This is a genomic window from Novosphingobium sp. SG919 (genome assembly GCF_012932495.1).
Lineage (GTDB): Bacteria > Pseudomonadota > Alphaproteobacteria > Sphingomonadales > Sphingomonadaceae > Novosphingobium > Novosphingobium rhizosphaerae.
The window spans coordinates 403,701-728,729 of the sequence record NZ_JABCNG010000002.1 but is presented as its reverse complement, the minus strand read 5'-3'; the positions used below and the strand labels follow the sequence as shown (position 1 = coordinate 728,729).

Sequence of the window (325,029 nt, the reverse complement as noted above, 5' to 3'; positions counted from 1 at the left end):
GGCCCCGTCGCGAGGAGAAAGCGCGCAGGAATATCTTACATATTTCAAGTGCTTTCGACGCTGCGAGGGGGCCTTTGGGTCAAATCCCGAAGGGATGCCAAAATGGCTTCCATCTAGCTGCGCTGAACTGCGTTTCAGCCCAAAGTGCCCTTGCAAAGGCTACCAGCCTTCGCAAGGGCACTTTGGCCCGATATGTTCGCCATTTTGGCGCCTCGGGGGCGCCATTTATGCGTTCACGACCTAGCCGGAGCCCGCCCGGAACGCCCCGTAAAGGCACGATTGTGTTGTGGCAGGCCAGGTTCTATGGCCATCGTAACGACCGCCGATCACGAGGAATGCCGAAGGCCCGTTCTACGGTTCGGCAAGGTCGATGCGGTAGACATCGGGAAGGGTTTGCGCGCAATGAATCTCGCCCTGTTGCAGACCCTGGCGCCGGCGGCACGGGGATCGAAACGCATGAGGGACTTGTCGTGAAGCCTATTCGCACGGTGCTGGGGGACGAACCTGGGCGCATTGCCGCGCTGCATCGCCTCGACATTCTCGATACCGAGGCGGAGAGCGCGTTCGAGGATGTGGTCGCACTGGTGCGCGCGGCATTGCATGTGCCGATCGCAGCGGTCTCGCTGATCGATGCCGATCGCCAGTGGTTCAAGGCCAGGGTCGGGCTCGACGTCAGCGAAACCCCGCGCAGCGTCTCGTTCTGCTCCCACGCGATCGAGGACACCGAGCCGTTCCTGATCGCGGACGCGTTGGAAGACGTGCGCTTTGCCAACAATGCACTGGTCAATGGGCCGCCGAATGTGCGCAGTTACGCCGGCATCCCGATCCGGACGGCCGAAGGCTATAACGTTGGCGCGCTGTGTGCGATCGACCATCGCCCGCGCCAGTTCACGCCCACCGAAGTGGCGATGCTGTGCAACCTGGCCCGCATCGTCGAAAAGGAACTGGAACTGCGCCGGATTGCCGATCGCGATGCGCTGACCGGTTGCCTGACCCGCCGCGCCTTTGCCGAGCGCGCCGTCGTGGAGATCGACCGCTTCCACCGCTACGGCCGTCCTTGCAGCCTGGTCATGGCCGATATCGACCATTTCAAGGCCGTGAACGACACGCACGGTCATATTGCCGGCGATTGCGTGCTGCGCGAAGTGGCGCAACTGGTCATGCAGCTCAAGCGCGACGGCGATGTGCTGGGCCGGCTGGGCGGCGAGGAATTTGCCGTGTTGCTGCCCGAAACCAGCGCCGGCGCGGCGCGGGCGGCGGTGGATCGGTTCCGCCGCACGCTGGAACAGCACACCATGACTCTGCCCGGTGGCGAGCGGCTTCGCGTCACCGCCAGTTTCGGCATTGCCGAACTGAGCGGCGGCATCACCATGCTGGACGAATGGCTCGCCGCTGCGGACCAGGCGATGTATGCGGCCAAGCGCGGTGGCCGCAACCGCTGCGAAATCTGCGCCTGATTTCCCCAAGGGAGCGCCGCAGCCGGATCGGATTATCCTTGCTGGGCACGCACATGCGGTTGCAATCGTTTGCGCGAATGTTATACCGCATTGCTATCTGGATCGTAACGATCGGATGGGAGAGGCGTGGCCTTATGGAGGATTTGCGTGGCCTGTAAGACGAAAAGCATGCGCCGCATGGCGCTGGCCGGCATCGCAACGGGCGCGCTGCTGGCGCCTGGCATGGTACTGGCCAAGACCGGCGCCGCCGTGCCTTCTGCCCAGGCTTGCGCGGCTTTGGCGCAGCCAGGCCGGGTGGCCTGGCCCGATACCACCACGCGGATTGTGGCGGCCACCTGGCGCGCGGCGGGATACGCGGTTCCCTTGCTTGGCCAGCCCGATGCACCCCCGGTCCAGGCGGCGCTGCCCGCCCATTGCGAGATCGAGGGCCTGATGCACGAGCGGCGCGGGGTAGACGGGCAAAGCTATGCCATCCGCTTCCGCCTGCGTCTGCCGGCGCAGTGGAACGGCCGCTTCCTCATGCAGGGCGGCGGTGGCACCAACGGCACCGTGGGCGACGCCATCGGCCAGGTGGGCGTGGGCCAGCCCTTTGCCCTGGGCCGGGGCTATGCCGTGCTCGCGCAGGATTCGGGCCACGACAATGCCACCAACACCGATCCGGCCCGCGGCGGCATGGTGGCCTTTGCCCACGATCCGCAGGCGCGGGCCGACTATGGCGGCGCCTCGCTGCGGCCGGTCACGCTGGCGGCCAAGGCGCTCGTTGCTGCCTATTATGGGCGTGCGCCGCGTTTCAGCTATTTCTATGGCTGTTCCAAGGGCGGGCAGGAAGGCATGGTTCTGGCCCAGCAGGAGCCCGACCTTTACAACGGCATCGTGGCCGCTGCGCCCGGTTTTGCCCTGCCGCGCGCCGCCCTGGCCGAGGCGTGGAACACCAAGGCGCTGGGCGGTGTGCTGACAGCGCAGGGCCAGGCACCCACGGTGGCTGCGCTGGCCGGCAGCTTTTCGGTGGAAGCCGGGGCCAAGGTGCGCCAGGCGATCCTGGCGGCGTGCGACGGATTGGATGGGGCCAGCGACGGGATCGTGGCCGATGGCGCGCGTTGCACCTCTGCGCTGGTCGTGCCGCAGCTGCGCCAGGCCGGTCTTTCGGCCGCGCAGGTGAATGCGCTGGTGGCCATCCACGATGGCGTTCGGGACAGTGCGGGGCACCAGATCTATCCTGGCTTTGGCTGGGATGGCGGCTGGTTCGATCCGGGTTGGCGTATCTGGATGATGGGCAGCGCCGATGGGCGTGTGCCGCCGCTCAACGTCGTGCTGGGGGCGCCGTCGCGACTGGTGCTGTTTGCCACGCCGCCGGGCACCGTGCCGCCCGCGCCAGACGCGATGCTGGCCGCACAACTGGCATTCTCGCCCGACAAGGACGCTGCCGCGATTACCGCCACCGCGCCGGGCTGGCCGCGATCGGCCTGGGCCGATGTGGGCGCCCATCTGCCCAATCTTGACCAGTTCCGTGCCCGAGGCGGCCGCCTGATCGTGCCGCATGGCGCCTCTGACCCGGTGTTTTCGCTGAACGATACGCTGGCGTGGTGGCGCGCGCTCGATCGCCACAGCGGCGGTCAGGCGGCCGGATTTGCGCGGGTCTTCCCGGTGCCGGGCATGGCGCACTGCGCGGGCGGCCCGGCCACCGACCGCTTTGACGCGTTCCGCGCGCTGGTGCGCTGGGTGGAGCAGGGCCAGGCGCCCCAGGCGTTGCAGGCCAGCGCCGGGCCCGCCACACCCTGGCCAGGCCGCACCCGGCCGCTGTGCCGCTATCCCCTGGTGGCCAAGGGGAAGGGCGGCGCGCCGGCTTGCGTGATGCCCAAGGGGTGAGGGGCTAGCGCACCTTGTAGAACGCGATGTCGACCGCAGGGTGGGCCGGATCGGTGCCACCCTCGATCGTCGCGACATAGGCACCGCCGTTGAGCCAGGTGAGGGGGCCAAGCGGCGCTTCGAACGTGGGCATGCTGTAGATCGGCGTGCGGGTGCCATCGGGGGCGGGGCACATCTTGCCGTGGTTGACCACGTTGAACACGGTGCCATCTGCGGCCTTGAGCATGTAATCGGCATGGAGTTCGGCGCAGCCCCCCGCGCCGTGCAATTGCCAGTCCCACCCGCCAGGCACGACCGTGCCGCGCAGCATCGGCCCTTCGAACGTGCCGCCGGTGATGCGCACCAGGCTGCGACTACCACGCGGCGTCTGCCCCACGTCGCGTTGCTCGCCCAGCAGGACATGGGCGCGAAACATCAGATCGAGCGTGGGTGCCGGCGTGGCGGCGCGAACCGTGGCCGGCGCTGCGAGCGTGCACAGGGCGGCCAGCAGTGCCGGCACGGCATGGATACGTGACATGGTGAACCTCTCCGACGGATTGTGAATGCGTAACCGATTGCGCAATTGCTTTTGGCATGCCACGAGGGCAGTGCAAGATGATTGTGCGCCAAGGCGCAATCGGGTGAGGGAAAATCAAGCGATGATCGATCGACGCAAATTCCTGTGCCACGGCGCAGCCAGTGTGGGTGCGGGGCTGGGCGTGGCCTTGGCCGGGCCTGCTGCCTGGGCGGCCGATCCGCTGGCTGGGGTGGACCCGGCGCTGCGCGCGGGTGCGGATATCGTGCTCAAGATGGGAGCCCAGCTTTCGCCTTTGACGGCTGCCCGCCTGCCGATCCTGCGCCAGGGCAGCGCCACGATGGCAGCGCCGCTGCGTCCCGACGTGCCGGTGGAAGAGCGCAAGGTTCCGGTGGGGGCCGGCATTCCCGATGTGACCGTCTTCGTCATCAACGCCGGTGCCCGGCCAGGGGGCGCGCCAAGGCCGGCGATCCTGCATACCCATGGCGGCGGCTTCGTGGCCGGCGCGGCGCGCGCGGAACGCGGCTATCTGCAGGACTTTGCCAGGACGCTCGATTGCGTGATCGTGACGGTGGAATACACCCTGGCGCCCGAGGCGCGCTTTGCCCGGTCCACCGCCGAAACCTATGCCGCGCTGCGCTGGCTGCACGCCCAGGCCGAAACGCTGGGCGTGGACCGGCGGCGCCTGGCGGTGATGGGCGAAAGCGCGGGCGGCGGCCATGCCGCGCTGCTGGCGATCATTGCGCGCGATCACGGCGAAGTGCCGCTGGTGCTGCAGGTGCTGACTTATCCCATGCTCGATGATCGCACCGGCAGCACCGTTACCCCGCCGCCGGGCGTGGGCAAGCTGGGCTGGGACGCGCAGGCCAACCGCTTTGGCTGGGCCAGTTTTCTTGGGGTAACGCCGGGATCGCGCGCGGTTCCGGCCGCCGGCGTCCCGGCGCGCCTGGCCGATCCGCGTGGACTGGCGCCGGCGTTCGTGGCGGTGGGTGGTATCGATCTGTTCGTGGACGAGGATATCACTTATGCTCGGCGCTTGACCGATGCCGGTGTCCCGACCGAATTGCTGGTGATCCCCGGAGCCTATCACGGGTTTGACCGCGTCGTGCCCGATGCCGGCCCTTCGCGGCGGCTGATCCAGGCGCGGTTCGACGCTTTGCGCCGGGCCTTTGCCTGACCCCGGCTGCTGCGCCACGATCATGAAGCGGAACGCATGAATCTCAAGGAATTTGCGGAACTGGCAGGGGTTTCCACGGCAACGGCATCGCGGGCACTGAGCCGGTCCGGCCGGGTAAGCGAGGAAACGCGGCAACGCATTGCCGTGCTGGCGGAAAAGCTGGGTTACCAACCCAATGCCATTGCCCGCAACTTGCGCACGCAGCGCACCATGACCGTGGGCGTCCTGGTGCCGATGGGCCACGATGCGTTGCAGCACCTGTCCGACCCGTTCTTCAACACCATGATCGGCTTCCTCGCCGATGCCCTGGTCGATCGCGGTTATGACCTGCTGCTCTCGCGCGTGCTGCCCAGTGACGAGCGCTGGCTCGATCGCTACATCGGCAGTGGCCGCGTGGATGGTATCATCGTGATTGGCCAATCCGATCAATATCATGTGATCGAAAGCGTCGCGCGCCGATATCACCCCATGGTGGTGTGGGGCGGGCAGTTGCCCGGCCAGAAGCATTGCGCGGTGGGATCGGACAATTTCCGGGGCGGGCAACTCGCGGCCGAGCATCTCGTGGCGCAAGGGTGCCGCAAGCTGGCCTATGCCGGGCCGGACCGGGGCGCCGAATTCGGCGAACGCCTGGCCGGGGTGCGCGCGGCATTGGCCGCGGCGGGCCTGCCCGAGCCGGTGGAACTGCCATCGCATTTCGAACCCGATGCGGCCTATCGCGATCTTGCCGCGCACCTTCTTTCCCTTGGCCACATGCCCGATGGCATCGTCGCCGGCGCCGACGTGACCGCCGCCGGCATGATCAAGGCCCTGACCGAACTGGGCCACGACGTGCCCGGTGCCGTGCGCGTGATCGGCTACGACGGCCTGCCGCTGGGCGAGCAGCTCACCCCCACGCTCACCACGATCGACCAGCAGTTGCGCGAGGGCGCCAGAATCATGGTGGACCTGGTGTTGCGCCGGATCGCGGGCGAAGACACGCCATCGGTGCGGATCGCGCCCCGCCTGCTGCAGCGCGCGTCCACCTGATCGGGGCCCCGGCCGGCCTTTCATTTCCCTGCTGCACGAGCTTGATTCGCGCGGGCGTGCCGCGGGGAAGGCCGGTGCACGCCATTTCCTGCCGCCCGGAATCTAATCGATTGCAATAAATTCGCGCCGCGCCATTGACGCTGCGTGGAAATGTGTGCAATCGATTACGCAACACACGAGGAACGGCGCGGGGTCTGCCCCATTCGCATCGGCGGGCACCGGCATCCTTGGCATCAGGGAGAGTGACATGATGAATCGCACCCAATGGCTGATTTCCGCCGGCGCATGCGCGGTTGCCGCGCTTGCCACCGCCGCGCATGGGCAGGCCGTGGAACAGGCTGCCCAGCCGTCGGACTCGCAGGCAGCGCCCGCCGACCAGGCCGTGGGCGAAATCGTGGTGACCGCGCAGAAGAGCAGCGAAAAGCTCAGCAAGGCACCGATCGCGGTCAGCGTGGTGGCGCAGGGATTGCTGGATCGCCAGGGGCTGACCACGGGCGAGCAGTTGGCGACCACCGTGCCCTCGCTCAAGCTGTCGCAGAACGGTTTTGCCATTCGCGGCATTGGCAGCAACAACAGCTTCAGCGGCTATTCCACGGTCGCCACTCAGTTCGACGGTATCTACAATCCCTCGTCGGCCGCGCTGTCGATGGCGGTGTTCGATATCGCCTCGGTGGAAGTGGCGCGCGGGCCGCAGGGCACGGTCTATGGCCGCAACGCCACGGCGGGCGTGGTCAACATCAACACTGCCGATCCGGGCAAGCTCTATGGTGGCAGTGCCAGCGTGCAATATGGCCGCTTCAACGATATCCGCGCCCAGGCCGCGGTGGACCTGCCGGTATCGGATACGCTCGGCCTGCGCGTGGCGGCGTTTCGCCAGGTCAACGATGGCTATGGCCCGCAATTCAAGGCCGATCGGTTCGATCGCGCCGATCTGGCCGCGGTGCGCGTGACCACCAAGTGGCAGCCGACGTCCTCGTTCAGCTGGCGCCTGTCGGGCAGCTATGGCGAGAACCATAGCACGGTGCCGGCTGTCTACCTGCGCAACTACACCTATTATCCGCAGGCCAACCTGACCACCGGCACGTTCGGGCCCGGCACGATCGTCCAGTCCGACGCCATCAATCCAGGCCTCGATCTGGTGACCGCCAATCGCCAGTCGATCAAGAGCTATGATTTGCGCTCCAAGGTCGTCTGGCAGATTTCCGCGCCGCTGACGGTGACCTGGCTGGCCGGCTATTCGCTGCTCAAGAACGATGGGGTGGTGGCCGCGTCGGGCGTGTTCTCGCAGGAATACCTGGGCCAGCGCACCCGCACCTGGTCCAACGAAGTGGACGTGAACTACGAAAGCGGGCCGCTCAAGCTGGTGGCGGGCGCTTATCTCTATGAAGACAAGCAGCCTTCGGGCCAGCGCCTGCTGCACGCGGGCAATACCGCGCCCGCGCCGTTCAACACCGTGTTCAACGCCTTTGGCCCGATCGTGGCGGGCACCGGCAACCAGATTTCGACGATTGCCGGGGTGGACGTGGTCAACACCTATTCGGGCACGGGCAGCCGTTCGCACGCGCTGTTCGGCCAGGCGACGCTCAAGCCACTGCCCGGCCTGCGCCTGACCGCCGGGGTGCGCTCCACCTGGGATTCGGTGTTTTCGCGCGAACAGCAGCTGGTCTGCGCGGGCAATACGGTGACGCGCGCCACAGTCAGCGCCGATACCTGCCCGGTGGGCGGCACGCTTGCCTATACCGATGACCGTAACCGCGCGGCGGTGGACTTCAGCAAGGTGAACTGGAAGCTTGGCGTCGATGCTGACCTGACCCACGATGTGGTCGGCTATGTCACGGTTTCGACCGGGTACCGCGGCGGCGGCTTGCAGGCCAGCACCAACCCTGCTGGCTTCCGCCAATATGCGCCGGAAACCGTCACCAACTATGAAGCGGGTCTGCGCGGCAATTTCTGGGGCAATCGCCTGTTCGTGGGCCTCACCGCCTATCAGATGGACTATCGCGACTTGCAGGTTTCGACGATCATCGTCGATCCGGTGCAGGGGCCGATCGCGGTGACGACCAATGCCGCCAAGGCGCGTATCCGCGGGCTTGAGCTGGAAACCACGTTCCGTCCCACTTCGGCCGATCGCCTGTCGGGCTATGTTTCGTTGATGGATGCGCGCTTCCGCAGCTTTGCCGACACGCCTGACGGCCTGCTTTATGCCGATACGATGTACAACATCTTTGCCCCGCTGCTGGGCTATGCATCGATCACGGCGGCCACCACCGACAATTCGGGCAAGCGTCTCGCCTTTGCGCCCAAGTTCAGTGCGCGGGCCAGCTATTCGCACGCGTTCACCCTGGCATCAGGCGCCCGGATCACGCCGGCTGTGGATTTCTTCGCCCAGTCGATGAGCTATGCCACCGCGCAGAACATCGCACAGGGGCGCATTGCCGGCTATACCAAGACCGATCTCAACCTGCAGTTCGACGACGCCTCAGGCCACGCCTATGTGAACCTGTTCATCAACAATGTGGAAGATCGCCGCATTCCCACCACCGTGGTACCGGTGTGGAGCTCGACCACGGCAAGCTATGCCCCGCCGCGCACCTATGGCGTCCGCGTCGGTTTCAAGTACTGATCGAGGCCGGACTCGGGAATGGGAAACGACAGGAAATGGACCAGGGCATCGATCGGCGCGGCGTGCTGGGCATGGTGGGTGGAGCGATGATCGCTGGTCCATTTCCGGCCGCGGCCACGGCCGCGCCGGCCACGGCGCGCGCCAGCGTGCCGCCGCCATTGCAAACCCCGATCGGGGCGAGCGACCTGCCGGCGGCCTGGCGAGAAGCAGAAGTGGTGCCGCTGTGGGACGGGCCGCCGCCGGGCGGGACTTTTGCTCCGCCGCAGCGCCCGGCCGGCCTGGCCGCCACGTTCATTAATGGCGTGAGCGCGCCGGCGCTGCACGTGTTTCGGCCCCGGCAGAGCAATGGCCGGTCGCTGCTGGTCATTCCCGGCGGCGCCTACAGCTTTGTCTCGGTTCGCAACGAAGGGCTGGACGTGGCGCAGGCTTTCACCGCCCTGGGTTATACTGTCCATGTCCTGGTCTATCGCCTGCCGGGCGAGGGCTGGACGGCGCGAGCCGATGTGCCGCTGGCCGATGCGCAGCGCGCCATGCGCCGCATCCGGGCACTGGCTCTGCGCCTTGGGCTTGATCCGGTCCAGGTGGCCGTCATGGGCTTTTCGGCGGGCGGGCATCTGGCCGCGTCGCTGCTGACCGGGTATCGTGAGCCGTTGTTTGCGCCGGGCGATCATCTCGATACGCTTGATGCGCGGCCCGCATGCGGCGTCCTGGTCTATCCGGTGATCGCGATGCGCGCGCCTTATGGCCATGCCCTTTCGCGCGAACTCCTGCTCGGGCCCGATCCCGATGCAGCCCTGGTCGCCCGGCGTTCTCCGGCCGAGCATGTCGACGCACAGACGCCGCCGACGATGCTGGCCCACGCTTTCGACGATCCGGCCGTTCCATGGCAAAACAGCACGGCGTTCATCGAGGCGATGCAAGCGGCACGGCGACCGGTGGAAGCGCACTTCTTCGAAGAGGGTGGCCACGGCTTTGGCACCGGGCCGGCCAATGCGCCTGCCGGGCAATGGCCGCGCCTTGCAGCAGCCTGGCTCGACCGTCACTTGCTCGCTTGATCAAAAGCCGCGGTGGTTTGCGATCTTGCTGGTCGGCTGCGGCGAGGCGGAAATTGCCAGGCTTGGCGTGCATTGGCGGTGACTTTGCCAAGAGGACGAGCCGACGTGATGTGAGCCGTAAAGTGCATAATAAAGGTTATGTTAAATGAAATTGCGAGCATAGTTGCAAACTGCGCAACTGTCCTTGCTCCCTTCGCACTTGCACCAAGTCACGATTTCACCCATTTGGAGCAGGCCTTTCAGGCATCCTCTCCCAAACTCAAAACGGCCAGCCTTCGGGCTGGCCATTTTTTTGCCTGTTGTTTGCGCTGACGACCGGTTCGGTTCAGATTGCCTTGCCCAGTGCGCGCTTAACGGCAGGTATAATAGTATAAACCGCTTCGCGCTGGGCGCCGCGGTTTTCATGATCCACGCAATAGCCTTGGTAATGCCGGCGGATCAGCCCGGCGCGCACCAGGTCGGACACCGCACGGCTGACGTTGGTGCGCCCGGAATGGCGCAGACGCTCGCGCAGTTCGGTGGCGATCGCCTGCTCGGCCAGGGCCGCATCATCGGGCAAGGCGCCGCGTGCCACCAGCTCGGCGCGCACTTGCTCCACCACGGCACGGCGCCGCGCATCGCGCTGGGCCATCGGCATCAGCGCGTCGCTCAACCAGTCACGCACCGGGATCGCCTGGCCGCCTTCACGCACATAAGGTCCTGCGCTGTCTGACGCGCCCGCGGCCCTGGCGATGAGGTTGAGCACCATGAACGTATAACGCGGCCTGGCAGAGACTTGGGCCAGTTTTTCGAGCACGGCCGGCAAGTCCATGTCGTGATCGGCGGGCGGCGTTGGCATTGGCTTCATGCCCGGCTTGGCTATGCCCCCTGCTCCGGCGCGCAGGCGGCGTGGTCTGCGCGGGGCGACGGGCAGATCCGTTGCGAAGAGGTCAGGCTGAAACATGCGAACATTTCAAGCACAAACCGACTCTCTTGTGAATCCCCTCCAGGCCATGGGCACGCTTGTCGCGTCGATTAGTCATGCGTGACACTTTACCCGAGCGCTGCGGTAAAGTGTCAGCCGTGACTTTCGCAAACCACCCGAATGGGATATTAGCAATCCGCTCAGTCACTGGCGGTATGGTTTAACGACAGGCAGATACCCAGGCCGGCGGCGCTTTGTGCCGCCGTGGCGAAGGATGGCGGGGCGCTATGCGATGATGGTGATTTCGCAACTCCTCGATATCGGCACGTTGCTGATCATCAATGCGCTGATTGCCACCATGTCGCTGGTGGCCTTAGCGGTTGCCACGCGTCATATCGGCAATCGCGATGACCAGCGTGGGGCGGCGTACGTTGCCGCTGGCTATGGCTTGATCGCCGCGGGTTTTGCCATCCTGTTTGCGCCGGGCTTCATTCCCGTGCTGGAGAGCGGGGCGTTGTGGGGCAACGCCCTGCTCGACCTGGGCACGATTGCGCATTTCCTGGCGCTCAATGCCATTTGCCAGCGCCATGGCGCCGAATTCTGGGTGCTGCCCGTGGCCCTGGCGCTGGGCCTGTGCGAATTGGCGCTGGTGGCGCGCATCGGGCCCGATATGCGGATGATGGTGGCGCTGGGCGCCGGGCTGCGCGCCTGTGTGGCCATGGCCACGGTGTTTGCCCTGTGGCGGTGCCACGATCCGGCACGACGGCCGATCGCCCTGATCCTGGCGGGGTTTCACATTGCCTGGATCGTCATGCTCGTCCTGCGCATCACCTGGTGGCTGGGCAGCGACGCCAGCGGGCGCGGGTCCGATCCGACGTCCAGCTTCGGCTTGACGGCGCGCCTGCTGCTCACCTGGGCGATCGCGCCGTGCTATCTGTGGATGATCAAGCGCGAAGTGGATGCCGAACTGATCCGCCATGCGCGCCAGGACCCGCTGACCGGCGTCGCCAACCGCCGCGTGATCTGGCAACTGGCCGAAGCGCGCTGTGGCCGCCCGCGTGGCAAAGTGGGCGTGATCGCGATCGATATCGACCATTTCAAGCAGATCAACGATCGCTATGGCCATGGCACCGGCGATGCCATGCTGATGCTGGTCGCCGAGGTGCTGAACCGCAATTTGCGCAGCGGCGACGTGCTGGGGCGCATCGGGGGCGAGGAATTCCTGATCCTGCTGGCCGACGACAAGATCGACGCGCGTGCCGGCCTGGCCGAACGGCTGCGCCAGGCCGTGGCCGATGCGGCGCTCACCCTGCCCGATGGCACGCCGCTGTCCTGCACGATCAGCTTGGGCCATGCCGCGATGGCCCTGCCCGGCAAGGGGTGGGAGGCCGCGGTCCAGGCGGCGGACCGGGCGCTCTACGCTGCCAAGCACGGCGGCCGGAACCGCGCGATGGGCGCCGAGGAGCTGGCCGCCTGATCGCCGCTTGACGGCGCGCGGTGCAACGGCCACTGCCACGGCGCATTGCCGGCAAGAGAGGGCGTCGACCACATGGATTTCAAAGTCTTCGCGCAGGGGATCGTGCTGGCATTGGGTGCTGCCGTGCTCGCCCCCCTGCCCGCATCGGCGCAGCCGCTGTTGGTGGGTGGGTACACCGGCCAAGGCGGCCAGGGCATCGCCGTCTATGATTTCGATCCGCGCACCGGCACCATCGCCGCGCGGCCGCTGCAGGTGGAAGCGGCCGGCAATCCTTCGTGGCTCACGCTTTCGGCCGATTGCCGCCATCTCTACGCCGTCAACGAAAACGGTGACGGGCAAGCTGACCCGGTCGGGCGGGTTTCGGCCTATCGTCTCGATCCGCGCAATGGGCGCCTGGCGTTCCTCAACCGCGTCGCGTCCCTTGGCGCGGAGCCAACGCATGCCAGCCTCAGCCGCGACGGGCGCTTTTTGTTCATTGCCAACTATTCGGTATCGGCCGATCCGGGCGGCACGCTCGCGGTAGCACCGGTTCTGGCCGATGGCCGCCTGGCGCCGGTCATCCAGGTCAAGACGCACCACGCCAGCCTGGTCGATGCCGATCGCCAGGCGTCTGCCCATGTCCATTCGGCGGTGTCCTCGCCCGATGGCCGCTTCGTCTTTGCGCAGGATCTGGGGGCGGATCGCATCTATGCCTATCGCTATGATCCCGCCCAGCGCGAAAATCCGCTGTCGGCCGTGCCCGGACAGCCCTTCCTGGCATTGCCCCCCGGTTCGGGTCCGCGCCATCTGGTCTTTGCGCCGGGCGGCCACCAGGCCTATGTGACGCTGGAAATGGCGGGCGCGGTGGCCGTGCTCGATTACGCCGAAGGGCACCTGACGGTGCGCCAGGTGGTGCCGCTGGCCCCCGCCGGCTTTGCCGGCAAAGTGGGGGCGGCGGCACTGCATGTTTCGCCCGATGGGCGTTTCCTGGCAGTGACCGACCGCGGCACGGATAATCACCTGGTCAGCTTTGCCATCGATCCGGCCAAAGGCACGTTGACGCCGGTGGACCGGCGCGCGGTGGATGGCATCCAGCCGCGCGAATTCGCCTTCGCCCCCGATGGCCGCTTCGTGCTGGTGGCCAACCAGGGCAGCAACGCCATTGCCGTGTTCCGCCGCGATCCGCAGACCGGCGTGGTTGGCGAAAAGGTCCAGACGCTGACATTCAGCCAGCCATCGGCGCTGCTGTTCCCGAGCTGACGGCCAGGCACCGCGATCAGGGGGCAAAGTCCACCCAGCCCGCGCCAGCGCGGCTGGCGGCCACGCTCGCAGCGATGAAGGCCATGCCGCGCAGGCCTTGGCCGGCATCGGGTACGAGGCTGCCTGGCTCGCCCGCCAGGCTGCCGGCAAAATCGCGATAGAGATTGCCCAGCGCTTCGATCAGGCCTTCGGGATGGCCGCCCGGCAGGCGCGTCGCGCGGCGTGCCGCAGCGCCGAGCGACGGGTCGCCCGCGCGTACCCGTTCCAGCCCGCCATCTTCGCGCAACCAGTCGAAATGGTTGGGCTCTTCCTGGCTCCAGCGCAATCCACCGGTGCTGCCATAGAGCCGGATGGCCAGGCCGTTGCCCTCCCCGGTCATCACTTGCGAGGCCATCAGCAGGCCGCGCGCCCCATTGGCAAAGCGCAGGAAGACCTGGCAATCATCATCCAGCGCACGCCCGTGCACCACGCTGCCCAGGTCTGCGGCCAGGCGCACGACGGGCGTGCCGCCAATGAATTCGGCCAGGTGAAACGCATGCACGCCGATGTCGGCAATGCAGCCGCCCTCGCCCGATCGCGCCGGATCGAGCCGCCATTGCGCCTGGCCGCTTTCGGCCGCACCGGCCAGCCAGCCCTGGCTATATTCCACCACCACCTTGCGCAGCGTGCCGATGGCGCCGGCGGCCACGCGCGCGCGCATTTCGCGCACCAGGGGATAGCCGGTATACGTGTAGGTCAGCCCGAATGGCACCGGGTTGTGCGCCAACCGCGCCACGATCTGCTGCGCTTCGGCCAGCGTTGCGGTCATCGGCTTGTCGCTCAGCACCGCCACGCCCGCATCGATCGCTGCTGTCGCTGCGGCGGCATGGTGCGCGTTGGGCGTGGCGATGGTGACGAAATCGATGCCGTCCGGCCGCTGCGCTTCCTGCGCCAGAAGCGCCTCGACATTTGCATAGGCGCGTGCCGGATCGACGCCATAGCCTGCCGCCGCCAGCGCATTGCGCGCCGCGTCGCGGCTGAACACGCCCGCGACAAGATCGATCTGCCCATCGAGCCGCGCCGCCATGGCATGGACCGGGCCGATGAAGGAACCCGGCCCGCCACCGATCAGTCCCATGCGAATGCGTCGTGCCATGCCAGTCCTTCCGCCACCTAAATGAAAACGTTACCATCATCATCTAGCTTCGAAGCACCGGGCCCTGCAAGCGGTTCTGCGCAGTGCTTGACAAGCGGCGCGGATTCGGGCTTTTGCAAAACGTAATGGATTACATTTGGTGTGCGAGCCCTCGGCTCGATGCGCCGATTCTGCAAGGTGCCTGCGTTCATGCTCTCGTTCGGTGTCGACCTGATCACGTTCTTCCATCCCGGTTTCTGGGACCTTCCGACCGAGGAAGCGGTGGTGGCGCATGGCAAGGCCGATCCACGCGCGTTCTGGGACCGCATGCTCGACACCCTGGCACAAAGCGGCGTGCGCGGCATCGAATTGACCTTTTCCCCGTTCGGGGCCGACGATCTCATTGCCGCTTATGGCAGCCATGCCGATGCGGCGGCGCAACTGGCCGCGCGCGGCCTGGCGATTGCCGGCGGCTTCTTTGCCGATATCGCGATCGAGCCTGGGCTGGGTGATCCGCACGTGGAGGCGCGCTGGCTGGAACGGGGCGAAGCGCTGGCGGCGCATCTCGCCGGCTGGGGCGCGCAGTCGATGGTCATCGGCTTGCCCATGCGCACGAGCTGGGACGCCCAGCCTCCGGTCTTTGCCGACCTTGCGCTGATGCAACAGGCCGCAAGCCTTGCCAACCGGCTCGGCGCGCGCACCCTGCACCACGGCGTGCGCCTGGCGCTGCACACCGAGGCCCATTCGATTTTCAGCCAGCCGCGCGATATCGACCTGCTGCTGCTGTTGACCGATCCGGTCTACGTCGGGTTCTGCCCCGACAGCGCGCATATCCTGCTTTCGGGCGGAGATCCGGTGGCGATTGCGGCGCGCCATGCCGAACGCATCGCCGCCGCCCATTGGAAGGACGCGCGCGGCACGATGCCGTTGCGCACCACCATCGACCACGACATCCACCGCGCCCATCGCCCGTTCTTCACCGCGCTGGGCACCGGCAAGGTCGATCTGCCGGGCTGGGCTGCTGTTCTGGCAACGCGGACCGATCTCGAATGGGCGATCCTGGAAATCGATGCCGTGGCCGATCCGCTGCGCGCCATTCGCGCTTCTTTGGCTTATGCCGGAACGCTGGCGTCGCCGCTTGCCACCGGGGCAAGCGTCTGAACCGGCGGGGACACGACAGGGATTGGCAGCGCGGGAAAGGCTGATGGACATGGGCGGGACACGGGCATGAACGAAGCAGCACTTCGGGGGCGGGAAACCCTGCGCTGGCGTGAAAAGCTGGGCTATGGCTTCGGCAATTTCGGCATCAACCTGTCCTTTGGCATGACCAGTGCCTATTTGCTCTATTTCTACACCGACGTTTGCGCGATCCCGGCCGCGACGGTGGCCACCGTCTTCCTGGTGGCGCGCTGCCTCGATGCCGTGTTCGATCCGCTGATGGGCTTGCTGATCGATCGCACGCACACCCGTTGGGGCAAGCATCGCCCCTGGCTGATCTGGGTGGCGCTGCCCTTTGCGCTGTGCGGGGCGCTGGTGTTCTGGGTACCGCCCTGGGCGGGGACCGCACGGATTGCCTATGTCTTTGCCAGCTACACCTTGCTTGGCATGCTCTATTCGGCAGCCAGCCTGCCGTTCAATTCGATGCTGCCCACGCTCACCCGCGATCCGCGCCAGCGCAACACGGTCAACGCCTTGCGCGAGTTCCTCGGGTCTTCGGCAACGGTCGGGATCAGCTATGCCGCGCTGCCGCTGGTGCGGCTGATCGCGCCGGGGAACGAGGCGCGCGGGTTTTTCGTGCTGGCGGTTGGCCTGGCGCTGGTCACGCTGCTGGCGATGCTCAATGCCTTTGCCACCACGCGCGAACGCGTCGCCGTGGCCCAGGACGTGGCCCGGCTGACCACCGCGCAATCGCTGGAGGCGGCGCGCGGCAACGGGCCGTGGATCGCCACGATGCTGGTCAATTTCTTTTTCTGGATCGGCTTTGCCGGGCATCTCCAGTCGTTCGTGTTCTATGCGGAGCGGGTACTGGCAGCGCCCGCGCTCACTTCGTGGCTGATGCTCACGATGCTGGCGGTGCTGGCCGGCACCGCCATCGCGGGGGTGCTGGCCAATGCGATCGGCAAGCGGCGCACCGGCGCGATCGGTGCGGGGCTGGCTGCGCTGTTCACGGCGCTGATCCCGCTTTCGGCCGATCCTTCCTGGGTGCTCGTTGCCAACATCCTGGCCTATTTCGGGCAGGGGCTGATCGGCGGGCTGCTGTTTTCGCTGATGGCCGATGCGGTGGATTATGGCGCGTGGCGTTCCGGCTATCGCGCGCAGGGCTTCCTGTTTGCCGCGTCCAGCTTTGGCGTGAAGCTGGGCATGAGCCTGGGCGGTGCCGCCGGTGCATGGCTGTTGGGCCGCGCCGGCTATGTGCCGGGCGCAGCCACCACTGCGCCGGTCGCGGCTGCTGTCGTCGCCGGCCATGTCGCCATCCCGGCCGCAAGCTTTGCCGCCATGGGCCTGAGCCTGCTGCTGTTCCGCTTTGCCCCCGATTACCGCCCCGGATCGGCCCCTGCCGGCGCGTGAGGAGTTTGCCATGAACCCGCCATACGACACGATCATCGTCGGCGCCGGATCGGCCGGCTGCGTGCTGGCCGACCGGCTGAGCCGCGACGGCACGCGCCGGGTGCTGCTGCTGGAAGCGGGCGGCCGCAACGACGAACTGTTCGTGCGCATGCCGCGCGGCATGGTCAGGATGTGGACCAAGCCGCGCTGGTACTGGCCCTTTCCGGCCGAGCCACAGCCCGGCCGCCCGGCGGGCGAAACCTGGTACTATGGCAAAGGCCTGGGCGGGTCGAGCGCCGTCAACGGCACCTGGTATTTCCGCGGCCAGCCGCGCGATTTCGACAGTTGGGAGGCGCAGGGCAATCCCGGCTGGAACTGGGCGGCGATCGAGCGGGCCTATGTCGCGCTGGAAAACTATGTCGGGCCGGGCAGCGGGCCTGGCCGCGGGCGCGGTGGCCCGATGGAAGTGACCTGCGTGCCGCCGCATCCCCCGCTCAGCGCCGCGATCCTGGATGCCGCACGCCAGGCGGGCATTCCCGTGCTCGACGATGTCAACACCCCCGCCACCCCGGTCGCCGCCGCCACGCAGCAGACGGTGGACCGGCGTGGCCGGCGCGTCACTGCCTTTACCGCGTTCCTGCGCAATGCGGCACGGCGGCCCAACCTTGCGATCCGTACCGGCGCGCTGGTGCGCAAAGTGGTGTTCGAAGGGCGCCGCGCCACCGGCGTGGTCGTGACCATCCACGGACAGGAGCAGACGTTTTCTGCCGATCGCGTGATCCTGGCCGCCGGCGTGTTGCAAAGCCCCAAGCTCTTGCAGCTTTCCGGCGTCGGCCCGGCCGAGGTGCTGGCCCGCCACGGCATCGCCCCGGTGCACGTCAACCCTGCCGTGGGCCGCAACATGAACGAGCACATGATGTTCGCGATGAGCTGGCGCTTGCGCGGCGCGCGGGGCCTCAACCACCAATTTCGCGGGTGGCGCCCCTATTGGCACGGGCTTCGCTATATCTTGACCGGCAAGGGCCTGATGGCCTCGCTTTTGCCCGAAGTGTCGATCATGACCGCGATCGATCCCCAAGATCCCGCCACTGTCGATTGGCCCGATCTGCAGATCGGCATTTCGCCTTATTCGATGGGTGGCAGCGGCGATGACAAGCCCGAGGCCGGGCGCGGCCAGACCGATCCCGTCCCGGGGATCACCGCCACGGCGTTTTGCCTGCGCCCGGCCAGCCACGGCCACGTCGAGCTGGCGTCCACCGATCCGGCGGCGCCGCCGCGCCTGGTGCCGTGCTGGTTTGCCGATCCGGCCGATCGCGCCACCGTGGTCAAGGCGCTACGCCGCGTGCGCGCCATCATGCAGGCCCCGGCGCTGGCCCCCTGGCTGGGCGAGGAAGCCGTGCCCGGCCCTGCGGTGGAGAGCGACGAGGCCATCATGGCCGCTGCACACTGGATGGTTTCGACCGGCCTGCACGGCACCGGCACCTGCCGCATGGGGCCAAGCCAGGACGCGGGCGGCGGCGCGGTGGTCGGACCCGATCTCAAGGTTCATGGGCTGGAGGGGCTGTACGTGGCCGATTGCGCCGCCATGCCCACGCCGATTTCGGGCAACACCAATGGCCCGGCGATGGCCTTTGCCTGGCATGCGGCCGAAGTGATCGAGCCGGCCCTGGCCCGCGCGCCGGCGTGATGAGACGAACGGCGGCTGCCGGGGTGGCGCTTGCCGCCGCCCCTGCCGCTCTGTATCGATCGACCATGGCAAACATCAAGGACATCGCCCGCCACGCCGGCGTTTCGGTCGCCACCGTTTCGCGCGCGCTCAGCACGCCGTCGCTGGTGCGCCCGCGCACGATCGAGCGGATCGAGGCGGCGATCGTCGATCTCAACTACGAACCCAACCATCTGGCCGCCGGCCTGCGCCGCCAGCGCAGCGACAACGTGATCGTTGCCGTGCCCAGCATCTACAACCCGTTCACCTCGGCGTTCGTCCAGGGGATCGAGAACGTGGCGCGGGCCAATCGCATGCGCGTGCTGCTGGGCATTACCGAAGGCGATGTCGAAACGCTCAACAAATACACCGCCATGATCGCCGGCAAGCAGGCCGATGGCATGATCCTGCTGGAAAACAGCCTGCCCGACGTGGTGCGCCGCCCGCCTGCCGGGGGCAAGGTGCCGCCGCTGGTGGCGGCCTGCGAATATCCGCCAGACCTGCAATTGCCGCGGGTGCGGATCGACAATCATGAGGCGGCGGCCCTTGTCGTCAGCCACCTGGCCGAACTGGGCCATCGGCGCATCGCCACGATCACCGGGCCACTGGCGCAGTTCATGTCCAAGGATCGCCTTGCCGGCTATCGCCTCGGCCTGGCGCGCAACCGCCTGGAATTCGATGCCGCCCTCGTTGCCGAAGGCGATTTCTCGCTGCAATCGGGGCACGATGCGATGGTGTCGCTGCTGGAAAATGGCGACGAATTCACCGCCGTTGCCTGCGCCAACGATGAAATGGCGCTTGGCGCACTCAGCGCGTTGCAACAGCGCGGCATTGCCGTGCCCGATGAAATGTCGGTGGTCGGGTTCGACGACTTGCGCTTCGGCGCCTTTGCCAGCCCGCCGCTCACGACCATTCACATCCCCACGATCGAACTGGGCGAAGCGGCGATGCGGCTGATGCTCGATTCCCTGCTGCCGGCCGAAGAGCAGCCGCCAGCGCGCGAGGTGGTGCTGCCCCATCGCCTGATCGTGCGCCAATCCACCGCCGCGCCCCGGCGCAGGCGGCGCAAAAGCTAGGCCGGCAGCGGCCCGGCATCGGTGGGCAGCACGCCCACGGCCGCCAACCTGTCTTCCAAAGCCTGGGCCACGGCGATCAACCGCCGGTCGGCATAGCGTGGCGCCACGAGCGAAACGCCGATCGGCATGCCCTGCCCGCCGCGCGCCAGCGGCAGGTTCAGCACGGGCACCTGCATCAGCGTCCAGGGCTGGTTGAACAGCGGATCGCCCGGCCCACGGCCGAACGGGGCGATGCCCGGTGCGCTTGGTGCCAGCACGGCATCGAGCCCGATCGTTGCCCGCTCGAACGCGCGCGTTGCGGCGCTCGCCCGGTCGCGCGCCAGGCGTAGGCGTTCGTCGTCGAACTGGTCGAGTGCGGCCACGCGCAGATGAAAATCGGGATGAAGCAATGCGCCGCGGGTGTGGGCCAGATCGCGGAAACTGGCCGCGCCTTCGCGAAACAGGATGGCGCGGTGATCATCGTTGAGATGGGCAAAATCGGGCAGATCGTCGATCCGCTCCAGCGCCACCCCCGCGCGCGCCAGGCCCGCCACGACGACATCCTCGAAGGCGGCCTGGGCATCGCTGGCCAGACTGTCCCACCACGGCGTGCGGAAAACGCCGATGCGCAAGGGCGCGTCCGCCGGCACTGCCAATGCCGGGGCCAGTCCATATGCCGCGCAAAGTCGGTCGATCAGGCCCAGATTGCGCGCGTGCCAGCCCACCGTATCCAGGCTGTTGGCATAGGTTTTCACCCCTTCGCGGCTGACCAGGCCCCAGCTGGGCTTGAACCCGTGGATGCCGCAATAGCTGGCCGGGCGAATGGTGGAGCCGCCGGTCTGGGTGGCCAGCGCCACATCGACATGGCCATCGGCCACCGCTGCGGCTGATCCGGCAGAGCTGCCGCCGGGCGTGCGGGCAGGATCGTGGGGATTGCTGCTGGCCGCGTTGCGACCGGCGGCGGCAAATTCCGTGGTATCGGTCTTGCCCAGGATCACGGCGCCCGCGGCGCGCAGGATCGCCACGCAGGGGGCGTCATGCGCAGCGACCTGCCCGGTAAAGAGCGGCGAATTGTGCGTCAGCGGCATGCCTGCCACCGCGATCACGTCCTTTACCCCGATGATCAGGCCGTGCAGCGGTCCGCGCGCGTCGGCCGCCAGGGCATCGAGCGTGCGCGCCGTTGCCAGCGCGCCGGTGTCATCCACGTGCAGCCAGGCCCGCACCGTGGCGTCGCGGGTGGCGATGCGGGCCAGCGCGGCTTCCACCCGCGCGGTCACCAGGGGCGCAGAATGTGCGTAATTCATCACCAACTCCGTCGGATAGCGGCACTGGTGTGACTTGCCGCTTGGCAAATGTAAAGCATTACATTATGGCGCCGGCATGATCGACCCGCATCCGCCGGCTGCCAGCTTGCCGCCACCCAAGCCCATGCTGTCCCCCGCTTCCGCCCCCGGCCGCAGCGCGCCGGCCAAGGGCCTGGCCAGCGCACTGGCGACGACCACGACGATCCAGATCCTCTCTACGGCCACCGCCCTGGTGCTGACCGGGATCGCGCCCCTGGTGGCGCGCGATTTCGGCCTGGCGCCGCACTGGGTCGGGTACCAGATCAGCGTGATCTATGCCTCGGGCATGATCGCATCGGCCATGGCCGGGGCCATGATCGTGCGGTTTGGCCCGGTTCGGATCGAGCAACTCGCGCTGTTGTGCTATGCCCTGGCGCTGTTGCTGCTGACCACCGGCAACGCCTGGATTGCCGGCCTGGCTTCGCTGGTGATCGGCGTGGGCTATGGTGTGCAGAATCCCGCATCGGCCCAGATCCTGGGCAAAGTGACGCCGCCGGCACGCCGCGCGCTGATCTTTTCGATCAAGCAGGCCGGCGTGCCGCTGGGCGGGGTGATTGCCAGCCTGGCCTATCCGGCCCTGGCGCCGGTCATCGGCTGGCGGCTGGCGCTGGCGCTGACTGCGGTGCCCTGCCTGGCGATGATCGCCGTGTTGGCCAGCGATGGTGACGGCCCGCGCGGGCCGGCCAGCCGCGCTGGCGGCAGCATGGTTGGGCGCTTGGCCGGCAGTTTCCTCTACGAACAGCGCCTTGTCTGGGGGCATGCTTCGCTACGCGTGCTGGCGCTGCTCGGCATGCTCTATTCCTCTCTGCAGTTGTCGTTGTCGGCGTTCACCGTCTCGATGCTCGTCGATCATGGCTGGCCACTGGTGGCGGCCGGCGTGGTGGCCGGCGTAGTCCAGGCGTGCGGCGCGGTCGGTCGCATCTCGTGGGGGCTGGTTGGCGACCGCATCGGCGGCTTTCGCGTGCTCTGCGCCATCGGCCTGATCGCCATGGCCTGCATGGTGGCGTTGTGGCGGCTCGATGCCATGCCTGCTGCGGTGCAGATCGCTGTGCTGGGCCTGTTCGGCTTTTGCATGAGCGGGTGGAACGGCGTGCTGATGGCCGAATGCACCCGCCACTGCCAACCCCATGATGCGGGCCGGGTGATCGGCGGGGCGCTGGTCTATACGTTCCTGGGCGTGATGATCGGCCCTGCCGTGGCTGCCCTGGTCTATGAGGCCTGCGGCGATTACGGCACCACGTTCCTGTTGATGAGCTGGGTGGCGGGGCTTGGCGCGGTCATGGCCGGTTGGATGGCCTGGTCTGACCGCGCCGCCGCTATCAAGACGTAGATTATCGTGCAGGGCACGTGGCTTGAAAGGCGATCTTCAAGCCACGTGCCAGGTATCGTTTTACGCGTCGACCAACCGGTCGGCGCGGCATGCCATCTGCGGCTGGATCTTCTGGCCAAAGGCTTCGATCCCGCTTTCGAAATCATCGAACGTCAGCATGATGCCCTTGGTGCCGGGGATGGCGGCAGCTTCGTCCAGCATCCGCGCGACATTGGCGTAAGAGCCGATGAACGTGCCGATGTTGAAGTTCACCGCCCCCTCGGGCAGGTTGATGTGGCGTGCCGTGCTGTCGCTGCCGGCGGTGGTGTCGGCCTGGCCCTGGTCATACATCCAGGCCAGCGCATCGACATCGGCCCCGGCGCGGTAATGCTCCCAGCGGGCAAAGGCCGCTTCGTCGGTTTCGTCGGCAATGACCATGCACAGGATATAGGCGCCCACATCGCGCCCGGTCTTCTGCGCGGCCTGCATCAGGCGTTCCACCTGCCCGGCGTGCTGCGTCGGCTGGTTGATGCCGCCGGCGGTAACGAAGTTGTAGTCCCCGTAGTTGGACACGAATTCCATGCCCCGATCGGATTGCCCGGCACCCACGATCGGGATCGCGGTCGAAGGCTTTGGCCCCAGGCGGCAATCGTCCATCTGGAAGTGCTTGCCCTTGAAACCCGATTGGCCCTGGCCCCACAGGTCTTTCATCACCTGCACGTATTCGCTGGCATAGTCATAGCGATAGCCGAAATAGGCGTCACCCGGCCACAGGCCCATCTGGTCATATTCACCCTTGGCCCAGCCGGTGACGATGTTGACGCCAAAGCGGCCTGGCGCCACCGAATCCGCCGTCACCGCCATGCGCGCCACCAGCGCGGGCGGCAGTGTGAGAATGGCGGTGGAGGCAAACAGCTTGATCTTGCTGGTCACCGCCGCCAGCGCGCTCATCAAGGTAAAGCTTTCCAGGTTGTGGTCCCAGAACTGCGTCTTTCCGCCAAAGCCACGCAGCTTGATCATCGAAAGGGCAAAGTCGAAGCCATAGCCTTCGGCCGCGAGCACCAGTTTCTTGTTCAATTCAAAGCTCGGCATGTATTGCGGGCTATTGGCGGAAATCAGCCAGCCGTTGTTGCCGATGGGAATAAAGAGACCGATATCCATGGACGTGCTCCTGAAAGATGGACGGTTTAGGCAAAGGGAGAGAGATCGGGGCGTCGCGCCAGGAAGCCGGTTGCGCGCTCGTGCGCATCGCCCGCGCGCAGCAAGGTGGCTTCGGCCAGGGGCGCACCGATCAGTTGCAGCGCCAGGGGCAGGCCACGCGCATCGAACCCCATCGGCGTGGCCAGCGCGGGAAAGCCGAGCATGGAAATCGGCCGGGTCAGGGCGGATATTTCGGCAATCATCGCCTGCATGGCGGGCCCGGCGGCTGCCTCGACCGTCGCGGCCAGCGGCACCGGCTTGCGCATCAGCGGCGTGAGCAGGAGATCGGCCTCGGCCAACGGTCCGCCCAGCATGGCCGCCCGCGCCGCATCGCGTGCCAGCAGCGCGGCAGCATAAGTGTCGGCATCGACGCGGGCTCCATCCAGCAACCGGTTGCGCACTTGCTCGCCATAATCGTCGGGCCGCGCGGCCAGCGTACGCTGGTGGACGCGCGCGGCCTCCGGTGCCCAGATTTCGGCGGCGATGCGCGCATGATCGGCCTGGTCGGGCATGGTGACGGTGCGTACACGCGCCCCCGCGCTTGCCAGCACCCCGGCGGCAGCATCGAGCGCCGCGGCCACTTGCGGGGCAAGGTCTTGCAGGAAATGGCGATCGGGCAGCCCGATGGTGAGGCCACTGAGATCGTTCGTGCCGCAGCCCAGCGCGGCTTCGTAATCTGTGCCGTTGGCGGCCAGCACGGTGAGCAATCGTGCCAGCGCGCGGCTGGACGTGGCGATCGGCCCGGCGGTGTCGAGCGTGTGCGACAGCGGCATCATGCCGGCGGCGGGCAACAGGCCGTTGGTCGGCTTGAGCCCCGCCACCCCGCAAATGCCGGCAGGCAGGCGGATCGATCCACCGGTGTCCGATCCCAGGGCGCCCGTCACGATGCGTGCGCCCACCGCCGCGCCCGAACCCGACGACGATCCGCCCGAAATCGCCGGACCATGCCACGGGTTGCCACACCGCCCGAGGTGCGCGTTGTGCCCGGTGGGCCCCAACGCGAATTCGGCCATGTGCAGCCGGCCGATGGTGATGGCGCCGGCCTTTTCCAGTCGCGCCACCAGCGGGCTGGTGTGGTCGGGCCGGTGGCCGCGCCAGATGCGCGATCCCGCCTCGGTCAGGGCGCCGGCACGATAAAACATGTCCTTGTGGGCCAGGGGCAGGCCATGCAGCGGCCCGCGCACATGGCCTTGGGCGTGTTCGCGGTCGCAGGCATGGGCTTGCGCCAGCGCGCCGGCTTCATCGAGCTCGACCACGGCATTGAGGCCCGGCACGGCCCGTGCCCGGGCGAGTGCGGCTTCCACGGCATCGACGGCGCGCACCCGGCCGGCCACCAATGCCTCGCTCAACGCGACGAGATCGTCGGCGATCGCGCGGTCCCCGCAAAGCACTTCACCAGTCATGCCACACTCCGCCAGCAATGCGCCCGGCGCGCACGGTGTCGCGCCCCGTGCGCGCGATGGCGTCGCCAGGTGCAACCGGGTGTGTGCGGGCAGGCAAGGCGCGCGGGCCAGGCCAAAGGCGGCCTGCCCCGCGCGCAAGGGATCAGAACTTGTAGGCGATCCGCGCGCCGTAAGTGCGCGGCGCGGCGAACTGGACCAGATAGCCCCCGGCATAGCTGGCTTCGCCAACCGATGTCAGGATCGTGTTGTTCTCGATGTTCCGCACATAAGCGGTGATCGTGTAGGGGCCGTTGTCCGGCGTCCAGGTCAGTTGCGCGTCGGTCTTGAAATAGGGGTCCTGGCGCTCGGCCGCGGTGTTGTAGACCGTGAAATAGGTGCGCGTGACATAGCGCGTCTGCACACGCGGGGTCAGCGTGCCGCCCGGCAGGTGGATGTCCTGCTGGATGCCGCCGGCCAGTGTCCACTTCGGCGCCTGGGGCAGCGTATTGCCGGCCAGATCGTTGGCCGCCGGACAGGGATCGGTGGTGATCGTGCAGAAATCGACATAGCGGGCATGCAGATAGGCCGCGTTCAGATCGATCTTGGTGCCGGGCGTGGCCAGCCAGACCACTTCCGCTTCCCCGCCATAGACATGCGCCTTGCCGGCGTTGAGCGTATAGACCAAGGCCGTATCGGGGTCTTCCACCTGGGCCTGAAGCCCCGAATAATCATAGTAGAAGCCGGTCAGGTTGACCTGCAGGGCATTGCCCAGGAAGCGGTTCTTGCTGCCCACTTCATAAGCGATGATCTTTTCCGGGCCAAAGGAATTGGTGGTGGTATAGCCGCCGGCCTTATAACCCTTGTCGACCTTGGCATAGAGCAGGTGGCCGGGGCTGATCTTGTAATTCAGGCCGAAATGCCAGGTCACCTGGTTGCCCGAATAGACGTTGTCGAGATCGGAATAGGTCCCGGCGATGATGTTGTAGCCGCGCTGGTACTTGTCATCCTGGGTATAGCGGATGCCGGCCTCGGCCTTGAGACTATCCGTCAGGTCATAGCCGACCTGGGCAAAGGCAGCCTTGGACCGCGAACCGACGTTGTAATCGAACGTGTAGAAGTTGAACGGATCGGGGCTCAACCCGTGGACCTGGAAATAGGTGTTGAGCGCGTCGGTTTCCTTGAACGCATAGGCACCCAGTTGCCAGGTCAGGCCGTGGGCGTTGTTGGAACTCAGGCGCAGTTCGTAGTTCTGGTCCTTGACGTTCTCGTTCTGCTGGAAGCCATAGTTGTAGCTGGTGCCGCCATCCTGGTCGTTGTCGCGATGCAGGACCGACTGCTGATAGCCGCCAAAGAAGCTGAGCGTGGCAAAATCGAGGTCATAGGAAATCGCCGTGCGCACGGCCTTGGCGGTGATATCGGTATAGCCCTGGTGGTTGACGTTCCAGGTCTTGGCCGATCCGATCGTCAACGTGCCGTCGCTGTTGAGGCCGGAATAGGGCACGCCCTTGATCACGGCGCCTACGCCGCCGACGTCCACATACTCGCCGGTGACCAGGATCGACAGGCGCGGCGTGGGCTTCCACAGCACGTGCAGGCGCGCGCCGCTGGTATCGTTGTCGTCGCCGCCGCGATAGCCGGGATTGGTGCGATAGCCGTCACGGGTCTGCCGGGTGCCGGCCACGCGCACGCTCAGCGTGTCGGTCAGCGGCACGGTCATGCCCGCTTCCAGGTTGAGCGTGCCGTAATTGCCGATTTCGCCTGCCGCGTTGAGGCTGAATTTGTCGCCGGGCTTGACCGACTGGATGTTGACCGCGCCGGCCGTGGCGTTGCGACCGTAGAGCGTGCCCTGCGGGCCGCGCAGCACTTCCACGCGCTCCACGTCGAACAACGCGGCGTTGAGCGCAAAGGCGCGCTGGAGGTAGAAGTTGTCGATGCTGACGGCAACGGCCGGATCGCCCGTTTCCGAATAGTCGCGGCTCGAAACCCCGCGAATGGTGATCATGGTGTTGGCGTTGTTCTGGGCGATATTGACGGTGGGCGCCACGTTGGCGAGGCCGTTGACATCGCTGACCCCGTTCCTGGCAAGATCCGCGCCGGTAGCCACCGTCATGGCGATCGGCGTGTTCTGCGCCACGGAGGGGCGCTTTTCGGCAGTGACGACGATTTCGCCCAGTCCGGCCGCGCCGGGCGCCGGGGCTTGCGCATCGGCCGCAGCGACGGCAGGCGGCGCGGTGTCCTGTGCGAAAGCGGTTTGCGCCGCCAGGCCAAGTGCCAGCGTGCTGACGGTGAAGAGCGCGCGAGTATGCAACATCTAACCCCCCTTATGGTCGGGCCCTGACCCGAAATGCGTTTCGTTTTCACTAGAATGTCTGATTCGCGCGCGATTGCAAGCGGTGTTCAAGTGCAGTGACTGGAGGTAATATATAAAGCATTGAATCATATATGTAATAATGCTGACAAAAAATGAGCATCGTTTTCATTGGCGTGACATGGCCCACGCGCGCGAGCGCCGGCTGTGCAGCAAAAGCACGCCAATTCAACGATTTGTGCAGGTGAAGTAAGAATGGCCCGGCGAGCGCCGCGCCGGATGCCGATTCTCGCCCATACCATAGACGCGGAGGGTGTTTCGTGGCCCGCATACCAGGCCGCGCCGCTGGCAAGCCTGCGACGAGAGGTGCCAGATTATCGACAATTTATGTAATCGTTACCATCGCGGTGGTAGCGAGATTGGCGGCCGCCAGTACGCTATGCTGCTGTCTTGCGCCCGGCAAAGCGCCAACGCCAGATCAGTGCCGGCAGCAACAGCAGGGTCAAGAGCAGGGACGAGGCCAGCCCGCCCAGGATGACAACCGCCATCGGCCCCTGGATTTCGCGCCCTGACTGCCCGGTTTCGATCGCTACCGGCAAAAGCGCGAAGGCGGTGACCAGCGCGGTCAGCAGGATCGGCGTCACGCGTTCCCGCGTGGCTTCGAGCAGGGTTTCCAGCGTCCAGGGCCGCCCTTCCTCCAGCACCCGTTGATCGACATGGGCGACCAGCAGGATCGCGTTGCGCGCGGAAATGCCGAACAGCGCGATGAACCCGACGAGCGCGCCCAGCGAAACCACGCCGCCGGTCAATGCCACGGCCAGGACCCCGCCTGCCATGGCCGGCGGCATGCCCGCCAGGATCAGCAAGGCAGGGCGCACCCCGCCAAAGGCCAGGACCAACAGCGCCACCATGGCAACGCCCGCGAGCACGACATGGGCGAGCAACTGGCGTTGCGCGGCGGCTGCGCCTTCGGCCGTGCCTGCCCATGACAGGAAAACGCCCGGCGGCAGGTGCACGTCCTGGCCGATGCGCGCTTGGGCATCGTGCACCACATCGGCCACGGCGTGGCCGGGCACCACATTGGCAGTCACGATCTGCCGGCGCAGCCCGCCTTCATGCGCGATCAGCGCGCGCGCTTCGCCTGGAGAGATCGTGGCGATATCGGCCAAGCGCACCGCCCCGCCCGCTGCGCCACCGGCCGAGGCGCGCACCAGGGTATCGCCCAGCGCCTCGGGATCGCGGCGCAGTTCGGGCGGCAAAGTCACCGCCACGTCGATCGCACGATCGGCCAGGACCACCTGCCCCACCGTCTGCCCGGCAAAGGTGGCGCGGATGGCATCCCCGGCATCGGCCGCGGTCACGCCGTGCAGCGCCATGCGCGCGGGATCGAGCGTAACGCCCAGCATCGGCGTGCCCGGCGCGGCTTTCATCGTCACGTCGGTGGCGCCCGGCGTTGCCCGCAGCGCCGCCGCAATGGCCAGGCCGGTGCGATCGAGCGTGTCGAGATCGGCGCCTTGCACGCTCACCGCAATCGCGGCGGTTTCGCCCGACAGGCTCTCGCTGATGCGGTCGCCCAGGAATGTGGTCACTTCCCCCTGCAAGGCCGGTGTTGCCGCCAATGCGCTGCGGATTTCCGCCAGCGCCGCATCCTCGCCGCGGCCGCCCACCGATTTGAGGCGCAAGTGAAACTCGCCCTGGCTCGGCGGCCAGGTGTCTTCGCCTGCCTCCGCCCGGCCCATCTGCTCTTCCACGCTCAAGACTTCGGGAATGGCCATGAGCCGGCGCGACAGTTGCATGCCCGACGCGCGCATCCATTCGAGCGAGGCACCCGGCGGCCCGGATACTTGCAGCACGTAATGCCGCTCGCGAAAGGTGGGCAGCAGTTCGCTGCCGAACGACAGGGTGCCGGCCAGCGCCAGCGCGCCGAGCACGCCGATGGCCCCGGCCGCCAGGCCCGGCCGCGCGCACAGCCGCCGCATCAATCCGGCATGCCAATCCTTGAAGCGTTCCAGCAGGGCCGGCTCTTCCACCGGCGTGCGCCCCCGCAACAGCATCAGCGCCAGGGCCGGTGTCACCGACAACGCTACTACCAGCGAGGCGAGCGTTGCCAGCAGGAACGAAAGGCCGAGCGGGGCAAAGAACGCGCCCTGCAGCCCGGTGAGCAGGATCACCGGCAGCATCGTCAGCGCCAGCACGAACGTGGCGTGGACCACCGGGGCGCGCACTTCGATCGAGGCGGCGGCGATGATCGCGCGGCGATCGGCTTCGTTCGTCACCCCGCGCAGGCGGCGCACGATGTTCTCGATATCGACGATCGCATCGTCGATCACCACGCCCAACGCCACGGCAAGGCCACCCAGTGTCATCGTGTTGATCGTCTGCCCGGTGCGATCCAGCACGATCAGTGCCGCCAACAGCGACAACGGGATCGACACGAAGGCAATGCCCACCACGCGCAGATCGCGCAGGAACACCAGCAGCACCACCAGCACCATGACCGCGCCGATCGCCAGGTCGCGGCCGATGCCGGTCAACGCCACTTCCACGAAATTGGCCGGGCGGTGCAGCGCGGGGTAGAGCGTCACCCCTTGGGCGCGCAGCGCCGGGGCGAGGTCATCGAGCGTGCGTTCCAGTGCGCGCGTGGTGTCGAGCGTGTTGGCGCCGTACTGGCTCGACAGCGTCATCAGCACGCCGGGCTTGCCCATGATCAGCGCATCGCCCACCGGCGGCGCGGCGCCATCGGCCACTTGCGCCACGTCGCCAATGCGCACCGTGCCGCCCGGCCCGGTGGCCAGCACGGCAGCCGCGATCTGTGCGGCACTGGTGGCGCTGGGGCCAGGATCGACCAGGATGCGCTGGTTGGGCGTATCGGCAAAGCCGCCGCCATTGACATTGACCGCTGCGCTCACCGCCTGGCCCAGATCGGCAAACGTCAATCCGCGCGCCAGCAGGCGGGCAGGATCGGCGCGCACTTCGATCCGGCGCTGCTCTCCGCCAAACACATTGGCGCGCGCCACGCCCGGCACCGACAGGAGCCGCGGGCGGATCGTCCATTCGGCCAGATCGCGCAACTGCATCGGGGAAAGCCGCGTGGACATCAGCCCGATCTTGAGCAGGTCCATGGTCGAAGATACCAACGGCGTCAGGCGTGGGGTATCGACGCCAGGGGGCAGGCGCGGAATGGCATCGGCCAGCGCTTCGGACACCTGCTGGCGCGCGCGATAGGCATCGTTGCCCTCGCGGAACGTGATGTCGATCACCGACAGGCCCTGGATCGATTGCGAGCGCACCGTTTCCACGCCATTGGCACCGTTGATCACCGCCTCCAGCGGGCGGGTGACGAGCATTTCCACCTGTTGCGGGGAAAGGCCCGGTGCCTCGGTCTGCACGCTGGCCTGTGGCGGCACGAATTCGGGAAACACGTCATAGGCCGTGGTGCGCAGGGTCTGCACGCCCAGGGCCAGCAGCACCACCGCGCCCAGCAGCACGAGCCAGGGGTGGCGCAACGACTGCCGGACCAGCGCGGACAGCATTACTCGTCCCCGGTGGCTGGCGCGGGGGCGGCATGGTCAAGGCCCAGCAGCGTGCCCGCGCCGGAAACCACCACGCGATCGCCCGGCTCCAGCTTGCCCGATGGCACGAACCAGCCCTGCGGCCCGGCTTTGCCATCCTCCAACGGCACGCGTTCAAAACGGTTTTGCGCGCCTGCCCGCCACACGAAAAGCCCGGCATCGGCGCGCACGATGGCGCTGCGCGGCACCATGACGCCGGCGCGCACCGGCCCGGCCTGCGCGGTGCTGGCGGCCAGGATGCGCCCGACACCCACCCGCGCGGCCTGCGGCCCGGTCAGCAGCGCCAGCGCGCCGCCACTTTGCAACTGCGTGTCGCCCGCCGCCGCCGGCCCCAGTACGCGCACTTGCGCGCTACCGGGCGCGAGGTCCACTTGCACGGCAGCGCCGGCCTGTGGCGCGCCGCCCGGAAAGTCGAGCCGCAGGATCGCCACTTGTCCCGCCGCCGCGCGCCGGGCCAGGCTTTCTACCGCGGCGCAGCCCAGTTGCGCCAATCCCGCGCCAAATTCGAAGGTCACGCGCTGGCAGGCCAGATCGCGCCGGGCGGCATCGGCGCGTGCCTGGGCCCGCGCGCTTTCCACTTCGCGTTGCGCGGCGCCTGCATCTGCCCCGGCCAGCGCGGCCAGGCGCGCGGCTTCGCTGGCCGAAGCATCGGCCGCAGCGCGCGCACTTTCGATTTCCGCGCCGATCGCCGCCAGCGGCCCGGCATCGAGCGCGCGGGCATAGCCGGTTTCCCCTTGCGCTTGGGCAGCGGCCACAAGTTGCGCCGTGGCGATCCCGGCGCGCGTTTGGGTGGCGGGATCGACCAGCAAGCCAGTCGCGTCGCTGGTCGCGGGCGTGGCTTGCGCCGCGGCTTCATCGGCATCGGGCGTGGCATGGCCGGCCAGGCCAGCGTGAACCAACGCGCCCACGGCGCCCCCCGCCAGCAACAGCGCAGCACACGCGGTCCAGCGGCCTAGAGCCATGGTTGCACCAATGCAGGGTCGATCACGGTTTCGGGTCCATCCAACGGGCGCCGCAGCGCATCTTCCAGGGCGAGATCGGCGCTGCGCACGCGCACCAGGGCGTCCACTTGCGCCAGTTGCGCTTCGGCAGCGGCGATCTGGGCGGCCGCCCAATCGGCCATGCCGATCGCGCCTTGCTTCAACTGTAAATCGGCCTTGGTCGCTGCACGCGTGGTGGCGGGCAGTTCCTCGGCCCTCACCCGGGCCAGCGCGGCCAGGGCCGCAGCGCGCTCGGTCTGGGCGGCCTCGATCGCGGCTTGCGCGTTGGCCAGTGCCGATTCCAGCGTGGCGCCCGCTTGCGCGCGGTGCGTTTCTGCCGCGGCGATCCCGGCGCGGTTGCCATCCCAGGCCGGCAACGAAAGGTTGAGCGCAAAGGGTAGCTTCACCAAGCCGCGCTCCCAGGTATAACCCGGCCCCAGGCTCAAGGCCGGCATGCGCTGTGCCACCTGGGCGCGCAGATCGGCTTCGGCCTGGTCATAGGCGGCCAGCGCGCGCAACACATCGGCGCGCGCGGCAATCGATCGCGCCCGCTCGCCCGCCAGCAGATCGGGCACAGCGGCCATGGGGCTGGCGAAATCGGGCCAGATCAGCGCCTGGCCGGCCAGCGCCTGCACCGGCACGCCCAAGATGCCCGCCACCGCCGCGCGTCCACCTTGCGCGCGCGCCTGGGCATCGGCAAGGGCGCGGGCGGCAGCGGCGCGCGCGGCCCGATAGGGATAGAGATCGAGCGAGGCGATTTCCCCTTGCCGCGCCCGGTTTTCCAGAACGGCGAATTGCCGGTCGCGCAGGGCCACGATGATGGTGCCCAGGCGCGCCTGTTCGGCCCCGGCCATGGCATCGATCAGTCCGCGATGCAGCGCCACGCGTTCGGCCCACACGGTTTCGGCCAGGTCCTGCCGCGCCATCAATATCGCGAGGTCCGCCTTGGCCAGTCGCGCCCCTTTCCGACCGCCGAAATCGAGTGGCAGATTGGCACCTGCGCCCAGCAACCAGGGCGAAGAGGTGGACGGATCGTTGGCATATTCACTCGACAGCGTGAATGTGGGCGCTGCCACCTTGCGCGCGGCACGCGCGTCTGCCTTGGCAGAGGCCACGGCCGCCCGCGCCTGCGCCACGCGCGGGTCTTGTGCCAGGATCGCTGCGAACAGCGACAGACGATCGAGCCCGTCGGACGCCGTCGGTGCGCCGGGCGCAACCGCCACGGCAATGCGCCGCACGGCGGCCAGGTCAAGCGGGGCTGCCACCCGGGCCTGGCTGCGCGCGGGCAGATCGGCCGGTACGGGCGGCACCGGCGCGCAGGCTGTCAGCACACAGGCAGCCTGCGCGCAAAGCCCGCCGGCCATTGCCATCCTGCGCCAGAAAAAGCGGCTCACTGCATTCCCCCCTGCCTTGCGGGGTAACCCGCGCCGGGGCGCAAGGAAAGTGAGCATTGTGCAATGTTGTGTGCAGGGGGCCACCCCGCGATGCGTCCCTTCATCCCTCGAAACGGCCCCCTGCCATGCGCATCGCATCAGAACGTGATGCGTGCGTCAACCATGAAAGAGCGCGGTGCCAGGAATTGGAACTGGTCATCCACGCCATAGGTCTTGCCGTTGGAGATCGACGTGATCGCGCGGCTGTTGAACACGTTGGAGACGGTCGCCCCGATGCGGAAGCGTTCGGCGATCATCTGGCTGATCGCGAATTCGCCCACGCTGTAGGGTGCCATGCGGTAGCTGCGCGGGCCGGTGGCGCCGACCGTGGCATCGGTGGCGTATTGCGGGCCGGTAAACTTCTGGTTGAACGAAACCCGCGTGCCATTGCGGTTGTAGAACGCGCCCACCGCAGCGGTGGAGAACGGTGCGTTGGCAATCTGCGCGCCGGTCGTCACCGAATGGGCATAGTTGTAGGATGCGTTGGCAAACAGCGTCAGCCCCGCAACGGGCATCAGGCTCACTTGCCCTTCCACGCCCTTGTAGCGGACCTGGCCAATGTTGACCAAGGCATTGGCCGGCGCCCCGGTCGACGTGTCGCTGGCGATCTTGTTGTTCACGTCGATGATATAGCCATCGACGTCCACCGACACATGGCTGCCGTGCCACACCGTGCCCACCTGATAGTTGGTGGAGGTCTGCGGTTGCAGCTTTGAGAGGTTCTGCTGCTGCACCGCCTGGTCGTTGGCCGTGCCGCTGCTGGTGTAGAAGCTGGACAGGTCGGGGACGTACATGCCCTGGGCATATTGGCCGTAGAACGCCCAGTTGCTCGTCGCCTGCCAGTTGATCGTGGCAAACGGCAGCGTCTTGCTCCAGGTCGCCTCGGTGTCGATCGGGGTGCGGCTCTTCTGGTTGACCGGGCCACTGATCGCGCGGTTGAAATGCACGTATTTCACGCCCGGCGTAATCGCCAGCGCTTCGATCGGGTGGAACTCGAACTCGGCAAAGAGCTGGTACTGGTTCCACTTCGAATATTGCAGGTAGTTGACGTTGGCGAGCGCCACGCTGGGCAGAGTGGCCGTTGCGGTCACCGGCGCAAACTTTTCGTTGTAGGAAGGCAGCCCGGTGGTGCGGTCCAGATCGAGCCGGGCGCGATCGGTATCGGCATATTCATACCAGCCGCCCACGCGGATCTTGCCGAGCGAGAAATCGTAGTTGAGCTGGCCGATATAGCCCAGCACGCGATACTTGTTGAGCTTGTAGTAGCCCAGCACATCGGCCGGCGCGCTTACCGCCTTGTAGGGCGAAGCCGTCGTGCCCGCGCCGGTAAAGCCGGTCACCACCGTGCCGGTCGTGCCCGAAAGCGTGTTGTTGGTATAGCCGTACATATAGGCGCGGTTGTCCATCGACAGGCCGGGCGCCAGCTTGCTCTGCAGGCGGATATACGAAAAGTCCGTGGTCTTGTCGGTGCGGTTGTACTTCCAGTAGTCCTGCTTGGTCGGATCGCTGCCCAGGCCATAGTTCAGGCCATAGGTACCGATCTGCGAGGCGGCCGTGCAGTTGTCGGCCGTCAGCTGCGTGCCGGCAGCCAGCGCCGTACCGCCGGTGCCGCAAGTGGCGCCCTTCTGCGAATCCGACTGGTAATAGAAGTTGCGGTTCCACGTGCTCAGCAGCGTCAGCGTATGCGCGCTGCCGATGGGGATCACCGCCTTGGCAAACAGGTTCTTGGAATTGACCGGCGAATTGGTCAGCGCCCCGTCGGAGCGCAGGAACTGCCCGGCCAGCACGAACTTGGCGCCGCCCAGCTTGTCGATCTTGCCGCTCTGGAATTCGGCGCGGCCGATGAAGGTGTTCCAGTTGCCCAGAAGCCCCTGGACCTGGCCGCCCATCTCGTCCCTGGCGGCGCGGGAATACATGTTGATGTTGCCGCCATAGGTTGCCTGGCCCAGCTGGCTGGCGTTGCCCGGCCCACGATCGACCACCACCGTCTCGATCGTGGTGGTGGGGAAGAACGCGGTGGAATGGTGCGTGGGGTTGTTGGTGTCGGCAAAGGGGATCGAGTCATAGGTGACGTTGTAATCGCCATCCTGGAAGCCGCGGATCGTGGCCTTGCTTTCGGTAAAGCCGGTGCCGTTGTTGTTGCCCGAAATCGAAACGCTGGGCGTGATCGCGATCAACTGGTTGAAATCGGACGCGGCGTTGGCGTTGTCGATGAATTCGCGGCTCACCGCGGCCTGGGGCTGCGTGGTGGTGAGCGAGGCGGCGATCGGCGCCACTTCGGCGGCGCGGCTGCCAATCACGAGGATGTCGGACGAGGTCAGCGACTGCGCGTCATTGGCCTGGCCGGCCTGGTAGGCGGTGGTCGATTGCGGATCGGCAGAGGCGCTGGCAGCCGCAGCATCGGCGGCATGGGCGGTCGTCGCCAGCAGGCTGGACGCGGCGAGCAACGCGGCGCGGAAGGGTTGCTTGGTCATGATGTTTCCTCTTGGGACGCGGGGAAAGGGTTTACGGCCGGGGCCATTCGGCGCGCGCGGCAGCGACCATGGCGGCCAGGCGCGGATCGGTAAGCAGGGCTTGGGCAGCGGCGGTGGCCATGCCGTGGCTGGCTTCCACGTCGCTGGCATAGTGGACGCCGCAAATTTCGCGGCTCAGGCCATAATCCTGCGCGCGGGCCATCACCGCGGCAGCATGGTCCGGGGTCAATTGCGCCAGGGTCCAGGCCGTGGCCCAGGCGAACGCCGCGTGCCCGCTGGGATAGGCTTTCAGCGCGTTTTCACCCTTGCCGCAGTGGGGCAAGGCAGGATCGACCATGAACGGCCGCGCGCGACGGAAATGGTGCTTGGCCTGCGCGACCACGCGTTCCACCTCATCCTGCACCAGCGTCAACAGCGCCATGGTGTGGGGCAGCTTGGCCAGGTCCTGGCCCAGCGCCTGGTCGAAGATCGCCGGTTCCTCGTGCTTGCCGTCCCAATCGGCCTGTTCGCGCCGCGCCGGCGGTGTGGCGGCAATCAGCGCGCGCAGGCGATCGAGATCGAGCCGCTCCTCCACCGAACCAGGTGCGGGCGGCGGGGCAAAGGCGTGGGTGGGCGCAAAGACCTGTGCCGAAAGCCAGCGCGGCGCCGGATCGGGCGCATCGGCTGCATCGGCAGCGGGCACGGCCAGGCAGGCAGCCGCCAGCGCGGCCGCGGACCGGAACATTCGCATCGTGTGAAACCCCATGGGCGCCGGGGCCATCCCCTTGCGCCTGCCGTCCCGCTAGGCAGCGGGCATGACAGTTGTGCGACAAGCCCGGGGGCCCAGCCGCGATTCCCCGCAACATTGCAAATTGAGAATGTTGGAACCCGTTGCGGCCTTTCAACCGGGGAAGGTCATCCGCACTTCCAGCCCCGGCGCATTGTCGGCCAGCGCCAGAGTGCCGCCGTGAAAGCGCAGGATTGCCTGGGCGATCGACAGGCCAAGGCCGCTGCCGCGCCGCCCGGCGCTTTCCGCCCCGCGTTCGAACGGGCGCACCACGCGGCTGCGATCGGCCGCCCCCAGGCCCGGGCCATCGTCGGCCAGGATCACCACGGCGCCGGTGTCCGCGCGCTCCACCCGCAGGGTGGCGGTGGTGCCCGGTGGCGTGTGCGTGGCCACGTTTTCCAGCAGGTTGACCAGCAACTGGTTGACCAGGCCGGCATCGGCCCGCACCACGGCATCGTCCAGGCGGGTAAGCCGCAAGGTGCCGCCATGATCGGCCAGCACGGGCTCCATCGTTTCGGCCACATCGGCCACCAGATGCCCCAAGTCCAGCGGCGCAACCGCCGTGGGATGGCGGCCGGACTCAAGTTCTGCCAGGCGCAGCAAGGCATCGAAAATCGCGATGACCGAGGCGCATTCGCGCTCGGCCCGCTCGATCAGGCCATCGCTTTGCGCCTCGTCACCGGGCCGGGCAGCGGCGAGCAACCCGCGCAGCCGGGCCAGCGGCGTGCGCAAGTCGTGCGCCAGCGCGCTGGAAAACTGGCGCTGCGCATTGACCAGCTCCGCCATGCGATCGAGCATGCGGTTGAGGCTGGCCGCCTGCTCGGCAAACATGCCGTCCAGCCGGTCGGTGGCAATGCGCCGGGAAAGATCGCCCCTGGCAATCGCGTCGGCGGCGGCCTGCGTCTCGGCCAGGCGCAAGGCGGTCTGCCGGGCGAACAGCGTGGTCACCGCCAGCCCCGCCAAAAGCGCGCAGGCAAAGATCGCAAGCACCATCCAGGGCAGCATGGCTTGCAGGCTTTCGGCCGCTTCGCTGTGCTGCACCACGGCGAACAGCGCGCCGTCGGGCAGGCGCGTTGCGAGCGCCCGTCCCTTGTGCACCACATGCGCGCGGCTGACATAGCGGACTTGCGAAAAGCCTTGCGGCGGTGGCGGAATGCGCAGGCGCCCGGCCATCAACCGGCCATCGGGGGCGAACAGGATATAAGTGCGCTCGCTCAAGGCCTTTTGTCGTTGCCACGCCTCGATCCGCCCGGCCACTACGGCACTGCTGGCCACCTGGCCGTGCTCGGCCGCCAGATACTTGGCGCTGTGATATTCCAGCGCGTCGTCGATGCGGCGGGAAATACGCTGTTGCGCCACCAGGAAGACCACCAGGCCCATTGCCAGCATGGCCAAGGCAAACAGCGTGCCGAACTGGATCGCCAGGCGCCCGATGCCCGGGCGCGCAATGCCCAGTCGCGCCATGGCAGAGGGGAAAAGGCGGCCCTTCACGTGCGCGGCTTCAGGCACACAGGCCGCTGCGCAGCACATAGCCATGGCCGCGCTGCGTTTCGATCGGGTCGATGTCCAGTTCCAGCAATCGCGTGCGCAGCCGGCTCATGTTGCTTTCCACGATGTTGGTCGTGGGGGCAAAGGCATAGCCCCAGACATGCTCTAGCAGCATGTCGCGCGTCACCACTTTGTCGGCGTGGCGCATCATGTGCGCCAGAAGCGAATAGAGCTTGCGATTGAGCAGCGCCTGCCGCCCATCGAACCCCGCGCAGTGGCGCGAGGGATCAAGCACCAGGCGCCCTACCGCCAGGCCCGCGCCTTCGGGTTGGACCGGGCGGCGGCGGGTGATGGCGTTGAGCCGGGCAAGCAGTTCTTCCATGGCAAAGGGCTTGGCCAGGTAATCGTCGCCGCCCGCTTCCAGCCCCTCGATCCGGTCGGCCAGCGAACCCAGCGCGCTCAACACCAGCACCGGGGGCCGCGCTTCGCCCGCCGCGCCCAGTGTGTTCAGCGCGCGCAACACCTCGAGCCCGCCCAGATCGGGCAGCATGCGATCGAGCACCACCGCATCATAGCGGCCCCGCGCCATGCAATCGAGCGCCGCCTGCCCGGTGGCCGCATGGTCGGCCGATCGCCCGGCACCACGCAACCCGTTGAGGACATGGGCCGCAATCACCGGATCGTCTTCCACCACCAGGCAATGCATCGCCACACCCTCACGCAAAGCGCAGGGATTACGGCAGCAATGTTGCAACAGGGTGACGAACCACGCGGCCTGCCGGCTTTGGCGCTGGCGCGTCTGCGCGCTTGCCAAGCGGCGCACCTCGCGTCTAAAGTAGAGTATAAGTTCTAATTAGGAGAGGCTTTGATGGAATCCCGCCGTGCCGCGATCAAGATCGCGCTTGCCAGTGCCGCCGCGGCCTGTTGCACCCAGGGCACGCGGGCCATGGCGGCCCCTGGCGGCCGCAGCCAGGCTGCCGACGCCGCGATCCCTGGCGCGACCGGCGCCCCTGTCTGGCCGCGCGGAATCGAAGGCCAGCGCAAGGCTGATCTGGGCAACGGCTTCTATCTCAACCCGATTCTCTCGGGTGACTATCCCGATCCGTCGGTCCTCAAGGACGGCGACGATTACTACATGACGCATTCCTCGTTCGATGGGGCGCCCGGCCTGCTGGTCTGGCATTCGCGCGACCTGGTGAACTGGCGCCCGCTGGGGCCGGCGCTGGCCAAGCCACTGGGCACGGTCTTTGCGGTCGACATCGCCAAGCACGGCGATCGCTATTTCATCTATATCCCTTTCATGAAGGCGCCGTGGTCGCCGCCGTTGCGTGGCTTTGCCAATATCTACGTGATCCATGCGCCATCGATGGAGGGTCCGTGGAGCGAACCGATCGACCTGGGCGTGCAGGACCTGATCGATCCCGGCCACGTGGTGGGCGAAGATGGGCAACGCTATCTATTCTTCAACGAAGGCAAGCGCGTGCGCCTGTCCGCCGATGGCCTGGCCACGGCCGGCCCGGTGGAAAAGGCCTACGAAGCCTGGCACTATCCCGATGACTGGATCACCGAGGCGTGGTCTCCCGAGGGACCCAAGCTGTTCCGCCGCGGGCCCTGGTTCTATCTGGTCAATGCGGTGGGCGGCACCAGCGGCCCGGCCACCGGCCATATGGTGGCTGTGGCGCGCGCGCGCTCGGTCAACGGTCCGTGGGAAAATTGCCCGCACAATCCGATCGTGCGCGCCCGTTCCGACGCAGACCTGTGGTGGTCGCGCGGCCATGCCACCTGCGTGGAAGGGCCGGGCGGGCAATGGTACATGGTCTATCACGCCTATGAAAACGGCTATCAGACGCTGGGCCGGCAGACCCTGCTCGAACCCATCGCGTGGACCGACGATGGCTGGTTTCGCGCCACCGGTGGTGATCTGTCGCGGCCCCTGCCCAAGCCTGCCGGCATGGCAGTGCCCCACGGCATGGCGCATTCCGACGATTTCCAGCACGAGGCGCTCGGCCGGCTGTGGACACTCTATGCCAGTGCGCCATCCGACAGCGCGCGGGTGCGGATTGCCGACAAGAGCCTGGCACTCCAGGCCAAGGGCAGCGGCCCGCACGATGGCACGGTGCTGACGCAGCAAGTGGGCGATCGCGCGTTCGAAATCACCGTGGATGTGGAGCTGGTGGGCGAGGTGCAAGGCGGGTTGCTGCTGTTCTTCGATGACCGCCTCTTCCTGGGCATGGGCCTGGATGGCCAGCGCATGATCACCTATCGCGGCGGCAAGGCGGCCTATTGGCAGGAACCCGCCCCGCCTGCACGGCGCATGCAGTTGCGCATCACCAGCGCGGACCAGGTGGTGACGTTCCACTACAGCCTCGATGGCCGCACCTGGACGCGCCACGCGGTGCGCACATATGTGGCCGGCTATAATGCCAACACGATGGACAATCTGTTGAGCCTGCGCCCCGCGCTGTTCGCCGCCGGCAAGGGCCAGGCCGTGTTCCGCGCGTTCCGTTACCGCGCGCTCGATCCTGCTGCGCCGCCGGCCTGAGCCGCACGCTCAGGTAATGGTGATGCCCTCGCCGGCAAAATAGGCGGCCACCGGGGCCAGCGCCGCTTCGTGCCGTTTCCATCGCGCGAGCGCATCGCGGTAGAGCGGCCGGCGGACCTGGGCCGCGCTGGGCGTGGACACCGGCGCGGCATTGCGATGGAAATCGAGGCAGGCGGCATCCCATTCCAGGCCACAGTGTTCCAGCATGCGGCGCGTGACGCCTTCCTGGTCGGCCACCAGGTCTTCATATTGCACGTCGAGAATCCGGCCCGGCAGCGCCTGGTGCCAGAACGCCATCAGGCGGTCGAAGCGCACGTAATACCGCGCGATGTCCATCAGGTCATAGCTGTAGTCGTAATAGCGCGAGGTGATCGCGAAGAGGTTGCGAAAGTTGCTCAGCACCGTGTCCATGGGATGGCGCCGAAGGCATATGATGCGCGCGTTGGGAAAACAGCGGGCCACTATCCCGGCATAATGAAAATTTCCGGGAAATTTATCGACAAAGCGCAGATTGGGATTGCGGCGGTGGTGGTGCGCGCGCGCGAGGTAATCGTGGCCCACGGTGCCCAGATCGGCCTGTGCCAGGGCTGCGATGGTTTCGGGATCGAGCACGGTGCGCGTGCGCGTGCCCGCCGCGTGCTTTACGGCCAGGGGCATGGCCTGCAGTTCGCCCGCGCTTTCCACTTGCGCGTGTGAAGACGCGATGCGGTCGACCAGCGTGGTGCCGGTTCGCGGCATGCCGATCACAAAGATCGGCGCCTCTGCGGGCGGCGCGGAAACGCGCGCACGCGCCAGCGCCGGCCACGTGGCCACGATCGCATCGAAATTGGCCGCGTCCGTCTCGAAACGATAGGGCAGCCGGGCGCGATGCTCGGCATTGGCTGCTGCCAGCGCGGCAAACGCGGCTTGGTCTTCGCCCAGATCGTCCAGTTCCTTGGCCAGGGCATAGCCCAGCAGCAAGCGATCTTGCGGGTCTTGTGCGGCCGTCAAGCGCGCGCGCAGGCGTGGCACATGGTTGGCGCCCGCGCTGTGCCGCTTGAGGCTGGCAAGCAGATGGTGCGCGCGGGCGTGGCCCGGCGCGAGCGCCAGCAACGCTTCGAGCGCGGCCTCTGCCGCATCGACCGCGCCCACGAAATTGAGCGCGGCGGCGTAGTTGTAACGGTATTCGAGATTGTCCGGCTCACCCGCCACGGCATGCGCAAAGTGGGGCAGCGAAGCAGCGTGATCACCCAGGCGTGCATAGACGCAGCCCATGGTATCGCGGCTCAGCGCATCATCGGGCAGCGCGCCTTCGGCATCGGCCAGCACTTGCGCTGCCGCGCTGTCCTCGCGCGTCATGATCAGCAACCGCGCCAGTTGCGCGCGGTACTCGCCTTGCGGATCGCGCGCTACGGCCGACACGATCTGCGCGATGCCATCGCGCACCTGGCCCACGCCGGCCAGCGCCAGGCCCAGCAGGAATTGCGCCTCGGCGTGATCGGGCGCCACGGCCAGAACGGCCTGCGCGGTGCGGGCCGTGGCGGGCAGATCGCCACGCGCAAGAGCTTGGCGTGCCGCAGCGATCCCAGGGTCGGTCAAAGTCATTCCGCGCTGTGCCATGTTCGGCACGGCCGTGGCAAGCAAAGCGCCCCGGTTCAGCCCCGCACCTCTTCGCGGCGCTCGCGGCGCGCCTTGATCGCGTCGATCACAGGCACGAAGGGAAACAGGAACTGCTCCTTGATCGACAGCCGGCGGCGCTCGTCCTGGCCCACCAGCACGCCCTCGCCCTCGCGATAGGTGCCCAGCACGCGATCAATCAGGATCATCGAGTTGGCATAGTTGCAGCGGGTTTCTTCATAGCCGACAGAGTGGTGCAGGCTGTGATGGCGGATCGTGGTAAAGAAGAACGAATAGAACGGCGGCGGATCGGCACGCACGTTGGCATGGGCAAAGCCGGCGACCACGTTGCCCACGCTCGCCGCACAGAGGATCGCCACCGGGCTGAAATCGAGCAGCGCGATCACGCCCAGGCTGATCAGGAACAGCTCCAGCGGATTGCCGACATAGCCCTTGAGCGCGTTGAGCTGGGTGATGTGGTGATGCGGCGCATGGGTGAGCCACAGCGGATGCCAGTTGTGCATCGCGCGGTGCATCCAGTACTGGCCGAATTCGAACAGGAAGAAGATCAGCGCCACTTGCGCCAGGAACGGCATTTCCCCCAGCCACGGCGTGGCCAGGCCGACGCTGGCCTTGGCCGCCTTGAGCGGGGAATCGGCAAAGTATTCGGTGGCCCAGGAAATCACCGTGGAACTGAGCACGACATAGAACGAATCCGTCCAGAACTCGCGCCAGTTCATGCGCCAGCCCTCGTGACGCTCGAACAGCCATTCGAGCAGCAGCAGCCAGGCAGAAATGGCCGTGGCCATGATCGTGAGGGTCCAGGGATAATCGACCACGCTTTTGGGCGCAAAGGCCCAGAACAGCACCACCGCCACAAGCGTGGCGGGCGGGATCAACCCGGTCAGCCGCTGTTTCATGTCTGTCCCATCCATTCCAGTTGCTTGCTCAATCTGGGATCGCGGAGAAAATCGCAGGTGCACATCGCGTGGTGGCCCAGCCCCTTGCGCACCGTCGCGCATCGGAGCCGGGCCCGATCACGGCATCACTTGTAGTGGAACGTCATTTCAAGCCCGACGCGGCGCGGCGTCAAGACACCATAGGCGTAATAGCGCTCCACCACACCGGTCCGCGTGCGATTGTAGGAACTGCGGTCGTTCTCGACCGCCGTGACGGCATACTTGTCGAAGATATTGTCGGCGTAGACGCCAATGTCGAACATATCGCTGTGATAGGTAACCGAGGCGCGGTGCGTGGTATAGGCCGGGATAACCTCGCCATTGCCGCGCAGGCCGACGCGGGAATAGATGTTGCCGGTATAGGTCGTGGCCCAGCTTGCCTCGATATCCTTCCCGTCGCCCAGCGGATAAGTATAGGTCGCCCCCAGACTGCCGGCATGCTTGGTGGAGCCGGGCAGGCGATCGCCGGCATAGGCATCGTAATTGACGCCGCTGCTGACCACGATCCCCGGCGCGTCGGCTGTCAGGTGCGCATCGTTGTAGGAATAGGTGCCATCAATCGTCAGGCGCGGCGTGATCTTGAGGTGGCTGGAAAAGTCGATGCCCTTGGAAACGGCAGTGCTGCCGTTCACGGTAATGCCCACCGCGCCGTTCACCGTCTGGCTGGGCACCTGCACGCCCGACCAGGTGACGATGAAGCCGCTGAGCGTGAATTGCAGCTTCTTGTCGAACAGCGCGCCGCGCAGGCCCAGTTCGCGGTTGCGCGTCTTGTCCGGACCGAACGACAGCTCGTTGGGCAGCGCGCAGACATTCTGCACATCCGGGTCAAGCGGCAGCACGCAAGGCGCCACGCGGTTCACGTTGCCGGTGCGATAGCCGGTGCTGTAGGTGAAATAGGCCATGAGATCGGGGCTGAACTTGTACGAGGTGTTGGCTTTCCACACGAAGCCATCGTCACCCGTCGCGCCCGACTTGATGCGCTGCGGGGCAAAGACCACCAGCGGATAAGGCGTGTAGCTGCTGAACAGCGGCGTATCGGTGCCGCCTTCGGCAAAGGCGTCATACTTGAAATAACGCAACCCGCCGGTGACCTGCCAATCCTTGGTGATGTGGAACGTGCCTTCGCCATAGACCGCCTTTTCCTTGGTGCGGGTGTTGACGAACGACATGTATTCCAGATTGTCAGGGCGATAGATGCCGGCAAACTCGGGATAGCCGGGCACATATTCGCGATACTGCGACCCATAGCGCTGGTTGTTGTAGAACCCGCCGATCACCCAGCTGAACGGGCCGCCGTGGGTCGAAACCAGGCGCACTTCCTCGTTGAACTGGCGATACTTGGCCGTGGAGCGGTTGTACGACGAGAAGTTGGGGAAGGCTTCATAGCCATAGTCGAGGTCCAGCAGCAGGTCGGTATTGTCGCGCTGGGTAATGATCGTCTGGTTGGTGAACGCGGTCGTCGCCACCAGCTGGGCCACGTCGAACAGGTTCACGTTGAATTCGGCCGAATAGAGATCCGACTTGCGGCTGGTCGGTTCGAGATAGCGCCACGGCGCTTCGTAATTGCCGGTGCCCAGCACGCCCGCGCCATTGGCCTGGCGGCCGCCGGTCTTGGTGATCTGGTGAGCATACGTCAGGTAGAGCTTGAAGTCCGGGCTCGCCTGCAGCAGCAACTGGTTGCGCGTGGTGAAGGTGTGTTCGTAGTTCACATCCTTCTTGGAATAGAAGTTGGCTGCCCGCTGCGAGGCGCTGCCGAATGACGCATCCGATGCATCGGTGCCGCGCACCGGCTGCGGGTTGGAAACGCCCGGTTCGCGCAGCAGGTAGTTATAATCGATGAAACCGGGATTGTCGTAATAGCCCACCGTGCTGCGCAGCGCGATGTGGTCCTTCACGATCGGGATGTTGACGGTGCCATCGGCATTCACGCCAGCCTGGCTGCTGTGGCTTTCGCCAAACCAGCGGCCATGCAGGTCTACCGTGTAGTGGTCCGTATCCGGGCGCTTGGGCATGTAGCGCACTGCGCCGGCCAGCGTGCCCAGGCCATAAAGCGTGCCCTGTGGCCCCTGCAGCACTTCGACGTGATCGATGTCGAGCAGCTTGAGATCGAGGTAGAGCGGCACTTCGCCCAGGTAGACGCCCACCGCGCTGTTGGCATTGGCGCCTTCGACGCTGGAATCGCCCGAATTGATGCCGCGCAGCACGATCTTGCCGGAAGAGCCAGGGCCGGTGTCCGACACCGTCATGCCGGGGGTGAAGGCCGAAAGCGACTTGATGTCGTCGATGCGCTGGCGGGCGAGTTCCTGGGGGCTGACCGCGCTGATGTTGATCGGCGCATCCTGCAGCGTGGTGGCGCGCCGCGTGGCCGTCACCACGATGTAGTTGGCGTCAGGCCCGCTGTTGGCATCCGCGCCAGCATCGGCCCCGGCATCACCAGCCGGCGCCGCCTGGGCGTGGGCCATGGCTGGCATCGCAGCACAACCGAGCAGCATCGTGGCGCCCAGCAGGTTCGTTCGGAAAGATCGCTTGGTCACTTCAGCCCCTCGTTTTGTTATCAGAAAGCCTGCGCTCCGTGACATCCCCTCCCAAGGGATCAGCCCGTTTGCCGGGCACGCACCGGCCGATTGCCGGCCTGGCACCTTGCATCGCGTCGTTGACAAGAGGGGTCGGGACTGCGGACCTTGCCAGATGCGGCGTGCCCCTGCGCCAAAGGCGCAAGGCCGCCTCGCCGCGAGGCGTGTGGAAATCCGCAGACTGTCCCATTGCCAAGCCGCGACTGGCTTGGCCAAAGGTGACCCACTCGTTGTGTTTTTATTGTGTCGCCCTGAACTATCGACATCCAACACGGTACCGATATTACATATTCGGTCAAGCGTAATAATTTTCGTGTCGTTCAGTATGATTCACCCACAGGAAACATACCGGAAAGTGCCGATTTTCTCGCACTTGCGGCACGCGCCTGCCGGGCCAGACCGGCTTCTGACCAAGTGGTCATCGCATTGCCGCTGCATATTCGCGCTTGATTCGCGAATCGCGCATGCGCAAAGTGTGATCTCGGCGGGGGCGCAGATCGGCGCCAGTCTCGCGAAATGCCTTTGATAACGGCGCTTGCCGCCAGAGCCCGGCTCCTCCCTGCGCGATGCCAGTGCCCGCAGGCGGCGATGTCACGCCGATCGGCCGTTATTACAAAAATGCAGATGTGTAATATTTGCCATGGACAAGGGTGCGCTTTGCAGCGATGGTGCAGTGCGAAAGGGGCGCGAATCATGATGAAGATGATTGGCACGGCGGGTAAGATCGCACTTCTGGCAAGCACGCTGATGATGGCGTCATGCTCTTCGGCACCCGATGCCGGGGCGGCGAAGAAAACCGAATTCAACATCGGCTGGTCTATCTATGCCGGCTGGATGCCCTGGCCCTATGCCCAACAGGCGGGCATTGTAAAGAAATGGGCCGACAAGTACGGCATCAAGATCAATATCGTCCAAGTAAACGACTATGTCGAGTCGGTGAACCAATACACCGCCGGCAAGTTCGATGGCGTGACGGTCACCAACATGGATGCGCTGACCATTCCTGCCGCCGGGGGCAAGGATACCAGCGCGATCATCGTGGGTGACTATTCCAACGGCAACGACGGTGTCCTGCTCAAGGGTGCCAATTCGGTTGCCGCGCTCAAGGGCAAGCAAATCTATCTGGTCGAGCTCTCGGTGTCGCACTACCTGCTCGCTCGTGCCCTCGGTTCCGCCGGCCTTTCACTCACCGATGTCAAGACAGTCAATACGTCGGACGCGGATATCGTGAGTGCCTTCTCGAGCCCCGACGCCCAGGCAGCGGTGGCCTGGAACCCGCAGCTTTCGGTCATGCGTGGCCAGGCCGGTGCCAATCAGGTCTTCTCCTCGGCGCAGATTCCGGGCGAAATCCTCGATCTCCTGGCGGTCGATACCAACACGCTCAAGGCCAATCCCGCGCTGGGCAAGGCACTGGCGGGCATCTGGTATGAAACCATGGCGCTGATGAAGCGCCAGGACGAACAGGGCCGCCAGGCGCGCGCCGCGATGGCCAAGCTTTCGGGCGCCAGCCCCGAAACCTTTGACAAGCAGCTGACCACCACGTTCCTCTATGATCAGCCCGCCGCCGCCGTGGCTGCGGCGGACAGTCCCGCGCTGATCACCACGATGACGCGGGTGCGCGATTTCAGCTTTTCCAAGGGCTTGTTCAAGGGCGCCAGTTCGGCCGATGCGGTCGGGATGGCGTTCCCCGGTGGCAAGACGCTGGGCGATCCGGCGCACGTGACGCTGCGTTTCGATGAAAGCTTCATGAAATTGGCCGCCGCCGGCAAGCTTTGACATCGGGCGGCGCCTGCGTGCGCCGCCTCATCCTCTGGCCGCGTCGATCGGCCGTTGCAACAGGGATGCACACCATGCGGTGGGTCAACCGAAACATGCGCCGCAACGACAGGATGATCGCCGGCGCCCTGCCGATCCTGGCCTTGCTGGTGGTCTATCTCGTCCTGGCGGCGCAGCGTCACGCGCTCAACCCGTCGGACAAGATCCTGCCCCTGCCCGATGCCATGGCGCGCGGTCTTTCGGCCCTGCTGTTCCAGGCCGATCCGCTGTCGGGCCACTTCCTTTTCTGGACCGACACGCTGGCCAGCCTGGAACGCCTCGGCCTTGGCCTGGGCCTTGCCACGCTGGGCGCGCTGGTGGCCGGCCTGGTGCTGGGCGTGCTGCCGCCGGTGCGTGCCACGCTCGGGCCGCTGGTCACCGCCATCGCCGTCATCCCGCCGATCGCGCTGCTGCCCATCCTGTTCATCGCGCTGGGCCTGGGTGAAACGGCCAAGGTGGCGCTGATCGTGGTGGGGATCGCCCCGGCGATGATCCGCGACATCACCGACCACATCGCCAGCCTGCCGCGCGAACAGATCATCAAGGCGCAGACGCTGGGGGCCAGCAGCTGGCAGATCATGATCCGCGTTGCCCTGCCCCAGGCGATGCCGCGCCTGATCCAGGCGGTGCGCCTGGCGCTTGGGCCTGCATGGGTCTTCCTGATCTCGGCAGAAGCGATCGCGTCGGACACCGGGCTTGGCTATCGCATCTTCCTGGTGCGGCGCTATCTCTCGATGGATGTGATCATTCCCTATGTGGCGTGGATTGCGCTGTTGGCCATCGCCATGGACTTTGCCCTGTCCCAGGCAAGCCGCCGCGCCTTCCCCTGGGCCTATGGAGCAAGCCATTGACCACGCTCCTTTCGCTTCGCAACGTCTGGGTTGAATTCGGGGACAAGATCGTCCTGGAAAAGATCAACCTCGATGTTGCCGCCGGCAGCTTCGTTTCGATCGTCGGTCCCTCGGGCGCGGGCAAGAGCAGCCTGCTCCGCCTCGTGCTGGGCCAGGAAGTGCCCACGCGCGGCACGATCAGCCTGGACGGCACGGTCCTGCCGCCCGAATGCGGCCCCGATCGCGGCGTGGTGTTCCAACGCTATTCGGTGTTCCCGCACCTCACCGCGTTGCAAAACACCATGTTCGGCCTGGAATGTGCGCAATCGCCGCTGCTGGCCCGCCTGTTCGGCGCCGCCCGCCGCGCCGCGCAGGAAGAAGCCACCGCAATGCTCGAAGCCGTGGGGCTGGGCGATGCGCTGCATCTCTATCCCGCGCAGCTTTCGGGCGGCATGCAGCAGCGCCTGGCAATCGCCCAGGCCCTGCTCAAGCGGCCGCGCATCCTCTTGCTGGATGAACCGTTCGGCGCGCTCGATCCGGGCATCCGGGCCGACATGCACTTGCTGATCCGCCGCTTGTGGCGCGAACATGCGCTGACCGTGATCATGGTCACGCACGACATCCGCGAGGCGTTTTCGCTGGGCACGCGGGTGCTCGCGCTCGACAAGCGCCGCCACGATCCCCACGCGCCGCACCGCTATGGCGCCACCGTGGTCTATGACCTGCCGTTGCGCCCGCGCGAAGACGACGAGGCCGCACCTGCCCAGGCCGAAGCAGAACAGGCACCGCCGCAAAGGTTTGCCGTATGACGAGAGAGAACCGCCCATGAGCAGCGAGACCGCCACGCTCGCCCGGTTGAGCATGAGCTTGCCGGCAGACTTGTTCCGCAAGCTCGACATGATGGTGGAAGAACGCCAGTTGCCCTCGCGCTCGCAACTGATTGCCGAACTGATCCGCCATGCCCTGGCCGAGCACGAAGCCCTGACCCGCCCCGACGAGATGCTCGCCGGCACGGTCACCCTGGTCTATCGCGGCGACCGCGGCCGCGTGCGCCACCAACTGGCGCAGACCCAGGCCGATTACCTCAAGGAAGTTATTTCGGCCCAGCACGTCTTCCTGGAAGACGACCAGAGCCTGGAAGTCCTGCTGGTGCAGGGCCCGGCCGTGCGGCTCAAGGAACTGTCCGACGCGCTGCGCCGGGTGCGCGGCGTCCAGCAACTCGAACTTGTCACCACCACTGCCCTGCTGCCGCCGATCTATGTCCAGGACGACGGCAAGGACGCATCCGATGGAGCGGCCGCATGACCGATACGCTCGTTACATCCCCCCTCGCCAACCCCCATGCTGCGCGCGATCACGCCCGCAGCATGGGCGGCACCGTGGTGGAAACCATGCCCGTGCTGCCGCCCAAGGCGGATGACCTGCCCCAGGGCGTGGCCCCGGCGGACCTGTTGTGGGAAGAAACCATTGCCGCGGGCGGCTATGCCACGCGGGTTCTGGCGCGCGGTACGCGGCTGCGCCTGATCGACACGCGCGGCGATGCCTGCGCCGGGCTGCAAGTGTTCAACGCCGCCATGCCCACCGAGCGGCTCAACGTGGCCGATACGGTGAAAGTGCAGTGGAACGCCTATCTCGGCGCGGGCAAGCTCCTGCTGTCCGACATGGGCCGCGTGCTGCTGTCGATCGTGGAAGATGGCGCGGGCACGCACGATTGCTTTGCCGGCACGTCCAACGCGGCCACCAATGCCGCCAAATATGGCGAAGGGCGCAACAGCGGTGCCCATCCCAACGGGCGCGACCGCTTTCTACTCGGCGCGGCCAAGCACGGCCTGACGCGGCGCGACGTGCACCCGTGCATCAACCTGTTCAAGGGCACGCGGATCGAGGAAGACGGCACGATCACCCCGCTGGTCGGCCCCTTTGCACCGGGGCGCGAGATCTTGCTGCGCGCGGAAATGGACGTGATCGTGGTGATCGCCAACGTGCCCCACGTGCTCGATCCGCGCGGCGAATATACTGTCACCCCGCTGCGCGCCACGGCCTGGCGCGGCCCGGTGACGCTGGGCAACGATCCCATCCGCAATGCGACGCCCGAAGGCCTGCGCGCCTTCCTCAATGTCGAAGACTATTTCCGCCGCTGAGCAAAGGACGGATACCCATGTCGAGCGATCTTCATCTCGCCGGGCTGCCGGCCACCATCGTGCACGACGAGATCGTGCCCGCCCGCGCGCCCTGGCTCTACCATGTTGCCAAGGGCCAGACGCTGCGCATCGTCGATCTGGAGGGCAACCAGGCGGTCGATTTCCTGCTCTATAGCGCGGCCGACGATGCCGAACGCTATTCCGCGCAGGATACCGTGGCGGCACAAGGCAACCTGTTCCTGCGCACCGGCACCGTGCTGCGTTCCAACGAAGGGCGCGCGATGATGACGATCACGGCCAGCGCGGTGGAATATCACGACACGATCGGCGGGGCCTGTTCGTGCGAATCCAACACCTTGCGTTATGGTCATCACACCAAGTCGCAACATGCCTGCGTCGAAAACTTCCTTGAGGCAAACCTTTGGGAAGGGCGCGGCAAGCGCGACATCGTTTCCAACATCAACTTCTTCATGAACGTGCCGGTGGAAGCCGATGGGTCGCTGGGCATTGTCGATGGCATTTCCGCGCCGGGCCTGACGGTGGACTTGCGCGCAGAGATGGACGTGATCGTGGTCGTGTCCAATTGCCCGCAGATCAACAACCCCTGCAACGCTTTCAATCCCACCCCCGTGCGCATGATCGTGGCCGCTGCATGATGTTCGATACCGTTCTCATCGCCAACCGCGGCGCCATCGCCACCCGCATCATCCGCACGCTGCGCCAGATGGGCCTGCGTTCGGTGGCGGTCTATTCCCAGGCGGACGAAGGCTCTGCCCACGTGGCCCTGGCCGACGAGGCGGTGTGCATCGGCCCGGCGCGCGCCAGCGAAAGCTATCTCAACATTCCCGCGATCATCGCGGCGGCGAAGGCAACCGGCGCCGGGGCGATCCACCCGGGCTATGGCTTCCTGGCGGAAAACGTCGACTTTGCCGATGCCTGCGCGGCCGAAGGGATCGTGTTCATCGGGCCGACGCCCGATAACATCCGCACTTTCGGGCTCAAACACAGCGCGCGCGACCTGGCCAAGGCCCACGGCGTGCCGCTGGCGCCGGGCACGGACCTTTTGACCAGCGAGGAAGAGGCAGTCGCTGCGGCCGCCACGATCGGCTATCCGATCATGCTCAAGGCCACGGCTGGCGGCGGTGGCATCGGCATGCGCGTGTGCGAGGGCGAGGCCGACGTGCGCGAGGGCTTTGCCACCGTGGCCCGCCTGGGGCAGAGCAATTTCGGCGATGCCGGCGTGTTCCTCGAACGCTACGTGCGCCGCGCCCGCCATGTCGAAGTGCAGATCTTCGGCGACGGCGAGGGTCGCATCGTCGCCCTGGGCGAGCGCGACTGCTCCCTGCAACGCCGCAACCAGAAAGTTGTGGAAGAAGCCCCTGCCCCGCTGCTGCCGCAATCCGTGCGCGAGGCGCTTTATGACGCGGCCATCCGCTTGGGCCAGGCGGCGCGCTACCGCTCCGCCGGCACGGTGGAATTCCTTTATGACGCCGATGCCCAGGAATTCTTCTTCCTGGAAATGAACACCCGCCTTCAGGTCGAACACGGCGTCACCGAAGAGGTCATGGGTATCGACCTGGTCGAATGGATGGTGCGCGGCGGCGCGGGAGACTTTGCGTTCCTCGATACGCCGCCCACCGTGCCGAGTGGCCATTCGGTGCAAGTGCGGCTCTATGCCGAAGATCCCGCGCTCGATTACCGGCCCACTTCGGGCACGCTGACGGCGGTGGAATTTCCCGCTGACATCCGTACCGAAACCTGGGTCAGCGCCGGCACCGAAGTGAGCGCCTGGTACGATCCCATGCTCGCCAAGCTGATCGTGCATGGCCCCACGCGCGAGGCGGCGGTGGCGGCGATGCAGGAGGCGCTGGCACGCGCACGGGTCGACGGGATCGAGACCAACTTGCGCTGGCTGCGCCGCGTGGTGGCAAGCGAGGCCTTCGTCACGGGCGCCGTATCCACCCGCGTGCTCGACGCGATCACATTCGTGCCCGACAGTTTCCGCGTGATCAGCGGCGGCACCGCCACCACCGTGCAGGATTGGCCGGGGCGCCAGCACTTGTGGGCCGTGGGCGTGCCGCCATCGGGCCCGATGGACGACCAGTCGTTCCGCCTGGGCAACCGCCTGCTCGGCAATCCCGAAGGCATGGCGGGCCTGGAAATGACTCACACCGGGCCGACCCTGGCGTTCACCGCGCCGGCCCGCATCTGCCTGACCGGGGCCGATTTCGGTGCCACGCTCGATGGCCAGGCCGTGCCGCTGGGTGAGGCGGTGGACATTGCCGCCGGGCAGACTCTGGCCATGGGCCGCACGCGTGGCGGCGGCATGCGCGGCTATCTGCTGATTGCCGGCGGGCTCGATATCGCGCCCTATCTGGGCAGCCGCGCCACGTTCGAGCTGGGCCAGTTCGGCGGCCATGCGGCCCGGCGCCTGGTGGCGGGCGATGTGGTTCATCTGGGCCAGCAGGATACCGCCGCGCCGCTGCCCGCCGTGGCCCTGCCCGCGATGGGCAACGAATGGACCCTGCGCGTGCTTTATGGCCCGCACGGCGCGCCCGATTTCTTCACCGATGAAGATATCGCCATGGTCGTGGGCGCCGATTGGCAAGTGCACTACAATTCCAACCGCACCGGCGTGCGCCTGATCGGCCCCAAGCCGCAATGGGCCCGCGCCGATGGCGGCGAGGCGGGGCTGCACCCCTCGAACATCCACGACAACCCTTATGCCATCGGCGCGGTGGATTTCACCGGCGACATGCCGATCATCCTGGGCCCCGATGGGCCGTCGCTGGGCGGGTTCGTCTGCCCCTTCGTGGTGATCGCGGCAGACCGCTGGAAGATCGGCCAACTCGTGCCCGGCGACCGGTTGCGTTTCGTGCCGGTGTCCATCGCCGATGCCCAGGCGGCCGACGCGGCGCAACGCGCGCTGGTGGAAGACGGCACCGTGCCCGCTCCCCGCCCCGCGCGCGAGATCGAGACACTTTCGCCGATCCTTGCCGAAATCGCCGCGCAAGGCGCGCGCCCGCGCACCGTCTATCGCCAGCAGGGCGATCGCAACATCCTGGTCGAATACGGGCCGATCACGCTCGATATCGAGCTGCGCATCCGCGTGCACGCCTTGATGACCGAGCTGGAGCGCATGGCCCTGCCCGGCGTGATCGACGTGGTGCCCGGCATCCGCTCGCTCCAGGTCCATTTCGATGGCCTCGGGCTCAACCAGCAGGCGATGCTCGCCGCGCTGATCGCGGCGGAAGAGCACTTGGGCGACTTGGAGGATTTCACCATCCCCTCGCGCATCGTGCACTTGCCCTTGAGCTGGCGCGATCCCGCAACGATCGAGACGATCGAGAAGTACATGGGCGCGGTGCGCGACGACGCGCCGTGGTGCCCGGACAACATCGAATTCATCCGCCGCGTCAACGGCCTGGCTGATGCAGCGGCGGTCGAGAACCTGATTTTCGAGGCCAACTACCTCGTCATGGGGCTGGGCGATGTTTACCTGGGCGCGCCGGTCGCCACCCCGGTCGATCCGCGCCATCGCCTGGTCACCACCAAGTACAATCCGGCCCGCACCTGGACCCCGCCCAACGTGGTCGGCATCGGCGGCGCCTATATGTGCATCTATGGCATGGAAGGGCCCGGCGGCTATCAGCTGTTCGGCCGCACCATCCAGGTGTGGAACACCCACCGCCAGACAGACGCCTTTATCGAGGGCAAGCCCTGGCTGCTGCGCTTCTTCGACCAGATCCGCTTCTATCCGGTCAGCGCCGAAGAGCTGGTGGAATGGCGCCGCGATTTCCCCACCGGGCGCCGTTCGATCCGGATCGAGCCATCGGAATTCCGCCTGGCCGATTATCGCCAGTTCCTCGCCGACAATGCCGCCGAAATCGCCGCGTTCGAAGCGCAGCGCGTGGCCGCTTTCGATGAAGAACGCGCTGACTGGCAGCGGCGTGGCGAATTCGACCGCGTGACCGACCTGGCCGATGCCGATGCCCCGGTCGCCGGTAGCGTTGACGTGCCCGATGGCGCGGACTTGGTCGAGGCGCCGTTCGGCGGCAGCGTGTGGAAGCTGCTGGTTGCCGAAGGCGATGAAGTGAAAGCCGGCGATACCATCGCCGTGCTGGAGGCGATGAAGATGGAATGCGCGGTGGAAAGCCCCGGCAGCGGCGTGGTCGCCGCGCTCTACATGCAGGAGAAACAGGCCCTGCAACCCGGTGCCCCGATGCTCGCGCTGCGGAGGCACGCATGAGCGCGCCGCGTCTCTCCGCCAGCAACCTGGCCGCCGCCGTCCACGATGGCGAAACCACCGCCCACGCGGTGATGGAACAGACCCTGGCGCGCATTGCCGCCTATGAGGCGGTCCAGCCCCAGATCTGGATCAGCCGCGCCGCGCCCGAAACGCTGCTTGCCAAAGCTGCGGCAGTGGACGCGCGCGTCGCGGCGGGCGAGCACTTGCCACTGGCCGGCGTGCCCTTTGCCGCAAAAGACAATATCGACGTGGCCGGCCTGGCCACCACGGCGGCCTGCCCGGCCTTCGCCTTCGATCCGGCGGCATCGGCCACGGTGGTGGCGCGGCTGGAAGCGGCGGGCGCGATCTGCGTTGGCAAGACCAACCTGGATCAGTTCGCCACGGGCCTCGTCGGCACGCGCAGCCCTTATGGCATTCCGCGCAATGCCAGCAACCTGGCTTATGTTTCGGGCGGCTCCAGCTCCGGCTCGTCCATTGCTGTGGCGGCGGGCCTGGTGCCCTTTGCGCTGGGCACCGACACCGCCGGATCGGGCCGCGTGCCCGCCGCGTTCAACCACCTCGTGGGCATGAAACCCACCAAGGGCCGCTGGTCCACCTCGGGCCTGGTGCCGGCCTGCCGCTCGCTCGATTGCATATCGGTGTTCACGGCCGATACGGCCGATGCGCGTTTGGTCGATCATGTCGTGGCCGGCTATGACGCGGCTGATCCGTGGTCCAAGTCGCTGGCCGACAAGCCCATCGCTGGCCGGGTCATCGGCGTGCCCAAGCGCCAGCAGCGGCAATGGTTCGGCGACGCGGAATCCGAATATTGCTATGATCGCGCGCTGGAAAACCTCAGCCAGATCGGCACGCTGGTGGAAATCGACTACGCCCCGCTGCAGGAAGCGGCGCAGTTGCTCTATGGCGGGCCATGGGTGGCAGAGCGCACCGCCGCGCTGGCCACGTTGCTGGCGGAAAATCCCGGCGCGATCGATCCCACCGTGCGCGCCGTGGTGGAACCGGGCTTGGACAAGAGCGCGGTGGAGCTGTTCAACGGTATCTATCGCCTGGCCGAATTGAAGCGCCATGCCGACCAGCTGTGGGACGAGATCGACGCGCTCGCGTTCCCCACCACCGGCACCGCCTATCGCGTGGCGGAACTGGCGGCAGCGCCCATCGCGCTCAACAGCAACCTTGGGTTCTACACCAATTTCGTCAACCTGCTCGACATGGCCGCGCTCGCCGTGCCGGCCGGCGTGAGGGCCAACGCCACCGGCTTTGGCATTACGCTGATCGGCCCGGCCGACAGCGACCGCGCGCTGCTCGATCTGGCCGACGCCTATCTCTCGGTGGCCAATCTGCCACCCCCACCCCCGCTCGATCTGGAGGGCAAGATGCAGACCGTGAAACTCGCCGTTGTCGGCGCGCACCTGAAAGACATGCCGCTGCACTGGCAATTGACCAGCCGCAACGCGACGTTCGTGGAAGCGACGACCACCGCACCCAGCTACAAGCTCTATGCCATGGCCGACAGCGTGCCGCCCAAGCCGGCGCTGATCCACAGCGATGATGGCGCGGCCATCGCCGTGGAGGTCTATGAATTGGGCGTGGCCGAATTCGGCAGCTTCACCGTGGAAGTGCCCGCACCGCTGGCCATCGGCACGGTAACGCTGGCCGACGGCAGCAGCGTCAAGGGCTTTGTCGCCGAACCGCGCGCGATTGCCGGGGCGCAAGACATCACCGCGCTGGGCGGCTGGCGCGCCTTCATCGCCCAGAAGGTCTGATAGCAAACACCGCGTCACCCCGGACCTGATCCGGGGTCCCGCTTCTTTCGGGCGGCGGGAAAGCAAGCAAGCTGGACCCCCGGATCAAGTCCGGGGTGACGAAGAGGAAGACAGCCGATGAAGCGCCTTGTTGCCGCCACACTCATGGCCCTCGCCCCACTCGCTGCCCACGCCGCGCCCAAGCCCGTGGTGCTGCAAGTGCCCGGCTTTGCCGATTTCCTCGCGGTGGATGGCAACACCGTCTGGGCCACCAATCGCGGCCGGGTGGAACAATGGTCGCTCAAGGGCATGAAGGCGAGCGTGCCGCTCGCGCATCCCTGCGGCGGCATGGCGATTGCCGATGGCGCGCTGTGGGTGGCCAACTGCGCTGATCGCACGGTCAACCGCATCGATACCAAGACCGGCAAGCTCGTCGCCACCATCGCCAGCGGAATCGCCAACGACAAGGAAGGCGAACTCAATGTCGTGGCCGGCGCCGGATCCATCTGGGTGGCGAGCGATGCCAAGGGCGTGGTTGCGCGCATCGATCCGGCCACCAACAGCGTGGTCGCCACGGTGCCCGTCGATCCGGGCACATGGTACATGGCCTTTGGCGAAGGCGCGGTGTGGGTGGCGAGCGCCCAGCAGCAAAGCCTGCAACGCATCGACCCGGCCACCAACGCGGTGACGGCGCGTACCCCGCTGGGCAAGGCGCCCGGCTTCCTCGCGGCGGGCGAAGGCAGCGTGTGGGTGCAGGAACAGGGCGATGGCACTCTGGCGCGGATCGATCCGCAGACCGGCGCCCTGCTCGGCCGCGTCAAGGTGGGCGACAACCTCAAGTGGGGGGACATCGACACCGGCGCCGGCAAAGTCTGGCTGCGCACCACCGACGACCAGGTCTTCGCCGTGATCGACGCCAAGACCATGGCGATCGACGCGCGCGTGGGCAAGCCGGCCGGCAGCGGCGGCCTGCGCTTTGCCCCGCACGGCATCTGGACCTCGGCCCACGATGCCCACACGCTCACCTGGTGGCCAAAGCCCTCCGCTTACGGCAAGTAAAGCGTCAGCGCAGACCCGCGATCAGCGCCAGGGCCTGCGCTTCGCTCACCACTTCGGCATATTTGGCCTGGAGATCGAACAGGTTGGCTTCGTGGGGAGCCAGGTGCCGGTCGCCACAGGCATCGGCCACCACGAAGGGCAGGAAGCCGTTCTGGCAGGCATCGAGCGCAGTGGCGCGGATGCAGCCTGAGGTGGAGGTGCCGCAGACCAGCACGGTATCCACGCCCAGCGCCGTCAACGTGGCGGCCAGGTGCGTGGCGAAAAAGGCCGAGGCGTAGCGCTTGGTGATCACCACATCGCCGTCCTGCGGGGCGAGTGCGGGAGGAAAAGCACCAAGCGGCGAGCCCTTCTCGAACACCTTGAGCGCGGGAACCTTGCGGTAGAACACGCCGCCATCGGCGCCACCGGGCTGGTATTCCACGTTGGTGAAAATCACCGGCAGCCCAGCCGCGCGCGCCGCCGCCGTCACCCGCACCGCACTGTCGAGCGCAGCCTCGATCCCGGCATAGAGCGGCGAGGTGGGCTGGAAATAGGCTTCCACCAGGTCGATCAGCAAGAGCGCGGGGCGTGTCCCGAACGGCAACCGCCCATCGAAGGCGCCGGCATAGTTGTCGGCCAGGTCGGCTTCGTCCTTCGCCACGTCAAATCACCCCGCGCGCGGCCATATCGGCCAGCGCCGCATCGTCCAGGCCCAGCAGTTGCCCATAGATTTCGGCGTTGTGCTGCCCCACCTGCACCGGCGCGGGCCGTCGCACCCCGCCGGGCGTGGCGGAAAACTTGGGGAACGTGGACTGCATCTTGAGCGGGCCGAAGCGTTCGGTCTCGACTTCGATGATCGCTTCGCGCGCCTGGAAGTGCGGATCGTCCAGCATGTCGGGCGCGCGATAGACGCGGCCTGCGGGGATCGAATGCGCGATCATCAGCGCATCCACTTCGTCCATGGTCAGCGTCAGCGTCCAATCGTTGATCAGGTTGTCCAGCTCGGTCTGGTTCTCGCCCCGCGCCAGGTGCGTGGCATAGCGCGGATCGTCGCCCAGTTCGGGCCGCCCCATGGCCGTGGCAAGCCGCTTCCACAGCGAATCCTTGTTGGCCCCGATCATGAATTCCCCGTCCTTGCAGGAATAGACGTTGGACGGGGCAATGCCCTTGAGGATCGAGCCGGATCGCTCGCGGATCAGGCCCATGCGATCATATTCCGGCACCAGGCCTTCCATCACCTGCAGCACGCTTTCATAGAGCGCGGTGTCGATCACCTGGCCTTGCCCGGTCCTGTCCTTCACATGCAGCGCGGCCAGCACGCCCATGCAGCCATAAGTGGCGGTCAGCGTGTCCCCGATGGAAACGCCCATGCGGCTGGGCGGACGATCGGGTTCGCCCACGATATAGCGCCAGCCGCCCATCGCCTCGCCGATCCCGCCAAACCCGGCGCGGTCGGAATAGGGGCCGGTCTGGCCATAGCCAGACATGCGCGCGATGATCAGGTGGGGGAATTCGGCCAAGAGCACATCGGGCCCCATGCCCCACTTTTCCAGCGTGCCCGGCTTGAAATTCTCGATCACCACGTCGGCATGGGCGATCAGCCGCTTCACCAGCGCCTGGCCTTCGGGCACGCGCAAGTTGGCGCTGACCGAGCGCTTGTTGCGCGCGATCACTTCCCACTGCACCTTTTCGCTGCCCTGGCCCCATTCGCGCATCGGGTCGCCCGTTACCGGCGGCTCCACCTTGATGACGTCGGCGCCCATGTCGCCCAGCAATTGTCCGCAGAACGGGCCAGCCAGCAGCTGGCCCAGTTCCACCACGCGAATGTCCTGCAATGCACCGTTGTTCATGATCACTCCGCCGCCTCTGCCTGCGGCCACACCGGCTGGATCGGCGCCGGCAGCCCGGTTTCCGCCTGGCAGGCGGCGCGCAGGGCATCAAGCCCCGGCCCGGTGTTGAACACCGGCAGGTCTCCGCCCCGGCCCTCGCGCATCTGCGCGCGCAGGGCAGCCGTGGCGGCTTCGTTCACCACGCCCACATCATCGGCCACCACGCCATAGGCGCGCGCGCCGACCGGCGTAACCAGCCCCTGCACGATTTCCTTGCCCACCAGCGCGGGATCGCGGTCCAGCGGATCGCCCCAACCGCCGCCACCCCAGGTGATGAAGTGCAACTGGTCGCCTTCCTCCACCGCCACGTCTTCCACCTTGTTGCCCACGATCACCTGGGTGCCGTCGGCCTTTTCCAGGATCTTGCGCGCGCGCTTGCCCGGATCGCCGCCATTCACGCCCCAGGGCGGCACGAACCAGCGATCGTCGTGGATCGAGATCGTCCCGGCGCTCAAAAACCGATAGGTCATGTGGATGCCGTTGCCGCCGCGATGCAGCCCCGCCCCGCCCGAATCCGGCTCGGTCGAATAGCGTTCGATGATCATCGGGAAATAGCGTTCCAGGAACTCGTTGGGCACGTTGGTGAACCCCGGCCACAGCGAATGGCCATCCGGCCCATCGCCCAGCGGGCGGCCGGGAATGCCGCCAAAGCCAATCTGGAACAGCTGGAACCAGGCATTGCCCTGGCCGGGCCGCGTATCGTTGCCCGAATAGAACAAGTGCGGGCTGGACGAAAAACCGGCGGCATTGAGGAACTGCGGCGTCTTTTGCCCCAGCAGCCCGCCGAGAATATCGAAAATGCGGCCCAGCGCATGGGTGCGGCCCGACAGCGCGGCGGGAAATCGTGGTTTCAGCAAGCTACCTTCGGGAATGCGCACGTCGATCAGGTCATAGAACCCGTCGTTGAACAGGATCTGCGGATCGAAGACCATGATCATGTAGATGCCGAAGAACATCTTGAACATGTTTTCATTGAGATAGAAATTGATCGAGGCCACGCTCTGCGGATCGGTGCCATCGAAATCGAGCACGACCTTCTCGCCCTCGCGCCACATCGTGCACTTGATGCGATAGGGGCCAAAGCCCATGCCATCGTCGCAGATATAGTCTTCGAAGCTGACCGGTTCCTCGCTCACCGCCTGGGCCAGCAAGGTCTTCATCGCGCGGTGGTTGCGCGCCAGCAATTCCTGCGTGGCCGAGACATAGACATCGTCGCCAAACCGCTCGGCCATCTCCACCACGCGGCGCGCGGCCACGCGGCACGAGGCAATCAGCGCATTGAGATCGGCCGCGCACCAATCGGGCTTGCGCGTCTGGTGCATCACCAGCTTCATCAGATCGGCGTTGTATTCGCCTTTCTTCCAGATCTTTACCGGCGGAATGCGCACGCCTTCCTCATAGATCGAGCGCGCGTTGATCGGCATCGAGCCGACGACCTTGCCGCCGATATCGCTCTGGTGCCCGAACATCGAGGTATAGGCGATCAGCCGCCCCTGCTTGAACACCGGCAGCAGCACCAGCCAATCGTTGGAATGGCTGATCGCGCCATCCACCGAATAGGGATCGGACAGGAAGATCATGTCGCCGTCTTCCAGCGTGCCTTCGTAATTGGCCAGGAAGCCGCCGATGAAGCTGCCGAACTGGCCCACGATCATCTTGCCGGTATGGTCGGCAATCAGGGGAAAGGCATCGCCCTGTTCGCGGATGCCGGGCGACATGGCAGTGCGCACCAGCGTGGCATCCATTTCCACGCGCGCGTTGCGCAGCGCGTTCTCGATGATGTCGAGCGTGACGGGGTCGATCGCCACTTTGGCAAAGGGCGTCGGGTTGGTCTGAACGATTGTTGCAGGCATCGCTTTTCCCTTTCGTCAGGCCAGGTTGATCAGGATGTTGCCGACCTTGTCGACCGTGCCCACGCACCCGGTCTCGATCAGCGTGGTCGAATCCATTTCGCAGACGATGGCCGGGCCAGGGATCACGTCCCCCGCCTTCAGCCGCGCGCGGTCATAGATGACGGCGGCGTGTTCGGCCCCGTCCATCCACAGCACATGGTCGCGCACTTTGGCCGCCGATGGATCGCCGTTGCCCTGCTCCAGTTCGGCGGCGGGCAGATCGAGCGCGCGGCCCAGCGCCACCGCGCGCAAGTTCACGATCTCGTGCGGGGTATCCATGTTGAACGTGAACAGCCGCTTGTGCTCTTCGTCGAAGCGGGCGAGCACCCCAGCAATGCCATCCTCGGCCAGGATCTGCGCGGTGATCGAAAGCGGCACTTCGAAGGCCTGCCCGGCATAGCGCACGTCGACTTCGAAACTCGTGGCAATCTCGCTTTCGGGCACGCCATCGGCCAGCAGTTCGGCCCGCACGTGCGCCGCCATTTCGTCCAGCACCGCCACCAGGTCTTGCGCCGCCGTATCGCGCGCCAGGCGCGACCACGAACGCGCGGTTTCGGTGCGCATGCGCGTGGTGGCATCGCCCAGCGCGCAGAGCACGCCGGGGCTGACCGGAGAGACCGCCGGCCAGCTGCCCATCAGCCGCGCCACGGCATTGACATGCAGCGGCCCCGCTCCGCCAAAGCCCATCAGCGCGAAATCGCGCGGGTCATAGCCCTGCTGCACCGAAATCATCCGCAGCGCGCCGAACATGTTCTCGTTGACGATGTCGATGATCCCGCGCGCGGCCTCCATCAATCCGATACCCAGCGCATCGGCAATGGTCTGCACCGCCGCCTTGGCGCCTTCGCGGTCCAGCTGGAACGTACCGCCCAAAAGGTTTTCGGGCAGATAGCCCAAGACCACGTTGGCATCGGTAACGGTGGGGGCCGTGCCGCCCTTGCCATAGGCGACCGGCCCCGGCACCGCTCCTGCGCTCTGCGGCCCGACCCGAAGGGCTCTGGTCAGCGCGGGAACATAGGCGATGGAGCCGCCGCCGGCGCCCACCGTCTTCACATCGAGCGCAGAGGCGCGCACCGAAAGATGGCCCACTTCGGTGGTGCGCTGGCGGCGCGGCTCAAGATTTTCGATCAGCGCCACGTCGGTGCTGGTGCCGCCCACGTCGAGCGTCAGGATATTGCGGATGCCGGCATTGCGGCCCACCCAGATCGCCCCCGTCACCCCGCCGGCCGGGCCGGACATCAGGATGCTGACCGGGTGCTCCTCGGCCTTCTGCGCGCTCATCAGCCCGCCGTCGGACCGCAGCAGCGAGAGCTTGCCGGTCATCCCTTCGGCGGCCAGGCGGTTGCGCAAGTTGGAAACATACTTGCCCACCACCGGGCGCACGCTGGCATTGGCCACCGTCGTCAGCGTGCGTTCGTATTCCTGCATTTCCGGCAGCACTTCGTGGCTCAATGAAATCGGCAGGCCGGGCAGCACGTCGGCCGCGATCTGCCCGATCCGCGCCTCGTGCGCGCCATTGGCATAGGCGTTGATCAGGCTGACCGTCACAGCTTCCACGCCCTGCGCCTTGAGCTTGGCCAGTTGCGCGCGCACGTCGGCTTCGTCCAGCGGGCGCACTTCCTGCCCTTGCGCATCCATGCGGCCTTTTACCGTCACGGTGTCTTCCAGCGCGGCCAGCGGCTGCGGCTTGGGCCAGATGATCCAGCCGGCCAGGCCGCCGGGCACATAGCTGCGCGCGATCTGCATGATGTCGCGATAGCCTTCGGTCGTCACCAGGCCCACGCGCGCGCCCTTGCCTTCCAGAACGGCATTGGTGGCGACGGTAGTGCCATGCAGGAAATAGTCGATCGCGCCCGCGGCAATGCCCGCCTTGGCGCAGATCGCGGTCACGCCATTCAAGATGCCTTCGGAACTGTCGTGCGGCGTCGATGGCGTCTTGTGCCGCCAGAACGCGCCGCTGTGCGTGTCGAACAGCAGAAGGTCGGTAAACGTGCCGCCGACATCCACGCCAAGCCGATAACCCATCGTCCAACAATCCCTTCAAGAAAGCGTTTGTGCGTGCCGATGCTAAGGTATGTTCAAGCCTGCGCTGGCTTGGGGAACGGTGGCGCCTTGGCCACCATGCCCGGCAAAGTGCGGTCCATCACGCTGCCCAGCCAGTGGTTGGCCGCCACCAGCGCGGGCAGGTGCAGCCCGGTGCCGATCCGCGCGCGCTCCAGCATATAGACCACGTCCTCGGTCGAAACGTTGCCCGCCGCGCCCGGCGCAAACGGGCAGCCGCCCAGCCCGCCGATCGCCGCGTCCACGCTGACGGCCCCCGCGCCGATCGCGGCCCAGACATTGGCCAGGCCGGTGCCGCGCGTGTTGTGGAAATGCACCCGCACGGGAATGTGCGGCACGGCGGCGCGGATCTTGCCCACCAAAGAGATGACATGCGCGGGATTGCCCACGCCGATCGTGTCAGCCAGGCCGATTTCCACCGGGCCTGCTTCTGCCAGTGCGCGCGCCATGGCCACAACGCGGTCTTCGGCCACTTCACCTTCGAACGGGCAGCCGAACGCGGCGGCAATGGTCACTTGCCCGGTCTTGCCCGCCTGGCGCGCCATGGCGATGATTTCCTGCGCGGCGGCCACCGAGCCGTCGCTGGTCTGGCCCTGGTTGGCCCTGGCAAAGGTGTCCGTCGCCACCGAAACCGCGCCAAGCTGGTCGATCCGCCCGGTTTCGATCGCCCGTGCCGCGCCGCGTGCGTTCATCACCAGGCCGATATAGGTCACGTCGTCGCGCCACGGCAGGCCGGCGCAGACCGCCTCGGCATCGGCCATCTGCGGCACGGCCTTGGGATTGACGAAGCTCGTCACTTCGATCCGCCGCGCGCCCGCCGCAATCGCCCGCTCCACCAGCGCGATCTTGTCGGTGGTGGAAATCAGGGTCTTTTCGTTCTGCAGCCCGTCGCGCGGGGAGACTTCGACCATCTCGACAGATTCTGTATACATTACTCGGCAGCCTCTCGCTGGTCTCGTTCCGCCAGCCCGCGATGTGCATCGGCATAGGCGTGATAGGCGCGCAGGATGTGCCCGGTCATGATCGCTTCGGCCCAGGGGCCATCGCGCCGGGCAAAGGCGGCGATCAATTCCTCGTGCTCGCCATAGGATCGGTTGAGCGCCTCGCGGCCATAATGATGCGCCGTGCGCCACACCACCGGCTGCTCGATCAGCGTGGCCAGCAGCGCTGCCAGGCGGCGCGACCCGGCCACGTCCAGAATTGCTGCGTGGAAATCCCGATTCGCGTCGAGAAACACCGTAACATCGGGCACCGGCCGGCGAATGGCATCGCCCAAGCGGCGATTCGCATCGCGAATCCGCGCAAGCGCCGCGTCCGTCATGCGTTCGGCCGCCCGCCGCGCCGCCTTGCCTTCCAACAGGGCGCGCAGTTCGAACGCGTCTGCCACATCGTCGATCGACCAGTCGGCCACAAAGCTGCGCTGGGTGTCGGTCCGCGTCACCAGAAGGTCGGATTCCAGCCGTCGCAGCGCCTCGCGAACCGGGGTGCGCGAAACGCCGCAGCGCTCGGCCAGGGCTTCTTCCGCAAGCTGCGCGCCGGCGGGCAATTCGCCCGACAGGATCATGCTGCGGATGGCCTCATAGGCACGGTCGGAAGCGCGGGACACAGCTTTCTCCAAATCCCCTGGTCTGGGCGGTTTATATCTTGACCTGCGGTATTTGTATACAATACTCTTTGTTTCCATCAAGCCGCGTCAGCCATGGGGGCACGAAAAAGACCGGCGGGTGACATCGGCACCGCGATGGATTCGCGGGCGCCACCGAACAGGGAGAATGCAATGCGACTTTCCCACTCCGCTTTCCTCGCCACGGCCTCGGCGCCTGCCGCCATGCTTGCCGCCGCGCTCGCCACGCCCGCCCTTGCCCAGGAAGCGCCGCAATCGGGCGCTGTGCCGGCGGATGACAGTGGCATCATCGTCACCGCCCGCCGCCAGAACGAACGCCTGCAGGATGTGCCCGCCTCGGTTGCGGTGCTCACCGCCGATGCGCTGCAACGCACCGGCGCGGTCAAGGCGGAGGATTTCGTCAAGCTGACGCCGGGCGTCACCATCGTCACCGGCACGGCCGAAGCGGGCGATACCCAGATCAACATTCGCGGCATGAACGGCGCGCGCGACGCGGAAAGCTCGGTCGCCCTGGTCGTCGACGGCATCCTGAAGACCAACACAGCGCAGCTCAACCAGCCGCAGGGCACGCTGCAACAGGTGGAACTGCTCAAGGGCCCGCAAGGCGCGCTCTATGGCCGCAATGCCGCCGCCGGCGCCCTGGTGCTCCAGTCGATCAAGCCGACCGACAGCTTCACCGGCGCGGCCAAGCTGTCCTATGCCGATTACAACACCTGGGAAGCCAGCGCCCACGTCGCCGGGCCGCTCGCGCAAAACGTGGGCTTCGTCCTGGCGGGCTATTACTACAAGACCGACGGCTTCTACAAAAACGTCTTCACCAATTCCAAGACGGTGGACGACAAGGAAAACTGGGCGATCGACGGCCGTGTGATGGTGGGCCAGGGCAGCCCCACGCAGCTGGATATCAAGGCGCGCTATAGCGAATTCCACGGCGCCTCGCTGCCGTTCAACGCTGCGTTCCACCTGCCCAATTTCGGCGGCGCGTTCTATGAAAACGTCAACAGCCACCCGTTCAATTTCTACAGCAACATCCGCCCCACCAACGACCAGACCAGCTTCGACATGTCGATCAAGCTGGACCACCAGTTGACCGACACGATCAAGCTGGTCGGCTGGGCGCTCTATTCCAACGTCAACCAGGATCTGGTGGCCGATGGCACCTCGGCCGATTTCGGCCGCTTCCTCAGCGCTGCCAACCCGCAGGCGCAAAGCGCGGTCAACTCCTGCTTTGCCAGCACTGCCGCGCTCACCGGCTACAAGGTCAACCCGCCCGGCTTCATCGGGCAAACTCCGGTGCCGTTCATCTTCGCGCCCACCACCGGCTCCACCTTCGGGCCCTACAGCCCCACCACCTGCGACGGCACGCAATACCAGCTGCGCAAGCAGCAGGACATCAGCACCGAATGGCGCCTGATCGGCGATCTGGGCCAGATCAACTGGCAACTCGGCGCCTATTACCTGCACATCAAGCGCACCGTGGGCGTCAGCCTAGGCGCCGACACCGGCAATGGCGTGATCAAGCAGCTCTACAACGCGCCGAACACCACCAACCCCACCACGCTGCTCTTGGCCGATCGCTTCAAGACCAACGTCTATGCCGGCTTCGGCTCGGTGGAATGGAAGCCCAACGAGAAATTCGATGCCGGCCTGGCGCTGCGTTACGATATCGAGGATCGCAAGTCGTCCTCGCTCGTGCCCACGGCCACCGATCCCTTCACCGGTGGCCCGATCAACCCCGGCCAGGCGTTCGGCCCGCTGACCGACAAGCACGCCCGCTTCGAACAGTTCGAGCCCAAAGTCACGCTCAGCTACAAGCCCAGCCGCGAGTTCAACCTCTATGCCAACTGGGGCATCGGCTTCAAATCGGGCGGGTTCAACAACCAGGGTTCGGCCCAGATCATCAAGGACAATTTCGTCAACGCCTTTGGCGCCAACGTCACGGTGAACGACCAATACCGCAAGGAATGGTCGAGCGCATGGGAAGCGGGCCTCAAGGGCAACCTGCTCAATGGCGCGCTGACGTTCGACCTGGCCGGCTATTACACCCAGGTCCACGACATGCAGTTCTTCGAATTCTTCGTCGGCAGCTTCGGCCTGCTGCGCGTGGTGTCCAACATCGACCGCGTGGACCTCAAGGGCATCGAGGCGAGCGTCACGGTCAAGCCGATCAAGGGCGTCAAGCTGTTCGGCTCGTTCAACTACACCGACAGCGAGATCAAGCGCAATTCCTCGCGCCCCTACACCGTGGGCAACAAGTCGCCCTACACCGCCGACTACACGCTCAACCTGGGCGGCGAATTCGAGCAATCGCTCAGTGGCGACTTGCGCTTCTTCACTCGCGCCGATTATCGCCTCACCGGCCCCACCTGGTTCCACACCGTGCAGAACCAGTCGGTGCCCACGGTGTTCTCCGGCCTCCTCCCGATCTCGGCCCTGCAACTCCCGGCTTTCGTGGGCGACGGCAAATACGACGTGGCCCGCCGCAACGCCTTCGGCATCGTCAACCTGCGCGCCGGCCTCCAGACCGACCGCTACACCCTCGCCGTCTTCGCCAACAACCTGCTCGACAAGCAGTACCTGAACGAAGTGATCACCGCCGTCGAATTCGGCGGCTCGTTCATCACGCCCGGCACGCGGCGCCTGGTGGGCGTGGAAGCCAGCATGAAGTTCTGAGGTTTCCCCAACCCTTCACGCTGACTTTGCCGGAACCCGGCCGCGCTACTATGGCGTGGCCGGGTTTTGGGACAAAGCCGCCAGTCAACGCCGCGACCGGCGTCGTCCGGTTGCGCCCCAATTGCGGACTTTAACCGATCAGTTCGGCTTCGATTTGTTCTGCTATGTCACTATTCAGCCCAGCGATCTGCTCAATGATACCGTCCAATCGCGAATCCGTCAGAGGTTCAGCAGGATCAGATAGACCGGCCATATGCCCAGCGAGATAATGAATGCAGTTGTTGATGGCCAACCTCTCTTTCATGCCAATGTCGTCGCGAGCCATAATTGTGAACCCATGGATTGCCCGCGCCATGTAGCGAAGTAAGCTTGGTCGCCCCGTTTGCTGTAGCTTTTCACGTAAGAGCCTCATCAATAACGGCCTTTCTACACCCGCCAGAATGATCATGGTAGCCATTCCCTGCAAAGTTCGCTCCCCACCAAATTTCGACGACAAGCTCCTTTCCGGTTACGGTGCTGTTGCGGACCCGCCTTTTTCTCGACATGCTCATCTTACCAATGCAGACGAGGCGCCAATGACCCTTCGGTGTAACACCTGCTGACGATTGCTCGGTTGCCCTGATGACGCTTTGTCAGCAAATTGTGGTGGAGATTGCTGGGGATGCGTCGGCAGTTGCGAAGCCGAATGGGAACCGTCCGCAAGCAAGGTCAGGAACGAGATTGCCTCGGGGCTGCGTAACAAGGACGGTTCGCCAAAGCCATCTAAAGAAACGTAGTGTCTGCTCCCCCCTGACTTTGGCGCCGCAGTGACCGGTACGCGGGAGGGCCGATTGCCTTCCTTGGTTCAGGGGCGAAGCGGCTGGAATGGCCGGTGTCGGCGTAGACCGACATTCCCGGCACTTCATCGGAACGGCGCGAGTTGGTCGCTACTTGCCATTTCACCCCCCCTTGACCCCCACCCCCAAAACCCCGATTGGACCCCACAGCACCCCTTTTGTGGAGTCCATGACAGGTCCATGCGCCGAGGCTGGTCCCTTACCTTGCAACAGCGCATTCGTGGCGATCAGGCCACGCCGCTCTATATGCAGTTGGCCCATGCGCTGATCCACGAGATCGAGCGCGGGCGGCTGCAGCCTGGCTCGGCGTTGCCGAGCAGCCGGGAGCTGGCGGCCGAACTGGGCTTCAACCGCAAGACCGTGGTGACCGCTTATGAGGAACTGGTGGCGCAGGGTTGGCTGGAGGCGGCCGGGCGCAAGGGCACGGCGGTGGCCACGCGATTGCCACGCAGCCGGCCCGAGGCGGTCGAGGCCAGCCCGCCCATCGGCCGGCGCCCGATCTATCGCTTCGTGCCGCCGCCCGATCGGCCGATTGCCGTGCCGCCGGGCCGGGTGATCAAGCTGGACGAAGGCAGCCCCGATGGCAGCCTGTTCCCGCCCGAGGCGCTGGCCCGCGCGTTTCGCACTGCCGCGCTCTATGCCGCGCGGCGCCAGCAGCTGGGCTATCGCGATCCTTGCGGCAGCGACAAGTTGCGCGCCAGCCTGGCCACGATGCTGCGCGAGGAACGCGGCCTGGTGGTGGACGCGGAAAACATCTGCGTCACACGCGGGAGCCAGATGGGCATTGCGCTCGCCGCGCGGCTGCTCGCCCGCCCCGGCGCCGTTGCCCTGGCCGAGGCGCTGACTTATGAACCCGCCGTCGCCGCGTTCCAGGCAGCCGGGGTGCCGGTGCTGCCCGTGCCCCTGGATGACGAGGGCATCGATGTGGACGCGGTGGAGCGCGCCTGCCGCAGCCGCAAGGTCTGCGCCGTGTTCCTCACCCCGCACCACCAGTTCCCCTCCACCGTCTCGCTGGCGCCCGAGCGGCGGCTGCGCCTGGTGGAGCTGGCCCGCCAGTTCGGCTTTGCCATTATCGAGGACGATTACGACCACGAATTCCGCTTCGGCTCGCAACCCTTGCTGCCCATGGCCGCCTATGCGCCCGATGTGGTGATCTATGTCGGCTCCCTCTCCAAGCTGCTGCTGCCGGCGCTGCGCGTGGGCTATATCGTGGCCCCCACCCCGGTGATCGCGGCGGCCGCGCACCAGGTCTCGATCGGTGATGGCATGGGCAACAGCCTGACCGAGGATGCCGTGGCCATGTTGTTCGAGGAAGGCGAAGTGCGCCGCCATGCGCGCAAAGCCACGCGCATTTATGGACAGCGCCGCGATGCGCTGGCCCAGGCCGTGCAGGCCGAACTGGGCGCCATGGTCAGCGCCCGCCTGCCCGCCGGCGGCCTGGCAATGTGGCTGGAATTTCAGGATCTTGCCGCGCTTGCCCGGATCGAGGCGGGCGCGGGCGCGGCGGGCATCACCTTTGCCCAATCAGCATCCTATCGCCTGGCCGAAAATGCCCCCCATGGCCTGCGCCTGGGCTTTGCCAGCCATGCTGCGGATCGCACCGTGCAGGCCGTGCGCGTGCTGGGCGCGCTCGGCCGGGGGTGACACGGGCGCACTGGTCCCCTGTGGATTGCAGATCTGGCACTTTTACCGGGCCAACCATGCGGCAAGATGGCGTGCATGGACTTTCCCTCTGGCACTCCCGCCGATCTGGCCCGGCTCATCGCGGAATATCCGCTGGCATGGCTCGTCAACCATGGCGCTGCCGGCTTCTTCGCCACGCCCCTGCCGCTGGTGGCAGAGCTGGACGAAGCCGGCCAGGTCACGGCGCTGATCGGCCATTGCTCGCGCCGCAATGGCCAAGTGGCCGCCTTGCAGGCCGATCCGCGTGCGCAAGTGCTGTTCATGGGGCCGCAGGGCTATGTCTCGCCCGCGCTGGTGTCGCGCCCGCACTGGGCACCCACCTGGAACTTTGCCGTGGTCGCGTTCGACGTGACCGTGGCGTTTGACGAAGCAGGCACCCTGCCCGCCGTGCGCCGCCTGACCACCCATGTCGAGGCGAGCCAGGCGCAACCCTGGCAGGTGGAAGACGCCGGCGCGCGGCTGCCGCAACTGATGGCGCGGATCATCGGCTTTCGCGCCACGGTCACCGCCATCGATGCGCGGTTCAAGCTGGGGCAGGAGGAAGACCTGCCCGAACTGCGCGAAATCATTGCCGCCCATCCCGATCCGGTGCTCGCCGGGTGGATGTGGCGGCTCAATAACGACCGCCTGCAGGCCCATGCGGCGGCACACGGGGAAGAAACCACAGGATAGCCGAACCGGGCAATCCATGACATGCACAGGGGAAAGACCATGAGGACCACACTGAATCTTGCCTGCCTGGCCGGCGTTTCCGCGCTGGCGCTGGCGGCCCAGCCCGCGCTGGCCGCCGATGAACCGGCCGCCGAAAGCGCCGGCAGCATCGTCGTCACCGCCACCAAGCGCGCGGTCGCGCTGGACCAGACGCCGATCGCCGCCAGCGCCGTTTCGGGCAAGGACCTGGCCGCCGCCAACGCGCAAAGCCTGGGCGACTATATCGCGCGCCTGCCCGGCGTGGTGTTCAACGATTACCAGCCCGGCGTTTCCGAAGTGGTGATCCGCGGCATTGCCGCCACCACTTATCACGAACAGGGCCAGACCACGGTCGGCTATTACCTCAACGAAGTGCCGCTGGTCGAACCGGGCTTCCCCATCGCCATTCCCGATGTCGACACGTTCGATCTCAACCGGGTGGAAGTGCTGCGCGGGCCACAGGGCACGCTGTTCGGCTCCTCCACGCTGGGTGGCCTCGTCAACTATGTGGTGAACCTGGCCGATCCCACCAAGATCGATGCGGCGGCCTCGGGCCTGGTCGGCACCACCAAGAATTCCCATGGCGAGGCGAACTATGCCGCCAAGGCCATGGTCAACGTGCCGCTGATTGCCGACAAGCTGGCCGTGCGCCTGGTCGCGCTGCAACGCTTTGATGCCGGCTATCTCGACAATCCCGGCACCGGCGTGAACGGCAGCAACGATTTCCGCACGCGCGGCCTGCGCGGCTCGGTGGTGCTGACGCCCACCACCGCCACCAAGCTCAGCTATCTGTATTCCTGGCAGGATACCTACCTGGAAGACCAGACCTACCTCGATCTCGATCACCCCTACACGCGCAACACCGCGCGGGCCGAACCGCAGCGCACGCGCTTCTGGATGAACTCGCTGCGCCTGGACCAGGACCTGGGTGGGGCCGAACTGACCGCGATCGGCTCGATCGTAGAGAAGCACAATTTCACCCAGTTCTCCTATCCCTATTACTATGTCACCGGCGTCACCACCGGATCGGGCGCGGCTTATTCGGCGGGCAATGCCGATGCCAATATCAAGACCGCCGAAGTGCGCCTGGCGTCAAAGGGCAATAGCCCGCTGCGCTACCTCATCGGTGCCAGCTATATGGAAGCGCGCAAGCACAGCTATGACCAGATCTTCCAGAACGGGGCGGAAGACTATATCAATGCCAATCCCACCCTGTTCGGCGGTTATTCCGGCAGCGTGCTGACCCCCGGCGACCGGCTCTATGGCTACATCTCCGATACCTACAACCAGGACGTGGGCGTCTTTGGCGAACTGACCTATGCCCCGCGCCACGATATCGAATTGACCGTGGGCGGCCGCTATTTCTGGAACCGCTACAACGCCACGGTGGTCAACCAGGCTGGCGCGCTCGGTGGCTATGAAGGCGGCTATCACGCCACCGATGCCACCGGCTATGTCTCCAACAAGGAAGACGGCTTCACCCCCAAGGTGACGCTGACCGCACGCCCCAACAAGGATTTTCTGGCTTACGCCACCTATTCCGAAGGCTATCGCGTGGGCGGGATCAATCCCAACGCCGGCCTCTTGCCCACCATCCCGGTCAAGTACAACAGCGACCGGGTCAAGAACTATGAAATGGGCGTGAAATTCCACGCGCTCGACAACCGCCTCTATGTCGAAGCCACGGTGTTCAACATCGATTGGAAAGGCATCCAGGCGCGCCTGTTCGGCCCGGCGCCGTCCTACTATTCCTATGTCTCCAACGCTGGCAGCGCCAATATCAGCGGGGTCGAACTGGCTGCCACGGCGCAACTGACGCGCTTTGCCAGCTTCAGCACCAGCGCCACGTTGCAGGATGCGCGCCTTACCGCGTTCCTGCCCGATACCTTTGCCGTGGGCGGCGGCTATGCCTCCGGCTCGGTGCTGCCCGGCTCGTCGCGCTGGTCGGTGGCCAACAACCTCAAGTTCGAATTTGCCGATGCCGCCCTCAAGCCTTCGTTCGAAGTGGCGCACCGCTATCTCTCTTCGGCCCCGGTTGCCTTTGGCAACTCAGCCACGCGCGGCAATTTCAACATCTTCGATCTGCGCGCCGGGGTGACGGTGGGCGAAAAGCTGCGCGTGCTGGTCTTTGCCAACAACGTGTTCGACAAGTTCGGCATTCTCAACGCGCCGTTCACGTCGCAGGCCACGCCGGCCGGCTCGATCGTCCGCCCGCGCACGCTGGGCCTGCGGGTGGATTGGTCGCTCTGATGCGCCAGGCCGCGCCCGTACTTGGCCTGATACTGGCGCTTGTCCATGGGGCTGCTCAGGCTGAGCAGCCCCGGCAACTGGCCTATCAGGCCCATGAAGCCACCTGGGCGCAGCCAGCGCTTTCGCCCGACGGCGCCTGGCTGTGGTTCGACTTGCTGGGTGACATCTACCGGATGCCGGCGGCCGGCGGCGCGGCGCAAGCCGTGCTGACCGGCACCGCGTTCGAACGCAATCCGGTGCCCTCGCCCGATGGGCAATGGGTGGCGTTCCTGTCTGATCGTTCGGGCGTGACCAACCTGTGGATCGCGCGCGCAGACGGCAGTGGCGCGCGCCAATTGACGCACGAGGGATCGCTCGTGCTGATGACCTCGCCCGCCTGGGCGCCCGATGGCCGCAGCGTTTATATCAGTCGCGCGGTGCATTCCATTCTGGCGTTCGAGCTGTGGCGCGTGCCCCTCGATGGCGGCGCGGCGCAAGTGCTGGTAAAAGCGCAGCCCACCGGCAACGAAGGCTGGGACGATCGCGTCAACGCCCTGGGCGCGGCGCCCTCGCCCGATGGCAAGGCCGTGTGGTATGCCACCAAGCGCGGCCACACCTGGACCGAGAAAGACCCGCCCACCTGGTCCATCGTGCGGCAGGACCTGGCGACCAGCACGGTGGAAACCGTGGTGCCGGGCGGCATGCGCCCGGTGCTTTCGCCCGACGGCAAATTGCTGGCCTATGCCGCGCGGCGCGATGGCACCACCTCCGCCAGCAGCGAAACCGGCCTGCGCCTGCGCAACCTTGCCACGGGAGAGGACCGCTGGATTGCCTGGCCGATCGATCACGATGGCCAGGAAGGCGGCTATTACTACGATCTCACCCCTGGCTATCGCTTTACCCCCGATGGCCGCGCGCTGATCCTGGCCAAGGACGGCGGCTTCGTGCGGATCGACCTGGCCAGCGGGGCGCAGACGCCGATCCCGTTCACCGCGCCGGTCAAGCTGACGTTGGCCCCGCAAAGCCGCGTGCGCCAGCGCGTGGAAGACGGCCCCACGGTACGCAGCCACCTGGCCGAAGGCGCGGCGCTGTCTCCCGATGGCAAGACCATTGCGTTCACCGCGCTGGGCACGCTCTATCTGGCCGACCGCGCCGGGGGTGCGCCGCGCGCGCTGTTTGCCGGCAATGCGTTCCAGCCGGCCTGGTCCCCCGATGGGCAGACCCTGGCTTTCGTGCGGTGGAGCGCGGAAACCGGCGGCGGCGTGTGGACCATTGCGGCCAAGGGCGGCGCGCCGCGCCCGCTCGGGCCGCAGGGCGCCTATTGGTCTGAGCCGCGCTGGAGCCGCGACGGCAGCGGCGTGGTGGCCCTGCGCGCCGCGCAGTTCGACCGGCTGCACGCGGAAAACGAACTCGATCCCGCCTGGCCGGTGGATGTGGTGGCGCTGGGCCAAGATGGCAGCGCGCCGCGTGTTATGGCGCATGGCGCCGGCCTCAAGCATTTGCAGCAGACCGATGATGGCGCCTGGTATGTGAACAGCGGCGGCGCCCTCGCCCGGATCGAAGCGGATGGCACTGTGCGCCCGCGCGCCCGCATCGTGGCGCGTGCGGCCGGGCAATATGTCAAGGAACCGCGCCCGGTCGATGAGCTGCGCCTCTCGCCCGATGGCCGCTGGCTGGCTGCGCGCACCGCGTTCGAATTGCACGTGCTGCCCCTGCCCGCCACGGACCAGCCGGTGAACCTGGCTGATGCCGCCACCGCGCAGCGCCAGATCACCCGCATCGGCGCCGACACCATGCGCTGGGATGGCGATGGCCTGTCATGGACCACCGGCCCGTTCTGGCGCCACGCCAATGCCGCCGCCCTTGCCGCAGCCGACCCTGAAAGCGCCGCCGCCCCGCGCGATCTTTCGGTGCAGGTGCCGCGCGCGCTGCCATCCGCGCCGCAAGTGCTGCGCGGGGCCACGGTGCTGACCATGGACCATGGCGCGGTGATCGCCGATGCCGATGTGGTGGTGGTCGGGAACCGCATCGCCGCAATCGGCCCGCGCGGCACTGTGCCGCTGCCCGCCGGCGCGCAGATGCGCGATCTGGCTGGCAAGTTCATCATCCCGGGCCTGATCGATGCCCACGCGCATTTCTTTCCCATTCCGCGCACCATCCACGATGGCACGCATTGGGAATTTCCCGCGCTGCTGGCCTATGGCGTCACCTCCGTTCTGGAAGTGCAGCCGTTCACGCCCGATATCTTTGCCTATGCCGATCGCATGGATGCCGGGCTTTCGGCCGGGCCGCGCCTGTTCAGCACCGGGCCGGGCGTCTTCGTCAACAGCGCGATTACGTCGCAAGCCGTGGCGCAGGACGTGCTCACCCGCTATCGCGATGCCTATCGCACGCGCAACATCAAGAGCTACATGGTGGGAGACCGCGCCGCGCGGCAAGACATGGCCAATGCCGCGCGCAAGTTGGGCATGATGCCCACCACCGAAGGCGCGGCCGACTATGTGCTGGAACTGACCCACGCGATCGATGGCTTTTCCGGCAACGAACACAACCTGCCGATCACGCCGATCCACGATGACGTGATCCGCCTGTTCGTGGCCAGCCAGATTGCCTATACGCCCACGATCACCGTGCTTTATGGCGGCGCGCCCCTGCTGTTCGACGAAATCGAGAACCACGCGCCGCAAGACGATGGGCGGCTCACCCGCTTCACCCCGCCGTTCGTGCTGGCGGCCAAGCTGCGCGACCGGCACTGGACGGCCGCGCCCTGGCAGACCTGGTCCCGCTTTGCCCGCGATGCCATGCGCCTGCGCCGCGCCGGCGGCCTGGTGGGCGTGGGCAGCCATGGGGAAATGCAGGGCCTGGGCGTGCACTGGGAAATGGGCGCCTTCGTGGCCGGCGGCGCCACCCCGCAAGAGGCACTGGAAATGGCCACGATCGACAACGCCCGCATCATCGGCCGCCCGGATGACCTGGGCAGCATCACGCCGGGTAAACTCGCCGACCTCGTCGTGCTGGATGCCGATCCCCGCGCCGATATCGCCAATGCCCGCGCCATCGCCCTGGTCATGCGCGGCGGCGTGGCATTCGATGGGCAGACCCTGGCCCGTGATGGCCAGGCACCCGTGGCGCCCTGGTGGCAGGACGCCGCGCCATGAAGCCCGCCACCCTGCGCGCGTGGAGCAAGGTTCACACTTGGTCGAGCCTGACCTGCACCCTGTTCCTGCTGATCCTGGCGCTCACCGGCCTGCCGCTGGTGTTCCATGACGAGATCGACGGCCTGGCCAAGCCCAGCCAGCCGCAACGCTGGCGCGCGCAAGAACTGCTGCCGGTGGACCATGCCATGGCCACGGCGCTCGCGCGCAATCCCGGCAGCGTGCCGATCTACCTCAGCTTCGATGAAGACCGCCCGGTGATCAACCTCACCACCGGCCCCACCGGCGATGCGCCCGAGGCGGCGATGCGGTTCAATCCCGTGGACTTGCGCACCGCCGCGCCGCCCCAGGGCGATGCGCCCGGCCATGGCGTGATGGATACCGTGCTCGATCTGCACAAGGATCTGCTGCTGGGCAAAGTGGGCGAGTATTTCCTGGGCGCGATGGGCCTGTGCTTTGCCGTGGCGCTGGTTTCGGGCGTGGTCCTCTATGCCCCCTTCGCGCGCAAGCCCGGCTTTGCCACGGTGCGCCGGGGCAAGTCCAACCGCCTGCGCTGGCTCGATTGGCACAACGTGATCGGCGGCGTCACGCTCGCCTGGGCCATGGTCGTGGGCTTGACCGGCACGATCAACACCCTGGCCGATCCGATCACCGCATGGTGGCGGGGCGATGCCCTGGCCCGCCTGGCGCATGACAGCAGCGGGCCGATCGTGCCCTATCGCCCCGGCATTGCCGCGCTGGCGCTGCGCAACGCACAGGCCGCCGTGCCGGGCATGAGCGTTCAGTTCGTAGCCTTTCCCGGCGCCGCGTTCAGCAGCCACGATCACATCGCGGTCTATCTCAAGGGCGCCACCCCGCTCACCGCCAAGCTGCTCACCCCGGTGATGGTCGATGCGCGCACCGGCCAGGTCGATGGCGTGGCACCGATGCCGTGGTACATGAAAGGCCTGCTGCTGGCGCAACCGCTGCACTTTGGCGATTACGGGGGGCTGGCGATGAAATTCCTCTGGGCGCTGCTCGATCTGGTCAGCATCGTGGTGCTGGGCAGCGGGCTTTACCTGTGGCTGGGCAAGCCGCGCCCGGCCCGCAAGGCCCGCGCCGCATGAAGCAGACGCATCCCTTGTGGCCGGTGGCGATCATCGCCGTGGTTTCGCTGGCGGGCATGATCGCCGGGTTGGCGGGCGATGGTTGGGAAGACCTTGCCGCCGCGCTCGGTCTCACCGCCAGCGTGGCGCCCATCGCCTGGGCGCTGCGCCGTGGCGGGCCGATCAGGCGGTAAAGCGCTCCACCCCGCCCACCACGGTGCGGATCACCTTGGCCTGCTCGATCGTTTCGGGATCGATGCGGAACAGGTCGCGGTCGAACACCGCGAAATCGGCCTGCATGCCGGGCATGATCGCGCCGCGCAGGTGCTCTACCTTGCCGGCATAGGCGGCCTCGCGGGTATAGCCGCGCAGCGCCTGGGCCATGGTGATCCGCTGCTCGGGATACCAGCCCTTGGGGTTCTTGCCGTCGATCGTCTCGCGCATCACCGCGGCATAGATGCCGGTCAGCGGATCGAGCGGCGCCACCGGCCAGTCCGACCCGAAGCAGACATGCGCGCCGCTGCGCACCATCGATCCCACGGCAAAGCTGGTGCGCAGCCGCTCCGGCCCGATCCGCCGAACCGCCCAGCGGCCATCGTCGATGGCGTGATAGGGCTGCATCGAGGCGATCACCCCCTGGCGGGCAAAGCGCGGAATCGCTTCCTCGCGTAAATGCTGGGCATGCTCGATGCGAAAGCGCCGGTCGCGCGCGCCATTGGCCTTGGTCACCGCCGCCATGGTATCGAGCACGATGTCGTTGGCTTCGTCGCCTATGGCATGGGCGGTCACCTGCAGGCCGGCCTTGTCGGCCCCGGCAATCCAGGCCTTGAGATCCTTGGGATCGGTCACCACGATGCCGTGCGCGCCGGATTCATCCTGATAAGGCAGATACATCAGCGCGGTGCGCGACCCCAGCGAGCCATCGAACACCACCTTGCACGCGCCCCAGCGCACCCAGTCGTCGCCGTGCCCTTCCTCGGCCACGATCCGGGCCATGCGCTCCCAGTCCTTGAGCGGGGTGAACTGGTAGAACCGCATCCCCGTCTCGCCCTGCTGGCGCAAACGGTGGGTGATTTCATACGTCGACCAATCCAGATCGGGCACGTGCACTTCGGTCACGCCCTTGCTGAGGCCCAGGGCGATCCCGGCGCGCACCGCCGCATCCAGCCGCGCCGGGCTGGGCTGGGCGATGGCGCGCAGCACCAGATCCTTGGCCGCGTCCTTGACGATCCCGGTCGGCTCCCCTTGCGCATCGCGCACGATCACCCCGCCCGGCACATCGGGCGTGTTGCGATCGATCCCCGCCAGCTTGAGCGCCAGCGAATTGCACAAGATCATGTGCAGGTCATAGCGGATCACCGCCACCGGCGTATCGGGGGTCACGGCGTCGATCCATTGCCGCGTGGGCAGCGTGCCGCCCCAGCGATCCTGGTCCCAGTTGCCGCCTTCCAGCCATTCGCCTTTGGGCAGCGCACGCGCCGCCTTGGCGATCTGCGCCACGAATTCATCAGGGTTGGCCGCATCGCGCAGCGATGGCTGGGTCAGCGCCAGCGAACCGATGGTGAAATGTGTGTGGCAATCGACCAGCCCGGGCGTGACGAAGGCGCCTTGCAGATCGACCACGCGGGTGCGCGGGCCGGATCGCGCGCGCACCGCCTCGCGCCCGATCGCCACCACATGGCCGCCGGCCACGCCGATGGCATCGCTGCGCACCTCCGGCCCCGCCCCGGTCCAGACGGCGGCGTTGACATAGGCCACCTCCACCCGGCCTTGCCCCGCCGCCATGGCGCGCACCGGCAGCGCCGATGCGGCCACGGCATTGAGCGAACCCGACACGAAAGCGCGACGCGTGACCATGGCCTTGTTACCCCGTTTGATCCTTCAAGACTCGCACTTTGCGCGGCCCAGGCCAAGGGGCAGCGTCCAGCTTGGAGATCAGGCGGGGTCCAGAGCGGGGGCCAGGCCAGCGCCCTCCCGCACGCGCGGGGCATGGCGGTCAACCAGGCTGGCGCTGGCCTGGTTCAGGCCCACCACGGTCACCGCCGTGTCATGGCGGCGCAGCCGGGCCACCACGTCTTCCAGCGCGGCCACTGCCGTCACGTCCCACAAATGCGCGCGCGTCAGGTCGATGCGCACGTGCGGCGCAGTTTCCCGCAGATCGAAACGCTGGGCAAAGACATCCGCGCTGGCAAAGAACACCTGGCCCGAAACGGTGTAGATACGCGTGTCGCTGCCGGGATCGTGGCCCACGCTCACATCCATCAATCGCGTGACCTTGAAGGCAAAGAACACGCCGCTCAGCAGCACGCCCACCACCACGCCGGCGGCCAGATCGTGCGTGGCCACCGTGACGGCCACGGTTGCCAGCATGACCACGCTGGAAACCTTGGGATGGCGCACCAGATCGGCCAGCGATCCCCACGAGAAGGTGGAGACCGACACCATGATCATGATCGCCACCAGTGCGGCCACCGGCACTTGCGCCACCCAGGGCCGCAACGGCACCAACACCACCAGCAGGAACACACCTGCCGTCAGCGTGGAAAGGCGCCCCCGCCCGCCATAGCGCACATTGCCCACCGTCTGGCCGATCATGCCGCAACCGGCGATCCCGCCAAACAGGCCGGCCGCCATGTTAGCGACGCCCAGCCCGGTGCATTCACGGGCCTTGGAACTCGCCGTTTCGGTCAGATCGTCCACCACGGTGGCGGTCATCATCGATTCCAGCAGGCCCACGGCGGCCATGGCCAGGGCATAAGGAAACACGATCCGCAGCGTTGCCAGGCTGAACGGCACATCCGGCAGCGCCAGATGGGGCAGGCCGTCAGGCAGCCGGCCCAGATCGGCAATGGTATGGACCGGCATCGGCACGGCCATGGTGATGGCGGTCAGCACCACGATGCACACCAGTGGCGATGGCACGGCGCGGGTCAACCGGGGCAGCAGATAGATGATCGCCAGGCCCGCCGCGATCAGTGCCCAGGTGTGCCAATCCACGCCCACCATCTGCGGCACCTGTGCCGAAAAGATCAGGATCGCCAGGGCATTGACGAACCCCGTGCGCACCGAGCGCGAGACATAGCGCAACAGCACGTCCAGCTTGAGCAGGCCGAACACGATCTGGAATGCCCCGGCCAGCACCGTGGCCGCCAGCAGATAGGCCAGCCCGTGCGCCTGGACCAGCGCGCCCACCACCAGCGCCACCGAACCGGCCGCGCCCGAAATCATCGCCGGCCGGCCGCCGGCAAAGGCAATGACGATGCCGATCACGAAAGAGGCATAGAGCCCCACCTGTGGATCGACCCCGGCGACAAAGGAAAAAGCAATGACTTCGGGGATCAGCGCAAACGTGCCGACCATGCCGGCCAGCACATCGCACCGTGCCGCGCCCACGCCGCGAAACCACGACGCGCGATATTCTTGGGAAAACAATGACAACATAGAAAAATCCGCGAAAATCGCAGAGCAGCCTGCCCATCCGGGCGGCGATCTCGAGGTCTGCGAAGTGCGTTGTCCGGCGGATCGGCGGCCGGAATAGCCACCCGGAATTGCACCGGGTCCATGCGAATGCCCGCGCCTTTAACAGCCCCTGTTGCGGTGCGTCAATCGGAATGCCCGCTGATCTCCGCGCCCGCATTGGTGGCAAACCGGCGGTTCCAGATCGTGGCACCCAGCGAGATGGCAGTCACCACCCAGAACGCAGCCGAAAAATCATCGAGCAGCGGCCGCGTGTGGCCCCGCAGCAGCATCGCCAGGTGCAGCGCCACCGCCGCGATGCAGATGCCAAGCGACAGCATCAATTGCTGGAACGTGGCATAGAAGGCCGTCGCGCTGCTCATCTGCGGCGGCGATATGCCGTCATAGGCAATGGTGTTGTAGGCGGTGAACTGCAACGACATGAAAAAGCCCGACAGCACCAGCACGGCAAACATCGCCCAAACCGGCCAGCCCGGCGCGAACAGGCCGCACACGGCATAACCGGCGGTGCCGATCACCCCGTTCCACACCAGCGTGCGGCGAAAGCCGAAAGCGCGCAGCACGCGCGGCGCGGCGCCTTTCATCGCCAAAGAGCCAATCGCGGTGGCTACCGTGATCATGCCGCTGTGCACCGCCGAAAAGCCGAACCCAACCTGCATCATCAAAGGCAGCAGGAACGGCTGCGCCCCTTGCGTGATCCGCGTGACCGAGCCGGCGATGACGGAGAGGCGGAACGTGCGATCCTTCATCAACGAGAGATCCAGGATCGCCCCTTCGCGCCCGCGGGCGTGGCGCACATAGAGCACGCCGGCCACTGCGCCCACCACCAGCAGCCCTGCCGCAAGCGGCCCCTTGCCGGCGCGGCTCGCCATTTCGAAGCCGAACAGCAGACAGCCCAGCGAAACCCCGCTCAGGGCAAAGCCCGCCCAGTCGATCGTGCCGGGGGTGTCCTCGCGGAAATTGGCAATGAAGCGCCCCACCAGCCACAGGCCGAGCAGGCCGACCGGCAGGTTGATGTAGAAAATCCAGCGCCAGTCGAGATAGGTGACGATGAACCCACCCAGCGGCGGTCCCACCACCGGCCCGATCAGCGCGGGCACCAGAAGCCACGACATGGCACTGACCATGTCGTGCTTGGCCACGCTGCGCAGCAGCACGAGGCGGCCGACCGGGATCATCATCGCCCCGCCCATTCCCTGGACAAAGCGCGCCAGGACCATGAATTCCAGGCTGGGCGCCTGCCCGCAGGCAAAGCTGCCCACCATGAACAGCCCGATCGCCGCGCGGAACACGGTGCGTGAACCAAACCGATCGGCCAGCAGGCCAGAAGCAGGAATGAACACCGCCAGCGCCAGAAGGTAGGACGTGAGCGCGATGCTCATTTCCGGCGGCCGCACGCCGAAATCGCGCGCCATCGTCGGCAGGGCGGTTGCCAGCACCGTGGCGTCGACGAATTCCATGAACAGCGCGCAGGCAACGATCAGCGCGACCAGGCGATAGCTTGCCGTCGATTGGGGTGGTCCGCCCGGACGATGCGCCGGGGCATAGATGCTGACCGCAGGAACGATTCCATCGCGGCTTTCGGCGTTGGCCACGGCAATGCCCCGCCGGCGGGGCACTAGCATGGGCGCTCCCATGGGCAGGGCCGGGCGAGGGAGGAATGGGTCATCGACAACGATCGCTTCCGGTTGGGCGGTGCCATGCATGGCACGCACAAAGAACGCACGGAAAATGCGCGAATAAAGGGCGGTGCCGCAGCACCGTGAATTGATCCGCGATATAGAGACGGGGGCAGGATTTGAAACCCTGCCCCCGCGTGCAATTCTGCGCCGGGCGATTGAATTTCAAGCAACCGCGCGCGGCGGTTCAGCGTTGCCCCGGCGGGTCGGCCACGAAAGCCGGCGGCGTTGCCCCATCGGCAAAGCGCCAGGCCGAAAGGTAGGACAGTTGCAGGATGCGCGTCATCTTGGCGTAGTTGATCTTGTCGGCCGTGTCGGTGGTGTGGTGATAATCGGGGTGAAACCCGGTGAAGAACCAGAATGCCGGGATATTGTTGAGAACGAAAGGAAACTGGTCGCTGCGGAAAAACACGTTGAGCGCGTTTTCGTGGTCGAAGCGATCGTCCAGCACCAGCCCGACGCTGCGATTGGCCTCTGCGACGGTGCGCGCGTAATCGGGGCTATAGGCCGCGCCGATCAGGTTCAGTCGGTTGGTCGTGTCGGCCGGGATCTCGATCAGGCCGGTGGTCTGGTCGCTGGGCGCCTCGTTGCGGCCGATCATGTCGAAATTGATCATCGCGCGCGTGGTGGCCAGCGGGCGCAGCGGATGGGCTGCCATGTAATAGGCCCCGAGCAACCCGCGCTCTTCGGCGGCAAACACCGTGAACAGGATGGAGCGACGGGGTCTCGCACCATTGGCCACGAAGGCGCGGGCCAGTTCCACCACGCCCACCGTGCCCGAACCATTGTCATCCGCGCCGTGCCAGATTTCCGGCCCGCTGGACCCGTCGTGATCGTGATGTGCGCTGATGATCACGGTTTCGTGCGCCAGCGTCGGGTCCGATCCCTTGAGCAAGCCGGCCACGTTCCATGTCACCCCGCGCGAACGCACGGTGTTTTCCAGGTGCAGGGTTACTTGCGCACCCGCTAGAAGGCGCGATTGGGGCGCCAGCGCCTTGTCGATCGCGGCTTGCAGCGCGCTCGGGCTCTGCCCGCTGGCCGCCAGCAGTGCCGTGCCGGTTTCGTCGTCCACGGTGATCACCGGGATGCGTAACGCATCGTCCACCAGCGCCTGCGCCGGGAGGGGCGGCGTGCGCTTGGCGCTGCCACCGATGCGCATCACCCGATCGAAATTCGACGGATGCTTGCGGTTGGGTTCGGCCATCACCACCACGGCCAGCGCGCCATGGGCCTGGGCATTCAGCGCCTTGACCCGGTTGGTGGCATAGCGGGTGTTGCCCGTGCCGCCAAAGCGCGAGGCCGGATCGTTTTCCTGCGGCTCGTGCTCGAACACCACCACGATCTTGCCCTTGGCGTCGAGCCCGCGATAATCGTCATAGCCCACGCCTGGCGCGGTGATGCCATAGCCGGCAAAGGCGAGCGGCGCAGTGATCTCCACATCGTCGCGATAGCCGCCCATGATGTGCGGTGCCTGCCAGCGCCGCGTGGTCCCCCCGCTGCTCAGCGCCAGGAAATTGGCCGCCGCATTGGGGCGATATTCCACCAGCGGCACGGCCTGCAGAAAGCTGGGCGCGCCGCTGGCGTCGGTCGCTGCCGGTTCCAGCCCGGCCTTGGCAAATTCGGCCGCCACCCATTGCACCGTGGCATCATCACCCGGCTGCAACGACATACGCCCCTGCAACGCGTCCGACGCCACCAGGCCCAGGTCCGCGCGCAAGTCGCTTTCGTGGATGCGGTCAAAGCCGGCTTTCTGCGCGGCGGGGATCGGGGCCGATTGCGCCACGGCAGCGGTCGGCGCTGAGATCGGCAGGGCAACCGTCAACAGCAGGGTGATTGCGGCCTTGTTCATGGCGGGCGGGCTCCATCGCGGCAGGGGAAAGACGCTGGCTATAGCCAGCCCGCGTGCCGGTCAAAAGCGATAGCTGATCCACCCCGCGATAAAATCCGAACTGCGATAGCCCGCGTCGGTCAAGGCCGCGCGCGCCGCCAGGTGTTCATAGCGCCCGGTCAGCGTCAGGCGCGGCGTGGCATTCCACACCAGTTGCGCCCGCATCACGTCGGCAATCTTGCGGCCGTGATAATTCTGCGTGCCGGCAAAGGGTTGGCCATTGGCGCGATAGACTGCGTCATACACATTGTCACGCCACACCAGTTCGTATTCGGCGCTCAACCGCGCGTTGCGGAACGGGGTGAAACTGGCGTTGGGCGTCACCGCCACGAGGTTGGATGGCGTGAGGTAGAGCTGATAGCTGAAATAGATGTTGTTGCCGAATGGGGCATAGGCATTGCGCAGCTTGCCATCGCCATAGCCGCCCCCGCCGCTGGCATAATCGACATGCACGCCCACGCGCGGCGCGGTCTTGGCCGGGCCCTTGCCGATCCGCCAGGTCTGCGCCAGGAATGCCTGCCAGGCGTCGATACCCTGGTTCATGAACGTGCCCCACTGGTGGTTGACCGACCAATCCAGGCCCAGCCGCCCCACATCGCCGCGCAGCTGCGCCCCGGCGTAAAACCGCGTCGCCGGGCCGATCCGCCCGCCCCAGGTGCCCACCAGGTTGCGCCGGCGCCAGGCAAACAGATCGAGCGTCAGCTGCGATCCCCCCAGCGTGCTCTTGGGCAGCACGAACCCGGCAGTGACACCGGAAAAGCGCCGGGCCGGATCGACCACGTCGTCATCGGTGCCCAGGTCGCCATAGGCCGTCGGCTTGAGATCGAACAGCGTCAGGCGCGCATTGCTGGTGCGTACCCAGCCGCGAAACCCGTTGAGCGTATAGCGGATGGTGTTGTTGTCGCGCTGCGACACCAGGATATTGGGCCCATCGGTGAATTCCTGGCGGCCATAGCGCGCGCCCACCTCGGCCGCGCCGATCGTGCCGTCCACTTCCACGAAGTGCTGGAGGAACACCAGGTCGTTGCGCAGCGTCGCTGCCGGGGCGCCCAGGTTGCGCCCGCCGATCCCGCCATGCGAGATTTCACCATAGAGCCGCAAATGCGGGCCGATGTGCAGGTCTGCGCCCAGGGTTTCGCGGTTGATGTCCTGCCGCTGCGCCTGCGCGTCGCGCAAGTTGGGATTGGTCGTCATGTTCATGCGCAGGCGCAGTTCGCCCGACAGCGTCAGGTAGCTGTCGCCGTCGGCGTCGAGCGGAATGAACTTCAACCGGTCAAGCGGATCGTCGCGCTTGGCCGGGTTGCGCATCCCGCGCCAATCCTCGGCCCAGCGCGACAGGGCATAGCTGCCCGGCGCGGCGGCGGCATCGCCGTTGTACGCCAGCGGATAGCTCTTGCGCTCGCTGCCGGCGGTGGCATCGGGCACGGTCTCGGCAAGGGCCGGTGTGGCGGTAAGCAGGCAAAGCGGGGCCGTGGCGGCCCGCAGCCGCGAAAAATTCAGGTCCATGATGAACTCTCCCTTGGTGCGCCGCTGCTTAGGCAGCGTGCGCCTGTTGTGCCGGCGGGGGCAGCGCCTTGCCGTGCAGCGCTGCATCAAGTGCCTCGTGGTCCAGCGCATTTTCCCAGCGCGACACCACGATGGTGGCCACCGCGTTGCCGACGAAGTTGGTCAGGCTGCGGCATTCCGACATGAAGCGGTCGATCCCCAGGATCAGCGCCATGCCCGCCACCGGCACCGAAGGCACGATCGACAGCGTCGCGGCCAGGGTGATGAAGCCCGCGCCGGTAACCCCGGCTGCGCCCTTGGACGACAGCATCGCCACGCCCAGCAACAGGATTTGCTGGCCCAGCGTCAATTCCACGTTGCAGGCCTGGGCAATGAACAGCGCGGCCAGCGTCATGTAGATGTTGGTGCCATCCAGGTTGAAGCTGTAGCCGGTGGGCACGACAAGGCCCACCACCGTCTTGGAACAGCCGGCGCGCTCCATCTTCTCGATCAGCGCGGGCAGCGCGCTTTCCGAGGAAGACGTACCCAGCACCAGCAGCAGTTCCTCGCGCAAGTAGGCGATCAGCCGCAGGATCGAAAAGCCCGCCAGCCGCGCCACCACGCCCAGGACCACCAGCACGAACAGCAGCGCGGTGATGTAGAACGCGGCCACCAGCTGCGCTAGGTTGGCCAGGCTGCCCACGCCATACTTGCCGATGGTGAAGGCCATCGCGCCAAACGCGCCGATCGGGGCGGCCTTCATCACGATCGACACCAGCTTGAACACCACGATCGAAACGTCGTCGAGCAGGCTGAGCACGCGTTGGCCACGCTCGCCCACCGACGCCAGGGCAATGCCGAACAGCACCGCCACCACCAGCACTTGCAGGATATTGCCCTGCGTCAGTGCCGAAAGGAACGTGTCGGGGATCATCGCGGAGAGGAAGCCCACGATCGTGCTTTCATGCGCCTTGGCGGCGTAATCGGCCACCTTGCCGGCATCGAGCGTGGCAGGATTGATATTGAGGCCGGCACCGGGGCGCATCACGTTGCCCACGATCAGCCCCACCACCAGCGCGAGGGTGGAGAAAAACAGGAAATAGGCAAAGGCCTTGGCCGCCACGCGGCCCACCGCCGCCAGATCGCGCATCCCGGCAATCCCGGTCACGATGGTCAGGAAAATGACCGGGGCGATGACCATCTTGACCAGCTTGATGAACATGTCACCCACCGGCTTGAGCGCTTCGCCCGCCGCCGGGTGGAAATGGCCGAGCAGGACGCCCGCCGCAATCGCGGCCACCACCTGGACATAGAGATGGCCATACCAGCGCCGGGCCGGCTTGGCTGCGGGCGCAGATGGATCAGTCGCGGCAACGATCATCGGAAAATGCCTTTCGTCCTCTCGGCAGGTCGCGTTGCTTGGCCCTGCTTGATCCCTACCATAGGCGGCTGCAGCGCGCGTCAAAAGGGTTTGGGATCACTTATTTTACCAATATTATTCAGTACTATAACTGCATCCTTGCCATTCTGATGTGCAGATTTCGACACATCTTTCTACAGGCATGTGCAATTTTCGGCTCAGCCTGATAGCATCCCGCCCATGTCATCGCTTCGCCGATTCTGGGCCCTTGCGGCCGTGCTGCTGCTGGCGCTTGGCGCTGCCGCGCTCGCCGGGGCGATTGCCCGGCAGGTGATGCTGGCACGCGTGGAAACCCAGGGGCGGCAGGACCTGCGCTTGCGTCAGGCGCTGCTCGCCAGCGAGATTGCCCGTTTCCGCCTGCTGCCCCGCGCGCTGGCCGATGACCGCGATCTCGTTGCCGCGGCGCAGACCCCGGCGCCTGCCGCCCGTGCCGCGCTCAATCGCAAGCTGGAAGCGCTGGCGCGGGAATTCGGCGCTGCAGCCATCTATGTGATCGATCGCGGCGGGTTTGCCTTTGGCGCGAGCAACTGGCGCCAGGCGCAAAGCTTCATCGGCCGCGATTACAATTTCCGCCCCTATTTCCGGCAGGCGCTGCAAAGCGGCCAGGCGCAGCAGTTCGCCTTGGGCACCGCCAGCCACAAGGCGGGCCTGTACCTGGCCACGCGTGCGGCGGGCGGAGCGGCCGTGGTCGTGGTCAAGCTGGAATTCGATGGCATCGAAAGCGCGTGGCGCGCCGCGCCCGGCATCACGTTCGTTACCGACCGGCAGGGCGTGGTGCTCGTCGCCAGCCGGCCCGGCTGGCGCTTTGCCGCCACTGCGCCGCTCACGCCGCCCGTTCGCCAAGCCGAACAGCAATCGCTCGGCGTGCCCGCCCTGCCGCCGCCGCCCTTCGCCCGCCCCTCTGCCGGACTGCTGGTGCCGGTGGGCATGGCGACGCCGCATCTGCTGGTCCAATCCGGGCCCGATGCGGCGGGCTGGCGGCTCAACCTGGCGCTGCCTCTGGCGGGCACGGTCGATCCGGCGGTGCGCGTCGCCCAAGGCACCACCGCGCTGATCGTCCTGCTGCTTTGTGCCGTGGCCGCTGCCCTGGTGGAGCGCGCGCGCCAGCGCCGGCGCCGCACCGCCCAGCTGGAAAGCGCGGTGGCCCAGGCCACGGCCGAACTGCGCAGCGAAATCCAGGAACGCACGGCGGCAGAGGCCCGCGCCGCCACGTTGCGTGAAGGCCTGCGCCAGGCCAATCGCCTGGCCACGCTGGGCCAGGTCACGGCCAGCGTGGCGCATGAAACCGCCCAACCGGTGGCCGCCATCCGCAACTATGCCGCCAGCGCCGCGCTCCTCCTCGATCGTGGCGAAAGCGCAGAGGCGCGGGCCAACCTCGCCGCGATCACGCGCCTGGCCGACCGCATCGGCGCGATCACCCAGCACTTGCGTGGCTTTGCGCGAAAGGGCAGCCGCGGCGAAAGCGCGATCGTGCTGGCAGAGGCGCTCGACGGCGCGCGCCTGATCCTCAAGGAGCAACTGTCACGCGTGTCGCTAGCCCTGCCCCCGCTCGATCCCTCGCTGCGGGTCCGGGCGGAAAAGACCCGGCTGGAACAAGTCCTGGTAATCATCCTGCAAAATGCGATCGAGGCGCTGGCCGGCGTGCCCGATGCGGCAATCACCATCGCGGTGGCGGAAACGCCAACGACGCTCGACCTGACCATTGCCGACAACGGCCCCGGCCTGGACCCCGAAATCGCCGCAAGGTTGTTCACCCCGTTTGCCACCAGCAGGCCGATGGGCCTGGGCCTGGGCCTGGTGATCGCCAAGGATATCGTGGAGGAATTTTCCGGCAGCCTGGTGCTGGTGCCCAGCGCGCAGGGCGCCGCCTTTCGCATCAGCCTGGTGCGGGAGGGCTGAAGGGATGACCGAAGCCACCCGCCACATCGCCCTGGTCGAAGACGATGCCGATCTGCGCGCCTCCACCGCGCAACTGCTCCGCCTTGCCGATTTCCAGGTGCGCGAATTTGCCGATGCGCCCGCCGCGCTGGCGGCACTCGACGCCACCTGGCCCGGCGTCGTGATCAGCGACGTGCGCATGCCCGGCCTTTCGGGGATCGACTTGTTCCGCGCCCTGCGCGCGCGGGACGAGGAACTGCCCGTGATCCTGATCACCGGTCATGGCGACGTGGACATGGCAGTCGATGCCCTCAAGGCCGGGGTCTGGGATTTCCTCACCAAGCCCTTTGCCGCCGAAGCGCTCATCGCCGCGGCCGAGCGCGCCGCCCATGCCCGCGCCCTGGCTTTGGAAAATCGCCGGCTCCAGGCCCAGGCGCAGGATGGCGCCGCTGCTGCCGCGCTGATCGGCACCTCGCCCGCGATCCGCCGGCTGCGCGACATGATCCCGACGCTGGCTGACGCCGATCTCGACCTCCTGATCGAAGGGGAAACCGGCACCGGCAAGGAACTGCTCGCCCGGTTGATCCACCAGGGGGGCAAGCGCCGCCGCCATCGCTTTGCCACGGTCAACTGTGCGGGGCTGGGCCCGGCGCTGGAGGATGAAATCCTTTCGTTGTCGGGTGGAGCAAGCCTGGTCCATGCCAGCCGGGGCACGCTGCTGCTCGACGATATCGATGGCGCCAGCCCGCGCTTTCACAGCCTGCTGGTGCCCGTGTTGGAAGACCGCGCGCTGGCCGTGCCCGGCAAGGACGCAGTGCCGCTGGACTTGCGCGTGATCGCCACCGCGGGAAGCGCTGATGCATTGCCGCCGGCCCTGCTGCATCGCCTGGCCGGCATGCGCATTGCCATTCCCCCCTTGCGCGCGCGGCGCGAGGATATTCCCGCGCTTTTCGCCCATTTTGCCGGGGAGGCGGCGGTGCGGGCCAAACTGCCGGTGCCGCGCCTGATGCCCGCCGTGCAGGACCGGCTGGAGCGGCACGACTGGCCCGGCAATGCCCACGAACTCGCCCGCTTTGCCCAGCAATGGGTGCTGGGCCTGGTCACACCCGAGCTGCCCGCCGCGCCGGGCGAAACGCCGCTATCGCTGGCCGAACGCGTCGATGCCTTCGAACGCGCGGAAATCATCGCCGCCGTGCGCGCCGCACAAGGGCGCATTGCCACCGCAATTGCCACGCTGGGCCTGCCGCGCAAAACGTTCTATTACAAAGTCAACAAGTTGCAGATCGATCTTCAGGCCCTTCGGCAGGTTTAAGCGGCGCGGACAAATTCGAATGGCCGGTTGCGCCCACTTGTGGACGTTTGCGGCATTGGTAAACTTGTCTGATGAGCATCTATCAGCGCGACGAGATACTGCCTGAATGGGAACCAGCGCCGTGGCCCAAGGACACGCACGCGGCGGACAAGCAAGAGGAAGGCTTCCACCGTCGGTCGCAAATGCCGATCAACTGGCAGTCAATTCCGTGGAAAGCATTTCCTACAGAAGGCATCTTTGGCCATTCGAAGGAGTGGTTGTCTGATGTTGATGCGGCGTTCTTCGCCACGTTCGAGGGTGAGGACTTCCTACTGATAGACAACACGTGGTTCGGTTGGCCTGATCCTCCTCGCTGGGGCTTAGCGTCTCGACCGCATGGGCACGCCAACATGCAGTGGGAGCGATGGGGGCACTTTCCCGACTTGCCATCAGCTTGGCAATTTGCCGATACCGCCAACGATGGCAACTAACCACCATTTACGGAAGTCACTCGCCACGTTACGCTGTTGTTAGCAATGGGACACGAATGGTGCTCTTCTTGTCGCGTGTAGGAGTGTTGCTTACCGTTAAAATCGGCATAGCGCTGGGCGTCGTTCTGCTGCTCCGAGTGGGTGAGGCTCTTTTTCACCTAAACCTGCCACAAGGATCGATGTGGATCGGTGGCTTCCTTGCCGGGATGCTATGCGAACTTTTACCCTTCGATCGTTGGCTCCGCATCGGCCGATACCAGAGCCGCAGCTAACCACCACTTCCGGTCTTTCCCAAACCGCTGATTTGTCAACGCCGCTCCCCACCAATTTCTGCCGCCCCAAAATCGCTGAATCGCGGGCTCTAATTGCGCAGCGCGGCCTCGCCCCAGACAACCGGATCGGGTGCGGCGCTCGCTTGGGTAGGCCGGGCAACCAGTTCGATCAGGCGAACGCCGCGCACGTCCGCGCTGATCGGCACCAGGGCCGCACCCGCGCGCAGCGGCGCCGAGCGGGCCAGCAGGCGCCCGTCGCCATAGACCAGGAACGTCACCGCCCCGCTGTTGCCCCAGGCGGCATCGTCCACCCCCACCCGCGCCGTAAAGCGGGCATGACCGGCATTGCGCACTTCCAGGCGCGATCCGGCAAGAATGCCGATCCCGGTGTCGAGCTTTTCGTGGCCGGCCTGCAGTTCCTGGCCATAGGGGCCAGTGTCCACCGCCGCGCCGCCCCAACCGCCATAGCGCGGATGCTCGCCCGTGCCGCGCGTGTCGTTCCACGGCGACAGCCCGAGATGGACCTGCGGATCGGGCTGGGGCTGCACCACGCCGTCCACCGCCGGGTTGACGCTGCCCGGCATTTCCGAAAGATAGATTCCGTCGGGCAGGCGCCGCGCGCCCGCAACCTTGAGCAGCACGGTCTCGTGCGGGGCGAGCGGAACCGTGGTTTCGTTGGCAAAGCGGCTGGCCTTGCCGGTCCACAGGTCGGTGGTGGCAATTTCCCCGGTCATTTTCAGATGCGCGGCGGTCAGCGTGGCATGGGTTGGCGCGGCACTGCGGTTGAACAGCGCCACGGCCTTGGTGCCATCGGCCAGGGTCTTGACGTAGATCTGCACTTCGGCGCTGTCATGGGCAAGCACCGCCTGGTTGCCCGCCGGGTCCTGGTTGATGGCGATCGCGGCCTGCCAGCCCAGCAGGGCGATCTGGTCGGCATTGGCCTCGCGCAAATCCATGCCAATGAGCAGCGGCGCGTTCTCGATCGCCCACAGTGCCAAATGCGAGCGCGCCTCGGTCATGTGCGCGGCGTCGAACTCGCCCTTGCCGATGAACAGCATGTCGGGATCGTTCCAACTGCCGGGATGGGCATAGAGCGCGCGCCGCGCCGTGGTGTCGAGATTGTGCAGCATGCGCGGCCAGGTGGGCGAGATATCCTCGCTGGTGCGGCTCATGTTGCCCAGGTCCTTGCCCCAGGCGCGCACATTGGCCGATCCCCACAGACACAGCGAGAATACATAGTCCCCCGCCGGGCGGGTGCGCGCCAGGGCATCGGCCACTGCGCCATAGAGGCGGCGCACTTCGGCAATGTCGGTGCGGGGCAGTTCGTCGAAATCGATCACCGGGCCAAGCGGGCGATAAAGGCCGGCCTTCACGCGCGGGTTGTCAGGCCCCAGCCCGCGGATGCCACAGCCATCCACTTTGATGAGGTCGAACTTCCACTCCTGGAAATAGAGCGCGATGTCCTGTTCGATATGGCCGTAAAGGCCAACCTCGCGTTCGGCCTGCGTGCCTTCGGGCAGATTTGGCGCGTCGGCCCCCGCCGAACACCTGGCTACAGCTGTTGCGACCGATGTCGGAATAGATGCCGGCCTTGAGGCCCATGGCGTGCAAGCGGTCGGTCAACGGGCGCAGCGACGTGGTGCCATCGGGCGTTGCGGCCGAAGGAAACATGGCCGTGCGCACCAGCATGCGGCCATCGGGCATCCGCCGCTTGAGCCACCAGCCATCGTCGATATCGACATAGCGATAGCCCTTGGCCGCCAGCCCGGTATCCACCAGCGCCTGGGCCGACGCCATCAGCTTGGTCTCGTCGATCGCGGGGCCAAAGGCATTCCAGCTGTTCCAGCCCATCGGCGGCGTGGGCGCCTGTCCGCGCGCATTTGCGCTCCACCGCCCGGTGGGGGCCAGGGCATCGGTCGGTGTGCCGGCTGCTTGCGCCAACGGGGCAAGAGCCAGGCTGGCGGCAATAGCCAAGAGGGCGGCGGCAGGCGCGGGCAAAAAGCGCATGGTCTGGTCCTTTCGGGGCAGTCCGGGCGGGGGCAGCGGACGTGCGGCGGCAAACCGATGGTTGCGCAACCATCCTGCGGTGCGCCGAGCTGCAAAGCAACCGTGTGGCCAGCGCGCCCTGTGCAAAAATCCGCTGGGAGACACCGCATCGCCCGCCTGCTCTCCCATGCCGCGCGCCGGGCCCTATGTCGGAAATTGGTATCGTCTCCGCGCGTAAGCGGGGTGGAACCAAGCCCTCCGGAAATCCGCAGAATCTGGGCCCTTCCGCCGTCGCCAGGCGCCTCGTTGCGGCGCGCTGCCCTCGTAAAGATAGGACAAAAACAAAACGTGCTATGCCGGCCGCTGCGACCGGCGGGGCGGCACGGCCAGGTCGCGTTGGCTGGCATCATTCCCCGCGCGCGGAAAAGCGCCGATGCCCGCTTGCGTTGCCGCCGCTATCTTTCACCAAACCTTGATGATAATTGATAAATTATAAATTCTCATAGGTATGCGGCTTGGTCGCGCCCGTGCTGACGCTCTCCAGCGGATCGGGGCTGCTCCTGCTCGCATCGCGCCCGGTGTCGCGCGCCACAGCATAGGGCAGCGCCGCTTTGCTCCGACTAAAAAAATACCTATTTACTACCATTGCATCAACTCTCCCGAGATGTATAACCAACCTGTCTTGCTGCGCGGCGGCATGACACGGTGCCCATCTCGTCGTTCAGACCCACCGGAAAGGTTAATGCGTGGAGGCCAAGTTGATCACGCCCTCAAGTTCCCCCGAACCGGGTGCCAGCCCTGCCACTCCCGCAACGGCAACCACCTGGATGCATCGCGAAGCGGCAGAGGCTGGCGAGGCGGTGTCCCGTTTCCTTGCGCGCAATGCGCAAGCGCTGGCCGATCTCGGCGCGCGCCTGCGCCAGGCCCCGCCGCCCCTGGTCCTGACTTGCGCACGCGGTTCTTCCGATCACGCCGCCACGTATGCCAAGTACATGATCGAGACGGTGCTGGGCATTCCCACTGCATCGGCGGCGTTTTCCACCGTCTCGCTCTATGATGCGCCGATGCGTGCGGCCACTGGCGCCGCGCCGCTATGCATCGCCATTTCGCAATCGGGCCACAGCCCCGACATGCTCGCCACGGTGGAGCGCTACAAGGCTGCCGGCGCGCTGGTCGTCGCGCTGGTCAACAATGACGATTCCCCGCTCGCCCATCTTGCCGACGTGGCCCTGCCGCTTTGCGCCGGGCCGGAAATCTCGGTGGCGGCAACCAAGTCGTTCATCACCTCGCTCGCCGGCATCGCCGCGCTGGTGGCGGCCTGGAGCCAGGACGAAGCCCTCGTTGCGGCCCTGCCTGGCCTGCCCACCGCGCTCGACCAGAGTTTCGCGCTCGATTGGTCGGCCGCCCAGGCCGGCCTGCAGGATGCGACCAACCTGTTCCTGATCAGCCGTGGCTATGGCCTGTCGATTGCGCAGGAAGCCGCACTCAAGCTCAAGGAAACCAGCGGCTTGCATGGCGAGGCGTTCAGTTCGGCCGAAGTGCGCCACGGCCCCATGGCTATCGTGCGCGATGGCTTTCCGGTGCTGGGCTTCGACATCGGCGGCCAGACCGGGGAAGACGTGCGCCAGGTCTGCCGCGATTTTGCACAGCGCGGCGCGCAAGTGTTCCTGGCCACCGCCCAGCCAGAAGCGATCCCGGCCGACAGCGGCGTAACCGTGCTGCCCGCGCTTGCCGCAGACGAAGCGATTGCGCCGCTGCTGCGCATTGCCAGTTTCTATCGCATGGTCAATGCCCTGTCCCTGGCGCGCGGGTTCAATCCTGACGAGCCGCCGTTCCTGGCGAAAGTGACCCGCACGCGATGACAGTCCTGGCCTTTACCAACGGGCACATCCTGCTGGGCGATACGGTGGCAGGATCGGCCGCGTTCACCCTGGCCGATGGCCGCATCGTGGCCGTGGCCCCCGATGTGGCGCCTGGCGCGCCAGCGATCGATCTGGGCGGCGGCTGGCTGTTGCCCGGCTTTGTCGATACCCAGGTCAACGGTGGCGGCGGCGCGCTGCTCAACAACGATATCACCGTTGCGGGCTTGGCGACGATCGCCCGCGCCCATGCCCGCTTCGGCACAACGGCCCTGCTGCCCACGCTGATCACCGACACGCCCGATGCCATGGCCCGCGCACTCGATGTGGTGGACGAGGCCATCGCGCAAAGTCAGCCCGGCATCGTCGGCCTGCATATCGAAGGGCCGTTCATCAATGCCGTGCGCAAGGGCATTCACGATCCCGCGCTGATCCGCCCGCTGGACGATGCCCTGCTCGACCAGTTGTGCCGCCCCCGGCGTGGCAAAGTCATGCTCACCATCGCGCCCGAGCAGGTGAGCATCGAGGCCTTGTCCCGCCTGGTGGCTGCCGGCGTCATCGTCAGTGCTGGCCACACGAACGCCACTTATGACCAGGCGCGCGCCGGCTTTACGGCCGGCATCACCGGGGTCACCCACCTTTACAACGCCATGTCGCCGCTCTTGCATCGCGCGCCCGGCATGGTCGGCGCCGCGCTGCTGGACCAGGGCGTGTGGTGCGGCGTGATTGCCGATGGCGTGCACGTTGCCGCCCCGGCACTGGAAATCGCGCTGCGCATGAAGGGGCCGGACCGGCTGATGCTCGTCACCGACGCCATGCCCAGCGTGGGCATGAGCGACGGCACCTTCGAGTTGAACGGACGGACGATCACCGTAACCGATGGCGTGTGCCAGGATGGCAATGGCACCCTGGCTGGCTCCAGCCTGGACATGGCCGGCGCGCTGCGCAACATGGTGGCGATGACCAGCGCCGACGTGCCCGCGGCAAGCCGCATGGCCAGCGCCACGCCGGCCCGGTTCCTGGGCCTGGCCGACGAGATCGGCACGCTTGCCCCCGGCCATCGCGCCGATCTGGCATGGCTCGATGCCGCGCTCGCGCCGGTGCAATGCTGGATTGGTGGCGCCGCGATGATCTGACCGCGCGCGGTCGTTTCGTTTCCCTGTTCTGGACGCATTACGAAAGTCGATGAAGCCGATGTCCAGCCTGATCCTTGGCGCACCGTTCGACGGTTGGCTCTCCCCGCTTGACGATGTTCCCGATGCGGTCTTTGCCCAGCGCCTGCTGGGCGACGGGCTGGCGATCGATCCGCTGGACGCGACGCTGCATGCCCCGGCCGATGCCACGGTGGTTTCCGTGCACGCTGCCGGCCATGCCGTGACCCTGCGCTTTGCCGGCGGGGTGGAGGCCTTGATGCACATCGGCCTGGAAACCGTGCGGTTGGGTGGCGAAGGTTTTACCGCGCACGTTCGTGCCGGAGACCGCGTGGCTGCCGGCGACCGGCTGATCTCGGTGGACCTTGCCCATGTTGCCCCGCGGGTCAAAAGCCTGATAACGCCGCTGGTGCTGACCGAAACCGCCGGCCATGCCATCGTCCAGCGCGCCGCCACTGGCCGCGTCACCCTTGGCGCCCCGCTGCTGGTGCTGGCGCCCGAGCAGGCCGCCGCACCCGCTGGACCGGGCGAATTCGCCGCCACCGCGCGCACCACACTGCGCATTCCGCTGGCCCATGGCCTCCACGCCCGCCCCGCCGCCCGCCTGGCCGAACTGGCGCGCACGTTTGATGCCGAAGTGCGGATCGTGCCCGAAGCCACGCCGCAGGCAACGCCCGTGCGCCTGCGCAGCCCCAGCGCGGTGATGGCGCTCGGCCTGCGCCATGGCGATGCCATGGCCCTGCTGGCCAGCGGCCCGGCGGCGCAGGCGGCGATCGATGCCCTCGCCGAACTGATCGGCACGGGCATGGGCGAAGGCCGCCCGTTGCCCGATGCAGCGCCCGCGCCCGTTGTCGTCACGCCAAACGAGCCTGCCGTTGCCGCCCCCGCCGCGCTGCAACCGGGCGAACGGCTGCACGCGGTAACCGCGGCGGCCGGTTATGCCATTGGCGCGGCCGCCTGGCTGGAGCGGCCAGAACCGCCGCGCGCAGCGCATGGCCAGGGCGCTGACGCGGAAAGCGCCCGCTTTGCACGGGCCATCCAGACGCTTGGCGCCGATCTCGATCGCCGCGCCCAGGCCGATGCCAGCGGCGAACAGGCCGCCATTCTCGCCGCGCACCGCCTCTTGCTCGACGACGAAGACATCCTGGCCGATGTACATGCCGGAATCGCCCGTGGGCAAAGCGCCAGCCTGGCGTGGCAGCACGCGATGGAAACCCGCGCCGCCGCGCTGCGCGCCGCGCCCGATCCGCACATTGCCCAGCGCGCCGCCGATTTCATCGATCTGGAATGGCAGTTGCAGTGGCATCTGGCCGGCCAGGAACCGCCGGCCGCCACGCTGCCGGCCAACGCCATCATCATCGCGCCCGATCTGGTGCCTTCGCAAGTGGCGGCGCTGCCGGTGGGCCAGGTGGCGGGGATCGTCACGGCCCAGGGCGGTCCCACCTCGCACGTGGCGATCATTGCTGCCAGCAAGGGCATACCCGCGCTGGTCGCCGCCGGGCCGCGCGTGCTGGATATCGCGCCGGGCACGCCGCTGCTGCTCGACGCCACGGGCGCCATGCTGACCGTTTCGCCCGATGCGCCAACCTGGGCCGCTGCCCAGGCCGAAGCCGCCCGGCGCCAGGCGCGCAAGGCCGCCGCGCAAGCCGCGTCGGGCCTGGAGGGGCGCACCCGCGATGGCCAGCGGATCGAGGTTTGCGCCAACTTGGGCAAGCGTGCCGAAGCCGCGCCGGCCGTGGCCGCCGGGGCCGAAGGCTGCGGCCTGCTGCGCACCGAATTCCTGTTCCTCGATCGCGCCAGTGCGCCCGATGAAGACGAACAGGCCGACGATTACAGCGCCATTGCCCAGGCGCTGGATGGACGGCCGCTGATCATCCGCCTGCTCGATATCGGCGGCGACAAGCCCGCGCCCTATCTGCCCATGGCGGCAGAGGAAAACCCGGCGCTGGGCCTGCGCGGCATTCGCGTGGGGCTGGCGCGGCGCGATGTGCTGGTGCCGCAATTGCGCGCCGTGCTGCGCGCCGGTGCTTTTGGTGACGTGCGCGTGATGGCGCCGATGATCGCCCGCGTGGAAGAACTGCGCGCGGTGCGCGCCGCGCTGGACGGAGAGGCCGCGAGCCTGGGCCTGCCCACGGTGCCGCTCGGGGTGATGGTGGAAACGCCGGCCGCCGCGGTGATGGCCGATGCCCTGGCTGCGGAATGCGATTTCCTGTCGATCGGCACTAACGATCTCACGCAATATGCGCTGGCGATGGATCGCGGCAATCCGGCTGTGGCCGGCAGCATCGACGGGCTCGATCCCGCCGTGCTGCGCCTGGTCGGCCTGTGCTGCCAGGGCGCGGCGGCCCATGGCAAATGGGTCGGCGTGTGCGGCGGCCTCGCGTCCGATCCGCTCGCGGTGCCGATCCTCATCGGCTTGGGCGTGACCGAACTGTCTGCCGCGCCCGCGATGGTGCCGGAAATCAAGGCGCTGGTGCGGGCGCTGTCGGCGCAGGATTGCCGGGCCCTGGCCGAACAGGTGCTTGGCGTTGCCACCGCCGCGCAAGTGCGCGTGCTGGCGGCCCAGATGATCGAGGGAGTTGCCCTGTGACAAACGCCGTGACAAACGCCGTGACGAACGCGCTGCAACACCTGCAAAGCCTGGGCCGCGCCCTGATGCTGCCCATTGCCGTGCTGCCGGTGGCGGCGCTGCTGCTGCGGCTGGGCCAGCCCGATCTGCTCGGCCTCGATTTCGTCAGCGCGGCGGGCAATGCCATGTTTGCCAACCTGGGCCTGCTGTTTGCCATCGGCGTTGCCACCGGCTTTGCCAAGGATGGCAATGGCGCCGCCCCTCTTGCCGGCGTGGTCTGCTTCCTGGTGGCGAGCGAAGGCGCCAAGGCGCTGTTGCAGGTGCCGGCTGACGTGGCGCCGGGCCTGGCCGATGCCGCCCGCACCGCCGTGGTTGCGGCCTGGCGCAGCGCGCAAGTCGATCACGTCGCGGTGCCGCTCGGCATTGTTTCGGGCATTGTCGGCGGGCTGGGGTACAATCGCTTTTCCACGGTCAAGCCGCCCGAATACCTGGCGTTCTTCGGCGGGCGCCGCTTCGTGCCGATCGTCTCGGGCCTGGCAGGCCTGGCGCTGGCGGGCATTCTCGGCTCCAGCCTGACGGCAATCAACGCCGGCGCCAACGCCGCAAGCCAGGCCGCGCTGGCCAGCGGGGGGCTGGGCCTGTTCGTGTTCGGCGCGCTCAACCGCCTGCTGCTGGTGACCGGGCTGCACCACATCCTCAACAACATCGCCTGGTTCGTGCTGGGCGATTATCACGGCACCACAGGCGATCTGCGCCGCTTCTTCGCGGGCGACCCCACGGCCGGGGCCTTCATGAGCGGGTTCTTCCCGGTGATGATGTTCGGCCTGCCGGCCGCGTGCCTGGCCATGTATCATGCTGCCCGGCCCGAACGGCGCAAGGCCACCGGCGGCATGCTGCTCAGCCTTGCCGCCACCTCGTTCCTCACCGGGGTGACCGAGCCGATCGAATTCAGCTTCATGTTCCTGGCGCCGATCCTCTATCTGTTCCACGCCTTGCTGACGGGCGCCGCCATGGCGCTGATGGCGGCGCTGGGTGTGCACCTGGGCTTTGGCTTCTCGGCCGGGCTGTTCGACTACGCGCTCAATTTTTCCAAAGCGCAGAAGCCCTTGCTGTTGATCCCGGTTGGCCTGGCCTATGCCGCGATCTATTACGGCGTGTTCCGCTGGGCGATCGTGCGGTTCGATCTCAAGACGCCAGGCCGCGACGATGCACCACCTGCGTCCAGCGACGGCCCGGTTCCGGCCCGCGAACGCGGCCAGGCCTTCGTGCTGGCGCTGGGCGGCGCGGCCAACCTGGTGGAAGTGGGCGCCTGCACCACGCGGCTGCGGCTGGTCGTGGCAGATCAGGCCGGCGTGGACGAAGCGACGCTGCGCAGCCTGGGCGCCAAGGGCTTGATCCGCCCCTCCCCCCGCGCGCTGCAGGTGGTGCTGGGGCCGCAGGCAGACCAGGTGGCCGTGGAAATCCGCGCTGCCATGACCGCTCCGGGTTCAGCCACGGTGCCGGTGGCGCCGGTGGTCGAAACATTTGCCCACCGCATCGATCCGGCCGCGCTTCCTGCGAATCTGGCGGCCGCGCTGGGCGGTGCGGCAGTGCTGGCGCAGGCGCGTGCCGTGCATGGCCGCCTGCTGCTGCCCGCCGGAACTTTGCTCAACGAAACCGTGCTGGTGGGCCTGGGCGCGCGCGGCCTGGTGGCCACGCCGGCCGGCCCGCAAGTGCTGTTTGCCGAAGCAGACCTGGCCGGCTGGCGCGTCGCTCTTTAGGGCGTGTGGAGATTTAGCCACGCACCCTAGGCCGTGGCGCGGGCGTAGCGATCGCGCTTGGCCTGGATGGCGCGGCGCGCCTCCTGCAGGGCGCGTTCCTCGGTGGCGAACAGCAGGCCTTCGAGCACGGCAGACAGATGCGCGCGCATGGCGGCCCGGGCCGCGGCGGGATCGCGCGCGCGCAGCGCATCGAGAATGGCGGTGTGTTCTTCAACCACCGGCTTCACATTGGCGTGGCGCGCCTTTTCATGCATCAGCGCCGCTTCGGGCGATGACGCGCGCAGCGCCCACAGGTTCTCCACCGCCTTGAGGACCGCGGTGTTGCGGGTGGCGCGGGCAATGGCCAGGTGAAACGCGCGGTCCGCCTGCTCGGTGCCGTTGGGATCGAGGTTCTCGGCGGCGATTTCGTGCACCAGGCGCTCGATCGTGGCGATGTCCTCATCCGTGACTTGCGTGGCCGCCAGGGCCGCCGCCTCGCCTTCGAACAGCAGGCGCGCCTCGGTCACTTCGAACGCGGTGGCGTTGAAGCCGGGCTTGTCCTCGTCTCCGGGCAGGCGCAGCACATAGGCGCCCGATCCGATGCGCACTTCCACCAGCCCCTGCACTTCAAGCGCAATGATCGCTTCGCGCACGGTGGGGCGACTGACGCTGAAACGCGCAGCCAGGTCGCGCTCGGCCGGCAGGCGCGTGCCGGGGGGATAGCGGCCGCTGGCGAGTTCCTCGATCAGCAGGCGGGCCAGATCCTGATAGAGCCGATCGTTGCCCTTGGCGGCCTGCGTGTCTTCACCTTGTGCCATTACGCTGTTGTTCGCCTTTCGCATCCCGGCAAACCGGCATGACCACTATATTGACAATCGACAGGCCGAATTGGTCGATCAATCCGATCCTACCACATCCGCTTGGCGATGCGCTAGGGCCGTTCACCGCGGCTCGCGCAGCAAGCGCCACAGCACTGCGGCGGCGGCCAGGTCCAATCCGGCCAGCGCCACGAACAGCGGGTCATAGCCCAGCACGTCCGCGCTCTGGCCAATCAGCAGGGTGAACAGCATGCCGCCGATCCAGGCGGCAGAGCCGGCCATGCCGCTTGCCGTGCCCACCGCGCGCGGCGGAAACACGTCGGCGCACAAAGTGATCAGCGCACCGCTGAGCAACTGGTGGGCAAAGCCGCCCACGCAGAACAGGGCGATCGCCATGCCCGGCGATCCCGCCAGGCCGATGCAGGCCGGCCCCACCATGCACAGCGCGCCCAGCGTCATGGTGATCTTGCGCGATGGCACCAGGCCCGCGCCCCGGCGCATCAGCCAGGCCGGCAATACACCCGCGGCCAGGCTGCCCATGTCCGCCGCCAGGAACGGCAACCAGCTCCACACGGCAATGGCTTTGAGATCAAGCTTCCACACCGCGACCAGGTAAAGCGGGATGAAGAAGTTGAAGGTCTGCCACGCCGGTTCGGACAGGAAGCGCGGCACCGCAATGCCCCAGAACGCGCGGGTGCGCAGCACTTGCCCGCGCGAGGCGTCGCTGCCCGCCACCACCGGCGGTTGCCCGGCCACGATCAGCGCGCGCTCTGCATCCGAAAGGCGCGGATGATCGGCCGGGCTGCGATAGCCCCACCACCACAGCGCCGCCCAGGCCAGGCTGAGCACGCCCGTTGCCAGGAACGCCGCCTGCCAGTTCCACGCCAGGATGCAGAACGCCACCAGCGGCGGGGCAATCATGTTCCCCAGGCTCGTGCCCATCTGGAACACGCCGGTGGCCAGCGGCCGCTCTCGCGCGGGAAACCATTCCGACACCGCCTTGGTCCCGGCGGGAATGGCCGCTGCCTCGGTCGCGCCCAGGGCGCCGCGAAACAGCGCCAGGCTCTGCCATCCCGTGGCCAGGCCATGCGCCATGTTGGCCAGGCCCCAGCCCACGGCAAAGACCATGAAGCCCACCCGCGTGCCCAGCGCATCGAGCACCGCGCCCGCCACGCTCTGCATCACGGTATAGCTGCCCTGGAACGCCAGCACGACCCAGCTGTACTGCTCGGTGGTCATGCCGAATTCGGCCTTGAGCGTGGGCGCGGCCACCGACAGCGTCGAGCGTGCCAGGTAATTGAGAATGGTGCCCAGCGTGACCAGGCCGATGATGCGCCAACGCAGCGCCGGCTTTGTGAACAGCGAACGCAGCATCGGTCAGCGCGTCCGCGCCAGATCGATCAGCGAAACCCGCGCTGGCCCCGTGCCGGCGGCAAAGTCCAGCGTCACGTCGCCACGCGCCTTGATCGTGAAGCTGTGTGCTTCGGCCCGTCCGTCACTGGTTGGGCCGTCGCTTGCCGGGATCGCCGGCTGGAAATCCTGCAACACCGGCTTGCCATCCACCTTGACGGTGAACGTGCCGGGCCGGGTCGTGGCCGCGCTGGCGAACCACAAGGTCAGCTTGTAGGTGCCGGGCCGGGCCGGCAGGCGATAGGTGAACGTGCCTTCGCGATAGCTCGCCATCGCATCGCGTTCGGCGCTGCCGGCAATCGGCGTGGCGCGCGCCGGGCGGCCATAATCGGCCGGAACGTCGAGCGAGGCCGCCGTGCCGCCTTCCACCCACTTGTCGGACCCCAGCAAGCGCGGCGCGCCCGATGCGTCCTGCCCGGCGCCGGCCACCAGTGCCCCGGCGTCGATCAGCAGCCGATCGGCATTCTGGGCCGGCAGAGCAAGGCTCGCGGTGTCCTGCGTGGCGGCCATGGTGCCGGTGCCCCGCGCCACCAGGGCATTGGCCCCCGAGTCCAGCGCCACGGCCCGCCACACGCAGACCTTTTGCGGGCAATCGCGCCGCACGCCCAGCGAACGTCCGTTGAGCAGCAATTCGGTTTCAGGCAGGTTGCTGTAGACCTTGATGTCGTTCAGCCGATAGGCGCGCGTGGCATACCGCTTGCCGGCGATGTACACCATCGGCGCCGGGTTCCAGTTGGCCTTGTAGAAATACCAGGCATCCTTGCGGGTATGGTGGTCATAGGCGACCAGGCCCTTGGTATTGATATCCTGCGCGTCGCCTTCGTTGCGGATCGTGGTGGCAAAGTCGAACGCGTTCCACAGCCAGGTGGCATAGAGCCAGGGCCGCGCTTCCAACTGCGCCAGCGCGGTTTCGTGGATATAGCTTTCGTATTCCTCGGGCTGGGCACGGCCACGCGAATCCGGGCGCCCTGCGGTCACATCGTCGGTGTGAATGCTCAGCGCGCCGCCCGCGCCATATTCGGTCACGGCCAGCGGCTGGCTGGGCCGCGCCGCGTGGATGCGGTCGAGCGCGCCGCCCAGGTCGCCGGGCTTGCCGAAGTACCACCCGAAATAGCGGTTCGCCCCGCCCAGGTCGGCGGCCGTGGCGGTGATCGGGATGCTCACGCCCGGCGCGAACAAGTTGCCTTCGCAGCAGGTGGCAAGCGCGGTGGGGCGCGAAGGGTCCTGCTGCTTGGCCAGGGCGTTCAACTGGTGCAGCAGCGGCATGGGATCGGGCACCGCGCCATCCTTGCCCCCGGTCAGGAAGATCGGCAGCGAGTTGCCGAAATCGACTTCGTTGGCAATGCCCCACATGCCGACCGAGGCATGGTTGAAGTTCTGGTGGATCAATTCGATCAACTGCTGCCGGGCATTGGCGACCAGCGCCGGATCGGGCTCCATCTTGCCGCCCAGGGTCCACGACGAGACCAGCGGGATTTCGTCCCACACCACCAGGCCCACCCGGTCGGCGATCTCGTGAATGGCCTGGCCGTGCTGGTAATGCGTGAGGCGGATGGAATTTGCCCCCATCTCGCGCAAGGTGGCCACGTCTTCCTCGATGTCGGCCCGGCTCAGCGCCCAGCCCTTGCCATCGCGATCCTGGTGATAGCCCACCCCGTGCAGGCGATAGGGCTGCCCATTGAGCAGAAAGCCGCGGTCGGGATCGACCACCATGGTGCGCAAGCCATAGGCCTGATCGATCCGGTCGAGCGGCCGGCCGGCTGCATCGCGCAGTTCGGCCACCAGGCGATAAAGGTAGGGATCGCTGGTCCCCTGCCACAAGTGCGGCGCTGCCACGCGCAAGCTGGCGGAAGCTTCGCCGGTGGTGCCCGCCATCAGCGTGGCAGGCACATCGGCGCTGGCCGCGATCGCGCCGGCGCGATCGACCAGGGCAAGGTGGAGCGTGGCCGCGGCCTTGGCCCGCGTGGCGTTGGCCAGGCGGGCGCGCACGGCAACCGTTGCCGCGCCGTCGGCGCCGATTGCGGTTGTGGCATAGACGCCCGGCCCACCCGAATCGGCCAGATCGAAATGCACCGGCGCGGTCGAAACCAGGCGAACCGGGCGATAGAGCCCGCCATGGACGAAGAAGTCACCCACCAGCGGCAGCACATCGGCGGTAGAGTTGCCGGCGGCGGGCTGCGTGTTATCGACCCGCACCACCAGCACATTGTCCTGCCCCGGGCGCAAGGCCGCGCTGGCGTCAAGCCGGAAGCGCGAGAAGCCGCCGCGGTGCTCACCCAGCAGGCGCCCGTTCAGCCACACTTGCGCAGTGCGGCTGGCCGCGTCGAATTCCAGCCAGTTGCTGCGCCCGGCAAGGTTGGCAGGCGCGGTAAAATGCAGGCGGTACCACCCGATGCCCTGGCGCTTGGCCACGCTCTCGGCGCGATTGGTGCCGCCTGCGCCGGTGCGATAATATCCCACGCGGTTCCACGTGTGCGGCACGCTCACCGTCGCCCAGGATGCATCGGGGAAAGCCACGGCCGCAGCGTCGGGCGCGTCCCCGTCAAAGAACCGCCACCCCTGCTCAAGCGCGATCTCGGCGCGTGGCTCGGCCACGCCCGGCGCCTGCGGCGCGGCCCGGGCAGGCACGGTGCAAAGGGCCGCAAGCGACACCGCCAGCAGGGCCGATGCGCGCCAACGCGGCATCAGACCGCAACCGTCGATCTGCGCCCGATGGCGCGTGAGGCGTTCGTTCATGCTATCTCCCAGAGCGGCGCCGCCTTGGCACGGTCACCGTCATAATTGGTCTGGCCGATATTAGGCAGGGCGAGCGCGTGAAGACAAGCTAAATCCTTGCTGGCCCATCTTTCGCGGTGCGCGCACGGCTCTGGCGCAAGAATCTCTGACCAATTCGGAAGAATTGGCTTGACAGCGCAAGCCAATTTGTGGATTCGGCCTGACCAATGCCCAAAAAAGCACAACGGGAGGATACCATGTCTGTTTCCAGGCTTCTTACGTCCGCAGGCGCCCTTGCCATCACCGCATGCCTCGCACCGGCTGCCGCCCTTGCCCAGAACGCCGCAGAACCGGCCGCTGCCGCCGCGCCGCAATCTGCCAATGCCGCCCCGACCGAAGGCCTCGCTGAAATCGTCGTGACCGCGCAAAAGCGCGCGCAGAACCTGCAGGACGTGCCCGTGGCGGTCACCGCGTTGAGCGCCGACACCCTGGTCAGCCACAACGTTTCAACCGTCGCCGATCTTCCCCGGCTGGCACCCAGCCTGACGCTGACGCAGGGCAACGTGCCCACCAACAACTCGATCAACCTGCGCGGTATCGGCACGGTGGCTTTCAGCACCGCGATCGAGCCTTCGGTGGCAGTGATCGTCGATGACGTGGCCCTGCTCCAGCAGGCCCAGGCCTTTTCAGGCTTGAGCGATGTCGAGCGGATCGAAGTGCTGCGCGGCCCGCAAGGCACCTTGTTCGGCAAGAATGCATCGGCCGGCGCCATCAACATCGTCTCCAAGGCCGCCACCGACACGCTGACCGGATCGATTACCGGCACCGCCACGACCGACGAGGAATACCGCCTCGACGCCTCGCTGTCCGGCCCCCTGGCCCAGGGCGTGGGCTTTCGCATCAACGGTTTCGTTGGCGATCGCAAGGGCTATATCCGCAACCTGCAAGACGGATCGAAGCTTAACAACGACAAGAGCTTCGGCCTGCGCGGGCGCCTCGATCTCGATCCTGCCGCCGGCGTCAAGGTCAACCTCATCGCCAGCCATTCGGAAAGCGAAAGCAACGGCTTTGCCCGCACCTTCCGCGCCGTGCCGGCCGGTGCCGCCATTTTCGGCACCCCGGTTGCGCCCAGCGTTGTGGGCATCACGCCGGGCACCGACAACTATTCCGTGCGCCTGGACAAGCCGCTGTTCAACAAGAGCATGCAGACCACGGTTTCGGGCCGCGCCAGCTTCGACCTGGGCTTTGCCAACCTGGTTTCGGTCACCAGCTACCAGGACTGGAAGTTCCGCTTCAACGAGGACTTCGACTATACGATTTCCAACGTGCTGGGCATTCCCGGCGGGATCGTGGCGGGCAGCACCTATCACGCCACGCAGTTCGCGCAGGAACTCCGCCTGGTTTCGCCCGGCCAGCGCCGGCTGACTTATGTGCTGGGCCTGTTCTATGCCGACGGCAAGACCGATCGCACTTTCGCGCGTGGCCCGTCCGGCCCGGTCGTCGCCGGCTGGACTTCGCGCAGCGGCACCCGCAGCTATGCCGCGTTCGGGCAGGCGACCTATGACATTGCCCAGGGCACCCACTTCGACTTGGGCCTGCGCCTCAACCACGAAAAGATCTCGGCCGACTTCCTCAACACGGTGACGCCGGCCACCATCCCCGCCAACAACGCGACCTGCCTGTCGACCTGCTCGGGCAAGTCCGACGACACCGCGCTGACCTGGAAAGGCGCGCTGCGCCAGGACCTGACGCGATCGGTCATGGCCTATGCCTCCTATGCCCGCGGCTACAAGGGCCAGGGGTTCGATATCAGCACCGGCTTCACCCCACGTCGCGCCGCCAATCCGGTGCGCCCGGAAAAGTCCGATGCCTATGAATTGGGGCTCAAGTCCCGCTTCCTGGACAACCGGGTCCAGCTCAATGTCGCCGCGTTCTGGAGCAATTTCCGCGACTTCCAGGCCCAGTCCGGCGTTCTGCTGCCCGACAACACGATCCAGTTGACGCTCAACAACGTGGGCCGCGTGCGCACCCGCGGCGTGGAAGTGGAACTGAACACGCGGCCAATGCCGCAACTCACCATCGACGGTGCGTTCAGCTATACCGACACCCGCATTCTCGAATATTCCGGTGCGCAATGCTACACCGGGCAGACCGTGGGCTGCTACGATTTGGATGGCAGCGGCCCATCGACCACCACCGGCCAGAACCTTGCCGGCAAGGGCCTGCCCAATGCGCCCAAGGTCAAGTTCAACATCGGCGGAAACTACAAGATCCTGCTGCCCAGCCTGCCCTTCGATGCCTTCGTGCAGGCGGACTATTCCTATCAAAGCAAAGTCAACTTCGACCTGCTCGGCAACCCGGCCACGGTGCAGGCGGGCTATGGCATCGTCAACGCCAGCCTGGGCATCGACCAGAACGACCGCGGCGGGCTGCGCGTGACGCTGTTCGTCAACAATCTGTTCGACAAGCATTACGCCTCGAACGTTTCGATTGCCTCGGGCGGCAGCGCGGGCCTGCTGGCCCAGTCGCTCGATCGCAACTCGCGGCGCTATTTCGGCCTGCGCGCGCGCTATCAGTTCTGAAACGAACGCAGCCGGCAGGCCCAGGCCTGCCGGCTGCGCGTTGCCAGGACGGGAACGGCAAGCGGTCAGCCCAGGTGGTCTACCTCGTGCACGCCCGCTTCGGGCAGATGCGCAAGGATCGCGTCAGCCTCTGGCCGGTCGAGCCAGTCGGGGCTCACCGCCAGGAACCGCACGCTGTGATCGGGCGCGATGATCACCACGGCAGGTTCGGTCATTTCATAGCTGTTCGTGCCCAGCGTCGCGCCGATCCAGGATTCGCCCGGCGCCACTTCGGGCTGCTCTTCGGGATAGAACGTGATGCCCAGTTGCCGCGCCAGGGCATAGCCCGGATCGGCAAAGGTGGGAAACCGCAGGCCGTGGCGCTGCGTCGGGCCGGGATCGACCGGGTTCTGTGCGCTGACCGCCAGCAAGGAAATGCCCGCCGCATGCAGCGCCGGCCACAAGGTTTCGTCATAATAGGGCAGCGCGATGTTGCATGCCGGGCACCCGCCAAAGCGGAAGAACACCAGCACTGCCGGCCCGTGGGCCAGGAGTTCGCTGCTGGCATGGGCCCTGCCGTCCGCGTCCACCAGCGTGAAAGGCGCCAGCCGCGTGCCGGGCGCGGGGTGGGCCGCCGGATCGTGCCGCTCCACCAGCACGCGGCGCTGATAGGCGTTGCGGGCCAGCTGCTCGGGCGCCCAGGTGCGCGCGCGCTCGGCCGCCAAATCGGCAAAGCGTCCAGCAAGACTCTTGTGGGCAAGGCTGGTGGTCTGGGTCATGGCGGGCGCTCCTTGGGCAGTTTCACCTTGGGCGTAACCTGCCCCCGGCGCGCCGACCATCGAGATCGGCGCGCCCGCGCATGAGAGTTTGCAATATCAGAGGCTCACCCGAAGGTCGGGCGACCTGCAGGACTTTCGGGTCAGGCTCTCAGAGCGCGGCGACGGTCTGCCGTGCCAGCTCGGCAAGCCGGGCCGTCGCGCCATCGAGCACGCTGGCGGTCTGGAGGATGCACGATACGCGCGGCAGCGCCGGCAAGGTGCCCGCTTCGAGCAGGGCATCGGGCAGGAACAGCGGCGTGCGCACCGTCAGGCCCAGGCCCGCCTGCACAGCGGCGCGCAACGTGGTGAGGTTGGGTGTTTCGACGGTAATGCGAAAGACCCGGCCGGCATCTTCGAGCGCGCGGATCGCGGCCTCGCGAAAGCGGCATGGCTGTTCGAGCACGGCCAGCGGAATGACCGGCCGCCCCGCCAGGCCCGCTTCGCCGAACCAGGCCATATCGGCCGTGGACACGGCGCTTTCGTCATTGGGCAGGCCATAGCCCAGCACGATGTCGAGCTGGCGCCGCTCCAACTGGCCCAGCAGTTCGGCCGTGCCGGCGATCCGCGAATAGATCTGCGCTTCGGGATGCAATTCGGCAAACTGGGCAAGCAGGCCCGACAGCAGCATTTCGGCAAAATCCTGGACCATGCCGATGCGCGCGGGGCCATTGAAATGGCCGGCACTGACCGCGGCAACGGCCTCGTCGTGCAAGGTGAGCACCTTGCGCGCATAATCGAGCATCAGCTCGCCGGCCGGGGTCAGCGTCAGCCGGCGCCCGTCGCGGTGGAACAGCGTCTGTTGCAGCAGTTCTTCCAGGCGCTTGATCTGCAGGCTGAGCGCCGATTGCGTGACGAACACCTTTTCCGAAGCGTTGAGCATCGAACCGGTGTCCACGATGGCGACAAAGCTGCGAAGCAGGTTGGTAGGCAGATTGACCGGCATGAAGGCACCATCAACAACGGGTTACAAAGGATTGGCCCGGCGAAACCGCGCCGGGCCACAAAGAGGCAGGCTGGCGCGTTCGGGTGCGGATGTCCGCCGGCCGTTGGAATGCGCTTCGTGTCGGTCTGCTACCGCTCCCGAATTTATCTATCAAAATAGTAGACATTTAAAATGCTAAAGCAAGTGTTTGTTTGCGCGCCCTGCCTCAGGAATCGGGGACTTGGTAGCCATCTATGAGCCGTGCTTATGGGTGGCGAACAAAACTCAATTGATTGCATAGACAATGCACGGTCTGCTGCTGCCACGTCTTGCCCCGTGTCACGTCATGCAGGTTTGCCTTTCATGTCCACCCGTATCCTTGCCCGCCTTGCCCGCTCGCGCTGGTCCTCGCCGCTGGTGCTGCTTGTCGTGTGGGAACTCGCCTCGCGCAGTGGCTTGATCCCCGAACGCACGCTGGCCGCGCCTTCGGCGGTGGTCGCTACCTTGTGGACGATGCTGGTGTCGGGCGAACTGCCACAGAACCTGCTGGTGTCCTTCTGGCGCGTGGGCCTGGGGCTGTCGATCGGCGTGGCCGCCGGCGTGGTGCTGGCGCTGGTGGCCGGGCTGTCACGCCAGGGCGAAGCCGCAGTCGATCCGATCATGCAGATCAAGCGCACCATTCCCACGCTGGCGCTGACCCCGCTGTTCATCGTGTGGTTCGGCATCGGCGAAACCCCCAAGGTGGCGCTGATCGCCTTCGCGTCGATGTTCCCGGTCTACCTCAACCTCTATAGCGGCATTCGCGGGGTGGATGTGCGCCTGCTGGAAGGCGCACGCAGCTTCGGCCTGTCGCAGGCAGAGCTGATCTGGCACGTCATCCTGCCCGGCGCCCTGCCCGCGCTGCTGACCGGGCTGCGCTATTCGCTCTCGATTGCCATCCTCGTGCTCGTCGTGGCCGAACAGATCAACGCGTCGGCCGGGCTTGGCTATCTCATCAACAACGCGCGCGATTTCATGCGCACCGATATCATCGTGGTGTGCCTGATGGTCTATGCCGTGCTTGGCCTGGGTGCCGACGCGCTGGTCCGCACGATCGAGCGCCGCGCCCTTGTCTGGCGCCCTTCCCTCATCAAGGCCTGAGCGCCGCATTGCCTCAAGGAGTGAGCCCCATGGACGCCCGCCTCCAGTTCCTTGCCGATACGCCTGCCGCGCCGGCCAGCCCCGCTGCCGATCCGATCGTGCGCCTCAACCGCTTTACCCGCCGCTTTGGCGATGTGACGGTGATCGATGGGTTGGACCTGGCCATCCAGCCGGGTGAATTCGTCGCCCTGCTCGGCCGCTCGGGTTCAGGCAAGACCACGCTGCTGCGCACGCTGGCCGGGCTCGACAGCGCCGATGGCCAGGACGTGACCGTACCCACCGCGCGCGCCGTGGTATTCCAGGATGCCCGCCTGCTGCCGTGGAAGAAAGTCTGGCGCAACGTGGCGCTGGGGCTCAAGGGCGCCGACATTCGCGCCCGTGCGCAGCACGCGCTCAAGGAAGTGGGCCTGGGCCATCGCCTCGATGCCTGGCCGCTCACGCTTTCGGGTGGCGAAGCGCAGCGCGTGGCGCTGGCCCGCGCCCTGGTGCGCGAACCGCAACTGCTGCTGCTCGACGAACCCTTTGCCGCGCTCGATGCGCTGACCCGGCTGCGCATGCACGAACTGGTGCTGGCCCTGTGGCGCGCCCACGGTTGCGCGGTGCTGATGGTCACGCACGACGTGGACGAAGCGGTGGCCTTGGCCGATCGCATCCTCGTCCTCGACGGTGGGCGCATTGCCGCGCAAGAGCGGATCACCATCGCGCGCGGGGCCCGCGCCGAACTGACCCTGCCACTCAAGGAAAAGCTGCTGGGTATCCTGGGCGGCACGCCGGCGCATTCCGGCCTGCCCGATCATGTGATACCCTTCCCCCACGCCGCTGCCGGAGCCTGATTACATGGCCACGCTTGCCGTTCCTCCCGCGCTTGTTCCTGCCGAAACACGCGCCGGCATTGCCCGCCTGCGCGGCTTCGTCACCAATCTGGCCGAACTGGTCAGCGCCACGCGGGACGAGACCGAGATCTTGCAGACCGGGTCCAAGCTGCTCGCGCGCCTGATCGCGCAGGACGACTGGCTGCCCCCAGCCTTCGCCATTCCCCATCCCGAACGCTATCAGCAATACCTGCTCCACTGCGACAGCCGCGAGCGCTTCAGCGTCGTGTCGTTCGTCTGGGCGCCGGGCCAGGGCACCCCGATCCACGATCATCGCGTGTGGGGCCTGGTGGGTGTGCTGCGCGGGGCGGAAACATCCGAACGCTTCGCTCGCCAGAGCGATGGGAGCCTCAAGGCCGATGGCCCGGCACAGTTGCTGCGCGCAGGCGAAGTGGAAGCGGTGAGCCCTCGCGTGGGTGACATCCACCGCGTGCGCAACGCGCGCGCCGACGGCCCATCGGTTTCCATCCATGTCTATGGCGCCAACATCGGCGCGGTCGAGCGCGCGACTTATGCGCTCGACGGCACGGCCAAGCGCTTCGTCTCGGGCTATGCCAGCTCGATGGTGCCCAACTTGTGGGATCGTTCGCAAAATCCATGACTACTTTGACCAAAGTTCGCACCACCAGCCCGCTTGGCCTGCGCCAGGCGCTGCTCGCGCGCCAGGAAGTGGCCCTGATCGATTTGCGCGAGGAGGCCGATTTCGCGCGCGGCCACCCGCTGTTCGCCGCGCAGATTCCCTTGCGCCGGCTGGCGCTGGAAGCGCGCTGGCGCCTGCCCCGCGCCGCTGTGCCGGTGGTGGTCTATGACAATGGCGAAGGGCTGGTCGAGCCTGCCATCGAAATCCTGGAAAGCCTGGGCTTCAGCGATGTTTCCGCGCTCGAGGGCGGCCTTTCGGGTTGGCGCGATCAGGGATACGAACTGTTCGAGGATGTGAATTCCTACTCCAAGGCCTTTGGCGAACTGGTCGAGCATTACCGCCACACGCCGTCGTTGCCGGCGCCCGACGTAGCGGCGCTGATCGAGGAAAAGGCCGACATCGCCATTCTCGATGCACGGCGGTTTGAAGAATATGCCACGATGAGCATTCCGGGCGGGGTCAGCACGCCGGGCGCGGAGCTGGTCTTGCGCGCCCGCGCCGTGGCGCCCGATCCCGATACCACGATCATTGTCAACTGCGCCGGGCGCACCCGCTCGATCATCGGCACCCAGTCACTGATCAATGCCGGCCTGCCCAACAAGATCTATGCCCTGCGCAACGGCACGATCGGCTGGACCCTGGCGGGCCAGGGGCTGGATACCGGGCAACAGCGCCGCGCGCCGCTGCCCGAGACCGGCCATGACTGGACCGACGAAGCGCGCGCCCGCGCACGCGACGTGTCCTATCGCGCCGGTGTGCGCCACATCACCTGGGACGAACTGGCCCATCTGCGCGGCGACGCCGCGCGCACGCTTTACCAATATGACGTGCGCCTGCCCGAAGACTTTGCCACCGGGCATCTGCCCGGTTTCCGCAACGCTCAGGGTGGCCAGCTGGTTCAGGAAACCGACCATTTTGCCCCGGTGCGCGGCGCGCGCATCGTGCTGGCCGACGATCTCGGCCCGCGCGCCGACATGACTGCATCGTGGCTGGCGCAATTGGGCTGGGACGTGGCCGTGCTCGACTGGCCGCAAGGCGTGGGACTGGAAACCGGCAGCGATGGCGCACCGCCGCCGCGCGGGCCCGAAGGTCGTTACAAGCGGCCCTATGAAGGCACCGACAATGCCGCAGCGGCCATGCAGGCCTATCTCGATTGGGAATTCGGCCTGGTGGAACAGCTGCGCCGCGATGGCACGCATGGTTTCTACGTGATCTGAGAGGCGCGGCGCCCGCACGCCACGCCTCAAAGATTGGCTATTGACCCCACAGGAAAAACTTGTCAGCCTAAATTCAACTTGAAAGGTTGAGTTATGGCGAATTCCTTTGCACTCCATGACTTGGCGCCCGAAACCTTGCCCGTCGCCGTGATCGGCGGGGGCTTTAGCGGCACCTTGCTGGCGATTCACCTGGCGCGGCGCGGGGCCCGCGTGGTCATCGTGGAGCGCGACCCTCAGGCCCTGGCCCATGGCCTTGCTTATGGCGCCTGCGGCCCACAGCACCTGCTCAATGTGCGCGCCGGGAACATGAGCGCCTTTCCCGACGATCCGGGCCATTTCCTGCGCTGGCTGGGCCTGGCCGAAGCGGACGCTGCCAATCACTTTGCCACGCGCGCCAGCTATGGTGCCTATCTCGCCAGCCTGCTGGCCACCGCGCGCGCCATGATGCCCGATCGCATCGCCATTGCCATCGCCGCCGCGCAAGGCCTGGTGCCTCAGGCCGATGGCACGCTGCGACTGGCGCTGGACAATGGCACGTCGCTGCATGCGCGCGCCGTCGTGCTCGCCCAGGGCAACCTGCCGCCGCAGCGCCACCGCGCGCTGGCCGGGTTCGAACCGCCGCTGGTCCTGCCCGATCCCTGGGCGCCCGGCGCGCTCGACGCGATTGCGCCCGATGCGCGCGTGCTGCTGGTGGGCACCGGCCTGACCGCGATCGACGTGATCCAGTCCCTTCAGGCGCGCGGGCACAAGGGGCCGATCCTGGCGCTGTCGCGGCGCGGCCTGGTGCCGCGCGCCCATGCCGCCAGCGGCCCCACGGTGACGCCGCAGCCGATGCCGGCCGCCCGCGGCAGCGCGCTGCTGCACCAGATTCGCGCGCGCGCCCGCGACGTGGGCTGGCGCCATGCGATCGACGAACTGCGCCCGCACACCCATGCGCTGTGGCAGGCGCACGATGCCACGGCCCAGGCCCGCTTCCTGCGCCACGCCCGCCCCTGGTGGGACGTGCACCGCCACCGCATGGCCCCGGCGATCGCGCAGCGCATTGCCGCCTTGCGCACCGAAGGCCGTTTGACCGTCGTCGCCGGCAACCTGCAAGCGGTGGAACGCCGCAGCGACGGCAGCCTGGTGGCGCAATGGCGCACCCGCCGCGACGCGCAAACCGTGACGCGCGCGCTCGATCATGTGGTGGTGTGCACCGGGCCGGGGGGTGATCCCACGCAAAGCCGCGATCCGCTGCTGCGCACCTTGCTCGCCGCCGGCCTTGCCCGGCCCTGCCCATTGCGGCTGGGGCTGGATGTGGACGGACACTGGCGGCTGCGCGATGGCGCTGGCCGTTCGGCCCTGCCGATCCATGCGATGGGCGCGCTGTCCAAGGGGCTCAATTGGGAAATGGTGGCCGTGCCCGATATCCGCCTGCAAGCGCAGCGCCTGGCAGAATATCTCACCCCGGTGCGGGAAGCGGTGGCGGCCTGAACATTGCGCCAGGGCCTTCAACAGGCTCAGGGCGAACGGATTGAAAGAACAGTTTTCTCAATTCCGTTCGGGCTGAACCTGTCGAAGCCCCATGGCTGCAACGCGCTATTTAGACATCATACCCCGGCAAGTCGCGGTTCACGCGGCGCAGCACCGCTTCCCATGCCAGCTGGTGGTGCGGCTTGCGCCCTTGCGCGGCGCGGGCGGCGGCGGGTTGTTCGGCAATCTGGCGCAGCGCCTCTTCCTGCGCTTCGGCCGGGGCAAGCAGCACATGGTCGCGGCCGCCGGCGAGCGCCGCCACTTGCGCCGAGCACGCCTCTTCAAGCTGGTAGATCGCGGCCCAGGCTTCGCCCGGCGTGCGGCCCAGCGCCAGCGTGCCGTGGTTGCGCAGCAGCAGGAACTGCTTGTCGCCCAGATCGGCCACCAGCCGCTCCCGCTCATCCAGGTTGAGCGCGACGCCTTCGTAATCGTGGTAGCCCAGGCGCGGGATGATATAGAGCGCGCGCTGCGACAAGGGCAGCAGGCCTTCCTTGTGCGCCGAGGCGCCCATCCCGTCGCGGGTGTGGAAATGCGCGATCCAGTGCGCATCGTGGCGGGCGGCATGGATCGCGGAATGGATCACGTAGCCGGCATAGTTGATGCCGTATTCGCCCTCGCCGCCGATCACGTTGCCGTCCAGATCCACCTTGACCAGGCTCGACGCGGTGATTTCGTCAAAAGCCAGGCCGAACGGGTTGATCAGGAAATGGGCATCGGGCCCCGGCACCCGCGCGGTGACGTGGGTATAGAGGAAATCGTCGTAATCGTAGATCGCTGAAATGCGGTAGAACGCAGCGAGATCGACGCGAGTGGCCCATTCGGCCTCGCTGATGCCATCGGGGCGTTCCTGCGGGTCGGAAACGGGACGTTCGAGAACGGTGGCCATGGAAAAGGCTCCTTCAACCGGCCAGGGCGACAGGGCGGTCCTGGCGCGCGGCGTATTTAGCATGAACCAGCGGAATCAGATGCTCGCCATAGGCTACAGCATCGCCAAGCGGATCGAACCCGCGGATAAGGAAATGATCGATCCCGAGATCGGCATAGGCCAGCATGGCATCGGCCACCTGCTCGGGCGTGCCGACCAGGCCGGTGCTGTTGCCCTGCGCGCCGGTGAGCGCGGCCACCCCGGTCCACAGGCGTGCGTCGCGGCGATTGCCCGTGGCGGTTTCGAGCAGGCGCAGCGAGCCTGCGTTGGGTGGGCGATGGCCGCTGACCGGCAGGCCAGCCGCTTCGCGCACGGCCCGCACCTGGTCCTCGATATCGCGCGCCTTGGCCCAGGCCGCTTCTTCGGTATCGGCGATGACCGGGCGCAGCGAGAGCGAGAAGCCGGGCTTGCGCCCATGGTCGGCCGCGGCATGGCGCACCTGGCGCACGGCATCGGCCACTTGCGCCAGGGTTTCGCCCCAAAGCGCATAGACATCGGCGTGGCGGCCGGCGACGGCAATCGCCTCGGGCGAGGAACCGCCGAAGAACACCGGCAGATTCGACGGCTTTACCGCGCTGAACCCCTGGCGCACTTCATAGAAGCGGCCCTTGTGATCGAACGGAACGGTCGCGTTCCATTCCTGGCGCAGCACGTCGAGGTATTCGTCGGTGCGGGTATAGCGTTCGGCCTTGGTCGAGCCGACATCGCCGTCACGGGCCATTTCCTCGTCTGCGCCGCCGGTGATGATGTGCACCGCCACGCGCCCGCCCGAAAGCTGATCGAGCGTGGCAAGCTGCCGCGCGGCCAGCGTAGGCTGGGTAAAGCCGGGACGATGTGCGACGAGAAAGCCGAGCCGCTTGGTCAGCGCCGCCGCATGGGCCGCGACGATCTGGCTTTCGGGCGAGTTCGACCCGAACGGGATCAACACCCGGTCAAAGCCGCCAGCTTCCTGCGCTCGCGCCGCGTCTTCCACATAGGCGCGATCGAGGATGCGGCGCGCCGGGCCGTGGATTTCCGAGGTATTGTTGAAGCCGATATAGCCGATGAACTTGAGCGTCATGGCCTGGTGCCCTTTTTCGTTGAAATGCCGGAAACAATCTCGGCACGAATGTCTATCTTGGCAATCGAGTTATCCGCGCGGCCTATTGGCATTGCTCAATAGGGAGGGGCTCAATAGCGAGGGGCTCAATAGCCACGCGCCGGCTCCACCAGATCGCGCGGCGGCTCCCCTTGTGCAAAGCGGGTGATATCGCCCAGGATCTTGGCCAGGAGCTTGTCGCGCGCCACGGTGTAGTTGGACGAGAGGTGCGGCGTGAGCCTGACGCGCGGATGGGTGTAGAGGCGGTGACCGGCCGGAAGCGGTTCGGGATCCGTCACATCGAGCGTGGCAAAACCCAGGTGCCCGCGATCGAGCGCTTCGAGCAGGGCCGCCTGGTCAACCACGCTGCCGCGCGCCACGTTGACGAGGTGCGCGCCCGGCTTGGCCCGCGCCAGCAACGTGGCGTCAACGAGATGGCGGGTTTGCGGCGTGGCCGGCACGGCCAGCACGATGTGATCCGCCCGCGCCACCACGTCTTCCACGCGGGCGACCAATTCCACACCGGAAAGCCCCTCGGGCAAGGCGCCGGTGCGCCGCACCGCCACGACCCGCGCGCCCAGCGCCAGCGCCCGGCGCGCCACGGCCTGGCCAATGGCGCCCAGCCCGACCAGGCCGATGGTGCTGCCCAGGACCTGGCCCAGCGCGGAATAGCGCCAGCCTTCGGGCCCGCGCGCGGCCACGCCATCGAGATCCTTGGCCTGGCGATAGATCGCGCCGATCACATAGTCGGCAATCTCTTCCGAAGCGGTGCCGCGGGCGCAACTGACCAAAGGCCCGTCAAGGAGCCAGGCCGGGTAGAAATCGATGCCGGCAGACGCGCTGCACACCCAGCGCAGCCGCCCCGGCCAGACCGGCGGCGCCGGCGCCGCGCGGGCCGGCGCCCAGGCGGGAGATGGCCGCACGACCAGGACATCGGCATCGGCCGCCGCGCGCCAGGGTTCATCCTCGGGCGCCGCGATCACTCGCGGGCGCGCCGGGTGGCTGGCCAAGGCATCGTTGAGCGCCGGTTCGAGCTGGCTGGCGATGACAAGGCTGTTGGGGGCAAGGCTCATTGGCCCAGCCCCGCCCGGCCAGCGCCGACCAGCACGGTATCGGCCTGGGGCGAATGGATCCGGCTGCACAGCACGTCGCGATAGTGCCGCTCCAGCGGGTTGGCACGGCTGATCCCGGGATTGCCGGTCAGCTCCAGCCCGATTTCCACCGCGCGGATGGCGTTGGCATTGGCAAGGTGCTTGATCAGGTTGGCTTCGTGCGGCGGCGTGGACAGGCCGGCATCGGCAGCGCGCGCCGCGTTCTCGATCAGCACGCGGTTGGTCAGCAGCAGGCCTTCGATTTCGCCGAACTTTTCCTGCACGCGCGGCAGGGTGGCAAGCGCGGCGCCAAGGTTCGCCGGCTTGCGCGCGTTGAGATAACCGACCAGCCAATCGCGCGCGGCGCGGGCCACGCCATCATAGATCGTGGCGATGGCCAGGGCATTCCACAGGAACGCGCTGGTATCGTCACCCGGCTTGGGCGCCCATTCCTCGGGCGCGCGCAAGTCAACCGCCAGGGCCGGCGGCACCGGCGTATCGGCAAAGACCACCTTGTGGCTGACCGTGGCGCGCATGCCCAGATGATCCCATTCGGGCACGATGGTGATGCCATCGCTGTCCGGCCGCACCAGGAACAGGCCCAGGCGCAGCGGCGTCTCGTCCGTCTTGGCCCAGACGGCGAACCAGTCGAGCCCGGTGGAACCGGTGGAATAGATCTTCTCGCCCGAAATGCGCCAGCCGTCGTCGGTGCGGCGCGCCACCGTGGCCGGCAACCCGCCGCGCACCGGGGTGCCCAGTTCGGGCTCCACCCGGAAGGTGCCGACCAGGCCCTTGCCCGCCACCGCTTCGCGCGCCAGGCGTTCATACAGCGCGCGGTCCCAGCGCCGGCCCTTTTCGGGCGCGGCGTGGAACGCATACGTCATGAACAGGATCAGCGCGGTCGACGGCTCACCCTTGGCGACCGCGCCAAGCACGCGCAGCGTATCGAGAAAGCCGGCGCCCGCCCCGCCCAGGCGCGGGTCCACGGTCAGGCCGATCAGCCCTTCGCGCGCCAGGATATCGAAGTTCTCGCGTGGGAAACGGGGATTGCGGTCATAGTCTTCCGCCCGGTGCGCCAGTTCACGGGTCAGGCGATCGAGCGCGGCATCGGACAAGTCGGGATGGTCGGCGGAAAGGGCATGCGTGGCCATCGCTCAGGCCTCCTTGATCTGGGCATTGAAACGGTTGTCCCACAGCGGGCGCATGTCGACCCGGCGGCCGATCAGGCCCGCCTTGGCAAAGACATCGGCCACCCCCTGCTGCGAAGCGATGGCAGCATCGCTGACGCGGCGCAGCGTGAAGGGATCGCTGCGGCGGGCAAACTGGTCGTTGACCAACGCCACCGGCACGCCGATGGCATCGGCCACCTTGCCGGCCCAGACGTTCTGGTTTGCCGCCGTCCAGGCATAGCCTTGCTGGGTCAGGCGCAAGTAGCGCGCGATCCAATCGGCACGCAGCGGATCGGCAATCGCATCCTTGTGCGCGGCCACGATATAGTTGCCCGAAAGAAACCCCAGCGCGGTGCGCAGCACGCGCGCGCCTTGCGTGGCCAGCGCGCGCTGGATCGGAAAGCCATAGATCGCCCAGGCATCGAGCGAACCATTGCCGAACGCGGCAGCGCCATCGGCCACGGTCATCGCCACGGGCTCGATGTCGCCCCAGGCGAGGCCCACCGATTCGAGCATGCGGATCAGGAAATACTGCGTGGTGGTGGCACGGACATAGCCCACCCGCTTGCCCTTCAGGTCTGCCAGGGTGCGCAGCGCCGATCCGCGCGGCACCAGCACGGCCTGATTGTTGACGTCGCCATGGTAGACCGCGATCTGCCGGAAGCTCTGCACCGTGGAGGCTGCCGCGAAGACCGGGGGAATTTCGCTCATCCCGCCAAAGTCGATCGCGCCGGAATTGAGCGCCTCGACCACGAGGTGGCCGGATTCGAATTCGGAATAGTGCACGGGGAAATCGGGCACGATCCCGGCCGTGGCAAAGATCAGGCGGTTGTCGCTTTCGCCCTTGCCGGTGATGGCAACGCGCAAGGCGGTGGGCTTGGCCGTGCCAGAACAGCCGGCCAGCAGCGCGGCACCGGCCCCGGCCAGGAACGAACGACGGGCAACGCCGGGCACGGCACGGCGGGTATTGAATGGAACAGACATAATCTCAACCCTATCCGTTGAGTTTACCCTCGACCAATGAGATTTCCTTTGCCGTGATGAGCATCGGCAATGCGTTCGGGGCCATGACGATAACTCAACCATTGAAGTTGAGTTTCAATAGGACGGGCTGGTGGCCGCTCTCTAACCGGGCAGACAACAAGCCTTGAGGGGAAATCATGACTCGTTCCGCATTCGCGCTGGCCCTGTTGGCCAGTGCCGCCGCCGCGCCCTTTGCGCCCGCGCTCGCCGCGCCCGCTGCCGATGCCCCGGTGCCCGATGCGGCCCCAGCCGCCGACCCGGCCGCCGACGCGGGCAGCAAGGATGACATCGTCGTCACGGCCACGCGCCGCGAAACGCGCCTGCAGCAGACGCCCGTGGCGGTCAGCGTGATCGGCAACGAATTCCGCGCCCAGCAGAACGTGATCACCGCCCGCGATCTCGCAGGGCAGATCCCCGGCCTCTACACCGCGCCGAGCGGCATCACCCCGCTGACCAACACGTTCTTCATCCGCGGCATCGGCAACAGCGACCCGATCTTCGACCCAACCGTTGGGACCTATATCGACGACGTGTACCTGGCGCGCGCGATCAACGGCATGTCCGACCTGACCGACGTGGCGCGGGTGGAAGTGCTGCGCGGGCCGCAGGGCACCTTGTTCGGGGCCAATTCGGCGGGCGGCGCCATCCGCTATGTCACCAGCACCCCCACCGACCGTTTCAGCCTGCGCGGCGACATCGGCTATGGCAATTACAACACGGTCAATGCCCACGGCTATGTGGCCGGCACGCTGGTACCCGGCCTGCTGGTGGGCAGCGTGGCCATCGCCCACGACCAGCATGACGGCTATACCTGGAACCCTTCGCAGAAGGACCACGTCAACAACCAGAACACCACCGGTGGGCGGATCAAGCTGGTGCTGACCCCGGCAGCCGGGCTGAAAGTGACGCTGACCGGCGATGGCACGATCGACCATTCGCAGGCCGCGCAATATGTTGCCACCACCTATAATCCCACCAATGCGGCATTGAGCGGCCTGGGCGCGATTACCGGCGGCACGCTGTACAGCCCGACCTCGTTCTCGCGCTACAAGGCCAATGTCAGCTATGCCGGGCGCTATCCCACCAACACGTCGCGCACCGGCGGGCTGACCGCGCGGATCGATTATGACGTGAACGCCCACCTGGCCGTGCACAGCATCACCGCGCTGCGCGCGTTCAGCCAGAACCCGGTGAACTACAACAACGATGGCCAGGCGCAGTTGCCCTACAATTCCGCGCAACCGCGGGCGATCGACATTTCCGACAACTACATCACCTATCGCCAGCACCAGTTCACCCAGGAACTGCAGTTGCAGGGCACGTGGCAGAGCTTCGATTTTACCGGCGGGCTCTATTACCTGTTCGAGAATTTCGCCAGCGACCGGCTGGGCTACGTCACCGGGCTGCCCCAGTCCGACACGGCCCTGCCCGCCGCGCCCTTCGACCAGATCGGGCGGACGCGCAGCTTCAACTATTCCGCCTATTTCCAGGGCAACCTGCATGTCACCCCGCGCCTGACGTTTACCGCTGGCGGGCGCTATATCATCCAGCGCCGCACCTTTGCCTTCCGCGGCGTGAACTATGACCTCGACGGCAACCCCATCGATCCCACGCTCTATCCCCAGGTCCTGACCGGCGGGGCGATCCCGGCGCTGGGCGTGAGCGTTTCGGCCGCGCAAGTGAACTTCACCAATGCCGGCATTCTCAATGCCAAGACCTGGCATGCCTTTACGCCCAAGGCCGGACTGTCATGGCAGGCCACGCCCGACGTGTTCCTGTTTGCCAGCTATGCCAAGGGGTTCGACGCCGGCGGATTCAACAACCGCGCACTCAACCTGGCAACGGCGCTGCCCTATGACCCCGAAACGGTGAACACCTATGAAGCGGGGATCAAGACCGACTGGTTCAACCACGATCTGCGCCTGAACCTGACGGGGTTTTATAACGACTACAAGAACCTGCAGACGTCCGTTTCGGCCTATAGCCCGATTTCGGGCACGTATGTCAGCACGCGTGGCAACGCGCCGTCGGCCCACACCGAAGGGTTCGAACTGGAAACCGCCGCGCAGCCCTGGCGCCGCCTGGCGCTGGTGTTCAACGTGACGTACCTGGCCACGCGCTATGACGATTATGCCGCGCCGGCCTATGGCACGGTGCCGGCCTATACCTACACCGGCAACCAGTTCCCCTTCCAGCCCAAGTGGCAATATTTCGCCTCGGCCACCTGGACGGTGCCGGTGGGCGTGCCGGGTGAAATCAAGCTGGGCGCCAGCGGCAATTTCCAGACCTCGTATTTCTCCAACCAGCTCAACACCCCGGCCTACCAGATCCCGGCGCATGGCTATGCCAATGCCTTCATCAGCTATGCCACGCCCGATGAACGCTGGACCTTCACGCTGACCGGCCGCAACCTCACCAATTCGTTCTTCTTCACCTCGCTCAGCCCGGTGGGCGCGGCGATCAAGTCCGGGCCCTATGCCGGGACCATCCTGTTGCAGGGCGCGCAAAATCCGCCGCGCACGGTGTTCCTCAAGGCGGCCTACGCCTTTTGATCGGCGCGGCGGCCGACCGGCGGGCATTGGCAATTCTTGAATTGAATTGAGCAGCTCTCGGTCGCCCCGCCGCCGCCAAGGCCTATCATGGCAAAAAACAAGCAACCGCCGGGGAGATGGAAAGGACCATGACATGACGACCAAGAGAGAACTTCGCCTCGGTTTCATTCTCCACGGCGTTGGCCCTGGCTGGGACGACTGGCGCCACCCCGATGCGCTGGTCGACGCCAGCACCAACTTTGCGTTCTACAAGCGCCAGGCCCAGGCGGCCGAGCGCGGCAAGTTCGACTACCTGTTCGTGGCCGACAGCGTTTCGATCAACGCACGGTCGAGCCCGCACTACCTCAACCGGTTCGAGCCGCTGACCATCCTTTCGGCGCTGGCCGCCGTGACCGAGCATATCGGCCTGGTCGGCACCGCCACGGTTTCCTATACCGAACCCTATAACCTGGCACGCCAGTTCGCCTCGCTCGACCATATCAGCGGCGGGCGCGCGGGCTGGAACGTGGTGACGAGCTGGCTGGAAGGCAGCGCGGCCAATTTCGGCAAGGACGAGCACCTGGCGCACGACACGCGCTATCGCCTGGCGGCCGAATACCTCGACGTGGTCAAGGGCCTGTGGGACAGCTGGGAAGACGACGCGCTGGTGCGCGACAAGGCCAGCGGCCAGTTCCTCGATCCCGACAAGCTGCACGAACTCAACCACAAGGGCGAGTTCCTGAAAGTGAAGGGCCCGCTCAATATCTCGCGCAGCCCGCAGGGCCAGCCGGTGATCTTCCAGGCCGGATCGAGCGAGGACGGGCGCAGCTTTGCCGCCGCGCAAGCCGAGGCGATCTTCACCCACCAGGAAGACCTGGCCGAAGCGCAGAAGTTCTATGCCGATATCAAGGCCCGCGCGCGCGGCTTTGGCCGCGATCCCGAAAAGGTCTTCATCGTGCCCGGCGCGCGGCCGGTGATCGGCGGCACCGAAGCGGAAGCCGAGGCCAAGTATCGCGAGCTGGCCGAACTGGGCAACCTGGAAAACGCGCTGCGCGCGCTGGGCCGTGGCTTCAACGACCACAACTTCAGCGTCTATGATCCCGATGGCCCCTTCCCGCGCGAAGTGGCCGCCGAAGGGCTCAAGAGCAACCAGAGCCAATCCGCCCGCGTGCTGGCCCTGGCCGACCAGGGGCTGACCCTGCGCGAGATCGCGCTGCGCAGCGCCACGCCGCGTGGCCTGTTCGTGGGTACGCCCGACCAGATTGCCGACCGGTTCGAGCAATGGCTCGAACAGCGTGGCGCCGACGGCTTCAACTTGTTCGAAAGCCTGCCCGGCCAGCTGGAAGCGTTCGTGGACGAAGTGGTGCCGATCCTGCAACGGCGCGGCATCTACAAGACCGACTATCCCGGCAGCACGTTCCGCGACACGCTGGGCCTGGATGTGCCCGTCAACCGCCACACCGCCGCGCGCACGGCGCGCAGCGCGGCCTGAGCGAGGGAGAAAACGCCATGAGCACCGACATTCTGGCACGCAACGACCACGGGCTGGCTTTCACGCGCCTGCAGCCCACCATCGGGGCCGAAGTAAGCGGCATCGATCTGTCTGCACCGATCACTCCGTTGCAGCGGGAAGCGATCCGCGCCGCGGTCTTGCGCTACAAAGTGATCTTCTTCCGCGACCAGGTGCTGACCGACGCGCAACAGGCGGCTTTTGCCGGCCAGTTCGGGCCGCTCTATACCCACCCTACCACACGGCACAACGCCGGGCTCACCCCGATCCACGCGATCGCGGCTGAAGACCTCAAGCACGCCGGGGATCGCTATCTCGATCACCTGGACAAGGGCGAGGCCTATCACACCGACACCAGTTGGCGCCTGGTGCCGACCTGGGGCGCGGTGCTGCGCGACGTGCGGCTGCCCGAAGTGGGCGGCGACACGATTTGGGTGGACGCGCACCTGGCGTGGAAAAGCCTGCCCGAAGCGCTGCAGGCGCGGCTGGAAGGATTGCACGTCACGCACAATTTCCTCGGCGCGCTCAAGGCCGTGGGCCACGAATACCCGATCGTGGCACATCCCGTGGTGCGCACCCACCGCGAAACCGGCGAGAAGATCCTGTGGGTCAATTTCTCGCAACAGCCGCAGATCCTGGGCGTGGAACTGGCCGAAAGCCGCGAGTTGCTGGCGCAGATCCTGCAGCAGTACAAGCGGCCTGAACTGCAGGTGCGCTTCAGCTGGCGGCCCAATTCGGTGGCGTTCTGGGACAACCGCGCCGCTGTGCATTATGCCGTGCGCAACTATGGCGATTTCCCCCGTGAACTGCATCGCGTGCTGATCGCCGACGAGCCCTTATGGTCCGATCTGTGAACGAAACAGGCGTTGTCCATCCGTCCCTCACCCGCCGCAATGCGATCATGGCAGCAGGTGGCCTGGCGGCGGCTGGTTTCCTCGCCCTGGCCGCCTGCGGCCGGGGCGGGGCCACATCGGGCACCCTGCGCGTGGGCAACCAGCGCGGCAGCACCAAGGCCCTGATGCTGGCCGCGGGCGTGCTGGACGGCGCGCCGTATCGCGTGGAGTGGTCGGAATTTCCCGCCGCGCAAAACCTGCTCGAAGCGCTGGGGTCTGGCGCGGTGGATGTCGGCCTGGTGGGCGACGCGCCGTTCCAGTTCGCCTATCAGGCCGGCAGCCCGATCGTGGCCGTGGGCGCCATGGCAGTGGTGCCGCCCACGCCCGAAGGCGCGCTGGCGATCCTCGTGTCGCCACGCTCGGCCGCACGCTCGATCCGCGACCTGGTGGGCAAGCGCATTGCGTCCACCCGTGGCTCTATCGGGCATTATCTGGTGCTGCGCGCGCTGCAACAGGCCGGGCTCAAAGCCGATGCCGTGCACATGGTGTTCCTTTCGCCCAGCGACAGCCAGGCCGCGCTGCAGACCGGGGCCATCGATGCCTGGGCCACCTGGGCGCCCTATACCGTGGCCGCGCTGGCCCAGGGCGCGCACATCGCCGTGGATGGCCGGCCGTTTTCCAACGGCACGGGTTTCGATGTGGCCTATGCCGGGGCCGCCAAGGCCAAGCGCGACCTGCTGGCCGATTTCCTGGATCGCGAGACCAAGGCGCTGGCCTGGGCGGCCAGCCACGTGGAAGAATACGCCGCCGTCCTCTCGCGCGAGACCGGGCTGCCGCTCGCCATTGCCCGCGCCACCGCGCAGCGCAACGGCCGCGTGCGCACACCGATCGATGCCGGGCTGATCGCGGCGCAGCAGAGCGTGCTCGACACCTTCCGCCAGGCCGGCGAAGTGAAAGCGCCGCGCCCGCTTGCCCAGGCCTTTGCGCCAATCGTGTAGGGCGAACAAGCGGGGGCCCCGGATCAAGTCTGGGGTCCCCACTACTTTTTAACGCCCATCCCGCTTGGCCTATTGCCAGACATCATAGGCCACCAAACAAACTCAATTGGATTGATAGAGTATAATTCCGCAAGGCAACCCCACGTTCAGAACCGAATATGACGGGGGCTTTTTCCATGCGATCCACTCTCCTTTCCACCGCCCTGGTGGGCGTGCTGGCCACAGCGCCAGCGCAGGCGGCAGAAAGCCCAGCTGCTCCGGCAGCAGAAAGCAATGCCGACGCGGGCGAGGTTGGCGGCAACGCGATCGTGGTGACCGGCACGCGTGGCGGCAGCCCTCGCACCGTAGCCGACAGCCCGGTGCCGATCGACGTGATCACCCCGGCCGATCTCAAGCAGACCGGGCGCACCGGCCTTAAGGAAATCCTGGGCAATATCATCCCGTCGCTGTCGATGCCGGCGCTGGGTGGCGGCGGCACGTCAGCGAGCGTGCGGCCGATCTCGATCCGCGGGCTTTCGGGCGACTACCTGCTGGTGCTGGTCAACGGCAAGCGCCGCCACACCACCGCGCTGATCAACAATCTCAGCCGCGTTTCGGGCGGCTCCACCCCGGTGGACGTGGACCTGATCCCGACCAATGCCGTGGGCCGGATCGAAGTGCTGCGCGATGGCGCGGCGGCGCAATATGGGTCTGACGCGATTTCCGGCGTGATCAACCTGATCCTGGACGACGCGCCGCAGGGCGGGGAATTCACCACCACCGCCGGCCAGCTTTATGAAAAGGGCGGCGCGCTGTTGCAACAGACACTGTCCTATGGCGCGCGCCTGGGCGACGATGGCTTTGTCCGCGTGGCAATGGAGGGCAAGTATCACGACCGCGCCAAGAGCTCGGCCGATCCGATCGCGCGGATCTATCCGCTGGTCAACGGCCAGCCCGACCCGCGCGAAGCGAACGCCGACCATGTGATCGCGGGCGGCTATGGTCGCTCCAACCGCGACAAGATCATCAACAGCAGCGTGAACGCTGAACTGCCGCTGTCGGACACCACGCGCCTCTACAGCTTTTCGACGCTGAGCTATCGCAACATCAAGGATGCGCGCGGCGCCTATGTGCCGGCAACCTCGATCGGGTCGCTGCCGCAGCTCTACCCTTCCGGGTTCCAGGCCTATCGCCGGCTGTGGGAATGGGATTACCAGACCACCTGGGGCCTGCGCAGCGACCTGGGCGGCTGGGCGGCCGATCTTTCCAGCAGCTTTGGCCGGGATTCGGTGAAGCTGGGGGCGGAAAATACGCTCAATCCCTCGATCGGGCCGACCAGCAAGACCAGCTTTTACATGGGCCGCCAAGTCCAGACGCTGTGGGTCAACAACCTCGATCTCTCGCGCGGGCTGGACGTGGGCCTGGCCGACAAGCTGAACCTGGCCGTGGGCATCGAGCACCGCTTCGAACAGTTCGCCAGCCGCGCCGGCGAGCCCGACAGCTATCGCGACGGCGGCTATGTCGTGCCCAAGGACGGCACGCCGTTCGGCAATCTCTATGGCGGGCTTTCGCCCTCGCCCGGCCTCGTCTCGTTCACCGGCACTTCGCCGGCCGATGCCACGCAGGTTTCACGCAACAACGTCGCCGCTTATGTGGACGTGTCCACCAAGCTGACCCCGGCCTGGTTCGTGGGGCTCGCCGGGCGGTTCGAGCACTATTCCGACAGCGCCGGCAACACCGCATCGGGTAAGTTCAGCACGCGGCTTGAGCTGGCGCGCGGCCTGGCGCTGCGCGGCGGGGTCAATACCGGCTTCCGCGCCCCGTCGCTGGCGCAGACGGCCTTTTCCACCACGCAGAACACCGCCACGGTGGTCGGCAACGAACGCGTGCTGACTACCTCGAAATTCCTGCCGGTGGATTCGGCCGCTGCCCGCGCGCTGGGGGCGCAGCCGCTCAAGCCCGAAAAGTCCTTGAGTTTTACCGCCGGCATCACGTTTGAACGCGGGCCCGTGCGCCTGACGGTGGACGGCTATCAGATCCGCATCGACGATCGCATCGTCAAGACCGACTTCCTCGGCACCGCCGCCAACGGCGGCAGCGCGATCAAGGCGATCCTGGTCGCCAATGGCGTGACCGGGGTGGACAGTGCGCAGTTCTTCACCAACGCGATCGACACGCGCACGCGCGGGGTGGACGTGGTGGGCGAATACAGCCTGCACACCGGCAACCTTGGCACCGTGCGCCTGAATGCAGCGTGGAGCTATTTCGACACCAAGATCCTGCATGTGATCGCCAATCCCAGCCAGCTATCCTCGCTCAACGTGGTGCTCTTCGGGCGGCAGGTGCAGCAGGACCTGCTGGTGGCCGTGCCCAAGAGCAAAGTGGTGCTGTCGGCCAACTGGAGCCTTGACCGCCTGACCGCGCTGGTGCGCGCGACGCGCTATGGCGAATATACCGAAAGCAGCACCGTGGCGGCGAGCGACCGCACCTTTGGCGCCAAATGGGTGGCCGATCTGGAACTGGGCTACAAGCTTTCAGACAAAGTCACCTGGTCGGTGGGGGCCAACAACCTGTTCGATGTCTACCCCGATCGCAACGGCATCGTCGCTTCCGATGGTTCGGGCGCCTATGGCAACTTTGCCCCGTTCGGGCTTTCGGGCGGGTTCTATTACACGCGCGTGGGCGTGACGTTCTGAGCCATGCGCGCGCCGCCATCCCGCTGGGGTGGCGGCGCGCGGCAGGGTCAACGTGCGGCGATCAAGCGGTGGTAGTGCCGGTCGGCAATCTCCACCCCTTCGCCCAGCAGCGGGCCAAGCAGGCGATAGGCATCGAGCTGGCCGGCATCGAGCGGCGCATCCCAGCCATGATCGCGCTTCACCCGGCCCACTTGGCCCGAGGCGAGCAGATCGGCAAGCGGGGGCGCGGTGGCGTCGTGTGCATCGGGATTGACCCAAAGTGCATCGACCGGGCAGGCCAGTTCGCACAGATAGCAGGTCTGGCAGGCATCGGGCGCGGCGATCACCGGCACGCCGCCGGGCCCACCGGGCTCGAACACGCGCGTCGGGCACTGCTCCACGCAGGCGTTGCAGCCGGTGCAGCGTTCGGCAAGCAGAGCGGCGATCACAGCACCGCCTCCAACCCGCGCAGGGCGGGCGCTGCCGGCCGGGTCCACACCTTGTCCAGTCCACCGACCAGCAGGCGCCGCGCCTGGGCGGGATCGGTGGCGGGCAGATCGGTGCGCACGGCAATGCCGCGCGTCTCGCGTCGTTCCGCCGCCGCCGCCGTGCACCATCGCGCCGTCGCGGCCATCGCCGCCGTCGCGCGCAGTTCCACGCGGCCGCGAGGGTCGGCAGCAAGGCCATGGTCGGCCACTGCGCGCCACGCTTCATCGAGTTCGTGCAGCGATGCCGCCAAGGTGGAAGCACGGCGCCACAGCGCACGATCGAGCCCGTGGATGGCGTGCTCGATCGTCTGTTGCAGTGGCGCCGTGGCAACCGGCCTGGCGCTGCCACGAGGGCGCAGGCCGGCCTTGCCCAAGGCGCGCGCCGGGCCGGCACGACCGCCCTTGGCCGCGCCATAGTGCGCCGCCGCCGCGCCGGCGATCCGGCCCGAGGCGAGCGCCCAGGCGGAATTGACCGCGCCGCCGCCGCTGATCGCGCCAGCCACCAGTTCGCGCGTGGCCGCGTCTCCTGCGGCATAGAGGCCCGGCACCCCGGTGCCGCAATCGGCATCGGCGAGCGCAATGCCGCCCGTGCCGCGAATGGTCCCTTCGCCAAACAGGCGGACTGGAAAGCGCTGGCGGAACAGATCGATGCCGCGCCGCTCGAACGCGGCCACGGTCAGCGGCTGGATCTGCCGCAAGACCGCCGGCAGCCCGGCCGGCGCGGCGGAAAGATCGGCCAGGACGGTCCCTTGCAGCAACGCGGCGCCCAGCGCCTGGTAATGCGCATGCCCGGCCTTGAGCGAGGGGATCGCCAGTTCGCTGCCATCCTCGCGGAAAAAGCGCGCGGCGGTGAACGGCAGCGTGCGGGTGGAGGCCCAGGCCGGCGAGAGCGACCAGGATATCGAAAATTCCATGCCCGAGAGCAAGGCGCCGGCTTCCGCCGCCATCAGCAGCCCATCGCCGGTCTGGGTGTGGCTGCCGATCAGGCCAGAGCGGAACGCACAACCGCCGGTCGCCAGGATGGTGGCGCCGGCGCGGATTTCCCAGTCCTCCCCACTGCCCAGGGCCAGGCCGCGCGCACCAACCACGGCGCCGTCGCCATCGGCCAGCAGTTCGAGCGCGGGATGATGATCCAGCACGGCAATGCCCGCGCCCACGCACATGCGGCGCAACGCGCGCATGTATTCCGGCCCGCGCACGCCCTGGATATAGCGCCCGCCTTGCCCGTCGCTGCCGAATGGATACCACGGGGCGATCGTAGGCAGGTGGCGCCAGGTCAGGTCCATCACCCGTTCCATCCACGCCGCCTCGGCCAGGCCCTGCGTGCGCGCCACTTGTCGCTCCAGCGCGGCGGCGCGGCCTTCGGGCGGCACGAACCAGTGGCCCGGCCCGCCCGTGGCCGTCACGCCGCTGGTGCCCATGGCGCCTTTGTCCACCACGATCACCGCCGCGCCCGCTTCGGCGGCGGCCAGCGCCGCCCAGGCTGCCGCCATGCCACCGCCGATCACCAGGACATCGGCGCGCAGCGTCAGCGGCGCCGTGCTCATTCGGCGGCTTCGGCCAGGAGCTGCGCGCCATGGCGATGGGCGGGAACCGGCACGCCGAGATGCTCGCGCAGGGTCTGCCCGGCATAGTCGGTGCGGAACAGGCCGCGCTTCTGCAGGATCGGCACCACGCGTTCGCGGAACAGGGCAAATTCACCCGGCCGCGTGACGCGCAAGTTGAAGCCATCGGCGGCGCGGCCCACGAACCAGCGCTCGATCTCGTCCGCGATGGTTTCGGGCGAGCCGACGAAGCTGCTGCGCCACTGGCCAAAGCGCCAGGCCGTGGCACGCAGCGTCAGCCCTTCGGCGCGCGCGGTCGCCACGATCCGTTCGGCATGGCCCTTGTAGCTGTTGAGCGAAAGGCCCGAGACATCGGGGAACGGCGCATCGGGATCGTATTGCGAAAAATCGTGATAGTTGAACGCGCGGCCCAATTGCACCAGCAGCTTGTTGAAATCGAGCGCTTCTTCCTGTGCGCGGGCAATGGCCTGGGCTTCCTCGTCGGTATCGGCCAGGATCGGCGATAGGCCGGGCAGGACCTTGATGTGTTCGGGATTGCGGCCAAGGGCGGCCGCGCGCGCCTTGAGATCGGCGTAATAGGCCTGGCCCGTGGCAATATCGGCCGCCACGGTGAACGTGCCATCGGCGATCGCGGCACCCAGGTTGCGGCCTTCGTTGCTGTCACCGGCCTGGAAGATCACGGCCTGGCCCTGGGGCGAGCGGCTCAGCGCCAGCGGGCCGGAGACCGAAAAGAAATCGCCCTTGTGGTCAAGCCGGTGCTGCTTGGCCTTGTCCAGGAACACGCCGCTGGCCTTGTCGGCGACGAAGGCATCGTCATCATAGCTGTCCCACAGGCCCTGGACCACATCGACGAATTCGCGCGCGCGGGCATAGCGTTCGGCATGGGGGAAATGCGCATCGCGGCCATAATTGCCCGCAGCCCCTTCGAGGCCGGTGGTCACCACATTCCAGCCCGCGCGGCCCTTGCTGATATGATCGAGCGAGCCGAACTGGCGGGCAACGTTGTAGGGTTCCCAATAGGACGTGGTCAGCGTGCCGACCAGGCCGATGCGGCTGGTAGCCAGCGCCAGGGCGGACAGGAGCGTGAGCGGCTCGAGCCGGTTGAGGAAATGCGGCGCCGTATCGGGCGTGATGAACGGGCTGTCGACAATGAACACGAGGTCGAACTTGGCCGCCTCGGCCAGGCGCGCCTGCTCCACATACCAGTCGATGCTGATGCTGGCGTCAGCCGGAACGGCGGGATCGCGCCAGGAATGCTGATCGGTGCCGACGCCTTCGAGAATGGCGCCCAGATGCAATTGGCGGGGCTCTGACATGAAATGGACCTCCTGTTGGCGCACAGTCTACGGTCAGGCTGGGCGTGGGGGATAACGAGCATTGCTGATAGGGCGATTGAACCCGCTCAAGCCTCACGCCGGCGGCAGCAAGGTGAAATCGCAATAGTCGGGCAGGTGGACGCGGCGGGGCAGCATGCCGTATTCGGCAAAGCGATCGGCCGCGCGCTGCACCGCGCTGAGGAAAGCATCGTCGGGCGGGGCAAGGCCGGGCCGCTCGCGCGCCACCAGCGTGCGGGCCAGCGCCAGGTCCACGCCGGTCTGCCGGGCATAGACATGGGCATAGTCCTCTGCATGCGCGCGCGCCCAGGCATTGGCGCGGCGCAGGCGGGCCAGCACGTCGCCGATCGCACCGCGCTTTGCCGGATCGGCCAGGGCAGCCTCCGTCGCCGTGATCAGGGTATAGCCCGGCCCGATGCCGCGCCCGTCGCGCAGCACGCGCGCGCCGGCCGCCTCGGCCCGCGCCTGGAACAGGCCGAACGTGGCCCAGGCGGCAATCTGCCCGCTGGCAAAGGCCGCGCTGGCCTCGGTCGGCAGCATAAAGCCGATCTTCACCCGCTCGACCGGCACGTCCGCCTCGCGCAGCGCTTCGAGCAGCAGGTAATGCGAAATGCTGCCCCGGGCGCTCGACACGATGACCTGCCGCCCGGCAAGATCGGCCACGTCCTTGATCGCCGAACCGCGCGGCACGATGATGCCCATGCTTTCGGGCGCGGACTGGCTGACCGCCACGATCTTGAGCCGGCAGCCGGCCGCCGCGGCCAGCACGACCGGCAGGTCTCCGGCGATGGCGGTATCGACCGCGCCGGCGTTGAGCGCTTCGAGCAAGGGCGCCGCGCCGGGGAAGCTGGCCCAGGTGTAGCGGTAGGGCACGCCATCAAGCGCGCCCGCCGCTTCCAGCTTGGCCTGGAGCAGATGGACCTGATCGCCCAGCACCAGGGCGGTGCCGGCCTGCCGGTGTCCGCAGGCGGCCAGCGCCGGCACCACGGCCAGGCTGGCCGCCGCGCCGGCAAGGAACCCGCGCCGATCAGAACGCAACGGAAATTCGCCCATAATAGTGGCCGCCATCGGGGTTGAACGGAGAAGGCCCGTAATAGCCCTGGCCCGTCTGCGGGCTGCCCGGACCATTGGTTTCGGGGCGCACGTTGAACAGGTTGGTGGCACCGACCTGCGCCGTGGCAAAGCTGGTCAGGCGATAGCTGACGCTGGCATCGGTAATCCACTTGTCGGCAAAGCGGCGATCGTCGCCGGCGGCGGTGCGCTGCACATAGCTGCCATAGCGGCTGACCGTGGCCGCAAGGCCCAGGCGGCCCCGCGTCCAGCTGCCGTTGAGCACCAGTTTGGTGGTGGGGTTGATCACGGTCAGTTCGCCCTGCTTGTCCCCGCCGAAAAAGGCGGAACCGGCGCCCAGCAGCGATGCCCCGCCTGCCCCGAACAGTTGCGAGGGGACGGTGGGCAGGCGATCGATATGCGTCTTGTTGTAGTTGAACGCGGCGCTCAGATCCACATCACCCCAGGTGCCCAGGCCATGGTGCCACTGCGCCACCGCATCGAGCCCCCAGGTCGAGGTGTCGGCCGCGTTGAAGAAGTATTCCACCTGCTCCACGCCGGAAAGGCCGTTGGCATTGAGGATCGCGGTGATGCCGCTGCCATAGAGCCGCCCGGTGCGCTCGATCCGGTCCTTGATCTTGATGTAATAGCCATCGACCGTGAGGTTGAAGCCATGGCCGGGGTTGACCACGAAGCCCAGCCCGGCGTTCCAGCTGCGCTCGGCCTTGAGATGCTTGGCCCCGAGCAGCCCGCCCAGCTTCGAATCCGGCGTGACCAGCTTGGCCACGGTCGGCACGGCTTCGGTCAGGCCAGTGGCGGGGTTGAGCACCAGCGCGGTGCGGCCATCGGTCTGGGCATAGGCCGATTGGGTGAGCGAAGGCGCGCGAAACCCGGTGCCGACCGTGCCGCGCAGGGCAAAGACCGGGCTGACATCCCAGCGCGAATTGAACTTGACGCCCACCGGGCTGCCCGACCCGTCGCTATAGTGCTCGGCGCGCACCGCCAGGCCCACATAGACATCCTGCACCGGATAGAACGCCAGATCGACATAGCCGGCATAGACGCGGCGCTTGGCATCGGCCTCGTCGGCCGGGGAAAGCACGATCGCGCCCTGCACCACCGGCGAGGCGGCCAGGCCCACGTTCCAGTCATACTGCTGGTCGCCCGGCTTGATGATATAGCTGGCCGTCTTCCACGCCAGTTCCTGCCCGGCAAAGGTCTGGAAGCGATCGAGCCGGTATTCCGCACCGAACGAAAGCTGGAGCGGCTTGGCCAGGCCCAGGTCCACCTCGCGCGTCACGTCGAGGTTGTGAGTCCATTCGGTGAAGCGGAAATTGGCCAGGCTGTCCCACGAAGTCGGTCCGGTGGGGCCGAGCGCAGGGCGGATCGAGAGCTTGGAATATTGCCGGCTGCGGTTCCGGCCAAAGCTGCTGGACGCATCGATATGCCATTCGTCCAGCGTGCCCTTGAACCCGCCCGTAACCTGCACATCGTTTTCGGCGATGTTGTTGACCGGGTAATAGCCGTTGGGGAACAGCGCGGTGAAATCGGCCGTGCCGTTGGGGCGGCGGAAATTGTTGCCGATCTGCACGTCACGATGGCCGAACGTGCCGAAGGAATAGAACGTCCAATCGGTGCCGATCGGCAATTCCCCGTTCCAGCCCGCATTCCACGCCTTGACCTGCGGATCGCCGTTGTGCGCGCCATCGCGGTTCCACTGCGCGTTGCGGGCATTGGCCGCGGTGATGTTGGCCTGCACTTGCGCTTCCGACAGGCCGCTGGTGGCAGCCACCTGGGCCACGGTGCGGTTGGACGGGATCGAGTAGAGATTGGTGTCGGTGGCCGGCAGGTTCCACCAGTTGCCGCCACGCTCGCGATATTCGGCCGACAGGCGCAGGAACCCGCCTTCGCCCAGCTTCACGCCATAGCCGCCCTGCACGCGCCAGCTCTGGCGATCGCCGTTGCCGATGTATTGCCGGCCCAGTTGCGCCGTCGCATCAAAGCCGGTGCGCCTGTCGAGCTGGATGTTGACCACCCCGGCGATGGCATCGGTGCCATATTGCGCGGCAGCGGAATCCTTGAGCACTTCGATCCGGCCGATCGCGCTGGTCGGGATCATGTCCAGGTCCACCGCGTTGACGCCGCTGGTATCCTGGGTGGTATTGGTCATGAACGCGCTGTTGTGGCGGCGCTTGCCGTTGACCAGCACCAGGGTATAGGCCGGGCTCAGGCCACGATTGCTGACCGGGCGGACCACGGAAAAGATGCCGGCATGCGTGCTGGCGAAATTCATCGAGGGCAACACGCGCGTGAGCGCTTCGCCGAATTCGGCAGCGCCGGTGGTCTTGAGCTTGTCGGCCCCGACAACGTCGATCGGTGCCGGGCTTTCCGCCACCGTGCGCTGCGGCCCGCCACGCAGGCCGGTGACGATGATCGCCCCTGCGCCGCTTTCGTCAACGCCTTCGGCCGCCGGCGCCGATGCCACGGCGCCCGCGCCTTGCGCATGGGCCGCGCCCACCTGGGCCACCCCGAGTACAGCGAACACGGCCCCGCCCCGCAACAGGCCCGCGCGAAAACCCCCATTGGTCATTGTCTAAACTCTACCGCTTTGGTTGAAAATACCGCCGCGAGTTACGGAGCGCGACCGCACCTTGCCAATGATTTCACGGTCGCCACCCATGAGCATTGCCAATATGCGGCCTGATCGGCACAAACTGGCATTACCAATCTCGTAAAACTTGACAGGCCGATATCGGTCGGCCAATTCGGCAAGACCACATTCGCCTGCCACCATCCGTCAGCCGACACGCGAGGACCATTTCATGAAGATCACTGCCGCACGGGTCATCGTCACCTGCCCCGGCCGCAATTTCGTCACGCTCAAGATCGAAACCGACCAGGGCGTCTATGGCATCGGCGATGGCACGCTCAATGGGCGCGAGCTGGCAGTGGTTTCCTATCTGCAGGATCACGTGGCGCCGTGCCTGATCGGCATGGACCCGCGCCGGATCGAGGACATCTGGCAATATCTCTATCGCGGTGCCTATTGGCGGCGCGGCCCGGTGACGATGCGCGCGATCGCCGCGGTGGACATGGCTTTGTGGGACATCAAGGCCAAGATGGCGGGCATGCCGCTGTACCAGCTGCTCGGCGGGCGCAGCCGCGACGGCGTGATGGTCTATGGCCATGCCAACGGCTCTGACATTGCCGAAACCGTGGAAGCGGTGGGCCACTATATCGACATGGGCTACAAGGCGATCCGCGCCCAGACCGGCGTGCCCGGCATCAAGGACGCCTATGGCGTGGGCCGGGGCAAGCTCTATTACGAGCCGGCCGATGCCGCGCTGCCCTCGGTCACCGGGTGGGACACGCGCAAGGCGCTCAACCACGTGCCCAAGCTGTTTGAAGAACTGCGCAAGACCTATGGTTTCGACCATCACCTGCTGCACGACGGGCACCACCGCTACACCCCGCAGGAAGCGGCCAACCTGGGCAAGATGCTGGAACCCTACCAGCTGTTCTGGCTGGAAGACTGCACGCCTGCGGAAAACCAGGAAGCCTTCAAGTTGGTGCGCCAGCACACCACCACGCCCCTGGCCGTGGGCGAGATCTTCAACACGATCTGGGACGCCAAGGACCTGATCCAGAACCAGTTGATCGACTATATCCGCGCCACCGTGGTGGGCGCGGGTGGCCTGACCCACTTGCGCCGCATTGCCGATCTGGCCAGCCTTTACCAGGTGCGCACCGGTTGCCATGGCGCAACCGATCTTTCTCCGGTGACCATGGGCTGCGCGCTGCATTTCGATACCTGGGTGCCCAATTTCGGCATCCAGGAATACATGCGCCACACCGCTGAAACGGATGCGGTTTTCCCGCATGACTACCATTTCGAAAAGGGTGAGCTGTTTGTGGGCGATACCCCCGGCCACGGGGTGGACATCGACGAGGAACTGGCCAAGAAATACCCCTACAAGCCGGCCTACCTGCCGGTGGCCCGTCTTGAAGACGGCACGATGTGGAACTGGTGATCATGGGTCGAACGACCGGGGGGATCGAATGACCGGGCGGATCGTCTGCCTGGGCGAAGGCATGCTGGAATTGTCCGGGGCGGGAGAGACTTTCCGCCTTGGCCATGGCGGCGACACGCTCAACACCGCGATCCACCTGGCGCGCGCCGGGCATGACGTGGCCTATTTCACCGCGCTGGGCCGCGATCCGTTCAGCGCCAAGCTGCGCGCGGCCTGGCGGGACGAAGGGGTGGACGATAGCCTGATCCTGACGCACCCCACGCGGGGCGCCGGGCTCTATGCCATTTCCACCGATGCGCAGGGTGAGCGCAGCTTTACCTATTGGCGCGAGGCGAGCGCCGCGCGCGCGATGTTTGCCCTGCCCGAAACGGCGAGTGCCATGGACCGCGCCACGCCGGCCGCGCTGCTCTATTTCTCGTTGATCTCGCTTGCCATCCTGCCCGACGAGGAGCGCAGCGCCTTGCTCGCCCTGGCCGCGCGCGTGCGCGCCAATGGCGGGGAAGTGGCGTTCGATAGCAACTATCGCCCGCGCCTGTGGGAAAGCGAAGCAGCCGCGCGCGCCTGGCACGCCCGCGCCGTGGCGGCGGCGAGCATCGGCCTGCCCACCCTGGAAGACGAAACCGCGCTGACCGGCGAGACCGACGCGGCCGTCGTGGCCGCGCGCTGGCAAGCGCAGGGCTGCGCGCGCACGGTGGTCAAATCGGGCGCGGACGGTGCCCGCCTGCCCGGCGGCGAGATGATCGCGCCGCCCGCGCGCCTGCAACCGATCGACACCAGCGGCGCGGGCGACGCGTTCAACGCCGGGTTCCTGGGCGCCGTGCTGCGCGGATCGGACGATACGGCAGCGGCACTGGCCGGCCATGCCTGTGCCGGGTGGACGATCATGCGCCCAGGCGCCATCCCCGCGCGCGACTAGACACCGTGCAATTGGACTGACCGCTTTGGGACAGGCTTATGGCCGATGCGGCAGCGCCATCAGCGGGTGGCGGACGCAAGCGAGCGTGCCGCCCAGCACCAGCACGGCGGTGAGCGCCAAGGGCAGCGCCAGGCCCGCATGCAGCACCAGCAGCGCCCCGGCCACCGCACCGGCAAAGATCGCGGCGATCGCGCCCAGGCGGGTGCGCAAGTTGGGCGCCCCGGCATCGGCCGCGATGCCGGTGATGGTAAGCGTGAGGACCGTGGTCGTCAGATCCGGCACCTTGAGCTGGCGCACCGTGGCGTTGCGAAAGCCCATGGCCCCGGCCGTCAGCGCGATCATGGCAAACACCGCCCAGGCCGGATGCGGGCGATCGACGCCAGGCACCAGCGCGACCCCGGCCGCGACCAGGAACAGCACGGCTTCGAGCAAGGCGGCGCGCACCAGCCAATAGCGCAGGGGATGGCTGGCGGCGTGGCGCCACAGCCGCCCCGCCACCAGCGCGCCAGCCATGAACAGCGCCAGCGCCACCACATAAGGCAAGGGCGTGAAGCCGGGTGCCCGCGCGAGGGCAAAGGCCAGGAACACCACGTTGCCGGTCATGTTGGCGGTGAACACCTTGCCCAGCCCCAGCACGCTGACCGCATCGACCAGGCCGGTGGTGGCAGAGAGCAGCAACAGCAAGCGCGGCAGCGGCGACGCGGGACGCACGACAACGGGCGGGTCTTCCATGGCACTCTCCTTCAAAACCGGAACACGGCTTCACCCGCGAAAAGATCGATCGGCCGCGCGGCGCCGGCCTGCACCAGGAACGCGCCCGGCACGAAATGGCTGGCCGACGTGGTCAACGTGAGTTCGGGCGTGGTCTGCCAGGATAGCACCGCTTCAACTTGCTTGCCCAGAAAGCGGCCCTGCCCGGCGCCTGCGGCGTGCAACTGGCGGCCGGGCACATCGTAAACCCCATCGCCCCGGCTGTGCCGCCAATAGGCCATGGCCGAAAGCCCCAGCTTCACCCCGGCCATCGGCGAAAGCACCAGCGCGGGGTGCACGTCGATCAGGTTGCGCGGGCCGAAGGGAGACAGTTCACCGAAATACTTGCCCTTGGGAAACAGCGGGTTGAACCCCTGCACCCGGCCATCGCCGGGCGCCTTGTCGCCACTGGCCAGATCGGCATGAACCGAAAGATCGGGCTGCATCGGCAAGGCGGGAAAGCGGCGCCCGGCGCGCAACGCCACCGACCAGGCGCGGATCGGCGTGCCGGCCAGCCGCCCACGCTGCACCATCGCCTCGCCATCCCAATAGAGCCGCCCGGCCTGCCCAGCCGCGCGCAGGCCCAGCGTGGTGCGCCGCTCCTCACCAGTGCCGCCGGCCAGCCCGGCTTGTTGCAGCGATGCGGCGCGATCGTGATAGGCCATGGCATAAGCATCGATCCGCGCCTTGTGCCCTGCCCCCAGCCAACGCGTGGCATAGAGCCCCCACAGCGCCTTTTGGCGGGAGCGCCGATCGTCCAGGCTGCGCGGCCCGGCGACCACGGGCACCAGGTAAAACACGCTGGCGGTGTATGGCCCCAGATCGAGCAGCGCGCGGGTGCCATCGAAGGGTTGCGGCGTATTGGGGCCATAGCGCGTGCCGACCAGGCGCTCGCTGCCCAGGCTGACCAGTTGCCGGCCGCCTTCCAGCCGCAAGCTGGCCTGCGTGCCCAGCGGCACGGTGTAATCGACGAAGGCTTGCAGCAGATCGATGCCGGTGCGATCGACCGGCCCCGGCCCGCCGGCAACGCCGCTCGCCGTGTTCGCCAACCCCTGCACGAACGCGCGGAACCGGCCCCAATGCAAATCGGCATGGGGCATCGCGCGCCAATAACTGGCGGTCTGCCCCTGGCCGGATTCTACCCGCGTGCGCAATTCCAGTCCGGTGGACAACCAGCGGTCCGCCTCGCCCAGCGGGATATATTTGAACGGCGCCGTCCAACGCCCGGTGCGCTTGGCCGGATCGGCCAGGGCAGACCAATCCTCGGTATAGCGGGTGATCGTCAGGGTGGGGGGGCGCCAGGCCTCGATCACGCTGCGCGGCAGCACGTCCTGATCGGACGATTGGTCCGCTGGCGATTGGGCCTGCGCCGGAACCGCCGCCAGCATGGCCCAGAGCGCGGGCCAACAGCGCCTCACATGCGGCCTTCGCGCCGCGCATGTTCGGCCACCAGCGCCGCCAGCACAAAGCCGCCGGCAAGGCCCAGATGCTCGAAAAAGGCGTTGGTCGCGGCAAAGCGTTCGGCGCCTTGCATGGTCCAGAACGCATTGGCCGTGCACGCGGCCAGCACGGTGAACACGCCCAGCATCCCGGCGCCCAGCCACACCAACCGCCCCGCCAGGATCAGCGCCGGGCCGAGCAGTTCCACCGCAATCGTGATGCCTGCCCACAGCGCGGGCGGGTGCATCCCGAAATGCGCCTGCTCGGCCACGGCGCCCGGCCAATCGGCCAGCTTGGCAAGGCCTCCCACCAGATAGGCGCCCACCAGCAAGAGGCGGGCGACAAACCACGTGGGCGGCCAATCCAGCACCGCGTCGACAAAGCGAGGTTCGCGCACCACCGCCTTATCGCAGCGCGTTCTGGTGGATTTCGGCGATATAGCCGCCGGGGAAGCGCACCAGCGCGGCCATGCGCCCGCCCACTTCGCGCGGGGGCACCAGCGTTTCGACGCCCGCTGCCGTGGCCTTGGCCAGGGTGGCGGAAAGGTCCGGCACGGCATAGCCGGTCATGTCCCGGCCCCAGGGCCAGGGCAGTTGCCCGTTGGAGACGAGTACGGTCAGCTTGCCATAGCCGCTGTCGATCATCACCCGGCGGATCGGGGCGGCCTGCCCCACTTCACCGCCCGGCGCGGTCTTGTCGTCCGACACCACGCGGCCATGGGCAAAGCGCGTCCACGCCAGGATAAAGGTGTCAGCCGCGTCTGCCGTCAGGTAAACGCGGTTTTCCGGCACCATGGAGAGCGGGGCATAATGCGGCGTGGCGGTGTGCCAATAGAGCTGCATGTTCACCCCACCCGGCCATTGCACCACCACATCGCGGCCGATGGGATCGGGGAAGGTTTCGATCAGGCGCGTGGCCCCGGCGGCGCGCGCCGCGTTCACCGCCGCGTCCATGTCGCTCACCAGATAGCCGGTCCGCTCCGCACCGAACGGATAGGGCACCGGCGTCTTGAACCCGAACACCGAAACCGTGCCGGCGGGGGTGAGCACGAGTTGCGACTTGGTCAGGCTGGGCGTGGGCGTCACCTGGAATTCGCCCTGCTTGCTGGTGGTGCCGCCAAACGTCGCCTGGAACGCGGTGACGAAGGCGTCGAACTGCTCCTGCGGCACATAGACGTGGGTGGTATCGTATTGCGCACCGACCGAAAAATCGGGCGTGGCAACGGGCTTTGCCGCCAGCGGCGCTGAGGCCAGCAGGGCCGCAAGGGCGAGGGAAACACGCAGCTTCATCATGAATTCTCCTGTCAAACCGCCCAGCAGCCGCAGCCCAGCGCGCCCCAGAACGTCTGGACATCGGCCACCGGGGCGGCCTGGCCCAAGGCTGCCGGGTGATCGTGGCCATGGACGCCGCAGGCGCTGGCGCAGCCGCAGGCACTCGCGAGCATCGCGCGGGCTTCGCTGGTCTGGTGATAGCCGCCGAAGGTGTTGACCGGGGACCAATCGGGCATGGCCGGGGGCAGTTGCGGCGCGAGCGGCGCAAAGTCCCCCTCGCCGTGCACCACTTGCCCGCCCAGCAGGGTCAACACGCTGCGGATATGGGCAATGTCATGCTCGGGCACGGCAAAGAAATCGGCGCTCAGCAACGCGCAATCGGCCAGTTGCCCGGCCACGATCTGGCCCTTCTTGCCCACTTCGTTGGAAAACCAGGTGTTCTCGTGGGTCCACATCGCCAGCGCCTTTTCGCGGGAAACGCGGTTGGCGCCGGGATAGAGCGCCATGCCACCCACCGTGCGGCCGGTGACCAGCCACGAGAGCGACACCCAGGGGTTGTAGCTCGCCACCCGCGTGGCATCGGTGCCCGCGCCCACCGGAATGCCCGCCGCGATCATCCGCGCAATCGGCGGCGTGCGCTCCGCCGCGCGGTGGCCATAGCGCTCCACGAAGTATTCGCCCTGGTACGCCATGCGGTGCTGCACAGCGATGCCGCCGCCCAGCGCGGCGATCCGGTCGATATTGCGGTCGCTGATCGTTTCGGCATGGTCGAAGAACCAGTTGATGCCGGTGAGCGGAATGTCGCGGTTGACCTTTTCATAGACATCGAGCGCGCGGCCGATCGTCTGGTCATAAGTCGCGTGCAGGCGCCAGGGCCAGCGATGCTCGGCCAAGAGGCGGATCACCGGCTCCAGATCGCCTTCCATGCTCGGCGGCATGTCGGGCCGCTCGACGCGGAAATCCTCGAAATCGGCGGCGGAATAGACCAGCATCTCGCCCGCGCCGTTGTGGCGATAGGTATCGTCGCCTTGGCCGGGCGAAACCTGCTTCACCCAACCGGCAAAATCGGCCAGCTCTTCCTTGGGCTTTTGCGTGAACAGGTTGTAGCTGATCCGCACGGTGAGCTGGCCATCGGCGTGGAGCTTTTCGATGATGGCATAGTCATCGGGATAGTTCTGGAAACCCCCGCCTGCGTCGATCACCCCGGTCACGCCCAGGCTGTTGACCTCGCGCATGAAATGGCGCGTGGAATTGACCTGGTAGTCTTCCGGCAGCTTGGGCCCCTTGGCCAGCGTGGAATAGAGGATCGTGGCGTTGGGCTGCGCCAGCAGCAGCCCGGTGGGATTGCCGGCCGCGTCGCGCACGATTTCCCCGCCCGGCGGGTTGGGCGTGTCCTTGGTATAGCCCACTACGCGCAGCGCCGCCGCGTTGAGCAGCGCGCGATCGTAGAGGTGGAGGATGAACACCGGTGTATCGGGCGCCACGGCGTTGAGTTCGGCCAGCGTCGGCAGGCGCTTTTCGGCAAACTGGTGCTCGGTAAAGCCGCCTACCACGCGCACCCATTGCGGCGCGGGGGTGCGGTCCACCTGGGCTTTCAACATCGCCATGGCATCGGCCAGCGTGGGCACGCCGTCCCAGCGCAGCTCCATGTTGTAATTCAACCCGCCACGGATGATGTGCATGTGGCTGTCGATCAGGCCGGGGATCAGGCGGCGTCCGCCCGCGTCGATGACCTTGGCATCGGGGCTGGCGGCGGCGCGCACTTCGCCCTCGCTGCCCACCGCGAGGAAGCGGCCATCGCGGATCGCCACCGCCTGCGCTTGTGGGTTGGCGCGGTCGAGCGTGGTGATCTTGGCGTTGACGATCAGCGTGTCGGCCATGATGTCAGGCGTCCTTTTCCGGCGCCGTGCCATCGGGCAGGCGGCCAAAGATGTGGCTGCGGCAATCGGTGCGCACGAAGGCGACCAGCGAGTGCCCGGCAGCGGCATGGCGCACCAGCGGCACGACCTGTTCGCCCACCAGGATGCCGAGCAGGCCGACCAGCGCGATCACCGGCGGCGCGGGTGAACGCACGCCCATCAGCGAATAGACGATGCCCACGAGCAGGCCTGCCGCCAGCGATGCAAGATAAGCCTTCATGGGGGGTTTCCTTGGGGAAACGGCCCGCCTCGATAGAGGGAGAGGACGGGCCGCCGGGGGGATAATCAGTGCTCGGCGCCGCCAACCACTTCGTGGGCGAACTGGCCGCGCTGGGGGGCGCCGTGGAGCATGGTGTAGGCGTAGTCCACGCCCATGCCATAGGCGCCGAAATGCTCGCGGGTGATCGCCATGACCCCGTCATAGGTATCGCGCCGCGCCCAGTCGCGCTGCAGTTCCAGCACCGCGTTGACCGTGGTGAGCGACTGCGCGCCGGCCTGCTCCATGCGGCGGATGGCCACGTCGTGCGCTTCGGGCGAGGTGCCGCCCGAAGCGTCAGTGATGATGTAGACCTCGAACCCTTCCTCGATCGCGCTGAGCGTGGGGAACAGCAGGCAGGCCTCGGTCCACAGCGCGGCGATCACCAGCTTCTTGCGGCCGGTGGCCTTCACTGCGGCAACCAGTTCCGCGCTGTCCCAGGAATTCATCGAGGTGCGCTCGATCGGCGTCTGCTGCACCACGTCGAGCAGTTCGGGCCAGATATAGCCGGAGAACGACTTGGTCTCCACCGCCGTCAGGATGATCGGCGCGCCGAACAGCTTGGCCGCCTTGGCCAGGGCCACGGTGTTGTTCTTGAGCAACTGGCGGTCGATGCTGGTGACGCCGAACGACATCTGCGGCTGGTGGTCGACGAACAGGAACACGGTGTCGTCAGGGTTGATCAACGACTTGGCGTGAAAGGTCATGGGATCGGTCCTTTGAAGAATGAAAACGCTCAATCCGCCAGCAGGTGGGCTTCGAGCAGCCAGAGCTGCTTGTCGCTCTCGCGCGAGATCTGGGTGAAGAGGTCGGCCGTGGTGGCGTCGCCCTCGGCTGCCGCTGCGTCGATCGCAGCGCGCACGGCCTTGGCGAACAGCGCCAGGCTGGCGGCCAGCGCGCGGATATGCGCGTCGCCGCCATGGGCAGCGAGCGGGTATTCATAAAGCGTGGTGGCGCCCGCCGTGGTCTGCACCCGCCCATCTGCCACATGGCCCAGCGTGGTGATACGCTCCGCCAGGAGATCGACGAAGTCCTCGATCTGCCCATGCACGGCGTCGAACAGGCCGTGCAGCTGCAGGAAATGGCGGCCGCGCACGTTCCAGTGCGCCTGCTTTGCCTGAGCCTCAAGATCGAGCGCGTCGGACAGGCGCGCCTGGAGCAGTGCGACCGACGCCTTGCGCACGTGGGCCGAAAGATCGATGCTGGTTTCGTAGGTCATCGGATCAAGCCTTGAAGAACGCGAGCAAGTCGGCGTTGATGACGTCAGGGTGGGTGGAGGCCATGCCGTGGGGCAGGCCGGGATAGGTCTTGAGCGTGCCGTGCTTGACCAGCTTGATCGCGAGGTGGGCGGAATCGGCGATCGGCACGATCTGGTCGTCCTCGCCGTGCAGGATCAGCACCGGCACATCGATGGCCTTGAGGTCGTCGGTGAAATCGGTTTCCGAAAAGGCCTTGATGCAATCGTAGTGCGCCTTGGCGCCGCCCATCATGCCCTGGCGCCACCAGTTGTCGATCAACCCTTGCGAGACATTGGCATCGGGGCGGTTGAAGCCGAAGAAGGGGCCTGCGGGCACATCGCGGAAGAACTGCGCGCGGTTGGCCAGCAGCGCGGCACGGAACCCGTCGAACACTTCGATCGGCAAGCCCCCGGGATTGGCCGGGGTCTGCACCATGATCGGCGGAACCGCGCCGATCAGCACGGCCTTGGCCACGCGGCCGGGCTTGGCCAGCGCCACATAGTGCGCCACTTCGCCCCCTCCGGTGGAATGGCCCACGTGGATGGCGTTCTTCAGGTCAAGATGATCGGCCAGCGCCGCCACGTCGGCCGCGTAGGTGTCCATCTCGTTGCCTTCGGCCGTCTGGGTGGAACGGCCATGGCCGCGCCGGTCGTGCGCGATCACGCGATAGCCTTCGCCCAGGAAGAACATCATCTGCGCGTCCCAGTCGTCGGCGCTCAGCGGCCATCCATGGTGGAACACCACGGGCTGCGCGGTCTTGCTGCCCCAGTCCTTGTAGAAGATTTCCGTGCCATCGGCGGTGGTGATCGTGGGCATGACGTGAAGGCTCCCCTTCCGGCGGCGCCATGGGCAACCTTGCCCACGGCGCACGGCCAGCGTTTCGTTCGCCCGGCAGTGTGCGCGCGGGCTCCACCGCTGCCAGCCCCTGCATGGGGGGCAACCATCCCCCCATTTCGGGTGACTACCCTTGTGCCCGAGCCCATGGTATCGGCTGGCGCCATGCCCGCGCGCGACGATACCACGATAGGCATTCTGATTGCCGACGATCACCCGATGCTGCGCGAAGGAGTGTCGGCGGTGATCGCGATGCAGCCAGACATGGCCGTCGTGGGCGAGGCTTCCACCGGGGAAGAGGCCGTTGCACTCTATGATGCGCTGCGCCCCGGCGTGGTGCTGATGGACTTGCGCATGCCCGGCATGGGCGGCCTGCCGGCGATAGAGGCGATCCGCGCGCGCCATCCCCAGGCGCGCATCCTGGTGCTGACCACTTATTCCGGCGATGCCCAGGCGCTTCAGGCGCTGCGCGCGGGGGCCGCCGGGTTCCTGCTCAAAAGCAGCCTGCGCCGCGAATTGCTGGGCGCGATCCGCACCGTTTATGAAGGCCAACGCCACCTGGCGCCCGACGTGGCGCAGGAAATCGCCCTGCACGCAATCGACGAGCCACTGACCCCGCGCGAAACGCAAATCCTGCAACTGATTGCCTCTGGCCATGCCAACAAGCAGATCGCCTGGGCGCTCAACCTGGCCGAAGAAACGGTGAAATCGGGCATCAAGAACATCTTTGGCAAGCTGCACGTCAACGATCGGACCCACGCGGTGACCAAGGCGGCACGGCGGGGCATCATTGAACTTTAGCCGCTGGCGCAAGGCGGGCGGGCTGGCGGCCGGCCTGCTTGCCCTGGCGGCAACACCGCTGGCCGCGCAGCGCCCGGAACCCGCGCTGGCCGGCTACAAGCACGAACACTGGACGCTGGAAGAAGGGGCGCCGGGGCGGATCAACGCACTGACGCAATCGAGCGACGGCTTCCTGTGGATCGGCAGCGTGGAAGGGCTGTTCCGCTTTGACGGGCTGACGTTCGAGCCCGTGCAACCGCCGGGCAAGGACGCGGCGCGGCTGGTGGTATCGCAACTGGCGGCCACGCACGACGGCACGGTTTGGGTGGGACTGGGGCGCGGTCGCGGGGTGATGGCTTGGCGCAGCGGACGCCTGGTGGACATGGCCATGCCCCACCCCTCGCGCCAGGTGACCGACATGGCCCAGGCAGGCGATGGCGCGATGTGGGTGGTGCGCGGCGGGCGCAGCGAAAGCACGCTGGCCCGCTATGCTGCCGGGCGCTGGCAGGAATTCGGCAAAGAGGCCGGCCTGCCGGCCGAGCCCGCGTGGAGCACGGCCTTTGCCGCCGATGGCACGCAATGGCTGGCCACCGAAACCCGCGTGCTGGTACGGCAGGCGGGCGCGACACGCTTTGTCGATACCGGCATCGCCGTGACCCCGCGCGCCAGCCTGGCGCCAGGGCCGGGCGGTGCCATGTGGTTGTCCGATGCGGCCGGCACGCGGCGCATCGCGGCCGAACGGGGCCGCTGGCGCGCCGGGCCGCCGCTGGCGATCAATCCCGATCCGGTGGGCGGCACGCGCATGCTGTTCGATAGCGGCGGCACCTTGTGGGAAACCACCTGGAACACCGGCGTGCTGCGGCTGGACAACGCAGGGCGTGGCGCCCCCGCGCTACGCCGCTTTGCCTTCGATGCCACGCAAGGACTGACATCGGACCAGACCCACGCCCTGCTGCAGGATCGCGAGGGCAATCTGTGGATCGGCACGGAACTGGGGCTGGACAAGCTGCGCCGCGTGCCGGTTGTGGTGGAAACCGCCATTCCCGCCAATTCCCCCACCAGCTATCGCCTGGCCGCCGCCAGCGACGGCACGGTCTATGTGGCGGACGCCCGCGCGGCCTATGCCATCGCGCCGGGCCGGGCGGCGCGGCCGATCCTGGCGTTGCCCAGCCCGGCCACGGCGCTGTGCCCGGCGCATGTGGGGGGCGCCTGGCTGGTGCGCAAGTCGGCGATGGTGCGGCTGGGGCCGCAGGGCGCCGCCGGCGCAACGATCGCCTTGCCGCCGGGGTTGGCGCCGCTGGCCTGCGGAGAGGATGGCGCCGGGCGCCTTTGGCTCGCCGCGCTGGACCAGGGGCTGTGGTGGCGCGCGGGCGGGGCCTGGCATGCCGTGTCCGCGCCGGGCAGCCTGCCGGCCAATATCGCCATCGGCGCGGACGGGCGCGCTGTCGTCGTGTTTCGCGGGCCGCCACCGGCAAAAGGCGCGGCGCCGTTCGATGCCCCATTCGTTGCACTGCCCGACAGCCAGTCTCGCGTCGGCGGGATCGAAGGCCTGTTGCCTGGCGACGCGGCCAGCGGCCCGCTGATCAGCGGCGCACGCGGCATAGAGGCGCCGCTGGCTGCAAACATGCACCCGCTACCGGCCACGCGCTATCCCTGGGCCGCTTCGCTCAACGGGCTGGTGCGCGCCAGCAATGGCGATGTGTGGGGAATTGGCGATATCGGCATCGTGCGGCTGCGCGCCGCCGATCTCGCCACCGCGTTGGCCCGGCACGGCACGGCCGTGCCCTGGCGGCTGTTCGATTTCCGCGACGGGCTCAACAGCTTCGTACAGAAAGCGGCCGGCGCGCAAGTGGCCCAAGGCGGCGATGGTCGCATCTGGTTCCTCACCCGCCGCAACGTGGTTTCGATCGCGCCCGACGCCTTGCGCGGCAATCCGCTGCCGCCCGCCGTGCTGGTGCGCGCGATCGTTGCGGGCGGCGCGGCGCGGGCACCGTTGCCGGGGCTGCGCCTGCCGGCAGGCACCCACGGCGTGCGCATCGATTTCACCGCCACCAGCCTTACCGTGCCCCAGCGCGTGCTGTTCCGCACGCGCCTGTCGGCCGGCAGCAGCAGCGGGGCCTGGACGGCGCCATCGCCCGAACGCAGCGCCGTGTTCACCGATCTGGGGCCCGGCGACTATACCTTCGAAGTGATCGCCGCCAACGAGGAAGGGGTGTGGAACCCGGTGGGCCAGCGCGTGCGTTTTGCCATTGCCCGGCGCTTCTACCAGACCTGGTGGTTTCCGCTGGCAGCGATCCTGGCGGTCTCGGCCGCGCTCTACCTCGTCTATATGGCCCGGGTGCAATACCTGGGCCGGCTGATCCGCGATCGCATGGCCGAACGCGAGATGGAGCGCGCACGTATTGCGCGCGAATTGCACGACACGCTGATCCAGGGCGTGCAAGGGCTGCTCATGCGCTTTCAATCGGTGGCCGACCGGCTGGCCCACGATCCGGCCGCGCAGGCCGTGCTGGTTCCGGCGCTGGACCGGGCCGAAGCCATGCTGATCGAAGGGCGCGACCGGGTAAAGGGGCTGCGCCGGCTGGAAGACCGCCACTTGCGCCGCGAGTTGCAGCGCCTGCTCGACAGCCAGGTGACCGATGCCGCCCTGACACTGACGGTGAAAGGCGCGGTACGGCCGCTGCACCCCGATATCGTCGATGAAATCGTCGCGATCGTGGGCGAAGCGGTGTGCAATGCCGTGCGCCACGCCCAGGCGACGGCAGTGGACGTGCACGTGGACTATGGTGCGCGGGCGCTGGCGCTGTTCGTCAGCGACGATGGCATCGGCATCGCCACCCTCACCACCGACGCGGACGGCGCCGATGCGCTGACCAAGGGACACTATGGCCTGATCGGCATGCGCGAGCGGGCCCGGCGCATCGGCGCATCGTTCTCGATCGAAAGCGGACACCATCTGGGTACCCTGGTGCGCCTGGCGGTTCCGGCGCGGCTCGCCTATGCGGCCTAGGGCCGGTCACCCTCGTGCGCAGGCGGCGCGGCTTCGTCCTTGTGCGGATGGCGCAGCGCGTCGATCTCCGCCTGGCGGCGCTTGAGGTAGAAATCGCGCGTGGCGTTATAGGGATCGGGGGATTCCTCGCGGAACTTCTTGAGCTGCCCGTCGATCGCGGTGCGATCATCGAGGCCGCCGATCACGGTCACGGCCAGGCCATAGGGCACGGTGTCGAGCGGCTTGCCCACGGCGAGCGGGAACCACGCGCGGTCGATCGTGGTGCCGATCAGGTCGCGCAGGGTGGTCGGCCCGATCAGCGGCAGAAACAGGTAGGGGCCCGACTTGATCCCATAGAACCCGGCCACGTCCGCCAGGCCATTGGGACGATAGGGAATCTTGAGCGGCTTGGCCTTGGCCACGTCGATCAGGCCGGCCAGGCCCACGGTGGAATTGACCGTGAAGCGCACCAGCACCTGCCCGGCCTTGCCGAACTTGTGCTCGAGCAGGAACGCCACGAAATTGCTGGGCTCGCGCAAGTTGTACAGCGCATTGTGCAGCCCCCGGCGCAGCGGCGACGGCAGGGTCTTTTCATAGGCGCGCGCGACCGGGGCCACGACCAGCTTGTCCCCCTTCTGGATCGCCTCGAACGATTTCTGGTTGATCGCGTGGGCCGGGTCTTGCCGGGAAAAGCTGTCACCTTGCACCACGATGCCCGGCGCTTCGTCTGCTTCGGCCGGTGGAGCGGGCTCGGCCGGGGCGGATTCGGCCGGGGCGGGCGCTGCCGTGGCCTGCTCGGTCGCTGGCGCCGGTGGCGCAGCGGGCGCGGGCAGCGTGGGCAACTGGATCTGCGGGGCGGTCTGATCCTGCGCCTGGGCGCGGGCGGCGCCTGGCAGCGCCGCCAAGGCAGCCAGGGCCGAAGCGGCCAACCATGCTGCCGCCCTGCGGCGCGACGCGCGCCCGCCGCTCTTGTCCATCGCCATAGTCACCATAACCCGCCAGTTGGCCGGGAATGCTGTATGCACGATGAACCTGGGCCTCAGTTACCCCATCGTATCGCAATATTCCAATGCCTTGCGCAAGGCTGCGTCAATAGACATCGCGGCAATAGCGGCCCTGTTCGCGCAGGCCGTCGACAAAGGCGCGCGCGCCGTCTGCATCCATGCCGCCATGGCGCATGATCACCTGCACCAGCGTTTCTTCCACGTCGCGCGCCATGCGCGCCGCGTCGCCACAGACATAGAGGCACGCGCCCTCTGCCAGCCATTGCCACAGCGCCGCGCCTTCTTCGGCCATGCGATGCTGGACATAGATTTTGGCCGCCGTATCGCGCGAAAATGCCAGGGACAGGCGCGCGAGATGGCCTTGCGCGTGCCAACGCGCAATCTCGCCCTCGTAATAGAAGTCGCTCGCGCGGTGCTGCTCGCCAAAGAACAGCCAGTTGCGACCCACGGCCCCCCGCGCCTCGCGTTCCTGCAGGAAAGCACGGAACGGCGCGATGCCCGTGCCCGGCCCGATCATGACCACCGGCACGGCATCGTCGGCCGGCAGCACGAAGGCCTGGGTCGGTTGCACGAAAATCCGCGGGGATGCGTCGATGCAGCGGTCTGCCAGATATGTGGAGCAGGCACCGTGGCGCGATGCGCCGCCTTGCGCCCAGCGCACCGCCGAAACGGTCAATTCCACCCGGTCGGGGTCCGCCAGCGGGCTGGACGAAATGGAGTAGAGCCGCGGCTGCACCGGGCGCAGCGCATCGACCAGCGCCTGCGCGCCGGGGCGCACCGCCATCGCGGCCAGCACGTCGATCATCTGGCGGCCCCATAGCCATTGATCGAGCGCAGCCTTGCGAGCCGAAGCCAGCAACGGGGCAAAAGGCGCATGGCCATCGACCAGGGCCAGCGCCTCCAGCACGGCGCGTGCGGGCCGGGTGATTTCGCGGCGGCTGATCAACGCTTCGTGCAACGGGACCACCGCTTCGCCCACGACCACCGGGGTTTCCCCCGGCAGGCCCAGACAATCGATGATCTGCGCCACCAGCGCCGGATCGTTGTGCCCCCACACGCCCAGCGCATCGCCAGCCTTGTAGCGCAGGCCAGTCCCGGCCAGATCGAAGCCGAAACGGCGCACGTCCTTGGCGGCGCCAGGCCGGCTCAACCGCTGGTTGAGCACCAGCGGCGCGGCCACCGGGTTACGGCGGTCGATGGCGGGTGGTGCCGCGACCCTGGCGGCCACGGCGAGGCGCTGGCCAGGCGGCAGGGCAGCGAGCACGCGCGCTTGCCACGGGGTGTGGTCATCATCGGGCTCGCAATCGTGGCGCGCGGCCAGGGGCCTGGCGCCCAGCGCCGTCAATCGCGCTTCCAACGCGCGGCCGAATCCGCAAAAGGCATCATAGCTGGCATCGCCCAGCGCCAGCACGGCAAAAGCCATGTGATCGAGCCGGGGCGCCCCCTCTACGGCCAAAGCGCGCCAGAATGCAGCGCCATTGTCAGGCGGATCACCATCGCCAAAAGTGCTGGCCACGAACAGCGCATGGCGCACCCCGGCAAGGTCCTGGGGCGCAAGTTCGGCCAGGCAGGCCAGGCGCGCGGCGTGGCCCTGCGCGGCCAGGGCTTCGGCCAGGGCCAGCGCCAGTCCTTCGGCCCGCCCGGTCTGCGAGGCCCAGGCCACCAGCACATCCGGGCCAGCCGCCGCCTTATCGGCCGATGCCGCGGTTGCCGCGGGCACGATCGGTGCGGGCGATGTGGCAGCCAGCGCGACGGCGGCAAACTTGAACGCCGGCTGCAACGAAATCGGGTCCACCGCATCGCTGGTGAGCGCGTTGACCGCCAGATCGGGGCCGAACAGATCGGCCCAGTGGAATGGGGCAAAGCAGGTGCCGGGCAGCACGCGATCCGTCACCACCACGGGCAGCACCGCTTCCCCCCGCCGCGAGCGCAAGCGCGCGCGGCCCTGGTGCGCCAGGCCCAGGGCGGCGGCATCGTCGGGATGGACTTCCACGAACGGGCCGGGGTTGAGCTTGTTGAGCGCGGGCACCCTGCCCGTCTTGGTCAGGGTGTGCCACTGGTGCTGCACCCGCCCGGTGTTGAGCACCAACGGGAAATCGGCGTCGGGCAGATCGGCCGCCGGCAGATGCGGGCGCGACCAGAACCGGGCGCGGCCATCGGGCGTGGGAAAGCGCACTTCCCCGCCATCGGCATAACGGATCGGGTTGCGTGTCTCGCCCTCGGGCGCGCAGGGCCATTGCACCGGCCCTGCGCGCAGCCGCGCGTGGCTGACCCCGCGCAAGTCATAGCCTGTCGCCGGATTGGCGAACTGGCGGATTTCCTCGAACACCTCGGCCGCGCTGCTGTAGGCAAACGCTTCGGTAAAACCCATCGCGCAGGCAACGCGGGCAATGATCTGCCAATCGGGCAGCGCCGCGCCCGGCGGCGGTACGGCGCGGGGGGTAAGCGTCATGTTGCGCTCGGAATTGACCAGCACGCCATCGCCTTCGGCCCAAAGCGCACCGGGCAGCACCACGTGGGCATGGGCATTGGTTTCGGTGGTGAAGAACGCGTCTTGGGTGATCACCAGTTCGGCCGCCTCCAGCCCCGCGATCACGCTTTTGCGATTGGCCACGCTCGCCACCGGATTGGTGCAGATGATCCAGCAGGCCTTGATTTGCCCTTGGGCCATGTCCTGGAACAAGGCGATGGTGCCCTGCCCGCTTTCGCCACGCAGCGTGCCCGGCGCCAGGCCCCAGGCGCTTTCGACAAAGGCACGGTCAGCAGCGTTTTCGGCGCTGCGCTGGCCGGGCAGGCCTGCCCCCATGTAGCCCATCTCGCGTCCGCCCATGGCATTGGGCTGGCCGGTCAGCGAGAACGGCCCCGCCCCGGTCTTCAGGATCGCACCGGTGGCCAGGTGCAGGTTGCACAGCGCATTGGTGTTCCACGTGCCGGCGGTGGACTGGTTGAGGCCCATGGTCCAGCAGCTCATCCAGCGCGGATTTTCCGCGATCATCCGCGCCGCGCGGTGCAGGTCGGCTTGCGTGAGGCCGGTGATCGTGGCCACGCTGGCGGGATCGTAATCGGCCAGGAATGCGGGCATCGCTTCCCACCCGCTGGTGTGCGCGGCGATGAAATCGGCATCCACCGCGCCCTGGGCCAGCAGCAAGTGCAGCAGGCCGTTGAGCAGAGCCAGATCGGTGCCGGGCCGCAGTTGCAGGAACAGGTCCGCCTTGTCGGCCGTGGCGGTGCGGCGCGGGTCGATCACGATGAGCTTGGCACCCGCCTTCACCCGGTCCATCATCCGCAGGAACAGGATCGGGTGGCAATCGGCCATGTTGGCGCCGGTCACCACGAACAGGTCCGCCGCGTCGAAATCGTCATACGAACCGGGCGGGCCATCGGCGCCCAGCGATAGCTTGTAGCCGCTGGCCGCGCTCGCCATGCACAGGCGCGAATTGCTTTCGATATGGCGCGTGCGGATAAAGCCCTTGGCCAGCTTGTTGGCCAGGTATTGCGCCTCCAGCGACATCTGCCCCGAAACATAGAGCGCCACGGCATCAGGCCCATCGCGCGTGACAATCGCGTTCAGCCCTTCGGCCACGGCGGCAATCGCGGTATCCAGAGCCACCGGCGCCAGTGCGCCATCCGCACCGCGCAGTTGCGCCTGCTCTGCCCGGCCCGGCGCCGTGAGCGGCACGTGGGCCGTCTGGCCCTTGGTGCACAGCCGCCCCCGGTTGGCCGGATGCGCCTTGTCCCCGCGCATCCGCACCACCGTGTTGGCGGCCACATCCATCACCACCCCGCAACCGACCCCGCAATAAGGGCAGGCGCTGCGCACCTGAACCACATCGGGGGCGGAAGCGGCCACCTGGCCCTGGGGATCGGCGGGAATGAACATGGCTACAAACGCTCCCGATCAGATCCGCACGCCGGCAATCGCCGCGCCCCAGGTGGTGCGCCAGCGCGTCTTGACCACGCTCAGCCCCGCCAGCGCGAGCACGGCCAGGGCAGCAAAGACCAGGAAGCCCGGCCCCATCGATCCGGTCCACTGCTTGGCCAGGCCCAGCGAGGACGCGAGGTAGAACCCGCCCACGCCGCCGCCAAAGCCGACCAGGCCGGTCATCACGCCGATCTCGTTGCGGAAGCGCTGCGGCACCAGTTGGAACACCGCGCCATTGCCCACGCCCAGCGTGGCCATCACGCAGAAGAACAGCGGGAACATCACGGCAAAGCTCGCGGGTGTCTGGCTGATCACCACCAAGAGCACGGCGGCAATGGCATAGACGCCCGTCAGCGTCTTGATCCCGCCCACCCGGTCGGCCAGCGCGCCACCGATGGGGCGCACCAGCGAGCCGGCGAAGACGCAGGCGGCGGTGGCATAGCCGGCCATGATCGGCGTCATGCCCAGTTCGGTGGTGTACCACGTGGGCAGCGAGCCCGAGAGGCCGACGAATCCGCCGAAGGTGACGCCGTAGAACAGGATGAACCACCAGGCATCACCCTCGCGCAGCATGCGAAAATAGCCCGCGACATATTGGCCGAGCGGTTTGGCTTCAGGCTGGTTGGGGCTGTCCTTGGCCAGCGCGACAAAGGCAATCAGCACGACCACGGCCGGAATCGTGGCCAGCGCCAGCACGTTGGACCAGCCGAACAGCTTGGCCAGGATCGGCGCGAACAGCGCGGCGAGCACCGTGCCGGAATTGCCCATGCCGGCAATGCCCATGGCCTTGCCCTGGTGCGCGGGGGGATACCACCGGCCGGCGAGCGGCAGCGCGACCGAGAACGAGGCGCCGGCAAAGCCCAGCACCACGCCCACCGCGATCAGCGCGTGGATGCTGTCGACGCCCAGTTTCCAAGCGGTCAGCAAGCCGCCGATCACGATGATCTGGCTGATCACCCCGGTGCGCTTTTGCCCGATGCGATCGGCCAGGAAGCCGTTCACCAGGCGCAGCACGGCGCCCGCCAGCGTGGGCACGGCCACGATAAAGCCCTTCTGCGCCGGGCTGAGCGCCATGGCCTTGGCAAAGATCGGCGCCAGCGGCCCCAGCAGGTTCCAGATCATGAAGGCCACGTCGAAATAGAGGAAGGCCATGATCAGCGTGGGCCGATGGCCCGATTGCCAGAACGGTTTTTCAGTCATTGCGAAACGCTCCCCTCAAAGCACGAAATGGATGTTGACGGCGTGGATGGGTGCGGCCCCAATCGCGTGTGCACACACGTGAGGGGGATGCTGCCATGCACGAGGAAGGACGGCTGTGGGCGGCGGTGGGGATTGCCAGCGCGCCGGGACCAAGGCCGGAAAACCAGGATTTTGCCGCCGCCTGGCTGGGCAGCGAAAGCGAGCGGCGGCGCCACGGCCTGGCCGCCGCGCTGGCCGATGGCGTGAGCGGCGGCAAAGCCGGACGCGTGGCGGCCGAACTCGCCGTGGCCAGCTTCTTCGATGGATTCTATGCGCAGCCGGCCACCATCGGCGTGGCCGTCGCGGCCGAGCGCGTGCTGCGCCCCTACAACCGCTGGCTGGCCGCGATGGGCCGGGGCGAGGCCATGGCCCATTGCGCCACCACGTTCACCGCGCTGGTGCTGCGCGGGCGGCGTGCCCATGTGCTGCACGTGGGCGACAGCCGCGCCTGGTTGCTGCGCGATGGGCGCCTGCAGCAATTGACCGTGGACCATTGCCACGCCCACCCCGATATGCGCCATGTCCTGCTGCGTGCACTCGGCCTGGAAGACACGCTGCGGCTGGATCACCAGCAAGTGGCGCTGGCCCCGCACGATCGCCTGGTGCTGACCAGCGACGGCGTGCACGGCGTGCTTTCGGCCCGGCGCATCGAACGCCTGCTCGCGGCGCGTCGTTCCGCCGAGGCCGACGCGCAAGGCCTGGTCGATGCCGCACTGGCGGCGGGCGGACGCGACAATGCCAGCGCCGTGGTGCTCGATGTGGTAAGCCTGCCGCTGCCCGGCCATGATGGCGTGGCGGGCGATCTGGCGCGCCTGCCGATCCTGCCCGCGCCGCAAGTGGGCGAAAGCGTGGATGGCTTTGCCCTGGGTACGCTGCTGTCCGAAGGGCGCCTGGCCCGCGTGTTCCGCGCCACCGATACCCTGGGCGGTGGGGCCGGCGTGGTGATCAAGTTCCCGCAGCAGGCGCTCTTGTCCGATGCCGCCGCGCGCGCCGCCTTTGCCCGCGAACTGGTGGTGGGCGCGCGGGTCAACAGCCCGTTCGTGGGCAGCGCGATCGCCGTCGATGAAAGCCGCCAGACCCGGCTTTACGGGGTGCAGCCGTTCTACCCCGGCATGACGCTGGAAGCGCGGCTGGCCCAGGGCGCGGTGCCCTTTGCCGAAGCGCTGGCGCTGGCCATCGGCATGGCGCGGGGCCTGGCCGCGCTGCACCGGCTGGGCATCGTGCACCGCGATGTGAAGCCCGAAAACGTGATCGTGGGCGAAGACACCGCGCCCCGCCTGATCGACCTGGGCGTGGCGCGCCTGCCCCAGGTGGAGGAAACCGGCGTCGATGAAATCCCCGGCACGCCGGGCTACCTGGCGCCCGAAATGTTTGCCGGAGAGGCCGGCAGCCCGGCCACCGACCAGTTCGCCCTGGGCGTGGTGCTGTGGCGCCTGTTTGCGCGGAGCTGGCCCCACGGCCAGGCCGAAGCGTTCAGCCGCCCGCGCTTTCGCCAGCCCGATCCGCCCAGCCAGGGCAATGCCGCCCTGCCCGGCTGGCTCGATGCCGTGCTGCTGCGCATGGTGGCGATCGACCCGGCCAGCCGCTTTGCCGACATGGTGGACGTGGTCCGCGCGCTGGAAGGTGGCGCCGCCGTGGCGCGCCGGCCCTTGCGCCCCTTGCCTTTGCTGCAACGCGATCCGCTGCTGTTCTGGAAAGGGCTTTGCGCGCTGCTGGCAGCGGCGCTGATCGTTGCGGTCTTGTGGCGATAAGGGCGGAATGCGCACCATGGGCCTGCTCCGAAAACGGGGCGGCGCCATTGCCGTGCTGATGGGATGGGTGAGAAAAGCGGCCGATCACGCCCTTGTGATCGCGCTGTTGCCCATAACCTGACGCGTTTGCCGCAATGATGCAAGTGCGAAATCGCGCGGGCGCCGAACCGCGATTTTTGCATTGCATCCGTGCTGATCTGTGCCGACTCTCGCGTGCATGCGTGTGGCGATCGTCGATGAAAGCGCGGCCAGGGCCTCTGTCATCCATGAAGGATTGGCGGGGCTGGAGGACTGCGAGGTGTTCGTGATCACCCAGCGTCGCGCGCTGGTGGCACGCATCGCCGAACTGGAGCCCGACATCGTGCTGATGGACCTGGGCAACCCCAGCCGCGACGTGCTGGAGGAATATTTCGCGGTCAGCCGCGTGCTCGACCGGCCGATTGCGATGTTCGTTGACGATTCGGACGAGGAGTCGATTGGGGCGAGCATCGACGCCGGGGTTTCGGCCTATGTGGTCGATGGCTTTGCCCCGCACCGCATCCGCGCGATCCTCGATCTGGCCGTGCGGCGGTTCAACGCCTTTGCCCGGCTCCAGGCCGATCTGGCCGACGCGCGCGGCAAGCTGGCGGAGCGCGAGACGGTGGACGCGGCCAAGCGCATCCTGATGAAATCGCGCGGTCTTTCCGAACCCGATGCTTATGCCGCCTTGCGCAAGACGGCGATGGACCAGGGGCGCAAGATCGCCGAAATCGCGGCGGCAGTGGTAACGGCCCATGGCCTGATGGGAGGCAGTTGATGGCCCACGAATTTGCAATCGGCTTCCTGCCGCTGGTCGATGCCGCGCTGCCGATCCTGGCGCACGAGCACGGCTTTGCCGTGCAGGAAGGCCTGTCGTTGCGGCTGGTGCGCGATGTGAGTTGGGCCACGGTGCTCGACCGGCTGCTTTACGGCCACACCCATGCCGCGCATCTGGTGGCGCCGCTGGCCATTGCCACCACGCTGGGACGCGGGCGCCCGGCCCAGCCGCTGACCGTCCCCTTCGTGCTGGGGCTCAACGGCAACGCCATCACCCTGCGCACAGACCTTGCCGCGCGAATCGCGCCAGACGGCGCGCTGGCCGATCCCCGCGCTGCCGGGGCCGCACTTAAAACCGTGGTAGCAGAGGAACTTGCCCAAGGCAGGCGGCTGCGCTTTGCCGTGGTCCACCGCCATTCCAGCCACAATTACATGCTGCGCTACTGGCTGGCCGCCTGCGGCATCCGCCCCGATGTGGACGTGGAGATCACCGTCGTCCCCCCGCCGTTCAGCGCCGACGCGCTGGAAGCGGGCGAGGTGGATGGCATCTGCGTGGGCGAACCGTGGAACAGCGTGGCGGTGGAGCGCGGGGCCGGGCGAATCGTGCTGGCCACCGCGCAGATCTGGCGGCGCGGCGTGGAAAAGGTGCTGGCCATGCGCCAATCCACGCTGGAGGATCGCCGCCCCGAAACCGAGGCATTGATCCGCGCGCTGACCATGGCGGCGCGCCACTTTGCCGATCCCGCCATGGCCCGCGAAAACGCCGCGATCCTGGCGCGCCCGGCCTATCTCGATGGGCGGGCCGAGCTGATCGAACGGGCCATCACCGACCGCCTGCGCCTGTCGCAAGGCGCTGAACCGGTGCATTTTCCCGATTTCATGTTCCAGTATCGCGAGGCGGCCAATTTCCCGTGGGTCAGCCAGGCGCAATGGCTCTACACCCAGATGGTGCGCTGGGAAGGCGGCGCGATCGACATGGCAGACGCGCAGGCCGCCGGGCGGGTTTTCCGCCCCGATGTCTATCGCGCGGCGCTGCTCGGCAGCGGGGAGCCCCTCCCCGGCGCCAGTTCCAAGGTGGAAGGCAGCCTGGCGCAATTGACGTCGGTGGGGGCGCAGCAAGGCGCGATGACCATGGCCGACAACCGCTTTTTTGACGGGCGCAGCTTCGATCCGCACGATATCGCGGGGTATTTGGCGAGTTTGGAAAACAACCTGTAATCAAACAACTACGTCAGCCCGGGCTTGACCCGGGGTGACGACAGTTAAGGCTCCGATTCGCTCGCACCTGCAAAATCCGCTTGGCGAAGCACCGGCTAGCGTATAGGATCAACCCTATCAGCCCTGATCCGGCCGGCACCCAATGGCGGGTGCCCCTCGCGCCGGCCAAGGGTTCTTTCTTCCCATCGCGTGGCAACGAAGCCGCCCCGACCATCGCCTCCTGGCGTGTGTTGTGGCGGCCTTTTTGCGTTTGCTGCGTGGCATTGCAGGAGTTCGTGATCCATGGTTGCCACACCTCTCCAACGCCTCGTCGTGATCGGCAACGGCATGGCCGGGTGCCGCGCGGTGGAGGAAGTGCTGGCGCGCGATCCGGCGGTCTACCGGATCACGATCTTCGGCGCCGAACCGCGGGTGAATTACAACCGCATCATGCTTTCGCCCGTGCTGGCCGGCGAAAAGACCTTTGAAGACATCGTGATCAACGATGCGGCCTGGTATGCCGACAACGGCATCACGCTGGTTGCGGGCGATCCGGTCGTGGCGATCGACCGCGCCGCGCGCACCGTCACCGCCGCGTCGGGCCGGGTCGAACCCTATGACCGGCTCCTGCTCGCCACCGGGTCCGATCCGTTCATCATTCCCGTGCCCGGCGCCAGCCTGCCCGGCGTGGTCACGTTCCGCGATCTGGACGATGTGGACAAGATGTTGCGCGCTGCCGATGCCGGTGGCCAGGCCGTGGTCATCGGCGGCGGGCTGCTCGGGCTGGAAGCGGCGCATGGCCTCTCCTTGCGCGGCATGGGCGTGACGGTCATTCATCTGATGCCCACGCTGATGGAGCGCCAGCTCGACGAAGCGGCAGGCTACCTGCTCAAGACCGAACTGGAACGGCGCGGACAGACGATCCTGACCGGGGCGGACACGGCCGAAATCCTTGAACGGAATGGGCGGGTGGCCGGTGTGCGGCTGAAAGACGGGCGCGAGATTTCGGCCGATCTGGTGGTCATGGCCGTGGGCATCCGCCCGGCGACCGCGCTCGCCAAGTCCGCCGGGCTAGCGGTGGAACGCGGCATCGTGGTGGACGATCACATGGTCACCAGCGACCCCGCAATCCTGGCGGTGGGCGAATGCGTGCAGCATCGCGGCGCCTGCTATGGCCTGGTCGCGCCGCTGTGGGAGATGTGCCGCGCGGCGGCCGACATGGCCGTGGGCCGCCCCGGCGCGGGGTTTGCCGGATCGGTCACCTCCACCAAGCTGAAAGTTTCGGGGATCGACCTGTTTTCGGCGGGCGATTTCTCCGGCGGCGCGGATTGCGAGGACATCGTGATGCGCGATGCCGCGCGCGGGCTCTACAAGCGCGTGGTGGTGCAAGGGGGCCGCGTGGTCGGCGCCGTGCTCTATGGCGATACCAGCGACGGCGCCTGGTATTTCGACCTGCTCAAGCGCGGCGCCGAAATTGCCGACATGCGCGAGAAGCTGATCTTCGGCCAGGCCCATGCCCTTTCCGGCGGCGCGGCGGCCGATCCGCTCGCCGCCATGGCCGCCCTGCCCGATGACGCGGAAGTGTGCGGCTGCAACGGCGTGTCCAAGGGCACGGTCATGGCCACTATTGCCGGCGGCGCGTGCAGCCTCGATGCGGTGCGTTCGCAGTGCAAGGCGTCGGCCTCGTGCGGATCGTGCACTGGCCTGGTGGAACAATTGCTCGCGCTCAGCCTGGGCGAGAACGTGCAATCCGGCCCCAAGACCATGTGCAAGTGCACCACGTTCACCCATGCCGATGTGCGCCGCCTGATCGTAGAGCGCGAATTCAAGCTGATCCCGCAAGTCATGCAGGAATTGAACTGGAGCACGCCCGATGGCTGCGCCTCGTGCCGTCCCGCGCTCAACTATTACCTGCTCTGCGCGCTGCCGGGCACCTATCAGGACGACCAGCAAAGCCGCTTCGTCAACGAGCGGCTCCATGCCAATATCCAGAAGGACGGCACTTATTCGGTGGTGCCGCGCATGTGGGGCGGGATGACCAACCCCGGCGAATTGCGCGCGATTGCCGATGCCACCGAAAAGTATGGCCGCATGGTCAAGGTGACCGGCGGGCAACGGCTCGATATCTTTGGCGTGAAGAAGGAAGACCTGCCCAAGATCTGGGCCGATCTCAACGCTGCCGGCATGGTTTCGGGCCATGCCTATGGCAAGTCGTTGCGCACGGTGAAGACCTGCGTGGGCAGCGAATGGTGCCGCTTCGGCACCCAGGATTCCACCGGCCTCGGCATCAGGATCGAGCACATGACCTGGGGCAGCTGGATGCCGCACAAGTTCAAGATCGCGGTCAGCGGCTGCCCGCGCAATTGCGCCGAAGCGACGATCAAGGATTTCGGCGTGATCTGCGTGGACTCGGGCTATGAACTCCATGTCGGCGGCAACGGCGGCATCCACGTGCGCGCCACGGACCTGCTGTGCAAAGTCACCACCGAAGCCGAGGCGATGCAGGTCTGCGCCGCCTTCGTCCAGCTCTACCGCGAAGAGGCATGGTATCTCGAACGCACCGCGCCGTGGATCGAGCGCGTGGGCCTGGCGCATATCAAGGCCAGCCTGTTCGACGCGCCCGACGCGGTGGAGCGCTTGGCCGCGCGCTTTGCCTATTCGCAGAAATTCTCGCAGGACGATCCCTGGGCGCGCCGCGTGGGCGGCGAAGACGCCGAACTGCACCAGCACCTGGGCGAGTTCCGCCCCTTCCCCACCCCCGCACTTTTGGAGGCCGCAGAATGATCGGCGATTGGCTGGATATCGGACCGGTGGGCCAGATCAGCCCCGGCAACGCGCGCACCCTGCCGGTGCAGGGCGGCGAGGAAATCGCGATCTTCCACACGCTGGACAACCAGTTCTATGCCCTGGTCAACAAGTGCCCGCACAGGCACGGACCGCTCAGCCAGGGCATCGTCCACGGCGCGGTGGTCACCTGCCCGCTGCACAGCTGGAACATCAGCCTGAAAACCGGGCAGGCGCTGGGCGACGATCAGGGCTGCGTGCCGACGATCCCGGTGCGCGTCGATGCCGGGCGGCTCTATCTGCTGCGCTCCGCCGTGGTGGGCGCGCAGGCGCCGGCGCACGCGGCATGAGCGACGATTTCCCCGTCGGCACCGTCTGGCTCGTTGGCGCCGGGCCGGGCGATCCCGAACTGCTCACCCGCAAGGCCGCGCGGCTGATCGGGGAGGCGAGCGTGGTATTCCACGATGCGCTGGTCGGTCCCGGTGTGCTCGATCTCATCAGCCCCGGCGCGCAGCTGGTCCATGTCGGCAAGCGTTCGGGCCGCCATTCCAAGGACCAGGCCAGCATCGACCGGCTGATCGTGGAGGCGGCGCTGGCGGGCGAACGCGTGGTGCGCCTCAAAGGCGGCGATCCGGCGATCTTTGGCCGCGTGGCCGAGGAACTGGACGCCTGCCGCGCCGCCGGGATCGACGCGCGCATCTGCCCCGGCGTGACGGCGGCGAGCGCAGCGGCGGCCAGCCTTGGCGCCTCGCTCACGCTGCGCGGGCTGGCGCGCAAGCTCACTTTCATCACCGCCCATGCCCGCGCGGGCGAAGCGCTCGACCTGGATTGGGCCGCATTGGCCGATCGCCAGGCAACCCTGGCAATCTACATGGGCAAGGCCGCCGCGCCCGAGGTGGCCGAGCAACTGATCGCGGCAGGGCTGCCCGGGGACACGCCGGTAGCCATGGTGGAAAACGCCAGCCTGCCGCACGAGCGCGTTTTGCGCACCCGGCTCGATCTGCTGGGCCTGGCCGCCCGCAGCGGTTTGGGCGATGGGCCCGCGCTGTTGCTGATCGGCCAGGCGATGGCGCGGGCCGAGATCAGCGCCGGCCAGGTGGAAAACCCGAATAGCAGCAGACAACAAAACGTTAAGTTGGCAAGCCGCATGATCGTGCCCGCGATAACTGGCCGGCCGAGACCCGATGAGCGATTTTCAGAGCATCATTCTTGAAATGATTGCGCGTGGCGCTCCGCTGTGCGCCACGATCGTTCGGTTGTGCGAGGAAGTGGAAAGCCAGGCACCCGGCGTGGTCTGTTCGGTGCTGACTGTCGACAGCGGCGGCCGGCTGCGGCCCCTGGCCGCGCCCAGCCTGCCCGCATCGTTGCGCGCCGCGATCGATGGCGTGGCGATCGGGCCCAACGTGGGCGCATGCGGCACGGCCACCGCGCTGGGCGTGGAAGTGATGTCGACCGACATTGCCAACGATCCGGCTTGGGCCCAGTTTCGCGACCTGATGTTGCCGCTCGGCCTCAGGGCCTGCTGGTCGCGACCGATCTTTGCCGGGCAGGAACGGCCGGTAGGCGCCTTTGCCTTTTACTACCGCGAAATGCGCGGCCCTTCGGCCCTGGAGCGCGACCTGGTCGACCGCTGCATCGCGCTATGCGCCATTGCGCTCGATCGGCAGCGCCGGGTCGAAGAGCGCGATCGCCGGGCCAACACCGACGCCCTGACCGGGCTGGCCAATCGCGCGGCCTTCAACACCGCCCTGGCCGGGCTGGATTGCAGCCGGCCCGGCAATTGGGCGCTGTTCATGATCGATCTCGATGGGTTCAAGGCGATCAACGACACTTATGGCCACCAGGCCGGGGACGCGCTGCTGGTGGAAGTGGGGCAGCGCCTTGCCGGCGCGGCACTGCCCGATCCGGTCTATCGCATCGGTGGCGACGAATTTGCCGTGCTGATCACCGCCGATCACCACCTGCAAGCCATCGAGACGCTGGCCGAACGCATCCTGGAAACCTTGCGCCCGCCGGTCAGGCTGTCCGGGCATTTCCTGCGCCCGGGCGGCACCATGGGCATGGCCATCTTCTCGGCGGGCGACTGCACCCCCGAACGCGTGCAGCAGAACGCCGACTACGCGCTCTATCATGCCAAGGATATCGCGCGGGGTGGCTTCGTGCGGTATTGGCCGGGCATCGGCACGCGCATGACGCGGCGCATCACCGCAGTGCGCGAACTGGATGCCGCCCTGCGCGATGGGCGGCTGGAGGCGCACTACCAGCCAATCATCCACCTTGCCAGCGGCGAGGTCTGCGGCTTGGAAGCGCTGTGCCGCATTCGCATGGACCAGCGCATGGTCACGGCGGCCGAATTCCACGAAGCAACCAGCGACCCGCAGACCGCCTGCGCGCTGACCCTGGAAATGATCGACCAGGTGGCGCGCGATGCGCGATCCTGGCTTGACCAGGGCGTGCCGTTTTGTCGGGTGGGCATCAACGTGAGTTCGGCAGACCTGCACAGCGCGGGCTTTTTCAACGCGCTGGCCGGGGCATTCGAACGGCAGCGCGTGCCGCTGTCGATGGTCATCCTGGAAGTGACCGAGGCGGTCTATATCGATGACGACAACGGCGTGATCCGCCGTTCCGTGGCGGCCTTGCGCGCCAAGGGCCTCAAAGTGGCGCTTGACGATTTCGGCACGGGCTTTGCCTCGTTGACGCACCTGATGTCGATACCGGTGGATTTCATCAAGATCGACAAGTCGTTCGTCGACCGCATCGTTTCGGATCGGCCGAGCCAGATCATCGTCGAAGGGGTGATCGACATTGCCGTCAAGCTGGGCATCCAGGTGGTGGCCGAAGGGATCGAGCATCAGGACCAGGCCGATACACTGGGCGCGATGGGCTGCCTGGCCGGCCAAGGCTATCTGTTTTCGCGCGCCGTGCCGGGCGAGGCGATTACCGGGTTGATCTGCCCCACCCGCAACCTGGGCGGGGCAGCCCAACGGGCTCAGAACGCGTAGTCGGCCTCCAGCCAGATCTTGCGCGTATCGCTGCCATAGCCGCGCGCGGTGTAATCGGCATATTTGGCCAGCAACCCCACCTTGTGCCACTTGAACCCGGCACTGGCATCCCATTCGCGGCCCAGCGGCAGATCGCCGGCGTCGGAATGGAAATCGTGCCAGGTCACCGTCGCGTTGAGGCCGGGCATGGCCTGGACGGCAAAAGTCTTGGCAAGGCCGGCATAGGCATCGCGCAGGCCGGCAGCGGGCGTCGTCAGGAAAAGGTCGCCCCAGCCGTTGAACTTGTGCAGCGTGGCCATCGGGGTTTGCAGGGCGATGCCGTTGTCGCTGCCCAGCTTTTCATAGCCGGCGGTGGCAGTGAAACCATGCGCGGAAAGATCGGCCTGCCCTGCCAGGTAATCCGCATCGAACCGCCGGGGATTATCGGCCCACGGCTTTTGCCGGGCATAGCTGCCCGCCAGTGCCAGCTTCACCCCCTTGCCCAGCGGCAGCGCGGCCGTGGCGCGCAGCCCCCAGGTCTGCGTATCGGCGAGCGTCAGCGTCAGGGCGGGCACCTGCTCCGCCCGATCGTAATCGAGCAGATAGGCAAAGCCCTTCACGGCAAAGGGCCCGTGGTGCAACCCGGCCTGCAGGAACCAGAAGCGGCCGTCATACGCGGTGCGGCCCTGCGCCTCGGTGCCATAGAGCGTGCGCTGGCTCTTGGCATAAGACGCGTCGACCACGAGCGGACCCAGTGCCAGTTCGCCGCGCACCGCGTCGAACGTCTGCTCGTTCTGCCGCCAGGCCACCGCGCCGACCCAGCGCTGATCGTCCAGGTTGATCACCTGGCGCCCCACCGTCAGCCCCAGTGCCTTGGTGCGGTACTGGATCTGCAGGCGGTTCAATTCCACGTTGGCCGGATCGGCCACGACGGCATAGCCGGGTTTCGCGCGCGCCGGCACGAACGACAGGGCGTTGTAATTGCCCACGATCGGCAACGTGCCTTCCATTTCAGCCAGCACCGAAAGATGCGAGGGTGCGTGGCGCAATTCCACCCCGCTGCGCAGCCGCAGCGTCACCGCATCGGCGCCCTTGGCCGGCGTATCGACATTTTCCCAACGCAACCGCGCATCGAGGATCGGATCGAGCGTCAGTGTGTCGGACACGGGCACCGGATCACCCGTCGCGGCGTGGACCGGCTGTGCCAGGGCAAGCGGCGCGGCCAACAGCGCGGCTGCCAAGAGGCGATATGTCATCGGCATTTTCCTTCCTGAACCTGTTGGAACCGATGGCTGCCGCCGCCCCCCGCGCGTCTGCGCAAAACAAAAAAGCCGCCACGAGATGATCCCTGGAGGATCACATCGGGCGGCACCATTGCCACGCATTGTTACGAAGGGCCAGCGGCCCGGAAAGAACGCCCGCCATTGGGCGCCGACCAGCCGGCTCGAATGCCAGGCTAAGCGATTCGGGTGCAGCGCAGCAAGGACTTTTTGCCGCTTAGGGCAGCGTCACCGTGGCCAGGCGATCTGCCTGGAACGAACCGAGCCACAACGTGTCGTCCACCTGCACCGCGGCGGACAGGCCGCTGAAACCGGGCTGCGGATGCCCATAGGCCACCGTGGCGATGCGCCTGGCGGCCAGGTCCACGGCCCCCACCACCCAGCCACGGTGGCACAGCATCGGATCGGCCGCACGCCCGGTCACGCGGCGCAATCCGCCACAGGCCGGCTCGTCGAGCCGCATGCCGGCCGCCAGCAGGCGTCCCTCGCTCCAATGCACGTTATCGGGCATGAAATCGGGCGCAACGATGCGGCGCAGCGGGCGGCGGGTATTGGCGCGGTCGAACACGACGACCGCATGCCAGCCAAACGCGACGACATAGAAATGCCGCTGGTCGGGATCGACTTCCAGCCCGTTGTTGCCCGGCAGCCGCGTGCCCGGCACTTCGCGAAAAGCCATGTCGCCCGGCCGCCATTGCCAGACGGCGCCGGTCGGTTTGCCGTTCATGAAATCGCCGATCGTGGTGCCCGGCGCGGTCAGCACCGTCGCCAGGACCGTGCCATCGGCAAAGCGCGCGACGGCGTTCGCCACCTGCCCCGGCGGCATGGGCAGGCACCCGCGCCACGCCAAGCGCGGGCGCGGGGCCGCCAGGTCCACATCGAACACCTCGATCGACTCGCGCCCGCCGTGGTTCACCGCCAAGAGGCGCCATTTGCCGTCATCAAGGCGCGAAAGCGAAAGTCCGCGCGCATTGAACAGCGCCGGATCAAGCGGGCCAGGACATTGCGGCCAGGCCGCGGCATCGCGCACGACTTGCTCGGCCGCGCCGGTAAACCACGGCTCGGCCACGCGACGGCGGGTATCAACCAGCTTGAGCCCGGCACCCGGCGCAAACCCGCTGCTGACCAGAAACGGCGTATCGGCCAAGCGCAGCACATCCTCGGGCTTTTGCACGCCGCAGATGTAGGCCAGTTCGCTATCGGCCGGGCAGGCCTGCGCGCGGGCCGGCAGCGGCGCCACAGCCAGCACCACCATTGCCGCCAGGGCAGCCAGGATCGCGCGCATCAATCGCGCGGCCGGCCGCTGCGCCCCGGCTCCGCCGGTGCCTGCCCGAACAGCGCCATGTCGGCCCAATGCGGCCAGGCGATCACGCCAGGCTGCTCCCCCAGCAGGACCAGGCGCGGGCGCTTGGGATCCAGCGCCGGCCAGGGCCCAATCGGCGCGCTGGCGGGCACACCGGTGCGGGCAAAGGCCAGCAATGCGCCGGCCATGGTATCTTCCAGCGCCTGGTCCACCGGCCGCCAGTCGCGCGTGTGACGAAACAGGTTCAGCGCGTCGCGCGTGCGCAGCCAATAGGGCACGTCACCGGTGTGATAGGCGCCCACCGTGGCCGGATCGTGATCGGAAAAGACCACGCCCGGCGCATAGGGCTGGCGCCGCGCAAAGAGATAGGCATAAGCCGGCCGCGTGCCGAAACGGCGCTGCGCGGCCGCCCAATCCGCCATCTGCCGGCCGACCGTGGCATCGCGGGCAATGTCGGCTGCGGCCCGTGCGGGATCAGCACCGGCATAGGCGGCCAGGATCGCATCGGCGCGCGCGCCGAAGCGGTCTTTCACCGCCGCTGCCAGGGCATCTGTCGTGGCGATCGGCCCCAGCGGGCGAAAGCTTTCGTCGCGGGTATAGCCGATCAACACGGGCACATCGCTTTGCGCATGGGCGGCAAAGACCTCTTCCGCGCTGCCCGTGATCACCTGCCCATCGCGCACGATGGCGCTGCGCGGCGTGGTGGCGGCCATGATCCGGTCACCCGGCATGGTGCGCATTTCCGCGATGGAGGCGGCGCCGAGTTCCTTTTGCAGGGCCAGGCCCTGCGCTTCCCCCTGCGCCAGCGGCGCGGGGCCGAGCATGCCGCCGAACGGGCTGCCGCTCATCGCCACGGCGCGCGCGAACAGGCCCCTGGCCATCGGGCTGATCTGCAGGAGCGCCACCGACATCGCCCCGGCCGATTGGCCCACGATGGTCACATTGTCGGGATCGCCACCAAAGCGGGCGATGTTGCGCTTCACCCATTGCAACGCGGCAATCTGGTCCATCAGGCCATAGTTGCCCGATCCATGCCCGCTTTGTGCCGACAGTTCGGGATGGGCGAGGAAACCCAGCGCCCCGACGCGATAGGCGATGTTGACCCGCACCACCCCTTCGCGGGCCATCGGCTCCCCCGAATAGTTGGCCATCGAGGCAGAGCCGATGTTGAAACCGCCGCCATAGATCCACACCACGACCGGCGCGTTGCTGGTCTTGGGCGGCGCCCAGATATTGAGGAAGAGGCAGTCCTCGCTCGTCGCCTCGTTGCCGAAATAGTGGTTCTGCAGCGATCCGCGCAGCGGCTGGAGGCATTCGGGGGCGAAGCGATCGGCGTGCAGCGTGCCCGTCCAGGGCGTGACCGGCTGCGGCGGCTGCCAGCGCAGTTCACGCAGAGGCGGCGCGGCAAAGGGCACGCCCAGCCATGCCGCCACGCCCGAGGGCAACGTGGTCCCCTCGACCAGGCCGCCATCCACGGCAATCGGTTCGGCTTGCGCGGGAGCAGCCAGCCCCAGCGCAAGCGCGGCCAGAATCCGCCGGATCATTTGGCCTTGCCTGCCGGCGCCGGCACGTTGAGCACGCGGTGGAAGAAATCGAACGTGGCGTTGAGCGCCTGCATCGAGGCGGCATGGGTTTCGGCCGGGGTGCGGCCGATGAAGCTGTGGTCCACATGGGGAATGTAGATCGCCTGCACCGGTACCCCGGCTGCCTTGAGCGCGGCTTCGCCCAGGTGCGATTGCGCCACCGGGACGGTCTTGTCCTCGTCGCCATGGATCAGCAGGAACGGTGGGTCCTTGGCGTCGATATAGGCCACCGGGCTCACGCTGCGCAGCTTGTCGGCGCTGCACGGCCCCTCGCAGCCGAGCAGCCGGGTGCCGGCCGAATTGCCATCGGGCGTGGCGTTCATCCCGGCAAAGTCATAGACACCGTACCATGTCACCGCGCCCTGCACGCAACGGTCGGCGCCGGCAGCAGGATCGAGCGTGGTGTTGCCGCAAGTCAGCGCGGTCAACGCCGTCAGGTGCCCGCCGGCCGAACCACCCCACAACGCCACGCGCGCGGGATCGATCGCATAGTCGCCCGCATGCTCGCGCAGGAAGCGCAGCGCGGCATTGGCATCCTGAAGCTGCGCCGGAAACTTCGCCTCGCCCGACAGGCGATATTCCAGGCTGGCCACGGTAAAGCCTTCGGCCGCGAGCGCGGCGAGCACCTTGGGCCAATTGGCAAAGGCGCCCGAATGGCGGGTGTGCCCGGCCATCCAGCCGCCGCCATGGATATAGACCACCAGCGGATGGGGCCCCTTGCCTGCCGGCACATAGATATCCAGCGCCTGCGGGCGATAGCCGGGCAACTGCTGATAGGTCACGTCGCGCCAGGCCTTGACCCCGCCGGGAAAGGCCACCGGCACTTGCGGGAAACGATCGGCCAGCACCGGCTTGGCCTCGGTGGGGAAATCGCGCGCGGGTGCTGCTTGGGCGGGAACGGCGAGCAGGGCGCCAAGGCCCAGCGCTGCTGCGGAAAGGCGGGCAAACATCAGGTCTCTCTCCATGGTCTTGTTATGCTTTTTGGGGGGTGGCAGGGCCGCGCCGGCCCCGCCGATCAATCGGGAAAATCGGGTTTGTGGCGAGCCTGGGCGGCCAGGCGGATCGGCGCGTTGACCGCGCCGTAGCCGGCATAGCCGCGCCGCTCGACCACTTCGAAAAACACCCGCCGGGCAAAGGCGCGGCTGTAGAATTGGAGGTATTCGGCCTCGCCATCGCGGTCATAGAGGATGTCGCGCGTCGCCATGGCATCGATCAGGTCGGGCTCCAGTCCCCAGCGCGCTTCCAGATCGTCGAAATAGTTGCGCGGGATCGACAGGCGCGGCAGCCCCTGGGCATGGGCCGCATCGGCAACGGCCATGATGTCGTCGGTGGCAAAGGCGATGTGTTGCACCCCCGCCCCGAAATAGTTCTGGATGAAGCGCGAAGTGAGCGATTGCGTGGCGAGCGAGCCGTTGAGCGTGAAACGCACCGAGCGATCGGCGTTTTCCACAGCCTGGCTCTGGATCAGGCCCATGGGATCGGCAATGTCGAGCTGCGGGGTCTTGGCCACGTCGAACAGCGCGACGTAGAACAGCAGCCAGCTGAGGAATTCCTCGTACTGCATGGTCTGCGCGACATGGTCGATCGCCAGGCGCGGGCCGGGCACCGGGTCTTCCAGGGTTGTGGGGAATTCGTGCGCCCACATCGCCGCGCGGGTGGCGGCGTCGACGAAGTAGATCAGGCTGCCCCCCACCCCGCGCACGCTGGGGATCGGCCATTCATCGGGCGCCAATGGCTGGTTGAAGCGTGGCACGCGCAGGAAATCGGCCCGCGCCAGCGCGCCCGGCACATCGTCTACCGCCAGGCCCAGCGCGCAGACCGAAGCGCCGTGGACCACGTCGAAGCTGTGGGCCAGCCCTTCGGGCTCGCAATTGATCACGATGTTGACAGGGTCGTCCACCCCCTGCGTCCCCACCCCCTGCGTCCAGCGCGTCACGTCCTTGCTGCGGTGGCGCGCGGTGGGGCGAAAGCCCAGCGGGCGCAGCATGGCGGCGAGGTTTTCCGCTTCTTCATGGCTGGCGGCAAATTCGATGAATTCCACCCCAGCGGTCTTCACCCGTGGCGGCAACGCGGCAGCCGAAACCGAAGGCCGGGCAATCCCGCCCTCCAGCAGGCGCAGCGAACGATAGCCATCGAGCGCCACCCCGCTGGCGGAACCCGCGCGGAAACGGTCGTTGAAGATTTCCAGGCTCCAATAGCCCTGATAGCCGATCTTGCGGATCGCGCCGGCCCAATCGTCCAGCGGAAAATCGCCCTGGCCCGGCATGCAGCGGAAATGGCGGCTCCACCCCAGGTGGTCCATGTCGAGCATGGGAGCATCGGCCACTTGCACGATGAACAGCTTTTCCGGCCGGATGTCGCCGATGCTGGACGAGGGAATCTGCCGCGAGAGCGAGTGAAACGAATCGAGCACCAAGCCAAGCGCGGGATGATCGGCATCGCGCACGATGCCCCAGGCCTCGCGATGGTCGTGCACATGGCGGCCCCAGGCCAGCGCTTCATAGCCCAGGCGCAGGCCGCGCGCGGCGGCGCGCTCGGCCGCTTCGGTGAGATCGGCAATCGTGCGCTCGCGGTTGCCGTCCGACAGCGGCGAGCAGCTGGAGCAGACCAGCAGCAGGTCGGTGCCAAGCTCCTGCATCACGTCGAACTTGCGTTCCAGGCGGTCGAACGCGCGGGCACGCTGGGGCTCGGGCAAGCCGTCAAGATCGCGAAACGGCTGGAACATCGTGCAGGCCAGGCCCAGGTCGGCCATCATCGCGCCAATCTCGCGCGCGGAAAGATGCGTCGAGAGCAAGTCGTTCTCGAACACTTCCGCGCCGTCATAACCGACAGCAGCGATCGCCTGGAGCTTTGCATCGAGCGTGCCGGAGATCGACACGGTGGCGATGGATGTCTTGAATGCGGGATTGGTCATTGGCCGCCTGCCGATTGTTGCCTTTGGTTTCCTGCCCCGGCCATGGGCCTATCACGCCCCGATGCTTGACAAAAGCAAAAATGTTAGGGACTAGTTCGTTACATAAATAGCAGATGCAGAGGCGATGCTGGCCAAAGGCCGGGCCTTGCAACGAGGGACAGGTGCGGCAAGGAAGGATCATCGGCGCAACGGAAGCAGTGCCCGCAGCGATGCGGGACCGCAAACCTGCGCGCCGTCCTGCCCAGGAGAGACCCTTGCCCAAAGCCAGTTCCGACGCGCCAGATCCAAAGGCCAAGCAGCCGCGCCGGTCGCACGCGGAAGCACGCGAAGCCGCGATCGCGCAGATCGTGGACATCGCCACGCAGGAATTCGTGGAAAAGGGCCTGGCCGGCGCGCGGATCGACGAGATCGCCGGCAAGGCCACCAAGCGCAAGATCTACTACTATTTCGAAGGCAAGGAAGAACTCTACCGCGCCGTGCTGGAACGCGCCTATCGCCAGGTGCGCGAGAGCGAGGCGCAGGTGGACATAGCCAGCGGCACCGCCGTGGAGGCGTTGCGCCGGCTGATCGAGCACGACGTGCATTATCATGCCCGCCATCCCGAACTGGTGCGCCTGGTGATGAACGAGAACATCCACCGCGCCCAGCATCTCAAGCAGATCGCCGCGTTGCCCAGCCGCAACCACAGCGTGATCGAGATCCTGGCGCAATTGATCGCGCGTGGCGAAGCCGAGGGCAGCTTTCGCGCGGGCATCGATCCGGTCGAGTTGCATCTCAACATGACCGCGCTGGCGTTCTACAACGTATCCAACCAGTTCACCTTTGCCCACAATTTCGGCGTGGACATGACCAGCGAAACAGCGCTGGCCCGCCGGGCAAGCCAGGTGGCAGACATCATCATCGCCTGGGTGACCCACAAGGATTGAGCGCGAACGGCGGCCGCAGCCCAGCGGCCCGCCGGCCAGCGCCTGTCCCATGGCACCCGGCGCATGCGGGAGAGAGACAGGCATGGCCACACCCATCAATGCAAGCGCCGGCAGCGGGCCGGCGCAATGGACCCGCACGGGCCTGGCCATCGTGGCCCTGTGCTTTGCCATCAACATGGCCGACGGCATCGACGTGACGATCCTGTCGTTCATCGCCCCCCGGCTCCAGGCCGACTGGGCGATCGGGGCCGATACCATGGGGCTGCTGTTCGGGGCGGGACTTGTCGGCATGGCGATCGGCGGCATGGGCATCGCCCCGCTGGCCGACCGGCTGGGGCGGCGGCGCATCATCCTGGCCGCGCTGGGGCTGATGTCGGCCGGCATGGTGGCGAGCGGCTTTGCCGGCTCGGTGCCGGTGCTCTATGCCCTGCGCGTGGTGGTGGGCATGGGCATCGGCACGGTGCTGGCCGCCATGGCCGCATTGGCCGCCGAGGCCGCCCCCGCCGCCCAGCGCAACCTGGCCGTGGGCATCGTCCAGGCAGGCTATCCGTTTGCCGCCGTGTTCACCGCGCTCTTGACCGCGCACCTCCTGCCGATCTGGGGCTGGCATCGCCTGCTGCTGGCGGCCGGCGGCCTCACCGTGGTGCTGTTCCCCGCCGCCATGGCCATCCTGCCGCGTCAACACGAAGGCATGCCGGGCAGCGGCGCAGAGCCGGCCGGGCGCATCGGCGATCTGCTGTCCCCTGCGTTTCGCGCGCGCACGCTGGCGCTGTGGGCGGCGGTGTTCTGCGGCCTGATGGTGCTCTATTTTATCGTCAGCTGGATCACCAAGCTGTCGATCCAGGCCGGGCTTTCCGAAACCGACGGCATCTATGCCGGCGCACTGTACAATTTCGGGGCCTTCGTGGGCACCGCCGGGATGAGCGTGCTGGCCGTGCGCGTACCGCTGGGGCGGCTGGTGCCGGCAATGCTGGTCGGCGCGGGCGTTGCCATGCTGGTGTTCGGTTCGGTGGCGATGCCAGTGGCCGCCACGCTGGCGCTCGCGTTTGCCATCGGCGTGCTGCTGCAGGGCGGATACAACGGCGTCTGGCCGCTGGCTGCCGGCGTCTATCCCGCGCGCATGCGTGCCACGGGCGTGGGCTGGGCGATCGGCCTGGGCCGTGCCGGCGCGGTGATCGGGCCGATGATGGGCGGCTGGCTGATGGCCGCCAAAGCACCCCTTCCCGTGCTGTTTGCCGCCTATTGCGTGCCGTTGCTGGCCTGCGCCGCGGCCGCGTTTGCCGTCGACAGAATGTCTCTCGACGTTTCAGAATAATTTGACAGGAACTAGTTCGTAACATAAATGAGTCGTCGGAAGGCGAAACGGCAAACGTTCGCCAGGGAGGATGACCATGCGTTTGGAAGGCACCCGTCTTGTGCTGTCCGCGTCTGCGCTGAGCGTGGCCGTGGCCCTTGCAACCCCGGCTTTGGCGCAAACAGCGCCCCAGGCCGCCACCGCGCCCGATGCACCGCCGGCGGCCGCAGAAGCGGCGCAGCCTGACGTCAAGGAAATCGTGGTGACCGGCTCGCTGATCCAGCGGCCCAACAACACCGCGGTCAGCCCGATCGTGTCGGTCAGCACCGACGCGATCAAGGCCAGCGGCAACGTCAATCTGCAAGACGCGCTCAATCAGTTTCCCGGCTTCACCGCCTCCGGCAACTCGGGCACCGGCGGCCAGGGCACCGGCGGCCGCGCCTCGGTCAACCTGCATGGCCTGGGCCCCAACCGCAACCTGGTGCTGCTCGATGGCAAGCGTCTGCCCCTGTCCGACATTTCGGGCACGGTCGATACCAACATCATCCCCGAATCGATCATCGGCGGGGTTGACGTGATCACCGGTGGCGCATCGGCGGTCTATGGCTCGGACGCCATGTCCGGCGTGGTCAATTTCAAGACCTTGCGCAGCTTCAACGGCGTCAAGGCCGATGTCCAGAACACGCTGAGCGAAAAGGGCGACGCGTTCAAGTTTTCGGGCTCGATCGCGTTCGGCAGCAGCTTTGCCCAGGATCGCGGCCATGTCATCGCCGCGTTCAGCTACACCAAGCAGGACCCGATCAACGGCCGCGCGCGCAGCTTCTTTTCCGACAAGACGCCCTCGTCGTACATCGGCACCGGCACTTTCGTGCCCAACGCCACCAACGCGCCCAACGCCGCCGTCGTGCAGTCGATCTTCAACGGCTATGGCGTGACCAGCACGATCAACCCGTTGCTCAACCTCGGCTTCAACAACGATGGCTCGCTGTTCGTGCAGACCGGCGCCGTCAACTACAAGGGCCAGACCAACACCGGCGGCTATGCCATCGTCAATGGCAACGTGCGCATGCCAGTGGGCCAGCAGACCGATTTCATGAACGGGCTCAAGCGCAAGACCGCCTTCATCAAGGCGGACTATGACCTGACCCCCGACCTCACGCTCTATGGCCAGTTCCTGTTCGTGGACCTCAACGTCCACACCGCCAGCGGCGGCACGCTCACCCAGTTCGGCCAGCTCACCACCATTCCGGTGACCAACCCGTTCATCCCGCAGGACCTGCGCACGATCCTGGCGTCGCGCCCCAATCCCACTGCTAATTTCCTGTGGAACGGGCGCTATGTCGGCCTGCCGTACAAGAGCTGGGACGAAGACTATACCGTCCAGCAGTACATGGCCGGCCTGAAGGGCAATATCGCGCCGGGCTGGACGTTCGACATCTATGGGTCCTATGACCAGTCGGTGCACAACCAGACGATGCACAACGCCGTGGTCAAAAGCCGCGTGCAGACGCTGCTGAGCGCAGCCGATGGCGGCGCCTCGATCTGCCAGGGTGGGTTTAACCCGTTCGGCGATGCCAATGCCCGCTCGATTTCGGCCGCTTGCGCGGCCTATATCACCAAGGATGCGTTCAGCACCGAGCGCCTGGGCCAGACCCAGTTCCAGGGCCAGATCAACGGCAAGCTGTTTGACCTTGGCGCCGGCCCGGCGCAGATCGCCCTGGTCGCCGGCTATCGCAAGAACACCTACAGCTATCGTCCCGACAGCGATCTCCAGGCGCAGAACCTGGAAGCGATCACCGCCTCGCAACCCGCCTCGGGCCGTATCTCGGTCAAGGAACTGGCCGGGCAGATCGATATCCCGCTGGTGGCCGACAAGCCGTTCATGCGCGAACTGGGCATCGGCGCGGCGGCGCGCGTGTCCAACTATTCGACCACCGGCACGGTGACCAGCTATGAAGCCGATGCCCGCTGGCGCCCGACCGACACGATCATGCTGCGCGGCAGCTATCAACGCGCGGTGCGCGCGCCCAATATCGGCGAACTGTTCTCGCCGCAGCAGGGCACGCAGCTGGTGATCGGCACGCCGCCGGGCGCGCTGGGCGATCCCTGCGACGCGCGCTCCACGGCCCGCACCGGCGCCAATGGCGCGCAAGTGGCGGCGCTCTGCGTGGCGCAGGGCGTGCCGCAGGCCGCGATCGGCAGCTATACCTTCCCGACCACGGCCACCGGCCAGCTGGTTTCGGGCAACCTGGCGCTGCGCCCCGAACATGCCGATACGTTCAACGCCGGCGTCGTGTTCAATGCGCCGCGCGGTAGTGGCTTGTTCGGCGATTTCTCGTTCTCGGTCGATTACTACAACATCTCGATCAAGAACGTGATTTCCACGGTGCCTGGCCTGACCGTGCTGTCCAAGTGCTACAACCTCGATGGCAGCAACCCGTCCTATGCCACCACCAACCCCTATTGCGCGCTGATCCAGCGTGACAGCAACGGCCAGCTGGTCAACGTCGTCACGCCTTATCTCAACCTCGGCTCGCTCAAGACCGACGGGGTTGAAGCGCAAGTGAACTGGGCCACGCCGGCGCCGTTCCTGGGCAACACCGGCAAGATCTACGCCAGCACCACGGTCGGCTGGCTCCATGCCTACAAGGTGCAACTGCTGCCCGGCGCGGCAGAGCTGGACTATACCAACATCAGCAACGGCGCCGCCGGCCCCAGCTCGGTTCCGCCGCGCGCCACGCCACGCTGGAAGGCGCTCACCACCCTGGGCTACCGCTCGGACAACATGGGGATCGGCGTGCGCTGGCGCTACCAGAGCGCGATGAACGATGCCACCTCGGTGCTCACGCCCAGTGCCGCCCAGGTGGGCGTGGCGGCCTACAACCTCTACGATGTCTTCGGCAACGTGAAGGTGGGCAAGATGTTCGAACTGCGCGGTGGCATCACCAACGTGCTCAATGCCAAGCTGCCCTACGTCGCCAGTTCGCAGAACGGCACCGACGTGGCGCTGTATGACCCGATCGGCCGCTCGTTCTATATCGGCGCGCGGGTCAGCTTCTGATCCACCCTGCCCCGGCGCTGCGCCTTCACAATCGCAGCGCCGGAGCCTTTTGATAAGACAAAGGTACTGATGATCCGCTCCGGGCTACTTGGTCGCGCCATCCTGGCATCCAGCTCACCGCGCCTGCATGAAGAGGAGGCGCAAGCACTGGGCCTGGAGCTGACGTACGAACTGTTCGATTTCACGCAGCGAGGCCTGACTGACGAAGACCTGCCAACCCTGGTCGAAACCCTCAAGGACCAGGGCTTCGCCGGCTTCAACGTGACTTATCCGTTCAAGCAGGCGATCATGGCGCTGATGGACGAACTCGCGCCCAGTGCCCTGGCCGCCGGCGCGGTCAACACGGTGGCCATCCGCGACGGGCGCCTGATCGGGCACAACACCGACATGCCCGGCTTTCGCGAAAGCCTGCTCGCCGGACTTCCCGGTGCGGCGCTGGGGCACGTGATCCAGTTGGGTGCGGGGGGCGCGGGATCGGCCGTGGCCAATGCGCTGCTCTCGCTTGGCGTGGCGCGGCTGGAACTGGTCGATCCCGATGCCCCGCGGGCTCAGGCCCTCGCCGCCGACCTTGCCCCGCGCTATCCCGCCGCGCAGATCGATGTGACGGCGCTTGCCGCGCTCGATACCACGCCGGCCGATGGCATCGTCAATGCAACGCCCATCGGCATGGCCAGCAAACCTGGCATGCCGATCCCACCAGGCGCCGTGGCGGCGCATCACTGGCTGGCCGACATCATCTATTTCCCGCTGGAAACCGAGCTGCTTCGGGTCGCACGAAGCAAGGGTTGCCGCGCCATCAACGGCACCGGCATGGTGGTGGGCCAGGCCGCGCTGGCGTTCGAGATCATTACCGGCCACACGCCCGACGCCGCGCGCATGAAGCGCAGCCTCGGGTAAGGGAAGCCCGCCGTGCCTTTGCCCTAGGCGGCGTGGGCCGCCCGGGCACGCGCCAAGGCTTCTGTCAGCCGCTCTGTGGCAAATGGCTTGCGCAGCAGGATCGCATCGGCCCCGGCCACCGCTTCGATCGCGGCCACGTCGGCAAAGCCGCTCATGAACACGATGGGCAAAGCCGGGTGCCGCTGCGCCAGATGGCGGGCCAGTTCGGCCCCCGTCATGCCGGGCATCGCGTAATCGACCAGCGCCACATCGGCCAGCGGCGTGCCGGCCGCCGCCGCTGCATCGAGCGCGGCCAGCGCAGCGCCGCCATCGGCCGTGGCATGAACCACGTGGCCTTCGCATTCCAGCGCGGCAGCCAGGGCGCGGCGCAGATCGCCATCATCGTCAACCAGCAGGACGCGCAGCGCCGCGCGGCCCGGCGCCGCAGTCGGCGGCGGCGCGGCCACGTCCTCGGGCACGCGGGCGGTGCGGGGCAGGAACAGGCGCACTGTGGTCCCCTCGCCAGGCGCGCTTTCGATCCGCACCCCGCCGCCGATCTGGCGCATGCTGCCATAGATCTGCGCCAGGCCCAGCCCGGTGCCCTTGCCCACGGGCTTGGTGGTGAAGAACGGCTCCATGGCGCGGCGCAGCGTTTCCTCGTCCATGCCGGCGCCAGTATCGCTGACGCGCACTTCGACATAGGTGCCCTCGGCCAGGTCCCCGTCGGCATCGGCCACGTGGGTGGCCAGGGCAATGGTCAGTTGCCCACCGGCGGGCATCGCGTCGCGCCCGTTCACCGCCAGGTTGAGCAGGGCCATCTCCAATTGCGTGGGATCGGCCAGCGCGGCCCAGTCGTCGCCCTCTGGCGGGTCAAGCCGGCATTCGAGCGCGATCAGCGGCCCGAGCGTGCGCGCCAGCATCGGACGCAGCCGCTCGATCACCTGTGCCGGATCAAGCGGGCCGGTCGACAGGCGCTGCGTGCGCGAAAAGGCCAGCAGTTGTGCAATCAGGTTGGCCGCGCGCTGGGCGGCCTGGCGCCCTTCGCCTGCCAACCGCTCCACCCGCGCGGCATCGCCGCTGCGCCGCGTGATGAGGTCGAACGAGGCCAGGATCGCGCCAAGCACGTTGTTGAAATCGTGCGACAGGCCGGCGACAAGCTGGCCCATCGCTTCCATTTTCTGGCTTTGCACCAGGGCTTCCTGCGCGGCGCGCAACTCGCTGGTGCGTGCCTCCACCCGCGCTTCGAGCGTGGCGTTGAGCTCTTGCAGTTGCTGGGCAATGGCCGCCCGCTCGCTCACCAGGCGAGTGCGTTCGGCGATTTCCTCCATGAAGGCGATATCGTCGGGATGCCAATGACGCGGCGCCCGATCGTTGAGATAGACGATCGTGCGCAGCCGGCCCTCGCGCAGGAACGGCACGACCAGGATCGCGCGGGTATCAACCTGGCGCGCCGTGGCCACGCTGCGCGCATCAAGGCGCGGATCGGGCGCAAGCAGATCGCCCGCCACCACGGTTTCGCCGCGATTGAGCGCCGCCACCACCGCCACGCCGAAATCGGCGGTTGGCAGGCGGCCGAGCAGGGCCGGCACGGTGCCATCTGTCCAGCACACGTCGTAATCGAACATGTCCTCGTCGGCCAGCAACTGGCCAAATCCGGTGCGATTGACCGCGAAATGCGCGCCCATGAGCGCGGCAATCTCGTGCAGCGCAGCGGCGGTTTCGTAATCGCGCAGCACGTCGGCAATTTTCAGGCGTAGCGCGATGCGCGCCTCGCGCCGGGCGATGCCGTGAAACATCCGTTCCAGCCAGGCAGCGCCCAGCGCGATCGTGAGGATCAGCAGCGTGATCGTGCCGATCGACACGGCGAGGAAAGTCTGGCCCACGCCGGTTTCCGCAGCGCCCGCCCCATGGGGGCGATGCATGACGAACATCGCTGCGTGCATGCCGGCGTAGTGCATCCCGGCAATCGCCAGCCCCATCAGGCCAGCAGCGCCCAGCCGCATGCCCGGCGTCTGGTCGCGCGCGGCGAACCACAGGGCGGCCGTGGCTGCAACGATGGCGATCACCACCGACAAAGCCAGCCACAGCGGATCGTAATGCATGGTGCCATCCATGCGCATCGCCGCCATGCCCAGGTAATGCATGGCCACGACGCCCAGGCCCATCAGCAAACCCGCCGCCGCGATCCGCGGCAAGGACTGGTTGCGCCGATCGAGCGCGGCAAAGCCGGCGCCGGTAAAGGCAATCGCGATCGCCAGCGATAGCAGCGTGATGCCCGGATCATAGCGCATCGCCATGCCCGGCAGGCGGAAGGCCAGCATGGCCACGAAATGCATCGCCCAGATGCCCCCGCCCAGCGCCACCGATGCCGCTGCCAGCCACACCCGCCGCGCCCAGCCCTGCCCGGCACGCACCCGCCCGGCCAGGCTCAACGCCGTGAACGATGCAAACACCGCGATCAGAATGGAAAGAATGACCAGATTGGCCTCGTGCGTTCCGGTCATTGTCATGCCCCCTGCTCCCATAGAACGCAGGCGCGGGCAATGGGCCACAGCAGGCAAGCCGGTATGCGCCGCGCACGGCAAGCACAACGCATTGGCCCCGGCAATGGTGCCCGACCAGGGACTAAGCCGTTGGCACCGTTGCCTGGGCGCGTTGTTGCAGGCGCTGATGAAGCGCGTTGGCCGCGCTCAGGTCTGCCGGCGGCACCGCCTGCTGGGCCAGGGCATGGGGCTTTGGCGGGCGCAGATCGGTGGCGGGCAGGCCGTTCGGCAAGGCCAGTTGCCGTGCCAGCGCAGCGCGAACCGCATCCTCGCCCCGCGCCAGGCGATCGTAATCGACGAAGCATTGCCGCGCCGCCACGCTCGCCGGCTGGTCGAGCAGGTGGCGGTAGACCCCGCACCATGTGCGCAGCCAATAGACCAGACTGTCGGGATCGCCCTGCGGCGGCGCTTGGCCCGGCAGGAGGAACGGTTGCTGGTGCGCCCCGAATTCATGATGGCCCAGCCAGCGCATGTAATGCCCGCGAAACGCATCGGCCTGCGCCAGCGCGCAGGCGCGGCGATGCTGCGCCAGCAGGCTGGCGGCCTGTTCGAGCGGCGCGCGGAACGGGTGGACCAGCACGGCGCCGGGAATGCCGGCAAGACTGGGCAAGCGCAGGACATTGGCGTTGTTCTTGGACAGATAGCGCCCGCCCTGCCCGTGGCGCGCGCGCGCCAGGCATACCAGCGCCATGAACTGGCCGAACGCAGCCATGGCCTGGGCATCGGGTTGGTGCGCGGCCAAGCCGTCGGCGGTGAGGTAATCGGGCCCGCACTGCATGCGCCAGAACACTTCCTCGATCGCCTCGGCACTGTCGAGATCGTGCTCCAGTCCGTCGCCATGGCCGCGCAGGGTGCGTACCACGCCCCGGCGCCGCCGCGCCACCAGCCCGGCCCAGGTGTTGGGCGCCAAGGGAAAGGGCATGTCGGCATAATGCAGGCTGGCAAAGCGATCGGCTGCTTCGAGCCGCTGCATCAGCACGGTGGTGCCGGCCCGCGCCAGCGCGGTGACGAACACCGGCGGGCGCAGCGCCAGCGCCCCGGCAGCGCGGCCGAACCGGGCGCGTTCCAGGTCGAAGCTCAATTCCAGCGCGGCGCGGCTGCCCAAGGCAATCCGGTGCAGCAGCCGATCAAGCGGGCGATAGGCGTCCGCGCCGGCTGCCGCCGTGGGCACGGCCGATGCGGCCAAGGACAAATCGGATGAGGGCAAGGCTGATTCCAAGGCAAAGAATGGCCGCGCGGGCCAGCGGGTCGAACAGGGCATTGAGGGTCGGCAGGCCGAGCCAGGGGCCCAGCGCCAGCGCCGCGGCCAGCGGCGCCGCCGCCAGCGCGAGCCCTGCGCCGGCCGCCAGCGAGCGCCCCATCAGCCGCATGGCCAGCAGGCGTGCGGCGCGCTCCTTCGAACAGTCCGACGCCCCGCGCCGCGCCATGATCCGCACCGATCGACGCCCGATCGCCCCCAATGCGGCAAAACGCCCCAGCACCCCCCAGCGCCGGGCGAGCATGACCGTGGCCAGCAAGGCCAGGGCCAGCAGCAGCGTGGCCGCCGCCATCATGGCTTGCGTCCCGCGCTGCTGCGTCCGGCCCGGCGCACCATGCGCAGCAGGCGCTTGACCGGATACCACACGAAAGCCATCAACCCGAGGAGGATGGCCCCCACCACGCCCAGCGCAGTGGATGCCGCGCCCAGGCCCAGGCCGGGGCCAACGTAGGCCTGCGCCGGGACGGCCGTGGCTGCCAGCAACAGCGCGGCTGGGGCGGCCCCGGCCAAAAGGCACATCAAGGGTGCAAAGACGGTCATTCGCATCGGGCATTCTCCGCGGCTTGGATGCCGATCTTGTCGGCAAGGGGATCGATGTAACGGGTCCAGCGCAGCTCGAACCGGTTCCGGCCGGCGTCCGCGCTGATATAGCTCCAGCGCACGCTGCCATCGGCGGCGAGGCGCATGACGCGGCCCAGTTCGGTTTCCTCCACCATGGTATCGCCCCCCGGCAGCGGCGTGGCGCGGCCCTGGGCACGGGTGTGGATGTTCAGATCGCGGAACGCGGGAGCCAGCGGCGCGCTCACCGCGCCCGTGGCAAAGTCGTAGACCAGCATGCGGTTGGTGCCGTCGGGCTCGGCCTGCTCGGGCTGGTCCCAGGCAAAGCGCCAGTGGTTGTCGAACACCGAGATGCGGTGATCATCGAGCACGCTGACATCGTGCTGGAACCGCCAGGGCAGGCCACGGCTCCACACCACCTGCCCGGTCGACGGGCGATAGAGCAACAGCAGCGAGAGATTGCGCAGACTGACCAGCAGATCGCCGTTGCGCCAATAAGGGCCATCGCCGGGCACGGGCTGGATATCGTTGAGATGGATCGGATCGTCGGAATAGGGCCGCGCGCGCCACAAATATCCCAGGTTGTTGGCGTCGAGCAGGTCGATCACCGAGATACGCGCCAGAACTTTACCCTGTGCCGTCAGGTGCATGAGGCCTTCGTCGGCAAACTGCGGGCCAAGGCCCGGGCGCGCGGTGCGTGGGAGGCGATAGGCAGCCCACAAAGTGCCATCGCTCGCCCGCTCCAGCGAATGATGGAAAATCCCGTCGATCATCCATTCCGGCCGCCCGCAGGCATCGATGCGCGTGAGTGGCGAGGTATCGTGCACGATCAGCCCGCCATCGGGCATCAGCAGCGGGTGCATCGGCATGAAACGGCGGTTGGTCTTGTCGCGCGCCAGGTCCACCAGGGCAGAGTGGAATGTCGATTGCGCATGGATCGCGGCGATGTCGGGCGCATAGCGGCGCACCACCTGCCCATCGCGCAGGCGCAGCAACTGCACCACCCAGCGCCCTTGCGCGGTGTCGAACACGGTGACCAGGATATAACCTGGGTCGACGAATCCCGGCCGGCGCCACAACCCACCGGGCAGCGGTTCATAAGGCTGGCCGATCGACGGTCGATAGGGCAGCAGTTCGCCCACCGCGCGCCCCACGGTATCGGGAATGCTCGCCACCTGCACCGCCAGCGTGCCCAGGGCGCCATGCTTGCGCGGGGCCAGCAGAACGAAGCCGAAGCCGAGCAATGCCAGCGCGCCGAGCGCCACCACCAGTCCCAGCGCCCACAGCGGCACCGGACGGTTCATCAGCCGTTCCCACCGCGAGGGACGCGCCGGCTCGGACAAAGGCAGGACGGAGTCTGGGGGCAACACCGGCGAGTTCATGGCCGGAGCGTCTAGCCCGCAGTTGTATCACCCCAATTTCGCCGCGATACGAACGCGAAACGTTTGCTGACGAACTGAAATGATCCACCCAAGCCGCGGTGGAACACGAACATTTTTTCTATATTGATCAGTATATTAATCAAACCCGCCGGACGATCCGATGCGGCGGTGGCGGCGGCGGGCCATACAACTTGTTACAAATTCATAAGGCCCTGCCGCGCTGGGCAGGGGCGTCGCCGGCCAGGCCGCCAGCGCCGCCCCTGTCCGTGTTTCAAGCCGGCAAGCTGACGGCGTTGATGATGTGCGCCTGGGTATATTCCAGCAGGCCCGCCTCACCCAGTTCGCCGCCCAGGCCGGATTGCTTGACCCCGCGGAACGGTATCGTCGGGTCGATCGCCAGGTGCTGGTTGACCCACACCGTCCCGGTGTCGATCCGCCGCGCCACATCCATCGCGCGGGCCACGTCCTTGCCCCAGACCGTGCCGCCCAGCCCATAGTCGCTGTCGTTGGCGCGCGCGATCACGTCGTCCACGTCGGAAAACTTGAGCACGGGCAGCACCGGGCCGAACTGTTCCTCGCGCACCAGCGGCGCATCGTCGTCCAGGTCTGCCACGATGGTCGGCGCGATGAAGTAACCCGGCCGATCGAGCGGCGCGCCGCCGGCCAGCACCGTCCCGCGCTCCCGCGCGTCGGCCAGCAGGGCAGATACCTTTTCGAACTGCATCTTGTTCTGCACCGGGCCGATCGTCACACCCTGGCGGGTGCCTTCGTCCACCACGGCTTCCTTGGCCAGGCGGGCGATTTCTTCCACGAATTCGTCATAGACGGTTTCGTGGACATAGGCGCGCTTGATCGCCACGCAGACCTGGCCTGCGTTGACCATCGCGCCCTGATAGACCTTTTCGGCGGCCAGCTTGGCCGGCATGTCGTCCAGCACGATGGCCGCGTCGTTGCCTCCCAGTTCCAGCGTCACGCGCTTCACGCTGCCCGAGGCCGAAGCCATGACTTTCTTGCCGGTGACGGTCGATCCGGTGAACGCCACCTTGGCCACATCGGGGTGGGTGGAAAGCGCCGCGCCCAGATCGTTGACGTCGGCGATGATGTTGACGACCCCAGCCGGCAGGATCGACGCGATCACTTCGCCCAGCAGCAGGGTGGTGAGCGGCGTAGTCGGCGCGGGCTTGGCCACCATGGTGTTGCCCGCCAGAAGGCACGGGCCCAGCTTGTTGGCCAGCAGCACCACCGGGAAATTCCACGGCGTGATCGCCGCGCACACGCCCAGCGGGGTGCGATGCTCGATCACGGTATTGCCGCCCTCTTCGCGCAGGACCTTGTCGGTGATGCGCATGCCGGCAAAGGCCTTGAGCACGAAAACCGTGCCGTAGATTTCGTTGCGCGCCTGGTCGAGCGGCTTGCCCTGCTCGGCGGTGAGCAACTGGGCAAACTCCTCGATCCGCGCCATCACCGCGTCGGCCAACTGGTCGATCAACGCGGCGCGATCGTCCTGGCTGCGCGCGGCCCAGGCGGGGAACGCCCGCTTGGCGGCGGCCACGGCCGCCTCCAGCTGGGCCTGGTCGGCGCGCGGAGCCTGGGTCAGCACGGCTTCGGTGGCGGGGTTGATCACGTCGAACGTGGCCGCGCCCGGCACCAATTGACCGTCGATCAACAGGCTGAATTGCTTGTCCATGTCAAAAATTCCTTTGCCTATGGGGCCATTGTGGGAAGGCGTCAGCCAATGCGCAAGATCGGCTTGACCACGTGGCCCGCCTCTCCCTGCGCAATGGCATCCGCGATGTCTTCGAACGCGAAAAAGCGCACCAGGCGATCGAACGGAAAGCGCCCGGCGCGATAGTGGGCCAGCAGTTCGGGGATGAAGGCCTGCGGATCGGCACCGCCTTCCACCACGCCGCGGATCACGCGGCCCCCGCTCATCAGGAACGTGGCATCGGCGGCAATGTCGCCGGGGCCATAGGCGCCCACCAGCGCCATCTGCCCGCGCGGGGCCAACGCCGGCAGGGCGGCGTTGACCACGTCGGGACGACCGGTCGTGTCGATCACGCAGTCGAAACCCTGGGCCAGGCCCGCGGCCCGGGCATGGTCGGCCAGGCTGCCGCTGCGCGCGTCAAAGCCATGCGTGGCGCCCAGTTCCTGCGCCAGGGCAATGCGCGCGGGATTGATGTCCACCGCCGCCACCACGCCGGCCCCGGCAATGCCGCAGGCCATGATGGCGGAAAGCCCCACCGCGCCGGTGCCGATCACCGCCACGCTGGCGCCCGGGCGCGGGCGCAGTTCGTTGAGCACGGCGCCCGCCCCGGTCTGGATGCCGCAACCCAAGGGCCCGAGCAGTTCGAGCGGCAGATCGGCATCCACTTTCACCGCATTGCGCGCATGGACCAGGGCATGGGTGGCGAACGAGGATTGGCCGAACACGTGGCTGTGGATCGCCGTGCCATCGGACGCAGACAACGCGGTGGTGCCATCGGTGCGGCTGCCGCCAAAGTTATAGGCGAACCAGTCGTGGCAATAGGCCGGGGCGTGATCGTCGCACGACGGGCAATGCCCGCAGGAATCGAAGCTGAGCACGACATGGTCGCCCGGTGCCAGCGTGGTAACGCCAGCACCCACGCGCTCCACCACGCCCGCGCCTTCGTGGCCCAGCACCACGGGAAAGGGCGTGGGCAGGTGCCCGTCGCGCAGCACCATGTCGGTATGGCACACGCCCACGCCAACCAGCCGCACCACCAGTTCGCCCTCGCGCGGATCGTCGAGCACGACCGGCTCGATCACCGGCGGCGCACCCGGCTGGCGGAACACGGCGGCTTGGGCGGGCGTGGGCATGGCAAGTATCCTTGACTGGAACGAACACAAAGGAAGCGCCGAGCCGGGGGATGGTGGAGGGTTCGGCCCGGCGCCAGTGGGTGGATGGGTGCTTGGGTGATCAGAACTTGAAGCCGGCGCGCAGATACCATTCGCGCGGGCGGTTATAGCTGCCAAAGATTGCCCCGGCCGAAAGATTGGGGCCGCCGGTCACCAGATAGCGCGTGTCGGTCAGGTTGGTGCCTCCCACCGTCAGCGACCAGCGATCGCCCGGCGTGTTGTAGGTAAGGCTGGCGTTGACCATGTCGTTGGTGGGGCGGCGCAGCAGGAGGGTACGCGCGATGTCGTTCCACACCGGGGTGGTGTGTGTCCAGTCTGCCAGGGCCACGACATTGCCGCCATTGGCCAGGTCGAGCTGGTAGCGCGGCGAAACGTTGATCTTCCAATTGGCCGTCTTGGGCAGCGGCGCGCCCAGGAAGATGCCGGCCTGGATGCCGGGGATCGGGCTGGCGTTGACGAGCGCGGCGGCATCGATCTGGGTATAATGGGCATCGATATAGCCGACCGAGCCATTGATGGTCAGGCCGGTGACCGGCGCCAGCACCATCTCGGCTTCCACGCCCTTGATCCGCGCGCGCCCGGCATTGGCGATCGTGGGCGAGGTGCCGATCTGGATGTTGAGCTGCACGCCCTGGTAATCGGTGGTGAACGCCGCCAGGTTCAACTGCAGCTTGCGATCGAGCAGGGTGGATTTCACGCCCAGTTCCCACGTCGTGGCCTTTTCCGGGCCAAAGCCGGGGGCAACGTTGCCCTGCGGGTTGGTCAATCGCGTGGTCCAGCCGCCGGTCTTGTACCCCTTGGACCACGAACCATAGACCATGATCCGGTTGGCCGGATATAGCTGCACCCCCACCTTGGGCGAGAAGTTGTCAAACGTCTTGCGGTTCACCCCCGGCGTATAGACCTGCACCGGATTGGCGGGGTTGGGATAGGAAATGCCGGTCTGACAGCTGACCGGGCCAAGCGGGAACGGCGCGCCCGGCGTGACATTGCCATTGGCATCGCTGCACCCGAACAGCTTGTAGTTGAAGCCGTTCAATTCCTGCTGCCCGCCTTCGAACTGCTTGGTTTCATGGGTGTAGCGCCCACCCACGGTAATCCCCAGGATCTCGATCGGGCGATAGTCCACCTGGCCGAAGAAGGCATAGTTTTCGGTCTTGAAGCGGTTGGGCCCATCCACCTGCACCAGGCCTTCGTCAAACGTGACGTAATCGTGCAGCGTGCCCTGCTCCTTGAAATAGTACCCGCCCAGCACGTAGTTCAGCTTCTTGTCCAGTGCCTTGCCCAGGATCTGCACTTCCTGGCTGAACTGCCACTGGTTCTGCTGGAACGACAGCTCCAGGAACGACAGCGGTGAACCGTCCGCGTCCACGCCGGCGCGCCAGCGCGTATCGCGATAGGCGGTGATGGACTTGATCGTGAGGTCGTCGTTCACTTGCGCCTGCACCGTGGCGCCCAGGCCCCAGGTGGTCAGCTTGTTGAAGCTGGGCCCGGTGGCATAGCTGGTATCGGGATCGGACAAGACAAAGCGGGAATCCCAAGGCAGGCGATCGTTGGTGGGATCGCTATCGACGTTCACGCCTGCCAATGGCGACAGCCGGCGGCCATATTGCGTGCCCCGCGCCCCGCACAGCGCCTGGGCATTGCGCGCGGCGATCTGCTGCGCATTGGCGCCGATGCAGAAGTTGTAGAGGCCCGAGAACAGGAAGCCCGTGGTGCCCGAGGCCGACAGCGCGGTACCAGGCAGATTGTCCGTCCCGGCAAAGGGGCCAGGCAGGTTCACCGTGCCCAGCAGCTTGGTCGCCTGCGAGGACGTGTCCTGGCGAGTCCAGTCGCCGGTCAGCGTGGCGGTGATCGCGCCGCCGTTGTCCCACTTCAGCTTGCCACGCAGCGAGGCGGTGTTGTCGCCCCCTTCACGGCTGGAGCTGGCATAGTCGGCCTGGTTGAAATTATAGAAAGTGTCGGAATTGCTGGCGCGCTGGTCGGGATAGGGAATGCGCTTGAGGAACCCTTCCCGGTTGGTGACAGCGAACGTGACCGAAGAAAACAGCGACTGGGCGAGCGGCACGTCGATCGTGCCCCGCACCTTGACCAGGTTGTAGCTGCCGGTTGTGGCGTCGATCGAGCCCTTGAATTCCGTGCCCGGCTCGTGGGTGACGATCGAAATCGCCCCGCCAATGGTGTTGCGGCCAAACAGCGTGCCCTGCGGGCCCTTGAGCACTTCGACGCGCTCCACGTCGGGCAGGTCTTGGTTCGCCCCCACCGTGCGCGCCAGATAGACGCCGTCCAGGTAGATCCCCACGCCGGGATCGATGTTGAAGGCAAAGTCATCCGATCCGATGCCGCGGATCGTAGCCGAAAGCACGGCCGAAGAGCCGGAAAACGGCGTCCCGCCATCCAGGTTGACGTTGGGCGCCAGCGCCGAAAGCGACGAAACGCTGGTCACCGCCCGTTCCTTGAGCGACGCGGCGGTGAACGCGGAAATGGCGATCGGCACGTTCTGCACGTTTTGCGCGCGCTTTTGCGCCGTAACGACGATTTCCTGGATGCCGCCCTGCTGCGGCGCCGGCGCGCCATCGGCCGGCGGCGCGGCGTCCTGGGCCTGGGCCAGGCCCGGCGCGGCCGCGCCCAGGGCCGCGGCCATGGCAAACAGGCTGGAACGGGTGGAACATTTCAGCATCCTGCACTCCCTTGCGATTTGTTATCGCTGTGGGAGCTACCCGCCTGCCTGCGCGCCTTCTTGCACGATCGCGCGAAAAGCACGGACAAACGCGATGGGCATGGCGCGATCCGCGCCTAGCTGTGGTCCGCCCGCTGCACATAGGCGTCGAGCCTGGCCAGCATGGCCTGCTTTTCGGCCTCGGGCAGCCATGCCGCCCTAAATCCATTGCGCGCCAGGGTGACGATCTCGGTTCGCGTCAGGGCGCTGCGATCGGCGGCACGGATCAACACGTCGTCGAGATATTCGCTGCCCATATAGGCCGGATCATCCGAAGAAATCGTCACGTTCAACCCGGCGTCGAGCATTGCGCGCACCACATCCACCGGTGTCTCCAGGCCTTTGCGCAAGGTTCCCGAAAAAGTGGGGCACACCGTGAAGAACATGCCCCGCTGCCGCGCCAAGGCAACCAGTTCGGGCGATTCCACAATGTTGCCGCCATGGTCGATGCGATCAACCTTGAGATCGAGCAGCGCAGTGCGGATATGGTCCAGCGTATTGTCCTGATCGACATCGCAATGCGCCGTCACCCGCAGGCCATGGGCCCGCGCCTTGGCGAAATGGGCACGGAACTTTTCAGGCGGGTTGCCTGCTTCATCGGAATCGAGGCCGACTCCGACCAGATCCTTGCGGAAGGCCAAGCCGGCATCGAGCGCATCCATCGCGCTCTGCGCCGAAAGATCGCGCACAAAGCACAGGATCAATTGCGAACGGATGCCAAGCCGGGTCCGCGCGTCGCGCCGCGCCCGGGTGATCCCGCCAATCACCGCGGCCATCGGCACGCCGCGCTTGAGATGCTCCTGCGGATCGAAGAACATCTCGGTATAGATCACGTTCTGCGCGGCGGCCTTGGCGAGATAGGCATAAGTTAGGTCATAGAAGTCCTGCTCCTTGAGCAGCACTTTCATGCCGTCATAATAGATCGCCAGAAAGCTCGGCAGGTCGTGATAGCGGTAGCTGGCCTTCATCGCGGCGACATCGGCAAAGGGGAGTTGCAGCCCATTGCGCCGCGCCAGGGCGAATTTCATCTCGGCTTCCAGCGTGCCTTCAAGATGGACGTGATATTCCGCCTTGGGCATGCCCGCGATGAACCTGGCCAGGGCCGCATCCTTGACCGGCGCCACTGCCCTTGCCCGCCCGATGGTAGCCATCGCGCACACCATCCCTGCTGCAAATCCGCGCCGATCCATTGCCACCCCCTTGCTGTCTCACTGCCCATGTCACGACGCGCGTTTGTCGGGTGGCACGCGCCTTGTGGTCAAACATGGAATGCGCAATGGCGCGTGGCAAAAAACAGAGCGGGGCCAGGCACGACCCGGCTATCAATGCATCGCGCGATACTGGCGTGGGGTCTGGCCAAAGCGTTCCTGGAAACGGCGGCTGAAATAGGAACTGTCGGAAAATCCGCAGTCGAACGCGATCTGGGTAATGCTGCGCTGGGGTTCCAGCGTCAGCCTCTGCGCGGCGAGCGCCAGGCGGCGCTCGTTGATATAGCCGCCCAGCGTCACCCCCTGGCCGGCCGCTGCTGCCTGCAGCCGGCGCAGCGAAACGCCCATGTCGGCCGCGATCGTGGCAGGCGAAAGCGTGTGATCGGCAAGGCGTGCCGCCACGATGGCGCGAGCGCGCTCGAGCAGGCCATGGCGGCTGGGCCGGGCCACCTGGTCGGTCGGGCGCAGGCTGGCCAGCAGCAGCGAACAGAACACCGCGTCATAGCCTTCATCGGGCAGCCCATCCGGGCTTGCCTCGCTCTCGCGCCACAGCGAAAGCATGAAATCGTGCAGCAGGCGGGTGGACGGCGCCTCGCGCGGGATGCAGGTGGCCACCGCATCGTCCAGCCAATGCGGCGCCTCGCCCAACACGGCGCGATCGAATTCGGCCACGACCAGTTCATGCTCGCTGCGCAAGTCGAACCGATAGACCTCTTCACTGGCACAGAGCACCATGTCGCCGGCGCGCACGTCCAGCTCGCGCCGGCGGTGGACCGCCCGCCCCTGGCCCGAGCGCACGACATGCAGCTTGAGCCGCGGCCCGCCGCCATGCCCGGCTTCGAGCAGGCGGCGCTCTACCGAAACCGGGGTGGCGCGGGGCCGGGTCATGGCGATGCCACCCATTTGCCAGCGCGAGACGGTGGCTTCGAAGTGCGGGGTCAGCGGATTGGTGGAAAGGCCCGAATACGTGCTCGACATCAAGCTGCGCCAGTACGGCAGCTTGTCGGCTCCAGGCACGTTGCGCGTCGAAAAATGCTCGATCATCAGCCTTGATCCACCCTCAGCCTATCAGCGGACTCGGTCTTGGCGCCGTGCCTCCTGTTCTGAATTAGTCAGCAATACATACAAATGCAATCAGGCGCCCGATCGGGCAGGGCCGCCAGGGCGGCGGGTCAATGCCCGCCGCTGGTGTCGATCGGTCCCTTGGGCCGGGGCGCCAGCCAGATCAGCGCCGCTGCCACACCAAAGCATAGCGCCACGGCGGCAAAGACATCGAGCGTGGCCAGCATCACGCTTTGTCCTTCCACGATGCTGGTCAATGTGCTGGTGGCGCCATCGTGGGAAAGCCCGCCGGACACGAAATTGTCGATCGCCTGCTGCCCGTTGGCCATGGCGCCGGCCAGTTCGCTCTGGTTGAACCGGGCCGAGTCTGCCCAGCTGGTCTGGACCAGCGACGTGCCGATCGCCCCGCCCATCGTGCGCATGAAGTTCGACAGCCCCGCCGCGCTGGCTTGCTCGTGCGGCTCCACGCTGGCCATGGCGATGCCGGTCACCGGGATGAACAGCATGACCATGAACGGCCCGGTGAGCAGCGTGGGCCAGGCCATCTGCCAGAACGTGATGTCCTGGTTGAAGCCCATGCGCCACACGCTGATCGCGCCCAGCCCGACCAGACCGATCGAAACGATCAGGCGCGGATCAAAGCGGTTGACCGCTGTGCCGACGATCGGAGAGCTGACGATCGCCAGCACGCCCATCAGGCCCGTCGCCATGCCCGCCCAGGTGGCGGTATAGCCCATGTTCTGCTGCAGCCACAGCGGGATGATCACGATGCCCGCGAAGAATGCGCCGAACCCCACCGCGAACGTGACCGCCGCCGCCGCAAAGCCGCGATGGCGAAAGACCTTGAGATCGACCACCGGATTCTCTTCGGTCGATTCCCAGATCAGGAACGCGGCAAAGCCGATCGCGGCAATCACCGCCAGCCAGCGGATTTCCGCAGCGGCAAACCAATCGTGGTTGCGTCCTTCGTCCAGCATGATCTGGAACGCGGCCACCCAGACTACCAGCAAGGCAAAGCCCACCTTGTCGATCGAGGCCGGCTCGCGCGGGTCGGGCTGGCCCTTGAGCAGCCACAACGCCAGCATGCCCCCGCCCAGCGCAACCACCGCGGGCAGGATGAAGATATCGTTCCACGTCATGCTGTCGCAGATCACGCCGCCCAGGATCGGCCCGGCGATGGGGCCGACCAGCGAAGTCATGGCCCACAACACGGTGCCTTGCGTGGCCTTTTCGGGCGGGAAAACGCGCAGCAGCAGGAGCTGCGAAAGCGGCATGATCGGCCCGCCCACCATGCCCAGCAGCACGCGGCCCAGCACCAGCATGCCCAGCGAGTTGGCCAGGCCGCAGAACACCGACAGCGCGGCAAAGGCGAGGTAGCAGGTAATGAACACGCGCTGCGCGCCAAAGCGCTTGGCCAGCCATCCCGTCAGCGGCACGGTGATCGCCTCGGCCACGGCATAGGACGTGATCACCCAGGTGCCTTGCGTGGAGGAAACGCCCAGCGCGCCGGAAATGGTCGAGACCGAAACGTTGGCGATGCTGGTATCGAGCACCACCAGGAAATTGCCGAGGCCGATGGCCAGCGCTGCCAGCAGCAGCTTGCCCCCGGTGAGCGGCCCGGCCGGCTCGCGCGCCGTCAGCGCGCGGCCCGCCATTGCAACGGATGTGGACATGGCAGATGCCTTTCCGAAAGGAAGCCGCGCTCAGTTCTTCACGGCGATATCGGCCGTCATCGACAGACCCACCTGCAAGGGATGGCGCGCCAGCTGCGCGGGATCGAGCGCGATGCGCACCGGCAGGCGCTGCACCACCTTGATCCAGTTGCCGGTGGCATTCTGTGCCGGCACCACGGCAAAGGCCGAACCGGTGCCCCCGGCAAAGCCCACGACGCGGCCTGTGAACGTCACATCGTCGCCATAGAGATCAGACGTGAGCGTCACCGGCTGGCCAGGGCGCACATGGGCCAGCTGCACTTCCTTGAAATTGGCATCGACATAGGCCGCCTGGAGCGGCGCGATCGACATCAGCGTCTGCCCGGCCTGGACGCGCTGCCCCACCTGCACCTGCCGCTCGGACACCACGCCATCGACAGGTGCGCGGATCACGGTGCGTGCCAGGTTGACGCGGGCCTGCTCCAGGCTGGCCCGCGCGGCGAGCACTTCGGGATTGGTGTCGACCGTGGCATTGGCGGTAAGCGCCTGGTTCGCGTCGCGATCGCCGGTCGCGCTCATGCGGTTGGCGGCGGCCTGGGTGCGCGCCGCCTGGGCGGCTTTCACATTGGCCAGCGCGCTGGCAAAGGCGCTGCGCGCGCTGGTCAGTTCCTCGCCCGAAACAGAGCCGGAGGCGACCAGCGCCTGGCGACGATCGAGGTCGATCCGCGCCTTTTCCAGATCGGCCTGGGCCGAAGCCAGCTGGGCATCGGCGCGCGCCTGGTCTGCCGCGCGGCTGGCGATCAGCGCAGTCAGCCCGCTGCCCGTGGCCATCAGCCCGCGGACCTTGCGTTCGGTTTGCGCCAGTTGCGCCTCGGCCTGGGCCACCGCGATCCGCGCATCGGTATCGTCAAGCCGCACCAGCACGTCGCCGCGCTTGACCGCCTGGGTATCATCCACCAGCACTTGCGCCACCGGGCCGCTCACTTGCGGGGTCACTTGCGCCAGATTGGCGCCGACATAGGCATTGTCGGTCACCACATGGCGGCCGGCGACGAAATGGTCATAACCCCAGGCGCCTACGGCAGCCACGGCCACGGCGCCGGCCAGCCCCGCGAACAGCTTGCTGCGGCGCGCCTTGGGCGACGCGCTGGCGGCGCCGTCAAAACCGGTTTCCACGTCGGCGATCTTGGTCATCACGGTCATCGGAGGGGATCCTTTCACGAACGAAAGCCGCCGCCGAGCGCGCGCACCATGGCGACGTCGAGGGCAAAGGCACGGGTTTGCAGGGAAGCGACGGTCTTGCGCGCCGCGATCAGGGAATCTTCGGCGTTGAGCACGTCGAGATAAGTGGCCAGGCCCCCGCGATAGCGGTTGTTGGCCACGGTCCAGGCGGCCTGGGCCGAAGCCTGCGCGGCTTGGGCGCGGCCCAGGCGTTGGCCCAGTGCCTGCTGGCTGGTGGCGGCATCGGCCACATCGTGCAACGCCTGGACAAGCGCCGCATCATATTGCGCCACGGCCACTTCGTGATCGGCCTCGGTCCCGCGATACTGGGCACGCAACCGCCCGCCATCGAGGATCGGCAGGCTTAGCGCCGGGCCGACCGAGCCATAGTCCGATCCGGACTGGAACACCTTGCCGATATCGAGCGCCTGCATGCCGATCAGCGCGGACAAGTTGACGCTGGGATAGAAAGCCGCGCGCGCCTGGCGGATGCGGCTGTCGCTCGATTGCACGCGCAGCTTGGCCGCGATGACATCGGGACGGCGGCCGATGAGTTCGGCCGGCAGATTGGCGGGCAGTCCAGCCGTGGCCTTGCCCAGGTCGATCTGCGGGCGGGCAATCGCCAACCCGCGATCGGGACCGGCCCCCATCAGCGCGGCGATGCGGTTGCGCGCCAGGCCGATGCTTTCGTCCAGGCTGGCCAGATCGCCCTGCGCGGTTTCCAGCGAAGACACCGCGCGCTCCACCGCGCCCATGTTTTCCAGGCCCTGCCGCTGGCGGTCAGCCATCAGGTCACGCGTCTTCTGGCGCACCTCCACGGCATCGACCGCGGCATCGCGCTGGGCAAAAAGGCTGGCCAGGTCGGCATAGGCACTGGCGATGCCGGCCGAAACGGTCAGCCGCGTCGCGGCCGCTTCGGCGCCCGCTGCTGCCGCGTCAGACTTGGCAGCGGCCAGCGCGGCGCGGTTCTTGCCCCAGAAATCCAGATCCCACGACAAGCTGAGCGAGGCCTGGCCATAATCGGGCCAACCGCGCGGGCTCATGCCCTGGGGAAACAGATAGTTGTTGCTTTGCTGTGTCAGGCCGCCCTGCGCCCCCGCAGTCAGACTGGGCAGCAACGCGCTGCGGCTTTCGCCAGCCACCGCCTGCGCCTTGGCAAAACGCGCCTGGGCCACGCGCAAGTCGGTCGCGCCTGCCAGCCCTTCGGCAATCAGGCTGTCGAGCTGGCTATCGCCATAGGCCTGCCACCAGCCATCCGACGGCCAGTTGGCCGCGCTCGCACCCGAAGCTGGCGCCAGGCTCTGGCTTGCGCCGAGCTTTTCCGGCGTGGCCATCGTGGCCAGTTGCGCGCGCGGTGGCGGCACGGCGCATCCGCCGGTCAGCAAGGCCAGCCCGGCAACGGCCAGAGCGAGCGTGGGCCGCAACGACATGCGCGGGGAGGCATCGGACGACGCATGGGCCAGCGGCATGACGGACGCGGCCGGGCGGCGGAATTCCGGCGGTTTGGGCAAGACTTGCATGGGCGACTCCGGGCTGGATAACCGTACTGAACGGTTCAGTATTGCCGGACTGTTGCGTCGTCAATGAAAAAGTGTACAGTTGGGTTCAGATAAGGAGAAAATGCATGCGGGTGAAATCCGATGCCCGGCGAGAGGCCATCTTGGACATTGCCAAGGACCTGTTCCGCGAGGTGGGGTACGAACGTGCCTCGATGGCGATGATCTCGGCCCGGGTCGGCGGCTCGAAAGCCACGCTCTACAGCTACTTCAAATCGAAAGAGGCGCTGTTTGCCGCGGCCATGATCGCGGCGATGGAAGAACAGGCGCAAGGCCTGCTCGATCTGCTCAATCCGGCCGAGCCCGACCTGCGCACCGTGCTCGTGCGCTTTGGCCATGCCTATCTCGCGCTGGTGACATCGGCCGATGCCCTGGCGATCACGCGCACCGCGATTGCCGAAGGGACCAACAGCGGGCTGGGCGCCGAACTCTATGAACTGGGCCCGCGCCGGGGCATGCTGGCGGTGGAAGACTATATGCGCGGGCTGGTCGAACGCGGCACGCTGCGCCCGTGCGATCCGCGTGTCGCCTCGGCCCATCTCAAAGGGCTGCTCGAAGCCGGGATGGTGGAACCGCTGCTGTTCGGCGCCCCGATCGAATTTGCGATCGATGCCGCTATCGAAGAAGCGATCGACGCATTCCTGCGGGCTTATCTGGCCGCCGCCGATGCCAGCTAAGTCACCAGCACCAGGCGGATATCGTTGACATTGGTATGCGTGGGGCCGGTGATCAGCAGATCGCCGAGCGCGGCGAAGAAGCTGTAGCTGTCATGCCCCGCCAATGCCTCCCCCGCGCCAAGGCCGGCGGCGCGAGCGCGGGCCAAGGTATCGGGCGCGACGAACGCGCCGGCGGCATCCTCGCTGCCGTCGATCCCGTCGCTGTCGGCGGCCAGCGCCCAGACACCCGGAAGGCCATCGAGCGCGAGCGCCAGGGCCAGCGCGAATTCGCAATTGCGCCCACCCCGGCCGATCGGGCCGCCCACCAGCGTTACCGTGGTTTCCCCGCCCGACAGGATCACCGCAGGCGCGCGCACCGGATCGCCCCAGGCCTGCGCCGATCGGGCAATGCCGGCCATGGCCCGGCCCAGTTCGCGCGCTTCGCCTTCCAGCGTGTCGCCCAGCACAAGGGGATTGAGCCCGAGCGCGCGGGCTTGCGCCACGGCGGCTTCCAGCGCCCGGCGGGGTGAAGCGATCACGCGCGTTTCACCCGCTCCCGCCACCACCGGCCCGGCCTGGCGCAGCGCGGCCAGCACGGGTGCGGGCACGGGCAGGCGATAGCGGGCGATGATCGCCAGCGCATCGGCCGGGGTGGTAGCATCGGCCAGCGTCGGGCCGGATGCGACCGCCGCCGGATCATCGCCCGGCACATCGCTGATCACCAGCGTCAGCACGCGCGCCGGCGTGGCCAGCGCCGCCAGCCGCCCGCCTTTCACGCGCGATAGGTGCCGGCGCACCGTGTTGATTTCGGCAATGCCGGCACCCGATTCCAGCATGGCACGGGTCAGCGCCTGCAACCCGGCCAGGTCCAGCCCATCCACCGGCCATTCCATGCAGGCCGATCCCCCGCCCGAAATCAACGCGATCACCAGGTCGTCGGCGGTCAGTCCCTGCAGCGCCGCCACGATGGCCTGGGCGGCAGCAAGGCTGTGCTGGTCGGGCACGGGGTGGCCCGCTTCAACCACGGCGATGCGGCCGGATGGCAGGCCCGCACCGTGCCCGTGGCGGGTGGCCACCACGCCGGACACAGGCACGCCCGGTCCCCAGCGATCCAGCAACGCCGCATCAAGCGCGCTGGCCATGGCCGCGCTGGCCTTGCCCGCACCGATCACCACGCAGCGCCCGGCCGGCGCAGGCGGCACATGCCCGCGCATCAACCGCGCCGGCTGGCTGGCGGCAATCGCCGCATCGTGGATCGCCCGCAGCAGGAAACGGGCGCGTGCATCATCGAGCGGAGGGGAAACGGTCATGTCCTGGGGATGGCAGTGCTTGTCGGCCCAGGCAATCCGGGCCATGGTCCAAAAAGATCGGATCGCCGCCAGGCGCACCGGAAATCGGGAGAGAAGCCAAGTGAAGAACACGCTGCGCCGGCAATTCGGGGCTGCCGCCCTGCTGTTTGCCGTGGCGGCCGGCGCTGCCAGGCCCGGTGCCGCCATGGCTGCACCCGCCGCACCCGCGCCCACGCTGGAATATGCCTTCACGGCAACGGTAACGCTCGCCTCGCCGGTGGAACAAGGCGAAGTCGCCAGCGGGCGCAAGCGGTTCATCGCGATCACCGGCGGCACGGTGGATGGCCCGTTGTTCAAGGGGCGCGTCCTGGCCGGCGGTGGTGACTGGCAAACCATCCTTCCTGGCGGCTTGACCCAGGTGGAAGCACGCTACTTCCTTCAAGCCGCCGATGGCACGGTGGTGGACGTGGCCAATCCGGGCGTGCGCGTGGCCAGCCCCGACGTGACCGAGCGAATCGCGCAAGGGCAGGATGTGCCACCCGATGCCTATTACTTTCGCACCACGCCGCGCCTGGCCGCGCGGGCCGGCCCGCTGGACTGGATGAACCGCGCGGTCTTCGTGGCGCGCGGCATTCGCCGGCCCGACCATGTGCAGATCGATTTCTACGTGGTGCGTTAACGCCCGCCGCGCGGCAGCGACAGGAAATCGCGCGGCGACAGGGCTTCATCGGTGAAGCGCGCCATGGCGATTGCGCCATGGAAATGGTTCACCCCGTTGCGCCGCATTGCCACGCTGGTGCTGCCCGGTTGTTGCGGCGCAAAGGCCACGCGGGCCTCTCCCTCCAGCAAGCCGTTGACATAGCTGCGATAGGTGGTGCCGTCGAACGTCTGCGCCACGTGATACCAGCGACCGATCGGGTGCAGCCGCGCGGGATCGGCCAAGACCTGGCTGTAACCGGCGCCCTTCACAAAAGTGTCGAGATACCACGATTGGCCGACCACGCGGATTTCGAACAGCATGCGGGTTTCGCCCGTCGGGCGGCCGGGCGTGTCGTTGCTGGCCAGGTGCAGCCAGCGCTGCTCGAACGCGCCGCCATCGGGCCGAAACACCGCCTCGGCGGTGAACCGCGCGGCGCCGGCCAGCGGGTGGCGCGGCAGGATCAGGGCATCGGCCTGCCCGTCGAACACCATGGCCTTGCCTTCGACCCTGGGATGGCCCTGCACTTGCGGCGCCATGTGGCCGATGCGGGCCAGACTGTCGAACCGCCATACTTCCTGCCGCGCGCTGGCGCAGCCGGGCAACAGCAAAGCCAGCGCCAGCACCGCGCGCGCGATCATGGCAGCACCACCACGTTGTTGCGCTGGGTCACTTCGGCCACGCCGCTAGAAACCCGCACATGCAGGCCCTGTGGCGCGCCAGCCGGAATCGCCAGCGTGACCGTGGCGGTGCGCGGGGTCAAATCGGTGGGCGCCGGCAGCGGCGGCACTGCCGCGCGGGCCAGCACGTGTCCGTCCGCGGTTTCCAGCGTCAGCGTGCCCGCCGGCGCCGCCATGCTGCCCAGGCTGTGCACCCGCACGGTGATCCGGCTTCCCTTGCGCGTCACATCGTCGGCGCCAATGCCCAGGTCCGGCCGATGCTCGGGCTGCACCGCCGCGCGTTGCGTTAGGCGGAACGTCATCACCGTGGTCTGCCCCGGTGCGAAGGCCAAGGGAATGGAACCGCCGCGTTCCATTTCCACGCTGCGCTTCTCCAGCGACTCGCGCGCCGCGTCGCCGTCATCCGGCGCGAGGCCCTGCGTCATCGTCCAGGTGCCGGCTACCACGTTCCAGGTGCCCATCTCGGCACGCTGTTCCTGACGGCTCGTGTTGTGGGCGATGACGGTAAAGCCCTCGGGCGTGGCATCGCGCACCAGGATCGCCACCTTGAGCGCGGCTTCCGGGTCGGCAAAGCGCCAGCTTACCGCGTTGCCCGGCCAGGTCTGGTTGCGTTTCAAGGCAATGCCGCCCAGCCGTTCGCGCTGGAGCAGGTCGTTGGCCGCTTCCACCCGGTCGGTCCACCAGTGGCCCTGCGTGATCATATACATGTGCTGCGTCTTGTCGGCGATGCCGGCAGCGTTGAGCGCTTCCAGCCAGGCGCGGTTGCCGGTGCTGTTCCACGCTTCGAACCGGGCCACGTCGTTCCCGTTTTCCGCGCCCTTGCGCAGCACATCGGCCCAGTCGCCGCGCTTGCCCAGCACGGTCAGCGCATTTTCGTTAAGCTCGCCCAGCGCGGCAAAATTGCCCGTTCCCAGCCGGCCCAGCACGGGGCGCAGGTACTTGTCATCGCCGGTAAAGCGCCAGGCAGCCCAGGCCGATTGCATCGGCAGGCTGGCCCCGCCGCCATCGCCCGCCCGCTCGGCATCGCTGTTCCAGCCGATGTCATTGGGAAAGCGCCACAGCCCGTCGGCGCCCTGCTTGCCATGGGCCAGCAGCCCGTCGATCAGGCCCGTCACCAGATGCCGCGCGGTGGGATCGGCATTGTACAGGCCCAGCAGGACCGGCGTGTGCATGATCACGAAGCCATAGGGCTTCTGCCAGGCCCACGGCTCGTCGCGATAGATCTTGCGCCCGCCATACCAGCTTGAGGAAATGTGCATATGCCCGGCCGGATTGGTGCGGATCACACTGCCCAGCGCCTTGACCGTGGCCATCATCCGCTCCACCGCCTTGGGCTCGCCCCAATTGAGATAGAGCCGCTCGGCGTCGGAATTGATGCCTTCCTCGTAAACGTGCAGTTCGTCGCTGGTGATATAGCTCAAGCCATTGACGATCATGCCGTTCTTGTAGACCGCATCGGACAATGCGCGCAGCGAGGCGTTGATCTTGTCCGGGTCCACGCCCATCAGCGCCATGCCCGGCCATTGCTGCGTCAGGTCGGTATCGTCGGAAATGCCGCCACCGAAATCGCCATAAGGCACCTGGCGGTTGTCGATCCACCAGTTGACGAACTGGCGGGCCAGCTTGAGATCTTCCAACTGGCGAAAGGCCCAAAGCGGCATGCCCTGCGGCGCCTGCGGCTGCACGAACGGTGGCAACTGGTCCTGCGAATAGCCGATGTCGGCCCAATAGCGCCGCGCCTCAAGATTGTCCGGGTCCACGCGCAACAGGTCGGTAATGTCGCCATAAAGCCGGCGATAGAGCCCCGCGCGTTTCGAGGCGGTGTGTTCCTCCACCAGGAAGGCCCAGTTGTCTTTCACCTGGTTGAAGCGGTCGGCCACATGCTCCTTGAGCGCGGCCGCGCGGTCCTTGAACACCAGCCGCACGCCCATGCCATCGAGCGATGCCGGCCCGAAATCGGGCGCGGCGGACGCCACCGTCAGGTAGAGGCTGTCACCCGTCAGGATGCGGTCGCGCAGATCGAGCCACAGCGTGCGCGGCTCACCCGGCCGCACCGAGACTTGCACGTCGATCATATCACGCCCCGGCCAGATCGGGTCTTTCACGCGAATGTTCAGCGCAATTAGCCCCTTGGCATCGGGCGCGGCATGCAGCGCGGGCAGATCGAGCGCCACGCCATCCAGGCCATCGTGGCTGTTTTCCCAGCCATAGTTCCACGCCCGCGCCAGCGGCCGGCCCGCCGGGGCATCGCCAAAGTTCGACGGGATCAGCACATGCACCAGCGGCAGCCGCGCCGCGCCCTCGTCGCGCACTGCCGTGTCGCTGCCCGCCGCGCTTCCCGCGCCCACCGCCGCACGCACGCCGTCGGTGGGCAGCGCCACCACCGTGGCGCGCTCCGCCGCCGGGTAGCGACCGGCGATGAAAGCATTGAGGCCCGCCAGCGCGCCCAGATCGGTGGGCGCAGCACTGCGCACGGTATAGCGCAACTGGAACGTGCCGGCCGGCACGGGGCCAGCATGCATGTCGTAGGCCCAGATTTCCTGGATCGGCTGTTCCTGCATCACATTGGTGAAGCGCAGCACGCCACCGGTACGCGGCGCGGCCTGGGTGACCGAGCGCACCACCCCTTGCGGACGCGTGGCGAGCTTTTGCCAGCCGCGCTGCCCATCGGCCGACCATTCCAGCGCGCCATAAGCAGCGCCGCGGATCTCCACGCGGTTGAAGCGCTCGGCCACCGGCACGGTCAGGCTATAGGCCTTGCCCCCTTCGACATAGACGTTCCAATCGGGCAGTTCGAAATAGTCGTCGCGACCCGGCAGGCGAGAGCGATTGTAGACGCCGGGCCAGGTGGTTTCGGCGATGCCGTCCACCCCTTTCCACATCCATTCCTTGAGGTCCTTGGCGTCGGCAAACTCCACTTTCCGCACCGTGGTGACCGGATCGGCCAGCGGCGGCGGCGTCTGGCTGTCCCAGCCGAAGCGGTGCAGCCAGGCGGCGCGATCGGGCGCCACGGGCTGCGGTGCCGGGTCCTGGTGCGCGGCAAGTGCCGCTACGCCAGCGCCGTCCAGCATGTGGTCATAGACGCGAATGTCATCCAGGTCTGACCCGCGCATGAAATTGTAGCGGCTCTGCACTTGGTGCGGCGCCATGACCCGGCCAGCCAGGCCGAACTGGTCCAGCCCCATGTCGAGATCGGCGGCCTGCACCTTGCGCGCCACTTCGCGCCCGTCCCAGAACAGCGTGACGCCGCGCGTCTCATCCCAGGCGAAAGCCAGGTGGTGCCAGGCATCGGGCGCCGGGGGCGTCGGGATCGTCCAACTGACGCGCACGCGCGAAAGATTGGCATCGGTGACGAAAGCGTCGAAGCCATGGCCGTTCCAGTCGATGCGCAGGAACGCCATGTCCCAGCTGGAATGATCGGCTGCGCCGGCGCGGAAGATCACGAACGGCGCTTCGCCCACCGGGGTGTGGCTGCGCCAGAAGAACGACAGCGTGCCCCGCTGCGCCAGCATGTTGCCCGGCGCATTCCACGCGACATAGCCGCCATCGCCCCAGCGCCCGGCCCCGCCGGTGGCGCCATCGGGCACGATGGCCACGTCGCTCTGGAAATTGGGCACGGCATCGCCGCCGGCTTGCGTCGCCGTGAAGCCCGTATCCAGCGGGGCGTGGAACAGCAGGCCATCGGCCGGCGTGGCGCGCGCGGCCGTGGCGGCGCAGATCAGAGCCAGCAGCGAGGCGCCACGCAAAAGCGGATGGGGCACGGCAATTCTCCCAGGCAAATCTCTGTTCATTTTTTCACCATCACCCGGGGTGACGAAGATGACGCGCTAACCCAGCGCGCGAAAGCGGAAATCGCGGAACCGCGCTTCCCCCTTGCCCGCCGCATAAAGGCCGGGACGCAGCATCAGGAAGCCGCCGCGCACGTTGTGGTGATAACCCGACACTTCCATCCCACGGTCAAAGCGGCGCCAGGTCTGCCCGCCATCGCCGCTGGTGTGGAATGACACGATGTGCCGATCGTTGCGCACGCGCAAGCGCATCGCCGGCCCGTATGGATTGGCCGGGCGGCCCCGCTCCATCCCATATTGGTGCGTCACGAAACGCCGGGTATCGAACCCCAGCCCGCAATAGAGCGCCTGGTCATAGAACAGCACCAGGCCGGCGGTGGTTTCGGGATCGATCTCGATCGCGCACTCGAACTCATAGGCCCGGTCCCCGGCGATGAGCAGCAGCGGGGCGGAATCGGCAGGCGCGGTGCCACGCGCCGCCAGGTGCAGGCAATGGTTGGAGACGCGCGCCCGGCTGGCTTCGTCCCGCGCGGGCTTGAAGAAATTCCAGCGGCGACCCAGTTCGAGCGTGGCGAAATCGTCGGACAAGGGCAGGCCATGGGGCCCGGCCTTGCGCCCGCCGCCCCCGGGGAGAAACGGCGCGGGCAGCGGCGCGGCTAGATCGCCGCCTTTCATGCGGAACCAGCCGTCGGCGGTCCATTCCACTGGATCGAGCAGCGTCTGGCGCCCCAGCGTCCAATAGTCGCGCTCGAATCCATGATAGACCGACCACCAGTCCCCGCCCGGCCCTTCGAACACGGTGGCATGCCCGCGCGACCACCAGGCCTCATCCCGGCTTTGCGTGCGCACGATCGGGTTGTGCGGGCAGTTTTCCCACGGCCCGTGGATGGAGCGCGATCGCGCCGCGATGACCATGTGCCCGGTGGGCGGGCCGGCGGTGCCGCCCACGGCGGTGATCAAATAGAACCAACCGCCGTGCGCCACGATCTTGGGGCCTTCGGGCGAAAACCCTTCCACATCCCAATCCTCGGGGTAGTGCCAGGGATCATAGACGTGCTCTACCTTGCCCATCGTGGACAGGCCATCGGCGGCAAGCGCCACGCGATCTCCGCCCGACAGGAACAGCCAGCGCGAGCCATCCTCGCCCACGGCATGGCCAGGATCGATGTGATCGGGCAGGCCGAGGTCAATCGGCGCGCTCCACGGCCCCTCGATCCGGTCTGCCCAGATCACATAGTTGGCATTGGGACTGGCCTTGGCGGGGAAATAGATGAAGTAGCGCCCGTTGTGGCGGCACAGGTCCGGCGCCCAGACCGCGCCGACATTCTGGGTGAGCGCGGCGGTGATCGGCTGCCAGTTGAGCAGGTCCTGCGAATGCCAGATAACCAGCCCCGGATAGGAATCGAACGTGGAGAAGGTCATGTAATAGTCGGCGCCGTCCTTCAGGATCGACGGATCGGGATGATCGCCGGCCATGATCGGATTGCGATAGGTGCCGTTGCCCAGATCGGCCAGGCGCTGGCCATCGAACCCGCGCGGGGCGTGGGGCACTGGCGCCAAGGGCACTGGTGGCGCGGCACGGGCCGGCAGGCTGGAAAGCCCCGCCAGACCCACCGCGCCGGCCAGCGCGCCGCGCCGGTCGACGGTGCCGCTCATGCCGCGATCCGCACCGGCGCCAGGCGCGGGCTAAGCAGGTGGACCACCGCAAGCGCCACGAGATAGGCGCTGGCGCAGATGGCAAAGAGCACTTCGTAACTGTGCGTGGCATCGAGGATATAGCCGGCAAACAGCGCCATGCCCATGCCGCCAAAGGCCCCCACCGTGCCGCCGATGCCCACCACCGAACCCACCGCGCCGCGTGGAAACATGTCGGAAGGCAGCGTATAGAGATTGGCGGAAAAGGCCTGGTGCGCAGCCGTGGCGAGGCCGATGATCAAGACGGCCCACCACATGCTGTCCACCCCTTGCACGAACCAGATCGGCAGGACGCAGACCGCGCAGATCAGCATGGTCACCTTGCGCGCGACATTGGGCGAGCGCCCGGCCTTGATCAGGCGCGACGACAGCCAGCCGCCGGCAATGCTGCCCAAGTCCGAAATCAGGTAGATCGCTGCCAGCGGCAGGCCGAAACTCTTGAGATCGAGGTTGTAGCGCGTGAACAGATAGCCCGGCAGCCAGAACAGGAAGAACCACCAGATCGGGTCGATCAGGAACTTGCCCAGGGCATAGGCCCAGGTCTCGCGCACGGTGAGCAGCCTTGCCCAGCCGATCGGGGTGACCGGGTCGGCCGGATCCTGGCGAATCCAGGCCAGTTCGGCGGCGCTGACGCGGCCATGCTGCGTGGGATGGCGATAGAGCAGCCACCACGCCACGACCCAGGCAATGCCGAACAGGCCGGTGACGAAGAACGCCATGCGCCAATCGAACCACAGCACCAGCAAGGGCACGAGCAATGGCGTGATGATCGCGCCGACATTGGCCCCGGCGTTGAACACCCCGATGGCAAAGGCGCGTTCACGCTGGGGGAACCAGTCGGTCACCGCGCGGATGCCGGCGGGGAAATTGCCGGATTCGCCCAGCCCCAGGCCAAAGCGGGCCAGGGCAAAAGAGACCAGGCCGGTGGCAAAGCCATGGGCGATATGGCTCACCGTCCAGATGACGATGGCAATGGTATAGCCCAGCCGTGCGCCCAGCGCATCGACCACTTTGCCGAACGAGAGATAGCCGATGGCATAGGCCACCTGGAACCAGAACACGATCGCCGCGAAATCGGATTCCGACCAATGGAAATCGGCCGCCAGCGTGGGCTTGAGCACGCCGATCATCTGCCGGTCGATATAGTTGATCGCCGTGGCGGCAAACAGCAGGGCCACCACCACCCAGCGCGTGCGCCCCACATTTGCCGTGGCCGGGATGCCTTCCCCGATCTGCGCTTTCATTGCTTCAACTCCCGAAAGCGGCGGGCTTGTTACCCTGCCGGTCATGCTTGCCTAGCGGCCTTAAGCGGCCACGATCGTGCAGGCGACGCTGCCGTGCCCGGCAAAGGCCGCGCGGACCTGTTGCCCCGGCTCGACCGAATGCACCCCGGTGACCGCGCCGGTGGATACCCAAAGGCCGCGCGTCGCATCGATGCCGCGCGCCGCCAGGTTGCCCAGCAGAAAGCGCACCGCGCCCAACGGGCCATCGAGCATCGTGGCCGTCGTGGCCTTGCCGACAGGGGCACCGTCGATCGACAGCGTTACCGAGATAGACGCAAAATCAATCTCTTGCCATCCGGAAAGGGCTGCCCCCACGACCAGGCCATAGTTGTTGCCATAGTCCGAGACGGTGACCGGCGGGCCATCGTCGTTGATCCCCGGGTAAGGCGAACTGGCGACCTCTATACCGATATGCACAGCATCGAGCAGCGCACGCGTGGCGCCATCATCGCCCGGCACCGTCCCGTCCCAGCCCGGCGCCACATGCAGCAGGAATTCCGCCTCTGCCGCAGCAAAGCCTTGCGCAAACACCGGCATGCCGGGCACCTGGCCAAAGCCCGGGATCACCACGCTATCGGCGAAGATCGGCCCGGCCAGGCGGTTGCTGGCCAGACGGGCATCGTCGGGCGGGTTGATCCGCCCCACTTTCCATCCCGCAACCGCGCGGCCGTCGATCGCCAGCGCGGCATCCTGGATGGCATAGGCACCGACCAGATCGGCCGGCGCCTGCCCCGGATAGGATGATAACGCGCGTTTCTCGCGCCGCGCCGCCACGAATGCTTCGGCCACGGCGCGCGCCTCAGACTTTGCCTGTTCCGTCAAACCCATCCCAGCTTACCTCAAGCGGATCGGACAAGGCACTGGCCTGGAAACCGGTGTCAAAACCCGATACAACGCCGTTGAACATGATTTGCCGCGCCCCGCGGTGAACGGGGCAGCATGCGCCTTGCGGCATGGTAACCGGTGTCATATTGCCTTTTACCGCTGACGAAGGCAAGTCTGAAAATCGGGGCCAGAAATCTGGACGCGACGAGAGGCAAGAAGGACACCGCATGGCCAAAGCGCCAAAACCCACGATCAACGATGTGGCGCGCCTTTCCGGGGTGTCGAAAAAGACCGTCAGCCGGGTGATCAACAAGTCACCCCTGCTCAACCAGGCCACCCGCGAAAAGGTGGAAGCGGTGATCGCCCAGCTCGATTACGTGCCCAACCCCCAGGCGCGCGCGCTGGCCTTGCGGCGCAATTTCCTGATCGGGCTGATCCACGACAACCCCAACGCCCAGATGGTGCTCAATGTGCAGGAGGGCATTCTCGACACGATCCGCGCCACCGAATTCGCGCTGGTGGTGCGCCCGGTCGATCGTCACTCGCCCACCCTGCTCGACGATATCCACCGCTTCATCGAACAGCAGCGGCTTTATGGCGTGATGCTGCTCCCTCCGCTGTCCGAGAACGACGAACTGGCCCGGCTGTGCCGCGATCTGGGCTGCACCGTGGTGCGCATGGGATCGGCCCGGCTGGACGATGAAGCCCATCTGGTGGCGTCGAACGACCAGCAGGCAGTGAGCGAGGCGGTGGCCTGGCTGGCCGAGCTGGGCCATAGCCGGATCGGCTTTGTCGCCGGGCCCGATGGCTTCCGCTCTGCCCGCGAGCGCGAGCTGGGCTTCATCGCCGGCATGGGCCGCGCCGGGCTGACGATCGACCCCGCGCTGCTGACGCGCGGGGATTATCGCTTCGAATCGGGCCAGGCCGCCGGCGACGCGCTGCTCGACGGCAAGACGCCGCCCACCGCGATCTTCGCCAGCAACGACGAGATGGCGGCCGGCGTCCTGCACGCCGCCTGCGCGCGCGGCCTGACCGTGCCGCAGGACCTGTCGATCATCGGCTTTGACGATACCGCCATTGCCGCGCACATCTGGCCCCCGCTCACCACCGTGCGCTGGCCGATCCGCGCCATGGCCCGCACCGCCGCGCTTAAGCTGACCCGCCCCGAAACCGCTGCGCGCGAGCCGTCGTTCTTCCCGTCGGACCTGGTGCGGCGGGCATCGGCCGTGGAGCGGGTGCCGGATCAAACCGCTTCGTCAGACCATCCGCCGCTGAAATCCTGACCGGCATAGAAAACGCGGGGAACCACCATCTCGGCGTCAGACACAGCGTGGAGGATGGTAGCGATTCGCCGCCGCCCAATCCGCGCGCGCGATGGACCGGCGCGGTCCCGATCAAAAACCGGGGTGGTCAAAACGCCATTGACACCGGTTACCCAAACTCGATACCAAGCCCTCAAGAGCGACGAGGGAGAGTGCGCCATGTTTGCCAAGACCTATCACGCCACGCATCCGGACATGATGGACGGGGTATCGAACGAAGCGCTGCGCGATCGCTACCTGGTATCGGGCATGTTCGTGGCGGGCGAAGTGAACCTCAACTATTCGCACAACGAGCGCTTCGTGATCGGCGGGGCCGTGCCTGGAGCCGAGCCGCTGGCCCTGCCGCGGCAGACGGCGCCGGCCAGTGCGGCGGGCCATTCGCTGCTCGAGCGGCGCGAGATGGGCGTGGTCAATATCGGTGGGCCGGGCTTCGTCACGGTGGACGGACAGCGCTTTGCGGTCGGCAACAAGGAATGCCTCTACGTGCCCATGGGCAGCGAAGAGGTGGTGTTCGAAGGCGAGGGCGCGCGGTTCTACCTTGCCTCTACCCCCGCGCACAAAGCTTTACCGATCAAGCACATCACGCTGGAGCAGGCCAATCCGCTGGCGCGCGGGGACCTGGCCAATTCCAACCAGCGCACGATCTACCAGCTGGTCATCCCCGGCGTTTGCGACAGCGCGCAACTGCTGCTCGGCCTCACCGTGCTGGAAGAAGGCAGCGTGTGGAACACCATGCCCCCGCACCTCCACGACCGCCGCAGCGAGATTTATCTCTACTTCGACCTTCCGCAGGAAAACGACCGCGTGTTCCACTACATGGGCGAGCCGGACGGCATGCGCCACCTGGTCATCGCCAACGAAGAGGCGGTGATCAGCCCGCCCTGGTCGATCCACATGGGCTCGGGCACCAAGAAGTATGCGTTCATTTGGGCGATGGGCGGGGAAAACCTCGACTATACCGACATGAACGTGCTCGACATCTGCCAGCTGAAGTAAGCGCAGATGGCCATTTCCTTCAGCCTTGCGGGCAAGACCGCGCTCGTCACCGGGGCCAACACCGGCATCGGCCAGGCGATTGCCGTCGCCCTGGCGCAGGCCGGGGCGGACGTCGCCCTGGCCGGCCGGTCAGAGCCTGCGCAAACGCTCGACCTGGTCGCCCAGGCCGGGCGCCGCGCGGTGAACATCACTGCCGATCTGTCCAGCACCGAACCGGTGGCGCGCGTGGTGGACGAGGCCGTCTCCGCGCTCGGGCGGATCGACATCCTGGTGAACAACGCCGGGATCATCCGCCGCGACGATCTGCTTCAGTTCAGCGAGGCGGATTGGGACGCGGTGATCGACACCAACCTCAAGACGCTGTTCTTCCTCAGCCAGGCGGCCGCGCGCGGGATGGTGGCGCAGGGCGGCGGCAAGATCATCAACATCGCTTCGCTGCTCACCTTCCAGGGCGGCATCCGCGTGCCCAGCTATGCCGCGGCCAAATCGGGCGTGGGCGGGGTGACCAAGGCCATGGCCAACGAACTGGCGCCCCATGGCGTGCAGGTCAACGCGATCGCGCCCGGCTATATCGCCACCAACAACACCGCCGCGCTCCAGGCCGACGAGACCCGCAACCGCCAGATTCTGGAACGCATTCCCGCCGGCCGCTGGGGCGACCCGCAAGACATTGCCGGCGCGGCGGTGTTCCTTGCCTCGCCCGCGTCGAACTATGTCACCGGCCATGTCCTGGCGGTGGACGGCGGCTGGCTGGCGCGATGAGCGCGCGTTTGGGGCACGTCGTGTGCTTTGGTGAGGTGCTGCTGCGCCTGGCCACACCCGGCGCGCGGCTGATGCAGCAAAGCGAACGCCTGGACCTGGTGGTGGGCGGAGCAGAAGCCAACGTGGCCGCTGGCCTCTCCGCGCTGGGCCACCAGGCCGCGATGCTCACCCGCCTGCCGGCCAGCCCGCTGGGCGACAAGGCGCGCGCGGCGCTGGGCGCGGCCGGGGTGGACACGCGCCACGTGGGCCGCGGTGCGGGGCGCATGGGCCTCTATTTCCTGGAAAGCGGCGCGGGCCTGCGCCCCTCGACAATCACCTATGATCGTGCCGGCAGCGTGTTTGCGCTGTCGCGGCCGGACGAATTCGACTTTGCCGCAGCGCTCGATGGCGCGGCGCTGCTGCACCTGTCGGGCATCACCCCGGCACTGGGACCGGGCGGCGTGGCCCTGGCGCAGGCGGCGGTGGCGGCGGCTGATGCCGCGGGCGTGCCGATCTGCTTCGACGGCAATTACCGCGCCATGCTGTGGGAGGCGTGGGATAGCGATCCGCGCGCGATCCTGGCCGGGCTGATGCAATCGGCCAGTATCATGATCGGCAACCACCGCGATATCGCGCTGTTGCTGGCCCAGCCCTTTTCCGGCGACGGTGCCGACCGGCGGCGCGAAGCCGCCCAAGCCGCCTTCGCCGCCTTCCCGCGCCTCACCCTGATCGCCTCGACCGCGCGCCACATCGCCGGGCCCGACCACCACCGCATCGCCGCCCGCGTCGATGCGCGCGACGCCGCGCACCAGACCGCCGAAGTGGACGTGACTGGCATCGTCGACCGCATCGGCACCGGCGACGCCTTTGCCGCCGGCGTGCTGCACGCCTGGCTCGAACGCGGCGATGTGGCCGCCATGGCCCAGGCGGGCCTCGCCTATACCGCGCTCAAGCACAGCCAGCCCGGCGACATGTGCACGATCCCGCGCGCCGAACTCGATGCATTCTCCGCCAGCGGTGGTGATGTGCGGCGCTGAGGCCGCCAGCAGAACAACAAACGGGAGTGGGCAGGATGGGACCGATTACCCGGCGAAGTTTGGTCACGGGCGCCACCGCCATAGCCGCGCTGGCGCCGCTGCCCTTGCGCGCGGCGTCTCCAACGCAACCCCAGGTGGGGCGCTATCGCGGCATGCGCGAGGAAGGCGTCATGGCGTTCAAGGGCATCCGCTATGGCCGCGCCAGCCGCTTTGCCCGCGCCGTGGCAGAGCCCTTCACCGGAGAGACCGTGGATGCCACGCGGTTCGGACCGGTCTGCCCGCAGCGCGGCATGGCAGACGCGCCGCAAAGCGAGGATTGCCTATTCCTCAACGTGTGGACGCCCGAGGCGCACCCGCGCGCTAGCCGCGCGGTCATGGTCTATTTTCACGGCGGTGCTTATGCCAATGGCTCCGTCACCGATCCGTTGACCCACGGCGGGCGGCTCGCGGCCGGTGGCGATGTGGTGGTGGTGAGCGTCAACCACCGCCTGGGACCATTGGGCTATGCCTGGCTCAAGCCGCTCGATCCGCGCTTTGCCGATAGCGGCAATCTGGGACAACTCGATCTGATCCTGGCACTGCAATGGGTGCGCGATCATATCGCCGCGTTCGGCGGTGATCCCACGCGGGTCATGGTCTTTGGCCAATCGGGCGGCGGAGCCAAGATCGCCACGCTGATGGCCATGCCAGCAGCCAAGGGCCTGTTCCACGCCGCCGCGACGATGAGCGGGCAGCAAGTCCAGGCCAGCGGCCCGATCCATGCCCTGGCGCGTACCCGCGCGCTGATGCAGCGGCTGGACGTCAGCGACGTGGAGTCCTTGCGAACGCTGCCGATCGCACGGCTGATCGAAGCACTCGATGCCACCGATCCGATCATGGGTGGCAGTGTCTATTTCGGCCCGGTGCTGGACATGACGAACCTGCCACGCCACCCGTTCTGGCCCGATGCGGCGCCACAATCGCTGGGCGTGCCGATGATCCTGGGCAATGTGCGTGATGAAACGCGCGCGTTCCTCGATCCGCGCGGCCCCAAGCTGGCCGGACTTTCGTGGGACAATTTGCCTGCGCGCATTGCGGCCGAAGTGAAGATCGACCTCGATCCGCAATGGGTGGTGGCGCAATACCGTGCCCAAGCGCCGACGTGGAGCGCGGAGCAGGTCTATTACGCCGCCACCACGGCCGGGCGTTCCTGGCCGGGCCAAGTGATCGAGGCCGATGCCCGCGCGGCGGCCGGCGCGTCGCAGACCTGGGTCTATCAGCTTGACCGCCCTTCCCCACGCGATCCCTTGCGCGGCGCGGCGCATACCGACGATATTCCCTATGTCTTCGGCACGCTCGATGCACCGGGCAGCTATTCCGGCACCGATGCCGCTGCCCGCAAGCTGAGCGCGACGATGATGGCGGCCTTTGCCGGGCTGGCGCGCGGCGGGCGGCCCGGTGGGGCCGGGTGGGGCTTGCCCGATTGGGCGCCCTATCGCCTGCCGCAGCGCGCCACGATGGTGTTCGACGACGCCCCCCACATGGCCGACGACCCGCGCGGCTGGCAGCGCCGGATCTGGGCCACGGCGCCTTATGTGCAGCCGGGCAGCTGATGTGCGAATCACTCGCACGCAGCCCGGCCAAAGCGCCGAGACGGCGCGCAAAAACCGCTTTCCCGGCGATGTGAATTCAGATTAAATTATTGCTTTATCGACTATTTTCTTCATCCAACGGTTTGCAACGGGGTTCTTGACAGGGGCATGATCGTGCTGCAAAACATATTGTAATGACACCGGTTACCTTTCCTCGCTTGCTGGCGGGGAAACGTCACCGAAAACAATGAGCCCGGTCCAACTTCCGGGCGATCCGCCGTGCGCGGATGGGAGTAGTGTTGCCGGATCGATGCAAGCCATTGCGTGCATTGTTGACACCGGTATCATCCAGCCTCACGGGCTGAGAGGGGATGTTACGATGCGCAAGAATGTTTCCCGAGTTTCGACGCTGAAGATCGCGCTGTTCGCCGGCAGCGCGCTCGCCCTGCCGCACGGCGCCCAGGCCCAAGCGGCGCCGCAGGACGCCGCGCCACCCGCTGCAGAGGCAGCCGCGCCCGGCACCGGCGAAGACCAGACCCCGGCGATCATCGTCACCGGCTTTCGCCAATCGCTTCAGGCCGCGCTGAATGTAAAGCGCAATTCGGTCTCGGCGGTGGATGCCGTCGTGGCCGAAGACATCGCCAAGTTCCCCGACCAGAACATCGCCGAATCCCTCCAGCGCATTCCCGGCATCTCGATCCAGAAGGATGGCGGCGAAGGCCGCGCAATCACCGTGCGCGGGTTGGGCGCCCAGTTCACCCGCGTGCGCGTGAATGGCCTGGAAACGATCACCACTTCGTCCGACGGCGCCTCGGCCAACCGCGATCGCTCGTTCGATTTCAACGTCTTCGCTTCGGAACTGTTCAGCAGCCTGGTGGTGCACAAGACGGCCGAGGCGAGCCTTGACGAAGGCTCGCTGGGCGCGGTGGTCGATCTCAACACCGGCAATCCACTGGCGGGCAAGACCGGCCTGACCGCGGTGCTCAACGTGCAGGGTTCGTACAACAGCCTGTCGAAGAACGTCGGCCCGCGCGTGGCCGGGCTGCTGTCGTGGAAGAACGACGCCGGCACGCTGGGCGTGAATGTCTCGGCCGCCTATTCGCACACCGATACGCTGGAAAGCGGCAACAACACGGTGCGCTGGTCGCAGGCCTATTTCAATTCGGTCAACGGCACGCCGTGCTTCTATTCGGTGGCGGGCGACACCGGCGGTACGGCGGTCAACAGCGGCGGTTTCTATCGCCCGTCGACCGCTTGTGATGCCGCCGCCCTGTCGTTCCACCCGCGCATTCCGCGCTATGGCGTGGTGGAGCACGATCGCCGCCGCCTGGGCCTGACCGGCTCGATCCAGTTCGAGCCCAGCACCCACACCAAGATCTCGATCGACGCGCTCTATTCCTCGTTCAAGGAAGACCGCAAGGAAAAGTGGCTGGAAGTGCTGGCCCGCTCCAACGAGCGCAGCTTCAACGTGGTCAACCCCACGTATGACAGCAATGGCAACATGGTCAGCGGCACGTTCAACAACGCCTATGTCCGCACCGAAAGCTATTTGCGCCAGTCGCAGACCAAGTTCTACCAAGTGGGCGCCACGTGGGACCAGGACGTTTCGGACAGCTTGCGCTTCACTTTGCTGGGCGGGTTCTCGCAATCCGATGCCGATATTCCGGTGGAAAGCACGATCGCCTACGATAGCAAGGGTGCCAACGGTTTCACGTTCGATTACAGCAACATGAAATCGCCCGTGCTGAGCTATGGCATCGACGTGACCAACCCGGCGAATTTCCAGCTGGCCGAAATCCGCGATCGCCCGTCTTACGTCACCAACAAGTTCAAGACCGTGCAACTGCGCACCGAATGGGATGTGACCAAGGGCTTTACCGTCAAGCTTGGCGGGATGTGGCGCCGCTATAACTTCCAGACCCAGTTGTGGACGCGCGACACCGTCGCCTGTTCGGGCAATGGCAAGCCCGACCTGATCCTCGGCACCACCACCTGCTCGTCCAGCGTCTATGGCCTGCCCGTCACCTCGAGCATTTCCGACCTCGTCAGCCTGGGCGATTCCGGGCAACCGGGTGGCACCACCTCGCAATTCCTCGCGGCCAATATCGATGCGGCCTCGGCCTATACCAAGCTTTATGGCCGCACCGCGGTGGAAGACCTCGGCTCCAACCGCCAGGTGCAGGAAACCACGTCGGGCGGATACCTGCAGTTCGACGTGAAGGGCGATCTGCTCGGGCTGGAATATGCCGGCAACGCGGGGATCCGCTATGCCCACACCGACCAGCGCTCCACCGGCTATACCGCAGGGGTCGCGGCCACGGTGGGCCGGACCTATGACGACTGGCTGCCTTCGTTCAACATCGCACTCTATCCGCATCGCGACGTGATTCTGCGCGGCGCCATCGCCAAGGTCATCACCCGGCCTTCGCTGGGCAATCTCAACCCCGGTGGTTCGGTCGACGGGTTCAACTATCGCGTCACCTTCGGCAATCCGTTCCTCAACCCCTATCGCGCCACCAATTTCGACGTTTCGGCTGAATGGTATTTCGCGCCGCAGGCGCTGATCTCGGTGGCCGGGTTCATCAAGCAGATCGAAAGCTTCCCGGTGGCGGGCACGTATGTTGCCACGCTGCCGCAACTGGGCCTCGATCGTTCGGTTCTCACGCCCAGTTCGCCGGCCTACATCAACTATGATCCGGCCCAGGAATACATCGTTTCCTCGCAAGTCAACGGCACCGGTGCGACGCTCAAGGGCCTGGAAATCGCGCTGCAACTGCCCTTCCCGTTCCTGCCCGGCTTCCTCAGCCACACCGGGTTCCAGGGCAATGCCACGCTGATCAAGAGCGATGCCGATTACACCATCACCGGCCCGGCGGTGAGTGCCTGCACCCGCAACACGGCGGGCGCCTGCACGCTGGCCGGGGTTTCGGCGATCTACAACCAGACCCTGCTCAACGTGTCGAAGAAGGCGTGGAACGCCACGCTCTATTATGACGACGGCAAGTTCAGCCTGCGCGGTTCGGTCAGCTATCGCGGCCCGTTCGTCGATGGCACCAGCGCCACGGGCAACGTGTTCGAAGGCTATGGTTCGTACACCAGCGTCGATGCGGCCGTGCGCTACAAGATCCGTCCGTGGCTGGAACTGTCGATCGACGGCAACAACCTGACCGATGCCTATCGCTATCGCTTCACTGACCAGACCGCCCAGCGGAACTATGAAAACAACCACTATGGCCGCACCATCCTGTTCGGCGCCCGTGCCAAGCTGTGAGGTAACGCCAGGGAGACACTGCCCATGACGCTTTCCCGTCGCGCTCTGGTGGCCCGGACGCTTGCGGGGGCAGCATGGGCAACAGCCCGGCCGGCGATGGGGCAAACCCCACCGCCGGCTGGGCCACGTGGTGTTCCGCCGGGCCTCCCCCAGCCGGTGGAAACGATCGACCTGTGGCCAGATGGCGCCCCCGGCCATCTGGCCGCTCCCTTGATCGAAACCGTCAACGAGCGATCGAGCGATACCCTGGTCAACGATCGCGCGGTGCTGGGCATCACGCGCCCGCGCCTGGCCGTGTTCCGGCCGGATCGGCCCAATGGCGCGTGTGTCATGATCACGCCGGGTGGCGGCTATCGCTGGGTTGTGGTGGACAAGGAAGGCTATGAGATCGGCCGCTGGCTGGCCGCGCGCGGCTTCACGGCCTTCGTTCTGTTCTATCGCCTGCCGGGCGAAGGCTGGTCTTCGGGGCCCGATACCGCCCTGGCCGATGCACAGCGCGCCATGCGCTTGATCCGCCACCGCGCGCGCGATTATGCGATCGATCCCGAACGCGTGGCCGCGATGGGGTTTTCGGCCGGCGGCCACGTCTGCGCCGATCTGGCGGCGCGCTTTGCCCAACGCGTCTATCCCCAGCAGGATGCGGCCGATGCACTGTCGGCCCGGCCGCACAGCGCCGCGCCGATCTATCCGGTGGTCAGTATGGACCCGGCCATTGCCCATGCCGGCTCCCGCACCCTGCTGCTGGGCGCCAAGCCCACGCCGGCACTCCAGGCCGCGCATTCGCCCGACGCTTGCGTACCGGCCGATGCGCCCCCGCATTTCCTCTGCCATGCCGAGGATGACGACGTGGTGCCGGTGGAAAACACCGTGCGCCTGCGCGCCGCGCTCAAGGCACGTGGCATTCCGCTGGAAATGCATCTCTTTGCCAACGGCGGCCACGGCTTTGGCCTGCGCCGCGCGATCGGCAAGCCGGTGGAGGCCTGGCCCGACCTGTGGCGCGCCTGGGCGGCAACGGTGGGGCTGGCCTGACACCGCCTTTGTGCGCATAGAACAGGGATGACCGATCCCAGCCCCCTGCCCGGCGCGGACCACGCGCGCCACGCCGAACCCACGATCGAGGATGTCGCGGCGGCAGCCGGGGTGTCGATCCGCACGGTTTCGCGCGTGCTCAACAAGTCTCCCAAGGTCAACGCGCAGACACGCGAACGGATCGAGGCGGCAATTGCCGCACTGCACTTCCGCCCCAGCCTGCGCGCCCGCGCGCTCGCCATGCGGCGCTCGTTCCTGATCGGGCTGATCCACAACGATCGCAACGCACTGGTGCTCGATTCCATCCAGCGCGGCATCGTTTCGGTCACCGCCGAGCAAGGCTATGAACTGATCGTGCACTCCACGCCGCTGGCAGGAGACGCGGCGATCGCGGACGTGATTGGTTTTGCCGGCCGATCGCGGGTGGATGGGCTGATCGTGCTGCCGCCGATTTCGGGGGTGGCGGGCCTAGCGGGCGCACTCGACGGGGCGCAAGTGCCGGCGGTGGCGGTCTCATCGGTGCCGCTCGATGGGTTTGCCGGCGTGATCCTGAGCGACGAGCGTGGGGCCGGCGCGCAAGTGGCACGCCACTTGCTGGACCTGGGCCATCGCCGCCTCGGCCTGGTCAACGGCCCCACCACCATGGCCTCTGCCCGCGAGCGGCGCGCCGGCTTCATCGGCGAAGCGGCCGGCACGGCCGATGCCAGCGTGGCCGAGACGGCGGGCGACTATGGCTTTGCCTCTGGCATGGCGGCCGCGCAAGCCTTGCTGGCCGGGCCGGATCGCCCCACCGCGATCTTTGCCGCCAACGACATCATGGCCGCCGGCGTGCTCAAAGTGGCAGCGCGGATGGGCCTGGGCGTGCCAGACCAGCTTTCCGTCGTCGGCTTTGACGGCAGCATGCTGGCGCAGATGCTCACCCCGGCGCTAACCTCGGTGCTGCGCCCGTTCGATGCCATCGCGGCCGCCGCGACCCGCCACCTTATCGCGCGGATCGAAGGCACGGCCCTGCCAGCGCCGTTCCACCCCACGCTGGCGATCGTGCCGGCCGAAACGACTGGTCCGGCACCGAAAAGCTGATCAGGGCAGCCGCCCCTCCTCCAGCGCCGCATGCGCGTGCGCCACGGCATCGACGAAGTCTTCGTCGTGGCCCAGCGCGCCGAACACGGCCGGCATCGCCAGCACCGCGCGCCAATCGGGCGCGCGGGCCAGGAGTTCGCCCGCCAGGGGATCGGTGATCGGGCGGCCATCGCGCGCCGCAGCCGCCAGAAAGCGCAGCCAGGCCGCGATCGGCACGGCCAGCCGGTCGATCGGGCGGCCCGCGTCGAGCGCGTCCTGCACTGTGCCGAGCAGGCGATAGGGCAGCTTCTGCGAGCCATCCCAGGCAATCTGCGCCAACAGGTGCCGGATCGCCGGATTGGCAAAGCGCGCCAGTACATCGCCGGTGTACCCCGCCAGGTTCAGGCCCGGCGGCGCCTTGACCGACGGGGCGATATCCTCGCGCATCAGCCGTTCCACGAACGTGGCGAGCGCCGCATCCTGCATCGCCTGGGCCACCGTTTCATGCCCCAGACCCAGCCCGAGATAGGCCAGCGAGGAATGCGCGCCGTTGAGCAGGCGCAGCTTGGCCGCCTCGAACGGGCGCACATCTGCCGCAAAGGTCGCGCCCGCCAGGTCGAGCGCGGGGCGCTCCCCGGCAAAGCGATCCTCGATCACCCATTGCGTGAAGCGTTCACGCTGGATCGGCCAGGCGTCTTCCAGGCCGGTTGCCGCGGCCACCTGCGCGCGCAGCGCATCATCGGTGGCCGGCGTGATCGAATCCACCATGGCATTGGGAAAGCGCACGTGATCGCCGATCCAGCGCGCCGTTTCGCCATCCACCGCCTGCGCCAGCGCCAGGGTGGCGGCTTCCAGCTTGCGCCCATTGTCGGTCACGTTGTCACACGACAGCACGGTCACGCCCGGCAGGCCGGCGGCGCGCCGCGCGGCCAGGCCCTGCACCAGCCAGCCGATGAAGCTGGCCGGTACCCAGCCCGGCCCGCCAGCCGCCGCCAGGTCAGCGGCAATGGCCGGATGGGCAAAATCCAGCGCGCCATCGCCGCCCAGGCAATAGCCCTTTTCCGTCACCGTCGCGCTGATCACGCGGGTATCGGCATGGGCCAGCGCGGCCAGGATCGCGGCGGGCGCCGCGCCGGTAAGCACCTGACCGATGCTGCCGATCACGCGGTAATCGGTCTGTGCATCGAGCAAGGCCAGCGTGTAGAGCCCGCCCTGTGGGTTCAGCGCCTGGGCCACGCCCTGCGAATGCAGGCTGACTCCGGTGATGCCCCAGCGCGGATCGCGGGCCAGCAAGGTGTCGAACGCGGCGGCCTGGTGCGCGCGGTGAAAAGCGCCGGGGCCGAAATGAACCACGCCCTGGCGTACCATGGTGCGGTCATAGGCCGGGCGCGCCACCTCGGCAGGCACAAGCTGCAGCGTTTCGGGGGAGAGCCGCATCAGCCCTGCCCTTCCGGCGTGGGCAGGCCATAGGCGCGCCGCACCAGCCCCGTGGTCAATTCCACGATCAGTTCGGCCGCTTCCCAATCGGCCAGGCGGTGTTCGGCCACCAGCCGCGCGAGGAAGCCGCAATCGATCCGCCGCGCCACGTCATGCCGCGCCGGGATGGAAAGGAACGCGCGCGTATCGTCGTTGAAACCGACGGTGTTATAGAACCCGGCGGTTTCCGTGGTCATTTCGCGGAACCGGCGCATGCCTTCGGGGCTATCGTGGAACCACCAGGCCGGCCCCAGCTTGAGGCACGGATAGTGCCCGGCCAGCGGCGCCAGTTCGCGGGCATAGGTCGTTTCATCCAGCGTAAAGAGGATGACCTTGAGCGCCGGTTCGTTGCCGAACAGATCGAGCATCGGGCGCAGCGCCTCGACATATTCGGTGGCGCGGGGGATGTCGGCGCCCTTGTCACGCCCGTGGCTGGCAAAAAGCTGCGCATTGTGGTTGCGCGTGGCGCCGGGGTGGATCTGCATGGTCATGCCATCCTCCAGGCTCATCCGCGCCATTTCGGTCAGCATCTGAGCGCGGAACAGCTCCGCCTCTGCCGCATCGGACCGGCCAGCCATGACTTTGGCAAACAGCGCCTCGCATTCCGCGCGCGAAAGATTGGCCGTGCGCGGGGTGAGAAAGCCGTGGTCGGTGGCGGTTGCACCCATCGCGCGGAAATCGGCACGGCGCCGGCGGTGCGCGGCGAGATAGCCGGTCCAACTCGTCACGTCCTCTCCGCTCAATTCGGCAAAACGCGCCATATCGCGGGCAAAGGCATCGTGTTCGGGATCGATCACCGAATCCGGGCGATAGGTGGTGACCACATTGCCCTGCCAGCCAGATGCCCGGATGGCCTTGTGGTGCGCCAGATCGTCGGCCGCGCCTTCGGTGGTGGCGAGCAGTTCGATATTGAAGCGTTCGAACAAAGCGCGCGGGCGAAACGCCGGGCTGGCCAGGCTCTCGCCGATAACGTCGTAATAATGGTCCGCGCTCGTTTCATTGAGCGTTTCGGTAATCCCGAAGACCTCGGCAAAGACATGGCCCAGCCACATCGCCGAAGGCGTGCCGCGAAACAGGTGCCAGTGGCTGGCAAAGGTGCGCCAGGCCGCACGCGGATCGGTATCGGGCAGCACGCCACCCTGGCGCGGCACGCCCAGCGCATCGAGCGACACGCCTTGCGAATAAAGCATGCGGAACAAGTAGTGATCGGGCGCGAGCAGCAGTTCGGTTGCGTTGGCCCAGGGCGCATCGCTGGCAAACCATTCCGGGTCGGTGTGGCCATGCGGGCTGATGATCGGCGCCTTGGCCACCAGGCCATAGAGTTCGCGCGCAATCGCCCGCGTGGCGGGATCGGCGGGAAACAGGCGATCGGGATGAAGGTCGAGTCTGGGCATCGAAAAAGCCTCTTGCATGCGGCGAAAGGGGCTCTAGCCGGTTGTGCCAGCGCTGGCAACAGTGTATCCCAGCGGCATGACCGAGGCCCTCACCACCCTTCCCGATGCCCTGCAGATCGCCCCGCGCGATGATGTTGCCGTGGCGCTGCGTCCGCTCGACGCGGGCGAGACAATTGCCGTGGGGACCAGCCGCGTGGTGTTGCGCGATGCCGTGCCGCCGGGGCACAAGTTCGCGCTGCACTCCCTCTCGGCAGGCGCCCCGGTGCACCGTTATGGCGCGCGCATAGGCCTGGCGACCCAGGCGATCGCGGCGGGCGAGCATGTGCACAGCCACAACCTGAAGACGGCACTGGGCGGGGAACTGGCCTATGCCTTTGCCCCCCACGCGGATACCGCGCCCGTTGCGCCGGGGGATGCGCCCACGTTCCTGGGCTTTGCCCGCGCCGATGGCAGCGTGGGCACGCGCAACGAGCTGTGGATCCTGCCCACCGTGGGCTGCGTAGGCCGGCTGGGCGAGCGCCTGGCGCAGCGCGGCCAGGGCATGGCGGCGGCCCTGCCCGGCGCCGCTATCGATGGCGTCCATGCGTTCAACCACCCATTTGGCTGTTCACAACTGGGCGCTGACCTGGATGGCACGGCCGCGATCCTGGCGGCCCTGGCGATGAATCCCAATGCCGGCGGCGTGCTGCTGCTCGGCCTCGGCTGCGAATCCAACCAGCTCGATGCGCTGCTCACGCGCATTCCGCCCGAACGGCGGACGCGCCTGCGCGTGCTGCGAGCGCAGAGCGAGGCCGACGAATTTGCCGCCGGGCTTGGCCATATCGAGGATCTGCTGGCGGTGATGGCGCAGGATCGGCGCTCGCCGGTGCCGCTTTCCGCGCTGCGCTTGGGCGTGAAATGCGGCGGGTCTGACGCGATGAGCGGGTTGAGCGCCAATCCCTTGATCGGACGGATGACCGATGCCGTCACCCAGGCCGGGGGCGCGGCGATCCTGACCGAAATTCCCGAAGTGTTCGGCGCGGAAACCCTGCTGCTCGAACGCGCGACCAGCGCCGAGGTGTTCGATCGGCTCTCCACCCTGGTCAACCGCTTCAAGCGCTATTTCCTCGATCATGGAGAGCCGGTTTCGGAAAACCCCAGCCCCGGCAACATTGCCGGGGGCATCACCACGCTGGAGGAAAAGTCACTGGGCGCGGTGCAAAAGGGCGGCCAGGCCCCGGTTACCGACGTGATCGACTATGGCCAGACACTCAGCCACCCTGGCCTCACCGTGCTGGAAGCGCCGGGCAACGATGCGGTTTCCACCACCGCGCTGGCCGCGGCCGGCGCCACGCTCACGCTGTTTTCCACCGGACGTGGCACCCCGCTGGGCAGCCCGGTGCCGACGATGAAGATCGCCTCGAACACCGCGTTGGCCCGGCACAAACCCGGCTGGATCGATTTCGACGCGGGCCAGGCGCTCGACATCGGCATGGACGCCGCGGCGCAGGCCCTGCTCGCTCGCATTATCGCCGTGGCCAGCGGCGAACCGGCGCGCAACGAAGCCAACGACGAACGCGCCATCGGCATCTGGAAACGCGGCGTGACGCTTTAGGTTTTTGTCATCGCGCTTTAGAAAATGGGCCGGCTCAACGACAGCAGCGCCGCCGCTTCGCGCACGTGGCGTTCCCAGGTGCTGCCGGCATAAGGCGCGCAGGCAAAGCTCACGTTCAGCCGGTCATCGCGCAGACCATCGACCCAGCGTAGCGCCACGCTGCCGCCCGCATCGCTTTCTGGGGCGGTGCAGCCCGCGTTGCCCGAAACCGCCTTGATCCCCAGCGGCCGATCGCCATCCAGCGCGGCGATGAAGGCATTGGCGTTCCGTGGCCGGGTCTTGGTCGGCGTGCGGCGATAGACCCACTTCTGGTGGATCATGTCCCAGTTGCCGCGCTCGATCAGCACTTCGCCCGTGGGCGAGACCGAAAGCCTGACCGTCTCGCAATCCTTGCATTCCGACGGCGGCGACACCGTCACCACGACCGTGGAGACAGCAACCGGCGGGGGCGACGGCGGTGGGGGTGGCGGCGGTGGCGGGGGATCGGGCGAGCGGTTCACGACGATGGGCGCGGCTTCCGGGACCGGCTCGGGCGCAGGAGGCGGCGGCGCAACCGGTGCGGGTGTCGCAGGCGGTGTATAGGCGGGAGCGGGAGCGGGAACGGGAGCGGGCGCAGGCGCCGGTACTGGAGCGGGTGCGGGAGAAGGCGCCGGTTCGGGTGGCGGAGCGGCCAGCGGCGGGCTGACCGGAGCCGACGCGGGAGGCGTGGGTTCGGCATCAGCGGCCGGCGGTGGCAGTGGTGCGGTTTGGGTTTGGGTTTCTGTCTGGGTTTGGTCCTGTTCCGGTTCAGCCTGCGGGGCCGGCGCGGCAGGTTCTGCCCGGGCCCTGGCCGGCATCGCGCGGCGCGCGGCGGCTTCGTGGTGGAACAGCGCCGGCCCGCAGCCTTGCAGCGCGAGGGCCGCAACGCAGGCCGTGCCCGCCAGGAAAACACGCACCGAGGACTTCAACATGATGGGATCCCGACCAAGAACAACCGCGCGATGGGGGAATCCCCTGTTCCCGCGCGCATGCTCTTATCGCGCCTCGATCGCGCCGGGTATCCCCCCTTGCCGATTTTTCGATATGTCGCCAAGCCTTGCGGGGATGCCGCGGTGCCTCAGGCCGCCAGGCCTGCATAACGATCGAGCTTGGCCAGCGGTTCTTCGGGCCAGCGCGACAGCAGCACCAGGCGCTTGTGGCCATGGCCGATCGCCAGTTCATCGGTCACGCCCATGCCGCCGTGGAACTGGATCATGTCGTGGCCCAGCGCCAGCGAGACTTCGCTGATGAAAGCGCGAGCCCCGGCCACGGCATGGGCAAAATCGTGCGCGTGCGACGCTGGGTCACCGCCATCGCCGCTTCCCACCAGGGCCAGGTTGAGCAAAGCCTTGGATTGTTCCAGCGCGCAATAGTGCGCCACCATGCGATGCTGGATCGCCTGGAAACGGCCCAGGGGCGTGTTGAACTGGCTGCGCGTGCGCAGATATTCCAGCGTCTCGTCAAAAATGCGCTGCATGACGCCCACCGCCTCTGCGGCGCGGGCCAGATCAGCCAGCGGCATGACCTGGTCGAGCAGGGCAAGCCCGCCACTGAGCGCGTGATCGGCGGGGACGGTGACGCCATCAAGCGCAAGATGCGCGGCCACGCTGCCATCGATCATCCGCCACGGCGTGAGCGTCAGGCCGGGGACATCGGCGGGTACCAGGTAAAAACCCACGCCATCGCTGCCGCCGCTTGTGGCAGTTCGTGCGCTGACGACAAAGGCGTCGGCGCCCACGCCCGCTGGCACGCAATGCTTGATACCGGAAAGGCGCACGGTTCCCGGCCCGGCTTCGCTGCGCGTTTCCACCCATGCTGCATTGCCGCGACTCGATGGCTCGGCGTGGGCCAGCGCCACGCGACGGGTGCCGGTCGAAAGCCCCTCGCGCCAGGCCGCAGCCAGGTCTTCGCCCGCACCGGCCAGCAAAAGCCGTGCGCCCACGAGCACGCTTTCGGTCAGCGGCTCGGTCACCAGGCCGCGGCCGAGGGCGCCAAACAGCGCCACGATCGCTCCCGCTTCCAGGTTCATGCCCCCGTCGCGCTCGTCCAGCGGCGCCGCCATCAGCCCGAATTCAGCGAGCAAGTCCCAGTTTTCCTGGGAAAAACCCTGCGGATGCGCCTGATAGGCACAGCGCCGCTCGATATCATAGCGGTCGGCCACAAAGCGATCGGCCAGGTCGGCCAGCATGGTTTCTTCTTCGCTGCGCTCGAAATTCATGGGTTTTGCTCCCTCGCCAAGCGATCTAGCACTACCGACAGGCCAACCACGCTGCGAAAAAGGCTAGGAAGGCTCACAACGCCCGATCAAAAGAAGGCAAAAGAGATGGTCCTGGAGATGGATGCCCCAAGCCTGGAATGGGTTGATGCCGTGCGTATCACGGCGCCAGATCAGATCCGCCGCGCGGCGCAAGCGCTCGATGCGCTCGCCCGCAGTTGCGGATTGCAAGCCGCGCCCGCGCACAACATTGCCGACAAGCGCACGCCGATGGACGCCGATGGCAGCGTGCTGGCGCGCGACGTGTTCGGCTGGACCAACGAAAAGGCCTGGTGGCAGAACCCACGCATCGCGCTGGATTCGCCGATAACCACGGCCTGCCGCTTTGAAAGCGAGCCGTTCTGGATGAACGAGAAGGGCTGCCACACCCGTGCACCCAACCGCTATCTCGCTGCGATAGACCTCACCAACTTCGAAACCCGGGCGATGACCCGCGCGGCAATCGTCGTGCCGGTACACCTGCCCTTTGGCCAGATCGGCGCGGTCTCGTTCAATCCGCTGGACCAGTCGCTTACCGATCTTGGCCCGCTGTTCCGCCGCTATGGCGATATCTTCGGCCTGGTCGGGCGCACGTTCATCACCAGCTATGTCAACACGATGGGTTCGCTTCAGGCCTTGCCGCCAGGCTCGCGCCTGTCGAAGCGCGAGGTGGAGTGCCTCCGCTGGGCGGCAATCGGCAAGACCGACCTGGAAATCAGCATGATCATCGGCCGCAGCCGCGCCACGGTGCGCTTCCACATCCACAACGCCTCGATCAAGCTGGACGCGGTCAACCGCAGCCAGACCGTCTTCAAGGCGGCCCAGCTCGGCTACATTTCGCTCAACAAGTAGGCGTGCAGCATTTCCGCAGCATAGCGCGCGTCGTTTCGGCGCGGCGTGGCGCCGTGCCCGGCACAATTGCGCCGTTTCCCCTGCCCTTTTGATTGGCCCTAGCGTTTTGAAGAGTCGCCAGCAGGGGCACCGGCGGGCTTTATCGGGAAAGCGGAATCACAACAGCGCCCGCATTGTCAGGAGAGGAAAACTTTGCCCCAGCCCGCCGCCCTGTTCATGCCCGAAGCGCCCTTGCGGCTGATGGGTGGGCGCGAGCGGGATAGCGGGCGCATCGTGTTTCCCGCTCCCGCGGCGCCGGCGTTCGAACCGATCGCGCTTTCGCCGTGCGGCACGCTGTGGTCTTACACCATCCAGCGCTTTCGTCCGAAAAGCCCGCCTTATGCCGGGCCGGAAGACTTCACCCCCTGGGCGCTCGGCTATGTCGAGCTGCCCGGCGAAGTAATCGTGCAGGCGCGCCTGGTGGATGTGGCGTTCGACGCCATTCGCATCGGCATGGATCTGGTGCTGACCCGCGTGGCGCTTGATGCGCAGGCCGCAACGCCGTTGTGGCTGCCCGCGTTCCGCCCGGCGGAGGCAGCGGCATGAGCGCGGCCGTCGAGATCGTGGGGATCGGGATCCATCCGTTTGGCCGCACCGAAGGGCGATCCGGCCTCGAACAGGGCGTGCTCGCCGTGCGCGCGGCGTTGGCCGATGCCGGGGTAGAGTGGCGCGATATCCAGTTTGCCTATGGCGGATCGGATGCGGCCGGCAATCCCGACTCCATGGTCTCGCACCTGGGGCTGACCGGCGTGCAGTTCATCAATGTGCGCAACGGCTGTGCCACCGGCGGCTCGGCGCTGTTTTCGGCGCAGATGGCGATCCGTTCGGGCGAGTTCGAGCTGGGCCTTGCGCTCGGCTTCGACAAGCATCCGCGCGGCGCGTTCAATGCCCTGCCGGCGGAATACAACCTGCCCGAATGGTATGGCGAAGCCGGCTACATGGTCACCACGCAGTTCTTTGCCGCCAAGATCATGCGCTACATGCACCTGCACGGCATTTCGCGCCGCACGCTCGGCCTGGTGGCGGAAAAGGCCTTTGCCAACGGCGCCCATGCGCCCCACGCCTGGCGGCGGGAGCCGGTGGCGCTCGACACAATTCTCGATGCGCCGATGGTGTCCGATCCCTTCACCAAGTTCATGTTCTGCTCGCCGGGCGAAGGCGCCGTGGCGCTAGTGCTGGCGAGCGAGCGCAAGGCACGCCAATTGGGCGCCGCACCCATCCGCCTGGCCGCGGCCACCATGCGCACCCGCCCGCCCGGCAGTTTCGAAGTCTTCGCCCCCAGCATCGATATCGGCGGCGGCACCGCAACGGCCACGCGCCTGGCATCGGCTGCTGCGTTCGAGGCGGCGGGCATCGGCCCCGCCGAGATCGCCGTGGCGCAGTTGCAGGACACCGAAGCGGGGGCAGAGATCATGCACATGGCCGAGAACGGCTTTTGCCCCGATGGCGCGCAGGAGGAATGGCTGGCGCAAGGACGGACGCGCATCGATGGCACCCTGCCGGTCAACACCGATGGCGGATGCCTTGCCTGCGGGGAGCCGATCGGCGCTTCTGGCCTGCGCCAGGTTTATGAAAACGTTGTGCAATTGCGTGGCGCGGGCGGTGGGCGGCAAGTGCCGGGCAGCCCACGCACGGCCTACAGCCATGTCTATGGCGCCCCCGGCGTCTCTGCCGTCACCATTCTTCAGAAATAGCCCCGATGGACCTTGATCTCTCTCCCCAAGACCTGGCGTTCCGCGACGAAGTGCGCGCGTTCCTGGCCGAAAACCTGACAGCGCAGATCCGCGATGGCGCCGCCGCCACGCCATCGGTGTTCGTGGAGCCCGACATCGGCCAGGCGTGGAACGCCGTGCTGCACAAGCAGGGCTGGCTCGCCTATCAATGGCCCAAGGAATACGGCGGCACGGGGTGGAGCCCGGTGCAGCGCTACATCTTCGAAAAGGAATGCGCCGAAGCCGGCGCGCCCAACCTGACGGTGCTGGGCCTCAAGCTCGTGGCCCCGGTGATCTACACGTTTGGCACGCCCGAACAGAAGGCGCATTATCTGCCGCGCATCCTCTCGGGCGAGGATTACTGGTGCCAGGGCTTTTCCGAGCCGGCGAGCGGATCGGACCTGGCCAGCCTGCAATGCCGCGCCGTGCGGGTCAGCGACGAACGCGGCGAGCGCTATGTCGTCAACGGATCGAAGATCTGGACCACCCATGCCCATTGGGCCAACCGCATGTTCTGCCTGGCGCGCACCGATGCCAGCGCGCACAAGAACGCGGGCATTTCGTTCCTGCTCATCGACATGAACCAGCCGGGCATCTCGGTGCGCCCGATCCTGACGCTGGCGGGCGATCACGAAGTCAACCAAGTGTTCCTGGAAGACGTGGAAGTGCCGGTGAGCGACCGCGTGGGGGCCGAGGGCGATGGCTGGAAACTGGCCAAGTTCCTGCTGGAAAACGAACGCGGCGGTTCGTGCCACGCGCCCAAGCTGGCCTATGACTTGCGCCGGATCGAGGCCGACGCTGTCAGCCAGAGCGATGGCCACGGCGGCACGATGGCCGGCAACGCCGAATGGCGCCGGCGCGTGGCGCGCATCCGCCTGGGGGTGGAATCGCTCGAAATGATCGAGCTGAAGATCCTTTCGGAAATCGCCCATGGGCAAAAGCCGGGGCCGCAAACCTCGCTGGTCAAGCTGCTGGCCTCGAACCTGCGGCAGGATATCGACCTCTTGGCGATGGACTTGCTCGGCCTGGCCGGGCTGGAACTGGAACGCCAGCGCCCGCTCTATGGGCCCGGCGCCCCTGTGCCGGTGCATGGCGGGCAAAGCCAGGTCGCTGCCGCGCGCTATCTCAACAGTCGTGCCTGGACGATCTTTGGCGGCACCAACGAGGTGCAGGCCGGGATCATCGCCAAGACCGTGCTGCATCTTTAAGCCATGAACAGGCAAAACAGAACCGTCGGGAGTCGGGAATGCAACTGAGCCGGGAAGCCCTGCTGAACGCCTATCGCGCGATGAAGACCATCCGCGAGTTCGAGGAAAGGCTGCACGTGGAAATCCAGACCGGCGAGATCGCCGGCTTCACCCACCTCTATTGCGGGCAGGAAGCCGTGGCGGTGGGCGTCTGCGCGCATCTGGGCACGCAGGATCGCATCGTTTCCACCCACCGTGGCCATGGCCATTGCCTGGCCAAGGGCTGCGACGTGGAAGGAATGATGAAGGAAATCTGGGGGAGCCGCGAGGGCCTATGCAAGGGCAAGGGCGGCTCGATGCACATTGCCGACGCCGACAAGGGCATGCTGGGCGCCAATGGCATCGTCGGCGCCGGCGCGCCCATCGCGGTGGGCGCGGCGCTGGCCAGCCGCGCCGATGGCCCCGGCCCCGATGGCCTCAACGTGGCCATCGCCTTTTCCGGCGATGGCGCCTGCAACCAGGGCACCACGTTCGAGGCGATGAACCTCGCCGTCGTGACCCAGGCGCCATGCATCTTCGTGTTCGAGAACAACCACTATTCCGAACACACCGGCTTTTCCTATGCCGTGGGCACGGCGCAGGACATCGCCAGCCGGGCGCAAGCCTTTGGCATGAAAGCCTGGCGTGCCGACGGCACCGATTTCTTTGCCGTGCACGACACCATGCGCGAGGTACTGGCCCACGTGCGCGCCGGCGGCGGGCCGGTGGCGGTGGAATTCGATACCGAGCGCTTCTTCGGCCATTTCGAAGGCGATCCGCAGCGCTATCGCGGGCCGGGCGAACTCGATCGCATCCGCGCCGAGCGCGATTGCCTCAAGCGGTTTCGCGCGGCGGTTACGGCAGCAGGCCTGCTTGACCATGCCGAGATCGACACGCTCGACACCGAGGTGCTGGACGCGATCGAGGCAGCGGTGGCCGCCGCGCGCGCCGCCGCGCGCCCCACGGCCGAAGACGTGCTGGCCGACGTCTACATCAGCTATTGATCGCGGGGAGCGGATACGATGACCAAGATGATGTACCGCGATGCCGTGCTTTCCACCATTATGGAGGAAATGGCGCGCGACCCCGATGTGGTGGTGCTGGGCGAAGACGTGGTGGGCGGCATGGGGACGGCCGGTGGACCCGAAGCGATCGGCGGGATCTGGTCAACCTCTACCGGCCTTTATGACCGGTTTGGCCCCACCCGCGTGATCGACACGCCGATTTCGGAAAGCGCGATCATCGGCGCGGCGGCGGGCCTGGCACTATCGGGCAAGCGGCCGGTGGCCGAACTGATGTTTGCCGACTTCATCGGCGTGTGCCTCGACCAGCTGTGGAACCAGATTGCCAAGTTCCGCTATATGTTCGGCGGCAAGACGCGCTGCCCGGCGGTGATCCGCATGGCCTATGGCGCGGGCTTCAACGCCGCGGCCCAGCACAGCCAGTCGGTCCACCAGATCCTGACCGGCATGCCCGGCCTCAAAGTGGTGATGCCAGCCACCCCGGCCGATGTGAAAGGCCTGCTGCGCACCGCCATCCGCGACGATGATCCGGTGATCTTCCTGGAGCACAAGGCGCTTTACGCGACCAGCGGCGAAGTGCCCGACGACCCGGACTTCATGATCCCGTTCGGCCACGCGCGCCTCACCCGCGCGGGTGGCGACGTGACGATCGTCTCGACCGGCCTGCTGCTCGGCATGTGCGAGGCGGCGGCCGACCGCCTGGCTGCCGAGGGCATCGGCTGCGACGTGATCGACTTGCGCACCACCAGCCCGCTGGACGAGGAAGCCATTCTCGACAGCGTGGAAGTGACCGGCCGCCTGATCGTGGTGGACGAAGCGCCGCCGCGCTGCGGCCTGGCCGCAGACTTGCGCGCGCTGGTGGCGGAAAAGGCGTTTTCCAGCCTCAAGGCGCCGCCGCTGCAGGTTACCCCGCCGCACACCCCCATCCCGTTCGCGCGCGAGCTGGAGAGCGCGTACTTGCCCTCGATCGACAAGATCGAGGATGCCGTGCGCCGCGTTCTGGCCTGGCGCTGAGGAGGGCCGCATGCCTGACATCCGCCCCTTCTGTATGCCCAAGTGGGGCATCGAGATGACCGAGGGAACCCTCGCCGAATGGAAGCTGGAGGAAGGCTCGGCCTTTTCCCGTGGCCAGCTTCTGTGCCTGATCGAAACCGCCAAGATCACCAACGAAGTCGAAGCCGAATGGGATGGCGTGCTGGCCCGCGTGCTGGTGCCCGCCGGGGGGGACGCGCAGCCCGTTGGCGCGCTGCTCGCCGTATTGGCCGAACCGGGCACGAGCGCGGCCGAGATCGATGCGTTCATCGCTGCTTTCCGCCCGGCCGAAGCCAGCGCCGCCGCGCGTGGTGGCGCCGCGCCTGCCGCAGCGCCGGCCCCGGCAGCGCAAGCTCCGGCGCCCCAGCCCCCGGTCACCAAGCCCTTGCTCACCAACCGCGCCATCAGCCCGGAAGCGCGCAAGCTGGCCGAGGCAACCGGGCTCGACATCGAGCCGATCACCGGACCGGGCCGCGATGGGCGCATCACCTTGCAGGACGTGCAGCAGGCATTGCGTGCGCCGGCCATCCCCGCGCTGCACGGCACGCTCGCCGTGGTGGAGGAAGACGCCAAGGTCTTCGCCTCCCCCCTCGCCCGGCGGCTGGCCGCCCAGCACGGCATCAGTCTTGTGGGCGTAAAAGGCTCTGGCCCGCGCGGCCGCATTGCCAAGGCCGATGTCCTCGCCCTGATCCCGGCGCCCGCTGCGCCCGCGCCCTTTGCCCTGGTGCCCAATCCGCCAGTGGTGGCGCCGTTCGATCGTGTGCGCAAGGTGGTGGCCCAGCGCCTGACGCAAGCCAAGCAGCAGATTCCCCACTTCTACCTGCGCTCCAGCGCGCGGCTGGATGAACTGCTGGCCCTGCGCAAGACAGCCAATCTCGTTCTTGGCAGCAAGGCCACGATCAACGACTATCTGGTGCGCGCCACCGCGCTGGCCCTGGCGCAGCATCCCGATGTCAACGTGCAGGTGCACGGTGAAAGCGTGCACCGCTTTGCCCATGCCGATATCGCCATCGCCGTCGCGAGCCCCAAGGGCCTGGTCACGCCGATCGTGCGCCAGGCCGATCGCCAGCCCATCGCCGCCATCGCCACGGCCACCCGCGCATTGATCGACAAGGCGCAGGCCGGCAAGCTGGCGTTCGAGGACATGGATGGCGGCACGTTTTCCATCTCCAACCTCGGCATGTTCGGGGTGGAGGAATTTGCCGCGATCATCAATCCACCCCAGGCCGCGATTCTGGCGGTGGGCGCGGCGGCGCGCACCCCTTGCGAATTGCCCGGCGGCGGCGTTGGCTTTGAAACGCGGCTGGCGCTCACGCTCTCGGTAGATCACCGCGCCATCGACGGCGCAGCGGGCGCGGCGTTCCTCGCCACACTCAAAGACCTGCTCGAAACCCCCGAGCGCCTGTTTGCCTGACTTTCACACGGAGATCCCCATGTCCCAGCGCGGCCCCCTCACGCAGTTCGGCCCGATCTTCCAGATGGCCTACCTGCCCGCCGATTTCGATGCGGCGATCGATTACTGGACGCGGGTGGTCGGCGCCGGGCCGTTCTTCGTGATGGAAGGCATCACGCTGACCGACATGACCTATCTGGGACAGCCAAGCGACGCGCGCTTTGCCGCGGCCTGGGGCTATTGGGGGGATATGCAGATCGAACTGATCCGCCCGGAAAACGATGCGCCGTCGATCTATACCGGGCCCTATGCCGTCACCGACCGGCTGCACCACGTGTGCGTCGAGGTTGACGACCTGGAGCCGGTGCGCGCCGCGCTGGCCGAAGCCGGCGCCACGATCCTGATCGAAGGCAAAGTGGGCGAAACCGGCGGGGTGATCTATGCCGATGCCGGCGCCGGGCCGGGCGGCGTGATCGAATATGTCAAGCTGATGGAAGGCGGCGCGGGCCTGTTTGCCATGATGCGCGAGGCCGCGCGCGACTGGGACGGCAGCGATCCCCTGCGCAAGCTGGGGTAGGAAGGAAATCCAGACCGTCTTTCGTCACCCCGGGCTTGACCCGGGGTGCCGCTTTGTCTTCGCTCCATGTCGGAAGAAGCCGGACCCCGGATCAAGTCCGGGGTGACGTGCGTTCGAACGAAATTCCACGCCCAATACCAAGGAGTGCCCATGCTGCCGCAAACCACCCTCGTCCTCACCAGCCAGGTCCATGAAGGCGGCAAGATCGTGGCGGCGCTCACGGACATGCCGCTGCCCGCGCCTGGGGAGAACGACGTGGTCATCGCGGTGGAAGCCGCGCCGATCAATCCGTCAGACCTGGGCCTGCTGTTCAGCTCCGCCCGGATCGACGACGCCGTGTTCGCCCCCGGCCAGGTGGAAGCGCCGGTTTCGCCCGCCGGCATGGCCGCGCTGGCCGGACGCATTGGCGAGGTAATGCCCGTGGGCAGCGAAGGCGCCGGCACGGTGATCGCGGCCGGATCGGGCGCGGCGGCACAGGCGCTGGTGGGCAAGCGCGTGGCGACCGTGGCGGGTGGCATGTATGCCCGCCACCGCGTGGTGCCGGCAGCAAGCTGCATGGTCCTGCCCGAAGGCACCAGCGCGCGCGATGGCGCGGCCGCTTTCGTCAACCCGCTGACGGCGGTGGGCTTTGTCGAAACGCTGCGCAGCGTGGGCGGCAAGGGCATCATCCACACTGCCGCGGCATCGAACCTGGGCCAGATGCTGGTGCGCCTGTGCGCGGCCGAAGGCATTCCCCTGGTCAACGTGGTGCGCAAGGCCGAGCAGGCCGACCTGCTCGAAGGCATCGGCGCCGCCCATGTGGTGGACAGTGCCAGCCCCACGTTCCGCGAAGACCTGCGCCAGGCGCTGGAAGCGACCGGCGCCGATACCGTGTTCGACGCCATCGGCGGCGGCCCGGTGCTGGGCACGATCCTTTCGACCATGGAACAAGTGGGCCGTGCGGCGGCGTGGGCCTATTCCCGCTATGGCTCCACCGCCAAAAAGCGCGCCTATGTCTATGGCATGCTCGATACCGGGCCGATCACGCTGCCGCGCGACATCGGCTTTGTCTGGGACGTTTCGGGCTGGCTGCTGTTTCCGCGTATGGAAGAGCTGGGCCCCGAAGTCCGCGCGCGCATGCAGGCCCGCGTGGGCCAGGACCTGACCACGATCTTCGCGTCGAACTACAAGACGCAAGTGCCGCTGTCGCGCGTGCTGGACGAAGACGTGGTGCGCGATTTCACCCGCCGCGCCACCGGTTCGAAATACCTGATCCTGCCCCAGGAATAAGCTCAGGCAGCGTCAGCGGCGCTATCGAAACGCGCGCGTGCGCTGGCGATGACTTGTCCGTGGTCGGTCGACCAGCCGACCAGTGCCAGGAGCGGCCCCATCAGCGACTGGCCCAGCGGTGTCAGGCGGTATTCCACCGCCGGTGGGCGCGTGTCGAACACGGTGCGGTCGATCAGGCCGTCGCGTTCCAGATCGCGCAAACCCTGGGTCAGCATGCGGCGCGAGATATCGGGCAATGCCCGCAGCAGCCCATTGAATCGCTGCGGGCCCAGGTGCAGTTCCAGCAGGATCAGCACGGTCCACTTGGCGGCGATATGATCGAGAATATTGCGCACCGGGCAATCGTGCGGATCGAAGCCGGCCTGGCGCCACACCGCCATCGGATTGTCGGGCGCCACGGCCCGGGCAAGGTTCTCTGGAGGTAACCTCGTCACGAAAAACTGCCTCCTTCACGGCCGCGATCAAGTCTCTATCTGAGACTTGCACTCCGCTTTAGAAGGATCATCGTGCCATGACCACCCACCTCGTTACCGGCGCTTCGGGCCAACTTGGCCAGCTCGCCATCGATACCCTCGCCACGCTGGTGGACCCCGCTTCGATCATCGCGCTGGTGCGTTCGGATGAAGCGGCGCAGCGCTTTGCCGGGCGCGGCATCCAGGTGCGGCGGGGCGATTACAACGATCCCGCATCGCTTGCAGACGCCTTTGCCGGGGTGGATCGCGTGCTGTTCATTTCCGGCTCGGAAATCGGCGCGCGCGTGCCGCAACACACCGCCGTGATCGACGCGGCCAAGGCAGCCGGGGTTGGCTTCATCGCCTATACGTCGGTGCTCGATGCCGCCAAAAGCCCGATGCTGATCGCACGCGAACACGCGATCACCGAACGGCTGCTGGCGGAAAGCGGCATCGTCCACACTGTTCTGCGCAACGGCTGGTATCTGGAAAACTACCTGATGGGCGCCGGGCCCGCGCTGGCCAGCGGGCAGCTTTATGGCGCGTCGGGAACCGGCCGGGTGTCGCCCGCCGCGCGTGAAGATTATGCCGTGGCGGCCGCCCTCGTCCTGGCCGGTGGCCACGATGGCCAGGTGCTGGAACTGGCTGGGGACGAAAGCTTCACCATGGCAGACCTGGCCGCCGCGCTGGCCGACATTTCCGGAAAGCCGGTCAGCTATGTCGATCTGCCCAAGGAAGCGCTGCAGGCCGGCTTGGTCCAGGCTGGACTGCCCGAACCGCTGGCTGCGATCCTGGCCGATTCCGACGCCTGCGCCGGGCAAGGCAGCCTGTTCGACGACAGCCACACCCTGTCGCGCCTGATCGGCCGCCCCACCGCGCCGTGGCGTGGGTTCCTGGCGGCTGCGCTGGCGCCCGCACAGGCTTGAGCAATGGCCTGGGCGGCGTGGCCTATTGCGGCCCCGCCCCCAGGCCAACGCCGAACGGGAACAGCGGATCGACGGTGTCATCGCCCACCGCCGGGTTCTGCGCTTCCACTGCCGCCATCGAGCGCGGCAGTTCGAACGGCAGGCGCCCGCGCGCGGTTTCGCGCCCCGTGACGACGTCGAGCAGGCCTTCGTCGCTCACTCCGAAATTGCCCAGCACGGCCCGGGTCTTGGGCAGGATATCGGTGAGGATCGCCGGGCGATCGAGGAACACGGCGAGCACCACCGGCACGCTGGCGGGAATGGCCGCCACGGCATCGTAATCCGCGTTGCCGGGGCGGAAATCGAGGCGCCCTTCCTTTTGGCGCGAACCGAAGAAATAGTTGGGGTGCAGCCGTTCCGAAGGGGTATCGGCACGCATCAGCGCCACTTGCGCATCGGCCGCGCGATCGACCACGACCAGCCCATGCGCCTTCGCCTGGGCCGGATCGATGCCCTTGAGGAACACGCGCGTGCCGGCGGCGAGCGGCAGCAGCCCGCCCTCGTTGCGCAGCAGGACTTGCGCCTGCGCCTGGGCCTGGCGCCCTTGCGCCATCACCGCAGGCGGCGCGATATTGCGCGCGGCGGCCGGATCGACCAGCGGATTGTCGAACAGTCCCAGCTTGAACTTGAGCGCCATGACCTGCGCCACCGCCGCGTTCACGCGGGCGAGCGGAATCGTCCCGGCTTGGACATCCTTGATGATCCACTCGGGTTCGGTAACGCCACCGAACTGGTCGATCCCGGCATTGGTGGCCTTGGCATAGCGTTGCGCCGGCGTCAGGTCTTCCACGCCCCACGGCATGGCGATCTCGTTCGGCGTCTGCGGCGCGGTTGGCGCGCGGCAGGCCGGGGTGCAATCGCGGGTGATGCCCCAGTCCGACAGGATCAGCCCCTTGTAGCCATAATCCTTGCGCAGCAGGCCCAGCAACTGCGCGTTGTAGCCGGCGGCCACCGGCTCCAGCGGCTTGCCCGCCACGCTCGGCCCGCTGACGATGTCGTACGTGGGCATGACCCCTGCCACGCCGGCCGCGAACGCGCCCAGGAACGGGCGGATATGCGTCTTGAGCGTGGCATCGTCGTGCACCGCCATGCGGCCATAATAATTGTGCCCATCAAACCCTTGCGGATTGGCGCCATAGCCCACCCAGTGCTTGACCACGGTGGCCACGCCATCGTGGGCCAGGGTCGTGGCGCTGCCCTGGAACCCGCTGACATAGGCCTGCACCATCTTGGCGGCGAGATCGGCATTGGCGCCAAACGTGCCGGTGCCGCGCGGCCAGCGCGGATCGGTGAACAAGTCCGCCTGGGGCGAAAGCGCCATGTGGATGCCGCTGGCCCGGTATTCGCGGCGCGCCTGATCGGCAAAGCGATGCATCAGGCCGGCATCGGCCAATGCGGCAAAGCCCAGCGTTTCGGGCCATTGCGAATAGCCGCTGGCGGCCGCGCTGGCGCCCACCGTCACCTGGAAATGGTGGCGTGGATCGGTGCTGATGGTGAGGGGAATGCCCAGCCGCGTCTTGGCGGCCAGACGCTGCAAGGCATTGTTTTCCTCTGCCATCCGTTCGGGCGTTACGGCCAGGCGCGTGATGAAGCTGGTAATGTGCTGCCCATCGATCGCGGCCTGCGCTGCCGCGACATCGTAACCCAGGGTGGAAGCGCCCACCACGTTGTCCCGCGCGGCAAGCGAGCCGTGCATCATCGCCCCGGCCTTTTCCGCCAGCGTCATCCGCGCGACAAGATCGGCCACCCGGCGCGCCACCGGCAGGCGCCAATCCTCGTAGGGATCGAGCCGGCCATTGCGATTGAGATCGCGGAAGCGTGCGCCAGCAACGGTCAGCACCGGCCCCGTATCGGCCGCGATCGCCGGCTGCGGGGGCAAGGCGGGCCGGGCCGCCAGCATGCCGGAAGGAACCTGGGCCAGCAACGGGGCGATCAGCAAGGCAGCGGCACGCTTCATCGGCAAGGACTTTCCCAAAGGCAAAAAGCGGGGCCGTGCGTGGATCGGCACGGCCCCACAGGGTGGATCAGAAACGCAGGCCCGCGCGCACGCCGTAAAGGCGCGGATCGGAAAGCTGCGCCGTGCCATCGTCGAACGTCCCGCCGAAATTGGCAACGATCTGTGCGCTCGACAGCGTGAGCCGGTTTTCGATGTTGCGCACAAAGCCCTGGAGATACCAGGCCCCGCCCGGCGCATTGTAGGTTGCGCTCAGATCGGTCTTGGTAAAGGCCGGCTGGCGGAACTGCGCGCGCAAGGCGGGCGCGGTGATGACATAGCTGGCCGACATGCGGGTGCGCGCACCCAGCTGCACATCGCCATCGCCCAGGGGAATCGTCCAGGTATAACCGGCAAACACCGTCCATTCGGGCGAACGGTCGAGCTTCTTGCCGGCGAACTGCGCGGTCAGCGGCCCGGCCGAATCGATCAGGTAGTCGGTATAACGGGCGTTGAGCCAGTTCACCGAAAGATCGATCTGGTGGTTGCGCGCGGGCTTGATCACGCTTTCCAGTTCGACCCCATCAACCTTGGCGCGCCCGGCGTTGAGCGTGCGCTGCACCGGCGATCCGGCAACCAGGGTCAGCTGCGAGAGCTGCAGGTTGGTGTAGTCGTAATGGAACACGCTGCCGTTGAGGCGCAGGGCATTGCCGCCGATGCGCGCCTTGAAGCCGGCTTCGTAGGACGTGAGCGTTTCGGGCTGGTAATAGAGCAGATCGGGCGTCGTCACCGCGCTGCCGTTGCAATTGGCGGTCCCGGCCAGGCAGCCATCGTTGAACCCGCCGGCCTTGTAGCCCGTGGCAACCGTGCCGTAGACCAGCGTGGTGGGCGCCGCATCGAATTCGAAGCCACCGCGCCAGGTGATCTTGCTGTAGCTCACTTCCGCGTTGTTGAGCGAATCCTGCACGCCGCGCGGGTTGGTGGTGCCGGCCTGGGTGCCGGTGGTGAAATCGAGCGGATCGTCGACGTTGGCGTGGTAGATCGTGGCGCCCACGCGGCGCTTCTTGTCCTTGGTCCAGCGCACGCCGCCGGTCAGGCGGAAGGCATCGGCCAGGCTGTAGGTGCCCTGGCCGAACAGGGCGAAGGATTCCGAATTGGTCTTTTGTGGAAAGCCGAAGATATAGCCGCGCTGCCCCTGCTGGAACCCCTGGGTGCCATAGAGCAGGAAGGAAATGTCCGACTTTTCCTTGAAGTAATAGGCGCCGGTCTGGAGCTTGAGCCCGCCGGTGTTGATCGCAAAGCGCAGTTCCTGCGAATTCTGGTTGTAGCTGCCGTCAAAAGTCTGCGGCGACGTGACGATCGCGCCGGTCGTGCGGTTCACCCCGGTCAAACCGGTGAACTGTTCGTCACGCGTCAGTTCGCGGTAGGAACCGATGTAGTTCAGCGTCAGCCAATCGGCCAGATCCAGCTTGAGATCGCCCTGCACGCCCCAGGTGTTGTTGTCGCGCAGCGATTGCCAGCGTTCGGGATAAGTCAGCGTGCTGACATCGCGCGCGCTGCGGCCCGAGCGCACCAGCGGATCGGTGCCCAGCTGGCCATCGGCAGGCACACTGAACGGCGCCTGGTACAGGTTGGAAAGCAGCACGCCGGCACCGGGGTGGCCCTTGATCGAGCTGTAGTCGCCACGCACCACCAGGCGCACGCGATCGCTCGGCTCGATCAGCACGGAGAGGCGGCCCGACAGGTTTTCCTTGGCAGGGTCAAGCGTATAGGGGGAAACGCCGTGGTAGACATAGCTGTTGCGCCGGTCGTAATTCACCGCCGCGCGCACGGCCACGCTTTCGCCCACCGGCACGTTGACGACGCCGGTGGCCTGGATCGTGTTGAAATTGCCATAGGTGCCATCGAAGCTGGCGCTGAACTTGCCCAGGCGCGGCGCGGCCGAAATCAGGCTGACCAGGCCGGCCGTGGTGTTGCGGCCATAAAGCGTGCCCTGCGGCCCGCGCAGCACTTCCACGCGATCGAGATCGAAGAAGCTGACTTCCTGCGCCTGCGGGCGGGCGAGGAACACGCCATCGACCACGAAGCCGGCGGAAGGATCGCCCTTTTCCGAATTGTCGGTGCTGCTCACGCCGCGAATGGTGATCTGCAGGCCGGCCGAACCGCCGCGGTCGATCGACAGGTTGGGCGCCACTTCGGTGAGCTGCGTGGCATTGGTCACGCCGGTCTTGGTCAGGCTGTCGCCGCCGATCGCGGTGATTGCCACCGGGGTCTTGGACAGCAGTGTGTTTTCGCGCGTGGCGGTCACGATGATTTCACCGGCGTCGGGCGCGGCGGCACTGGCCTGGGCCGTGGCGGCATCGGCAACGACCGCGCCATCCTGCGGGGCGGCCTGGGCGTGGGCCGCCGCATGCGACAGCGCGACGAGCGAACCGGCGGCAAGCAGAACTCGGGTGCGAACTTTCAAAACATCCTCCCATTGTGTTCATCGTTGACAAGGCCACTGTGGTGACCATCTAATTTAGCGCTAAATCTCGGAAGATGTCATCGCTGTCAACTTGATTTTGCGCGCTCATGTGCAAAACCCGGCGGCCATGGATGGCGCCGACGGCAAAGCCGCGCCAAAATGCCACGGCAGGCAGGACCGCTCTCACCCCAAGACAGGCCAGGATGGACAGCACGACGGGAGACAACGAAAAGAGCGCGGGCCAGGAACGGCGGGCACGGCGGCGCGGCAGCCAGTGCGTGACGATCCGCGACGTGGCGCTGCGCGCGGGCGTGTCTTCGATGACGGTATCCAACGCCATCAACGGCACCGGCAAGATGGCCGAGGCGACGCGCCAGGCCGTGCTCGATGCCGTTGCCGAACTGGGGTTTGCCCCCAACATGGCGGCGCGCAGCCTGGCCGGGGCGGATTCGCTGCGCATCGGCTTCGTCCACTCCACGGTCACCAACGGCTTCCTGGGCGCGATGCTGATCGGGGCGCTGCAGGCGGCCGCCCTCAATGGCGCGCAGCTGCTGGTGCGCGGGGTAACCAACGGCGATAGCGCGGGCCTGGCCGACACCATCGCCCGCCTGCGCGACAACGGCGCGCGGGGCCTTATCCTATCGCCGCCCTATGCCGAAATGCTCGATCCGGGCGGCATCGGCCTGGATGCCGCCGTGCCGGTGGCGGTCGTCGCGGCGGGCGCCGCAATCGCCGGCATGGTGACCGTGCGCGTGGACGATCGGCTGGCGATGTGGCAATTGACCACGCGCCTTCTGGAACAGGGCCATCGCCGCATCGGCTTCATCACCGGGCCGGCGGGCCACACCTCGAGCGCGGCCCGGCTGGCCGGTTATCGCGATGCGCTGGCGGCTTTTGGCGTGCAAGGGGAAGAGAGCCTGGTGATGCCCGGCGATTTCCGCTTCCAGTCGGCCATGGGGGCCGCGCGCGCCTTGCTGGAACGCGCCGCGCCGCCCACGGCCATCATGGCCAGCAACGATGACATGGCCGCCGCCGTGATCGCCGTGGCGGCACAGATCGGCCTGTCCGTGCCCGAGCGCCTGGCCGTGACCGGGTTCAACGATGATGCCATCGCGCAAACCATCTGGCCCACGCTTACCACCGTGCACCAGCCGGTGCAGGCCATGGCTGAACAGGCGCTGGCCCGGCTGATCCGCCGCATGAAGGGTCAATCGGTGGACGATGACCTGGTGTTGGATTTCGCGCTGATGGAGCGCGCATCGACCAGCGCAGGCCCGGCCAGGCCGTGACGGGAGCATGACCGCCCCCGCGCTCCGCCCCGAGACGGCCTGGCGCCAGTGGGCCTTGCCGCTGCTGCTGATGGCTGCCAACACACTGTCGTTCGTCGATCGCCAGATCCTGTCCTTGCTGATCGAACCGATCCGCCGCGATCTCGGGCTGGGCGATGGCACCGCTGGCATGCTGTATGGCCTGGGCTTTACGCTGACCTACCTGCTTGCCGCATTCCCGCTTGCCTGGCTGGCCGATCGCATCGGGCCAAGGCGGGTGATCGTGGGCGCGGTCATGGCCTGGAGCCTGGCCACCGGCGCTTGCGGGCTGGCCCGGTCGCTGGGCGGGCTGATCGCCGCGCGCATGGCGGTGGGCCTGGGCGAAGGCGGGCTGACGCCGGCCGCAATGGCCTGGATCAGTCGCCAGTTCCCGCGCGAGCGCACGGCCACCGCCATCGGCGTGTTCCAGACCGGCATCTACCTTGGCAACGGGCTGGCCTTGCTGGTGGGCGCGTGGATCGCGCTGCGCTTCGATCCGGCGGGACGCCACATGGTGCCGCTGCTGGGGCCCATGGCCGGTTGGCAGGTGGCGTTCCTGCTCCTGGTGTTGCCGGGCCTGGCGCTCGCGGTTGCCCTGGCCCTGTGCCCGGCGCCACGTGGCGGTGAAAGCGAGCGCGCCACGGCGCCGTCCGTCGCCATGCGCGGGGCTGCGGGTTGGCGCATCGGCGCTTTGCCGGCGCTGTTGATCGTGGCCTATGCCTGCCTGGTGCTGGGCGGCAATGGTGCACAAGTGTGGACACCCACATTGCTGCAACGCCAGTTCGGTTGGTCGGTTCAGCAATCGGGCTTCGTGCTTGGCACGCTGAGCCTGGGCTTTGGCATCCTGGGCACGCTTGGCGGGGGCCTGGCCGCCGATGCCATGGCGCGCCGCAGCGGGCTGAGCGGACCGATTGCCCTGGCGCAAGGCGCCATGCTGGTGGTGGCACCGATCGCCCTGGCCTTTCCCCTCGCCCCCGATGCGGGTGTGGCCGTGGCGCTGATCGGGACCCATCAGATGGCGTCGGCGTTTGCCCTGTGCGGCGGCATGGCTGCACTGCAGGGAGCCGCGCCCGATGCCCAGCGCACGCGCATCACCGCGATGCTGATGGTGGCGATCAACCTGGGCGGCACGCTGGCCGGGCCATGGATCATGGGCGTTGTATCAGATGCGTGGCCCGGCGCGGGCCTTGGCCCCGCGATGGCCGTCACCGGCTGCCTGGCGACACTGCTGGCCGCGCTGCTGATGGCGCGCGCCCAGCGCTTGGCCTAGGCCACCCGATCGAGCGGGGCGGCAGCGGGGCTTGCTTCTTCGGCCAGGGGCGCGACAGCCAGCGGCACGGTGAACCGCCCGCTGCGCTGTTGCCGGCCCCACGCCACCTGCGGCCCGGTCAGCGCGGTGAACACCGCGCGCACCACCACGGCATAAAGCAACTGGCGATACCCCAGCCGCATGCCCAGAAGACGCAGCACCGGTAGCCGTCCTTGCTGCCCGTCCAGCCGATAGGCAACCATGCCGCAGCCCAGCTCGGTGGCCAGAAACAGCGCCCAGAAGCCCAGCATCAGCCCGACATCGCCCTCCAAGGCGGAAAAGCCGTGGTTGGCCGTGCGCCAGGCCAGATCGACCAGCGCCAGCAACAGCGCCAGATCGATCATGGGTGATAGCAGCCCCAGGATCACCTGAAACAACCAGGCCTGCGGCAGGCCGAACCGGGCGAGCCCGCGGGGGGCGCCCTGCGCCAGCACGGCGCGATGCTTCCACAGGCATTGCAGCGTGCCGAACGCCCAGCGATAGCGCTGGCGCCACAGCGCCCGCATGGTTTCGGGCGCCTCGGTCCAGGCCACGGCGGCAGGATCGCACGCCACCTGCCAACCGGCACGCTGGATGGCGATGGTCAGGTCCTGATCCTCGGCCAGGGTATCGGTGGGATAGCCACCCACTTCGTCCAACGCCCGGCGCCGCCATGCCCCCACGGCCCCCGGCACCACGGTGACCGCACCCAGCGCATCGAGCGCGCGCCGCTCCAGCGCCTGGGCCGTGACATACTCCACCGCCTGCCACCGCGTGAGCAGGTTGATGCAATTGCCGATCCGCGCGTTGCCCGCCACCGCACCGATGGCAGGATCGGCAAACCACGCGGCCAGCCGCGCGATCGTATCGGGTTCGAACCGGGTATCGGCATCCAGGGCGATCACCACGTCTGCCCGCGCCAACTGCAAACCGTGATTGAGCGCCCGTGCCTTGCCGCCATTGTCCAGCCGCAGCAGGGCAACGCGCGGATCATGGCCGAACTCGCGCGCGACCACGGCGGCGGTCTCGTCGCTCGAGCCATCGTCGATCACGATCACTTCCAACCGCACCCCGCGCGATTCCAGCACCCGGCGCAGCGAGGCGGCAATCACCCGCGCTTCGTTGTATGCGGGAATCAGCACCGAAACGAACCCCGGCACCAGATGCGCCGGGCCAGGCACGCGCGCCGGGCGGCGAGCCTGCAACAGGGCCAGCGCGGTCATGGCCAGCGCGCGCGCCATGCCCAGCACGATCGCACCGACAAACAGCCAGCCCAGCACGCGCCGCGCCGTGCCGAGCGCTGCAAACAGCCCTCCGGCGGCCTGCGCCGCCGGCGCCCGCGGCCCGGCCAGCGGCGGCATGGCCTGATCGCGCGAAAGGCCGGCGAGCGCCGAAACGGTGACGAAGCGATAGCCGCGCGCCTGCAACTGCGCGATGATCTGCGGCAGCGCGCGCACCGTGGCGCTGCGATCCCCGCCCGAATCGTGCAGCAACACGATCTGGCGCGCTTCATGGCTATCGCCGCTTTCCACTTGCGCCACGGTGCGCGCCACCAGCGTGGCGGCGTCTGCCCCGGTCCAGTCCAGCGGATCGACATTGAGGCCCACGGTCAGATAGCCCAGCCCCGCGGCAATGCGCGGCACACGCAATTCGGCCGCCGTGCCGGGATCGGCATCGCCCAGGTAGGGCGCGCGAAACAGCCGCATGGACCGGCCGGTATAGCTTTCCACCAGCGCCTGCGTGGCGTTGATTTCCAGGGCCACGGCGCGGTTGCCCATGCGATCGAGATCGGGATGCGTGGTGGAATGGTTGCCCAGTTCCGATCCCTGCGCCAGGATCGCGCGCAGCAGGCCGGCCTCGCCCAGCGCGTTGCTGCCCGTGACGAAAAACGTGGCCGGCACGCCGTGCGCCTTGAGAATGGCCAGGATCTGCGGGGTCCAGCGTGGATCGGGGCCATCGTCAAAGGTCAGCGCCACTTGCTTGCGCTTCAGCCCGGCGCGTTGCACCTGGTTGGCAGCCGGCAACTGGCGATAGACCGCCTGGCGGATCAGGCCATCGGCGCCCACGCCGGCTTCGCGCCAGCCTGGTACCGCCGCCGCACCGATCCGCAGCACTTCGCCCTGGCCGACCAAGCTCACACTGTCGGGCGCCGGCAACAGGGCCAGATCACGCGCCTGCCCGGCCAGCGCCGCCCAGAAGCCGGGATCTTCTCCACCCAGGCGCCACAGGGCCAGGCCAACCGGTGCGGCATCCGTCCGCGCCAGCGCGCGCAGCACCTGCAACTGGTTCCAACTCGCCAGCGCGTCGATCATCCACACCTGGTGGCGCGTGCCTTCCTGGCGATAGGCAAAGCCGCTGTTGCCACTGCGGGAATCGAAACGGGGCGTGGTGCCGGCGGCCTGCGCGCGCTGCCAGGCCTGGGCCAGTCCGATCGGTTCGGCCACCCCGCGATCGGGCCAGTCATAGGCATAGCTGCCCAGCGCCACCACCGTCTTGCCTGGCCCCACCGCCGCCACGCCATCGGCCACCGCGCGCGCGAACCACGGCTGGCCGGCGATCGGCCCGGCGCGGCCGGTCAGCCAGTGCTGGTCATAGGCCATCAGGATCACGCGATCGACCGCGCGGGCATAGGCGCGCAGATCCCACGCCGGATCGAGCACCGGTGCCGCGATCATCAGTCGCTGTCCCCGTGGCGCCAGGCGCGCCCGCGCTTCGCCCAGGAAGGCACGATAATCGCCGTGGGCATCGGGCGGCAGGTTTTCCAGATCGAGCACCAGCCCCCGCGCGTGCCAGCGCGCCATGGCACGCTCGATCCGGTCGAGCAGCCGCGCGCGTTGCGCAGCATCGGCCAGCAGGCGCGCCATGTTGGCCCCATCCCAGCCGGCATCGCCGAGCCCGTCATTCTGGATCATCAGCAACAGCCCCAGGCGCGGCTGCGCGCGCAGCGTGGCGGCCAGGTCGGGATCGTCCTGCTCCACCCAGGCATGTTCGCGCCCGCGCACCGAAACCAGGCCCACCGCCACATCGCTCAACGCGCCGCCGTGCTCGGCCAGGGCGCGGCGCCCTTGCGCATCGCCGGCCATCAGGAACCCGATGCGCTCAGCCGGCAAGGGACCGGACGGAGCGCCATCGGCGCTCGATGGAGCCACAGGGAGCCAGGCCCCTGCCCCGCTTTCGCGCCGCGGATCGAGCGTGGCGGCGCGTGGCAGGCGCGCGGCTCCGGGCACCACGGCCAAGGCGGGCGCCTGCCGCCGCTCCATCCAGCCCACCGCCAGCCCGAGCCCCGCAAGCCCAAGCACCAGCGCCACCGCCATCACTGCCACCACGCCGCGCACCCAGCGCCCGCGCCGCCCGCTGGGATCGTGAAATACCTGAAGATGCAATGCCCGGTCCTGCCTGCTGCCTGATCGCCGCGGGCATGGGGCAAAAACGGTGGCTATCGGCTAAGGCGGGCATGCGCAAAAATGCGGGGCTTAATGGTCTCCACGCCGGCCGCGTGGTCAGCGGCGCCCGCCCGTGCGCCGGCCAAGCCAACCCCGGATCGGCCGATCCCAGGCCACGTCGGCCAGCCAGGCCACTGCGATTAGCAGCGGCACCAGGCCCACCCCGATCACCGCCATGCGCGTGGGCGATGAGTGCGCCTTGGCCACATAGTTCATCCACACGTAGAGGAACGGGAAGTGGGTGATGTAGATCGGATAGGACAGCCGCCCGCAGGCGCGCACCAGCCAGCCAACCACGGGCCCTGCCTGCGAATGGCACCCGGCAACGATGATCGCGGGAAACAGCACGATCACGCAGGCCGCTTCATAGACGCCGTTGAGCTTGATCCCGCCCACCTCTGGCCAGATCGGCAGCAGCATCGCCACCACCATGATCACCGAAAGCGTGGGCCAGCCCAATCGCACCTGGGGCAACCGCGCGCGCACGCGATAGAGCCACAGCCCCGTCACGAACGGGAAGCACAGCCGCACCGGCGCCATCCACAGGGTTTCCCAATAGGAACCCTGGTCCAGCGAACCAAGCGCCACGCCGCTCGCCGCCAGCCCCGCGCCGCTCACCAGCGCCAACACGCCCAGCGCGCGGGTGGACCAGTGGCGCAGCACCAGGGCATAGGCAATGTTGCCAAGATATTCCTGCAGCAGGCTCCAGCACGGTCCGTTGAGCGGGTGGGTATCGGTCCAGCGGCTGGGCAGCGGCCAGGTGGGGATCAGCGCCAGGCCCATGACCAGCGCAACCAGCAGGCGCGACAGCGCGATCGCCTGCTCCGGCGCGCCCCAGGGATCGAGCAGATAGCTGGCAAAGCCCAGTAGCACGCCCAGGATCACCAAGGGGTGCAGCCGCACCAGACGCAGGCGGAAGAAATCGCCCACGCCCATCTTCCCCCACCGATCATCATAGGCATAGCCGATGACAAAGCCCGACAGGGCAAAGAAGAAATCCACCGCCAGCGGCGCGTGGTGCAGGATCACCTTGTCGCCTTGCCACAGCACGGTGATGCCCTGGATGTGAAACAGCACGACCATCAAGGCCGCCGTGCCGCGCAAGCCATCGAGCACGGCAAAGTGCGCCTTGCCGGTGGCGGTTGCATTGCCCTGCGCGATGCCCATCGCACCGGCTTCCCGTGTCGCTGTCATGCCCCGTTCACGCCCCGATCATGCCCCGATCATGCCAGCGCATCGGCTGGCAGGACCACCGTGTTGAGCGAATCCGCCTCCATCGGCAAGGCCAGTGTCTTGCTGCCGATGCGATACGTCACGGTGGCAGGCTGGGCGATGGGATTGCTCGCGACCAGCACCAGCGATCCATCGGGGTTGCGGAAGGCGAGCTGGTCCACATAGCCCAGGAAACTTTCCACCGGCACCATCCGCGCGCCGGCGCGCACGTGGGCGGAAAGATGGCGCACCAGCCAGTAATCCTCGCCCATGCGGAACGTGCCGGCCTTGGTATCGACCACCAGCAAGCTGTTCTGTGGCCAACCCCACCCGCTCATCCCGCCTTCGGGCATGACCATGTTCCAATACGTCCAGGCGCTGGCGCCATTTTCGAAATAGCGCCGGATCGTCTGCCAGCCATAGCGGGCATAGCGCCAGTCGTTGGTGCCGACGCCGCATTCCTGCTCCGAACCCCATAGCTCCAGCGTGGGATAGCGTTCGCGCAAGGGGCCAAGCGCATCCTTGCCGGCCCATTGCACGCCGATGCCCTTGATCGCGGCGGCGGCCTGGGGATGGGCCATGACGCGGGCGAAAAGGTCCACATTGCCGCGCTCGAGCGTGCCGAAGAACACGCGCGTGCCCACCTTGTCCATTTCCTGGGCGAGGAAGGGAATGAACCGCGCGAGGCCTTCGGGTGTCCAGCAGCAGCTGGGAAAGGGCTGGGCCGAATTGAATTCGTTCTGCGGCATCACCGTGTCGATGCGGATGCCGGCCTTGGCATATTCCTCCACATAACGACGGAAATAGCGGGCATACGTGGCCAGGGTGCGATCATCGAGGCGGAAGGAATCGCTGCCTTCCTGGCCCAGTTGCGCGGGCGTGATGCCATTCGATGGCTGCCCTGGCCAGGCCGGCGCCTGTGCGTAATGGCCGCCCCTCTTCATCCAGGTGGGCGGCGACCACGGCGAGGCCCAGACTTTCAGATCGGGCCGCAAGCCTTGTGCCGCCTTGATGAACGGGATCAGCGTTTCCCGATCATTGGCGATGGAAAAGTGCGCGAGGTCATAATCGTCGGGCGTTTCGTCATAGCTGTACCACCCGCGCGAAATGTCGTTGGCGCCGATCGGGGTGCGACACTGGTTGAACGCGCAGCCGTCGTCGCCGAACAGGGTAGCCAGTGCCTGGGCGCGCCGGGCAGGCGGCAGGGCCTGCAAGGCATCCCACCCTTTTTCCGAAAACGCCCCGCCAAAGCCGGCGATGGTCTGGCGTGGTGCATCCAGCCGCACTTGCGCGCCCACGGCAAACAGATCGGCGGGAACGGGCGCCAGCGCGGGCAACGGGCGCGCCTGCCATGGCCGACCAGCCACCGTCGCCACCCACGACGCGCCGGTGACGGCAGGTCGTGCCGGGGTTGCCGGTGCCGGGGCGCCCCGAGCTGCGGCGGTGATGCCAGGCACCCCCGCCGCAGCCGCCCCCATGCCGATCAGTGCCATGGCACCACGCCGGTTGACCGCAGTGTCCATGGCCTTCAATCCTTCCACGCGCGGGCAGGCAGCTTGATCGTCACCACCGGGCCCAGTTCGGCCGCGTTGCGCCCCAAGGCAAAGCCGTATTCGCCCGCCGGCATCGTCCAGCGACCATCCTTCCAATCGGCCAGCAGGCGCGGATCGAACGTGACGCTGGCGCTCTGGCTGGCGCCGGCAGCCAGGCTCAACCGCTTGAAGCCAACCAGGCGTTGCAGCGGAGCGCCGTTGCGACGAACGAGGTAGACCTGCCCCACGTCGTCACCCGCGCGCTGGCCGGTGTTGGCCAGGGTGAAGCTGGCGGAAAGCCCCGAAACCTTGAGATCGCGCGCCGCAAAGCTGGTGTAGCTCAGGCCATAGCCGAACGGAAACAGCGGCTTGAGCCCCTTGCGGGCAAACCAGCGATAGCCCACGTCCGACCCTTCGATGTCATAGTCGCTGTGCAACTGGTCCTTGCCCGGCGCGGGATCACCGCCGAAATTGGGCTCCACCCAATCGCTGCCGTCCAGCTTGGGCCGGGGCAACTGATCAAGGCTTGCGGGGAAGGTCACGGGCAGGCGTCCACTGGGATTGGTATCGCCAAACAGCACCGAGGCAATCGCCTCGCCACCGCGGGCGCCGGGATACCAGGCCTCCACCACGCCCGCCACCTTGTCGAGCCAGGGCATCAGCACCGGCCCGCCGGTTTCCAGCACGACGATCGTATTGGGATTGGCCGCCGCGACGGCCGCAATCAGCGCATCCTGCCCATCGGGCAGCGACAGGTCGGGCTGGTCGGCCCCTTCGGTGCGCCATTCGGTGGCAAACACGATCGCCACTTGGGCCTGGCGGGCCTTTTCCACGGCATCGGCGATGTAGCGACCATCGCGGAACGTGATCGTGGCCTGGGGCGCGCTGGCCTGGATGGCCTTGAGCGGGCTGGAGCGGTGATAGCTTTGCTGCATCAGCGCGGCAAACGGCCCATCGCCACCCAGCGAGCGCGTGGCGGCCGGGCCGCCTTCGCCCATCACCAGGCTGGAACCCGATCCGGCCAACACCCCGCTATCGGCATAGCCGCCGATCACCGCGATTGTCTTGGCCGTCTTGGCCAAAGGCAGCGCGCCGTTGTTCTTGAGCAGCACGATGCCTTGGCGGGCCACTTCCTCGGCCACCTGGGCATGGGCGGCAAAGTCGATCTGCCCGCCCGGCCGCGCCGGGTTCTTGTCCACCCCGGCAGCATAGATCGCGGTCAGCACGCGGCGGTTCATGTCATCAAGCCGCGCGGCCCAGGCCTTGTCGCCAGCCGCCTTGGCCTTGAGCGTGTCGGCAAAATAGATGTCTTTGTCGAGCTGTTCGCCCGATTGCTGGTCCAGGCCATTGATGGCGGCCTCGACGCCGGGCACCGCGCCCCAGTCCGACATGACAAAGCCCTTGTAGCCCCACGCGCCCTTGAGCACTTTGTTGAGCGCCCAGTCGCTGGCGCAGGCCTGCGCCCCGCCGATGCGGTTATAGGCGCACATCACCGCGCCGGGCTGGCCCTTTTCGATGCCGATCTGGAACGCCAGCAGGTCGCTTTCGCGGGCGGCGCCTTCGGTGATCTTGACGTCGACATACTTGCGCCCGGTTTCCTGGCCGTTGAGCGCGAAATGCTTGATCGTGGAAATGATATGGTTCGATTGGATGCCGGCGATCGCCGCGCCGACCAGGTCACCCGAGAGCAGCGGGTCTTCGGCCAGGTATTCGAAGGTGCGGCCATTGCGCGGATCGCGCATCAGGTTGACGCCGCCGGCCAGCAGCACGTTGAAACCCTTGGCCCGGGCCTCTGCCCCGATCATCGCCCCGCCGCGATAGAGCAGCTCGGGGTTCCAGCTGGCCGCCTGGGCCAGGCCCGATGGCAGCGCGGTGGCACCGTCCTTGCGCAGCCCGCCCACCCAGGCCACGCCCAGGCTGGCGTCGGTTTCGGTAAGCGCCGGCACGCCTAGCCGCGCAATGCCCGGCACATAGCCCGCGCCAGGCACCGCGCCTTCGGGAACCTTGGTGCCCGGCAGGAACGGCAGCGGCATCATCCCGTGGGTGAGGATCACTTTCTCGTCGCCGGTCATCTGCTTGACCGTGGCATCGGCGCGGGCCTGTGCCCCTGCCAGATCGATCGCGGGCGCCTGCTGGGCATGGGCATTGGCGCCCAGCGCCAGGGCAGCGCAGCCAAGCACGAAAGGCAGGTGGCGGTTCATCGGACAATCCTTGTGAGAAAAGGGAAAAATGCGGGCCGCCCCAAGCGGGCGGCCCGCCGTTTCAGCATCAGAACTTCACGCCGGCACGCACGCCGAAAGTGCGCGGATCGGTCATGGTCAGGCTGGTCGCGCTGCCGGTAACCAGCGCCACCTTGTTCTCGATGTTCTTGACGAACGCCGTGGCGTACCACGCGCTGTTCGGCGCGTTATAGGTCAGGCTGGCCTGGGTGCGGGTTTGCGAAGGCGTCCACAGCTTGAGCCAGTAGGACCCGGTATCGCCGAACACCGTCACCGAATAGGCCGACGAATAGCGCGAATAGACCGAGGCGACGACATTGCCCTCGCCCACCGGCACCGTGTAGTTGATGCTGCCATAGAGCACGGTGGACGGCGTGCGATCCAGCTTCTGCCCGGCATAGTTGGCCACCTGGCCGCGATCGTTGGCGGTGCACTTGCCGTTGACCAGGCCGCTCGGGCAGAACTGGGTATAGTGCCCGTCGGTCAGGTCCACGCCCAGCGTCAGGTTCAGGTCGCGCGTGGGATAGAACTGGGTTTCGAATTCCCAGCCCAGCACGCGCGCCTTGCCCGCGTTGGTCGTCACCGTCTGGTTGGCGCCATTGATCGGAATAATCGCGCTCAACTGCAGGTTCTTGTAATCATACAGGAACAGGTTGGTGTCAATCTTCATCCACGGCGCCACGCGGCCGCGGAAGCCCAGTTCATAGTCGGTCAGGGTTTCGGGCTCGTAATAGATCGCGTGCTGGTCGCCATACTTGAGCGTGGTGGTGCCGGTGACCACGGTGGAATAATCGCAGCGCTCGCCCTGCGACGTGACGAGCGACTGGCCCGCCCCGCCGGTGGAGCACCCGTCGCCAAAGCCGCCGACCTTGTAGCCGGTGGCAATCGAGCCATAGAGCAGGCCGCCCGCCACATCGGCATCGAAGCCGGCGCGCCAGGTCACCTTGCGGCCCTTGACCGTGGCGTCGTTGACATAGCTGCGCCCGCCGCCGGCGGCCGGATCGAGCGTATATTGCCCGCCCACCAGCGGCTGCCCGCCCAGCGTGTTGAGGTGCACGGTGTGGCCATAGCGGGAAAGATCGTCGGCGGTGTAGCGGATGCCGGCCGTCAGCCGGACCGCGTCGGTGATCTTGTAGGTGCCTTGCGTGAATGCGCCCTTGGTGGACGAGATCGTGTGCTGCGGGAAGCCATAGATGAACGTGTTGCCGAACACCTGGGGCAGCAGGTTGTAGATATAGAACGCGATGCGTGATTCTTCGCGGAAGTAATAGAGGCCGCCCTGGATCTTGAGCGGGCCATCCCCGCTCGACGCCAGGCGCAACTCGTGGCTTTGCTGCGTGTAATCACCGTTGAACGTGCCGGGCAGGTTTACCCCGCTCAGGACGTTGCTGTTTTCCTTGGCTTCGTATTGCCGGATCGACCCCAGGTAAGTGGCCTTGATGCCGCCGAAATCGTAATTGAATTCGCCATCGAGGTTATAGGCGATGTCGTGCACGTTGGGCTTGAACGAGGATTGGTCCCCGCCGCCATACTGGTGCGTGGTCAGGCTGGTATACGTCGTGCCGCCGCTGGTATAGCTGAACGGCGTGTTGAAGCTGGCGCTCAGCAGCGAGGTGGTGAGCGACTGGCGCGTGTTGCCGATCGGCGCCCAGGTGGCCACGCGCGCCTTGTCGGCCGTGGTATTGCCGGCCGAGCTGCTGTCGGTGCCCAGCTGGTAGAAATTGCTGAACGGCACCGAGCTGTCGCGCGATCCGGTCAGGCGCGAATAGCTGCCGCGCAGCAGCAGGTCGCCCCGGTCGCCCAGCTTGAACAGGCCCTGCAGGCGGGCCGAGATATTGGTGCGGAACTTGTTGTTGTAGTTGGGATCGCCCGCCACGCCCTTCACGAAATTGTCGCGCGTGTCATAGTTGAGCGAAAGGCGGAACGCGGCCCAGTCGTTGACCGGCAGGTTGAACGCGGCATCGGCGTTATAGGCATTGTAATTGCCTGCGCCCACGTTGGCTTCCACGCTCACGCGGTCGAAATTGGGGCGCTTGGTGATCACGTTGATCACGCCCGCTGTGGTGTTGCGGCCATAGAGCGTGCCCTGCGGACCTTTCAGCACTTCGACATGGTCCACGTCCATGAAGCTCACGTCGGCCTGCTGGGGCCGCGCCAGATAGACGCCATCGGCCAGGAACGCGGCCGAAGGATTGCCCTTTTCGGTACCGTCGGTGCTGGTCACGCCGCGAATGGTGATCTGCAAGCCGTTGGTGCGGTCGATCGAGAGGCCGGGCACCTGGTCACCCAGCGCGGTGGGGTTGGTCACGCCCTTGGAACGCAGCCCGTCGCCGGTGATGGCGGTCAGCGCGATCGGTGTTTTCGACAGCAGCGTCTTGTCGCGCGTGGCGGTCACGATGATGTCGGGCATCGCCACTTCGTCGCTGGCGGCCTTGGCCGGTTCCTGCGCAGGTGCAGGGGCCGGCGCGGTCTGGGCATAGGCCGGTGCGGCCAGAGCCACGGCAGAAACCAGGCATGCTGTTTTGATCAGCTTCATTTTTCCCTCCCTTTCATGCCCCGCGTGCGTTCTTGCCGCGGGTGACATTCGCTTGCGCGGCCATGCACTTGCTTGCTGCGCACGCGGCGCAGGCAAGCCCTGCCCTGGCAATGGCCGCACCGACGATGAAGAGAAGTGATCGGGCAACAAGGGCCCACCCGCCCGAAGCATGGCTTCGCAGCGGCAATCGATTTCCTCTCCATCGGCGGCAAGTAGTATCTCTTGCTTGGCCATACTTTGAAATCAAACAGTCAGCGCTGTCAAGACTGCGTTGTCAGATTTCAACGTGACCTCGCGAAAGAAATAGTCATAATGGTTGACATGGAGAGGCGACCGTTCGCAGACAGCCGGCAACCCGAACGGGACCAAGTGCAACCGCCAGCAGCGGCCGCACCCGCGCCGCGCGCCACGATGGAGGATGTTGCCCGCCTTGCCGGGGTGTCCCTCAAAAGCGTGTCCCGCGTGGTTAATCGCGAACCCCACGTGTCCGACGCGTTGCGCGCGAAAGTGGAGGCGGCCATCACCACGCTGGCCTTCGTGCCCGATGCTGCGGCCCGCTCGCTGGCCGGATCGCGCACATTCATCGTGGGCCTGCTGTTCGACAACCCCAGCCCGAACTACACGATCAAGATCCAGTCAGGCGTCTATCGCGCCTGCATGGAGCAGCAATATCACCTGCGCATCGACAGCATCGATTCCGATCGCCCCCATGCCCAGGTGGAAGCGCAGCTTGACGCGATCGTGCGCAACAGCCGCTGCGACGGCTTCATCCTCACCCCGCCGCTGACCGACAACATCCAGGTTCTGGCCTTTCTGGAGCGGCGCAGCATCCGCTATGCCCGCATCGCCCCCAACAGCGAACTGGGCCGTTCGGCGTGCGTGGCGATCGACGACAGCGCCGCCGGCGCCCTTGTCGCGCGCCGCTTGTGGGCGCTGGGCCATCGCCGGCTGGGCGTGGTCACCGGCCCGCCACTGCATCGCGCGGGCGAGCGGCGGCGCACCGGCTTTCTCAATGCGCTCAAGGAACTGGGTGCCACGCTGCCCGTGGCGGAGGCCAATGGCAGCTTTGCCTTCGAAGGCGGCATTGCGGCGGGTACGGCGCTGCTTGCCCACGAACCACGCCCGAGCGCGATCTTTGCCACCAACGACGATTCGGCGGCCGGGGTGATGGTGGCCTGCGCGCGCGCCGGCTTGCGCGTGCCGCACGACATCTCGCTATGCGGATTCGACGATAGCTGGGTGGCCAAGTCGGTCTGGCCGTACCTGACCACGATCTACCAGCCGATCGAGGAAATGGGCTATGCCGCAGCCAGCCTGCTGCTTGATCGGGGCGAAACCGGCGACCGCCAGCTTATGCTCGATTTTCACCTGGTCGAGCGGGACTCTCTGGCGCCGCCGCCAGATCATCCCGCCTGAGGGAACCGAGCCGCCCAGGGTGGGCGGAGATTTAGGTCAGGGGGCGTGAGAGCGGTTGATTTTCGCGACCCGGAGCGCAGCGCACTTTTAGGTCGTGAACTCATAAATGGCGCCCCCGAGGTTTGGGGCCAAAGGCCCCGTCGCGAGGAGAAAGCGCGCAGGAATATCGGCAATATTTCCAGTGCTTTCGACGCTGCGAGGGGGCCTTTGGGTCAAATCCCGAAGGGACGCCAAAATGGCTTCCATCTCAGCCCAAAGCGCCCTTGCAAAGGCTACCAGCCTTCGCGGCGGTCACTTTGGCCCGATATGTTCGCCATTTTGGCGCCTCGGGGGCGCCATTTATGAGTTCACGACCTAGTACGCGGGCACAAGAAGCACGAAAAGCGGCCGTTCGCAGCCCACCATGGGCTAAATCGCCACGCCGCCTAGACCAGCAAGTCGAAGCGGTCGGCGTTCATCACTTTGGTCCAGGTGGCGATGAAATCGGCCACGAACTTGTCTTGCGCGTCCAGCCCGGCATAGACCTCGCACAGCCCGCGCAACTGGGCATTGGCACCGAAGACCAGGTCCACGCGGGTGGCCGTCCAGCGCCGTTCCCCGCTGGCGCGATCGGTGCCCACGAATGTGCCGGCCTCTTCCCCCGCGGCCCATGCGGTGTTCATATCCAGCAGGTTGACCACGAAATCGTTGGTCAACTGGCCCGGCCGCTCGGTCAGCACGCCGTGGGGCGATCCGCCGTGGTTGGCCCCCAGCACGCGCAGCCCGGCAACGAGGACCGTCATTTCCGCCGCGCCCAGGCCCAGCAGTTGCGCACGGTCGATCAGCAGTTCTTCCGCGCTGACCGCCATCGGCTGTGCCAGATAGTTGCGGAAGCCATCGGCCCGTGGCTCCAGATAGGCAAAGCTATCCGCGTCGGTCTGGTCCTGCGCGGCGTCGGTGCGGCCAGGCACGAACGGCACGTCCACCGTGCGGCCGGCCGCCTTGGCCGCCAGTTCGATGCCGACGCTGCCGCCCAGCACGATCAGGTCGGCCAGCGCGACTTTGCGGCCATCGCCGCGGCCGGCATCGAAACGCGCCTTGATGGCTTCGTACGCCGCCAGCACGCGTTCCAGCCGCGCCGGCTCGTTCACTGCCCAGCCGCGTTGGGGCGCCAGCGCGATGCGCGCACCGTTGGCCCCGCCGCGCCGGTCCGACCCGCGATAGGTCGAAGCCGACGCCCAGGCCGTGCCGACCAGCTCGGCCACCGACAGACCCACGGCGGCAATGTCGGCCTTGAGCGCGGCAATGTCGGCCGCGTCGATCAAGGGGTAGTCGCGCGCCGGGATCGGATCCTGCCAGATCAGGTCTTCGTGCGGCACATCAGGCCCAAGATAGCGAGCCTTGGGCCCCATGTCGCGGTGGGTCAGCTTGAACCAGGCGCGGGCGAAACTGTCGGCAAACAGGGCCGGATCGGCGCGGAAGCGTTCCAGCACGGCGCGATAGGCGGGATCGACTTTGAGCGCCATGTCCGCCGTGGTCATCATCGTGGGCACTTTCACGCCCGGCGTGTGCGCCTTGGGCGCCAGCGTTTCTTCCGGATTGCCCACCGGCTGCCACTGGTGCGCGCCGGCCGGGCTGCGCACCAGTTCGTATTCATGATCCAGCAGCATGTCGAAGTAGGTCATGTCCCACTGCGTGGGGGTGGGCGTCCATGCGCCTTCGATGCCCGATGTGATCGTGTCATCGCCCATGCCGCTGCCATGGGTGGAAATCCAGCCCAGGCCCATCTGGGCAATGTCCGCCCCTTCGGGCGCCAGGCCGACGAGCGATGCATCGCCGCCGCCGTGGGCCTTGCCAAATGTGTGGCCGCCGGCGGTCAGCGCCACGGTCTCGGCATCGTCCATGCCCATGCGGGCAAAGGTTTCGCGGATATCGCGCGCCGAACCGACCGGATCGGGCACGCTGCCGGGCCCTTCGGGGTTCACATAGATCAGCCCCATCTGGATCGCGGCCAGCGGCCCTTCCAACGCGCGCCCGGCCGCCTCGTCGATGCGCGTCGGGTTTTCCGGATCGCCCACCCAGGTCGTTTCGCTGCCCCAGAACACGTCGAGCGACGGCTCGTGAATATCCTCGCGCCCGCCGCCAAAGCCGAAGATCGGGCCGCCCATCGATTCGATCGCGACGTTGCCGGCCATGATGAACAGGTCGGCCCAGCTGAGCGCTGCGCCATACTTGCGCTTGATCGGCCAGAGCAGGCGGCGCGCCTTGTCGAGATTGCCGTTGTCCGGCCAGGAATTGAGCGGGGCGAACCGCTGCGATCCCGATGACGAACCGCCGCGCCCGTCGCCACTGCGATAGCTGCCGGCCGAATGCCAGGCCATGCGGATGAAGAACGGGCCATAGTGGCCATAGTCGGCCGGCCACCACGGTTGGCTGTCGGTCATCAGGGCGTGCAGATCGGCCTTGACGCCCGCGTAATCGAGCGTGCGGAACGCGGCACGATAGTCGAGCCCTTGTGGATAGGGGCTGGCGGACTGACCATGCTGGGCCAGGATCGCCAGTGGCAGCGCTTCGGGCCACCAGTCCTTGTTGGTGCGCCCCAAGAGGGGCCGCGTCTTGGCTGCACCACCACCCATCGGGCACTTCGTCGTCACCGCGTTCATCGTCTTCTCCATTGCTCGGCCACAAGTCATTGCGATCGGGGCCGCGATCCGGATCGCGGCGATCCTCTCACGAAGCCGATGGTGACAACAGGGTCCTTTGGTTCAGTCTGTCGGAGCGGCCGCGCAGGCCGCCGCAGCCTCCAGGATCACGCCGGCCACGGCAGCGGGTTGCGACAGCAGGCTGAGATGCCCGGCATCCAACTCGGTGGTTTGCGCGCCCATCGCGGCGGCCAGTTCGCGCTCCAGCGCCACGCTCACGATGCGATCCTGCGCCGAAACGATATACCAGCAGGGGCGCGTTTCCCACGCGGCCTGGTCCACCTTGTCGGCAAAGGTGCTGGCCGCCAACGGGGGCTGCACCACACACAGCACGCGCGCCTCTGCCTCGGGCAGGTCCTGCGCCACGTCCTCGATCCAGCCCGCTTCGCTCAGCGTCAGGAAGCCGCCGCCGTCATTGATGATCTTGCCCAGCGCGGGCGGCGCTTCATAGCGTCCCACCTGTTCGCCCACGGTTTCGCCGGTCTTGGGCGCAAAGGCGGCAACATAGACGAGCGCCTTGACCTTGGGATCGTTGCCGGCCTGGGTGATCACCGCCCCGCCCCAGCTGTGCCCGACGAGCACGACCGGCCCCTCGATCGCGGCTAGCGCGCGGGCGGTGGCCGCCACGTCATCGGCAAGGGAGGTGGTGGGATTTGGCACGGCAACCACTGGGAGCCCTTTCGCCAGCAGCAAGGGGATCACGCGCTGCCAGCTCGATCCATCGGCCCAAGCGCCGTGGACAAGGACAATGGTGGGCAAAGCAGGAGTGTCTGTCATGGCACGTTCCGATCGGAAGAGGGGCGCAGGCAGCGATGCGCAAGGGCCGGCCAAACATCGCAAGACCGCGGCGCGCGCGGCAATCCCCGATCGGGTGAATCGCCAGCCCCCGACCGGGGCTGCAGCGCTATTCCCGTGCCCCTGATCCTGTGGCGTTCCAACCCTGGGCTAGGCGCGCCCAACTGGCCACCAGCGCCAGGTCCAGTGCCTGCCCTCCGCCGATCAGGCCCAGGCGGCGGCGGAAGTCATAGCCGGCCAATGGCACCGCCACGATGCCACCATTCGCCGCATTGTCCGCCAGGCAGACCGGCCCGGTCGTCACCGCCAGGCCGGCCCTCACCAGCGCCAGGCAGCGTTCTTCGTTGGCGCTGCGCAGCAGAAAATGCGGGCGCACGCCTTGGGCGGTGAAGAACCGGCTGGTTTCGGCCAGGATCTCGCAACTGCGCCGTGCCACCATGACCTCGGCCGCCAGGTCGAGCGCGCTCAACATACCCCGCCCGGCCAGGGGATGGTCGCGCGGCAGCAGCATCGCATAGCCTTCCTCCACCACGGTGCCTTCGCCTGCCCCGCCCTGCGGCCCCGGCCCGTGCAACAGCGTGAGGATCGCATCGAGCTGCCCCTCCCCCAGCCGGCGGCGCAGATCGGCATCGCTTCCCTCCACCAGCACCAGCGGCCGCACCGCCTGCACGTCGCGCGCCAGAGTGACCAGCACTTGCGCCGGCAAGGAGGACAGCACCCCCAGCCGTAGCGGCGCCGCCATCGGCGCCAGGCCGTCTGCCGGCATTTCCGCCAGGCGGAACTCGCGCTCGATCGTGCGGGCATGGGCCAAGAGCCGCGTGCCCGCTGCGGTCAGCCTGATCTGCTTGCGATCGCGCATCAGCAGCGGCGCGCCCACCAGCCGCTCCAGCTCGGCCAGGCCGGCCGAAAGCGTCGGCTGGGAAAGGTTCAGGCGCCGCGCCGCCGCGGTGATCCCGCCGGTTTCGACTATGGCCAGGAACTGGCGCAGGTGGTTCCGCTTCAGCATAGGTGTTTTCTATGGAAATCCGCTGTGAAAATCAATTTTCTGCTTGATGCAAGGCGCGGTATGATGCGGGTGGGAAGAGGAGAACATTGCCGTGCGTGCCACACCCGATCTCGATTTCGGCCTCGATGAAAACGCCCTGATGATCCGCGAGGCGGCAGGTCGCTTTGCCGACGAACAGATTGCCCCGCTCGCCGCTGCGATCGATGCCGAAGATCGCTTCCCGAGCGAATTGTGGCAGCCGATGGGCGCGCTGGGCCTGCACGGGGTGACCGTGGCAGAGGAGTTCGGCGGACTTGGCCTGGGCTATCTCCACCATGTCATCGCGGTGGAGGAAGTGAGCCGGGCCTCGGGCGCGGTTGGCCTGTCCTATGGCGCCCATTCCAACTTGTGCGTCAACCAGATCCACCGCTGGGGCAATGCCGAACAAAAGGCCAAGTACCTGCCCAAGCTGGTTTCGGGCGAGCATCTGGGCAGCCTGGCCATGTCCGAAGTTGGCGCCGGGTCCGATGTGGTGGCGATGAAGCTGCGCGCCGATGCAGTAGAGGGCGGCTGGCGTCTCAACGGCACCAAGTTCTGGATCACCAACGGCACTTATGCCGATACCCTGGTGGTCTATGCCAAGACCGCGCCCGATGCCGGGCCCAAGGGCATCACCGCTTTCCTGATCGAGCGCGGCATGGCGGGCTTTTCCATCGGACAAAAGATCGACAAGATGGGCCTGCGCGGCAGCCCGACTTGCGAACTGGTGTTCGAGGATTGCTTCGTGCCTGCCGAAAACGTCCTTGGCCCGGTCAACGGTGGTGTGGGCGTGCTGATGAGCGGGCTGGATTATGAGCGCGTGGTGCTCGCGGGCATGCAGATCGGGATCATGCAGGCCTGCCTCGACACCGTGATCCCCTATGTCCGCGAGCGCCAGCAGTTCGGCAAGCCGATCGGCACGTTCCAGCTGATGCAGGCCAAAGTGGCGGACATGTACGTGTCGCTGCAATCGGCGCGCGCCTATGTCTATACCGTGGCGCGCGCCTGCGATGCCGGGCAGACCACCCGGTTCGATGCGGCGGGCGCCATCCTGCTCGCCAGTGAAAGCGCGTTCCGCGTGGCGGGCGAGGCGATCCAGGCGCTGGGCGGCGCCGGCTATACCAAGGATTGGCCGGTGGAACGCTATCTGCGCGATGCCAAGCTGCTCGACATCGGCGCGGGTACCAACGAAATCCGCCGCATGCTGATCGGCCGCGAACTGATCGGCATCAAGGGATGAGCGCGCCCGTCCTCCCCACCGCGCTCGATCCGGCCAGTGCCGAGGCGCAGGCCCGCGCCGCGCACAACCGCGCGCTGGCCGCCGAACTGCACGCCCGCGTGGCCAAGGCTGCGCTGGGTGGCGACGAACGCGCCCGCGCCCGCCACACCGCGCGGGGCAAGCTCTTGCCGCGCGAGCGGGTGGAGCGCCTGCTCGATCCCGGATCGCCATTCCTGGAAATTGGCCAACTGGCCGCCAATGGCCTTTACAACGATGAAGTGCCCGGCGCGGGGATCATCGCCGGGGTGGGCCGGGTTTCGGGGCGGCAATGCATGGTCTTTGCCAACGATGCCACCGTCAAGGGCGGCACCTATTTCCCCCTGACCGTGAAGAAGCATCTGCGCGCGCAGGAAATCGCGCAGGAAAACCGCCTGCCCTGCGTCTATCTGGTGGATTCGGGCGGCGCCAACCTGCCCAACCAGGCCGAGGTTTTCCCCGATCGCGATCACTTCGGCCGCTTCTTCTATAACCAAGCGCGGATGAGCGGTGCAGGCATTGCCCAGATCGCCGCCGTGATGGGTTCGTGCACCGCCGGCGGCGCCTATGTTCCGGCGATGAGCGACGAGACGGTGATCGTGAAAGAGCAAGGCACGATCTTCCTCGCCGGCCCGCCGCTGGTCAAGGCCGCCACGGGCGAGGAAATCTCCGCCGAAGACCTGGGCGGCGGCGATCTCCACGCGCGCCAATCGGGCGTGGTCGATCACCTGGCCGAAAACGACGAACACGCGCTGTCGATCGTGCGCGACATCGTCTCGCACCTGGGCGCGCCCGGCGATGCCGGGGTGGAGCGGCGCGAAAGCCGCCCGCCGCTTCATGATCCGCAAGACCTCTATAGCGTGATCCCGCAAGACGTGCGCGCGCCCTACGATGTGCGCGAAGTGATCGCGCGGATTGTCGACGGCAGCGAATTTCACGAATTCAAGGCCTTGTTCGGCACCACGCTGGTCTGCGGCTTTGCCCATATCCATGGGCTCCCCGTGGCGATCCTGGCCAACAACGGCGTGCTGTTTTCGCAAAGCGCCCAGAAAGGCGCGCATTTCATCGAACTCGCCTGCCAGCGCCGCATCCCCCTGCTGTTCCTGCAGAACATCTCGGGCTTCATGGTCGGCGGCAAATATGAAGCCGAAGGGATTGCCAAGCACGGGGCCAAGCTGGTGACGGCGGTGGCCACCGCGCAAGTGCCCAAGATCACCGTGCTGATCGGCGGCAGTTTCGGCGCGGGCAACTATGGCATGTGCGGGCGCGCCTATTCCCCGCGCTTCCTGTTCACCTGGCCCAATGCGCGCATTTCGGTGATGGGCGGGGAACAGGCGGCCAGCGTGCTCGCCACCGTGCACCGCGATGCCGCCACCTGGACGAACGAGGAAGCCGAGGCCTTCAAGGCGCCGATCCGCCAGAAATACGAGGATGAAGGCAATCCCTATTACGCCACCGCCCGTCTGTGGGACGATGGCGTGATCGATCCGGTGCAGACCCGCGATGTCGTCGGCCTCGCGCTCGAAGCCTGCCTCCAGGCCCCGATTGCCGAGCGTGCGTCGTTCGGCGTGTTCAGGATGTGATGCCGATGCTTGAATCCATCCTCATCGCCAACCGCGGCGAAATCGCCTGCCGGATCATCCGCACGGCAAAGCGCCTGGGCCTGCGCACCGTGGCCGTCTATTCCGAAGCCGACGCGCAAGCCATGCACGTGGCACAAGCCGATCAGGCCGTGGCCATCGGCGCCGCGCCCCCGCGCGAATCCTATCTGGTGGGAGAGCGGATCATCGCGGCCGCACTGGAAACCGGCGCGCAGGCCGTCCACCCCGGCTATGGTTTCCTGTCGGAAAACGCTGAGTTTGCCCAGGCGGTGATCGATGCCGGGCTGGTGTGGATCGGCCCGCCGCCCTCGGCGATTTCCGCCATGGGCCTGAAAGACGCGGCCAAGGCGCTGATGCAGCAGGCGGGCGTGCCCACCACGCCGGGCTATCTGGGTGAAAACCAGGATGCCGATTGGCTGGCGCAGGAAGCCGCCAAAGTCGGCTATCCCGTGCTGATCAAGGCCGTGGCCGGTGGCGGCGGCAAGGGCATGCGGCTGGTGGAGCAGGCGGCAGACTTTGCCGATGCGCTCGCCTCGTGCCAGCGTGAGGCTGCGGCCGCGTTCGGCAATGCCCATGTGCTGATCGAGAAGTATATCCTTTCGCCCCGCCATATCGAAGTGCAGGTGTTCGGCGACGCGCACGGCAACGTCGTCCACCTGTTCGAACGCGATTGCTCGCTGCAACGCCGCCATCAGAAGGTGATCGAGGAAGCCCCCGCGCCGGGCATGGACGAAGCGACCCGCGCCGCCGTCTGCCAGGCCGCCGTGCGCGCGGCGCAAGCGGTGGGCTATCAGGGCGCGGGCACGGTGGAATTCATTGCCGATGGCTCGGAAGGGCTGCGCGCCGACCGCATCTGGTTCATGGAAATGAACACCCGGCTCCAGGTGGAACACCCGGTGACCGAGGCGATCACTGGCGTCGATCTGGTCGAATGGCAGATCCGGGTGGCGAGCGGAGAGCCGCTGCCGCGCACCCAGCAAGACCTGTCGATCAACGGCTGGGCAATGGAAGCGCGCCTCTATGCCGAAGACCCGGCCAAGGGTTTTCTCCCTTCCATCGGCCGGCTGGACCATCTGCATTTCGGCATGGGTGAAGGCGGCCGCATCGATACCGGCGTGGCGCAGGGAGACACGATCACCCCGTTCTACGATCCGATGATCGCCAAGGTCATCGCCCAAGGCCCCACCCGCGATGACGCGCGCCGCCGCCTCTCCGCGATGCTGGACCAGACCGCCGTATGGCCGGTGCGCACCAATGCCGCGTTCCTCACCCGCGCGCTGGCTCATCCGCAATTCGTGGCCGGCACGGTCGATACCGGCGTGATCGGCCGCGATGGCGCCAAGATGGCACAGGCGGTTGCCCCCTCGCCCGCCGCGCTCGCCCGCGCCGCCGCGCGGCTGGTGGCACCGAGCCTGGCGCCGGGCCTGCGCCTGAACAGCCCGCCCCGGCGCACCGCGCGCTTCCTGCTCGATGGCGCGGCGATAGACGTGGCGCTCGATCGTCCGGCCAGTGGCCCGGCCCGGTCCACCCTGGTGTGCGAAGGTGGTCAGGCCTGGCTGCTCGAACCCTGGCACCACAAGGCCAGCGATGCCGCCAGCGCGGGCGACGGCGCCATCCTGGCGCCCATGCCCGGCCGCGTCATCGCCGTATCGGTGGCGCAGGGGGAAGTGGTCGCCAAGGGGCAAAAGCTCTTGACGCTGGAAGCGATGAAGATGGAACACACCCTGCTGGCCCCGTTCGATGGCGTGGTGGCGGCGCTGGAAACGCAGGCCGGCGCGCAAGTGCAGGTCGATGCCCTGCTCGCGCGCATCGTGCAAAAGGAAGACTGACGGCATGAGCGGACGTTTCTTCGATGCCTGGCACGTGGGCGACCGGATCGAACACCCGATCCGCCGCACCGTGACCGAGACCGACAACCTGCTGTTCTCGTGCATGACGCACAATCCCCAGCCGCTGCACCTCGATGCCGAAGCCGCGCGCGCCAGCGAATTTGGCCAGATCCTGGTCAACGGCACTTTTACATTCGCGTTGATGGTCGGCCTTTCGGTGGGGGAAACCACGCTGGGCACGCTGGTGGCCAATCTGGGCTATGACGCCGTCACCATGCCCAGCCCGGTGTTTATCGGCGATACGCTCCACGCCACCAGCGAAGTGGTGGAACTGCGCCCCTCGCGCTCGCGCCCCGGTGCCGGCATCGTCACCTTCGCGCACGAACTGATCAACCAGCGCGGCCAGGTGGTTTGCAAATGCAGGCGCAGTGCGCTGATCGCGGGCAGCCCGGCATGAAGCTGCGCTCGCTTCTGTTCGTTCCGGGCGACCGGCCCGATCGCTTTGCCAAGGCGGCGGCCAGCGGGGCCGATGCGATCATTCTCGATCTTGAGGATTCGGTTGCCCTTGCCGCCAAGGAAATGGCGCGCGCCGCCGTGGCAGGCTATCTGTCCGGCCCGCGTTCCTGCCCGGTGTTCGTGCGGATCAACCCGGTCGATGGCGATCTCGCCGCCGCCGATCTTGCCGCCGTGCTGCCCAGCCGGCCCGATGCCATCGTGCTGCCCAAGGCCGAAGGGGCTGAAACCGTGGGCACTTTGCTGGCCATGATGGGGCCGCAAGCCGTGCCGATCCTGCCCATCGCCACCGAAACGCCGGCCGCCGTGTTCGAACTGGGCAGCTATGGCGATGTGCGCGCGGCGCTTTGCGGCCTCACCTGGGGCGCGGAAGACCTGCCCGCGGCCATCGGCGCCGCCACCGCGCGCGAGGATGATGGCCGCTATACCCCGCCGTATGAAATGGTGCGCAGCCTCACCCTGTTTGCCGCGCACAAGGCCGGCGTTGCGGCGATCGAAACGGTCTATCCCGCCTTGTCGGACATGGCCGGCCTTGCTGCCTACGCCGCCCGCGGGCGGCGCGACGGGTTCACCGGCATGATGGCGCTGCACCCCGCGCAAGTCCCGGTGATCAACCAGGCCTTCACCCCCACCCCGGCCGAAGTGGACCACGCCCGCCGCATCGTCGCGCTGTTCGAAGCCGATCCCACGCTGGGCGTGGTCCAACTGGACGGCCGCATGATCGACCGCCCCCACCTCAAACAAGCAAGGGCGATCCTGACGCGGGTGGATTGATCCTCCTTCGGGCAGGGCCAACCGAACCCATATTTTGGGGTGTAGCGCTGACCGGCTAGCGCCATCCACTCGGCGTGGAGAAGCGAACGGACCCGATTGGCAGTCTGCGCGTTGCGATTGCCTTGATGGCGCCGTGATCAGCCCTTCCTTGACGCTTCGGCTTGCGCCCAATCGTTGATCGCGCCCATCCACAAGGCAACACCGACAGCACCGGGATCGGGATGGCCGGCGGCGCGGTCCCCGATATAGCTGGATCGCCCCTTGCGTGGGATCATGGCCCTTGTCGCGTCCGCCCCGGCCTGGGCAGCGGCATGCATCGCTGCCACGCGCTGGGTCCAGGTTCCATCTGACTGCGCCAGCGCCGCCGTGGCGGGAACCAGAGCGTCGAGCATGGTACGATCTCCGGGGGCAGCGCCGCCGAGCGCCATCATGCCCTGGCAACCCGCGTCGAGCGCCCGCGCCCATGCAGCCGGATCGGCGGGATCGGCTTCCTGTTCCAGCGCGCGGGCCGCGCGCAGCACGGCCATGGCATAAAGCGGCCCGGACGTTCCGCCCAGCGAGCGGCGCAGCAGGGCAGAGACTTGCGCCAAGGCGCGGGCGGGATGGGCGCAATCAAGCGTGGCAAAGGCGGCGTCGAGACTATCGGCGCCACGCGCCAGGCTGATGCCCAGGTCGCCGTCGCCCACCGCACTGTCAAGCCGCGTCAGTTCGGGCTCGGCCTCGCGCAGCCGCGCGATCACGGCACGGATCGCAGCGGCGAGGTCCGCTGCCTGCGCCGCATTGGCCCAGGCCGGACCGGTCACCGCGTCTTCTTCGGCAAGGGTCACGGGATCGGCCAGGGCAATCTGCGTGGCGGGAATCGTGGGCGCATTCCAGGCCGGCGCCTGCGTCGCTGCCAGCAGGCGTTGCGCGCGCAACGCGTCTAGCCGCATGACCGACAGCGAGCAGCCCGCCATTTCCAGCGCACTGAGGAACGTGCCGGCCTGGACAGCACGAACCACCAGCCCAGCCCCTGTCAGCCGTTGGAGTGCAAAGCGCGTGGCAATCGCCAGTTCCAGCGCGGGGGTGCCACCCAGGCCGTTGACCATCAACGCCACTTCATCACCCGCAACGAACCCGCCATAACGCAAAATGCGCTCCACCAGGTCTTCGAGCATGGCGTCGGCAGTACCGATCTTGGCACGGCGCACGCCACTTTCGCCGTGGATACCAAGGCCGAACTCCACTTCGTCGTCACCTAGTTCGAACCCGGGATGCCCGGCGGCCGGCACGATGCAGGCCGAAAGTCCGAGGCCCATCGAGGCGAGGTTGTCGGCGGCGGCTTGTGCCTCGGCATGCACCTGGTCGAGCGACAACCCCGCCTCGGCGGCAGCGCCGGCGATCTTGTGAACCAGGATCGTGCCGGCGATGCCGCGTCGTCCAACAGCGGCGTTGCTGTCCCCCAAGGCCACGTCGTCACCCACCAGCACCACGGCCACCGGCACCCCGTGGCTGCGCGCGATCTCCGCAGCGAGACCGAAGTTGAGCTTGTCGCCGGTGTAGTTCTTGACGATCAGCAGCACGCCGGCCGGGCCGCCCACGGCAAGGATCGCCTTGAGCACGGCGTCGACGCTGGGCGAGGTGAACACCGGCCCCGCAACGGCGGCCGTGAGCATGCCTGGCCCGACATAGCCGGCATGGGCCGGCTCGTGGCCCGACCCGCCGCCCGAGATGATCGCCACCTGGCCACGCCCGCGCAGTGCGGCATGGTCGGCGCGCAGCACCACGGTCTCGTCGGGCAGACGCACCAGGCGGCTGTCAGCCAGAACCAGCCCTTCCACCATCTCTTCGACGACGCACGCGGGATCGTTGATCAACTTCTTCATGACAAATCCTTTCAGAGTGCGGGCGTCGCGCGCATGGCGGTGACCGCGGCACCATAGCCACGCCGAACCCAGGCGATCAGAGCAAATGCGATGAACGCCGCCAGCGCGGTGACGAGCGCCAGGGCATGGCCCACCGCAAGGTCGGAACCGAACAGATGGTCGGTGGCGAGCGCCACGAGAGTGGGGCCAAAGCCCAGCCCGATGAGGTTGATGGCAAAGAGATAGAGCGCGGTGACCTGCCCCCGGAATTCATTGGGGGTGATCGCGTGGAGCGCCGCCGGGGCAATCCCGGTTGGCACGCCGAGGAAGAAGCTGGTCCAAGCCAGCGCCGCCAGCGCGAGCGCCGGCGTAGGCGCGAGGCCGATGAAAGGAACGACAGGGATCACCGCCGCCATGCCCACCAGCGACGCGCGCAAGGCACCGTCGGCATGGCCCGCCGCGGTCCAGCGATCGGCCAGCCAGCCGCCGGCGAGAATGCCCGCGCAGCCCGCCGTCAGCAGGATCACGCCATAGGCAAAGGCCACTTCCCCCGCGCTCCAGTGGTGGACGCGGATGAACAGCGAGGGCACCCACGCCGACAGACCATAGCTGATGATCGCGTTGACCCCGAAGCCGATGACGATCGCCAGCAGCGTCCCCGCGCGAGCACGGAAAAAGGCGAAAGTCTCCGCCATGCCCGGCAGATCCTTGGCCGCCCCCCGTTCCTGGCGGGCCGGTTCGCGCAACGCAAGCATGAGCCCGGCCACAAGCAGGCCGGGCAGGCCCACGATCATGAAGGCCGCTTGCCAGGCGCGAACCGACCCGACCACGGGCAGGACGACCGCCGCATGATTGGCCGTGGCCGTGACCGCCATGCCACCCAGGATCAGTGCCACGCCCGAACCGACGAAGATCCCCATGGTATAGGTGCTCATTGCGCGGCCACGCCGGGCGGGGGCAAACGTATCGGAAATCAGCGAATAGGCCGCGGGCGAAAGCGTCGCCTCGCCCACGCCCACCAGAATGCGCGCGGCGAACAGCGTGCCAAAGCTGGTGGCGAAGCCGCAGGCAACGGTCGCCAGGCACCACAGCACCATCCCGCCCACCATCAGTGCCTTGCGGTTACCGCGATCGGCCCAGCGGCCCAGCGCCATGCCCAGGAAGGTGTAGAAGATGGCGAAGGCAAAACCGTGAAGCAAGCTGACGGCGGTGTCGGAAAGGCCCAGGTCGGCGCGGATCGGCTGCACCATCAGGCTCAATATCTGGCGATCGACGAACGCCACCGTATAGGCGAGCAGCAGCACCGCGATGACCAGCCAGGCCCGCCAGGGCACGGGATAGCCATCGGCGCCAAGGCCTGGCACAGCGGAGCGACGCATCAGGCGCGCTCCAGCGTGACAGGCAGGCTGGCGAGGCCGCGCAGCCAATTGATGCGCTGGTATTCAGGCTCGCCCGCCACGCTCAGCCGCGCGACCTTGCGGGCGAGGGTGGAGATCAGGATATCGGCTTCCATGCGCGCCATCATCTGCCCGACGCAGGCGTGGATGCCAAAGCCGAACGCGAGGTGGCCCGATGTCTTGCGATCGAGATCGAAGCGGTGCGGATCGGCCCACTGGCGTGGATCGCGATTGGCAGCAGCGATGAACAGGATGACCTTTTCCTCCGCGCCGATCGGCACACCGCCGATCTCGACCGCGCGCGTCGTGGTGCGGCCGATATAGGGACTGGGCGCGCGATAGCGCAGGCCTTCGTCGAAGGCCGCGCGGGCCAGGCCAGGATCGGCATGGACCCGAGCCCAGTCGGTGGGCCGTTGGGCCAATGCTTCCAGCGCAAAGCCGATGCCATTGATCGTGGTGTCCATGCCGGCCGAGATGAAGATGCGCACCAGCAGGCCGGCTTCATCCTCCGTGATTTCGCCCGCGTCTGCCGCGGCAAAGATCGCGGCGCCCAGGCTATCGGGCGCGACCGCTTCGCGCCGGCAGTTCGCCACCACCCAGTCGAGTATCGGCGTCGCGCGTTCGAGAGCCGCGCGGTAAAGCGCGTTCTTCTCGCCCATGGCGTTGAAATTGAGTTCGGAATAGATCAGCAGGTTGCGGCGATCCTCTTTGCGAAAGCCCACGGCATCGGGCAGCGCGGCGAAAGGAAAGGCTTCGGCAACGTCTGCCATGAGATCGACCGTGCCCTTTTCCAGCGCGGCCTCGACGATGTGCTCGGCCGTGGCGGCGAAATCCTCGCGCAGGCGGCGTAGCACGGCGGGCGACAGGATGCGATTGAGCAGGCGGCGATACTTGCCATGCTCGGGCGGGTCGTTTTCCAGGATCAGGCTGGGCTGGCGCCAGTTGCCCTGCTTGCGGATATTGGTGAAGCCCGTGCCGGAAGCCGAGGAATAGCTTTCCCAGTCGGAGAACACCGCGTGGACATCGGCATGGCGCCCCACGGCCCACACACCGCGGCGTTCGAGGAAAACCGCCGGGGCGGTCTCGCGTACCAGCGTGTCGTAATGGTCGGGACGGGCCATCACCTCGGCGGAGAAGAGATCGAAATCGAGGGCGGGCACACGCAATGCCGCACGGGAAGCGTCGGTCATGGGAATCCTGGGCAAGATGGAAGATGTGCGCAAGGATGCCCCGCCATTGGCGATGAACACCGGTGGGCGTCGGGGTTCGGGCTGGGCATCCTCTTTTGCCTGTTAGTTTACATAGCAACCTATTGCTGTCAATCCGGGTTGCGCGTCACAGCCTTGCGCATGCGCCACGAAACCCGCACAAGAAGCGAATGAACACCAAGAGCCAGCCTTCCCCGTCGCCGGTTTCGCGCCCCAGCTCGCGAAAGGTCATCGACCGCCATCTCTATGTGCCGCACTATCTGGTGGTCCTGGCCAACGGGATGGAGCGCGGCCAGTCGCGCATCTATCTCAAGCACTTCGGGATCGGCATCAACGAGGCGCGAATCATCACGGTGGTGGCGCACAGCGGACCGCTGACAGCGGCCGAAATTTCAGAGATTCTGGTGATGAACAAGTCGATCACCAGCCGCTCGATGCAGATTCTGGAAGGGCGTGGACTGGTCACGGTGGGCGATTCCCCACGGTCGCGGCCGATCACCCTGACCGAAGAAGGCTATGCCCTGCACGACCGGATCGTGGCGGTTTCGCTCGCTCGCGAAGCCCTTCTGCTCGATGGCTTTTCGCCCAACGAGAAGACCATCGTGCTCGGCTACCTGGCCCGCATGGCCAGCAACATGGAACTGGCCAACGCCATCGATCCGCTGGCGGTAGAGCGGGGCGAGACGCCAACGACGTGACAGACCGCTTGACATAGGTTGCTATGTAAACCAAAAGAGCCCCAACGAATTCGCCAATAGAGCGATGCAGAGGGGATCTTTGTGCATGACCTGCCACTAGCCTGACCGCACCGCATGTCCCCGGGCGCACCGCGCCGGCCTTCGTGCATTCCGCCCTACACGGCCCATTCGTTTTTTCGGCACTGCCCAGGTGCCAACGGAGGCTTGCGTCCGCGCCAGATGCGCGGCGCGCGGCCTACCGCCGATCCAGACAAGATATTTGGGGGAGAACAGAGACCATGTTGCCCATGACGCAAACCCGTGCCCGCCGCCTGCGCTCGCTGGCCGGTGCCAGCCTGGCGGTCGTCGCCGGCCTTTCGCTGGCCGCGCCTGCCCTGGCGCAGGAAACCCCGGAAGCCGCGCCCCAGGCGCAAACCGCTGGCGAAGTTGCCAACGGCACGCCTCCCAATGGCGAGATCATCGTGACCGCGCAGTTTCGATCGCAGCGCTTGCAGGATACGCCGCTGGCGATCACCGCCGTCGATGCCGCCGCGATCCAGAACCGCAGCCTTGGCACCGTGGTCGATGTGGCCGCCGCTGCCCCCAACGTGAACATTCGCCCCGGCGGCTCGGTGTTCGGCCCTGCAGCGCAGGTCTATATCCGTGGCATCGGCCAATATGACAGCAGCTTCGCCTTCGAACCGGGCGTGGGCATGTACGTGGACGACGTGTTCCACGGCACCCTGCTCGGCTCGATCTTCGATCTGCTCGACCTCGATCGCGTGGAAATCCTGCGCGGTCCGCAGGGCACGCTGGCGGGCAAGAACTCGATCGGTGGTGCGGTCAAGCTGTACTCGGCCAAGCCGACGGGCAGCGGGCATGGCTATGTCGAGGCCGGCTATGGTGCATTCAACCGCATCGAACTGAAAGGCAGCGCCGACTTTGCGCTTGTGCCCGACAGCCTGTTCGTGCGCGTTTCGGGCGTGTCGAAGACGCGTGACGGCTACCTCACCCGCCTCGACTACGGTTGCCTCAACCCGTCGAGCGGCGTGCCGGCGGCCACCACAGGCGCTGATTGCAAGCTTGGCACCGAAGGCGGCCAGAACATGCAGGCCGGACGCGTGGCCCTGCGTTGGCTGGCAAGCGACAAGCTGGAAGTAAACCTGGTCGGCATGGCGACCGAGGACCATTCCGAAATCGGCGCGAGCAAGCTGCTTTCGCTCACCACCACCGCTTCGATGCCGGCGGGCACCGATCCGTCGCAGTTCATCACGGGCGCCCATTCCTACACCAACTATGCGACGTACCTGAACCTGCCTTTCACCGATGCCACCGGCAGCCACGGCGCCACGTACATACCGCCGGTGAGCAAGGTCTCGGGCCGCGAAGTCTATGGCACGGTCGACTACAAGTTCGGCCCGGGCCTCGCGCTCAAGCTGATTTCTGCCTACCAGCGCTACAAGGGTAGCTATGGTTCGGACCTCGACCTTACGCCCTATTCGACCAATTCGGCCAACTACATCTACGATCACGAGCAATTCACCCAGGAAGCGCGGCTGAGCGGTTCCTCGCTGGCCGACAAGCTGGAATGGACCGTCGGCGGCTTCTATTACAAGGCCACCAGCCGCTTTGGCGGCGTGACGTTCATCGCCCCCGGCACCGCCACGCAGAATTTCTACGTGACGCGTGACCGCATCCCGGCACGCAGCGTCTCCGGCTTTGCCCATGCCGCCTACAAGCTGACCGACGCGCTGACGCTAACCGGCGGCATCCGCTATACCGACGACAAGAAGACCTACACCTATGGTCGCCTCAACCCCTATGACGTGAGCCAGCCGGCCTACACCGTGGCCGGGGCAATCAACGGCGTCACCGGCAAGTTTGCCGCCACGCGCTGGGACTATCGCGCCAATATCGACTATCGCTGGTCGCGCAACGTGATGACCTATGCCCAGTTCTCCACCGGCTACAAGGGTGGCGGGGTCAACCCCCGGCCGTTCGCCGCCGAACAGGCCGTGGCCTTCAACCCGGAAACCCTCACGGCTTGGGAAGTGGGTGCCAAGACCGATTTCCTCGACCGCGCGGTGCGCCTCAACCTGTCGCTGTTCCTTAACAAGTACAAGGACATCGTCTTCACCAACGTGTCACCCACGGCCAACAGCGTGACCAACGCCACCTCGGTCAACGCGGGCGACGCGACGATGAAGGGCGTGGAAGCGGAATTGACCCTGCGCCCGATTGCCGGCCTTTCGATCGATGCCTCGGGCAGTTGGCTGGGCTTCCAGTTGACGCGGATCGGCGCCACAGGCGCGACCATTCGCGGCATCACGCTCGACAACAGGGCACCCTATGCTCCCGAATGGAAGTTCGGCGGCGGCGTGCAATATGCCTTTGCCCTGGGCCAGGCCGGTACCCTCACCCCGCGCTTCGACATCAACTACCAGTCCTCGTTTTTCTCGAACATCGACAACAACCCGCTCGGCAAGGTGGATGGCTATGCGCTCGCCAATGCCCGGATCATGTTCGAGGATGCCGCGCACGACTGGCAATTGGCCGTCTCGGTCACCAACATGTTCAACAAGTTCTATTACTTGAACAAGATCCGTTACCCGATCGGGATCGTGGTGGGCCAGCCCGCCCTGCCCCGCGAATGGAAAGTCAGCCTGCGTCGCAACTTCTGACCCCTGCGGCGTAAAGAAGATGCCTGGTGTCTGCGCTTGCTCACAGACCCCAGGCATCGAGGTATGCAGGCCGTCCGGGAAGGAATGCAGCCTGCGAACGGGTCAATTCACGATGATCGCACCCCGATAGGTACCTGGCCGGATCGGCACGGTCTTGCCATCGATCTGCATGACCGCCTTGCCGCGCGTGGATTCCAGTCGCGCGCCTGGCGCGAGTGTCAGCGCGCGCAAGTACGATGGCCCCGTCACCGTCCAGTGCGAGGTGGCATCGAGGATGACCTCCACGCCCGCGCTGCCCGCAACGAACCCCGCCGTGTTCGTCACCCGGCCGATTTCCCGATAGGTCACGGCCGTGGGTTCCTTGCCCAGCGCCGGGGCAGTGGTCGATGTCGCGATCTGCCCGGCAAGCCTGGCGTTTTCAAAGTGCAGGATCATCGCGCTGTTCCTGGACCGCGCGTTGAAGAAGTTGCCCGCCAGGCTCGTGTTGCGAAACGTGGCCACCACATCGGGGCTGGGTGCAGGCCCCTTCTTGTCGGCCTCGGCAACGCCGGGCGGCGGCGCGGCCATGCCGGCGGGAATTTCGCCGCGCATGATCGCCTTCATGAACGGATCGTCGTTATCCATCGATTGCAGGATTACGCCATTGCCGGCCTGGACCGTGGCACCATCCACCAGCACCGTGGTGCCGATACCCTTGACCTCGATCGCGGTTTCCCGCGCGCGCAGATGGCTGCCCTTGTCGATCCGCAGGCTGCCGCCACCCTCGCCAGAATGCATCATCACGCCAAAGCGACCGCTTTCCACCAGCGTTCCGTCGGTAAACGTCACGCTGCCCTGCGCGGCCATGATGCAGCCGACATCGGCCGCGCGCACGATCGAATGCGCGAACGTGTCGATGCTGTCGCCGATCGAATAGCAGCCATAGCCGCTGTCCACCGTCTCGATCAGGCTGTCGTTGACGTACATCCGCACGCGCACGCTGTCATCGGTGGAGACGGCCCCCCACCCCTGGGCGCGGATGTGCGAACGGTTGTAAAAGACCGTGCCGTTGCCCACCAGGTTGGTGGCGCGGACATTGCCGGAAAGCCCCAGCATCCATGGCACTTCCATCATCTTGCCCATGTCGACAGTGAACTTGTAGTCGGGCGGCAGCGTGCCGTTGCGCACCTCGATCTCGGCGTCGTTGACATGGACAGTGGCATTGCCGCCCACGAACACTGCCGTGCGGATGGCGCCGGTGGTGCGGATGATCGGGCGGTCGATGGTCACATCGGCATTGTCGGTGGCCACGATCCCCGCGCCATATCCGGCAAAATCGTTGCCGCCGTTGCCGGTGAATTCGATGACCGGATGGTCGATGCGATAGGCACCCGTGCCGGCCACGACGATGCCGTTGAAACGTTCCCCGTGCGAGGTGATCGCGGCATTGGCCAGCACGCCATCGCTGGCCGTCGCCTGTGGCGAAAGCGCCGCGGTGACAGACTTGGCCGGCACCAGCACGCCGTTCTCGACATAGGCTGCGGCGCGGAAGTGGTGCAGCATGACCTTGTGGTAATCGACCGGGATGTCGTCGGTCACGGTCAGCGCCACGTTGCCGGTGTAATGGCCGGGCGCAAGCGGCATTTCCACGCCATCGACTGTCAGGGTCAGCAGCTTGCCCGCGGGCGCCGCCGGGACGGACTGCGGCGCGATTACAAGATCGCTGGTGGTGATGGAGGCAGCCACGATAGCCGGCGCGGTTTCGGCAAGAGCGGTTCCGCCGGCCAAGGCCAGCAGGGAAGCGCCGAGCAGCGAAGGGATCTTTGCATAACGGTGCATGGATGGTTTCCTATGGGCTGGAAGCGAGAGTTTTACGGGCGCACGACGATGAGCGTGCCGCCCGAAGGCAGCGGGCGAGAGCCGGCCGCGAGCGCGGGATCGGCGCTGATGGCCGTGACGGTGACCGAGCCGGGTGCATCGATCGCCGCCACGGCCGCCGGCGATGCCAGCGTGATGGTGGACGCGGCGCTGGCCCGCCAATGGCTGGCGGCATCGGCTGCAAACACCACATGATTGAGCGCACCTTCCAGCCGTGCGCCCTCGAGCGACAGAGTCAGCGTGCGGTCGGGATCGCTGTTGCTGACCGATCCAGCCTGCGTGGTCTGGCGCAGGACAAGCCGCACGCCGGGCACTCTGGCGCCGTCCGTCCGGGTAGCATTGGCGTCATCGTTCTTGCGCATGTCCAGCAATTGGCCGCTCGCGCTGCGCAAGCTGCCGCCGGCAACGGTGATCGTGGCGTTGGCGCTCTTGACCAGAATTGCCGGGCCAGCGCTGGCCAGCGTCGTGCCTGTCAGGTTGAGCAGCGCCACTTCCTGCGGATTGCCCATCACCGAATGGATCATCACCCCGTTGCGGCCAGCCGTACCGGTCACGCCATTCATGTCGATCTGCGCGGCGCCGGCGATGATTCCGGCTTCTGCGCCGCTTTCCACCCTGGTGCGGTTCAGCACGACATGGGCGCCGAAATCGGCATAGGCGGCATAGCCTCGGCGTTTGACCCGCAGCACGCAGTCGTTTGCTTCGACATAGAGGTGATCGCCCGCGGCGTCGGTCGACAGCGCGCCCCAGCCATCCGCCTCGATCGTCGTGCGGTAGAAATATGCGCGCGCGTTGCTCATCGCCAGCACGGTGCGCGCCGTGCCATCGAGGCCCAGGGGTGGCGGCGGCTCCATCATTCCCGGCCCGATGTGGCGGACATAGCCTGGCGGCAGCGGCCCGCCCGCTGCCACCAGGACCGAGTCATAGACCCGCAACGTCGCGCCTTCGGCCACGGCCAGCGCCGATGCCACCGCGCCCGCCGTGCGGATCGTGGCATGGTCGATCACCACAGCCGCGTTTTCGCGCACCAGGACACCGGCACCGATCGCGAGGAAATCGTTCTTGCCCTGGCCCTTGAGGTCTATCTGCGCACGGCGCAGCGTAAAGGCGCTGCGGCCGCCGCTGACGATCACGCCGTTGTAGCCATCGCGCGTCAGATGGAGTGAAAGCCCGGTGGAACCGCTGGCGTCGAGCCGTGGCCCTGCTTGGCCCTGCACCAAGACACCCTCGCGCACGGCGATGGCGCTCTGGTAGTGGGTATCGGCCATCTGGGGCATGGCCGGCGGTGGGCCGGGCGGCGGGGCACCGGCCGGTTGGGCAAGCGCCAGCAGTGGCCAGGCAATGGCCGGAACGGCCAGTGCGCGCGCGCCAACGCGCTGCACGAGCGAATGGGGGGAGACCATGAAATCCTGCCTTCCAAGGAACAGAGGGGAGGAAGAAGGCGGGCGCTGCCGCCAAAGCAGCGCGCGCAGCTGCCCGATCAAAAGCGCGCCGAAGCCGTCACGCCATAAGTCTTGGGAGCGGCGACAGTGACGTAGCCGACGAAATAGCCGGTCTTCACCGCCTTGTTGGTGATGTTCTTCATGTACGCGGTGAGGCTGTAGCGATCGTTGGCCGATCGCCAGGCGAGCGAAGCGTCGAGCGCACCATAGGCTTCCTGCGTGGCACCAGCGGTATTGTTGGGCGCAAGATATTGCCGCGTCACATAGCGGGCATCGGCCCGCGCGGTGAGCGAACCCGCGCCTGCCATGTCGAACACATGCTGATAGCCGCCCTTCACCGTCCAGCGCGGCGCGTGCGGCAGCCGCTCGCCCTTGAAGTTCACCGGGGTGAAGGGATCGGACGGGTGCAGGATCAGATCGCCCTCGATCCGCGAGGCGAGATAAGTGGCGCTCAGGTTGACCGTATCGGCCGCGCTCAACGCGGCCTGGGCATCCAGCTCCAGACCATAATTGCGCGCATCCACGTTATAGAACACCAGGTTGGGCCCGGTGGCGCCGATGAAGAAGTCCACCACCTGATAGTTCGAATAATCGTAGTAGAACCCGCTCAAATTGAACTGCAGCCGGTTGTCGAACAGGCGGTTCTTGAGACCGGCCTCATAGGCATGGAGCCGTTCGGGCAGGAAGGTCTTGCCATCGAATGGGCTCACCCCACCGGGGCGAAACGCGCTGGAGGCCGTAACATAGGCCAGCGAATGCGCGCCGACATCGTATTCCACGCCAGCGCGGTAATCGAAGAAGCTGTTGCTCAGTCGGCCACCCACGATGTTTCCGGCAGAATCCGTCCCGCTGGCGCGGCGCCGGTCCCAGGTCTCGCGCATGCCGCCCACAAGCCGCAGGCCCGGCGCCACAGGTACGGTAACCTGCCCAAATACCGCATTGGAAATGCCCCGGTTGTAGCTGTAGCCCGCGGTGCTTCCGTACGTGGCGTTGTCGAGCGAAAAGGTGAACTGGCTGTAGTCATAATGATAGAGGCCCACGATCCACTGCACCGGGGCGCCGGGTGCGGCGGCATAGCGCAGTTCGGCGCTGCCCTGGTCGATCTTGGCCGGGTCCTGGCCATATGTGCCGCGGCCGCCGAACACACCATTGTTCACGCCGTGGCCGTGCTGGTAGGCGGGAATGAACGTGACGGTGCCCGGTCCCACTTTCCAGTCGACCTGGCTCCACGCCTTGTAGCCAAAGTAATCCTGGCCACCGATGCTGGAATCGGCCGTGGTATAGGGTTTGCCGGCGTCAAAATTCGCCACCTCGACCGCGCCGCTGCCGTGGCCCTTGAGCCAGGCACCTTCGAAGCCGGTGAGGACCGAAACGTCGGCGCTTGGTTCCCAGAGCAACTTGGCGCGCACGCCGGCGCCTTTCTGGTCGCTGTGGCCGTTGTTGAGATAGCCATCGCGGGAAATGCCAGTGCCCGAAACGCGCAAGGCCACCGTATCGGCCAGCGGCAGGTTGATCATGGCCTCGCCGCGCACAAGGTCGTAATTGCCAGCGCCCACCGTGATGGCCATCGCGCGATCGCCCAGCTTGGGATTGGCGCTGATCATGTTGACCACGCCGGCCGTGGCGTTGCGGCCATACAGCGTGGACTGCGGCCCGCGCAGCACCTCGACGCGCTCCAGGTCATAGAAACCCAGCGTGTTGGATTCGGCGCGGATCGAATAGACGCCGTCGAAATTGGTCGAAACCGAACTTTCGCCCACGCCGGACGGCGTATCGGTGCCAAGGCCGCGAATGGCGATGACCTGCCCGCGCGCGGCGCCCTGCACCTCGACCCCCGCAACGCCCTTGAGAACTTCATCGGCAGCAGTCTGCGCCATGCGCGCCACGGCCTCGCCGCCCACGACCGAGATCGACATCGGGGTCTTTTGCAGCGTGGAAGCGGTTTTCTGCGCCGTCACGATGATATCGCCGAGCGAGACCTTGCCCTCGCCGCCATTGCTGTCGCTATCGCCCTGGGGCGGGGTAGCATCGGCCGCATGGGCTGGCGCGCAGACCACGGCCAGGCACAGTGCCGGCAAAGCGCGGGCGTAAATCGACTGTTTCATACATCCTCCCATTTTTTGATTTGAATGCAATACTTTCACCAGGCGGTGGCGCCTCCATCGACGGAGAAATCGGCACCCGTCACGTACCGGGCCTCGTCGCTGCCAAGCCAGATCGCGGCAAAGGCGATGTCCTGCGGTTCTCCCAGCATCGGCAGCATGTTCTTGGCGAGGATTTGCGCCTTGAGCGCCGGGTCGGCAGCCAAGTGGCGATCGGTTGCCGCCGTGCGGATGAAACCAGGCGAAATGGTGTTGGCCCGCACCCCGTGCGGCGCACCTTCCATGGCCAGTTGCCGCGTCATTGCCAGCACGCCGCCCTTGCCCGCGCAATGCGCCAGCGCGGCCGATCCCGGCAGCGCATGATAGGCATTGGCACTGGCAAAGTTGATCACGCTGGCCCGGCCGCTGGCCTTGAGCAAAGGCCAGGCAGCGCGGGTGGGCAGGAACACGATGTCCAGTTCGCACGCCAGAGTGCGCTTCCAATCCTGGTAGGAAAGCTCTTCGATCCAAGCGAACACGGCATAGGCCGCCGCGTTGACCAGAATATCGATCCGCCCATGCGTTTCCCCGATGCGGCCAAACAGCGCCGTAACCGCAGCTTCGTCGGTCAGATCGCAGGCGTGGTCACACCCGGCCTGGTCCACGCCAATGACAGTGGCGCCCTGGTCGGCGAACGCTGCGGCCACGCCCGCGCCGATGCCATTGGCCGCGCCAGTGACGACGGCCACTTTTCCCGCAAGCCGCTCAGCCATGGACGCCGACTTTCAGCCCGGCCTCGTCGATGTCGCCCACCCGGGCAATCCGGCTGGCACACAGCAGCAGGACCACCAGCCCCGCCACCGCACCGCCGGACATCACGGCAAAGGCGTTTTGCAGGCCGCCGGCATGGGTGGCGGCAAAAGTCACCACCACGGGGCTGAGGAACTGCCCCAGGGCAAAGGCGCTCTGCCACATGCCCGCGCCGCGACCGCGCACTTCAAAGGCCAGCAGGCTCATCGCCCAGACCAGCAAGGTCGGCAGCAGCAGGCCAGCGCCAAGCTGGTTGATGAAGCACCCCACCACGAAAGCGCCGGTCGTTTCCGCGCGGCCCATCAGCAGGAAACCGACCGCCAGAAAGCCGAATTCGATCACCAGTAGACGCTGCACCGGCCAGCGCCCGATGCGCGAATAGATGAATGTTCCCAACGGCACGCCGATGCTGGCGATCGAGGTCAGGAAGCCGGCGCGCGCCGGGTTGGTGACACCAAGCACGGCAAGGCCTGCCGAAGCCTGGATCTGCACGGTGTAGAAGAAGATCGCGCCATAGACGGTGATCGCAAGGATCAGCAGCATGCGTGCCCAGGGAAATCCGGCCCAGCCACGCGCCGGCGCCTGTCCGGCGGCTGCAGCGCCGCCGTCTTGCGCCGCTGCATCCTTGGGCTCCCACGTGAAGCAAAGGACCAGCGCCAGCATGAGCAGGGCCGAAAGATAGACCCAGAACGGCGTGCGCCAGCCGAAATTGCCCAATTGGCCGCCGATGTTGAAGAACAGCAGCGCCGATACCGAGGCGAACGCGGTTTGCGCCGCCAACCATTTGTCGCGCGCGGCACCGTGAAAGTAATCACCGATCATCGTGGTCGAGAGCACCATGATCAGCGCCTCGGCGATGCCCACGCCGATGCGACTGACCAGGATCGCCCCCAGGTCCCGCAGGAACACCGGTGCCACGCCCACGATCGCATAGATCACGAACGACGCAACCAGCAGGCGCCGCCGCCCGAACACATCGCCGAGCAAGCCTGCCAGAGTCGAAAACAGCGCAATGCACAGTGCCGGGATCGTCAAGATCATGGGCACCCAGTATTCATGTCCAGGCACGCCGGAAAATTCGGCCAGTATCCCCGGCAGGACCGGCGCCAGCAAGACGATCGCCATGGTCGAAAGCGTGATCGGCAACAGCAACGCTATTCCCGTCATCACGCCTGGATTTCTGTTCTGTCTCATCTGTGCTCCTTGGGGATCGCGCAAAGACGGGCGGCCGCGCGCCCACACCGGGCGGCCCTGGCCAAGCCTGCCACTTCAACATCAAGCAATGTCGGACGCCCCTTTGGCTGGGGGCGCCGCAAGGCGGGGCATGCGCAAACTGCGGCTTCGGCAATGGCCGAGTACCACTGCAATCGCTCCCACCTTTGGACGTGACGCTTTCGCGCGTCGCTGTTTCTCTCCCGATATGTAGTGTGCTGAATGACCGTGTTTGCGGGGATTCGACAAATTCAATTTGGCAATGGATGGCTATCGGAGAAATCGGATCGCGGCTTTGCAATCCTTCCCAGTGATGTTACCGCTGCGGTCATGCAACGAAACATGTCATCATGAACGGGCGGCGCGCTACGGGTGCCGACGTCGCCCGCGTGGCGGGTGTCTCCAAATCCGCCGTGTCGCGCGCGTTCACCGGCGGCTTGGTGTCTGAAGACGCGCGGCAGCGCATCCTCGAGGCGGCGCGGCTGCTGCGCTACCGTCCCAATGCCAATGCCCGCTCGCTGATCACCAGCCGGTCGCGCTTGCTGGGGCTGGCGATCACCAGCCTCGACAACCAGTTCTATCCAGCGCTGGTGGAACAGCTCCATGAACGTGCAGCGGCAGCCGGCTACCGCATCGTGCTGTTCATCACCCATGGCCAGGCGAGCCTCGACCCGGTTCTGGACGAACTGCTGCGCTACCAGCTCGACGGCGTGATCTTTGCCTCGTCCAGCCTTGCCACGCTCGCCGCGCGCGAATGCCTTGCGGCAGGACTGCCGGTGGTCATGCTCAACAACATCGATCCCGAAGAACGCATTCCCGGCGTCTGCGCCGACAACGCCCATGGCGCACGCGCCATTGCGGCCTATCTGCTTGGGCAGGGACGGCGCCGGCTGGGCCTGATCAGTGGCCTGGCGGAAAGCTCGGCCGGATCCGAACGCGCGCTGCATTTCAAGGATGCGGTGGCTGAACATGCCGAAGCGCGCTTGCTCCAGGCCTGTGGCGAATTCACCGCCGAGGGGACCTATCGCGCGGTGCGCGACCTGCTGGACCGGCCCGATCCTGCCGATGCGCTGTTCTGCGTGACCGACTTCATGGGTCTGTTCGCGGTCCAGGCGGTGCGGGACCTGGGCCTGGTTCCAGGCCGCGAAGTGGCGGTGTTCGGGTTTGACGATGCCCCGGCGGCCGGCTGGCAAGCGTTCGAACTGGCTACTTATGCCGCGCCCTTGGAAGCGATGGTCGATCGCACGCTCAGCGTCCTGATCGACCAGATTGAAGAGGGCAACACCGTCACCGGCGTTGAACGCCTCAAAGGCGAACTGGTCCTGCGTGCCAGCGGCGGGACGCACCGCACCTGAAACCCCGTGCGATCCCGTTGCCAATGACGATCAGAACTCCGACCAGTTTTCGGCCACAGCCAGGTTCGTGGCCACTGGCCGTTGCACGGGCACAGGCACGGGCATGGGCGCGGGCGCGATGACGCGATCGCTTGCCAGCATGGCTGCCGGTTTGGGCGCTGCGATGGGGGCGGCGGCTGTCCGGGAAATGTGGAATCCCTGAACAAGCTGAGACAGCCGGGCCGATTGATCGGCCAATTGCCGTGCGGCCGCGTTGCTCTGTTCCACCATCGCCGCATTTTGCTGGGTCATGCGGTCCATTTCGCCGGCAGTGGCGCTGACACGCTCCAATGAATTGGACTGGCTGGCCGCTGTTTCGGCGATCGCGATGACCGATGTCGCGATCTGGTCGATGCTGTCGACGATGGCGGCAAGCGCGTCACCGGTCGCGCCGACCAGGCCCACGCCATCGCGCACCTGCTCGGTGCTGGCATTGATCAACGTGCGGATCTGGGTTGCCGCGTCCGCAGACCGCTGGGCCAGTGCCCGCACTTCGGTGGCGACCACGGCAAAGCCCTTGCCACTTTCGCCTGCGCGCGCCGCTTCCACGCCGGCGTTCAGCGCCAGCAGATTGGTCTGGAAGGCAATCCCGTCGATGACCGAGATGATCTGGGCAATCTCGTCCGAAGAATTCTGGATGCCGGTCATGGCCGCTACTGCCTTGGCCACGACGGTGCCCCCTTGCCGCGCCTCCACCTGAACATCGCGCACGTTCTGCGCAACGGCTTGCGCGGCCGCGGCGTTGCGCTGCACCGTCTGCGTCACTTCGGCAATGCCCGATGTGCTTTGCTCGAGCGCCGCGGCCTGCTGCTCGGTACGCGCCGAAAGATCATCGGATGCAGAACGGATTTCTGCAGAGCCGTTGAGGATATCGGCAGCGGAATGGGCCACGCCATGGAACGCGGCATCGAGCGCTTCAGCCGCGCTGTTGAAGTTGTCGCGCAGCTTGCCGTATTCTCCGGGCAAGGTCTCATCGACGCGCGCCGTCAGGTCGTTGGCGGCCAATCGCCGAAGGGCGCCAGCCATCGCCGAAACGACGCGCTGCTGGATCGCCGCGTCCTCGCGCAGGACCACCGCCTGCTGTCGAAACATGGCCATGGCCCGCGTCAGACGCCCGACGCAATCCTGATAGGCGGTAAAGCTGACCGGTGAATCCAGGTCACCGGCGGCCAGCGCTTCCATGCGCAAGACCGTGGCGACATAGGGATCGCAGATGGTCTTGCCAGCCCAGGCAAGCATGGCCACCGATGCGAGAGATAGCGTCAGGATGATCAGCGTAACGGCGTGGCTAGTCACGATATCTTCGACCACGACGATGACGACGGCAACGGTCGCCACCGCCAGGATCGCCTGCATCGCCACGAGAAAGCGAAATTTGGTGCGGATCGGGGCAATTTCCCTGAACCAGGACAGCATGGGCCACTCCGATATCCAGCCGCGCCCAACACGCAGCACAACAGACTCACACGAATGCAGGCACCTTAGCGCGCGGTCCGTTAGCCTTGGTCTATAGCCGCCCTAGGTAGTTGGCCCCATTCCGCCGCACGTGCCGGGCGCGAATGGCGAGCGGGTTCTTTGCCCTTCCCCGCTTGCCTGTCGCGGCAAACCCCCGCCTAGGCTTCCCGGTCCCGCTCGGCTGGGTCTACCTGCACCGCATCTGCAAAGCGGCGCATCAGCCGGACCAGATCGGCAACATCTTGCTCTGGCCAATCGGCAAATATCGCGCGCGCCATGGCCTCGCGCGCCATGTCGATCTTGTCGGTCAGGGTTTTGCCCTGGGGAGTAATCGTTGCCTCGCGCACACGGCCGTCCGCCTGGCTAGCGCGGCGTTCAACCAAACCGAGGCTTTCGAGCTTGGTCACCTGGCGGCTTACCGTCGTGTAATCGCGCCCCACGCGGTCGGCCAGGTCGACAATGCCGATCGGCCCAAGCCGCTCGACCATCACCAGCAACGGAAACAGCGCGCGATCGAGCGCGATGCCCGCCTCGCGCACCATTGCCTCGTCGCGCTGGGGACGATTCATCACACTGACGATATCGATCAGCGCCCCGTGCAGCTCCCGCAGGAGAGCGGAATTAAGTGTATTATGCACTTTTAAGTTTGACTCCGATCAGCCACCCCGATATGTGTGCATAATACACACATGGAGTTTGCTATGACAAACGGTTTCGCGGCGGATGTGCTGATCTGCGGCGCAGGTGCCGCTGGGCTGACGCTGGCCATCGACCTGGCGCGGCGCGGCATCTCGTTTCGCCTGATCGACAAGCTGGAGGAACCGTTCCGCGGTTCGCGCGGCAAGGCGATCCAGCCCCGTACCCAGGAAGTTTTCCAAGACCTTGGCATTATCGATCGGATCCTTGCCCTGGGCGGCCCCTACCCCAGGCAGCGCGCGTACCAGCAAGACGGCAGCTTCATCGACTCCGACATGATGGAAGCAGGTTTGCCCACGTTCTCGGAACCGTACCCATTGCCGCTGATGATACCGCAGTTCCTGACCGAGCGCGTCATGCGCGAGCGGTTGGCTGAATTGGGCCACCAGCCGGTCTTCGGCTGCGAACTGACCGGCTTTACCCAGGACGATCATGGCGTGACCGCTCGCCTTGCGACAAAGGCAGGCGAGGAAACGTTGCGCACCCGCTGGCTCGTCGGCGCGGACGGCGGCCGCTCTTTCATTCGTCGCACACTCGACATCGGCTTCCCTGGCAAGACGCTTGGCGTGCGTGCGATCGTCGCCGACGTTGTCCTTACCGGCCTGTCGCGCGACGTATGGCACCGCTTTGGCCTGGATGATCGGCAACGCCAGATTTCTGCCTGCCCGCTGGCCGGAACCGATCTCTTCCAACTGCAAGGACCGGTCGCGATGGATGGCGAGGTGGATCTGTCTGCGCAGGGCTTGACGACGCTGCTGCGCGAGCGGTCCGCCCGGCACGATCTGCTGGTGCATTCGGTATCCTGGGCATCGGCTTACAAAATGAACGCGCGGCTCGCCGATCGCTATCGTGCCCAACGCACCTTCCTCGTCGGCGATGCCGCGCACACGCATCCGCCGACCGGCGGACAGGGGCTGAACACCAGCGTTCAGGATGCCTACAATCTCGGCTGGAAGCTGGACGCGGTCATTCACGGTGCTCCGCTTGCGCTGCTCGACACCTATGAAGCCGAACGCCGCCCCGTCGCACAAGCGATGCTTGGACTAGCAACCGGGTTGCTCTATGCGCTGAAAAGCGGCGAGATGCGCCGCGGGCGCAACGTGCACCAACTCGATCTTGGCTATCGGGAATCGCCGCTCGCCATGCCCACGCCCAGTCGATCGGGAGACCTGCAGGCCGGAGACCGCGCACCCGATGCTCTCGTTCGCGATGCGGCGGGCCAGCAGCACCGATTGTTCGATCTGTTCAAGGGGCCGCACTGGACGCTGCTTTGCTTTGGCACCGCCCCACTCGCGGCCAGGCCTGGCCTGCAAGTCCACGCAATCGGAAAACACGGTGCCTTTGCCGACGACGCCGGACAATTTCAGGCCGCCTATGGCGTCCATCCCGGCGACTGCGTTCTCGTCCGCCCGGACGGCTATATCGGCGCGATCATCATCGATCAGGCCACCACGCTCGATGCCTGCCTGGCACTGGCCGGGCTTGGCCCGACCTAGGCGGCGTGGACAAATTCCACAGCGCCACGGCTGGAGGCAAAAACCGCCAGTTCAAGGAGGCGAGGTGAAGCAATAGTGGGCCTATTGCTAGCCGAGCCGACGTGGAAATGGCGGTTTTTGGTCCAGCCCCGCAGGGGTTGCCCTGTAAAAGGCCCTGGCAGCGTTGCTCTGCCTTGAAAGAGGCCCGCTCTTCCTGCGGCTTCGCGCCTCGCCAGGGCCTTTTACAGGGCAACCGTGGCGTTGTGGAATTTGTCCACGCCGCCTAGGCTTCGGCCTTCCCCAGATATAACCGCACGGCAGCGATCATGGCCGGAATTGACCCAACCAATTCACCAATTTGCTCGCCAGGGCTATGCGCATGTCGGAAAAGCTGTGGTCGGTATCAAGCGTCTCGGCCTCCAGATGGACCGCACCTGCCTTGCGCGCGGCGACGGCTGCCGTTGCCGCCATGGCGCCAATCCCTCGCTTGGCGCCTATGAGCGCCAGCGGGCGCCCTGCCAGTGCGGGCATCGTCGCCACGAGATCCAACGCCGGGCCCGCGTGGGCCACCTCGTCCATGATCATGGCCTCGCTGGTGCCGGCCAACGGGGGCATGTCACCGCGCACTTCCCCCACCAGGAAAGCTTCGCGTTGCTTGGGATCGGAAAAACTGCGCCCGATCGCGGCAATATCGGCCGGATCGATCAGGAACACCCCAACAACTTTCGGATCATCTGCACCAACCCGCGCCGCAACGATGCCTCCAAGGCTATGCCCGGCAACCGCGATGCGAGATGGGTCGATGGCAAATTGCCGGACGACCTTGTCCGTTCGCAGATAGGCCAGCACATTGGCGGCATCGGCCTGGCAATGGGCAAACGAATAGCTGCCCGGGCTGCCCCATGATCCGCGGTAGTGAAACGTCAGCACGTTCCAGCCCGCCCGGCGCGCGGCTTGGGCCAGGTCAAGGTTCTGCTCGTTGCCGGGAAAACCATGCAGCAGCAGCAGCGTCGGATGGGGGCCAGCCCCTGCCGCCGTATACATCACCGCGTTCAGCGCACCATCGGCAGAAGGAATGACGAAAGCCGCCAGGCCGGCCGGGTGACGCGTGTCGACCGGCGGATCGGCGACCACTGCATCAGGCATCTGTGCCGCCAAGGCAGCGACGGGCAATGCCAGCAACAAAGGTAAAAGTGCCTGCCTCATCACGACCCCTTATGCAGAATTAGAAACGCATAGTGCGTGCTGGGCGGCCAGAACACAAGCGAGGCTGGTCCAGGCATTCAAGCGAGCGCGACGTGACCAAGGGCCAATCACCAAAGGACTGGCCCCCGTCCAGAGTACAAAAATGTTGCGGTGTACGCCCACTTCGCCTGAAATCGTTTATTGGGCTTGTGTCGATCGAGTGGGACATCTGCCTGGGCGCCACCTCCTGCACCGGTAGGTCAGGAATGGTCTAAAACTACGGCAACCGATGACGATCTGCCAAGGAAAGCATCTTTCCTAGAGCATGGAGGACCTTCGGGCGACTTGAGGCTGTTTTCACCCACGCAGGCAACCGTGCGAATGCCGTCAGTGCGAAACCCTTCCCGCGTTCGCGCAGCATAGCGCCAAGGTAGTATTGAAGATCAACGGCATGCCTTCGGTTGACTGCCCATAGTTCCTTATCGCCAACTTTCGTTTTCAAAAACAAGGGGAGACCAAAAAAGGGATCGCAGCCCTGTTGGAGCCTACGACAAAAGCCACAACCCGATCGACGGTTTGGGGGCTCTTTTCCTGACAAACGAGGTTTGGCAACAGGATTTTCAATCGAAACTCTGGTGCCGCAACTCCCGCATCGTTGAGTATCCTCGTCTGTCGTGTCCTTGTTTTCTCTTCTCATCAAGCAGCTGAAACAGGTCAGATTCGCCATGTTTGCAAGATATCGGCCGTCCATCGATCTAGGGGCGACATTGGCAGGGCCCTTGCAATTGGGACATTCCACCCATAACCCTGCTTCATCCTCGAGGTAGTCGAAAATCGATGAGCTTGGGTCGATTGCTCGTGCCGTTTTACGTGTTCCACGCTGCATTACATAACAATAAAGCTGCAAGGACACACAGGCAAGGCAGTACGTCCGACAGAGCGCCGCTGCCCCAACTACCGAACTTGGGCATTTCGGCTCACGCGCCAACGAGCGGACGGAATCCCGCCCCACGCAGGCGCCCCTAGCGGCCCAACAGCCTGTGTAAATGCCTCAGAACTTGCTTGCGATCGGTGGCGCAGCCAGTCCGATTGCAGGCAGGTACCATTTACCCAGACTGTCTTCGTTCTGCGAGACTATGCTCGGCATCTCTTCCATCTAAGTGCGCACGGCGTCCGGCAGCCGGAAGAGCACCCCGCAAAGGCGTGATCAACACCGTTGCCAGCCATTGTCCAACCTTATGATGGGCCGACCGGTTCGTTTTCTAAACCGCCGCGCCTACTGCGCCGCCACCGGGAGCACCACGGCGCTGGCCGTGCTGCCGCCGAACCACACGCTTTGCGTGGCCTTGCGATAATCGCCCGGCTTTGCAAACATGATGTTGGGTACGAAGGTCTGCGGGTTGCGGTCATAGAGCGGGAACAAGGTGGACTGCACCTGCACTTTCAGCTTGTGCCCCGGCAGGAACACATGGTTCACGTTGGGCAGCGCCCAATGGTAGTGCACCACTTGCCCCGGCTTCAAGGCAGCGGGCTGGGCAAAGCTCTTGGCATAGCGGCCGCGGAAAATCTCGATGCCGATCGGCAGTTCGTATCCGGCCATCGACGGGCGACCGCCCTGGTCGGCTGCCTCGGGCACGTCGTTGGGATAGACGTCGATCAGCTTGACCACCCAGTCACTGTCGGTGCCGGTGGTGGCGGCATAGAGGTCCACCTCGGGCGCGCCCATGATGTGCACCGGCTTGTCCAGCGTGGCGGTCTGCCATTCGGCCACGTCGGGCCGGCCCGAGACGAAGCGCTGGTCGTGCACCAGCCAGGGCTTCCACTGCGCGCCGTCTTCCATGTCGATCGGGCGCGGGATGAACGGCACCGGGTGGGCCGGATCGCTGACATAGTCATCGTGCCCGGCGGCGGCCGGCTTGGCAAAGCTGGCGCTGCCTTTGGCGTCGAGATAGAGCGGCGTGCCCTTGCCCATCGGCCAAGCCGCGCTTTCCTGCCACTGGTTGATGCCGGTGGCATACGTCAGCACGGGCGGCGTATGCGGATCGGGCGCATCCTTCAGCCAGTGGTCCAGGAACGGCTTGAGATATTTCACGCGCCATTCGCGCGCGGTGTCCCCGGTGAAATCCAGCGCGCCCAGGCTCGATCCGCCGTGGTTGGCGCCCGAATGGCGCCACGGGCCGATCACCAGCGTGACCATGTCGTTGTTCTTGTCCTTGGGCTCCAGCGCGCGATAGACGGCGGGCGCGCCGTAGCTGTCTTCCTGGTCCCACTGCCCAACTTCGATCATCGTGGGCACGGTCAAGGGCCGGGCCGCCAGCCACTTGTCAACCGCCTGGAGAGACCAGAAATCGGTATAGGCCGGGTTTTCCAGCCATTTGCGCACGCCGGGGACCTGGGCAATGCCCAGCTTGGCCGCAAAATCACCCACCGATCCCGCTTCTAGCCAGCGGGTGTAATCATCCCCCTTGCCCAGCGCGAATTCGCCGCCACCGTCGCCCTTGTTGAACCCCTGCGTCGTGGCATAGCTGAGCGAGGAAACCCGGAACGCGCCGTTGTGGAACCAGTCGTCGCCCATCCAGCCATCGACCATGGGGCTTTCCGGCACGGCGGCCTTCAACGCGGGGTGCGGGTTGATTTCGGCCATCAGCGTGGTGAAGCCCAGGTAGGACGAGCCGATGATCCCGACTTTGCCGTTGCTTTCCGGCACGTTCTTTACCAGCCAGTCGATCGTGTCATAGGCATCGGTCGATTCATCGATGCCCGTGGTGTTGAGCGGCCCGGCGATCGGCCGGTTCATGATATAGGTGCCTTCCGAGCGGTGCATGCCGCGAATGTCCTGGTAGACGCGGATATAGCCGTCCTCGGCAAATTCGGCGTCCATCGCCTCGAGAATGTCGACGATGCGCTGGCTCGCCACGCGATGGGTCGATCCATGGGCATCGTAGGGGGAGCGCGAGAGCAGGATCGGCCCGCCCTTGGTGCCCTTCTTCATCACGATCACGGTATAGAGCTTGGTCCCGTCGCGCATCGGCACCATCGCTTCGCGCCGGATGAAATCGGCAGACGGCAGCACCTGATCGAACGCGTCCACCACATCGGGCGTCATTGGCGTTACGGCAGCCGGCGCCGCGCCTTGCGCCAAGGCCGGGGCGGCCAGCGCCAGCGTGAGAAACGAAGCCGATGCCAGGGACAGGATGGAGCGCATGGGGGGCACTTTCAGCAGGAAACACGCGCAAGGCAGTTGCGCGCGAAACCTTCTAACGCCGCATCCCGCAAAGAAAAGCGCCGATTATGCCGCCTGCGCGAAGGGATCCCACCCGCGCTGGCTGCGCCAGTCGACAGGCAGGTCGGCAAAGCGCGACAGCGCCAGCTTGTCGATTTCGGCAAAGCTCACTTGCCCGTCGATCACCAGGTCGCGGATCGCGTGGCCAGACGCAGGCGAAAGCCCGAACCCGACGCCCGACATCGTGGCGATGGTAACGTTGTCCGGGTGGCGCAGCCGGTCGATGATCGGGCGCCCATCTGGCGTGTTCTCGATGATGCCGGACCATGAGCGGATCACGTTCAGGTGCGCCGCGCCGGGCAGCAGTTCGGCCACGCGCCGCGCCAGATTGCGGGCCAGCGGTGTGGCAGGCCGCGCGGCCGGGCCGGCGGGATCGGTGTCGATCCATTCGTGCGGCCCGCCGCCATAGGCGAGGTTCCCGCGCAGCGTCTGCCGGCCATAGAGGCCGTTGCCGTCCACCCCGCCCCAGCGCATCAGCGGCGCCGGCTCGGTCACGATCATTTCCGCGCGCGCGGCGGCCAGCGGCACGTCAACGCCCAGCGGCGCCATCAGCCCGGCAATCTGCGGCCCGGCGGCCACCACCAGCGCATCGCAGGCAAACGTGCCCTGCGGCGTCACCACCCCGGTGGCGCGCCCGCCGGCCACCTCGATAGAGAGCGCCGGGCAATGCTGGAAAATGCGCCCGCCCAAGTCCTGCGTGGCCCAGGCATAGGCCTGCACCGTGCGCTGCGGATTGGCATGGCCACCAAAGCGCAAGTGGATGCCGCCAAGGCAGTTGTCCCCGGCCAAGGGCACCATCTCGCGCGCCTGCTGCGCGTCGATCTTGTCCACCCGATAGCCCATGTCGCCGCACATGCCGGCGATATAGTGATAGTGGTGCAGCTGCCGCTCGCTGACGGCAATGATCACCCGCTCGCGCTGGTATTCGGTGGGATAGCCCAGCAGTTCGTCCATCAGCGGCCACATCCGCTGCTCCTCGTCGAACAGCGGGCTTTGGTAGTGGGAGGCGCCACCGCCGTTGCGGCTGGAGGCTTCCCAGCCGACCACGCCCTTGTCGAGCACCATGACATCCACGCCCGAGCGCGCCAGCCACCATGCCGCCGAAAGGCCCGTAACCCCTGCCCCGATCACGATGACCGAAGCGCCATTTGCCGATTTCGTCATGCCGCGTCCCGTCATCAAAGGTGCATGTTGCCGCCCAGCGCCTCGCGGTGCATCGCTTCGCGCTCGGTGCCGATGTCACGATAGGGCGTCCATTGCGTGGGAATGCCAAACCACACGTCCCAGCCCTCGCGCATGGCATCGGCCTCGTTCCAGTCGGCCAGGACTTTGAGCGCGAGCGGCCGGACTGGCGCGCGCCACCCCGCGCGCGGCGCCTGCTCCACCGGCAGGTTCGATCCCATCGCCAGCAACATGCCCACCTGCTCGCGGCAGCGCCGCGCCTGGCAGGCGCCCATGCAGGCGCGGGTCAGGCGCTTGATCTGTTCCTGATCGGGCGGGCCATCGGCCAGCAGCGTTTCCAGGCTGCGGCAGCCCAGCTTTTCCGGGCGCGGCAGGTAGTTCGGCGGTTGCACGCCCAGCAGGTCGGCCCGGCTCACTTCCTCGCACTGGCACACGTGGACGGTCTCGGGCGTGGCCGCCACCAGCGCGCGCAGCCAGGCCTGGCGATAGGCCAGCCGGTCGAATGCTTCCGGCGCGGATTCGGCAGGCGCCTGCTCCATCCCCAAAGCCTGGCGTGCCACGGCGCGGCCTTGCGCGGCGGCGGCCTGTTCGCTCTGGCCCAGCCCGGCGCAATCCCCGGCGATGAACACGCCCGGCACGGCCTGCCCGGCCAGCGCCTGGGGTACATGGCCACCGCGCGCGCTGTCGGTCACGATGCGCCCGCCCGCCACGTCGAGCAGTTCGATGGCCGGCACCACGTCCACCGCCATGCAGATCGTGTCGCAGTCCAGCGTCTGCCCCGGTCCATCGCCGCCCACCGGACCGATCACCGCCGCGCGCACCCCGTCGATGCCGCTGGGCGCGCCCCGGATCACCGTGTTGCAATGGATCGGCACGCCTATGGCCTGCAAGGCGGCCACTTTGGCGGGATCGCCCTGCGGCGCGGGCAGCACTTCGATCAGCGCGGCCACCTCCAGCCCCTTGTCCAGCGCCAGTTGCGCGGTATCGAGCGCGAGGTCGCCAGACCCCAGCACCACCACGCGGCGCCCGGCAAAGGCATCATAGCGCGTCAGCAGCGCGTGCAGCCCTTGCGCGCCCATCACGCCGGGTTGCGCCCAGCCATCGAAGGCCAGCGCCAGATCGCGCGCGCCAGTGGCCAGCACGATGGCCTTGAAGCCCACCGTCCAGCTGCGCTCCTCGTCGGCCAGGCCCAGCATCGGCTCGGGCAGCGCGCCCAGATTGGCGCGGTTGCGCCACAGGCCCCAGGCATAGACGCCCAGTTGCACGTCGATGCCGGCGTCGAAAGCCTGTTCGAACAGCGGCTGCGCCATGAACACCTGCTCGATCATGCGCGCCTTGGCCTGCACCGCGCCGGTCATGCGCCCGCCGAACCAGAATGGCACATCGTTGCCCATCTGCGCAGACGAAACCGGATGCTCGTCCACCAGCAGCACGCTGGCGCCTTGCGCGGCGCCTTCAAGCGCGGCGGCCAGGCCCGCTGGCCCGGCGCCCACCACCACCAGATCGTAATGCGCATCGGCGCCGGGCAGCTTGCCGTTGACGGCATGGGCATCGGTGCCGGTGAATGCTTCGTTGCTGTCGCCCACGTTCACACCACCTCCAGCGCCTGCGCCAGGTCGGCGATCAGGTCGTCCTCGTGCTCGATCCCCACCGACATGCGGATGGTGCCGTCGGTAATGCCGCCCGCCAGGCGCTTTTCGGGCGCCACGGCATAGTGCGTGGTGCTGGCCGAATGGCACACCAGGGTTTCCGATCCGCCCAGGCTGACCGCCACTTTCATCAGGCGCAGCGCATCGAGCATGCGGAATGCTTCGGCCTCTCCCCCCTTGAGGTGGAACGAGAAGGTCGATCCCGCGCCGCTGCACTGCCGGTCGAACACCGCGCGCTGCGGGCTGCCTTCGGGCAGGAAGCCCAGGTAGGTGATGCCGGCCACCTTGGGATGGTCGCGCAGGAATTCGGCAATCGCGCGCGCATTGCGCATCGCGCGATCGGACCGCACGTGCACGCTTTCCATCGAACGCAGCACCAGCCAGCTGGTGAAGGGATCGAGGTGGCTGCCCAGCGTGGTGCGCAGCAGGCGCAAGGGCGCGATCAGGCCAAGCCGCCCGGAAACCCCGCCCGCGAGCAGATCGCTGTGCCCGCCGCAATATTTGGTCAGCGAGGTCATGCACAAGTCCACCCCCAGCGCGATGGGGCGCTGGGCAAAGGGGCCGAGCAGGGTGTTGTCGCAGACCACCACCGGGCGGCGGCCGGTGCGCGCGCCGATGGCGTCGGCCAGGGCCACGATCATCGGCAGGTCGGTGATCGCCGCGGTGGGGTTGGCCGGAGTTTCGATCACGATCATCGCCAGCGGCCCGGCAGCCAGCGCCTTGTCCGCCTGGGCGCGCAGGTGATCGGCGTCGCAGCCATCGGTAATGTCGAACGGCGTCACGCCGAACTGCGGCATGAACTGGTTCAGCAGCCCGTCGGTGCCGCCATAGATCGGGCGCGAATGCAGCACGCTGTCGCCCGGGCGCAAGTGCGCCAGCACAATCGCGCTGTGCGTGGCCATGCCCGAGGCAAAGACGGCGGCGCTTTCCGCCCCGTCCACCGCCGCCAGCCGGCTTTCCAGCATATCGAGATTGGGATGGCCCAGGCGCGCATAGATGTGATGCGTCTGGCCCACTTCCGGCCCGGTGCCGTCGAAATAGGCCTCGTGAATGGCCTTGGCCTGGGCGGCGGATTCATAAACGAACGTGCTTGTCAGGTAGACCGGCGGCTTGGCCGCGCCGCCGGCGCTGGCGGGATCGTAGCCATGCGCCACCGCCAGGGTTTCGGGCCGCACGCCCGGCGCGTCAGGCCGCATGGCTCAGGCCCTTCGCCGCCGGGGCTTCTTGGCCCAGCTTTTCCTCCAGGTATTCCCGTGCCTTGGCGCAGTACCAATCGACAAAGCGCACCACCAGAACTTCGGCCTCGGGCGAATAGGGGCCGGGGGTGTAGCCGGGACTGTCCACGCCCTGCTGGTTGTTTTCGGCCAGTTCCTTGTCCTGCAGGTTGGTGGTGTTCCATAGCTGGACGAGGGCGGCGCGGTCGTAATCGACGCCTTCCACCGCGTCCTGGTGCACCAGCCACTTGGCCGTCACCAGCGTTTCGCGCGGGCCGATCGGCATCGCGCTGAAGAAGAACAGATGGTCGCCCACGGCATGGGCAAAGCTGTGGGGTTCCAGCGCCCAGCGCAGCGAACCGACGTCGCCATCGCCGGCCGCGACCATCGGCTTGGCCACCAGGGGCTGCCCGTCCATCGACATCGACTGCATGCCGGGATTGAGCGGGAAGCGGATCGCCTGCCACCAGTCTTCGCCCACCGGGCCGAGCGGCAGGCCCAGTTCCTGCATCCGCGCTTCGTATTGCGCGGCATGGTCCGCCTCGCCGAATTCGAAATACGCCGATGCGCTGACCGGAAAGGTGCGCGCCAGCTCCGGGTGGGAGGCCTGGCAGTGATAGCATTCGCGCCCGTTTTCCAGCACCAGCTTCCAATTGGCATATTCGGTCAGCGTCTCGACATGGGCGACTTTGGCATGGGCCAGGTCGTGCGGCGCCAGCAGCGCTTCCATCTCTCGCCGGAAGGCTTCGAACGGCGGCGGATTGTCGGCCAGGCAGATGTAGATCACGCCAGACACCACCTCGATCCGCACTTCGCGCAGGCCATGCTCGGCATTGTCGAAATCTTCGGGCATGCGCGCCGCGCTCAACAGCGAACCATCGAGGTTATACGTCCAGCGGTGATAGGGGCAGACCAGGCGCGGCGAGCGGCCCGTGCCTTCCTTGCACAGCATCGCGCCGCGATGCCGGCAGGAATTGTGAAACGCGCGGATCGCGCCTGCCTTGTCGCGCACCAGCAGGATCGGCCAGCGCCCCACCTTGAGCGCGGAATACGATCCCGTTTCCGGCAGTTCGCAAGTGAAACCGGCCATCAGCCACGAGCGGCCATAGATCGCGGTCATGTCGAAATCGAACATGGCCGCATCATTGTACAGCGCCTGTGGCAGGCTGTGGCCGGGGCGGCGTTCGTCCAGCTTGGCCTTGATGTCGACCAGGTTCACCCTTGTGCGTCCTTCTCAATATGGTCCGCCGGGTTTGGCACGGCGCGCCCGGCGCCCGCGAATCCGATTAAGTCATGCCCGCATGCGATTTTCGCCGTGGCGGGGCTTGCGCAAAAATCCGATGGAATTGACGCAGATCAAGGAAGCGCGCATTTCTGGCAGATCCAGGCATGCCTCAAGGGAGCCACGACCATCGGACCGAACGGGCTCATCAATCGTCGCTGGTTGCCCCTCAATGCCTTGCGCGCGTTCGAGGCGGTGGGCCGCTATCTCAGCTTCACCGCCGGCGCCCAGGCGCTGACCGTGACGCAAAGCGCGATGAGCCGGCACGTGAGCAGCCTGGAAGACCTCATCGGCAAGCCGCTTTTCGAACGCAGCGCTTCGGGCCTGAAGCTGACGGCGGCGGGCGAAGTCCTGCTGCCGGTGGTCAGCAAGTGCCTGGACCGGATGGAACAGACGCTCAACGTGGTGCGCAACCAGGACATGGAAAGCCGCCCCTTGCGTGTGCATATCCCGCCCTCGCTGCTCTACCAGACCGCGCTGCCGCTGATCCACGGGTTCCGCCGTGAGCACCCCGAAATCCGCATCGACGTGTCGACCTCCAACGTTACCGGAGCGCCGCCGGGCAATCTCGACATGATGATCGTGTTCGACCGGCCCAACGTGGGCGACATGGTCACCGACTTGTTGTGGATGGTGCGCGTGGCGCCGCTGTGCTCCCCCGCCACGTGGGAACAGCACAAGGGCAAGTCGCTGGAGGAATTCCTCAATTCCGCCGACTTGCTGCACGTGAAGCTGGAAGGCGAGGCGCGCGGCCTGTTGTGGAGCAGCTATGCCGACCAGCAGCGCATCGCGCTCGATTGCACCGACGGCCTGGCGTTCGACACCGCCTTTTCCGCCGTGCGCTATGCCATCGGCGCTTCGGGCGTGGTCCTGGCCGATATCGACATGTTCGCCCCCGAAATCGCCGCCGGCAACCTAGTAATGCCATTCGATGCCGTCGCTGCCGATGGCTATGGCTATTACCTCAAACTGCATGCCGAAGACCTGTCGGACCCGGCGATCTACCTGTTTCGCGAATGGATCATCCGCCATTTCGCCCAGCCGCGCGGCCAGGAAGACACCGCCGAGGCCGAGCACAAGGCGCAGATCGTGGCCAAGGTCTAAGGCCGGGTGGAAGCCAAGCGCGAAGCTGGCAATTTCATTTCAATATGTTACGATACGAAAATGGCAAAACTCACTCCCTTTGGCGCCCTGCTGGTCTGCGCCGTGATCGGCCTGTTGACCCATAAGTTCGGGCTGTGGTTTCCCATCGGCATCGTCGCCTTCCTCGTGGTGAGCGTGATCCAGAACAGGCAGCGCGGTTGAGCGCTGCGGGCCCGCCTCAGGTTTGGGCCCGGCGATCCGACGGGTCTGTGCCACCGCGCCCGCTGCGGATGGTCTGCGGGCCGTTGATGTATGCCGCTCCACTTGCCGGCGTATCGGTCGCCCAATCGCTGACCAGCGTGCGCCGGGCGATGCGCCATTGCCCGGCGCGGCAAGCGTATTCATCCACATAGCGGCCAGCGATAAACAGGTCGCGCGCTTCACCTTGCGTACCGGTCACGCCGTGCCACGCCTGGAAATAGCATTCGCCGCGGGCGTGGCCCGCATCGTGGATGGCGATACGGCATTGCCCCAGCATGTGGTGGCTGGCCTGCATCTGCCCCAGGAAGCCGAAGGCAAAGGTTACGAAGCCATCGAGATCGCCGGTATAGACGCCACAGTCGATCTGCGCATCGGGATGAAACGCGCTGCGGAACAGCACCTCCTCCAGCCGGTCCAGCCCGCGCATGTAGCGGGCGAGCGCATCGCCGATGTCGCGCCGCGCGCAATAGTCGGCCAGGGGATCTTCAAGTGCGCCGATCATAGCTTCACCATCACTTTGCCCAGGCTCTTGCCGGTCAACATCCTGTCATAGGCGACGAGCGTGTTTTCCAGGCCCACGGTCTCGTCGATCGAGGAAACCAGTTGCCCGGCATCGAACCAGGCCATGAGCTGCGGCAGGAATTCCGCGCCGCGGTGCAGGAAATCGGGAATGAAGAACCCCTCCACCCGCAGTCGCCGCATCAGGATCTGGTCAAACCGCGCCGGCCCCGGCAGGGGCGCGTCGGCATCATAAGCCGCGACCAGCCCGCACACCGCCACGCGCCCGTAATGCGCCATGTTGGGCAGCACGGCATCGAGCAGCGGGCCGCCAACATTGTCGAAATAGCCGTGCACGCCGCCATCCACTTGCGCCAGCCGCGCCGCGACATCCTCGTGCTTGTAGTCGATCGCCTGGTCGACCCCCAGGTTTTCCAGCAAGTATCGGCACTTGTCCGGTCCACCGGCAATGCCGATCACGCGCAGGCCCAAGTTGCGCCCGATCTGGCAGGCCAGGCTGCCGGTGGCCCCGGCAGCGGCGGAAACCACCAGCCATTGCCCGGCTGAAAGGCCGAGCACTTCGCGCACGCCGACATAGGCGGTCCACGCATTCATCCCCAGCGCGCCGAAATGCTGTCGAATGTCGGCCACGCTTTCGTCCACCGCCACCAGGCCGGCGGCATCGGGCAAGACCGTGCTGAACCGCGCCCACTGCCCAAAGCCGCGCACCAGCGTGCCCTCGGCAAAGCGCGCATCGCGGCTTTCGCTTACCCGCCCCAGCACCAGCCCCATCATCTTGGCGCCCAGCGGCAGCGGCGGTTGATAGCCATCGGTGCGCGCGCTCATCCACATGCGCGTGCCGGCATCCATCGACAGGTATTGTGCCGCGATGCGCACTTCGCCCGGCGCAAGCGGCGGCAATGCCTCTTCGCATAGTGTCAGCGCGCTGGCGAAATCGTGGCCTTGCGGCCGCGCGTCCAATCTCCAGAATCGGTTGTGCGCCATGGCCTTGGGCCTCCTCTCCTATCCGTTGGGTGGTTTGCTGCCCGCTGGCCCACACGCCGCCACCTAGCCAAAGGATTAGGCCTATTCATTGTCGGAGGCGGGAGCCTGCCGCCGGACGTGGCTTAACCCTGCGCCATCGGGACCAAGAACGACAACGACCCGCCTGAACACCCACACAAGACGCGCGCCAAGCCGTCGCAGGGAGAGAACGATGCCTCGCAAAGCCCATCGCCTGATGGCTGCGGCCGCCTTTGGCCCGCTGACTCTGACATCCATCGCCATGGCCCATGCCGCCGAAGCACCACCGCCCGCGCCGGGCGCCAGCGAAACCGCCGGTGCCGAAAATTCCGGCACTGAAAACGCAGGCCTGGCCGAAATCATCGTCACCGCACGCAAGCGGGTGGAAAGCGCGCAATCGGTGCCCGTGGCGGTCACTGCCATTTCCGCGCAGACCCTGGTGCAGCGCGATATCACCAGCATCGAAAAGATTGCCGCCGCCACGCCCAGCCTCACCGTGGGCCACGCCTCCAACGGCTCGGCCGCGCAAGTGGCACTGCGCGGGATCGGCTCCTCCTCTACCTCGATCGGCATCGAACAGTCGGTCGCCACGGTGGTGGATGGGGTCTATTACGGCCAGGGCCGCGTGCTGGAAGAAGGGTTCTTCGACCTGGCCGGGGTGGAAGTGCTCAAGGGCCCGCAAGTGCTGTTCTTCGGCAAGAACGCCACGGCCGGGGTCATTTCGATCAAGACCGCCGATCCCACGCCCACCTGGCAGTTCCGCACCAAGGCCAGCTATGAATTCAAGGCCAAGCAGGCGCAGTTGGAAGGCGTGGCATCCGGCCCCCTGACCGATGACCTGGGCCTGCGCGTGGCGGTGCGCGGCACCAAGGCCTGGGGCGGCTATTACGACAACGTGTCCCAGCCCTTTGCCATCACGTATCCGCTTTCGCCCACCCCCAGCCCGACCTACACCTCCAATCCCACCAGCAGCGACCAGCCGGGCAATCGCGAATTCCTGGGCCGCGTGACCCTGAAATACGAACCCAGCAGCGCGCTGACCGACACGCTCAAGGCCTCTTTCGATTACAACAAGGCCAACAATTCCAGCTACAACTACGTGGCCTATAGCTGCCCCACCGGGAAGACGCAGATCAACGGCTATACCTGCGGGTTCAACTTCGTCACCCACCAGAACAATCTGCCGGCGGAAGTGGCCAAGAATTTCCCCTATGCCGGCGATGGCAGTCTCTACAACCGCTACAAGTCTGCCGCCGTCACCAACAATTTCAACTACGATCTCGACAAGGTGACGATCACCAACGTCACCAACTATAACTGGTACAACAACCGCTGGCTCTGCGCGTGCGAGTTCAATTCCAGCGCCAGTTCCGTCTGGGCCACGGAAAATTCCAGCTGGCAGGCATTTTCCAACGAGCTGCGGGCGCTCACGCACTATGATAGCCCGGTCAACCTGATGGCCGGCGTGCTCTATCAAAAGACCCGCCGCGATTTCGCGCAGTTCGTCAGCTACAGCTATAACAACATCCCCAGCCAAGGCACCAACCAGTACCAGGACGGCACCAAGTCGAGCTATACCCGCGGGGAAACCATTTCCGGCTTCGCCCAGGCGATCTGGAAGATCGGCCCGCAGGTGGAATTCGACGCCGGCGTGCGCTATACCCATGAAACCAAGGACAGCTTCTTTATCCAGCCTTACACCAGCCCCACGTTCATCGGCGTGTGGCCGATGGGCGCGGCATCCAAGGTGACGGCGCACCAGGTGTTCAACAACTGGTCGCCCGATTTCTCGCTGACCTACAAGCCGCTGCAAGACGTGATGCTCTACGCCGCGTACAAGACGGGCTACAAGTCCGGCGGGTTCTCCAACGGCGGGATCTATTCGCTCGCCTCGGCCAATCCGGCCGCCGATTTCGTGTTCAACCCCGAAACCGTGCAGGGCTTCGAAGGCGGGATCAAGAGCACCCTGGCCGATCACCAGTTGCGCCTGAACCTCAACGTCTATTCCTACAAGTACAAGAACCTGCAAACCGACTACTTCGATTCCGTCAAAGTCGCGTTCCAGACCCTGACCGCCGACGCCACGACCAAGGGCGCAGAGCTGGAATTCGAATTCGCGCCGCGCGCGGTTGCCGGCCTCAACCTGCACGGCAGCGTGAATTACAACGACGCCAAGTACAGCAATTTCCCCGTGGCGCCGTGCTTTGGCGGCCAGAGCATTGCCGAAGGCTGCAATCTCACCACGGCGGGCACGCCGATCGCGGCCGGTGGCACCGGTTCACGCCAGAACCTCACGGGCAAGGCGCTGGGCATGGCGCCGCACTGGACCGGCACGCTGGGCCTCAATTACGAAACCCCCGTGGGCAATGGCCTGAAGGCCGGGTTCAACGTGGATACCCGCTACAGTTCCTCGTACCTCGTATCCGGCTTTGGCGAGTCCTTTTCGCGCAACCCGGCCTACGCCCTGCTCGACGTGGGGCTGCGCCTTGGCGCCCGCGATGATAACTGGCAGGTGGCGGTCATCGGCAAGAACCTGACCAACAAGCAATATATCAGCGGCGGTGTCGATGCCCCGCTGACCGGCAGCGGCACGGGTACGGCCAACGCCACCCATGCCGATCTCATGGGCTTCGGCGCCCTGCCCCGCACGGTGCAGATTGCCCTGACCAAGAATTTCTGACGGCACGCGGCAAGCGCGTCATTCGACAACCCAGGGCGCGGGTGCCGGCATTGCGGCACCCGCGCCTTTTTGCATGGACGATGCGGTTGGCGCGGCGGCACCAATCCGTTAACGGGCTAGCGTGCCGGCCTGTCCGGCGCGGGACCCAAAAACGCACAACGAGGGAGCCACGCTCCATGCAAGCCTTTCGCGGCTCGATGATCTTCACGGTCGTCTGCCTGATCCTCGCCGGGGTGCTCGGCTATGTCGAAACCGGCCAGCTTGGTCCGGCGCTCTCGATGGTGTTCATCGCCGCCGTCCTGGGCGTGATGGAAACCTCGCTCAGCCTCGACAATGCCGTGGTCAACGCCTCGATCCTGAAAGACATGGACCCGGTGTGGCAGCGCCGCTTCCTCACCTGGGGGATCATCATCGCGGTGTTCGGCATGCGCATCGTCTTCCCCGTCCTGATCGTCTCGTTCGCGGCGCTGGTTTCCCCGTGGGAAGCCGCGCGCATCGCGATTGCCGACCATGCCCGCTATGAAGCGATCGTGACCGGCGCACATATCGGCATTTCCGGCTTTGGTGGCGCTTTCCTGATGCTGGTGGGTCTTTCGTTCTTCTTCGATGCCGATCGCGAACATCATTGGCTGGGGCTGATCGAACGCCCGCTCGCAGCCGTCGCGCGCCTGCCCCTCGCGCCCTACATCGTCACCGCGATCGTGGTTGCCGCGCTCTCGTTCTGGCTGCAGCAGGGCGAGCAGAAGACGTTCCTGATGGCCGGCCTGGCGGGCGTCGCCACTTATTTCGCGGTGCAAAAGTTCGGTGACCTGATGGGCGGCGAGGAAGACTCTGCCACCGGCAAAGTCGTGCGCTCGGGCGCGGCAGCCTTCGTCTATCTCGAATTCCTCGACGCCTCGTTCTCGTTCGACGGGGTGATCGGCGCCTTTGCCATCACCAACGATATCCTGCTGATCGCGCTGGGCCTGGGCATCGGCGCGATGTTCGTGCGCTCGATGACCGTGGCCCTGGTGCGCGGCGGGCACCTGAGCGAGTTCCGCTTTCTGGAGCCGGGCGCGTTCTATGCCATCGTCGCGCTTTCGGTGATCATGCTGATCAGCATCCGCGTGCATGTGCCCGAAGTCGTCACCGGGCTGGTCGGCGCGGTGATCATCGGCCTGTCGCTCTATGCCTCGATCCAGCACCGCAAGCGCTTTCCCCATGAATACGAGGAGCAGGGCGAAGCCGATGTGATCCTGCCTAGCGGTGATGTGCTGCCCGGCCAGCACATCACCTGAGGGACAGGGTCAAGGGTCAGAACTTCATGTCGGCCAGCACGCCCACGGTGCGCATGGCCTGGCTGGTGAGCCACGCGGTCTGGTAGCTGCCATTGTTACTGATCGCGGTGACGAAGCGGGTGTTGAACAGGTTGCGGGCAAAGACCGCCACGTTCCAGCGCCCGTCGGCATCGCGCACGCCGACCTGGCCCCCGGCAATGCCATAGCCGCGCTGGAAGGTCAGCGGATCGCCGTTGGCACTGAAATTCACCGAGCTGCGATAGTTGTAGTTCGCCTTGACGAAACCAGTGATCGCCCCGGTCAGCGGCACATCATAATTGGCATTGAGCGAATAGGTGAACTTGGGGCTGTTGGGCAGCACATTGCCGGTGTTGTTGAAGGACCGCGTGGCCGGCACCGTGGTGGTGGTGCCGGGGATGGTGGTGCTCAGGAAGCAACCGGGTTGCGTGGGATAGTTGCAGGTGCCGTTGGGGAAATAGGCGAACTTGGCATCGATATAGGCCGCGTTCCCGCTGATCGTCAGGCGGTCGCTGGGCCGCGCGGAAAAGTCCATCTCGATGCCGCGGGTACGCACTTTGCCGGCGTTGGCGATCTGCAGGATCGCCAGGTTGGTACCGTTGAAGATGAACGGCGTGGCCACCTGGGTCTGGAAATCCTTGATGTCGGTGGTGAAGGCATCGATGTTGAAGACCAGGCGGCGGTTGAACCACGCGGTTTTCAAGCCCACTTCATAGTTGGTCGGAATTTCCGGATTGGAAAACAGCGGCTGGCCCAGCGAATAGCCGCTGACCAGACCAATGCCCGGCCCCTTGTAACCGCGCGAATAGGTGAAATAGGTCATGACATCGGGCGTGATCTTGTATTCGGTGCCCAGCTTGTAGCTGAAATTATCCGCCTTGCGGTTGCTGGGATAGGTGGTCTGGTCGAACGAAAGCGGCGGCGCACCGGGAAAAGCGTTGTCCGTGGGGCTGACCAGCGTGCGGTTGTAGCGGATCATGGTCAGGTCATCGTGCGTATAGCGCCCGCCCACGATCAGCTTCCACTGCCGCGACAGGTTGATGTTGCCCTGGCCGAACACGGCATAGTTCAACGTCTGGATATCGGGCTGCGCCTTGCGGCTATAGACCGCGCTCGACGCCGGAAGGCCCAGTTGGCCCTGCTGCGGATAGGCCGCCTTGAGGTTCTGGTTGAAGTAGTAGAGCCCGGCGACATAGTCGAACAGCCCGCGCTTGGGTGATGCCAGGCGCACTTCCTGGGTCAACTGCTGCTGCGCTTCGTCGGCGCCGTTCACCGGGAAGAACGGCGTGTCGGTGAAACCGGTGTCGGTGTTGTCTTGCAGCACCCAGCGGCGGAATGCGGTGATCGACGTCAGCGTATAATCGCCGATCGACTTGTCGATCTGCAAAGAGCCGCCCCACTGCGTCATGTTGAGATAGACCGGCCCGCCCACGTTGGTTTCCCGGTTATCCAGGCTGGGCACGATGTTATAGGCGGCAAGGCGCTGCACCACATAGTTGTTGGCAGCGGCGCCCACCGTGCCCACGATCACCGATTGGCAGCAGGCCGACGAATGGTGGCCCCAGTCGAACGAGGCGAGCACCGAAAGATCGGCATCGGGCTTGAACAGCAGCTTGGTGCGGAAACCGCCTTCGCTCTGCCCGCCCAGCGTCTGGCCCGTGTATACATTCTTGATGAAGCCATCGCGGTGGTTGAAATAGCCGGCGGTGCGCCAGGCCAGGGTGTCGGTCAGCGGCACGTTGACCACGCCTTCCAGCTTGGTTTCATTGTCGGTGCCATAGCTGGCGCGCGCGCTGCCTTCGAACTTGTCGGTGGGGTTGCGCGTGGTGATCGAGACCACGCCCGCCGATCCGCCCTTGCCGAAGAGCATGCCCTGCGGACCGCGCAGCACGTCCACTTGCGCCACGTCGGCCAGGTCACCCGTGCCCATGCCTGGGCGGCCCAGCACCACACCATCGACCACCACGCTCACGCTTTGCTCGGTGCCGTCGGCAAAGGCAAAGGTGCCCACGCCGCGCACGGCAAAGCCTTCGCCGCGCACGCTGTTGGATTCGGCAAACTGCACGCTGGGCGCCAGGAAACGGATGTCGGTGATGTTGGTGAGATTGGCCGCCTTGAGCATGTCGCCGCTGACCGAACTGACCGCCACGGGCACATCCTGCAAACGCTCGCTGCGCTTTTGCGCGGTGACCACGATATCGGTCACCGCTGCGGGCGGCGCATCGGCCGCTGCGGCAGCGGGAGCCGCGGGCGCGGGCGCCGCCGCACATGCTGCACCCGGATTGGCCAGCGCCAGGGCGCCCAGGGAAATCGCCAAGGCGTCGCCCGAAATCAAATGTGCAAAGGTGGCTTTCATGCGTCTGCTCCCATCCGGCATCTTGTGTTTTCGGCATGAGAGAGGCGCCACTGCGCCGGCCGCGCACCTTTGCGGCGCCGGCAATCCGCCCCCATCACACCCTTCTTCCCGCATCACCATTGTTTCTTATGTATGCTCGATTCGGCGAAATTGACCGATTGGCATACCGTTTGTGGCGATTTCGTAATTTTGTATTTCAGGATGACGGCGTTGTCAAACGCGGAATCGTGTTTTGTATGCCAGACCGGGCAAATGTGAGAGCCATGTGCACGCGAGGCGCAAAATTATCCCTGGCAAGACCGCAATAGGCCTGCCGGGGATGAAAGCGCGCAACCTGCGTATACAGTTCAAGCCAAGGCGCGCACGATCAGGAAAAAGATCGAAGGGCACACCAGGCAGCCAATGCCGGTGTGGAATGTGGCGGTCAGCGCGCCATAGGGCACCAGGCGCTGGTCGGTGGCAGCAAGGCCGCCGGCCACGCCGCTGACCGTGCCCATCAAGCCGCCAAAGGCCATGGCGCTGCGCGGATTGTCCAGGCCGATGAACCGCGCCACCATCGGCGTGAACGTCATCACCAGCACGGCCTTGAGCACGCCGGTGGCGATGGACAGGGCAATCACCGGGGACGATGCCCCCAGCGCAGCGCCCGTAACCGGCCCGACGATGTAAGTGACCGTGCCAGCCCCGAGCGTGGTCAGCGAGACGGCATCGCGATAGCCAAAGCTCCATGCGACACCCACGCCCACGGCAAAGGGCACCACTGTGCCCAGCGCCAGTGCAATCACCCCCATCAGGCCGGCCTTGCGCGCTTCGATCACGTCAACCTCGAACGCGGTGGCGACGATCGCAAAATCGCGCAGCATCGCACCGCCCATCAGGGCCAGCCCGGCCAGGCCCGGCACGTCGGCCAGGCCTTTCTTGCCGCCGGTCAACACGCCGCCCCACCAGGCCAGGGCCAGCGCGGCCAGGATGGCGATGGCGCTGGCGTGGATGCGCCCGGCGGTAAGATAGCGCGAGATGGCAGCACTGCCCCACATCAACGCGCCCACCAGCGCAAAGGCCAGCACCAGCCCCTGGTCGGCCACGATCTTTTGCGCGATCTCACCCATCGTTGCGGCCCCCATGACGGCCATCCAACGCCCGGCCCAGCACGGCCACCAGGCCAAAGCACAGGGCCACTGCCGTTACGCCGGCGATCACCACCATCGGTCCGCCTTCCACCGCGGCCAGCACATTCTGCTGCGCCGCCATGGCCACCACGATCGGGATATACATGAGCGCCCAGAATTCCACGCCAAGGCGCAAGCCGGGGGTAAGCTTGCCGCGCCGCGCGAGCCAGCCCTTGGCGGCGATCAGCAGCAGCATGGCCAGGCCCACGCCGCCGACATTGGCCTTCACATGCAGCGCCACGCCCAGCAATTCGCCCAACGCCGCGCCCAACAAGGTGCACAGCGCCAAAAGCGCCGTTCCATAGATCGCCATTGCCTAACCCCACTCCCGTTTTCGTTGTTGCGGCGCCTGGCGCCTCAGCCGGTGCCCAATTCCTCGCGCTTGGCGGTGAAGCGTTCCAGCGCGATCGAGGCATTGAACATGTGTGCGCGCATGCACCGCGCCGCTTCCTCGCCATCGCTGCGCATGATCGCGGCCACCACATCGCCGTGTTCCGCGCGCGAGCGCACCGGGCGCCCGGTTTCGCGCAACTGGGTGCGGCGGAAGGCCGCCATGCGATCGCGCAAGGTCATGGCCTGTTCGGCGATGAAGGCGTTGTGGGTGCCTTCATAGATCACCTGGTGGAACGACCAGTTCATGCGGTCATATGCGTCGATGTCCCCCGCCTCGACCATCGCGAGGGAATCCTCGTGCAACTGCGCCAGGCGGCTGCGCTCCATCGGGTTCATGCGATAGGCCGCCAGGCGCACGCACATCGCCTCGATCTCGGCACTCATCTCGAACATGTCGATGATGCGCTGCGTGGTGAAACCGGAAACCACCGCGCCGCGCCGGGGGCGCATTTCCACCAGGCCTACGGCCGCCAGCTGGCGGATCGCCTCACGCACCGGCGTGCGCGAAGCGCCGAACCGATCACCGATCTGCTGCTCGTCAAGCGTGGCGCCCGGCCCCAGGCTGCCGGCGGTGATCTCGTCGGCGAGCGCGATGCGGATGCGCTCGGAAAGGAGCAGGCTGGGGGCTTCCTCGGCCGCGTTCATCGGATTATCCTGCATGCGCAAATTTTCTCCACAACACATCTTGCATACACTAGAAGGCTATTCAACCATCATGTATGTACCAACGGCCAGCTGTCCGACAAAGAAGCCGACCAACAAAGGGATCACCATGGAGCAGGATCTGTTCGCCACTTTCCAAACCCGCGCTCTGGCGGCGCCCGATGCGCCATTCCTGATCCTGCCCGATCTTTCCGTGATCACCTATGGTGCCGCGCTGGCGCGTTGTGGACAGATGGCCGGCCTGTTTCGCGCCGCAGGCGTGCAAGTGGGCGACCGGCTGGCCGTGCAGGTGGAAAAGAGCGCCGACGCGCTGCTCACCTATCTCGCCGCGCAATGCATCGGCGCGGTCTATCTGCCGCTCAACACCGCCTATACCCCGGCCGAAGTGCGGTTTTTCCTGAGCGACGCAGCCCCCGCGCTGTTCATCCACCGCCCGCAGGACGAAGCGGCAATGGCCGCGCTGTGCGACGAACTCGGCGTGCCGACGCGGCTCACGCTGGGCGCTGCGGGCGAAGGCACGCTGGTTCCGGGCCTCTCTGCCCACGGCGCGAACCCCGCGCCGCACGCCGTAGGCCCGCAAGACCTCGCTGCCATTCTCTATACCTCGGGCACCACCGGCCGGTCCAAGGGCGCCATGCTCACCCGCGCCAACCTTGCCTCCAACGCCTTCACCCTCAAGGATTACTGGCGCTTTTCCGCAGATGACGTGCTGCTCCACGCGCTGCCGATCTTCCACACCCACGGGCTGTTCGTGGCGACCAACATCACCATCGCGGCGGGCAGCGCGATCATCCTGTGCCCCAAATTCGACGTGGCCGAACTGATCCGCATGATGCCGCGCGCCAGCGTGCTGATGGGGGTGCCCACCTTCTACACCCGCCTGTTGGCCGACCCTGCCTTTACCCGCGATCTGGTGGCGCACATGCGGCTGTTCGTCTCCGGCTCGGCCCCGCTTTCGGCCGAAACGCACAAGGAATTTTCCGCCCGCACCGGCCATGCCATCCTCGAACGCTATGGCATGACCGAAACCAACATGAATACGTCCAACCCTTATGAGGGGCCACGCATTCCCGGCAGCGTGGGCCTGCCGCTGCCCGGCGTGGAACTGCGCATCACCGATCCAGATACTGGCGCGGTCCTGCCGCAGGGCGCCGTCGGCGGAATCGAGGTGCGCGGCCCCAACGTGTTCAAGGGCTATTGGCAGATGCCGGAAAAGACTGCCGAGGAATTGCGCGCCGATGGCTTTTTCATCACCGGCGACATGGGCGTGGTCGACGCCGCGGGCTATGTCTCCATCGTCGGCCGGGCCAAGGACCTGATCATCTGCGGCGGGTTCAATGTCTATCCGGCCGAAGTGGAAGCGCTGATCGATGCCATTCCCGGCATTGCGGAAAGCGCGGTAATCGGCGTGCCCCACCCGGACATGGGCGAAGGCGTGGTGGCCGTGGTCCAGGCGCGCGATGCCGCGCTTGACGAAGCCGCCGTGCTGGCCGCGCTGCAAGGGGAACTGGCCCGCTTCAAGCAGCCGCGCCGGGTGATCTTCGTGCCCGAACTGCCGCGCAACACCATGGGCAAGATCCAGAAGAAAGCCTTGCGTGAAGCCCACGCCGATCTCTTTGCGGCAAAGGTGAACTGATATGGTCGGCGCCACACTCGCCCGCCGCGAAGCGCTGGGCTTGATCGCCGCCGCGCCCTTGCTAGCCCACGCACCGGGCGTTTTTGCCATGGCCATGGGCGATGGCCTCACCATCGCCACCACCGGTGGCGCGGTGCGCGGCAAGCTGGCCGATGGCGTGCGCGTGTTCACCGGCATTCCCTATGGCCGCGCGGCCCGCTTTGCCCCAGCGCGCCCGGCGCCGCGCTGGCCCGGCCTATGGGATGCCACCGCGCCCGCCCCGGTCTGCCCCCAGCGCGCGGGCATGATGCCGTTCGCCGGCACGATGAGCGAAGATTGCCTGGCGCTCAACATCTGGGCGCCCACCGCGCCCGGCCGCCATCCGGTGCTGGTCTATATCCACGGCGGCGGCAACGAAACGGGGTGGAGCGGCGAAGCGCTCACCGCCGGCGACCGCTTTGCCGCCGATGGCGTGGTGGCGGTGACGGTCAACTATCGCGTGGGCGCGCTGGGTTTCCTGGAAACCGGCGGGTTGCTCGGCGCGGCATACGCGGGCAGTGCCAACAACGGCATGCGCGATCTGGTGCTGGCGCTGCGTTGGGTTCGCGCCAATATTGCCGCCTTCGGTGGCGATCCGGCCCGCATCACCATTGCCGGCGAATCCGCCGGGGGCAAGAACGTGGGCACGCTGCTGGGCATGCCCATGGCCGACACGCTCTATTCCCGCGCCGCGATTTTCAGCGGCGGCGGCCAGACGGTGCACACCCGCGCCGAGGCCGAGGCCTTTGCCCGTGTCCTGGCCGAAAAGCTGGGCGGGGCAGACAAGCTGCTCACCGCGCCGACCGCGCAATTGCTTGCTGCGCAGGAAGCCGCCAAGGCCGCCTGGCCGCGCAATTTCCCGTTCCGGCCGATGGTCGATGGCCAGGTGCTGCCCATGGTTCCGCTCGCCCGGCTGCGCGCCGGCCAAGCGCCGCGCGTGCCGCTGCTGATCGGCAGCAATGCCGATGAAAGCCGCCTGTTCATCGCGCCTCAGGACGCCGCCGGCCCGATCAAGCCGCAAGCCTTGTCCAATGCCACGATAGAGCAGATGACCACGCTCGATGCGGCCTATGCCCAGGCCTTTCCCGAGCTTTCGGTGCCCGAACGCCACTGGCGCCTGCTCACGGCAGAGGAATACGGCATGCCCTGCCTGCGCCTGGCGGCCGCCCAGGCCAGCCATGGCACACCGGTGTGGCGCTATCGCCTGACGTATCCTGCACCCGGCGGCCCGTTCAAGGGCCACAGCCCCCACGTGCTCGACGTGCCGTTCACCTTCGACCATGTGAACAGCAAGGGCATGGCCCAGTTCCTCGGGCTTTCCGCGACCGATCAGCCACTGGTCAACGCCATGCACGGTGCCATGCTGCGCTTTGTGCAGGGACAGGCGCCGGCCGGCCCGGGTCTTCCCGCCTGGCACACTTATGATGCCAAGGCGCACGCCACCATGGTGCTGGACCATGCGCCGGCGATCGCCAGCGATCCCGATGGTGTGGAACGGCAGATCTGGGGCGAATAGGACGAAACCCGGCAACGCCTGCACGGCCGTTGCCGGGTTTCGCCTGGTCGGGAGCTTAGAGCATTTTCAAGGCAGGTGGAATCACCTGCCGACTCGGAAAATGCGGCAAATCAAAATGGTAGAGCGCCGGCTTTGACGCAGTCAAAGTCGATCGCGCTCTAGAAATTCATGCCCAGGTTGAGGCCGAACGAGCGCACCGAATCCAGCCCGAACTGCTGGGTATAGGACAGCTTCGGCGTGGACTGGCCCCGCGAATTGCGCGCGTTCGAATCCCCCGAATCCACGCCGATCGACGTCGGATTGATCTCGTTCGTGCAGTTCTTGCAGAACACCGAGATTTCCAGCCGGTTGGACAGCTTGGCACCGATGCTCGCGCCGAACACGTCGATCGCGCCCACCGTGGCGCCGGGCGCCTGGTTCACGGTGTAGTTGATCGACGAGCGATGGTACCAGTTGCCCTGGATGAACGGCTTCACCGTTCCTTCCAGCGGCACTTCGTAGCGCGCCAGCATGGTGGAGGTGAAGCGCGGCGCTGCCGGCAGCGTCAGCCCCGCCGCATCGAACGTCGCCTGGGTGGCCGAACAACCATACGTGGTTTGCGTGGGATAGCACTGCGCACCGGCAAAGCTGTCGAACTTGGACGACAGCAGCGAGGCCGAGCTGGTCAGCGTGAAGCCGGTGAACGGCGCCACGATCACCATCGCCTCGATCCCCTTCGACGTGACGCTGGCTGCGTTCTGCACCTGGAACGTCGCCAGGGCAGCGTTGAACGACTGCACCTGGAAGTTGTCGAACTTGGTGTGGAAGGCCGAGAGGTTGATCGTCAGCTTGCGGTTGAGGAAACTCGATTTCACGCCGATTTCGGCCGTGCGCGAGGTTTCGGGCCGCACCACCACGTCGGCCGTCGCCGTGGGGAAGCTGTCGTTGAACCCGGGCCCCTTGTAGCCCCGGCCATAGAAGCCGTAGAACATGATCGTGGGCGTTGCCTGGAACTGCGCGCCGGCCTTCCAGCTGAAATCGGTGTTGGCATAGCTGGACGAGAACGTACCGCGCGGCCCGCCCAATGCCTGGTAGTAGTTCAACTGGTTCTGGGCCAGCACCAGGTCGATCTTGTCGTGGGTGACACGGCCGCCGGCAATCAGTTGCAAGCCATCGACCACCTTGTAGGTGAGCTGGCCGAAACCGGCATAGCTTTGCGTGTTCTGCACATAGTTGCGATCGCTGCCCACTTGCGCCACGTTGCTGCGCGCGCAAGTCGGCGGGTTGGCGCCCGGAACGGCCACGGCGCCGACGCAGAAGGGATAGCCCTGCGCCGCCGTATCCGACAGATAGCTGTTGCCGGCAAGCTGGCGCGCCAGATCGAGCTTGGACTTGAACCAATAGAGCCCGACTTGCCCGCTCAGCCGGTTCTCGGCCGGAAGCGCCACGCGCAACTCGTTGGAATATTGGTCATAGCGCGATTGGGACGCATTGGTGTTGAGCCCATTGCCGGGCAGGTAATCGCCATCCACTGCCTGGTTCTGGGTATAGAACCGCCAGGCAAACAGGTTGCTGATCTCGATGCCCGAAGCCAGGCGATAGGACAGCTGGCCCTGCGCGCCGCCGGTCTTGATGTCGCGAAACTGGTTCGCTTCGCCCCCGAACAGGAAATTGCGCGATCCCGGCGTGATCCCCGCGGCGTTCAGCGACGGCAGGTTGGTGCTGGTCGCGTCGACCTGGCGATAGGTGTTGTCGAAAATCCCCGCGATACCGTGGTTTTCGTTGTAGTCACCGATCGCATAGAACGTGAGCTGGTCGGTCAGCTCTGCCAGGTACTTGCCCTTGAAGGAAAAGCTGGTGACGTTCAGATCGTGGCGCGTGCCCGGCGCATAGGTGCCAACGTGGGTGGTGGCGGGTTCCTGGTAGGAATAGAGGCCGCTCAGCCGCAGCGCCGAATTCGCCGTCACCGGGATGTTCAGCGTCTCGCGTGCAATGACGCCAAAGGCGCTGCCCGATTCCGACGGCTTGTCGCGGCTGACCAGTTCAAGGTTGGTGGCGCTGGAATAGTCGCCCAGCTTGGGCCGCGCGGTGACGATGTTGAGCAAGCCGGCCGACGCGTTCTTGCCAAACAACAGGCCCTGCGGCCCGTTCAGCACTTCGACGCGCGCCAGGTCGTTGAGCAGCGGGCTGTTGAGGACCGGACGCCCCAGGTTCACGTCATCGATGGCGATGGCCACGCTGCTGTCGATCGTGCCGGCAAAGGCCAGCGTGCCGATGCCGCGCACCGCAAAGGAATTGTCCACGCCCACTTGCAGCGACGGCGCCGCGCGAGAGATTTGCGTGAGATCGTTGAGGTTCTGCGCGCTGAGCGCATCCTTGGACAGCGCCGTAACGCTCACCGGCACGCGCTGCAGGCTTTCGCTGCGGCGCTGGGCGGTCACGATGATTTCGCCACTTTGCGCAGCGGCTTCCCCCGCGACGGCGTCTTGGGCAGTGGTGGACTGCGCCATGGCCACGGGTGCACAGAGCACCGACGCAGACGACAGAGCCGCGGTATAGAGTTTGCGCACAGGATCCTCCCTCTTATCGTGGCCGGCTATTTGGCCTGACCAAATCGGCAATGCCTCCTTTCCAATTAGAAGTAAAATAGATAGGATTTATCCAAACCCATCCACAGAAGGGATGGTTTCTGGGCGAAACCCATGAATCCGCGGCGCAGTTGAGACCCCTGCGCGGCAGCCGGAACGGCGCGTACCTGCTTGGAAACAGTATTTTACGTCCGCGAAACCGAATGCGCCTCTTACCCGGAGCAGCGGCACGTGCCGGACCGCGCATGCCCGCCGGGCAAAGCCCGTTGCGATCCGGTCAGGCAGATTGATCGACCAATCTAGCCCGGGAGTCGCGCTTGTCCGTGCCGCGGCTTTGCCGATCCGCCAAAAGGGCATGCAGCGGGCTGCTGGCGTTGACCACGCGGTGCCGTGCATAGGCATTGTGATTGGCTTCGACGCTGGCGAGGTCATAGAGGTAATTGACCATCAGCCCGTGGGACTGCGCCATGCCGCGCGGGCCGGGATCGGCCAGCCAGCACAGCCGCTCCACCCGCGCACCATTGCCCACATGGAAACGCGCGACGGGATCGCGCAGGCGGCCCTTGGCATCGCGTTCGGCCAGCAGATAGCGCGCGGCCAGGCGCAACAGCGCTTGCCGGCGCGGATCGTCCTCGCGCCACGATGGATCGGGCAAGCCCTGCGCCAGCGCGTCGACGGCCGCAGCGTCGCCCCGCTCGCCTGCGCTGTTGAGCCAGCGCGCAAAGCCGGGGATGGGCGAGAGCGTGACATAGGTGGCAAGGTTCGGGAATTCGGCACCCAGGTCTTCGACCACCTGCTTGATCAGGAACTGGCCAAAGCTGATGCCGGCCAGCCCCGCCTGGCAGTTGGAGATCGAATAGAACACCGCAACGCGCGCCGCCTGGGGATCGAGCACCGCGCGGTCCTGGGCCAGGAGCGCGGGGATCGAATCCGGCACATCCGCGCACAGCGCCACTTCCACGAAGATCAAAGGCTCATCGCCCAGCGCGGGATGGAAAAAGCCATAGCACCGGCGATCGGGCGGCAGCAGGCGGGCGCGCAGATCGTCCCACGTGGCGATGGAATGCACCGCTTCATAGCGGATGATCCGCTCCAGCAGATCGGCGGGGCTGCTCCAGTCGATCCGGCGCAACACCAGAAAGCCCCGGTTGAACCACGACCGCAAGAGATGCACCATGTCATCCTCCAGCGCCGCCAACGCCGGATCGTGGGGCAGCAGCCGCAAGAGATCGGCCCGCATCGCCACCAGGCTTGCCGTGCCCGCACTCGCCTGGTTCAACCGCCGCAAGACTTCCTGGCGCGGCGCCTCCGCCGCGTGGGTTACGGCCGACAGGCGGGCCGGGGTGGGATCGGCATCATAAGCCGCCAGCGCCGCGCGGATCGCGCCGGGATCGGGGGCAAACCGCGTGCCGAGCGCGCGCAGGAAATCATGCCGCCCCGCCTCGTCGAGTTCGGCATAGGCGTCGAGGATTTCGGCTGCCAGATGCACGCCCGAAGACTGGCTGCGCTCTTCCAGCAAGGCGGCCGCGCGATCGATCAGGGGCGCATCGGCCAGCGCGGGCGCCGGCGCAACGGCTTGGCGGCCGGAACGCCGCCAGCGCTGGAACAGGCTTTCCAGAATGTCGCGGGCAAGGCCCGATCGCTCGAACGGCATGGCGCACGCATCTCCCAAGGGCCAGAATCAGGCCGATGGATATACGATACATCATAATTGCCTGATCTGGCATACACGAAACGTGAAAATCACGCCTATTGCATGTAATCAGGCCGCCTCGATCACCATTGCGATACCTTGCCCGCCGCCGATGCACATCGTGACCAGTGCCAGACGGCCGCCGGTGCGGCGCAATTCGTGCGCCGCCTTGACCACCAGGATCGCGCCGGTCGCGCCAACCGGGTGTCCCAGGGCAATGCCGCTGCCATTGGGATTGACGCGCTCCGGATCGAAACCCAGCGTGCGCGCCACGGCCAGCGCCTGCGCGGCAAAGGCCTCGTTCGCCTCGATCACGTCGATATCGGCCAGAGTCAGCCCGGCCCGCGCCAGCGCGATCGGCACGGCCTTGACCGGACCAATGCCCATGAAGGCTGGGTCCACCCCGGCATGGCCCCAACTGACGATGCGCGCCAGCGGCGCCAGGCCCCGCGCCTCCACCACCTCGCGCCGGGCCAGGACCATCGCCGCAGCGCCATCGTTGATGCCGCTGGCGTTCGCGGCCGTAACCGTGCCGCCCTTGCGGAAAACCGGCTTCATCGCGGCCAGCCCTTCGGCCGTGGTTCCGGCACGCGGGTGCTCGTCGGTGTCGAACAGCGTGGTGCCCTTGCGCGTAACCAACTCGATCGGCACTATCTGCTCGGCAAAGCGCCCCTCGGCAATGGCGCGCAGCGCGCGGGCGTGGCCTTGCACGGTCAGGGCATCCTGGTCTTCGCGCGAGATGCCATAACGCTCGGCTACGTTTTCGGCGGTGATCCCCATATGGCAACCGTCGAGCGGGTCGGACAGCGTCTCCACCAATGCGTCGACCAGCGTCCCATCACCCATCTTGCGGCCCCAGCGCTGGCCATGATCGTGATAGGGCGTGCTCGACATGCTTTCCGCGCCGCCCGCCAGGGTGATATCGGCTTCACCCAACTTCATCATCTGCGCCGAAGAGATGATCGCCTGCAGGCCCGAGCCGCACAGCCGATTGACGGTGAGCGCCGGCACGCCCACCGGAATACCGGCCTTGAGCGCGGCCGCGCGGGCGAGATAGGCGTCCTTCCCGCTCGACGGAATGACCTGGCCCATCACCACATGGCCCACATCTTCCGGGGCCAGGCCGGCACGGCGCACCGCTTCGGCCAGGACCCGCGCCCCCAGGTTTGCCGCAGCAATGCCTTTGAGGGCACCGCCGAAATCGCCGATGGCGGTGCGCACCGCGCCCAGGATCATGATGTCGTCAGGCTGCTCGGTCATGGTCTTCAACGTCCTTGGATGTCAGGCCAGCGCAGCGCGCTTGGCGGCGGTGGCGGCCAGCACGGGCGCCGGATCGAAATAATAGGGCGTGATCGCGCAGCATTTGCCCTCGCGAAACCGGAACACTTCACACAGTTGCGCCGGGGCCAGCGCCGGATCGGCAAAGCGCAACGACAGGATCGTCACGGCATGGTCGGCACCAGCGGTGGTTTCCACCCGGTCCATCGCCACCACGTCCATCAGGCCCATGACTTTCTCGAACAGTTCGCGCAGCGCGTGGCGCCCGTGATAGGCACCCGCCATGGGCAGGCCAGGCGCTTCCACCACCACGAAATCATCGGTCAGCCGCGCGGCGGCCGCGTCCCACTGGCCGGTGCCCGTCAGGCCATAGAGTTCATCGACGAAGGCGATCATCTGGGCAGGCGTCATGGCGCGCGTTCCTCTCCCGGTTTGGTGTTGCGCCATCATCGCCCCACCCCGGCCATGCGCCACCTAGCGAAAAAGCTAGAGCGCCTTGGGGCGGCAAGGCCCTATCAAGAACCATAGCCAGAACGAACAACGACGGAAGACGGATGCCCGAAACCCTGCCAGAACTGCCGGCCACGGTGCGCCACATCGTGCTGCGCCGCCGCCCCGCCGGCGTGCCCACGTCCGATTGCTTCGACCTTGTCGAAACGGCAATGCCGGTGCCGGGCGATGGGCAGATGCTGGTGCGCATGCGGGTCGGCTCGGTCGATCCGGCAATCCGCGGCTTCCTTGATGATCGCCCGTCCTACCTGCCGCCCGTGGCGCTGGGCGCGCCGATCACCGGCATGGCGCTGGGCGAAGTGGTGGCCTCGCGCCATGGCGATTGGCCGGTGGGCACGCTGCTGCGCGTGCTGGGCACATGGTCCGATCACTTTGTCATCGGGCCCGATGCGCTGGGGCTGGAGCGCGTCTCGCCACAGCCGGGCGTGCCGCTGCGCGCCTATATGGGCGCGCTCGGGCCGGTGGGGCTGACAGCCTGGGTCGGCCTGGTGGCCGTGGGGCTGGCCCAGGCCGGGCAGACCGTGCTCGTCAGCGCGGCCGCCGGGGCCACGGGCAGCACCGTGGTGCAACTGGCCCGCGCGCTGGGCTGCCGCGTGGTCGGCCTGGCCGGTGGCCCGGAAAAGGCCGCGCTGGTGCGTCATATCGGCGCAGAGGCGGCGATCGACCATCGCTGCACGCCAGAGGCACTCGGCCAGGCGCTCGACGCCGCCGCGCCGCAGGGGTTCGACGTCTATTTCGACAACGTAGGCGGCCCGCTGCTCGATCTGGTCCTGCCGCGCATGCGCGAAGGCGGGCGCATCGCGCTGTGCGGCATGATCGCGCAATACAACGATGCCGATCATCCCCACGGTGTCACGCAGTTGTGGCAACTGGTTGTCAAGCGGCTGACGATGCGCGGCTTTCTCACTTACGACCATGCCGACCGGCTGGCGCAGGCGCAGGCCACGCTTGATGAACTGCATCGCAGCGGACAGCTTGTGCCGCTGGAAAACGTGCACCATGGTTTCGAAAGCCTGCCGGGCGCTTTCATCGCGCTGATGCAGGGGCAGACCATCGGCAAAACGCTCGTGGAAGTATAAGCGGAACAGGTATGACGGAGCAGGATCGCGTGGAAGACCAGGTGTGGCATCAAGTCGCCACGGAAGACGCCATTGCCGAAGGCCAGGCCACCGTGCACGCCGTCAACGGCTGGCAAGTGCTGCTCACCCGCTTCGAGGATGACATCGTCGCCGTCAACGACCGCTGCACCCACGCCGCCGCGCGCCTTTCCACGGGGCGCATCCGGCGCGGCGCATTGATGTGCCCGCTGCACGGCGCCCGCTTCGACCTGGCCGATGGCCGCTGCATCGGCGGCGCCTACCCCACCCTGCGCCGCTTCCCCGTGCGCGTGGCCAATGGCGTGGTGGAAGTTGCGGTGCCTGCCACGCCGCCGGGCATGGACGAAACGCCGGTGGAATTGCCGGGCTGAGGCAAGTTTGGGTTCAGGCCGGGCCGGCTTGTGGAGGCCTTTTGCGCGAGCGTTGCGGGAATGCCCTTCGACAGGCTCAGGGCGAACGGAGCTTGAGTAAAATCCTCCTGAATTCCGTTCGGGCTGAGCTTATCAAAGCCCGCTTGCGCAACGGCGCTGCAAACGGGGCCAGGAAGCCAGACACCTCAGCCCTTGAACACCCCGTGTCGCACACCAAAGGCATGGAACAGGTCAGGCCAGGCGTGAGCCGGCACCGGCTGGGGCAAGCGTGCGCCAAAGCCGTGGCCGCCCTGGTCGAAGCCGTGGAATTCGCAAGGGCGCGCCTTGGCCAGCAGGGCCTGATACATTGCCAGGCTGTTCTGGATCGGCACCAGGCCATCGTCGGATGCAGCGGTCAGGAACGTGGGCGGCGTGCCCTCGCTCACCAGCCGCTCCACCGAGGCGGCCTGCGTGGCCGCCGCGCTGGCGCCATCGCCGAGCAGATTGTCGCGCGATCCGGCGTGGACGAAGGCCTCGCTCAGCGTGATCACCGGATAGATCAGCCCGGCCAGATCGGGCCGTGCCGATTGCGTATCGGCCGCATCCACCGGGGCATAGGTCTTTTCGGCAAAGCGCGTGATTGCGCTACCCGCCAGATGCCCGCCAGCGGAAAAGCCCAGCACGGCCAGGCGCGCCGGATCGACGCCGAATTCGCCGGCGCGATGGCGCACCAGGCGCACCGCGCGCTGCATGTCCTGCAAGGGCACCAGCCCGCGATTGGCCCAGCCTTCGCCGGGCAGGCGATAGTAAAGGATGAAGCAGGTCACGCCGCGCTGGGTCAGCCAGCGGGCCTGCTCCTCGCCCTCGTTGTCGATGGAAAGAAAGCCATAGCCGCCACCCGGCACCAGGATCACCGCAGAGCCATCCTGGAACGCGGGGCGCCGCACTTCCAGCGTGGGCGCGGCCACGCCATAGAGCCAGCGATCATCGAAATCGGCGCTCTGGCTGCGCTGCTCGATCCGCCGCTGGGGCAGCACGCGCGGCGCGCCGGGGATGGCGCCGGGCCAAAGCGGCAGCGATGGCCCGCTGTAATGGATCGCGGTGGGGCCGGCGCTGGCCTTCTGCGCAGCGGCGGCGGCCGCCACGCCCAGCGCGGCCATGCCGCCCAGCAAGGCGCGGCGCGAAGGCTGCAGATCGCTCATCGCATCACACCAGGCGATTGGTGGCGATGAGCTGGCGATACCAGTCCGCGCTCATCTTGGGCGTGCGCTTCTGCGTGGCGAAATCGACATGGTGGATGCCGAACAGCTTGGTATAGCCATCCTCCCACTCGAAATTGTCCATCAGGCTCCACAGGAAATAGCCCTTGACCGGCAGCCCCTCGCGCGCCGCGCGTTGCAGGTGCGTCAGGTAATTGCGCAAGTACATCACGCGGTCGGCGTCATAGACCTTGCCGTCCGCCGCCACCGGATCATCGGCCGAGCAGCCGTTTTCCGAAACATAGACCGCCTTGGGCTGCCACAACTCGTGGATCGTGCGCAGGCCCCAATACATGACTTCGGGCGTGACATAGAGCCAGGGCGAAGCCATGCGCGGCGATTGCGGCAGGTGGGGCAGGATTTCATAGCCGCCGGGCTTGGTCGCATCGGCGCGCACGGTGTTGCCGGTATAGATATTGACCGACACGAAATCGAGCGGGCTGCCGATCGCGGCCATGTCACCGGCCTGCACCTTGGGCGCATCCTTGCCCTGGGCCGCCAGGTAGCTGTCGATATAGCGGCCTTCCATGATCGCGGTGAGGAACATGGCGTTTTCCTCGCGCACCGCCCGCTTGACCGCGTCGATATGCTCGGCCGTTTCGATCGCGGGCACAAAGATCGTGGCGTTGTCGGCCAGGCCCACTTGCGTCCCCGGCTTGGCATGGGCGCGGATCGCTTGCACGCCCAGGCCATGTGCCAATACGCCGTGGTGGCGCACCTGGTTCACTTCGCCCATCGGCAGCTTGAGGCCGGGCGCCTTGCCCCCGGTCATATAGCTCAGATCGGTAAAGCAGCGCAGTTCATTGACCGTCATGAAATGCTTCACCCGGTCGCTCAGCTTGCCGGCCATGAACCCGGCATAGTCGGCAAAGGCCAGCGCCGTATCGCGGTTCTGCCAGCCGCCGGGCAGCGCGGCGGGCAAGTCCCAGTGGAACAGGGTGACATGCGGGGTGATCCCGGCCGCCAGCAGCCCGTCGACCAGGCGGTTGTAGTAATCCAGCCCCTTGGCATTGGGCTTGCCCTTCCCGTCGGGGAAAATGCGCGACCAGGCCACGGAGAAGCGATAGGCCTTCACGCCCAGCGCCTTGAGCAGGGCAATATCCTCGGGATAACGGTGATAGCTGTCGCACGCCACGTCGCCGGTGGCGCCTTGCGCCACTTTGCCCGGCGTATGGGCAAACACGTCCCAGTTGGTCGCCCCGCGTCCGTCTTCCTTGACGCCGCCTTCGATCTGATAGGCCGCCGTGGCGCAGCCCCACACGAAATCGGCCGGAAATGCACCGGCGCCCCCACCAACGCCCGTCCCGCCTGCAGGCGCCGCTTGCGCCAGCACCGGCGGCACGCCGCCAACAGTTGCGCCAAGGGCGGCAACGCCCAGCCCACGGCCCAGATCGCGACGGCTGATTCTGCTCATGCTATCCTCTTCCTCAAGGTAAGCCGGGGCGCGGCGTCGGCGCCGTTCCAAATCCCCGTGTCATCGGCAATGGTTACGCTATCATTGCCGTGCATGACAATGCCCGAGTTTTACGCAAAGGTATGCTCTGGGCTGGGTCGGTCTTAGGGAACAAGCCCTCCCCCAACCCCTCACGCACGCGGAACGGGAGTGGTTTCCTTGAAATCCGTTCGGGCTGAGCTTGTCGAAGCCCCCCGCCAGGCACCGCCTGTGCAATGCGCTAGGCGCCCGCCTGCCCGCAGCGGGCTATGCTGGCCGGCAAAGCCATAACGGGAGAGACCTGCATGCCCTTTACCGGCCCCGCCGAAGATCGCCTGGCGCTGCGCGAGTTGCTCGAAACCTATGCCGATGCGGTCACGCGCTGCGATGCGCAGGCCTGGGGCGAAACCTGGGCGCAAGACGCGCAGTGGTCGCTTCCCGATTATCCCGAGATCGGCACCACCCATGGCCGCGATGCCATCGTGGCGATGTGGACCCAGGCGATGCAGCACTATCCCGGCATCATGTTCGAAGCCTGGCCCGGCAGCATCGTGGTGGAGGGGGACCGGGCCACGATGCGATCCTACACCGCCGAAGTCTATGACTGGCCCGATGGCGTGCACCGCGATCGCGGGCAATATGACGACGAATGCGTCAGGATCGACGGCCGCTGGTATTTCCGCGCGCGCACGTTCCGCAACATCCACCGGCAGATCGCACCCAAGGGCCTCTGATGCCGATCATCCGGCACCATGCGGCACTGCGCGCACTGGTTGCGGTGCGCGGCCATCCGTTCGATCGCACCGGCTTCGATGCCATGTTCCAGGCGATGGACGGCGTTTCGGCCACCATGGTGGACCAGCCCGCGGCTGCGCTGCTGATGAACCCGCAAGGGATGCGCGATTTCGACGTGCTGGTGCTCTATGACATGCCCGGCCTGGATTTCGAGGCAGCGGAACCGCCTGCCTTCGTCGACCCCACGCCGGAACTGCAGGCCGGCTTTCGCGCGCTGCTGCAACAGGGCAAGGGCGTGGTGGCGCTGCATCATGCGCTGGCGGCCTGGCCGACCTGGGCCGAATATCACGAATGGCTGGGCGGCCAGTTCCTCTATCGCCCGGCCCTGGTGCGCGGCGCGCCTGTGCCCGACAGCGGCTATCGCCACGACGTGGCCTATACCGCCACCACGCAACCCCACCCGGTTACGCAGGGCGTGCCGCCGCAATTCGCGTTGCAGGACGAACTCTATCTGGCGCAAGTCTTTGCCGACGATGTGGTGCCGCTCCTGACCAGCGATGCACCGTTCACGCGCGACGACTTCTGGTCGGCAGACCTGGCCGTGCGTGGGCAGATGTTTGCCAACCATGGCTGGGACCATCCGCCCGTTCCGCCGCTGATCGGCTGGGCGAAACAGGCGCTGGCCAGCCGGCTCGTCTATCTCCAGCCGGGTGACGGCCCCGGCGCCTGGGAGAACGACGCCTATCGCACGCTGGTACACAATGCGATGCGCTGGGTGGCAGGGCATTGAAACCCCGCCACCCAGGCCCAAACACTCAGCGCGCGGTCATCCCGCCATCGACCACGAATTCGGCGCCGGTGATGTAGCGCGCTTCGTCAGACGCCAGGAACAGGTTCATGTTGGCGATGTCTTCGGGCGCGCCCATGTATCCCATCGGCACCATGGCCATCACCGCATCGTAATTGGCGGCATTGTCTTCCAGCGCCACGCCCTGGATGTTCGTGGCGATCATGCCGGGGTGCACGGTGTTGCAGCGGATGCCATCGACCGCGCCTTCCAGCGCCACGACCTTGGAAAACAGGCGCACCCCGCCCTTGCTGGCGGCATAGGCCGCGCAGCCCGGCACGCCGATCAGCCCGGCGACGGACGAGATGTTGATGATCGATCCACCCCGCGCGCGGCCATCGGCGCCCGGGCGGCGCATCATCACGAAAGCGCGCTGCGTGCCCTGGAACACGCTGTTGAGATTGACGTCGTTCTGCTTGAGCCAGTCGGCCGTGGTCACTTTGTCAAATTCGCCCAGCACGGCGATGCCGGCGTTGTTGACCACCACGTCGAGCACGCCTTCGGCGTCATCGATCGCGGCGATCACCCGGTCCCAATCGGCTTCCGACGTCACATCGTGGGCCAGCGCGGTGGCCACGCCGCCCGCATCGCGGATCGACTGCGCCACCTTTTCCGCGCCGGGCAGGTCGCGATCGGTGAGATAGATCCGTGCCCCTTCCTGGGCAAAGCGGATCGCGGTGGCACTGCCCAGGCCAGGCACCGATGCCCCACCGGTAATGAGGGCGACTTTGCCTTCCAAGCGCTTCATACTGCTTCCTTTCTCATGCAGACCGCCCCCGGTCCTTAGAACTTGATGCCGATGGTGCCGCCATAAGTCCGCGGCTCCAGCGCCATGCCGAACGACCACAGCCCGGCCACGGTGAACGCGTGCGTGGTGGTGCGGATGTCGGCCAGATTGCGCCCGAACACGCGGAAATAGGCATCGGCCTTGTTGAGCTTGAAATTCACCGTCAGGCTGGCATCGACCAGGTCCTGCGTCACCGTGCGCACGCGCGGATCGTTGCCGCTCACGATCTGGCCGGTGGTGCCCAGCGCCGTGGTGCCAGCCGCGCTCGACGCGATCGAGATCTGCTCGTCATAGGGGCTGATGTGCCGCCACGAGAGCGAGGTCACCACGCTGCCGAAATCGGTGGGCAAGGTGTAATCCCCGCTCAGCGAGCCCGAGAACGTGGGCGCATAGATCAGGCGGTTGGCGGTATAGTCGAACGGCGTGATCGTGGTGCCGACCAGGCCACCCACCACGAAGCGGCGGAAGTGCGACTGCATCAGCGCCGCCGAAGCCGTGATCTTGAAAGCAGAGCTGACGCGCAGCGACCCGTCGAACTCGATACCCTTGATCAGCGCGCCGCCCGGCACATTGCTAGTGATCGTCTGGTTGCCGGTGGAGCAGGTGCACGGAATCGTCGTGTTCTGCTGCATGTTCTTGTAATCGGAGATATAGCCGGCCAGGTTGATCGCCAGGCGGTGATCGAACAAGTCGAGCTTGGCGCCCACTTCATAGGAATCGAGCGTTTCGGGCTGGAACGGCTTGGTGGCATAGTTGGCATCGCCCGCGCGCGGGCTGAACCCGCCCGAACGATAGCCGCGCGACCAGCTGGCATAGAGCATGGTGTCGGCATTCGGGCGGAAGTCGATCCCGGCCTTGGGCGTGAATTTCGAGAAGTTGGCCGCGCCGGGCGGGAACGGCGCGCCCAGGAAGCCATTGGCGAGATACTTGTAATCGTGCGACCAGCGCCCGCCGAACGAGATGCGCACCTTGTCGACCACCGCCCAGTTGAAATCGGCAAAGGCGGCATAGCTTTCCGACTTGGCGTTTTCGATCTGCGGCGCGGCATCGAACGTGCAGGGCGGGGTGTTGGGCGAGAAGCCGAACACGCGCGAGCACTGCTTGAAATCGTACTTGCTGTTGAAATAGAACCCGCCGACCACATAGTCGAAGCCCTGGAACAGATTGCCGGCGGCGCGCAGTTCCTGGCTCCATTGCGTGTAGTTCTGAATGCGTTCCACATAATAGAGATCGGTGGACGATCCGTCGAAATCCTGGGTCTGCCGCTCGGCACTATGGCGCCAGCCGGTGATCGAGGTGAGCTTCACGCCGCCCAGCGTATAGTTCATTTCCAGCGTGGCATCGGGCGCGTGATAGGTGCTCGTCGCGCTCTGGCCAAAGGTGGTGTAGAGGTCGGTGGTGGTGTTGCGGTTGCATTCCTGCGCCGGTTCGAACGCGCAGAACACTTCGCCGGTCTTGGCCAGGTTGCTCACCGCCGGGGCGAAAGACTGGATCACGTTTTCCAGGGTGAATTGCGCCGTGAAATCAGACCCGGCCGGCTTGAACAGCACGGTGCCGCCAAAGCTGTCACCCTTCGATCCGCCATCGGGGCGGTTGAACGTGGCATTGTGATAGAACCCGTCGGTCTGATTGTGGAAATACCACAGCTTCAGGCCCATGGTCTCGCCATTGCCGAAGTTGGCAATCGCCTTGCCCGACCAGGTATTCCACCGGCCATAGGTAAATTCGGCCTTCACGCCGGCGGTCATCGTCGGCTTGCTGCGCGTGATGTTGACCACCCCGCCGATCGTGTTGGCGCCGAACAGCGTGCCTTGCGGGCCGCGCAGCACTTCGATCTGGGCGATGTCGAACGCGTCCTGCAACTGGCCGGTGTTGGTGCCGATGGTCACGCCATCCACCACCACGCCCACGGTGGGCGTCTGGCTCTTTTCGATATCGGCATAAGTCAGGCCGCGGATCGAAAGGTTGGCCGCCTGGGCGCCCGAATTCTGCTGGGTGATGAGCAGGCCCGGCGCCGCGCCCTGCAAATCGCCGATGTTCACCGCAGCCTTGTTTTCCAGCATCGCGGCATTCAC

234 protein-coding genes and 1 other annotated feature (1 of these 235 cut by a window edge) are annotated in these 325,029 nt (G+C 66.8%); of the genes, 106 read left to right on the top strand and 128 right to left on the bottom strand.

The genetic code is table 11. The features are described from left to right. The first annotated feature begins 470 nt into the window (after positions 1-470). On the top strand, positions 471-1,457 hold the full coding sequence (locus FHT19_RS13025) for a sensor domain-containing diguanylate cyclase (RefSeq protein ID WP_248290447.1): 987 nt from the start codon (positions 471-473) through the stop codon (positions 1,455-1,457). 147 nt (positions 1,458-1,604) lie between these two features. Then, a complete protein-coding gene (locus FHT19_RS13020) occupies positions 1,605-3,323 on the top strand; it encodes a tannase/feruloyl esterase family alpha/beta hydrolase (protein ID WP_169475450.1) in 1,719 nt (572 codons plus the stop codon). 4 nt (positions 3,324-3,327) lie between these two features. Here FHT19_RS13020 and FHT19_RS13015 read toward each other — a convergent pair whose 3' ends face one another. Next, positions 3,328-3,840, bottom strand: coding sequence for a DUF3237 domain-containing protein (locus FHT19_RS13015; RefSeq protein WP_169475449.1), 513 nt, complete (start codon positions 3,838-3,840; stop codon positions 3,328-3,330). A gap of 121 nt (positions 3,841-3,961) precedes the next feature. Between FHT19_RS13015 and FHT19_RS13010 the strand changes: the two genes are divergently transcribed. From FHT19_RS13010 to FHT19_RS12995, 4 genes are all read left to right on the top strand, one after another. Further along, a complete protein-coding gene (locus FHT19_RS13010) occupies positions 3,962-5,014 on the top strand; it encodes an alpha/beta hydrolase (RefSeq protein WP_169475448.1) in 1,053 nt (350 codons plus the stop codon). A gap of 36 nt (positions 5,015-5,050) precedes the next feature. After that, the gene (locus FHT19_RS13005) at positions 5,051-6,040 is read left to right on the top strand and encodes a LacI family DNA-binding transcriptional regulator (protein WP_169475447.1); all 990 of its coding nucleotides are present in this window, start codon (positions 5,051-5,053) and stop codon (positions 6,038-6,040) included. 247 nt (positions 6,041-6,287) lie between these two features. After that, on the top strand, positions 6,288-8,663 hold the full coding sequence (locus FHT19_RS13000; protein ID WP_169475446.1) for a TonB-dependent receptor: 2,376 nt from the start codon (positions 6,288-6,290) through the stop codon (positions 8,661-8,663). A gap of 35 nt (positions 8,664-8,698) precedes the next feature. Continuing rightward, on the top strand, positions 8,699-9,718 hold the full coding sequence (locus tag FHT19_RS12995) for an alpha/beta hydrolase (protein WP_169475445.1): 1,020 nt from the start codon (positions 8,699-8,701) through the stop codon (positions 9,716-9,718). Positions 9,719-10,043: 325 nt separating this feature from the next. On the opposite strand, the gene FHT19_RS12990 is transcribed toward FHT19_RS12995, so the two are convergent. Continuing rightward, positions 10,044-10,565, bottom strand: a complete 522-nt coding sequence (locus FHT19_RS12990) for a hypothetical protein (protein WP_169475444.1) — start codon at positions 10,563-10,565, stop codon at positions 10,044-10,046. A 331-nt stretch (positions 10,566-10,896) separates the two neighbouring features. On the opposite strand from FHT19_RS12990, the gene FHT19_RS12985 reads away from it, so the two are divergent. Both FHT19_RS12985 and FHT19_RS12980 read left to right on the top strand, forming a co-directional pair. Then, positions 10,897-12,099 (top strand): GGDEF domain-containing protein, encoded by a 1,203-nt coding sequence (locus FHT19_RS12985; RefSeq protein WP_169475443.1) that lies wholly within the window; start codon positions 10,897-10,899, stop codon positions 12,097-12,099. A 72-nt stretch (positions 12,100-12,171) separates the two neighbouring features. Next, complete coding sequence (locus FHT19_RS12980) at positions 12,172-13,338, top strand: lactonase family protein (protein WP_169475442.1); 1,167 nt, start codon at positions 12,172-12,174, stop codon at positions 13,336-13,338. 16 nt (positions 13,339-13,354) lie between these two features. Here the strand turns inward: FHT19_RS12980 and FHT19_RS12975 are convergent, their stop codons facing one another. Beyond that, positions 13,355-14,473, bottom strand: a complete 1,119-nt coding sequence (locus FHT19_RS12975) for a Gfo/Idh/MocA family oxidoreductase (RefSeq protein WP_169475441.1) — start codon at positions 14,471-14,473, stop codon at positions 13,355-13,357. 189 nt (positions 14,474-14,662) lie between these two features. Between FHT19_RS12975 and FHT19_RS12970 the strand changes: the two genes are divergently transcribed. The 4 genes from FHT19_RS12970 (at position 14,663) to FHT19_RS12955 (ending at position 19,780) form a co-directional block, all read left to right on the top strand. Next, complete coding sequence (locus FHT19_RS12970; RefSeq protein WP_168557144.1) at positions 14,663-15,613, top strand: sugar phosphate isomerase/epimerase; 951 nt, start codon at positions 14,663-14,665, stop codon at positions 15,611-15,613. Between the two features lie 66 nt (positions 15,614-15,679). Then, positions 15,680-17,020: a glycoside-pentoside-hexuronide (GPH):cation symporter gene (locus FHT19_RS12965; protein WP_169475440.1), complete on the top strand. Its 1,341-nt coding sequence runs from the start codon at positions 15,680-15,682 to the stop codon at positions 17,018-17,020. A gap of 10 nt (positions 17,021-17,030) precedes the next feature. Further along, positions 17,031-18,686: a GMC family oxidoreductase N-terminal domain-containing protein gene (locus tag FHT19_RS12960; protein ID WP_169475439.1), complete on the top strand. Its 1,656-nt coding sequence runs from the start codon at positions 17,031-17,033 to the stop codon at positions 18,684-18,686. Between the two features lie 65 nt (positions 18,687-18,751). After that, the gene (locus FHT19_RS12955; protein ID WP_168557141.1) at positions 18,752-19,780 is read left to right on the top strand and encodes a LacI family DNA-binding transcriptional regulator; all 1,029 of its coding nucleotides are present in this window, start codon (positions 18,752-18,754) and stop codon (positions 19,778-19,780) included. On the opposite strand, the gene FHT19_RS12950 is transcribed toward FHT19_RS12955, so the two are convergent. Continuing rightward, complete coding sequence (locus FHT19_RS12950; RefSeq protein WP_169475438.1) at positions 19,777-21,063, bottom strand: amidase; 1,287 nt, start codon at positions 21,061-21,063, stop codon at positions 19,777-19,779. The two genes, FHT19_RS12955 and FHT19_RS12950, sit on opposite strands and share 4 nt — an antisense overlap. Positions 21,064-21,139: 76 nt before the next feature. Here FHT19_RS12950 and FHT19_RS12945 point away from each other — a divergent pair, with 76 nt between their 5' ends. Next, positions 21,140-22,432, top strand: coding sequence for an MFS transporter (locus FHT19_RS12945; RefSeq protein WP_248290446.1), 1,293 nt, complete (start codon positions 21,140-21,142; stop codon positions 22,430-22,432). 60 nt (positions 22,433-22,492) lie between these two features. Here FHT19_RS12945 and rutA read toward each other — a convergent pair whose 3' ends face one another. The 10 genes from rutA to FHT19_RS12895 form a co-directional block, all read right to left on the bottom strand. Next, positions 22,493-23,572 (bottom strand): pyrimidine utilization protein A, encoded by a 1,080-nt coding sequence (gene rutA, locus FHT19_RS12940; protein ID WP_169475437.1) that lies wholly within the window; start codon positions 23,570-23,572, stop codon positions 22,493-22,495. A gap of 26 nt (positions 23,573-23,598) precedes the next feature. Further along, positions 23,599-25,014, bottom strand: a complete 1,416-nt coding sequence (locus tag FHT19_RS12935; protein ID WP_169475436.1) for an amidase — start codon at positions 25,012-25,014, stop codon at positions 23,599-23,601. A 142-nt stretch (positions 25,015-25,156) separates the two neighbouring features. Further along, complete coding sequence (locus tag FHT19_RS12930; RefSeq protein ID WP_168557137.1) at positions 25,157-27,304, bottom strand: TonB-dependent receptor; 2,148 nt, start codon at positions 27,302-27,304, stop codon at positions 25,157-25,159. Between the two features lie 434 nt (positions 27,305-27,738). Further along, the gene (locus FHT19_RS12925; protein WP_169475435.1) at positions 27,739-30,834 is read right to left on the bottom strand and encodes an efflux RND transporter permease subunit; all 3,096 of its coding nucleotides are present in this window, start codon (positions 30,832-30,834) and stop codon (positions 27,739-27,741) included. Beyond that, positions 30,834-31,835 carry a hypothetical protein gene (locus FHT19_RS12920; protein WP_248290445.1) on the bottom strand — a complete coding sequence of 334 codons (1,002 nt, stop codon included), beginning with the start codon at positions 31,833-31,835 and terminating at the stop codon, positions 30,834-30,836. Before FHT19_RS12920 ends, FHT19_RS12925 begins: the two co-directional genes overlap by 1 nt. Beyond that, positions 31,826-33,184, bottom strand: a complete 1,359-nt coding sequence (locus tag FHT19_RS12915) for a TolC family protein (protein WP_248290444.1) — start codon at positions 33,182-33,184, stop codon at positions 31,826-31,828. Before FHT19_RS12915 ends, FHT19_RS12920 begins: the two co-directional genes overlap by 10 nt. A gap of 200 nt (positions 33,185-33,384) precedes the next feature. After that, positions 33,385-35,760 carry a TonB-dependent receptor gene (locus tag FHT19_RS12910; RefSeq protein WP_169475433.1) on the bottom strand — a complete coding sequence of 792 codons (2,376 nt, stop codon included), beginning with the start codon at positions 35,758-35,760 and terminating at the stop codon, positions 33,385-33,387. 31 nt (positions 35,761-35,791) lie between these two features. Further along, on the bottom strand, positions 35,792-36,484 hold the full coding sequence (locus tag FHT19_RS12905; protein ID WP_248290443.1) for a phosphatase PAP2 family protein: 693 nt from the start codon (positions 36,482-36,484) through the stop codon (positions 35,792-35,794). 156 nt (positions 36,485-36,640) lie between these two features. Continuing rightward, a complete protein-coding gene (locus tag FHT19_RS12900; RefSeq protein ID WP_248290442.1) occupies positions 36,641-38,017 on the bottom strand; it encodes a HAMP domain-containing sensor histidine kinase in 1,377 nt (458 codons plus the stop codon). 10 nt (positions 38,018-38,027) lie between these two features. Further along, positions 38,028-38,738: a response regulator transcription factor gene (locus tag FHT19_RS12895; RefSeq protein ID WP_248290441.1), complete on the bottom strand. Its 711-nt coding sequence runs from the start codon at positions 38,736-38,738 to the stop codon at positions 38,028-38,030. 144 nt (positions 38,739-38,882) lie between these two features. Here FHT19_RS12895 and FHT19_RS12890 point away from each other — a divergent pair, with 144 nt between their 5' ends. Beyond that, the gene (locus FHT19_RS12890; RefSeq protein ID WP_169475431.1) at positions 38,883-40,556 is read left to right on the top strand and encodes a family 43 glycosylhydrolase; all 1,674 of its coding nucleotides are present in this window, start codon (positions 38,883-38,885) and stop codon (positions 40,554-40,556) included. Positions 40,557-40,565: 9 nt separating this feature from the next. Here FHT19_RS12890 and FHT19_RS12885 read toward each other — a convergent pair whose 3' ends face one another. From FHT19_RS12885 to FHT19_RS12875, 3 genes are all read right to left on the bottom strand, one after another. Next, positions 40,566-42,140, bottom strand: a complete 1,575-nt coding sequence (locus FHT19_RS12885; RefSeq protein WP_169475430.1) for a sulfotransferase — start codon at positions 42,138-42,140, stop codon at positions 40,566-40,568. Between the two features lie 50 nt (positions 42,141-42,190). Beyond that, on the bottom strand, positions 42,191-43,072 hold the full coding sequence (locus FHT19_RS12880) for a sterol desaturase family protein (protein WP_168557129.1): 882 nt from the start codon (positions 43,070-43,072) through the stop codon (positions 42,191-42,193). Between the two features lie 125 nt (positions 43,073-43,197). Continuing rightward, positions 43,198-45,645, bottom strand: a complete 2,448-nt coding sequence (locus tag FHT19_RS12875; RefSeq protein ID WP_348981791.1) for a TonB-dependent receptor — start codon at positions 45,643-45,645, stop codon at positions 43,198-43,200. A 732-nt stretch (positions 45,646-46,377) separates the two neighbouring features. Between FHT19_RS12875 and FHT19_RS12870 the strand changes: the two genes are divergently transcribed. The 9 genes from FHT19_RS12870 to FHT19_RS12830 all read left to right on the top strand — a co-directional run bounded on the left by FHT19_RS12870 (position 46,378) and on the right by FHT19_RS12830 (position 57,520). Next, complete coding sequence (locus FHT19_RS12870) at positions 46,378-47,460, top strand: putative urea ABC transporter substrate-binding protein (protein ID WP_169475429.1); 1,083 nt, start codon at positions 46,378-46,380, stop codon at positions 47,458-47,460. Positions 47,461-47,534: 74 nt separating this feature from the next. Continuing rightward, positions 47,535-48,350: an ABC transporter permease subunit gene (locus tag FHT19_RS12865; protein ID WP_168557127.1), complete on the top strand. Its 816-nt coding sequence runs from the start codon at positions 47,535-47,537 to the stop codon at positions 48,348-48,350. Next, positions 48,347-49,138: an ATP-binding cassette domain-containing protein gene (locus FHT19_RS12860; protein ID WP_169475428.1), complete on the top strand. Its 792-nt coding sequence runs from the start codon at positions 48,347-48,349 to the stop codon at positions 49,136-49,138. The genes FHT19_RS12865 and FHT19_RS12860 overlap by 4 nt, the downstream gene beginning before the upstream one ends. 16 nt (positions 49,139-49,154) lie before the next feature. Continuing rightward, the gene (locus tag FHT19_RS12855) at positions 49,155-49,634 is read left to right on the top strand and encodes a CopG family ribbon-helix-helix protein (RefSeq protein ID WP_168557125.1); all 480 of its coding nucleotides are present in this window, start codon (positions 49,155-49,157) and stop codon (positions 49,632-49,634) included. Beyond that, positions 49,631-50,470 carry an urea amidolyase associated protein UAAP1 gene (locus FHT19_RS12850; RefSeq protein ID WP_169475427.1) on the top strand — a complete coding sequence of 280 codons (840 nt, stop codon included), beginning with the start codon at positions 49,631-49,633 and terminating at the stop codon, positions 50,468-50,470. The genes FHT19_RS12855 and FHT19_RS12850 overlap by 4 nt, the downstream gene beginning before the upstream one ends. A gap of 17 nt (positions 50,471-50,487) precedes the next feature. Next, the gene (locus tag FHT19_RS12845) at positions 50,488-51,126 is read left to right on the top strand and encodes an urea amidolyase associated protein UAAP2 (RefSeq protein WP_168557124.1); all 639 of its coding nucleotides are present in this window, start codon (positions 50,488-50,490) and stop codon (positions 51,124-51,126) included. Beyond that, complete coding sequence (gene uca / locus FHT19_RS12840; protein ID WP_169475426.1) at positions 51,123-54,719, top strand: urea carboxylase; 3,597 nt, start codon at positions 51,123-51,125, stop codon at positions 54,717-54,719. Before FHT19_RS12845 ends, uca begins: the two co-directional genes overlap by 4 nt. Further along, a complete protein-coding gene (atzF, locus tag FHT19_RS12835) occupies positions 54,716-56,482 on the top strand; it encodes an allophanate hydrolase (protein WP_169475425.1) in 1,767 nt (588 codons plus the stop codon). The genes uca and atzF overlap by 4 nt, the downstream gene beginning before the upstream one ends. Positions 56,483-56,599: 117 nt before the next feature. Continuing rightward, complete coding sequence (locus tag FHT19_RS12830; RefSeq protein ID WP_169475424.1) at positions 56,600-57,520, top strand: YncE family protein; 921 nt, start codon at positions 56,600-56,602, stop codon at positions 57,518-57,520. A gap of 4 nt (positions 57,521-57,524) precedes the next feature. Here FHT19_RS12830 and FHT19_RS12825 read toward each other — a convergent pair whose 3' ends face one another. From FHT19_RS12825 to FHT19_RS12800, 6 genes are read right to left on the bottom strand one after another with little or no spacing between them, the layout of a single operon-like run. Then, complete coding sequence (locus FHT19_RS12825; protein WP_169475423.1) at positions 57,525-58,160, bottom strand: N-carbamoylsarcosine amidohydrolase; 636 nt, start codon at positions 58,158-58,160, stop codon at positions 57,525-57,527. A gap of 1 nt (position 58,161) precedes the next feature. After that, positions 58,162-59,349, bottom strand: a complete 1,188-nt coding sequence (locus tag FHT19_RS12820; RefSeq protein ID WP_168557119.1) for a CoA transferase — start codon at positions 59,347-59,349, stop codon at positions 58,162-58,164. A gap of 2 nt (positions 59,350-59,351) precedes the next feature. After that, positions 59,352-61,241, bottom strand: a complete 1,890-nt coding sequence (locus FHT19_RS12815) for a hydantoinase B/oxoprolinase family protein (protein ID WP_169475422.1) — start codon at positions 61,239-61,241, stop codon at positions 59,352-59,354. A gap of 15 nt (positions 61,242-61,256) precedes the next feature. Then, positions 61,257-63,305 (bottom strand): hydantoinase/oxoprolinase family protein, encoded by a 2,049-nt coding sequence (locus tag FHT19_RS12810; protein WP_169475421.1) that lies wholly within the window; start codon positions 63,303-63,305, stop codon positions 61,257-61,259. 53 nt (positions 63,306-63,358) lie between these two features. Beyond that, positions 63,359-64,273 carry a hydroxymethylglutaryl-CoA lyase gene (locus FHT19_RS12805; protein WP_169475420.1) on the bottom strand — a complete coding sequence of 305 codons (915 nt, stop codon included), beginning with the start codon at positions 64,271-64,273 and terminating at the stop codon, positions 63,359-63,361. Continuing rightward, the gene (locus FHT19_RS12800; RefSeq protein WP_169475419.1) at positions 64,273-64,947 is read right to left on the bottom strand and encodes a GntR family transcriptional regulator; all 675 of its coding nucleotides are present in this window, start codon (positions 64,945-64,947) and stop codon (positions 64,273-64,275) included. Before FHT19_RS12800 ends, FHT19_RS12805 begins: the two co-directional genes overlap by 1 nt. 171 nt (positions 64,948-65,118) lie before the next feature. On the opposite strand from FHT19_RS12800, the gene FHT19_RS12795 reads away from it, so the two are divergent. Beyond that, positions 65,119-67,638: a TonB-dependent receptor gene (locus FHT19_RS12795; RefSeq protein ID WP_169475418.1), complete on the top strand. Its 2,520-nt coding sequence runs from the start codon at positions 65,119-65,121 to the stop codon at positions 67,636-67,638. Between the two features lie 130 nt (positions 67,639-67,768). On the opposite strand, the gene FHT19_RS12790 is transcribed toward FHT19_RS12795, so the two are convergent. Continuing rightward, a complete protein-coding gene (locus tag FHT19_RS12790) occupies positions 67,769-68,086 on the bottom strand; it encodes a hypothetical protein (protein WP_169475417.1) in 318 nt (105 codons plus the stop codon). Positions 68,087-68,678: 592 nt separating this feature from the next. On the opposite strand from FHT19_RS12790, the gene FHT19_RS12785 reads away from it, so the two are divergent. The 6 genes from FHT19_RS12785 (at position 68,679) to FHT19_RS12760 (ending at position 77,510) form a co-directional block, all read left to right on the top strand. Next, complete coding sequence (locus tag FHT19_RS12785) at positions 68,679-70,118, top strand: PLP-dependent aminotransferase family protein (protein ID WP_248290440.1); 1,440 nt, start codon at positions 68,679-68,681, stop codon at positions 70,116-70,118. Between the two features lie 75 nt (positions 70,119-70,193). Continuing rightward, a complete protein-coding gene (locus FHT19_RS12780) occupies positions 70,194-70,829 on the top strand; it encodes an FMN-binding negative transcriptional regulator (protein ID WP_169475415.1) in 636 nt (211 codons plus the stop codon). A 39-nt stretch (positions 70,830-70,868) separates the two neighbouring features. After that, positions 70,869-73,097, top strand: coding sequence for a TonB-dependent receptor (locus FHT19_RS12775; protein WP_169475414.1), 2,229 nt, complete (start codon positions 70,869-70,871; stop codon positions 73,095-73,097). Further along, entirely contained in the window at positions 73,097-76,234 is a 3,138-nt protein-coding gene (locus FHT19_RS12770) for an amidohydrolase family protein (protein WP_169475413.1), read from the top strand. Before FHT19_RS12775 ends, FHT19_RS12770 begins: the two co-directional genes overlap by 1 nt. Continuing rightward, positions 76,231-77,337, top strand: a complete 1,107-nt coding sequence (locus FHT19_RS12765; protein WP_169475412.1) for a PepSY-associated TM helix domain-containing protein — start codon at positions 76,231-76,233, stop codon at positions 77,335-77,337. Before FHT19_RS12770 ends, FHT19_RS12765 begins: the two co-directional genes overlap by 4 nt. Beyond that, a complete protein-coding gene (locus FHT19_RS12760) occupies positions 77,334-77,510 on the top strand; it encodes a hypothetical protein (RefSeq protein WP_169475411.1) in 177 nt (58 codons plus the stop codon). The genes FHT19_RS12765 and FHT19_RS12760 overlap by 4 nt, the downstream gene beginning before the upstream one ends. On the opposite strand, the gene FHT19_RS12755 is transcribed toward FHT19_RS12760, so the two are convergent. The 6 genes from FHT19_RS12755 to FHT19_RS12730 form a co-directional block, all read right to left on the bottom strand. Next, a complete protein-coding gene (locus tag FHT19_RS12755; protein ID WP_169475410.1) occupies positions 77,500-79,173 on the bottom strand; it encodes an amidohydrolase in 1,674 nt (557 codons plus the stop codon). The genes FHT19_RS12760 and FHT19_RS12755 overlap by 11 nt on opposite strands. A gap of 78 nt (positions 79,174-79,251) precedes the next feature. After that, positions 79,252-80,757 (bottom strand): SulP family inorganic anion transporter, encoded by a 1,506-nt coding sequence (locus FHT19_RS12750; protein WP_169475409.1) that lies wholly within the window; start codon positions 80,755-80,757, stop codon positions 79,252-79,254. A gap of 67 nt (positions 80,758-80,824) precedes the next feature. Further along, positions 80,825-80,880, bottom strand: a sequence feature (sul1 is cis-regulatory element that is thought to sense ions involved in sulfur or methionine metabolism; They are found in Alphaproteobacteria). A 38-nt stretch (positions 80,881-80,918) separates the two neighbouring features. Continuing rightward, a complete protein-coding gene (locus tag FHT19_RS12745; protein WP_169475408.1) occupies positions 80,919-82,418 on the bottom strand; it encodes an MFS transporter in 1,500 nt (499 codons plus the stop codon). 241 nt (positions 82,419-82,659) lie between these two features. Then, entirely contained in the window at positions 82,660-84,321 is a 1,662-nt protein-coding gene (locus FHT19_RS12740) for a M20/M25/M40 family metallo-hydrolase (RefSeq protein WP_169475407.1), read from the bottom strand. 60 nt (positions 84,322-84,381) lie between these two features. Further along, positions 84,382-85,866 carry an alginate export family protein gene (locus tag FHT19_RS12735; protein ID WP_169475406.1) on the bottom strand — a complete coding sequence of 495 codons (1,485 nt, stop codon included), beginning with the start codon at positions 85,864-85,866 and terminating at the stop codon, positions 84,382-84,384. Positions 85,867-85,894: 28 nt separating this feature from the next. After that, entirely contained in the window at positions 85,895-87,226 is a 1,332-nt protein-coding gene (locus tag FHT19_RS12730; RefSeq protein WP_168557101.1) for a dicarboxylate/amino acid:cation symporter, read from the bottom strand. 219 nt (positions 87,227-87,445) lie between these two features. Here FHT19_RS12730 and FHT19_RS12725 point away from each other — a divergent pair, with 219 nt between their 5' ends. From FHT19_RS12725 to FHT19_RS12715, 3 genes are all read left to right on the top strand, one after another. Beyond that, positions 87,446-89,164, top strand: a complete 1,719-nt coding sequence (locus tag FHT19_RS12725) for an ATP-binding protein (protein WP_169475405.1) — start codon at positions 87,446-87,448, stop codon at positions 89,162-89,164. A gap of 4 nt (positions 89,165-89,168) precedes the next feature. Continuing rightward, positions 89,169-90,455: a sigma-54 dependent transcriptional regulator gene (locus FHT19_RS12720; RefSeq protein WP_169475404.1), complete on the top strand. Its 1,287-nt coding sequence runs from the start codon at positions 89,169-89,171 to the stop codon at positions 90,453-90,455. A gap of 71 nt (positions 90,456-90,526) precedes the next feature. Beyond that, a complete protein-coding gene (locus tag FHT19_RS12715; protein WP_169475403.1) occupies positions 90,527-90,925 on the top strand; it encodes a hypothetical protein in 399 nt (132 codons plus the stop codon). A gap of 361 nt (positions 90,926-91,286) precedes the next feature. On the opposite strand, the gene FHT19_RS12710 is transcribed toward FHT19_RS12715, so the two are convergent. Then, positions 91,287-92,570, bottom strand: a complete 1,284-nt coding sequence (locus FHT19_RS12710; protein ID WP_348981789.1) for an NPCBM/NEW2 domain-containing protein — start codon at positions 92,568-92,570, stop codon at positions 91,287-91,289. Positions 92,571-92,580: 10 nt separating this feature from the next. Further along, the gene (locus FHT19_RS24765; RefSeq protein WP_348981788.1) at positions 92,581-93,204 is read right to left on the bottom strand and encodes a hypothetical protein; all 624 of its coding nucleotides are present in this window, start codon (positions 93,202-93,204) and stop codon (positions 92,581-92,583) included. An 806-nt stretch (positions 93,205-94,010) separates the two neighbouring features. Between FHT19_RS24765 and FHT19_RS12705 the strand changes: the two genes are divergently transcribed. Genes FHT19_RS12705 through nagE form a run of 4 tightly spaced genes read left to right on the top strand, consistent with a single transcriptional unit; the run spans position 94,011 to position 100,522 of the window. After that, positions 94,011-95,045, top strand: a complete 1,035-nt coding sequence (locus tag FHT19_RS12705; RefSeq protein WP_169475506.1) for an SIS domain-containing protein — start codon at positions 94,011-94,013, stop codon at positions 95,043-95,045. Then, entirely contained in the window at positions 95,042-96,178 is a 1,137-nt protein-coding gene (nagA, locus tag FHT19_RS12700) for an N-acetylglucosamine-6-phosphate deacetylase (RefSeq protein ID WP_168557096.1), read from the top strand. The genes FHT19_RS12705 and nagA overlap by 4 nt, the downstream gene beginning before the upstream one ends. Before the next feature lie 49 nt (positions 96,179-96,227). Beyond that, the gene (gene ptsP, locus FHT19_RS12695) at positions 96,228-98,783 is read left to right on the top strand and encodes a phosphoenolpyruvate--protein phosphotransferase (protein ID WP_348981787.1); all 2,556 of its coding nucleotides are present in this window, start codon (positions 96,228-96,230) and stop codon (positions 98,781-98,783) included. Between the two features lie 20 nt (positions 98,784-98,803). After that, on the top strand, positions 98,804-100,522 hold the full coding sequence (nagE, locus tag FHT19_RS12690) for an N-acetylglucosamine-specific PTS transporter subunit IIBC (protein ID WP_168557292.1): 1,719 nt from the start codon (positions 98,804-98,806) through the stop codon (positions 100,520-100,522). A 26-nt stretch (positions 100,523-100,548) separates the two neighbouring features. Here the strand turns inward: nagE and FHT19_RS12685 are convergent, their stop codons facing one another. The 3 genes from FHT19_RS12685 to FHT19_RS12675 form a co-directional block, all read right to left on the bottom strand. After that, the gene (locus FHT19_RS12685) at positions 100,549-101,319 is read right to left on the bottom strand and encodes a FadR/GntR family transcriptional regulator (protein ID WP_168557095.1); all 771 of its coding nucleotides are present in this window, start codon (positions 101,317-101,319) and stop codon (positions 100,549-100,551) included. Positions 101,320-101,442: 123 nt separating this feature from the next. After that, positions 101,443-102,693 (bottom strand): MFS transporter, encoded by a 1,251-nt coding sequence (locus FHT19_RS12680; protein WP_169475402.1) that lies wholly within the window; start codon positions 102,691-102,693, stop codon positions 101,443-101,445. 3 nt (positions 102,694-102,696) lie between these two features. Next, entirely contained in the window at positions 102,697-105,465 is a 2,769-nt protein-coding gene (locus tag FHT19_RS12675) for a glycoside hydrolase family 2 TIM barrel-domain containing protein (RefSeq protein ID WP_248290439.1), read from the bottom strand. A 236-nt stretch (positions 105,466-105,701) separates the two neighbouring features. Here FHT19_RS12675 and FHT19_RS12670 point away from each other — a divergent pair, with 236 nt between their 5' ends. Beyond that, the gene (locus tag FHT19_RS12670) at positions 105,702-108,026 is read left to right on the top strand and encodes a TonB-dependent receptor (protein ID WP_169475401.1); all 2,325 of its coding nucleotides are present in this window, start codon (positions 105,702-105,704) and stop codon (positions 108,024-108,026) included. A gap of 65 nt (positions 108,027-108,091) precedes the next feature. On the opposite strand, the gene FHT19_RS12665 is transcribed toward FHT19_RS12670, so the two are convergent. Continuing rightward, positions 108,092-108,784 carry a peroxiredoxin-like family protein gene (locus tag FHT19_RS12665; RefSeq protein WP_169475400.1) on the bottom strand — a complete coding sequence of 231 codons (693 nt, stop codon included), beginning with the start codon at positions 108,782-108,784 and terminating at the stop codon, positions 108,092-108,094. 148 nt (positions 108,785-108,932) lie between these two features. Next, entirely contained in the window at positions 108,933-109,766 is an 834-nt protein-coding gene (locus tag FHT19_RS12660) for a LysR substrate-binding domain-containing protein (RefSeq protein WP_168557091.1), read from the bottom strand. Between the two features lie 342 nt (positions 109,767-110,108). On the opposite strand from FHT19_RS12660, the gene FHT19_RS12655 reads away from it, so the two are divergent. The 5 genes from FHT19_RS12655 to FHT19_RS12635 all read left to right on the top strand — a co-directional run bounded on the left by FHT19_RS12655 (position 110,109) and on the right by FHT19_RS12635 (position 115,087). Then, positions 110,109-110,885, top strand: coding sequence for an ABC transporter permease (locus FHT19_RS12655; RefSeq protein WP_168557090.1), 777 nt, complete (start codon positions 110,109-110,111; stop codon positions 110,883-110,885). Between the two features lie 29 nt (positions 110,886-110,914). Beyond that, positions 110,915-111,718, top strand: coding sequence for an ABC transporter ATP-binding protein (locus FHT19_RS12650; protein WP_168557089.1), 804 nt, complete (start codon positions 110,915-110,917; stop codon positions 111,716-111,718). 4 nt (positions 111,719-111,722) lie between these two features. Next, positions 111,723-112,358 carry a cysteine dioxygenase gene (locus tag FHT19_RS12645; protein ID WP_169475399.1) on the top strand — a complete coding sequence of 212 codons (636 nt, stop codon included), beginning with the start codon at positions 111,723-111,725 and terminating at the stop codon, positions 112,356-112,358. Continuing rightward, entirely contained in the window at positions 112,355-113,614 is a 1,260-nt protein-coding gene (locus tag FHT19_RS12640) for a rhodanese-like domain-containing protein (RefSeq protein WP_169475398.1), read from the top strand. Before FHT19_RS12645 ends, FHT19_RS12640 begins: the two co-directional genes overlap by 4 nt. Before the next feature lie 93 nt (positions 113,615-113,707). After that, on the top strand, positions 113,708-115,087 hold the full coding sequence (locus FHT19_RS12635) for an FAD-dependent oxidoreductase (protein ID WP_169475397.1): 1,380 nt from the start codon (positions 113,708-113,710) through the stop codon (positions 115,085-115,087). Positions 115,088-115,196: 109 nt separating this feature from the next. Here FHT19_RS12635 and FHT19_RS12630 read toward each other — a convergent pair whose 3' ends face one another. The 5 genes from FHT19_RS12630 to FHT19_RS12610 form a co-directional block, all read right to left on the bottom strand. Continuing rightward, complete coding sequence (locus FHT19_RS12630; protein ID WP_169475396.1) at positions 115,197-116,012, bottom strand: class II aldolase/adducin family protein; 816 nt, start codon at positions 116,010-116,012, stop codon at positions 115,197-115,199. 13 nt (positions 116,013-116,025) lie between these two features. Then, the gene (locus tag FHT19_RS12625; RefSeq protein ID WP_169475395.1) at positions 116,026-117,111 is read right to left on the bottom strand and encodes an LLM class flavin-dependent oxidoreductase; all 1,086 of its coding nucleotides are present in this window, start codon (positions 117,109-117,111) and stop codon (positions 116,026-116,028) included. A 125-nt stretch (positions 117,112-117,236) separates the two neighbouring features. Beyond that, the gene (locus FHT19_RS12620; protein ID WP_169475394.1) at positions 117,237-118,202 is read right to left on the bottom strand and encodes an NAD(P)-dependent oxidoreductase; all 966 of its coding nucleotides are present in this window, start codon (positions 118,200-118,202) and stop codon (positions 117,237-117,239) included. After that, positions 118,199-119,371, bottom strand: coding sequence for an acyl-CoA dehydrogenase family protein (locus FHT19_RS12615; protein WP_169475393.1), 1,173 nt, complete (start codon positions 119,369-119,371; stop codon positions 118,199-118,201). Before FHT19_RS12615 ends, FHT19_RS12620 begins: the two co-directional genes overlap by 4 nt. A 3-nt stretch (positions 119,372-119,374) precedes the next feature. Further along, entirely contained in the window at positions 119,375-120,373 is a 999-nt protein-coding gene (locus FHT19_RS12610; protein WP_169475392.1) for an ABC transporter substrate-binding protein, read from the bottom strand. Between the two features lie 176 nt (positions 120,374-120,549). Between FHT19_RS12610 and FHT19_RS12605 the strand changes: the two genes are divergently transcribed. From FHT19_RS12605 to FHT19_RS12585, 5 genes are all read left to right on the top strand, one after another. Further along, on the top strand, positions 120,550-122,964 hold the full coding sequence (locus tag FHT19_RS12605) for a TonB-dependent receptor (protein ID WP_169475391.1): 2,415 nt from the start codon (positions 120,550-120,552) through the stop codon (positions 122,962-122,964). Between the two features lie 133 nt (positions 122,965-123,097). After that, positions 123,098-124,435, top strand: a complete 1,338-nt coding sequence (locus FHT19_RS12600; protein WP_169475390.1) for an LLM class flavin-dependent oxidoreductase — start codon at positions 123,098-123,100, stop codon at positions 124,433-124,435. 17 nt (positions 124,436-124,452) lie between these two features. Beyond that, on the top strand, positions 124,453-125,307 hold the full coding sequence (locus FHT19_RS12595; RefSeq protein ID WP_169475389.1) for a TauD/TfdA family dioxygenase: 855 nt from the start codon (positions 124,453-124,455) through the stop codon (positions 125,305-125,307). A 47-nt stretch (positions 125,308-125,354) separates the two neighbouring features. After that, a complete protein-coding gene (locus FHT19_RS12590; RefSeq protein ID WP_211184906.1) occupies positions 125,355-126,284 on the top strand; it encodes an ABC transporter substrate-binding protein in 930 nt (309 codons plus the stop codon). 176 nt (positions 126,285-126,460) lie between these two features. Then, on the top strand, positions 126,461-128,959 hold the full coding sequence (locus tag FHT19_RS12585; protein WP_169475387.1) for a TonB-dependent receptor: 2,499 nt from the start codon (positions 126,461-126,463) through the stop codon (positions 128,957-128,959). A 47-nt stretch (positions 128,960-129,006) separates the two neighbouring features. Here FHT19_RS12585 and FHT19_RS12580 read toward each other — a convergent pair whose 3' ends face one another. From FHT19_RS12580 to FHT19_RS12560, 5 genes are all read right to left on the bottom strand, one after another. Beyond that, positions 129,007-129,387 (bottom strand): ferredoxin family protein, encoded by a 381-nt coding sequence (locus FHT19_RS12580; protein WP_168557075.1) that lies wholly within the window; start codon positions 129,385-129,387, stop codon positions 129,007-129,009. Beyond that, the gene (locus tag FHT19_RS12575; protein ID WP_169475386.1) at positions 129,384-130,973 is read right to left on the bottom strand and encodes an FAD-binding protein; all 1,590 of its coding nucleotides are present in this window, start codon (positions 130,971-130,973) and stop codon (positions 129,384-129,386) included. Before FHT19_RS12575 ends, FHT19_RS12580 begins: the two co-directional genes overlap by 4 nt. Further along, positions 130,970-132,307, bottom strand: a complete 1,338-nt coding sequence (locus tag FHT19_RS12570; protein ID WP_169475385.1) for an LLM class flavin-dependent oxidoreductase — start codon at positions 132,305-132,307, stop codon at positions 130,970-130,972. Before FHT19_RS12570 ends, FHT19_RS12575 begins: the two co-directional genes overlap by 4 nt. Before the next feature lie 93 nt (positions 132,308-132,400). Further along, positions 132,401-133,363 (bottom strand): ABC transporter substrate-binding protein, encoded by a 963-nt coding sequence (locus FHT19_RS12565; protein ID WP_211184907.1) that lies wholly within the window; start codon positions 133,361-133,363, stop codon positions 132,401-132,403. Continuing rightward, positions 133,353-135,920 carry a TonB-dependent receptor gene (locus FHT19_RS12560; RefSeq protein WP_169475383.1) on the bottom strand — a complete coding sequence of 856 codons (2,568 nt, stop codon included), beginning with the start codon at positions 135,918-135,920 and terminating at the stop codon, positions 133,353-133,355. Before FHT19_RS12560 ends, FHT19_RS12565 begins: the two co-directional genes overlap by 11 nt. Before the next feature lie 277 nt (positions 135,921-136,197). Here FHT19_RS12560 and manD point away from each other — a divergent pair, with 277 nt between their 5' ends. Next, positions 136,198-137,406 carry a mannonate dehydratase gene (gene manD / locus FHT19_RS12555; RefSeq protein ID WP_168557070.1) on the top strand — a complete coding sequence of 403 codons (1,209 nt, stop codon included), beginning with the start codon at positions 136,198-136,200 and terminating at the stop codon, positions 137,404-137,406. A 28-nt stretch (positions 137,407-137,434) separates the two neighbouring features. Then, complete coding sequence (locus FHT19_RS12550; RefSeq protein WP_248290438.1) at positions 137,435-138,322, top strand: sugar kinase; 888 nt, start codon at positions 137,435-137,437, stop codon at positions 138,320-138,322. Between the two features lie 36 nt (positions 138,323-138,358). On the opposite strand, the gene FHT19_RS12545 is transcribed toward FHT19_RS12550, so the two are convergent. From FHT19_RS12545 to FHT19_RS12505, 9 genes are all read right to left on the bottom strand, one after another. Further along, positions 138,359-139,054 (bottom strand): YoaK family protein, encoded by a 696-nt coding sequence (locus FHT19_RS12545; protein ID WP_168557069.1) that lies wholly within the window; start codon positions 139,052-139,054, stop codon positions 138,359-138,361. 11 nt (positions 139,055-139,065) lie between these two features. Beyond that, the gene (locus FHT19_RS12540; protein WP_169475382.1) at positions 139,066-140,460 is read right to left on the bottom strand and encodes an alginate export family protein; all 1,395 of its coding nucleotides are present in this window, start codon (positions 140,458-140,460) and stop codon (positions 139,066-139,068) included. A gap of 26 nt (positions 140,461-140,486) precedes the next feature. Next, entirely contained in the window at positions 140,487-140,912 is a 426-nt protein-coding gene (locus tag FHT19_RS12535) for a DoxX family protein (protein WP_168557068.1), read from the bottom strand. 4 nt (positions 140,913-140,916) lie between these two features. Next, positions 140,917-141,801 (bottom strand): glyoxalase, encoded by an 885-nt coding sequence (locus FHT19_RS12530; RefSeq protein WP_169475503.1) that lies wholly within the window; start codon positions 141,799-141,801, stop codon positions 140,917-140,919. Between the two features lie 14 nt (positions 141,802-141,815). After that, positions 141,816-143,663: an amidohydrolase gene (locus FHT19_RS12525; protein ID WP_169475381.1), complete on the bottom strand. Its 1,848-nt coding sequence runs from the start codon at positions 143,661-143,663 to the stop codon at positions 141,816-141,818. A gap of 4 nt (positions 143,664-143,667) precedes the next feature. Continuing rightward, positions 143,668-143,922, bottom strand: coding sequence for a XapX domain-containing protein (locus tag FHT19_RS12520; protein WP_169475380.1), 255 nt, complete (start codon positions 143,920-143,922; stop codon positions 143,668-143,670). A 65-nt stretch (positions 143,923-143,987) separates the two neighbouring features. Next, complete coding sequence (locus FHT19_RS12515) at positions 143,988-144,665, bottom strand: hydrolase (RefSeq protein ID WP_168557065.1); 678 nt, start codon at positions 144,663-144,665, stop codon at positions 143,988-143,990. 29 nt (positions 144,666-144,694) lie between these two features. Then, positions 144,695-145,177: a DNA starvation/stationary phase protection protein Dps gene (dps, locus tag FHT19_RS12510; protein WP_168557064.1), complete on the bottom strand. Its 483-nt coding sequence runs from the start codon at positions 145,175-145,177 to the stop codon at positions 144,695-144,697. Positions 145,178-145,181: 4 nt separating this feature from the next. Further along, positions 145,182-146,012, bottom strand: coding sequence for an alpha/beta hydrolase (locus tag FHT19_RS12505; protein ID WP_169475379.1), 831 nt, complete (start codon positions 146,010-146,012; stop codon positions 145,182-145,184). A gap of 141 nt (positions 146,013-146,153) precedes the next feature. Here FHT19_RS12505 and FHT19_RS12500 point away from each other — a divergent pair, with 141 nt between their 5' ends. Continuing rightward, positions 146,154-146,831: a response regulator transcription factor gene (locus tag FHT19_RS12500; protein WP_348981785.1), complete on the top strand. Its 678-nt coding sequence runs from the start codon at positions 146,154-146,156 to the stop codon at positions 146,829-146,831. Beyond that, on the top strand, positions 146,821-149,820 hold the full coding sequence (locus tag FHT19_RS12495) for a sensor histidine kinase (RefSeq protein WP_169475378.1): 3,000 nt from the start codon (positions 146,821-146,823) through the stop codon (positions 149,818-149,820). Before FHT19_RS12500 ends, FHT19_RS12495 begins: the two co-directional genes overlap by 11 nt. Here the strand turns inward: FHT19_RS12495 and FHT19_RS12490 are convergent. The 3 genes from FHT19_RS12490 to FHT19_RS12480 all read right to left on the bottom strand — a co-directional run bounded on the left by FHT19_RS12490 (position 149,817) and on the right by FHT19_RS12480 (position 155,925). After that, the gene (locus FHT19_RS12490) at positions 149,817-150,824 is read right to left on the bottom strand and encodes a VacJ family lipoprotein (RefSeq protein WP_169475377.1); all 1,008 of its coding nucleotides are present in this window, start codon (positions 150,822-150,824) and stop codon (positions 149,817-149,819) included. The genes FHT19_RS12495 and FHT19_RS12490 overlap by 4 nt on opposite strands. Positions 150,825-150,888: 64 nt before the next feature. After that, positions 150,889-154,683 carry a bifunctional nitrate reductase/sulfite reductase flavoprotein subunit alpha gene (locus FHT19_RS12485; RefSeq protein ID WP_169475376.1) on the bottom strand — a complete coding sequence of 1,265 codons (3,795 nt, stop codon included), beginning with the start codon at positions 154,681-154,683 and terminating at the stop codon, positions 150,889-150,891. Between the two features lie 18 nt (positions 154,684-154,701). Then, positions 154,702-155,925 (bottom strand): MFS transporter, encoded by a 1,224-nt coding sequence (locus FHT19_RS12480; RefSeq protein WP_169475375.1) that lies wholly within the window; start codon positions 155,923-155,925, stop codon positions 154,702-154,704. 95 nt (positions 155,926-156,020) lie between these two features. Here FHT19_RS12480 and FHT19_RS12475 point away from each other — a divergent pair, with 95 nt between their 5' ends. From FHT19_RS12475 to FHT19_RS12445, 7 genes are all read left to right on the top strand, one after another. Beyond that, positions 156,021-157,715: a bifunctional protein-serine/threonine kinase/phosphatase gene (locus FHT19_RS12475; protein WP_169475374.1), complete on the top strand. Its 1,695-nt coding sequence runs from the start codon at positions 156,021-156,023 to the stop codon at positions 157,713-157,715. 217 nt (positions 157,716-157,932) lie between these two features. Then, complete coding sequence (locus FHT19_RS12470; RefSeq protein WP_169475373.1) at positions 157,933-158,511, top strand: ANTAR domain-containing protein; 579 nt, start codon at positions 157,933-157,935, stop codon at positions 158,509-158,511. Then, entirely contained in the window at positions 158,511-159,728 is a 1,218-nt protein-coding gene (locus FHT19_RS12465) for an ABC transporter substrate-binding protein (RefSeq protein ID WP_169475372.1), read from the top strand. Before FHT19_RS12470 ends, FHT19_RS12465 begins: the two co-directional genes overlap by 1 nt. Positions 159,729-160,010: 282 nt before the next feature. Beyond that, a complete protein-coding gene (nirB, locus tag FHT19_RS12460) occupies positions 160,011-162,491 on the top strand; it encodes a nitrite reductase large subunit NirB (RefSeq protein ID WP_169475371.1) in 2,481 nt (826 codons plus the stop codon). Next, positions 162,488-162,841: a nitrite reductase small subunit NirD gene (gene nirD / locus FHT19_RS12455; RefSeq protein ID WP_168557054.1), complete on the top strand. Its 354-nt coding sequence runs from the start codon at positions 162,488-162,490 to the stop codon at positions 162,839-162,841. The genes nirB and nirD overlap by 4 nt, the downstream gene beginning before the upstream one ends. Beyond that, complete coding sequence (cobA, locus tag FHT19_RS12450) at positions 162,838-163,704, top strand: uroporphyrinogen-III C-methyltransferase (RefSeq protein ID WP_169475370.1); 867 nt, start codon at positions 162,838-162,840, stop codon at positions 163,702-163,704. Before nirD ends, cobA begins: the two co-directional genes overlap by 4 nt. Continuing rightward, positions 163,676-165,493: an EAL domain-containing protein gene (locus FHT19_RS12445; protein WP_169475369.1), complete on the top strand. Its 1,818-nt coding sequence runs from the start codon at positions 163,676-163,678 to the stop codon at positions 165,491-165,493. The genes cobA and FHT19_RS12445 overlap by 29 nt, the downstream gene beginning before the upstream one ends. Here the strand turns inward: FHT19_RS12445 and FHT19_RS12440 are convergent. The 5 genes from FHT19_RS12440 to FHT19_RS12420 all read right to left on the bottom strand — a co-directional run bounded on the left by FHT19_RS12440 (position 165,481) and on the right by FHT19_RS12420 (position 172,552). Continuing rightward, positions 165,481-166,728: an alginate export family protein gene (locus FHT19_RS12440; RefSeq protein ID WP_169475368.1), complete on the bottom strand. Its 1,248-nt coding sequence runs from the start codon at positions 166,726-166,728 to the stop codon at positions 165,481-165,483. The genes FHT19_RS12445 and FHT19_RS12440 overlap by 13 nt on opposite strands. 241 nt (positions 166,729-166,969) lie before the next feature. Continuing rightward, positions 166,970-168,037, bottom strand: a complete 1,068-nt coding sequence (locus FHT19_RS12435) for a hypothetical protein (RefSeq protein WP_169475367.1) — start codon at positions 168,035-168,037, stop codon at positions 166,970-166,972. Further along, positions 168,037-169,599, bottom strand: coding sequence for a carboxylesterase family protein (locus FHT19_RS12430; RefSeq protein WP_169475366.1), 1,563 nt, complete (start codon positions 169,597-169,599; stop codon positions 168,037-168,039). The genes FHT19_RS12435 and FHT19_RS12430 overlap by 1 nt, the downstream gene beginning before the upstream one ends. Then, on the bottom strand, positions 169,596-170,588 hold the full coding sequence (locus FHT19_RS12425; protein ID WP_169475365.1) for an alpha/beta hydrolase: 993 nt from the start codon (positions 170,586-170,588) through the stop codon (positions 169,596-169,598). The genes FHT19_RS12430 and FHT19_RS12425 overlap by 4 nt, the downstream gene beginning before the upstream one ends. 65 nt (positions 170,589-170,653) lie before the next feature. Next, positions 170,654-172,552, bottom strand: a complete 1,899-nt coding sequence (locus FHT19_RS12420; protein ID WP_169475364.1) for a sugar phosphate isomerase/epimerase and 4-hydroxyphenylpyruvate domain-containing protein — start codon at positions 172,550-172,552, stop codon at positions 170,654-170,656. Positions 172,553-172,806: 254 nt separating this feature from the next. Between FHT19_RS12420 and FHT19_RS12415 the strand changes: the two genes are divergently transcribed. From FHT19_RS12415 to FHT19_RS12400, 4 genes are all read left to right on the top strand, one after another. Beyond that, positions 172,807-173,478, top strand: a complete 672-nt coding sequence (locus tag FHT19_RS12415; protein ID WP_248290437.1) for a TetR/AcrR family transcriptional regulator — start codon at positions 172,807-172,809, stop codon at positions 173,476-173,478. Between the two features lie 82 nt (positions 173,479-173,560). Next, positions 173,561-174,793 (top strand): MFS transporter, encoded by a 1,233-nt coding sequence (locus FHT19_RS12410; protein WP_169475362.1) that lies wholly within the window; start codon positions 173,561-173,563, stop codon positions 174,791-174,793. Between the two features lie 76 nt (positions 174,794-174,869). Beyond that, positions 174,870-177,833, top strand: coding sequence for a TonB-dependent receptor (locus FHT19_RS12405; RefSeq protein ID WP_248290436.1), 2,964 nt, complete (start codon positions 174,870-174,872; stop codon positions 177,831-177,833). 69 nt (positions 177,834-177,902) lie between these two features. After that, on the top strand, positions 177,903-178,730 hold the full coding sequence (locus FHT19_RS12400) for a shikimate dehydrogenase (RefSeq protein ID WP_169475360.1): 828 nt from the start codon (positions 177,903-177,905) through the stop codon (positions 178,728-178,730). 23 nt (positions 178,731-178,753) lie between these two features. On the opposite strand, the gene FHT19_RS12395 is transcribed toward FHT19_RS12400, so the two are convergent. From FHT19_RS12395 to FHT19_RS12335, 13 genes are all read right to left on the bottom strand, one after another. Beyond that, positions 178,754-181,219, bottom strand: a complete 2,466-nt coding sequence (locus FHT19_RS12395; RefSeq protein ID WP_169475359.1) for an MHYT domain-containing protein — start codon at positions 181,217-181,219, stop codon at positions 178,754-178,756. Positions 181,220-181,334: 115 nt separating this feature from the next. Then, the gene (locus FHT19_RS12390) at positions 181,335-182,423 is read right to left on the bottom strand and encodes a sulfotransferase (RefSeq protein WP_169475358.1); all 1,089 of its coding nucleotides are present in this window, start codon (positions 182,421-182,423) and stop codon (positions 181,335-181,337) included. Then, positions 182,380-182,805 (bottom strand): hypothetical protein, encoded by a 426-nt coding sequence (locus tag FHT19_RS12385; RefSeq protein WP_168557040.1) that lies wholly within the window; start codon positions 182,803-182,805, stop codon positions 182,380-182,382. Before FHT19_RS12385 ends, FHT19_RS12390 begins: the two co-directional genes overlap by 44 nt. Further along, on the bottom strand, positions 182,802-183,050 hold the full coding sequence (locus FHT19_RS12380) for a hypothetical protein (protein WP_210425731.1): 249 nt from the start codon (positions 183,048-183,050) through the stop codon (positions 182,802-182,804). The genes FHT19_RS12385 and FHT19_RS12380 overlap by 4 nt, the downstream gene beginning before the upstream one ends. Then, positions 183,047-184,372: an arylsulfotransferase family protein gene (locus tag FHT19_RS12375; RefSeq protein ID WP_169475357.1), complete on the bottom strand. Its 1,326-nt coding sequence runs from the start codon at positions 184,370-184,372 to the stop codon at positions 183,047-183,049. Before FHT19_RS12375 ends, FHT19_RS12380 begins: the two co-directional genes overlap by 4 nt. A gap of 349 nt (positions 184,373-184,721) precedes the next feature. Beyond that, positions 184,722-186,137 carry an aldehyde dehydrogenase family protein gene (locus tag FHT19_RS12370; RefSeq protein WP_169475356.1) on the bottom strand — a complete coding sequence of 472 codons (1,416 nt, stop codon included), beginning with the start codon at positions 186,135-186,137 and terminating at the stop codon, positions 184,722-184,724. Between the two features lie 41 nt (positions 186,138-186,178). Next, the gene (locus FHT19_RS12365) at positions 186,179-187,288 is read right to left on the bottom strand and encodes an NAD(P)-dependent alcohol dehydrogenase (protein WP_169475355.1); all 1,110 of its coding nucleotides are present in this window, start codon (positions 187,286-187,288) and stop codon (positions 186,179-186,181) included. A gap of 100 nt (positions 187,289-187,388) precedes the next feature. Beyond that, on the bottom strand, positions 187,389-190,007 hold the full coding sequence (locus FHT19_RS12360; RefSeq protein ID WP_248290435.1) for a TonB-dependent receptor: 2,619 nt from the start codon (positions 190,005-190,007) through the stop codon (positions 187,389-187,391). Positions 190,008-190,123: 116 nt separating this feature from the next. Further along, a complete protein-coding gene (gene add / locus FHT19_RS12355) occupies positions 190,124-191,197 on the bottom strand; it encodes an adenosine deaminase (protein ID WP_169475354.1) in 1,074 nt (357 codons plus the stop codon). 171 nt (positions 191,198-191,368) lie between these two features. Then, entirely contained in the window at positions 191,369-192,298 is a 930-nt protein-coding gene (locus FHT19_RS12350) for a helix-turn-helix domain-containing protein (protein ID WP_169475353.1), read from the bottom strand. A 128-nt stretch (positions 192,299-192,426) separates the two neighbouring features. Next, positions 192,427-193,989 carry a DHA2 family efflux MFS transporter permease subunit gene (locus FHT19_RS12345; protein ID WP_169475352.1) on the bottom strand — a complete coding sequence of 521 codons (1,563 nt, stop codon included), beginning with the start codon at positions 193,987-193,989 and terminating at the stop codon, positions 192,427-192,429. A 30-nt stretch (positions 193,990-194,019) separates the two neighbouring features. Next, positions 194,020-195,162 (bottom strand): efflux RND transporter periplasmic adaptor subunit, encoded by a 1,143-nt coding sequence (locus FHT19_RS12340; protein WP_169475500.1) that lies wholly within the window; start codon positions 195,160-195,162, stop codon positions 194,020-194,022. A gap of 23 nt (positions 195,163-195,185) precedes the next feature. Further along, a complete protein-coding gene (locus FHT19_RS12335) occupies positions 195,186-196,709 on the bottom strand; it encodes an efflux transporter outer membrane subunit (RefSeq protein WP_248290434.1) in 1,524 nt (507 codons plus the stop codon). A 104-nt stretch (positions 196,710-196,813) separates the two neighbouring features. On the opposite strand from FHT19_RS12335, the gene FHT19_RS12330 reads away from it, so the two are divergent. Then, the gene (locus tag FHT19_RS12330; RefSeq protein ID WP_168557033.1) at positions 196,814-197,422 is read left to right on the top strand and encodes a TetR/AcrR family transcriptional regulator; all 609 of its coding nucleotides are present in this window, start codon (positions 196,814-196,816) and stop codon (positions 197,420-197,422) included. Here FHT19_RS12330 and FHT19_RS12325 read toward each other — a convergent pair. Then, positions 197,419-198,711: a glycerate kinase gene (locus FHT19_RS12325; protein WP_169475351.1), complete on the bottom strand. Its 1,293-nt coding sequence runs from the start codon at positions 198,709-198,711 to the stop codon at positions 197,419-197,421. The genes FHT19_RS12330 and FHT19_RS12325 overlap by 4 nt on opposite strands. Before the next feature lie 100 nt (positions 198,712-198,811). On the opposite strand from FHT19_RS12325, the gene FHT19_RS12320 reads away from it, so the two are divergent. Continuing rightward, positions 198,812-199,369: a DUF3237 domain-containing protein gene (locus tag FHT19_RS12320; RefSeq protein WP_248290433.1), complete on the top strand. Its 558-nt coding sequence runs from the start codon at positions 198,812-198,814 to the stop codon at positions 199,367-199,369. On the opposite strand, the gene FHT19_RS12315 is transcribed toward FHT19_RS12320, so the two are convergent. The 5 genes from FHT19_RS12315 to FHT19_RS12295 all read right to left on the bottom strand — a co-directional run bounded on the left by FHT19_RS12315 (position 199,366) and on the right by FHT19_RS12295 (position 207,661). After that, on the bottom strand, positions 199,366-200,028 hold the full coding sequence (locus FHT19_RS12315) for a LamG domain-containing protein (RefSeq protein WP_169475349.1): 663 nt from the start codon (positions 200,026-200,028) through the stop codon (positions 199,366-199,368). The two genes, FHT19_RS12320 and FHT19_RS12315, sit on opposite strands and share 4 nt — an antisense overlap. Further along, entirely contained in the window at positions 200,025-203,813 is a 3,789-nt protein-coding gene (locus tag FHT19_RS12310; protein WP_248290456.1) for a LamG domain-containing protein, read from the bottom strand. The genes FHT19_RS12315 and FHT19_RS12310 overlap by 4 nt, the downstream gene beginning before the upstream one ends. An 81-nt stretch (positions 203,814-203,894) precedes the next feature. Further along, complete coding sequence (locus tag FHT19_RS12305) at positions 203,895-205,511, bottom strand: family 43 glycosylhydrolase (RefSeq protein WP_169475347.1); 1,617 nt, start codon at positions 205,509-205,511, stop codon at positions 203,895-203,897. Then, positions 205,508-206,794 (bottom strand): MFS transporter, encoded by a 1,287-nt coding sequence (locus tag FHT19_RS12300; protein ID WP_168557028.1) that lies wholly within the window; start codon positions 206,792-206,794, stop codon positions 205,508-205,510. Before FHT19_RS12300 ends, FHT19_RS12305 begins: the two co-directional genes overlap by 4 nt. Positions 206,795-206,854: 60 nt before the next feature. Further along, complete coding sequence (locus FHT19_RS12295) at positions 206,855-207,661, bottom strand: 2-keto-4-pentenoate hydratase (protein ID WP_169475346.1); 807 nt, start codon at positions 207,659-207,661, stop codon at positions 206,855-206,857. A 224-nt stretch (positions 207,662-207,885) separates the two neighbouring features. Between FHT19_RS12295 and FHT19_RS12290 the strand changes: the two genes are divergently transcribed. From FHT19_RS12290 to FHT19_RS12255, 8 genes are all read left to right on the top strand, one after another. Then, a complete protein-coding gene (locus FHT19_RS12290; RefSeq protein ID WP_169475345.1) occupies positions 207,886-208,941 on the top strand; it encodes a LacI family DNA-binding transcriptional regulator in 1,056 nt (351 codons plus the stop codon). Between the two features lie 198 nt (positions 208,942-209,139). Beyond that, positions 209,140-209,976 carry a 5-dehydro-4-deoxy-D-glucuronate isomerase gene (kduI, locus tag FHT19_RS12285; protein WP_169475344.1) on the top strand — a complete coding sequence of 279 codons (837 nt, stop codon included), beginning with the start codon at positions 209,140-209,142 and terminating at the stop codon, positions 209,974-209,976. Between the two features lie 6 nt (positions 209,977-209,982). Continuing rightward, complete coding sequence (gene kduD, locus FHT19_RS12280) at positions 209,983-210,738, top strand: 2-dehydro-3-deoxy-D-gluconate 5-dehydrogenase KduD (RefSeq protein ID WP_169475343.1); 756 nt, start codon at positions 209,983-209,985, stop codon at positions 210,736-210,738. Then, positions 210,735-211,754, top strand: coding sequence for a sugar kinase (locus tag FHT19_RS12275; protein ID WP_169475342.1), 1,020 nt, complete (start codon positions 210,735-210,737; stop codon positions 211,752-211,754). The genes kduD and FHT19_RS12275 overlap by 4 nt, the downstream gene beginning before the upstream one ends. A gap of 35 nt (positions 211,755-211,789) precedes the next feature. Further along, positions 211,790-213,346 carry a carboxylesterase family protein gene (locus FHT19_RS12270; RefSeq protein ID WP_169475341.1) on the top strand — a complete coding sequence of 519 codons (1,557 nt, stop codon included), beginning with the start codon at positions 211,790-211,792 and terminating at the stop codon, positions 213,344-213,346. Between the two features lie 358 nt (positions 213,347-213,704). Beyond that, positions 213,705-216,596: a TonB-dependent receptor gene (locus FHT19_RS12265; RefSeq protein ID WP_168557327.1), complete on the top strand. Its 2,892-nt coding sequence runs from the start codon at positions 213,705-213,707 to the stop codon at positions 216,594-216,596. A gap of 24 nt (positions 216,597-216,620) precedes the next feature. Then, positions 216,621-217,625, top strand: a complete 1,005-nt coding sequence (locus tag FHT19_RS12260) for an alpha/beta hydrolase (RefSeq protein WP_169475340.1) — start codon at positions 216,621-216,623, stop codon at positions 217,623-217,625. Positions 217,626-217,652: 27 nt separating this feature from the next. Further along, entirely contained in the window at positions 217,653-218,705 is a 1,053-nt protein-coding gene (locus tag FHT19_RS12255; RefSeq protein ID WP_169475339.1) for a LacI family DNA-binding transcriptional regulator, read from the top strand. On the opposite strand, the gene FHT19_RS12250 is transcribed toward FHT19_RS12255, so the two are convergent. Beyond that, positions 218,706-220,121, bottom strand: a complete 1,416-nt coding sequence (locus FHT19_RS12250) for a mannitol dehydrogenase family protein (RefSeq protein WP_169475338.1) — start codon at positions 220,119-220,121, stop codon at positions 218,706-218,708. Then, positions 220,121-221,554 (bottom strand): glucuronate isomerase, encoded by a 1,434-nt coding sequence (gene uxaC, locus FHT19_RS12245; protein ID WP_169475337.1) that lies wholly within the window; start codon positions 221,552-221,554, stop codon positions 220,121-220,123. Before uxaC ends, FHT19_RS12250 begins: the two co-directional genes overlap by 1 nt. A gap of 76 nt (positions 221,555-221,630) precedes the next feature. Here uxaC and FHT19_RS12240 point away from each other — a divergent pair, with 76 nt between their 5' ends. Continuing rightward, entirely contained in the window at positions 221,631-223,148 is a 1,518-nt protein-coding gene (locus FHT19_RS12240; RefSeq protein WP_169475336.1) for an altronate dehydratase family protein, read from the top strand. Positions 223,149-223,165: 17 nt separating this feature from the next. On the opposite strand, the gene FHT19_RS12235 is transcribed toward FHT19_RS12240, so the two are convergent. Further along, the gene (locus tag FHT19_RS12235; protein ID WP_169475335.1) at positions 223,166-224,098 is read right to left on the bottom strand and encodes a hypothetical protein; all 933 of its coding nucleotides are present in this window, start codon (positions 224,096-224,098) and stop codon (positions 223,166-223,168) included. Positions 224,099-224,244: 146 nt separating this feature from the next. After that, positions 224,245-225,384 (bottom strand): acyl-CoA dehydrogenase, encoded by a 1,140-nt coding sequence (locus FHT19_RS12230; protein ID WP_169475334.1) that lies wholly within the window; start codon positions 225,382-225,384, stop codon positions 224,245-224,247. Positions 225,385-225,501: 117 nt separating this feature from the next. Here FHT19_RS12230 and FHT19_RS12225 point away from each other — a divergent pair, with 117 nt between their 5' ends. From FHT19_RS12225 to FHT19_RS12185, 9 genes are all read left to right on the top strand, one after another. Continuing rightward, positions 225,502-226,272, top strand: coding sequence for a LuxR C-terminal-related transcriptional regulator (locus FHT19_RS12225; RefSeq protein ID WP_168557561.1), 771 nt, complete (start codon positions 225,502-225,504; stop codon positions 226,270-226,272). Positions 226,273-226,464: 192 nt separating this feature from the next. After that, entirely contained in the window at positions 226,465-226,857 is a 393-nt protein-coding gene (locus tag FHT19_RS12220; protein ID WP_348981784.1) for an OB-fold domain-containing protein, read from the top strand. Beyond that, the gene (locus tag FHT19_RS12215) at positions 226,854-228,005 is read left to right on the top strand and encodes a thiolase family protein (RefSeq protein ID WP_169475333.1); all 1,152 of its coding nucleotides are present in this window, start codon (positions 226,854-226,856) and stop codon (positions 228,003-228,005) included. Before FHT19_RS12220 ends, FHT19_RS12215 begins: the two co-directional genes overlap by 4 nt. Positions 228,006-228,010: 5 nt before the next feature. After that, positions 228,011-229,231 carry an acyl-CoA dehydrogenase family protein gene (locus FHT19_RS12210; protein ID WP_169475332.1) on the top strand — a complete coding sequence of 407 codons (1,221 nt, stop codon included), beginning with the start codon at positions 228,011-228,013 and terminating at the stop codon, positions 229,229-229,231. A gap of 38 nt (positions 229,232-229,269) precedes the next feature. After that, positions 229,270-230,253, top strand: a complete 984-nt coding sequence (locus FHT19_RS12205) for a thiamine pyrophosphate-dependent dehydrogenase E1 component subunit alpha (protein WP_169475331.1) — start codon at positions 229,270-229,272, stop codon at positions 230,251-230,253. Between the two features lie 18 nt (positions 230,254-230,271). Beyond that, on the top strand, positions 230,272-231,285 hold the full coding sequence (locus FHT19_RS12200; protein ID WP_168557337.1) for an alpha-ketoacid dehydrogenase subunit beta: 1,014 nt from the start codon (positions 230,272-230,274) through the stop codon (positions 231,283-231,285). A 10-nt stretch (positions 231,286-231,295) separates the two neighbouring features. After that, positions 231,296-232,717 (top strand): 2-oxo acid dehydrogenase subunit E2, encoded by a 1,422-nt coding sequence (locus tag FHT19_RS12195; RefSeq protein WP_169475330.1) that lies wholly within the window; start codon positions 231,296-231,298, stop codon positions 232,715-232,717. 19 nt (positions 232,718-232,736) lie between these two features. Further along, a complete protein-coding gene (locus tag FHT19_RS12190; protein ID WP_168557339.1) occupies positions 232,737-233,273 on the top strand; it encodes a VOC family protein in 537 nt (178 codons plus the stop codon). A gap of 150 nt (positions 233,274-233,423) precedes the next feature. After that, positions 233,424-234,542, top strand: coding sequence for a zinc-binding dehydrogenase (locus tag FHT19_RS12185; RefSeq protein WP_169475329.1), 1,119 nt, complete (start codon positions 233,424-233,426; stop codon positions 234,540-234,542). A 2-nt stretch (positions 234,543-234,544) separates the two neighbouring features. Here the strand turns inward: FHT19_RS12185 and FHT19_RS12180 are convergent, their stop codons facing one another. Next, entirely contained in the window at positions 234,545-234,976 is a 432-nt protein-coding gene (locus FHT19_RS12180; protein ID WP_248290432.1) for a helix-turn-helix domain-containing protein, read from the bottom strand. Positions 234,977-235,053: 77 nt separating this feature from the next. Here FHT19_RS12180 and FHT19_RS12175 point away from each other — a divergent pair, with 77 nt between their 5' ends. Then, a complete protein-coding gene (locus FHT19_RS12175; RefSeq protein ID WP_169475328.1) occupies positions 235,054-235,920 on the top strand; it encodes an SDR family oxidoreductase in 867 nt (288 codons plus the stop codon). A gap of 22 nt (positions 235,921-235,942) precedes the next feature. On the opposite strand, the gene FHT19_RS12170 is transcribed toward FHT19_RS12175, so the two are convergent. Then, positions 235,943-237,916 carry a glycoside hydrolase family 3 N-terminal domain-containing protein gene (locus FHT19_RS12170; RefSeq protein ID WP_169475327.1) on the bottom strand — a complete coding sequence of 658 codons (1,974 nt, stop codon included), beginning with the start codon at positions 237,914-237,916 and terminating at the stop codon, positions 235,943-235,945. Between the two features lie 67 nt (positions 237,917-237,983). Further along, positions 237,984-240,359, bottom strand: coding sequence for a TonB-dependent receptor (locus FHT19_RS12165; RefSeq protein ID WP_248290431.1), 2,376 nt, complete (start codon positions 240,357-240,359; stop codon positions 237,984-237,986). A gap of 203 nt (positions 240,360-240,562) precedes the next feature. On the opposite strand from FHT19_RS12165, the gene FHT19_RS12160 reads away from it, so the two are divergent. Further along, on the top strand, positions 240,563-241,648 hold the full coding sequence (locus FHT19_RS12160) for a LacI family DNA-binding transcriptional regulator (protein ID WP_169475326.1): 1,086 nt from the start codon (positions 240,563-240,565) through the stop codon (positions 241,646-241,648). Between the two features lie 7 nt (positions 241,649-241,655). Further along, a complete protein-coding gene (locus tag FHT19_RS12155) occupies positions 241,656-242,936 on the top strand; it encodes an MFS transporter (RefSeq protein WP_169475325.1) in 1,281 nt (426 codons plus the stop codon). Here the strand turns inward: FHT19_RS12155 and FHT19_RS12150 are convergent. The 5 genes from FHT19_RS12150 to FHT19_RS12130 form a co-directional block, all read right to left on the bottom strand. Further along, positions 242,933-246,337, bottom strand: a complete 3,405-nt coding sequence (locus tag FHT19_RS12150) for a glycosyltransferase (RefSeq protein ID WP_169475324.1) — start codon at positions 246,335-246,337, stop codon at positions 242,933-242,935. The genes FHT19_RS12155 and FHT19_RS12150 overlap by 4 nt on opposite strands. 117 nt (positions 246,338-246,454) lie before the next feature. Further along, on the bottom strand, positions 246,455-247,591 hold the full coding sequence (locus tag FHT19_RS12145) for an acyltransferase (protein WP_169475323.1): 1,137 nt from the start codon (positions 247,589-247,591) through the stop codon (positions 246,455-246,457). Between the two features lie 29 nt (positions 247,592-247,620). Then, positions 247,621-249,132 (bottom strand): glycoside hydrolase family 30 beta sandwich domain-containing protein, encoded by a 1,512-nt coding sequence (locus FHT19_RS12140; RefSeq protein WP_169475322.1) that lies wholly within the window; start codon positions 249,130-249,132, stop codon positions 247,621-247,623. Between the two features lie 5 nt (positions 249,133-249,137). Then, entirely contained in the window at positions 249,138-251,342 is a 2,205-nt protein-coding gene (locus FHT19_RS12135) for a glycoside hydrolase family 3 C-terminal domain-containing protein (RefSeq protein WP_169475321.1), read from the bottom strand. A 67-nt stretch (positions 251,343-251,409) separates the two neighbouring features. Next, positions 251,410-253,896: a TonB-dependent receptor gene (locus FHT19_RS12130; protein ID WP_169475320.1), complete on the bottom strand. Its 2,487-nt coding sequence runs from the start codon at positions 253,894-253,896 to the stop codon at positions 251,410-251,412. A gap of 312 nt (positions 253,897-254,208) precedes the next feature. Between FHT19_RS12130 and FHT19_RS12125 the strand changes: the two genes are divergently transcribed. Next, complete coding sequence (locus FHT19_RS12125; RefSeq protein ID WP_348981783.1) at positions 254,209-255,312, top strand: LacI family DNA-binding transcriptional regulator; 1,104 nt, start codon at positions 254,209-254,211, stop codon at positions 255,310-255,312. A gap of 425 nt (positions 255,313-255,737) precedes the next feature. Here the strand turns inward: FHT19_RS12125 and katG are convergent, their stop codons facing one another. From katG to FHT19_RS12110, 3 genes are all read right to left on the bottom strand, one after another. Further along, positions 255,738-257,954 carry a catalase/peroxidase HPI gene (gene katG, locus FHT19_RS12120; RefSeq protein WP_169475318.1) on the bottom strand — a complete coding sequence of 739 codons (2,217 nt, stop codon included), beginning with the start codon at positions 257,952-257,954 and terminating at the stop codon, positions 255,738-255,740. A 102-nt stretch (positions 257,955-258,056) separates the two neighbouring features. Next, positions 258,057-258,770, bottom strand: coding sequence for an alpha/beta hydrolase (locus FHT19_RS12115; RefSeq protein ID WP_169475317.1), 714 nt, complete (start codon positions 258,768-258,770; stop codon positions 258,057-258,059). Between the two features lie 127 nt (positions 258,771-258,897). Further along, positions 258,898-259,794: a LysR family transcriptional regulator gene (locus FHT19_RS12110; protein WP_169475316.1), complete on the bottom strand. Its 897-nt coding sequence runs from the start codon at positions 259,792-259,794 to the stop codon at positions 258,898-258,900. Positions 259,795-259,885: 91 nt separating this feature from the next. Between FHT19_RS12110 and FHT19_RS12105 the strand changes: the two genes are divergently transcribed. The 5 genes from FHT19_RS12105 to FHT19_RS12085 are packed head-to-tail and all read left to right on the top strand — an operon-like array spanning position 259,886 to position 265,784. After that, positions 259,886-261,052, top strand: coding sequence for an isovaleryl-CoA dehydrogenase (locus FHT19_RS12105; RefSeq protein ID WP_169475315.1), 1,167 nt, complete (start codon positions 259,886-259,888; stop codon positions 261,050-261,052). Further along, entirely contained in the window at positions 261,049-262,650 is a 1,602-nt protein-coding gene (locus tag FHT19_RS12100) for a carboxyl transferase domain-containing protein (protein WP_169475314.1), read from the top strand. The genes FHT19_RS12105 and FHT19_RS12100 overlap by 4 nt, the downstream gene beginning before the upstream one ends. A 5-nt stretch (positions 262,651-262,655) precedes the next feature. After that, entirely contained in the window at positions 262,656-264,497 is a 1,842-nt protein-coding gene (locus tag FHT19_RS12095) for an acetyl/propionyl/methylcrotonyl-CoA carboxylase subunit alpha (protein WP_169475313.1), read from the top strand. Between the two features lie 4 nt (positions 264,498-264,501). After that, the gene (locus FHT19_RS12090) at positions 264,502-264,954 is read left to right on the top strand and encodes a MaoC family dehydratase (protein ID WP_169475312.1); all 453 of its coding nucleotides are present in this window, start codon (positions 264,502-264,504) and stop codon (positions 264,952-264,954) included. Beyond that, on the top strand, positions 264,951-265,784 hold the full coding sequence (locus FHT19_RS12085) for a CoA ester lyase (protein ID WP_169475311.1): 834 nt from the start codon (positions 264,951-264,953) through the stop codon (positions 265,782-265,784). Before FHT19_RS12090 ends, FHT19_RS12085 begins: the two co-directional genes overlap by 4 nt. A 137-nt stretch (positions 265,785-265,921) precedes the next feature. Here the strand turns inward: FHT19_RS12085 and dhaL are convergent, their stop codons facing one another. The 3 genes from dhaL to FHT19_RS12070 are packed head-to-tail and all read right to left on the bottom strand — an operon-like array spanning position 265,922 to position 270,215. After that, on the bottom strand, positions 265,922-267,649 hold the full coding sequence (gene dhaL, locus FHT19_RS12080; protein WP_169475310.1) for a dihydroxyacetone kinase subunit DhaL: 1,728 nt from the start codon (positions 267,647-267,649) through the stop codon (positions 265,922-265,924). Positions 267,650-267,660: 11 nt separating this feature from the next. Beyond that, a complete protein-coding gene (locus tag FHT19_RS12075; RefSeq protein WP_169475309.1) occupies positions 267,661-269,007 on the bottom strand; it encodes an MFS transporter in 1,347 nt (448 codons plus the stop codon). Further along, positions 269,007-270,215 carry a cytochrome P450 gene (locus FHT19_RS12070; protein WP_169475308.1) on the bottom strand — a complete coding sequence of 403 codons (1,209 nt, stop codon included), beginning with the start codon at positions 270,213-270,215 and terminating at the stop codon, positions 269,007-269,009. The genes FHT19_RS12075 and FHT19_RS12070 overlap by 1 nt, the downstream gene beginning before the upstream one ends. Positions 270,216-270,403: 188 nt before the next feature. On the opposite strand from FHT19_RS12070, the gene FHT19_RS12065 reads away from it, so the two are divergent. Together FHT19_RS12065 and FHT19_RS12060 are read left to right on the top strand one after the other, a co-directional pair. Beyond that, on the top strand, positions 270,404-270,931 hold the full coding sequence (locus FHT19_RS12065) for a MarR family transcriptional regulator (protein WP_169475307.1): 528 nt from the start codon (positions 270,404-270,406) through the stop codon (positions 270,929-270,931). A gap of 287 nt (positions 270,932-271,218) precedes the next feature. Further along, on the top strand, positions 271,219-273,591 hold the full coding sequence (locus FHT19_RS12060; RefSeq protein WP_169475306.1) for a TonB-dependent receptor: 2,373 nt from the start codon (positions 271,219-271,221) through the stop codon (positions 273,589-273,591). A gap of 102 nt (positions 273,592-273,693) precedes the next feature. Here the strand turns inward: FHT19_RS12060 and FHT19_RS12055 are convergent, their stop codons facing one another. From FHT19_RS12055 to FHT19_RS12035, 5 genes are all read right to left on the bottom strand, one after another. Then, positions 273,694-275,409: a hypothetical protein gene (locus tag FHT19_RS12055; RefSeq protein WP_169475305.1), complete on the bottom strand. Its 1,716-nt coding sequence runs from the start codon at positions 275,407-275,409 to the stop codon at positions 273,694-273,696. Between the two features lie 32 nt (positions 275,410-275,441). Further along, a complete protein-coding gene (locus FHT19_RS12050; RefSeq protein WP_169475304.1) occupies positions 275,442-276,851 on the bottom strand; it encodes a hypothetical protein in 1,410 nt (469 codons plus the stop codon). 77 nt (positions 276,852-276,928) lie between these two features. After that, positions 276,929-278,995: a TonB-dependent receptor gene (locus FHT19_RS12045; RefSeq protein ID WP_169475303.1), complete on the bottom strand. Its 2,067-nt coding sequence runs from the start codon at positions 278,993-278,995 to the stop codon at positions 276,929-276,931. 35 nt (positions 278,996-279,030) lie between these two features. Then, the gene (locus FHT19_RS12040; RefSeq protein WP_168557367.1) at positions 279,031-279,744 is read right to left on the bottom strand and encodes an SDR family NAD(P)-dependent oxidoreductase; all 714 of its coding nucleotides are present in this window, start codon (positions 279,742-279,744) and stop codon (positions 279,031-279,033) included. Next, positions 279,737-280,975, bottom strand: a complete 1,239-nt coding sequence (locus FHT19_RS12035) for an MFS transporter (RefSeq protein WP_169475302.1) — start codon at positions 280,973-280,975, stop codon at positions 279,737-279,739. The genes FHT19_RS12040 and FHT19_RS12035 overlap by 8 nt, the downstream gene beginning before the upstream one ends. 368 nt (positions 280,976-281,343) lie before the next feature. Between FHT19_RS12035 and FHT19_RS12030 the strand changes: the two genes are divergently transcribed. After that, positions 281,344-282,348, top strand: a complete 1,005-nt coding sequence (locus FHT19_RS12030) for a LacI family DNA-binding transcriptional regulator (RefSeq protein ID WP_168557369.1) — start codon at positions 281,344-281,346, stop codon at positions 282,346-282,348. A 30-nt stretch (positions 282,349-282,378) separates the two neighbouring features. Here the strand turns inward: FHT19_RS12030 and FHT19_RS12025 are convergent, their stop codons facing one another. Continuing rightward, on the bottom strand, positions 282,379-283,803 hold the full coding sequence (locus tag FHT19_RS12025; RefSeq protein ID WP_169475301.1) for a methyl-accepting chemotaxis protein: 1,425 nt from the start codon (positions 283,801-283,803) through the stop codon (positions 282,379-282,381). Between the two features lie 197 nt (positions 283,804-284,000). Further along, positions 284,001-284,411, bottom strand: coding sequence for a MarR family winged helix-turn-helix transcriptional regulator (locus FHT19_RS12020; protein ID WP_169475300.1), 411 nt, complete (start codon positions 284,409-284,411; stop codon positions 284,001-284,003). 132 nt (positions 284,412-284,543) lie between these two features. On the opposite strand from FHT19_RS12020, the gene FHT19_RS12015 reads away from it, so the two are divergent. Then, positions 284,544-286,034, top strand: a complete 1,491-nt coding sequence (locus FHT19_RS12015; protein ID WP_169475299.1) for an FAD-dependent oxidoreductase — start codon at positions 284,544-284,546, stop codon at positions 286,032-286,034. A gap of 303 nt (positions 286,035-286,337) precedes the next feature. Here FHT19_RS12015 and FHT19_RS12010 read toward each other — a convergent pair whose 3' ends face one another. The 6 genes from FHT19_RS12010 to FHT19_RS11985 form a co-directional block, all read right to left on the bottom strand. Next, positions 286,338-287,159, bottom strand: coding sequence for an alpha/beta fold hydrolase (locus FHT19_RS12010; RefSeq protein WP_248290429.1), 822 nt, complete (start codon positions 287,157-287,159; stop codon positions 286,338-286,340). 1,315 nt (positions 287,160-288,474) lie between these two features. Then, positions 288,475-290,403, bottom strand: a complete 1,929-nt coding sequence (locus tag FHT19_RS12005) for a CocE/NonD family hydrolase (RefSeq protein ID WP_169475297.1) — start codon at positions 290,401-290,403, stop codon at positions 288,475-288,477. A gap of 84 nt (positions 290,404-290,487) precedes the next feature. Continuing rightward, positions 290,488-291,645, bottom strand: coding sequence for an FAD-binding oxidoreductase (locus tag FHT19_RS12000; protein WP_248290428.1), 1,158 nt, complete (start codon positions 291,643-291,645; stop codon positions 290,488-290,490). A gap of 14 nt (positions 291,646-291,659) precedes the next feature. After that, positions 291,660-293,249, bottom strand: a complete 1,590-nt coding sequence (locus tag FHT19_RS11995; protein ID WP_169475295.1) for an FAD-dependent oxidoreductase — start codon at positions 293,247-293,249, stop codon at positions 291,660-291,662. A gap of 2 nt (positions 293,250-293,251) precedes the next feature. Further along, positions 293,252-294,508: a cystathionine gamma-synthase family protein gene (locus tag FHT19_RS11990; protein ID WP_169475294.1), complete on the bottom strand. Its 1,257-nt coding sequence runs from the start codon at positions 294,506-294,508 to the stop codon at positions 293,252-293,254. After that, the gene (locus FHT19_RS11985; protein WP_169475293.1) at positions 294,498-295,745 is read right to left on the bottom strand and encodes an aromatic ring-hydroxylating dioxygenase subunit alpha; all 1,248 of its coding nucleotides are present in this window, start codon (positions 295,743-295,745) and stop codon (positions 294,498-294,500) included. Before FHT19_RS11985 ends, FHT19_RS11990 begins: the two co-directional genes overlap by 11 nt. A 240-nt stretch (positions 295,746-295,985) precedes the next feature. On the opposite strand from FHT19_RS11985, the gene FHT19_RS11980 reads away from it, so the two are divergent. Next, complete coding sequence (locus FHT19_RS11980) at positions 295,986-296,912, top strand: LysR family transcriptional regulator (RefSeq protein WP_248290427.1); 927 nt, start codon at positions 295,986-295,988, stop codon at positions 296,910-296,912. A gap of 60 nt (positions 296,913-296,972) precedes the next feature. Beyond that, a complete protein-coding gene (locus FHT19_RS11975; protein WP_168557379.1) occupies positions 296,973-297,113 on the top strand; it encodes a hypothetical protein in 141 nt (46 codons plus the stop codon). 16 nt (positions 297,114-297,129) lie between these two features. Here FHT19_RS11975 and FHT19_RS11970 read toward each other — a convergent pair whose 3' ends face one another. Continuing rightward, positions 297,130-297,654, bottom strand: a complete 525-nt coding sequence (locus tag FHT19_RS11970) for a nuclear transport factor 2 family protein (RefSeq protein WP_169475292.1) — start codon at positions 297,652-297,654, stop codon at positions 297,130-297,132. After that, positions 297,651-298,655 carry an NADP-dependent oxidoreductase gene (locus FHT19_RS11965; protein ID WP_169475291.1) on the bottom strand — a complete coding sequence of 335 codons (1,005 nt, stop codon included), beginning with the start codon at positions 298,653-298,655 and terminating at the stop codon, positions 297,651-297,653. The genes FHT19_RS11970 and FHT19_RS11965 overlap by 4 nt, the downstream gene beginning before the upstream one ends. 211 nt (positions 298,656-298,866) lie before the next feature. On the opposite strand from FHT19_RS11965, the gene FHT19_RS11960 reads away from it, so the two are divergent. Together FHT19_RS11960 and FHT19_RS11955 are read left to right on the top strand one after the other, a co-directional pair. After that, a complete protein-coding gene (locus tag FHT19_RS11960) occupies positions 298,867-301,353 on the top strand; it encodes a TonB-dependent receptor (protein WP_248290426.1) in 2,487 nt (828 codons plus the stop codon). A gap of 176 nt (positions 301,354-301,529) precedes the next feature. Beyond that, positions 301,530-302,630, top strand: coding sequence for a DUF475 domain-containing protein (locus tag FHT19_RS11955; protein WP_168557382.1), 1,101 nt, complete (start codon positions 301,530-301,532; stop codon positions 302,628-302,630). Between the two features lie 16 nt (positions 302,631-302,646). Here FHT19_RS11955 and FHT19_RS11950 read toward each other — a convergent pair whose 3' ends face one another. The 4 genes from FHT19_RS11950 to FHT19_RS11935 form a co-directional block, all read right to left on the bottom strand. Continuing rightward, entirely contained in the window at positions 302,647-305,004 is a 2,358-nt protein-coding gene (locus tag FHT19_RS11950; RefSeq protein WP_169475290.1) for a TonB-dependent receptor, read from the bottom strand. Between the two features lie 347 nt (positions 305,005-305,351). Next, the gene (madM, locus tag FHT19_RS11945) at positions 305,352-306,128 is read right to left on the bottom strand and encodes a malonate transporter subunit MadM (protein WP_246866267.1); all 777 of its coding nucleotides are present in this window, start codon (positions 306,126-306,128) and stop codon (positions 305,352-305,354) included. Beyond that, positions 306,106-306,486, bottom strand: a complete 381-nt coding sequence (gene madL / locus FHT19_RS11940) for a malonate transporter subunit MadL (RefSeq protein WP_169475289.1) — start codon at positions 306,484-306,486, stop codon at positions 306,106-306,108. Before madL ends, madM begins: the two co-directional genes overlap by 23 nt. 44 nt (positions 306,487-306,530) lie before the next feature. Then, on the bottom strand, positions 306,531-307,211 hold the full coding sequence (locus FHT19_RS11935; RefSeq protein ID WP_168557385.1) for a GntR family transcriptional regulator: 681 nt from the start codon (positions 307,209-307,211) through the stop codon (positions 306,531-306,533). A gap of 127 nt (positions 307,212-307,338) precedes the next feature. Here FHT19_RS11935 and FHT19_RS11930 point away from each other — a divergent pair, with 127 nt between their 5' ends. Next, positions 307,339-308,865: a malonyl-CoA synthase gene (locus tag FHT19_RS11930; RefSeq protein ID WP_169475288.1), complete on the top strand. Its 1,527-nt coding sequence runs from the start codon at positions 307,339-307,341 to the stop codon at positions 308,863-308,865. Position 308,866: 1 nt separating this feature from the next. Next, positions 308,867-310,399: a carboxylesterase family protein gene (locus FHT19_RS11925; protein WP_169475287.1), complete on the top strand. Its 1,533-nt coding sequence runs from the start codon at positions 308,867-308,869 to the stop codon at positions 310,397-310,399. 158 nt (positions 310,400-310,557) lie between these two features. On the opposite strand, the gene FHT19_RS11920 is transcribed toward FHT19_RS11925, so the two are convergent. The 4 genes from FHT19_RS11920 to FHT19_RS11905 form a co-directional block, all read right to left on the bottom strand. Next, complete coding sequence (locus FHT19_RS11920; RefSeq protein WP_169475286.1) at positions 310,558-312,948, bottom strand: TonB-dependent receptor; 2,391 nt, start codon at positions 312,946-312,948, stop codon at positions 310,558-310,560. A gap of 295 nt (positions 312,949-313,243) precedes the next feature. Continuing rightward, the gene (locus FHT19_RS11915) at positions 313,244-314,620 is read right to left on the bottom strand and encodes a malonyl-CoA decarboxylase (RefSeq protein WP_169475285.1); all 1,377 of its coding nucleotides are present in this window, start codon (positions 314,618-314,620) and stop codon (positions 313,244-313,246) included. Positions 314,621-314,728: 108 nt separating this feature from the next. Continuing rightward, positions 314,729-315,919: a beta-ketothiolase BktB gene (bktB, locus tag FHT19_RS11910; RefSeq protein ID WP_169475284.1), complete on the bottom strand. Its 1,191-nt coding sequence runs from the start codon at positions 315,917-315,919 to the stop codon at positions 314,729-314,731. 21 nt (positions 315,920-315,940) lie between these two features. Further along, the gene (locus FHT19_RS11905; RefSeq protein WP_168557391.1) at positions 315,941-316,348 is read right to left on the bottom strand and encodes a nuclear transport factor 2 family protein; all 408 of its coding nucleotides are present in this window, start codon (positions 316,346-316,348) and stop codon (positions 315,941-315,943) included. A 143-nt stretch (positions 316,349-316,491) separates the two neighbouring features. Between FHT19_RS11905 and FHT19_RS11900 the strand changes: the two genes are divergently transcribed. After that, a complete protein-coding gene (locus tag FHT19_RS11900; RefSeq protein ID WP_169475283.1) occupies positions 316,492-317,526 on the top strand; it encodes an NADP-dependent oxidoreductase in 1,035 nt (344 codons plus the stop codon). 11 nt (positions 317,527-317,537) lie between these two features. Beyond that, the gene (locus FHT19_RS11895; RefSeq protein ID WP_168557393.1) at positions 317,538-317,915 is read left to right on the top strand and encodes a Rieske (2Fe-2S) protein; all 378 of its coding nucleotides are present in this window, start codon (positions 317,538-317,540) and stop codon (positions 317,913-317,915) included. A 185-nt stretch (positions 317,916-318,100) separates the two neighbouring features. Here the strand turns inward: FHT19_RS11895 and FHT19_RS11890 are convergent, their stop codons facing one another. Continuing rightward, positions 318,101-319,096, bottom strand: a complete 996-nt coding sequence (locus FHT19_RS11890; RefSeq protein WP_169475282.1) for an alpha/beta hydrolase — start codon at positions 319,094-319,096, stop codon at positions 318,101-318,103. A 4-nt stretch (positions 319,097-319,100) separates the two neighbouring features. Next, positions 319,101-320,567: a GH1 family beta-glucosidase gene (locus tag FHT19_RS11885; RefSeq protein ID WP_169475281.1), complete on the bottom strand. Its 1,467-nt coding sequence runs from the start codon at positions 320,565-320,567 to the stop codon at positions 319,101-319,103. 323 nt (positions 320,568-320,890) lie between these two features. Between FHT19_RS11885 and FHT19_RS11880 the strand changes: the two genes are divergently transcribed. Both FHT19_RS11880 and FHT19_RS11875 read left to right on the top strand, forming a co-directional pair. Then, complete coding sequence (locus FHT19_RS11880) at positions 320,891-321,319, top strand: nuclear transport factor 2 family protein (RefSeq protein ID WP_168557396.1); 429 nt, start codon at positions 320,891-320,893, stop codon at positions 321,317-321,319. Next, positions 321,319-322,110, top strand: coding sequence for a ThuA domain-containing protein (locus FHT19_RS11875; protein ID WP_169475280.1), 792 nt, complete (start codon positions 321,319-321,321; stop codon positions 322,108-322,110). Before FHT19_RS11880 ends, FHT19_RS11875 begins: the two co-directional genes overlap by 1 nt. A gap of 25 nt (positions 322,111-322,135) precedes the next feature. On the opposite strand, the gene FHT19_RS11870 is transcribed toward FHT19_RS11875, so the two are convergent. Both FHT19_RS11870 and FHT19_RS11865 read right to left on the bottom strand, forming a co-directional pair. Beyond that, complete coding sequence (locus FHT19_RS11870) at positions 322,136-322,915, bottom strand: SDR family oxidoreductase (protein ID WP_169475279.1); 780 nt, start codon at positions 322,913-322,915, stop codon at positions 322,136-322,138. A gap of 35 nt (positions 322,916-322,950) precedes the next feature. Next, positions 322,951-325,029, bottom strand: the 3' portion of a protein-coding gene (locus tag FHT19_RS11865; RefSeq protein ID WP_248290425.1) for a TonB-dependent receptor. The gene runs 228 nt beyond the window's last position; 2,079 of the gene's 2,307 nt are visible here — the last part of the coding sequence; its start codon lies beyond the right edge, outside the window; its stop codon occupies positions 322,951-322,953.

Bases quoted from the DNA above. Each gene is read 5' to 3' on its own strand.
- FHT19_RS12720 (WP_169475404.1), top strand. From the start codon at position 89,169: ATGACCGAAGCCACCCGCCACATCGCCCTGGTCGAAGACGATGCCGAT.
- FHT19_RS12265 (WP_168557327.1), top strand. From the start codon at position 213,705: ATGCGCAAGAATGTTTCCCGAGTTTCGACGCTGAAGATCGCGCTGTTC.
- katG (WP_169475318.1), bottom strand. From the start codon at position 257,954: ATGAACGCGGTGACGACGAAGTGCCCGATGGGTGGTGGTGCAGCCAAG.
- FHT19_RS12910 (WP_169475433.1), bottom strand. From the start codon at position 35,760: ATGACCAAGCAACCCTTCCGCGCCGCGTTGCTCGCCGCGTCCAGCCTG.
- FHT19_RS12010 (WP_248290429.1), bottom strand. From the start codon at position 287,159: ATGCCTGATGCAGTGGTCGCCGATCCGCCGGTCGACACGCGTCACCCG.
- FHT19_RS12440 (WP_169475368.1), bottom strand. From the start codon at position 166,728: ATGACATATCGCCTCTTGGCAGCCGCGCTGTTGGCCGCGCCGCTTGCC.
- FHT19_RS12520 (WP_169475380.1), bottom strand. From the start codon at position 143,922: ATGAAGGCTTATCTTGCATCGCTGGCGGCAGGCCTGCTCGTGGGCATC.
- FHT19_RS12810 (WP_169475421.1), bottom strand. From the start codon at position 63,305: ATGGGTTATCGGCTTGGCGTGGATGTCGGCGGCACGTTTACCGACCTT.
- FHT19_RS12445 (WP_169475369.1), top strand. From the start codon at position 163,676: ATGAGCGATTTTCAGAGCATCATTCTTGAAATGATTGCGCGTGGCGCT.
- FHT19_RS12605 (WP_169475391.1), top strand. From the start codon at position 120,550: ATGACTCGTTCCGCATTCGCGCTGGCCCTGTTGGCCAGTGCCGCCGCC.
- FHT19_RS12935 (WP_169475436.1), bottom strand. From the start codon at position 25,014: ATGACTGGTGAAGTGCTTTGCGGGGACCGCGCGATCGCCGACGATCTC.
- FHT19_RS12000 (WP_248290428.1), bottom strand. From the start codon at position 291,645: ATGACGAAATCGGCAAATGGCGCTTCGGTCATCGTGATCGGGGCAGGG.
- FHT19_RS11915 (WP_169475285.1), bottom strand. From the start codon at position 314,620: ATGCCGTTCGAGCGATCGGGCCTTGCCCGCGACATTCTGGAAAGCCTG.
- FHT19_RS12035 (WP_169475302.1), bottom strand. From the start codon at position 280,975: ATGAGACAGAACAGAAATCCAGGCGTGATGACGGGAATAGCGTTGCTG.
- FHT19_RS12950 (WP_169475438.1), bottom strand. From the start codon at position 21,063: ATGAATTACGCACATTCTGCGCCCCTGGTGACCGCGCGGGTGGAAGCC.
- FHT19_RS12780 (WP_169475415.1), top strand. From the start codon at position 70,194: ATGGACTTTCCCTCTGGCACTCCCGCCGATCTGGCCCGGCTCATCGCG.
- FHT19_RS12705 (WP_169475506.1), top strand. From the start codon at position 94,011: ATGCATCGCGAAGCGGCAGAGGCTGGCGAGGCGGTGTCCCGTTTCCTT.
- FHT19_RS12140 (WP_169475322.1), bottom strand. From the start codon at position 249,132: ATGGACACTGCGGTCAACCGGCGTGGTGCCATGGCACTGATCGGCATG.
- FHT19_RS12340 (WP_169475500.1), bottom strand. From the start codon at position 195,162: ATGACCAAGATCGCCGACGTGGAAACCGGTTTTGACGGCGCCGCCAGC.
- FHT19_RS12995 (WP_169475445.1), top strand. From the start codon at position 8,699: ATGGACCAGGGCATCGATCGGCGCGGCGTGCTGGGCATGGTGGGTGGA.
- FHT19_RS12585 (WP_169475387.1), top strand. From the start codon at position 126,461: ATGCGATCCACTCTCCTTTCCACCGCCCTGGTGGGCGTGCTGGCCACA.
- FHT19_RS12255 (WP_169475339.1), top strand. From the start codon at position 217,653: ATGACCGATCCCAGCCCCCTGCCCGGCGCGGACCACGCGCGCCACGCC.
- FHT19_RS12845 (WP_168557124.1), top strand. From the start codon at position 50,488: ATGTCGAGCGATCTTCATCTCGCCGGGCTGCCGGCCACCATCGTGCAC.
- FHT19_RS12570 (WP_169475385.1), bottom strand. From the start codon at position 132,307: ATGTCAGAGCCCCGCCAATTGCATCTGGGCGCCATTCTCGAAGGCGTC.
- FHT19_RS12090 (WP_169475312.1), top strand. From the start codon at position 264,502: ATGAGCGGACGTTTCTTCGATGCCTGGCACGTGGGCGACCGGATCGAA.
- FHT19_RS12260 (WP_169475340.1), top strand. From the start codon at position 216,621: ATGACGCTTTCCCGTCGCGCTCTGGTGGCCCGGACGCTTGCGGGGGCA.
- FHT19_RS12655 (WP_168557090.1), top strand. From the start codon at position 110,109: ATGTCCACCCGTATCCTTGCCCGCCTTGCCCGCTCGCGCTGGTCCTCG.
- FHT19_RS11925 (WP_169475287.1), top strand. From the start codon at position 308,867: ATGGTCGGCGCCACACTCGCCCGCCGCGAAGCGCTGGGCTTGATCGCC.
- FHT19_RS12475 (WP_169475374.1), top strand. From the start codon at position 156,021: ATGCACGAGGAAGGACGGCTGTGGGCGGCGGTGGGGATTGCCAGCGCG.
- FHT19_RS12410 (WP_169475362.1), top strand. From the start codon at position 173,561: ATGGCCACACCCATCAATGCAAGCGCCGGCAGCGGGCCGGCGCAATGG.
- FHT19_RS12300 (WP_168557028.1), bottom strand. From the start codon at position 206,794: ATGAAAGCGCAGATCGGGGAAGGCATCCCGGCCACGGCAAATGTGGGG.
- dhaL (WP_169475310.1), bottom strand. From the start codon at position 267,649: ATGAAGAAGTTGATCAACGATCCCGCGTGCGTCGTCGAAGAGATGGTG.
- FHT19_RS12970 (WP_168557144.1), top strand. From the start codon at position 14,663: ATGCTCTCGTTCGGTGTCGACCTGATCACGTTCTTCCATCCCGGTTTC.
- FHT19_RS12660 (WP_168557091.1), bottom strand. From the start codon at position 109,766: ATGCCGGTCAATCTGCCTACCAACCTGCTTCGCAGCTTTGTCGCCATC.
- FHT19_RS12175 (WP_169475328.1), top strand. From the start codon at position 235,054: ATGACCACCCACCTCGTTACCGGCGCTTCGGGCCAACTTGGCCAGCTC.
- FHT19_RS12650 (WP_168557089.1), top strand. From the start codon at position 110,915: ATGGACGCCCGCCTCCAGTTCCTTGCCGATACGCCTGCCGCGCCGGCC.
- FHT19_RS12795 (WP_169475418.1), top strand. From the start codon at position 65,119: ATGCGACTTTCCCACTCCGCTTTCCTCGCCACGGCCTCGGCGCCTGCC.
- FHT19_RS12055 (WP_169475305.1), bottom strand. From the start codon at position 275,409: ATGCACCGTTATGCAAAGATCCCTTCGCTGCTCGGCGCTTCCCTGCTG.
- FHT19_RS12610 (WP_169475392.1), bottom strand. From the start codon at position 120,373: ATGTCTGTTCCATTCAATACCCGCCGTGCCGTGCCCGGCGTTGCCCGT.
- FHT19_RS12425 (WP_169475365.1), bottom strand. From the start codon at position 170,588: ATGTTTGCCCGCCTTTCCGCAGCAGCGCTGGGCCTTGGCGCCCTGCTC.
- FHT19_RS13015 (WP_169475449.1), bottom strand. From the start codon at position 3,840: ATGTCACGTATCCATGCCGTGCCGGCACTGCTGGCCGCCCTGTGCACG.
- FHT19_RS12100 (WP_169475314.1), top strand. From the start codon at position 261,049: ATGAGCGCGCCCGTCCTCCCCACCGCGCTCGATCCGGCCAGTGCCGAG.
- nirB (WP_169475371.1), top strand. From the start codon at position 160,011: ATGGTTGCCACACCTCTCCAACGCCTCGTCGTGATCGGCAACGGCATG.
- FHT19_RS11890 (WP_169475282.1), bottom strand. From the start codon at position 319,096: ATGAGCGATCTGCAGCCTTCGCGCCGCGCCTTGCTGGGCGGCATGGCC.
- FHT19_RS12645 (WP_169475399.1), top strand. From the start codon at position 111,723: ATGGCCACGCTTGCCGTTCCTCCCGCGCTTGTTCCTGCCGAAACACGC.
- FHT19_RS12215 (WP_169475333.1), top strand. From the start codon at position 226,854: ATGAGCGCGGCCGTCGAGATCGTGGGGATCGGGATCCATCCGTTTGGC.
- FHT19_RS12045 (WP_169475303.1), bottom strand. From the start codon at position 278,995: ATGAAACAGTCGATTTACGCCCGCGCTTTGCCGGCACTGTGCCTGGCC.
- FHT19_RS11990 (WP_169475294.1), bottom strand. From the start codon at position 294,508: ATGCGGCCTGACGCGCCGGGCGTGCGGCCCGAAACCCTGGCGGTGGCG.
- FHT19_RS12985 (WP_169475443.1), top strand. From the start codon at position 10,897: ATGGCGGGGCGCTATGCGATGATGGTGATTTCGCAACTCCTCGATATC.
- FHT19_RS12620 (WP_169475394.1), bottom strand. From the start codon at position 118,202: ATGAGCCTTGCCCCCAACAGCCTTGTCATCGCCAGCCAGCTCGAACCG.
- FHT19_RS12615 (WP_169475393.1), bottom strand. From the start codon at position 119,371: ATGGCCACGCATGCCCTTTCCGCCGACCATCCCGACTTGTCCGATGCC.
- FHT19_RS12625 (WP_169475395.1), bottom strand. From the start codon at position 117,111: ATGACGCTCAAGTTCATCGGCTATATCGGCTTCAACAATACCTCGGAA.
- FHT19_RS12115 (WP_169475317.1), bottom strand. From the start codon at position 258,770: ATGACAGACACTCCTGCTTTGCCCACCATTGTCCTTGTCCACGGCGCT.
- FHT19_RS12735 (WP_169475406.1), bottom strand. From the start codon at position 85,866: ATGGACCTGAATTTTTCGCGGCTGCGGGCCGCCACGGCCCCGCTTTGC.
- FHT19_RS11895 (WP_168557393.1), top strand. From the start codon at position 317,538: ATGACGGAGCAGGATCGCGTGGAAGACCAGGTGTGGCATCAAGTCGCC.
- madL (WP_169475289.1), bottom strand. From the start codon at position 306,486: ATGGCGATCTATGGAACGGCGCTTTTGGCGCTGTGCACCTTGTTGGGC.
- FHT19_RS12805 (WP_169475420.1), bottom strand. From the start codon at position 64,273: ATGTATACAGAATCTGTCGAGATGGTCGAAGTCTCCCCGCGCGACGGG.
- FHT19_RS12315 (WP_169475349.1), bottom strand. From the start codon at position 200,028: ATGATCGCGCGCGCGGTGCTGGCGCTGGCTTTGCTGTTGCCCGGCTGC.
- FHT19_RS11905 (WP_168557391.1), bottom strand. From the start codon at position 316,348: ATGACGCCTGCCCAGATGATCGCCTTCGTCGATGAACTCTATGGCCTG.
- FHT19_RS12530 (WP_169475503.1), bottom strand. From the start codon at position 141,801: ATGAAGCTGCGTGTTTCCCTCGCCCTTGCGGCCCTGCTGGCCTCAGCG.
- FHT19_RS12470 (WP_169475373.1), top strand. From the start codon at position 157,933: ATGCGTGTGGCGATCGTCGATGAAAGCGCGGCCAGGGCCTCTGTCATC.
- FHT19_RS12400 (WP_169475360.1), top strand. From the start codon at position 177,903: ATGATCCGCTCCGGGCTACTTGGTCGCGCCATCCTGGCATCCAGCTCA.
- FHT19_RS12155 (WP_169475325.1), top strand. From the start codon at position 241,656: ATGACCGCCCCCGCGCTCCGCCCCGAGACGGCCTGGCGCCAGTGGGCC.
- FHT19_RS12065 (WP_169475307.1), top strand. From the start codon at position 270,404: ATGAACACCAAGAGCCAGCCTTCCCCGTCGCCGGTTTCGCGCCCCAGC.
- FHT19_RS12670 (WP_169475401.1), top strand. From the start codon at position 105,702: ATGTCTGTTTCCAGGCTTCTTACGTCCGCAGGCGCCCTTGCCATCACC.
- FHT19_RS12600 (WP_169475390.1), top strand. From the start codon at position 123,098: ATGACGACCAAGAGAGAACTTCGCCTCGGTTTCATTCTCCACGGCGTT.
- FHT19_RS12240 (WP_169475336.1), top strand. From the start codon at position 221,631: ATGACCGAGGCCCTCACCACCCTTCCCGATGCCCTGCAGATCGCCCCG.
- FHT19_RS12160 (WP_169475326.1), top strand. From the start codon at position 240,563: ATGGACAGCACGACGGGAGACAACGAAAAGAGCGCGGGCCAGGAACGG.
- FHT19_RS12235 (WP_169475335.1), bottom strand. From the start codon at position 224,098: ATGTTGAAGTCCTCGGTGCGTGTTTTCCTGGCGGGCACGGCCTGCGTT.
- FHT19_RS12325 (WP_169475351.1), bottom strand. From the start codon at position 198,711: ATGACCGTTTCCCCTCCGCTCGATGATGCACGCGCCCGTTTCCTGCTG.
- FHT19_RS13010 (WP_169475448.1), top strand. From the start codon at position 3,962: ATGATCGATCGACGCAAATTCCTGTGCCACGGCGCAGCCAGTGTGGGT.
- FHT19_RS12125 (WP_348981783.1), top strand. From the start codon at position 254,209: ATGGTTGACATGGAGAGGCGACCGTTCGCAGACAGCCGGCAACCCGAA.
- FHT19_RS12030 (WP_168557369.1), top strand. From the start codon at position 281,344: ATGAACGGGCGGCGCGCTACGGGTGCCGACGTCGCCCGCGTGGCGGGT.
- FHT19_RS12405 (WP_248290436.1), top strand. From the start codon at position 174,870: ATGCGTTTGGAAGGCACCCGTCTTGTGCTGTCCGCGTCTGCGCTGAGC.
- FHT19_RS12385 (WP_168557040.1), bottom strand. From the start codon at position 182,805: ATGATGGCGGCGGCCACGCTGCTGCTGGCCCTGGCCTTGCTGGCCACG.
- manD (WP_168557070.1), top strand. From the start codon at position 136,198: ATGAAGATCACTGCCGCACGGGTCATCGTCACCTGCCCCGGCCGCAAT.
- FHT19_RS12905 (WP_248290443.1), bottom strand. From the start codon at position 36,484: ATGTTCCGGTCCGCGGCCGCGCTGGCGGCTGCCTGCCTGGCCGTGCCC.
- FHT19_RS12395 (WP_169475359.1), bottom strand. From the start codon at position 181,219: ATGACAATGACCGGAACGCACGAGGCCAATCTGGTCATTCTTTCCATT.
- FHT19_RS12965 (WP_169475440.1), top strand. From the start codon at position 15,680: ATGAACGAAGCAGCACTTCGGGGGCGGGAAACCCTGCGCTGGCGTGAA.
- FHT19_RS12575 (WP_169475386.1), bottom strand. From the start codon at position 130,973: ATGAGCACGGCGCCGCTGACGCTGCGCGCCGATGTCCTGGTGATCGGC.
- FHT19_RS12755 (WP_169475410.1), bottom strand. From the start codon at position 79,173: ATGGTCACGCGTCGCGCTTTCGTGTCGGGTTCGCTCAATGCCGTGGCC.
- FHT19_RS12330 (WP_168557033.1), top strand. From the start codon at position 196,814: ATGCGGGTGAAATCCGATGCCCGGCGAGAGGCCATCTTGGACATTGCC.
- FHT19_RS12170 (WP_169475327.1), bottom strand. From the start codon at position 237,916: ATGAAGCGTGCCGCTGCCTTGCTGATCGCCCCGTTGCTGGCCCAGGTT.
- FHT19_RS12345 (WP_169475352.1), bottom strand. From the start codon at position 193,989: ATGTCCACATCCGTTGCAATGGCGGGCCGCGCGCTGACGGCGCGCGAG.
- FHT19_RS12005 (WP_169475297.1), bottom strand. From the start codon at position 290,403: ATGCGCTCCATCCTGTCCCTGGCATCGGCTTCGTTTCTCACGCTGGCG.
- FHT19_RS11880 (WP_168557396.1), top strand. From the start codon at position 320,891: ATGCCCTTTACCGGCCCCGCCGAAGATCGCCTGGCGCTGCGCGAGTTG.
- FHT19_RS12675 (WP_248290439.1), bottom strand. From the start codon at position 105,465: ATGAACGAACGCCTCACGCGCCATCGGGCGCAGATCGACGGTTGCGGT.
- FHT19_RS12830 (WP_169475424.1), top strand. From the start codon at position 56,600: ATGAAGCGCCTTGTTGCCGCCACACTCATGGCCCTCGCCCCACTCGCT.
- FHT19_RS12885 (WP_169475430.1), bottom strand. From the start codon at position 42,140: ATGACTTTGACCGACCCTGGGATCGCTGCGGCACGCCAAGCTCTTGCG.
- FHT19_RS12515 (WP_168557065.1), bottom strand. From the start codon at position 144,665: ATGACCTTTCACGCCAAGTCGTTGATCAACCCTGACGACACCGTGTTC.
- FHT19_RS12635 (WP_169475397.1), top strand. From the start codon at position 113,708: ATGGCGAATTCCTTTGCACTCCATGACTTGGCGCCCGAAACCTTGCCC.
- FHT19_RS12955 (WP_168557141.1), top strand. From the start codon at position 18,752: ATGGCAAACATCAAGGACATCGCCCGCCACGCCGGCGTTTCGGTCGCC.
- FHT19_RS12095 (WP_169475313.1), top strand. From the start codon at position 262,656: ATGCTTGAATCCATCCTCATCGCCAACCGCGGCGAAATCGCCTGCCGG.
- FHT19_RS12685 (WP_168557095.1), bottom strand. From the start codon at position 101,319: ATGGCACAAGGTGAAGACACGCAGGCCGCCAAGGGCAACGATCGGCTC.
- ptsP (WP_348981787.1), top strand. From the start codon at position 96,228: ATGAAGCCGATGTCCAGCCTGATCCTTGGCGCACCGTTCGACGGTTGG.
- FHT19_RS12850 (WP_169475427.1), top strand. From the start codon at position 49,631: ATGACCGATACGCTCGTTACATCCCCCCTCGCCAACCCCCATGCTGCG.
- FHT19_RS12945 (WP_248290446.1), top strand. From the start codon at position 21,140: ATGATCGACCCGCATCCGCCGGCTGCCAGCTTGCCGCCACCCAAGCCC.
- FHT19_RS12085 (WP_169475311.1), top strand. From the start codon at position 264,951: ATGAAGCTGCGCTCGCTTCTGTTCGTTCCGGGCGACCGGCCCGATCGC.
- FHT19_RS12270 (WP_169475341.1), top strand. From the start codon at position 211,790: ATGGGACCGATTACCCGGCGAAGTTTGGTCACGGGCGCCACCGCCATA.
- add (WP_169475354.1), bottom strand. From the start codon at position 191,197: ATGGCTACCATCGGGCGGGCAAGGGCAGTGGCGCCGGTCAAGGATGCG.
- FHT19_RS12730 (WP_168557101.1), bottom strand. From the start codon at position 87,226: ATGATCGTTGCCGCGACTGATCCATCTGCGCCCGCAGCCAAGCCGGCC.
- FHT19_RS12775 (WP_169475414.1), top strand. From the start codon at position 70,869: ATGAGGACCACACTGAATCTTGCCTGCCTGGCCGGCGTTTCCGCGCTG.
- atzF (WP_169475425.1), top strand. From the start codon at position 54,716: ATGAGCGCGCCGCGTCTCTCCGCCAGCAACCTGGCCGCCGCCGTCCAC.
- FHT19_RS12070 (WP_169475308.1), bottom strand. From the start codon at position 270,215: ATGACCGACGCTTCCCGTGCGGCATTGCGTGTGCCCGCCCTCGATTTC.
- FHT19_RS12335 (WP_248290434.1), bottom strand. From the start codon at position 196,709: ATGCAAGTCTTGCCCAAACCGCCGGAATTCCGCCGCCCGGCCGCGTCC.
- FHT19_RS12930 (WP_168557137.1), bottom strand. From the start codon at position 27,304: ATGTTGCATACTCGCGCGCTCTTCACCGTCAGCACGCTGGCACTTGGC.
- FHT19_RS12015 (WP_169475299.1), top strand. From the start codon at position 284,544: ATGACAAACGGTTTCGCGGCGGATGTGCTGATCTGCGGCGCAGGTGCC.
- FHT19_RS12765 (WP_169475412.1), top strand. From the start codon at position 76,231: ATGAAGCCCGCCACCCTGCGCGCGTGGAGCAAGGTTCACACTTGGTCG.
- FHT19_RS12485 (WP_169475376.1), bottom strand. From the start codon at position 154,683: ATGTTCATTCCCGCCGATCCCCAGGGCCAGGTGGCCGCTTCCGCCCCC.
- FHT19_RS12980 (WP_169475442.1), top strand. From the start codon at position 12,172: ATGGATTTCAAAGTCTTCGCGCAGGGGATCGTGCTGGCATTGGGTGCT.
- FHT19_RS12050 (WP_169475304.1), bottom strand. From the start codon at position 276,851: ATGGTCTCCCCCCATTCGCTCGTGCAGCGCGTTGGCGCGCGCGCACTG.
- FHT19_RS12430 (WP_169475366.1), bottom strand. From the start codon at position 169,599: ATGATCCGGCGGATTCTGGCCGCGCTTGCGCTGGGGCTGGCTGCTCCC.
- FHT19_RS12770 (WP_169475413.1), top strand. From the start codon at position 73,097: ATGCGCCAGGCCGCGCCCGTACTTGGCCTGATACTGGCGCTTGTCCAT.
- FHT19_RS12750 (WP_169475409.1), bottom strand. From the start codon at position 80,757: ATGTTGTCATTGTTTTCCCAAGAATATCGCGCGTCGTGGTTTCGCGGC.
- FHT19_RS12880 (WP_168557129.1), bottom strand. From the start codon at position 43,072: ATGAAACAGCGGCTGACCGGGTTGATCCCGCCCGCCACGCTTGTGGCG.
- kduI (WP_169475344.1), top strand. From the start codon at position 209,140: ATGTTTGCCAAGACCTATCACGCCACGCATCCGGACATGATGGACGGG.
- FHT19_RS11870 (WP_169475279.1), bottom strand. From the start codon at position 322,915: ATGAAGCGCTTGGAAGGCAAAGTCGCCCTCATTACCGGTGGGGCATCG.
- FHT19_RS11955 (WP_168557382.1), top strand. From the start codon at position 301,530: ATGCAAGCCTTTCGCGGCTCGATGATCTTCACGGTCGTCTGCCTGATC.
- FHT19_RS12250 (WP_169475338.1), bottom strand. From the start codon at position 220,121: ATGCGGCTCTCCCCCGAAACGCTGCAGCTTGTGCCTGCCGAGGTGGCG.
- FHT19_RS12925 (WP_169475435.1), bottom strand. From the start codon at position 30,834: ATGCTGTCCGCGCTGGTCCGGCAGTCGTTGCGCCACCCCTGGCTCGTG.
- FHT19_RS12545 (WP_168557069.1), bottom strand. From the start codon at position 139,054: ATGGAAGACCCGCCCGTTGTCGTGCGTCCCGCGTCGCCGCTGCCGCGC.
- cobA (WP_169475370.1), top strand. From the start codon at position 162,838: ATGAGCGACGATTTCCCCGTCGGCACCGTCTGGCTCGTTGGCGCCGGG.
- FHT19_RS12525 (WP_169475381.1), bottom strand. From the start codon at position 143,663: ATGGCCGACACGCTGATCGTCAACGCCAAGATCACCACGCTCGACCGC.
- FHT19_RS12550 (WP_248290438.1), top strand. From the start codon at position 137,435: ATGACCGGGCGGATCGTCTGCCTGGGCGAAGGCATGCTGGAATTGTCC.
- FHT19_RS12480 (WP_169475375.1), bottom strand. From the start codon at position 155,925: ATGACTGAAAAACCGTTCTGGCAATCGGGCCATCGGCCCACGCTGATC.
- FHT19_RS12195 (WP_169475330.1), top strand. From the start codon at position 231,296: ATGCCTGACATCCGCCCCTTCTGTATGCCCAAGTGGGGCATCGAGATG.
- FHT19_RS12135 (WP_169475321.1), bottom strand. From the start codon at position 251,342: ATGAACCGCCACCTGCCTTTCGTGCTTGGCTGCGCTGCCCTGGCGCTG.
- FHT19_RS12305 (WP_169475347.1), bottom strand. From the start codon at position 205,511: ATGAGCGGCACCGTCGACCGGCGCGGCGCGCTGGCCGGCGCGGTGGGT.
- FHT19_RS12815 (WP_169475422.1), bottom strand. From the start codon at position 61,241: ATGCCTGCAACAATCGTTCAGACCAACCCGACGCCCTTTGCCAAAGTG.
- FHT19_RS12295 (WP_169475346.1), bottom strand. From the start codon at position 207,661: ATGGGTTTGACGGAACAGGCAAAGTCTGAGGCGCGCGCCGTGGCCGAA.
- FHT19_RS12075 (WP_169475309.1), bottom strand. From the start codon at position 269,007: ATGCGTCGCTCCGCTGTGCCAGGCCTTGGCGCCGATGGCTATCCCGTG.
- FHT19_RS12290 (WP_169475345.1), top strand. From the start codon at position 207,886: ATGGCCAAAGCGCCAAAACCCACGATCAACGATGTGGCGCGCCTTTCC.
- FHT19_RS12190 (WP_168557339.1), top strand. From the start codon at position 232,737: ATGTCCCAGCGCGGCCCCCTCACGCAGTTCGGCCCGATCTTCCAGATG.
- FHT19_RS13005 (WP_169475447.1), top strand. From the start codon at position 5,051: ATGAATCTCAAGGAATTTGCGGAACTGGCAGGGGTTTCCACGGCAACG.
- FHT19_RS12435 (WP_169475367.1), bottom strand. From the start codon at position 168,037: ATGCGCGCGATCCTGGCTGCCCTGGCGGCAATGGTGGTGCTGGCTGTG.
- FHT19_RS12225 (WP_168557561.1), top strand. From the start codon at position 225,502: ATGGATGCCCCAAGCCTGGAATGGGTTGATGCCGTGCGTATCACGGCG.
- nirD (WP_168557054.1), top strand. From the start codon at position 162,488: ATGATCGGCGATTGGCTGGATATCGGACCGGTGGGCCAGATCAGCCCC.
- FHT19_RS11960 (WP_248290426.1), top strand. From the start codon at position 298,867: ATGCCTCGCAAAGCCCATCGCCTGATGGCTGCGGCCGCCTTTGGCCCG.
- madM (WP_246866267.1), bottom strand. From the start codon at position 306,128: ATGGGGGCCGCAACGATGGGTGAGATCGCGCAAAAGATCGTGGCCGAC.
- FHT19_RS12110 (WP_169475316.1), bottom strand. From the start codon at position 259,794: ATGCTGAAGCGGAACCACCTGCGCCAGTTCCTGGCCATAGTCGAAACC.
- FHT19_RS11935 (WP_168557385.1), bottom strand. From the start codon at position 307,211: ATGAACGCGGCCGAGGAAGCCCCCAGCCTGCTCCTTTCCGAGCGCATC.
- FHT19_RS12200 (WP_168557337.1), top strand. From the start codon at position 230,272: ATGACCAAGATGATGTACCGCGATGCCGTGCTTTCCACCATTATGGAG.
- uxaC (WP_169475337.1), bottom strand. From the start codon at position 221,554: ATGCCCAGACTCGACCTTCATCCCGATCGCCTGTTTCCCGCCGATCCC.
- FHT19_RS12145 (WP_169475323.1), bottom strand. From the start codon at position 247,591: ATGACAGCGACACGGGAAGCCGGTGCGATGGGCATCGCGCAGGGCAAT.
- FHT19_RS11875 (WP_169475280.1), top strand. From the start codon at position 321,319: ATGCCGATCATCCGGCACCATGCGGCACTGCGCGCACTGGTTGCGGTG.
- FHT19_RS12740 (WP_169475407.1), bottom strand. From the start codon at position 84,321: ATGAACAAGGCCGCAATCACCCTGCTGTTGACGGTTGCCCTGCCGATC.
- FHT19_RS12040 (WP_168557367.1), bottom strand. From the start codon at position 279,744: ATGGCTGAGCGGCTTGCGGGAAAAGTGGCCGTCGTCACTGGCGCGGCC.
- FHT19_RS12630 (WP_169475396.1), bottom strand. From the start codon at position 116,012: ATGGCCACCGTTCTCGAACGTCCCGTTTCCGACCCGCAGGAACGCCCC.
- FHT19_RS12725 (WP_169475405.1), top strand. From the start codon at position 87,446: ATGTCATCGCTTCGCCGATTCTGGGCCCTTGCGGCCGTGCTGCTGCTG.
- bktB (WP_169475284.1), bottom strand. From the start codon at position 315,919: ATGACCGAGCAGCCTGACGACATCATGATCCTGGGCGCGGTGCGCACC.
- FHT19_RS24765 (WP_348981788.1), bottom strand. From the start codon at position 93,204: ATGCGCTTTTTGCCCGCGCCTGCCGCCGCCCTCTTGGCTATTGCCGCC.
- FHT19_RS12210 (WP_169475332.1), top strand. From the start codon at position 228,011: ATGGACCTTGATCTCTCTCCCCAAGACCTGGCGTTCCGCGACGAAGTG.
- FHT19_RS12855 (WP_168557125.1), top strand. From the start codon at position 49,155: ATGAGCAGCGAGACCGCCACGCTCGCCCGGTTGAGCATGAGCTTGCCG.
- FHT19_RS11930 (WP_169475288.1), top strand. From the start codon at position 307,339: ATGGAGCAGGATCTGTTCGCCACTTTCCAAACCCGCGCTCTGGCGGCG.
- FHT19_RS11885 (WP_169475281.1), bottom strand. From the start codon at position 320,567: ATGAGCAGAATCAGCCGTCGCGATCTGGGCCGTGGGCTGGGCGTTGCC.
- FHT19_RS13000 (WP_169475446.1), top strand. From the start codon at position 6,288: ATGATGAATCGCACCCAATGGCTGATTTCCGCCGGCGCATGCGCGGTT.
- FHT19_RS12990 (WP_169475444.1), bottom strand. From the start codon at position 10,565: ATGAAGCCAATGCCAACGCCGCCCGCCGATCACGACATGGACTTGCCG.
- rutA (WP_169475437.1), bottom strand. From the start codon at position 23,572: ATGGATATCGGTCTCTTTATTCCCATCGGCAACAACGGCTGGCTGATT.
- FHT19_RS11970 (WP_169475292.1), bottom strand. From the start codon at position 297,654: ATGATCGGCGCACTTGAAGATCCCCTGGCCGACTATTGCGCGCGGCGC.
- FHT19_RS12890 (WP_169475431.1), top strand. From the start codon at position 38,883: ATGGAATCCCGCCGTGCCGCGATCAAGATCGCGCTTGCCAGTGCCGCC.
- uca (WP_169475426.1), top strand. From the start codon at position 51,123: ATGATGTTCGATACCGTTCTCATCGCCAACCGCGGCGCCATCGCCACC.
- FHT19_RS12025 (WP_169475301.1), bottom strand. From the start codon at position 283,803: ATGCTGTCCTGGTTCAGGGAAATTGCCCCGATCCGCACCAAATTTCGC.
- FHT19_RS12595 (WP_169475389.1), top strand. From the start codon at position 124,453: ATGAGCACCGACATTCTGGCACGCAACGACCACGGGCTGGCTTTCACG.
- FHT19_RS11975 (WP_168557379.1), top strand. From the start codon at position 296,973: ATGGCAAAACTCACTCCCTTTGGCGCCCTGCTGGTCTGCGCCGTGATC.
- FHT19_RS12790 (WP_169475417.1), bottom strand. From the start codon at position 68,086: ATGATCATTCTGGCGGGTGTAGAAAGGCCGTTATTGATGAGGCTCTTA.
- FHT19_RS12365 (WP_169475355.1), bottom strand. From the start codon at position 187,288: ATGCCCACGCCCGCCCAAGCCGCCGTGTTCCGCCAGCCGGGTGCGCCG.
- kduD (WP_169475343.1), top strand. From the start codon at position 209,983: ATGGCCATTTCCTTCAGCCTTGCGGGCAAGACCGCGCTCGTCACCGGG.
- FHT19_RS12230 (WP_169475334.1), bottom strand. From the start codon at position 225,384: ATGAATTTCGAGCGCAGCGAAGAAGAAACCATGCTGGCCGACCTGGCC.
- FHT19_RS11900 (WP_169475283.1), top strand. From the start codon at position 316,492: ATGCCCGAAACCCTGCCAGAACTGCCGGCCACGGTGCGCCACATCGTG.
- nagA (WP_168557096.1), top strand. From the start codon at position 95,042: ATGACAGTCCTGGCCTTTACCAACGGGCACATCCTGCTGGGCGATACG.
- FHT19_RS12350 (WP_169475353.1), bottom strand. From the start codon at position 192,298: ATGATCGAGCATTTTTCGACGCGCAACGTGCCTGGAGCCGACAAGCTG.
- FHT19_RS12975 (WP_169475441.1), bottom strand. From the start codon at position 14,473: ATGGCACGACGCATTCGCATGGGACTGATCGGTGGCGGGCCGGGTTCC.
- FHT19_RS12375 (WP_169475357.1), bottom strand. From the start codon at position 184,372: ATGAACCGTCCGGTGCCGCTGTGGGCGCTGGGACTGGTGGTGGCGCTC.
- FHT19_RS12370 (WP_169475356.1), bottom strand. From the start codon at position 186,137: ATGGACAAGCAATTCAGCCTGTTGATCGACGGTCAATTGGTGCCGGGC.
- FHT19_RS12960 (WP_169475439.1), top strand. From the start codon at position 17,031: ATGAACCCGCCATACGACACGATCATCGTCGGCGCCGGATCGGCCGGC.
- FHT19_RS12060 (WP_169475306.1), top strand. From the start codon at position 271,219: ATGACGCAAACCCGTGCCCGCCGCCTGCGCTCGCTGGCCGGTGCCAGC.
- FHT19_RS12640 (WP_169475398.1), top strand. From the start codon at position 112,355: ATGACTACTTTGACCAAAGTTCGCACCACCAGCCCGCTTGGCCTGCGC.
- FHT19_RS12760 (WP_169475411.1), top strand. From the start codon at position 77,334: ATGAAGCAGACGCATCCCTTGTGGCCGGTGGCGATCATCGCCGTGGTT.
- FHT19_RS12715 (WP_169475403.1), top strand. From the start codon at position 90,527: ATGAGCATCTATCAGCGCGACGAGATACTGCCTGAATGGGAACCAGCG.
- FHT19_RS12505 (WP_169475379.1), bottom strand. From the start codon at position 146,012: ATGCCCACGATCACCACCGCCGATGGCACGGAAATCTTCTACAAGGAC.
- FHT19_RS12870 (WP_169475429.1), top strand. From the start codon at position 46,378: ATGATGAAGATGATTGGCACGGCGGGTAAGATCGCACTTCTGGCAAGC.
- FHT19_RS12420 (WP_169475364.1), bottom strand. From the start codon at position 172,552: ATGACCAATCCCGCATTCAAGACATCCATCGCCACCGTGTCGATCTCC.
- FHT19_RS12275 (WP_169475342.1), top strand. From the start codon at position 210,735: ATGAGCGCGCGTTTGGGGCACGTCGTGTGCTTTGGTGAGGTGCTGCTG.
- FHT19_RS12540 (WP_169475382.1), bottom strand. From the start codon at position 140,460: ATGCTGGCGGCGGTTCCGGCGCAGGCCCAATCGCCAGCGGACCAATCG.
- FHT19_RS12745 (WP_169475408.1), bottom strand. From the start codon at position 82,418: ATGCTAGTGCCCCGCCGGCGGGGCATTGCCGTGGCCAACGCCGAAAGC.
- FHT19_RS12465 (WP_169475372.1), top strand. From the start codon at position 158,511: ATGGCCCACGAATTTGCAATCGGCTTCCTGCCGCTGGTCGATGCCGCG.
- FHT19_RS12590 (WP_211184906.1), top strand. From the start codon at position 125,355: ATGGCAGCAGGTGGCCTGGCGGCGGCTGGTTTCCTCGCCCTGGCCGCC.
- FHT19_RS12020 (WP_169475300.1), bottom strand. From the start codon at position 284,411: ATGAATCGTCCCCAGCGCGACGAGGCAATGGTGCGCGAGGCGGGCATC.
- FHT19_RS11965 (WP_169475291.1), bottom strand. From the start codon at position 298,655: ATGGCGCACAACCGATTCTGGAGATTGGACGCGCGGCCGCAAGGCCAC.
- FHT19_RS12820 (WP_168557119.1), bottom strand. From the start codon at position 59,349: ATGAACAACGGTGCATTGCAGGACATTCGCGTGGTGGAACTGGGCCAG.
- FHT19_RS12665 (WP_169475400.1), bottom strand. From the start codon at position 108,784: ATGACCCAGACCACCAGCCTTGCCCACAAGAGTCTTGCTGGACGCTTT.
- FHT19_RS12920 (WP_248290445.1), bottom strand. From the start codon at position 31,835: ATGGCTCTAGGCCGCTGGACCGCGTGTGCTGCGCTGTTGCTGGCGGGG.
- FHT19_RS12185 (WP_169475329.1), top strand. From the start codon at position 233,424: ATGCTGCCGCAAACCACCCTCGTCCTCACCAGCCAGGTCCATGAAGGC.
- FHT19_RS12380 (WP_210425731.1), bottom strand. From the start codon at position 183,050: ATGACCGTCTTTGCACCCTTGATGTGCCTTTTGGCCGGGGCCGCCCCA.
- FHT19_RS12865 (WP_168557127.1), top strand. From the start codon at position 47,535: ATGCGGTGGGTCAACCGAAACATGCGCCGCAACGACAGGATGATCGCC.
- FHT19_RS12680 (WP_169475402.1), bottom strand. From the start codon at position 102,693: ATGCTGCGTTCGCTGTTCACAAAGCCGGCGCTGCGTTGGCGCATCATC.
- FHT19_RS12205 (WP_169475331.1), top strand. From the start codon at position 229,270: ATGCAACTGAGCCGGGAAGCCCTGCTGAACGCCTATCGCGCGATGAAG.
- dps (WP_168557064.1), bottom strand. From the start codon at position 145,177: ATGACCTACGAAACCAGCATCGATCTTTCGGCCCACGTGCGCAAGGCG.
- FHT19_RS12360 (WP_248290435.1), bottom strand. From the start codon at position 190,007: ATGCTGAAATGTTCCACCCGTTCCAGCCTGTTTGCCATGGCCGCGGCC.
- FHT19_RS12130 (WP_169475320.1), bottom strand. From the start codon at position 253,896: ATGAAGCTGATCAAAACAGCATGCCTGGTTTCTGCCGTGGCTCTGGCC.
- FHT19_RS11950 (WP_169475290.1), bottom strand. From the start codon at position 305,004: ATGAAAGCCACCTTTGCACATTTGATTTCGGGCGACGCCTTGGCGATT.